Origin of the sequence: Atopobium sp. oral taxon 416, assembly GCF_018128285.1 — a bacterium.
Taxonomy (GTDB): Bacteria; Actinomycetota; Coriobacteriia; order Coriobacteriales; family Atopobiaceae; genus Olsenella_L.
Map to the genome: position 1 here is coordinate 1,830,707 of NZ_CP072380.1, position 456,949 is coordinate 2,287,655.

Below are 456,949 nucleotides of genomic sequence, written 5' to 3' on the forward strand. Positions count from 1 at the left end.
ACTTCACGGGGGCGGCCCGGTCGACGCCGCAAACGACCACCGCATCGCGATGGCAGCTGCAATCGCCGCAACCTGTGCTGAGGAGCCCACGAAGATCCTCGGTGCCGAGTGCGTATCAAAGTCGTACCCCAGCTTCTTTGAGGACTTCCAAGCGCTCGGTGGCCTTGTCAAAAAGGAAGTGTGATCTATGCCCTCTCATATGGGTACTACACTCACAGTCTCGGTCTTCGGACAGTCACATTCGCCCGCGATCGGCTGTGTGGTCGAGGGGCTTCCCTCGGGAATTTCGATCGATATGGATAAACTGCAGGCCTTCATGGCTCGCCGGGCTCCCGGACAGGGAACCTTCACGACGCCGCGCAAAGAGAAGGACATCCCCGAGATTGTCTCAGGGTTGAACCAGCACGGCACAACCTGTGGGGCACCGCTCGCGGCGATCATCAGAAACACCAACACCCGTTCGGTTGACTACAAGAACATCGCCTCGGTCCCCCGCCCCGGCCATGCGGATTTCCCCGCCTGGGTCAAGTGGGGTAAGGATCACGATATCGCGGGCGGCGGCCACTTCTCCGGCCGGCTGACCGCGCCACTCTGCCTTGCCGGGGGTATCGCTCTACAGGTATTGCAGCAGCACGGTGTGGAAATCGCCGCACACTTGAGCTCCGTAGGTCAGATCCACGACGAGCGGCTCTACACCTACAACAACTCCCCCAAGGGCCGAGAAAAGCTCAACCAGCAGATCGAGACGCTGCATGAGCATCCCTACACGTTGCCCACTCTCTCAGAGGTAGCCTCAAAGCACATGCTCGCTGCAATTGATGAGGCGAGGCGCAACATTGACTCCATCGGTGGCACCATCGAGTGCGCTGTGGCAGGCCTGCCTGCCGGCATCGGTTCCCCGATGTTCGATGGGATGGAGAACATCCTGGCGCGTGACCTCTTCGGAATCCCCGGTATGAAAGCTTTGGAATTCGGCCGCGGCTTCGATGTGGCCCGGCTCCACGGTTCTGAAGACAATGACACCTACGCGCTCGACGAGCAGGGTCAGGTCTATCCCACCACCAACAATGCGGGCGGGATCCTGGGCGGCATTACGACCGGCGCCGCACTGTCCTTTAGATTGGCTATGAAGCCGACCTCGAGCATCTCGCGGCCACAGCCATCGGTCAATCTTGCTACGATGGAGGGGACAACCCTTACAGTGCATGGCCGCCATGACCCGTGCATCGCCGTGCGCGCCGTCCCGGTCGTGGAGGCTGTAGCGGCCCTCGCGTCGCTGGACGCCTGGCTCTCCTTCCCTCCCCAAAACACTGCGCTCGATACACAAAAGTGAGGTACGCCGTGCGTGATCTTCCTGAAGTAAGAAAAGACCTCGACAGCATCGACTCTCAGATGATCGACCTATTTCTGCAGCGTATGAAGCTTGCAGATGAGGTCGCTGACTATAAGGCCAAGAACCATCTGCCCATTTTGGACAGAGAGCGTGAACGTGAGAAGCTCGCCCGCGTCGCAAACTCGGTCCCAATGGAATTCCGTAACTACGCGCAGGTCTTAGAGGGCCTTCTGATGGAAGCCGCACGCGCCAGGGAGTACAAAGACATCGGCACGATGTCCAATGTTGGCAGCCAAATCTACGAGGCTATCAAGCATGAGCCGAAGCTTTTCCCGCAGCGCGCCAATGTCGCGTGCCAGGGGGTTGAGGGTGCCTATTCGCAGATCGCCACTGACCGGATCTTCAAGCATCCGACAATCGCCTACTTTGACTCTTTCGAGGGGGTCTTCAGAGCCGTCGAAGAGGGTTTCTCCCAGTTCGGGGTCCTGCCAGTTGAGAACTCCACCGCCGGCACCGTCAACCAGGTGTATGACCTGATGATGGAGCATCACTTCTCGATCGTGCGCTCCACCCGCATCAAGATCGACCACAACGTGTTGGCCAAGCCGGGCACCGAGATGGACCAGATCAAGGATATCTACTCCCACGAGCAGGCGATAAGGCAGTGCCACCGCTTTTTGATCGAGCACCCCTACATCAAGGTACATGCGGTTGAGAATACGGCGATAGCGGCGAGAATGGTCGCGGAGAGCGACCGCGACGACGTGGCAGCGCTCTCGAGCCGTGCCTGCGCCGAACTCTACAACCTCAACATCCTGATGCACAGCGTGCAGGACACCGGGAACAACTTCACACGCTTCGCCTGCATCACCAAGGACCTCACGATCTATCCCGGTGCAGACAGAACCTCGCTGATGCTGATTGTCAACCATGAACCGGGCGCGCTGTACAAGGTACTGTCACGCTTCTATGCCCTCGATATCAACCTGGTGAAATTGGAGAGTCGACCGATCCCGGACCGCGACTTCGAGTTCATGTTCTACTTCGATATCGAATGCCCCGCTGAGGCCCCGGAGTTTGCCACCCTGATCAACTCCCTGGGCGATGTCTGCGAGGAGTTCCGCTATCTGGGGTCATACCGAGAAATCATTTAGGAGCACACACCTATGGATACATCCAGACACACCTTCGGCCTGATCGGCCATCCCTTGGGACACAGCTGGTCCCCGCTGATCCACAAACAGTTGGGGTCAACCCCCTATGACTTAATCGAGCTGGAACCAGACGAGGTAGAGCCTTTTCTGAAGGAGGGCGACTGGAAGGGGCTCAACGTCACGATCCCTTACAAGGAAAAGGCGGCACAGCTCGCAGATGTCACCACCGAGCGCGTCAAGCGCACCGGAGCGGCCAATACCTTGGTTAAAGACAAGAACGGGCGCATTGTTGCGGAGAACACCGACGTGCTCGGCTTTGAGTATCTACTGGAGCGCTTCTGCACACAGAAACTCTACGCCACCTCTACCAAACAGCTCCTTCAGCACCAGGACGTGTTGGTCTTAGGATCTGGCGGAGCGAGCAAGGCGGTCCAGGCGGCGCTAGAGGATCTAAATGTACACGTGAGTGTGATCTCCCGCAGAGGTGAGGACACCTATGCCACGATCACCCAAAAACATTCCCACGTCTCCCTGATCGTGAACACCACCCCCGTGGGTATGTATCCTAACTGCCCGAAAAGTCCGCTTGATCAGGAGACCCTCGCCGCGTTTCCGGAGCTATTCGGCGTGCTCGATGTGGTCTACAATCCCCGGCGCACCAAACTGTGCATGCTGGCAGAGTCGATACACCTACCCTCGGAGTCCGGCCTCGCGATGCTCATCGCCCAGGCCTTCCATTCAAGCACCCTCTTCCAGGACAAAGACCTCGACGATTCCCTGATTGAAACGATCGAGAATACGATCGTACGGGAAACCGAGAACCTGATCCTGATCGGGATGCCCGGTAGCGGGAAGACCTCAACCGGCAAGCACTTAGCGCACCTGCTGCACCGCCCTTTCCTCGATATGGACCAGGCGTTCACGATGGAGTTCGGGATCAGCCCTGCCACCTTTATCGAAACAAAGGGTGAAGCGAGCTTCAGAGAATTGGAGACGAGCCTGCTTGCCAAGAGCGCTTCACGCCCCGGCATGGTCATCTCCTGCGGCGGAGGTGTCGTTACCCGTCCGGAAAACTATGAGCTGCTCCACCAGAATGGCCGTATCATTATGCTCAACCGACCTCTGATCGGCCTTGAAACCGATGGGCGCCCCATCTCACAGCGTGACGGGATCGCCAAACTCGCCGAGACGCGCATGCCGCTCTATCGGGGTTGGGCTGACTTCGTGATCCGCACTACGGGCACGCCCAAGGGTGACGTAGAGGCGATTCTCTCGAGGCTTAAAAGCTCGGCGGATTAGCATTCTGAGTGCAACAGGATAGCCCGCTGGATGCAAGCGTGGCACACTCCGGAAGGCTACGATGTTGGTTGTCCAAGTCAACGTCGAAAGCTAAAAGGAATGTGCCACTACACACATCTTAGCCTACAGGAGAGGAACTGCATAGCCGAGCTGCATGGCACAAGGGAAGGCCAATTGCCTATATCGCGGCAGAGATCGGCAGGGACAGCTCCAGCGTCTGCCACAAGCTCAAGAGGAACGGCTGGCACGGCCGCTTTAAGGCATGTACTGCCCAAAAGGAGGGCGGATGAGCGCCGCAGGAGATGCAGGGCGAAAAGGCGGCTTTCAGACCCTGCGCTTACGCAGAAGGTGCGCTTACTCATCATGGACAGACACTGGTCCCTGGAGCAGATAGACTATATCTCAGGCTCGAGGGTGGCGGCAGGTGCGTCGTTGAGCCTGCCGACTATTCTTACCGGCAGGTCCGTAGCCGCCACGCTCGAGCTGCCGGGATCCGGCCCGCAAGGCCAGGTGCGGCGCCACCTGCGCAGGAAGGGGAAGCAGGTCTGCAGCAAGAGGCCTAAGACGAGGGGTAAGATCAGGATCTTACACAGCGTAAAGGAGAGGCCCAAGAGGCCGATGCGAGGTCTCGTCTCGGAGAGGGGGCAGACGACACGCTCGTGGCAGCGGACCCGTGTGCCTGCTCGTGCTTGCCGACAGGGCAGTGAGGCTGCTTGCCGCGAAGAGAGCCAGCACGTCAGCGGGAGCGTCTCCAAAGCCGAGGTCGGGCTGCTACAGGGACGTCCCCTCGAGACGCTCACCCCGGATAGGGGCAAGCAGTTCGCAGGGCATACAGGGCTCACAAAGGCCCTGGGAGGCGTGCAGTTCTACTTCTGCGACCCTCACCATCCCTGGCAGAAGCCGACAGTTAAGAACACCAACGGGCTCCTGCGGGAGTTCTTCCCCAAGGGCACAGACTTCAGCAAGGTCACAAACGAGGAGGTGCAGCATGCGGTAGAGCTGATCTGTGACAGGCCAAGGAAGGTCCTGAAATACAGGACAGCCAACGAGGTCTTTAGGGAGATGTTGCACTCAGCTTGACAATCTGCCCTCCAAATAAACGATCTCCTCACACAATCTACCATAGTACCTGCACAAACAGGTACCGAACTGTGCCGCTGGCACCGGAATAGCACCATTTGGGGTATCCGTTCGGCAAAGCGCCTGTTTCACCCATAGACTAGAGACATCATATACATATCGAGTTTATTGAATTTTGAATCTCATTGAAGGTTTCCCATGGATGAACAGAGAACAGCCGAGAAGGTACTCACAGCTGTAGGTGGAAGAAAGAACGTACTCGACAATATGATCTGCATGACGAGACTGAGGGTGACAGTGAATGACCCGGCGCTTGTGGACAGAAAAGCACTCAACAGCATCAACTCGGTCTTGGGCATCGCCCAGCGGGGTTCCAACAGCATCGAAGTCGTCTTCGGCCCCAATGTGATCGACCGCATCTTCAAGAGCTTTACCGACCTCACCCATCTCTCACAGGACATGCAGGTAGAGAGGTCACAGCACCAATCCAAGAAGAGAAGCGAAACGCCCGAAAACAAGCGCTCCTATGATATACAGGTCAAAGCGAACACTGAGCGAGCCGCACAGTCCCCGGACAGCGCGAGCATGGATACCGACGATATCGAGCTCTTAGAGCACATGTTTCCCAATGCGCAGGCAAAGTCGCAGGCGGAGACAGGCAAACAGGGAACGGTCGCCCACATCCATGCCTCAAAGCTTGTAAATGCACCGGCAGTGGCTGCAGCTAAATCTGTCAAATCGACTTCAGAAGGCGAGCGTCTCCTTATTATCAACGGCCCCAACATCAACATGCTGGGTATCCGGGAACCCGACACCTACGGGACGGACACCTTTGCAGATCTGCTCGAGCTCTGCCAGCAGTCCGCTAAAGAAGCGGGCTTCAAAGACTGCCTCTGCTTCCAGTCAAACCATGAGGGGGATATTGTCGACCAAATCCAGGACGCTTACTACGTCTTTGATGGCCTGATCATTAACCCCGCTGCCTATACACATACCTCGATTGCGATTCTGGATGCCGTGAAGGCCATCAAGATCCCGACGATCGAAGTCCACATCTCCGATGTGCCGGAGCGCGAGAGCTTCCGACAGGTCTCCTATATCAGAGAGGCTGCCTTTGAGACAATTATGGGACAGGGTATCCAGGGGTACCGCAAGGCGATCTTCGATATGTGGAACCACCTGAAGGCACTCTAGTGCAGGGTGATCCTAAAACTGCTGAACTCCGTGACCAACGTATCGACTCGTACATCCTGCGGACCGATCGGGAGCGGATTGGAGCTTACCTGCATCGAGCGGGCAAGCCCTATTTTTTCACCCATATAGAAAGCCAAGTACTTATCGTAATAGCCCCCACCGTAACCGACGCGGTAGCCATCGCAGTCGAAGACAAGGCCCGGGACAATGCACACGGACCCCTTCTGCATTTTCTGGGTCACGATCTTTTTTGTATCGACGTCCGGCTCGAGGATACCCATATAGCTGGGATGGACGTCGGCGAGCGAATCGATCAGATAGAAGTTCATCTTGCCGCTGTGGCACTTCGGTACCGCGACCTGTTTACCCAGTTTGAGGGTCTTGGTGATGAATCCTTTTGTGTCAACCTCATTGCCGAAGGAGATGTAGCTCAGAACTAACGGCGCCGCCTGATATTCTTCAAGCTTCATGACACGCTCGCAGATCACCTGGTCGCACCGCTCGCGTTTAACCGATCCTATCGCCCGGCGCATAATAATGTAGTGCTGGCGAAGAGAGGTTTTATCTGCATCGGAGCCAGTTGAACTTGGCATGCATCGCTACCTTTCTCTTCGTTGCGGGACAAATATGGGCTGCGGTGACTTATTATCGCAGCCAAAATGAATAAATCGAAGTTAAACTCACACTTTTTTACCTGCTACTATAGTAACTTGTGAGTGCTGAGAAGATAGATATACACATTGTATCCGCAGATTTTATTAACGAGGAGTTATATATCATGCCGAATGAAGGAAGTCTAGACGCTGCAGGGAAGCGCTCTGAGCGTATAGCCGCCGATATCAAAGCGGGGAATGTCGATAACTATACCATGCTGACCGGAGACCGCCCGACCGGCAGGCTTCACCTCGGCCACTATTTCGGGACAATCCGTGAGCGCGTCCGCCTCCAGAATGCCGGTGTCAACACCAATATCGTGATCGCCGACTATCAGGTGATCACCGATCGTGACACCACTGAGCACATCCAGGACAACGTGTACAACATGGTGATCGACTATCTAGCCTGCGGGATCGAACCGGACAAGACGATGATCTTCACCCATTCGGCGGTACCGGCGGAAAACCAGCTCATGCTCCCCTTCCTCTCTCTCGTGTCTGAGGCAGAGCTCGAGCGCAACCCGACCGTTAAGGCCGAGCAGCAGGCTTCCGGCCACGCCTTGACCGGTCTGCTTCTGACCTACCCGGTCCACCAAGCCTGCGACATTCTGTTCTGCAAGGGCAACATTGTCCCGGTAGGCAGAGACCAGCTCCCCCATATCGAGACCACCGCTAAGATCGCCCGCCGCTTCAACGAACGCTTCCACTGCCACGTATTCCCCGAGGTTACAGGACTCCTCACCTCAACCCAGCTGCTTCCGGGTTTAGATGGCAGAAAGATGAGCAAGAGCTACGGCAACGCAATCGCCCTCAGCATGACCGCCAAGGAGACTGCAAAACTGATCAGAAAGTCAAAGACCGACTCCCAGCGCACGATCACCTACGACCCAATCAGCAGACCAGGCGTCTCCGCGCTGCTCACCACGGCAGGCATCTGCACCGGCCGTGACCCGAAGGATATCGCCACAGAGATCGGCGACGGCGGTGCCGGCCAACTCAAAAGGTATACGACCGAGGCTGTCAACAACTACTTCGCCCCGATCCGTGAGCGCCGCGCCAAGTACGAAAAGGACATGGACTACGTCAAGGATGTCCTGCACGAGGGCAACAAACGCGCCAACGAGATCGCTCAGAAGACCCTCTACGAGGTGCGAGAAGCAATGGGCATGGTGTATTAGGCACCAGCCATCGAGTGCGTACGCCACGGCACTGTGTTACCGCTCAGGCGGCGAGCACAGTGCCGCTCTGTATATCTCGACCGAGCCTTTGTGGAGATACCATCGTACTGTATACGATGCCTCAAAACGCCCGCTCTTTGCTCTGAGGCCGAACCAAACTCGGCACTGTATTCGACACAACCTCAACATGCTGCTCGACAACACTACCTTATAGAGAAACCGGCACAGTCAGAAGGCCGCACCGGTCAAGAAAACCACTTACTGCTGTAATGAACGAGGGTAAGAACTAGTCAGGGTCCTTGAGCGTCGCATACATCACAGCTTTGATCGTGTGCATACGGTTCTCAGCCTCGTCAAAGACCTTGGACTGCGGCCCCTCAAACACCTCGTTACTCACTTCGAGCTCCGGCAGGCCATACTTCTCGTAAACCTGCTCACTGATCGTCGTGTTACGATCATGGAAGCTCGGGAGACAGTGCATAAAGATCGCATCCGGTGCGGCTTTCTCCATCACCTGCTTGTTAACCTGATACGGCTTCATGGTCTTAATTCGCTTGGCCCAGAGTTCCTCCGGTTCCCCCATGGAAACCCAAATATCCGTATAGAGGACTGAGGCGTCCTTGGCACCTTCGTCTACATCCTCAGTGAAGGTGAGGTGCGCACCGGATTGCTTAGCAATCTCCTGGCAGGTCTTGATGAGCTCAGGCTTCGGCATGCTCTCCTTCGGCCCACAGGCGCAGAAATCGATACCGAGCTTGGCACAGACGACCATCAGGGAGTTTCCAACGTTGTTGCCGGCATCCCCCATAAAGGTCAGCTTTCTGCCGCTCAGATCCTCGCCGAAATTCTCCTGCATGGTCATAACGTCGGCAAGCATCTGGGTGGGATGGAACTCAGTCGTGAGGCCATTCCACACCGGCACTCCGGAGTACTTCGCTAAAGTCTCTACCCGATTCTGACCGAAGCCGCGGTATTCGATTCCATCAAACATACGGCCAAGCACCAGTGCGGTGTCCTTAAGGGACTCCTTGTCGCCGAGCTGTGAGGTACCTGGAGCCAGGTACGTCACGCCCATGCCGAGGTCATGGCCGCCGACCTCAAAGGAGCAGCGGGTTCTTGTCGAGGTCTTCTCAAAGATCAGGGCAATGTTCTTACCCTCAAGATAGCAGGTCGACTCCCCTGCTTTCTTTTTCTTCTTCAGGTCATGGGCGAGCGACAACAGATAGTAGATTTCTTCAGGAGTGAAATCGAGGAGCTTTAAGAAGCTCCTACCTGAGAGATTGACACTCATATAAGCCTCCAATAATTCATTGAGATGTGTATACGTCCTTGAACTCCCCTACCAACTGCAACGTCTGAAAGTGAAAGACTTCTCAGGGTGTCTTGTTAGCGAGGCATCTGGTGTGGTCTTAGGTTGGTAGCATTCGTATAGAGCTGTCTGACTTCAGATAAGGTGGTATCAGGAAAGCTTGTACACTTTGGGAGGTACTCTTAGATAGGGCCATAGCTGTCTTTCAACGCTCGCTTTTTGTCACAGGTGATAAGGCAGACAGAAGAGAAACTCAGCTTTCAGTGTCTGTGTGACATCGCTGTGCTTTCCCACAGCGCTACCTGCCTTCTCAGTCTTTGATCCCTAAATACTCATCTGCCTTATCGGGTCTGTCAGCGATATTGTGGGGAACTTGATACATACCGTGCCTCTCTTGTCTCACGGCGCCGCCTTCTGCAGTGGTGTCAAAGCTTGTCTGTAGTGACTATGCATGTTGTGCACAAGGTCAAGCTATCTTTAAGTGTGCGATCACTGATGGCTCTGTAGAGCGTGGTACAGGATATATTCTCGCCGTTGCACTAGCAATGAGAATTCGCCTCCCTAAGAATACAGTAGCGCAACTACGTTACCGATACATGACAGGGAGACTGTCGGGACTTATCACCATGATTTAGCAGGAGCCACACTGTCAACCAGTATGGCTCCTGCCTCACATCAACGTTTTAAATGGTTGATCGACCTACAGCGCATGTACATCACTTGGCGTGAAGTTCACCCATGCGTGGTCCCCCACATGGTAGATCTTGTGGTTCTTCGGGTTGTAGTCCTGCAGCTTCACTAGGGTATCGCCCACGCGTACCTGATAGTTTTGGTAGCTTCCCATGAAGCGTGAGAGCTCCACCGTGCAGCGCAGGATTCCCTCGTCTGCGAGCTTTGCTGACTCAGGGCGCAGCACCAACACAATCTTTTCTCCCACGGTGTGCCCACCAACATTCTCACAGTCAATCTCGTGGTTCTCGAAGCTTACGACGCCACCCTCTCCATCTTTCTTGCTGACGGTACCGCGCAGAAAGTTTGACTCACCGATAAAGTCCGCGACAAACTCATTGATCGGGCGGTAGTACACCTCATGGGGCTCACCGATCTGCTGGATCTCACCTCTCTTCATAATGATGATGCGATCTGACAGCGCCATAGCCTCTGACTGGTCGTGGGTCACATAGATGGCCGTGATCCCCGCCTGCTGCTGTATCTTACGGATCTCGTTTCTCATGTCCACACGCAGCTTAGCGTCCAGGTTGGAAAGCGGCTCATCGAACAACAAGACGCTGGGCTCAAGGACCAGTGCACGCGCCAGCGCAACACGCTGCTGCTGACCACCGGAGAGCTGGTTGGTCATACGGTCTTCCATACCCTCCAAGCCGACCATCGCAAGGATGTCTCTGACCTTCTTTTTGATCACGTCTTTGGGAAGCTTTCTGATCTTCAAACCATAGGCCACGTTGTCGAAGATGTTGTAGTGCGGCAACAAGGCATAGCTCTGGAACACCATCGCTGTATCGCGCTTGTTCGGCGTCAACTCGTTGATCGGCTCGTCGCCTAGATAGATCTGTCCTTCGTTCGGGCTCTCGAAGCCCGCGATCATACGCAAGATCGTGGTCTTACCGCAGCCGGAAGGTCCGAGAAGCGTTACAAACTCGCCAGGGGAGATATCGACATTCGCATCGTGGACCGCATAGAACTCCTTTTTCGTTTTGGGGTCCTGATAGATCTTCGAGAGCTGCTCGAGGCGCACCCCTTTCTTTTCTTTGGCCATATCTACTCCTCCTCTTCGGCAGAGGCGATCTTAGCGCTGGTACCGAAATGTTTGATGATTGCGTTCATGATGAGCACTGAACCGTACGTGATAATGATCAGGATCGTTGCAAAGGCGCACGCGATACCGTAAGCGCCCTTCTCTGCGTACTCGTTGATCTGTACCGTGATCATCAGCGTCTGCGGCGTAACTAGCAGGATGACTGCGGAGATTGCCGTGATGGAGCGGACGAAGGCGGTGACGAGTCCTGAGAGGAAAGAATCTTTGATCAGGGGCAGCGTCACGGTCATGAAGACGTGGAAGCTGTTGGCGCCCATATCGTAGGCTGACTCCTCAATGGGCGGGTCAATCTGGCGCAACGCGGAGATGCCTGAACGCGTACCGGTCGGCAGTGAGCGGACGATGAAGACAATGACCAAAATCGCAGAGGTTCCGTAGAGCCCCTGCAGAAATCCAGTGTGAAACACACCGCTTGAGAAACCACGGATGTAGCCGACGCCCAAAACAGTGCCAGGCACTGCCATAGCGAGCATAGAAACGGTCTCGATAAAGCCACGACCGTGGAAGCGCCTCTTTACAACCAGATAGGAGATGATCATGGAGAGGATTGCAGTGATAGGAGCCGCAATGAGTGAGAGTGAGAAGGAGTCCCAGAACGCTTTCGCACCATGATGCAATGTGAACACTTGCTCGAACCACTTAAAGGTCAGTGAGTAGTCATAGCCCCACGTCTTGAACAGAGCGCCGAAGACAACGCAGACATACATGACTACAACAAAGACTGCGATGACGCCGCAGAGCAGGGAGAGCGGGATACGCACGGAATTGTCGGTGATCAGCATACGCTGGCGGGAAGCTTTGCCCGTAAGGGTAGCGGCGCTCTTCCGCTCCAAGACGTACTTCTGAATGATGAACATGACCATCGTGATGGAGAGCAAGACGACAGACATTGCGGAGGCGCCTTGTTTATCGTAGGCTCCGGTGATCTGCAAGTAAATCGAGGTTGCAAGCGTATCGTAGGAACCACCGATGATCATAGGGTTCGCAAAATCTGCGATGGATTCGATGAACGAGACCAGGAACGCATTGCCGATGCCTGGAAGGATCAGTGGCAGGGTTACGGTCGTGAAGACGTGCCACCGGGTAGCTCCCATATCGCGGGCCGCCTCTTCCAGTGAAGGGTCGATGTTCTTAAGCAGTCCCCTGAACATCATGTAGCAGACCGGAAAGAACGTCAGGATCTGAACAAGAGCGATGCCGCTAAATCCATAGACGTCGTTGTCGTAGATCCCCAGAAGTCCTCGTGTAATTATTCCGGACTTACCGAAGAGCAAGATCACAGACAGGGACAACACGAAGGGTGGTGACACCACCGGAAGCATTGAGACGAGGCTATAGAGCCACTTCATAAATCGTGACTCCAGGTTGACATACACTTCCACATACGCGAAAAGCAAGCCGATTAGCGCGGCAAACACACCGACGAATAAACCAAGTGACAATGTGTTCGTAATGGCCGTCTCAAAGGAGGGCATTGCCAGAACACGTTGAAAGACTGAAAGGGATATCCCATCATCAGTTACGATACTGTCGACCAGCAGTATTGCCAAAGGATACAGAATAAAGAGCGTTAAGAAAGCAATCAGCACAATGATGGTAGTGACGAGGATGGGGTCACCCATCATCTTCTTGCGGTCAAGCTCAGCACTTTGGCTTGTTGCCATGAATCCCCCTCTCAACAGGCAACATACAGAAATGTGTCCCCCGCATTCCATCGAGGGACACATCTACAAAATGAGACTAATTGGAATCATCAGTCTTGAAACGGCTGTCGCCGCCGCCCAGGGCATTCATAATGTCGGCGACATACTGCTCAGTATTGTTCTTAGCGTCCTCGAAGTCATAGTCCATTACATTGTTGGGATCGAGGCCATACTGATCCACGACGGAAGGCTGCTTCGCGTCGTCGATAACGAGGAACTGGTACGCGCCAACCTCTTGAGCGCGCTCGACACACTGTGGTGACAGGGCGTACTCAATCCAAAGCTTTGCGGCATTCTGATGCTGTGCACCATTGAAGATTGCGGTTGAGCCGATCTCATAGGATGCACCTGAGGAAGGAATCACGAGACCGATGTTTTCATAGCCGTTGTCGACGATTTGATAGATTGCGTCATGCAGAAAGCCAATGCCGACCGTGCATTCGCCGGTGCCAACGTTCTTAGAGGGGCCAGAGCCGCTCTTCGTATAGACCTGAACGTTCTTGTCCAGATCCACGAGGTACTGGATGCCCTGATCATGTCCATATTTCTGGATAACCGTGTTGAGGACAAGCTTTGCGGTACCTGCAGTGTTGTAGTTGGAGGTCCAGATCATACCCTTATACTTTGGATCAATCAGATCTGGCCAATCCTGCGGTGGATCAATATTCTGACGGTCAAGCTCATCCCTGTTGTAGAAGAAACCGAGGATGCCCTTATAGATGCCGTACCAATTGCCATCGGCATCCCTAAACGTACCCGAGATAAGGTGTGAGGCATTGTGTGCTTCGTACGGCTGCAAAAGTCCCTTCTTGGCTGCGACGTTGTAAGGATCTGTCGTTCCGCCGAACCACACATCTGCGGAGGGGTGACCGTTTTCCTCTTCGATCTTTGACTCTACCTCACCGGTCGAGAGGCGCTGATATGAAGTGTCAATGCCAAAGAGATCCTGGAAATGCTGGGCACATGCAGCAACATGCTGTTCTTCGCAAGACCCGTAGATAACTAACTGGCCATCCTGCTTAGCCGCATCGATCATATCTTGATCTGCAATACGGGACAGGTCGTCAGAGCCTGCGCTTGAGCTTGTGTCGGTATTGTTGCCCCCGGAATCAGAGCCCTGGGAGCACGCGGCGAGGCCGAGCGTTGTGAGTGCTGCAGCTGAAGTTCCGAGAAAATCTCTACGAGATAAGTTTCTCATGGTGACCCTCCATTTCAATCATGCATACGTTTTATGAACTGTTAATCATCCAGAAAAGATCCTGTATATCATTTCTTAGTTTCGCATAGAACTTGCTCATATACACCGATGCACCGCCTGATTGGTGTGGTAAAGTTCTTCAGCGGAAAATCAACTCGACACCTCATCTCTACAGCAGGCACTATCTTAAAAATGACATATACTTTACTGTGATTCATTCATTTACCTGCTCTGTACACAGCTAGTATCCTCAGCAATCTGCAAGAACCTGTCTACCTTTCAGCTGATCATCAGATGTATTTCTCCACGTAAATCAGGTCGCTATTTGTATGGTTGAATTAACAATACAGATGTCGACTGATACATCTGGCTCATGCGCTTGAGGAATACAGAAAAATGACTGAGGACCCCCAGCATAACAGCAGGGATTCCTGTCGCCTCCAAACCGTACAATGAGGATGCAAGGTTGATGTATCCGAGAGGGCAAAGAAAGAGATGGTAAAGGGGCATGCAGGCGCTCTGAGCAGGCGCGAATGCGAGAGCAAAGAGACATTGATGGGCCTTCTGGAGAGGTTCTCAGACGAGGAGTCGTGCGAGGGGAGGCTCTTCGAGGAAGAAGGTCTCCGGCGGCTTTGTCTGCCCGGTGTGCGCCAATACGTCCTGCTCGAAGGTCTGAGGCCGCGCGCACAAGTGGCAGTGCACGAAGTGCTTACACTAAGTTCAGCGTGAGCGCAGGGACTATTGATGGAGGGGACCCATCTCGAGCTCAGGAAGTGGTTCGTAGGCGATATGGCTTATGTCCACCCAGAAGGCAAGGATCAGCGCCTGCGCCCTGCAGAAGGCAGATAGGCTGCAGCTTAAAGACGGCAGGGCGGGTCCTTTTAAGGATATACTCGCCTGGGCCAGATCGCAGTGCGTTCAGTGTCCTTGCAGCTGACACACACGAGGTGGACGACTTCTATATCGGCGCCAAGGCGGCAGGCAAAAGCGGGCGCGGCACAAAGCAGCAGCCGATGCTTACAGCGGCAGGCAGGGCTGCTGCCCCCTGCGCTGCGCAAAGGGGTGCTCGAAAGATTGCTGGCGCCAGGTGGGGCATGACCAGCTCTGCCATACATCGAAGATAAGGGCGGATGGCTGGAGCGGCAAAGCTTGCCGGCCTCTCCTCGTTTTGCGGGCTCGTCTAAAGAAAGTACGACAGAGCGGACGGGGATGCATCCCTTCCCATGGTCCACAGGGTGATATCCACCTTCAAGGCCTACGTTGAGGGCACCTTCCATGGCCTTTCCAAGGCCCACATGCACTCCTTGCGGACTCACTCAGCTAAAGATACAGCCACAGGGATGTAAGGGATGGCTGCATGGAGCTGCTGCACGAGATGTGCCTCATCCATGTCTTGCTCTTCGGCATCGCAGCCACCGCGACGGTCCCGCCGAAGATGCCTTCGATCTTGCCTTAAGCCGCTTACAGTTCAGGGAGCCTAACTATGTTGGAGGTACTCAGCCATTATACAGAAATACTTGTGAGGTAGCTTTCATGCACAAACCTGTAACACATGTATTCAGCGGCAACCCTCTAAAAAGACGATCTACCTGACATATTTCACTATCACGTCTGCCAAGCTCTCCAAAAAGCAATACACTACAAAGGTTGCTAGAAAACTCATTTCTCTTTTTATTTTATATTGAATTTAATCCCATTCCGGAAAGGAATATGTATTTATGTCTCCTGCAGAACTCTATATGGAAACTATGCACATACGTCGTCTCAGCTACGGTCCTGACGCAATCGCTCAGGATCAGGAAGGCAAAACAGTCTTTGTGAACGGGGGTGTTCCGGGAGATACTGCTGAGGTAGCAATCACCGATGTGGAGAAGCGCTACTCAAAAGGGCATATCGTAAACATTGTCCAACCCTCAGCTGCCCGCGTTGAGGCGCCCTGCCCCTTTGTCGATGTCTGTGGAGGTTGCCCCTGGGGCCATATCGTCTACCCCATTCAGCGAGCACAGAAACGCACACAGGTTATCGACTCCCTCGTACGCATTGCTCACATGAATGAAGACCGGGCAGGGGCACTCGTGCAGCCATGCTTGACACCGAGCGATTCCTGGGGCTACCGCAATAAGGTTGAGTTGGGGTATCGTGTAGAAAACGGCAAGGTCACCATCGGAATGCATGCGCGCGGTAACAACAAGTTGATCAAAGTGGATACGTGCCCGCTCATGGCAAAAGAGGCTGCAAAGTTTGTGAAGTCAGTAACCGGAGCCCTGTCCTATGCTTCACACGGAGATCCGCTGAACCTGTATCGCATCGGGATCCGTACCTCTGAGCGTACACATTCCGTCGAGGTTGCCCTGTGGGGATCCCCCTCTTCCTTCCCGCGTGCCCGTGTCGGTAAGATTCTCTCCGAGGCAGGACCGATCACCTCAGTGGTGCGTGTCATGACCAAAGGTACCGCAAAGGCCCGCAAGATAGCCGGTGTCGAGCGTCTTGCTGGTGATGGATACTGGAGTGAGCGTCTCGGTGACAACACCATGTATATCAGCGCCCCCTCTTTCTTCCAAGTTAATACCAAGGGCGCGGAGACCCTCATTCAAACCGTCCTGCACTATCTAAAGCCGCGGCCGAACGATGTGGCAATGGACCTCTACTGTGGTGTCGGAACGTTCACCATTCCTCTCGCCCAGAAAGTCTCCTACGTCTATGCAGTCGAAGCCTACGGCCCGGCGGTTAGGGATCTCAGACGCAACCTCAAGCTGCATCACGTCGACAACGTTGATCCGCAGGGCGGCGACACAGGCCGTGAGTTCCCCCAAGAGGATGCTGATATTATCGTCGTCGATCCCCCGCGCGCAGGACTGACGGAAGACGTCGTATGCCAGCTCTCAGGGCAGCCTGCCCGTGCAATCGTCTATGTCTCCTGTGATCCGACGACCTTAGCAAGGGACCTGGCTTGGTTCAAAGAGCAGGGCACCTTCTATGCAGCACAGATCCAACCGATCGATCTGTTCCCCCAGAGCTACCACGTGGAAAGCGTCTGCCTTCTGCTGAGAGGTCAGGAGTAGCCTGCAAAGGAAACCTATACACAAACGAGTTCCCAGAGTTGAAGAAGGAGGTGCATCCATGATCCCGGAGGGCACCCCAAAGGATGGGGTGTGGCATACTCACAGGAATCTATCGAAAGGGTTCTAGACTACATACGCGATGGTGCGCCAGCAAAGGACGAGCCGCCTGATTCGGTGTGTGTGGCTCTACCCTCTATGGTTGGATGTGCAGACAGACACCAAATCTTATGCCATATGATCACTCTGTCCATACAAGATACCCTCAACATATGGGATGGGAGACCCTTTAAGCTGTGCTTTGGCAAGAGGCACATGCTACACGCAAATATGGTATCGGTGAAACTACCATATATGGTTGAAGAAAACGATATCTGGCAGAAGAGCCGATGGATGCCGCAGATCCTGATGCTAGGGAAACGCTGATTACTGCCCTATGATGTGCCAGAGGGGACCGACCACACGGTCTTTCTAGGCCGGAATGTAGGAAAAGCAGGAAAGGATGCTCATCCAGCACGTGCAGGAGCCGCTATCCTTACATCCATCCTGCCCCATGCACCGCAAGAAGGCTCCAAGACGGATCAAGCGACGCTGGGAGCTGGGAGGTGCAGCCTGCCGGCAAAAGATGCACATGGATAAGGTTTGCAAGGGCGAGAGAGACTCGAGTATACAGGAGATCTTCTCTATCCCCCTGTAGCGCTTCCTTAAGGGGTCGAAGCGGCGCTTCACGATAAGGAAGGGATGCTCTACCTTTGAGTGGCCAGATGCCTTCCTGGACTCGATGCTTTTTTCGGCTGAAAGCGCACAGGCAAGGCCTTCTCTAGTCGAAGGCTTCCTTGCAACGCTTTAGCGCACAGATGAGAGGCGTGGGTCTTTATGCGTCCTTAAGGGCGCTTCGCTATACCTATATAGCCTAAAGTCTGCGCAGCAGAACCTGTCATCTTCCCTTACGAGTGCATGTGCCTGGGATATGTCGGATACATTCTAGGCGATCGTCTCCACACCATGCACAAGGCCACCTCCGCCGTCCACGCCGATATGCGCCTTGTATCCGATACGCCAGGCTCCCCCTCGTATTATTAAGTGGTAGCTTTCCTTTACCTGTTCCTGGTAAACGGCTACATTGTCATCAGATGCTGTGGAGTGGTCTTGCTCCCCTACCGCTCGACGGTTTTAGAGGGGCTCCAGCCACAGCCTCTTTACTGCATTGTTGATCAGTTAGATACCGCATGACGGTTTATGTAGAACGAGGATACGATTGGCAGAGAGCCCTGTGGTCTGACGACAGCATCAGAACAATCAACCGCTTCTTTGATCTTAAAGATGATCTACGTTGGAATCGATGTCGCCAAGGACAAGCACGACTGCTGCATTCTTGGTCCGGACGCTGAAGAACTGTTCCCGGTCTTTACCATCCGGAACAATCGTGAAGGCTATGATGAGCTGTTCAGAAGAATCGAGACGGCCTCAAAAGACCTGTCCCAGATAAAAGTAGGGCTCGAGGCTACCGGCTACTATTCCTACAACATCTTGGGCTCGCTTCTTGATCGAGGCTACCATACCTTTGTAATCAACCCACTTCACACAAATCTTTACAGAAAAGGTCAGCGCCTTAGAAAGACGAAAACGGATAAAGTCGATGCCCGCTCCATTGCCGAAATGCTTGTGACTGATAAGACCCTCAGGCCCTACACGGATACATCTTACCCCAGCGAAGAGCTGAAGTCATTGACCAGATACCGCTTTGATCTCATCCAGAGGAGAGCGACGCTGAAGACATCCATCACCAGGCTGGTGAACATCGTATTCCCCAAACTGGAAGGCCTCGTCCCAACGCTTCACATGAACACCGTCTAGCGCCTGCTTGAAGAAATGCCCGGTGCGTCATGTGTTGCCAATGCCAACCTCACACATCTGAAGTCCCTGCTCTGTGATGCCTCCCGTGGCCGGTATGGCCGAGAGAAGGCGATCGAGATCCGGAATGCGGCCAGATCCTCTGTCGGATCAGAGATGTCTGTAAGATCCATAGAACTCAAGCAGACGATCCGCCAGATCGATGCCCTGACTGCCGACATCGAAAAAGTAGAAGCTTCCATTCGAAAGATTATGGACAAGAGCAGCTCTTCGATCATGACGATTCCCGGCATCAACTACCGGATGGGAGCCATGATCCTGGCCAAGATTGGCGATTTCAACCGCTTTGACAATGCGGACCAGATCCTTGCCTATGCAGGCATGTCGCCATCTACCTACCAGTCCGGGCAGTTGACATCCACCTATGCCCATATGGAGAAACGAGGCTCCAAATACCTCCGCTTCGCCCTCTTCAACGCCGCTATATACGTCTCCAAGTGGGACGAGCGGTTTGGCCTGTATCTGGCTAGAAAGCGTGCTGAAGACAAGCACTTCTATGTCGCCCTGTCGCACGTGGCAAAGAAGCTAGTCAGAACCATCTACCGGATGGAGCTGACCCATAGCGAATACCAGGCAGCGTAAATCTTACAACCCATAGCCTTTTCTTAGAGCCCTATTCCTGAGACTCTGTTCGTCATGCAGTTTTCAAGGTACTGATCTATCTAAAACACGTCTCCGTGTTTTATTCGAAAAATCGTAATTTCATGATTGACTTTTAATAGTTAGTCTTTCTTGGACTGGTGCGCTTTAAGGGTTACGCGCATGGTCTTGGTTCTTTGTTAAGCTTTAAGGCCCAGGTGAAGGTCACATCCACCATGGAGCCGCCTCGCCCCGTGATCCCTGCCTTTTCGAGCTCTAAGTTCAGGTCGTGAAGCATAGCTTTGCCGAACTCCTTTCGCTTTAAGGCTATGGCGCATCTTCGCAAGTGTCGTAGCATCTGGCACCTGCGCCTGCATGAGGTCTATGTGCACAGAAGCGCTACCAGGAGTGGCAATCCAGGATAGCATCCTTAGGTTCCCTCGTCTTAAGAGAGCAAACATTACCTAAAGCAGGATACATCCTAAAGCATCGTCTTTGCAGCGCGCACATGCCTGACAAGAGCCTGTCAGTGGTAGCTGGTATCTACCAGTGCAATCCAGCTGTCCCACACAACGATTGTATCCATCCGCTCCAGGAATGCCTCTCGCCGGGTCTTTCTCCTAAGACCTTAGGATTTAAGGTCCTAAAAGCTCATCTATCTGTCCATATCTGTCTTTTGGATATGCTGGAATACGTTGCTGTAATTATAACATATCCGCAGGCAGATAGGCATCTATGTGGGTATGGGCACTGCGTGGTTCGAGACATTTTAAGCCGATGGCATACAGCGTGTGGCCCCAGCTACCTCATCGAGCCGAATTAATCATCGTCTCCCTAGATTGTTAGATCTGCAAGTTAGCTAACAATTGACATTCTCGTAAACTGAAGTTTACGAGAATGTCAATATCTCATATAGAGAGGACGGGGTTAATTCCTTGCAGATACATTTTACAGATGTAAGAGCAGTTAAGTCTATTTTGCGAACTGTTTGATTGAGGCTGCAATGCCCTCACCGTCGAGCTGGTATTTGTGCAAGAGCTCTACAGCAGGGCCGGATTCACCAAAGGTGTCTTGCATGCCGAGCTTCTTAACCGGTGTGGGCATAGTCTCAGAGAGTACGTCACACACAGCAGAACCCAGACCACCGATTACAGAGTGCTCCTCGACCGTGACGACATGCCCCGTCTTCTTAGCAGAGGCAAGAAGAGTATCCTTATCCAGTGGTTTGGTGGTTGCCATGTTGATAACCTCACAGCTGATTCCTTCATTCTCAAGCTGTTTGGCTGCTTGCAAAGCGGAGGTAACCATCAAACCGGTAGCTACGACAGTAATGTCGGTGCCTTGTTTCTCTACTGTGGCTTTACCAATCTGGAAATGGTAGTCATCACTGTGGACGGCAGGGACTGCCAAACGGCCAAGCCTTAAATAGACTGGGCCTTCTGCGTTGTAAGCGGCCTCTACTGCCTGCTTAGTCTCTCTGTCATCCGAGGGGCAAATCACAGTCATACCCGGGATCACACGCATAAGGGCAATGTCCTCGTTGCACTGATGGGATGCTCCGTCCTCCCCGACCGAGATGCCCGCGTGGGTGGCGCCGATCACTACGTGCAGATGGGGATAGCCGATCGAGTTTCTTATCTGATCAAAGGCTCTTCCTGCTGCAAACATAGCAAAGGAGCTTGCAAAGACCTTGTGCCCGGTAGTTGCGATACCGGCGGCAACACCCATAAGGTTTTGTTCTGCGACGCCCACATCTAAGAAGCGCTCGGGGAACTCCGCCTTGAACAGGCCAGTCTTGGTGGCAGAGGCTAGGTCTGCATCCATAACTATAAAGTCATCGTGTTTGTGTCCCAGCTCCACCAGTGCCTCGCCGTAGCTTTGACGGGTGGCTTTCTCCAATGTTTCTGCCATGTTCCTTAAGCCTCCTTTTCAAGCTCAGCCATGGCCTGTGCATACTGCTCATCGTTTGGAGCCTTGCCATGCCAGCCTACTTTGTTCTCCATAAACGAGACACCTTTACCTTTGATCGTGTGGGCCACGATGCAGGTAGGAGCTCCCTTTGTAGCTCTGGCTTCCTTGAAGGCGGCTCTCAGCTGATCGAAGTCATTACCGTTGGTTACTTCCACTACATGGAAGTTGAAGGCTTTGAACTTGTCAGTGATAGGTTGTGCGGAGTTCACCTCACCGATCGTACCGTCAATCTGCAGGTTGTTGTTGTCCACAATCACGCAGAGGTTGTCAAGCTTGTGGTTGCCGGCAAGCATTGCTGCCTCCCAGACTTCACCTTCCTCAAGCTCACCGTCACCCAACAATACATAGACTCTGTAGGTATCTCCCCAGTGTTTGGCGGCATATGCCATACCCACTGCGGCAGAAATACCTTGTCCTAAGGAACCTGTGGATATATCCACACCCGGGGTCTCGCTCATATTGGGGTGACCTTGCAGGAAAGAGCCGGTGTGTCTTAAGGTTGTAAGCTCTGACTTATCAAAGTAGCCACGCTCTGCCAACGCCGCATACAGTCCCGGCGCGCAGTGTCCCTTTGAGAGCACGAAGCGATCACGATCCGGCTTGCGTGGGTTTTTAGGATCGATGTTTTGGAGTTCTTCGAAATACAGGAAGGCAAAGATATCAGCGGCTGAAAGCGAGCCACCGGGGTGCCCGGACTTGGCTGCGTGGGTGCCTTCAATGATGCCCTCACGGATATCGCATGCTACCTTTCTTAACTCAGTATCTTCCATAGCTGTCCTTTCAGGAAAGGGATTTTTGAGATAGAAAGGGGCATGCAGCAGGTAATATACATTGTCCTGGCACATGCCCCTAAAGGGGGACTTACTTAGTGTTGCCCGTGACCTTTGCCCAGTCAGCTGCGAAAAGCTTAAGGCCACGCTCGGTCAGCGGATGATACACACAGTTCTTTAGTGCCTTGAAAGGAACCGTTGCGATGTCTGCACCTATGAGTGCTGCCTGCGTTACGTGGTACGGGGTACGAACAGATGCGGTGATGATCTCAGGTCCGCCTTCCTCATCCCAGTAGCCATATTTGTAGTTGTGGACAGCCGTGATGATCTCACGCAGGTGATTTAGACCATTGTCTCCAGTATCATCGAAGCGGCCAACAAATGGTGAGATGTAACGTGCTCCTGCGCGTGCTCCAAGCAGTGCTTGTGGCACTGAGAAGACAAGAGTCATATTGACCTTGATACCCTCTTGTACCAGATAATGGGTTGCAGGAAGAGAGGCCTCAGTGATCGGGAGCTTGACCACGATGTTGTCTGCAAGTGAGGCTAAGCGCTCACCTTCCTTAATCATGCCCTCAGTGGTCTCAGCGGTGGCCTCAGCAGATACAGGCAGGCCCTTACAGATCTCGCAGATCTTCTTCATGTGGTCCTCAAAGCCTGCAAGTTTGCCGCCCGCCTTAGCGTATAGTGACGGATTGGTGGTAACACCAGCCAGACACCCCCAGCTTGCTGCCGTCTTGATCTCGTCTAAGTCTGCAGTATCGATAAAGAACTTCATGACAATTTCCTTTCTGGTTAATTTCATAGTTGTAGTTTCATAGTTGTAGCCTCAAGCCAACCGCATCCTTTTTACGGTTCGCTCTGCTACACATATGATTGCATCAGTTTGATAGTTACAGTCGCAGTACCTGCGTACTTAGGTGCTCAGATTCATAACAACGTGGTGCTGCTTCTAAAACGTGTTGGAACTTTACACCATTTCAATGACCAAATACTTGTTGGATGGCTGAGCGGCTAAAATAGCTTTACGGTGTTGAGACACTACGCGTTATCATCTCAAGGCATACAGCAACATCTTTTTTGGTTCCGGACCCAAAAAGCAAGTGTCTAAGGAAAACCGACCCGGCATACATTGAGACAGCTCAAGGCACCTTATTTCAAACGTTCTGCAAGTTTCTCTTCAAGCTCATTCTTGTCGAGAATGTTATTCAAAATAATCTTCTTCTCATCAGGAATGTCGCTGACAAAATCTTTCAGATCGCCGCCGACAACAAACAAATCTGCAGCATTTGGGTTGATATCAGAGATGGTAGTGTGATCAACCTCGATTTCCGAATGACCAAGCTTGTTTAAGATCTCTTCGGCGTTCATACGAACTATTAAGCTTGAGCCCAACCCGGAACCACAAGCGTACATGATCTTGCGAATAGCCATTGTATCCTCCTCATCCCTTCTCAGCCACATAGACCGAGAAACCGACTCTGCCTTGTTAGTGGCAGCTATAACCAAACAGTTCAGACACATCAATCACGGAACATGACAACAAGCAATCAGCACTTCGAGTAACAGTGTTTCACTGCAATCTATCTGCCGGTCTTCTTCTAAGCTGGCATCCGTATATAAAAGTCCATTCAGATGTCAGCTATGCAACGATCACTAGAAGCTGACTGTTTATGAGACAATCATTTGCAGATCTTCGTACTTGAAGTTCAAACCCTTGTAGCTTACGCCTCTACCACAGCCTTCTTAGGAGCGACGTAGTTGTAGATGATAGGAATCAAGTAGAGGATCACGCAGATAGCGATCAACACTCCACCCTGAGCGACATTGACAAGGTTGCCGAAGAGAATGGCGATCCAGGAGAAATCTGCATCGGAGAACGTAGTCCCAACATACCCGAGGGTGCTGAAGACAGGCATTGCGAGCATCGGTAAGAAAGTGATGAGAAGGCCGTGCGCAAATGCGCCGACTACGCAACCCTTGATACCGCCCTCAGCATTGCCAAATACTCCAGCGGTGGCGCCACAGAAGAAATGAGGAACAACACCTGGGAGAATGAGGGCAACCGGAATAAATACATTGATTCCGTTGAGAAGGGCCAGACCAACGAGGCCGCCGACAAAGGAAGAAAGGAATCCGATGATGACTGCATTGGGAGCATACGTAAATGCAACAGGGCAGTCCAGCGCTGGTTTTGCACCGGGAACGAGCTTGTCTGCGATACCTTTGAATGCGGGGACAATCTCACCGATGATCAGACGAACACCGGAAAGGATGATGTAGACGCCGCCCGCAAAGCTCATGCCGGAAGTCAAAGCCCACACGATCCAGTTTGTCTGGGTTTCGGTGCCGATGTTGAGCAGCGTACCCAAATTTTTAACGGTCAGGCCATAGGGAGCAAGTAATGCAGTAGCTTCTTCGGCTGAAATGCCTGCAGGAACGATATTGAGAATACCTCTTCCGACTGCAACGGCTGTGATGATAATAAAGAAGACCATCATGGTAAGGGAGATGGATACAGTAGTATCACGCAGGAAAATAAGACGTTTCGGGAAATTAACCTCTTCGGTGCTCTCGCGCTTAGGATCTTTTGCGAAGAGTTTGCCGATCTGACCAGCAAACCAATAACCGATGCCGCCAAAATGACCAAGTGCTACCCCATCAGAACCAGTAACCTTACGGAAGGTAACCTGGCAGTAAGCTGGTGAAAGGACCATGATAAGCCCGAGCAAACAACCGCCGGCAATGTAGAGAGGAATACCTTCAAGATGTCCTGCTCCGCCGAGAATTACAGCGAGCATACAGGCCATATACAGCGTGTGGTGACCAGTCAGAAAAATATATGGCATCCGTGAAAAGCGAGCAAGAATGATGTTGAACAACATGCCCAAAGCCATAATGATTGCAGCGCTGGTACCAAAGTTCTGAAGAGCGTCAGCTACAACAGCTTCATTATTTGGAACAACACCCTGCATGTTAAATGCATAGTTGAAAATCTCACCGAATGCATTTAAGGAACCGGACTGCAGGAATGCAGAACCTGCAGTCAGAACCAGGAAGCCTACGATGGTTTTGATGGTTCCCTTAACAACGTCTTCTGCTGGTTTACGTTGAAGTACTAAACCAAGCAGAGCCAACAGGCCAACCAGAATGGCTGGTGTAGACAGAATGTTGACAATAAAGTCAAGAATGGCCATTAACTCCTCCTTCTTTCTAAACCCGACCTTTTATGCTTAAAGCCATCGCAAACATACCCCCCCTGTTCGCGTTAGCCATCTGCACTAACAGTGAAGTTGACAAAAAAGTTGTAGACATCATCGGCAGTCTCAGCGTTTGCCACACGCCTGATGTTTTCTGCATCCGCAAACATCATCGCTAAGATGCGCATGACATCAAGATGGGAATTGGGGTCAGTGGCTGCAAGCGTCACGAGTACGCGGACAGGATCGCCACCTTCTTTAAAAACGGTACCGTGACGTAAAACGGTTACGGCAAGTTGCTTTTTAAGGGCTCCCTGTTCCGGACGTGCATGAAGAAGTGCCAAATCAGGTACCAGTACGAAGTAAGGCCCAAGCTCAAGTGCATTGTTGATGATGCCGTCTATATATGCAGGCGTCACGTATCCCCCGTCCACCAGCGGCTGCGCAGCAATATGTACTGCCTCTTTCCAGTCCTTGCATGAGTCAACAATCTGAACATTCTCTCGTTTGAGCATTTCCTTCATTGCTTCCATTGAATTCTCCTTTATGTGTATGAATTGTGGAGCAATACTTCTTTAATTGATAACAAACAAGAACAAGCAGGATCTCTTTTCTGTTTCTCCTTCGAATGACTTTATATTATTCCATATTATTCCAGTTCTTTCCAGATTTATTTTTTATTTTCCCCATATTTATTGTTCCTGGTAGAAATGATCCCTAAAAATGGGAAAATTCTATTACATGAGAAATACGAATGCGAGCGACGTGATGCAGGGACTAAAGACTCTGCCTAAGTTACGCAAGCAATAAACCTAAACATGGAATCAATGTTGCAAGGAGGTAGGACAGAACATGTTTCGCAGCGAAAGACGAAATGAAATCATGTCTCTTATTCGCCGCGATGGGCGTGTGACGGTGACTTCTTTAGCCAGACAGTACGGAATAAGTGAGGATAGTATCCGCAAAGATCTGCAGGAACTTGCACGCCAGGGTTTCTGTAAGCGTGTGTACGGGGGTGCTGTATTACCTGATGGAGAGGAACCAGAATCAGACATCCAAGACGATTCTTATAGCAATGTGCAAATAAACTCGCAAGGGGCTGCATATGCAACTGTTCCCCGCGAAATACCCCATACCCCAAGTTTGCATGATCGTATATCTCAGTTACGTCATGCAAGATCCGTATACCCAGTCAATGTCAGCCAGAACAACACTGCTAGTCCAAGATCTGATACACAATCCAAAGAGAGTTTGGAAAGTTGTGCAAATACAGTCCCAACAAGTGAATCCTCTCAGGTGCCATCAGCATCCCAACAGTATTTTTCTGCACAATCAGCGTTTTCACAAACGCCGTCATTTGATTCAGCTTCAGAGCAAGCCTTAGCAGAACCAGGCAAAGAAGATCTCGGGCGTATGGCAGTTGCCAGGCGAGCATACTATGAAATCAATGACGGGGATACCGTCTTTCTGGATATCTCACGTACGAACATCTATATTGCGCAGCTTATTGCCGCAGGCAACAAACGGGTTATTGTTACCTCAAATATGCTCGATGTATTACGTATCTTGTCAAATTTACCTCATGTCACCGCATTGGGCACTGGTGGGTTTTTGAACTCAGAACTTAATGGATTTGTAGGCTCAGCAACCATAAGTCTTATAGAGCCGCTTCTCTTCTCCAAAGCTTTTATTGGTGCCAGCGGCATAAACCTTAAACAAAATGCGGTGACTTCAAACGACATTGATTCCGGTGCTACAAAGGAGCACATCATTCAAAAAGCATCATATAAATTCTTACTTGCTGATGCTGAAAAGTTCAACTATTCAAGTGCCTATCGGTTCGCTTCGATCAATGACTTCTCTGCCGTCATCACGGATTCAACGGACCCTCACGTATTTGCCAGGCTGCGGAGATTAGCAGTACCTGTACTTAGGGCTGGATCATAAGAGAAACCATGGTGCTTTTCTTACTCTCTGTTAGACCACGATTGACCTGAGAAGGACCCAATGTTGTCCGAGCCTTTACCTACAATGTATGTCGCCAAACAAAGACATCGAGAAACGGGAGGACCCGGAAGGACTCAATAATACTGCAGCGGATCGAGAAGATGGGCATCGCGGAAAAGCGTGAGCTCCTAAAGAGGCTGAAGGCCCCCACCACTAAGAAGATGGCTCGATCTTTGCTAGGGAAACGATGATTAATTCGCCTCGATGAGGTCACTGGGGCTGCACGCTGTATGCCACCGGCTCAAAATGTCTCGAACCACACAGTGCCCATACCCACATAGATGCCTATCTGCCTGCGGATATGTTATAATTACAGCAACGTATTCCAGCATATCCAAAAGGAAGATATGGGCAGACAGATGAGCTTTTAGGACCTTAAATCCTAAGGTCTAAGGAGAAAGACCAGGCGGAAGGCACTCCTGGAGCGGATGGATACAATCGTTGTGTGGGACAGCTGGATTGCACTAGTAGATACCAGCTACCACAGACAGGCTCTTGTCAGGCATGTGCGCGCTGTAAAGACGAAGCATAAGGATGTATCCTGCTTTAGGTAATGTTTGCTCTCTTAAGACGAGGAAACCTAAGGATGCTATCCTGGATTGCCACTCCTGGTAGCACTTCTGTGCACGTAGACCTCATGTCTGAGCAGGTGCCAGATGCTACGACACTTGCGAAGAGGTGCCATAGCCTCGAGCGGCAGGGACTCGGTAAAGCTATGCTTCACGACCTGAATTCGGAGCTCGAGAAGGCAGGGATCACGGCGCGGGGCGGCTCCATTGTGGATGCGACCTTCACCTGGGCTCTTAAGCTTAACGAAGAACAAAGACCTTGCACGCGACCCTTAAAGCGCACCAGTCCAAGAAAGGGAAGGAGTGGCGTATCTGATACAAGGCGCATAGCGGCGTGGATGCCGCAGGTGGCCTTGTGCATGGTGTGGAGACGATTGCCTAGAATGTATCCGACATATCCTGTGGCACACACACTCGTAAGGGAAGATGATAGGTTCTGCTGCGCAGACTTTAGGCTATATAGGTATAGCGAAGCGCCCTTAAGGACGCACACACCTCTCATCTATGCGCTAAAGCGTTGCTAAGGAAGCCTTCGACCATAGAAGGCCTTGCCTGTGCACTCTTGTCCGAAAAGGGCATCGAGTCCAGGAAGGCATGCGTTCGCTCAAAGGCAGAGCATCCCTTCCTTATCGTGAAGCGGCGCTTCGATCCCCTTAAGGAAGCGCTACCGGGGATAGAGAAGATGCCTGCACACTCGAGTCTCTCTCGCCCTTGCAAACCTTACCCATGTGCATCTTTTGCCGGCAGGCTGCACCTCCCGGCTCCCAGAGTCGCTTGATCCGTCTTGGAGCCTTTTGCCGGATTGCGGTGCATGGGGCATTAATCATCGTTTCCCTAGACTGTTAGACTGTACTTTATGATACTTAAGCGCTACCGCTTGCACAGACACATACAGCACAAGCTGTAGCTGAGACAGGAAAGCTTGCTGTATCCGGTTGTCCTGTCAAGACCAGCACACCAAACACAGGCAAAGGGTTTGCACAGCACAGAGGTGTCACACAGACACTGAAAGCTGATTTTCTGGTTGTGTCGAAAAAAGTGGTGTATAAGAGGGAAGCTACGAGAAGACCATCGCCGGTCCTAGAATGTCGGTTGCATCGATGACGACACAAGGGAACGACGATGGTCAGCTCAAACAGTATACAGCGTGGGGACCCGCAGCTGAAGGAGGTCCTGCTCGGTTTCTTAGACAGCGCCTCGAGCCTGTGTAACATGATGAACACCACCATGGCTGCCATACTCAACGAGATCATGTCCATCCAGGCAAACGAGGCGTGCGGGGCCGAGAGCGGCACTCGCTGCGGCTATCGCGACCGCGGTCGGGACGCTCCCGCTGATGGTGCCCAAGCGACGCTGCGGCTCGTACTTCCCGACCGACCTCTTTAAGCGCTGCATCGCGCACTGAGTGCGCGCTGGCCGAGATGTATATCACCGCCACCTTCACGCGCAAGGTCGAGAGGGTGGACTCCCTGTCCAAGGACCAGCTCTTGCGCCTGCGCGCGGTGGTAGAGGATAAGGTGGACGCGTTGCTGGCGAGGGGGTGCTCGCCGCTCCGCTTCGCTTAGCTGTTCCTTAACGCCACCTACGTGAGCTGGCGCGTGGGAGGGAGGCCTTCATCGTGGCGATCGGCGTCGGCGACGACGATCAGCGCCACTTCGTGGGGTTCACGTGTGTGAATTCAGAAAGCTACGCCTCCTGGCGCGGGTTCCTGCAGGACCTCGAGCAGCGCGGAGTGATCATGAAGCTGGCGATTTACAAGTACGAGAGAGCGGCATAAAGTTACGCCAACGCAGGAGGCTGCCGATATCGAGACTGGCGCAGCCCTACTCTTACACCACAAAACTCGACACAATCGATTTTCTCTTCTGTCTACCTTATTACCCGTGACAAAAAGCGAGCGTTGAAAGACACCTATGGCCCTATCTAAGAGTACCTCCCAAAGCATACAAGCTTTCCTGATATCACCTTATCTGAAGTCAGATAGCTCTATACGAATGCTATCAACCTAAGACCACACCAGATGCCTCGCTAACAAGACACCCTGGGAAGTCTTTCGCTCTCAGACATTGCAGTTGATAGGAGAATTCAAGAAATAATAGAAATCATTGCAGCTTTGGCATACGGTAAAGGTAGGAATTCGATTTACCGACATTGGAGCATACGCTATGGATCTCCCTGAGCAGACCTTAATCAGTAACTACAAGAGTGTGCAGCGACGCATCGCAAATGCCTGTGAAAAGGCCCACCGTGACCCGAACGAGGTGCAGCTGCTAGCGGTCAGCAAGACTCACCCAATTGACGATATCCAAGCCCTCATGAAACAAGGGCAGCGCTCCTTCGGCGAAAACTATGTCCAGGAGATCAACAAGAAGTATGAGTCCTTAGGCGACACAGTCGACTGGCAGATGATTGGCCACCTGCAACGCAACAAGGTGAGGTATCTGATCGACAAAGTGAGCATTATCCACTCGGTCGACACTGTAAGATTGGCACAGCAAATTGATAAGGAAGCGGCGAAGCACGACACAGCAGTGGACGTGCTGATGGAGATCAACATCGCGCAGGAGGAGTCCAAGTGGGGCTTCTCAGAGGCTGAGGCGATCGACGCCGCACAGGAAATCGCTCAGTTCCCCCATGTACATCTGAAGGGAATCATGACCTCAGCACCAATTACCGAAGACCCTGAGGCCAACCGTCCCTACTTCAAGGGCATGAAACAGCTCGCCCAACGCATCGATGCGGCGCATATCCCAGGCGTCGAAATGAATGCGCTATCGATGGGGATGACGAAAGACTTTGAAGTCGCGGTCGAGGAAGGTGCCACAATCGTTCGTATCGGTACCGCAATCTTCGGTGCACGGCACTATGCCAATAAAGACAAGTAAGCATAAGCAGTCGTTCAATATACGGCATCAAAGGAACTAGGGGCGCGCCTTCTTTAGATGAGCACGCTCTCTGTTTACCGCAACAAAGAAGGCATACTGCTGCATGATACCCGCCGTGTCCCCATAGGAAGGAAACGGATTGACACCCCCATAGTAGTTCTTGATTATCTTTCCGATCCAAGTGTCGACCGGGCACAGCGCCGTCCTACCATAGGCAAAGAGTGCCACACAGCTCGCCACCTTGATGCCCACACCCTGAATTGTCTCCAACTGCTCAATCATCTCATCGTCGGGAACCTGTGCAAGTCCTTGGAGATCAATCTGTCCTGAGCACACCTTCTCAACCGCGTCACGCACATAGGGTGCCCGATAGCCCAACTTTGCTGCGCGCAGGTCTTCCTCTGAAGCTGCCGATAACTGTTCCGGCGTCGGAAAGAGATGCAACTCAGGTTCCAGATCTGTAGGATGTGGTGAGCCGTAGCGGAGGGCAAGGGTATCGACGCAGGAACGGATTGCCGGGATGGACTTTCGCTGTGAGCAGATAAAGGTAATGAGGGTCTCGAAAAGATCCTGCTTCAGTACCCTGAGCCCCCGTGATATCCGCGCAGCTTTGGTCAGAAACGTATCGTCCGCCGGGATGGAGCGCCTGATCTGTTCGTAGTCACGGTCAAAATCAAAGTAGCGGTGCCAGATTCGATTCCATTCCCCTGCCGTGCAGGAAACCAAATACTGCGACTCAGTATCAGGTACACTGCGAATGTAGAGCACGTGGTCAAGGTCAATAAACCGATAGACCAGGCTGTCAGCTATCGAAGCAGTCTGCTCTGGAGAAAGCCGAACCGCCCGAAAACACTGCCCACTGTTGATAATCTTTTCCGCATCAAATTCTCCGTCGAAATGAACCACAGTTTTGAATGTCCTCATACTGAGCTCCTATAAGACGCCCCATGTCTGAATGGTTGGGATTATAGCCCGACACACATCGAACAATCGAACAGGCGACTACCGTGCTCCTCCTACACATGAAAGCAAATTCAACAGTATGGAGCAATTGTATTTGTGCATCTCAATAAAAACTGGCTCTGCAGTAGTTCATATGGGTGCCGATCCAGCAAAGTGCCAGCCCTGGCACGGAAATCACGCAGATATGGAAGGGGCGGCTCCATGAGGGGCCGCCCTGTGCTTCTCTCCTCTAGGGAAACGATGATTAATTCCCAATAATGTGCCAGAAAGGACCAGCCACGTGGCCTTTCGCGGCCGACATAGGCATTAATCATCATTTCCCTAGATTCGACTTTGCCAAAAGTATTCCGGACCGGAGGAAGGGCTGCGCATGGAAAAGATTTCTACGCTGGGCGCTCGGGCTTGTGAAGACGGTCGTGCTCGGAGTCCGCATCGAAAACGGAGGGCATCGTGGTCTTTGCAAGGCCGCACAGGAAGGAGGCGCTGCGCTGCGCCGTATGCGGCAGGAGATGCGCCTGCCATGACCATCTCGGCATACGCCGATGGCGCGCCATGGACCTCGGAAGCTCGATGGGCTCAGGCGCAAAGGTATAAGACAAGACGAGCTACAAGAAGGGCCACAGATAACTCACGGTCGTCGTCGACCATGTCGGGGGATGCCTCGTCTGGGCGCACGAGAGATACACGACAAGGAGGTGCTGTCCCTCTTCCTGGATGAGCTCAAGCGCTCCGAATGGCAGGCAGCGCGCAACCTCGCCGAGGAGGCCTCCCGCATCAAGGAGAGCGGGATGAGCCCTGTCAATATAATGGACAGAGAAATCTCAGATTTTATGCGGTCTGCATCGCCTTTGGATCGTATGCAAGGCCTCTCTCGAGGCGCTCGAAGAACTCCTGCATCACCTCTGCCGGTACGCGATCTCCTATGGACTTATGCGGGCGGAAGCGGTTGTAGTACGACTCGATTAAACTCGTGTGCCTTGTGCTTGGTCGTGGATGCATCTAAGAGGCGCTCATGGTAGTACCATTCGTTCTTGAGCGTGGCGAAAAGCGATTCGGCGAGCGCATTGTCGTGGCAGCTTCCGGTTCTCCCCACGGAGAGCCTCACGTCGGGTACGGCTGAGCAGGCGGCGAGCTTTGAGCTTATGTACTGGCTGCCTGGGCTGCTTAGAATATGGCCCCTCCAGCCACGTATCCGCGCGAATATGCCATCTTCAGGGCAAAGACGACAAGGCCTGCCCTCATGTTGTCCTGTATGCTTCAGCCCACCACCATGCGTGTGCACAGATGGTGCGCGACGGTAAGATATATAAAGCCTGCCGTGGTCCTGCGATAGGTTGTATCGCCCACGAGCTTGGCTGTCGGAACAGGACACGAAAAGCCGCGCCGGGTGAGGGCGGGGCGCTCGGGGGTATCAGGTGCGGGCAGCGTCGTTCTCTTGGAGGCATTGGATCAGATGCCGCAGATGCCTAGCTTAGCCATGCACCTGCGCACGCGGTAGCGGGTCGTGCCTGTAAATTTTGCGTAACTTCGGATCTCCTGTGAGCTTGGATCAGACCTAGCAAAAGCTAAAGCGCCTGTCGCTTTCCTCCCATATCGCGCAGATGGCTTCCTTGATAGGACCCCATAGGTCCTCACCGCCTTTGGCCTTGAGCCATCTGTAGAAGTGAGCCCTGCTCACCTCCAGTACGCGTGCCATCATCGAGACGCTATAGGTTGCCCTCTTCTCCAGCATGAGCTAAAACCTGTCCTTCAACAGAGGCTTCCGGCGAAGAAGGCTGCCTCTTTTTTAGGAACTCATTCTCGCTTTCGAGCTCGTGTATGCGCCTGTTGGCCCTGTCGAGCTCCTTGTGCTCGTCGGTCCTTACCTGGGTGACCCTTTTGGTCTTTGAGTGCTTGATGACCCAGTCGTTTAAGGTCTTGTCGTTGGCCTCAAGCTTCGCGGCGCATCCTCTGATGCTCTTCTTCGGGTTGGCCTTACGTGCCTTCCTGTAGTAGTCGATAGCCTCAAGGCAATACTTCTTCAGTGTAGTGTTTGGGTGTTTCCGGCTTCGTGCGGGACTTTGCCTTCTCTATCTCGCTTGCGCTTAGCGACATCTCATCGCTTCAATCTGCTGGTGTTGGTAGGTGGGTATCTGGACAGAGCATATCTGTTGCCAGTCCCTGCTGTCCCACTGTCCACCAAAAGATTACAGCTCAGTATGCACTCGCGAAGAATCCCGAGAACCTGACCGCACGGCAGAGGGAGAAGCTCTCGGAGCTGAAGCGCGCAGAGGGCCATCTTGCACGGGCATGGACGCTCAAGAAGGACCTTAAGGGCCGTCTTCCGCGCAAAGGATGCGCATGAGGCAGAGGAGCTGCTCGATGCCTGGCTGAAGGCCGCCGCATACTGCAGGATCGCGCCTGTGGGCGGCGTCGAGAAGAAGGTGAGGTGCAGGCATGCAGATGTGGTGGCCGCTGTCGACCTCGGCATCGGCAACGGGCGTGTCGAGTCGATCAACAACAAGATCAAGGTGACGGTGCCTATGGGCTATGGCTTCAGGAACATCGACAGCCTGGTATCGCTGCTCATGCTGCGCTGCTCCGACCTGTAGCCTGCCATGCCCTGGGAGGACAGGGCCGAGGAGGCAAGGAAGGTCGAGGCAAGGAGGAAGCGCAACAGGGAACGCTTGAGGAAGCGCCGGAAGGAGCGCTCCGCCTCTGCCGCCTAGCCTTCAGCCACAGGAATCAACGAAGGCTCGAAATTTTAGAGCAGAAACCCGAAAAGAAGTCATGCTCAAAGACGAAATTCTGACTTGACTAAACATAAGACTCGCAGATGCCAGATGCTTCGCTATCCGACGGGATGTGCGAGTCTGGTGGGGGACGTGCCCCCGGCGCCTTGACCCATGACAAAACCGACTTGATCGGTGTCGCTTTTGTGATCTGTCGGATGCCCGGGGCGCAAATCCACTAGGGCCTTCGCCCTGACGGCTCCCGTGACCGAAGAGAGGCCTGATGCTGACAGGCATCCCCCTACTGTTCTGATCGAGAGGCAAATGGTAGAGGCGATCGTTCAGCCGTAGGCAGTTGAAGGTCGCCCATGCAACAAGGACAGGTGGAAAGGGTCATCTACGTTGGCGTCGACACCGGCGGGACGGAGGTCGAGCGTACCTTCTTCCCGACGAGCAGGCGGGGGTGCGCCGAGATGCTCGCGTGGGCCCGCTCGAACGGCGAGGTGGCCCACTTCGGCGTGGAGTGCACAGGGACCTACGGTGCCGGAGCTGCTTTAAGCACCTCTCGCGCGAGCACGTGCAGGTCGTCGAGGTGAGCACCCCCGACCGCTTCGTCAGGCGCAGCAGGGACAAGGACGACGCCGCGATGGCGCACAAGGGCGCCAGGAGCGGGGCACGGTACGTGACAGTAAAGGGTAGGGACGACATGGTCGAGAGCCTGCGGGTCCTGACCAGGGCGAGGGCATCCGCACTGAAGGCGCACAAGGCCGCAATCGAGCAGATCCGCTCCCTGATTGTCTCGGCTCCCGACACCGTGTGCGACCAGTAGTGCGCGATGACAACCGCCCGCCTCGTCCCCAGGTCACGCTGCATCAAGGTCGGGCGCGTCCGGCTAGCGCGACCCTGCGCTCGCCCACGCACATCGCCCTCAAGGCGCTCGCCGGTAGCTACCAGGACCTCGACGATAAGGTGGGCGAGCTCGGTGCAACCATTGGGGCCATCCTCGAGGAGAAGTGCGTCGGCTCGCGGGGCACTGTCCAGCTGATGATCAGAGTGGGGGACAATCCGGAGAAGCTCAAGCAGCGAGTCGTCGTTCGCGATTGCTGTGCGGGGTGGCAGCGCGTCCTGTGTCGTCGGGGCTCACGACACTCTACAGGTTCAACAGGGGCGCTGGCAGGGCAGCGAACAGCGCAATACACATCGCTGCGCCAGGAAGGCTGCAGATAGACGACAGGACTCGCGCTTAGGTGCCTCACAAGATGTCTAAGGGACACTCCAAGCTCGAGGCGATACGATGCGTTAAGCCGTTAAGCGATACATAGCGCGCGAGCTGTACTACGACATCATTGCCCAGAGTCGCATGCTCAAAACGACTTGACAATTAGAAGGCATCACACTGAAATGGGCCTCGGGGTCCTCGATGCCCTTCTCCCTGAGCGCATCCAGGTAGCCCAGCGCCTTTACCGACCTGTTCGCGGTATGCCTGCACTCCGGGTCCCAGTGACTCTCGTAGATCTGGAGATAGAGCCCCTTTTTGTTGCGCGTCCTCTTGAGGAAGTAGGCCATCTGCCACCCCTGTCAGACGAAAGCACCATAGCACCATGTATATATTCCACCAGGAAGCAGTTTCCGGATTAAGCTTCAAGGCATGAAAAAGCCAGCTCAGGGCTGGCTTTCTGGGTTCCGGACCATGTTCCAGATCCTGAAGAATTATGGTGCTAAAAGCTAAAGACGGGCAAACTACAGATTTTATCTAATTTGCACTAGCCTTTTTGTCTCCAATAAGGTACAAAAGATAGTGACTTGAGTGAGAGGGACTCAAGATATTCATCAATACTTAAATCCGTAAGTATTGCGAGCGAGAGGATTTATTATGAAGGCAACAGTTTCTGAGGATTGTATCGGGTGCGGTATGTGCGCAAGCTCCTGCCCTGAGGTATTCGGAATCGGTGACGACGGCACCGCTTCTGTCATCGTAGACGAAGTCCCGGATGACGCCGAGGATTCCGCACAGGAAGCAGCCGACAACTGCCCGGCAAGCGCAATCACGATCGAGTAGCATCTATCCAGATTGACAGAAGGCGAAGGCATTTAAGCCTTCGCCTTTTTTGTACTCTAAGGAAGTCTATACCATATGATTCTTGCTTCACAGTCTCCCAGACGTCTGCAGATCCTGCACGAAGCCGGCTTTACCCCTGAGATAGAGCCCGCCGACATCGATGAGACACGCAAGCCTGATGAAGCCCCACGTGACCTTGTGCGCCGCCTCGCCACCGGCAAAGCTCAGGTCATTGCTGACAAATATCCCAATGAGCTGATCCTTGCTGCTGATACGATTGTCTGGTTAGCAAACGGTGAAGTCTTGGGCAAACCGCACGATGCAAAGCACGCCAAAGCGATGCTCCATAAACTGTCCGGGGTAACCCACTTTGTCTCCTCCGGTGCCTGTGTGATCGACCAAAAGAGCCACTACGAGAAAAATCTTGTCGATACGGCACAGGTCACCTTCTATCCCCTTTCCGATACTGAAATTGACGCCTATGTCGCTTCAATGGAGCCTTTTGATAAGGCAGGTGGTTACGGCGTACAGGGCATCGGACGTCTGCTGATTCAGAACATTGAAGGGGATTTCTATACGATCATGGGGCTGCCGATCACCCTCGTCGTACGGGAATTGCTAGCTCCCGTAGCCCCGTCTACGATGCTTGAGGACCTCCTGAAAGGAACCACAGTATGCCTGTAAATCATTTGCGTGATCTCAACAATATCTTTATCGGACACGCCACCAATAAAGAAGCAGGAACCGGTTGCACAGTAATTGTATGCCCCGAAGGCGCCACTGGTGGGGTGGATGTCCGCGGTGGGGCACCTGCCACCCGTGAGACCGATCTGCTTCGGCCTGAGGAGACCGTACAGATCCTCAATGCAGTTATCCTTTCCGGCGGCTCAGCCTATGGACTTGCCGCCTCAGTCGGCGTCGCAGAAGAGCTTGAGCGGCGTGGCATGGGACTGGATGTAGGCGTCGGCGTGGTTCCGATCGTCTCCGGAGCCTGTCTCTTCGACCTCACCTGTGGAAAGGCGGATGTCCGCCCTACCGCAGAAGACGGCGTCAATGCGGTACGTGCCGCCTTTAACGAACGCGAGCAACCGCTTGAGCGCGGTTGCGTAGGCGTCGGTACCGGATGCACGGTCGGCAAGCTGGCCGGCATGGAGCGCGCCATGAAATCAGGGATCGGCGAGGCCGTAGAAAACACTGGAAAGCTCACGGTCGGAGCTTTATCTGCGGTCAATGCTGCCGGCAATGTCGTTGACCCTCACACCCTGCAGCCGATCGCGGGTTTACTCTCCCCTGATAAGACACAGATCCAAGACGAGGAACAGGCACTGATCGATCAGGGGGACAACCTGGTGATGCCCTTAGAGCGCACCAATACCACGATCTCCTGTGTCGTCACCAATGCGAAGCTCACGAAGCCACAGGCTACCAAAGTGGCACAGATGGCCGCTGACGGCTATGCCCATGCGATCTGCCCGACCCATACCTCAAACGACGGGGATACGATTTTCGTGATGTCAACCGGTGATGTGCAGGCTCCAATCGACCTGGTGGGGACTATGGCAATGAGAGCCATCCAGGGAGCCATCGTCGATGCGGTCAAACAGGCCACAAGCTCCTACGGGCTCATCGCCGCACAGGATCTCTAGAATCACATTCTTGGACGCTTGCACGATAATGTGCGCTTTGTGCCTAAGAGACCATTACTCATGGGGAAATATCTGGCTCTTTGTGATTTTGCTGATCGTCAGCATCATCGGTATCAAGCTAACCTCAGCCAATTGATACTCCCATGGTCGTATACTGAGGGCATGCGGAGCGTCCTACTCCGTATGCCTGGGGACAGACAGAAACGTTGTAAAGCACCGGGATCCTCCAAGACAGAGGTGCACAGCTTTCTGTATGTCCCCTATTTCTGCTGATAGGGAAACGATGACTGGACAGTTGTATTGCTGTTATCGGCACGTGAGAGCCAGGTAGCGGACTATAGGACTATATATCTATATGAGTGTTACGAGGCTCGTGAAGGACGTACCAGGTCGGATACTGCGCTCTTAGGTGTTCCAGGCACGGGTAACCTCTGCCGGCACCCCCCCCACGGGCACGATGAAGTTTTTGCCTTTTGGCCCATAACCGTCTGCGGTATCCGTCAGCCGTGGAGCTTCCCCCATCAGCAGCTCTAAGTAGTGGTCCCTGCACCACGTACCGCGCGGTTCATTCTTAAACGCCCAGGCAGGGCTTGCTCCTTCAGCATCGACCACGACCTTCGCCTGATAGGAGGCAAAGCTCAAGGTCCTGATATCAGGCATCTCTTTGGCTGCCACAGCAGTGATGCGCTGCTGCATCGTCTCATCACCCATCAGGATCATGGACTGGCACGAAACCTTGTACGCTGCCAGCAAGTCCCGCAGGCTGGTGATGTTGTTGCCACAGTTGGTGGATTTCGTCTCAAGCAGATCAGCGTGGAGCCCACAGATGTACTCCAGATAGGCCTCGAAGATCTCCGCCTCTGAGGCAGAATCGGAGAACTCCACTGCAACACACAGGTTCCGTACGCTCTGGCGAAAGGCAAGCGTCGCGTGGCCAACCCCACCGTCGATTACGTAGGTTGTGGCAATGCCGTTGCGCATCGCCTGCGCGAATTGATCCGCGCCTGCCAGAATCACTCCCCCGAAGAGCACCAGCACATCCACCTGAGGTATCCCAAACACCCTCTCACTTGCGGCAGCCGTCAGCTCCTCAATATCCTGCGCACCCACGAACCGGGCGATCGTATCCATATCCTGAGCTATCTGTTCGAGCTGCTGCGCTGCGTGTACTGTATCCATAGGTCAACCTTACTGACTGGGAGTACTGCTCATCTCTAAGGTACCAGTAAACCAAAGCTGCCTCCTGATTTCATTTCGGGAACTAGGAGGCAGTTGATACGTGCTGTATAGGAATACTAGTTAAATTTCACAAGCTTTGCAGCCATGTGGAACATACCGATCGTGGCCTTTTTGCCCGTCTCTGACGGGAGGTTCGTGGCGATGCCGACCAGACCCATACGGGCCCGGCGGTACATCTTCGGGTCGTAATACTTGAGCTCAGTCCAGATGTTCTTGAGAGCTTCGTCAGCGCCCGGCTTCTCAGAGAGTTTCGAGAAGATCGAGCACGCCGCCATCATCAACGTGAAGTAGTTCATCATGTAGTTGCGCAGTTTTGTCTGCTTTACATCATCGTACAGATGGTAGGAGTGCATCATGATGCGCGTGATGCGCAGCTGTTGGTCCACTCTGCTCGTCATGACCGACTCGTTGACGGATTGATCCTCACGACCGATAAAGTAACGGTAGAGATCGACATCCAGGTAGTAGAGGGTCTTGACACGGGGCAGCGGCACAAAAGCGTAGATGTTATCCACGTAGAAGGTGTGCGCCGGCATCGGGATGCCACCGTTGAGCAACAGATCGCGGCGATAGCACAGCGAGTGCATCAGCAGGTTCTGCGCCATATTGAAGTGGCCGATCTGATCCCACGTCATGATCTTCCCCTTCGGGAGCGCAAACCCATAGTTCACGGTCGTGTGGGTCCCATCCTCCACGTGTTCATACACGTAGTTGGAGATAACGAGATCGACGCGGGTATCCGTCTTGATAAAGGTACGCAACGTGGTCAGCAGCGCCTGGAAGGCCTCTTTGTCGATCCAGTCATCGGAGTCGACGACCTTGTAGTAGACACCATCGCCGCTCTTCAGGCTGGAGAGCACGGCGATACCGTGGCCGGAGTTCGGCTGGTGGACCGCCTTGATGATCGTGGGATACTCCTTGGCCCAGTCGTCCGCCTTCTGGGGCGTGTCGTCCTTGTTTGAGCCGTCGTCGACGATGATGATCTGAACGTCCTCGGCGTAATCGCTCCCCTCCAGGATAGAAGAGATGCAGTGGTCCATATACGCCGCAGAGTTGTAGCAGGGAATGCCAAAAGTTATTGTTTTTTGCACAGCGACTCCTAATGATGCGAGATTATATCATCGGAGAGCTCGAGGGCAGATTCGGTGACCCCATCCATATCATAGTAACGGTACTCCGCCAGACGGCCCACCGGGTGGAAGTTGACGAGCTTCTCAACACGGCTGCGGTAGCACTTGTAGAGCGCGATGTTGTCTGGGTCGTTGATAACGTAGTAAGGCGTCTCGCCCATACCCGGCAGATAGGCGCGTGAATACTCACGCATGATGGTTGTCTTGCCCGGAACCACCTGCCCGGTCATATTCTTGAATTCAGTGATACGGGTGAAGTTCTCAGACACCGTATAGTTCACGGTACCGACCGGCTGGAAGTGGTCAATCGGAAGCGTCTCAAAGACCATATCCACCGTGCGGTACGGCAGTGCCCCTTCATCGAATCCAAAGAGCTCATCCAGAGCGCCGGTATAGATAACCTCTCCACCGTACGGTTTGTCGCACGCCGTAATCGTCGTGTCGTTGAGCTTCATAATGTCACGCACGTCGACATTCAGATACACATCGATCAGGTCGTGGTTGAGCAAGTTCTCGAAGAGCCTGGTGTAGCCCTCTTTCGGCATACCCTGATGCGGCGCCTGCGGAAAATAGCGGTCGTCGTCGCCGATAAAGACTGGAACACGGCCCATCACAGCCGGGTCGATCTCATCCGGGGTCTTGCCCCACTGCTTCATCGTGTAGTGGAGGAAGATGTTCTCGTAGACGTAGTCTGCGACTTCCTCGAGCTCAGAATCGTCCTGCTCACGCAGATCCATGATGGGAACCTTTTTGTCCTGCCCGAAGGTCGCGACGAGTTTCTGGTAGAGGTTCTCACCCTTCTCCTCTCCGAAGGCCAGCTTCAGTGACTGGTGGTTGAAGGGCACCGGCATCAGCGCGCCATGGATGTTGGCAAGCACTTTGTGCTGATAGTCAGTCCACTCGGTAAAGCGGGAAAGGAATGTGTGCACACGGTCATTGTAGGTGTGGTAGATATGGGGACCGTACTTGTGAACCAGAATCCCCGCCTCATCGTAGTAATCGTAGGCGTTGCCTGCGATATGGTTGCGCCGCTCTAAGACAGCGACCTTGAAGTTGCAGGCTTCCGCGAGGCGGCGTGCGCATACAGCACCTGCATACCCCGCGCCGATCACCAACGCGTCGTAGGTATCAGGCTTAAAATCTTGTGGCAGACCTTGTGTAATGCTCATACTACCTCTCAGACTGACTCTGTATATGAGTCCCTCTTTTTACCTAATTGAAAACGCCCATCGACCAACGTATTCTTTGAAGATTCTAGCACGCATCTCTATAAGAGGAACCGCTTCCTCACCCTAAACAGTGAGAAAGCATATCTAAAGTACCTGCTTTTTATCGCAGGGTGCAACAAAGAAGATTCCTACCTTGCAGGAGTACCTTGAACACTCCTAATCAGGCTGTCTGATAGAGGCAATCTAGCTCTGATTCGGAATAGTTCACCCGGTATGTGGTAGTCCAACATCTCTCTTGGCAACGAGCTACACCAGGCTTCGACATGATGTCTTGAAAAGAGCAGGTGACACTGTGGTCCCCTTAAGGGATGAGCCTGCAGGCTACGCTGTTGTGCCGCACAGTAGTCCCCTTGTTACAGGAAGTGTAGGAGGTGGACACAGCAGATGAGCGTCGTTGAGATGTCCTTTAGCTGTAAGAGTCTACAAACTCAGGAGCCCCTGTCAGCTGTGATGGTTTTGAAAGATAGCGTAGCGGTGCTTGCTGCAGTGGCCCTGTAGCTTTCTGAAAGCCTGTATGGCGCTTGGCAGCTGTTGTATCCAGGACAGGGATGGATGAGACACTCACGGCTCAGACACTCAGACAAGGTTAGGTGTGCCTTATCGCCTTTGGTCTTGTGCCTTAAGACCAAATCGCACCCCCCTTGTGCCTAACCTCAGGCGTGCGCATCGTGTCTTTGGGGGCGCTTTTCAAGCTTGTGGCGAGCTCTTCTTTGTTCTGGTGGACAGGCGACCTGCACCTTTAAGCTTTTCAGGCAGGCTATAGTTGTGGATACCCAGCAAGCTTTGGTCAGTGTAGGTATAAAGCGTCCTTCTACACCCCACAATCGTTACGGACAAACTCCCCTGCTGCCCCTGAGCGGTTGCAGCACGCCTCAGATGACCAGCCACCTTCGAAGAGGTAGCCCTCTACACAGTGTGTGAGCTAAGAGCTCTTCAGAAGATTCTGTTCTGTGACAACAGCTCTTGCGTCTTTCCTTACAGATGCCTGCCCTTGTTTGGCTCTGTGGCGCACTGCCTTAGCCGTGGCAGAGCTCGACCCTGCCACGTAGCTGATGGAGCATACAGGCTAACTGAGCTCTCAGGCAGATACTTCTCAGCAAAGCCATCCTTCTCAGGCAGCTCTGTAGTGTGACCCGCTCTTCAAATGTAGAGCTTCTGCTGCGCCTCAATGGTAGAATGTGGGCAGTCCATCTGTTACCTTCACTAGATTGTTGTTGTGTGGTGACTCGCATGCTATCAGACAGGTTCAGCTGGACTTTTCCCCCTTAGGTGTTCAAGTTGATAGTACAGTCGGCGCAACAAAGGAGATTGATTTGAGCAAGTTTCTTGACCAAATGAAGGAAAAGGCGAAGAGCGATCTGAAGACCATCGTTCTTCCTGAGGGTGAAGATCCCCGTACCATCGAGGCAGCCAAAGAGATCATCAAGGAGGGCCTCGCAAAGCTCATTATCCTCGGCGATCCGAACAAGATCAAGGTCGACGGCGCTAAGGTTATCGACCCGGTCACCTCTGACAAGCATGAAAAGTATGCGCAGGACTTCGCTGAGCTGCGCAAGAAGAAAGGCGTCACCCTTGAACAGGCGCGCGAGCAGATGAATGACTTCACCTACTTCGGCACGATGATGGTTAAAGAGGGGGATGCCGACGGCCTCGTGTCCGGTGCCTGCCACTCCACCGCTAATACCCTGCGTCCGGCCCTGCAGATCCTGAAGACCGCCCCGGGTACCAAGCTCGTCAGCGCTTTCTTCATTATGTGCACCAAGAAGCCGGAGTACGGCGACAATGGCACCCTCCTGTTTGCAGACTGCGGCCTCAACATCGATCCAGATGCCGAACAGCTCTCTGAGATCGCACTGGCCTCCGCCAACTCCTGGAAGCGCTACATAGGCTCCGATCCTAAGGTCGCTATGCTCTCCTTCTCCACGATGGGCTCCGCCAAGGGCGACGTGCCTGAGAAAGTTCAGGAAGCTACGAAGCTCGTAAAAGAGAAGGATCCTTCTATTGCGCTCGACGGCGATCTTCAGCTCGATGCCGCAATCGTCGAGCCCGTTGCAAAGCTCAAAGCACCGAAGTCCACGGTCGCCGGCCACGCAAACGTCCTGATCTTCCCGGATCTGGAAGCCGGCAATATCGGCTACAAGCTCGTCCAGCGCTTCGGAGACGCTGAGGCCTACGGCCCGATCCTGCAGGGCATCGCCCGCCCGGTCAACGACCTCTCCCGTGGTTGCTCCGCTTCCGATATCGTGGGCGTCGTCGCAATCACCGCGGTTCAGGCACAGATGATGGACTAGTACGCGCTCACACACATACATTGAATACGATCAAAGGGACCGAGGAGTTCAAACTCCCCGATCCCTCTTTTAGCACCTATAGTCCTTCGAACTAGTTCTTAGGATGCGGGCCTGCAGCCTTGACTTCCGGTTTCATGTTCGGATAGCGCTTGTTCGCGTTGTCCTCAAACATGCCGGCGAGCTTGTTAGCCTGCTTGTCGTAAGCGTCCTTGTCCTTCCAGGTGTCACGCGGGTTCAGAACTTCGCTCGGGACATTCTCGATGAACTGCGGGACATCGACGTTGAAGACCGAATCATGGACAAACTCAGCGTTCTCGATGGAACCACTGAGCGCTGCAGTGACCATCGCTCTCGTGTAGCGCAGCTCCATACGGTGTCCCACACCGTAGGGGCCACCGGTCCAGCCGGTGTTCACGAGATAGACTCTCGTGTTGAACTTCTCCATCCTCTCGCCGAACATATCGGCGTAGAGCATAGGGTCGAGCGGCATGAACGGCTCACCGAAGAGCGTCGAGAAGGTCGGGGTCGGCTCCGTGATGCCACGCTCGGTGCCCGCAACCTTGGAGGTGAAGCCGGAGATGAACTGATACATTGCGGCATCCTTGCCCAGCTTCGAGATCGGAGGAAGCACGCCGAAGGCGTCAGCAGTCAGAAAGATCACGACCGAAGGAGGGTTACCGGTGCCGGCAGGGTCGGAGTTGTTGATGTAGTTGATCGGATAGGCGACACGGGTGTTCTGGGTATAGCGGGAATCGCTGTAGTCAGCTACGCGCTTGTCGTCGAGCACGACGTTCTCACAGACAGAACCGAAGCGGATCGCATTGAAGATGTCCGGCTCGGTCTTCGGGGTGATATCGATGCACTTGGCGTAGCAGCCGCCCTCGAAGTTGAAGACGTCGTCGTCGGTCCAGGCGTGCTCATCGTCGCCCACGAGCACACGGGAAGGATCTGCGGACAGCGTAGTCTTGCCGGTGCCGGACAGGCCGAAGAAGACGCACGTGTCACCGGTCTTCGGGTCCTTGTTGACTGAAGAGTGCATCGGCAGCACGTGATTCTCCTTGACCGTGAGGTAGTTCATCACAGAGAAGACGGACTTCTTGATCTCACCGGAGTAGCGAGTACCCATGATGAGGATGATGCGCTCATGGAAGTTGATAACGATGGCGGCCTCAGAGTTGGTACCGTCCGTAGCCGGGTCAGCCTTTAGGGTCGGTGCCGCAAGGACGGTGAAGTCAGGCTTGCCGTAGTTTCTGAGCTCATCTGCGGTCGGTCTCACCAAGAGCTGGTGCACAAAGAGCGCCTGGCTAGCGAGTTCGGTGACCACGAGGAACTTTCTCGAATACTTTCTGTCAGCACCTGCCATAGCGTGGGTGACGAAGATATCCTCGCCGCAGAGGTGGTCAACCATCTTCTGCTTCAGATGGTCGTACTTCTCAGAGCTGATAGGCACGTTGACGGAGCCCCACGCGATATCGTCATGTACATCCGGGGTGTCGACGATAGATCGATCGTGGGGGGAGCGTCCGGTGTACTTACCGGTCTTGACTCTCACCGCACCCGTTGAGGTGAGGATTCCTTCGTCCCGCTTGATAGCCTCTTCAACAAGTATCGGTGTCGGCGCGTCTGCCAACACGGTACCCTCCGTATGAATACCCAATTGAGTGAGCTCATTTGAACACATTGTTTTCTACCTCTTTCCAACCAATGTCTTCTGCGGAGCATTCCATTGCCATAGTAAATCTTACTAAAACGTTTCACCATCTTCGTAATTATTAACACAACGTAAGCAAATGAGGAAATTTAATTGTTAGCCTTGCGGCGGATATTAAACGTGCTAAGGGGGATATATTTTACTTAACCACCGAATAGTAAGTCGGTGGAATTGCAACCTCTGACAGCTCAAGGAGGTCAGTATGTCTCAAACTACTATCCAATCAGATCATGTCACAGCTACCCTCGATTCCAAGGGGGCACAGCTGGTAAGCCTACAATTGAACGGGACGGAATATCTTTGGCAGCGCGATGAGAGATGGTGGGGGCGCTCTGCCCCGATCCTGTTCCCGATCGTGGGCGTCTTGAAGGATGATACCGCGACCTCAGCGCAGGGCGATATCCATCTCACCCGACATGGGTTTGCCCGTGATATGGAGCATGAGCTCGTCGAAAAAGACAAGAATATGGTGCATTACCGAGTGATCTCCACACCGGAGACCCGTGAGGCCTTCCCTTATAACTGGATGCTCGAGATGACCTACGAGATCGTCAATGGCGTCTTCAGCCAAACCTACACGGTGACCAATACCGGAAGCGTCAAGCTCCCCTTCACCCTGGGCGGGCACCCGGCTTTCGATGTACCGGTCCGGAAGACCGATGAGACCTTTGACGACTACGAGCTGAAATTCAGCAAACCTTTTGATATCAAAACCGTAAGCATCAATGCCGATGGCATCCACAACTTCAAGAAGGTGGTGACCCTGGTGGAGCACAGCGACACGCTACCGCTCTCCCATGACCTCTTTGAGAAGTATCTGACCCTCACCTTTGAGAGCGTGCCGGACAGCACCGTCAAGCTCGAAGGCAAGAAGAGCCAGCACGGCGTCGAGCTTCACTTTGAGGGTTTCCCGTATCTCGGGGTGTGGTCCGCTGAGCATAAGGCGCCCTTCGTAGCGGTTGAACCTTGGGTCGGCGTTGCCGATTGTGAGGACGACGACGGAGTGTTCGAGCACAAGCGCGGCATCCTCACGCTCGATCCTCGCCAGAAGCTGAGCCGTACCTTTACGATCCGCCCATTCTAATGCGGTAGGTGTACTCGCACAGCTCTAACGTTTAAGGCTCCGCCGTTCAGATGAACGGCGGAGCCTTTGTTGTTGCTCAGTCACGCTATCGAAGTATCTTACTTTGAGAGCAGCTCCTCGACGTCGAGGGCGATCATGAGCTCCTCGTTGGTCGGGACAACCAGGACCTTGACGGAAGAATCATCCGCGGAGATGATGCGCGGATCATCGCTTCTGACGGCGTTTTTCCTGTCGTCGAGCTTCACGCCGAACCAAGCGAGCTGATCCACGATACCCTTACGCATCGTGTCGGAGTTTTCGCCGATACCCGCGGTGAAAACCATCGTGTCGAAACCGTGCATGGATTGCGCCATCTCGGCGATCAGCTGACTCGTGCGGTAATAGAACATCTCGAGCGCCATCTGGCAGTTCTTGTTGCCCTCAGCGGCGCCCTTCTCGATGTCGCGGGAGTCGGAGGAGACACCGGAAAGCGCGAGCAGGCCAGACTGCTTGTTCATCATCGTATCGACCTGGTCGACCGTGTAGTGGCCCTCCCGCTCGAGGTAGCAAACCGTTGCCGGGTCAATGGTGCCGCAGCGGGTACCCATGATCAGGCCGTCGAGCGGGGTCAGGCCCATCGTGGTGTCCATGGAGTGACCATCCTGAATCGCGCACAGGGAAGCGCCGGAGCCTAAGTGGCAGCTCACGAGCTGGTGGACGTCACCGTTCAGGAACTTTGAAGTCTCTCTCCAGATGTAGCGGTGAGAGGTGCCATGTGCACCGTACTTGCGGATGTGGAACTTGTCAACCACGTCACGCGGCAACGCATAGCGGTAGGCCTTCTCAGGCATGTTGTAGTGAAAGGCGGTGTCCGTCACGATCACATTGCCGATGTTCGGGAACATCCTGTGGCAGATGTCGATAACGTCAGCTTCTGCATAGTTGTGAAGCGGCGCCAGAGGTGCTACCTCGCGGACCCAACCCAGCGTCTCATCGGTTACGACCTTGGACTCTGGGAAGTACCAGCCGCCCTGAACGACGCGATGGCCGATGCCGCCGATCTTGTTCGCATCGATATCGGCATCCTTCAGGATCTGAAAGACGTGCTTGACTGCGACCTCGTGGTTCGGAAGTGCAACTTCTAACTTTTGCTTCTCGCCGCCGTTTTCCTCATGGCCGATAAAGGAACCGTCGATACCGATACGCTCACAGTTGCCCTTGGCAAAAACCTTGCGGGTCTTGGTGTCGAGCAGCTGATATTTGAGCGATGAGCTGCCAGCGTTGATTACGAGTACAAGCATCCAATCTCCTTCATGCTAAGTCTGTGCTGATAGCCTTGCCTCACTTGTACCCCCCATTCCAAGAGTAATTGTCCTTGGAAGAGGGTAAGCGGCCATAACCACTAGACTACTATATAGTGTGGGTGGGTGACGTCTAGAAAACGTAAACGTTGGAATAATAAAAGATTCTCCCTCACCTGTGAGGATGAGGGAGGGTTAGGGTAAATAGGGCATCTTGGAAAAGTGGTAATCAGATACCGTCCAAAAGAAACGTCGTTTTGCATTATGGAGGTGCTTATATGGCGCGTGTTTTCAACTTTAATCCCGGCCCGGCTGCCATGCCTTTGAGTGTATTGAAGGAGGCACAGTCCGAATTCGTGGAATACAAAGACACCGGCATGAGTGTTCTTGAGATGAGCCATCGCTCTCCAGAGTTTGAGGCGATCAACAATGACGCCGAGGCGACGCTGCGACGCGTCTACGGCATTCCCGATACCTACGCGGTGCTCTTCCTCTCCGGTGGCGCAACCCTACAGTTTGCAGGCATCCCGATGAACCTGATGTTCCACCGCCACGCAGGCTACCTGATCGCAGGCAACTGGTCTGAGAAGGCCTACGAAGAGGCCAAGAAGTATGGGCAGGTCGATGTGCTGGCGTCCACCAAGGACACCCACTTTGACCGCTACCCCCCCCTGAGTAGCCCCATCGATCAGGATCTCGACTACGTCTATATCTGTCAGAACGAGACCGTGTATGGGTCGATGGCAAAAAAGCTCCCCCAGGGTGGAGAAGTCCCTCTGGTCTCCGATATCTCAAGCATGTTCTTGGCCTGCCCGCTTGATATCTCCAAATATGGACTCCTCTATGCGGGCGCCCAGAAGGCGGGCGGCCCGGCAGGCGTCACCGTCATCATCGTCCGCAAGGACCTGATTGAGAACGGCCCGGCACGCGCCGATATCTGCCCCAACTACATGGACTTCAAGAAGCAAGCTGCGAAGCACTCGATGCTCAACACCCCGAACACCTTCGGTATCTACCTGTGCGGCAAAGTCTTCCACTGGATTGAAGACACCGGCGGCCTGGTGGAGCGTGAAAAGGCCAACTGGAAAAAGGTCAATACCCTTTACGACTACCTCGATCACAGCAAGCTCTTCCGCGGCCTCATAGTGCCGCAGGATCGCTCCATCTCCAACGTCGTATTCACGACCGACAACAAGGATCTGGATGCCGAGTTCATCGAGGGCGCCAACGAGCGTGGCATGGTCGGCGTCAAGGGCCACCGTATCCTCGGCGGCATGAGAGCCTCCTGCTACAACGCAGTATCTCAGAAAGCGGTGGATACCCTGGTCGCCTACATGGCAGATTTCGAGAGGCACAACGCCTAAAGGAGTTAGTAGATGCATTACGTAAAAGTGATCGACAATATCGCAAAGAGCATCACCCGCGACGGGGTCGCTGAGCTAGGTGAGGAATACGAGAAGACCGATGATCTCGAGAGAGCGGATGCCATTCTCGTCCGTGCTTCTGATATCCACGACCTCAAGTTTGGTCCAAATCTTTTGGTCGTCGCCCGTTCCGGTGCCGGCGTCAACAATATCCCGCTTGAGAAGTGTGCCGAGAGGGGTATCGTCGTCTTCAACGCTCCGGGCGCCAACTCAAACGCCGTCAAGGAACTCGTGGCTGGCCTCATCCTCACAAACTCCCGTGACACCTGGGACGGTATGAACTGGGTCATCGACCACAGGAATGATCCAAATGTCGTCAAGGACGCCGAAAAGAACAAGAAGGCCTTCGTAGGCCAGGAAGTGATCGGACGCACGGTCGGCGTGATCGGCTTGGGCGCCGTCGGCTCGAAGGTCGCCAACGCCCTCGTCGCCCTCGGTATGGATGTCTACGGCTATGACCCCTACCTCTCCGTTGAGCACGCCTGGCAGCTCGACCGTGCAGTCAAACGCGTCGATACCCTCGACGATGTCTGCAGAGGCATGCAGTACCTGACCGTCCACGTCCCCTCCAAAGAGGACACCCAGCACATGATCAGCACCCACCAGCTGGACCTCCTGGCCCCGGACGCGATGCTTCTGAACTATGCCCGCGCTGACATTATCGACGAAGACGCGGTGGGCGCCGCACTGGAGTCCGGCAAGCTCTCGAAATTCATCTGCGACTTTGCGACCCCGAAGACCGTGAAGATGCCCCGCACCCTGATCACCCCCCACATGGGGGCCTGCACCGGTGAGGCGGAGGACAACTGCGCCCACATGGTGATCGGTGAGATGAAGGACTACCTCGAGAACGGCACGATCAGAAACTCCGTCAACTATCCGGCCTGCGACTTTGGCCCGGTCAAGGAGGGCTGCAGAATCGCACTGCTCCACAAGAACATCCCAGGTATGATCGGTCAGATCTCAAGCATCTTGGGCAACACCACCGTCAACATTCAGCACATGACCAACGAGGCACAGGGCGCGCACGCCTATACCCTACTTGACACCACTACGCCGCTGGACCAGAACACGGTTAAGGCCCTCGGGAAAATTGGGGGTATTTACCGTATCCGTATCATCACCCCGACCAAGTGCTGAGGGATAAGGAGTTGAGATGCATGCGCTTCCATTTAAATGTCTGAGGCCAGCCCCTGACAAGGCGGCTTCCTTTGCGGCCCCTCCCTACGATGTGTTCGACCGCGCACAGGCCAAAGCCTATGTGAAAGATCACCCGGATTCATTTCTGGCGATCGATTGTCCGGATACTGCATTTCCAGATGGCCACGACATGTATGCCGACGACGTCTATACGAAGGCGCGTGAGCTCTACCTCGACTGCGTGCAGAATGGCACCCTCATCGCCGACAACGCCACGTGCTATTACATCTACCAGCTGATCCGCAATGGTCACCAACAGACCGGCATCGTCGCCGCCTGCGCGGTAGACGATTACCTCGACGGCACCATCAAGCGCCACGAGTCGACCCGCCCTGAGAAAGAGCAGGACCGCATCAGGCACATCGAGGCGCTCGATGCCCAGACCGGCCCGGTCTTCCTCGCCTACCGCGATGAGCCAGTCCTCGACGTTATCCTCAAAGGCGCCATGTCCGGACAGCCACTTTACGACTTTACCGACGATGAAGGTGTTCGCCAGATTGTCTGGAGAGTCGCCCGCAAGGATGCCACCGATGCGATTGAGGCCATGCTGGAGCGCGTCCCCAACGCCTATATCGCCGACGGCCACCACCGTGCCGCGAGCGCCATCAAGGTCTCACAGCACAAACGGGAGCAGCATCCGGACGCTTCTCCGAATGCGCCCTACAACTACTTCCTGGCGGTGCTCTTCCCTTCCAATCAGCTCAATATCCTGCCCTACGACCGCGTGGTGAAAGATACCAACGGACTGTCCACAAAGGAGTTCCTGTCCAAAGCCAACGCCGCAGGCTTTGCGACGGTATCCGGACCGTCCAGTGAGCTGGCTTCTCCGGCACAGCGTCACGATTTTGGCGTGTATGTCAGCGGCAGCTGGTACACTCTCCGCTATCAACCCACCGAAGCGGAGGAGCACGATCCGGTCAAACGGCTCGACTGCTCTATCCTGCAGGACCGCCTGCTGGGGCCGATCTTGGGCATCAGAAATGCACGGGAAGATCCCCGCATTTCCTTTGTCGGCGGCATCGAAGGCACGAAGGCGCTGGTATCCGCTGCCGGTGAGAACGGTATCGCCTTCTCGATGTTCCCTACCTCAATGGACGAGGTGATGGCAGCAGCGGACGCGGGCAAGCTGATGCCGCCCAAGTCCACCTGGTTTGAGCCAAAGCTAAGATCTGGCCTCTTTATCAGGCCGTTGGGCGCCGTCTCCGCGAAGCATTAGCTCGACACAACTGAACGCTTATAGCCAAGGAGCACAGGTACTGAGTACCCCCGTTTTTTGTATCCATATGGGCTTGGGCGTACCCCTTTAGGCGCGCCACACGACTTTCCTGATCCTGTGAAAGTGGGGGTTAGAGCGTATAGTGAAGGCTGCATCGACACCCTATCAGGAGAGATTTGAGAGTTTGACTATGGCAGACATACACACGATTCTCGTTGGGCAATCCGGCGGTCCTACTGCGGCGGTCAATGCAAGCTTGGCAGGTGTGATCAGCGCGGCACGGAAAGCCCAGATCCACATTCTCGGAATGCGCTACGGAATCGAAGGCCTGCTGGATGGGCACGAGCCGATTGACCTGACTGAGACGCTGCCCACGAAGCGTGATCTGGAACTCTTGGCCCGCACCCCCTCAAGCTACCTCGGCAGTTGCCGCTACAAGTTACCCGATATGTATGAGAATCCCTCAGACTACGAGCAGCTCTTCAAATACTTCGATGAACGTCAGGCTGATGGAGTGCTCTACCTCGGGGGCAACGATTCGATGGATACGATTGACAAGCTCTCCGCCTATGGAGCGCAGCATCAGCTGCCGCAGCGCTTTGTCGGGGTCCCCAAGACGATCGACAACGATCTGATGGAGATCGACCACACTCCGGGATACGGCTCCGCCGCAAAATTTGTCGCGACCTGTGTGAGCGAGATCGCCCGGGACTCGAGCGTCTATGACCTGAAGAGCGCAACCGTGGTCGAGATCATGGGACGCGATGCCGGCTGGTTGGCAGCCTCAGCCGCGCTCGCCTCAGCCCCTGAGCTCCCCTGCCCGGACCTCATCCTGCTACCGGAGCGGCCGGTTACGGCCGAAGCACTCTGCAAGCGGGTCCGAGAGCTCTTAGAGCGGAAGAACACCGTCGTGATCGCCTCAAGCGAGGAGCTACATACGCCTGAAGGGGTACCCTTAAGCGAAGCGGGCGCAGGCTCCGTCACTACGGATGCCTTTGGGCACAAAGCTTCCCTTTCCGGCACTTCTCGCTATCTCGCCTCGGCCATTCAGAACAAGCTACACGTGAAGACCCGCGCAGTTGAGCTGTCCACCTTACAGCGCAGCGCCAGCCACTGTGCGAGCGCCTGTGATCTGAAAGAGGCCTACAAGCTCGGAGCCGCAGGTGTCAACGCAGTGCTCGCAGGCAAGACAGGGGTCATGACTACGCTGGTGAGGGACAGCGATCTCCCCTATGCGACGCATCTTGAGACTGTCGCTGTGTCAAAGGTGGCAAACAAGATCCGAACAATGCCGGATGCACTGATCTCTGAAGACGGAATGAACGTCACCCAAGCCTACCTCGACTATGCGCGTCCCTTGATCTCAGGCGAGGTGAGCCAACTCACCATAGACGGTATCCCCGCCCACATTGCGGCGCTCGATCCGCTGGAAGCCTAAGCCATCTGCACTCAGTTCCCCAGATTCTCCTGGGCGTGCTCGAGGCTGACTGCAATGAGGGTTTTGACATGATCGTCAGAGAGTGAGTAGAGCACGCGCTGCCCGTCTCGTTGTGAGACCACAAGACCTCGGTCGCGCAACAGGCGCAACTGATGCGAGATGGCAGATTGGGACACGTGAGTGAGCTCCTGCAACTCACTTACAGAATGCTCACAGATGCAGAGCGCACAGAGAATCTGGAAACGGGTGTAGTCAGACAGAGCATCAAAGATCTGTGTGGCGTTGTAGATAATATCGTCGTCCTGCATTGCCTTTTCCATTGCTTTAATCTCAGACATCGATGCTCCGTCTCCCCTTCTTGTTCTGGCGATATCATATTTTGATTGCTGTGATTGTAGCTGTGCTCTTCTGTTCTTACCCCATTTCGGGTATATTCATTGCAGCGATAGAGTCTCCCCTAATCCACGTCGAATCGAAGACAAAGAGAGGATTACTGCTAGATTTTCCAACAGTGGCCTTTTCGATATGAGATCCTACGTTCACGGTGTCTGTACTATGATCTTGGGTATTACTCACCCCTCATCCTGTAGAGTGAACTGTTCTTCGACGCTACTAAAATATTTGCTGGAGCATTTGAGAGACAAACCACGCTGTATCGGGCAGGCTGCCTCCCTGTTCAGGCTTGTTCGTACTACCTTGTTCCCCTCTTACAGGGATCTATCTTTCTGATTGGTAATGACCCAAAAGGGTAAACAATGCATACTGTAGAGAAACTATTTGTGGCGTGGGGAGAGAATAATCGGCAATAGGAGCTACTTGATGGATGAAGAGAATAACAGAGACGAATCGTTGCGCCTGAGCTCCGCGCACGATGATAGAGGTGAAACAGGGAAACTCGTCGATACGCTCACCATGCGCATATTGGAGAGCGACAATGCAATCGCTGAGCTGAAGGCGCAGGTCGGCGATATCAGGACGCGTCAGGCAGACTCCGCCGAGGAGCTCACGGCTGACCACTTGGGAAGAAGCGGCGTAAGACCCCCGAGCGAGCTGGAACTCTTCTATGCCCGTATGCTCGAGGAAGCCGGCCTCTTCTCAAAGGACATAACCCTTCCTCCCCTCACGGTGATCAAGTTGGAGCGCAGCCAGCTTCTGTATTTACGGACGCAGGAGCCCCGGGTCTCCTATGGGGCAAAGCTTGAGATACTGCGGCTTGAGGCCGCCCTCAATGCGCTGCAGTTTGCACTCAACTACACCAAGGACCCGGAGCACCTGAGCGAAGCTGATGCCTATCAGATCAACCAACGGGTGGCACACTCGATCACCTCACAGATCCCCACGATCGGCGACAAAGGGCCGACGCAGGGCGAATACTTTACTGACGGAGAATGGGCAGTCAGAAAAGGCATAGCAATGGAGATGGAGAGCTTCAAGCTCCCCTACCGCCTCGAAGCTGACTACCGCGTCAACATGCAGGACGGGAATGTCGCCTTTGAGCTGGAGACCACGCCGGCGCAGTGCTTCCCCAAATCCGCCTGGGTCCAGGGCCTCAAGCGCATTGTCCCCACGACCGCGCTGATGCGCAAACGTGGGGCGAGCCAGTATGCGATGCGCGTCGGGATCCTCCTCGCTGCCGCAGCGTTTCGCTGCACCCCCAAAGTCAAACATGTCTTTGTGGCTGCAGTGCACACCTCCGGCAACAAACGCGAGTGCCTGTACAGCATCGAGTTCAACCGTGCCCAATTCGCACAGCTGAACCTGGACGAGATTCACCATCCCCTCATGATATTCGCGCAGTTCAATGCCCACATGGACCCCTACAACGAGACGCTGAACCCGATCCCCCAGGACCTCTTCCTGAGCGATGAGCGCTTCTGCCCACCCTTCCGCTATGAGCCGGTTGAGACCTCGAAGCGAAACCTGCAGGATTCCTTGGCCTATGCCCTGGGCACCGACAGGGTACGCAACCTCGGTATCAACGAAGGCGGGCAGCGTGTCCGGCTGGCGGAGACCATCGGCCGCTACCTCGGCAACTCCACCTCGCAGGACGTGAACACCCTGCTCACCTACACCAAGAACCAGAAGAATCAGGACATCCAGGAAGCGGCGAAGCGTACGATCTCCAAGCTGATCGACGGGACGCTCTCCCCCCATGACCCGCTGGCGATTGAGCGTGAGTTCACCGACGGCGATGTCTTGACGCAGGCGATCCACAAAGCGCAGCGTATGGAGACTGAGCAGACCCAGCAGGCATCCAATATCCTGGAGGAGGCGCTCGACGACTACGAGAGCGACCATCTGTTCCTGGACAGCGACGAGGAGGTCTACCGCTTCTTCCGCAGCTATTCCGACCGCGTCATGTACAACAAGCTGAAGGCGAAGCCGAATCAGAAGGTCACGCTGCTCCCTGACTCCTACTACCAGATCCATCTGATGCTTGCGACTGATAACCTGGAGCTCGGGCAGAACGAAAAGGCAAAGCAGTTCGGACGGCGCATCATCGAGTTTGCGCCTCAGGATCCCAACGGCTTTCTGTTGGTAGCCCGTGCCCAAGCCTCCCAACAGCACATCCACTCCGCGAGCAACACCCTCTCGAAGCTCTTGGAGATCGCCTACGATCCGCAGACCGTGGGTTCCACCTATGCTGCACTAGGCGCGATCTTTGAGCAGATCGGGGACGACAAGACTGCTGCAGCCTGCTACTCACGCAGCATGCAGTTCGCGTCGAGCACCTATCTGATGTCCTCCTTCGCGCTCAACCAGATCATGCAGAAGCATCCCGGCACCTACCTGTCCCTCAAGAACAACAAGGGCGTCGACTATCAGCTGACTTCACACCAGATCCCGATCGCACCGACAGAGGAGATCTCAGAGATCTTCTACAATGCGCTCAGGGCCTCTTTTGACGCTGAGGTCTTCCCGGTTGCGAAGAACTTTATCGACACCCTCTCGATGCTCTCAGGCGACGATGTGGTGGTCGATATCAACCACTCGATGGAAGGCGAACCGGATCGGTGACACCGTGCACCATTCGATTGTTACAAACAGGGGCCTCCTACATCACACGGTGCAGGAGCCCCTGTCATATCCTCTGTCAGTGCGTCTCAGCTACAGATCGAGCTGCATCAGGCGCGCGATGCTCAGGATGTAGACCTTGAGTGCCAGCTTCAGTTGGTCTTCCTCGATGCCCTCGTCCGGCCCGTGCTCGACGGCGACCCAGGGGGGATCCTCAACGCGGGAGTCATGGGGACCGAAGGCGCAGGCGTTCTTGAAGTGGCGGGCATAGGTGCCGCCGCCGATCGTGAACGCTTCATCGTGGCGTCCGGTGTATTCGTTGTAGGCGCCCAGGAGCGTCTGGATCTCCGGAGTGCGGGGGTCCGTATAGAAAGGGGCCATATCCTCAACACAGCGATAGGCCACGCCAAAGGGCGCAGCGGTCTTCGTCAGCGCCGCGCTGATCGTATCCATATCGGTTGAGTTGGGATAACGGATATCGGCGGTCTGGGTGAAGGCGCCATCCTGTTCCGCAATGGTGCCGCCGGAAGCGCTCAGCTTGCCGAAGGTCTCATTTTCAGAGGTGATGCCCAGCTCTGTGCCTTCCCAGTCCGCAAAGATGTGGCGCTCAAACTCGAAGAACTGCTTCTCGGCACCTTCCACAAGGCTGTTATCCACCATGTAGTTGACGAGAATCCCGATCGCGTTCTGGGCATCCCACGGCATTGAGGCGTGCCCACCTTTGCCGTGCGCGGTCAGCTTCACGGTGCCGTCGTCCTGCGGTTCCATCTCGATGTTGTCCTGCTTCGGGAGCTTGGTGGCATCCGCGACGATCGTCATATGCGCCAGGCCGGGGATTGCGTTAACGACCGTGCCTGCATGGAAGTCTTTGATTGTGTCCGCAATTGCGGGAGTGGTGAATTCGACGAGCATACGCCCTTTCTCACCGCAGATCAGCGGAAAGTCCGCATCCGGGGTGAAGAGGAAGTCGGGCTGTGGGTAGTGGTCCAGATACCACTCCACATCCCTCATGTGGGTCTCCTCGTTGCAGCCTACCAGACAGCGCAGCGTGTACGGCAGTTTCTTTCCGGTTTTCTGTACCTGCTTCACAAAGAAGTGGGCAGCATAGAGCGAAAGGACAAACGGTCCCTTATCGTCAAGCGTGCCCCTACCTAAGAGGTAACCGTCCCGGCGCGTCACCTTTAAAGGATCGGTATGCCAGCCGATGCCAGTCGGCACGATATCGGTATGGGCGATCGTGGCGATCTGTCTTTCTGACTCTCCGGGTAGATCTGCAAAGCCGATATAGCCCTCACCGTTGTGCGGCTCGAGCCCGAGCTTCTCTGCAATGGTGAGACCCTGCTGCAGCGCCTCATAGGACTTGGGGCCAAACGGCTTTCCCGGTTCTGCATGGGGGATGTCTTCCACCGACTCGATGTGCACCATCGAGTCGATATCGTTGACGATGGACTCCCACTCTTCGTCGACGTAGCTGTCTATCTGTTGTTTCAAGGCCTCATCAGCCATGGAGAACTCCTTCTATCTCGTATGAACGTTGTATACACTTGTCCTATCGTATCCCTTCATATGTCCCACACGCTGAGCGCTGTGCTAAGGTAGCCGTTGTATTTGATTGAGGAGAAAGGCAACTATGGCAGAAGGACAGACAACGCTTGCAGCGGATTCCCCCAATTTTATGTGGCCACCCCACTTTGGGGGCGCCATCTTCGACTTCGACGGGACAATCTCGGATACCGCAAGCCTCTGGGAGGATATCGACCGAAAATTCTTAGCTGAACGTAACATCCCATACAGCGTGGAGTTCCCTCGCACACTTTCTGCCATGGGATTCGATCAGGGTGCCAAGTACACCGTGGAGCACTACCACTTGAATGAGGACCCGAAGGACATCGTGAACGAGTGGATGCGCATGAGCCAGAACGCCTATAGAACCGAAGCCGTGCTGCGTCCGGGCGTCGTACCCTACCTCAGGGCCCTGAGATCTGCCCACATCCCCTATGCGCTCGCTACGACCAATACCTCAGACCTGTTGGACTCCATGCAGCGCATCCCGATCAGGGAGCTCTTCCCCATCCGCGTCTTTGGGGCGGATGTGGCGCACACGAAGGACCACCCGGACATCTATCTGGAAGCAGCACATCGCCTCAACGTAGCGCCTGACCGCTGCATTGTCTTTGAGGACCTCGCGGTCGCACTGCGCGCTGCCAACCAGGCAGGCTGTATCACCTGTGCGATCGCCTCAGGGGATCCATTGCAGCATGTCACTGAGGTCCAGGAGATCGCCGACGTCTTCCTCTCCGACTGGAAGGCAATTCCGGTCCCAAAGCGATAAGCCTACAGATATGCCCTCTCCCGCATGGGAGAGGGCACCATTTCGTTTGATATGAAAAGAGATACCTGCTAAGAGGTAAAAACTTTAAATCTTGCGAACGTTGGAAGCCTGAAGCTTACCATTCTGGCCAGTGGTGATATCGAACTCCACACGCTGCCCCTCATCCAGGGTCTTGAAGCCATCCATCTGGATCTCGGAGTAGTGTACGAACAGATCGTCACCATCCTCACGAGAGATGAAGCCGTAACCCTTTTCAGGATTGAACCACTTAACAGTACCTTGAGCCATGACGTGCCTTTCTTTCGTTAGCCCCCCTGTGGAAGCTATAACGCAAATGCGCTTTCGCGCGTTACCTGCGTTCTTGTGAACGCAGTACCTATCATACTCTAAGCACAATGTGCGCGATCGAAAAATCTTTTACAACCTGCCTGATAATTTGTTTGAGGCTTTAAGATCTCTCCCCCTGTCGAGCACGGCTGTCGGTACCGCTTATTGCTCCTTGGCCGGCTCGCCTGAAAAGTTGAGTCCACCTGTGAGCCCTTCGGCCGCCGTCTCGTCAAACCCGTCTGACAGGTATCTGTCGATATCGTCACAGGCTCTGCTGTAGGCTTCGTCGTAGAGGTCCACGAAGGAGTCATGCGAAATTTGCTTCGTAAACGGATTCCTCCAGGCCTTGTGGTCGCGGTTGTCGAACTCGGAGGTCTCAGAGGCTCTGGGGCGGTGTGAGAGCGCTACATCGATGGAGTAGGGCTTCTTGGTGAAGAGCTCCTCGATGTTGCCCAAAAGCTGGGCCTTCTGTCCGCGCTGCGAGTAGAGCAGATGCTGGATGCGGCGGAAGTCATGGACTGCTTTCTGGTAGAGCTTCTCCGGGATCGCCTTGTTGTAGGTCTCAAGGATGGTTGCCACATACATGTGGGAGATTGCGGAGAGCGCCACCTCGTCGAGCCTTAGGATCTCCTGGTAGGGCTTGTAGGTCGCTACAGTGCGGTGCAGCTTGCTGTAGAGCACCATCTCGTCCAAGTCACGCTCGATCTCCGCATGGACATAGCCACCGACACTGCGGTCCAGCCCCTCTACCCCGGCATCGCAGTAGGCGTACTCCTCGGCGTAGACGAAAGGATGCAGCGTCGAGTCGAGCAGATAGTGGCACAGAAAGCCCGCGGCATAGGCACGCCCGATCGCCTGATCCTCAGGTGAGAGCTCAGAGACGCTGTTCTTCATCGATACCAGAAGGGTGCTGGGATGCCGCGTATGCATCATCGTCGAGAGATGGGTATAGGGCCTAAGCTTACGGTCCAGAATGATATATAAGAGCGGATCGGGCCCCTGGTTGCCGAGCAGAAAAGCGTCGCGGTCATCCGCGGTAAAGCCAATCGACTTGAAGCAGGCGTCGTAGACATCCCGCCCAAAGAAGTCATGCGTCATGATTGCTGGCATAGTGCCACTTCCTTTTGAGAAAAGGCCCCGACCACGTCAGGGCCTTAAATCTTTATTCCCTTAAGTCACTACGTTTATATCCTACCGCTTAGACTGAGACAATCCTGATAGATCAATACTTACAAATTTGTTGCACTACTCTGATCGCAGCGCCTCTACCGGGTCCTCCCGCGCTGCCTTGGAAGCCGGGATAAGGCCTGCCAGGAAGGTCAACAGAATGGAGATACCGATGAGGATCAGCGCCGACGACCAGGAGAGCCTCATCACGTTTCTCACCTTGTAGGTGGCAAGCACGTAGGCGTTGACGGGGATCGTGATGATGAGAGTGATGATGATACCCATGACACCGCTCACAAAGCCCTCGATGATCGTCTCCGCGTTGAAGATCGAGCGGATGTTGCCCTTGCTTGCACCGATTGAACGTAGGATGCCGATCTCCTTTCTGCGTTCCAGCACCGAGATGTAGGTGATGACCGCGATCATGATGGAGGAGACGACAAGCGAGATCGACACGAAGGCGATCAACACGTAGCTCACCAGGTTGATGATACGGGTGATCGACTGCATCACGGTACCCACGAGGTCGGTATAGGTGACCCGCTCAGTGGGGTCGCTCTGCTGATCGTTGTAGGTGTTCAGGATGTTTAGCACCGCCTGCTTGTCATCGAAGTCTCCCGGATAGATATCGATCTTTGAGGGGGACGCCTCATCCGCATAGCCCAACTGCTGCAGATTCCCCTCCAGCGTGGAGGAGCGCTGCGTCAGCATCGAGGTCAGGATCTCATTGATCTGCTGCTCATCCATATTGAGCTTGAAAGCATTCCGGATCTGATTCGGATCGACTGAGATCGCCTGCGCCATGCCCGCGCTGAGTTTAGCGGCATTCTGTTGGAGCTCCTGAGTGAGCTGTGCCTGCAGAGACTGTGAGAGCTGCTGCATCACGGAGGCGAAGGCTGCCTCCAAAGTCTGCGTCAGGCTCTGTGTGATCTGAGCGGTGATCTGCTGCACCATCTGGCTCGTCAGCTGCTGCGCGATCTGCGAGCGCAACGCCTGAGACAAAGAGTTCGTGAGTCGCTCGTCGATCTCAGGCGCCAGGGCATCGCGGACCTGCGTCTTTAGATCGTTAAGGTCGACCATACGCTCGACCCCCTGCCGAATCGTCTGCTGTCCCTGGTCGGAGAGGAAGTAGTCCGTAGGGCTCGCATCGGGGTGGTCGCTCATGTACTGCTGATATTCTGCCATCACCTGGCTCATCAGGGCCTGCGCCTGGGTCTGGTCGATATCCACATGGATCTGTGAAAGCACCTTAGAGAGATCCACGTCGGAGAGATCAGGCATCAGCTGCTGCAGCTCTTCCTGGTTGAGGTCCTCCACCTTCACGTCCGGCACCATCACCTGCGACAGGTCGATCGAGGAGAGGTCGAGCTTCGGAACATCCACCTCAGGCATCTGCATATTGGAGAAGTCGAGGGAAGAGAAATCAAGGTTGAGCGCTGAAGGATCAAAGTGGAAGGCCGCCTGCAGCGCAGTCCCATCCACCGTGAAGAGGCTTGTGAAGTCGAAGTCTGGAGCGTCCTGTCCGGAAGCCTCCTCGAGGAAGCTCCGGTTGCTGAAGACATCGCGCTCAGGGTCGGAAAGCTGTTGCTGTACGATATCGCTCTGTTCAGCGTGATCCATAATGTCATGCGTCACGGCTGAGGTGTAGTAGAGCCCCGGATCGAGCGCAGAGGCCGTGGCAGAGTCAGCCTGTTTGACGATGCCTGCTACGTGCAGATCCTTACCGTTCGCGATCAGGTTATTCATAAAGTCGGTGTCATTTGACTTGTCCGTCCAGATGTTGTAGGTCCCGTCGTAGGTATACATATCGCTCGGATAGACCATCTTCACGTGGGCGTTCAGGATATCCTCATAGCTATATGCGCGGTTGTCATCCGGCTCGTAGTCCTCTTTGGTCTTGTCGTTCTCGCTGCCACTCGCCTCAGACACCACGAGCGAGACCATGCCTTCGAGCTCCAGGTGGTCCCTCAAGCCCAACTCATAAGCATCGAAGTCACTCAGGATTCCATCCTGGTTGAGCACGACCAAAAGCTCATCTTCCTGGGTCGGCCAGGAGCCCGCCACCAGATCGAACTTGTCTTTGACCAGATTCGTATCGTCGAGCAGCATGTGGTAGGCGCTCGTCGAGCTCAACATGCTTGCGCTCGAAGCGGAGCCACCGAACCCCAACTGTCGGAAGCTCGTCTCAGGGTTCACCTGCACGTAGCTGCCATCAGAGCGCGTCGCAAAGAACTGCGGTGTGACGTTGTAGGAGTACTGGATCGAGCGGACATAGTTGTTGATGTTGCCGCCGTCAGCGTCAAGGTAACTCTTCAAGGATTTCAGATCGTTCTTGCCAACGCTTTGAAACATGTTGTGGAGGCTCTCCGACTCCGCCACCGTATCGGGCTGCTCATCGGAATCCTTGTTATCCCGACCTGCATTCATCTCAGACATGATGCTTGTGACGTCCACATTCGTCGCCTGGACTGACAGCGGATATACCGTCATCATCTCCTCCTCGACGTCGTGGATGTAGCCCCGCGCGCCGCTTGAGAGCGCGAGGATAGCGGCGATACCGATGATGCCAATGGAACCGGCAAAGGCGGTGAGGAAGGTCCTCCCCTTCTTGGACATCAGGTTCGAGAAACTCAGAGAGAGTGCCGTCAGCGGCGACATCGAAGTCTTGCGGGGCGAACGCGCCTTACGGTGCGGCGCCGCATTCGGATTAAAGGGGTCGCTGTCCGCGGTGATCTCGCCGTCAGCGAGCCTGACGATGCGCGTGGAGTAGCGCTGTGCCAGATCCGGGTTGTGGGTGACCATAACCACGAGGCGGTCGTTGGCCACCTCTTTTAAGAGGTCCATAACCCGGATGGAGGTCTGGGAGTCAAGGGCACCGGTCGGCTCGTCAGCCAACACGATCTCGGGATTGTTGACCAACGCGCGGGCGAGGGCGACGCGCTGCATCTGCCCACCGGAGAGCTGGGAAGGCTTCTTGTCCATGTGGTCAGCCAACCCCACCTTGGCGAGAGCTTCCTTGGCACGCTGGGTGCGCTCCTCTTTGCTGACACCGCTTAGCGTCAACGCCAGCTCCACATTGCTTAAAGCAGTTTGGTGCGGTATCAGGTTGTAGCTCTGAAACACAAAGCCGATGCGGTTGTTACGGTAGGTATCCCAATCGCGGTCCTTGTACTTCTTCGTCGAAGTTCCATCGATCAGAAGGTCACCTGAGTCAAAGTGGTCCAGCCCGCCGATCACATTGAGCAGCGTAGTTTTGCCGGAGCCTGAGGGCCCCAGAATCGAGACAAATTCGCAGTCACGGAAGGCAAGACTCACATCGTTGAGTGCCGTTTGTGTAAAAGAGTCGGTAGTATACGATTTAGCGATATGAGAAAGCTCGAGCATCTGCCGCCTTTCAAATGAATTGATCTCATACGCCCGGTGAGATGAGGTATTTGGGTGGCTGCGGTTACGCGCGGGCGGAGATAAGACGTGAGGCTCTGTTATCTGCACACAGATTTTCACGCCCCAAGAAGATACAAGTATAATAAATCAGCGATGATAAAAAATCAGCAAACCGGTGTTAGGGCGAAGGAGTTATCACGTATGCCAGCGATCATGACGCACTATTTCTACGGTGAAGACACCTACTTCACGACGGCCAATACGCTGAGAAGCCACACTGGAGAGGAAAAGCAGGCCTACCTGCTCGGATGCCAGGGGCCTGATCCCTTCGAATCACTGCAGCTGGCGCCCCGCCTCCACGAATACAAGCGCTTGGGACTCAAGCTCCAAACGGACCAGATCGAGGAATGCCTGGCAAATTTCAAGGGCTCGCTCGCCTATCTCTCCGACCATGAACGCCCCACGGGCCGCGCTTATGTCGCGGGCTACATCGCCCACTTTGAGCTCGATTCCCGCGTCGACCCCTTCATCGGCGCCTGGCAGCAGCAGCTCTGCGACGCCGGCATTGAGGGCCTGGATGAGCGCGACGCGCGCGTCGTGAAAGCTGAAGTCGAGCGCGACTTGGACGAAATGGTCCTCTACACCAAGACCGGCAAGACCGTCGACAGCTTCCACCCGGTGCAGTGCCTGGAGGCCTCCGACCGTATCTTCTCGATCGTCAACCGCATGTACCGCTACATGCTCTTGAAGACCTACAACGAAGTGACCCCGCATAACCTCTTCTCCGGTGCGATCAATGCGCATAGAACCATGATGAGGATGATGCGCTCTCCGCACGTAACGGACTTGCAGTCTGAGCTTGCCTCCGCCTTTGAGATCAACATCCTGCACCGCCGTCACTCCCTCTACCGGGCGATGGCGCACCGGGCCCGCAAGGAAGCCACGAGCGAGTTCGACAACAGCAAGCACGAGGTCTGGATCAACCCCTACACCGGCTCCATCGACGAGGCGAGCTTCTGGGACCTCTTCTACGAGACCCAAGGCGAGGTACAGACTGACCTCAACTGCTTCCTGAGCCAGGACTTTAACGCCGAGAAGGCAAAACTGATCACTCACGGCCTCGACTTCGATGGCAAACCGACACAAGAGTCAAAAAAGGATGAAGACACTGAGGCTGAACCTGAGAAAGTCGCTGCAGAGTAGGCGCTATCTCTCTTCTTCCTTCTCCTCCCGGATGCGGCGCTCCTGCGCGCGCAGGAGGTCACGGTATTCCGGGAAGGGATCAAAGGGCATAAAGATCTTCGCCCGCTCCTCCATTGGCATCGCCGGATGCCCATAGCGGAGAAGCAGCTTTTTGTTAGTGGATGACGTCGTGGGGTCTGTCTTTTTCATCGCCACTTCTGTGCCCTCCAATCTGTTGGTTGCGCTCTCGTAAGGTGGCTTGCGGGAGGTAGTCCCTCCCTTTCAGAATGGCATTCTTGCCGAACTTTGCCTTGATATCACTCAAAGCACGCTGGGTGTTGCGCTCCTGTTCCTCAGCTTTGGGGTCTGAGAACAGGCTCAGCTGGATGCCTGGGGCTTCCTCGTCGCACACCTGCCACACCCCGATCCCCAACCGCTTGATTGAACGGTGGGGGTCCACTTTCTCGTTGAAGAGCTCGGAAGCAGCCTTCACCAAGGTCTTTGAGGAGTTGGTGGGATCTATCAGCTGTCGGGAAGCGGAGGTACTCGGGCTCAGACGGCGGACAGTGAGACGCGTGTAACCCCGTACGCGCATCTCGGCTTTCTCCTCACGGGTCATCTCGTAGCCGACATAGATGGAGATACCACCGGCCAGCTTTTTCTCTTCAACGAGGCGCAGCGCGGTCTGATCTGCCATCTCCTTTAAGCAGAGCAGCGTATCCTTATAGCTGTATCCATGGGCAAAAGCCTGGTTGGAGCTGTACGAGTGCTCCTGCGGCTTGTAATTCTTGATATCTTGCATCGTGAGCGGCTCAATGCCCCAAGCGTGATCGATCAGAATCTCCGCATCGACCCCAAACTCCCGATAGAGGGGCTCGGTCGGCGCATGGGCGAGCTGCCCCATCGTCGTGATGCCCATGCGCTCGAGGCGCTGGGCGATGCCAGGGCCAATCCGCCAGAAATCCGTGAGGGGACGATGGTTCCAGAAGGTCTTCTCAAAACTGCGCTGGTCCAATTCCCCGAAGAAATCATCTGTATGCTTGGCGGTGATATCGAGGGCGACTTTCGCGAGATAGAGATTGGTGCCCAACCCACAGGTCGCGGTGATGCCAGTCTCTTTGGCTACCTCGGACCGTAAGGATTCTCCGAGCTCCCGTGGCGTCATGTTGTAAAGCTTGAGATAACTCGTGATATCAAAGAAGGCTTCATCGATCGAATAGACAAAGATGTCCTCCGCAGAGATGCGCCTGAGGTAGATCCCGTAGATCTCGACGGACTTTTCCAGATAGTAGCGCATCCGCGGTGGTGCGATAATATACTTTATGTTCTTGGGGATCTGAAACAGGCGGCACCGTCCGGGCACCCCCAGCTTCTTGAGCGCGGGGGAAACGGCCAAACAGATGGTTTTGTCGGTACGTGTCGGATCCGCAACCACTAAATTGGTAGTAAGGGGATCAAGCCTGCGGGCGACACATTCAGCGGAGGCATAGAAGCTTTTCAGATCTATACACAGATAGCTTCTCTTCGTGTGCGCCATGCTTCCCCCTCCGAACATATGTACCCATTGTATCGGAATGCGCAAGCAGAGAGCGAGTGCATACAGAAAGGAATTCTATGGCTATCAAGCAGCATGTCTCATCGTCACCGCTCGATAGGTGCGTCCACTACGATAAGAAGAACCACCCGATCTACTACAATGCGCACCTCGACAAGAGCTTCTATCTGACTGAAAGGCAACTCCACGCCCTCTCCTGGTACGTCACCCGCTTCGGCATGTGCTTCTCTTTGGCATTGGTCGTCGGCATCTTAAGCGAGATCTGGATCGGACTCGTGCTCTTTGGGGCCACCTACGGCATCTCCTCGTTCATGTTCTACCAGATCTTCATGAAGCGCTTGGAACCCGCTCCAAACCGGGAACTCTCCAAAGAGGATAAGATCGTCGAGCTTGCCCGCCAGCAGCGCCATGAGCGCGCCGGCGTCGGTTATGGAGCGCTCGCATTGGTCTTTGCGGCACTCATCTACCTCAATGCTACGTCTCAGAACTTCGGGGGCATCAACCTCTACGCCTCGTACGCCACGATCATCCTATCGGTGATCTACGGATTCTACCAGCTCATCCACTACTTCGCGCGCCATTAAAAGAAAGCGTGGATAATCCCGAAGACCAGGAAGATCAAAAAGACGATGATGCACACATAGAGGATCCGGTTGAGGATCACATAGGTGTGGCGGATGTAGTTCAGGTGGTCGATCTGCTTTTGGATCTGATCCGCCTGCCGCTCCTTGCGAGCGATCACCGTGTGCTGTTCTTCGTCGTTGGTCTTGTCTGAGATGACATCGTTGACATAGGCACGCATCAGCGAGACATCTTCAAGCTCGATATCGAGGTCCTCGATATTCTTACTGTGCTTGCTGTAGCTGTCTTCCATCGACTCGATGTTCTGGTAGGCTGCAGCCTGCGATTCGTTGAAGGCGAGCTCCGCATTCTCAAGATTCTTGTGAGCCTCGTCGTAGGCGTTCTTTGCATCTCGTTGGTCCCGCTTGAGTTGCGCGATCTTGGCCTTCACATCGTCCTCATCCTCGCTTGAGTGTGAGGCATCGACATACTGCTTAAGCGCTGCATTCGCGGCATTGAGCCGCTTCAGGCTCTGCCGTTCCGCATTCTGTTCTTTGGTGGTCGCCTTATCCCGCTCCCGCTTGAGCTCATCCTTCATGCTCTCGACCGTGTTTTTGACCATCTTCAGGGTGTCGACTAGATCCTGTTCGTGGCTCTTCGCCTTCTCTATCTTTTTGGTCTTCGCTTCATAGCTATCGAGCATCTCCTGGTAGTTGTCCCTGATGTGTTCCCTCAGTTTGAGCTCCTGTTTATCCAGATCGATAGAACGTTTGCAGCTTTCGAGCTTCTTTGTCTGTTCATCAATATCCTTGTCAACGCTTTTGGATGAGATGATAGGCATGAACATCAGCTCCTCGGTGCGAGAACGAATGTACGGAAGGCATATTTTTATAATAAAGCATCTTTATCATAAAAACAGCAAAAGTGCTGGCATTTCTGCTTTTAGCTCGATGGGCTAATCGGGTAAGCAGACGGGCCTGCGGTGGCACCGAATCGGTAATCGGTTATGCTCAGATCAATCAGTAATTAAAGTATCTATCGCAACCGCTCGGACAGCCGCACCACGGGCACCGGTACCCGTATACAAACCTGCTACCCCAATCCTTCTGAGATATGGCTGAACGTTATACCACAGGGATTTTAATGGCAGAGGTTCCCACAGCTTCGTGTGATTCGATGCGTCAAAAATTTATTGCACAAACGTTGGAATTATCGGTGCAGATAAGAAAATAACATTTTAGAAATGTCTCTAGGGGTATGATTATGTGAGGACAGAAGTTTCAGATGCGCACAGGTGTGTCGATTGTACGACTTGACACTACGCGCGTGTCATCTGAAGCACGATGCACGTACATATCGACAAAATGGGAGGATCCCTATGTATCGCGATGCAGTAGTGCTCCACAGTAAATCTGTGGGGGACGATATTGACCTTATCGTCTACGGAGAGAAGGGCTACCCGGTCATCGTATTCCAGACCCAGAACTCTCCTGCCACCAACTATGAAGACTTCGGTATGGTGGATGAACTTTCCAGCTATATCAACGATGGCAAGATTCAGCTCTTCAGCGTCGGCAATATCGACGCTGAGTCCTGGATGGCAACCGACAAGGACAAGAGCAAGCGCTCTCAGCGTCAGGAAGACTACTTCAAGTTCGTCACCGACGAGATGGTTCCTTATGTGCATGAGCGCAACAACTCTGAGCTCCGTCCGCTGACCACCGGCTGCGCGCTCGGCGCAACCCATGCGGCCATTGCCGTTATGCGTCGTCCGGACCTGTTCCAGGGCTGCATTGCCCTCTCTGGTGTCTACCGTACCAGCTTCTACTACGGTGACTGGATGGATAGTAACCTATATCTGAACGACATTATCGTCAGCCTGAGAAATCTTCCGCAGGATCATCCGTACGTCAACCTCTACAACCACCGTCAGCTGGTCTTCTGCGTGGGTCAGGGTGCCTGGGAGGACGGCATCGATGACCTCAGAACCCTCGATTCGGAGTTCAAGCGCCTCGGCATCCAAGCCTGGTGCGACTTCTGGGGCTTCGACGTTAACCACGACTGGCCTTGGTGGAAGAAGCAGATACAGTACTTCCTGCCGATCGTCCTCGAGGATGTGAAAAAGGAACTCGCTTCTGAAAAACCTGCCGAGAAGAAGGCAGAGGCTCCGAAGGCCACTGCACCGAAAGAGACTCCAAAGCCTGAAGCACCGAAGGCAACTCCAAAGCCTGCCGTCCCGAAACCAGAGCCGAAGCCGGAACCGAAAGCGGAGCCTGCCAAAAAGGCTGAGCCAGCAAAGACTGCTGCTAAACCTGCAGAGAAAAAGGCAGCACCCGCTACCAAGACTGTAACCGCTGCTGCGGCTCCGGAGGCTGAGAAGAAGGCTGCACAGCCCGCGATCGCGACAGCAAAGGCAAAGCCGTCCCTGACGACTCCTGAGCCTGCCAAGAAGATCGCTGGCGCAGAGAAACATGCAGCACTTGATACCACCGCTCCGAAGGCTTCACTCACCTCTTTCGCTACGGCAGCTCCTGAGAAGAAGGCAGCAGAGCCGGAGAAGCATGAGGCGGCTGCCAAGAAGGCACAGCCAGCTAAGCGTGCAAGTGTCCATAAGAGCACTCGTAGCCGTTCCAAGAAAAAGAACCACCGCAAGTAATGAGCTTTGAACCATAACTTGTAAAGCAATTGGACTGTCTACCTCGGTAGGCAGTCCTTTTTCACAGCGATCAGTGCCAGGAACAGCTGCATTTGGTCAGCCAAAATGTGTGTAGACGATCAACCTTCCCCACAGGTACTGCAGGGTGTTTGATGTGGCGGATTAGCATTCTGAGTGCAACAGGATAGTCCCGCTCCACAGAGTTGTGGCACACTTCGGAAGGCTACGATGTTGGTTGTCTCAATCAACGTTGAAAGCTAGAAGGAATGTGCCACTACAAGTATCGTATGCCCACAGGAGAGGAACTGCATAGCCGAGCTGTGTGGCAGACGGGAAGCTCCATCGGATTCATCGCACACAAGACAGGTAAGGACAGATCCAGCGTCTGCCACAAGATCGCGACAAACGAGCGGCACAAACGCTTTAGCGCCTGCGCGATCCCAAAGAAGGGCACAAGCCTGCCCACGGCAGGGAAAGGCCGAGAAGGAGGCACTCAGACCCTGCGCTCGCTTATCGTAAGACGAGCGCTGGTCCCCCAAGCAGATAGATGACATCTCAGGCTCGAGGGTGGTGTCAGCTGCGCCGTTGAGCCTCTCGACTATTCTGCAGGCAGGTCCATGCCGCCACCCTCGAGACAATCACCCCCGAGCGGGACAAGCAGTTCGCAAGGCATGGCGAAGGTCACGAAAGCTCTTGGGGGCGTGCAGTTCTTCTTCTGCGAGCTGCACCACTCCTGGCAGAAGCCGACGGTTAAGAACACCAATGGGGCTGCTGCGGGAGTCCTTCTCGAAGGGGACAGACTTCGGCAAGGTTACGGACGAGGGGGGTCCAGCATGCAGTGGAGCTGATCTGCGACAGGCCAAGGAAGGTATTGGGATACAAGACAGACAACGAGGTCTTTAGGGAGATGGTGCACTTAGCTTGACAATCCACCTGCTAATGATTGAAGGGAAACTACGCTAGACGTCCCCTACCACCATGCTGCTTGAAACGATATTCTCGATATTCCCGTAAACTAAAGTTTACGGGATTCCGGCGTGACCCATGTCTTAAATAAAAAGGTGAGCCGCTTGATACAGCCCGCCTCTTGTTACATTACTTCAGTTCGATACTTGGGCTAACGCTGCGAAACTTACTCCTCGTTATCTTTCACCTGATACGGCTTGAGTGCTTCGATCACGATATCGTCGGCCTTTTGACACAGCTCCTTCTCAGGAGTCTCAGAGAGGACACGGATCAGCGGCTCGGTGCCGGAAGCACGGACGAGGACGCGGCCATTGCCTTCAAGCAACTTCTCAGCTTCTTTAGTCGCCTCTTTGATGGCAGGATCCCGCATGACAGCGTCTTTATCTTTAACCTCGACATTGATCAGCAGCTGCGGATAGCGCTTGACCGGACGGCAGAGCTCAGAAAGCTTCTCCTTCTCAGAGCGCAGTACCTCCATCATCCTCAGGCTGGTCATGACTCCGTCACCGGTGGTCTCAATGTCGCCGAAGATAATGTGGCCGGACTGCTCACCACCTAAAGAGTAGCCGTTCTTTCTCATGCACGCGTACACGTTCTTGTCACCCACGGCGGTTGCCTCGTACTTGATGCCCGCAGCATCCAGTGCACGGAACAGCCCGAAGTTTGACATAACGGTCGGCACGATCGTGTTGTGGCGCAGCTTGCCGTGCTTCTTCAAGTAGGTGCCACAGACGTAGAGGATCAGGTCTCCGTCGACCACATCGCCGTTTTCATCGACCGCAATGCAGCGATCCGCGTCGCCGTCGTAGGCAAAGCCCACATCGAGGCAGTTGTACATCACGAAGTTCTGCAGTGCCTCAATATGGGTGGATCCGCAGTTGACGTTAATGTTAAAGCCATCCGGAGCGTTGTTGATAATGTAGGTATCGGCACCGAGCGCATCAAACACCGGGCGGGCAACGCTGGAGGCAGCGCCGTTGGCGCAATCCAAGCCGATGCGTCTACCCTGCAGGCTGAAGCCACAACTGGAAATCAGATGTGCGATGTAGCGGTTGCGGCCCTGCATATAGTCAATCGTGCGGCCGATGTTGCGGCCGGTAGCCAGGGGTACCTCAGTCTTTCCGTCGAGGTAGTCCTCAATCTTCAAAAGGACATCCTCGTCCATCTTGTAGCCTCCGGCATTTACAAGCTTGATACCGTTGTCGGTATAAGGATTGTGGGAAGCGGTGATCATGATGCCGCAGTCAAACTCACCATCGAGCGTCTCGTGACAGAGGCCCGGAGTCGGGATCACATGAAGCATATAGACGTCAGCGCCGGAAGCGACGAGGCCGGAGACCAGAGCCGACTCAAACATATAGCTGGAGCGGCGGGTATCCTTTCCGAGAACGACGCGGGCCTGGCGGTCTTGGTTGGCGCCGTAGTACCAGCCGACATACCGGCCGATCTTAAAGGCTTGCTCAACGTTGAGGCCTTCGTTTGCTCTGCCACGGAACCCATCAGTACCAAAATATTTCATAGCTCTCTCCTGCGGTTAGATTGGTCTGTCGCTCCATACCCGAATTCCAGGTTGTCGCCACAGTAGGACGCTCCTTATTCTATCAATTGTGCGATAGCGTCCCAAATGATAGTGTGGGCGGATTAGTATTCTGAGTGCAACAGGATAGTCCCGCTCCACAGATACGTGGCACACTCTGGAAGGCTACGATGTTGGTTGTCTACATCAACATTGAAAGCTAGAAGGAATGTGCCACTACAAGTATCGTATGCCCACAGGAGAGGGACTAAAGCATGCAGTTCGTGAGGTCTATCCTACATCATCGTGGCAACGCTGCGCTGTGTATCTAGAGCGTGATGTGATCGGCAAAGGGAAAACCAAAGAGAAGTGCGCTCAGATCGCAGCAGTCATCTCTAAGGTCTTCGAGGAGAAAGATCCGGATATGGTACATGGTCCATAGCGTGCAGCACAACGATAAGCTTTCAGGCTATCAGCTCTTCAGTAACCGGGTGTTTAGAGAAGGCAAAAACCAGATGTCTTGACGTATTTGTGGATCTCCCCTCAGCCTTCAGGAAGCGCATCTATACCAACAACGTCCTCCGATAGTGTGTATCAGCCTGCAGAGTGCAGGCTGTATGGCACAACATGCGGCATGGTGACGCCTCAAGGCTGTCCTTCTGTCCCATGTTGTACAGCCGTGTCCCGCCGACGGCGTGGCCTGATAGAAGCCTGGGGACAAACTGCCGACTGCAAAAGCCGCACCCCCTCCATCGAAGCGCTGTTCATGCAGGGCTTTCTGGCAGAGAAGGAAGGCCATCATAGATGTCGATTACGAAAATGTGCCCGAAGGGGAGCTCTGGGCTGGAGGCGACACGCATGCAGATACAAACTGGCTCTCCGTCGTCGACATCCGCGGCAGAAAGCTGTGCTTGGAGCAGCTGCCTGCAACAGCGAAAGGCCTCAGACAGGATCTTTGCCACAAGCATCCCGATGTCGGCAGGCGTGGGGTGCAGCGGATCGTACGGCGCAGGAATGGCTAGGGAGCTCGCCGGAAGGGGCATCCCCGCTACGAGATCGTCACGCTCGGGCTGCAAACGTATCTGCAGCAAGGGCGATGCCGCAGATGCACTCAGGGCTGCGCTGCAGGCGCTCTATGTGGTACACGAGAGCTTCGTGAGGTCATACATCTCCTTTGCAGGGTTGGGCACAGCCAGCATCATGTACAGGTACGCTTCGTCTGAGGTGTCCGTCGACTGCAGCGACGTGGCAATCGCAAAGGGGGAAACCCAAAGCGCATGCGCTCGAAGGCGGCCTTCACAGCACTGTGCGACGCATCACCCCTCAAGGCATCGAGGGGAGCGAGCGCCACAGGCTCTACCACGGAAGGAACAGGTGCGCGAACAGGATGCTGCACGTGATTGCCATCCACAGGTGGAAGATCGATCCGAGAACCATCGTATATGCACAAAAGAAGGCGCAAAGAAAGGCTCTGCGACAGGGAGATACGCCGCTGCCTGAAGCGCTACATAGAGCGCAAGGCATAACCGCCCCCTCACACACCCGCTCGATCTTAAAGGAGGCAGGCATGGCAGGAGAGGCTTGGTAAACAGGCCGACGCAGAAGGCAGCTGCAGGGGCCCTCGGCGTGATTGTCTCCACTCTCTGCGGTCTCGAGCTCGGGCACCACTAGCCACAACAATCCGGATTGCTAGGGAAACGATGATTAATGCCCCATAACGTGTCAGAGGGGACCGACCACACGACTTTTCTAGGCCGGAATGCGGGAAAGGCAGAAAAGGTTGCTCATCCAGCATGTACAGGAGCCGCCATCCTTACATCCGTCCTGCCCCATGCACCGCAATAAGGCTCCAAGACAGATCAAGCGACTCTGGAAGCTGGGAGGTGCAGCCTGCTGGCAAAAGATGCACATGGATAAGGTTTGCAAGGACGAGGCAGACTCGAGTGTACAGGAGGTCTTCTCTATCCCCTAGTAGCGCTTCCTTAAGGGGCCGAAGCGCCGCTTCACGATAAGGAAGGGATGCTCTACCTTTGAGCGAACGCATGCCTTCCTGGACTCGATGTCCTTCTCGGACAAGAGCGCACAGGCAAGACCCTCTGTAGTCGAAGGCTTCCTTGCGACACTTTAGCGCATAGATGAGAGGTGTGGGTCTGCTGTGACCTTAAGGGCGCTTCGCTATACCTATATAGCCTAAAGTCTGCGCAGCAGAACCTGTCATACTCCCTTACGAGTGCGTGTGCCACAGGATATGTCAGATACATTCTAAGCGGTCGTCTCCACGGCATGCACAAGGCCGCTGCCAGCGTCTACGCCAATATGCGCCTTGTATCCGATACGCCAGTTCTTCCCTTTCTTGGACTGGTGCGCTTTAAGGGTCGCGTGCGTGGTCCTTGTTCTTCGTGGAGCTCGGAGCCTCGATGAAGGTCGCGTCCACAATAGAGCCACCCCGCGCCGTGATCCCTGCCTTTTCGAGTTCTGAATTCAGGTCGTGAAGCACAAGCTTTGCCGAGTCCCTGCCGCTTTAAGGCTATGGCGGAATTTCGCAAGTGTCGTAGCATCTGGCACCTGCTCAGACATGAGGTCTACGTGCACAGAAGCGCTGCCAGGAGTGGGAATACAGGATAGCATCCTTAGGTTCTCTCGTCTTAAGAGAGCAAACATAACCTAAAGCAGGATACATCCTAAAGCTTTGTCTTTGCGCCGCGCACATGCCTGCCACGCGCCTGAGAATGGTAGCTGGGTTCTACCAGTGCAATCCAGCTATCCCATGGCACGATTGCATCCATCCGCTCCAGGAATGCCTCTCGCTGGGTCTTCTTCCTCTGACCCTGGAATTTAAGGTCCCCAAAGCTCATCTGGCTGCCCATATCTTCCTTTTGGATATGCTGGAATACGTTGCTGTAATTATAACATATCCGCAGGCAGATAGGCATTTATGTGGGTATGGGCACTGTGTGGTTCGAGACATTTTAAGCCGGCGGCATACAGCGTGTGGCTCCAGCGACCTCATCGAGGCGAATTAATCATCGTTTCCCTAGGTATGCTGCCCGGCCTGGGGACGACCTCCAGGCCCGTGTTCATCTTCGAGAAGAGCTCGAGCCGCTTCTTCTTGCAGTTGAGCGCCTCCCATTTCCCGAAGCGCCTGCATGCCTTGACCATCCTGGCATCGAGCAGGATGTCGCCGACAGACATCCCCAGCCCCGATGCCTGAGCGGCGTCAGAGACCTCCCGCATGATGAGGGCGCTCACGAGCAGGATGAACGCCAGTCCCTGCTCGCGGCAGTAGTCCTGCTGGCCGAGGGCAACCGCCCCCTGGCCGTTCTTGAAGTAGTCGAAGAGAGTCTCGATGGACCAGCGCCTCTTGTAGAGCGCCCATATGTCCTGGGCAGAGTGTTTGGCCCCGAGGCTCGTCTGCAGCAGCGTCACGCCCATGTAGGGAAGCATCGCATCGAGCTTCTCCTGCGTGTATCCGGACGTGCCCATCTCCATGTGCCTGAGGTAGCTCTCCTGGATCTGCGCCTGCTGTAAGAGGTCGCAAAAGTGCAGAGCGCGCCTGCCAAAAGAGCTCCCTCACGGAGACGCCGTCTGCGGCTCCTCCCTTATACATGCGCGACAGCAACGGCATGCCGCTGCGCACGTCGTAGGCCATAAGCATGCTGGCCTGCGGCTCCCCGAGCTTTTAGAGCCTGTATCCCTTCTCGGTAAGCGAGTTGGCGCAGGAGCGCGAGCCTATCACGTGGCCGTCTGTGGCCACCTCGCCCGAGCATGAGTCGACGAGGTCCTGCTCCCGAGGACCTAGCCTGAAGAGCGCATCGTATCCCATCTTCAGCCTGGGCATCCTTAAGCGAGAGCACGCTCATCTCGTAGAGCCTCGCGAGCGCCCCCATGCGCTGAAAGCCCTCGACGAAGTGGATGAGGGCGCAGGCATATATCCTGTCGGCGTCCGCACGCGCGAAATGCTTCCTGAGCAGAGCGAGTGTGCCCTTCGAGCAGTCCATCGCGACCGCATACTGGCCGAACTCGACGCAGGCAAGCTCGCTGTTTGCGACCTTAGTCCCCGCATTGCTGAGGTAGCCCTCCGCCTCGGTGATCCTGCCGATGCAGCGGCCCATCTTTGTCCTGCGCCTTCCGCCCTCTCGCACGCTCCTGTACTCGCAGACACAGTAGTGGCTCGATATCGCCTTGACCATGGTGCCCTTCGGCTTCATCGCGCGGATCTTTGCTGGCACGGAATACCTTCCCATGGAGCCTTACACCATGCCTATACCACAGCGGCGGAAAGGCGGGAAATCAAGACAGAAAGAGGGAGGAATGCCTGATAGATGGGGCATTCCTCCCTCGATGCGGCTGGGCATGCTGTATTCGGTTACCTAAGAAGCCGAATTGTTGTGACTAGAGCGGACCGGGGCAGGATACTTCGACCGCTACCTGCTGCATGGTCTCATGGAGCAGAACTACCGAAGCTATAACCGCTTCCATATCTGGGACTATGTCCAGGACCTGAAGCGGCAGGGGCTCATACGCGAAGCCGGCTTCTCGTTCCATGGGAAGCCTGAGCTCTTCGAAGAGATCCTGCACAACCATCCCGAGATGGATTTCGTGCAGCTCCAGATCAACTATGCAGACTGGGAGAATCCGCACATCGTCTCGCGCGCGAACTACGAGGTGGCACGTGCCCACCACATCCCCATCATCATTATGGAGCCAGTGAAGGGCGGCGCGCTTGCAAAGCCGCCACGCGCTGTGCGCGAGCTCTTCGACAGAGTGGCACCCGGCGCCTCCTATGCCTCATGGGCGCTGCGCTTTGCTGTGTCGCTTCCGGGTGTGCTCACGATGCTCTCCGGTATGTCCGATGTGCAGCAGATGCAAGACAACCTTTCATTCATGAAAGATATGAAACCGCTCGACGCAAAAGAGCGTGCTGCCATCGCACAGGCACAGGAGCTCATGGGACGCTCATCCGGCATACCGTGCACGGCATACCACTACTGCACCTCCGGCTGCCCGAAGCAGATTCCCATCCCTGAGATCTTTGCAACGGAGAACCTGCGCCTCAGAGAGAGGAAGATCCAGGAGTCCCGCGAAGCACTTGCAGAGATTGCAGGATGTGGCAGCTTTGCAGATGCCTGCATCCGCTGCGGCCAGTGCGAACATGCCTGCCCGCAGCATATCCCTATCATCTCGGAGCTTACGGATATCGCAGGGGACAGGACTGTGGACTGACCTCACAGGACAAAACCTATTCTAACAGTTTAGAAGTGTGGTGTGTCTAGCAAGGCTCTGACGTGCGGTAAGTCGCGTCCTCCATCATCAGATGGCGCACCATCCTTTCCAATCTCGGCCATTTGTCGTACGACTGGTTGACACCGAACAGGTACACCTACCTGTTCAGGTAGCTCTGCAGTCTCTTCAGGTCCATGCCGCTGAAGTGCCACAGGTAGCGTTTGAGCTAAAAGCAGAGCTTGTTCACGAGAGCCATGCACTCGAGGTATTGCGGGTCACTGACGTGTGCCCTGTAGGCCTCGTGCACACCTTTGACCGCCTCGACCGGGGACCTGTACGACTTTCTCCATGTCCCCGACCACAGTTGACCCCCTTGGCGATGTGAGAGCGCAGGCTATCCCTGATACGCGGGAAGGCTTGCCGTACCCGACGGCGAGCGCGTGCTTGCAGGCGTCGATGGCCACGGCGATGCACAGCTTTTGCTTGGACAGGCCGCGCTTGCGGGCCTGCCCGTAGCCGTCCACGGTCGCGAACACGCGCTGGCGCCACTCGTAGGCAATCTTGTGGTTCAGCCCGCAGATCTTCGCGATGCCCCTTAAAGGCACGTTGTAGCACATCAGCTCAATGAAGAAGACTAAGGTGGGCAGGTCCTTCTTCGAGTCGTCGAATATGGTCCTCAAGAAGGCGGCGTAGCGCTTCGTGCAGCTTGGGCATCTGAAGCACTAGTGCCCGGCGGTACTCTTCCCGTCATCCAGGACTTTTCGCCGCACGAGGGGCACAACGGCGCGGGCCTGTGGCGTGTTGCAGCCTCCTCGAAGATCTCAAGCCCGATCTTCTCCTTTGTATCCTCGCACCGCCCAGGCGCCCATCCAGTCGGGACGTCGCCAAACTTAGGGCCAGATGGACGCCCGGGCAAATCTAAGTTGGCGGGACAATCATACCAATTCACGCCGGCCCCTATGTTCCTATCACCACACTTCTAAACTGTCAGAAAACCTATTTGACAGCAGATATATCTGCCAGTATGATAAACAATGTATTGCTTGTGTATAACAAATATTATACTATTAATGGCTAGAGGTGATAAGTTGTGGCAGCAAAGACAGCAAATGTAGTCGCAAGAGTTGAGCCCGATATCAAGTCTGAGGCAGAGGGCATTCTGGATGAACTTGGCGTACCTGCATCTGTGCTCATCAATATGCTCTATCGGCAGATTATTATTCGGCGCAGGATACCATTCGATGTTTCCCTCCCTGCGCGCCCGCTCTCTCGAGACGAGATGTCAAAAGAACAGTTCGATGCAATGATGGATACAGGGCTGCGTCAGGCAAAAGAAGGTGACTCCGAGGATCTCCATTCGGCGCTTAACGATGTCAGGAAGGAGCTGACATCGTAGATGTAGCTCATTTCGAAATAGAGATGACGTGGCAGGCGAAAAGTCAGCTTGCAGAAATAGCTCATTACATTGCATTGGAGCTTGGTAGCCCGAATGCTGCTGTGCATCTTGTTGATATGGTCTAAGATGCTGCCTCTTCGCTCAACACGTTTCCGAATCGCTTTCCATTAATTGAGGAAGAGCCTTGGCGAAACAATGGGATTCGCAAGAAATGGCTGAGTACCTCCAGCATAGTTAGGCTCCCTGAACTGTAAGCGGCTTAAGGCAAGATCGAAGGCATCTTCGGCGGGACCGTCGCGGTGGCTGCGATGCCAAAGAGCAAGACATGGATGAGGCACATCTCGTGCAGCAGCTCCATGCAGCCATCCCCTGCATCCCTGTGGCTGTATCTTTAGCTGAGTGAGTCCGCAAGGAGTGCATGTGGGCCTTGGAAAGGCCATGGAAGGCACCCTCAACGTAGGCCTTGAAGGTGGATATCACCCTGTGGACCATGGGAAGGGATGCATCCCCGTCCGCTCTGTCGTACTTTCTTTAGACGAGCCCGCAAAACGAAGAGAGGCCGGCAAGCTTTGCCGCTCCAGCCCTCCGCCCTTATCTTCGATGTATGGCAGAGCTGGTCATGCCCCACCTGGCGCCAGCAATCTTTCGAGCACCCCTTCTGCGCAGCGCAGAAGGCAGGCGCCCTGCCTGCCGCTGTTAAGCATCGGCTGCTGCTTTGTGCCGCGTCCGCTTTTGCCTGGTGCCTTGGCGCCGATATAGAAGTCGTCCACCTCGTGTGTGTCAGCTGCAAGGACACTGAACGCACTGCGATCTGACCCAGGCGAGTATATCCTTAAAAGGACCCACCCTGCCGTCTTTAAGCTGCAGCCTATCTGCCTTCTGCAGGGCGCAGGCGCTGATCCTTGCCTTCTGGGCGGACATGAGCCATATCGCCTACGAACCACTTCCTGAGCTCGAGATGCGTGCCCTCCATCAATAGTCCCTGCGCTCACGCTCACCTGGTGTAAGCACTTCGTGCACTGCCACTTGTGCGCGCGGCCTCAGACCTTCGAGCAGGACGTATTGGCGCACACCGGGCAGACAAAGCCGCCGGAGACCTTCTCCTCGAGCAGCCTCCCCTCGCACGACTCCTCGTCTGAGAACCTCTCCAAAAGGCCCATCAATGTCTCTTTGCTCTCGCATTCGAGCCTACTCAGAGCGCCTGCATGCCCCTTTACCATCTCTTTCTTTGCCCTCTCGGATGCATCAACCTTGTATCCTCATTGTACGGTTTGGAGGCGACAGGAACTCCTGTGGTTATGCTGGAGGTCCTCAGTCATTAGCTCTATACCAACCTTGGGGATACAATCAATTGCGCGTGGTGAAACCATATGATTCTGTGTTCGGTAGAAAGGTCTGCGTCCAATTGGGCACATTTTAAAAGGTTAGACATACCAATCAGGTAGAATCTATATAACGCAGCAACAGATAAGGACTACTTGTTATGGCAAAACATTTCTCAGAGCAGGATAATAAAATCCAGGAAGAGGCTAGCGAAGGCCTCTCGACCGCAGCCTACTTTTGGTACCTCGTACTCTATTGCATCCCGGTTGTGGGCCTGATCTTCTCGATCATCTTCTCAGTCTCCAAGAAAAACGAGGCGCGCCGGCACTTCTCACGCGCCGTATTGATCTTAAAGATCATCTGTGACGTCGTTATCTGCCTTTTGGTTGTATTCGACGTCATCGCTATCCCCGCCGGGGTATCCTCAATGTTGGCTCTGGGCTAGTTGAGCTCAATCACTCATATTCACACAAAGGGATATACCATCATGAGAATCCATTCACGGGCTGCTTTCATCATCTGGAAGCTCATCATAATCATCGCGGGCGTAATCGCACTGCTCGCTCAATCGAATATCCTGCGGGGATCAGTCTCACCGCTGATGTTCCACTACTTCGCCCCACTGCTCTGCATCGCGATCATTATCGACTCGCTGATTGAGCTGATCTATACCGCACAGGGCGGTCATGAGAGACGCTTAGCGCTTCCGGGACTCAAGCACAGCCTGATGATCTGCAGCGTGTTGGTAGTCTATTTTTCCGCAGCAATCCTCAATCTCAGTATCAATACCTACTCCGGTTTTGAGAACGTGCCGTTCCTGATCTTCCACTACCTTATGCCTATTCTGGTTGTGGTCGACTGGCTCCTTTTTGATCCCAAGGGCACAGCTCATATGTGGGCACCATTCCTGTATCCGCTTCCGGCAGCCATCTACCTCGTTGTAGTCGAACTCGCAGTCAATGTATTCAGCACCAACACTGCTGGCATCTTCTTGCTGAGTGGCGCAGGAACATTCCCCTACCCGCTCTTTGATATCACGCTTTCCGGCTTAAGCTCGGTCATTCTCCTCGCCGTCTTGTGCTACATCCTGATGGTCGCTTTCGGCTTCGTGATAGCAGCACTCGATAACCTGATGAAACCGCGCAAAGCCGCTGTCTATGGCACGAGCAGAAGAGCTTCGCACGCCCACCAGAGTTAACCGCAAGAACAAAATGAAGTAGGAAGGCAGTCCTTACACATCTAATTGCAAGCAGGGCACCGCACGTAAGTGCAGTGCCCTGCTTGCCTCTTGTTTGTTCAAAACCCCTCAGAACATCAAGGGCATGCCCTGCCCCTGCTCAAACGGCATATCCTTATCCAGCGCATCGGACACTTCATTGATATCAGATCTGAGCCACTGAGCCTCCGTCGGTGACTTTGCCGCAGAGAGCGCACGGGCACAGGCGAGGTTCGCTGCCAGTTTCCTAACATCTTCCGGATAGCTGAGGAACCTCCGATAGCAGGACAGCGTCGTCAAAATGTCCGGGGTACACAGCGCGGGATCACTCTGCGCTTCCTCTTCCAGTCCCCGGATACCACAGAGGTCGACGCGACCAAAGAACAGCAGGTCAAGATAGGTGTAACCCTCTTTGAGGTGCACATTGGAGAGTTTGATGTAGGCGATCACCTTACCCAAGCTCTGGCTGCCGCTCTTCACGTTGAGATAGCCGATCACGGCACGGGTGAGGAGCTGCGCGGCAATTAGCTCATGCTCATCCTTCTGACGCCAGCTCTGATAGCTGCAGAGCCGCTGCGCGAGCAGCTCAGCACCTTCCCGCGTCTTTGAGGCTTCGCTCCAGCGGGAGCCTGCCACTGCCTGGTCGACCCCCGCAATAAGCTTGGCATCCGGCGTGAAGATATTGGTCAACTCTTCCTGGGATTCCAGCGCCTGCGCGACGCTGGAAGCTTCCTGGGCTGCCTCCTTCTGTGCCTCGACAGCCTCCTTGGCGAGCTCTCCGTTGGTATCGGCAGTGAGTTTGAAGCTTCCTTCCTCATCTGTATCCAAGGTAACGCGGTTGGCATCCTTCTTGTTCTGGAGCATCACCAGTGCCTGTGCGATAAAGCGGTTGGAGAGTTGGTCGATCCTCCTGGCGCCTAAGCCGCTCCTCTTTGCCTCATGGGCGATCACCCGGGCTGCCGCATCGGTGATTACAAACTCACGGCCCACCCCTAGCAGGTTGGTAATGCGGTGCTCCAGAGAGCGCTCAGAGCCTTTGACAATACGATGCAGTGAGTCGACCGAGAGCGAAGGCACACTCACCACGGCACCGAAACGTCCTACCAACTCAGGCATAAAGCCCCAGGAGATAATATCCTGTAAGTTGACTTGTCGATAGAGTTCATTGAGATCCATCAGGTCCGGGTGCGTCTTCAAATTCGAAACCGTTACATGGTGGGAGATAAGCCGCTTATGAACGAGTTTCTCAATCCCGGAGAAGGCTCCCGCAAACACATTCAGGATCAGTGAGGTGTTGAGCGTCATCTCCTGCTGGCCGGGCTCTGAGGGCTCGAGCATCATCTCCTCCCCATCGAGCAACTTGAGAAGGTTGCCCTGGGCGTCAAAACCACGCTGATTGCCTTCAGTGGAACGGACCAACTTATCTGCCTCATCCCAGAAAGCAATAACCGGCTGCCCCGGATGCTGGTCCAAGGTATGTCCCACCCGTCTGAGCTCTGAGGAGACCGAATCCCCCGCCCAGCCGGCGCCGGTGATACCGGTGCAATCGATGTTGACTAACGTGATCCCCATCACTCGGGCGACGACTTTCATAATGAACGACTTGCCAGAGGCGGTGGAGCCTACCAACATGAAAGAGCAGGCACGGGGTAAGTCAAGTTCATCGGTCCCCGCGGCACGCATCCTCATCCGCTGCAGACACACGTACAGCAGGTCGACGACCTGCTCGACCACTGCATTCTGCCCCACAATCGTATGTTCGCATTCTTTAACGACTTCATCTCGAGGCCGCTCCAATATTTTCTTAAGCTCTGATAAACCATTCGTATCTTTTGTCGATGCATCACTCATGCTATCGCCTACCTCAAACTGTGCTATAGCTTCTCTACCCATTATGGTAAAGCCTATTGGAAAGGGAGACAAAGGCATATCGAAACCAAGCACCTACAGATGCTCAACGCCTGGTCAAGTGGCGAAGCGTTGCATTGAGTCGGAATCTTCAACAACCCGTAGAATGGATAAGTGGCTGCTGAGTACTTGCAGCACAGTTAGGTCTGCCAAACTGCAAGCGGCTTAGGCAACTTCGGCTGCAGTGTGGCTGTCGCGGCGATGCCGGAGAGCGGAACGTGCACAAGGTATATCCCATGCAGGAGCTCTATACATGCATCGTTGTAGCCCCTGTGGCTGTACCTCTAGCTGAAAAAGTTCGCATACGACTGTGTGTGCGCCTTCGGCAGGCTATGGAACGTGCTACAGACATATGCCTTGATATTCGAGATGAGCCTGCAGACCTCAGGGGAAGCGATACACCACCGTCGAAGCTGTCACACTCCTTCTGGGCGAGCCTGCAGAAGGCGGAGAGCCCGACCGATATCCCGCTGCATACATCCGCTCCTATCCTCGACCTGCCAAAAGTCCCCTGAGCAGTCCTTAGCCCAGCGGATTGACGCAGGCACCCTGTCCATCGCAGCGAGCATGGGCTCATCCCCTTGTGCCTTTTGCCCTGGCTTCTATATAGGAGTCGTCCACCTCGAGTGTGTCAGCTAAGAGGACATCGAGTACACTTCAATCTCGCTATGGCACAGCAGCGAGGACGCTGTCCTGTGGCTGTGGCCTATCTGGCGCTTGAGCACGTGCGCTCGTGTTCAGCCTTTTGGTATGCCATGAGGCAGAAGGCCACAAACCACGTCCTGAAGGCAGGTGGGTGTTTTCCATCATCGTGTCTGCAGTGAGGCTAAAGCCGGTGTTAAATATCTCGTGCACTACCATATGTGTGTGCATGCCCGTACACCTTCTGAGCAGCTGGCCCCTTTGCAGGCCGGACAGGCAAAGCTTCAGGGGAACTTCTTTCCCAAAAGCCTTTTTCGTACGACTCCTCTCCTTGATACCTCTCTGTGAGGTTCATGAGCGTTTCTCCCTGCGCTTGCATTCCTTCAGGCTCAAGCCCGCCTGTATGCCCTTTGGCTATGTCTTTCTCTGCTTTGACGGATGCATCACTTTGTATCCATATCGTACAGTGCAGGGGTGATCAGAAGCGTTGGGAGTGTGCTGGAAGTGCTTAGCCATTAGCCCAATTTACATAGCTGTGCTGGCTGCATGACCTGCCAGCTGGTCTTCTTTTGCAAAGAAGTCTTAGTATCTGAGATTTTTTAGCAGCGCATGGCACGCCCCAGCACCCAGGCGAGCTTATCCTCTATTGAGTCTTTGATGTTGCACAAGACGCTGTGCGAACAGACTCTTGAGCGGGTTGCACTCCTAGCTGACTATGTCTTAGGGATCGTCACTGCCCGGCAGCATGCCTTAGTACCGTGCACCTTACTCCTAAGGCCCCAGATGTCGTACACGAGCACGGATTCTTTTGCGCTATGACCTCAAGAGGGTATCCTATGTCTTTTTCCAGCTCGTCTTGTTGCACCCCTCCTTCTGTGACCCTGTGCACGTCTGCGGTAGCACCTATGCAGATCTTTGTTTTTGGAGAACCGACACGCTCGGCAGAATCGAGTGGACAGTGATGTCTCGTCGAGCCACACCCTCTGTGAGAGCATGGTGCCCTCTACTACAAAGGGGTCTGGTGTCACAGGTGCATGCCGCCTTGCTCTTACTGCTTAAGGATCTTCAGCAAAAACAACGCTCATTCTACGACAGGCAGTTGCCTTGAATAGAAGACAGTGCCTAACTGCAGGGGTAAAGATTCTGCCACAGGCAAGACAGAGCTATCTTTGGGCGCCGTCGCGGTTGCACCTGTCACACTTGAAGCGCACAGATCTGCACCATAGGCAGACCTTTGGCGGATACGTATCGAAGTCCCGGGACAGAAAAGGACGGTATCCGGCAGGTGCTAAGCTGCACGTATCCCCTGCTAGCCTCAAGGTGGCAGCCATAAAGCTGTCGGCGTATGTCATGTGGTAGTTCACTATCGCCTCGGTAGGTCGTGTCGGCGGGAAACTACCACAACGTAAGGAACGCAACGCCTCGCCGGGAGAAGATCTTTCAGGTGTGTTTAGCTGTCAGCTATACCTCAATGGGATACCCTACAGTGGGCCTGTCGAGCACAGCTATGCAGATTGGGCTTGATATTGAAAATACTTATTTAATATCGATTACAATAGACATAAGTTATTGTTGATACACACTGAGGAGCGCCTATGGAATTGCGGGTTCTACGCTATTTTCTGGCGGTGGCGCAACAGCACAACTTCACCAAAGCCGCCCAGCAGCTGATGATCACTCAGCCGACCTTGTCCAAGCAGATCTCCGATCTGGAGCGGGAACTCGGAGTCCAGCTCTTTGTGAGGAGCCACCACAACGTAACGCTCACCGACGAGGGTCGCTACCTGCAGGACAAAGCCGCCCAGATCGTCAAACTGGCAGATCAGACGAAGGCTAACATCAGCGCCAACCAAACTGTCTCGGGCGATATCACCTTGGGCGTCGGCGAAGGTATCGGTGTCGAGCGCATGATGAATGTCTTAAATGCCCTTACCCAGGACTATCCGGACATCACGATCCATCTGGTGAACGGCAACGCAAGTGAGATGGAGTGGGCACTCGACAACGGCGTCGTAGATTTTGCAGTGCTGACGGGACAGCGGCCCCTTGAGCCCTATAACTACCTGCAGCTACCAGAGCGTGAGCAGTGGGGCGTGATGATGCACAAAAACGATACGCTCGCGAGCAAAGCCGCGCTTGGCCCGGAGGATTTAGTGTATCGAAAGCTCATGGTCTCTCAGGAAGCCTTGGAGGAGCACCGCTTCAAGGACTGGTGGGGTAACCTTAGCAGCCGTATGCACATCATGGGTACCTTCACGTTGGTCTTCAATGCCCAGATGCTGATCGTAAAAGATCAGTCCTGTGTGATCACCTTTGACCGCCTGATTAACAGCTTCAAGAAAGACGAGCTGACCTTCCGCCCCTTAGTCCCCCACATCACCGAACCGCTCACCCTGATCTGGCAGAAGAACATCGCCCAATCCAAGGCCGGCCAGCTCTTTTTGAGGAGACTGCGCTCGACCTTGCCTGAGGAAGTAACGGATTGACGTGTGACGTGAAGGCTCCAATGATTGTTTCGGTCAACTTCGGCCGGCGCCACGGTAGAGCCTTTATACTGAACACGATGTGACAATTTTTCAGAAAGGGCAAAACTGTATGGCTACCTTTACCGTTGACACGACCAAGTGCCCGGTCATTATCTTTGATTTCGACGGCACCCTCGCCGACACCCCGAAAAGCATCATCGCGGTTGCAACCAAGGTCTTGAAGGACTACGGGATGCCCAAAGAGAAGTTCAAAGATATCCCCGGTTTAATCGGACCGCCGTTCCCGATGGCCTTCTCAACGGTTTTGGGTTACTCAAAGGAAGACGCGAAGATCATCACCGCCCGTTACCGTAAGATCTACGGCAACCTGGGGAAAGAAGCCTGGCCTCCCTATCCCGGTGTGCCTGAGATGCTAAAAGACCTGCACGATGCGGGCAAATGCGTCGCCGCCGCAAGCTCAAAGCGCCAGATGTTTCTCCAGCACTCCCTGGAAGATTGGAATCTCAACCAGTACTTTACGTACATCTTCGGTCAGGATGACACCGCCACCCATCCCAAGACGCAGTCAATCCAGGAGATCATTGCAAAAACGGCCCCTGAACAGGCCATGATGGTCGGAGACCGCAAGTACGATGTACAATCTGCCAATGAAGTCGGCATCCCCACGATCGGGGTCACCTACGGGCATACCGCACCGGAATCCGAGCTCACGGATGCCGGAGCATACAAAATCGCACATACGATCAATGAGCTGCGGGCACTCTTAGGGATCTAGTGGTCAAGTCCAAATTTGTGTGTAAATTAGACTCTTCAGGCACCCCTGTGGGTGAGAAATGCCATTTTCTCCAGTAACTAAGCCACATCAGCGGGTATAGGTTTTCGGTTAGGAAGTGGAACACAGATATCAGAACATACGAGATATACCATATCTATCATGTTTCTGTATATTCCGAAATCCATATGCCTTGTGAACAATCAGCTGATCTTATTGCTGGTTGCCTCAATCCTGGCATTGCTCAGTTTCAGTCGGATCGTATTCAGGATATGATCCTTGTGGTGCTTGATCTTCTCATACAGGTCGTAGAGTGCCGCTATCCTGCTGTGGCTTGTCCACTTGAGCCTGTGTTTAAGGTCGGTTTCTGCCTGTTTGACATTTCCCGATTTTAAAGGAAGCCGCAAAGACTCCTTCATGCAGTACGCCCAATACTGAGCCCTGTCAATATAATGGACAGAGAAATCTCAGATTCTATGCGGTCTGCATCACCTTTGGATCGTATGCAAGGCCTCTCTCGAAACGCTCGAAGAACTCCTGCATCACCTCTGCCGGTACGCGATCTCCTATGGACTTATGCGGGCAGAAGCGGTTGTAGTACGACTCGATTAAACTCGTGTGCCTTGTGCTTGGTCGTTGCTGCATCGAAGAGGCGCTTGTGGTAGTACCCTTCGTTCTTGAGCGTGGCGAAAAAGGATTTGGCGAGCGCATTGTCGTGGCAGCTTCCGGTTCTCCCCACGGAGAGCCTCACGTCGGGTACGGCTGAGCAGGCGGCGAACTTTGAGCTTATGTACTGGCTGCCTGGGCTGCTTAGAATATGGCCCCTCCGGCCACGTATCCGCGCGAATATGCCATCTTCAGGGCAAAGACGACAAGGCCTGCCCTCATGTTGTCCTGTATGCTTCAGCCCACCACCATGTGTGTGCACAGATCGTGTGCGACGGTAAGATATATAAAGCCTGCCGTGGTCCTGCGATAGGTTATATCGCCCACGAGCTTGGCTGTCGGGACAGGGCACGAGAAGTCGCGCCGGGTGAGGGCGGGGCGCTCGGGGGTATCAGGTGCGGGCAGTATCGTTCTCTTGGAGGCATTGGATCAGATGCCGCAGATGCCCAAGCTTAGCCATGCACCTGCGCACGCGGTAGCGGGTCGTGCCTGTAAATTTTGCGTAACTTCGGATCTCCTGTGAGCTTGGTCCATACCTTGCGAAAGCTAAAGCGCCTGTCGCTTTCCTCCCATATCGCGCAGATGGCTTCCTTGATAGGACCCCATAGGTCCTCACCGCCTTTGGCCTTGAGCCATCTGTAGAAGTGAGCCCTGCTCACCTCCAGTACGCGCTCCATCATCGAGACGCTGTAGGTTGCCCTCTTCTCCAGCATGAGCTAAAACCTGTCCTTCGTCAGAGGCTTCCGGCGAAGAAGGCTGCCACTTTTCTTGGGAACTTATTTTCGCTTTCGAGCTCGTGTATGCGCCTGTTGGCCCTGTCGAGCTGCTTGTGCACCTCGGTCCTTTCCTGGGTCACCCTTTTGGTCTTTGAGTGCTTGATGATCCAGTCGTTTAAGGTCTTGTCGTTGATCCTTAAGCTTCGCGGCGTATCCTCTGATGCTCTTCTTCGGGTTGGCCTTACGTGCCTTCCTGTAGTACTCGATAGCCTCGAGGCAATACTTCTTCAGTGTAGTGTTTGGGTGTTTCCGGCTTCGTGCGGGACTTTGCCTTCTCTATCTCGCTTGCGCTTAGCGACATCTCATCTCTTCAATCTGTTGGTGTTGGTAGGTGGGTATCTGGACAGAGCATATCTGTTGCCAGTCCCTGAATCCCACTGTCCACCAAAAGATTACAGCTCAGAAGATCATCGTCCTGAAGTAGTCGATGCTCCTGAAGCCCCTGGCGATGCTGCGGGCGGACTGGACGACGGAATTGAGGCCTTCGAGGAACGAGTTGGTGGAGCCCCTCTTCCACCAGTTGAGGATACCTTCCCGCTCCTTCCTGAGGGTCCTCGCCACACTCTTCATCTCGGCCACGGCAGAGTGCGCCATCCACGAGCAGAGGCGCTCTGGGGCCCTGGCTGCCGATTCCCTGTCTGCGCATGAATAGACGTCCTGCATCGCCTTTGCCATCTGGCAGGCGCGTGCCTCCCTGAGATGGGTCTTCGCAGGGTCGAGCTCCTCCCTCTTCGCGAGCTGGCGCTTTGTGAGGGTCTCCCTCCTCTTGAGCCATACGTACTTCGTCTGGGCAAGCTGCCGGCGCTTCGAGGCGGACTCGCGCCTCTCTGCGCACCTCACAGGGTCTGTCGCCCTCATCAGAAGCTGCACCACATGGAAGCTGTCCACGCTCTGTGCGGCCTGGGGCATCTTGGCGGCGACCCCCAGCGAGTATGCCTTAAGCCATGTCGCGCGTGACCTCTAAGACCTTCGTGCGGTCCCCTGCGTGCTCCCTAAGCTCGTCTCAGAGCCTGCCTAAGGCCCCCTTGTCCCTGCCTTGCGTGACGGCCACGGCGCGCTGACAGTCGAGGTCCGCCATGATGCTGATGTAGCTTTGGTTGCGCTTGCGGGCGGTGTCGTCTATCCCTACGCGCACGACATCCGAGTAGTTGGCGGCATCCCTCGCCTCGGTCACGGCCTTGCCCAGCAGGCACCATATGCGTGTGGGCTGTCTCGTGCACCAGATGCGCTATCGCGGAGACGGTCATGCCAAAGAGCGCCATCACTTATCAGCTGCGCCTCAAAGAGCGCTGTGAAGTGCGTCTTCTGCCGCACATCCTGTGGCATACGGGGCACTCCACCACCTGGTCCTTCCTGTGGGCCACCCTCACATGGAGCTCATCTTGCGCTCCCTCGCGCTCCTTAAACCAGACATCGCAGAGCTCCCACTCGTCGCTGAGTCCCAAGGGATCTCTTAAAGAGCCTTGCCAGCATCCCTGCCTGAATATCCATATCGCACCTTAGGAACGCAGCCTCCTGTCGAGGGAAAATCCTATCGTTTAAAGGCCACGCCCTCAAGGGGTGCAGATATGCTACCCACCATAAGTAGCGAAGAGCCTCTTTTTGGCTCTCCGTGAGATGTTGTGCTGCCTTGCCAAAAGAGTATGTGGCGTGCTTGATCTCGCAGGCCTGCCGGCGGGCTGGTCACACCTTCGCTGCAACCCTGCCGTCAGCCTTGGGTCGAGTGGCTTCTGCGGGTAGCTGTTTGGCTCTGCCATAAAGCAGCATGCCAGCAGTCTTTGCGGACTTCATCCAGCACATCTGTGGCCCGCTCAGCGACATGGAATGAATCGACACAGCGCTTGCAGAGTGCGCAGGCTCGTTTTGATCCAGCATGCAGTGTCGCCGCTGACAACCCGGATGCTGACAAGCTACTCCTTACTGAGACCTTTGTAGAACTGCTCCAGAGCAGATTTGTCGTGGCCGTCAGCCACCTATACAGCGGTGTTGGTGTTATGGTTTGCGACAACCATGATGTATTTTGTGTCCCTTTGCGCTAGTTGGTCTTATCGATACCGATCAGGACAAGCCCGTCCAGCCGCCTGGCGCGCATAGATTCAAGGTCGCACAGACTTTTGGAAATGCAGTTTAACCGTCTGCCAGCCGATGCGCATGGATGTTGCCACGCCACTTCTGGGCAGCTATTCTGCAAGCCAGCTGACGGTAAGGTCAAACTTCCTTGGTAGAGCATCTTTCTGGGTAAGCCCAGAGGCACGCCAGCAGTTACCACACTGTGTTTCGGACAGAAAAGCCTGTGGGTAGGACATTCAAACTCTGCCAGGATGGCGCCCCAGTCCAGAGCACGTCAGACTTTGGGATTTACCGATGCGCTATCATAGCCAGATCAGTGCCTGTCGCACTACGAACACTCATCCATGCGGATGTGGGTTGCCCCCATCCTGGTCATTGTAGATGTCGTGAGCCTCTACAGCAGTATTTTTGATGTTGAGCAGTTTCTTACATGAAGTATCAAAGAAGGCCACCTTGTCTTCTGTTTGTTGCAGTTTTGACGCTGATACTTTACAGAAGCCAGGGTGGCTTTTGCAATATGTAGTTGTAGTCAGAGGCGGAGTGTGTTACCCACAATCATGCCGAAGTCTCAAAGTTCTAAGCGTTTTTTATGTCTATTGATTCATTTTCTGCATCGCGTAAATTACTTTCGGGATTGTTTGACTAGGATTTTCTTTTAGGTATTTGAATAGGTCAAGTAGCGCAACAAAAGAGGGTCGCATGGTTGCTTATACTACGGAAGCACACGCATCTGATCACGCCCACAATGCTCTGCTCGAGAAGATCTGGACCACCGCCACCACCCATCCTGAGGCGCCCGCATTCACGATGCTGGGGCAAGAGCCACTCACCTATGCCGGGCTCTGGAATCTGTCAGGACGGATTGCGAACAAGCTGCACAAACTGAGAACCGGAGAGAAACCGGTTCCCGTCATCGTAATCGGTGACAAGTCGAATCTGATGATTGCGACGCTGATCGGTTGTTTGCGCGCCGGCCACGCCTATGTTCCGGTGACCGTGTCGATGCCCTCCACGCGCGTCGAATCCATGCGTGAACAGCTCAAGGCTGCCTTCGAATGTGATCCGACAGTGCTTGTCACACTCGACCATGAGCATGCCGACGTCCACAGTGAAAGCGACTACGTCTTTCTGCCTGAGGTCCTGAAAGACAATCAAACAGATAGGACCGTTGAACAGCTTCCTTTTGAACCTGAGTGTTGGGTGACCGGTGAGGAGACCCAGTACATCATCTTCACATCCGGCTCCACTGGGAAGCCGAAGGGCATCGAAGTCACTGAAAACGATGTCGCGAACTTTATGGATTGGCTCAACACCTTCCCGACGATCCGTGAGGGCAGCAAGGTCTTTATGGACCAGGCGCCCTACTCCTTTGACCTCTCCGAGTTTGAGGTTATCGGTGCCCTCAGCACCGGCGGCTGCCTCTACGGAATCACCCCAGATGCCGCAACCGATATGCGCCATCTCTTTGAAGAACTCAAAAACTCAAACATGGACGTATGGGTCTCCACCCCACCCTTTGCCGATATGTGCCTGGCAGATCCGGGCTTCAACCGTGAGCTCTTACCCAAGGTCTCACTCTTCCTCTTCTGCGGTGACTACCTCACCCATCGGGTTGCCCGTGCGCTGAAGCAGCGTTTCCCGGAGGCAGTGGTTGCCAACACCTATGGCCCTACGGAGTCCACCGTCGCAGTGACCTACTGTGAGATCACCGATGAGATGCTCAAAGACAATCGGCCGCTGCCGGTCGGCTATCCCCGTCCCCGCACCGAGCTTGTAATCCGCAAGGTCAAGGAGGCTGGCGGCCCTCTGGGTGAGGTCTGCAAACCCGGTGAGAGCGGTGAGGTCGTAATCGTGGGTGACACGGTCGCTAAGGATTACCTCGGACAGCCGGAGAAGACCACCCAGGCCTTCAGCGAAGCGAAGCTGGGCGACGGCACCCCAGTCAGAGCCTTCCGCACCGGCGACCTGGCACACTTAGACGAGCAGGGGCTTCTCCACTACGAAGGGCGCATGGGTACCCTGATCAAGCTCAACGGCTTCAGGATCGAGCTCGGGGATATTGAAAACCACCTGCGCGGGATCGACGGGGTCGATAAGGCCTGCGTCATCCCGATGCGCCGCCAAGGCCGCATCAGTGCCCTCAAAGCCTTCGTTGTGCTGGACGACAAACACAAGGGAAAGATCACCCCGCGCGCGATCAAGCAGACCTTGAGCAAGAGCGTTCCGGCCTACATGGTGCCTCGCTTGGTCAAGATCCTCGATGCGCTGCCACTCACCAACAACGGGAAAATCGACCGTAAAGACCTCAAATAGTCGGAAGTCCATAACGTATGAATTTCTTTGCTGACACAAGCTTCTTCGTCTTCCTGACGATCATCATGTGTATCGCCGCCTGGTTGGGCATCCACGAGAAGCCGCTCAAGCGCTTCGGGCTCGGCGCCTCGGTCTTCATGCTCTTCTGGCTCTTCTTCCGCACCCCCATCGAGGGCATCTACGCGGCGGCCTACGTCGTGCTTTCGGCCCTCATGACCCAATGGGTGTGGCAGAAACCCAAGTCCAAGATACGCCTGCAGATAGCTTTGGTGTGCGCACTGGTACCGCTCGTGGTTTCCAAGATCACCCAGACCTACGCGACCAATATCCTGGGCTTTATGGGAATCTCCTATGTGACCTTCCGTGTGGTGCAGGTGCTGATCGAGACCAAGGATGGCCTCACCACCGCTATGGACCTTGCTGACTACGTCTACTTCTTGATCTTCTTCCCGACCTTTACCTCAGGGCCGATCGATCGCTCTCGGCGCTTTCAGGAGGATCTGGACAGAACGCTTCCCAAAGGTGAGTACGAAGGAATGCTCGCCAAAGGCATCCTCCTCATTATGATCGGTATGGTTTACAACATCGTCTTCGCTACGATCGCGCGGACCTACTGGGTGCCGGAGACCTGGGCACAGTATGGGGAGGACTTCTGGCTTGCGCTGTGGCGCCAGATCAGAAACGCTTACGCATATGGCCTCTATCTCTTCTTCGATTTCGCAGGCTATTCGATGATGGCAATGGGGACAGGCTACGCCTTAGGGATCAAGGTTCCCCGCAACTTCAAGGCACCCTTTGTTGCTACAAGCATCACCGACTTCTGGAACCGCTGGCACATCACGCTTTCCACCTGGCTGCGTGACTTCGTCTTCATGCGTCTCGCGCGCTGGATGATCGAGCATAAGACCTTCAGCGGGAAGAACAGACGGTTACATACTGCGCAGGCAGCCCTGATTATTGATATGGTGGTTATGGGCTTCTGGCACGGGCCGACCGTTGAGTACGTGTGCTACGGCCTCTACCACGGCATCTTATTAGCCCTCGAACAAAGTTGGGAAAAGACGAAGTTCTACAAGAAGCACCGCCATGGAACCGCATATCGGATTATCTCCTGGTTCATCGTGATACAGCTCGTCTTCTTCGGCTTTGCGATCTTCAACGGTCAGATTTCACTGCTTCTGGGAGGAGCATAAAGTATGGCTATGACACATAATCAGCTCGTAGAAAAGATTAAGGACATGATCGTCGATGTCGCCGGCGATGACGATGCCACCTCCGATATGGATGGTGACCTCTTCGAGGAAGGCTACCTCGACTCGATGGGCGCAATCGAGCTACTCGTCACAATCCAAGATGAGCTCGGCGTCTCGATCGCCCCGACCGAGGTCCAGCGCTCCGAAATGAACACCCCCAACCTCATTATCAAACAGGTTGAAAAACGCCTAAAGTGATACGCCTATGATTACCAGAAGGACCCTTCTCAAGACAACTGCGGGGAGCTTGGCAGCACTGGGTGCCAGCCTTGTCGGCGCCGATCGGCTGATGTTTCCCAAATTGGAGAATAAAGCCGACGGCTCGCGCGTCTACGACTACGTCTACGGTATGCCCAAGTCCGAAGCTATCGAGTTTGTCCTCACCAACATGAGCGAGAACGGACGCTTCTGCTTCGGTACCTCTGAGTTCTACTTCTCCAAGGATTTGATCCCGGAAGTTCCACAGGCGGTCTTCGGAGAGCACAACACCGGGGTCGATATGACCGTTATCGGCCAGCCCTACGACCAGAGCCTGTGGCAGGCGATCGCCTGCGGAGCCTATATGGGCCGTGCCAAGAACCACGAGTGTGTGCTCTTCGTGAGCCCCCAATGGTTCTTCAAGGGCAACGGCTCACGCTCCAACTTCACTGGCCTCTTCAACTACGAGCTCTACCGAGCTTTCTGCCAGAACACGATGATCTCAGGTGAGCTCAAGGCCACGATCAGACAGCACGTGCTCAATCTGGGAATCGATGCGGGGACGGTCGCAGCCGCCAACCAGGATACCCCGGCGGATGCTTTGAACGACCTGCAGAAACACGAGCAGAATACGCTGCGTATCAGATCAGAGCTGGAGAAGATGGTCACAGGCGCACCGAGCAAGAGCCGGGAGCGCGCGATCAACTACTACACTAGTGAGCCTGACTGGGAGACCCTCTTGGCGCAGGCAAGCGATGAGGGGGCAAACCGCTGCACGAACAACGATTTTGGGATCTACAACTCCTACTGGACCCGGAACTCCCACTTCTCTCCTGAACAGAACCAAACCTTCGATCAGGCAGAGGATGAATGGGGTGAGCTCAACCTCTTCTTCCAGGTAGCCCAGGAGTGCGGAGCTTCCACGCTCGTCGTGATGCTGCCGATGCACGGGCCCTGGTACGATCGGGTAGGCGTGCCGCAAGAGACCAGAGACGGCTACTACCAACGGTTGCGTGATGCCACAGATACCGCCGGGGTCACCTATGCGGACTTCTCCCCCTTCGAGTATGAGCGCTATTTTTTTGCGGATACAGTCCACCCCGGCTGGCGTGGCTGGGTTCACATCGAGCGCGCGATCTACCACTTCATTATGGGCCAGGACGACGACTGCCTCGGTGGCTGGGGCTACGGCACCGCAACCGCTGAAGGCTTGGACGATATGAGGGGAGCCAAGGGGGACGTATGAGCGCAAAGAAGAGAGAGTTCACACCGGTCGCCGACACGAAGAAGACAATCATCGCCTATGCGAATGACCATCCCGTGCTGGTCTATGTCCTTTCCGCAGTCTCGGTCGTCGCAATGGGCATCCTGCTCTTCTGGTTCGTCAATTTCTCAGGCTACACCGCGCCCGCAACCTTCGTTTACGCCGGCTTCTAGCGCTCTCCCACAACAGACGTGATACTAACGGCAGCACCTCAGTACATCTGAGAGGTTGCCGTTTCTGCTACCGCTTAACAACTGCCTTGCTACTACCTGAGGAGCGGACCAGTACGACCGCTTTAGCGATGCCGCAGGCAACGCTCACGACGATACAGCCGATGCAGACAATACTGAAGTCAGGCATAAAGGTCAGGGTGTCCCGCCAGGTATAGTTTTGCCAGATGGGCAGGAAATACACCGTAAGCGGGAACAGCACCTGCAGCGTGATCAGACGCCAGACAAGCTGCGTGTGAGGCTGGGTCTTCACATCCTGCTTCCACTTACCGAAACACACAATCGGGATCACGGCGATCGCAATAAGGATGAAGTAGAAAAAGTCCATCCCCAGGTGATGCTGGATACGGAGCATCGGAGAGACATCGTCAGGTTCTGCGCCCATCACGCAGGCAACCACCCCGCCTGCCATCGCATAGAAGGCGTCATTGCCGCCGAAGGCATCCGCGGCATCCCCGAGGACTGCCAGGGCAATCCCCCGCTGTGGCAGGATCATCATTCTCGCCACACCGTTTTCCACGTCTCCGTCGTGTGAGAGGATGAGCTCCCCGGAATCTGTATAGAAGGAGCTCCACCCCATCCCATAGAAGGAATCAGAGGTGGGATCCAGCACTCTGTTCAAGAACATCGCGCGCACTGAAGCAGGCTGCAGGATCTGAGCGCCACCGGTGGGCGTTGCGCTGCCCTGATTGAGATACATCTGCAAATATTTGGCGAAGTCCGCGGGGCTCGTGCACATGTAGCCGGAGGAGGCACTTCCCCAAGCGTCGTCGCTGTCGCCGCGGGCAAAGCCATCCGCCACGGACCATCCAAAATAGTTGCGGTGACCATGCACCGCCTCACGGTCCTCAAGGGTTGCCCCGGAATCGTCCATCCCCAATGGGATTAACACATGCTCCTCAACGTATTGGGTGTAGGGCTCGCCGGAGACCGCATCGACGATGTGCCCCAAGAGGTCGTAGTTCGCATTCGAGTAGGAGAACCTGCCCTTCATCGGCCCTGAGTGCGCCTCTGAGAGCGACTCATAGTAGCCAAAGCCACTGGTTTGGTTCAGCAGACTTCTGACCGTCACATCCCAATCGGTGCCATAGGATGGTACATATTGGGATACTGGGGTATCCAGATCAAGCGCACCCTCCTGTGCCAGCTGCAGGACGGAGATCGCGCAGAAGGATTTGGTGAGTGACCCGATCAGCATCGTGTCATGTTCTGAGGTGATATCCCCCAGCAGCTTCTGATATTGGGTACCGCTCGCGTTCACGACGATCACCGCCACCCCCGGCAGACCAGTTCTGGGGAAGTTCCGATCGAGATAGTCATCGAGCTCACAGCGCAGAGACATTGAGCGCGGCTGCGAGTCGGAACCGGTATCCCCCTCAGGAAACGTCATGGTACCGTTATCGCTCAGCCGTGTCCCGTCATAGTATGAATCCTGAGGAAAGAGCCCATAGACGTTCTGCGGGGTATCAGAGCCCTCTGCGGGGCCTCCGATCCCCTGCTCCTGTTGCTCTTCCTGCGCGGTCTCAGTCCGGTCTTCGGGGACCGGCTGGGTCTGCTCCCATCCGTGCCCCGCATAGGTGGCGAGGACGAGAAAGAGCGCCGTGGAGATACCCGCGATCCATTTGACTATCAGGTTCTTCTGGTTGCGTTGCGTAATAAAACCTACCTTCCGCGTCTTACTCTACGCAAAACGCAGACGGTTGTGCACAGATTGGGCGTATCGCAGCAAAGTCGCACAAATATAAAAGATTAACGGGAAGCGCGCTCGAGCGCCCACTTGAACCAATCGACAAATTCGTCGCGGTTGACCGCCGTCGCCATCTTCACATTTGGATGGTCTCCTGGGATTGCGACATCCAGTTTCCCGTCTTTCCCGATGGTGAGCGTGGCAGGTTTGATCGTAAAGAAATTGGGGTGGATCGCCAACGCCACTGCCACGGGATCGGCGATCTCTTTACCCCTTCCATCCAAGCTCTCTGCCCCAGAGAGCATTGTGTAGACGGCATTCCCAATACGGCCGCTGAGCGCGATATCGGTCATATCAAGCTCGCTCAGGGGGACCTGTACAGCCACCTCAAGCGGTACGAAGTTCACATTGAGTCCGGAATTCACGACAACACGGGCAGCATCCGGGTCGGCAGCCACATTGCGGCCTGCCTGCTGCAGCGTATCCTTGTCCTCAAGCGTTGTACCCATACAGTACACTCCGCCGATCATCGGCTTGACCTCCGGATGTTTGATAAGGAGCGATGCCAGGTTCGAAAGCGGAGCCAAACAGATAATGTAGATCTTCTTGCCTTCGGAATCGACCTGTTTGATCGTCTGGTACATCGCCTCATCGGCGGGTAGGTTGGCAAGCAGATCCTCTGCCTCGTCGGCGAAGACCCAGTTACCGAGGCCTGACGGGCCAAGCTTGGGCTCCATGTAGTGACGTTTTTCGGAATTCGGGAGATCGATGCCGGTGGAAACCCAGATACGGCTTCCTAAAAAAGCCTCCAGCTTCAGGGCATTCGCGGTGGCCTGATGGACGTCGATGGATCCTCCCGCCGTCGTAATCAGCCGCGTATCGAGTCTTGAACAGGTGAGCGCAATGAAGAGAGCCGCTGCATCATCGATACCAGGATCAATATCAATTATGGTAGGAATACGACTCATGGTATGCTTCTTTCACCCGTTAATGTTCTACTTTAGCGCGACCTGAAAGGCGCTGGTAGACGTCGACTTTTCAGACGGTGATCCTCCACCGCACGCACACACCAACACCCTATTTTCGTCTAAATAGATTATTAATATCAAGCGGCATCAGAAAAGGGAATCAGAGCATAAAAAGAAAGCGCCAAGTAATCTGCTTGACGCTTATAGGATACACGATTTTTTATGGGGGACGCTAGTCCGCAGTAGCCTCTATCTTCTGATCCACTAGCTGCTCTTCCGTCTTTTCGGACTTGTCAGCCTCTGCCGACTCCGCGCTGTCCTGCTGCTCCAGCCTGTCGGCATCGGCCTTCCTACGCTTGACCTCTTCGGGGGTGAGCACATCCTCGATGCGCAGGTTTACACCGGCCACCTGCAGCCCCGTCATGCCCATAACCTGCTTCACGACAGCTTTCTTCACGTCCTCAAAGATCTGCGGGGCATAGGCGCCGTACTCAATCAAAACTGAGATGTTGACTCTGACGGAAGCGTCCGGAGTGACTTCGACCGTGACGCCCTTTCTCGGACTCGTGGCGCCGAAGGCGTCCTGAACGCGGCTGACCCAGCCGCCTTTCATACCGACAACACCGGGGACGTCACGCACGGCCAAAGCGACGATCTTTTCGATCACACCATTTGAGAAGGTCAGCGAATCCTCAGAGTTGTCGTCATCCTCCGCCGCTTCGATATCCTCGTTGTTGCTCATCGACTTCGGTTTGCCGGTCACTTTGATGTCTTGGGCATCATTCTCGCTAGCCTGCGCAGTCGTCTTTGTCTTCTCATCAGTATCTTGTGCCATCGTACACTCCTTGTATCATTACCTCTCATCACGGGAACGGAATAGGTTGTGGAAAAAGGTGAAGATCTTCGGGTCCCCATCGAACTTCTGCCCGATTGCGACGCCGAGCGTCACGAGGATCACCACGAGCAAAGTCCGCCAAAAGCCGATCAAAAAGAGCAGAATTGCAGTGATCAGCCCAAGGAAACCGAAGGACACCGCGTATTCGTGACCCGGGAAGTTGTGTTTGAGCCACCAGTCGATGTGCGCGATGGGGCCCGCGCCTTTGTCCGCTTTCTGCTTGGAAGCATCTTCGGCAGCAGCTGTAGCAGCGCTGGGCTGCTCTTCGCGGCCATCTTTCTCAGCGTTGTCGCTGCTGTCGATATTCACCTGGAGTTTCTCCCACTTATTGCTCATGAGATTCCTCCTGCGACTTCTTTGCACGGTTCAGCGCAATCGTCACACCGTCGCCATCTGAGGCGGGTTGATACGTGATCGTCCCACCGTTGTCCTCATCCTCGTCGCTGTCGTCGCCGCTCCTGTTCTCCTCATCAGTTGTATCTGAGGATTCCGGCGCGCTCTCAGACTCGGTTGTCGTGCCCGCGGTGATCTCGCCTTTGATTGCGTCTGAAGTGTCATCCTCTTTGATCTGGTCAGGCTCCTCCGGAGCTAAGAACTCGATGTTGAGGAGGCCGATCTTGTCGCCGCAGAGCTGCATGAGGCCTTCCTTCAGCTTCTCCTGTAGCTCCGGACCCCTCGTGACGACTGAGAGCGAATAGTGCGGGCGCAGGGTGATAGAGACATTCACATCTCCCTGTTTGCCTTCGGTCACGGTCACGCGAGTCGCCTCACAGGAGCCATCCTCCTCGGTGAGGTAGCGGGCCTGGGAGGCGATTGCGTCGCGGGTGACAGTGAGGGTACCCTCATCCTCGTCGATCACGAGTGCGTTGGGGCCTTTCCGTTTTGCCAGGGCGCTAATCCACATGACCAGAGCGCCGATCAGTGAAATCGCCAGGCAGATCTGCACCGCGTAGCTATAGTACGTATTGGCGAAAAGCCGCCGTGCTTGGATAACGTAGGGGCCATATAAGGTCAGGCCCAGCGCCGCTGCCGCAAAGACGGTTGCCAAAAACCACAGGGTCATGCAGAGCTTTTTGAGAAAACTCATTGCGATTAGCCTCCAAAACCAGCTGCAGACACGCGCAGGTGTCAGCATGTATCACATAGTTTCAGGATACCCTAATTGAGCCTTTAATAGAGTTGGCGAAACCAATTTTCGCAGTGGGATACCATAGGAACCAACACCTCAAGGCAGGAAGTACAGAAAGTTTCAACTGATTGAAATAGTTGGGCTCTATCATAGGGGACATTGCCCATCAGAAAGGGAGAGTCATGAGGATCGACACTATTCTCGCGCGCAAACAGACCTATTCCTACGAGATCTTCCCTCCCCGGGGTGAGCTGCCCTTGCAGCAGGCTAAGGAGATCGCAGGTGAGCTGGCCCAAGACCATCCTGATTGGATCTCCACCACCTTCTCCGCTGGTGGTCACGGCAACTCACAGAATGTCGCCGCGATCTGTGCACAGACCCAAAATGAGCTCGGCGTCACCGCTCTGGCACACCTCACCTGCATGGGGTCCACCAAGGAGGACGTTGACTACTACCTGGATACCCTCGAGCATGACGGGATCCAGAACGTCCTTGCACTGCGCGGAGACAAGACTGCGGGCAAAGAGCCTAAGGACTTCCGCTACGCTTCAGACCTGATCGCCTACATTAAGGAGCACCACCCCAGCCTATGCTGTGGGGCCGCCTGTTATCCGGAGGGCCACATCGAGACCAAGAATATAAAGGAGTCGATGGAGGTCATGAAGTACAAGCAGGATGCCGGGGCGGATTTCTTTGTGACCCAGCTCTTCTTCGACAATGAGTACTTCTACCGATTCCGCGAGAGCTGCGCCAGAAGCCGCATCAAGCGCCCGATCGTCGTCGGGATCATGCCGTTCACCTCACAGAAGCAGATCCAACGCATAGCGTTCACCTGCGGGGCTTCGATCCCCTCGGCGGTGATCAAGCGCATCATTGCGGCCGGAGACGATAGAGACAAACAGGCGCAGGCCGGCCTGGAATATGCAATCGAGCAGCTCCAGGACCTCGCCCAAAACGGGGTCGATGGGCTACATATCTATACCATGAACAAACTGCAGGTGGCACACCAGATCCATTCAGCACTAAAGGAGTGTGGTTACCTTGCCGCATGAGCACGCCGTCTTACATTTTGAAAGCCCTACGATTGAGCGCTCAGAGGTTCTGCGCTATATGGGCTATCACGGACAGAAATACAGCGACGAAATCAGCCAGGACCTCGAGACACAGATACAGGCTGCCAGAGATATCTCGAAGCCTGCCGCGGTTGCCGACATCTTCGATGTGGGCACAATCACTGAGGATCCCAACCCTCAGGTCACCCTTAAAGACACCTCACTGGTTCTTAAGGGCAAAGGCATTGTCAAACATCTGAAAGACGCCAAACAGGTCGGTGTCTTCGCCGCGACCCTGGGCATGACTGACGAGCGAGAACTGAGGCGGTTGGCGCTTACGAACAAACTCGGACAGATCTTCTTCGACGCAGCTTCAACCGCCCTGATCGAGCGGGTATGTGACGAGGTGGAAGCCCACTATGTGAGCTATGGCGCTGAGCACCACCTTTACACCAATTGGCGCTTCTCGCCGGGCTACGGGGATCTACCCCTCGCAACGCAGCCGACGCTGCTGGCGGCCTTGAACGCCCAGAGCCGTATCGGTATCAGCCTCTCGCCGTCGCTCTTGATGACCCCGACCAAGAGTGTGACCGCGATCATCGGCTTCTTCACCGAGCCGCAGCGCTCCTCACATCTCACCTGTGCAGGCTGCGTCTGCCGTGACTTCTGCAGCCTGAGAGAGCGTGGGGTGACCTGCTATGGGAGGTAAGACTGTAGAGACGCTCTACCCAGTAGGCGTGAAACGTCCCTTAAAGATCAAAGATTCGAATCTCCAAGAAGTGCTCGAAGGCAAGCGTTTTCTGCTCGTCGACGGCGCAATGGGTACCTCCTTGCAAGCCCACGGAATGCCTGCCGGCGCCATCCCAGAACTCTTCAACCTCACCGATCCCGATACGATCACATCCATTCACACAAGCTTTGTAGAAGCCGGTGCAGAGGTGATCACCACTAACACTTTTGGAGCTAACGCCCAAAAACTTGCCGGGCGGGCAAGCGTTCGGGAAGTCTTCCAGGCTGCAGTAGCCTGCGCCCAAAAAAGCGGGGCACACTACATCGCCGCGGATATCGGCCCAATCGGTTCCCTGTTAGAGCCAATGGGAGCGATGAAATTCGAGGAGGCCTACGACCTCTTCACAGAGGAAGTCCGAGCTGCAACCGACGCAGGTGCAAACCTTATCCTGATTGAGACCATGGCTGATTTGAAGGAAGCCAAATCAGCGCTTTTGGCTGCCAAAGAGAACTCTGACCTGCCTGTGTTGGTGACCATGACGTTCGAAGAGGACGGCAGAACCTTCCTGGGAACCACCCCGGAAGTCGCTGCTGTAACCCTGCAGGCCCTCGGCGCCAATGCGGTCGGCATCAACTGCTCGCTCGGACCCGCGAAGACCGCAGGGCTTTTGGATCAAATGATCCCCTATCTCGACGCACCGGTCATGGTGCAACCCAACGCTGGCCTGCCCACGGTCAAAGATGGTAAGACCACCTACGATGTGGATGCGGCTACCTTTGCCCACGATATGGAGCAGATGGTCAAACACGGCGCCTCGATCATCGGCGCTTGCTGCGGCTCCACCCCGGCATACACCGCGAAGGAGAGAGAGCTGCTCGAGCGCTACAAGAGCCCTCAACCTCATGAGCACAACCACGATCTGACGCTCGCGAGCGCCCAAACCCTGTTCTCTTTGCCGGAAGGCCATATCGGCGTGATCGGTGAGCGCATCAACCCCACCGGCAAGAAGAAGGTCAAGGCTGCCCTTCGGGACAACGAGCTCGACTATCTGCTCACCTTAGCGATCCAACAGGAGAAGGATGGGGCGCAGGTGCTCGATATCAACGTTGGGCTCCCCGAAGTCGACGAAGTGAAAACCCTCAAGTGTACCGTCGACGCGATAGGCACGGTCTCCTCGCTTCCAGTGCAGGTCGATTCCTCCAATTCTAAAGCGGTAGAGACGGTGGTCCGCAGCTATGCGGGCAAGCCTCTGATCAACTCGACCAATGGCCGCAGGGACATTATGGATCAGGTAATCCCGATCGCCGCCCACTACGGCTGCGCATTGGTGTGCCTGACACTGGACGAAAATGGTATCCCCAACACCGTTGAGGGACGTTTAGCAATTGTCAATAAGATCTACAGGAGGGCCCAGGAGTACCACATCCCGCCACAGGATCTCATGTTTGACTGCTTAGCTCTGGCCGCCTCGACCGACCAGAGCGCCCCCAGGACTATTCTGGACTCAATCCGCGCGATCAAGCAGGAGCTGCCAGGTGTGCGCACCGTGTTAGGTGTCTCCAACATCAGCTTCGGCCTTCCCTATCGTTCACTCATCAATGCTACCTTCCTGTCTGCCGCCTTTGCCGCAGGGCTCGACTTGGCAATCGTGAACCCGGGACAGCAGCGGATCCACGACGCAATCGACGCTTGGAGAGTCCTTTCCGGCGAAGATAGAGCGGCACAGCACTATTGCACAGTCAACGCTACGAGAACCGATGCAAAGCCACAGGCACAGACTGCTGCTTCCTCCCAAGAGAGCGCGGATATCGATGAGAGCGATCCAGAGAAGGCTATCTACCAGTTGGTCCTGCAGGGCCGTGAAGGACCGATCCCGGAGCTGACCAAGAAATTGATCCAAGAGCATGACCCGCTCTATCCGATCGACCATGTCCTGATCCCCGCACTCAACGACGTAGGCGATCGCTTCGAGAGAGGCACGTTCTTCCTGCCACAGCTTATGGCATCCGCGCAGGCCGCCAAGGCGGGTTTCAACACAATCCGGGATTTCCAGCCCTCAAATAAGGCGCCCCTCAAGGGCAAAATCGTGCTCTGCACCGTCAAAGGCGACATCCACGATATGGGCAAGAATATCCTGAAGATGCTGATGGAAAACTATGGCTACCAGGTGATCGATCTGGGACGTGATGTCGAACCGGAACAGGTTGTGGAGGCTGTCAAGAAAGACCACGTACAGCTCTGCGGGTTGTCGGCGCTCATGACGACAACGCTGCCAGCAATGAAAGAGACCATTGAGTTGCTCCACAAAGAGACGCCCTGGTGCAAGATTGTCGTCGGCGGTGCGGTGCTCAACGCTGAATATGCTAAGATGGTCGGTGCCGATTACTACGCCAAAGACGCGAACCAAGGAGTCAAGATCGCCGAGCAGGTGTTGGGATAGAGCAAACACTCACGTGACTACTCAGTGTGATCTACACACAAACGACTTCAGTAAAACCAATGCAGCCCCCTTCCTTTAATGGGCGAGAGCTACATTCTCTTATACGTCTTACTGTTGGGCCTTTTCTTTCCCATCCGCAACCTGTCCCACCTGGTTCAGCCACACGTAGGTTACAAAACTGCTAACCTCGTCGACCAGGCCCCCTTTGCGGTACGCTATATACAGGTTGCGCTCACCGGGAGCTCCTTTGATCTCAAAGGAGCAGAACCTTCTTTTTTTCCACGGTCGGCTACCACACGCTCGAACACGATCATGATCCCATACCCACATTCAACCAGGTTCTCGGTCGTCTCCTGATCGTTGATCCAGGCACCGACGCGTAACTTCCGTTCGTCTATGTTAAGGGCATCCAAGATCCGACCCACTATCATCCTGCTGGCACTGCTTTCGCGACGCAGCACGAGGTTTCATGCAAGAGCAGCGAGCGTACTTCTTCGATCGTCAGTTCCTTTTCGGGATACTGCTCACTCACAGGTATCACTGGCACGAGCCGATCCCGGCCAAAGGGAATGCATTCCAAGCTCTCCTCGTCGGCGTTCATACCGATCAAACCGACATCGTAGATCCCCTCGGTGAGGCCAGTGATAGAGACCGGTGATAATATCACGGAAGCCACTCTGTGAGATCATGAATTCGGTTTCAAGATGCTCCTGGGTGAAGCTTTTCAAGATGTCCGGCAACAGATACGCAGAAAGGATTGCGGAAGCCCCGAGATAGATCGTGTTGTTCTTTCGTGTTCGGCTTGTCTCAACGAGGCGATCACACCTCGAGAGGATATGCTCGGCTTACTCAAACACCTTCGGTCCGACCGACGTCGTCTCAACACGCCTTGAGGTGCGCAGGACCAACGGGACTCTCAGCTCCTCCTAAAGGGTACGGCCATGGGTCGACACACTCAGCTGTGAGATACCGAACTTATCTGCGGCGCAGATGGAGCTCTCACACCGAATGACCGCCACAAATGGCTGGAGCTGTTTGAAATCCATAGATCCCTCTCTCTGTACCTACCTGCTGTATATCAAATCTTGGCATTCCCATAAACTACAGTTTACGGGATTTTGGCGTGACCCATACCTCAATCGACGTGAATTTGCTGAGGTGTTGCCAAAACACACAGTTGCCGCTCTGCTGGCTTTTGCTTGTGTGCAATGTTTACGGCAGCGTTGATGTCTACGCTCACCAAGATGCTATCTTTGAGTTCGCTATAGGCCGCCTGTAATGTGCTTGTCTAAGAAAAGGTGTGCTTACTTGTCAGCGGGCTTGTATTCGATCCCCACCCATACAGGATGCTTTGGACGTGTAGGTCTCTTTCTGCTGTATGTATCGGTATGTAAGCTAGCGTTTGGACAACCTACAGGGAATCTGTATGAACACTTGATCATTCTTTCTGCCGTGGCTGCTTCCTGCTTGCATCCCATGGTGGATCCAACAATCAGTGTGTCTGTGTTCTTTCTGTATGCACAAGTTGGTGAGGGTGCATGGCGCTTTGAGCATGCAGTCTTGCACACGCCGACCCCCTTTGTCGGCTACCTGTCGGAACTTGCCTGTGTCTAGTCGGCTTTTCAGATACGCCAAGTGCCTGTTGCAATAGTGGTTGGCTGACTTGAGCTATCGCCTGCCAACCAAGCGCCCATGCTCTGAGGTGAGCCGTACGGCGAGATTGTTAGCTTCTATATCCACTCCCATAACACAGCACTCATTCAAGCTAAGGGGTTGTTGGGCTTTAAGCACATATTGGATTTTGAAAGCAGCTGTTGGTTGTTTAGAGAGGATACCCTTGATACACTGCCCCATCCAAACATCCGACATGGCCCGGATAGGTCTGTGTGAGCTGCCTGTGAGCGGGCAGTCTCTACAACCCGTTCGTGGGAAGTATCAGCAAGAACACACTACCTTTTGTCCTGTAGTGTGAGATCAACACTTGAGGATAGCTGTAGTCGCCACTCTTGTATCTTCTCAATAGTATAGGGGAAGCTTTCAAGCTATAGGCGACACCCTTTATCGTGTGTGTGGCTACTTCAGCTTGCAACATCTTGTAGGTATCGTTGGTTTTGCACAGATGATAGTTGGTCTTTCAGCTGAAAAGCCCGCCTGCAATGAAGAGATGCTGCCTTGTTTGATACAAAGCCTTGCTGTAGAGGTTGTTCGCATATAGGCAAAGACATTTCAACTTGCGATAGTGGTTGGCGCTGAGATGGCAGCTGTAGTTGGTTTGCACTCCATACTGCATGCTTGTCTTACCTGCCTAAATATCGATAGCTTGCTGTATGCAATATATTCACTGACACCTAAGAGCAAGAAGCGCCACCTTGAACAATCACTGTGAGCACAAAAACCCTTCGAGATACCTGCTTTGCTGCCACCTCATCTTTTCCACCAACTATCAAAGGAAGACACTCATCACTTAGGTGATGATCACAGATATCACTTAGCTCTCACTAAAAAATCGCTCTGCAGCACACCATCCAAATACTCCACATGCAAACCGACAAAGACCATATCCACTACATGATCCAAACACTCGTGCGTGCTTTGTATGCACTCACCGCCTTTCACATATGGGAGGCCCATGCATCATAGTTGTGCCATGTCTGCTGGCATGAACATATGTTCTGGTCAAGTGGATACTTCATTGCCACCACAGGTGAAGTCAGCACCGAAACCCTCAAACACTTGAAAGCTAAGGCAGACATGATTGGACGGCATCTCATCCTGCAAGCTGAAGTTCCACAGGTTTCACGCCACAAATCTTCTATAAAGCACTGACTACTTGTACTGGTCTGTCTTCTCTACTTGCCTACGCAGAGAGCACTCTCACCGAAATCATTCCTTTACTAAAAGTCAGATTAAGCTAATATATTTTCATAAGTTAGCTCTAGCTTACTTATTGATAGTTCTCCTCCCTTCAACAGCAGAAGATCTGAACAGGCAAGACAAATAATGGGAAAGGACGGTACACGTGAAACCATTGAGAACACGATTGCTGGCGCTTGGGCTGACAGGCGCTCTGGCGCTCTCCCCTGCACTGGTGGGTTGTGGCCAGCCTACTCAATCACAGCAGGAGTCAACTCAGACTATAGAAAGCGACAGCCAACGACAGACGATTGAGATCAGCAGCAAGGATGACTTCAATAAGATCTACGACGATCTGAGTGGCTCCTATATCCTCACCGCAGATACCGACTTCGGTGGTGACACGATCGACTCGATCGGCGTCTTTGAGCCGAAGTCCGACGCAGAGGAGGATGCCGAAACGCCTAATCCTGATCGCGCCTTTACCGGCACCTTTGACGGCAACGGCCACACCCTATCAAACTTCACGATCGATGCCGCAGACCAAAACGGTGTGGGCCTGTTTGGTTGTGTGACCGGTGAGAATTCTGGCGTACAGAATCTGCACGTAGAGAATATCACTGTAACCGGTGGCAACTGCACCGGCGGCGTGATCGGCTATGCAGACTACGGCGCTCAAGTCGACAGTATCACCCTCGACGGGGACAATTCCGTACACGGCATCTCCCTGATCGGCGGGGTTGTCGGAGCTTCACACGCGGACATTACAAACTGCACGGCGACCGCAAACGTCACGCTCGCGCAGGCTGAGAAGCAAGGAGCAGGCGTGATCGTCGGCGGACAGGAAGATGGGAATCTGGAAAACTGTATCGCACACGGAACCGTTACCGCCCCTGATGGCTGCTACAGTATCGGCGGTCTGGCAGGCTGCTTCCACAACAGCCAGTATGCGAGAAACTGCACTGCGGAAGATATCACGATTGAGACCGGTGACAACTGCTGGCTGCTCGGCGGTCTGGCAGGCCATTCCGGCACTTTTGAGGGTGACCCGACGTTGGTTGAGAACGGAAAAGTACAGAACGTATCGATCACCACCGGCGAAAACTCAGAGCGTATCGGTGGAATTACCGGTGGCGGCTTCTATGCTTCTGCCTTTAAACAGTACTATCCGGAGCCTTCAAAATCTGAGATCAAGGATTGCAGCGTTTCCAACTTCACGGTCTCAAACGGCAAATACGTCGGAGCCGCGGTGGGCTACACCTACGGTACAACCACCATTGATGGATTTGAGGGAACGATGACCTGGAATGGCTCAGAGAGCACTGAGGCAATCGGCGCAGACCAGAGCGTCAGCTTGGATGAGTTGATCTAACAGCAGCTATGGAGCGTTCCACGCTCGATGAGATCCCTCCTATATGAAATGAGACCTTTCTCTTTTCGTGGGCCGGACTGCGTGCGGTGTATTCCGTAGGTAGTCCGGTTTTCATAGAGGGATAAAAACAGAGGGAGGGCTACAGTTTCCAACATAGGACGCTTTAAATCGCCTAGCACTAAAGTTGATGATGTAACGGCATTGCGAGAGGTGAGGCCATAGATGGGAGGAGCAAAATACACGCCCAAGAGCGGGCTCTTATGGTCACCTCATTTATCGACGCTGCGCGCAGCATTATAGACAGTGATGGCATTGACGGCGTTTCGATCCGTAAGGTCGCCAGCAAAGTGGGCTGCAGCAGCGCTGCACTCTACCTTTACTTTTGGGATCTCAACGGGCTACTTGCGCTTTCGACCATCACCTATCTCGAGGATGCTGCAAGGACTTAGCGGCTATCGACCGCACCAGTATGAGCGACAAGGAATACTACTACACCTACTGGACAACCTTCTGCCACAGCACCTTTGCGTGCCCAAGGATCTTTGAATATTTCTTCTTCGAGAGTGAGCCTGAGCGGGTGAACAAAACCTCCAAGCGCTACTACTCTATCTATCCGCAAGAGCTCGCCACGATCAGCGACACGATGCTGGACCAGATGATGCCCGGGGATCCCTTCCGCCGCAATTACCGCGTACTGGAAGCCTGTGCCCACTCACTCGGGTATACCCCAAAGGAAACCAAAATCTTAAACGACATCACTGTCAGCTTCTACCACGCGATTCTAAGACGTGTGGAAAACCTTAAGACTATCTCACTGGAATCCCTGTGTAATCAGTTCATCAGTGCAGTGACATTTATCACTGAACCATGTGACCTCGATCTACACTCATAGAGAAAAACAGGGATCATTCTTTAGATCTTCAGCACGTAGACGCCTGCATACTTAATGCCAGCCTCATCGAGCGCTTTCACGATCCTGTCCTTATCCTCAGGCTCTGCTTTCCAGGAGAGTCCGCAGCCTGCCGAAATCTGCTCCGGGATCGGAATGATGCGTCCCGGTAGGCCGCGCGCAGGCAGATAGCTCTCTGCCTCCATCGCCGCTGTCGCCGAATCAAATACAATCACACAGGCAAGCTTTTTAACCAGTGGCACTACATGCCCTTCCCATCGTTTGGGATCTGTTCCTCAAAACCAATCAAAGAGTAGTATAGCCAAACTGTTTGTTATCACAGCTCATATCATTTCAACTCATACGTCGCATGAAGATGGCTCCTGACACCAGTCAAGAGCCTTCTTCAAACCAAATTTGTTTATACAGGGCTAGTCATCATCCTCTGCGAGCTGCGCTGCAACCTCGTCGGAGACCTTCATGGTGGAGTAGACGTTCTGGACATCTTCGAGGTCCTCAAGACGGTCGACCAGGCGCTGTACCTTACGGGCGTCTGCCAAGTCGAGCTTGACCGGGGTCTTCGGAATCATCGTGAGCTCGCTGCCCTTGACCTGAATACCCTGGTCCTCAAGACCCTTCTGGACATCTTGCATCTGATCGTACGGGGTGTAGACGATCCACTGATCGCCGTCGTCCTCGTAATCCTCGCCACCGGCCTCTGCGACTGCAAGCATGAACTCGTCCTCGTCGGTTGCGTTGTTTTTATCGGGCACCTTCTTATCGTCGGAGTGGATAACCTTCTCCACGGCGATGGAGCCCTTACGAGTGAACTGGAAGGAAACGGAACCTGCCGTACCAAGGTTGCCGCCTGCATGGGTGAAGGCAGAACGGACGTCAGCTGCGGTGCGGTTCAGGTTATCGGTCAGGCACTCGACGTACAGGGCGACACCTGCGGGGCCGTAGCCCTCATAGTCGACGTTCTTGTAGACGACAGAGTCTGCACCGGAACCAAACGCCTTATCGATTGCGGCCTTGATTCTCGCGTTCGGCATAGAGACCATGCGGGCACGCGCGATAGCTGCCGCCAGCGAGGCGTTGTTGTCAGGATTCGGATCGCCGCCGTTTCTCGCCGCAACGGTGATGTTACGGGAGTGCTTTGAGAACAGCGCAGAACGCTTTGCGTCGATAGCAGCTTTTTTATGTTTAGTAGTCGCCCATTTAGAATGCCCGGACATGCACATCTCCTTTTTCTCAAGAAACGATCAAATAATACTAAGAAATAGACCTCATTGCAAATAGGCAGCTCAGACACCTGCCACTTTGTGGAAGGCCTATAGAAGCCCGCTAGAACCGCACGAGTACCCTTCTTAACGAGCGTCCCCAGGGGATCCAGATCAGAAGCAGAAACCCCGCAGTCGCAATCCCATGCACAATATCGAACGGGATCCCCGCCGCGAAGGCAATTCCTGCGGTGGCCCAAGTCAGCGGCCGCACATACCCCAGTATGTACCACCCGTTGAGGATGAGCCCAAAGAGCAATCCGGAGAGAAAGCCCGCTATCGCCAACTGCCAGCGCTTGTCCAGCAGATGGTGTGCAGCTAATACCCCTGCTATATACCCGATTAAGCCCCAGGCATACATCTGTAGCGGCGTCCATGCTCCCTGTCCGAAGAACATGTTTGAGACCAAAGCGGCGAGCGCTCCGGTCACAAAGCCATAGCAAGGGCCCAAGCAGGCTCCGGCGAGAATAGCGATAGCGGAGACAGGCTTCACATCGGGGATCGCTGCAAAGAGGATCCTCCCTGCCGCGGCAAGTGCCCCCAGGCAGACCGTCGGCATAATCTGCCGCAGGGTAGGCCGCTCTCGCTCCACTTCCTCAAAGAGGAAGCCGCAGCAGACGAGCGCCGCAAGCAGGGTGAGCCCACCCGTGAAGTCGCTTGAGGAGAGCGCTGATATTGCCATCACAATCGGAACCAGCAAGAGGATCGGCAGTTCGAGGTGATGGAGGATACGCTGCGCTTTCGTCACGATGTCTGCCTCCAAACCCAACTGTGCGCCAAGAACTCTTTAGTGGGTTGCGTCACCGTAATCCCCTTGTCAAAGACTAAGGATACCGAAGTGGCGAGTACCGCGACCAGCCCCACATCGTGGGTGGCCACCACAATCGTCGCGCCACCTAACTGCGCATGGTGCAGCGCTTCCATCACCGCAAAGCGCGCCTGTCGGTCCAATCCTTTGGTCGGCTCATCGAGCAGCACGAGTGCGGGTTGGGTCAGCAGCAGCTTCGCCAATCCCAAGAGTTCCTGCTGCCCACCTGATAGGTCAAAGGGGTGACGGGCAAGGAATGCGGGACCACTGGGCAGCCTGAGTTGCTTCAACATTGTGATCGCATCGTCCTTCTCATACCCGACAGTCTGAGCCCACTCCATCAGCTCTTCCTCCACACTCTCATGGGTGAAGAGTGCCTGAGGATTCTGTGGGAGAAGTACCTGCGAGCCTGAACAGGCATTGCTGATTTTGCCCCGCTGCCCTTTCTCCATTCCCGCGATCAGTTTCAGGAGTGTGGACTTACCGGATCCGTTACCACCGACTAATGCACGGATCTCCTGCTTTGACACCTCAAGGCTTGCGTCTCTGATCACCCAGGGAGCAGTGCGGGAATAACGGAAGGAGAGATCTTTCACGGTCACAACTGGCTCATCCGATACCGGAGCGGGCTTATAGGGTTGGGGTTGCGGCAGCTGACTCAGATAGGTTTGCTCTTCCGCTTTACTGAGCTCACGCACACCTGCGACACGCCGATCGTTTTGCTCGAGCATAAAGAAGGTATCCGCATAGGGCACAAAGGGCTCCGGATCGTGGGTTGCCACAACCACGGTGATCCCCAACTCCTGGTTCATGCGATAGAGTAGGGAGATAAAGGTCTGCCGTGCCAGCGGATCAAGCGCGCTTGTCGCCTCATCCAACAGCAGCAGCTTCGGATGCATCACCATGAGCGCCGCCAAAGTCAGGATCTGTTTCTGTCCTCCGGAAAGTTCACTCGTCTTCTTGTGGAACCAGGGCTCAATTCCAAAGAAATAGCAGGCCTCAGCGATACGCTGGTGCATCTGCGTCTGTTCGAGCCCTAAGTTCTCAAGCCCAAAGGCAAGCTCGTGCCACACCGTGTCACACACGATCTGATTCTCGGGATTTTGGAAGACGTAGCCGACGAGCTGCACACTTTCCCGTTCGGTGATCGTCGACTGTTCCTGCCCAAACAGGGTGATGGTACCCTGCTGGATCCCCTTCGGTTTGAGTTCTGGTTTTATCAACCTCAGAAGGGTTGTCTTACCTGACCCTGTTGAGCCCTGAAGCACACAGAAGGCTCCAGTCTCTACACTAAACAAAACGCGATCCAAGACCGGCTGGGTGGGTCTATCCTCGTCGATCGCGGGATAGGAAAACGATAGATTGTCTACGCGGAGTGCTTCGTCATGCATTGCGTACATCTCTCCAAGCGTATGCATCAATGGCAACCGGTATCAAAGGGAATAAGCATAGAATCAGGTACGGCACATACCCCCACCACAGGCGCAGCTGTGGCATCACCGGATAGAACTCCCATGGACCCACTGCGGCAACCGCGCAGATCGCATTGAGAATCCCAAAGATGATCACCACAGCTATGCAGGCCGCATCCCGATCCGTGAAGCGCCAATTGTGGTAGCTGCTTCTGGTATCAGCGATACCCCAGCCCCGAGCGCGCATCGCATCGGAGCGCTCGAGGGAATCTTCCAGCGACCAGCTCAAGAGAATACCACCAGCGAGCACCTGGGCCCGCTTTCGGGAAGGATGGTGGGCATGGGAGGCGCTGCAGGCATCAGAGAGCCCGACCGCCAGACGGAACCGACGGCAGAGCTGGGGAACCAGCTGCAAGACAACTGTAAGCATCGTCGTGAGGGTCGGAAATCGTTTGCCAAAGACCTCCATCAGAGCATCTTCACGCACCAGCGTAGCTCCGATCTCAAGCCAGAGCATCACGGCGACCAGCGCACACCCCATCGTAATCCCGTAGCACAAGCTCTCAAGAGTGATACGTATCGGTCCAGCACTCACCAGAACAGTGGTCCCCAACTGTGTGATCAGCGCATTGAACAGCGCAATTATACAGATGAGGGGGATCTGCCAGGACAGCCGGGCCCCGGTTCTCCTGAATCCCTTAAGCGTGCCATGAACGATGCAGCCGCTCGCCAGCGAGATCGCCACATAGACCGGCTGCATCACGAACATCGTGAAGCAAAGCATCACGACCGTATAGAGGAGCAACACGGTGGGGTGAATTGTCTCAAGACTCTGTTGGACACCGTTCGATTCCATACGTATCTGCTGAATTCCCCCCCCTACTGATACGCTTCCACAAAGGTCCACACGACTTGATCGCCGTCGTGCAGAGTATAGCCGCCGGAGCCTACATCCGGCTCAATCCCGTTCACACTGTAGACCCAACCGGTATGCTTACCGGCAGAGACACCGTTGATACCGGTAACATAGATCCCCATAGAGGTCATCTGGGACTGTACAGAGTTCCCACTCGCCTGCAGGGCATCCCACACGGTTGAACCCTCCGGGATTCGTACCGTGCGGCTCGTCGTACCTCCCCCACCGTATGAACCATCAACCTGGACACTCACTGAAATGGTCCCGTCATTTTCTCCTGAGGAGGCATTTCCTCCATTATTTGAAGACCCTCCATTATTTGAAGAAGATGTCGTGCTTTGTGATTGCTGCGCCGAAGAGCCTCCGGTAAGCAGACTACCCCGCTCTGAGCTCTGAGAGCCGGTGCCAAAGGCATCTTGACTCCCTTGGCTCTGTCCGTTCTCAGAGGAGGTCCCATTTGTCTGTGCTTCGCTCTGCTGTGCCTCCGTCGTCTCGGCTTCTAAGTCTTCCTCATCCACGTCCGTGGTAACCGGAATTTCGGAGCCATCAGGCAGCGTGATCGTATGGCCTTTTTGCTGCGCGATTGAATCGTCGCTGAGCTCCTTATAAGTTGCCCCTGAGAAGGTATAGCTATCGCAAACATCAAGGATATCGTGCAGGTTGTCGGCAATCGTGTCAGCAAAAGTACCCTGCTCGATTGCAAAGCGGACCGTACCCTCAGCATTCTCCGCAATCCAGACCGCAGAGACCTGTCCACCTGCGCTGTCACTCAAAGCATTTGCGAGGCTCTGGGTACGTTGCGCAGTGAGGAGGGCCATCTTCTTGGCTTCATCCTCTTCATTCTGCTCAATCCAGACTTTATTGTTGTCTATCGCAATCGTGACGCTGTCCGGATCAACTGAGACATCCTGTCCATTGACTGATAAATTCTGCAGCGCTGAGCGTACCTGATCTTCAGTAACGCTCACCTGTTGTTGCTGCCCTGCCTGGGTAGGTTCAGTCGTCTCGAGTGAGGCACCGCCTTGACCTCGGGAGGCAAAGATGAAACCCACCACTGAGGCTGCGATGATCACAATCGCCAGAATGATCAGTCCACGTTTGGGATGCGGATTTTGTTGGGGCTGCTTGTCAACCTTGTCGACGTCTTCAGGTTCCTGATTCGTGTTGTGAACTATATAGTCATTACTCACGCATGAGTCCTTTTCTTATTTGAATTGTGGAATGCAGCAATCAGAATAATAACGCCTGCGATAATCCCGATGATCGGGATCACAAAGCCCGGCAGAGACGAATTCTCGGAGCTGCTCACATCGCTGCCAGCGTTGTTACTCTCGCTATGGCCGTCAGCCTGTTGGCTGTTGCTAGTATTCCCATGCTGGCCGAGCAGGCTTCCGGAGGTTCCAGCGGAATCTTCTTTCTGATCGCTTGCCTGCTGTGTCTGCACAGGAGCTGCACTGGAAGAAGTCACGTTGGCATTACTGGCAGGAGATCCGATTGCAGCGGATGGAGCGCCAAAGAACACTCCACCTCCAAAGCCTCTGGGATTCTTCTGTACTAGGATGAAACCGTTACCCATAGGTGCCTGGCCATCATCTTGGTTCTCAGATCCACCAGCATTGTTGTTATTTCCACCCGGTTGTGAGTCGGTTGAGGAACCCGAATCAGTTGCATTCTGCTTCCACTGCGCATACAGCGTGGCACCGGAGGCAGGTAAGCTCTGTCCGAGCGGCGACTTACCCTCTTTATCAAACGACCAACCAGTAAAGGTATATCCTTCACGGTGTGGAACGGGCAGATTTGCAATACAGTGGAGTTTTACACGGGCAATTGAGTCTATAGAGCTTCCATCCTGTGCGTCAAAGAAGACCAGCCCACTCGTTCCTCGCTTCAAGGCAAAGAGATAACCTGAATCATTTGTGTAATAGAGCGTGCCATCCTTACCCAACACTGGGGAAGCGGTACACCAATTCTGATAGATTTTGTCCTGAGGGACATAGAGCGTGGAGGAAGGACCGAGCATTCCCTCACGGTAATGGACAACATAGATACCTCCTGGGCGATAGTTGAGCGTCACATAGATGGAAAGATCTGAGCCGCTCTGTACCACGAGCGGAGTCGATTGGACCTCACCCTTCCCCACGTCGATCACCCGCACTGCGGAGGAAGCGTCTGCGGCATCGATAGCAGCTACAACGCCAGTTTGACCTCTAAGACCTCCCACAAAGACAACCGTCCCTGCAGCAACCGGAGAAGATGTGGACTTGTTCGCAAAGTGGACTGAGCGGACCTCAGAAAGTTTCCCCTTTTGTAGCTTGAGGATATGCAAGGTACCAGCAGTATCTGAGACCGCAAACGTATCATCGGAAACCTTGCCTATAGTGGAGTTGATTGAAGTACCTAAGGAGACCCGAGAAAGCTCCTTCCCGTCCTTCCCATCGAGCAGATACACATTCCCAAGTTGGTCACCGATTATGAAGGTATCGTCGACATGTACGGCGCCGCACCAGTAGAACCGGTCGCGAGCGATCACTTTGTGCCAGCGATTTTCACCGTTAAGGTCAGTGCTTACGAGAATGCCGGTCTCATCCTCACGACTTGAATAATCGATATCGCTGAAGGCTGTCAGAATACGTTTATTCCCAACGCTCACAGAGCTCAGAGCTTGCAAGTTCTCGAAGCCATTCGGGCTCAATGTCCCTTTCGTATCAAGCCTCGGTGTACACCACGCAAGTTTTAAATCGTTAGCAGTATAGGCACGAAGGCTGCCATCATCGAACGGAATTACGATAGATCCATCGACGTAGGCAGGACGGCAGAAATAGGAGTAGTGGTTCGCAATCTTGACGGATTGCTGCAGCTTTCCAGTCTTCTCATCAATTTTCATGAGGTTGCCATCCCCCACCATATAGATAGAGCCACCGGCAATGATCGGATCAGATGCGCCCATTCCTACATGGAAAGGCTTATCCCAAGCAGGTTTCACATCATCCGCGTCAGGAGCTGAATCCTCGACCACCGCTTGGCTGCTGCCGCCGTTCGCAAAGCCTCCCCAATCTGCTTTGACTGAAGAATCAGGCTTGGCTGTTGGGTCAACCTTGACCGGATTGTCTCCAAGGCTTCTGGCATCTGGTGTGCTCTCAACGCCGAAGGTAGAGTAGTACCAGACAATGGTGGTACCTTGCGAGAGATCTATTGAGGACATTCCCTCCTGGGATGGTTTCCCATCAAAGAAGAGCTGCCAATATTTGCCAGAATCATTGTCAAATTGGTATACCTTCCCGTCGAAGGGAGAAGTGATTGACTTGAGGAACGCCCCATAGGTACTGCTTTCTTGGATATCGGCAGTAAGCCCAGCTTTACCAAAGGTGATCTTGGTCAACTCTTCAGCAGTATGCGTCTTCCCATCGCTATATTCAACGCTCTGCGTCTGTAGCCAGTCCGTATCGTTTCCCACGGCGTCAGGACCGATCACTTCGATCGTGGCCGTGATTGGGTCTGTATCAGGGATATCTGCTGCGCTTTTTGGTGTTTCGGGTACCGTAGCTTGCTCAGGCGAGGTGTCCTGCGCCGTGCCAGTACCATTAGTTACTGCCTGTGCTTGTGAATCTGCTTGTACGGGATCACGTCGCACTTGCTCTGAAGATTCGACGTTTGAATCCTGTGCACTTGGCTGTGCAGTGTTCTTCGAACTGTCAGCGGCGTCGGCCTCAGTATGGCTCGGTTCAACTGTTGTCACATCCGAAGCTGCTTGGGACTTCGACGGCTTCGCAATGGAGCGCGATACGGGTTCGGTTGTTGCCACATCCGAAGCTGCTTGGGACTTCTGTGTATCTGTCTCAGCCAAAGCTGGTAATGGCACCATACTCAGACAAAGCGCTACGCTGACAATCCATGCAGTAACAGCCTGTCCCCGTCCCGGACGCCTGCTACCTACCCCCCGTTTCATGTCTTCTTCTCCTTTCCCATCAAAGGAGAGAGGCATCACAGATACCTGGATGGCACCACTGTGCCCATCCCGCTACTTCCTGTGATAAGTCTCCTTCCCCCATGCCCGGTCAGATACAACTTACAAACGCTGAGGCAGGTCTCCTGACTTAACAAGTAGAACTGAAAGCTTCAGTCCCCTGTTCAGACCCCTTCTCAGGCAGATGCCCAATGGGATTGCGTCTGAACATAGCTCGCATCACAGTAGTGGCGGCTGTGTCGGATTCGCACCGGCTTCCCTTTTAATCACGTGCAGCGAGTGCACGTGAACCACAACGTCTCACGGTTTTTAACCCTCCAGTATAGAACACTGGATATTCTATTCAAGGGGTCTGTCTAGCGAGAATGTAAGATCACTTGGTATGGTCTGCCAGATATCCCACCTGGGGCAGCTGCTCCTTGTGGGCAAAGACCAAGATCAGGATACCGATAATGAAGATTGGAATGGAGAGACATTGCCCCATCGTGAGCCAGTCAGTACCCAACAGATACCCCAGCTGCGCATCGGGAAGACGGACAAACTCAATCAGGAAGCGGAAGATTCCATAGAGCAACATAAACGTACCGATAAAGGTACCCCGTGAACGTGGAGGACGCTTTCTGCTCAGGGCAAAGAGGACAATAAAGATAACGAGACCTTCGAGGATCGCTTCATAGAGTTGGGAGGGATGCCGGTAGACGTGGCCACCATTCTCAAACATCACACCCCAGGGCAGATCAGTCGGCTTACCCCAGAGCTCGCCGTTGATAAAGTTGGCGATACGACCAAAGAAGATGCCGATCGGAGCACCGCACACCGCTATGTCCGTCATGCTCATCGTTGAGATATGCAAATGGTGGCAGACGATACCGCCACCGATGAGTGCTCCGACGAACCCCCCATGGAAACTCATGCCACCCTCAGAGAAGGCAAAGATCGAGGCAGGATGCGCCAGGTAGTAGCCTGCGCCGTAGAAAATTACATAGAAGAGGCGGGCCCCCAAGATCACGCCGAGCGCCGCGCCGATCATTATGGAGAGCAGATCGTCGTCGGTGATATTGAGCTTCCAGCGTTTGTTGAGGGAGCGGATCACCAGGTAGGCACAGATAAAGCCTGCAAGGTAGGCGATCCCGTACCAGCGAATCGAGAGTGGTCCGATCTGGATTGCGACCGGATCGAGATGTTGGTAGATGTCATTGAGCCACATGAGGTACCTTTTCTTTGCATAAAAAATCGGAGGCTCTCGGCCCCCGATTGAAGTGACGAGCGTATTTTAGTTTACATCATTGCCTGCACGCGCGTGACACCGGGTACATGCTCCTTCAAAATGCGCTCGATTCCCATGGACATATCATAGGAAGAAAGCGGGCACCCCGCGCACGCCCCTTGCATCTCCAGGGAGACAACACCGTCTTTATCCACATCGACGAGCTCAATGTCACCGCCATCTGCCTGCAGACTCTGACGGATCACATCGATAGTCGATGACAGCAATTTCTTATCGACAGCCACGAGAACTCTCTCCTCTCTTAACGACGCTCAATTCAACGCATCGTTTGGGGTAGCCACACTACCCTCACCTGTGTTTGAAAAGATAATACCCCTCTCTGGCTAGCAATTACAGAAAAGTTTGCCAGAGCGGGGCCGCATGGAATCTTTCCGTTTAAAACTAGCCAATTCCGACGAAAAGATGACCTGAGTTGGCGCCCTGTTCGCGTAGTGCGACAGCTCTACCCGCCTGCGCAGCATGTACCGCGCGGACAACGCGCGCGACCGCAAACTTGGTTTCCTGTGGAGTCAGAAGCGTTGCATCCGCCATAAATCTTCTCATGCCAACCTGGTAGAGCTCCGGAATCTGTGGAGTAGCATCGAGCGGATTTGCCGCATAGAGGTGACTTCTGCCCTGAAGGTTTGTCCTTACCGGCAGTTCCTGCCCGTCGATATCCTTGAGCGAGAGCCGCTCCTGCCGAAGCTTGCAGTGCGCACAGTCGTGGATGCACTGGTCCGCTACCTGCAGAATGCAGTGTTCGCTCGTCATTGCCCTTGTCCTGCCTGAAACGACAAGCCCACAGGGAACCGAAGCCAGCTTAGTGAGGGCCTTGAGCTCCTCTAAGGTGAGCTCCGGCGAGAACCAGAACCCTTCTGCTCCCGCCTGCTCAAGTGCTACCAGGGCAGATTCATTGTGCACCGGGATCAGCTGGCGTACTTCGGCGAGCGCACCGCGTTCCTGCGACAACGCAAGCTCAGAGACATTGCCGACAAGCACCCGCTTACCCGGCTGTATCGCCGGATCGATCCGTGTATGGTCCATCTCGCGACACACTTCATCTGCTATCGGGATTATGCCTTCGGGCCACTCCCCCTGTGTCAGATCATCAGTCCTGACAAAGAGGACGTCTGCCCCCGCTTTAAGCGCGGCTTGAGCGCACTCAGGTGTAGCAACCGTAGCGGAGATTTCTGCCTCAATAGGGCCCACACTGAGGGGATCTTGAATATCATGAGTACTCCGTACTTCACGCAACCGTTCCTGTATTCTCCAGGCATGAGGGACCAAAGCAGTGTGTTCTGCCCGGCTCGTATAGGGCTTCAAAATGTTGGCAATCAAAGCCTCACAAGCCTGTGCGCGCACCTTGTGCACTGCAGAGAAGCCCATACCGCAGCCAGGATCGAGCTCACAGCTCACTTTCGTAGGCTCAAAGGGAGTCTGTCCCATCCGACAGACATGCTCGATCAGCTCTTCTTTAGCCACCGCTTTAGTGCGTGCCTTTTCCACAACAAAACCTTCAGCAGTGGCAGTGATGCCGTCCTCCGTCGTGAGCGTCACGCGGAAGGGTTGCCCCAGGTGGGCGGAGATCTCCACAGAGACTGGGCGCTTACGGGTGATCTGTTCATGCAGCGCCTCCTGCGCTTTATCAAGTGCACTCTTGGAGCGGATCACTCGAACCAGCGACCCCTTCTCAATCACCCGTGTCGTCTTGACCTCAATGTCGGTCCCTGCCGGCGCGTCGTTGCGCGCATAGGCAGTCAGGAACTGTGAGGGATTATCCTGGGGTCTGATCTCGAGCAAGTCACCCTGCTGGACCGGTTCATTCAGCTTAATGGTCACTGAGGCCTGGGAGAGATGTCGATTGCGGCGGCGTCCCCCATTGGAGCCACCCCTTCTCACGAGGGTATCCTCCAGGCGGTGGGAGTCTACAACCTCCCCTACGAGCTCGCCCCGGTTGTTGGAGCGAGCGTAGCTCATCATCGAATTATCGTGGATGCCTCTGAGGTAGCCGTCGGTAAAGCCCCGGTTGAAGGACCGTTTGAGGCGCCGCTTGCGCTGCGCTTCCTCCTCAGCAGTAGGCTTTCTGTTGCTATCGGCGTCATCCAGCTGTGCTCGGTAGGCACTCGTGACTGCATAGACATAGTCCGGGGCTTTCATACGTCCCTCGATCTTGAGCGAGGAGACTCCGGCCTTCTCCAGCTCCTTCAGGTCATCAAAGGTGCAGTAATCCTTCGGGCAAAGGGCACGGGTGTTGCCCTTGGGAGAACGGACCTTCCCGTCCTCATCCACCAAGGTATAGGGCAGCCGGCAGGGCTGCGCGCACATACCACGGTTGGCGGATCTGCCACCCGAGAGACTTGAAAGCATACAGAGGCCAGAATAGCAGAAGCACAGAGCACCGTGCCCAAAGACCTCAAGCGGCACGCCGACCCGCGCGATCGTCTTCATCTCTTTCAGGCTCAGCTCACGGGAAAGCGTCACCCGGGTGACGCCGAGTTTCCTGCACCACTCAACGCCCCGGGCGTCGTGCACATTGGCCTGCGTCGAGACATGGACCTCCATCTCGGGCCAGGTGCGCCTGACTTCGGCAATCAAGCCCCAGTCCTGAATGATGAAGGCATCGGCACCGAGCAACCAGGCACGGCGGATGACTCCTAATACCTTGGGCATCTCTTCAGTTTTGATTACGACGTTGACGGTCACATAGACTTTGACGCCCACGAGATGGGCAGCCCGGCAGGCAGCTTCGAAACTCTCGTCGTCGAAGTTGTCCGCATTGCGCCGGGCATTGAAATCGTTGCCGAAGCCACAGTAAATTGCATCGGCACCCGCAGCCAGGGCAGCTGCAAACGGCTCAGGGCCGCCTGCCGGGGCAAGCAGCTCTAATGGATGATTCTCAGCCATTTAGACAAGCCTTGCCCAACGCTTTTTGCCGGACTGCAGGATGGTCTGACCCTGGAAGAGTGAGGGGTCGACGTTGTAGAACTTCGGAGCAATCTTCTTACCATCAATCTTGACGGAGCCTCCATCGATCAGGCGGCGGGCTTCACCGGTGGACTGGGCGATCTTCACATCGACTAGAAGCTTTGCCAGATACACCTCTCCCCTACCGTTGACAGCAGCCAAGCTCACCGGAAACTCCGGGATATCCTCAGGAACCTCATTGCGCTTGAACTGCGCGTCGAAGGCCTCCTCAGCTTTCTTGCCGGCACCGGAGCCGTGATAGAGGTCGCAGATGTTGCGTGCGAGCTCACGCTTGAGAGCATACGGATCAGCAGTGCCCTCTTTGAAGCTCTGATCGATCTCGTCGATGCAGTCGATGGAGCAGGTAGAGCACAGTCTGAAGTAAGTCGGGACGAGCTCATCTTTGATGGACATGAGCTTACCGTACATATCGTCGGCAGGATCGGTGAGACCTACATAGTTCTTATAGGACTTGGACATCTTCTTGACGCCGTCGAGGCCTACCAAGAGCGGCATGGTCAGCACCACCTGCGGCTCCATCCTCTCATCGCGCATCAGGTCACGGCCTGCAAGCAGGTTGAAGATCTGGTCGTTGCCTCCCATCTCCACGTCAGCCTTGACCATCACGGAATCGTAAGCCTGAAGGACTGGGTAGATGAACTCGTGCAGCGCAATCGGAAGCCCTGCCTCATAGCGCTTGTGGAAATCCTCACGCTCGAGGATGCGTGCGACGTTGAACTTGGATAGCAACCCCAAGAGCTGGTCCAGCTTCATCGGCTTGATCCAGTCCCCATTGTGCACGATCCTGGTCTTCTCCGGATTCAGGATCTTCATGGCCTGTGCCACGTAGGTCTTCGCATTTTCGTTGACCTGCTCCTCCGTCAGCGGCGGACGGGTAGAGTCACGGCCTGAAGGGTCACCGATCAGGGCGGTACCATCGCCGATGATCAACGTGACGTGGTGCCCCAGATCCTGGAACTGACGCATCTTGCGCAGCGGCACTGCATGGCCGAGGTGCAGATCCGGACTCGTCGGGTCGACGCCCAACTTGATGTTCAGCGGCTTGCCCCGCTTGAGCTTCTCTTTCAGCTCATCCAACGGCACGATCTGCATGGTGCCCGAAGTGATAACTTTCAGCTGTTCGTCGACTGGCGGCATAGTGTATCTCCTCTATGTATCGAAACCCCACGGCTATATAGGCTATATATTTTGCAGTGATCTAGCATACCGCAATTTCAGATCGTGCCAGTCTGAAGAGACCGCCACCGCTGAACTACATCTGATTTTGGGTTTTGTTTCAGCGATGTACACACCTTCAGCACTTTTCAGGCACACGGCACTAAACCTGATCAGTGAATCAAACGTGTGGATATATAGAGCTTGTTAAGGCCGGATCACCGCACCTAACACGTACCATTGTGCCTGGTGAGGCGTTCGGGTACCACGTAGGAGTGTCAGATCCGCCCGGTGCTAAATTGGGTCTCAACCATCGTTTACGCTTTTGATATAATTCTTTAGGGTAGCTTCCAAACAGATGTTCTAGGCTGGAATTTCCTTTGGGAGCCTCTCGTACAGAATACCTACAGAAAAGCACTATTTACGTGAAGTGACTGAGGTATGCCGACCCTCCCTTTTGGAGTCTTGTGAACATTCCATATAATAGTTGGTATCTATATGGAAGGGGAACTTCATGGGCATTCGCACACGGCGCGCTCGCAAACATTCTAAAACCCATGCCGTAGCTCTTAGCATTGCCGGCATCTTCGGTTTTATCGCGCTGCTTCTGATCGCGCTGGCGATCTCAGGTACACAGCTGGTCAACTCCTGGCTTCAGGACTTGCCAGACTACACCTCGGCTGGTGCGTACCTCTCATCTGAGCCGACTGAGATTTACGACGCAAACAACACCCTGATCGCTGAGTTCTATCAGCAGAATCGCAGAAACGTCGACGAGAACCAGATCTCCCCCTACGTGCTCAAGGGCATCGTGGACACCGAAGACATCCGGTTCTATCAGCACAACGGCGTCGACCCCCAGGGCATTCTGCGTGCTGTAGCAGTCCAGCTCGGCGGCGGATCCGAAGGCGGCTCCACTATCACCCAGCAGCTGGTCAGAAACACGGTCCTCTCCGATGAGCAGTTCGACTACTCACTGCGCCGTAAGGTCCGTGAGGCCTATATCGCAATCCAGATGGAAAAGCAGTACACGAAGGATCAGATCCTCACGATGTATCTGAATACCGTGTATTTCGGCCACTCCGCTTACGGTATCGAAGCAGCTTCCCTCACCTACTTCAATAAGCACGCCAGCGACCTGACCCTGTCTGAGGCAGCCACGCTCTGCGGCCTTCCACAGTCCCCTTCGACCTATGACCCTACCCAGAACTACGATGCGGCCCTTGACCGCAGAAACACTGTCCTGGACCATATGCTTACTGCAGGCGATATCTCCCAGGAGGAGCACGACGCCGCACAAGCTGAACCGATCACGATCAACGAGGGCTCAGTGGGTATGGACTCAAGCGGCACCTACCCCTATTGGACAGACTATATCCGCGACCAGCTCTCCCAGGACTTCGACCAGGACACCATCTACAAAGGTGGCCTGCGTGTCTACACGACGCTTGACCCGAACATGCAGCGGGCAGCCGAGACCGCAGTCGCAAACCAGATCAGCTCGAGCGGTAACTCCCGCCTCGACTCTGCGCTGGTAGCGATCGACCCTCAGACCGGCTACATCAAGGCTATGGTCGGCGGCAAGGATTACAACTCCGACCAGTTCAATGTCGCAGCCTACGGTGAACGTCAGCCGGGTTCCTCATTCAAGACCATCACCTTAACGACGGCGATCAACCAGGGCATGAACCCCAATATCGTCCTGAACTGCAACTCCCCGCAGCAGGTCACCCCGACCTGGTGCGTTGAGAACTACCACAACAACCAGTACGGCATCATCTCGCTCGCCCGTGCAACGGAGCTCTCCTCCAATACTGCCTATGCACAGGTGGCGGTCACGGTTGGTGCCGACAACATCGTGCAGACCGCAAAGGATCTCGGTATCGACGAGGACATCCCCGTCGTCCCCTCCATCACCCTGGGCGCGGCTGGCGTTCCGCCCCTGCAGATGGCTGAGGCCTATGCGACTCTCGCTTCCGGTGGCGTCCACAGAAACCCGGTCGCGATTACCAAGATCGAGGACAGAAACGGCAATTCCGTCTATGAGCACCAGGACGACGGTCAGCAGGTTGAGGACACCTCAACCACCTGGGCAGTCACCCAGGTTCTCGAGGGTGTGGTCCAGAACGGCACCGCTGCGCAGCCGCTGAGAAGGCTCTCGATCAACCAACCGGTCGCCGGCAAGACGGGCACCTCTGAGAATGACCGTGACCTGTGGATGATCGGTTATACCCCAAAGCTCTCTGTGGCGGTGTGGTGCGGTTACAGAAACGATAACGGCGACATGGTCACCATCAACGGTGCTGAGGGTTGGCCAGGCGTCAGCTCGGTTCCTATCTTCGTCAACTTCCTGAACACTGCACTCGCCAACACCCCGCGGCAGGAATTTGCGACGGCAGCGGCGCCGAACTACAAGGACAACTCCAGCTGGAGCATCGCTGTGAGCGGCGGCAGCTCTTCGAGCAACTCCCGTTCAGGAAAGTCGAGACGGTCCAAGACCTCCACGACGACATCCAACAACCAGGATTCAAGTTCGACCACCGAGCAGACTTCTGCGAACGCGAACGCGACCGAGACAACGGCGTCCTCGACGACCGAGCAGAATACTGACCGGACTACTACGACCGAGCAGAACACTGACCGGACTACTACGACCGAGCAGAACACCTCAACGGAAAAGACGACGTCCGATACGACGAATACGAACGATAACAACAGCGGAGCAGAAGGCGATTAGCTGCAAGCAACACCTGATAGCAGTGGGTCCCCCATGTATTTGGGGGAGCCCACTGCTTATCGCCTATAGCGTAGTGCTAATCCTTCTCTCGGCGCGGTAAGCACAGCTTCTTGATGATCACCACAGAGCGCTTGGCGTCCTCAATGGTGGGGGCGACGACCAAGACCGTATCCGTTGCCTGCAACGGACCCCACCTCTTTGGGCAGCTGTGCCGCATCGACGGCAGCTGCGACGCCCGGAGCAGTACCGGGCTACGACTTGATCACGACCAGATTGTTTGCCCTGTGGATCTTTGTCACAAATTCGGGCACCATGCGCTGCAGATGCGGGCCTTCAGACAGGACGCGGACGCTTTCTGACAAATTTCTCAGACCCATATCTGAACACACGGCTGCCTGAGTGCAATCAAAGCCCTCGTTTTGCAGCGCTTTTACTGACGCTCGCTGGGTACTGATGGATTGCGTCCTCTCAATCTACCTGACAGTATCTCATCGATCACTGTGTCTCTCAACTATGATGCCTCGCTGTCTCCGCAGATAGAATACAAGAACGTGCACCAAATATTTACAATATACAGATCACTTTGCGCTTTTCTTTATTCTACCTGACTCATTCGCATGTATGAAAATTATCTATCGATACACGCGTGACGGTAGGCACAGAGCGTGGGCAGCGCCGATCACCCTCCCACATCGGTGCCTCAGCGTTGCGAAAACAGATGTTTAGGAGTGTATACCAAAAAAACAGACAGCACATGATTGTGCCAAACAAGCTCCCCGCTTGCGGTCAGAAAAAATCCTTTCGACTTGTCCAGTAACTCGCTGCCAGACCATAATTGACCTGACGCCCCTGTCCTTCCAATAGCTCCAGAAGGGTTGCTCTATGTCTATGAGCACACGCCTGGTATAGACATACCTGCCTCCTGCAAGCTTGCCTGAGAGCGTATCCTTCTTCTTCCGCTCAGAATGCCTTACCTGCTCTATCCACAGAAAGCAGGCAAGACAAGTACCCCAGCCACTTCGTAGAAGACCCCATGGAAGAAAAGCAGGAACTCGCACAGCCTTCGCTGCATCGCATTGACGAGGTCGAGCGCATCGTGCACGGCCTTCTTCGCCACGCTCGCTGTGTGCTTGAAGACCCCAAGCGAGGAGAGCCACGCGCGCATATCCTGCATGGTCGTCAGTGGCGACCCATAAGCTGTCGACGATACCTGAAAGGGCATCTGTCAGCTTCCCGTCCTCGGGCCTGCCCCTGCCGCAGAGGATGGCATATTCGTCGCTTAAGTCATTTGCGCAGCACTCCACGCAGACCTTCTTGTTCTATATGCCACAGCAATGCACAACATGGCCGTGCGTGTGCGCCTCCCTCAGCATCTGGATGTTCGACCTTATCCCTGTTGCCTGTAAGCGACTCGTCGAGATAGATCCCGATCTTTTGGCAGGACACGGAAGGTCCATACCTGAAGGCGCCAAGAGCGGCCTGCATCACCTCGAAGAGCCTCATGCGCATGGAACCACGGTGTCCTTAAGGCTCACATGGCAGCTGTCGGCAAGCTCCCTTAAGGGACATGCCTGCAAGCGTGCCCTTTGCATATGCGGCCCATGTGGCGGCCGTGGGCTTGGACATGGCCAGGACAGATCTTGTCTTTACAAAGAAGGTCTTGCCTCACGAGCAACACTTCCATCTCTTAAGGACACACGCGTCGTGGCCCTTGCAGTAGAAGCTGAGCGATTTGCACCTCGGGCACCTCTTGGGTGTTCCCGCAAGTGCAGAGCCTACCATCTTCTTGGCTATGAGCGCCTTCAGTCTCTCCAGGAGCTTGCACTTCTCAGAGATCTCCATCTTTTCGATCTGCTGCAGTATCATTGGATCCATCCGGGCCCTTCGATCCTCGATGTTTTTGTTTGACGACATACATTGTAGGCAAAGGCCCGGACACTTTTGGGCCCTTCTCAGGTCAATTATGGTCTAACAGCGAGTCTAGTGAAAAGAACTGCGTGGGCAAGATCGTCACGGCATATGCGCCCGCATTGGTGCAAATGACCGCATCGCCGCATTCCAAATGCGGACACCGGATGTCCTCCGTTATATAATCAACTGTTGTGCACAGATTACCGATCAGCTTCACAAGCTCTGAGGGACCGCCTTCCTGTAAAGTATAAAACCATTAAGTGTATTCTTCAGGATAAGGTAGGTTTTACCGTGCGATACTTTTCGATCCATCACCTCAGTTGCATAGTATCCACTTTGGCGCACTGCATGCCTGCCCACCCCAATCATAGTTCTTGTATCAGGATGTGCCCTCCACTAGTGGTCAAGTGCCTGTTGAAATCCTCGTCCCAGCTCGATAAGTATCTAAGGACGTATCCTGCGCGGTATACGCGACGCCCATGCCAGACCCCATGTTAACGAAATCCAGTCCTCTGCAGACGCACTCAAATTTCTCCACAGGTCTAAACATCCGTTGGTAATGCGCAGCCAACACAGGCTCACGCAGCTCTTGGCTTTTCAGGTGCCTGGAATGCTGATCGCCTTGATATGTTCGCACGCATTGTCCTCAAGAAACGAAAGCGTCCAGTCTTCATCGATGCCAAATTTTGGCTCTTCGCTGTTTCTAGTGGGTAGCGTATGCCAGCTGCCTCTGGGCTGTGAAGTCCAGACGGCCTAGCCTGAGGAAGATCATCGTCCTGAAGTAGGCAATGCTCCTGAAGCCCCTGGCGATGCTGCGGACTGACTGGACCACCGAGTTGAAGCCTTCCAGGAACGAGTTGGTAGATCCCCTCTTCCACCAGTTCAAGATCCCCTCCCGCTCCTTCCTGAGGGTCCTCGCCACGCTCTTCATCTCGGCCACGGCAGAGTGCGCCATCCACGAGCAGAGGCGCTCTGGGGCCCTGGCCGCCGATTTTCTGTCTGCGCATGAATAGACGTCCTGCAGTGCCTTTGCCATCTGGCAGGCGCGTGCCTCCCTGAGATGGGTCTTCGCAGGGTCGAGCTCCTCCCTCTTGGCGAGCTGGCGCTTTGTGAGCGACTCCTTCTTCTTCAGCCACAGGTACTTCGTCTGGGCAAGCTGCCTTGTGCTTCTCCGCCGACTCGCGCCTCTCTTGGCACCTCACAGGGTCTGTCGCCCTCATCAGGAGCTGCACCACATGGAAGCTGTCCACGCTCTGTGCGGCCTGGGGCATCTGCGCCGCCACGTCGAGCGAGTATGCCTCGGCCATATCGCGCGTGACCTCTAAGACCTTCGTGCGGTCCCCTCCCGTGCTCTTTAAGCTCGGCGCAGAGCCTGCCTAAGGCCCCCTTGTCTCTGCCTTGCGTGACGGCTATGGCACGCTGACAGTCGAGGTTGGCCATGATGCTGATGTAGCTTTGGTTGCGCTTGCGGGCGGTGTCGTCTATGCCTACGCGCACGACATCCGAGTAGTCGGCGGCATCCCTCGCCTCGTCGACGGCCTTGCCCAGCAGCCTCCATATGCGCGTGGGCTGTCTCGTGCACCAGATGCGCTATCGCGGAGACGCTCATTCCCGAGAGCGTCATCACGATCACCTGCGCCTCGAAGAGCGCCGTGAAGTGCGTCTTCGGCCGCACCTTTCAGGGCATCCTTGTGGCATGCACGCCGTCTTTGGGACAGTCCGCCCTGGGCGGCGCGCAGTGCACGATCGTATCGCATTGCCAGATGCTAAGATGCCACAAGGTCCTCTCGCGCGTGTCACAGGTGCCGCACATCCTGTGGCATACGGGGCACTCGAGCGCCTGGCCCTCCTGTGCGCGACCCTCACATGGAGCTCGTCTTGCGCTTCCTCGCGCTTCTTAAACCAGACGCCCGTGACCTCCCACTCGTCCTTAAGCCCCCTGGGACCTCTTAAAGAGCCTTGCTAGCATCCCTGCCTGAACATCCATATCGCACCTTAGGAACGCAGCCTCCTGTCGGGGAAAATCCTACCGTTTAAAGGCCACGCCCTCAAGGGGATGCAGAAGTGCTACCCACTAGAAACAGCGAAGAGCCCAAATTTTGACGGCAGGCCCCCTTCTCTGAAAAGGAAAAATTCGGATTGATACACAGGCCAACCGGTATCGTCACCCCAACCTGCTCTGCAACTGTCTCAATTCTCTTGATCTCGTATCCTGCGCCTGACTCTGCATCTCCTGATCGAGCATAGGTGCGCATCACCGTTTAAGCCCCTGACCGTTGGCGATAGTACATACCCTTCATTCTGTCCTCTACCGCCCTCATTGTATCCAATACGGTCCTCACCCTTTGTTCTTGATCCCTCTGAATCCTCAAGGCTGAGCCAACCCCAGTGTGCTCTGTATTGACAGCGATGACAGAGATTGAGGGAATGAATCGCGTGAGAGTGGTTCAGGTCCTTTCAGGGACCTCTACGGCGATGCATACAATCATGATATGCTTAATCAGACGGAAACAACCACAACCGCTTGTGTATGTGGCACAACGACCTACAAGGGATTCAGGTATGCCATACTCTGATCGAGACTATAACAGCTATCCGCAACATTACGACCGGTATCAGCCACAGCATGCCCAGCGAAATCGATCAGGCAATGGCTCTAGACGCCGCCGGCAGACCTCACAGACCCATCACCGCTCACACTCACAATATTCAGGGCATCGAGGTGGACACAACAAGAGGCGCCGCCCACCACGGCGCGGGTACTACGATCCTCGGCACAATAACAACCATACGCTGCAGCTCATCATCATCGTCGCCCTCATTATTCTGCTTCTCTTCGCAATCGGCAGCTGCATGCGCTCGATAAACATGGCACAGACCCGCCAGGATCAGCAGCGACAACAGGAGGAGGAAGAGCAACCGAAAGAGAACCCACAGGATTCCCGGGTAGCCTATGGGGCGGATGAGAACATCACCAACGAGCTCTCCCCCGTTCTCGACCGCAGCGAAAAGCTCCAACAGATCGCTCAGAACGCTACGTCCTATCCTGATGACCGCATCATCGAGCTGGCAGTCAATGAACCTGCCGCAATCGACTTCGTCGCACAGTATCCCCGGGCAAACAAGGACACTTCAGGCTACACCGGTACGGTCACCCAGGGCACCTATCCTGCGCTCTACGACTGGGATACGAGCTGGGGCAATATGGACTACGGAGACTTACCGCTCGGCGTTTCAGGCTCCGGCCCCACAGCCCTCTCAATCGCCTACATGGGACTTACAGGCAACTCAGATCAGACTCCGGCTACCATCGCTAACCTCGCCCTGCAGAACAGCATGGCTACCGGGGATTCCGGCACCTCCGCTGACTTCTTCACGCAGGATATCGGGGATTTAGGCCTCACCTGTACCGGCATCGATGCAAACAAAGAAAGCATCACGAAGTACCTGGCTGCAAACACGCCGATCTTGGCTGAAGTGAAGGCTGATACCTTAACAACCACCGCACACTGGATCCTGGCGACCAACGCAGACAAGAATACCGGAGCGGTCACCGTATTTGACCCGACCTCCACCTCCGTCTCCTCACACGCCTGGGATCCGGGCACGATTGCGGCCTCCGCCGACATCGTCTTTATGGTCAAGCAGGCAAGCGCCGACCAGGCAACGCAGGGCCAAAGCGACCAAGCCGCTGCGACAAACCAACAGAGCACAACCACACAGGGACAGAGCGCCAAACAGGGCTCCACGCAGTAGGCCCACTGCCTCGGTGCCTCGGGCACCAGAAAACGTATCCCTGGCTGCACAATGCCTTTCCCCGAGTGGGAAGGCATTTCTCATCTCCATCGGATTACAGCTGCGTTGCACAAAAGGAGCCGCCTGAGTCTTGCAAGACCCAGACGGCCACCTCCATACACACTGTATAGTGTGACGTGTTACTTCAGGATATTCTCTGCTGCACGCTGGAGCTTGGAGCGGATGGACTCTGCCTCAGTGCGGGCTGCACCCTTGCTGAACAGATATGCCTTGACCTTCGGCTCGGTACCGGAAGGACGGAAGATAACCTTGTTGTCGCCCTCGAGTCTGAACTCGATAACGTTCGCAGGCGGCAGCTTCTGCGGAGCCTCTTTCTGCAACCCGGAGACGCGCGGCATCTCGACACCCTTAGCGAAGTCGGTGACGCCGGTGACCTTGTAGCCTGCGATCTCCGCCAGCGGATGCTCACGCAGGTTGTTCATGATCTGAGCCATACGTGCCGCACCGGACTCGCCCGGGAAGCCAGCGTTGACGGTACCGTTAAGGTAGTAGCCAAACTTCTTGTAGAGGGCCTCCATTGCCTCGTAGAGGTCCATGTCGCGGTCTGCATAGTAGGAGGCCATCTCAACGCACATCTCGACGGCGACAATTGCATCCTTGTCGCGTACGTGCGTACCGACCAGATAACCGTAGGACTCCTCAAAGCCCATCAGGAAGCGGTCTTCTTCGCCCTCAGCCCTGAGCTGATCGATCTGGTCGCCGATGTACTTGAAGCCGGTGAGGACGCGGCGCATCTCAAAGCCATACTCACGGGCCAGAGCATCCGGCATCACTGAGGAGACGATCGTGGACACGGCGACCTTCTGCTTCGGATCCTCGCCGCGGTCCTTTGCCATCTTGCACAGCCAGTCCATCAGCAGAACGCCCATCTCGTTGCCGGTCAGGAGCTTGTACTCGCCGTCGTGCGGGATTGCGGTACCCATACGGTCGGCATCCGGGTCAGTTGCGACAACCAAGTTCGGCTTGACTTTCTCAGCCAGATCCAGCGCCAGCTGCAGCGCCTCACGGAACTCAGGATTCGGGTACTTGCAGGTCGGGAAGCGGCCATCCGGCTTTGCCTGCTCGGGGACCACCGTCACGTTCTCAACGCCGATCTCCTTGAGGATACGGCTCACACACTCCATACCGGTGCCATTGAGCGGCGTATAGACGATTGAATAGGACGGATCCGCCTTGAATCCGGGGATGGAGACCTTCTTGACGGCTGCGATAAAGGTATCGAGGACCTCTTCCGGTGTCCACTCGATCAGACCCTGCTTCAGGCCCTCATCGAAGTTCATCATCTTGACGGCGCCGAACATCGGGGTCTTAGCGATGGAAGCGGAGATCTCGTCTGCAGCCTCATTGGCGATCTGTCCGCCGTTGTCGTTGTAGACCTTGTAGCCGTTGTACTGCGCCGGGTTGTGGGAGGCGGTCAGTACGATGCCGGCCGAGGTGTGGAGATAGCGGACCGCGAAGGACAGGGTCGGTACCGGCTCAATGCGCGGATAGACGTAGACGTGGATGCCGTTAGCAGCTAGGACACCTGCAGCGACCTTCTGGAAGTCCTCGCCCTTGAGGCGGGAGTCACGCGCGATTGCCAGCGACGGCTTGTCATAGTGGGCGTTCAGATAGTTTGCGACGCCCTGAGTCGCCTGTGCCACAACGTAGACATTCATGCGGTTGGTGCCAACGCCGAGCGTGCCGCGAAGGCCTGCGGTGCCAAACTCAAGATTGCGGTAGAATGCATCGTTGAGCTTATCGTCTTCTTTATCTGCGATAAGCTGATCGAGCTCTTCTTTCAGATCCGGCTCAGCGCAATTCTTCTGCCACTCTTCCACTCTCTTCTGAACTTCAGGTTCCAGCATCAGGACTCCTCCTCAATTCAGGGTTACAAGACTTGTCTCAGGCATAGGAAAATCGACGTGTCACTTCTATACCTACCTGTTTTCCTTTATACAACTATAGAGGGGTCAATGGGGCTGGCGAATCAGCTACCATCGCTCAGCGGGCTAACCTGACGCATAAACGCAATCGACTGGGTAGCAATGCCCTCCCACACGCTCTGTTCGCATTCCTTGCTACAATACAGTGCAATGATTTTTCATGAGACCGGCATGATACGTGCGGGACAATGAGGTGAGCAATGGAATTTTATGCGACCTGCCCGGCAGGCTTTGAACAGCTTTTGGCCCAGGAACTGCGCTCCTGCGGTATACACACTGCACGGCCACTCCAGGGACAGGTAGCATTTACCGGGACCCTTGAGGACGGTTACCGCGCCTGCCTCTGGTCAGGGCTGGCCTCCCGTATTGTAGCGGTGATCGCCCGCGTCAAGGCTTCCACTGCAGACGAGCTGTACGAGAGTCTCTCTCAAATCCCCTGGGAAGAGCACATCCCCACAGACACCCGTCTTACAATCGAAGCGCATGGCACCACCGCAGAGATCAGAAACACGCAGTATCTGGCATTAAGAACGAAAGATGCTCTGAGTGATCGGATCTTCTCCAAAACCGGCATCAAGATCCAAACCGATACAGCGCGCCCAACCCTGCGCGTAGCGATCCGCTTGCAGAAGACGCATGCCACGATCGGGATCGACCTCACCGGCGAAGCGCTCTTTAAGCGGGACTATCTGCCTAAGCGCTCCGCCCAGAACACCTTAGTGCCGCTGCGTCCCGACTATGCCCGGGCACTCCTCGACACCGCTGGGTGGTTCCACACGGTCCGCCACGACAACCCAACGCTCTTTATCCTGTTCAGTGGCGCCGGCACGATCGCGGCAGAAGCCATCAGACAGGCACAGGACAGAGCCTCAGGGCTCGACCGCACCGCCTGGGGATTCACGGGTTGGCTCGGACACCAGGAGTCTGTCTGGAACGCACTTGTGAGAGAAGCCCAGGAACGCGCTGAAGCAGGAGCTGAACGTACCGTTAACCTCATTGCCTTCGACACACGGCCGGAAGCAGGACTTGCGTTACAGCAGAGCCTGACACGGGAAAACCTGCAGGCAAAACCAATCTTCTTCAGACCACAGAGGGTAGCGCATGGGCTCGAGAAAGCGCTCACCTATGCCCACAACCTCAACTGTGTAGCAGACCTGTCCTGGCTCGATCCGAATGCGAAGGCATCTTGTGTGTCCACCTTGCTGCAGGCCAGACAGATATTCACCTACGTGCCCTCAGATACTGGCTGTGCCGTACTCTCCGCTGAAGCGGATCTCTCAAGCATCATGGGAAACAATCCTACCTCAGAGCAGGAACTGCTCCAGGGCAACCAGCACACAGAGCTCAGTGCCTATACCTTACACAACAAACCGGATACCAAAACAGTGCGCCTCAACGACGGCACGACCCTACCGGCCTTTCTCGATAACTCCCAGCAGTTCTCCAAGCGCTTGGAAAAAGTGTCAAAAGCACGCGCGAGGTGGGCTCAGCGGGAGGATGTGAGCTGCTATCGCGTCTACGATGCAGATCTGCCTGATTACTCCGCCTCAATCGAGCTCTATCAGGGACTGCAGAAGGGACGCTGGCTCCAGATCTCCGAATATGTCGCCCCGAAGGGCATCGATCAGGACCTGGCACAGCAGCGTCTCTGGGATATGGTGACGATCGCACCACGCGTCCTGCATGTCTCTCCGGAAAACACCTACCTGAAGCGCAGAAAACGCGCCAAGGGTGGCTCACAGTATGTGGATCAGGCAAAGAAGACGCCACAGCGCATCTATTACAGCCGGAAGAAGGGCATTTTGCTCCCCGAAGGCTCCCACTTGATCGATGAAGGAGGGCTCACCTTCGAGGTCAACTTCACCAACCACCTCGACTGCGGCATCTTTTTGGACCACCGCGATACCCGAGCGATGATCAGAGAGATGGCAAAGAAGACGAAGGGCTCAAAGCGCTTCCTGAACCTCTTTGCCTACACCGGTACCGCAACCTGCTACGCCGCAGACGGCGACATGCACCACACCACCTCGGTGGATATGTCAAAACCCTCGCTTGCTTGGGCCAAGCGGAACATGGAGCGCAACGGGTTCACCGGACCCGATCACCAATATATTCAGGCAGACATCTTACAGTGGATCCATGAGCAGCGCCGCACTAAAAACCGCTGGGATCTGATCTTCGCGGATGTCCCGACCTTCTCAAACTCCTCCCGGATGCACCACAGCTGGGATGTGCAGCGCGACCACGCGGAATTCCTGATCACCCTCTCCCGCCTGCTCACGCATGACGGAATCTGCGTCTTCTCCTGCAACCTCAGGAGCTTCAAGCCGAATGTCGCCGCGCTTGAGAAGGCGGATGTCTCAATTCACGATATAACCCCGGACACGATCCCCGACGATTTTGCCCGCAACCCCAGGATCCACCACTGCTACTTGGTCCGCCATATCAAGCGCTAACCTCGCACACCATACTTACGAGAGAACAGGCCCGGATACCCCACGTGAGGCATCCGGGCCTGCTTTGCTATTTAGCGAGCTACTGCGTCATCTCAATTCTAACGGCACTAGCGCTTCTGGTAGAACTTCTCCTCGTCCTTATAGATCTGCTTCAAGGTCGGGAGATCGATGTAGGCCATGTGGCCGCAGCCGTAACGGTGGAATTCGATGCGCTGCTTCAAGTCCTCAGGGAGATAGAGGCATGACATATCGTGCACTGTATTCCAATAGGTGGTTGCCGCATCGTAGCGTCCGCCCAAGAAGGAGATCTTCATGGTCGGATTACGCTTCAAAGCGACGGCGATATCAAGCGAGACATTGGGTGTATCCGCCGGATACATCGTGCCCGGCTCCAGGTGCGTCCAGTTCCACTTGGTGCCTACACCCTCATAGTTGCTGCCCAGATAGACTGCCGGGTTCTTATAGCCCAACGTTGAGCGCAAGAAGTTCCTGAAGGCGCTGACCATGTTTGCGTCATTCGCGTCGTCGGCAGCGTCTTCTCCTGCAAACCAATCAGAGCTGTCCTGCGTGGCCAGCGGTGCTGCAGAGGTGAAGCGCATATCGAGACGACCGATGACTTTTCCCTCGTCACGCAAGAGATTCTTGCGGAAGCAGTCGAGCTTGATGCGCAGGTGGTTACGCATAATGAGGTCAGCGGGCAGGCCGATAAAGCCGCTCATTTCGTCTGCGACTCTCTGCTGCTGCTCTTGGCTGATGCGATCACCTTTCAATAGTGCCGGAGCATAGACATCCTCGTTCCAGGCCACTGCCTGATCGAACCACTCATCCTCTTCGACGCTCTGTCCGGCTTTCTTGAAGTAGTGAGCCGTGGCGGCAAAGCTCGGCACCATACCCAGATAGTAAAGGTCCTCCCCTTCGTCTGCCTGAACGAAGTCAAAGATGGAGGAGAGCATCGTGACACCGGTGACCTTCACGCTCGCCTCGCCGAGCTTGCGCATCAGCACGGCGTTTCTGACGGTACCGTAGGACTCACCGAGCAGGTACACCGGGCTCCCCCAGCGGTCGTTCTCTTCAAGCCAGCGCATGATCGCGCGGCAGAAGGCATCCGCGTCCCCATCAACGCCGAAGATCTTCTTCGGGTCTACATCCTCAGCGACCGTCGAGAAGCCGGTTCCCGGCGCATCAAGGAATACCAAATCGGTAAACGGTAGGAAGGAATAGGGATTCTGCTCGAGCGGCGCATAGGCGTCGAGGTGGTGCATCCCGTTGCTCTTGACCTTCAGAGGCCCAAAGCCGCCGAAGTCGACTGGCACCGAGCAGCAGCCCGGGCCACCGTTGTAGGCAAAGGTCACCGGGCGCTGAGGATCCGGCTCCTGACCCTTCAGCCTTACAAAGCTGAGGGCAAACATCTGGCTTAGGGATTGTCCAGCGTTTGAGCGCACATCGAGGTGCCCTGCCCTGGCCTGATACTTAAATTCATTGCCTCCTGCTCTGTAGGCCAAGACCTTGCTCGCGGGCTCCGGGACGCTCAGGCGCTCCGGCGCGGGGTAGCTGATATAGAGCTCGGAAGGCCTCTTTTGGGCCTTCGACTCCGGTGCTGGTTCGTCTGCCATACACGCAACTCCTTTCAAGAATATTAACGTTTTGTATCTGACAGTATAGAGTCTTTAAGATCATTGCAGGTCCTCACGGTTATTTCTCAGTTTTTAAAGCAGCGAAAAGCAGGCGTTTGATGTATCCTCTACAAAACATCCAAATGAGGAACTAAAATGAGATATTTGTGAAAAGGGATTGGGTATAACCTGATCTTTCCTATGTAACGTAAAAATTGAGTTTGGAGTGTAGATGAGTCGTGCAGATCAAACGCTTTCACGTGGTCGCAGGACTAAACGAAGCGCAGGCGCAATCCCACTGAGCATGGGAATGATTCTGGTCACACTCGGTGTGGTCTACGGCGACATCGGTACATCACCGATGTACACGATGAAGGCCATCATCGCCGGCAACGGCGGCTTGGCTACCATCGATGAGGATGTGATCTTAGGAGCGCTCTCCCTCATCATCTGGACCATCACCCTGATCACTACGGTCAAATACGTCCTGATCGCGATGAAGGCAGACAACCACAACGAGGGCGGTATCTTTGCCCTCTACTCGTTGGTGCGAAAATGCGCCAAATGGCTGATCATCCCCGCTATGATCGGCGGCGCCGCGCTGCTCGCAGACGGCATTTTGACCCCAGCTGTGACGATTACGACAGCGATCGAGGGCCTGCGTACCATCGATATCGGCCAAGCACTGATCGGTGACAATCAAAACATCGTGATCGGCATCACGATCGTGATCATGTGCATTTTGTTCTTTATCCAGCGTGCCGGTACCTCGAGCATCGGCAAGGCTTTCGGCCCGATCATGACAGTATGGTTCTTCTTCTTAGGGATCGCCGGCCTGGTCAACATGGGCGGAAACCTCAGCATTCTGCGCGCCCTCGACCCCCTGCGCGCTATTATCTTCCTGTTCTCCGACAAGAACGCAGCCGGCATGATGGTCTTGGGCAACGTCTTTCTGTGCACCACCGGCGCTGAGGCTCTCTACTCCGATATGGGCCACGTCGGCAAGTCCAACATCTATGCCTCTTGGCCGTTCGTGAAGATCTGCCTGATCTTCAACTACCTGGGCCAGGGCGCCTGGGTTCTGGCAAACAAGAACAACGCCGCGCTGCAGGCGATCCCGGACATGAACCCATTCTTTGAGATGCTCGCCGCAAACATGCGTCCGTTCGCTGTAGTCCTTTCAACGCTGGCGGCAATCATCGCCTCCCAGGCTCTGATCACCGGCTCCTTCTCCATTGTCTCTGAGGCAATCCGCCTCGACTTGATGCCGCACATGAAGATCACCTATCCGTCCGAGACCAAAGGCCAGCTCTATATCCCGCTGGTCAATAACCTGATGTGGGTCTGCTGCATCATCGTCGTCCTGCTCTTCAGAACCTCTTCCCACATGGAAGCGGCCTACGGCCTGGCCATCACGCTGACGATGCTGATGACAACGATCCTGCTGCACATCTACCTGTCGAGGATTCAACACCACAAGGTCGGCTCTTGGATTTTCCTCGTCTTTTTCGGCCTGATCGAGACCACCTTCTTCATCTCCAGCCTGACCAAGTTCACACATGGCGGCTACTTCACCGTCCTGCTTGCGGCGCTCATCTTTATGGTCATGTACGTCTGGCGCCGCGGCACCGCAATCGAGCGTACCCAGTCCGTCTATCTGCCCATCAAGGACTACATCGGACAGCTCGCTGAGCTGCGCGACGATAACTCCTACGAGTACGCCGCAGACAACCTGGTATTCTTGACCAACGACTCCTCGCCGGACAAGCTGGACCGCGATATTCTCTACTCCATCCTGGACAAGCGCCCGAAGCGCGCACACGCCTATTGGTTCTTGAACGTGCTCGTCACCGATGAGCCGAAGACCTTGGAGTACTCAGTCAACAACTTCGGTACCGACTTTATCTTCAAGGTGCAGCTGAGGCTTGGCTTCAGAATCAACCAGCGTGTCAACGCCTACATCAGACAGATCGTCGGTGACCTGGTGAACAGCCACGAGCTGGCTCCGCAGGACCACCACTATTCGATCTACCGTAAGCCGAGCTCCGTGGGCGACTTCCACTTCTGCCTGATCCGTAAGTCCCTGACCCCTGAGACCGCGCTTTCCGGTGGCGACTACACAGTCATGAGCATGAAGTATGCGATCCGTCAGCTCTGCGGCTCCGCTGCACGCTGGTACGGCCTTGAGAATTCCAACATCATCTACGAGTTCGTGCCACTTTTCACCCGTGCCAAGGCCACCCCGATGCTGCGCCGCGTCGCTCCGCCTGACACTTCAGATACGATGCCGAAGCCGCACAACAAGGAGAATGCCGAGGACGAAGGCGATATCTTCTCCGACAGTGTAGCGGATACGACCCAGACGATGGCGAAAGTCACCGAGCAGGACCTCATCGGCGGTGACACCGCGTCATTCCGCCCAGTCAATGAGGAAGACCTCGAGGATGAGGGCGAGTCCCAGGGCGACAGCGATACGTCTTCAGAGGACTTTGACTACAACAGCAAGTAGTCCCCAGCCGTTTCAGTAAGCACAATCACCCTTGTGGGACAACTCCCATGAGGGTGATTTAGGCTCAGTCTTAAAACCTGTGTGTGGCTCCATCATGCCGCAGCCCCGGAAGTCTTCGAGTAGCGCCTGTTGGCAATCGAATATCTTGAGGAAGAAGTACTCGTCGTTAGGGTATCCCTAGCCTGCCCTCTTGAGCGTCTCGATCATGCAATTGGTCCCTTCGACCCTGCCGCTGCTGATATGGCGGCGGGCAGGGGCAACGATCCCTCCCCTGTGTCCCTCTGCGAGGCGGGCAACCCTGGCGGAATGCCTGTCTTTCGTGCAGCGGCACGTGTCCACGATCCTCTCCATGGCAGCGCACATGTCCTGCTCCTGCGTGCACGAGTAGGCCTGCACGAGCATCTCATCTACGATGCCGCAGGCGCAGGGCAGCTCGTTTTTTGGATATGAGGTCCTCGTATCGCTTCCTGGCCCCTCCCTTCTACACAATCTCCTCCTTGCCGAAAAGGGCGCTTCCCCTGGAGACGAGCTTGCCCTCAAGGGCGTCGCGCTCTTCTCTGTCCCTGGTGTCCGTGCAAGACATAAGGATGTACTTGGAGTGCTTGAGCGCGCGGGCTTTGCCTGTAAGCTCCTCCTTCGAAAGCCTTGCCTGTCTATCCTTCCTGACCTTACAGATCACCTTCTCGTTGAAGTTCTTCGCGAGGTGGAAGTGCTCGTATACGATGTCTAGGTGCAAGCACCTCTTAAGGAAGGCGCACTCGAAGTCAGCGTTCATGTCACAGGCAACAGGGCAAAGCCGGATGTGCAGATGCCCCGAAGGCACACAGTCGCAGAGTGCTAAGCGAGCTGGGGAGCAAATATGCAACACTTCAGGGAGGCCCACCGAGTCGAAGCTAAAGGTTGCCCTTTCAGGCATCGCCGACAGCTCTCGGGTCGCAACAGACAACCATGCAAGATATAGCGCGCATCCTTTCCTTACTCGGCGTTGTTGAGTACACACCAAGCGTGGTAAAAGAGTCCAGGGACGGTGAGAAGCGGCCTTGTCAATGCGATGCAGCGAAGGCTCAGGCAAGTTCTTGCTTTCCCTTCTACGAGATGGCGGGGCAGTGGCTTGGCCACTGCCCCGCCATCCTGTGGACAAAGCAAGCGAAGTATTCGAAGCAGGACAGCAAGGAGATGCTCTCAAGACAGCTCACAGAAGCCAGCTGTGTGCACACGAGGCGCGCTTGTCGATATGCCCCAGCCTCTCTGGGACTGGTGGAAGGCAAGGGCCGAGGTCAATGATGGTCTTACAGAGAGATTTTTATAGCGATGGATGATTAGATGAATAGGCATGCAATCATCCCTGAAGGACGAATCCTTCAGGGATGATTCTTTGTACCTATGTGATTGGTGGTCGGTTACAGCCGGACAGGGCCGACGCTCAAAATTAGTCTTTCAGAAGCTCCTGGAGCGTCTGAGCAACGCCCAGATCGTCGTTGGTAGCCACTACCTTATCGGCACTTCGCTTAGCCTCACGAACCGCATTGGCGACCGCTACCCCAAGCCCGGCAGCTTTGAGCATGTTCGCATCGTTAAGGCCATCCCCAAAGGCCACGGAGGAGGTTATCGGGATGTTGAGGTACCCACAGAGCCACTTCAATCCGTTGTCTTTGCCGGCATTGCGGTCCATCACCTCAATATCGTGGGGCACCGAACTTGTCCAGATGAGAGTCGGGTCAAGCTCGACTGCCGTGAGAATCGCGTCCCGCTCCTGATCATCGTGGTAGTACATCGTGAGCCGCTCGAGGTTGCCATGCTCCTCCTGCTTCCTCTGCAGAAACTCCGGAATAGAGCGATCAATCACTGTACGGGTCAATTTGGTGATGTAGCGCGTATTGGGTGGCAGGTCAATCTCATCGAGATAGGCAAAGCGATCCTTCTGGGCATAGACCACCCCATCGATAAAGCAGTCGAAGGTGATCCTGAAGCCCTTGAGCATCTCATAGAGCCGAGAGGTCCGTTCAAAGCCCAGAGAACTGCGGTGCAGGGCCTGCCCGTCGGAGATCTTCACTACAGCGGCACCGTTGGAGCACACCGCATAGTGGCAGGCCTCGAGGCCCAGAATATCTTGGGAAATCCCGCTCAAGGCTCTGCCGGAGCAAGGAACAAACTCGATGCCACGCACCCCGAGCGCACGCAGTGCCCGCCTTGTTTCAGGCGCCAGGTGCTTGTCGGTCGTCAACAGTGTGTCATCGAGATCTGAGAAAACAATCTTTACATCCAAATGCGGGGACCTTTCTAACGGTCCTTGATATCGACATATTCGTTATCAGGCATATAGGGGTTGTACGCTGGACGGATGATGCGGTTGGCACCGTAGAGTTCCTCCATACGGTGCGCGGCCCAACCAGCCATACGCGCGATCGCGAAGACCGGGGTGTACATATCCTCCGGAATACCGAGCATCGAGTACACAAAGCCAGTATAGAGGTCGATGTTGGCGCAGATCGGCTTCTTGGTACCCTTGACGTCGCGCATGACCTCAGGGCCAAGCTTTTCGATCTTCTCGATCAGGTTCAGGCGGTCTTCCTGCCCCTTGTCCTTTGCGAGCTTGCGAGCGTAGCGCTTCACAAGCTGTGCGCGGGGGTCAGAGAGCGTATAGACCGCGTGGCCCAACCCGTAGATCAGACCGGAGTGATCAAAGGCCTTGCCCTGGACGATCTGGGTCAGATAGGCAGCGATTTCGTCCTCATTGTCCCAGTCTTTTACGTGGTTCGCGATATCGTCGACCATATAGCCGACCTTGGTGTTGGCGCCACCGTGCCTCGGCCCCTTGAGCGAACCCATAGCCGCCGCATAGGCAGAATAGGCATCGGTGTTGGAGGAGGACAGCACACGGCAAGAGAAGGTGGAGTTGTTGCCGCCGCCGTGCTCCGCGTGCAGCATCAGCATTATGTCGAGCATCATGGCTTCCTCGTGCGTGAAGCCCTCATCGCCGCGCAGGACATCCAGGACAGACTCTGCCATCGAGTAGCCCTCACGGGGAGGCGGCACCAAAAGCTTGGTGTCGTCCTTCTTCGCCTGATAGAGCGCATGCGCGATCGTTGCGATCCGCGGCAGACGCGCCAGCATGGAGATTGCGACATCGACCTCATGGGTCGGAGAGATATCATCCGGCGTCTTATCGAAGGCATAGAGCATGAGTGTCGAGCGGGCCATAATATTCATGATCGAATGGGACTGGGTCTTTGGCGGAAAATGGTAGAAGAAGTCCTCCGGCAGCAACCGCCTCGAATCGATACGGGCGTTGAAGTCATCGAGCTGATCCTGCGTCGGTAGGGCGCCGGCGATCAGCAGGTAGGCAATCTCCTCGTACCCGAACCGATCCTCTTCCTGGGGATGACTCACCAGATCATCAATGTGGTAACCACGGTAAATCAGGTCGCCCTTGTCAGGGACCAGTTTGCCGTTGACTTTGTTGTAGCCGTGCACGTTTGAGATCGTGGTGAGGCCAACCAACACACCGGAGCCGTCCGCGTTTCTCAGACCACGTTTGACATCGTATTTCTCAAAGAGCTCGTTGGGCACCTCGTCGATGGAACAGAATCCGACATAGAGTTGGTCAGAGACGGGCGGGCGCCCAAGCTCAACGGAGGGTATCGGGTATGTATCAGGGGGATACTCTTGAGGAGAGAACTCAAAAGGAACAGTCGCCTTTTTCGGATTTTTTTCCCGCTTTGCATCACCCGGCGTATTCTCGGGCGATGTGCCCTTGTCCTGTTTGTCCTTATCAGGCTTACTCTGTGTCACGATTGACCCCCTTCTGATCATAGACGGTACATGTATCGAAAAACATCTTCGCGCTGGCACGTGATCTGTACCTTGATCTTCTGCGCGAGGTCTGCGAGTTCTGCCTGCAGCGCTTTAAACGATACGTTCATCTCCGCCACATCCACGAGCATCGTCATCGAAAACGTCCCTTGCAGAATGGTCTGCGAGATGTCCAAAATATTGACCTCGTGCTCGGAAAGTATGCCCGTTACCGCGGCAACGATGCCCGGTCGGTCTTCCCCCAGAACCGTGATGATGGCGCGGTTCTCTGTGCCGCTATCTTCCGTATATCCCATATCATTGTGCTTTCTCATGCGAATATCAAACGCCGTACTGAGCAATACTACCGTTCCGACCTAGAGGTCATTCCCTTGTACGGGTCAGTTAACAAGGGTTTAGTCTGAGGGAACGAAAATCTGTACACCCCTGCTCACCAGGTACAGTGCAGATTAGGTACCATTATGCCATAGCCCACTCCAAAATCCGACCATCTATTCGAAGAGCTGCTTTAAGGCACACGATGAAGATTTGTATCAAGCGGGACATTTTCACGATTCCCCCACAATCTGAATGGGATCTGAAGCCCCACTACCGAGGCGTCCCTCGGCGTTTGGGTGCTCACCTCGCCTGCCCACAGCCCCATCCTGAGAGTTATACGGTCGTTATACGGTCAGATGGGGCCTTGGACATCCTTGGTTGGCTGAGGGGGACTGAGGTATCGTGGCTCGCTAGTCATAAGGTTTGTGTATATCAGGTTCATTCCAGAAGGTATTAGATACGGTGTCGGGATCCCAGTATCGTGGTAGGTAAAACAGGGTACACATGTTAGTGTTTCTAAAAACACGCGGAAAGGATCGCGGTATGGAAACCTATAACTTCTTTGATCCCGTCGATGTCCATTTTGGCCCGGGTCAGCTCAAGAATCTGCACACCTTTGACCTTCCCGGCAAGAAGGCGATGATCGTCACCTCCAACGGCAAGTCCACGATCACCAACGGCTCTCTAGCTACCACCAAATCCGAGCTCGATAAGGCCGGCGTTGAGTATGCTGTCTTCAACAAGGTTTCTGCGAACCCGCTGAAGGAGACCGTCGAGGAAGGCGCACAGTTTGCCTGTGACAACAACTGCGACTTTGTGATCGCGCTCGGCGGCGGCTCCGTGATGGATGCAGCCAAGAACATGGCAATGCTCGCGCCACAGGACACCAACGATCTGTGGGACTTCGTCTTCACCGAGCATGGCAAAGGCCAGGTACCGCAGAAGCCGTCTCTGCCGTGGGTCGCCATCACCACCTCCGCGGGCACCGGCTCTGAGGTCGATACCGTAGGCGTTGTCACCAACACCAAGACCGACGAGAAGATCGGTGTCGGTGGCTTCCCCGATATGTGGGCGAAGTTTGCAATCGTCGACCCTGAGCTCATGACCACCGTACCGCCTAAGTTCACCGCCTATCAGGGCTTCGATGCGCTGTTCCACAGCCTTGAGGGCTATATCGCCAACACCCACAACATTATGGGCGACATGGTCGAGCGTGCCGCGATTGAGAACATCGGCCGCTATCTGCCGCGTGCGATCAAAGATGGCAACAATATGGAAGCCAGAGCTGGCATGGCCTTCGCCAACACGATGTCCGGCTACTCCATGGTCGTTTCCTCCTGCACCTCTGAGCACTCGATGGAGCACGCGATGAGCGCCTACCATACGCAGCTCCCCCATGGTGCCGGCCTGATCATGATCTCTGTGGCGTACTTCCAGTACTGGATCAACCGCGGTATCGAGCCTGACCGCTTCGTGGACATGGCAAAGTTCCTGGGTAAGACCGACGCAACCAAGCCTCAGGACTTTATTGTCGCTCTCAAAGACCTCCAGAAGGCCTGTGGCGTTGATAACCTCAAGATGTCCGATTACGGTATCCAGAAGGACGAAGCCAGAAAGTTCGCGAAGAACGCAATGACCGCTATGGGTATGCTCTTCAAGGCAGACCCAGCAGAGATGTCTGAGGACGATTGCACCAAGATCTACAAAGAGGCTTACAAATAAGCGTTGAGTCTCGCTAGACCCTAAGCATTGACGATATGCTTGCCTGATCATACGGTCAGGCAAGCATTTTTGTTAGCTCTATCAGTGTACGGAGAATGTATCCGGTTAGGCTCTTAGAGCGTCTCCTCTTGCTTCATGGTTACCCGCATCAGCGGCTCCCCTGCCTTTACAACGGAGTGTTCCTCATCGAGGATCTCAAAGTCCACCACATTCTCGATCACCTCAACCTCACTCCAGTTGGTCACAACCACAAGGGTCGTATCTTTATAGTCCTAGTCCACATCCAGGGCCTTATCGTCGTCGAAGATCACAAGCGGCTGGCCGGCTTTCACACGCTCCCCTGCCTTCACAGAGTGGGTGGACCCTTTACCTTCTATCTTGACCGTGTCGATCCCCATATGTATTAGGATCTCGGTCCCCTCGTCGGTCGTCGATACCGATCGCACAATTGGTCATCGTTGTGATTTCTACGAGCCCGTCACAGGGGACATAGACAAGCTCCGTGGCCGGTTTCAGTGCAAGGCCCTTACCCGTATAGAGCCCGAAGTCCTCTACGCTCTCTTTCAGGACCGCACCAAAGATCAGGGCGTAGATATAGGAGGGTCTGTAGGGATAGGTGAGGCTCGCCGGCACCGTAGCGCAGTATTTTGGGTGAGCGGTCAAGCAGCTGATGAGATTCATAGGCTGATCCTTATCTCCCGTTTTGTTAGGCCTGCTTTTCAGTATGCTAAATAAGGATTCAGCCGCTCACCTGATCAGACACCTGCACAGAAAGTGCCTTATTTCTTGGTCTTGACATTACTCTTTTTCGGCTTCAGCGTATTGGGGTTGATCGAGATGCCACCTGCAGAAGGTCTGCCAAACCGCGGCCTATAGTTACCGTTCTTCACTCTGCGCTTGAAGGCATTCCAGCGGTGGTTGATCGAGTCCGGGTTGTCCGATCTGAGCGTCATGAGTGGCATCGCTGCCAGGACCGGCAGGAAGTACTCCACCGCACGCCACACGACGTAGCCGGCGGCGACATTTGAATCCCCGAACATCGCACCGAAGAGCACCGCAAAGCCGCCCTCTGCGCCGCCGGTACCGCCCGGAAGTGGGATCGCGGAGGTCAGAAGCTCGAGGATGGAGCCTGCGGTGAGGCAAGTTAAGAGGTCCGCCTCCTGCCCGAAGGCGTGCAGAACGTACCAGGGAAGCGCATAGAGGCAGGAGAGCTGCAGTAGCGTGACCACCATGGTCAGCACCATCTCCCCCACATTGGAGGAGGCGCTCCTAAAACCGGTGGAAAAGCGGCCGACCTGGACCGTGACGATCTCGGTCCAGCGTTCGTCGTGCTCGGGTTTGAGCCACTTGCGTCTGCGCAGGAACCTTAAGATTGCAAGCCCTGCCTTGGTCACCACTTTGGGAAACATGCATACCAGGATCAGCACGGTACACTCGATCACCTTAAAGCCGAAGAGCAGCAGCGCCACCAACCAGGCCGCATCCGCATAGGTGTTCACAAACCACTGCCCGCGGAAGAGCAACATCAGCGCCGCGAAGACGCCTTCGCCCGCCTCATAGATCACAAAGCGGGTATACTGCACCGCGCCTGCGTCGCCCATGGAGAGCCCGGAGCGCATCAAACGGTAGATCTGCGCTGGGGCGCCACCTGCCCCGTTCGGGGTCAAGTTTGAGAAGAAGAGGCCGGTGGCCTCGACGCTCATCAGGTCCCGCACACCCAGCGGGCACTTGGGATCTTTGATAACAGAGATTACATAGGCGAGAACGCCGAAGATGTAGTAAACCACATAGGACATACAGGCCGCGATGACCCAGCTGGTATCAAGCGAGCCCATCGCGTCCACAAAGCTCTGGTATTGGCCTGAGAGGACGAGGTAGATGATGTAGACGATCGCAACGATAGCAAGAAAGACCGCTGAGCGCCTAACTGAGGATATACGCTCGCGATTGCTGTTTTCCGCTTCAGCTTGGGCAGAAAGCTTTTTCTTCTTGTTGGGATTGGTCGCCACGTCACACTCCTCTCAGAAACTTTTCCCCTACACTACCTCTCTATTGTTGCGCAACTTAACGCTGATGCATGTCCCAACGTGCCAGTTCCTTCAAGAATTCGTTGCCGTACCGAGCCGATTCGATATTGCCGGCGCCCGGGATGCCTAAAAACCCACGCTTCGTGTGGACGCTGTCTGCATAACCTGCTGTGCGAGATGCGCCCGGGATGCCTAAAAACCCACGCTTCGTGTGGGGACGCTTCTTCACCATCGCTCTCAAGATCGCATCGGAGAAGACTATGTAGGGTACCACGCCCTGCTTGCGCACCAACCGCATCCTCAGTACCCTGAGCGCCTCAAAGAGTTCCTCGCTGTCACGACCGACTCTTCTTGTGGTTTTCTTCGCACGCGTCTTCGGATTGACACGATGAGCGCGTGCCCGTGGGGTTGCCGCAAGCTTCGGAGCACAAGCAGCGGTGGTTGTTGCCGGTGAGGTCTGCCTGAGGATCCCCGAAATAGGCCAGAATCCGCTCACACAGGCAGAGCGTTGATTCAGTATAGTCGAGCATCGAATCTAAAAGCACGCGGCGATAGCGGAGGGGGTGAAAGTCAGCCGCTGAGACCTCCGGAGCCCGTTTAGTGTGGTCAATCATAAAGTTACAGGAGCTCAAGTCTTTTTCATTCCACAGGAAGATACAGTCGGAGCGTTTCCCATTGCGTCCCGCTCTCCCTGCTCCCTGATAGTAACTCCTCAAGCGAGAGGGGCAATCCGAGGTTGATCACATAGCGGACATCCGACTTATCGATTCCTATCCCAAAGGCGTTTGTGGCCACAATGACCTTCGCCTCATCGTTTCTAAAGGCACGCCGTGCGGCAGCACGGTCCTGCACCGGCATTCCGGCAGGTAGCTCACCGCTGAAGAGCCTGCTTCGATCAGCACCACCCCATCAGTTCTTCTCCGTATCCTCGTATAGATAATTCCGCTCTCCTCCGCATAGGGGGGGCAATACGCCCGGATATAGTTCCCGGCCGCCTCTCGGCTCACTTTCTTCGAGATAAAGATCAGGTTCTCCCGGTCAAAGTCGGTCACCACCCGTTTGGGTCTGTGAGGCCCCAGGAGCTTTACGATGTCCCCCTGCACACCCGTGGGGTCGCCGTGGCGATCAACGCCACGCAGATCGGACGGTACGATAAAGTATCCACAAAGCCTTTATGTGGCGATAAGCGGGGCGGAAGTCCTGCTCCCACTGACTTTACGCAGTGCGCTTCATCCACGGCCACAAGCGGCAGATTCAATTGCTGTGCGAGGCACACAAAGGTCGAATCATTGAACCGTTCCGGCGCGATGTACATGATGTCGTACCTACCGTCCAGGGCCCGCTGCATCACGATGCGCTGCTAGCGGGGATTCAAGGTACTGTCGAGGCGGGAGCCACGGATCCCGGCTTGCTTGAGGGAGTGCACCTGATCCGACGTCAGGGACAGAAGCGTGAGACCACAAGGCTGAGTCCCGGAAACATACAGGCTAGGATCTGATAGCAGAGCGACTTCACAGCTCCCGTAGGCATCACTGCCGGCACATCCTTTCCTGCAAAGATCGCCCGGATGACCTGCTCCTGTCCCTTTCTGAAACTGAGGTAGCCAAGGTGGTCCTTCAGAATCTCCAGTGTTTGCTTCATAGAATCGGTGTCTGACACGTATGTCCCGCTTTCATACCGCAGATCAACGTATTTAGCACAGCAGTGTGTACAATACAAACCGTGAACCTTACCCGGGAGATGCCCTATGCCACAACCACATGTTTCCGTCATAGTCCCCGTCTACAACGCGCATAAGACTTTGATGCGCTGCGTCGACTCGATTCTCACACAGGAATACCGTGACCTCGAACTCATACTCGTCGACGACGGCTCAACCGATGACTCAGGGGAGCTCTGCGACGCGGTCACGGAGCGCGATAAGCGCGTACATGTGATCCACAAACCTAACTCCGGAGTCTCCGACTCCCGCAACAGAGGGATGAAGGCGGCAGCCGGTACCTACATCCAGTTCGTCGATGCAGATGACTGGATCACGCCTGATGCCACCAAGCTCTTGGTGCGCAGCATCGAGGAATACCCAGTTGATATGGCGATCGCGGACTTCTACCGAGTCGTGAACACCCGGGTCGCACGGAAGAGCGACATCGATACCGATACCGTAATTACCCGTGAGCAGTACGCGGACCTGATGATGGAGAGCCCCTCGGATTTCTACTGGGGCGTGCTCTGGAACAAGCTCTACAAGCACTCGATCATCGAGCAGCACTCCATCCGTATGGACCCCTCGATCTCTTGGTGTGAGGACTTCATCTTCAACATGGAGTATGTCCTGCACACGAAGACCATCTATCCGCTGCATGTAGCGATCTACTACTACGAGAAGAGCAAGAGCTCACTCTCCTCCCAAGGCGTGAACCTCGCCAACACGATCCGCATGAAACTCAACGTAATCGAATACTACAAGAACTTCTTCCAGCAGATCATGGGTGAGGAGGACTACGAAGCCCGCCGCCCTGATATCTATCGCTTCTACATTGACTCCGCAAGCGATGGCGGGGTACTCCCCCGGCCCCTAAGCGCCAAGCTCGGGACCGAACGGATCACGGTCGATGTAAACCCTAACCTCACGATCAACGCGCAATCAGAACTCTTCTTGACCAATCGTTTGCTTGACCGCTACCTCGATACCACCGCGGAAGAACACGATCTGGATTTGATCGATGCGCGGGTTCTGCTCTATCTGAGGGACTGCCCCTACCCTAAGACCGTCCACGAGATCAGTGAGTACTGCGGCAAGACCACCGGTCAGGTGACGCGTTCCATCCAAAAGCTCAGAGTCAGAAATATGCTCAAGATTACCACGGAGAAGGAAAAGACCCTTAACAAGAAAGGCAAGAAAGTCACCCAGCGCCGCCAGCGCTTTACTTTGACCGATGAGGCGCAACCAGTGATGCAGTCTATCGATCAAGCCTTGCAGGACTTCGACAGCGCACGGTTTGCCGATCTCACCCAAGAGCAGAGAAGCCAAGCCAAAACAATTGAACACCTGACGGATAGGGCCCTTAGACAGACCTTTCTCCCCCCAGCCGGGGCTTGCCGCATATGGTGAAAACAGACAGAAACGCTCCTTTCCGTCACAGCCAATAAGTATTGGGTATCATATCAGCACTTCGATCACGTGCATCCCTAAACCCTAGGACGGCGACATGGAACTCAGAATCGTGTGTGACTCCTCCTCAAACACCTATGAGCTGGAAGGCGCGGACTACCGCTGCGTTCCCCTGACGGTCACGTTGAACGGAGAAGACTACGCAGATGTTGAGGATCTCAACCTCGATAATTTCTATGCCGCAATGTCACTCTGTAACGGTCCGAGCACCACGAGCTGTCCCAGCCCTTCGATCTGGCTCAAGGCCTACGAGGGGGCAGACCGTGTCCTGGCAATCACCTTATCTTCGCGGCTTTCCGGCTCCTACAACACCGCACAGCTGGCGGCCAGCGAGTACACGGAACAGAACTCCGAAGCTGAGGTAGCGGTGCTTGATTCCCGCTCTGCGGGCGAAGAGCTGGTACTGTTGGCCCAGGAGGCCCAGCGTCTGGCAACCTCTGATGAGGGCTACTCCCTCTCACAGATCATCGAGAGGCTCCATGAGTATCGGAAACACACCCATGTGCTCTTCACACTCTCAGACCTCTCCCACCTGGCCCGCAATGGACGCATCAATCCCGCCTTAGCCCGCTTTGCCCACACCTTGGATATCCACATCCTGGGCACCGGCAACACGGAAGGCATGATCGAGATCCTGAGAAAATGCCGGGGCCAAAAAAAGGCGCTCAGAGCTGGGATCCGTGAGATACAATTGCACCACTACACTGGCAAGAAGCTCTATATCTCCCACGTACAGAATGAGGCGGGTGCCTACACACTGGAGCACGCCCTGCGTGAAGTGTGGCCAGAGGCAGATATCACGATCCAGCCCTGCCACGCCTTGTGCTCCTACTACGCGAATCTAGGCGGTCTCATCGTATCCTATGTGGACAGTAAGACTGCACCGAAGCACCCGATCGATCAGATGAGCCTCCCGAATCTCCCCATCAATCCGCTCCACTTGATGAAAGACGACAGCGAGTAGCTGCCTTTCTATGTGCGCTTCGCTCCTTTGATAACACGATGCTCCGTACGACGCTAAAACACGTTGTGCGGAGTATTTTCATATTGTCTATGTACTGCTCGGTAAGGGACTACTGATTATTGCACTGAAATAAGCCCACTCTAACAGTCTAGATAATGAGTGATGGTGTACCTACGTCGAGCTGCGAAGGCTTGCATCGGCCATCATCATAGAGTGAACCACTCCTGCAGTTTCAGGCCACCTATCACGGGCTTGGTTAACCCAAAAGAGCTAGATCTACCAGTTAAGGTAGCTTTTGCATGTTGGCCTTGGGTATGCCCGTGAAGCGCTAGATTCACCCGTTACCTGATATGTAGCTCTTCCTGTCAAGAGGCATGACAGCCCCATCCCAGATTTCTCCGGGCTGGGACTATCTTCTATATCGTCCTTCGGAAGCCCTGTGCCTTTATAGCGTATCTGATTCAACGCACGACTGCGACTCTGATATCCGCGCGTTGGGTAGCGCACTGTGATACTTTCGGCTGAGGAGTTCCGCGCATCTAGACGATATGACCCAAACCTATGAACAAGGGAGGGCTTGCCGCCTGAGTTGAAGCAGGGCCTCTCAAGGACCAGAATGATTGCTGCTGCAGCAACGAGAACCGGAAGGCCCCTATGGACAAGACTACCATCAGCACGGCAGGCATGGGGACGGCATTTAGGATCGACAGCCATTCGAGGACGACGATGCTGTGCGCCCTCATCCTTAAGACGGGAGAGACTGCGCTCCTTCCGCAACAACCCGTAGTCTGACATCAGGGCATGGATGGCGCAGGAGTGCTTCTGAAAGCCTGCCATCGACGTCTTGCGAGGCAGGCTGCACGGGCTTTGTCCCTGCACGGATGCTCAACGACCAAGGATGTAAAGGTCGTGCCCATAGCGCCCTCAAGGATGTCCACCTGCTGGCCTACTCCCGCACGAGGAAAAACGACAGGAACGACTCCATGAGGTTCGCAAGGCATGGCAGATGCAGACAAGCTCCACAGGGTGTGGGTACCCACCAAGGAGATAGCAAGGCTAAAGGGACGCGGTGTGTGCCCTCGGTGACCTTAAGGCAGCAGAAGAAGGTACACCAGCGCGTGCCCGACCTGCTTGCCGCCACGGGATTGTCTGGGAGGAGAGGACGCCCGCAGACAGGCAAAAAGAAGCTTTAGGGAGTCGACTTCTGGGCATGGCTGCGTGCCTGCGCCCTTGTCAATCCAGGATCGCAAGCGACGCTTCTTGCCGACATTCGGGCTGCGAAGTCCACAGACGAGCAGTACGGCGCGATGATGGAGAGGGTGCATCCCCTTGCATCCACGTGCACGCTCGCCCCTGCCCGCGAGGCGCTCCTATGCCTTAAGGGCGTCGGCTTCAGGTGCGCCTTTACCTTCTGCGCAAAGATGTGTGACTTCTCCAGGCTCTGTTCGGGGAGGAGGGTCACATCCTGGCTGGGGCTCGCTCCCGTCGCAATCGTCAAGCGCCGACTCCCGCAAGCTGACTGGTATATCCAAGTGCGGCCCCAGGCTGCTAGGGAAACGATGATTAATTCGCCTCGATGAGACCAGTGGGGCCGCACGCTGTATGACATCGGCTCAAAATGTCTCGAACTATGCAGTGCCCATACCCACATAAATGCCTATCTGCCTGCGGATATGTTATAATTACAGCAACGTATTCCAGCATATCCAAAAGGCAGATATGGACAGACAGATGAGCTTTTAGGACCTTAAATCCTAAGGTAAAAGGAGAAAGACCAGACGAGAGGCACACCTGGAGCGGATGGATGCGATCGTTGCGTGGGATAGCTGGATTGCACTGGTAGAACCCAGCTACCATTCTCAGGCGCGTGGCAGGCATGTGCGCGGTGCGGAGACGATGCTTAGGATGTATCCTGCTTTAGGTCATGTTTGGGCTCTTAAGACGAGGGAACTTAAAGATGCTATCCTGGATTGCCACTCCTGGCAGCGCTTCTGTGCACTTGGACCTCATGTCTGAGCAGGTACCGGATGCAACGATAAGAGCGAAGATGCGCCATAGCCTCGAGCGGCAGGGACTCGGCAAAGCTATGCTTCACGACCTGAATTCAGAACTCGAAAAGGCAGGGATCACGGCGCGGGGTGGCTCCATTGTGGATGCGACCTTCACCTGGGCCCTAAAGCTTAACGAAGAACCAAGACCGTACGCGTAACCCTTAAAGCGCACCAGTCCAAGAAAGGGGGAGCCTGGCGTATCGGATACAAGGCACATATCGGTGTGGATGCCGCAGGCGGCCTTGTGCATGGTGTGGAGACGACCGCCTAGAATGTATCCGACATATCCTGTGGCACATACACTCATAAGGGAAGATGACAGGTTCTGCTATGCAGACTTTAGGCTATATAGGTATAGCGAAGCGCCCTTAAGGACGCATAAAGACCCACACCTCTCATCTATGCGCTGGAGTGTCGCAAGGAAACCTTCGACCATAAAGGGTCTTGCCTGTGCGCTTTCAGCCGAAAAAAGCATCGAGTCCAGGAAGGCATCCGTTCGCTCAAAGGCAGAAGCACCCTTCCTTATCGTGAAGCGGCGCTTCGGCCCCTTAAGGAAGCGCTACAGGCGGATAGAGAAGATGCCTGCACACTCGAGTCTGCCTCGCCCTTGCAAACCTTACCCATGTGCATCTCTGCCGGCAGGCTGCACCTCCCGGCTCCCAGCTTCGCTTAATCCGTCTTGGAGCCTTCTTGCGGTGCATGGGGCAGGACAGATGTAAGGATAGCGGCTCCTGCACGTGCTGGATGAGCATCCTTCCCTGCCTTTCCCACATACCGACCGCGAAAAGTCGTGTGGTCGGTCCCCTCTGACACGTTATGGGGCATTAATCATCGTTTCCCTAGGCACAAACAGATGCATAGATATCAATATGCTCTGTGGATTGCGTTTGTAAGAACATTACAGGGTGTGATGACCCTCCCAGCATGCGGAGGCTGTACTGTGCAACAGGCACGGTAGTTGTCTGGACATGCCTCAATTTTCAGGAATGTGGAGTGTTGCATCCCTTTTAATGTTTCAGGATCGAACTCGTACACCGGCTGTATCCAAACTAAACTTTAGGCAACCGGAAAATGACTATGATGGAATAGATAAAACGATAGAGGCACGGTTTGTGCCTACATAAGCGGAAGATTCGAGAATAGGTTTTCAGATTGCCGAGTTGGAACATTCACACCGCTCATGTGGAGCGGCTGCTTCGGGAAGCAGACGCTTTGAGCTTAGGGATCCGCGATACAAATTGCTTTCTATTTGGGAACTTTGTTCCCGATATCTATGTCGGTTGGATGGTACCGGATATCTCCCACAAGATCGATTACTGTACCACCCATTGGGCACATTTGACCTCGATTCCGGTATCGAGCTACCAGAGCTTTTGGAATGCCTACATTGCAGGGCATGAGCCCAGTGAAGTCTTAGATGTGACGCTCGGGGCGTGGGCACATCTCGTATGCGATGCGGGCTACAACACTGCCACACGACACTACATCGCCACGATCGGCGTGAAGCCCTCTGATCAGACTCGCATCAGAAAAGAGAATGATTTTGAACTATATGGGCGGACCTACACCTTGCATATGGGCGTGAAACTGACCGATACACTCGTGCAACAATGTGCCCGTTTCCCGCAATACACTATTGAAAAGTCTGATGTTGTCAATACTGTTGCCGTAGCAGACACGATCGTCGAGAAAAACAATGCGGAGCATCTCAATCAGGTACCTGCCTACGATATGCTGACGCCAGAGTTCTTCAAGACGACCAGTGATGCGGTCAATACAACTCTATTGGCAGGGCTCAAGAAAATCGGGAGCGGTAAGAGGATTGAGCGTGTTGATGTTCCAAAAATATGAAGGCGTACCCCTGCATGTACAGGTCGCGGACTTTGCGCGCGACAAGATCTATTCGAGAGAGTGGGGCGTCAACGAACCGATTCCATCAGAACATGAATTGATGGATATGCTCCATCTGTCCCGTGGCACGGTCCAGAAGGGGATACGTGCCTTAGTTGATGAAGGACTACTCGTACAACAGCGCGGACGCGGTACCTTTGTGGTCAAGCCGGTCGTAACGAATCCTTCAGGCAACCGCCTGCTTTCGTTTGCAGAGTCGATGAAGGCGCGGGGTGTCGAATATACGACGAAGGTCGTCGCGAAGCGGACTGAACCTGCTAAAGAGGCTTGTGCCCATGCGCTGGGTATCGATAAAGGGGATAGGTACTTCTATCTTGCACGGCTACGTTCGGTGCAGGGTAAACCCGTGATGCTGATTGAGAGCCATCTAAACCTCCAGCAAGTCCCGGGTATCGACAAGATTGACTTTGAGCACCAGCCGCTCTTTGCGGCGGTCGAGCAGAGTACCGGACACTCGATTGGTCGCTCAGATCAGGTCTACTGCGCCTGCGTGGCCGGAAAGATGCGTGGCCACTGGCTCGAGTGCGACGAGAAGGCGCCGGTACTGAATACTGAGCAGTGGGTCACGCTAGACAATGGACATGTGTTTGAGTGGGACCTGGTGTGGATGCCTGCCAACCGTTGTCAAATCTCGGTCAGAACCAATCGGATGCACTAACACGGGTACTGTCAATAGTCTTGCGCACTTTCAGCTAGCCTGCCCATCACTCATTAGGCGTGGTTGAGCATCTCTTACGCCTCTTGGAGCGATAGTGTCAGCAATGTTGGTTAATGCCCCATCCTGCCCGGGGCCAGGAGGCCGTCTCGAATCCGGAATCCCTGGCGCTATCCTATGCTATCTCCATCCCATCTGCAAGCTCAAGGCTGGCATCTATTGCCTTCCTGGCGAGCTCCCTGAGCTCTGCCAGCCTCTCCGGCATGGGAGACAGAGAAGGTCTGCGCTTCTCGAAGAGCTCTGCGATGACCTTCTCAGAGAAGTAGCGCTCGCCTGCCTATATCTCTCATCCTGCTCTGCGAGGACCGATCCCACGAGCCTCATGAGCGACTTCTGTGAGGGGAACACCTGCACGACCTTCGTGCGGCGCTTGATCATCTGGTTGGTGCGCTCTTGTAGGTTGTTGGTGCGCAGGCGCTTCCAGTGGGATGCAGGGAAGTCCAGACAGGCGAGGGCATCCGCCTCGGCGTCCTCCCAGATCTCTGCCGCCTTGGGACAGCACTTCTCAAGCATCTTAGCCGCGAGGTGGAAAAGGGCGCGCACCTGGTTGGTGTCCTTGGCACGAAAGATGGGGGCCATGATCCTTGCCACCCTCTTCTTCAGGCTCCTGGAGCCTGCGGCGGCTATGCAGTTCCTCATGAGATGAACGACGTTGAGCCCTGTCAATATAATTGGACAGAGGAATCTCAGATTTTTTATGCGGTCTGCATCACCTTTGGATCGTATGCAAGGCCTCTCTCGAGGCGCTCGAAGAACTCCTGCATCACCTCTGCCGGCACGCGATCTCCTATGGACTTATGCGGGTGGAAGCGGTTGTAGTATGACTCGATTAAACTCGTGTGCCTTGTGCTTGGTCGTGGATGCATCTAAGAGGCGCTTATGGTAGTACCACACGTTCTTGAGCGTGGCGAAAAACGATTCGGCGAGCGCATTGTCGTGGCAGCTTCCGGTTCTCCCCACGGAGAGCCTCACGTCGTGTGCAGCTGAGCAGGCGGCCAGCTCTGAGCTTATGTACTGGCTGCCTGGGCTGCTTAGAATATGGCCCCTCCAGCCACGTATCCGCGCGAATATGCCATCTTCAGGGCAAAGACGACAAGGCCTGCCCTCATGTTGTCCTGTATGCTTCAGCCCACCACCATGCGCGTGCACAGATCGTGTGCGACGGCAAGATATATAAAGCCTGCCGTGGTCCTGCGATAGGTTGTATCGCCCACGAGCTTGGCTGTCGGAACGGGACACGAAAAGCCGCACCGGGTGAGGGCGGGGCGCTCGGGGGTATCAGATGCGGGCAGCGTCGTCCTCTTGGAGGCATTGGATCAGATGCCGCAGATGCCCAGCTTAGCCATGCACCTGCGCACGCGGTAGCGGGTCGTCACTGTAAATTTTGCGTAACTTCGGATCTCCTGTGAGCTTGGATCAGACCTTGCGAAAGCTAAAGCGCCTGTCGCTTTCCTCCCATATCGCGCAGATGGCCTGCTTGAGGGGACCCCACGGGTCGCCACCGCCTCCGGCCTTGAGCCATCTGTAGAAGTGAGCCCTGCTCACCTCCAGTACGCGCGCCATCATCGAGACGCTATAGGTCGCCCTCTTCTCCAGCATGAGCTAAAACCTGTCCTTCAACAGAGGCTTCTGGCGAAGAAGGCTGCCACTTTTCTTGGGAACTTATTCTCGCTCTCGAGCTCGTGTATGCGCCTGTTGGCCCTGTCGAGCTCCTTCTGCTCCTCGGTCCTTTCCTGGGTCACCCTTTTGGTCTTTGAGTGCTTGATGATCCAGTCGTTTAGGGTCTTGTCGTTGATCCTTAAGCTTCGCGGTGCATCCTCTGATGCTCTTCTTAGGGTTGGCCTTACGTGCCTTCCTGTAGTAGTCGATAGCCTCGAGGCAATACTTCTTCAGTGTAGTGTTTGGGTGGTGCCGGCTTCGTGCGGGACTTTGCCTTCTCTATCTCGCTTGCGCTTAGCGACATCTCATCTCTTCAATCTGCTGGTGTTGGTAGGTGGGTATCTGGACAGAGCATATCTGTTGCCAGTCCCTGAATCCCACTGTCCACCAAAAGATTACAGCTCAAACTCCTTCCAGGAGCCGTACGACTCGCTATCCACGACGGCAAGGCCCCAAGATGTGCCTCCAGCCGTTAGCATCGCAGCCTATGGTAGTGACGATAGCCGTGGAGAGACATGACCTTCCCGTCTACACTTCACGTAGGTGGCATCGAGCCAGATGTAGGGCATCGCAAGATCTCCCAAGGGACGTCCCAGCAGCTCCTCGACATCGGCATCGAGGCTTTTGGCTTATGCTGCTCACCTGGTCCTTCGAGAGCCTGTCTTTGGACCTTCCTGGTGCTCGTGCCCATCGCATACATCTCGGCCACGGCGGCTATGAGTGCCCTGTCCATCCTCTGGTAGTACTCGAGGATGTCGTCGGGGAAGAAGCTTGCGCCCCTGAACCTGGGGATTTTGAGGTTCAGTGTTTCCACACAGGTGTTGAGCGTCCTCGGACGCTATGCGTTCCTGCTGTTGCCACAGGCCGAGCATATCTCCTTCGTCTCCGGCGTCCATCACGGCGTTTACCACCATCTCGGCGAGCTGGCAGAAGAGCTCCTGGAGGTTGATTGATCCGTCTGCGAACTTCGGCATCTCTGCCGCCGCGGCCGCGCACACGGCCTGCTTTGCTATGCTGTCCTTTGGCCTTCGTCCTTTCCATAAACCTGTTATGCTGCGATTCCAAATTCTAGGACGCAGGCCCCCTCTTTTCCTTCGGGAAGCCCTTCAGGCAGTCAGATGCTTACACCAACACTGATAATGATATCGCGGTTGCAACTGCGCCGACACTCGCGCAAAGTCGACCGTGGGAGCGTATGCTCCCATCGTAGTAGCTTGCGACAGGGCGCTGGCCCATACACCACCAATCGTCGTCGCAAGGACTGACCTTGAAATGACTTGCCGCGCCCTGCCGCGGGCATCCCGAAGGCCCGCCATGACCTTATAGGAGCATAGGCGCTGCCAGCAGGCCGAACAGCCTGATTATAGCGCTCCCTTCAGTGTTGTGTCTGGCCCACTGGCGGGGTGCCCAGTGAAGATGGGGAGGCTGCATGGAAGGCACGTCTGTCGTTTACGCCGGCATCGACACGCACAAGGAGGCGCACGTGCTGTGTGTGCTGGACGCCATGGGCAGAAGTGACCTTCAGCGGGGAGTTTCCGGCAGACAGGGCCGGATACGAATCGCTCGTAGAGGCGATGCAGAATCGTACGGTGTCGCCATCATGGAGGTCCTGCGGCCCAAGCGAGACAAGAGGCACAGGGGCTCCAGCAAAAACGATGCAATCGGTGCCACAGCCGGCAAAGGCACACCGGTGCCGAAGTCGAGGGATAGCTGGGTCGAGGCGGCAAGGACCCTCGTGCGTGCGAACGTCGACAGCTGCATCTAACGCCGTGAAGTCCCTGTTCGGAGCGGCGCCAGAGGAGATCCGTTCGAAGTTTGCCAGGATGGGAACTTCCGAAATGATGAGGTCGCTTGCCAGGAAGAGGCCAAAGGGTGCTGAGCTGGTCGCCGACTCGCTGCTTGTGCTCCAGGCGCTTGCGAAGACATGGGTAGCCGAGCTGGAGGCGCTCGTGGTAGAGCTTGTGCAGGACAATATGCCTGTCCTGCTAAAGATATAGGGCTGCGGCCCGCTGCCCTCGGCATTTACAGCGCTGCGCGCAGCGGCACCCCTCGAGGCATCGAGCGGCAAGCCTGTCAGATACCGACTTAACCGACAGGCTTTCCGGGCGCTGTATACCATCGCGCTCAGCTGCATGCGCTACGACGAACGGTGCTGGCCTACATCTTCAAAAGGATAGCCAAAGGCACATCGAAGCGCGAGATCACAAGATGTTTGAAGAGATACATAGCTAGACAGGTCTTCCGTGCTCTTTTGAACCCGGGTACCAAAAAAGCACGAGTGCGAAGAGGGCCTTAAAGTCGAAACGGCTGTCGGCACACCTCACTTAGAGGGAGGCCGCTTTAAGGCTTTAACACCGAGCCCGTCAGGATCAACGAGATCGAGCGCGAAGCGAGGAAACACTGCGAGCTTTAGGACAGATACTCGATGCTCCTATCCGAAATATGCAAGAGACGTGAGATGACTCTTGACACACCATAGGAGCGTCCTTGGGGGCACAATCGGAACCTCCGCTCGTAGGCAAGAAGCTCACCACCATGTACCAAAAGCTTCCGGTCAATGACAACTTGCCGGATGCTCTACACCCGTCCCAACACCTATACTCATATCGTCGACCGTGTGTTGACGCGGGGGAAATCACACGTGGTCCCTCGGATCATGGAGCAGACTGGGCTGGACGAGAAAGCCATAACAATACTCTTCACCTTTACCGCCTGCGAGGACCTCATGGTCAACCGTGAGCTCGCCTGAAGCCGGGGACCTGAGTTCTTCAAGACACAGCAGCTCATTAGAGCGTTCATCACAAACGGTTATCAGGAATTCCGTGAGGTGCACACGTAGCCTCCCCGCACACTACAAAAGACCGCAAATCGAAAATGGGCTGCCCGAAGGCAGCCCCATACTCATACCAATGATTCAATTGCTAACTGATCACACTGCCGGCAAGAAGGTAGCGGTAGTGCTTAGCTTCTCACTTCGCCGTGGACCGCACGCGTGACCTTCTTGATTAGGCGCGCATGCGCCTTCTCGACTTCTTCTGAAGTGAGGGTACGATCCTTTGCACGATAGGTCAGTGAGAATGCCATGCTCTTCTTGCCCGCGCCTAAACGCTCCGGGTCCCGAAAGACATCGAAGAGTCTCACGTCACTCAGATACTTGCCGCCGGCAGACTGAATGCGCTGCTCGAGCATCTCTGCAGTGATCGACTCGTCCACCACAATCGCCAGGTCGACACTGACGCCCGGCAGTGATGGGACCTCCTGGTACGGAAGCTCACGCTTTGCCAGACGCAAAAGGGCTGCCAATGAGAGCTCAAAGGCGACGACGCCCTGATCAACATCGAAGTTCTTGAGGGAGAGCGGATGAATGTTGCCGACCCAGCCCAATAGGTCTCCCCCATGTGCATAGACCTCAGCGGCACGGCCCGGCTGCAGCCAGCTGTACTTCTCAGGATCTGCCGGCTTGAAGCGCACCTTCGTGATGCGCAGCACCTTTAAGAGCTCTTCGACGACGCCTTTGGCATCGAAGAAGGAGAGTCTCGGATACTTCTGGTTCCACTGATCGTCATCCCAGGCGCCGGAAAGCACGCCGGCGACGAAGCGCGGCTCCTCAGGCTGTGACTTGTGCTCATTCCCGTAGAAGACGTGCCCGATTTCGTAGAGTGCCACGTTGTCGACACCGTGCGAGAGGTTGTAAGCGACGCTGCGCAGCAGACCTGGGATAATGGAGCGGCGCATCTGGCTCTGGTCTGCCACAAGCGGGTTGATGATCTGAACCGGAACTCCACGGCCCCCATCGCTCATATTGAGCTTCTTCAGGTCGTCCGCATCCGCGAAGCAGTAGGTCTGCGTCTCGGAGAGCCCACAGGCGCGCAGAACCGAACCAATCTTTCTGACGCGCATCTGCTCGGTGGTGAGGCCACCCGCGTGGTTGCGTGCCGCCGGCAGGGTCGCTGGTACCTCATCTTCGCCCCACATACGCAGGATTTCCTCGATCAGGTCCGCCTCACGGGTAAGGTCTGGACGGGTGGTCGGAGCGACAACGGTGAAGCTCTTGCCAGGCTCCTTTTCGGTGACCGTGCAGCCCTCGCGGGTCAGCTTGTCCTGCATAAACTCCGGAGTGATCGTGACGCCGCATAGCTGGTTGACGCGGTCCACACGTAGGGCGATCGTTGCCGGCTCAAGCGGCACCGGATACTCATCAATGCAGCCCTCACAAACCTCAGCCCCACAGCACTCCTCGAACAGGGCTGCTGCGATGTCTGAAACGCGCTTGCACTGGTTCGGATCGATCTGGCGCTCGTAGCGGATTGAAGCCTCACTCATCAGATCGAGGTTACGGCTCGTTCTTGAGATGTGGCCTGCATTGAAGGAAGCGCTCTCGATCAGGACGTCGGTCGTGTTCTCATCGATCTCAGAGTTGAGGCCACCCATCACACCCGCAAGCGCGACCGGTGTCTTTCCGTCGTCGGTAATTACGATCATGTCGCTCGTGAGTTTGCGGTCGATGTGGTCGAGCGTCGTCACGTGCTCGCCATCCTTGGCAGCACGGATTACGATGTGGCGCTTGCCATCACGCTCTTTGAACTTGTTCAGGTCAAAGGCATGCAGCGGCTGCCCAGTCAGATACATCACATAGTTCGTCACGTCGACCACGTTGTTGATCGTGCGGGAACCTGCAGCCTCAACACGACGTGCGAGCCACTCCGGGGAGGGACCGATCTTCACATTCTTCACGACATGAGCGGTGTAGCGCATGCACAGCTCAGGATCGTCAATTGTGACATCGACGAGATCAGAGCTCTTCGCTGCAATCTCCCGTTTGATCTTTGGCTCTTCGATATGTGTGTCGTGGTCGAGGATCGCGCCAGTCTCGATTGCCATGCCTTCCATTGACAGGCAGTCCGGGCGGTTTGGGGTGATCTCACAGTCGATTACAGTATCGGCGATCCCGTAGTACTCTGCGAAGTCGACGCCCACTGGCGCGTCCTTCGGGAGAATCATGATGCCGGAGCGATCGGAACCTAAGCCCAGCTCACACTCGGAGCAGTTCATACCGAACGACTCGGTGCCTCTAAGCTTTGCCTTCTTGATGTGGACGTCACCGGGTAAGTGAGCCCCGATCATTGCGACGACCACATGGTCGCCCGCCTCGAAGTTCTGTGCACCGCAAACGATCTGCAGCGGCTTCGGTTTCCCGTTCTCGTCGACGTTCTTCTCCCCCACATCGATGGTGGTGATCCACATGTGGTCAGAGTTGGGGTGACGCTCCTTCGTGAGGACCTGACCGGTCACGACGTGATCCAGGTTCGCCCCCAAGCGACTGACCGCCTCTACCTCTGTGCCGGTATGGGTATAGCTTTTGACCAGGTCCTCCGGATCTTCTGGCACATCGACCATACTTGAAAGCCATTCATATGATATGCGCATTGTTTGTATGCCCTCTCTTATTGTTACGCAGGCGTTCCTAATGGATACGACAATCGATTAGAACTGTTTCAGGAAGCGTTCGTCACCGGTCATCAGCATCCTCAGATCCGGCAGGTTGTAGCGCAGCGCGGCCACGCGCTCGACGCCGATGCCGAAAGCGAAGCCGGAGTACTCCTCCGGATCGATGCCCACATACTTGAAGACGTTCGGATCGACCATGCCGCAACCCAAGATCTCGAGCCAGCCCGTGTACTTACAGAATCGGCAGCCTTTGCCGCCGCAGACACCGCAGGAGACGTCGACCTCACAGCTCGGCTCCGTGAACGGGAAGAAGTGAGGACGGTAACGGGTCGCACGGTCCTTACCAAAGATCTCGTGCAGGAAGTAATCGAGTGTGCCCTTGAGGTCCCCAAAGGTGATGCCCTTGTCGACAACTAAGCCCTCAACCTGTGTGAACTGCGGCAGGTGGTTCGCATCGGCGGTATCCGGACGAAACACAGTACCCGGGCAGATCATATAGATAGGTGGTTTCTGCTTCTCCATTACGTGGATCTGGACGCCGGAAGTCTGCGTACGCAACAACACATCGGACTCCCCCAGCACGTGCTGCGTCTTGCCCTCAGGCGCATTGTCGACCACGTAGAAGGTATCCTTGGAGCTTCTGGAAGGGTGATCCTCCGGAGCGTTCAGCGCGGTGAAGTTGTAGTAGGTGGTCTCCACCAGGGGACCATCCTCTACGGTGTAGCCCAAGCCGCAGAAGATGTCCTCAATCTCCTCACGAACCTGGGAGATCAGGTGCTCAGAGCCCAGGGTACGTACGCGGCCCGGGAGGGTCACGTCTATGGACTCCTGGTTGAAGCGCTCCTGCATCACAGTCTTGGAGATCTCGACACGGCGCTTCTCGATCGCGGCGGTCACCTGGGCACGGACCTGGTTAGCCATCTTGCCCATCGCTGGACGCTCCTCAGGGGGCACCTTTCCCATCATATGCATCAGCTGTGTCAGTCTGCCTTTGCGGCCCAGAACCGAAACCCGTATTGCTTCCAGCTCGTCAGGTGTCAGCGCTTTGCGCAATCCTTCCTGCACCTGCTTCTCAATCGCTTTGAGGTCATCGCTCATTGCCATGCCCAAAACCCCTTTCGACAAAAAAATAACCGCCCTCAAGCACAAAGCCCAAGGACGGATGAATTCCGCGGTACCACCTTGATTGACACATCACAACTCACGTCGCGAGCGTCCACTCGTTGAGTCCCGTGCCGTGGGACGTACGGCTTCCCTACTGAAAGAAGCGTTCCCTCTTTCCCGTTCAGGTCGCGGCTGGTGAAGTGAACGTTGCCTTCCTTACTCGCACAGGAGCCTCTCAGCCACGAGCTCCCTCTCTGTTACCGGTAAAACGCGAAAAGACAAACCCTCTCCGTCAAAGCCAAAGAACAGCTTAGCACAGATATTTGCCCTCTGAGGAGACAAATGAAATCAAAATCCCCCTCCTGCAACGTATTGATAATCCAGCTGTCGCCTAATCGTCTGAGCTAGGCCTCTATCCTCAGCAGTTACGGTATCCAAGCGTATTCGGGAAAGACATTGTCCGGTCAAGGACCATCGCTGCTCTCTAGAGCCTGTCTTTGGGCGGATCCATCATAGCTGAGAAGAGATCGAGCTAGCCTGTAAGGCTAGAGCTGCTGAAAACCGGTGTGGACATCGAAGACAAGCCTCAAGAGGAAGCAGAGCCGCTCCACCTTCCAGAGCGGGTTTCCACTGTCGGCAAGCTTCTTGATGATGCAAGAGTCGCAGGCCTCACTTGTAAGGTCGAGCTTCCTCACGACGGCGCTACAGGAGTACTTCCTGTCGTTGACGAGGGCGAGGCTCTGCGTGAGAGTAGAGCAATACTCGACTTGCCCTGTCTTAAGCCATGCAGAAGACCGACGGGCCCTCCGTCTTGCTCCTTACAAGCGAGGGCGATGTGAGCCGTAATCTTTTGGTGGGGCGAATTAGCATTTTGAGTGCAACAGGATAGCGCCAGGCAGAGGTCGTGGTGCACTCCCAAAGGCTGCGATGTTGGTTGTATAAGCCATCATCGAACGTCGAGGGGAAATGCACCACTACACTCATCTTAGCGCCGCTGAGCGCAACAAGATCGCGAAGATGTACATCAGGTACTACTCACCCAGCAGCATCGCAAAGGCATCAGACAAAAGACAGCTCCAACGTGAGCCGCAAGCTTGAAAGGAACAGCCCACAGGAGAGACTATGGTGCCTGCGTGGCTCCAAAGGAGGGCAAGTGCGCACCGCGATGCCTGCAGGGCACGCAAGAGGCTGGCTGCACAGGTAAGGTCGCTTCATCGTGGATGAGCATTGGTCATCCGAGCAGGTGGCAGGCAGGATCTTGGCGTCGTGAGCTTTGCGGCCATCTTCCGTACGCGACTTTGGCGCCCTGGACTCTCCCCGCACCCAACCAAACGAGCGACTGGAAGGGGAAGCGCCCACAAAAAGCCGATAAAGGCCACATCAAAATCAAGGTCGCTGTAGTGCATATTAAGCAGATTGGTAAACTCTCTGATCCGGTTCTGATCGACATCCAAGAAAACGTTGGCCTTCATGATCCGTTCCCTCGGTAGGTGCGTCTTCTCTACCGCACAGCGCACATAGGTGGGGAACTTTTTCGCTACGGTCGCGTGCATCCCACAGATCAGATAGAGCTGATCGTCGACAAAACACAGAAGACCTGCATGCAGGATATCCACCAGGTACCTCTACAGCTCAATCAGCGCGTCACAGTTGAAGTATTCGTGATGGATCAACGTGTCGTTCAGATACACTTCCAATCCGTTGCTGGCCACCGCCGCCGCGGTACAGGCCGTATCGCCTCCGAATATGGAAGGGATTCAGCAGCGCTCACGACCGCTGACAGGGCCAATCGGGATATGGGCGTTAAGTACCTTGTGAAAAGCCATACGAGTCCGTTCCGAAACCTGATGGGCGCCCCAGAGTAGGATCGTCTGATCTATATCGGAAAGTATGAGTTTGCAGCTGTGTCCGTTCATTGTCGTTTGGCTTTCCATACTTCACCTGCCTCCCTATGAGCCAGATCCGATGTTGTCTATCCTAGAGTATACCGCTTTGGTTCTTATCACCGCTAAACCTCAAGGGATGGTCAAACTCATGCACCTACATACTGGATATATGCCTTACCTCGGGCATCAGACCTACTACCGCGTTGTGGAGCCCAATGCTCCCGATTCACACCATAAGCCCCTCGTTTTGCTCCACGGAGGGCCTGGCTCCACACACAACTATTTTGAGGTGTTGGATGACTTTGCAGATAAGGATCACCGCACACTCGTGATGTATGACCAGATCGGCTGCGGCAACTCCTGGGATGACTCACTCAAAGGGCGCGACGACCTGTGGCGTAACCTCTCCACCTGGACCAACGAGCTCAAGAGCTTGCGCACCTACCTGAAGCTCGACCACTGCCATCTGCTCGGTCAAAGCTGGGGCGGCATGTTGGAGCTCGAGTATCTGCTCACTCTGAAACCTCAAGGCATTAACTCTATCATCCTCTCTTCCACGCTCGCCTCCAGTCCCCTGTGGGGAAAAGAGCACCACCGGTGCCTCAAGTACCTTTCACCACAAGAACAGGCCGCCGTGATGATAGCTGACCAAACCGGGAACTACGACACCGAAGAGTTCCGCGCCGCAGAGGCCCACTTTATGGACCTCTTCTGCGAAGGACCCCTCACCCCGAACTCCCCCGAATGCCTCAGACGCTCCACACGCTCAGGACGAGAAAGCTATCTGGCCACTGAAGGGGACAACGAGATCACCGTGACCGGTATCTTTAAAAATTGGGACGTGAGCGACCGCCTCGACGAGATCAGAGAGCCCGCCCTCGTTATCTCCGGTACCGATGACCTGTGCACCCCGCTCGTCGCAAAGCAGATATACGATGGGATCAAAGACTCCGCCTGGGAGCTCTTCGAAGGCTGCCGGCACATGTGTTTCGTGGAGAATACTCCGCACTACGAGGAGGTTCTGCAGACTTGGCTCGATGCATACGACTAGTACAGGCCGAATCCAGACATTGCGCACGCCCCAGCATATCTGGCAATCGTAGCACTGAAATATATATGGTTCAGTCCTAATTCCTGTGGGCAGCTCCATCATGCACCGGCCCCGGAAGGCTCCGAGTAGCGCCTGCTGGTATCGAAGATCTCGAGGAAGAAGTACTCGTCGTTAGGGTAGCCGTAGCCTGCCCTCCTGAGCGTCTTGATCATCTGGTTGGTGCCTTCCACCTTGCCTGAGATGATCCGGTGCCTGGCGTGCGCCACGATGCCGTCCATGTGCGACTCGACGAGCCTGGCGAACCTTAGCGAAGTGCCTGTCTTTCGTTCCGCGGCAGACCTCCACTATCTGCTCCATCGCATCGCGCATGCGCTTCTGCTGCCTGTAGCCGTAGGCCCTGGAGAGCATCTCACCTACGATGTCGCAGGCGGCAAGGAGCTCGTTTTGGGCTATGAGGTCCTTGTACCTCTGGCGGCTTCCGCCCTTGTGGGTGGCCTCCTGCTTTCCGAAGAGGGCGCTTCCCCTTGAGACGATCTTTCCGGCACGTGCATCCTGCTCCTTCCTCTTCCTGGTGTCCGCACAGGACATGAGGATGTATGTGGAATGCTTGAGGGCACGCGCCGCATCGACATCGCCTTCGTCCTTAAGCCTTGCCTGCTTATCCTTCCTGACCTTACAGATGACCTTCTCGTTGAAGTTCTTCACGAGGTGGAAGTGGTCGTAGACGACCGAGAGATGCGGGAACCTCTCCAGGAAGGCCCGCCCGAAGTCGGCGTTCATGTCGCAGGCGATGGCCTCCACCTTCGACATCCATTCCTCCCCGACGAAGTCGCACAAGTCGTATACGACTTGCTTCTTCTTGGAGTATGCAAGCCACAGGATATGCCCCATCTTAAGGTCTATGATCACGGTGGCCCAGCGGCGGCAATTATGCAGCTTGAACTTATCTGCGCCCAGGTAGCGTGCCGGCTTGCGGAGCTTCCTCTCTTTGTTCCCATCCTTCTCCGTGTAGAGCCCAGAGAGCCTCGCCCAGTCGATCTTTTTCACGACATTCCTGTTGAGCCCTGCCGTGAGCGATACCGCCTTGAGGGTCTGGCCCAAGGCGAGCAGGTCATACACGAATGTCAGGAGCGGCAGCGTGATGCGCTGGCCTAGCGCCCTGGACGGTACCTCTTCGGTGGACGTCTGCCCGCATTCCCTGCATGCCCATCTTGGGCGGGGATACCTCGATCCTTGCCCTCTCCATCCCGAGGGGCAGGTGCCGAAGCGTGATGGGGACCTGCCCGTTGCCCTCCATCGTCCTTCCACAGCAGGGGCAGCATGGAGCTTCCTTGGCAACCATCCTGCCTGGGACAGTGAGGATCTGCACTGCCCTTTGGCATCTCCTGGTGGATGTCCCGAACTCCTCTGTGCGTTCGCTCTCTTCGGACATGCCTGTCTGCACGAAGCTGTCCAGATGCGAGGGGATCTGGATGAAGCCAGGAGCGGCAGCCTCATCGGCATGGGAAACGGCGGGCAGCTGGGCTGCCGCGGATGCTACACTTGTCAGCGTGCTCCATCCTTCTTCGGAGTCTTCTTGTTGCGATGCAAGATTCTAGAGGATGGCCGCTTTTCTGTCTCTGAGGGCGCTACGCCGCTGGCATCCGCCCACAGCTTTTAGGATTGAACCATTTTTTCTTACGCTCTGTTAGACCACAATTGACCTGAGAAGGGCCCAAAAGTGTCCGGACCCCCGTCTACAATGCATGTCGCCAAACAAGGGCATCGAGAAGCGGAAGGGCCAGACTCAATGATACTGCAGCGCGTAGAAGAGATAGGCATCGCAAAGAAGCGCGAGCTCTCAGAGAAGCTCAAGGCCCTCATCGCTAAGGAGATGGGCGGGGTCTGTGCTTGCAGGTAAACCCAAGAGGTGCCTAAGATGCGAATCGGCCGACTTCTGCCGCAAGGGGCACGTTTGATATGGCCTCCAAAGATAGAAGTGCAGGTCGTGCGGAAGGACCTTCTTAGCCAAGACAGAATCCGCCATCTCGGCGTCGAAGCCCTTCGCCACCACAGGGACCACGTATGCAAAAGGCACCCTTGCAGGCATGACACTTAAGGAGCTTGCCTTTGTCTGCCATGTGGGCCTTAAGGACCTCGTAGGTTCCATGCGCATCAGGCACTTCGAGGTGATGCAGGCAGCGCTTCAGTCACCCAGGAGCGCCCATGCCGTCTGTTGTTGCCAGGCAGGCTCTATCTCGGCGAGTCGCTTGCAGGCGACAGGGAAAGGTCGCATGTGCAGATACCCTAAAGGCACACAGGCCACGGCCATGTTGTGCATTCATGCACAATATCGAACGAGAAGGTCTGCGCAGCGTGTGCCACAGATGACCTTAGAGACGAATATGCAACGCTTCACGGGAGGGGAAGGCCCAACGAAAGCTAAAGGTTGCTCTTTCAGGCATCACTGACAGCTCCTAGGCCGTAGCAGATAACTATGCAGGATATGTGCGTATCCTTTCCTCACTCGGGATCACGCAGCCTGCGGCCACGTCCAGAGACGGTGAGAGCAGCCTTACCAATACCATGCAGCGAAGGCTCAGGCAAGTTCTTGCTCCTATTCCATGAGGTGTCGACAAAATGGCTGCAGCACTTGTCTCGCCTGCTTCCTGTGGACAAAGCAGGCGAGGCATGCTGCACAGGACAGCAAGGCGATGCTCTCAGGACAGCTTGCAGAAGGCAGCTATGTACACACGAGACGCGCGCTCGTCAATATCAACCCTCTCTGGGACTGGTGGGAAGAAAGGGCCGAGGTCAATCGTGGTCTTACCGAGAGTTTTCTTATTGCCGATTACCGCTCTTTGTCGAGCGCACACATCGCGGCGCCGTACATGCCGGCCTGGTTACCAAGCGTGGCGGGCACGATCTTGATGTCTTTGCAGACCGACAGACAGTGCGCCTGGTAGCGCTGCTTCAGCTCATCCTTAAAGATGTCGAAGGAGCCGACCACACCTCCGCCGATTACGAAGCACTCCGGATCCACCACGCAGGCAATGTTTGCCATCGCCCGTGCCAGATACTCGAGCATGCTCGAGATGGCCCACTTCGCCTGGGGGTCGCCGGCACCCATCGCCTGGAAGACCGCATAGGAGTCGCTTCTGCCGGAGAGCGGGCAGGGCATGGCATTGGCTACCTCACAGGCTTGCTTGTACAGCCTGACGATTCCGGAAGCGCTCGCGTACTGCTCGAGGCAGCCTTTACGCCCGCAACCGCAGGTCTCGGTCTCATCCGGATTCATCGTCAGATGACCGAGCTCACCGGCGGCGCCCACATGGCCTGCAACCAGCTGTCCGTTGGTGACAATGCCGCCGCCGACACCGGTACCGAGCGTAAGCATTACGAAATTCTCGTACAGCTTTGCGGCGCCCATCCACATCTCACCCAAGGCAGCCGCGTTTGCGTCATTGATGAAGGCTGTCACTGCCTTCGGGAAGGCCCCCTTAAGCGCACGTTCGAATCTCGGAGCGTCGAGCTTAATGTTCGGGAAGAATCCCACTTCGCCCTTCGCATTGACCGGGCCAGGGACGTCGAGTCCTAAGGCTACGATGTCTTCCGGCTTGGCGCCACAGGTGCCGATCAGATCCGTGAGCGCGCTTGTCACATCAGCGAAAGCCGCCTCATTCGTCAGCTCGTCGGTCGGTATTGATTTTGTTGCCTCAAGGTCACCTTCGAGCGTGAAGATTCCAGCCTTAATGGAGGTTCCCCCAACATCGATACCCAATGCGTAGCCCATATGCATACCTTTCACGTCAATGGAATACACGTCACTTTTAAGTATGCTCTAAATGTCTTCAGAGAGAGCCTATGATCCTTTAAACGGGTTAAAGATAGTGTGTAAACAGCAAAGAAATTGACCTGCTGACATTTTCCCGTACATGCGTACATGTTAGGCTGCTACCCTATGGTTTTATTTGTACTCTATAGGACTCTTTCAACCGAGTGATCGTTTGATTCTGTGTGGGCTGCATCAATTGCTTTAGTCGTGTTGAGCTGGCTGATGAACTTGTTCGATGTGATGGTAGGCCAATTACGCCCGGCAGATTAGCATTCTGAGTGCAACAGGATGACCTGCTGCATGCAGGCGTGGCACACTCCGGAAGGCTACGATGTTGGTTATCCAAGTCAACGTCGAAAGCTGGAAGGAATGTGCCACTACAAGCATCGTAAGCCCTCAGGAGAGGGACTGCATAGCCGAGCTGTGTGGCACAAGGGAAGGTCAATTGCCTATATCGCGGCAGAGATCGGCAGGGACAGCTCCAGCGTCTGCCACAAGCTCAAGAGGAATGGCCGGCACGGACGCTTTAGGGCATGTGCTGCCCAAAAGGAGGGCGGATGAGCGCCACAGGAGATGCAGGGCGAAAAGGCGGCTTTCAGACCCTGCGCTTACGCAGAAGGTGCGCTTGCTCATCATGGACAGACACTGGTCCCTGGAGGAGATAGACGACATCTCAGGCTCGAGGGTGGCGGCAGGTGCACCGTTGAGCCTGCCGACTATTCTTACAGGCAGGTCCATAGCCGCCACGCTCGAGCTGCCGGAAGCCGGCCCCGAAGGCCAGGTGCGGCGCCACCTGCGCAGGAAGGGGCCTAAGACGAGGGGTAAGATCGAGATCTTACATACCGTGGATGAGAGGCCAAAGCAGGCCGATGCGAGGTCTTGCCTCGAAGACTTGGCAGACGACACGCTCGTGGCAGCGGGACCCGTGTGCCTGCTTATGCTTGCCGACAGGGCAGTGAGGCTGCTTGCCGCAAGAAGATGCCACCACGACAGCGGAAGCGTCTCTAAGGCCGCCTTCGGGCTTTTGCAGGGACGTCCCCTTAAGACGCTCACTTCCGGATAGGGGCAAGCAGTTCGCAGGGCATGCAGAGCTCACAGATGCCCTTTGAGGCGTACAGTTCTACTTCTGCGACCCTCACCATCTATGGCAGAAGCTAACAGTTAAGAACACCAACGGGCTCCTGCGCAAGTTCTTCCCCTAAGGGCAGCGACTTCAGCAAGGTCACAAACGAGGAGGTGTAGCATGCGGTAGAGCTGATCTGCGACAGGGCGAGGAAGGTCCTTGGATACAGGACAGCCAACGAGGTCTTTAGGGAGATGTTGCACTCAGCTTGACAATCTGTCGCTGCATTGGATGGTGATATCTGGTCCTCTTCTGATATAGGTTTTGTGAAGTGGCCGAACTCGTGAGACAGGGAAAGCCCGATACTTCCGAAAACCCTTGCTAACCGGACAGCAGCATTGTAGGCCTATGCAGCCTCGCAGATACCGCTCCTGTACCACTCCGCCGGCGTGTCGTAGCCGAGCGACTGGTGGATGCGCTTCTCGTTGTACCACGTCACGAACTTCGCGATGATCGCCCTGAGCTCTGCAGGCGTGCTGTACTCCTCCTGCCGCAGGCACTCCAATTTCAGGGTCCTGAACCATCTTTCCATCAGAGCGTTGTCCCTCCATCTGGCCCTTGCCTCCATGCTCTGCTCCACATGCATGGATGCGAGCAGCGACACGTACTCCTCCGAGCCGAACACGCTTCCCTGGTCGGAGTTCATGATGGAGGGCGTGCCGTGCTCCTCGAAGGTCTGCCTGGCGCATGCAGCCACCTCCTGGACGCGCATGGTGTCAAAGAGCCTCCAGGAGACGATATAGCGGCTGAACCAGTCGATTACCGCCGTGAGGTACATGTGCCTTCCCCCTATCTGGACATAGGTGATATCTGTGGACCAAACCTGGTTGGGGAAGAGGATGCTCTTGCCCTTCAGTAGATACGAGAACCTCCTCGACTCCCTGCTGGGCTTCGAGAGAGATGGCAGCGGGCAGCAGGGGCGGATCCCCATGAGGCCCATGAGCTTCCCCACCCTGTAGCGGGTGGCGCACCTCTCGCCCTGCTTCTGCAGCATCTTCGAGATCTTCCTCGCGCCGAATGCGGGGCTCTCCACATGGATGCCATCTATCTCGGCGGCGAGCCGCTCGTCCTTATCGGACCATGCATCTGCGCCATCCGCCGCTCCTGCGCCTGCCATGTCTCGGTAGGCGCTCGCCCTGCTCACGCCGAGCAGCTCGCATGCGCGCTGCCTCGTGAGCCCCTCCGGAAGGTCCCCTGCCGCAGCCTCACGCCTTGGGGTCGTATCCGTTCCTGTCGCAAAACCGCTGGAGGAAGTCGCGCTCGACGGTGAGCTGCCCGATCGTCTTCAGGGCTTCGTCGTACTTTCTCTACGAGGCCTCCTCCTGCTCCTTTCTCTCGCGCTCCTCCTTGGTCCTGCCGAATATGCTGTCGGCGCCTGCAAGAAGCTCGTCCCTCCATGCAGCGGCAAGCGACGGGCTCACGCCGTGCTTGGCTGCCACCTGCGAGAGCGTCTCCTGCTCCTTCGCGACCTCCAGCGCGACGGCCATCTTGAAGCTCGTGCTGTATGTCTTCCTCGTCGTCTTGGACATCTCTTCCTCGCAATCCGTGTCCCCTCGGACACATCTTTGCGGGATTCTGAAGGATGGTCAAATCGGTGTCTCAGAATCGGCGGCCACATCCAATCTTTTCGTCTGATGTACGGATATTTGTCAGCAGGCCCGTACCCAAATATAAGTGAGCATGGCGTTCAAAGCTTACGTATCGGATACGCGCAACGCTATCGATACCGCAGGAGTAAGACAAAGTCCATTGAGTTCGCTTTACTGGTAAGCTCAACGGACTCCTTGAATCCTCTATCAAGCCCAATTTGCATAGCTGTGCTGCCCGCATACCCTGCTAGCTGGTCTTTTTCGCATAGAAGTCCCTGTATCTGAGCGCTTTTTTGGCAGCGCATGGCGCGGTCCAGCACCCATGCCACCTTCTCGTCCATATTATCGCCGATGTTGCGGGAGACCCACCAAAGGTCGAGCCATCCTCTGAATGTCTGCGGCCCTAAATCCGCTGTGGGACCTCAGGAGACTCTTTAGCAGGTTGCATTCCTGGTTGACTATGTCCTAAGGGTTGTCCCTGTCAGGGAGCGTGCAGCACTTCTTCGCGTCGTATGCCTTACTCTCGAGATTCAGGCGCTTTGCGAGGACAGCGTGCGACTTCTCCTTGTCGAGCATGTACTCGGGTCTCCGCTCAATATGGCCTCCGAAGGCATCCCATGTCCTCTTCCGGCTCGTCTTGCCGAGCCCTTCGTCCAGGCAAAGCGATGTCTCGTGGACGTCCACGGCGACGCCGATGCAGACCTTGTTCCTTGAGAGGCCCCACATCGTACTGCCATCAGCATTGCGCAGACGCTCTTCTAGGTCGAGCGGCCACTACGTCTCGTCGAGCCATATCCTCTCGAAGAGAGAGTGGCGCCCTCCTGGCAGGGCGCGATCACGCCGAAGAGCTTCGCCGTCCAGTACGCAGGGGTCTCAAAGGAGCGCTGGTGGCCCCAGGCTCATGCCGCCTCGCTCTTACTGCTTAAGGATCTTCGGCAGGAACATGGCCCATTTCAAGACGGGAAGATGCCTCGAGTCGAAGAGCGTGCCGGTTGCAGACGTGAATGTCCTTCTGCAGTTGAGGCAGCGCTATCTCTGGATACCGTTGCGGTCGTGCCCGTCGCGCTTGAAGCGCGCCGATCCGCACCATGGACAGGCCTTTGGCGTATATGCATCGAAGAGGCCGGCCTCGCCGTCCCGGGACGAGGACTCGGCATATGCCGCCCTGCGCGTCTTTTCTGCGAGCCTCGAGGAGCCAGCCTTGGAGCTGTCGGCGTATGTCATGTGGTAGTCCCCCATCGTCGCGGTAGGCCGTGCCGCCAAGGGACTACCACATCGTAAGGGCGCAACGCCCCGCCGGGAAGATCTTGCGGGTGTGTTTCGCCGTCAACTATATCCCAACAGGCACCCTGCAAAGAGCCTGTCGAGCACAGCTATGCAGATGGGGCTTGATCCTCTATATGAGCCGAATGCGCATCAACGCATATTGGTGCTTATTGCGCGTGCTCCTGCTCCCAGATATCCGCAAGCGTTGTACGCTTCTCAACGAGCTTGGCCAGCGAATCAAGATAGTACCGCTCATCCTCAGACAGCCCGTCGTAGGCTATCTCGATCAAACGATCTGCCAGTTTGGAGACGTCTTGACCGTATACGGTGGCTTGATATCCATCACGCTCCAGGACATGCTTTGCTTCTACGATATCATCCTCAGTGACGCCGTCGAACAGGGTATCGAGCGCATCGAGTGAGCGGTCCTCATACAGCGCACCTTTGATCAGCGCCGCATACGCAAGCACGTACGGGATCGGCATCGCGTCAGCTAGGCGGATCTCAATGTAGGTTTTCAGGCGTACATCGTTGAAGAGCATCGACACTGCGTGCACGGCTTCTTCTTTGGTCATGAGCCTATCCGCATAGACTTCTCCGAAGGTCCTATCGTCGTAGCACACGTTGCCGTGTCCATCGGGCACGGTGATCGCCACAGTATCCAGCACATGCTCCGCCATACGCTCTAAGGTGTAATCGGGATCCATCACACCGGGGGCAATACCTGAACGGCCCGGATCAAGTTTCTCCCAGTTTTCGGTACGCATCAGCTTATGCGGGCGCCGCTTCCCCTCAAAGATCGGTGAGTTATCGCAGATCAGCGAAAGGATCGGTGCTAGTGCGTCAGCGAGGCGGAGTTTACGCAGGCAATCTGCGGTATCTGAGTAGTCGATGGAGACCTGCGTTGAGGTCGTCCCTCTCATCATCCGCGGTCCCCACGGGGAAAGCCCGCCCAGATACTTGTTCATAAAGTCATAGCGCTTCTTGGGGATCAGCTCGGTGTCTTTCGCAATTGCCTTAGGCTGATAGGCGACGCGTGCGATCTCCGCGTCGATCTCATCGGCGGCACTGGTCAGATGCGATTCAAACTCGTTGAAGCTGCGCTCTGTATCTGCCAAGGTTGTAAAGGGCCCTGCAGAAAGCTCCACCTGTGCCGCCGGCTCCAACGAAACGCCTTCGGTGATATCGCCGTGGGAGCGTGAAAGACCGATCAGATGATCGCCTTCATAGACCTTCTTTGGATAGTATTCAGCAAGCTGATTCAACAACCACACGGTCCCCTGTGGTTCCGAATAGCGCACCGGCAGCTTGGTATCTTTATGCACGACAAAGTGCTCGAGTTCGATACCGACACGACCGCGGACATCGGTAAAACCACTTTTGTAGTAGTTCACGAGGGTTTCAATGTTCTGCGCACGGTATTGCTGATGAGTGGTACCCTGCGCACCTGTTTGTGCTGAAGTATCCATAGCATGCTCCTCCTGATTGAGAGCCAATGGTATACAGTGCCGTGCACATATCCTTACGCCCGTTCACCATATAAATATTGCATATACCCTCAAGCATAGGGAAATATCGTCTAACTCCTAGTAATTTACTTCTATATGTATCATTGTTACCAAGAGGAAACATTGCTCATGTGCGTGAACGCATAGTGCCGGAGGGCATACTTACAGCACCTGTGGGCCGATAGCGGCCATCGAGGTGTTGCATCACACATTTATGAGCATTTACCGGGGGATATACGCGTTGACAATACCGGAGGATCAGAGCGTCGCAGCCTTATATGAAATAGTAGACACGCAATGCAGCGATCTCATCTGAGGAGATGCCGAGCGCAGTGTGGATATAGCCCCTGAGGCTCCCATACTGCTTTTCAAGCGCGAAAACCGCTGAAGGCAGTGAACGCAAGCTGGCGCCGCTATCTCCCACTTCCGCTATCGGACAATAGGCAGCGGTGGCGAGGTGGTCATCTTCGATGTCAGCATACGGAACGCCCAGGGCGGTCTCCACCAGCATGCTCACCATCCCGCACCGGTCTCTTCCCAGACTGCAGTGCCAGAGTACGGCACCTTCCGTACAGGAGAACAACTCCTGAAAGAACTTCCGGTATCCCGCAATGGCCGCATCATCGAGCAGCAGATGTGGATACGACTTCGTCAGAAGATCGAGGCGAGCATTCTGATCGAGGCTCAGGAGTCTCCACTCGATCTCCTTTGATTTGCTCCCTCTGGAGATTCCTGCCGTAATGGCAGACAGAACATCGATGTGGACAGAACGGATGCCGGTCAACTTGTCTATCGGATCCGGCATCTCCCCGATCTCATCTGCCCCGCGCTGGTCTACCACAAAGCGTAGGTTATATTCGTTGTGCAGGCGTTCAACATCGGCGGCGGGAGCGTTCCACAGTGCACCTGAACGAAGCAACAAACCAGACTTTACCGTGTGACCATCGGCCGCAGAAAGCTTCCCAAGATCACGGGTGTCGAGCAGCCCCTGTAAGTCAATCCACCCGTAGCTCTACGTCCTTGAACATGGCTCACTGCCGGGACTTCATAGCCCTCTGCTGCCAGTATCTATCTGCATTTCTTAAATTCTGCGATCTGACCCATCCCCAATGCCTAGTACTCAATGGCTCCGTATGATGCCTGCATTGCATCACCATGGAATGTTTTAACCGGCATAGAAGTTCCGTGAGGGGCGCGTTGCTTGCATTCCTGAGGCATATTTGCCGGCCTCCTGTCTGAGCCTTTCCGCCTCGGATTTCTCTTCGTCGGTCGGCTTTGGCAAGTGCGACTTCAGGTCAACCGGTATGTCTTCACCGGAACGGATGACATCGTTCTCGAGGACAAACGCGGTATCCTCCGGCAGGTAGACCGAGAGCATTCCATCCTTGCAGGAGAAGTCCGCATTGCCGCCAGCATCTACTGTTGTGTCTGGCTCACCGCCGATAACGGCGACCCAGTTCTCCCCGGCATGGCGCTTACCCACATACATACGCTTTGTGCCACCAGTACGGTCAGTGAGAACACAGGCTAAACCGGAGCCTCCATGACGGCCATCACCTTCACGAGTCCAGCCGATCACATCCGGGTTGTCGATGTAGTCATGCTGTTGGCCATAGGCGAACCGACGACGTAACTCCATCAGCAGCGGCAGCTCACGCACCGCCGGCACATGCCCATCATTGGGCATCCCAAACAGATCCCCATAGAAGACGCAGGGATACCCTTCCTGACGCAGCAGAATTAAAGCGTACGCTGCAGGTTTGAACCATGTCTGCACAAAGGATTGCAATGCTTGTCCCGGTTGGGTGTCATGGTTCTCGACGAAGGTCACCGCACGGGTGGCGTCACGCTGCACGAGAATGTCGTCAAAGAGATGCCTTAAGTCAAAGTTGCCAAAGGAGTTTGAAGCTGAATAGAGATGGTAGTGCAGCGGCACATCAAAGAGGCTCATCACCCGCTCTGATCCGAGGTAGGCTTGTAGCTCATCCGCACTCGGGGACCAGTACTCCCCCACGGTGAAGAGCTCTTTGCCGAATTCCTGCCTCAGTGTCGGGAGCAAGCGGAGATAGAACTGACGATCCATGTGCTTTAATGCATCGAGCCTGAACCCATCGAGGTCACTGTTTTTCAAGTACCACTCACCCCAACGCAGCAGCTCATCGTAGACCGGCTGATACATCTCATCGACGTCGCAGCCCATCAAGTAGTCGTAGTTCCCGTTGTCGTGGTGGTCTACCTGCTCGCTCCAGTGCTTTCCCTGAAAGAGATAGATCCCGTTTCTGTGGGTTGCCTCATCGTAGTCGACACCGTGGAAGCAGGTCCAGTTCCACTTAAAGGCAGAATATTTGTCTCCCCGTCCCGGGAAATCAAAGCGAGTCCAGGCGGTGATATCGTGAGGGCCGGAGACCGGTTGTTCCCGGTCATAGGAGGCAACCTCCATTGCACTTACCCGCTCGGTGCTGTCCGCGCCCATCCGTTGGTTAAGCGCTACATCGCCTAAGGCTTCCATACCGGCTTGGTGGATTGCATCGATCGCGGCTAAGTATTCATCCCGTGTCCCGTATTTAGTGCGTACAGAGCCTTTCTGATCGAACTCGCCCAGGTCATAGGTGTCATACACCCCGTAGCCTACGTCGTTGGCGCCTGCGATACCTTTATACGCAGGCGGCAGCCAGACGGCGGTGATACCGGTATCCGCAAAAAGCTGAGCGTCCTCAGCCACTCGTTTCCAATGTTTCCCATCTGCATCGAGGTACCATGAGAACCCCTGCAGCATCGTTCCATTCATGCATAAGCCTCCACAACGGCAGCTTCCAACAAGCTGTCTTCTTTCATCCTAATTATCTGCGTGTGGGGTGCATGCAACCGACAATGGCGCCGACAAGGGCCAAGATGATAGATGGCGCAAATCCAATGAACCCCAGCACTAACGACGCGACGAAGAGCCACCAAAACACCCTGAGTCCCGCACCGATGATCCAGCCCAGGATACGAAAGATACCGACGATAGCCGCAAAAACCAACCAGATACCTAGCACAGCGAACATGGTCGGAGAAAATATGATTGAAGCAAGTGACGCTAACATGTATGAGAGCATAAGCTATCCCTTCGAGATGCGGGGCGCACTGTCTTACGACTGATGGGTCCCCATGTCAGAGGATTTTACCCATCCAGAGATCCGCTCCCACCCACTCACAGGCTCCCCACAACTTGATAACACCCACATAACGCCCGCTACATAGATGAGACCGACGTTTTCAACAGTGAGAGATGCAAGACCCAAGGCCACCCCTGAGAGAAAGAGTGCGATTATCACTGACCATAGATCTCTGCTTTACCAGTGTCCGTAGGAATGGCCTGCGTCGAGTAGCCCTTCCTCCTGTGCAGCGATACCGTCACTGATGCGCAGCGTGCGCCGGTTCACTACCTGCTCTTTCCAACCGTAGGAAAGCGCCGGTGGTTTCGGTGCTTCCAATTCAACATGCCCAAAGGCATTCACGACCCGTGTTCCACAGTCAAGGACGCGCTCGCGCTGAAAATACGGCATATAGGTCGCGTGGACATGGCCGTGAACCATAAGGCCTGGCTTCCAGCGCTCCATTAGATCGTTGAAGCATTCAAACCCCATGTGGGGCAGATCATTGAGGTCCCCCACCCCACGCGCCGGAGCATGGGTGAGCAATACGTCGAAGCCACCCAACAGGCGGATGCGGGGCGTAAGTTTACGGATGCGTTTGCGCATCTCCTTCTCGGTCGACATATAGGCACCATCCCGGTAGCGCATGGAGCCTCCAAGCCCTACGATACGCAGGCCCTGGTAGACATAGACCGAATCGTCGACACAGATACAGCCCTGCGGGGGCTTTCTCAAGTATTTCTCATCGTGGTTGCCGTGGACATAGAGCAACGGGACTGGGATCATCGTCACGAGGAACTCGAGATAGTCCGGATCGAGGTCTCCGGCGGCTAACACCAGGTCGACATCTTCAAAGCGTGAACTGCAGAAGTTGTCCCAAAGAAGCGTCTCTTCGACGTCTGCGATTGCGAGGATCTTCATTCGGAAGACCCGCCTTTCGAAGCAGCCTCATCTTCTTCAGGTTTTGGCGGGACCGGCGGTGCGGTCGGGTCAAGCGGATGCGCACGCTCGCCCGTGGCCACTGAGGTCACATCCACCGGATGCCAGTTCTCAGGAAGGTCACCTTCTATATTGTCGTTGAGCCAGTCCATTGAGACCACAAGCTGCTCCTTTAACCGAGGGGAACCTGCTGGCTGCACCACGCCGGTCTGGCTCCTGAGCTCCCCGGCAAAGGGATCGAGCATCCCATAGGTGATACCATCAATAAGTTGATCAGCCAGTTTACGCGAATAATATGGCAAATCGTTTGAGAGTTTCAACCCGATAACTCCTGATGACATACCATACCAGTAGTTGACCGCATGCGGGTGTTCTTTATCGCTGTCTTCCCGCCAGGCGCCGTTGAGCAGCCCCTGGACGATCAGATTGTAGTAGCGGCCCCAGTCCCAGACCGGCAGAGCAAGGTTATGCACAATCCCACCCACGAGCTGGTAGAGGCCTAAAGCACACGGATCATCGTACGGCGCCGTCACGTCTGACCCTGACATCATCGTCACACCCTCATCGGCCATCCTATGGTAGAGGGATTCCTCCCCGCGCTTTGACCAAGCCATGCGAATCTTGACCTTCGGGTCGACCATAGCAGCACCGATCGCGAAGGCGTTGATCTCAGCGATCGAGCCGTACATCGGGATGTTGGCTTGATACCCAATGCGATGGCTATCCGAGAGGCTAGCAGCTAAGGCACCAGTCACGAACTTCGCTTCATACATACGGCCATAGTAGGAGCGCACCCGACTGTGCGGTAAGTTGCAGGAGCAGTTGAGAAAGCGGATCTCAGGGTGCTTGATGGCGGCCTTTGCCGTATTGGCCATAAGCATCGGCGAGCAGGTGAGGATCACATCCACACCCTGCTCAATCGCCGCTGCGACGGCAGTGGCAAAGTGCTCATCTGAGGCGCAGTCCTCGTAGGCAACGGTTTCAACCATCCCATGGAAGTGGCCTTCAACTTCTTTGCGTCCTGCATCGTGGTTCCGCGACCACCTCGACGTCGCAAGCGGTTTCTCATAGAGAAATGCCAATTTCAATGGGTGCGCCGAGGAGTACGGGGTGTGGTAGGCCAACCGTGAGAGGACACCGTGTGCTGGTTCGGATTCCGCTTTCGTCGGCTCATCCATGAGCACGACTTCCTTATCAGGATCCTCCAGGGCAAGCTCTGACCACAGGCGGTTCAGGCGTTCGACAATGATCGAGCCCGGGGTATCCAAGAGGTCTTCATTGGGAAAATAGCTCAGGTAGGCGAGCATCGCATCGCCGCAGGTAGTGTCAAAGTGCCCACCACCGTTACGGAGATAGAGGGTACGAAAGTATTGGTAGGCCGAGGTGAGCTGATCAACCGCTTCCTCCGGCCAAGGCGCTTTCAGATCGCGCCCCATCAATTCCGCAAGCCGTTCATATGAACCTTTACGGGTAAACTCGATATCATAGATCGGCACCGCATGCCAGAACTCGAGGAATTCGTCGTACAATTTGCGCTCCGGAGCGTCCCACTCTTTGGGGAGTAACCGAGTGACATCAGCGGCAATGGTCCCCGCATCCAGATAGCTCATAACAGAGACGCGCTTGTTGCCTTCCTGCACATAGAAGCGGTGCATGTACTCAAAGCATTTGATCGGGTCGCGTAAGCCCTCAGTGGTCTGGATGTCGTAGAGGTTGGACCACTTGGAAGCAAACTCTGTTTCAGTTCCGAGGATCGGCATAAACGTCCGTGAGAAAGCGCGTTGACGTCCCTCAGTGCGGGTACCGATCACCATCTCCAGCGGGATCTCCATGGTACCGATATGCACTTCACCTTTGATATCACTTTGGTCGATGACAGAATCAAGGGCGGGAAGATAGGGGTAAATGCCAGCGGAAGTATCACGGCGGAAATCACGCTCACCGCGTTTGAGTGCTTTCTTGTACTCTTCTTCACTCATACGGGCAGGTCCCTCCCCTCACAAACGGCTACACGTTACAGCGGACACAGACACGTTCATCTGTGACAGAAACTTGTTTATACAAGATAAATCTTCCAGCCGAGGGTGGTAACGTAAATCCGTACCATTTCCATCGATAATCCTAAGCTGCCAGGGCCAAGCCCAAAGCCTTCCTGAACTCCATTGGGCTCACACCTTTAAGCGAGCGCTTGCGCCTTGTCGTATTGTACCTGACGATACAGTGATCGATGCACTCCTTTCAAACTCGTCTAAGGTGGTGCCGTCCCACTTGCACTTGCAAAACATCTCTGTCTTGAACACTTCGAAGAAGGCCTTAACCCTTCTGGTTGTGGCAAAGGCAGCCCTTAGGTGGCATCGATGTGGTGATACCCACCTTGGAAAAGATCTATATCCACTCTGGCCAGCAGCAGTGGTGCCTCCTGTCGCTGCTGGGTTGCGAGATGCTTTTCGCTTACCTTTGTTTATCGTGGCAATAGCGGCGCGCAGCACTAAGTTTGCTATCTGAGGTTGGGAGGCATTAAGACAGTTTAAAGATAAAGCTTAAAGTAGGGCTTGTCGGCGAATATCTCAAACTGCAAGACGCTAGTGAGCCACAAGGAAGTTGGACAGGCCTGCCCTGAAGTCTTGCTTCACAAAACTGTCAGGGTTGTCTGATATCTTGCCTGCACAGGAGGTGCAAGACTTGTTCTTCCTTAGCTTCTTACAGCTTAAGGCCACCTTGCCCTCCTCTTTTAAAGATGTGAGATATCCTGTGCTTGCCGACCACCATGTTGATCTTTAAGGTCGGCTGCTATCTTATCGCGTATGTAGAGCCTGCCGTAGGGTCTTCTATTCGCATCAAATATACCTGCGAGCAGCTCCCTAACATCTTTGTCCCTGTCGGCTACCAAGGCGACAATCTGGCAAAAGTAGCTAGACTTCTTCAGGTAGGTAGCGCGCCACAGGCTGGCAAAGGAGCCTCCTTCCTTTTCTGAGCAGCGAACAGGATCGTCTTTCCCCTATCGGTGAGGTATCCTGCCGGGGCAGCGCCCATCCTTTTCCCAGAAGCTCTATTGTGCCCTGCACTGTGTCGCGCATCTGTTCGAACTAAAGGTCGGTCCTCTTTTGCCTGCGCTTCTGGAGCCGTTGTCGTTGGGCTCTGGTATGGCGGGTATCTTCTTTGCGAGCAGCTGGTACTTCCACAAGCAGTGTACCTTACGGCTGACCCCAAGCTCTTTTGCCGCTTTCCTCGCAAAGCCCTGCTTACCAGAAAGCCTTGAGGGCGCCTTTTGCTTTAAGCTCCAGGGTGGCGATGCTTTGGGGTTTGGCGATGATCCATCTCCACAGGAGCCCCTTTGAGAGAAAGCTAAGCCTGCGGTGTGTGAAGGCAATGCATCTGCCGTGGCCGCGGTAGTGGTCGATCGCAGCGCACTTATGTCCGTCGGTGTAGCTGTTCTTGCTGTGGCCGTCCTGTGGGACGATACCTAGCGTCTTACACTCTTTGATCCAATTGTACAAAAGTGTGCTTGTCCGGGTAGGTGAGCTCGCCGGTTACGGCGGTGATTTTCCTGCCGTAGTTGTAATAGAGATCGATCGCCTTTTTCTTGTCCTTGTAGCTGAACATCAATGACGCCTCTGTGTACGTCTGTTCGGTACGGATTTGCGTTGCCACACTCAATACCCCAATCTTTGAGTCAGATGTACGGATTTTTGTCGGCACCTCCCTTGCTCGCTCTATGTCACGACTCTCCCGATGCAGCGACAACCCAGCTTGCAAGGGTCTCTTTGGTAGATTAAAGGATGAATCCTCCTACGGACGTAATTGGTCTACCATCACATCGAACAAGTTCATCAGCCAGCTCAACGACTACATCAATTGGTACAACACACAGAATCAAACAATCCCTCGGCTGGAAGAGTTCTGTAGAATACAGACAGGACCTTGAACTAGCAGCCTAACATGTACGGGAAAATGTTAGCAGGCCCTTGTCTGAAGATACAGCCTATAGAATGCAGCGTTATCCAACATCAAATATTTAACTAATACTGAGACACTCAGCATGTCTTTAAGACCATTCCAATCATGGGAGAAAAACACTCCACCGTTGCAACAACATCATTTTCTTTGTCACCCATATGCCATTCAAAGGCTGCTCCACACAGATATGTCAGAAGGGTTTTTGACACCTTAGGGACATTCATATCTTGATTCAGTTCACCCCGTCTGAATCCCTTCATTCAGTAGCGCTTCCATCTGAGATAGATCAATGTAGTAGCGGTCCAAGTTCTTGTACTGAATAACCAGCTCAGTCTATATCCTGCAGAAATCGATGCCGATATCGTCCCGCATGATCTCTGCGTACCGTCTCATATACAGCATGATCCTTTGGGCGATTGGCAGGTCTTTTTTGCTTCTTGCCTTGTTGGAAGCGTCGTCCACATTCAAGCCTCTGATCGCAGCCATCAGGAAGTCATTCTTTGAAGTGAAGTAGTAGAAGATGCCTTTTGAAAATCCACACGCGTCGGTAATATCAGAAACAGAGGTATTTTGTATCCCCTTTTTCACCATCAGCTTGGTCCCCACTTTAACAAGCTGCTCTTTTTTGCCTGTTTTTAGACGAAGTTGACTTTCATGCCTCCTGAGCAAAGCTATCGTGTGCGTGCGGCTCATAGTACGTATGCCCCCTTCTGTTTTTGGCTGAGAGGCTAGCATATCGAACATATGCTAGCACCTGGAACTGTGAAATCCCTAAGTGGGGATTCCGCTTCCCTAGCAGAATCCATGTGTTTGAGCCACACATTAAGTGAGCAAGCTTGGCATAGGCAGGTCTGCTCTACAGCACATTGTTCAAAGGTTTATATGCTGACGCCCAAAAATGCTGGGACTCTCCCATCGAAACCGTCTCCTCCATACCGCTTTGAGAGTACCCAGGCAAGCGAGCGGACACATAGCTCGTGGTCTCTGCCTTCGTGCAAGCCACTGATAGAGAGCGTTGCGACCTGCTTTGGGGCTGAGCCATCAGAGCTTGCAACCCTAATAGGGAATGCCCCTCCGGCAACAGGTATAGCATCGGTTGTCCCCTGAGACAGGCAGGCCCACAGGCTGGAGTGCCCTGTCTTCAGAACCGCTTCACGCTTCGTCTGCATGAAGCCGAGGTTCCGCACTGCCTTATCGTCGTCCATCCATTGGAAGAGGACAAGTCCATCGGATTCTCGTGTGATCTGCACGCCGATTCCACGCTCCGCGTGACGTGCAAAATAGGCGACCGCGTCTCCGAGCTCGAGAGCTTCATGGCTTCCGAACTGTTTATAGACAAGGTCATGCTCCTGCCGTTCCAACACCTTCAGGTTTTCCGACTTTGTGCTGAAGCGCTGCCAAATCTGATGCAATAGGGTGGCATCCTCTGCAGTTGTGCTGAGCGACATGATCGGGGATTCTTTAATGCCCTGCTTCTTCAGATCGCAGAAGTGCGCAATCTCATAGGAGAAATCCGCTCCCTCACTCCGCATGGGGTAATAGAGGATCCTATCTTCACCATCATCCTCCTTGATCGTTGCATGTGCAGCGCGGTGCATGTTGTCGATAATGATGGATCCCCTAGTGCCGTTAAGCACGGCGGTGCAGGGTTTTTCACGGTCGTAGCCACACTCAAGATGCGCCGGGATGCCAGCGCGCTTAAACCTTACATCGGTGTAGATATCGACCCGCTCACCATCCGGGGCGAAGATGCCGGTTGGGGCTGCAGGATTTTGAGCAGTTTTAACTACACCGGAGAAGGTCTCAAACGAGAGTTTCCCCTGCGGTACAAAATCGTTGATCAGACTTGCACAGTAGGTACCGCAATCAAGCAGGGCACCTCCACCCTTCTGGGTCGGAGCGCATCGGAAATTCTTCACCTCGAGCATGCTCTGCCAGATATTACAGCAAAAACAGACGTCCACATCGGTGATCGTCCCAATCTCTCCGGATTCGACCGCTTGCTTGACCTCTCGGTAGCACGGCGTAAAGCGGGACTTCATCGCTTCCATAAAGAGACACCCATGGGACTGGGCGAATGCTTTCACCTCTGCAGCATCATTGGCTGACAAGAAGGCAGGCTTTTCGCACAGCACATCTTTTCCGACTTTCAGCGCCTCTATGGTCCAGGGGTAGTGCAACGTATTGGGCAGTGCGATGTAGACTGCATCGATATCAGGCCGCTTCAGGAGTTCTCTATATGCTTTATCGGTATCCCCACCGAAGGCTTCACCGGTATAGACGCCCGCTGCAGCTACTCCAAACCGCTCCGCAAAATCATGGCCTTTCTTTTCCGACCGGCAAGCAACTGCTACCAACTTATTGCCAGGGACCATTGCAAGCCCCTCAGAGAAACGACCTGAGATGCGGCCACACCCCAAGATTCCCCATCTGTCTGTATCAGCCATGATTACCAATCCCCTTGAACCCAGCGACTCATCCAACGAGGTATGAGGGTTATAGATTGAACCGCTTCAGCCCCTGCAACAAGCAGGCTGCTTCTATGGTATCCGAAGCCCCTCCCTATAGAGGATTGGAATTCCGATAGAGGCAGTAGACGCTGTTCTCACAAGCAATGCCCTGTCACAGTGGCAACACCTCACTATTCACCGTTGAAATATGCGACTGGCGATCATTGCGTAGTGGCGCGGCAGATAAGCCGGCAATATTGACAAACGGGGATTGGATCTGCCCTGCCAGCTGTAACACCGCCAACAAAGGTCCCGTAGCTCATGGTCCCCGCCAGGATTCCATAGCCGCACCATATGATACCCACGAGGTAGACCGCATCTATCATGCCGCCGAAACCGATGTTGCACAGGTTGGAGAAGCGGATGCGGCGCATACATGCAGCACGGTGTTCGTCAATGTAGCCCTGCACCTCACGCTCGGATTCCTCCTCTTTCCCGAAAGCGCACACTACGAGCACACCCGAGAGTCGCTCAGCCAGAAACCCGCGCAGCCTGCCATTTGCCTCCTGAATATTCTTATGGAGGCATCTGAGCTGCTTGCAGAATACATAGGTGAGGATAATGAGGACGATGCCGCCAGGTACCACGACAAACGCCAATCCCGGCATCAGGTAGAGCAGAAGCGCGATCGCCCCTCACCAACCACACCACCATCTCGGCAACGCCGGGAATGATCGATACGAGGCTATTTGCCACGATAGCGGCATCAGGAGTTAGCCGGTTTATCCACTCCCCGGAATGGATAGCGACAACAGAGAAATAATCCTTAGTCAAAAGCGTATAGAACAGATGCTCCTTAAAGCGGTTTTCCAGGGTTGTGCGCATTGATTCCGAAAGATGGCGATTTACGGCCTGTGAGACAAGTTCACCGATACGCAGTGAGTAGGTCCAGAATCCCTCACGGTTGCCCGCCACTGTGGCATCAATAACGCCACGCAGCAGCCACGCTAACAACACGATCATGGCCCCAATCGCAACCCGTATGAGTGTCAGCACCCCAACCTGGTACATGTTGTGTCCGGCGCCCGAAACAGGCCGACACCGTGCCGAACCGTTGAGCTGAGTAGTTGCAGAAGCGCTCTGATGTGGTGCATCGGCGGCATTCTTTGTTTGTATGGGTCTGCTCTCTGTTCCGTGTACGTTCAGGGGCGAGCCCAAAAAGCTAGGGAAACAATGATTAATTCCCAATGATGTGCCAGAAAGGACCAGCCACGTGGCCTTTCGCGGCCGGTATAGGCATTAATCATCGTTTCCCTAGAGAACTGATTCCTGTCAATATAAGGGGACAGCAAGATCCCAGATCTCTATGCAGTCTGCGTGGCCGCCAGATCAGATGGAAGGGCCCTCTCGAAGCGCTCGAAGAGCTCCTGTCTGGCCTTCTTGCAGACACGCACCTACCTATGGAGTCGTGCGGACAAATACGGTTGTAGTTACGACTCGATTGAGCCCGATGGCCCTTGTGCTTTGTGGTGAGATGCAGGCGCTTGTGGTGGTACCACTTGCCCTTGAGCGTCTCGAGAAGCGATTTCGCTAGCGCACTGTCGTGGCAGTCCCCGGTGTGCCTCACGTCGTGCAAGGCCGCCTGGGAGACAAGCTTAAGCGCTTATGTATTGGCTGCCCTGCTCGCTGTGGGATATGGCCCCACAGGCGATATATCCCCACACACGTGAATAAGCCATCTTTAAGGGCAAAGATGATAAGGCTTGCCTTAAGGCGTCTTTGTATACTTTAGCCGACGACCATAAGGTGCTCACAGCACGATCGCGACGCTAAGCTAGATAAAGCCTTTTGTGGTCCTTAAAGATAGCTATGTCGCCTGTAAGCTTTATGGTCGCGACAAAGGCTTGTGACCTGACAAGGTTAGGACGTGCAGGGACATCCCTGTCCAAAGCCGGCACCTCTTGAAAGCTCTGTGGCAGATGCCACCTGTCCTTTAAAGCTCAATCTAACAGTCTAGATAATATTATTATCCATATCGGTAGCGCACACATAGTGAGCTGCAGGAACTGTCTAGATTTCTCTCATTCTGAGCAAGCCCTCTGATTTGTAGATGTCCCTACGATTGATTACCAACTATGTCGAATACTTAAAGGAAAAGCTACTGTAAGGATTACCGAAGCTCCGCGTACATGAGGTATGACTGCCTTTGGTAACCTCAGAGGGACCTTACCGGAACACCCACTCCCAACAGGCTCGAATAGCCGGAGCAAGGTACAGACGGCCTCAGCCATGATCTCGAACGATCATTGTCAGGTGGCTGCTATCAATCCGCACTATGGGGCTGCTTCTCTGTCCGTATTAGACAACTGATACTTTAGAAATCAGATAGGGGTGTATGAGGTCTTGCCCCTCAAGCGTCACTCATCTTCGCTGAACGTATCACCGATGATAGAGATAATCTCACGGGAGCTCTTTGCTTCAGCAAGCCCCTGCACTTTGTCCTTCAGATCGAGGAACTTCATTGCCCTTACGAGCATCGGTACCTGCTCGGCGGGGTCAACCACCACGGGCATCAGCATGATGCGTACGGGGATCTTTTGGTCGGAGGTCCCCATCTCCATAAAGTCCACAGGGTGTTTGAGGGTTGCGACGCCCAACGCATCCACCAGGGAATAGTTGTTAGTGCAGTGTGGAATCGCCGCATTGACAGGGTCGCACTCAAGACCGGTCGGATAATCATCCTCACGCTCGATCACGGCGTCGGCATAGTCATCTTTCACATAGTTCAGATCGATAAGCCTCTGGGCGAGTGTCCTTAGCACCTCGTCGCTGTCTGCTGCATCAAGGCCGCATATCACTGCTCGCTCATCGATTTTCATGACTCTCCCCTGGCAAAACCTATTACATTTTTTTTCAATTTTTTAACCATAACGCAATACAAAAAGACCGTCTCCCCAAGGCTAATATTTTTCGGGAGACGGTATAGCTTAATCCTTGGTTATTAGGGGCTCTGCGCTAGATGAGCAGGTCTTTTAGAGCACGCTTGGGTACGTGGTGCGTCTCGTTCTCATCGCGCCAATATTTCCAGTCGTGCTCTTCGTCAACATCTTCCAGCTGCACGTTCTCCTTTGCGTAGCCGAGCGCCAGCACCAACGAGATAGCACAGCCTGAGTCTTGAAGCCCAACTTCTTTGATTAAGTCTTTATCGAAGTTCTGCATGATGCAACCACCGAGGCCTTGGACCTGGGCCGCTAAACGTATCGTCTGAGCAGCGATACCAACATCATAGCAACGGGTACGGTTGGTAAGCCCGTCACTTGGGACCAAGATCAGAATATAAGCTGTTGGGCGCTCCCCTTCTTTAGGGCCGTCCCAGTCTTTATAGAGTGCGGCCCATCCGAGATGGGAGAAAACTTTGACGCAGTCCTCTTTTCCGAATACCTCATGGAATCTCAAGAGCTGGGTATTGTTGCCAGTGGGCGCAAAGCGAGCGCAGTCAACGATGCGGTCCAGATCCGCTTTCCCAACCGGACTGCCTTCATAGAATCTGCGATAGGTGCGGCTGGTCTTGACCAGCTTCATAAAATCTTCGTACTCCATAGCCGTTCCTCTCACTTTAAGGTCCACCTCTACAATCGCGTGCAGCACCTCTTTAATCTTCTCCAAAAGCAGCACCAAAGCAAAGCGGACATAGCCTTCACCGTGCGAGCCAAAACTCGAGTATGGGGTCACGATCACGCCAGTCTTCTCCATGAGATCCATCGTGAACCTCACTGAGTCAGTGTAGCCCTCGGGCAGTTTTGCCCACACAAGCAGTGTACCGTGACAGTTGGGTCTCTCCCAGCCGAAATCGGCCAACCCATCGCACAGGACGTCCGGCACTCTTTGTCGGCCAGCCTCTGACACTCTATGCCGTCGAGGGGCCTTCCAGACAGACGACTGCAACCTTCTGCTCAACTAAGAACTTACCGAAGTCCACCTGGCTTCTGATCTTATAGGTAGCCTGGACAATATCTTCTCTACTCACCAGGAAACTCAGACGTACACCGGTCACGTCGAAGAACTTGGAGGGTGAGAGGGACTCAACGCCTACATCCATAGCGCCTGGATAGCTGGAGAAAGAACCACTCTTACCCTCAAAGACCACATCTGCATAGGCGTTGTCGTGGATGATTACGATATCGTGCTTCTTTGCGAAGGTGATGATCGCCTCGTAGACCCCATGCGTTCCCACAGAACTCACCAGGTTTGCCAGGGATACAATCATGTACTTGGTTTTGTCTGCCACCTCATCGCGAATACTAGGGAAACGATGATTAATTCGCCTCGATGAGGTCGGCGGGGCCGCACGCTGTATGACATCGGCTTAAAATGTCTCGAACCACGCAGTGCCCATACCCACATAGATGCCTATCTGTCTTCTGGATATGGTATAGCTACATCCACGTATTCCTGCATATCCAAAAGGAAGATATGGGCAGCCAGATGAGCTTTTAGGACCTTAAATCCTAAGGTCTAAGGAAGAAGAACCGGCGAGAGGCATTCCTGGAGCAAATGGATGCAATCGTTGTGTGGGATAGCTGGATTGCACTGGTAGATACCAGCTACCACTGACAGGCTCTTGTCAGGCATGTGCGCACTGCAAAGACAAAGCTTTAGGATGTATCCTGCTTTAGGTTATGTTTGCTCTCTTAAGACGAGGGAACTTAAGGATGCTATCCTGGATTGCTACTCCTGGCAGCGCTTCTGTGCACGTAGACCTCATGCAGGCGCAGGTACCAGATGCAACGACAAGCGCGAAGATACGCCATAGCCTTAAAGCAAGAGGAGTTCGGCAAGGCTTGTGCTTTGCGCCTGGACTTAGAACTTAAGAAGGCAGGGATCACGGCGCAAGGCGGCTCCATGGTGGATGTGACCTTCACCTGGGCCTTAAAGCTCCACGAAGGACAAAGACCATGCGCGCGACCCTTAAAGCGCACCAGTCCAAGAAAGGGGGAGCCTGGCGTATCTGATACAAGGCGCATATCGGCGTGGATGCCGCAGGTGGCCTTGTGCATGGTGTGGAGACGATCGCCTAGAATGTATCCGACATATCCTGTGGCACACACACTCGTAAGGAAAGATGATAGGTTTTTCTGCGCAGACTTTAGGCTATATAGGTATAGCGAAGCGCCCTTAAGGACGCATAAAGACCCACACCTCTCATCTATGCGCTAAAGTGTCGCTAAGAAAGCCTTCGACTAGAGAGGGCCTTGCCTGTGCACTCTTTACCGAGAAGGACATCGAGTCCAGGAAGGCATGCGTTCGCTCAAAGGCAGAAGCACCCTTCCTTATCGTGGCGCGCCGCTTCGACCCCTTAAGGAAGCGCTACAGGGGATAGAGAAGACCTCCTGTATGCTCGAGTCTGCCTCGCCCGTACAAACCTTACCCATGTGCATCTTTTGCCGGCAGGCTGCACCTCCCGGCTCCCAGCGTCGCTTGATCCATCTTGGAGCCTTATTGCGGTGCATGGGGCAGGACAGATGTAAGGATGGCGGCTCCTGCACGTGCTGGATGAGCATCCTTCCCTGCCTTTCTCGCATACCGGCCGCGAAAAGTCGTGTGGTCGGCCCCCTCTAACACGTTATGGGGCATTAATCATCGTTTCCCTAGACTGCTAGATTTTAAAATTGTGCTGCATTGTAGGAGAGGTGGCGTCCCAATCCGTTCGCTTCAGGGATATGTTCACGCAAGCATAGCGCACGCAAAATAAAAGGATACGATACCTACCTTGGCCAACACACACGTGCTGGATTTTAATCAGAAGATCGTGTGAAATTTGGCAAATGGATGTCAAATACTCTTAAATATATTTGGTCGTGTCGAACAGTTTTCAACGCCTTTCTGACCCCCGCCGATACCTGTGCGGATGTGTGTCATCAACAAATAATCAACAAGCTTTCAACAATATATTGTTGTCGTTCATGGAACTGAACACTAGCGGTAGTATATGAGTTGTGGCATACTAATCAGTAGAGCATGAGGGTGCACACTAGAAATAAGCAAAACAGAGCTCAAACAGAACTACAACCCCCTTGTGTTCAACGATACAGAGAGCTGTTAAGACACGCAGTGTGTGCCTATATGGGAGGGGATCATGAAGATAATCAAGCGTAATGGCTCAGAAGTCGAATTCGATATCACTAAGATCGAGAACGCAATCAAGGGAGCCAACAGAGAGGTGAAAGACGAGCAGCGCCTCACGGAGCGCGAGATCGTCTTTGCCGCTGAGAACGTCACTGACCGTTGCAAGCAGGCAGGACATACCGTCTGCGTCGAAGAGGTCCAGGACATGGTTGAGGACGAGATCATGGCACTGGACCGCTATGAGGTAGCCCGCAAGTACATCATCTATCGCTACGTGCAGTCTCTGAAGCGCCAGAAGAACACGACGGATGACAAGATCTTGTCCCTCATCGAGTGCAACAATGAGGAAGTCAAGCAGGAGAACTCCAACAAGAACCCGCAGGTCGTCTCCGTACAGCGTGACTACATGGCCGGTGAAGTCTCCCGTGACCTGACCCGCAGAATGCTCCTCCCAAAAGATGTTGTTGAGGCAGACCGCCAAGGCATCATCCACTTCCACGACGCTGACTACTATGCGCAGCATATGCACAACTGCGACCTGGTTAACCTCGACGATATGCTACAGAACGGTACCGTTATCTCTGGCACCCTGATCGAAAAGCCGCACTCCTTCTCTACCGCCTGCAACATTGCAACCCAAATCATCGCACAGGTTGCCTCCTGCCAATATGGTGGCCAGTCAATCTCGCTGTACCACCTCTCCAAGTTTGTCGACGTCTCCAGAAAGAAGATCCGCCGTCAGGTCGCAGCAGAGCTTGATGCAATCGATGCGTGTCCTTCCCAGGAGAAGATCGATGAGCTCGTCGAGAGACGCCTGAAGCAGGAGATCGCCCGCGGCATCCAGACCATCCAGTATCAGGTTGTCACGTTGATGACCACCAACGGCCAGGCTCCGTTCATCACCGTCTTCATGTACCTCAACGAGGCCCAAAACGAGCAGCAAAAGCACGACCTCGCGATGTGCATCGAAGAGATGCTGCGCCAGCGCTACCAGGGCGTGAAAAACGAGAAGGGTGTATGGATCACGCCGGCCTTCCCGAAGCTCATCTATGTGCTCGAGGACGACAACATCCATCCGGAAGACCCTTACTTCTATCTCACGAAGCTTGCTGCTAAGTGTACCGCAAAGCGTATGGTCCCTGACTACATCTCCGAGAAGAAGATGCGTGAGTACAAGCTCTCCAAGGGCGAGACCGTAGGCCACGGCGACGTGTACACCTGCATGGGCTGCCGTTCCTTCCTGACCCCGGACAAGACCGGCAACGGCTACAACAATATCGCCAAGGCTAAGAACTACGAGCCGGGCAAGCCGAAATACTATGGCCGCTTCAACCAGGGCGTTGTGACGATCAACCTGCCAGATGTCGCACTTTCAGCCCACGGTGATATGGATCAGTTCTGGAAGATCTTCGACGAGCGTCTGGAGCTTTGCCACAAGGCACTGCGCTGCAGACACGACCGTCTGGTCGGCACCACTTCTGATACTGCCCCGATCCTTTGGCAGTATGGTGCCCTGGCCCGCCTCGACAAGGGCGAGAAGATCGACAAGCTGCTCTACGGCGGATACTCCACGCTAAGTCTCGGCTACGCCGGCCTCTATGAGTGCGTCAAGGCCATGACCGGCCACAGCCACACCGACAAAGGGGCAACCCCGTTCGCCCTCTCTGTGATGCAGTATATGAACGACAAGTGCACCCAGTGGAAGCAAGCCGAAAACATCGACTACTCCCTCTATGGCACCCCGCTTGAGTCCACGACCTACACCTTCGCGAAGGCTCTGCAGCGCCGCTTCGGTATCATCAAAGGCATCACCGACAAGAACTACATCACCAACTCCTATCACGTCCACGTGACCGAGAAGATCGATGCATTCACCAAGCTCAAGTTCGAAAGCCAGTTCCAGCGCCTCTCCCCTGGTGGAGCTATCAGCTACGTCGAGGTCCCAAACATGCAGGACAACCTCGAGGCAGTCGTCCGCGTCATCCAGTTCATCTACGACAACATCATGTACGCAGAGCTGAACACGAAAAGCGACTACTGCCAGGTGTGCGGCTACGACGGTGAGATCAAGATCGTCGAAGACGATGGCAAGCTCGTCTGGGAGTGCCCGAACTGCGGCAACCGTGACCAGGACAAGATGAATGTGGCGCGCCGCACCTGCGGCTACATCGGCACCCAGTTCTGGAACCAGGGCCGCACGCAGGAGATCAAGGATCGCGTACTGCATCTGTAAGGCATCGCTTCATACCTGATGCGGGGATAGACCGGGAGGCCTGTCCCCGCTCTTCTTGTACTCTGCCGCGCTCGCATGTTCCTGTCGGCAGAGCCTGCTAGGGTAAGACAAGAGAGAGTGCAGGGGAGAGGCTGGTGGATGAACTACTCCGAGATCAAATACTGCGACAGTGCGAACAGTACCGGCGTGAGGACGACGCTCTTCGTTTCCGGCTGCAAGAGGCACTGCCCGTTCTGCTTCAACGAAGTGGCCTGGAAATTCTCTGCCAGCAAGCCTTTCACGAAAGACATCGAGGACACCACCATCGAGAGCATAGAGCCCTTCTATGTGGACGGCCTCTCGACGCTCGGCGATGAGCCGATGGAGCCCGAGAACCAGCGTAGCCTTGTGGACTTCCCCGAACACGTGAAGAAGATCTACCCGGAGAAGCCGATCTGGCTCTACTCCGATTTCACGTATGAGGAGCTTGCCGGTACAGAGCCCGTGCATGTCCCCTATACGGGGTCTCCCCGCTGCGAGATCACGGACCGCATCCTCCAGACCCTTTCCATCCTTGTGGAGGGCCCCTTTTCGTCCAGGACCTCAAGGGCATCTCGCTTCGTCTCCGCAGCTCCTCGGACCAGCGCCTCCTCGATATACCGAAGACGCTTGCGGCCAGTGTGCCCACGATCTGGCACAATGACCCGATCTTCGAGACCCATTCGATGTAGAGCAGAACACAGAGTGCATGCCAAGAGGGTGCCTTCAGGTGCCCTCTTCCTTACCGAGCCACTGCCCTTCCCTGAAGCTTTGGGTTCGAAAGATAGATCTCATGGAGGCCTCTGAGCGTGAGCGTCGCATCCGCTGTCACCTCATGCCTGAGAAGAGCTGTAAGCTCTCGGGCCTGGCTTCCCGTGACTGCGACAAGAGCTTCGCCTCCAAGCTCATCGAAGACGCAGTCAATGAGACCATCGACCTTCGCAAGCTCCCCCAGCACAAGGCCCGAGCACATCGCCTCAACTGTCGAGGTGCCGATAGCATGCACTGGCACCGAGAGCTCGATTTCGGGCAGCCGTGCAGCAGACTCGCTCAGCGCCTTCGCGCCGAGCGAAAGTCCGGGTGCTATGATGCCGCCACGAAACGAACCATCTGCCCCCACTGCCTCGATGTTCAGAGTCGTCCCGAAGTCGACAGCGACCGCAGGCGCCCCGTAGCGCGCACGCACTGCCACCGCATCGGCAAGCCGGTCGGGGCCAATCTCTGCCGGATCCTTGTAGGCAAGGCGCATGCCGCTTTTGAGCCCCGGCCCCACGACAAGGGGACGCAGGCCTGAGGTAACGCCCAAGCCCTCGCGCCAGGCTTCCGTAAGGCACGGCACAACACAGGAGAGGATGGAACCGAAGGAAGCAGGTGCTGCAGTCCCTGCGTCTTCTGCCATGAGCTGCAGAACTTCCCTGACAGAGAGCCTGACCTCATCTGCCGTGAGATGCTTTTTCGTCGTGAGCGCGAAGGTGGCAAGAGGTTCTGCATTTGGACCGGTTTCAGGCGCAAAGAGACCAAACGTCGTCTCGGTATTGCCGATATCGGCGGTAAGGACAAAGAGACTACTGTTCTCGGGCATAACACGCTCCTATCTTCTAGTTGTTGCATCTTGAGGCCGAATACCGAATGCTTCAGGGTGCAATGCAGATTCTGGCGGGCAGAGTTGCCGACATGGCATATGAAAGCTATACATCTCGCGAAGGAGTCAGGCAGCCTGCCACAGCTAGGGGAAGCCGCAGATTAGCTGGATGAGGGCGCCGAAGTGGGGCACCTTGGATCTCTTCCAGGAGCCTGCGGCCCCGAGTGAGTATGGAAGTGAGCCTGCCAGCGTCTGCAAGGAGAGGCAAGATGGTGTATGCAGGTATGCACATCGCGAAGACGAACCACGTGATCGGGGCAGCAGACGATGTCGGCAGCCAGATCGGCAGGCCGCTGCCGGATTCGAGCGGGCCTTACATGGTTGGAGTCTGTGGACGAAAGCCTAGACGATGTGTTCGTGGGCATAAAGGCGAGCGGGCACTGCTGGAGGGCCTGCTTCTCCAGGCTCGTGTCGGCAATCTACAGGCTCTGTGTCATCAGCCCCCATGCAGGTGCATGCCATGTGCAGATTCGATGGCGCAGGCGGCTCAAGGCAGAAAGGATAGACAGCATCCTTATAGCCAACACACTGCACCAGGACAACTTCGAGCAAGATGCAGCTCGCCACGCTGAAGGCCCAGGCCATCTGCGTACTGGGCTCCTGCTTCCCGAAATATGCAGGGTGCCTCACCAACATGTTCGGGCCCGCCTCGCTGAAACTGCTCCGGGAAGGCTAAAGGGGCAGGCTCGGCGAGGCGAACTCCTCTGTCGGCATCAGGCTCAACGAGTCTGGCACATCCGTTCCAGATGAGGTGCATGGTCTTGCAGATAGAGTTCCTGAAATCCACCATAGAGGTGGTCGAGGGAACAGATCTTCGGGCTGCTCGCGAGGGTCGAGCCCACTATAGCCGCGATACCCCACGCAGGCAGCGTGACCGGCGCCGAAATCGGCAAGGCGAAGCGGTTCGGCAGCGCCGCGCCGATCGTCAGATACGCCGGCCTCCATTCAGGCGTGGGTGAGTCGGATAAGTTCGCGGCTGTCCATCACGAAGCACGGCTCCCTATACCTCAGGTGGGCACTGTGGCTCGCCGTGAGCCGGGTCTGGCAATACGACCCGATGCTTTGGGGCTTCTAGCGCAAGAAGCGGGCGCAGGGCAAGCCGCACAGGATCGCTGTGACCTGTAAGCTTTGCTACATCGTGTATGCGCTCATGCGCGACGGGAAGCCCTTCGATCCAGACAGATGGTGTGGTGCTCTCCCCCTGTGCTGCATCCAGAAGCATTCGGTATTCGGCTATCAAGGTCCCTTGGCGGCCCCGGCAGCCATACCGCAAGCCTCCGTCGAAAGATCGGTACAGAAGGCTCAGTTTGGTCTTGACCTCATATAGCTGGTCTACTTCTGAAGATATTTTCGGCGCAGTCCCCACAACGGGACCTTGCTTGTATACTATAGTCGTTCTGCCAGCGTAACCCGACTCTCCGCTGAGGGAGAGCGGATATACCTCAAGGAGCGTACATGCAAGAACGCAAGCTTTCTGCCTCATGGCAGGGGCAGCTCACCCTCCGGGGTACCCTTATCGGCTGCATCGGCTGTGTCATCATCACGGCCTCGTCCGTCTACACGGCACTGAAACTCGGAGCCCTTCCCTGGCCCATCGTCTTCGCGGCCGTCATCTCCCTCTTCTTCCTGAAGCTTCTGGGACACACCACCTTGAACGAAGCGAATGTCACGCATACAATCATGAGCGCAGGCGCTATGGTCGCAGGCGGCCTTGCCTTCACGATTCCTGGCACCTGGATGCTGGGACTCGGTGACCAGATCGGCTGGACCGAGATCTTTCTCGTCGCGCTTGCGGGCACGATCCTCGGCCTCATCTCCACAGCCTTGATACACCGCCATTTCATCGTCGATGCTGCGCTCGAATTCCCGACCGGTACGGCCGCTGCAGAGACCCTGCGCGCGACCGAAGCCGGTGGCGAGACTGGACGCCAGCTCTTCTGCTCGATGGGGATAGCCGGCCTCTGGAGCGTCCTGCGCGACGGCCTAGGTGCCCTGCCGACGATGTTTGCCACCCTTCCCATCCCCGGCATCACCTTCGGCATCTATGACTCGCCGATGATGCTTTCCGTTGGCTTCCTCGTCGGCTGGGTGCCGGTCCTCTTCTGGTTCGCAGGCGCTCTCTTTGCAAATTTCGGCCTCATTGTCGGAGGCTCTGCCACAGGCCTCTGGGATGTGACCACGGCCCAGGGCATCGTCTCTTCTCTCGGCATGGGCCTCATGATGGGTTCCGGCATCGCAACCGTCGTGAAGGACATCCTGCCCGAGGCGAAGACAATCTTCTCGGGCCTCAAGAATGAAGCCACCGAGGAGAAGGACTCTCCCTACTCTCTCGCCACAGGATCCATCCGCCTCGATGCCGGCATCTTCGGAGTTGCTGTCGCAGCCGTGGTGCTCCTCATCTGCTTCGGTCTGGGCTTGGGACCCCTTCCCGCCATTGTCGTCGTAGTCTTTGCTTTCGTCGCGACGATCATGAGCGCGCAGTCCTGTGGCCAGACCGGCATCGACCCGATGGAAATCTTCGGCCTCATGGCCCTTCTCGCAGTGGCTGCCTTCTCCGATATCGCGCAGGTAAAGCTCTTCTTCGTGGCCGGCATCGTCGCTGTCACCTGTGGCCTTGCCGGCGATGTTATGAACGACTTCAAGGCTGGTGCCATCCTCGGCACCGACCCGAGGGCCCAGTGGCTCGGTCAGGCCTTGGGCGGCATCATCGGCGCTATCGTGGCAGCAGCCGTGATGGTGGCACTTGTCGGTGCCTATGGGCCTGATGCCTTCGGACCAGGCAAGGAATTTGTCTCAGCTCAGGCTTCGGTCGTCGCGACCATGGTGTCAGGGATCCCGAGCCTTCCTACCCTCTTCGTGGGCCTTGTGGCCGGCATCGCGCTCTATTGGGCAGGGCTTCCTTCGATGCTTATAGGTCTCGGGGTCTATCTGCCCTTCTACATGAGCTTCACAGCCTTCTTGGGCGCGCTTGCCAAGCAGGTCTACGACAGGATCCAGCGTGAGCGCCGGAAGGATATGACTGAGGCCAAAGCTCAAGAGGCTGCGAAGGAGGCAGACGAAACTGGCCTCGTCGTTGCTTCGGGAGTCCTTGGTGGCGAGTCCATCGTCGGTGTCATCATCGCCTTCATCGCCGTCGCGGCAGGTCTCGCTGGCTAGACCGATTCCTACAGGAAGATGCAGGCGGAGCGCGCCTGGTCTGGGATTTCCTTCTGAATCGATATCTTCTGGATTTCTGGAGACTAGGCCTTCTTGCTGAAGGGGTCCCCCTCACGAAGAGATCGATCATCCAGTTTGTCATGCTCGACGTGTCCTCATGCGTTGTGGGGAGATCCTTTCTCTCGACCCATTCGGCGAGGCTGAGCTCCTCCCCGTCGACCGTGAGCTCATCCGGGCCGTCAAGCTTGGCGAAGAAGCCAACGAGGAGGGTATCAGAGAAAGACCAGGGCTGGTCCGTGACGTAGGTGAGATCGCGCACGGAAAGGCCTACCTCCTCCTTGATTTCGCGCCGGCAGCACTCCTCCAGGGTCTCGCCTACCTCGGTATATCCTGCGATGAGCGCATGGTGTGTGATGTGATACGTCCGCCTGCATACTTCGTGAGGAGCAGGCGCTCGCCGTCCACGATCACGACGATCGCACCGAATATTGATGCACGAATAGACGATGTTTCCGCACGAGGGGCAAACAAGCTCGCAGGAGCGCGGTGTATGCGCAAGCGACGCTACACAGGCGCCACAGTAGGTTGTGCTACCGCCAGTCCCAGAGTTGGTAGCCATAATGACAGCAAAAGCAAGCCAGTGCGGTGCATAGAAGAGGCAGCCTGAGATGGAAAGGTAGCGGAGGGAGCCCTTAGCCTCGACGAGCACGTCGGTCGTCAAAAAGAAAGGGCTCAGACCTAAAACCTGTGTGCAGACCCATCACGCACCAGCCCCGGCTGCCTTCGAGTAGCACCTGCTCGCAATCGAATATCTTGAGGAAGAAGTATTCGTCGTTAGGGTATCCCTAGGGAAACAATGATTAATTCCCAATGATATGCCAGAAAGGACCAGTCACGTGGCCTTTCGCGGGCGGCATAGGCATTAATCATCGTTTCCCTAGCCTGCCCTCCTGAGCATCTTGATCATCTGGTTGGTGCCTTCCACCCTACCCGAAGAGATCCGGTGCCTGGCATGCGCGACGATTCCCTCCATGTGCCCCTCCACGAGGCGGGCAACCCTGGCGGAATGCCTGTCTTTCGTGCAGCGGCACGTGTCCACGATCCTCTCCATGGCAGCGCGTATCGCATCCGCATCGGTACACGAATAGGCCTGCGTGAGCATCTCATCTACGATGTCGCAGGTAGCGAGGAGTTCGTTTTGAGATATGAGCTCCTCGCAGCGCTCCCTGGCGCCTCCCTTCTGCACAACCTCCTGCTTGCCGAAGAGGGCGTTTCCCCTTAAGACCACCTTGCCGGCGCGTGCATCGCGCTCCTTCCTCTCCCTTGTGTCCGCACAGGACTTAAGGATGTATGTGGAGTGCTTGAGGGGCACGCGCGGCCTCGCTGTCTCCATCGTCCCTTAAGCCTTGCCTGCTTATCCTTCCTGACCTTATAGATCACCTTCTCGTTGAAGTTCTTCACGATATGGAAGTAGTCGTAGACGATGTCCAGGTGTAGGAACCTCTCGAGGAATGCGCACTCGAAGTCTGCGTTCATGTCGCAGGCTATGACCTCCACATGCAAACATCCACTCAGCGAGCACGAAGTTGCAGAAATCATGCACGACCTGTCTCTTCTTGGAGTATGCGAGCTACAGGGCATGCCCTGTCTTAAGGTCTATGACCACGGTGGCGCAGCGGTGCCCGCCATGAAGCTTGAACGTATCTGCACCCAGATACCGTGCCTGCCGCTCGGGCTTGCGCAGCTTTCGCTTGCTGCCTTCCCCCTTCCGTGTGTAGAGCTCAGAGAGCCTCGCGCGTTCGATCTTTTTCACGACGTTTCTAGGCAGGCCTGCCGTGGGCGACACTGCCTTGAGGGTCTGCCCCAGGGCGAGCAGGTCGTACACGAAGGCAAGCAGCAACAGTGTGATGCGCTGGCCTGAAGCCCTGAAGGGTACCTCCTCGATGCAGGAGGCCCCGCACTCCCTGCATACCCATCTTGGCCGCAAGACCTCTATCCTTGCCTCTCCATCCCGAGAGGGAGATGCCAAAGTGCGATGGGAGCCTTCCTGTTTTTCTCCATCGGCCTTCCGCGGCAGGGACACGACGGTGCGTCCTTTACTTCGAGCCTGCTCGGCACGGAGAGTATGCGAGACGGCGTCCGGTATCTTTTGGACGATGTTTAGAACTCCTCGGTGCGAACAGCCTCTCTGGGCTCTCCTGCCTACACGAAGCCCACGAGATGGGAGGGGTTCCAGAAGAAGACAGAGTCTTCTCCGGCATGGGAAATGGCGGGCAGCTGGGCTGCCGTGGATGCTACACTTGTCATCGCACTCCATCCTTCTTCGGAGTCTACATGTTGCGATGCAAGATTCTAGAGGATGGCCGCTTTTCTGTCTCTTTGAGCATCAAGCCATGGGTATCTGCCCACAGGTTTCAGGACTGAACCAAAGAAAGCTCTTCGACGTCTCTACTGGGTAGTACAGGCCAGCTGTCTCTGGGCCGAGAAGTTGAGTTTCCCAGTCTGAGGAAGATTATCGTCCTGAAGTAGGCGATGCTCCTGAAGCCCCTGGCAGCGCTCCGGACGGACTGGACAAGGGAGTTGAGCCCTTCGAGAAATGAATTGGTCAAACTCCTCTTCCGCCAGTTCAAGACCCCCTCCCGCTCCTTTCTAAGCGTGTCTGCCACCTTCTTCATCTTAGCCACGGCAGAGTGCATCATCCATGAGCAGAGACGGTCTGGGGCCTTGGATGTAGATTTTCTGTTAAGGCAGCCATAGACGTCCTGTATCGCCTCTGCCATCTGACAGGCGCGCGTCAGCATGTCTACTCTTTATCCCATATTCACTTCTTAAGGTTCCTATCGAAAATCTTGGGTTTACCCCTTGACTTTAAATAGCAGGTCTTTCTCTTCAGCCGCGAGCTGCCTTATGTTTCTCTGCCGGCTCGCGCCTCTGCGTGCACCTCACAGGGTCTGTCGCCTTTGTGAAGAGCTGCCACCACATGGACGCTGCCCAGGATCTGGGTGGCCTGGGGCATCTTCGCCGCCACGCCGAGCGAGTATGCCTTTGCTATGTTGCAGTATGGCCTCTAAGCCCTTCGTCCTGTCCCCTGTATGCTCCTTAAGCTCATCTCACTTGCCGCCTTTGTCCTTTGCCTTCCGTGATGGCGCGCTGGTGGTTGAGGTCGGCCATGATGCTGATACAGCTTTGGTCGCGCCTTTTGGCGGTGTTGCCTGTACCCACACGCACGACTACGGAGTAGTCTGCTGCATCCCTTACCTCGACGACGGCTCTGCTAAGCAGCCTCCATATGCGCGTGGGCTGTCTCGTGCAGAGGCTATGGTCACAACGCTCATGCCAAAGAGCGCTATCACGTATCAGCTGGGCCTCAAAGAGCGCCGTGATGCGTCTTTGGACGGACCTTTCAGGGTATTCTTGCAGCATGCACGCCGTCCTTGGGGCCCTCAACACTGCGCCGTGCACGATGGTCTCGTATTGCCAGATGTTGAGATGCCACAAGGTCCTCTCGTGTCTGCCACAGGTGCTACAGCGCCTGTGGCAGACCGGGCTCACCACTTGCCTGGCCCTTCCTGTGTGCCACCCTTACATGCAGCACGTCCTGCGCTCATCTGCGCTTTTCGAACCAGACGTCTGTAACCTCCATTCATCCCTAAGCCCACTGGGATCTCTTAGAGAGCCTTGCCAGCATACCTGCCTTAAGCATCCATATCGCACCTTAGGGCCGCATCCGTCGCCAAAATCTTGGCTGTCCGGGTACCACGTGCTCAAGGGATGCAGGAGTGCTGCCCACCATAAGTAGCAAAGAGCCCAGAAACCTCCTTGTGTGTGAGCTTCCTGTCATCGAGCACAAGCTGGACCGGGATGCCAAGCCAGGAATACTGGGAGAGGAGCGTGAGCGCCACAGGCGCTTCGAGCCTTGTCATCGAGAAGCAATAGAAGGAGGAAGCCACTGCAGAGAGTGCACCGAGTATCATGAGCTTTGCTGCCTCACAGACCGGCAGGCGCATAAGGTGCGTCCCGCAAAGGGCTTCGATCAGTGCCAGGAGCACGAAGAGATTGCATCCTGTCCAGGCCTGCACCGCCATGATCTACTACCAGTTATAGCCTGCCGTATAGGCCAGCTTGTATGCTGTTGCCATGAACCCATAGCTTACTCCTCCGAGAAGCATCTCGAAAGCTGCCAGATTGTGCCTGACGCCTCTCTTCTGCCATGAAACCTCCCAACCCGGCATCTACGCACAAAAAAGCGCCGCACAGCCCAGATAGCTGTTCGGCACAAAGATGACAGAGTCCGGAGACGACCACGAATCGTTTGCATCCTTATCGTAGTCGAGGAGGCTCATCCCTGCAAGCAGGCCTACTTTCCCTGCCAGACGATACGGGGCTTCAGGTCTTCGACTCCCGTCTCGCCAAGATAGTGCTCAACGATTGCAAAGCTGAAATCGATGGCCGTACCCATGCCACGGGAGGTGATGATGTTGCCGTCGACGACGACAGGAGCTTCAGAGTAGATGGCATCGCCCTCGACGCATGTATCTTTGAAGTTCGGATTCGACGTTGCATGCTTCCCCTTGAGAAGACCAAGTTTCGCGAGGACGGAAGGCGCAGCACAGATGGCAGCGATCTCCTTGCCGGTCTGGGCGAACTCCACGACTTTGTCTGTCAGTGCCTTGCAGTTGCCGAGGTTCAAGGTACCCGGCATGCCGCCCGGAAGGACGAGCATGTCATACTCATCGAAATCGAGGTCCTCGATCCTCTTGTCTGCCACGATGTGGATCTGATGGGACGACGTCACGTCCTTCGTACCCGTGATGGATACGGTATCGCAGGGGATGCCAGCACGGTAGAGAAGGTCGCATACCGTGAGGCCCTCTATCTCCTCGAGGCCATTGGCAAGGAAGACCGCAACCTTCTTGTCAGATGTCTGCCTGAATGTCACAGCTGCTCCTTTCGTTAAGAAATTGCTATCTCCATTCATTATACCCTCGAGTCTTCTGGCCTCCATCTGGCCATTTTCTGAGGACAATGGCCATCTGCAAATTCAAAATGGCACATATCTGTGTTCGCAGTATTATCGGTTTAGCAAGCTGTGCCTTGGCTCATAGGGGGTTTGAGGCCGATTGCATTTGGAGAGGAGAATCCATGCAGTATTCCGCAGAAGTGGAGAGGATGTGCCCCGTTGCCAAGGGCGCAGACCACGGACCTGCACCAATTCCCGAGGAGGGGAAATGGGTTCAGGCGAAAGAGATCAAAGACATCTCTGGTTACACGCACGGTGTAGGCTGGTGCGCACCGCAGCAGGGTGCCTGCAAGCTCAGCCTCAACATCAAGAACGGCGTCATTGAAGAGTGCCTGATCGAGACCATCGGTTGCTCCGGCATGACTCACTCTGCAGCTATGGCAGCAGAGATTATGCCTGGCAAGACGATTCTCGAAGCTCTCAACACTGACCTTGTCTGCGATGCAATCAACGTTGCAATGCGCGAGCTGTTCCTCCAGATTGTCTATGGCCGCTCTCAGACCGCATTCTCTGAAGGTGGACTGCCTATCGGCACCGGCCTCGACGACCTTGGCAAGGGTATGCGCTCCATGGTCGGCACCACCTATGGCACCAAGGCAAAGGGCGCCCGCTACCTCGAACTCACCCAGGGCTACATCACCCACATGGCGCTCAACGACAAGGATGAGATCGTGGGCTTTGAGTTTCTAAACCTCGGCAAATTCACCGACGCAGTCAAGGCTGGCACCGATCCTAAGAAGGCCTTGGACGGCGCAATGGGTCGCTTCGGTCAGTGGGATCAGGCTGCTAAAGTCATCGATCCGCGTCAAGAGTAGGGAAAGGAGCTGATAGACATGGCAGTGACGTTTGAAGGTTATGAGCGCCGTATCGATGGCATCAAGAAAGCCTGCAAGAAATATGGCATCAAAGACCTGAAGGATGCACGTAAAATCTGCACCGATCTCGGGTTTGATCCGTACGCTATCACCACCGGCATTCAGTCAATCGCGTTTGAGAACGCTAAGTGGGCATATACACTAGGCTGTGCAATCGCAGTCAAGAAGAACTGCACCAGAGCAACCGATGCTGCAGAGGCTATCGGTGAGGGCCTGCAGGCATTTTGCGTCCCTGGCTCCGTTGCAGACGAGCGCAAGGTCGGCCTGGGCCACGGCAACCTGGGCGCTATGCTTCTGGGCGAGGACACCGAGTGCTTCTGCTTCCTGGCGGGCCACGAGTCCTTCGCAGCTGCAGAGGGTGCAATCGGTATCGCTAACAACGCCAACAAGGCTCGTAAGAAACCGCTGCGCGTTATCCTGAACGGCCTTGGCAAGGACGCCGCACAGATCATCAGCCGTATCAACGGCTTCACCTATGTGAAGACCAAGTTTGATTACTACACCTCCAAGCTCAACATCGTCGAGGAGATCCCCTACTCCAAAGGTCCTCGTGCTGCCGTCAAGTGCTACGGCGCCGACGACGTCCGTGAGGGTGTCGCAATCATGTGGCATGAGAGTGTCGATATCTCCATCACCGGCAACTCCACCAACCCGACGCGCTTCCAGCACCCGGTAGCGGGCACCTATAAGAAGGAGCGTCTGGCTGCCGGCAAGAAGTACTTCTCCGTCGCTTCCGGTGGTGGCACCGGCCGTACCCTGCACCCGGACAACATGGCTGCTGGCCCCGCTTCCTATGGCATGACCGACACCATGGGCCGTATGCACTCCGACGCACAGTTTGCTGGCTCCTCTTCGGTGCCGGCACACGTCGATATGATGGGCCTTATCGGCATGGGCAACAACCCGATGGTCGGCTGTACCGTTGCCTGCGCTGTTGCTGTTGAGCAGGCACTGAACAAGTAAGGCTTCCGCAGGCTACACCTTCGAATCATACGCCGGCTTTCACCTTCTGGTGGGAGCCGGCTTTTTGCACCGGCAGATTGTCAAGCTGAGTGCACCATCTCCCTAAAGACCTCGTTGGCTGCCCTGTAGTCTAATACCTTTCTTGGCCTGTCGCAGACCAGATCCAAGACATGTTGCACCTCCTTGTGTGAGACCTAGGAAAAGTCGCTACACCCTTAGGGGAAGAACTCACAGATGAGGACATCGGTGTTCTTAACTATTGGCTTCTGCCACAGGTGGTGCGGCTCGCAGAAGCAAAACTTTACACCTCCCAAGGCTTTTGCGACCTTAGCCCTGCCAGGAGAGCTGCTTGGCGCAACCAGGTGTCATCGTCTTGAGCGAGGACCCCTCAAAGACGCTGAGCTGGGTAGCGCACACGCCCTTGCTGCCCACGAGCAGCCACAAGGAGCACTCGGGCAGACCTACAGGCACGCAGAGGTTGGCCCCACGACAGTGTCGGTTTGCCCACTTACCCAGACAGAAGCGCTCAGAAGGCCTCCCTTAGCCTTTCTCAGAGCATCTGGGAGACCTTGATATTGCCCCTCCTTTGGCGCCGGGCGCCTTCCTTTCCAGTCGCTCGTTTGGTCGGGTGCGGGGAGAGTCCAGGGCGCCAAGGTCGCGCGCTAGATGGCCGCAAAGCTCACGACGCCAAGATCCTGCCTGCCACCTGCTCGGATGACCAATGCTCATCCACGATGAAGCGACCTTACCTGTGCAGCCAGCCTCTTGCGTGCCCTGCAGGCATCGCGGTGCGCACTTGCCCTCCTTTGGAGCCACGCAGGCACCATAGTCTCTCCTGTGGGCTGTTCCTTTCAAGCTTGCGGCTCACGTTGGAGCTGTCTTTTGTCTGATGCCTTTGCGATGCTGCTGGGTGAGTAGTACCTGATGTACATCTTCGCGATCTTGTTGCGCTCAGCGGCGCTAAGATGAGTGTAGTGGTGCATTTCCCCTCGACGTTCGATGATGGCTTATACAACCAACATCGCAGCTTTCGGGAGTGTGCCATGACCCCTGCCTGGCGCTATCCTGTTGCACTCAAAATGCTAATTCGCCGTACCAAACTACCCGTTTTAGGGCGCAAGGCTTCCCTCATGACAAGACGGCACCGGAGATGTATCCCGATGCCGCCCATACATGAAGCCTTCGTCGTCTTGCCTTAGGCGAACCCATTGATACTATAGAAGATAAAGTTCGCTGTGAAGATGGCTGCAGCAAAGATCGGCCCCGCAAGAGAGAAGAAGCGCCAGACTGGATCAGATCTGCGCTTCTTCTGCACGAAGTAGAGCACAACGCCGGCAAGAGGATAGATGTAGCCAAGCACGAATGAAGCAATGCAAAGAATCTGCTGCTTGAGACCGAGGCCAAGGAACCGTCTCGCAATCTTTCCTATGCGGGCCCTGAACGATTCGTGCGCTGTAAGCTCCTGATTGGTGCCTTTCATTATCTATCCTCTCTCGTATCGAAGCTTCCGGGGGGCACCTGAGAGATGGCCTCCCGTATGTTCCTACTTGAGTTCAGGCCAGTAGCCCTTGTTTGCGACGATGTAGTCGTCAAGCAGCGCCTTTGCCGTATCCTTATCATTCACGAGGCGGTTAAGTGTCAGCGCCTGCCAGGCCTTGCGGTAGCTGCCTTCGAGATTTGCATCGACCGTAAGCTTCTCGTAGGCAAACTGGTTCTCGAGGATACCCTTCTGGAAGGTCGGAATCTCTCCGACATTGATGGCCTCGGGACCATGGACGCCCATATGGCAGGGAACCTCGACCATAGCGCCCTCAGAGAAGTTCGAGATGATGCCGTGGTTCTCTGTCATGCACAGGAAGACGTCGCCCGTGTTGTGCGAGAGCGCATAGGCAAGATCCACGATGTAAGTCGCGTGCTCATCCTTATTGTCGGAGGGATCGAGCTCATACTTCGTGCCCTTGAGCTTGCCGGCTGCGATGACCTCATCGATCATCTCGAATGTACGCTTCTCGGAGCCATCCATAACCTCGTTTGCACGGGTATAGTTCGGGTTCTCAGTCGAGAGCATATGCTGCGGATAGAGGTAGTACTGGAGGTACGTATTCGGCAGATACTCATCCGGCATCTCGCGGATCATCTTATTCATGAAACGGTATGTCTCAGCCCAAGAATGGTCGAGGCCGTGATCGTCTGGATCCTCTGGCATGTTCGAATAAATCTTCCTGATCTCTGGCAGATAGTCGTGACCGGTCTCCTTGTCGTAGACATGGGTGAACCAGCCGAAGTGGTTGAGGCCAAAGTAGCGAGCTTCAAGCTCGCTCGGCTTCTTGTGAAGCGTCTCCGCATACATGCTCATGATACCGACAGGCATATCGCAGATGTTGATGACCTTGTAGTCGCCTGGGAAGATGCGCTTCGTTGCCTCGGCGACAATTGCAGCAGGATTCGAGTAGTTCAAGATCCAGGCATCAGGCGAATACTGGCGAATCTGATGGATGAGCTTCACGACAGCCGGGATCGACCTCATGCCGTAGGCGAAGCCGCCGGCGCCACAGGTTTCCTGACCGATGCAGCCATGCTTGAGGGCAATGTGCTCATCGGACTCGCGCATCTTCATGCGTCCAGCACGAATCTGCATCATCGCAAAGTCGATGCCTTTGAAAGCCTCTGCGGGATCGGTCGTGTCAACAATCTCGGTTTTGGGGGCATATTCGCGCATCAGGATGCGGGCATACCCTGCAACCCTATGCTGGCGCTCATACTCGCAGTCATAGAGAATGACCTTGTCGAGCGGGAACCTCCCCATCTCATGCACCATCATGCGCAGGATGCCCGGCGTGTAACGCGAGCCGCCACCAACAATGCAGATTGTGAAATGCTTTCCTTCATTGAGCATGGGATACTTCCTTTCCTTCCAGACGCACAGGCCATCCTATTCAGTGATGGCACCGAGCTTCTGGTTGATTGCTTCGCAGACATCGTCCACCTTGAGGCCGATGATGATCTGGACATTGTCTTTCTTCATGACAATGCCGGAGTTCTTGAAGCGGTTGATCTTGTCCTTATCAACCTTCGAGATGTCATAGACATCGACCCTCAGTCTTGTCATGCAGTTGATGACCGCCTTGATGTTGCTCTTGCCGCCGAGGCCATCGATAATGTCCTGGACATCACCCATGCTAGCAACGCCCTTGACATTCTTGACCGCACCGGTTCCAGTAGCTACATAGTTCTCTTCGCGACCAGGAACATGGAGATCAAGCTTCTGAATCAGGAACACGAATGAGAAGTACCAGACGGCGATGAAGATGACGCCGATGATGAAGAACACATACCACTTGGTCATCTCAGCTGGTAGGGCAATTAAGCCAGGGATGATATCAAGGATGCCACCCGCTGCCATGAGACGGAATCCAAGAGCGAACTCGAGCATCTGGCCCAAGCCATCAAGCAGGGAGTGAACGAGCCAAAGGAGCGGAGAAGCGAAGAGATAGAGGAACTCGAGCGGCTCTGTGATGCCAGCGAGAAGGGCAACGCCCATTGCCGGAAGCATCATGGCCTTCACATCGTCTTTACGCTCAGGACGTGCACAATGGATGAAGGCGAGGACAGAGCCGATGGAACCCCAGATCTTCGAAAAGCCGAAGAGTCCGTACTTGACAGACGGATCGATTGACGTAATAGTAGACGCATTCCCGAGTTCTGCCGTATAGATTGGAACGGCACCTTCATAGGTCTGACCAGCAATAGTAGCCGTACCACCAATTGCCGAATACATGAACGGCATGTATACAAGGTGATGAAGACCAGTTGGGATCAGGAAGCGGTTCAGGAAGCCATAAACGAAGACGCCGAAGAGTCCGGAATCCTCAATGAGAGTCGAAAGAGCACTGATGCCTTTATTGACAAACGGCCACACATAGGAGACGACAATGCCAAAAGCGATTGCCATCATCATGCAGCAGAAAGCAGAGAAGCGCGAGCCACCATAGATGCGCAGTGCCTCCGGGAACTGCGTGTCGCAGGTACGGTTGAAGATCCAACCCGTAAGGCAGCCGATGATGATGCCAGCGAAGACACCCGTATCATTGACCTGGAGACCAAGCGCCATGCCTTGTCCGGTACCAGCCAGCGTATCCGCCTGAATCAGACGTCCCGTCATCTTGAGGAATGTATTGTTCGCATAGAGATAGACGAGGAACGTAAGAATCGAGACGACAGCAGCATCGGTCTTTTTCTTGTGGGCAAATGCAACCGACAGTCCTATCATGATGATGACCGGCAAATTAGAGATGCCAGCTGGAAGAAAGACATTGAAGAAGAATGTGCCGATTGTCTGAATCACTGCTGGCATGAACGAAAGCCTGAGAATCACGCAGACAGCAAGGACAATGCCAACAACCGAAAGGAACACGATCGGCTGTATGATGGCACCAGAGAAGAGCTTCATGACGCCTAAAGCGCTTCGCTTCTGCTTGACAGCAGCATCCTGTGATGTAGCCATACCCTAGTTTCTCCTTTGCAAGCAAATTCCCCCAGCAAAGCTCAGATGGGGTCCTATCTTTGAGATGAATATACGACCGTCCGTAAGATTCACGTCTATCTATGCTGACAGAAGTGTTCTAATTTAGTTGGTAGTGAACAGAGTTTGATTTTTAGAATCAAAGAAGCATCAGCATGGGGTACGAGGTCTTATCAGAGCTTTCGGCAACTGACCAGACAATCATGAGCGCAATCAACTACCACATTTCCCAGTCAGAGTATGTAAGCATCTCCGAGCTTGCCGATGAATGCGATGTTGCAAAGAGCACGATAGTCAAGCTAGCAAAAAAACTAGGCTATACCGGATATGCCGATATGCGCGAGACCCTTTGTGCAGGCAAAGAAGACGAGGTATCAGATAGCTTTCTGCCGCTCAACACGACACAGGACGAGGACACCCTCGATGCTGCGACGCGGCTTGCCACGCTTTTCTGGGACAGACGCCATGCCAAGCATGTTCTAGCTTCGAATATATGCTCCGTCGATGCAATACTTTCAGCCTATCTTGCTCGCAAGCTTGCAATGTTTGGTATCTATGCGATAAGCACATATGACTACGCATCCATAATCGCCAAAAGCACTGACCCGGGAATTGCTCTCTTCTTCGAGCACAATATTGACCAGAAAGCAGGAGCCGGCAGCTTCGTACTTTCTGCCTTCAAGCCACTTTTCAAGCTTGCCCAGCAAGAAGGCTATTGCACCGTGCTTATCACTGATGTCGTGAAAGAGACCTCTACTTCTCAGCTCACAGACGAAGTATTTCGCATCAAGCCATCGTACGATTCGAGATATGATTTTTTCGCGCCGCGCACAATCGTGCTCTTCGAACTCATGCTAAGCGAGCTCTCCCGACTGGCGGCCAGTCACAATGAAGACCCAGCGTCTCTCGGGGAGAATGCATGTTCAAAAATATGACAGAAAAGCAGCAGCATGCCTGGAGGACAGCGGCTGACCTCGCAAGAAAGAATCCACTTGTGACCATTGGAGAAGTGGCAAAAGATGCTGGCTGTTCCCCTGCAAGCATCACTCTGCTGGCGCGCCGTGTTGGCTTTTCAGGCTGGCCTGAGCTCCGTCGCTATCTTGTACAACAGTCAAAGCCACCTGCAACACCAGATTCCCCCGGCGGATCAATAGTTCTCCCTGAAGTTCAGAACCTCTTGCTCGACAATAAAGACAAGTCGATTTTCGTCTACGGGGCAGGTGATGGAGCATTCGCGGCAGACTATCTCGTCTCCGCCCTCTTGTCTCATGGCTTCTGCTGCCTTTCGTATACACGACAGGCTCTGATAGCGCAAGCTCGCCGCAACCACACAGGGATGCTTTTCCTTGTCAATGAATCGGGTATTGCCCTCGCAGACGATGCCTGTATCGCACGCAATTTTGGTTACAGTATCTGTGCAATAACCGGTAATCCCTCCTCACCTGTCGCACGCCTTGCAACCATTACGATAATCCTTCGATCGAACAAATCGAAACCACAGAGCTATGAGCCAGACTTTTTCTGTGCGAGGGCAATGACATTCACATCCTATCTTGAGGCGAGACTCCCCTACCTCTTCGATAATTCAATTGCTGACCATGTAGCACTCAGCAACATCAGGAAGATGGAAGGTGCGGGCTGATAGCCGTATTTGATAGCCTCTGAGTTGCGTGCCGGGAGTAGTAACGAAAATCCGTACCGAGCAACTGATCTGGAGGACAGATGTATACCTCCTGGAGAGGACGAGAGCTAAAGAGCTCTATGTCAGGTATGGCAGGAAGGCGGCCGCCGCAATACGCGAGCTGGGATATCCGAGCCACGTCCAACTTATGGCATGGCATAAGGAATGGGAGACAGGCAAAGGCAGCTTGGCAGAAGCGCAGCCATGCGGCGCTACAGCCCAGGGCAGAAGTGCTCCGCTGTAAAGCACTATCTCTCCCATGGCAGATACAATCCTTCACCTGCCGTGAGATTGGCTACCCAGGATGCTCGCAGGTTCTTGCCAGCTGGATCGACAAGCTCGCGCCTGTGGAGCGCAGGACGTCAGCGGCAAAGTCATTCAGCGTCGGGAAGAAGCACGGGTTGGCAACATCTATTTGGACGGAATCGTGAAGGACTCTTCCCTGAACTCGACTGGGCTCATGTAACTTAGCTTCGAGTGTATCCGCTCGTGGTTGTACCACCACATGTGATCGCTCAGCTTGACCTGTAGGTCGTGAAGGCCCTCGAAGCACTCTAGGGAAACGATGATTAATGCCCCATAACGTGTCAGAGGGGACCGACCACACGACTTTTCTAGGCCGGAATGCGGGAAAGGCAGGGAAGGATGCCCATCCAGCACGTGCAGGAGCCGCTATCCTTACATCCATCCTGCCGCATGCACCGCAATAAGGCTCCAAGACGGATCAAGCGACGCTGAGAGCCGGGAGGTGCAGCCTGCCGGCAGATATACACATGGCAAGGTTTGCAAGGGCGAGAGAGACTCGAGTGTGCAGGAGGTCTTCTCTATCCTCCTGTAGCGCTTCCTTAAGGGGATCGAAGCGCCGCTTCACGATAAGGAAGGGATGTTTCTGCCTTTGAGCGGCCGGATGCCTTCCTGGACTCGATGCTTTTTTCGGCTGAAAGCGCACAGGCAAGACCTTCTATGGTCGAAGGCTTCCTTAGCAACGCTTTAGCGCATAGATGAGAGGTGTGGGTCTTTATGCGTCCTTAAGGGCGCTTCGCTATACCTATATAGCCTAAAGTATGCATAGCAGAACCTGTCATCTTCCCTTACGAGTGCATGTGCCACAGGATATGTCAGATACATTCTAGGCGCTCGTCTCCACACCGTGCACAAGGCCGCTACCGGCATCCACGCCGATATGCGCCTTGTATCCGATACGCCAGGCTCCCCCTTTCTTGGACTGGTGCGCTTTAAGGGTTACGCGTACGGTCTTGGTTCTTCGTGAAGCTTTAGGGCCCAGGTGAAGGTCACATCCACGATAGAGCCACCCCGCGCCGTGATCCCTGCCTTTTTAAGCTTCTAAGTTCAGGCGCAAAGCACAAGCCTTGCCGAGTCCCTCTCGCTTTAAGGCTATGGCACATCTTCGCAAGTGTCGTCGCATCTGGTACCTGCGCTTGCATGAGGTCTACGTGCACAGAAGCGCTGCCAGGAGTAGCAATCCAGGATAGCATCTTTAGGTTCTCTCGTCTTAAGAGAGCAAACATGACCTAAAGCAGGATACAGCCTAAAGCTTCGTCTTTGCAGCGCGCACATGCCTGACAAGAGCCTGTCCGTGGTAGCTGGTATCTACCAGTGCAATCCAGCTGTCCCACGCAACGATTACATCCATTCGCTCCAGGTGTGCCTCTCGCTTAGTCTTTCTCCCTAGACCTTAGGATTTAAGGTCCTAAAAGCTCATCTATCTGCCCATATCTTCCTTTTGGATATGCAGGAATGCGTGGATGTAGCTATACCATATCCAGAAGGCAGATAGGCATCTATGTGGGTATAGGCACTGCGTGGTTCGAGACATTTTGAACAGGCGGCCTACAGCGTGTGGCCCCAGTGACCTCATCGAGGCGAATTAATCATCGTTTCCCTAGGAGGCTGGCTAGAAAAATCAGTCGACAGAGCTATAGGGACACCTCCCTTCTCGATGAGATGTCCGCCCTTGCAGCCACTTACCGGCTCTTTGTCCGCAAGGATCACTGTGTGGCCCTCGTGATGACAGGCTTGCCTCAGAATATCTCCACCCTGCTGAATGACAGGAGCGTCTCGTTTCTCAGAAGGGCGCAGCATGTGTTCGACAGAAAGGTGGGGCCCTGGTACGAGAGCGCTTGCCGCGATGAACTGACGTATGTGACTCTCTATCTGAGCACGCAGCATCATGGGACTCGCAGGATCGATGCCATTACGCGAAATGAGTTCCAGCACATCCATTGCTGGTCCTTGGTCTCTCATTGGTACTACTGGTATGTATCCATACTACCTTTTATTTGTCCTTGCCGAAGCTGCCTTTTCCCTCCTCTATCGTGAATGCCAGAACAAGAGAGAGGATAGCCATGAAATCCAAATGCAAGGTGCTCTCCAGCGATATCGACGGAATGGCGCTCAGGAGTGACCATACGATGAGTAAGGCAGTGGCAGACACGTTCAGGAACTGTATGAACAGGAGCTGCACAGCCGTGCTCGCCTCTTCAAGAAGTCCCCAGGGCATGATGCCAATCGTCAGAGCGAACAGACTCGAAAGGGTCTGGATTGCAGTGTATGGAGGAGGGCTCCTGCTTGACGCTGAAGGAAGAACTATCAGAACACGGATTCAGCCGCGAACTTACTTTTACAATCGAGCACCACATCGAAGAGCATTTCAGCGATGCTGCTGCCAGCATCTATTCCACCGAACATTAGTATGTGAAGAGCCCCAAGGACCCGAGGATTGCCCGCGAGGAAACGCATCGTAAAGACATCCTCCCAGGGAAAAGGAGCTACGGCCCTTGTATACGATAAGGTGGTCGGCAAGATCCTCTTCATCTGCAACCCCGAGACAACCATCCCTGTCCGCGACTCGCTGAGGGAGCGCTTCCCCAAGTGCCATGTCTCGACTTCGCCAGATATCTTAGTCGAAGCGAATACAGCCGGCATCTCGAAGGCAGCAGCCGTTACTGATGCATGCGCTGCGCCGGATGAGCCTGCATACACGACAGCCATAGGAGACACAGCAGATGACCTGTCCATGCTCGAAACGGCAGGTACAGGAATTGTCATGGGCAATGCAGTGCCTCAGGTCAGAGAGAAGGCAAACTTCGTCTGCGCGACGAGCGACGAGGATGAGGGATGCAGGAAACTTTTCGAAGATGCACCTTCTACCTAAGACAAAGATAGCCTCTCCAGAAAGCCGGAGAGGCTGCTCAAGCTCATTTCTTCTGGGGCTGACGCCCATAGAGGATCTTGAGTGCCTGCTTTGCCAGGGCGAAATCGGAGCCAGCCGATCTCTTGGCTGAAGCTTTCTTCTCCTCCGATCCACCAACTGGCTTGCCGGTCTTCTCGTCGATGGGACGCCCCGTTGCCAGGTCAATGCCTGCTGCACGGAGGAGCGCTGCGACATTCTTCTTCGCATGGGAGATGCCAACATGGAACACAGCCGCAAGCGCACCGGAAAGTATAGTAAGGATGATGCCCGCTATGCCTGCCGCAGCAGGGCCGTTGTACGTGAAGTGCCAGAGCCCGAGGATGATGCCCAATGCAAGCAGCCCATAGAAAACTCTTGCCCAGGTCTCCAGCCGCTGGATGGCATCGGTCTGTGCCCTTGCCTCGCTCACGAGCTGTGCACGCTTCTTTGCCTGCGCATCATTTCTTGTCATCCCATACCATCCTTTCACATTCCCCGGCATACAGAAAAGGAAGGCAGGAATCCCCTCCTGCCTTCCCTCTTCCCAGAAGAGCAATCGTGCTAGTAGGACAAGCCCGGATCGAAGAAGCCAATCAGGACGCCGACGAAGGCGATAATGACCATGATGAGCATGACCTTCGTTGCAGAGGCCTTCTTCTTTGTCATGAGCCACCAGCAGAGGTAAACGAAGGCGAAGTTCAGGATCTTCGGATAGATGCCAGAGCCAAAGACATTGAGGGTGACGGAGCCAGAGGAAGCAAGTGCATCGGCAGAGACCGTCTGGGAGCTCGACCACAGGACGCGCGACAAGGGTCCAAGGCCCGGAAGGACAAGTGCCGTGTCGATAGAAATCCACGTTGCAGCGACAGCACCGATAACGATGGTGCCAACCATGATGATAGAGTTGCGCAGTGCCTCGGACTGGGGACCGACGAGAGCTTCGACTGCCGAGCCGCCGAGCTTATAGCCGCGGCGATAGGCAAACTTCATGCCGAAGTACATGAGCACGTTCCAAGCCACGATGTAGAAAATCGGGCCGAGGACAGAGCCGCCCTGGGCAAGGCCGAGCGCGATGCCGAGAAGGATGGGGATGAACGTGCCAACGATGATGGAGTCACCAAGACCTGCAAGAGGTCCCATGAGGCCGGCACGGATGCCGTTGATGGTCTCGTCCTCGACAGGCTCGCCGTTGGCGCGTGCTTCTTCTAGGCCTGCTGTCAGGCCGACGACCATGGTGCCGATCTGTGGCTCGGTGTTGAAGAAGGTCGTATAGGTCTCGAGTGCGTTGACCTTGTCCTCATCCTTGTCGTAGAGGTCTTCCACGATAGGGAGCATTGCGAACAGATAGCCAAACGTCTGCATATGCTCCTGAGAGAAGCAGGTGAGGTTGCCGTAAGCCCAGTTGTGGAAGGACCGTGACAGCGCCTTCTCGGACAACTTCTTGTTCGACAGCTTCTTGTTCATGTCTGCCATGATCAGATGTCCTCCTCGTCTTCATCATCCTCGTCGCCGGATGCAAGGGCGACAGTGCCATTCTTGAGTTGCGTCCTCAGCTGCTGAATCTCGAAGTTGATCATCGCGAAGAAGACAGCGATGACTGCGGACGCAATGAGGTTGCAGTGAAGCACTGCAGCAAGCGTGAAACCGAAGGCGAACGTGACCCAGTCAAGCGGCTTGGTGATGACCTGCTTGCAGAGGATGCCGATGCCGACAGCAGGCAGCAGGGAGCCGACCGTGAACAGCGTCTTCATTGCGATGCCGTTCATCGGCAGGTAGTCCTTCATGATCTGGACCATGCCGGCGCCAGCGAGACAGATGACAAACGTGGGAAGGAAGGAGAAGAGGATGTGGGAGATCCAGGGATAGACGACGTCGACGAGAGGAATAGTCTTCTTGATCTTGCTCCAATCTTTCGTCTCCATGACCTTCCAGCCGATACCCTGCCAGACCAGGTTGAGCGTTGCGGTGCCATAGAAGAGAACGGTGCCGAGCGTGCCAACTGCTGCACCGAGGGCTGCTGCGAGGTTTGCTGCTTCGGTCGAAGAGGGATCAAGCCCCTGTGCATGGATCGCGAGGATTGAGAGCGGGATGCCGATATAGGTGACGGCACGCACATCTGCGGAGACAGTCCCGCCCGGAGTGACCAGCGCGATGTAGACGATCTGGATAGCGGAGCCAACGATGATGCCAGTCTGGACATCGCCCAGAATCAGACCGACGACAAGGCCACCGACCAGGGGACGGCCGAGCGTATAGTTGCCTATCGTCGTGCCGCCCATGCCGGGCAGTGATGCCAGGCAGGCGAATAAGCCGAGCAATGCTGCCTGGAATACATTGATTTCCATAGCGTTCCTTTCTTCGTACAGAGGCAGAAGCTGTGCCTACTTGAGATCGAACTGGTCGCGGAACTTCGACCAGGGGCCAATCGAGTTGTCCTTGAGAAGCGCGAAGACGACGTCGTAGCCCTTCTTCGTGATGTCCTCAAGCGCCTGTGCCTCCTCGGGGGTGATGGACTGGTTGTTGCCCAGCTTCACGGCACCCGGACGGTCGTTGCACGGACCGACGATGACGGTCTTCACATCGGAGGGAACAAAGCCCAGGTCGCAGAGGATCCACTTCATATCGAGCGGATTCTTCGTGATGAGGAAATAGCGGGAGCTGCTCTCGAGCACCTTCTGTGCCTTCTCCTTGAAATGCTCCTTGGTCCAAACGAAGATCTTCTTGTCAGGAGCTGCGCCTTTGTAGGCGGACTTCAATACCTTGTTGGATGCCGCAGCATCGTTCACGGCAATGATGCCGTCGCAGGGATACTCGAGTGCCCATCTTGTGACGGTCTGCCCATGGATCATGCGGTCGTCAATGCGGACAAATGAGATCATGTCCCTCCCCTTTCTTTGCCCGGAGCCCCTCTGGCTCCGCTTTTGCATGCTTACAGATCGTCCTCATCCTCTTCGTCGTCGGTAAGATCGATCTCGATCTCGCGGATGGCAGCGCGTCCCTCGTCGACAATCTGGGAAGCCAGCTCGTCAAATGCAACATCGTCGCCCATCACGGCAGTGATCGCCATAGGCAGGCTCAGGCCACCGAAGGCATGGGTATGGGATAAAAGGCCCTTCTCCGTCAGAACGTTCATCGTGTTCGTAAGCGGAGATCCTCCGATAACATCGCCGAGAACGACAATTTCGTCGTCTGCCCCAACCGGCGTAAGCGTCTTCTTGAGGTTCTCGACGAACTTGTCTGCCCCCATGCCATCAGGCATGTTGCACACAAGCACGTTGTCGTGATGCCCTACCAGCATGTCCAGTACGCTCGATACGCCCGGAGCCATTGTTCCATGGCTCACCAGAAGCAGATATCTCATAGCTAGTCCTTCCACTCGGCTAAGCCGCTGCAGATGCAGCACACTGTTCCAGCTCCCGGGCAGCTGCAGTACAATGCACTGTGCTTATTTATAGCACCGCTCCAGTACGTTGTACTGGATATTCTTAGAGGTGGCGGCGAGCGGTAGATTTGGATGTGCCGCCAAAAATCCGAACATCTGACTCAAAGATTGGAATATCAGATGTATCAAGAAGACCAAAAGAATGCTTCATTGGATTGTGTCGGATTTTGTGGTGTAAGAATAGGGCCGCGCCAGTCTCGATATCGGCAGCCTCCTGCGTTGGCGTAACTTTATGCCGCTCTCTCGTACTTATCAATCGCCAGCTTCATGATCACCCTCGCATCGGAGTGCGCCTCCTCGTCCTCCTCCAGCTCCTTGATGCGCATCTTTGCCCTCTTAAGGAAGAAAACGGGCTCTAGTGACTCCTTCGACATGAACAGCCTCCTGCACTCCCACTCGGCGTTGAGCTTACCGATAATGCCGGCGAGAAGCCGCATGATTGACCCCGTCGACGGGAATACCTGCACGGCCCGGCCCCTGCGCTTGAGCTTGCCGTTCATGCGCTGCATCACGTTGTTGGTGCAGATCTTAAGGCACTGCTGTCTGGGGAAGGACAGATATGCGAGGGCGGCAAGCTCGGTGTCCTTGACCACCCTGGCCGCCGACGGGGCGAATGTCCTTAGCTCGTCGACGGCGCGATGGTAGAGGGCGCGCCGTCAGGCCCTCCCCGGAGTCGATCCTAGCGAGCACGTCGCGCTTGACGTGCGCGATGCAGCGCTGCCAGGCCGCCTTCTGGGTAGACCTCAAAGACCGCGCGGCGCAGGCCGCCGTGGGCGTCGAATGTGACCAGTGAGCTGTAATCTTTTGGTGGACAGTGGGATTCAGGGACTGGCAACAGATATGCTCTGTCCAGATACCCACCTACCAACACCAGCAGATTGAAGAGATGAGATGTCGCTGAGCGCAAGCGAGATAGAGAAGGCAAAGTCCCGCACGAAGCCGGGGATACCCAAACACTACACTGAGGAAGTATCACCTCGAGGCCATCGACTACTACAGGAAGGCACGTAAGGCCAACCCGAAGAAGAGCATCAGAGGATGCGCCGCGAAGCTTAAGGTCAACGACAAGACCTTAAACGACTGGATCATCAAGCACAACAAGACCGGAAGGGTGACCCAGGCAAGGACCGACGAGCACAAGCAGCTCGACAGGGCCAACAGGCGCATACACGAGCTCGAAAGCGAGAATAAGTTCCTAAAAAGTGGCAGCCTTCTTCGCCGGAAGCCTCTGTCGAAGGACAGGTTTTAGCTCATGCTGGAGAAGAGGGCAACCTACAGCGTCTCGATGATGGAGCGCGTACTGGAGGTGAGCAGGGCTCACTTCTACAGATGGCTCAAGGCCAAAGGCGGTGAGGACCTATGGGGTCCTATCAAGGAAGCCATCTGCGTGATATGGGAGGAAAGCGACAGGCGCTTTAGCTTTTGCTAGGTCTGATCCAAGCTCACAGGAGATCCAAAGTTACGCAAAATTTACAGTGACGACTCGCTACCGCGTGCGCAGGTGCATGGCTAAGCTGGAGATAGGCGGCATCTGATCCAATGCATCGAAGAGGACGACGCTGCCCGCACCTGATACCCCCGAGCGCCCCGACCTCACCCGGCGCGGCTTTTCGTGTCTTGTGCCGACAGCCAAGCTCGTGGGCGATACAACCTATCGCAGGACCACGGCAGGCTTTATATATCTTACCGTCGCACACGATCTGTGCACACACATGGTGGTGGGCTGAAGCATACAGGACAACATGAGGGCAGGCCTTGTCGTCTTTGCCCTGAAGATGGCATATTCGCGCGGATACGTGGCCAAAGGGGCCATATTCTAAGCAGCCCAGGCAGCCAGTACATAAGCTCAGAGCTCGCCGCCTGCTCAGCTGCACACGACGTGAGGCTCTCCGTCGGGAGAACCGGAAGCTGCCACGACAATGCGCTCGCCGAATCGCTTTTCGCCACGCTCAAGAACGAGTGGTACTACCACAAGCGCCTCTTAGATGCATCCACGACCAAGCACAAGGCACACGAGTTTAATCGAGTCATACTACAACCGCTTCCGCCCGCATAAGTCCATAGGAGATCGCGTGCCGGCAGAGGTGATGCAGGAGTTCTTCGAGCGCTTCGAGAGAGGCCTTGCGTACGATCCAAAGGCGATGCAGACCGCATAAAAAATCTGAGATTTCTCTGTCCATTATATTGACAGGGCTCAGAGCAGCTCGGCGCAGGCCTCAAAGACGGAGCACTTGGAGAACGACCTTTCGCAGACCTCCTCTATGACCCTGCCCACCTTCACTGCAAAGACGCCCGCGACGGCCATCTCGGTCACGAGGGTCTCAAACGGGGCGTTGCGCTGCCTTAACACCTTCAGCTCGATGGTGGCAACCCTGGTCGTGAGGGGCCTTGCCTTCGTCTCGTTGTGGCTATCGGTGCGCTTCTGCATTTGCTCGTAGGGCTGGGCGCACAGCTGCTCGGCTGACTTCTCCCTCAGTACCCCGTTGAGCATCTCCTGGAGCAGCAGCCTGAAGGCGTCCCCGCCCCCGTCGGTAAGCAGCCCCAGTACCTCGTCCTGGTCCAGTGTAAGATTGATTCGAGCCATGGCCGTCCTCTTGGGTGTCCTCGTTGTTTGGTGACTGCGAGCACACCTTGGCGGCGGGCCTCTGGCTCGCCCGCCCTTTACACCACTTTACGGACACGACCGCAGAATGCGCTGTCTGCATTACCTGGGGCACGCTCGAGACGCTCATTATCTGGACTGATGGAGCCAATGTCTTTGGCAGGATCAACTGCAAGCGTCCCGAAGGCGATAAGGATTCAAGCCGTTCTATTCCTCCCTGCCTGGCCACAATTTCTATCGTGCAGCCAAAGGTGTCGTTTCATACACATTCTGGAATAAACCTGCATTCGACCGCATGCTGAGCGACGAGAGGCTTCTCGAGTGGTGCTATAGGCTCAATGTCGAGATGATGAGAAAAGGGACAAATCCACAGGCACGCTGGACGCTGGACGAATCCATCCCTCACGAAAGATGTCATAAACGCTGGCACGATACGGTATCGCGCTCAATGAATAGCTGGATATCGTTGCATGCAAGAGCCACTGCATAGTGCAGCGCTTCTCTTGCAATCAGCCCAGCGGAAGACTGAGCGACATCCCTGCCCACAAGCAGGGAACGTTAGCGTGAGTCGCTTGTCAGCTCCATGAGTGTCCGCTGAGACTCGCGTGCATGGCGCATGTTCCTGTCGTAGTCCGTCTGGAAGAGCCAACTATAGAGGCAGTCCAGGACGAAATGGGTTGCATCGAAGGAAGAGAAGGTCTCGATCTTTCGAGAGAACGAGTCGCTTTCATTGCTATTCAGACAGATGACCTCATCGCATATAGATGCAAGCCTGCTGAAAGGGTCAGCTGTGATAGCAAGGGTATGGCGTCCACGCGCCTGGAGGATCCTCGCGTAGGAGACAATCATCTCAGTCTCCCCTGAGAGTGATATCAAGATGTTGCAGGAATGTGCCGGAGCAGATATCGCATAGCCGCGCTGCACGAACGCATCCTGGTCCACATTGACCTGGCGGCCGATACGAACAAGTTTGGTCTTGAAATCCAACGCAGCGGGAATAGATGTGCCGACCGTAAAGACATTCACCACGTCGGAATCCGCAAGAATCTTCACCACACGGTCTACCTGCTGCTGGTCGAAACCAGATATTGCATTGTTGATAGCATTTGCAGCAAGGTTGCCAAGCTTCCAAGCCACCTGTTCGTATGAGTCGTCACGGTCGAATGGCATGTTCGCATCGATTCTAACCGAATGCCTCGACTGCTCCCACTCCGCCACGAATGCAACGCGGAAATCGCGGTATCCCTGAGCTCCGAGCTTTTTGCAGAGCCTGACAATGGTTGCAGGCGAAGACTCAGTGAACTCTGCGGGCCGCTCTACCGATGCATCCCGTACCGTGCTGCCATTCTCGAGGAGATAGCGTGCAATAATGCACTCCGTCTTCGAGAATCCATCGCATTCCTTGAGCCGTTCCAGAATCATATGCCCTCCTAAGGCGGCCCTTAATGCAGGCAGGCCGCACGACCAAGATACCAGTTGTGCGGCCTGAATGCCAGAAGCCCATGTGGGGGATGGCTTGGCCTAGTCGAAGTCCTTAACCTGTCCGCTCTTCAGAAGGACAGAGGTAGAGATGAAGCTTGCTGCAACACTTACGAGGATGCCGAGGCAGTAGCCGGGGAAGTTCTGGGCGCCGAACCAGGCACCGAAAGCAAGAAGGCCAGAGAAGGCGAAGTTCGTAGCACCGACATTCCCGAGGCCCATGATCAGACCCGCAAGACCGCCAGAGTAGATGAGTGCCGCAATGAGCTTCTTGTTACGAAGGACCACGCCGTAGAGACCGGGCTCGGTGATACCGCAGAGGAAGTTCGTGAAGGCTGCAGAGCCAGCAACGCTCTTGTCTTCCTGATTCTTTGCAAAGACCATCACAGCAAGGCAGATACCAAGGACGGCGTAGTTGCCCATGCCACCAGCAGCAAGGCTGTACTCGACGCCCTGGCTGCTGAGGATGCCAAGCTCGATGGGAAGGACTGCCCAGTGGAGGCCAAGCAGGATGACAAGGCTGAAGAAGGCGCCAAAGACCGTCTCAAGGAGAACCGGAGAAGCAGCAAGCACGTTATACACAGCAAGAATGCCGTTGGCAAGAAGTCCACCAAGAGGCCCGAAGACCATGATGGTAAGAGGCACGAAGAGTACGAGGCACACAAGCGGCACCAAAATGAACTGCGTGCTCTCAGGCAGGTCCTCCTTGAGGAAGTGCTCAACGTAGCTCATGCAGAAGACTGCAAGTAGAATGGGGATGAAGCTGCCGCTCAGGTTGAACGCCGGGAAGCTGATGCCCAGAAGGTTCACCGTCTCTCCCGTGACCAGGAGATTGGACACGCCCGGATACATGATGGAAGCACCAAGCGTGGCAGCCACATAGGGGTTGCACCTGAAGTGCTTGCCTGCCGTGAAGGCAAGCATAATCGGGAAGAAGTTGATGAGGCCATAGAAGATGGCGTAGAACGTCTGATAGGTCAGGCTGTCTGACGCGACGACACCCATGTTGGTAAGCAGGCCAATGACACCAGATGCAATGCCGCCCGTAGCCAGCATCGGAATATACGGCGTAAAGACATCAGACATCATGCGCGTGAAGCGGTCCAGAAGTCTGAGCTTCGCAGCATCGTCTGCGGCTGCCGTCACAGGGTCGTCGATGCCCGCAGATTTCGTGATACCGCGCCCTAAAATCTCTGGCAGGTCCAGCAGCTGGTCATAGACACGCTCAACCTGGTTGCCAATGAGCACCTGATAGGTGCCAGCTCCGATAGCGGTGCCAAGCACGTCAGGAAGCTTCTTGAGTGCATCCTGGTCAAAGCGGCCAGGATCCTTCAGGCTGAAGCGCAGCCTTGTGGCGCAGTGGATGACATTCGTGATGTTATCTGCTCCGCCTACTCCTTTGATGATGCTGCGACAAAGATCCGTGTAATCCTTAGCCATTCTAGTTCCTTCCCTATCATACAGAAAATCCAAACAACATGTCAGGCTACGGATTGCATTGCCTGTCATGTGGCTTGCCCACCAAAGCTCTTATGGCTCATGAATCCCTCTACATGCAGAGCGCGAATGAGTGCCCCTCGAAGACCGCGTTCATAATGTTCGAAGGCCTTGTGCAGTCCCCTATCGCAACCGTGTTGCGGACAATGCCGTAAAGCGCCTCGGCTTCCTTGGAACGTGCTGCCATGCCCGTCGAGATAACCATGTCGTCGAAAGGAATCACGCGGGCTGTGCCGTCTGCCATTGTGCAGCGCGCCACTCCCTCTGCAACCTTCTGGCACGAGCAGCTCGTGAGCACCTGGATGTTGGGATGCAGCTCAAACTTCTGGCGAAGTGCCTCCTGGTAGAGGCTGTTCGCATTGCCAGCCAGATGGTCACACATCTCGACCACGGTGACGTCGCGTCCGCGCTCAGCGGAAGCAAGAGCAAGCTCGCAGCCGATAGAGCCGCCACCAAGAATGACGACACGCTGGCCAAGCTCGTTCTCGTGAAGTATTGCCTGCGTGCCCACCATCACATGGGGACCCTCAAGGCCTTCGATCCTCGGAACCCGCTCCGTGGCGCCGATAGCGATGCAGAGCGCATCGGGCTCAAGCGACTTCACGAGTTCAGGTGTCGCTTCACATCCCAGACGCACATCGATATCACGCTTTGCGATCTGAATCCGGTAGTGTTCGAGGAGACGTGCCACCTCAGCCTTATGAGGTTCCTTCGCGATAAAGCGCAGCATGCCGCCAAGCTCCTGCTCGCGCTCGATCAGTATCACCTTGTGTCCACGGTCGCAGGCACTGATTGCTGCCTTCAAGCCGCCAGGGCCTGCACCCACCACGACGACGCGCTTGGGCTCCTCCGCCTGCTCGATCTTGGCAGGAACGAAGGTCTCATGGTGATAGCGGGGGTTCACGGAGCAGCCCACATTCCAGTGGTCGGAGGCAATGTGGTAGCAGTTTGAGCAGCGCAGGCAGGGGGAGATATCCTCTGGACGGTTCTCTTCTGCCTTCTTGGCCCACTCGGGATCTGCAATGAGCTCACGGCCCAAAGCAACAATGTCCACATCTCCTGCCGCAATGGCATCCTCTGCCATCTGCGGCGTCAACACACCGCCGACAACCCCTACCGGCACCTTCACTGCACGCTTAACCTCGCGTGCCCATTTGAGGTTGGGCATCTCCTCCTCGAGGTTGCTTGTGACCGTATGCACGTTTGCGACCTTGTTGACATCGATGCCTGAGGAAATCTGGATGGCATCGACGTACGGCTCTGCCATCTTGCAGAATTCGACGACATCTTCGAAAGCAATGCCGCCTGGCACCCACTCAGATGCACTGATGCGCATGTCCACCGGGTAGCGCGGTCCCACGGTCTTGCGCACGATCTCCAGGATGCGGAGCGGGAACTTTGCACGGTTCTCCAGGCTCCCACCATATTCATCGGTGCGGTGGTTGTAGAGCGGAGAGAGGAACTGTGCAGGCAGCCATCCATGGCCGAAGTGCAGGAAGATCGAGTCGAAGCCAGCTTTCACAGCTCCTGAGCACGTCTTTGCGTACCAGTCGAGCGTCTCCTGCATCATGGCTTCGTCCATGCCGCGCACTTCGACCCCATCCTCACGCGTATAGCTGCAGGGACCCTTGGCATAATCCTTCATGCGTGCATGCAGTCCGCCATGGAAGATCTCCACGGAAGCACGGGCACCACCACGATGAACGCCCATCACGCGCTCGTGGGTTGCCTCACGCTCATACTTCTCGAACGGCCACGGCTCATCGCCGCTTGCGAAGCTCGAGCGTCCCGGCTCGACGATAGCATGGCCCGCAATGACCAGGGCAGCGCCGCCAAGTGCCTTCTCTTCATATAGATCGCCGGTAGGAGCCGCAACGATGCGGTTCTTGAGTGTCATGCCATTGATGGTGATTGGCGCAAACAGATGGTCGAACATCCAGCTTCCCCCTCGCTTGCTTGCATCCAGTTCGTATGCTACAAACTTATCAGGGGCATACACGGCTTCTGCAGGCATGAGCCATACTGATGGGTAAGTTTCTTGAAACCTCTCCCCTTATCCTTCTGAAATGAAAGAAACTTTCAGGAAAGCGTTATCTGTATCGTGCATGATCGCTTTGGTCTACCCGAAGGCTGTATGCGGAGCAAGGGCGTCTGAGCATGGCAGTGCTGTCTGTTTGCACCACACCAAACACAAGCCGAGATCCCGTCCAGGCTCTGAAGACACTTCCATGATCTTGGCGACCTTGATGATCATGTCGGTATAGCTACCAACACAGGCAGCCATGTAATGCGTGGAGTCAGCCTGTGCCCAGCGGCCCGCGAAGGCGCGGGCACCGATGGAGAAGCGTATGCGCATATTGGTATCTTCGAAGGTGAAGATGGGGGCTTTCGACGTTTTCGCCCTCGCGACAACGAACTTGAAGTGTCCATCCATATCCTGACTGATAGCAAGAAAGGTTGACCTGTGTCAATATTTCGGGTGGCAGATTAGCATTCTGAGTGCAACAGGATAGCCCGCTGAATGCAGGTGTGGCACACTCCGGAAGGCTACGATGTTGGTTGTCTCAATCAACGTCGAAAGCTAGAAGGAATATGCCACTACACACATCTTAGCCCTCAGGAGAGGGACTGCATAGCCACGCTGCATGCAGAGGGAAGGCCAATCGCCTATATCGCAGCAGAGATCGGCAGGGACAGCTCCAGCATCTGCCGCGAGCTCAAGAGGAACGCACGGCACGGACGCTTTAGGGCATGTGCTGCCCAAAAGGAGGGCGGATGAGCGCCGCAGGAGATGCAGGCCGAAAAGGCGGCTTTCAGACTCTGCACTTACGCAGAAGGTGCGCTTACTCATCATGGACAGACACTGGTCCCTGGAGCAGATAGACGACATCTCAGCTCGAGGGTGGCGGCAGGTGCACCGTTGAGCCTGCCGACTATTCTTACCGGCAGGTCCGTAGCCGCCGCCCTCGAGCTGCCGGGATCCGGCCCGCAAGGCAAGGTGCGGCGCCACCTGCGCAGGAAGGGGAAGAGGATCGCAGCAAGAGGCCTAAGACCAAAGGGCAAGATCGAGATCTTACACACCGTAGAGGAGAGGCCAAAGCAGGCCGATGAGAGGTCTCGTCTCGGAGACTGGGAGGACGACACGCTCGTGGCAGCAGGGCCCGTGTGCCTGCTTGTGCTTGCCGACAGGGCAGTGAGGCTGCTTCTCGCAAAGAGATGCCACCACGACAGCAGGAGCGTCTCCAAAGCCGAGGTCGGGCTGCTGCAGGGACGTCCCCTCGAGACGCTCACCCCTAAGTGGGGCAAGCAGCTCGCAGGGCATACAGATGTCACAGATGCCCTTTGAGGCGTGCAGTTCTACTTCTGCGACCCTCACCATCTATGGCAGAAGCTAACAGTTAAGAACACCAACGGGCTCCTGCGGGAGTTCTTCCCCTAAGGGCAGCGACTTCAGCAAGGTCACAAACGAGGAGGTGCAGCATGCGGTGGAGCTGATCTGTGACAGGGCGAGGAAGGTCCTTGGATACAGGACAGCCAACGAGGTCTTTAGGGAGATGTTGCACTCAGCTTGACAATCTGCCATCCGAAATATTGATACTGGTCAGATCGTTTCCCTAGCTAGCCCATCATCACAATGATGGGCTCAAGGATCTTAAAATCTGCCAAGCCTACCGCAATCAGTAGCCCCAGTTCCACTTAGATACTCTTCACGTGCATATATGAAAGCATTATGCAAGCCCCATCATAGTTGCCTATGCAAAGGTCAAATGTTTGCCCTCTTTGGCACACTCACCAAGAAACATGTTTATGATGGTCTGATACGGAACTCCGGTTCGTCTCGATTCTTCCTTGAAATAATCGATAGTGGCCACATCGATATTCATTGTGACAGGCTTTTTTATCATCTTTATATAGGGATTTTTCTTCCCCTCGCTAAAGTCGTATTCATCTCTCATGGCGACACCTCCAATACTGCCCATCCTCGCGTTTGGTCGCCTTCCTCGCCGAAATGATGCGTATGCGGTTCTCATCCCGCCAGTAATGACATACAACAAGCACTTCCGCGGTAAGTGCAAGTCCAAGAATCATAAAGTGATTTTCCTGCTCCGAATGATCAGGATCGTTGATGACCAAAGCGTAAGCATCCGAGAACACCGTTGTGGCTTCCTCGAAGGTAACACCATGTTTCTTGGCATTAAGTTCAGCATTGGTCTGATCCTACTCGAATATGTCATCATATATTCTGTCTATATTTATATCATACATATATTTGCAATATCGTTCAATAGGTAAGTCGCCTCATGTGGCCCATTACAGTAAGCAACAGCTCCTGGGGCCTCTCCGAGCTTTGGGGTTTCGACAATGCTTTGCCTGCGGATTCCCTAACCTGATTCCCTAACCTTGTAGATGGTCCTGAAGGGGGCTGCTGGCTAGTCTTCCCTGGACAGCCGTGTACCCCTGCCTCTTACGAAGGCCCGGGGGGCGTTGCTGCCAAGGGATGGTGGTCTGTCTGAGAACGGCTGATAGGGATGTGCCGCACGATAAGCAGGGTAGTGTGGATGTCGTCCCTCAGACACGCTGGACAGTAAGGAAAGTACCACCATGGAGTGCAAGCAGAAAGACTAGTTCGGGCCGCAGCGCTTCTATCTCGGAATAGATGTCAGGAGGCCATTCCTCCGGGCAGTGGGCCTGAAACCGGACGGCTCCATCAGGATCAGCCGCAGGCAGGACAGGTGCCAGGAGAACATCGAGGCTCTGCTCGACGAGGCGGAATCGGGCGCCCTGGTCAATTGTGGACCAGAAGAACAACATCGGCTCGCTTATCGTGCGCAGGTGGTGCGCGAAGGGGATCGACGTTGGATACCTTTCAGGAAAGGCGATGAAGTACGCCGGGGAATGTTCCCCGGGACGGCGAAGAACGACCGAACAGTGAGCCCTGTCAATATAATGGACAGAGAAATCTCAGATTTTTTATGCGGTCTGCATCGCCTTTGGATCGTATGTAAGGCCTCTCTCGAGGCGCTCGAAGAACTCCTGCATCACCTCTTCCGGCACGCGATCTCCTATGGACTTATGCGGGCAGAAGCGGTTGTAGTACGACTCGATTAAACTCGTGTGCCTTGTGCTTGGTCGTGGATGCATCTAAGAGGCGCTTGTGGTAGTACCATTCGTTCTTGAGCGTGGCGAAAAAGGATTCGGCTACAGCATTGTCGTGGCAGCTTCCGGTTCTCCCCACGGAGAGCCTCACGTCGGGTACGGCTGAGCAGGCGGCGAACTTTGAGCTTATGTACTGGCTGCCTGGGCTGCTTAGAATATGGCCCCTCCAGCCACGTATCCGCGCGAATATGCCATCTTCAGGGCAAAGACGACAAGGCCTGCCCTCATGTTGTCCTGTATGCTTCAGCCCACCACCATGCGTGTGCACAGATCGTGCGCGACGGTAAGATATATAAAGCCTGCCGTGGTCCTGCGATAGGTTGTATCGCCCACGAGCTTGGCTGTCGGCACGAGACACGAAAAGCCGCGCCGGGTGAGGTCGGGACGCTCGGGGACATCCGGTGCGGGCACCGTCGTTCTCTTCGATGCATTGGATCAGATGCCGCAGATGCCCAGCTCGACTATGCACCTCCGTACGCGATAGCGGGTCGTGCCTGTAAATTTTGCGTAACTTTGGGTCTCCTGTGAGCTTGGATCAGACCTTGCGAAAACCGAAGCGCCTGTCGCTTTCCTCCCATATCGCGCAGATGGCCTCCTTGATAGGACCCCATAGGTCCTCACCGCCTTTGGCCTTGAGCCATCTGTAGAAGTGAGCCCTGCTCAGCTCCAGTACGCGCTCCATCATCGAAACGCTGTAGGTTGCCCTCTTCTCCAGCATGAGCTAAAACCTGTCCTTGGTCAGAGGCTTCCGGCGAAGAAGGCTGCCACTTTTTAGGAACTTATTCTCGCTCTCGAGCTCGTGTATACGCCTGTTCACTGCGTCGAGCTGCTTGTGCTCGTCGGTCCTTTCCTGGGTGACCCTTCCGGTCTTTGAGTGCTTGATGATCCAGTCGTTTAAGGTCTTGTCGTTGATCCTTAAGCTTCGCGGCGCATCCTCTGATGCTCTTCTTCGGGTTGGCCTTACGTGCCTTCCTGTAGTACTCGATGGCCTCGAGGCAATACTTCTTCAGTGTAGTGTTTGGGTGTCCCCGGCTTCGTGCGGGACTTTGCCTTCTCTATCTCGCTTGCGCTTAGCGACATCTCATCTCTCCAATCTGCTGGTGTTGGTAGGTGGGTATCTGGACAGAGCATATCTGTTGCCAGTCCCTGCTGTCCCACTGTCCACCAAAAGATTACAGCTCACCCTTTCGCGCGGCAGCTCCCCGGGCAGTGCCTCGTCGTACTTCCTTCGCGCGGCCTCCTCCGACCTCTTCCTCTCGCGCTCCTGCTGGGTCTTGTCGGACACGTCGTCGGCGCCGTCGGGCAGCTCGTCGCGCCACTCCGCGGCCAAGGACGGGCTCACGCCGTGCTCCGCGGCTACCTGGGAGAGGGTCTTCTCGCCCCTCACCACGTCGATCGCGACCGCCATCTTGAACTTTGGCGGGTAGGTCTTCCTCGTCGTCTTTGACAAACCGAACCTCGCAATCCGTGCCCTCTCGGCACATCATCGCGGGATTCGGAGGGGAGGTCAACGCGGTGTCTCAAAGACGCCAGCCACATCAATGAAAGAAGTTCACGATGTTCTTGAAATTCTGATTCTTGTAGCCCAGCTTGTCCTGTCGACCCTCCGCTTATGAGGAGGCGAGAAAGATGAAGCCCCCGCGCAGATAGCGCAGGAGCTTTGAAAGAACCCTAGCAGATCTAGACTAGGGATTCGGGGACGGGGCGAATCCGTCCGCCTGTCTTGCATTGTACCGCCGGAAGATGCCGCCAGACAAGAGGATGCGAAGCATGCACGGCGCAATCGGCTTCCGTCCTCTTGAAAACTGGATGCAGCACTGCCGGAAGAGACAACGATTCCGAATGCTTTGGCATCAGCCTGCCAGATAGTCTTCCTTCGAGACATCGATGTCGACTCCGCGCACATGATAGATGAGGTTTCCGACCTTTGCACCCTTGACGTAATCCTTTGCGACGAACTGGTGCTTCGGATAGAAGAGCGGAAGCACGGCATAGTCCTGCCTCGTCACGATATCGTCCACTTCCCTGTACATGTCTGCCCGCGCCTGCTCGTCGGTCGATGCCCGGGCGGCAACCAGGAGCTCGTCTACATGGGCATTGCTGTAGAAGGAGGAATTCTTCTGTGCTGTCGTGCTCAAGAAGTAGGTATACATGTTGTTGTCACCGTCTGCGTAGGCAGGGAACCATCCCAGGAGCGTCATCTGCAGATTGCCCGCTGCCCTATCCTGTGCCCAGACACCGTTGTCGACGGTGCTCACATCGCAGCTGATGCCTGCCCTCGACCAGAAGTCCTGGAGGGCGACAGCGACGTTCTGGTCCTGGGCTCTCACCTGAAGCGAAAGGGCAGGAGACTCTCCCTTCTCCGCTATGATCTGTGCCGCCTCGTCTGGATCGTAGGCAAAGACCGGCGCATCGTCGTCGAAGCCCGGCTCCTGCGGTGTCAGGAAGCCGCTTGCCGGCCTGCCGGCACCTGAGAGTACGGTCGCGACAAGCGTATCGCGGTCGATCGCCAAAGACAGCGCCCGACGGATATCGACATCCTCGAGGCCCTTTCCTTCGCTCAGGTTGAGCGCCACGAAATAGGTGCCCAAGGTGTCGTAGGAGACGATCAGGTCCTGAACATCGGGGTCCTTCTGATAGGTTGCCAGAAGCGACCCATCAAGATCGCACCAGTCGATGTCCCCGTTCTTGAATGAGAGCATCTTGGTGTTGACATCATCGAAGTAGCGATAGTGCACTGCGTCGAGAGGAGGCTTTCCTCCATGGTAGGAGTCGTTGCTCACGAGCACGACCTCGGTCGTGCCGTCGTTGCTTTCCATCTTGTAGGGGCCGGTGCCGATGCAGTTCGTGCCGCTGCCCCAGGCATCCCCTGCCGCAGTGCAGGCGCCACGCGGGAAGATCTGGGCATAGGAGGAGCCGAGGTTCTTCACGAAGCAGGCACAGAGCTCTGCCAGGCGCCTGCCATGCCTTCTGGACACCGGAGAAGGTGGAAGCACAGACAGCAGCCAGAGGACTGCCAGCATCGATTGCTGGCACCCGCAGGACAGCGCTGTGCGCTTCTGGCAGACACTGTGCACAGGACGCAGTAGCACCTTCGATATCTGTTATACCTGTTTATGCCCCATCTGCTCCCAATATGGTCAGTCTTCCCGCATATAGCCAACCGTTCACAGTCATATTCCAGCCGTTTGCCGCGATACTGTTATAACAGTTTGGTCAATTCTTCTCCGCTTTACGTTATCGTGCCACTCCCTTGATTTCGGTTTACTTGAGGCTGTCAGCACACAGGGGAAGGCGCGATGCCTTCTGGGAGAAAGGATGCGACGTGGCAAAGGATTACCAGGCTCTCGCAGCGTCTGTGATCGACGAGGTCGGCGGAAAGGACAATATCGTCTCCGTGACGCACTGCGTCACCCGCCTGCGCTTCGTCCTCAAGGACGAGTCCAAGGCAGATGATACTTCTGTCAAGAAGACTGCCGGCGTGATCGATGTCGTGCACGGCAATGGTCAGTACCAGGTCGTGATCGGCACCGATGTCGAGCAGGCATACGATGCTGCCGTCGCCGAGCTCGGCACCCAATTTGCCGGCGGCGAGGTCCCGGCAGGGGATGAGCAGAAGAAGGGCAATGTCTTCGACCGCTTCTCCGAGACGGTTTCCGGCATCTTCTTCCCCTTCATGGGCGGCTTCATCGCGTCCGGCATGCTCAAGGCACTCCTGATCATGCTCTCCAACTTCATTCCCGGCTTCAGCCAGACCGGTGCCTATACGGTCCTGTATGCCGGTGCCGACGGCTTCATGCAGTTCCTTCCCTTCGTCCTGGCCGTCTCGGCTGCCGAGAAGTTCAAGACGAACAAGTATGTGGCGCTTGCCGTCGTGTTCCCGATGCTCTATACCTCGATCACCGCAGCCTACGCCGCCCATACTCCGCTCGACTTCTTCGGCATCCCGGTGACGCTTGTCTCCTATGCCTCTTCTGTCATCCCGCCGGTCATCATGACCTGGCTGCTCGCGAAGCTCGAGAAGTTCCTCAAGGGCCACATGAACCAGACGCTGTTCTCGCTCTTCGGCTACATGATCTGCCTAATCGTCCTGGTGCCTGTCGAGCTCATCTGCGTCGGCCCGATCTTCCAGATTGTTGGCGTCTTCATCGCCGATGCGATCCTGGCTGTCTACAATGTCGCCCCGATCGTCGCCGGCATGGTCTTCGCGGGCCTCTGGCCGATCCTCATCATCTTCGGCGCCCATGCCGCCTTCACGCCGATCGTCCTCAACAATATGGCCACGCTAGGCTATGACTGGCTCTCCCCGCTCTCCTGGGGCTGCAACTTCGCAATGGCCGGTGCCTGCCTCGGCGTCTTCCTGAAGACCAAGAACCTCAAGCTCAAGGAGCTTGCCGGCCCGAACTGGATCACGGCGCTTCTTGCCGGCGTGACCGAGCCTGCCATCTACGGCGTGAACCTCAAGTTCAAGAAGCCCTTTGTCATTGCCTGCATCGCCTCTGCTGCCGCTTCCGTGCCCATCGCCGTGACAGGACTTCAGCGCACGGCCTTCATCGGCGTGAACCTGATCACGATGCCGGCGCTGTTCTTCTTCCCCGGCGGCTGGGCTGCCCCGATCTGTGCAGCCATCGGCTTTGTCGGCGCAGCCGTGGGCACCTACCTCTTCGGTTTCGATGATTCGATGATCACGGATCCGGCCCTGCTCGAGGACTAGCTTCGCCCCCCATTTCCTGCCTGGCGGCAGCCTGCGCTACTGCCAGGCTTCTGCTATCTGTTCTGCGCCTGCTCGAGACAGTGCTGGCGCCAGGCGCCCGGAAGCATGCCGCACTCGCGCTCGAAGATCTGGTAGAAGTAGCTCATGTTCTGGTAGCCGACCTCTGACGCCACATCCGCAATGGAGGACACGCCTCCTGCAATCAGGCGCTCGGCTACCATGATGCGCTGCTTCTGGACCAGCTCCTTGAAGGTCTGGCCGCATTCGGATCTGAGCATCTTCGTGATATAGCTCGTGCTCATGCCGAGCTCGCGGGCACACCCGGAAAGCGTGCAGGTACGGTAGTTGGCCTCTATGTAGCGCAGCACATCGAGCGCTGGGCTCTCGAGCGGCGCTGTCCCCGAGCCGGCATTGAGCTCGCAGACATTCACGAGCTCTGCAAGCACGAGCGTCAGCAGCGCATCTGCCATCTCCTCCGAACGCGGCGAGGGATCGAATGCCTCGCAGAGAAGCTCGTTCATGAAGAGCGGGAGGCGGCGGCTTGCCTGCGAAGGAAACAGGATGAAGCTGTCATGCGCCGCCCCTTTCGAGATCGAGCGCACGAAGAAGGAGGTCACGATGCTGTCCGAGTCGAACCTGCTGAAGAAGCTCGTATCGAAGTAGCGCTTGTCGATCTGGACATTCACGAGGATGTCGTCTTCTGAAAGCGGCTGAATCGTGTGGACGGTGTCGGAGTCGACGAGCAGCACCTGCCCTTTCGCCACGTCGAGTATCCCGTCGTTCACGACCTCGAGGCAATGCCCGCTATACATGTAGGCAAGCTCGACGAAGTCATGCATGTGCAGCGGATAGTTCCGGAAGCGGGAATGGCGCTTGGCGCGGATGAACGGAGACGGAATGCCCGGTGTCCCCGGCTTTCCCGCTTGGAAGCGCGAGAGCATGACCTGCTGGCCGCCGACATCCACGAACCTGCGCCGCTCGGGCGCAGGGGCAGCACCGTTTCGGTAGAGCTGCTCATGGTCTGAGAGCGTCCTCAGCTGCCTGTCGAGCTCTTCGGGCGTCACGGCTCCACGCTGCCTTCCCAGACAGGGATCTGATGCGGAACAGCCATGACCGGATGCGCATATCCTGGGCCTGCGTCCTGCCATCAAGATCCAATCTGCAATACTTGCCCCATACTACCTCAGGCCACACCCGCCCCCGGCACGGACCCGAGCCTGTACAACAAGAAAGGTTTCGAAATGTCTTTTGCATCGCTCTATCCCCGCATCACACGCACCCGCCGCATCGAGGACCTTTCGGGCGTCTGGGACTTCCAATTCGATCCCGAGCGCCGGGGAGTCGCCCAGGGGTGGGCCAAAGGCCTTCCCGACCCGATCGAGATGCCGGTGCCTGCCAGCTTCAACGACATCTTCACCGACAAGGCAAGCCGCGAGTACTACGGCGACTTCTGGTATCTCAGGAAGGTCTTCATCCCCGGCGAGTGGCAGGACAAGGAGCTCGACATCCGCTTCGATGCCGCGACGCACCGTGCACGGGTCTTCGTGAACGGAGACGAGATCGCCTCCCACGAAGGGGGCTTCACGCCCTTCGTGGCCCATCTCAATGGCCATGTGCGGTTCAACGACTGGAATACGGTCGCCGTCCTTGTCAACAACGAGCTCACCGAGCATACCATCCCCTGTGGCGGCACGGCGACGCTGCGCGATGGCACAAAGATCTGCGCGCCCTACTTCGACTTCTTCAACTACAGCGGCCTGAACCGCACGGTGCGCCTGCTTGCCACCCCGAAAGAGCGCATCGAGGACTTTGCGGTCACGACCCAGATCGTGCCCCAGGCAGATGGTGGCTCCACGGCCCGCGTCAGCTACACGGTGCGCACGACAGGCACCCACCGCGTCGAGGTGCATGTCCTCGACGAGGATGGAGGCGAGGTCGGCGCGGCTTTGGGCTCTGCCGGCACGATCGAGATCGCCTCTGCCCATCTCTGGAACCTGCGCGCTGCCTACCTCTACACCTTCCGTGCAGAGATCTGGGACGAAGATGCGCTCGTCGACGAGTGGTACGACGAGATCGGGCTCAGGACCGTCGAGATCTCGCACCGTCAGATCCTCGTCAATGGCCATCCGGTCTACCTCAAGGGCTTCGGGCGCCACGAGGATTCGCCGGTCCATGGCAGGGGCACAGACCCCGTCGTGAACCACCGCGACTTCGAGCTCCTGAAGTGGATGGGCGCAAACTCCTTCCGCACGAGCCACTATCCGTATGCCGAAGAGCAGCTCTACGAGGCCGACCGCGAAGGCTTCTTCGTAATCGACGAGGTAGCCGCTGTCGGCATGCTGCGCTCGACCAAGAACTTCGCCGATGCCACGACCAAGGCGCAGGGCGCCACCTTCTTCGACGATCCTGCCGTGCAGGAAAAGACCCTGCCGGCACACCTTGCCGCCCTGGAAAAGCTCATCGAGCGCGACAAGCGCCACGCAAGCGTCTGTGCCTGGTCGCTGTTCAACGAACCCGATTTCTCCTCCGAGGCAGCCGTCCCCTACGCCGAGAAGGTCTTCGCCCGGGCCCAGGAGCTCGACCCGCAGAAGCGCCCGCGCAGCTACACGAATGTCACCCGGTGCCGCGCCGGCATCGACAAATGCACCCATCTTGCCGACTTCATGATGCTCAACCGCTATGACGGATGGTACGTGTCGGGCGGCCCGCGCATCCAGGATGCCGAGCAGATCCTCAAAGAAGAGCTCCATACATGGGAGAAGCTCGAGCCTGACAAGCCCTTCATGTTCACCGAGTACGGCACCGATACCATGGCAGGAGTGCACAAGCTGCCGAGCGTCATGTGGAGCGAGGAGTACCAGCTCGAGTTCTTCGAGCTCCAGCACAAGATCTTCGATTCCTTCGACTGGATCTGCGGAGAGCAGCCCTGGAACCTCTGCGACTTCCAGACCACCGAGGGCATCATGAGAGTCGACGGCAACAGGAAGGGCGCCTTCACCCGCGACCGCCAGCCCAAGGCCGTTGCCTTCCTTCTGAGGAAGCGCTGGCTTGCAAAGCCCGACTACTCGGATGGCTTCATCCCCGAGCGCTGAGAAAGCTGCATTGAGCCTGATGCTTCAAGGAGCCCTGACCGGACCTGCCGGCAGGGCTCCTTGCTCTGTTTTCTCGAAGAAGGCATGCGCCCTCCTGCCAGACACGCCAGGCGGCCCACCGCGCGCTCCCCTCGCTATTAAACCGTTTTGCTATCAGCCCCATACGACGTATAAGCATCCTTTCTGCATAATGTGTGGCTGATACCTATCTTTGCCGGCAAATTTCCCGGAGCATCCATTTGCTCTCTTGCAAGTTTGCAAAACTGGTTTACTATCAGAATTGCACAGTAGGAACGCTGATCGCTGATATGAGACCTCTAGGAGGATATGGATGGAAGAGAGATTCGACCCCCAGAAGAGCTTCTCCCTCGAGGGGAAGCTTGCCCTCGTGACCGGTGCCACCTACGGCATCGGCTTTGCCATCGCGACGGCGCTTGCACAGGCAGGCGCCAAGATTGCCTTCAATGACCGCCGCCAGGAGCGCATCGACGAGGCAGAGAAGAAGTATAAGGAGCTCGGCATCACAGCCCATGGCTTCGTGGCCGATGTCACGGTCGAGGAGCAGGTCAAGGGCCTCATGGACAAGATCTCCGAGACCTTCGGCACGACGCCTGACATCCTCGTGAACAATGCCGGCATCATCAAGCGCATCCCGATGCTCGACATGTCCGTCGAGGACTACCGCCAGGTCATCGATATCGACCTCGTCGGGCCTTTCATCATGGCAAAGGCATGCATCCCGGGCATGATCGAGAAGGGCCACGGCAAGATCATCAACATCTGCTCGATGATGAGCGAGCTCGGCCGCGAGACCATCGCAGGCTACACGGCAGCCAAGGGCGGCCTCAAGATGCTCACGAAGAACATCTGCTCCGAGTTCGGCGGCGCGAACATCCAGTGCAACGGCATCGGGCCGGGCTACATCGCAACGCCGCAGACAGCCCCGCTGCGCGAGATCCAGCCTGATGGCTCCCGCCACCCGTTCGACCAGTTCATCTGCGCGAAGACGCCGGTAGGACGCTGGGGCACGCCCGAGGACCTCAAGGGCCCGGCAGTCTTTCTGGCTTCCGACGCCTCGAACTTCGTGAACGGCCACATCCTCTATGTTGACGGCGGCATCCTCGCCTACATCGGCAAGCAGCCGCAGTAGCACAAAAGATCGGCGCCTCTTCTCCGGGGCGCCTGTTCTTCGAGAACACCCCCTCAGTATGAAAGGCACACCACCATGAGAATCGCGCTTATCAACGAGAACAGCCAGGCAGCAAAGAACGCAATGATTGAGAAGGCGCTGCGCAAGGTCACAGAGCCGATGGGGCATAAGGTCTTCAACTACGGCATGTATGCCGCAGACGACGCTGCCCAGCTCACCTATGTCCAGAACGGCATCCTTGCCGCAACGCTTCTGAACGGCAAGGCAGCAGACTATGTGGTCACCGGCTGCGGCACCGGCGAGGGCGCCATGCTCGCGCTCAACTCCTTCCCCGGCGTCATCTGCGGACACGTCGAGGATCCGCTCGATGCCTACACCTTTGCCCAGATCAATGACGGCAACGCCGTGGCCATGCCCTTTGCCCTCAAGAACGGCTGGGGCCAGGAGCTCAACCTCGAGTACACGTTCGAGAAGCTCTTCGGCTTCGGCTCCGGCAATGGCTATCCGGCAGAGCGCGTCGAGCCCGAGCAGCGCAACAAGAAGATCCTCGATGCGGTACGCGCCACAGCCTTCCGTCCGTTCCCGGAGCTCCTGCGCGACCTCGACCGCGACCTCGTGAAGGGTGCCTTCGCAAGCGAGCACTTCCAGGAGTACTTCTTCGCCGAGGCAACCGATGCCGAGGTCATTGCAGCCGTCAAGGAGATTCTCGCCTAGCAGCTGCTGCAGAGCATCGTCCGTGGGACACGGGGAAGCAGGCCTTTTCCGTGTCCCATGCTATTATTGGTTTACTAAACCCTCTTCATCCCGAGGAAGCATCATGCCAGCCACCAAGAAGCGTGTCACGATCACCGAGATTGCCCGCCTTGCCGGAACTTCGAAGACGACGGTCTCCTTCTACCTCAATGGGCACACCGACCGCATGTCGAAAGAGACCCATGACAGGATAGGCCAGGTCATCCGCGAGACCGGCTATGAGCCGAGCCCCCTTGGCGCGCAGCATGAATGCCAAGCAGACCTATCTGATAGACGTCGTCGTCGGCGACATCGCGAACCACTTCTCGAACCAGATCGTGAAGGGCATCGACTCGGTGGCAAGCGAGGCAGGATACCGTCTTCTGATTTCGAGCTCGAACTTCGACCGCGACAACGAGCATGCCCTGATCGACCGCCTCATCTCGGTCGGGGTGGATGGCTTCATCGTGCAGCCGACCGCACGCTTCCGCGAAGTGGCAGAAGCGATCGGAAGCTCCGGCAAGAAGCTCGTCTTCTTCGACTCCAAGTACTATGACTACACGGCAAGCTGGGTCAAGACCGACAACTACGAAGCCACGAAGCGGGCCCTCTCCGAGGTTCTTGCCAAGGGCTACCAGCGCGTGCTTGTCGTGGCGGCAGAGCCGCAGCTTCTGAGCTCGAGGACCGAACGCCTCCAGGGCACGACCGATACGATCGAAGCCCTGGGCCTCCCCTCCGAGCATTTCGTGATTCCCGACAAAGGCGTGCCTCAAGAGGAGCTCACGGCATGGCTGCATGAGCAGCTCGACGAATGCACGGTGCCGACCCTGGTCTTCGCTCCGAACTGCTGGGCCCTGCCCGACATCTATGTCGCTATGCGCGACTTCTATGGGCGCATGCCGAAGGAGGTAGGCCTTCTCGGCTTCGACAACACCGACTGGGCAGAAGTCGCCTCCCCATCCGTCTCTGTCATCGCACAGCCTGCCTTCAAGGAAGGCGTCGAGGCAGCGAAGATCCTCCTCGACCTCATCAGCGGCACTGGCAGGATCGATCCTCACCAGGTCCTTCCCTGCACAGTCCAGTGGGGCCAGAGCACGCTGTAGCAAGAAACCAGATCCCATGACCCTGCAGGAATTCTGGACAGCGCATCATGCTGATCTTTGATAGGGCCCTTCAATATCGACACGCTGCATGCTCAAAAGGAAAGCTCCCTAGACTCTTCAAGAACTGGCTCGAAGCCCTTTCCAGAAAGGCACTTCGTGTTATGGCATACGCCAGGTCGGCAAAAGCTGTCTGCCCGATGCGTTCTGAGTGAGCGCTTCAAACACGTCGAGAAGTTCGACCTGATCTAAAACGCCTCCGTACCAGAATCATTCGCTGCAGCGAAAAGCGCAGACGGTCTCGAACTGCAGATGTCCGTCGCCGCCACGTCTTCCCTCGTGCCGGGCAGGACCGAGCAGCTGCCGATGAGGTGCAGGAATGCCCCGATATCGTCACCTTCATAAAGCATCTTGTGCAGAAGCGCACATATCGGTTCGCCCTTACCGACTTGTGTCTCGGCTTGCGTCTTGATGCGATCGGTTCTGTGCTGCCGGCTCTGTCACGAAAATGCAGATGCATCCTCCCGATTTCGGGGATTCTGCTGGGCCAACGGCCATGATGAGGAAACTTGCCAGCAAGCAATCCAATGCTTCAGGGAACGAGCCGCTCTGCCGGAGTTCCCCTATGAGACTTCCCGATATCTTCCACCGCTCTCTCATGAGCGGTGGGATGCCAGCTGCCGTGAACACCTTCCCCGCTGTCAGCAATATCGATTCTGTCCGAGACGTACAGCAGGATCTCCATAGCCTCTGCCGTCTCGCTATAGCGAAGCGTGCACCTTTTGATCTGCGTCTGACCATCCGAGAGATCTATGGCCTGACTCCGGGCCAGGCCCTCTCCAAGACACGTCGCTTCAATCTGGGCTCGACCAAGGGCATCAAGCGCTTCGCTCAGGTCGACCCAGTTTCTCTGGCTTGTGCAGGACGGCGTTTCTGCTGCCCCTGTGCTTCTTGGATGCATCATGCCACGCGTCGCTGTCTTATCATCCGGCTGTCGCCGGATGCGCGGCCTGACCCATGCCTGAAGGAAGGGACCTGCGCCTGCGCTTTTGACCAGCCAAGGCACTCATGATAGCCGAGGAAGACGATTGACTCCGACACAGATTGTATATACAGCCTACATAGGATTTCAGAAGGAGGGGCGCGTGATCATCTCAACCATCAACCTCAAGGGCGGGGTCGGCAAGGCAACCACGGCCATAGCACTAGCCACGGCGGCAAAACGCGACGGCAAAGACGTTGAGCTTAACGACACCGACCCCCAGTCAAGCGCGAGCCCATGGGCGATGAGGGCAGAGGAGAACGGCGACCCGCTGCCGTTCTCCGTCACACCCGCCAATGTTACGACCGTTCGCACAGCGGAGCGCAGGCTCACGAGAGCAGAGAGCTCTTCATCGACTGTCCACCGAATGGTCGCGCTATGGACGAGGCCGCCGACTGCTCAGACCTCGTGATAGCGCCGACCACGACCGGACCTGCCAGCAACGTGAAGACCTTCGAGACCACCAAGACCCTCGGGGCGCTAGACATTCTCTACCCAATCCTGCTCACCCGCATCATCCCCAACACCCTCGGCCTCAAGCAATCGATTGACGAGCTTGAAGAACGCCACGCCAGCTGCTTCGACATTCAGGTGACGAGCCTCGAGGCCTTGAAGAGCTTCTTCGGCAACGCCTTCGATGACGACTTCTACGGATACGAGGCCGTTTACGAACAGCTCAAGAAGAGCATCAAGGAAGACAGGGAGATTCTACGGCGGCGATTAAGAAGCCTGCCCGCCGCATCATGCCCGCTGGAGAAGCGAGCACGACTCTCATGGGCACCCAGGACACGCGCAGCAAGGGCGATTCCACGGCCCGCAAGAAAGACAGCTGCATTATCTTCTGGGCTGCTGATGGGCAGAAACAGAAGACAAGTACCTATGCGGCGGATCACAATACTACCGTTTCAGGGCTCATCATCGAAGGGCTTGAGATGAGAATGACGGCCCCTTAACCTGCGGGCGGTTCCATCGAAAGGTCTGTTATTCCATCGCATGCGCGCGCAAAATCAATATCGTGTGTTGCAATCACGATACAGGCTCCTCTTTTTGATTGTTCAAGAAGAAGATTGCGAACCATGGATCTGTTGTTGCTGTCGAGTGATGCTGTCGGCTCGTCAGCAAAAATGACGTCTGCATTTTTATATATTGCTCGAGCGATACCAAGACGCTGTTTTTCGCCGCCAGAGAGTGTCACGGCACGTTCTTTTGTTCTGCCTCCGAGCCCAACCTTCTCTAGTGTTGATTCGATTGATTTGGCATCGTATTTCTCCGCTTTCCGGGAAAGCGAAACATTGTATCCAACTGACTCATCGTCTATAACCCCGCTGTCCTGATATACGAACGCTGCCGAGTCGCGCCAGAATCTTAGAACTTCGCCGCGTGCCGCATGCGACATGATCCGATCGTCGATTATCACGTCTCCATGAGTTGGCTTCATCAAAAGGCCGAGACAATTGAGCAGCGTTGTTTTTCCCGATCCGGATGCTCCGACAATTGCCATTGACGTTCCCAGTTCAATTCTCAGGTTAATTGCCTTGAAGATGGTCCTGCCCGATATATCAACGCCAAGGTTCTTTCCGACGATTAGCATTTGCTATGCCTCCTTTCGAGCGATGGTGCTGCGGAATACGGTCGAAGAGAAGATTCCACGAAATATGAACTGAGCCGATAGGTAAAGAATCAAAGGGACGGCAACTGAAAGCGTCACGTATCGCATCTGACAGGCAATCTCAATGGCGGCGGAAGCAAAGATGAGTGCCACACCAATGCATATCATTCGCTTCATGTTGTTCAGGACGATGCGCGGATACGATTTTCCGCTGGTTCTATTGGCGAAGATCCTTTCTCGATTCAATGAGCTCCATGACAGAGCCGATTGAATTGCCATGGATATGACTACGGCGCAAGCTGCTATGATGGCGGCCAGCAGAACATTCGCCCGGCTTGATGCTATCTGCGCATATAGCTGAGCGACTTCGAACAGGCGATCAATCGATGCGATGAACTCCCTTGAACCGGTTGCAGAAATCAATTCGTCAAGCGTGTCATAGTCGGAGAAGAATACATTGCCTGTCGAGAGCATGGCCGACGTGAATCCCTCGTAGTTGAGAGATGACATTGGCGCTTCGATAAGTATGACAAGGGGATTATCATAAGTTACGTTTCTTCCCCCTTGAGATGTGTTGGCGCCAAGAGCGAGCAGTCCACTTCCGCTATAGGACCAGAATGAGAAATTGTCGTTAGCGGAATCTCCGCCCCAGAGATCGGTCAGCTCTATGGCTGTTTCCGGAACATCGCCTATCTCAAGCTGTGTGATTGAGCCTCCGGATCCGCTCTTCCCAATTCCAATGTCAAGAAGATCAAGATATGCCCTGTTGACAATTACGTAGCTATCAAAGCCTTCGCATTCGCTTGCACTGAGGGACATGGATTGCTTTACATCGATTGATGCAAGCAAAATGTTGCTGCGTTCCGCCTCGTCAATCAGCTTCTCTATATGTTCCTTAGCGTAGCTGATCCCGCCATCATTTCTCTCAGACGGTATGGCTCTCAGGCTGACGCGTGTTGCGCTTGCCATTTGCTCGTACATTGACGACTGAGACAGCAGCATACGTTCATTTTCCAACAGCGAGCATCCGAAGAAAATGCCAGCCATGACTATCAGAAGACTGCAGACAGTCAACGATGATTTGAGAATCCTGATCGGGAGAGAAGAGGCTTTCCTCTGATGAAGGCTTTCAAAGGATGGGACCATTGCTCCGCCAAGGATTGACCCTGCGATAGCGGCGATGATGGAGAGCGGCAGAATAGTTGGCAGGATGGCCGAAGCAATAATATGGAGCTGAGCAAGGCCTCCAGCAAAGATCGCAACATATATTGCAAACATCAGATAGCCTGCCAGCAGCCCTTGCAAGAGGGATAGGATGGCGCATGCCGCCAGCGAACCGCGAACGCGACTGTATGGGACTCCGCCAATCAAGAGGATGCGGTTTGTGTTCCATCTTTTCTGTGCCATGAATAGCACCGATGCTGCAACAAAGAGCATCGATGCGGGAATCAGGAGACCGGACGCATTGGCAAACATTGAACCTACCAGGACGGGTGCCGTGAGTCCCGAAAGGGCATGCCACTCAATGACTATGGCTCGTGATGCTGCCCATTGCTGGATTGCGTCACGAAGGCCTGCAGTGTTGGAAGCGCAGTATGACCCGTTCAGGGTCCTCGATCCCATGTCTTCGTAATCGATCAATTTTCCCGAAATGTCGCCATCAGTCCACTGTATGTTGTCCCTATCCAAAGATGGACCGATCTCAGAATCAGTGGAGCCTGAGAATAAAACAATGTCCGTTTTCGTTAGGTAGTGCTTTTCGTCAGGAGAAACCTTGCAGATCAGGGCATTGTGCTCTTCGCCAATTGCGGCAAGCTCTCTTGCAAGCTGGCTTTTTGGTGCCGAAGAATCAACGATATTAAGAGAGAAGGAAACATCGGCACCAAATGGCGCTTGCCTCTGGTAGCTCTTGACCGATTGGGTTCCGCAAAAGCAAAGCACAATTGCGAAAGTACATGCAGCAAGTCGCATGGCTAGACGATACATGGCTTTTCCTTCCTGTTGCATCTGCAAATGATATGGGGATATGGGGCGAAAGTTTGACCCTTCGCCCCATATCGAAGCCAAACGCCTAGAAAAGCTCAAGCACGTCTAGCAGATGCGATACCAGTAGGAGTCCTGCTTGTTTTCCCAAGGAAAATCGGTCGGGCACGCAACCTACGAATACGAGACCTTTCCAGCAGCGGTGTCGATGCTGGAGTTGTAGACGCCATCAAGCTCGCAAGAGCTTCCATGAGCCTTGGAGCCGTGATCGTAGTCAGAGTGGATATAGAAAAGCCAGTTGCCGTACGTCCAAGTACCGCCCTCTGCAGGGTACCTGACCGTCTTTGGCGACGTGATGCGTTGCGGGCCATTGGTTGGAGCCGCCCCGGCGGCCATTGCTACCGTGGGAGATACCATCGCCACCGCAAGGAGTGCTGAGCATACCCCATAAAAGAACCGCTTGAATATTTCAGCTCCAATCTCCGATCCTGACCTTACACTTCCAGTAGACAAGGTATTCTTATCTACTTAAATCAATATTAACTGATAATCTACGTCATACTTTCATATATAGCATAAATAGGAAAGAGCGCGGTGAACGGTCGCACTTGGGCCATAGACGATCCCCGTCTTTAGCTTTTAGCACCACGATTCTTCAGGACCCGGGACATGGCCCGGAACCGCAAAAGCCAGCCCTGAGCTGGCTTTTTTCATGCCTGTATGCTTGATCCGGAAATCGCTCCCTGATAGAATATATACATGGTGCTATGGTGCTTTCCCGTCTTTAGCGTTTAGCACCACGATTCTTCAGGACCCAGAACATGGTTCGGAACCCGGAAAGCCAGCCCTGAGCTGGCTTTTTTATACTCCGATGCTTGATCTGTGGGGAATTTCCTGACGTCATCTATATACGGTGCTATGGTGCTTTCGTCTGACAGGGAGTGGCAGATGGCCTACTTCCTCAAGCAGACGCGCAACAAAGAAAGGGCTCTATCTCCAGATATACGAGAGCCACTGGGACCCCGAGCGAAGGCATACCACGAACAGGTCGGTGAAGGCCCTGGGCTATGCCGACGCGCTGATGGAGAAGGACATCGCCGATCCCGTCCCCCATTACAAGCGCGAGGTGGCCCGCATGAATGCCGAGCGCAAGGCCGGCATGGAGAGGGAGAGGGTGCGGGAGATATCTGACGTGCCTGCCACGAGGCACCTCGGCCACTTCGCCCTGAAGGCGGAGGACACGGCCCTCGGCACGGCGGAGGACATGGCGCTGCTCCAGACCCCCTCGGGCTTGCGCTTCTCGCTGCACGATCTCCTCTCCTCGCTCGTCTATGCGAGGGCCGTCGCCCCCTGCTCCAAGCTCAGGACCTTCGAGGACGTGCTGCCCCAGATGGAGGGCGTGGACGCATCCTTCACCCTGGACCAGCTTTGAGACGGGCTCGCCTATCTGGGCGACGAGTACGACAAGGTCGTCGAGATCTACAATGCGCACGTGGAGGATGCCTTCGGCCACGACATGTCCTTGGCCTACTTCGACTGCACAAACTTCTACTTCGAGATAGACCGCAAGGACTCCTTCTGAAGGAAGGGGCCCTCCAAGGAGCACAGGCCGGAGCCGACAGTCGCGATGGGCCTTCTCCTCGACGCCAACTGCATCCCGGTGGCCATGAGCCTGTTTCCCGACAGCGAGAGCGACAGGCCGCAGCTGGGGAGATGCATCGCCCAGATGAAGGAGAGGGGCTCCATATCCGGCAGGACCGTGAGGGTCGCCGACAAGGGGCTCAGCTGCGCAGCCAACATCGCGGAGGCGGTGCTTGCAGGGGACGGCTACATATTCTCGAAGTCGGTGAAGACGCTTCCCGCCAAGGAGCGCACATGGGCGCTCTCGGGAGATGGCTGGACGGACGTCGCCGACGGGAAGGGCGGAACATCGTTTCGCTACAAGGTGGCCGACGGCGACTTTAGGTACACGTCCGTGGACGAAGGCGCAAGGTCGAGCTCCTAGAGAGGCGCGTCGTCACGTACAGCCCCTCGCTTGCCAGGAAGCAGAAATACGAGATAGACCGGCAGGTGAAGAAGGCAAGGGCGCTTAAGGCCGCAGCCGCGAAAAGGTCCGAGTACGGCGACAGCGCGAAGTATGTCACGTTCTCCCCCGTCGACGGCGAGGGCGAGGTCAGGGAGGACATGAAGGTCGCGGCCATGCTCAACCACGAGGCGATCAGGAAGGCCAGGGCCCTTGCCGGCTACAACATGATCGTGACCTCGGAGAGCAGGATGGGTCCCCTGGCCATATATGGCACCTACCACAGGCTCTGGAGGATCGAGGAGAGCTTCAGGGTGATGAAGTCCAAGCTCGATGCGAGGCCTGTCTATCTTCAGAGGCAAAGCACGATATCGGGCCACTTCCTCGTGTGCTACATCGCCGTGCTGCTCATGAGGCTCCTGCAGATGAAGGTGCTGGGAGATAGCTTCTCCTCCAAGGACATTATGGGGCTCTGTCGCGGCCTCGATGTGTGCCGCACCTCCGACAGGAGGTATGCCAACATATCCAGGAGAAGCCCCATCATCGAGGAGCTGGCGTCAAGGACAGGGCTGCCGCTGCTTCACTTCAACCTCACCAAAGGCAACGTGAAGGCGATCTCCTCCTGCACGCTCTCCATGCTGCGCGGCGAAGGGAAAGGCCCCTCTGCCGGCAGGAAGCGCGGCTGAGGGGCCTCATAGCACCATATCGGGGATCGAAAAACCAAAGTCCGGCACCATGCACAAGGCCACCTGCGGCATCCACGCCGATATGCGCCTTGTATCCGATACGCCAGGCTCCCCCTTTCTTGGACTGGTGCGCCTTAAGGGTCGCGCGTGTGGTCTTGGTTCTTCGTGGAGCTTTAAGGCCCAGGTGAAGGTCGCATCCACAATGGAGCCACCCCGCGCCGTGATCCCTGCCTTCTTAAGTTCTAAGTCCAGGCGCAAAGCACAAGCTTTACCAAACTCCTCTCGCTTTAAGGCTATGGCGGAATTTCGCGAGTGTCGTTGCATCTGGCACCTGCGCCTGCATGAGGTCTACGTGCACAGAAGCGCTACCAGGAGCGGCAATCCAGGATAGCATCCTTAAGTTCCCTCGTCTTAAGGGAGCAAACATAACCTAAAGCAGGATACATCCTAAAGCTTTGTCTTTGCAGCGTGCACATGCCTGACAAGAGCCTGTCCGTGGTAGCTGGTATCTACCAGTGCAATCCAGCTATCCCACACAACGATTGTATCCATTTGCTCCAGGAATGCCTCTCGCCGGGTCTTTCTCCTTAGACCTTAGGATTTAAGGTCTTAAAAGCTCATCTGGCTGTCCATATCTGCCTTTTGGATATGCTGGAATACGTTGCTGTAATTATAACATATCCACAGGCAGATAGGCATCTATGTGGGTATGGGTACTGCGTGGTTCGAGACATTTTGAGCCGATGGCATACAGCGTGTGGCCCCAGCTACCTCATCGATCCGAATTAATCATCGTTTCCCTAGGGGGCTTAAGGACGAATGGGAGGTCACGGGCGTCTGGTTTAAGGAGCGCGAGGGAGCGCAAGACGAGCTCCATGTGAGGGTGGCCCACAGGAAGGGCCAGGCAGTGGAGTGCCCCGTATGCCACAGGATGTGCGGCACCTGTGACACGCGCGAGAGGACCTTGTGGTATCTTAGCATCTGGCAATACGATACGATCGTGCACTGCGCGCTGCCCAGGGCCGACTGCCCCAAAGACGGCGTGCATGCCACAAGGATGCCCTGAAAGGTGCGGCCGAAGACGCACTTCACGGCGCTCTTTGAGGCGCAGGCGATAAGTGAGGGCGCTCTCAGGAATGAGCGTGACGCCGGTCGCGCAGCAGCTGCACGAGACAGCCCACGCGCATATGGCGTCTGCTGGGCAAGGCCGTGACCGAGGCGAGGGATGCCGCCGACTACTCGGATGTCGTGCGCGTAGGGATAGACGACACCGCCCGCAAGTGCAACCAAAGCTACATCAGCATCATGGCCAACTTCGACTGTCAGCGTGCCTGAGCCGTCACGCAGGGGCAGGGGCAAGGGGGCCTTAGGCAGGCTCTGAGACGAGCTTAAGGAGCACGCAGGGGACAGGTCAAAGGTCCAGGAGGTCACGCGCGACATGGCCGAGGCATACTCGCTTGGCGTGGCGGCGCAGATGCCCCAGGCCACACAGAGCGTAGGACAGCTTCCATGTGGTGCAGCTCCTGATGAGGGCGACAGACCCTGTGAGGTGCCAAGAGAGGCGCGAGTCGGCGGAGAAGCACAAGGCAGCTTACCCAGACGAAGTACCTGTGGCTGAAGAAGAAGGAGTCGCTCACAAAGCTCCAGCTCGCCAAGAGGGAGGAGCTCGACCCTGCGAAGACCCATCTCAGGGAGGCACGCGCCTGCCAGATGGGAGAGGCGCTGCAGGACGTCTATTCATGCCCCGACAGGGAATCGGCGGCAGCAGCCCCAGAGCGCCTCTACTCGTGGATGGCGCACTCTGCCGTGGCCGAGATGAAGAGCGTGGCGGGAACCCTCAGGAAGGAGCGGGAGGGGATCCTAAACTGGTGGAAGAGAGGCTCCACCAACTCGTTCCTGGAAGGCCTCAACTCCGTCGTCCAGTCGGTCCGCAGCATCGCCAGGGGCTTCAGGGGCATCGCCTACTTCAGGACGATGATCTTCCTCAGGCTGGGCCGTCTGGACTTCACGGCCCAGAAGAAGCTGGCATACGCTACCCACTAGAAACAGCGAAGAGCCCCGAATCTCCCCTCCTACAATGCAGCCAAGGGCGGCGTCAACCTTATGACCCAGTCTGCCGCGCTCGCGCTTGCCAAGTACAATATCCGCGTCAACACCGTGAATCCCGGCTACATCGAGACCGGCATGGTGAACGAGGACGTAATGGGCAAGGAGGCCATCGACCACCTCGTCTCGCTCCATCCGCTGGGACGCCTCGGACGTCCGGAAGAGATTGCACATGGTATCGTCTTCCTCGTCGAGAACGAATTCACGACCGGCATCCACCTCTACATCGATGGCGGCTATACAGCACAGTAGAAAGCGCGACATCCATCCTTTCGGGCGGGCAGCAGAAATGCTGTCCACCCTTTTCTGTAAGCTGCCTGTCATCCTCCGACACTCTCGCCGAAAAGTGTCTGACTCTGAGCAATGAACCGCTGCTTCTCAGGAAGAATCCCTCTATACGCAACCAAAGAAGGGATGGCATATGCTTCTGCCCAAGACCTACCTCGTCCGCATGAAGGAACAGGAACGCTACCGCTGGTGGAAGCCGATCGTCTGCTTCCTTCTGGCTGGCCTCCTCTTCGTGGTGTTCATGGCAATAGCGATGTTCGCGCTCGGGACCTCGGGCGTGCTTTCCCCCTTCGAGGTGCTCATCCAGGATGCGGACAGCATCACCACAGACGAGCTCATGGAAGAGGCCATGGACCTCATGACAGGAAGCGGTCTGGGCATCGCCCCTCTCTTGGGCTCCATCATCCTGCTTCTGCCTGCTCTCTGGATTGCAATGAAGGCGACACGCCTCGGCGGCCTCAGGACCCTGAGCTCAGTGGAGGGGCATCTCCGCTGGAAGAGGATCGGACGGCTGATCCTGCCCGTGCTCCTCGTCTTTGCGCTAGGCAATGCTGCAGAGCTTGAGATAGCCTCGGTCCTCTCAAGCGAGATTCCCGCCTTCTCGCTTCCCAGCCTCTCCTACCTCCTCACGATCTTGATCCTCGTGCCGGTGCAGTCGGCAACGGAGGAATATGCCTTCCGCGGCTTTCTCATGCAGACCTTCGGCAGCTGGATCCCCATAGCCGTGATACCGCTTGTGCTCCAGACCGTCATATTCATGGGGTCGCACACCTACAACATCTGGGGACTTCTCTCCATCCTGGTCTTTGGCCTCATCGCAGGAGTACTGGCCCTCAAGACAGGAGGCCTCGAAGCCTCCATCGTCTTCCATGCCACGAACAACATCTGTGCCTTCCTCATCTCGGCAGCGGTCGGTGCCAATGCGATGGTAGCTGAGGCAACCATCCTCGATATGACGATTTCGATCGCCCTTGACCTCGCCGTCTTCCTGGTTATCCTCCATGTCGCAAAGAAGCAGGGCTGGCTCGTCGATGGGACAGAAGAAGAGCATGTGCCTTCAGCACCGCGACACATGAAGAGCTAGAAACTGCATATATCTTATTATTCATGGGTAATATATGCTTGTAATAAGCTTATCAAGCTTAAGATAGGATGGCAATGAAAGAAGATTATGAATTTGAATGGGATAGTGAGAAGGCAAAGACGAATTCCCACAAACATGGCATCAGTTTCCCAGAAGCTGAAACTATCTGGGATGATCCACAAGCTCTTGAAGTCCACCTTGTCTCCGATCCCGAAGACCGATGGGCCATTATCGGACGAACCGCGAAAGACTGTTATCTGACCGCTATCTTCACATGGCGCGATAGCAGAATCCGAATCATTTCAGCGCGCAAATCGACCAAAAAGGAGATAGATAGCTATGAAAAGTATCAGTAACGATGAACTTGAACAGCGCTTCGACGCTGGTGAAGACATAACTCCATACATGGATTTCTCAACTGCAAGGCACCCCAATAAAGAACGTGCAGCACGCCGCATCAGCATGGATATACCAGAAGATATGGTACGCGGCCTTGATCATGCAGCTGCTCGCATGGGCGTAAACAGACAGGCGGTAATCAAGGTATGGCTCTCCGAGCGTCTTGATGAAGAAGCGGACCGCGAAGACAGACGCTACAGGAACGCACCAGCATAATAGCTGCAGCAATACGATATTGCTCTCTCTTGATTGTGTTCGACCTCGCCGTCTTCTTCGTTATCCTCCGTATCACGAAGAAGCAGGGCTGGCTCGTCGGTGGAACAGAAGAAGAGCATGCGCCTTCTTCACCGCAGCACATGAAGCACGAATAGCCTGTCCCGGCACAGAGACAAAGAGGAGGCCTCCCGCATCTGAACTGCCTCCCATTTCCTATGTCCAGGAAATGGGAGGCAGTTCACAAAGGCAGAAGCACCCTTCCTTATCGTGAAGCGGCGCTTCTGCCCCTTAAGGACACGCTACAGGGGGATAGAGAAGAACTCCTGTATGCTCAATGTCTGCCTCGCCCTTGCAAACCTTGCCATGTGCATCTTTTGCCGGCAGGCTGCACCTCCCGGCTCCCAGCGTCGCTTGATCTATCTTGGAGCCTTATTGCGGTGCATGCGGCAGGACGGATGTAAGGATAGCGGCTCCTGCACGTGCTGGATGAGCAACCTTTTCTGCCTTTCCCGCATACCGGCCCAGAAAAGTCGTGTGGTCGGTCCCCTCTGACACGTTATGGGGCATTGATCATCGTTTCCCTAGCTCTTTAAAAGCACAGGCATGCTTTCTGCTTCTCTGAAGCAGAAAGCATGCTGCCTCATATGCCAACGCCAAGATCTCCGCATGGAAAGGATGGCACTTTTCATCTGCCATTCGCGGGTGTACCTATCTCAGTGTCGGAGCAGGAGAAACTGGACCTAATCCGTTCTGCAGCACAGCACAGGATTAGGCGTTTGGGCACAGGTACAGCATTGTGCTATGGTTAACCAAGTTTTGAACCAGCATCCAAAGGAGATGGATAGCATGGCAGAGGCCGGAAGAAGTCCTGAGGAACTCAAGGGCGTCACCCTTCTGGGCAACAAAGGCGTGAAGTATCCCCATGACTATGACCCCACGCTTCTCGAGACCTTCGTGAACAAGCACCAGAACCGTGACTACATGGTCACGTTCAAGTGCCCTGAGTTCACGACGCTCTGCCCCAAGACAGGACAGCCTGACTTCGGCTGCATCTACATCAACTACATCCCTGATGTGCGCATGGTCGAGTCCAAGTCGCTCAAGCTCTATCTCTTCAGCTTCCGCGAGCACGGAGACTTCCATGAGGACGTCGTGAACGTAATCCTGGAAGACCTGGCGCATCTCATGGAGCCCAAGTACATCGAGGTCTTCGGCAGGTTCAATCCGCGCGGTGGCATCTCGATCTATCCGTTTGCCAACTGGGCAAAGCCCGATGCAGGCTATGAGGACATGGTCACGCGCAGACAGTTCGAGCAGCTCTCGATGCACGAGCAGGACTAGGAAGGGCGCGACATCCATGAAGGCAATCGTCCTCAACAGCGGCGGCGTGGATTCCACCACCTGTGTCGGCATAGCGGTAGACCGCTATGGTGCAAAGAACGTCACGACCGTCTCTGCCTACTATGGCCAGAAGAACGACAAGGAGCTCTCCTGTGCAGAGAAGATCGCCAAGCACTACGGCGTCGCACACCGCGTGATCGATTTTGCCTCCACCCACATCATGGACGGCTCCGTGTGCACCCTGCTCCAGGGCGGCAACGATATAGCTCACGGCACCTACGCCGAGCAGATGGCAGAAGGAGACGGCAAGATAGCAACCTACGTCCCTTTCAGGAATGGGCTTCTCCTTGCAGCAGTAGCTGCTGTTGCCCAGTCTGTCTATCCGCATGAGGAATGCGAGCTCTATATCGGAGCCCATGCAGATGATGCAGCAGGAGATGCCTATCCTGACTGTTCGCCCGAGTTCATAAAGGCAATGGGCAAGGCTATAGAGCTTGGCACCTACGGGCTTGTCCATCTCGTCGCCCCCTTCGTGAACCTCGACAAGGCAGGCGTTGTTGCTTGGGGACTCAAGCTCCATGTGCCCTATGAGCTCACCTGGAGCTGCTATGAGGGCGGAGACGTCCAGTGCGGCGTCTGCGGCACCTGCCTCGATCGCAAGAAGGCATTTGCAGCCAACGGCGTGAAGGACCCCGTGCCCTACCGCCAGTAAGGGAATGTGGCTGTACTAGGAAACCAGCCTCAACAAAACTAGGAGACATGCGTGAACATAAAGAAGTATCATCTGCTGCAGATACTCACGTCCCTTTCGGTGGCGACGCTCATAGCGTCAAATATCATCACGAACAAGCAGACAGATCTCTTCGGCTTTGCCGTCACCTGTGGCACCTTCACCATTCCTGTCGACTACATCGTCTCAGATGTCTTAGCCGAGGTCTTTGGCTTTGCAGAAGCCAGGCGTGTTACCATTACGGCCTTCCTCTGCGACCTTCTGTGTGTCGTCCTCTTCCAGCTGACGCTTGTAGCACCATCCTTCTCCACCTTCACAGCACAATCTGCCTTCGAATCCGTGCTCGGCTCTACCCCACGCATCCTGGCTGCAAGCTTTACAGCCTATGTGGTCGGCAGCCTCTCCAATGCCAAGATCATGGAGCTCATGCATGTGCATGACGGAGAGAAGAGACTGGCATGGCGATGCATTGCATCGACCATTGTGGGAGAGACGCTCGATATGACGGTGTTCACGCTCCTTGCCTTCACAGGCGTCCTTCCTTGGCCTGTCATCGGCCAGATGATCGTTGTCGCCAGCGCCATCAAGGTAGCCGTGGAGTGCATCTGCTATCCCCTTGTGACCTCCCATGTCATTGCATGGGCAAAGACACTGGAGTAGTGGAGCAAGTAGACTCATATAAGTGTCGCAGAATCGGACATGCAGACGGAAGGCTTAAGTAAATGAAGCGGAGCGGCTTAACAGCTCCGCTTCATCCTCTAATCTTGAATAGGCAAATGCACAGGAATCTTATGCCACCATTTTGCTCTTAGCCTTTCCCCATAGTGCAAAGGAACATACAGCAGCAATAAGCCACGTGGCAACAATACAAATCGTTATGGCAATGATGTTCCATACACTGCCGGAGGGATCCATATAGACCGGCAGCGATGTGATGCCCGGCATCACGAAGCCAAAGCACTTTACTCCGAGGATAACCGTCAGTGCACCACCTATTCCGTTTGCAATCATTGCTGAGATGAGCGGCGTCCTATTGGGCACCTGCACAGTGAAGAGAGCAGGCTCCGAGATTCCCATGAAAGCCGAAAATGCACAAGTGAAAGCTGCGGACTTCAACCTCTCGTCCTTTATCCTCAATGCCGCGCCGAATGATGCTCCAGATTCGGCAAGATTATGGCAGAAGGATACCGGAAGCAGGTAGTCGTATCCAAGCGTGGCAATATTTGAAATCTGGATCGGACTTGTTGACTGATGCATTCCGAACAGAACAATAAGCGGCATGAATAACCCGAGAAGAAATCCCGCCACCGGTCCCAGGGTGGAGAACAGCCATACGATGCCATTAGCAAGCCCGATGCCGCACCACGCTCCGATAGGAGCCAGTACAAGCAGGTTCAACGGAATGACTATGGCAAGTGAGAGGGCAGGTACAACGACGAGTTTGAAGAGATCAGGAACTACCTTGTCGATGGCATGATAGATAAATGCAAGTCCGGAAACGCCGAAGATGACTGGAAATACGGAATCCGAGTAGCTGAAGATTGGAAGGGCGATTCCGAACAGGGTGAGCGGGATCTCACCAGTTCCAACAGCGTTGACGATAGTCGGATACATCAGCGATCCTGCGGCGCACAATGCAAGAGACCGATTTATCTTAAGCTTGTCAGCACAGGAAACTGCCAAGAGGAACGACAGAAAGTAGAAGGGGATATCCGAAATCATGGAAAAGACGGCCCAGTCGCCGGCAGAGGTATCGATACCAAATGCGGAGATGATAGCAAGAATACCCTTGACCATGCCTCCTGCGACAAGAGCGGGGATAATGGGCGAGAAAATACCCGAGATAAAGTCAAAGACACGCACCTTTGTACCTGAATCTTTAGATGCGAGCTCAGGCTGATCAGGATCGGCCTCGACCTCATCTTTCGCCTTATCGTCACCAAGCATCGGTTCGAGCTCCCGATAGACGCTTTCAACATGTGGGCCAATGATTACTTGCCATTGACCGTCTTTTACCTGTGCACCAAGCGTTCCATCCAGCTTTTTTAAGACTGCAAGATCCACTTTCGATTCGTCTCTGAGATTAAAGCGCAGCCGCGTAATGCAGTGGGTCGCCACCGCAACGTTGTCAGAACCTCCGACGAGCCTGAGGATTTCCGCTGCCAGATTGCGCTTGTCCGTGTCTGCCATGTCTCCTCCTTTGGTTTTGCAGATGCAAATAGCCGTGTCTAAGACAAATCCACCCCGTTAGTGGCTATAACGCGCCTGTACCAGTCGAACGAATCCTTGAGGTAGCGATCCCCCGTTCCCTTCCCCTCATTATCAAGATCCACATATATGAGGCCATAGCGCTTGTCCATTGTGAGGGGACCACATGCAATGACATCGATGAATCCCCAGATCATATACGACCTCACGTCGACTCCGTCGACGACTGCCTCGCGAAGGGCAGCAATATGGTTTCGCAGATAATTGATACGATATGGATCGTGCACATGGCCATCGGGCTCTAAAGTATCGGAAGTACCCAGCCCGTTTTCTGCTATATAGAGAGGCAGGCTATAGCGATCCCACATCTGGTTAAGGGTAATGCGGAGACCCAAAGGATCCATCTGCCATCCCCATTCAGAAGTCGGAAGATATGGATTCTTGTTCGCCATAATCAGATTGCCGGAAGTCTTCTCCCATCCCTGGTCTGTCGTGGATATCTGTGAAAAGTAATAGCTGAAGGCAAGAAAGTCTACGGTATTGCTGGCAATGAGATTGTCATCGTCAGGGCCCTTCTCTACAGTGATACCAAGGCGGTCGAAGTACCGGTCCATATAGGTTGGATAGGCACCTCTTGCCATAACATCAGCATAGAACCAGTTGGAATACTGGTTGTCCTGAAGAGCCTGGAGATTGTCTTCGGGACGGCAGGTCGCAGGATAGCTGCAGAATCGAGCGATCATTCCACCGACAGGCGTTCCGGGGCTCTTCTTGTGCACAATCTGGACCGCACGGGCGTTCGCAAGAAACTGATGATGCAAACAATGAAATATCTGGCAATCGTAGTCTTCGCCTTCGACATCTTTGATAAGGCAGACTCCATCCCAAGGCGAGAAACGCCCGGCGTTGAATTCATTGAACGGAAGCCAGAAGTCGACAAGATCCCCTAGATTGTCAACGAGCGTTTCGGCATAGCGCGCAAAGAAGTCAACGGTTTTGCGCGATTTCCAGCCACCATACCGGAGCACGAGGTTCACCGGGATGTCGTAGTGCACCATCGTGCAGAAGACCTTAATTCCATAGCGGTGACATTCACTAAATACAGAGCGGTACCAAGAAATACCTTCCGGGTTAGGCTCGAAATCGTCACCATCGGGGAAAATCCTAGCCCAGCATACTGAGGTACGAAACACCTTAAGGCCGAGCTTCGCAAAGAGGGCTATGTCTTCCTTGTACCGATGATAGAAATTGATACCACGACGGAACGGGTAATAGCGCGTTCCGTCATCCGCAAGGGCAGCATCGAACTCCGCTTTGGAGAATGGACTGTTTCGGTGCTTCTCCTCGATCTGTACGTGGGTCCAGCTGCCATCAAGCCAACGCAAGTCCTGAGTATCTACGCCTTTGCCGCCTTCATTCCATCCTCCATCTGCCTGAGACGCAGAGATGGCTCCGCCCCACAAGAAATCCGGTTGGAATCCGCTTCTCATGTATCCTCCACCTTATGATGACGTGGTCACTTTGCTACTCGCAATTACTTACGAATAGCTTACGTATCGCTGGTGAGGCATTAAATGTCATAATCATTCGTGGTATATGTCAGATTCCACTATCTAAGGTAAGAGATGACCATACGCAGGCATGATGCATTGGCAGATGCCAATGAAGCTCTTAGGACCGTTACACCATCCGAACAATGGCACCTAGACCATTCTGGCAAAGCGAGCCCCATCTATGACACAACTCCAAGGATTCAGACTCCAGAAGGGGAAGCATATCTCTTCGATTGGAAGGGAACGCTGAGCGACAGGAGCGTAGGCCTCATAAAGGAAACGAGATTCACTTCTGTTCCTGCCCATGTGAACCAGGACATGGAGGTCAGTTACGTCTATGACGGTACATGCGGATTTGCCGTGAGAGATTCCTATTACGTATTGGGAAGAGGAGATGCCATCATCTTCGATCCAGGAGTGGTGAGGTCCTCCCCCACGTACAAGGAAGCTGGTGACATCGTAATATCGATGGTCTTCCGGAAAGAGTTCTTCGATATGGTATTTCTCAGTCAGCTTCCCGGCGGGGGTATGCTCACTACCCTGCTCTTCGAATATATCTCGTCGAGAAGGCGCCGTGACAGCTATCTAGTTGTGCACGGCACCGGAAACGGACGACTGGAGGTGCTCGTTGCACTCTTGTTCTTGGAGTTTGAAACACCCGATGCATTCAGCGAAATCATGACGAAAAGCTATACATCCTCGCTCTTCATGGAGCTCATGCGAGAACTAGCCCATGATAGCAATACCAGAATCGGTCAGCCTACTGGGGGAAACGACATATCCAGAATGCTTGATCATATCGAGCACAACTATCGAACATGCACGCTCTCGTCAACTGCCGCAGAGTTTGGATATAGCCCCAGCAGACTCGGGGCACTACTCAAGCAAGCAACCGGTCAAACATTCAGCGAGATTCGCGTAGCACAGCAGATGATCGAAGCTGCCTACCTACTTCTCAACAGCAACAAGACTATTGTTGAAGTGGCCTCAGAAGTCGGAATCAGCAATATGGATTACTTTTATCGCAAGTTTCGTTCCATGTATAGAATGACACCTCGGGCGTATCGCCTTACGATGAGTGCCGACATCAATGGAGAACCCACACGCTAAGTACAACAACTAATTATGAGGTAGCGACCCCCGCACGACCTAAGATGGTGCTCGCGAAGACATGGAGTGGCTACAGTGAAAGGGACAATCCCATGAGAGACTGAGGCCTTGGGAAAGGGGGCCGCGATGGCGGACCTCAAGCACTCCAGGAAATTCTCAGGAGAGATCAAACGCCAGATCGTTGAGCCTAACGACAATAACAAGAGTCCGCCCAGAGATAGGCGCCGACAACGATATCGCCAACTCGACCCATGCCTCAAACAGCCACACACCTAAGCAGAAGTGTACCCTCGATCTTACAAGGAAGAACAAGCACCTTAAAGATGGAGCTCGACATTTTAAGGACGGCTGTACTGATAGTCGCACTGAGGTAGTCGCGATAGCAGAAAGTGCCGGACTCTATCTGCTTATCAGCTCTATGTAAGCAGCTCGCTACTCCGAGGTCGACCTACTGCAGGCTTGCGCGGCACACCCGGACCTGAGAAGCACAGGGACCTCTCGTCGGCGCCGTCGAGGAAAGAAGTACCGGGTACCACAGCACCCAGAGCACAAGGGGGCACTGGCCAAGTGCAGGATCTGCTCCAGCAGCAGGCACATCACCGCAGCCATAAGGGAGTGTGGCCTTAAGAGTGACCACACCAAGGTGAAGTTCAAGGCGTACCCCGACAGGCCCAGAGAGGCCAGTCAAGTCCGAAATCGTGTGTAAATTGCCTCATAAGCAAACGCCCCTGCGAGCCGCCACGAAGCGAGCCTCATCCGCCGCTGTGTGCGGGCTATCTCCTCGAGATCCCCCTTCCTCCTCTCATAGCTCCTCGACCGCCGGCAGCCAGTACTGCTTGCTCTTGGCGGCCCACCTGTCATTCTCCTCGATGAGGTAGGTCCCGACGAGCCTTATTAGCGAGCCCTTACTCAAGAACACGCCGATGACCTTCGCCCGGCGCTTCACCTTGACGTTGAGCCTCTCGAGGTAGTTCGACGTCCTGGTGCAGCTGCGTGTCGCCAGCGGGAGGGCCATGAGCGTCATCGCGTCCTTAAACCCGGCGTCCAGGCGCGCCAGCGCCTCGGGCGCCTCCGCGGCGATCTCGTCGCGGTGTGCCCTGGCCTCCTTAAGCGTGGCGCAGTTGAACATCTCCATGAGCTCTAAGCAAAGGCACGCCCGCAGCCGCTTGGGGGCCGCGTCGGAGACGTTGCGCGAGAAGTGCGCCTGAAAGCGCTGCCAGGGCACGTCGGGGTAGACCTCCTGCAGAGCGAGCACGAGCCCCTCGTGGGCGTCGGAGAAGGACATGCTTGAGCCCGAAAGCCCTCGGGCGTGCAGCGAGGAGAGGAACCTCCCCCAGGTCTCGCGCGACTCGCAGGCCTTAAGCCTAAACCCTATGAGCTCCTTCATCGCGTCCCTGGTCATCCCCATCGCGATCATGAGCGCCATCGGGCGGATCCTGTGGTCGACTCTGACCTTGAGGTAGGTCGCGTCCACCATGACGAACAGCTAGTCGCCCTCGATGCGCCGCGTGCGGAACTCCTCGACGGCCCCCTCGAGCTGCGCGCAGGCCTCGGCGACCGTCGAGTCGGGCAAGCCCCTGTCGCAGATCGTCTCTATGAGCTTGCCCACCTTCGCCGTCGAAGCGCTGCCCAAGACCATCTTCGCCATGGTGGTCACAAGGGCGGCCTCGCTGCGCTTGTAGTTGTCGAACACCATGGTCTTGAAGGGCACGTTGCGCTGCCTCGTGCCGTTGCGGCTGTCGGCGCGCTCGCAAGCGCCCCGCGCCGATCTGCTCGGCCGACTCCGCCCTCAGATGGGCGTTGAGCGACTTTTGCAGCATGAGCTTGAACGCCTCCCCACTGGAATCTTCGAGCAGCCGCATTATCTCGTCCTGGTTAAGTGTGATATTGATCTGAGCCATGTTCGGGCCTTCAAGTCTTCTTGTTCTCTGGCGATGGCAAATGATACTTGGAACCCGAGCCTCTGGCTCGTTCCTCTATTTACACCACTTTACGGACGTGACCAGAGAGAGCCAGCTCGATGGATCGGATGATGCAATCGCAGTTGCAGGCACACCGAAGACGGCCATAGCTTGAGCCGTGGCTGTCTTCCTCATGATGAGAAGTGTCTTTTAAGGAAGCCTATCGCTCCCCCTTTCCCTGCCCTCATCTATCTCAGGCGCGATCTTGCCATGCTCCTCAGCGTATACCTGCGTCCACAAATGGTCTCTGAGTAGGCAATGATGTTCTCGGGGACCGCGATGCCAGTATAGCCCGAATCCCCGATGTGGTGGATATCGGCCCCAACCATCTTGCTCATGAGCGCAATGCTTCTGATGGTCTGCACATCGGCACCTTCCTGACTTGTCCCGATGGAGGAAAGAGCCAACTTGCCCTGTGCATGCGTCTCCTGCACGAGCTCTGCCACGACCTCCTCTGTCATACCTGGCACAGTACCCGGTGCAGGCATGAGGGTGATGTCAGCATCAGCCTCTGCGAAGGCACATACCTCTTCAGGCGTGAGCACTCCCCTGCCGCTCTCTGAGAGAACCCCGGAGGCATGCATCTTGCCTGCAACGAGAATCACATCCTTGCCCACAGCACTGCTGAGCTCCTTGAGCGCAGTGCAGATATCCTCGTTCGAGACGCCTATGCCGGGATTTCCTGTCACGACGATGAGGTCCACACCCATATCGAGTGCATGTCTGGCATTCTCTGCCGTTGCCCGCCTGCCTTCCGTCATGTGCCAGATATTGTCCGCGCCGCCGGCCCCTCCTGCCGCTGGCTCCAGATTGATGCCAATGAGCCTGCCTGTCAGCTTCTTCACAAAGCGTATGGCATCTTCCGGCGCATGCTCGGGAAGCCCCTCTATCTCTGAATGCAGGATGTCGGAGAGGTTCAGGAGCACGATGTCTGCTCCCAGAGCGCTTGCAAGCTCCGCATTCGAGACATCGCCCAGAAGAGGTGCCACGCTGCCAATGGTCTCTGCTGTCATGGCCTTGCCTTCGCAGCCGGCCAGGGACTGAAGCTTTTCTCCCTTCGTGAAGCCTGCAACCTCAGATGCACTGCAGCCTGTAAGCCTTCGCGTCATTTGAGGATCCTTCTGTCCGTGCCATGCCGTCACAGCCATCTTGTAGCTACAAATTGTAGATGCCAGTTATCAGAACCCAGACGGTAACGATGCTGTCAGATTCAATGTTCCCCGTCCGCCTGCCATATTGCTCCCTCTTTCGCCTTACAGCCTCGGGATGGAGTTCTCCAGCCACCACCATACAGGTTCCACCACCTATCCGCGCAGGTGTAGCTGACCTCTGTAGCCGTTCGGATGAAGTCCGAAATTGAATCCCGCAAGGCTGCAGGATACTTTTCTTCTGACACCTTGACCTAATATCTCTGCTATGTGATACTTCTGTTATCCGGAAGTACAGGAGCCACCATTGGAATTTCGTGACGCTGACATACGAGACTTTTGGGAGGGTACAAACTTCACACCCAGGAGAGTCCCCTCGGATGTACGCAGGGCGTTGATGCGCAAGCTGCAGATTCTGGACGCTGCTTGCGTATTGGACGACCTGAAAGTTCCTCCAGGCAATCGGCTCGAAGCCCTCGCAGGAGATAGAAAGGGCCAATACAGCATCAGGGTAAACCGGCGGTGGCGTCTATGCTTCAAGTGGAGCAACGGCGAAGCGAAGGAGGTCGAGTTCGTTGACTACCATGTGTGACCTTATGAGCATCCCGGGCGAGATTCTCAAGGAAGAATTTCTTGAGCCGCTTGGCATCAGCCAGTATCGGCTTGCAAAGGCAATCGGCAAATCGGAATCGGCAGTCTCGGAAATCGTGAACGGGAAGCGGGTCATCACGGTCGAGATGGCATGGCTGCTTGCCGAAGCGCTGAGCACGACGCCCGAATTCTGGATGAAGCTCCAGACCACCTATGATCTCAAGACATTTGACCCCTCAGCTCTTCCCAAAGTCACTGCACTGGCCGTTTAGAAAGAAAGTTCAATCAGAACTGTTGGCAAGCACGCATGAAGCTGGCAGCAGAGCATACAGGCAGGCAGACCTTCCAGGGAATCCATCTTTATGCCAGTGTCCTTCATTGCTTCCTGCCTGTTCAACATGCAATGAGTAGTTGGTTGCGACGGTCCTCATCAACCTGAACCCACTCAGTAAGGGGCATATACAAAGCAGCGCCAGCGATGTCCGTACCTGCTGTCGACAGGTTCTGCGGGCGGCGCAATACCAATGGTTCAACGGCCCGGCTGTGAACTGCAACCGGGCCGTATTCCCCTCTACACTATCTGTTCAATGCTTATGCTCCTCCTTTCGCCTCCTCACCTCCTCGACCAGGTCGATTGTGGATCGAACAAGGCCCTCCACGAGCACGAGAGGATCAAGAGCTTCGAGGAATCCCTTCAATAGCTGGCAAAGTTCACCCATAGGCGCGACCTCCAAAATCGGGCTCTTCGCTGTTTCTAGTGGGTAGCGCATGCCAGCTTCTTCTGGGCCGTGAAGTCCAGACGGCCTAGCCTGAGCAAGATCATCGTCCTGAAGTAGGTGATGCTCCTGAAGCCCCTGGCGGCGCTGCGGACCGACTGGACCACCGAGTTGAAGCCTTCCAGGAACGAGTTGGTAGATCCCCTCCTCCACCAGTTGAGGATCCCTTCCCACTCCTTCCTGAGAGTCCTCGCCACGCTCTTCATCTCGGCCACGGCAGAGTGCATCATCCACGAGCAGAGGCGCTCTGGGGCCCTGGCCGCCGATTTTCTGTCTGCGCATGAATAGACGTCCTGCAGCGCCTCTGCTATCTGGCAGGCGCGTGCCTCCCTGAGATGGGTCTTCGCGGGGTCGAGCTCCTCCCTCTTGGCGAGCTGGCGCTTTGTGAGCGACTCCTTCTTCTTCAGCCATACGTACTTCGTCTGGGCAAGCTGCCTTGTGCTTCTCGGCGGACTCGCGCCTCTCTTGGCACCTCACAGGGTCTGTCGCCCTCATCAGGAGCTGCACCACATGGAAGCTGTCCCACGCTCTGTGTGGCCTGGGGCATCTCTGCAGCTACGCCAAGCGAGTATGCCTTAAGCCATGTCGCGCGTGACCTCTAAGACCTTCGTGCGGTCCCCTCCTGTGCTCCTTAAGCTCGCCGCAGAGCCTGCCTAAGGCGCCCTTGTCCCTGCCCTGCGTGACGGCTCAGGCACGCTGACAGTCGAGGTTGGCTATGATGCTGATGTAGCTTTGGTTGCGCTTGCGGGCGGTGTCGTCTATCCCTACGCGCACGACATCCGAGTAGTCGGCGGCATCCCTCGCCTCGGCCACGGCCTTGCCCAGCAGCCTCCATATGCGCGTGGGCTGTATCGTGCAGCTGCTGCGCTATCGCCTCCACGCTCATGCCAAAGAGCGCCATCACTTATCACCTGCGCCTCGAAGAGCGCCGTGAAGTGCGTCTTCGGCCGCACCTTTCAGGGCATCCTTGTGGCATGCACACCGTCCTTGGGGCAGTCGGCCCTGGGCAGCGCGCAGTGCACGATGGTCTCGTACTGCCAGATGTCGAGGTGTCTCCAGGTCCTCTCGTGCGTGTCACAGGTGCCGCACATCCTGTGGCAGACGGGACACTCGACTGCCTGGCCCTTTCCTGTGGGCCACCCTCACATGGAGCTTATCTTGCGCTTCCTCGCGCTCCTTAAACCAGACATCGCAGAGCTCCCACTCGTCGCTGAGTCCCATCGACCTCTTAAAGAGCCTTGCTAGCATCCCTGCCTGAACATCCATATCGCACCTTAGGAACGCAGCCTCCTGTCGGGGAAAATCCTACCGTTCAAAGGCCACATGCTCAAGGGGATGCAGATATGCTACCCACCATAAGTAGCGAAGAGCCTTTCTTTTGAAGGCATCCTTGATGGAATTGATGCACATGTCGTCTACAGAAAGAAACAGATCAAGGGCAGGCGGTTCCTGTATGCCTTCAAGGACACCAAGAAAGCAGGCTGCGAAGAGGCTTCTTACCTGGCAAACGCACAGAAGAAAAATACCTTTTCACCCGAGAAGTACGCCATCAAGAAGGACCTCTTTAGTGTGATCGTCTTGGAATCCGATCAGGACCTTGATCTAAAGACTGCTTACCTTTGCTATGATGACCGGTGGCTTCTGAAAGTGGTATTCAACCGTTACAAGAACGATGAATGCCTGGACCACACCAACTGCCAGGGCGACTTTTCTGTGATGGGAAGCGAGTTCATCAACTTCCTCTCTACAGTTGCCACCTGCAGGATCATCAGGAAGGCAGGGAAAGTAGGCCTTCTCGATAACATGTCCTATGCAGAACTGATGGACGACCTTTCCTCTGCATGGAGACTGATGGATTCCCCGGCCGAACCAGCAACAGACGACGGCTGCTGGGTACATACCCTCAACGCCGTATTTGCTGAGCTGGAGGCTCTTGGATTATCCAAGCCGGCTCCAAAACCAGAACCTAAGAAGCGTGGACGCAAGCCCAAGCCGAAGGACCCGGCAACTATGAAGCCGAAACGTCCGCGTGGTCGTCCGCGGAAGAGTCCATTACCTGCCGGCTAGCTATAGTCCGGTAGATTGGGAAACTATTAACCAAACGCTATGGCGGGACAATCAGCTTCTCTGCCAGGGCACCACTTTCTGCATAGATGCGCTCATACCGATATATCAAGCAGCTGTCAAATAATGCAGAAACTCTCTTTAACATTTATAATATGAGACACTAAAAATGTTTGTGTAACATATCTTGGACGTTAATACTATGAAGAGACCAACAACGATAAAGACGAAGCTTGCCGCAAGACAGATCGGCGAGAACATTGCGACATGGAGGAAGCTCTATGGGTTTACCTCTCAGGGCCTTGCCGACAAAGCCGCTGTCTCACGCGCGACCATTTCTCGCCTCGAGAACGGAGACCCCACTGTCAGCTTCGAGACATTCCTTAATGCGTGCCGTGCTCTCTCGACACTCGATGCGGTAGTGGAAGCGACAGATCCGTATGAAACGGATCTGGGGCGCATCAGGGCAGACCAGACACTCCCGCAGCGGGTTAGGAGCAAATAAATGACGCCTACTATCTATGTATATGCGTCCAGCGTATCCGGAGACATATTTATAGGGACCTGTCGATTCAGTCTCAGAAGAGGACGGCTGACTTCTGCATTCAGCTACGACGATACCTATCTTGCCCGCACAGATGCTTATGCAATAGATCCATCGCTTCCACTCCGTGATGCAGCAGGCTTCTGCGAAGGGCTTCCAGGAGCTCTCAGGGACTCCATACCGGACCGCTGGGGTCGTCATCTCATAGACCGCCGCATGCTGAATGAAGCTACCACACTGGAACAGAGACCACGAACCCTGGATAAAGTCGACTATCTCCTCGGTGTCTACGATGCATCAAGACAGGGCGCACTGCGCTTCCGTATCCCTGAAACCACTGGTTTCCAATCGCTTCACGAGAATGTACCTCCTCTCGTCGAGCTCAAACGTCTTCTCAGTGCATCGAATAAGGTGTCGCTCGGCAGCGCGGGCACAGAAGAGATCGAGGAACTGCTCGATGCTGGGTCGGGCTCACTCGGAGGTGCCCGACCAAAGGCTTCTGTCACAGACGAAGGCAGACTCCTTCTTGCAAAGTTCTCCCATCCTGAAGACAGCTGGGATGTCATGGCATGGGAGAAGACAAGCCTCGATGTCGCCAACGCTGCCGGACTCGAAGTGCCAAAAGTACGTCTCATACGTCTCGGCACAGACTCCGCCCTCGTACTCGAGCGCTTCGATCGTACTGGCTCCCGCATGGATGGCCCAAGGCTTCCCTACCTGAGCGCCATGTCGCTCATAGGTGCTCGCGATGGCTCGCAGAACGACTATGCAGATGTCGCCGATGCTTTGTCTGATTGGTGCGAGAAGCCTATTCCTGAGCTTGAAGCACTGTTCAGACACATTGCGCTCTCTGTCGCCCTGCACAATACCGATGACCACCTGCGCAATCTTGGATTCTTGCGAAGAGGTGGCCAATGGGTCCTGGCACCTGTCTTCGACGTGAACATCAACCCCGATACGACGCGAAGGAGAGTTACCTCGATCTTCGGCGAGACCGGGAAGGGCGAAATCGACGGGATGAAAGAGCTGGCAGAGGTCTGTGGGCTTTCTGCTGCCGCTGCATCTCGCTCAGTTGCCAGCGTTACCAGGGCTGCACGGGACTGGAAGATCTTTGCCAAAAGAAATGGCTGTAGAGAGACAGAGCTCAGGCTTATGGGGCCTGTCATCGAGGAGCGCACCTCTGCTCTGAGCGCTGCCTTCCCCCGATAAGCATTCACGGCAGAGAACTCCCTTCCCCTGCTGTTCAAAGATAATAGGTCTCTGTGTCCCGAGATATGGGACCCATTCATTCCATCTATTCAGATTGAGCTGCAGGCAACAGATTGCTTAACACCAGGAGCCCTTGTCGTACTCGCGTGCGACCATGCACTGCTGACGTCTGAGCTCTGCTGCAGCCTTCTCCTCCTCGGTAAGCACCTTCGGTGCTGGAGAGCAGGTGTGGAAACAACTTCTTCTGCTGCCGTCTCGCTCTTGGACGAAGAGGGTGTCTTCTTGTGGCTTGCGCGCTTCTTCTTGGGCTGAAGCGTGACCGACCTATCTGCAGGCTGCGCTGCCACAGACACAGCGGGTTGAGGAATCACGGGCTTCTTCTTGCCGTAGCGCAACTTCATATAGAGGTAGATGCCCTCGTTTTGTCCTGTCTTCTGGCAGAAGTCGCAGCGGGGTTCTTCGAGTTCGGGCGCATGTCGAACAAGGTCCTTGCAGATGTCCATGACTGTATCTCTGCTCATGGGATTGCGCCCCGCGCAATCCTTAGGCTGTACGCCGGTGAAGGCCTGAAGCTGCACCTTCTTCTTGAAGCTCGGCTGTTTCAGGTTGCAGCTCAGAGAGGTGAGCTTTCGTGTACTGCTGGCCACAGGGATTCCAGCTCCTCTGTATCGGCTCCCTCACACATCCTGAGAGTCCCCTCGTACACGAGGCTCTGCATAAGCCCATGGTTATAGAGCTCATAGTGCACAGAGAGACGAAAGGCAGTCAAACTTCACATCAGGAGGCCAGATGGAGGCATGAACGAATGGCCTCCATCAGCGAATCTGCCAAGTTTTGAAACGATGTTCCAGGACGTCCAGGACCTGTTGAAAGGGTGGTTCATCTTCCTATACTGAAGCCAAACACTGTGCGAAGCGTGACAAAACACCACAAAGATAGAGTTTTTGCCCTGTCTCAGACCCTGCCATTGCAAAGCCGCACCTGTGGCCTTGAAGGAGAAGCTATGAAACATATGAAACGTGCTCTCGGCGTACTTGCAGCACTTGCGCTTGCCTCGTCGCTTGCTGCCTGCTCGGGAAAGTCTGCGCGGGTCGAAGCAACCGCAGGACCTGATATTCAGGTCACATCGAGCAAGCTTCCGCAAGGCAGCTGGCAGGCAGAGGTGTCTTTCCCTGACTGGGCAGGATACACGGATGACACGCTGGCGCTCAACAGCATGTACAGCTTCAAGGACTACCATGGCCAAGGCACGATCTATGTGAGCGTGGCAGACGGTGTCTCGGACTTCAATCTCTCCATCAACAACCACGCAATCGATACCTCCTCCATGGAGGCAGGCGGGACCTACGCCGTCGATATCTCGAACATCGCACGGGATGGCACGAACAATCTCACGGTCACAGGTATTGAGCCTCACGATACAGAGTCCGCCATCACCGTGCATGTCCCCTATCCCACGGTCCTCGACGGGAGCTTGGAAGATGCCGGAATCAGCCAGGATGCCGTGGATGCAATCTCTGACATCGTGCAGGCAGACATCGATGAAGGCTTCACGAGTGCCCAGATCGCGATCGTGAAGGATGGACGCCTCGTCTACCAGAATGCTTGGGGAAAGCTCGTCTCCTACAGCCAGGATGGGACTTCGAAAACCGACTCTGCCGATGTCACGAACGATACGCTCTACGACCTTGCCTCGAACACGAAGATGTACTCCGTGAACTATGCCCTCCAATATCTCGTGGCAAACGAAGGCTTCGATCTCGACCAGAAGATCTCAGATATCATCGGCCCTGAGTTCATGGACGACACGATCGATATCGCCTACGACGGATACGAAGATCCAGGCCTCGATACAGTGAAGCAGTGGAAGTCTGAGCTCACAGTCCGCGATATCCTCCGCCACCAGGCGGGCTTCCCCGCAGACCCGCAGTACCACAACGACCGCTTCAACCAAGTCACACAGAAGCCAGACCCCGATACGGCAAATGTCCTCTACTCGGGCTCTGACGGCACAGAAGCCACGAGGGAAAAGACGCTCGAGTCCATCTGCATGACGCCACTCATGTATGAGCCGGGAACGAAGACTGTCTACTCCGATGTCGACTACATGCTTCTTGGCTTCATCATCGAAAAGACGACCGGAGAGGACCTCAATACCTTCCTCAAAGAGACCTTCTGGAATCCGATGGGGCTCTCACATATCACCTACCAGCCGCTCGAGCATGGCTTTGCGAAGGATGACTGCGCCGCGACCGAACTTAACGGCAATACCCGCGACGGTGCCATCTCCTTCACTGGCGTGCGCACCGGCACGATCCAGGGCGAGGTCCACGACGAGAAGGCTTACTATGCGATGGCGGGCGTCTCGGGACATGCAGGCCTCTTCGCCAATGCGACCGACCTCGCAAAGCTCGCTTCCGTCATGCTCACGGGCGGCTATGGCACGAACTCCTACTTCTCCCACGATGTGATAGATACATTCACGGCACCGAAGAAGGAAGACGATACCTCAGCGAAGTGGGGCCTCGGCTGGTGGCGCGAGGGCGACATGCAGCGCGCCTGGTACTTCGGGACCGAATCATCCTCCAACACAATCGGACATCAAGGCTGGACCGGCACGCTCACGATGATTGATCCTTCCCAGGACCTCGTGATCGTCTACCTCACGAACAAGATTGACTCCCCTGTGACCGACCCGGAAGCCAACCACAACACCTTCGATGGGAACTGGTACACATCATCGACCCTGGGATTCGTGCCCCAGCTCGTCGAGATGGGCATGGACACAGGCGGGCAAGACCTTTCCTGCACCTATACGCAGCTTCTCTCCGAGATGGCACATGACAAGTTCAGGCTCGTCGCCACGGAAGAGGAGACGCAAGGACACGTCCTTGCGTCAGACCATGCGCTCGTGAAGGCAGCCTATGCGACGGTCGAGGTACTCTTCGATCGAGCCGAGCGCACGGGCGCTCAGAGCGACTGGGATGCAGCGAAGAACGCGATGGCGCTTCTCGACGAGAGGCGGGATGCTACCAAGATCTCGGAGCTCAAAGGCAGGCTCCCGAACTGACCTCGCAGTACATACCAACCTTCCGGGCTGTCCGGCACCCGCCGGGCAGCCCCTTTTCATGCAGGTACCCGAATACGGAAGGTGCCCGAAGATCTCTATTGCTTGTACATTCTATGACGTTGTGTTGTGAAGCGTGAGCTGGCACGATAATGGAGCTCACATATTTGGTGGGAAGGAACTGGCACATAGAAGCATGGCAGAAATTCAGAAGCTCTATCTTGCGGAACATGATCGTGATCGCTCCGCTCTGCCTCGTGGCAGGTTGGACTGTGCCAATATTTCGGACGGTGGATTAGCATTCTGAGTGCAACAGGATAGCCCAGCTCCACAGAGTTGTGGCGCACTCTGGAAGGCTACGATGTTGGTTGTCTCAATCAACGTCGAAAGCTAGAAGGAATGTGCTACTACAAGCATCTCAAGCCCACAGGAGAGGAACTGCATAGCCGAGCTGTGTGGCAGAAGGGAAGCTTCATCGGATACATCGCGCGCAAGATCGGCAAGGACAAATCCAGCGTCTGCCACAAGGTCGAGAAAACCGAGCGGTACAAACGCTTTAGCGCCTGCGCCGCCCCAAAGGAGGGCGCAAGCCCGCTCACGGCAGGGAAAAGCCGAGAAGGAGGCATCAGACCCTGCGCTCGCTCATCGTGGAGGAGCGTTGGTCCCCCAAGCCCCAAGCAGGCAGGCAACATCTGCGCAGGAAGGGGAAGCGAATCTGCAGCAAGAGGCCTAAGACCAAAACTCTGTTAGACCACTGTGGATATGAGGTCATATCGCCTGCTCCCAGTACTTAGGAAACGCAATCGGCATACCCACGTAGCCTCTCCTGGTGGTCTGGTAGACGCCGTCGTGCCCGTGCCTGGTGAACTCAGGGCATCCGCAGTGCGGGCATGTGGCGGACTTGTCGGCCTGCAATGTTAGCTTCTCGGCTATCATCTGCTTGAGGTCGGCGGTAAGTGCGACCTTCTCCTTGCGAGTCAGCCACTTTGCTAGTTGTCGTATCATGTCGAGTATGCGGGGTCTTCTTCAGGTCGGTTTCTTGGTCGAACCCGATTGTAGGGTTACCCCGTGACATCTTTTCGCTTCCCTATATCCACAGTGGTCTAACAGGGTCAAGACCAAAGGCAAGATCGAGATCTTACACAGCGTAAAGGAAAGGCCCAAGCAGGCCGATGAGAGATCTCGTCTCAGCGAGTGGGCAGACGACACGCTCGTGGCAGCGGGACCCGTGTGCCTGCTCGTGCTTGCCGACAGGGCATCGAGGCTGCTTGCCGCGAGAAGATGCCACCACGACAGCGGAAGCGTCTCTAAGGCCGCCTTCGGGCTGCTGCAGGGACGTCCCCTTAAGACGCTCACCCCGGATAGGGGCAAGCAGCTCGCAGGGCATACAGGGCTCACAGATGCCCTTTGAGGCGTGCAGGTCTACTTCTGCGACCCCCACCATCTATGGCAGAAGCTAACAGTTAAGAACACCAACGGGCTCATCCGCGAGTTCTTCCTCTAAGGGCAGCGACTTCGGAAAGGTCACAAACGAGGAGGTGTAGCATGTAGTAGAGCTGATCTGTGACAGGGCGAGGAAGGTCCTTGGATACAGGACAGCCAACGAGGTCTTTAGGGAGATGTTGCACTCAGCTTGACAATCTGCCGCTGCATTGCATTGGATGGTGATATCTGGTCCTCTTCTGATATAGGTTTCGTTCTTTCAAAGAAAGCATCTACTACCTTCGCTGGAATTTTGTTGTTGATCGTTGAGTGGGGACGTTTTCTGTTGTAGTAGCCCTCAATGAATTCAGCTAGCGCATGTGTGGCATCCTTTCTTGTTGCAAAGCCTTCTCACGAGTACATCTCACCTTTAAGAGTGGCAAGGCACTATCGCAGCAGGTGCCCCAGAGGTTGCAGGAGAGCCTCACATCGTTTCCCTAGGGAAACGATGATTAATGCCTATGCCGGCCGCGAAAGGCCACGTGGCTGGTCCACTTTGGCACATTATTGGGAATTAATCATCGCTTCCCTAGTGTCGTTTTCACTGAAAGCCCTTGTTTGATACCTTACAGAACCCCAGAAAGCGGCGCCGTCCACCCGCGTGGCACAAGCGTGCTTCTGCCTTTTTGCGCTAAGGTAGATAGGAAGAAGCGAGCCAAGGAGGGAGACATGGCAAAAATTTGCCTGGTCGAGGACGACCCTGCCGTACGTTCACAGCTCGTGCTCCTGCTCGAGCATGTAGGGCATGAAGTCGAAGCACTTGAGCGCTTCGACCATCTGCCGGAGGATATCCTCGACGCAGAGCCTGACGCCGTGGTCCTGGATCTTGGCCTTCCTGGCACAGATGGCCAGTATGTGACCAGGGCGCTCAGGCAGGAGAGCAAAATCCCCCTCATGGTGCTCACGAACCGCACCTCCGAGCTCGATGAGCTCATGGCCCTCACGATGGGAGCAGACAGCTTTGTCCAGAAGTCTGCCAACCCGCAGCTCATCCTCGCACACCTCGAAGCACTCCTGCGCCGTGGCAAGAGCCAGGCACCTTCAGCTGTACTCTCTGATGGCGGCCTCGCACTCGATACCGTGCGCTCGGAGGCAAGCTACGAGGGTAAGACCGTTGAGCTCTCGCGAAACGAACTCCGGATTCTCGAGCAGCTCATGAGAAAAAAAGGCGGGATCTGTTCCCGCGAAGACCTCATGGAATCCCTCTGGACAAGCGATGCCTTTGTCGACGACAATACCCTTACCGTGAACGTGAACAGGCTCCGCCAAACGCTCTCGCGCCTGGGACTCAAGTCTGCTGTCGTCACATTCCGTGGCCAGGGCTATGCCCTGAGACTGGAGCAGACATGAGTTTCGCGACCTACATCAGAAGCCATGCACTGCGCCTTATCGCAAGTCTCGTGCTCCTTGCAGCCTTGGCAGTCCTGCTTCCGCCCCTCGGCGTGAGCACCGACGGCATGATCCTTATCCTCATCATTGCTGCCATCCTCGAAGCAGCGCCCCTCCTCTGGGGCTATGCACGGAGCCGCCAGTTCACACACGACCTCGAAGAGCTCGCAGACGAAGGGCCAGATACCCTCGCCTATGCACGGAATATCGAGGAGCCAAGCTATCCCGAAGGAGAGCTCTCCTGGCAGGCTATCCAAAGCCTCGTGCGTACTGCCCAGGCAGAAAGCCACGAGGCAGAGGCAGCAGTCGAGGAATACCACCAGTATGTGGAGACCTGGGTGCACGAGATCAAGACGCCACTTGCTGCCGTGCGTCTCATGCTTGCAAATACTGACGCACCCGATACAGCAGCTGTCTCCCGCGAGATCAGCCGCATCGATGCCTATGTCGAGCAGGCGCTCTACTATGCAAGGAGTACCTCGGTCGAAAAAGACTACCTGGTCCGGAGCATTCCTGCTGACGAGCTCGTGAAGGAAGCTGTGCGCTCCCGTGCCCGCACGCTCATTGAGGCGCATATGGCAGTTGATATGTCGGGCCTCACAGAAAAAGATGGCACCTCTCCCATCCTTATCTGCGACCCAAAGTGGATGGACTTCATCGTGGGGCAGCTCATCGACAACGCCGTGAAGTACCGCGCGGACGAGGCACATGACGGACGGACGCCCCAGATCTCGTTTGCGGCACGCACCGAGGAGGCAGGCACAGCCCAGGAGCATGCCGTGCTCCGGATTGCTGACAACGGCTGTGGGATATCGGCGGCAGACCTTCCCCGCATCTTTGAGCGGAGCTTTACCGGCAAGAACGGGCGAAGCCACAGCAAGGCGACCGGTATGGGACTCTTCCTTGTCCGGACCCTCTGCCAGAAGATGGGCCTTTCTGTCACCGTGTGCTCGAAGGAAGGGAAAGGCACGGCCTTCGAGATCGCTTTCCCGCAGGAGCGCTCACGCTTCGACGAAGGAACCAAGCTTACAGAACTGTAAGCCTTTGTTAGCGGCTTCGATGGCAGGCAGAGCCCCTTTCGGCGAATATGATTGCGACAGAAAGCAACACGAAAGAAGGAGTCCACCATGCCACACCATCTCAAGAGAACCAGATCGTCCTTTGTCCCCGACAATAACTCGCCTGTCCTCGAGATCTCTGCACTCACGAAGGTCTACGGAGGCAAGAATGCTCCGACAAAGGCTTTGAACGGCGTCAGTCTCACAGTGCAGCGCGGCGACCTCGTTGCAATCATGGGCCCATCAGGCTCCGGCAAGTCGACGCTTCTGAACTGTATCGCGACGATCGATACGCCGACCTCTGGCACGATCCGCATTGCCGGCACCGATACGGCACGCATCTCCCGCTCGGGTCTTGCCGACTTCCGCCGCACCCAACTCGGCTTCATCTTCCAGGACTCGAACCTGCTTGACACGCTCACAGCCCGCGAGAACATTGCGCTGCCTCTCACAATTGGACATGTGCCGGCAGACCAGATCCTGAAGTCGGTCGAGGGCATCGCCAGGTCCTTGGGCGTCGCCGACGTCCTCGACAAGTATCCCTACCAGATGTCCGGTGGCCAGCGCCAGCGCATCGCCTGCGCCCGAGCGCTTGTGACACGCCCCCAGCTCGTGCTTGCAGACGAGCCGACAGGCTCCCTGGATTCCAAGAACGCGAAGCTCCTGCTCGAGAGCCTCGAGGCCATCAACCGCGCCCAGAAAGCCACGGTGCTCATGGTGACGCACGACGAGACAGCTGCCTCGTTCTGCAGGAGGGTGCTCTTCATCCGTGACGGCAAAGTATTCACCGAGCTCGTGCGCGGAAGCGATACCCGCCGCGAGTTCTTCGAGAAGATCATGCAGATCGTAGCAGTGCAGGGAGGGGTCGACAATGCTCGCTAAGCTTGCCTTCGGCAACATGCGCAAGCTCATGCATGACTATGCCGTATACTTCCTGACGCTTGTCATGGGCGTCGCTATCTTCTATGCGTTCAACACGATCTCCGTGCAGGCAGATTTCCTGTCGAACTCGGTCTCCGAAGCTCTGCAACAGGCTGGCCGGATCATGAACGACCTCACGGTCTTCCTCGCCGTCATCATGGGCTTCCTCATGGTGTACGCAAACAACTTCCTCATGCGCAGGAGAAAGAAGGAGCTCGGCCTCTACCAGGTCCTCGGCATGCGTGCAGGCCAAGTGAACGTGATCCTCACGCTCGAGACCTTGATGGTGGCCCTCATCTCCTTTGTCGTCGGCATCGCGCTCGGTGCCCTCATCTCCCAGCTCCTGCTCTTCGTCACGGCAGACATGTTCGCGACGAAAGTCGACAACTTCCGCTTCTTCTTCTCCATCGATGCCTTTGTGCTCACGTTCTTCTGCTTTGCCATCACCTTCCTTGTCATGATGGTCTTCAACTCCATCACGCTCTCCCACGTACGCTTGATCGAGCTCATGAGCGCTAGCAGAAAGAACGAGAAGCAGTTTGTCCGGCATCTGCCGCTCTCCCTTGCCCTCACAGTTCTTGGCCTTATCCTCATGGGCTATGCATACTGGCGCCTCACAACCCAGGGCTTTCCTCTCGGCGGCTCCAACCCCGAGCCAGGGCAGACAACGACCAATGACTTCCTTGTCACGACCGCGCTTGTCGTTGCCGGCACCTTCATCTTCTTCTACGGCTTTGCAGGCAGCATCACGCTCATCCTCCAACGCATGAAGAAGCATTACTGGTCAGGTCTCCACATGTTCACGACCCGCCAGATCGCGTCCCGCATCAACACCGCCGCAGCATCGATGGGCCTCATCGCACTCATCCTCTTCTTCGCGATGACAGCAATGACATCGGGCATGAGCATCTGTGCGACGCTCAACAAGGCTTATGAGGAAGGCGTGCCCTTCGATGCCTCGATCGACGTTGTCGACACCTCTGGCGAGGAGAAGACGTTCGACTGGGATGCCTTTGCAAAGAGGGCAGGAGTTAACTTCAACTCGATCGGAAACACTGTCTCCTTCCGCATCGGATACATGACAGACGGCGAGGGCATCAACATGATCCAGACTCTCCAGGAGATGTCTGCTTTCACAGGTAAGAGTATCCCTCAGGGCTTCGAGCAGATCGTCGCCGGACAGGCCCTCTCCCTTTCTGACTACAATGCCCTGCGCACATTCAAGGGGCTCGACCCGGTCTCGCTCGATAAGGATCAGTACCTCTATCTCTGCAACATGGACCAGCTCGAGAGCTTCGTGAACACAGCTCTTGAGCAGGGCTTCACCATCACGGCAGCAGGACGCACGCTCACCCCTGCCCGCACCACCGTGATCGACGATAATTCCTGCATTCCCCTGAACGACTCCGTGGGCAAGACTCCAGGCATCTACGTCGTCGCAGATGATATTGCCGCCGAGCTCCCGAACTACCATTGGGTACTCGATCTTAACTACAGCGTCTCCACCGAAAACGGCGATCTGGCTGTGAAGAATCTCCAGGACACGATTGCTGCTTCGGACGACGAGCTCTACGTCGCCTCCGAGACAAAGACCGACGCTGCACTCGAAGGCACCACAATGACGGGCCTCACCTCCTATATGGCCATCTACATCGGCTTTATCCTCGTCATTGCCTGCGCCGCTATCCTTGCAATCCAGCAGCTCTCCAACGCCTCCGACTCTGCCATGGGCTACCGCACGCTCTCGGAGCTCGGCTGCTCCGAAAATACTATCTTCTCCTCGCTCAGGACCCAGGTCATCTTTGCCTTCGCACTACCTCTTGTCGTCGGCATCGCCCACAGCATCTGCGCCACCACTGCCGTGAACAAGCTTCTCCTCACGTTCGGACATGCGAGCATCATCGAGAGCGTCGGACTCGGCATCGCAATCTTCACCCTCGTCTATGGGGGATACCTGGCACTCACCTATCGCATGGCGCACGGCATCGTGAAGGGCGCCATCAGAAGCGCACGCCACGCCCTGTAGGACAGCCTGCAGAACCGCACCAATGCCTGGATGCAGTCTATGCTACATCCGGGCATCTTCTCTAGCCTCTCATAGCCAAGTACAATCTCAAGACTTGAGGAATAGCGTTGCTGGCGGATAGCTCACCTGATACACTGAAAGAACTCCAATCACTGCGTAGCCACGTCTGCAGGCGGGGGCGACGCGAGTGTTACGACCTATGAAGCCCGATTGCCACCGGGCTTCAACCACCTCAGCGCGTCCTCCTTTGATGCTTTATATTCCCTTACAAGCCTAATTTGCATAGCTGAGCTGGCTGACGGAGATATCAACTCCCTGAGCTTGCCTCCTTATGATAGTAGTCCCGCTATCTAAGCGTCGCCCGACACCCATGCCACTCTCTCGGCTATGCTGCTGTCAACGTTGCGCGACACCTAGCAAAGATCGAGCCATCCTCTGAATGTCGGAAGCCCTGAGGCTGCCATATATGCTGAAGAACTTCTTGAACAGCCCGTACCCCTCGTCGATCCTGCAAAGCGAGTTCCGGCCGTCGGGAAGTCTGAGGCATGCCTTCGCGTTGTATGCCTCGCTCTTCGGATGCAGGCCTCTCGACGAGGACGCACAGGGATGACTTGACCTGTATCGTTTTTTCGGACAGTGCACCCCAAGCGGCTGTGGGCGGGGCTGTGCTTAGAGCTCGTGGAGATGTTCAACTGCGCCATGCTTAAGGAGGCCCTGGGCCCGCCGCGACGAGATCGCCGAGGAGGCGCCCGAGGCGGTGGCGCGCCTGGACGCCGGGTTTAAGGACGCGATGACGGTCATGGCCCTCCCGCCGGCGATGCGCAGCTGCACCAGGACGTCGAACTACCTCGAGAGGCTCAACGCAGAGGGGATGCGCCGGGCGAAGGTCATCGGCGTGTTCCCGAGTAAGGGCTCGCTAATAAGGCTCGTCGGGACCTACCTCATCGAGGAGAATGACAGGTGGGCTGCCAAGAGCAAGCAGTACTGGCTGCCGGTGGTCGAGGAGCTATGAGAGGAGGAAGGGGGATCTCGAGGAGATAGCCCGCACGCAGCGGCGGATGAGGCTCGCTTCGTGACGGCTCGCAGAGGCGTTTGCTTATGAGGCACTTTACACACGATTTCGGACTCGACTAGATATCACCATCCAATGCAGCTTAAGATTAGCATTCTGAGTGCAACAGGATGGCCCGCTGAATGCAAGCGTGGCACACTCCGGAAGGCTACGATGTTGGTTGTCTCAATCAACGTTGAAAGCTAGAAGGAATGTGCCACTACAAGCATCTCAAGCCTACAGGAGAGGGACTGCATAGCCGAGCTGCGTGGCACAAGGGAAGGCCAATTGCCTATATCGCGGCAGAGATTGGCAAGGACAGCTCCAGCGTCTGCCACAAGCTCAAGAGGAACGCACGCCACGGCCGCTTTAGGGCATGTGCTGCCCAAAAGGAGGGCGGATGAGCGCCACAGGAGATGCAGGGCGAAAAGGAGGCTTTCAGACCCTGCGCTTGCACAGAAGGTGCGCTTACTCATCATGGACAGACACTGGTCCCTGGAGGAGATAGACTATATCTCAGGCTCGAGGGTGGCGGCAGGTGCACCGTTGAGCCTGCCGACTATTCTTACCGGCAGGTCCGTAGCCGCCGCCCTCGACCTGCCGGAAGCCGGCCCGCAAGGCCAGGTGCGGCGCCACCTGCGCAGGAAGGGGAAGAGAATCCGCAGCAAGAGGCCTAAGATCAGGGGCAAGATTGAGATCTTACACAGCGTAAAGGAGAGGCCAAAGCAGGCCGATGCGAGGTCTTGCCTCGGAGAGTGGGAGGACGACACGCTCGTGGCAGCGGGGCCCATGTGTCTGCTCGTGCTTGCCGACAGGGCATTAAGGCTGCTTGCCGCGAAGAGAGCCACCACGACAGCGGGAGTGTCTCTAAGGCCGAGGTCGGGCTGCTGCAGGGACGTCCCCTTAAGACGCTCACTCCTAAGTGGGGCAAGCAGCTCGCAGGGCATACAGAGCTCACAAAGGCCTTGGGAGACGTGCAGTTCTACTTCTGCGACCCCCACCATCTATGGCAGAAGCTAACAGTTAAGAACACCAACGGGCTCCTGCGGGAGTTCTTCCCCTAAGGGCAGCGACTTCGGCAAGGTCACAAACGAGGAGGTGCAGCATGCGGTAGAGCTGATCTGCGACAGGCCAAGAAAGGTCCTGAAATACAGGACAGCCAACGAGGTCTTTAGAGAGATGTTGCACTCAGCTTGACAATCTGCCGAGTCAAATATTACAGCACTGGATAGGCCTAACAAGAAAAACAGGTCAGAGCACCAAATACCCTGACCTGTATCTTTCATGGTGGCGGGGAAGGGAATCGAACCCCTGACACGGGGATTTTCAGTCCCCTGCTCTACCAACTGAGCTACCCAGCCGAAGTGCGCTCTCTTGCGTGCTTGTCTATAGTAACAGACTGCTCCCCCAAGTCAAAGAACTTTTTTATTTTTGGTTCAATCCTAAAAGCTGTGGGTAGATGCCCATGGCTTTTAGGATTGAACCGGAAGTTCTACATATCAGAGGTCGATCTCGTACCTTCCGCCCACGAAGTAGTCGCGGCCGATGCATACGGGCTTCTCATCCGCGTCGACATAGCCTGTACTGCTGTAGATGAGCGGGTCGCCGGCAGAGACCTCAAGTAGCTGCGCCTGCTCGGTAGATGCCTTCACCGCGTTGATGGTCCAGACAGGGTTGTGGTCCGGACGGCGCCCCAGCACATGCTCGATTGTGTCAAACATGGAAACGTCCTCGAGCGGCGCCGTGAGCAGGTCGCGAGCCCATTCGTAGGGCAGGATCACACGTTCGTCGCATACCGGCAGGTCGTCCGCTGTCCTCACGCGACGCACCAGGAGCATAAGCGTTCCCTCCGGCATCCCAAAAAACTCGAGCTCGTCATTCCTCCCGGGGGTTATCTGCCTGTCTATCACACGCGCCCCCGGACGCACACCAATTTCTTGGCACATCTTCGTGAACGTGCTGATGTCACGCGTGCGGGACAGGTGTCGACTGATGTGACGTGCGCCCACGAACGTTCCACGCCCCTGCATCTTTACCAAGTAACCGTCGGAGCAGAGGTCCTCGATCGCACGACGAACTGTGATGCGACTCACCTGATATCTCTGGCTGAGCTCGGCCTCGGAGGGAATCCTATCGCCGTTCTTATAGGTGCCATTCTTGATGGCACCCTTGAGGTCGTCGTAGATCTGCTGATAGAGCGGCGTTGCCGTGCTTCTCATCCTTTGCCTTCCAAACGCATGCCGCGAGGCGTTCCCATGTCATCGCTTACGTCCAAAACGTATGTTACCTGTCATCATAGTTTAACCGAGCGAACAACTCAACCACCACGTCCATCCCCCCTGATCGAGGCTCACGCTTGGCCGGGGCCGCAGCGCGCACACACGAGCGCGCCCGACGCCTCGCCGGCGCGTATGCCAACGGGAGGAATCCTCCACCACGACGCAATCTCGCGCACGGACGCCAAGCAGCTCCATCGCAGTATGGTAGATCTCAGGTGAGGACTTGAACTCATGGCACTCCTCCCTACTAATGACAGGTCTCACATAGGACATGGCCCTTGTCGCCCGCATAGACTCCTCGATGAACTCAGGGCCTGGCGACGAGCGGATGGCGCAAAGCACGCTACGTGAGTGCAAGTCATGCACCACGGGCATCGCATCGAGATTCGCGACCCCCACCAGAGCATGGGGTACGCGTCGGAGTACAAGCGATAGCCGTCCTGCAGGTGTTCGTGCAGCTCCGGGTCGCTTGGCACGAGCTCCTCCCAGATGGCACGGTCGTTGCTACCGCTGAAGTCGGGAACCGTGTCGAAGTGAAAGCCCTTCTCCACCAGATAGTCCACACGGCGCCTGTTGTAAAACTGCTCCGTGAACGCGAGCATTCCATTCATGTCAAACAGCACAGCACGCACCATGCGACACCCCCAAATGAACCATCCCACGTGGACGAGAAAAGCATTCGTACCCAGTGGTCTGCGTCTACAAAAAGCAGGCCGTCTACACGAGGACGGCCTGCGACACGCGGCAAATTCTAGTACTGGAGCTTCCACATGTAGCGACGCATGGTGAGCGGGTGCTGCCTCGCCTCGGAAATCTTCTCGGCGTACACGCGCATGACGGCGGTATGAACAAAGGGGTTGAAGTACGTGGCGACCTTCGAGCCTACGACGCCGGACAGGCCATAGTCCTTAGCGTCGATAACGGCGACCTTGGCGTCGAAGCGCTGCATGAACGTGAGAGCGCGCGCATCCATCGGACGGGTCGCACCATCGCTCATAAAGAGCAGGTAGGGCTTGTCCTTCTCGGTCAGCTCGAAAGGGCCATGGAAGTATTCGCCGGAGTTGTATGCGACGGAGTCGAGCCACTGCATCTCGGAAAACAGGAACATGGACGTGGAGTAGGCGACCTTCGCGCTCGCGCCCGAGCCCATGACATAGATGAGCTGGTCGTCCTTGAAGTCGCTTGCGAACCCGCTCGCGAGCTTGCCCGCGTGCTCAGCCGCATCCTCGGCGAGGTCATACACCTTGTTGAGACCGTTAACCATGCCCTCGTAAAGGTCCGTGCCCTCCACCTGCTGGAGCAGCTCGACCGCGAGGGCCAGGGCGTAGCCCATCTTCTCCACCTTGGCGGCATAGTTCTTCTCGAAGCCATGCACGATCACATGATCGACGCCCCCGGTCAGTGGGGAGGTTGCGTTGTACGTGATGGCCGTCACGGGAGCGCCAAGCGCCTTGGCCGTACCGTTGGCCTTTACGGTCTCGGGTGTAGTGCCGCCGAGTGAGCAGGTGACAACGAAGGTGTTGGGACTCACCCAGGCCGGGGTGTCGTAGTTGAACTCGTTGGCAGTGAAGAGCTGTACGTTCAGGGTGCGGGTGTTATTCGCCAGGAAGTACTTTGCGGGATAGAGCTCGCTCATCGATGCACCACAGCCAACGAACGCCACGGAGTCAATCTGGTGGTCCTTGAGGACGTCCGCCACGATCTGCTTGGGCTTGCTGAGGTCAATTTCAAACATGAATGTATCTTATCTCCTTTTTCTTGTTCGGAAGACACCGATTGCCTTCCATTTTTACCTGTAGTTACTACCTGCCCGTGGCGATTACTATGCCAGGATTCCGAGGACCGAGAGCAGGATTCCGCCGAAGATGCAGACCATGAGGATCCAGCCTGACTTGACGTTCTTCTTGATGAGCCAATACATAAGCCCCATGAGAGCGAGGGAGATCATCTGGGGCATGATGCCGTCCAGGATCTTCTGGATCTTCACCGTGCCATGCACGAAAGTCGCCGGCGCCGTCGCCCCAATGAGGGTCGCGACCATAGCACCGATTGCCATAAGACCCACAATGCCGCAGACGTACATCACACGGTCCATGAGGTCGCCGTGCTGCATCTTCTCAAGGAAGTCACGACCGCCCTCATACCCAAGCTTTGCGCCGAACCACGTGACGAGCACCGACGGGATGATCGAGATGACCATTGCGAGCACGGGCCCAAGGAAGGAACCCTGCTTTGCCAGGCTCACACCGAGACCGAACGCGATTACACGAATCGTGCCCTGGAAGAACGAGTCGCCAATGCCGGAGAGCGGTCCCATCAGCGATGTCTTCATGGCGTTGATGGTATCTGGGTCGAAGGCCTTGGGGTCCTCGGCAAGCTCCTCCTCCATCGAGGCAGAGAGGCCAAGCACGAAGGCGCTCGTCTGCGGGGTACAGTTGTAGAACGCCATGTGACGACGGTACGCTTCCTTCTTGCGCTCCATCTGCTCCGGATCCGTGTCCGTATTGGGGTAGCAGCGATCGATCGTGGGAGCGATGCCATACATGAAGCCCATGTTCATCTGGCGCTCGTAGTTCCAAGAGTCCTGGATGGCCCAGCTGCGCCAGAAGAACTGGCTGATCTTCTTGCGAGTAGAGACTTCGTTCATAGCCATATCCTTCTCCTTACTCATCATCGTCTTCAAGGGGGTCGTAGTCATCGGACGAGGGAAGCGTCGCCGCGCCGCCACCGATCGCTGCCACCTTGCGGCCAAACTTGAGGTCCGTCAGCACGAGCGCAGCCGTGACGCCAAGCAGGGAGACCGCCGTAACGGAAAGCTTGAGATAGGCGGCCAGCAAGAATCCGATGAAGAAGAAAACACCCATGCCCTTCTTGAGAGAGAGCGAGAGGAGCAGCGCGAGACCGTAGGCGGTGAGGAACTTGGTCGCGACGTTCAGCCCCGTGGTAAGCCAACCGGGTATGAAGCTCACGATGCTCTTCACGAGGTCGGTGCCCAGAAGGATGGCGAAGAACGTGGGAACGAAGTACATGAGGGAGTAGAGGATGGTACCGACCACGATGTGCATGTACTGAGCCCTCTTGAACCTACCCTCCTCAATTGCGGCGTCAGCCACATGTCCGAGCACGGCGATGATTGAGCGGAACACGATGCCGAGGAGCTGACCCAAGACGGCCACGGGCACCGCGATGGTCATGGCGGTTTCCGCCGTGGCGCCCGTGAGGCAGGCAAACGCCGACGCGATGATGCCACCGAGCACCATGTCGGCCGGGACTGCAGCACCGACCTGCACAAGGCCCATGCTCACGAGCTCGGTCGCCGCGCCGACGGCAAGGCCGGTCATGGGATCGCCGAGCACAACGCCCACAAGTGTCGCACCGATGAGTGGCTGCTCGAAGTTGAGACGACCGAGCAAGCGCGAGTCAAGCATGCAGAACACACTGACCAGACCCACGAGCAGGGCGCTAACGAACATGTTCATTGCTTCTCCTTTCGAAAGTCGTGCCGAGAGCTACAGCTTTTCGGTCACGTCCACCCGCGGGAGTGCGGGAGTCTGTTGCACGTAGATCTTCACGTCCATGTCGAGAAGTGCGTTAATGTCGGCCTTCTGGACGTCATCCAGGAAGACGGAGGACCCCTTGCCGCCGATCATCTGAGCACCGTCGTGATTGGCGGTCGCTCCGAGGTTCACCGCACCCAGGCAGTAGGACTCGTAGAACCTGCGCAGCTCGGACGTATTACCAAAGACAAACATGACCTTCTCGCCCAACGTGTTGAGCTTTGCCATCTTCTTGAGGGCACGGTCGACGGTGAAGACGTTCAAACGCACGCCCGTGGGTTTGGCAAGACGGAGCGCACCCCTTCTGACCTCGTCGTTTGCAGTGGCATCATCCACCACGATGATTCGCTCGGCTCCCACCTTCGTGACCCAGGAGAATACGACCTGACCATGGAGCAGGCGATAGTCGAGCCTCGTGAGGACAATCTTCGCGGGACCACCATTGGCTTTTGGACGTCCCGTGGTCTGAGCCTGAGGCTCTTGTGTGGGTGCATCAGGATGCGCGCAGTTCACGATGCCGCGCCTCCCCTCCGCTACGAGATCGCGCACCGCGGCGTCATCGAGCCTCTTGTCGGAAAGCACCAGGGTCAGGACTATGGGCATGTTCATCCCGGCAATCACGGTGACACCCGGATGACTTGCTTGGTACTCGACCATCGAGTTGTTGACGCTTGAGCCCAGCATGTCTGTGAGTACGTACACGGCATCCTGGGGATCGAATCCGCTGGCAAGTCGCTCGACCTTGCTTGTGATGGGCTCCTTGTCATCACGAAGCAGCGAGACTGCATGCACATTCGGGGCATCCCCCACGATCATGTGGACGGTGTCCAGCGCCCCCGTTGCAAGCCCGCCATGAGACGCAAGGATCACTTGGTTCATGTGCGCTCGACCTCCTTTGTTGATCTGACATTACAGTCATTATATACGTCTTATTGTTAATGTAATAGTGGTCTATAACATCTTGTAATAAACGGTTACTTTTCTGCCGTGAACGGTCCCTCCTACGGAAATGTGCCAGCCACAATCGCTTGTGGCTGGCACATTTGGTGGAACTGCGCTCATCACGAGATTCCGGCTACTGCCCTTGCCCACGGGCGAGGATTCCGGATATCCCCCCGTGCTTTCCTAGGGAAACGATGATTAATGCCCCATAACGTGTCAGAGGGGACCGGCCACACGGCCTTTCTAGGGAAACGATGATTAATGCCCATGCTGGCCGCGAAAGGCCACATAGCTGGTCCTTTCTGGCACATCATTGAGAATTAATCACCGTTTCCCTAGGCCGGTATGCGGGAAAGGCAGGGAAGGATGCCCATCCAGCACGTGCAGGAGCCGCTATCCTTACATCCGTCCTGCCCCATGCACCGCAAGAAGGCTCCAAGACAGATCAAGTGACTCTGGGAGCCGGGAGGTGCAGCCTGCCGGCAAAGATGTACATGGGTAAGGTTTGCAAGGGCGAGGCAGACTTGAGTGTGCAGGCATCTTCTCTATCCTTCTGTAGCGCTTCCTTAAGGGGCAGAAGCGCCGCTTCACGATAAGGAAGGGATGCTTCTACCTTTGAGCGGCCGGAGGCCTTCCTGGACTCGATGCCCTTCTCGGAGAAGAGCGCACAGGCAAGGCCCTCTCTAGTCGAAGGCTTCCTTGCAACACTTTAGCGCATAGATGAGAGGTGTGGGTCTTTATGCGTCCTTAAGGGCGCTTCGCTATACCTATATAGCCTAAAGTCTGCGCAGCAGAACCTGTCATACTTTCTCACGTGACCTGTGTCAATATTTCGGACGACGGATTAGCATTCTAAGTGCAACAGGATGGCCCGCTGAATGCAGGCGTGGCACACTCCGGAAGGCTACGATGTTGGTTGTCTCAGTCAACGTCGAAAGCTAGAAGGAATGTGCCACTACAAGCATCGTAAGCCTACAGGAGGGGGACTGCATAGCCACGCTGCATGCAGAGGGAAGGCCAATCGCCTATATCGCGGCAGAGATCGGCAGGGACAGCTCCAGCGTCTGCCACAAGCTCAAGAGGAACGGCCGCCACGGGCGCTTTAGGGCATGTGCCGCCCAAAAGGAGGGCGGATGAGCGCTGCAGGAGATGCAGGGCGAAAAGGCGGCTTTCAGACCCTGCGCTTACGCAGAAGGTGCTCTCTCATCATGGACAGACACTGGTCCCTGGAGCAGATAGACGACATCTCAGGCTCGAGGGTGGCGGCAGGTGCGTCGTTGAGCCTCTCGACTATTCTACCGGCAGGTCCTTAGCCGCCACGCTCGAGCTGCCGGGATCCGGCCCGCAAGGCCAGGTGCGGCGCCACCTGCGCAGCAAGAGGCCTAAGACCAAAGGCAAGATCGAGATCTTACACAGCGTGGATGAGAGGCCAAAGCAGGCCGATGAGAGGTCTCGTCTCAGCGAGTGGGCAGACGACACGCTCGTGGCAGCGGGCCCGTGTGCCTGCTTGTGCTTGCCGACAGGGCAGTGAGGCTGCTTGCCGCGAGAAGATGCCACCACGACAGCGGAAGCGTCTCTAAGGCCGAGGTCGGGCTGCTGCAGGGACGTCCCCTTAAGACGCTCACCCCGGATAGGGGCAAGCAGTTCGCAGGGCATACAGGGCTCACAGATGCCCTTTGAGGCGTGCAGGTCTACTTCTGCGACCCCCACCATCTATGGCAGAAGCTAACAGTTAAGAACACCAACGGGCTCCTGCGGGAGTTCTTCCCCTAAGGGCAGCGACTTCGGCAAGGTCACAGACGAGGAGGTGCAGCATGCGGTAGAGCTGATCTGCGACAGGCCAAGAAAGGTCCTTGGATACAGGACAGCCAACGAGGTCTTTAGAGAGATGTTGCACTCAGCTTGACAATCTGCCTTGCCATTTGTCGTCCTTTCGATCGGCTTGTCTTGCAGTATAGAGGAGCCTCATAATTCCTCAAGCCGCACTGTCCGAAAAAATGATACAGGTCACGGATCCACACGCTTCAAGCGCGACGGGCACGACCGCAACGGCGTCCAGAGATAGCGCTGCCTCAACTGCAGAAGGACATTCACGTCTGCGACCGGCACGCTCTTCGACTCGAGGCATCTTCCCGTCTTGAAATGGGCCATGTTCCTGTCGAAGATCCTTAAGCAGTAAGAGCGAGGCGGCATGAGCCTGGGGCCACCAGTGCTCCTCCCAGACCCCTGCGTAGTGGACGGCGAAGCTCTTCGGCGTGATCGCGCCCTGCCAGGAGGGCGCCACTCTCTTCGAGAGGATATGGCTCGATGAGACGTAGTGGCCGCTCGACCTAGAAGAGCGTCTGCGCAATGCTGATGGCAGTACGATGTGGGGCCTCTCAAGGAACAAGGTCTGCATCGGCGTCGCCGTGGACGTCCACGAGACATCGCTCTGCCTGGACGAAGGGCTCGGCAAGACGAGCCGGAAGAGGACATGGGATGCCTTCGGAGGCCATATTGAGCGGAGATTCGAGCACATACACGACAAGGAGAAGTCGCACGCTGTCCTCGCAAAGCGCCTGAATCTCGAGAGTAAGGCATACGACGCGAAGAAGTGCTGCACGCTCCCTGACAGGGACAATTGCCTGGAGATGGTCAACCAGGAATGCAACCTGCTCAAGAGTCTCCTGAGGTCCCACAGCGGATTTAGGGCCGCAGACATTTAGGGATGGCTCGACCTCTGGTGGGTCTCCCGCAACATCGGCGATAACATGGACGAGAAGGTGGCATGGGTGCTGGACCGCGCCATGCGCTGCCAAAAAAGTGCTCAGATACAGGGACTTCTATGCGAAGAAGACCAGCTAGCAGGGTATGCGGGCAGCACAGCTATGCAAATTGGGCTTGAAGGTCTTAAAAGCTCATCTATCTGTCCATATCTGCCTTTTGGATATGCTGGAATGTGTGGATGTAGCTATACCATATCCAGAAGACAGATAGGCATCTATGTGGACATGGGCACTGCGTGGTTCGAGACATTTTAAGCCGGCAGCATACAGCGTGCAGCCCCAGCGACCTCATCGAGCCGAATTAATCATTGTTTCCCTAGTAGGCGACCTTCCACATGTAGCGGCGCGTGTTGTAGTCTTTGTTTGTGGCAGCGGAGAGAGCGCGCATGTAGACGTTGTTGAGGATGGGCGAGAACAGGATGTGGTTGAAGTACTCGCTCACGGTATCCGGGAGGTCGTTCAGGCCAATCTCCTTCCCGTCGAGCACGTAGACGTTGTCGTCGCCATAGCGCTTGAGGAAGTCGAGAGCGCGCTTGTCAGCCGCACGGCAGCGCCCAACGGAAACCAGTAGGAAGACCGGCTTAGCCCTGTCGAGTATCTCAAACGGACCGTGGAAGAACTCGCAACTGTTGATCGTGGGCGAGTCGATCTGGAGCATCTCCTCGATGTTGCAAATCGAGAATATGTACGCTGAGCCATAGGCAGGACCTGAACCCATGACATAGATGGTCTTCTGGCCAGCCATGCGGGAAGCCCACTCGTGCGCAAGTGGCTGCGCGTAGTCGAGAGCCTTCCGGTAGATGGCATCCACCACATCAAACGCCCGCATGGCCTCATCGTAATGGGCATAGCCCTCCGTCTGGTTGGTCAGGCTCATTGCGATCATGAGCGCGATGCTCGAATTGACCCGCTCGGTTCGGCTCTCGTCGAGGGCAATGGACTCGTAGGCAATCTTCTGGTCGCACGTCTCGGTCAAGTCCGACTCGTTCACATAGAGCGCGATGGTCGCAGCGCCGTGCTCCTTGGCAACCCTTGCGGCAACGCAGGTCTCCTTGGTGCCGCGCATAGAGCAGATCACACAAAGGGTGCGCTCATCCACATAAGCCGGCGTCGCAAGAACGAACTCGTTGCTTGTGTACATGTGCGAGGCAATCCCCTTGCACTCGCGCTCCATGAAGTAATGGGCGGCATAGAAGCCACCGTTGGAGCCACCAGCGGCAACCCACGCTACATGCGTGACGTCGCACTCCGCAAGCACGTTGGACACGATGCTAGCTACCTCGCCCTGAACTTTGATCTGCTCGCTCTTCTCGCTCACACCTGTCTCCTCTCTTTGGGCACGCAATCGCTCTGCACGCTTCGTCGTGCAGAGTATATCATATATGTCATATACGTTTGATATATTTAGACAGACAGTAGGCCTTATCCCGTGAGAGAGAGGCGAGAAGAATGCGCCGCCATGGCTGTCACGTTGGAATTCTTACCACGGATGGCCAGAGCAGCCACCTGCCTGTGGGGGGAGTCGTGGCATGAGACTTGCTAAGGAGCTTGGCATCGGGCGCGGAATCACTGCGGTCATCGGGAGCGGCGGGAAGACGAGCCTGCTCGACGTACTCACACGCGAGCTTGACGGCACGGTCGTCCTCACTACGACCACACACGTGCTCCCGTTTGGCTGCCCCGTCTTGACGGACGCGGACGAGAAGGACGAGGAGCAGGCGTTCTGGTACAGCCGCCCGCGACCGACGGCTCCGCCAAGCTCGTCGCGCCGCATCTGAAGATGAAGACGCTTTCCGCCCTGGCAGACTACGTGCTGGTGGAGGCGGGCGGCACCACATGGCACCTACTCAAGGCGCATGCGGCCTACACGCCCGTCATTCCCCAGGAGGCGGACCGTGTAGCATAGGTGGTCGGAGCGTCCGGCTTTAGGCGTCCCATTACCAAGACCGTGCACCGGCCGGAGCTCTGATGCCAGCTCGCAAGGTTCGACGCAGCCCACGCCACCACACCGAGGCTGGTGGTACGGACCATCGCGGCCGAGCATGCCGCGGGGCTGAGGGCGGACGTCCTTCTCGTCAGCCAGATCGGACCAGACGAGGGTGGTATCGAAAATTTGTACCGAGCAGATGTATGGAAGGATTCTGCAGATGTTCAGCTACGAAGACAAGAAAAATGCGATCGAGCTCTACTACAACTTACAGCAGGAAGGTCGCCCCGCTGATCAACGAGCTCGGCTATCCCGACAGGCACACCTCTGTACAATTGGATCAAAGACTATAAGGTGTTCTGACAGTCAAGTAAATGGGGGCCGGTTCAGGCTGTCCTGATAGTCCAGGTGATACAATTCCACATGCCAAATGGAGAATGTGCCCTGGAGGCCACCCGGCTCTGTGTTTGGCGACGGTTTTGCCGGGTGGCCTCCAGGGCGAAGTGGAATCGTCAGGATCATGGTACGGGAGAATCCCTCCTGTACCCGCATCGCAGAGGCCGAAGAGCAGAAGATCCGCCAGCTGGAGGAGGCCATAGCCGGTCGCCGCTGTCGTAAGCAGACGGGCTTTGACACCTTCCGAGTTCAGGCCACATCCCTGCTGCCCGCCATGCGAGTCCGCGCGCACCAAGTGCGATAGCCTCGCGCCGAGTGGCACACAGAGATTGGGAGTGCCTCGGCTGCGGGTGCAAGTACAGCTCGCTTACAGGGACCGTCTTCGAGCATGCCCGCTACGGGCTGGCGGGCTGGGTGTCGCCCATCCGGCTCATGCGCTACAGCATGTCCCTGGACTGCATCGCTAAATCCCTGCAGATATCTCACCAGAGCGCCTGGGAGTGGAGGCACCGGGTGTTTACCACCGTGGGATGGCTACCAGGACAGGATCGTCCTTAAGAAGCGCGTCTGGATCGGTAAGACCTACATCGTGAATACGGACCTTCCGCACGGATACGGCCAGGCGAGGAAGCGGGGGCTCTCCTCCCAGCAGCTCTGCATAGCTGTCGGGATAGATGTCTTCAAGAACCCATACGCCGTGGTCTGCGGACACGGCAAGCCGTCCACGAGGAGGATCAGGGACGCATTCGGCGGCCACATAGCCAAAGGCGCGCTCGTCGTGCATGAGCGGGAGTGCGCCCACAGCGGGGTCATACGCGATGCCGGAGCAGTCTCCAAATCATACCCGAGACCCGGAATACCTTGAGAGCATGGAGCTCGTGAACAACCTCTGCTCCTGGCTCAAGAGATACCTCTGGCGCTTCATGGGCATGTCCCATATCCAACATACAAAAGCTACCTTAACTGGTATGTCTACCTGTTCGGTGTCAACCAGGTAAGCGACAGGTGACCCGAGACTGCAAGGGTGGTCCGCCATATGATGATGGCCGATGCGAGTTTCCGCAGCTCGACGTAGGTCTGGCGGCCCTCATTATCTTGACTGTCAGAAAAACGTTCTCCAATTTATTGAGAACCTTAAAAAGAAACTTGGCCTTACCGATACTTATTCTGTTGAATGCGGCTACGAAGCCGGATGTCTTGGATACTCCTTATACCATCAGCTAACGAACGCCGGTGTAAAATGCGTCATTCTTGCGCCGAGCACAATGCTAGCCCCTCAGGGCAAGCGGGTGAAGACGGATGCACGTGATGCCAACATGATCGCTCAGTGTCTTTGCTATGGCGGATATCTTGCGGTTCATGTTCCCACCGATAAGGATGACTCTGTAAAAGAATATCTCCGTATGAGGGATGACCACAAACTGGCACTCAAGAAGATCAAACAGCAGATCAATGCTTTCTGCCTGCGTCATGGCTTTTTCTATGATGGCAACAAATGGACAATCAAGCACTGGAACTGGCTGAAGACACTTGGAACTGGATGATCTGCTGCGCGAGACCCTCGACGAGTATCTGGCATCCTATAAGGAACACTCATCAAAGATCGAACGCTTCGACAAACGGATCGAGGAACTTGCTGGCGATGATGATTACAAGGAAAGTGTCAAAAAGCTTGGCTGTCTTCTCGGTATAAAGACTCATACGGCACCTTCACTGATTGTAGAGACCGGCGATTTCAGTCGTTTTGCCAAAGGCAATACCTACGCTGCATTCCTCGGGCTTGCGCCGGGAGAATCTTCCAGTGGAACAAAGATCCAACGTAGCGGAATTTCAAAAGCTGGCAACAGTCATCTTCGTACGTTTCTCATTGAAGGGGCAAAAGGAATCTGCAAGGGACAGATCGGACATAAATCCAAGGAACTGCGCTGCAGGCAGGACGGAAATACAGCTGATGTCATTGCATATGCTGACAGAGCAAACACAAGACTTCAAAGCAAGTATTACCGCATGATCCGCCACGGGAAAAAGAAATGTAGCGGTTGCTGCAGTTGCCAGGGAACTTGCCTGCTTTATATGGGCAATGATGACAGGCAACATCGCTTTCAGAGAAGCCGGAAAGAAGGCAGCATGAGTAACATCTGGTCCATTTGTCTGTCAAGGGTGCTACGCACCGCTTACGCGGCAAGTCCTGTGACAGCCATCTGTCCATGATGTCTATGGGCAGCCAAGGCATAAATCCACAGGAATCTGCGGATTCATGCAGTAATAGACAAAGTAAATACCTGACAGCATCTGGAGGGAGCTGTGATCACTGTAAGGTTTAAGCCATCCGCGTCCATCCTATGTTGGCACTGGAAACAGAAATCCACGCTTTTAGATCGCAGAGCTCATGGCAAAACCATTAGCCTGTTGGTAGCCAATCCACGTATAACAGAGTGGCCACATGCCGGGAACTGTTAAATCAGAGCTCTTTCCAGATGCTGTCAGAAAAACACAAATGTGGCTAGCCAGGGGGGGGAAATTTCCTAAAATTACCTCTTGACAACGGTCACTTCATAACAGGATGTATCTGCTTTAGGTCATGTTTGCTCTCTTAAGACGAGGGAACTTAAAGATGCTATCCTGGATTGTCACTCCTATCAGCGCTTCTGTGCACGTAGACCTCATGTCTGAGCAGGTGCCAAACACAACGACGCTCGCGAAGATGCGCCATAGCCTCGAAAAGGCAGGGATCACGGCGCGGGGCGGCTCTATCGTGGATGTGACCTTCATCTGGGCCCTAAAGCTTAACGAAGAACAAGGACCATACACGCGACCCTTAAGGCGCACCAGTCCAAGAAAGGGAGAGCCTGGCGTATCGGATACAAGGCGCATATCGGCGTGGATGCTGCAGGTGGCCTTGTGCATGGTGTGGAGACGATCGCCTAGAATGTGTCCGACATATCCTGTGGCACATACACTCATAAGGGAAGATGATAGGTTCTGCTGCGCAGACTTTAGGCTATATAGGTATAGCGAAGCGCCCTTAAGGACGCATAAAGACCCACACCTCTCATCTATGCGCTAAAGCGTTGCTAAGGAAGCCTTCGACCAGAGAAGGCCTTAACTGTGCACTCTCAGCCGAAAAGGTATCGAGTCCAGGAAGGCATCCGGCCGCTTAAAGGTAGAGCATCCCTTCCTCATCGTGAAGCGGCGCTTCGACCCCTTAAGGAAGCGCTACTAGGGGATAGAGAAGACCTCCTGTATGCTCGAGTCTCTCTCGCCCTTGCAAACCTTACCCATGTGCATCTTTTGCCGGCAGGCTGCACCTCCCGGCTCCCAGCGTCGCTTGATCCGTCTTGGAGCCTTCTTGCGGTGCATGCGGCAGGACAAATGTAAGGATGGCGGCTCCTGCACGTGCTGGATGAGCATCCTTCCCTGCCTTTCCCGCATACCGGCCGCGAAAAATCGTGTGGTCGGTCCCCTCAGGCACGTCATAGGGCATTAATCATCGTTTCTCTAGCGAAGTCTTTCTTTGCCACTCTTAAAGGCGAGATGTACTAGCGAGAAGGCTTTGCAACAAGAAAGGATGCCATATATGCGCAAGTTGAATTCATTGAGGGCTACTACAACAGAAAACGTCCCCACTCAACGATCAACAACAAAATTCCAGCGAAGGTAGTAGATGCTTTCTTTGAAAGAACGAAACCTATATCAGAAGAGGACCAGATATCACCATCCAATGCAGCTTAAAGATCTCAAGTTTTTGTGTCGGCAGATTGTCAAGCTGAGTGCAACATCTCTCTAAAGACCTCGTTGGCTGTCCTGTATCCAAGGACCTTTCTTGGCCTGTCGCAGATCAGCTCTACCGCATGCTGCACCTCCTCGTCTGTGACCTTGCCGAAGTCGCTGCCCTTAGGAGAAGAACTCTAGCAGCAGCCCGTCAGTGTTCTTAACTGTTAGCTTCTGCCATAGATGGTGAGGGTCGCAGAAGTAGAACTGCACGCCTCAAAGGGCATCTGTGAGCCCTGTATGCCCTGCGAACCGCTTGCCCCTATCCGGAAGTGAGCGTCTTAAGGGGACGTCCCTGCAAAAGCCCGACCTCGGCTTTGGAGATGCTCCCGCTGTCGTGGTGGCATCTTCTCGCGGCAAGCAGCCTCACTGCCCTGTCGGCAAGCACGAGCAGGCACACGGGTCCCGCTGCCACGAGCGTGTCGTCTGCCCCCTCTCCGAGGCGAGACCTCGCATCGGCCTCTTGGGCCTTTCCTTTACGGTGTGTAAGATCTCGATCTTGCCTTTGGTCTTAGGCCTCTTGCTGCGCAGGTGGCGCCGCACCTGGCCTTGCGGGCCGGATCCCGGCAGCTCGAGCGTGGCGGCTAAGGACCTGCCGGTAGAATAGTCGAGAGGCTCAACGACGCACCTGCCGCCACCCTCGAGCCTGAGATGTCGTCTATCTGCTCCAGGGACCAGTGTCTGTCCATGATGAGAGAGCACCTTCTGCGTAAGCGCAGGGTCTGAAAGCCGCCTTTTCGCCCTGCATCTCCTGCAGCGCTCATCCGCCCTCCTTTTGGGCGGCACATGCCCTAAAGCGCCCGTGGCGTGCGTTCCTCTTGAGCTTGTGGCAGACGCTGGAGCTGTCCCTGCCGATCTCTGCCGCGATATAGGCGATTGGCCTTCCCTCTGCATGCAGCGTGGCTATGCAGTCCCCCTCCTGTAGGCTTACGATGCTTGTAGTGGCACATTCCTTCTAGCTTTCGACGTTGACTGAGACAACCAACATCGTAGCCTTCCGGAGTGTGCCACGCCTGCATTCAGCGGGCCATCCTGTTGCACTTCAGAATGCTAATCCGCCATAGCAATACCTTGCCGATGGTCACCTATATAAAATGACCCATCGGGTTACGCGCAAGTGCAAAAGCAATCATAGGGATGGGGGGTACTGCTGGGATAATCGTACGGTAGCGTTTGGTGGGATACAAGCAGGCCTGAAGCAATTCGTACAGGACAAGTTAATACTGCTGATATCAAGATGGTGTAGATCCCTCTTATATTGCCGCTCTGTACTTCATCAATATGTTGTATATTGTCTAACTATACTGTTTGAGGGCATACCAAATAGTGTGTGGTATACAATACGTATTCCAACACGAAGAAGGCTTGTGATCGATGAGGTACGCAAACATCAAATACTGTGACATCGCTGACGGTGAGGGTGTCAGGACCACACTGTTTGTCTCCGGATGCCGCAGGCATTGCCCATTCTGCTTCAATGACTCTGCATGGAGCTTTGATGCGGGCAAGCCGTTTGATGCAAACGTAGAGGATGACATTATCAAGAGCATGGAGCCTTTCTATATCGATGGGCTGTCCGTCTTGGGCGGAGAGCCGATGGAGCCTGAGAACCAGGAAGGTCTGGTCGACTTCCTCGAGAAGGTCAAGAAGACCTACCCCCAAAAGGACATCTGGCTCTACTCCGGATTCACGCTTGAAGAGTTGCAGGGCAAAGTCCCCGTCAAGGCTCCTTACACCACAAGCCCTCGCACCGACGTTACGGACCGTATCCTCAACACATTGGATGTCTTAGTCGATGGCCCCTTTATCCAAGCAGAGAAGGACATCTCACTGCGTTTTAGGGGCTCTGCAAACCAACGCCTGATCGATATGCCCAAGACCCTCAAGACAGGCAGGGTTGTTATCTGGCACGACGATCCACTCTTCGAGAACCATTCACTGTAACTAAATCAATAATCTTAAAGTAACTCGGATTGCTTGGGTGGTGTAAAGCCTTTAAGCACGGTGTAACAGATACGGCGGCAAAGCCGCCGTGAGGCACGCCTGTACGTTTATTAGCAACGCACCACATGAAAGGGCTAACTCATGGCACACAAGGCTCAAAACCGCCCAATATGCGCGCAGCTCACTCCCGTTCCATCATTATCGGCTGCAGCGGCTGTGTCATCATCACCGCCTTCTCAACCTATACCGCACTGTGCATCAACGCCCTGCCCTGGCCTATCGGCTTTACCGCAATGATCTCACTTTTCTTCTTAAAGCTCTTAGACGACACATCCCTCAATGAGGTGAACGTCACCCACACGATCATGTCCTCCGGCGCTATGGTCGCAGGTAGTCTGGCTTTTACGCTCCCCGGAGCCTGGATACCCAGCCTGGCTGATCGGATAAGGTGGACACAGGCCTTACCCGTCGCCTTTTCCGGCACCATCCTGGAGGTTGGTTTACACTGTCCTCATTTACCATCACTTTATGGCCGACACCGACCTCAAGTTCCCTACCGGTGAAGCCGTCACAGAGACGCTCAAGCTATCGACGCCGGCGGAAAGACCGGACCGGCAGCTCTTCGTATCAATGGGCACCACAGGCCTCTACGGCTTTCTCCGCGACGCGCTGGGAGCTTTCCCGACGATCGTTGCATCACTTCCGATCCCCGGCGTCTCCCTCGGTATCTATAATTCGCCGATGATGATGAGCGTAGGATTCATGGTCGGCTTGGTTCCTCTGCTTTTTTGGTTCGGTAGCACACCCTTTGCAAACTTCGGGATATCGTAGGTGGCAGTATCCTCAACCTATGAGATATCGCAACTGCTCAGGCAACCGTCTCAAGCCTCGGTATGGGTCTCATGATAGACTCAGGCTTTACCCCGTCACAAAGGACATTATTCCTTCAATCGCACATACCACAACAAAAGCCCCAGACACCAAACAGCAGAAGAATCCGGACGATAATCCCCGCTCCCTGGTCACCGGTAACCCCAACTACGATGCCGGGATCTTAGGGCTGGCTGTCGCTGCAGTCGCCCTCTTTATCTGCTTTGGACTCTCTTTAGGACCACTGCCGAGCCTCATCGTCGTAGTCCTGTGCTTTATCTGCACCACGATGTCTGCGCAGCCCTGTGGACAGACGTGTATTGGCCCGATGGAGATCTTCGGCCTGCTCGTGCTTCTGGCTGTTACCGCCCTGGGACAGAACACCCAAGTACAGCTCTTCTACATGGCGGGCATCATCGCAGTCGCCTGCGGCCTCACCGGTGATGTAATGAACGACCTCAAGGCAGGTAAGATCCTCAGCACCTCACCGCGCGTCCAGTGGATCGGCCGAGCGATCAGTGGCCTTCTCGGCGCAGTGGTCGCAAGCGCCGTCCTCTTTGCCCTTCTTAATATCTATGGACAGGATGTCTCGGTCCGGGTAAAACTTTTGTGGCAGCCCAGGTTTCCGTGACTGCCACCGCGATCACCGGTATCCCCCAACCTCACCGCCTTTATCGCCGGTGTCATCCTCTACTGGGTAAACTTACCCGCGATGCTCTTGGGATTGGGCACCTATCTGCCCTTCTATATGAGCACTACCGCCTTCATTGGCGCCCTCATCAAACTCGTCTACGACAAAGTTTGCGAGAACCATCATGCACAGCTCACTCCTGCAGAGCAGGAACAGCAGAGCCAGCCGGACACCCAGCGTGGCCTCGTAGTGTCCTCAGGCATCCTGAGCGGAGAGCCCATCGTCGTTGTTATTATCGCCTCTGTTTCACTGATTGCGGGACTTGCAGCTTAACGTCCCTGTGAGAACGGATCTTCGCCTTTCGCGAAGGCCTCGATCATATAGTTCGTCATGCTCGAAGTATCCTCATGCGTCTTCGAGAGCTCAGAGCGCGTCTTCCACTCCGCCACCGCAAGCTCATGGTGGTCGAGCTTGATTTGGCTGCCACCATCCAAGCGGGCAAAGTAACCGATGAGCAAGGTCCCTGAGAAGGACCACGGCTGATCAGTAAAGTAGGTGAGATTTTTCACATGGAGGCCCACCTCTTCCATAATCTCACGCTCACAGGTCTGCTCGAGTGTCTCCCCTACCTCGGTGTAGCCCGCCACCAACGCATAGTGCGTATAAGAGCGGCCGGTGTACTTCGTGAGCAATAGTTTATCCCCATCAGTGATACCGATGATCACGCCGATATTGATGCGCGGGTAGACGATCATGCCGCAGTTAGGGCAGACAAGCTCCCGAGATTTGGGGGCATGAAGGAGTTTGGTACCGCAGGCGCCGCAGAAACGGTTGTGCTTGTGCCAATCCCACAGCTGATAGCCTGTGATTGCAGCAAAGGCGAGGTAGCGGGGCGTATAGAACCGGCAGCCGTTCAGCCCGAGATAGGTAAACTCATCCCCAACATTCACCACCACGTCGAGCGCTAAGAAGAAGCGCATATCGTCGATTGCAAAGAGGTAAACATACTCGGGTTTGGTCTGGTAGTCACGCAGCTTGGGGAGGACAAGCTGTCCCTCCTCTTCACGGGCGAGCATTCCATCCATCATTACGACAGCAGAATCGGCCCCGACGTGACTGGCATAGGGGGCGTAGTGCAACATATAGTCATCCGGTTCCGGCCCCACGTTGTGGAAGTGGTTGTCGAAGACATGGTTCCCGAGTTCCTGAATCATTGCGTTAGTCATTTCTCTACAGCAGCTCGCCGTCGATGAGGCCCAACTTCACACACGCGTTCCAGATTCCGTTATGGTCCACATCGTCTGTCACAAAGTCAGCCTCCTCCTTCACTTCGGGGTTACCGTTGCCCATTGCGACGCTGGTACCAGCTGCTCCGAACATCTGTAAGTCGTTGCCGCCGTCACCGAAGGCAATGGACTCCTCCTGAGGAATCTGATAGTGCTCGAGCATCTTATCTACACCGCGAGATTTTCCACCGTCGATCGGAAAAGCATCGACGAACTCAGGGGTCCACCGGGTAATCTTGAGGTGCTTGGTGTTGTTACGCACAATATCGGTCTTTCCCGGCAGCAGGAAAATATTGAACTGATAGATATCCTGGCTAAGGGCTTGATCGATGTCCTCTACCGGAAAACTGATGTGTGCCATCTCATCTACTCTATCTACCAGCTCATTGCGGCCGCTGGCATAGGCTTTCTGCTCTGCTAGGAAGGCGCACTCATAGAGCCCCTGGTGTACCTGGCCGACCACGGTCGCTACATCGTCCTTGTCGATCGTTGCCTTAAAGATCACGCCGTAGCGATCCAGGATGAATTGGCCATTAAAGAGGATGAAGCCTTCCATATCTGAGGTATCGATCGAGTCGCACATATAGGGAGCACGCCCCGTTGCCAAGAAACACTTTGTCCCGGACTTCTTCAATGCCTGGAGGGCACGCTTCGTGGACTCTGAGATCGTATGGGTTTTAAATGACAGCAGCGTGCCATCAGCATCAAAAAAGGCAGCCTTGATAGGGTGGCTCAATGACCAGGTTGGCATGGTCTCACTCCTTTACCGTACGGGGATACTGTGCGCCCATATATGCATACACTCTCTCTAAATCAAGTCGAAAGACGTCACCGTCAACAGCCTAAACCATAGCACCCTGGTACCTCAAAAAGATTGCTCATGTGGCAATCGAAGCAGGACAACACATATACCAGGCAGCCTAAAAAGAATCGTTCTTTTAGGACTGGGATATTTTTGTTTTTCATCGTTGTAAAATAGCATCCGTGCTGCTACGTTCAACTAATAAGAGTTTTGCACTCGTAAAAGAAAGTGATCTGATACTTGAACTTTTTGTCCTATTTACCCAAACAGGATATAGAAGCGTTAAGCTGGGCTTTGCTCCCTTTTTCCCTTATCTTAGTAATCCTAGGAATCTGGGAGATCGTGTCCCCCTTCGTATTATATAAAAAGACCACTGCTCGCTACATTGCGCGACAGTCTCTCCCTGCCGCGCCGCATATCTACCACCTGACCTTCACCTTTCAGGTGGAGGGGAACTTCGTACAGGCAACTACGCGCGATACCTACGATGACAGAGAAGCACGCCGTTTCGGTGGAGAGCGCCCAATCAACATCTACTACCGCAAGAAAGCCCCTGCGATTATTAGAACTGACCGGGTAAAATCCGTCGGCCTCGGTATCACTGCCTTCTTAATCGGGGCGGTGCTTCTCACCTTTGACCTGTGGCTCTTTGAAGTCCTCGACCTCTCACAGTTTGGCATCCCATCACTGTAATAACCTCGTGCTCGTTATCTAAAACTGCTCTTACCTGCATAGTGGTGAGCCACTCGGTTTCCGTTCACAGTGCACCCCTATCCTTCGTTATTTTTCAGCGTTCGTGATGTTGAGCAGGATGATCATTCAGTTTGGGAGCTCTCCATTGATGAAGAATGCAAGCCCTCTACAGGGCCCAGAGCGTGACTGAGAACAGAGCGATCTACCGAAAGGAGAACAGCCGTGATCTGCGCAGAGTGTGGAGCGGGGGTGTGTAAGACATCGGAGTCGATGACAGAAAAGCATCGCGGTCAAACATTCACCGTAGACGGTATTGGGCGCTGGCAATGCGACCAATATGGCAATAATGTCATGTCATGAATGTCACCGAAGCAGGCAAACTCGCCCATACTCTTGCAGCCTCATGTGTAAGAAAGAACGGGCTGCTATCCCCACAGGAAATGAGGAGGATTCGCCAGTCACTCCATATGACTCAAAAGCAATTTGAATCTTTACTTGGAGTTTCCTCCCCCTGCTGTAAATCGGTGGGGTGATGTAGCTGCCGGTTTTAAAACACAGATTTGACCGTCCATCTAAATCCTGCGAAGATGTGTCTGAAAGACACGGATTGTTAAGGATGGCAATGTCAAAGACGACAAGGAAGACCTACAGCCCACAGTCCAAGATGAAGGTGGCGCTTGAGGTCTAAAAGGAGCAGGAGACGCTCTCCCCGGTAGCGACAAAGCACGACGTAGAGCCCGTCGCTGGCGACCAGCTGAAAAGACGAGCTGCTGGCGGGTGCTGGCCTCATCTTCTAGATTGTCTCGATAAGCTATAAGAAGGGCTCGACGGCGTGTCGGTAAGCGTGGGGATAGCATGTGGGCCGACGTCTTCGGCAATGCGCCTATAGCCTTAGCCATAGCCGACAGGCTATACTACCGTTGCCATCTCATACGCATCACGGGAAGCTCCTACAGGATCAAGGACCTGCCTGCAGCCAGCCTCTCTCAAAGGAGGGTGCAGGCACCGATTCTGGCTGATTCCATTGCCCCGGCTGGTGCAGATATATTGCCCAAATCGGTAAGCCTGGGGTTGACTTTAACATATCGGGAGATGGTGCACTCAGCTTGACAACCCACCGGTGCAAAAAGCCGGCTCCCACCAGAAGGTGAAAGCCGGCGTATGATTCGAAGGTGTGGCCTGCGGAAGCCTTACTTGTTCAGTGCCTGCTCAACAGCGACAGCGCAGGCAACGGTACAGCCGACCATCGGGTTGTTGCCCATGCCGATAAGGCCCATCATATCGACGTGTGCCGGCACCGAAGAGGAGCCAGCAAACTGTGCGTCGGAGTGCATACGGCCCATGGTGTCGGTCATGCCATAGGAAGCAGGGCCAGCAGCCATGTTGTCCGGGTGCAGGGTACGACCGGTGCCACCACCGGAAGCGACGGAGAAGTACTTCTTGCCGGCAGCCAGACGCTCCTTCTTATAGGTGCCCGCTACCGGGTGTTGGAAGCGCGTCGGGTTGGTGGAGTTGCCGGTGATGGAGATATCGACGCTCTCATGCCACATGATTGCGACACCCTCACGGACATCGTCGGCGCCGTAGCACTTGACGGCAGCACGAGGACCTTTGGAGTAGGGGATCTCCTCGACGATGTTGAGCTTGGAGGTGTAGTAATCAAACTTGGTCTTCACATAGGTGAAGCCGTTGATACGGCTGATGATCTGTGCGGCGTCCTTGCCAAGGCCGTTCAGGATAACGCGCAGCGGCTTCTTACGAGCCTTGTTGGCGTTGTTAGCGATACCGATTGCACCCTCTGCAGCTGCGAAGGACTCGTGGCCCGCCAGGAAGCAGAAGCACTCGGTGTCCTCGCCCAGAAGCATAGCGCCCAGGTTGCCGTGGCCCAGGCCGACCTTGCGCTCGTCTGCAACGGAGCCAGGGACGCAAAATGCCTGCAGGCCCTCACCGATAGCCTCTGCAGCATCGGTTGCTCTGGTGCAGTTCTTCTTGACTGCGATTGCACAGCCTAGTGTATATGCCCACTTAGCGTTCTCAAACGCGATTGACTGAATGCCGGTGGTGATAGCGTACGGATCAAACCCGAGATCGGTGCAGATTTTACGTGCATCCTTCAGGTCTTTGATGCCATATTTCTTGCAGGCTTTCTTGATGCCATCGATACGGCGCTCATAACCTTCAAACGTCACTGCCATGTCTATCAGCTCCTTTCCCTACTCTTGACGCGGATCGATGACTTTAGCAGCCTGATCCCACTGACCGAAGCGACCCATTGCGCCGTCCAAGGCCTTCTTAGGATCGGTGCCAGCCTTGACTGCGTCGGTGAATTTGCCGAGGTTTAGAAACTCAAAGCCCACGATCTCATCCTTGTCGTTGAGCGCCATGTGGGTGATGTAGCCCTGGGTGAGTTCGAGGTAGCGGGCGCCCTTTGCCTTGGTGCCATAGGTGGTGCCGACCATGGAGCGCATACCCTTGCCAAGGTCGTCGAGGCCGGTGCCGATAGGCAGTCCACCTTCAGAGAATGCGGTCTGGGAGCGGCCATAGACAATCTGGAGGAACAGCTCACGCATTGCGACGTTGATTGCGTCGCAGACAAGGTCAGTGTTGAGAGCTTCGAGGATCGTCTTGCCAGGCATAATCTCTGCTGCCATAGCTGCAGAGTGAGTCATGCCGGAGCAACCGATGGTCTCGATCAGGCACTCTTCAATGACGCCGTTCTTGATGTTGAGGCTGAGCTTGCAAGCACCCTGCTGCGGTGCGCACCAGCCTACACCGTGCGTGTAACCAGAGATGTCTTTGATCTCTTTCGCCTGAACCCATTTCCCCTCCTCGGGAATTGGTGCAGGTCCGTGGTCTGCGCCCTTAGCAACGGGGCACATCCTCTCCACTTCTGCGGAATACTGCATGGATTCTCCTCTCCAAGCATCAGACCCTTCTTCCTTATGAAGCAGGGCGTGTCCTTGTTCCTTTGATGATAGCGCTAGGAATGTCTTTTTAGGCGATAAAATGCGGTGTATTGCTGTAAGTAAATGAAAAGTTTCGTAGAGCTCGGTCACTTCCGCAAAGTGGTATATACAGAGAAACGAACCAGAGGCTCGAGCTTCAAGTATCATTTGCAATTGCCAAAAGTCAAAGAGACTTGAAGGTTCAACCATGGCTCAGATCAAACTTACTCTTAACCAGGACGAGATAATGCAGCTGCTCGAAGGCTCCAGCAAAGAGGCACTCAAGCTCATGCTCTAAAAGTCGCTCAATGCCCATCTGCTCGCAAAGTCGGAGGGTCAGCTGGGTGCGGGGTACCGGGGTACTTGGCAAGCGCAGCGACAGCCGCAGCGGTAGAGGAGGCGCTTCCTCACGCTGCGCTTCGACACGATAGATCTCTTTGTCCTAAGGAAACGATGATTAATGCCCCATGACGTGCCAGAGGGGACCGACCACACGGCTTTTCTAGGGAAACGATGATTAATGCCCCATAACGTGTCAGAGGGGACCGACCACACGACTTTTCTGGGCCGGCATGCGGGAAAGGCAGGGAAGGATGCCCATCCAGCACGTGCAGGAGCCGCCATCCTTACATCCGTCCTGCCGCATGCACCGCAATAAGGCTCCAAGACGGATCAAGCAACTCTGGGAGCCGGGAGGTGCAGCCTGCCGGCAAAAGATGCACATGGCAAGGTTTGCAAGGGCGAGGCAGACTTGAGTGTGCAGGCATCTTCTCTATCCTTCTGTAGCGCTTCCTTAAGGGGTCGAAGCGGCGCTTCACGATAAGGAAGGGATGCTTCTGCCTTTGAGCGGCCGGATGCCTTCCTGGACTCGATGCTTTTCTCGGAGAAGAGTGCACAGGCAAGGCCTTCTCTAGTCGAAGGCTTTCTTAGCAACGCTTTAGCGCATAGATGAGAGGTGTGGGTCTTTATGCGTCCTTAAGGGCGCTTCGCTATACCTATATAGCCTAAAGTCTGCGCAGCAGAACCTGTCATCTTCCCTTACGAGTACGTGTGCCACAGGATATGTCAGATACATTCTAGGCGCTCGTCTCCACACCATGCACAAGGCCACCTGCGGCATCCACGCCGATATGTGCCTTGTATCCGATACGCCAGGCTCCCCCTTTCTTGGACTGGTGCGCTTTAAGGGTCGCGCACATGGTCCTTGTTCTTCGTTAAGCTTTAGAGCCCAGGTGAAGGTCACATCCACCATGGAGCCGCCCCGCCCCGTGATCCCTGCCTTCTCGAGCTCTAAGTTCAGGCGTAAAGCACAAGCTTTACCGAACTCCTCTCGCTTTAAGGCTATGGCGCATCTTCGCGCTCGTCGTTGCATCTGGCACCTGCGCTTGCATGAGGTCTACGTGCACAGAAGCGCCACTAGGAGTGACAATCCAGGATAGCATCTTTAAGTTCCCTCGTCTTAAGAGAGCAAACATGACCTAAAGCAGGCTACATCCTAAGCTTCGCCTTTGCAGCGCGCACATGCCTGACAGGAGCCTGTCAGTGGTAGCTGGTATCTACTAGTGCAATCCAGCTATCCCACACAACGATTGTATCCATCTGCTCCAGGTGTGCCTCCCGTCTGGTCTTTCTCCTTAGACCTTAGGATTTAAGGTCTTAAAAGCTCATCTGGCTGCTCATATCTTCCTTTTGGATATGCTGGAATACGTTGCTGTAATTATAACATATCCGCAGGCAGATAGGCATCTATGTGGGTATGGGCACTGCGTGGTTCGAGACATTTTAAGCCGATGTCATACAGCGTGTGGTCCCAGCGACCTCATCGAGGCGAATTAATCATCGTTTCCCTAGGCCTGCATGCGGAAAAGGATGCCCATCCAGCACGTGCAGGAGCCGTCATCCTGGCATCTGTCCTGCCCCATGCACCGCATCCGGCAGAAGGCCCCAAGACGGAATGCCTTCCGCCTGGTCTTTCTCCTTAGACCTTAGGATTTAAGGTCCTAAAAGCTCATCTGGTTGCCCATATCTTCCTTTTGGATATGCTGGAATACGTGGATGTAGCTATACCATATCCAGAAGACAGATAGGCATCTATGTGGGTATGGGCACTGCGTGGTTCGAGACATTTTGAGCCGATGTCATACAGCGTGCAGCTCCACTGGCCTCATCGAGGCGAATTATTCATCGTTTCCCTAGCGCGATCGATTCCGGCGCTCTGGACTCTCCCCGCACAAACGAGCGACTGGAAAGGAAGGCGCCCGGCGCCAAAGGAGGGGCAATATCAAGGTCTCCCAGATGCTCTGAGAAAGGCTAAGGGAGGTCCTCTGAGCGCTTCTGTCTGGGTAAGTGGGCAAACCGACACTGTTATGGGGCCAACCTCTGCGTGCCCGTTGGGTCTTGTCCAAGCACTCCTTTGCGGCTGCTTGTGGGTAGCAAGGGCGTGCGCGCTACCCAGCTCAGCATCCTTGAGGGGGGTTTCGCTCAAGACAATCACGCCTGGTTGCGCCAAGCAGCTCTCCCGGCAGGGCTAAGGTCGCAAAAGCCTTGGGAGGTGTACAGTTTTGCTTCTGCGAGCCGCACCACCTGTGGCAGAAGGCGATAGTTAAGAACACCGATGTCCTCATCTGTGAGTTCTTCCCCTAAGGGTGTAGCGACTTTTCCTGGGTCTCACATAAGGAGGTACAACATGTCTTGGATCTGATCTGTGACAGGCCAAGAAAGGTATTAGGCTACAGGACGGCCAACGAGGTCTTTAGGGAGATGGTGCACTCAGCTTGACAATCTGCCTACTGATTGGATTGGTTCGATTGACCCTGTGATTGATCTGTTTGATCTTGTGACTGATCAGTCTGGTCTTGGGCCTGATCCTGGCTCTGGTCATCTCCGTTCTTGTCGCTCACATCTCCGACGGCGTTGACCATCAGATCGGTGTAGGCCTTGATACCCTCATCGGTCAAACTCTGACCAATCTCATCCATGTACTCCGGATGCTCTTGGACCTCAGAGTTCCAATCGATCACCTGAACGTTCTTACGCGAGGACGCCATATCTAACAGGATCTGGTTGTTCGCATCGGCAAAGCTCGCGGTGCTGTACCCATTCACAAGCCAGACCTCGACGTCATCCCCGATCGTGTTGAGCAGTGAGTTCACGTGGTCCCTCGAAAGCGGCACATCCGCCTGCAGGGCAATCACGACACGCTTGCCGGCAGTCCCGGAGTTCACGTAGTTCTGCCAGACCTTCTCAAGCTCGTCAGAACTTCTGCCCGCAGAACAGTCGATCATTGTATAAGGCCACGCCTGTGAAAGTGAATCAGCGGCCTTGATCGACACCCCGTCGCCCAGGAAGATCACCTTGTAGGTGGTGTTCTCCTTGGTCGGGACTTCGTAGCCCATGGTGTTGACGATGAGGTCTACAAAGTTCTGCGCATAGTTCGGACGCAGGTGCGTTCCATCATCCCAGAACCACTCGTTGTGGGACTGTGAATCATCGTACCAGTCAATCACGGAGACATTGTCGTTTGCTGCGGCTAGCTGATTCAGGAGTGTGTTGTTCGGTGAGCACCACGGCTTCGGCACACGGTCATTCACGAACCAGATCTGCTTGCCCGGCCCCACGGCGTCGACCAGCTGCTGCAGGAAGTCTTCAGTGAGGTATCCATTGGAACCGATTGAGAACACAACGTTGTCCCCCACGACGCCCTTGCCCGCATAGCCTTGATAGACCGCGAGGGCATCGGTTGGTTGCCGTCCGACTTCAGCGTCGACCATCCCATGCGGGAAGGCGGCATTCAGATTGTCGATCGCGCCTAAAGATACTGAGTCCCCGATAAAGAGGACGTCATATTCCCCATCCGTCAGCGGTTTCTTCAGGGTCGCGGCGCTCACCACTTCCTGCGCATCCCCGTTGTCCCCGACGGCAGCTTCAGCCGGAACGGTAATTAAACCGACAATTGCGACGGCGAGCACCGCCATAGACGCGATGGTTCTGATCAGCTTCATCGGGCACAGATGCACCGCGCGCACCAAGCCGGTCTCGTTGTTCTCTTTGACCTGGCGGCGTGCTCTTCTGCGGGCCTTAGGGCCTTTGAAGTAACCGTGCTTGAGCACCGCATGCACCATGTGCTTGCGGAACGGGGTCTCAACCACGTTGTAGCTGATGTCCGCTGCGATCAAGGTCAACACCAACTCGAGCAAGATTAGATACCACGGCTGGTTCACACCCGCACGTGGAGTCAAAAGCTCGATGATAATGTAGTGCCAGATATAGATCGCGAAGCTGCGCTTACCGATCCACACGAGCGGCTTGATGGAGAGGATCCTTCCCATCACCGTATCCTGCACGAGCAAGCCGTAGATAGCGAAGGCCGCCAGCACGGAGCAGGCAAGCGTACCTCCCCAGTAAGAGAAAGCGGAATAACCGTTCGTCACATTCATCATAACGAGCAGGGCGATGGTGGCGCCAGCTGCGGAGAGCTCCAGCTTCACGCGCTTGTCGGTCGGCTGGTCCTGCGCGCGAAAGCTCGTTTGCTTCTCAAGCGGGCAAGCAAAGGCCAGCAGGCATCCAACGAGCAGCGACTGCGCGCGGGTGTCGGTGCCGTAGTAGGCACGGGAAGGGTCCGCTTCAGGCACATAGAGCAGCGCCATCGCTGCCGCAGAGAGCCCAGTCGCGATCGCAAGCCCGATGATCAGTTGTTTTTTGTTTGCCTTGTGACGCAGGCAGAAGTAGAGGATAGGGGGCCAAGCCAGATAGAACTGGAATTCGATCGCGAGCGACCAGAAGTGCGTTATAGGTGACGGTGCGCCTGCTGCTGCAAAATAGGACTGCTGTGTAAAGATCTTGAACCAGTTGATGAACATCAGAAGGCCAGGGATAATATCGGGCCGCATCTTTGTTAAGAGCTGATGGTCGAAGATCGTGCAGGCCGCCAGCGCGATTGCCACGTAAGCCAGACAGGTCGGCAGAAGGCGCTTAATGCGTTTGACATAGTAATGACCACAGGAGATGCGCCCGCTCTGCTCAAACTCACGCAGCAAGCCGCCGGTTGCCAGATACCCTGACAGCACGAAGAGGACACTGACACCGATCAGACCTCCCTGGCACCAGATAAGGTTCATGTGGTAGAACACAACCGCCAGTGCACACAGCGCCCTGAGTCCATCGAGCGAATTTATGTAGGGCACATGGGTACGCGTCTTTGTATTCGTTCGTGATTGCTTTGGAACTTTGAACGTCGTCGTTGTATCAGAAACCACAGGTCCTCCGGGCAGGAAATAAAAAGTCTAACAGATAAAGAAAACTTAGTCTGTCAAGACAGAATTTTCACTAGTTTTATTTTAGCTCTATAGAATCTTAAAACGCTGCCTTCACCCACAATTTTTAGGCTCTTCGACGTTTCTAGTGGGTAGTGCAGGCCAGCTGCCTCTGGGCCGAGAAGTTGAGTTTTCCAGTCTGAGGAAGATCATCGCCTCGAAGTAGGACATGTTCCTGAAGCCCCTAGCAGCGCTTTCTGCTGATTAGACGAGGGAGTTGAGCCCTTCGAGGAACGAATTGGTTAAATTCCTCTTCCACCAATTCAAGATCTCTTCCCACTCCTTTCTAAGCGTGCTTGCCACCCTCTTCATCTTAGCCACGGCAGAGTGCATCATCTACAAGCAAAGGCGGTTTGGGGCTGCAGCAGCCGATTCCCTGTCGGGGCATGAATAGACGTCCTGCATCGCCTCTGCCATCTGGCAGGCGCGCGCCTCTGTGTGCACCTCACAGGGTCTGTCGCCCTCATGAAGAGCTGCCACCACATGGATGCTGTCCAGGATCTGGGCGGCCTGGGGCATCGCTGCGGTGACTCCCAGGGAGTTATGTCTTTGCCATGTCGCGCATGGCCTCTAAACCCTTCGCCCTGTCCCCTGTGTGCTCCCTAAGCTCATCTCACTTGCCGCCCTTGTCCTTTGCCTTCCGTGATGGCGGGGGTGCGCTGGTAGTCGAGGTCAGCCATGATGCTGATACAGCTTTGGTCGCACCTTTTGGCGGTGTCGTCTGTGCCTACACACACGACTCTGGAATAGTCTGCTGCGTCCCTTGCCTTCGATGTCGCCTTCCCAAGCAGTCTCCATATGCGCATGGGCTGTCTCGTGCAGAGGCTTATGGCCACAACGCTCATGACAAACGATCAGCTGGGCCTCAAAGAGCGCCGCGATGCGTCTTCGGCCACACCTCCCAGAGTATCCTTGCGGCATGCACGCCGTCTTTGGGGCCTCAACACTGCGCCGTGTACAATCGTCTCGTATTGCCAGATATCGAGATGCCACAAGATCCTCTTGCGTCTGTCACAGGTGCCGCAGCGCCTGTGGCAGGCAGGGCTCACCACTTACCTGGTCCTGACGTGTACCACCTTCATATGGAACTCGTCCTGCGCTCATCTGCGCTTCTCGAACCAGACGTCTGTGACCTCCATTCGCCCCTAAGCCCCCTGGGGCTTCTTAAAGAGCCTTGTCAGCATGCCTTACCTTAAGCATCCATATCGCACCTCAGGACCGCATCCGTCGCCAAAAGCTTGGCTGTCCGGGCATCCCGCGCTCAAGGGATGCAGAAGTGCTACCCACCATAAGTAGCGGAGAGCCTTTTTACCCAGGAGCAAAAAGCTCCCTGAGAAACAGCGCTCATAACTCAGCATTGAGGCGCATTGAACGCTAAGATCATAGCTAAGGGTCTATCAGCCTGACGATCCGGAAAGGAGCATACAGTCATGGTAAAACTTCTCTATCAAGGACACGCGAGCTTCCGTCTCGCCGTAAACAACTACATCACCTACATCGACCCCTATGCCGGAGAGCAGTACAACGAGCCTGCGGATCTCATTCTGGTAACGCATCAGCACTACGACCACAACCAGATCGAGCTTCCCGCCCGCAAACACACCTGCCAGCTCTGGCAGAATATGGATTCCCATCCTTCCAAGGATGTCTACCTCACCAAGCAGTTTGGACCCTTAGAGATCAGCGCTACGGTCGCCTGCAATAAGAACCATCCGATCGATCAGTGTGTAGGCTATCTGATCCGCACCGAGGGCATCACCCTGTGGTTTGCAGGCGACACCTCCTATGTGCCTGAGATGAAGACTCAGATGCCCAAAGAGCACATCGACTACGCTTTCCTGCCCGGTGACGGCATCTTCAACATGGATATCGACGAGGCGGCACGCTGCGCGAACCTGATCGGCGCCAAGAACGTGACCCCGATCCACCTCTATCCGGATCACCTCTACAGTGACAAGCTGGCGCACCGCTTTAAGGATCTGGCTGACAACTGCCTCCTGATCCGTCCGGGTGAAGAAATCACGCTTGTTCACCAGTGAGTGTTTGCATATCTCAAAAACAGGTACAAACTAAACAAGCTATGTACACTGAACGCCACCGCGCTGTTGCAGAACCAACGGCGCGGTTTTCATGTAACGAAAGGAGGCCACCTGTGCCTTCTGTTCTTCCCTCTCAGGTCATACGGGAGATTCCTCAGGATCCAACGCCGCAGCAGCGCACCCACTACGGCAACTATGCAAGCATCGTCGGAATCATCTGCAACGTTGCGTTAGCACTCGGCAAAGGCATCGTCGGGCTCGCGAGCGGCTACGTCTCAATCATCGCTGACGCAATCAACAACCTCTCCGATGCGACAAGCTCCATCATCTCGCTGATCGGCTTCAAACTCGCGGATCGGCCTGCGGATACCGGCCACCCCTTCGGACACGGCCGCTTTGAGTATCTGGCAGGGCTTGTCGTCGCCGTGATCGTCGCGGCCGCCGGCATCGAACTGATCATCAGCTCCGGGCGCCGCATTTTGAATCCGGAGGAGACCGACTTCAATCTGGTCTTGGTCTTCATGCTGCTCGCCTCGATTGCAGTCAAATTCTGGATGCAGTACTTCTACAAACGTATCGGCACCAAACTGAACAGTGAGCCGCTTAAAGCAACCGGCGTCGACTCCCGCAACGATGTGATCACCACCGCAGCAGTCCTGCTCTCTGCAGTGATCTCATACTTCTACCATATAGACCTCGATGGGATCTGCGGTCTTGCGGTCGGGATCTTTGTCCTCTACTCGGGCATCAGCCTGGTTAGGGACACCGTAAGTCCGCTTCTGGGCCGCGCACCCTCACAGGAGGAGGTCGACCACATCAGGAAGGTCATCACGAGCTACCCCAATGTGATCGGAATGCACGATCTGATGATCCATGACTACGGCCCGGGTCGTCAGTTTGGGAGTGCCCACGTCGAGATGCCCTCCACCATCAATATTATGGAAGGCCACGATACGCTCGATAACATCGAACAGTACTTTCGGGAGCACGAGGGGTTTGTGATGACACTGCATTTGGACCCGATCGTAATCAACGACCCTGCAGTCAACGAGCTGCGCGCCTGGATCAACGATACGCTCAAGACGATCAATCCACGCCTCTCGATGCATGACCTCAGAACCGTACCTGGCCCCACCCACACGAATGTTATATTCGATATCGTAAAACCGTACGATGTGAATATGAGCGATGAGGAACTGAAGGTCCTCATCTCGAAGAAGATCGTGGAACACAAACCGGACGCGGTCTGCAAGATCACCGTCGACCACGCCTACGCCTCTGTCGCTGCCTAACAAAGGAGTTTTAAGTCCCATGTCTAGCTACAAAGCAAAACAGATGATCGTGATGCGCCGTGACCTCAGGATGCGCAAAGGCAAGATCGCGGCCCAGGCGGGCCACGCCTGCGTGGAGGCAACACTTATGGCCCTTGCCCGGGAGCACCGCCTGGGTGAGGTCAGAGTCGAGACCGATATAGCCGGCGACCCCAGCTGGATCTACCTCAACGACGAGGGTGAGGATCCGACGCCGCTCTCTGACTGGTTTGATGCGGGCGTCGCAAAGGTCTGCGTCTACGTGGACTCTGAGCAGGAGCTGCTCGACTTAGCACAGCTGGGACGAGACCGGGGCTTCATCGTCGCCCTCATCCGGGATGCAGGCATCACCGAGTTCCACGGGGAGTCAACCTATACCTGTCTCGCCTTTGAACCGCTAAGCCCCGAGCAGATTGATCCTTTGACCGGCGACCTGCCGCTCTATTAACTGACTCCCTCCCACTACGCTCAGCACGGGAGGCGCCGAGCGTTGAATACCATGCTATGGTTACGACATTTCCGGCATAGCCGTTAGAACCGCACATCCTATGCGCAACGATAAGCTGTGCGAAACTCTCCCCCATGTTCGGGTATCATGCGCTTGCACCGCAGCCAAAGAATCCGCACTGAAGAGCAATTGGGCAAAATTCACGTGCCGATACTTGGCACAGGCAGCCAGAGCCGCGCATTCCATTTCAACAGTGCTCGCGCCCAGACGCTTTGCCGCCGCTATTTTCTGAGGCGTTTCCCGAAAGAAGCCATCGGTTGTCCAGGTGGTCACCTCCTGGAAATTGATTCCTAAAGAAGCTAGAGCCCCTTTGATATGATCAAGATACTTCGAATCAAGGCGTATGAATTGATTTGCCGGGGCATAGTGAAACGATGTGCCTTCATCCCGGAGCGCCTTGACCGGCAGCAACAGCTTATTTTCCGGGAGGTCCCGGATAACCCCGGCGGTGCCGATCGCCAGAATGTTGTGTGCTCCATGGGCAATGAGCCAATCCAAGAGCTGGGTTGCTGCTGGAGCACCGAGCGGCGCCTGACATAGGGTGAGCTTGAATCCATCTATGTCGACTTCATATACGAGGGGCTTAAATGCAATGGTATCGAATCGTCCGAGCACACGATGAGGGATGCCACCTACAAAATGCTCTATATCCTCTTCCGGCACGAATGCATAGAGTAACCGTTCAGGAACATGGTCTTCAGGCTGGTCCCAAGCGGGATCAATGATTCCTTGTCCATCATCAAAATCCAATATGAATAGGTCCCTGCACATAGTTTCCCCTATAACGCAGCGGAAGGGCAGCGGGAGGATCAGCCAAACGCCTGGACCTCCCGCTTTGTATAGCTGTGTTCTCAAGCAATTAGAAGTCGCAGTTGCCGACAAAGCGTGGGTGCGGGATCACGTCACGGATATTATCGACGCCAGTCAGATACATGATCAGACGCTCGAAGCCGAGGCCGAAGCCTGCGTGGTGGCACGTGCCGTACTTGCGCAGATCGAGGTAGTACTTGTACTGATTCTCATCCATCCCGAGCTCCTCGATGCGCTGCTTGAGCCTGTCGTAGCGTTCCTCGCGCTGGGAACCGCCGATGATCTCGCCGATGCCCGGCACGAGGCAGTCGACTGCCGCAACGGTCTTGCCGTCCTCATTGGCGCGCATGTAGAAGGCCTTGATCTCCTTTGGGTAGTCCGTCACAAAGGTCGGGCGCTTAAAGTGCTTCTCGCACAGGTAGCGTTCGTGCTCGGTCTGTAGGTCGATGCCCCATTTGACCGGGAACTCGAAGTGATAGCCGTTCTCCTGTGCGTTCTGCAGGATCTGGATGGCCTCAGTGTAGGTGGTGCGGGCAAACTTCGAGGTGGCCACATGGCGCAGGCGGTTCAGCAGGCCTTTATCCACAAAGCGGCTGAGCATGTTGAGCTCATCAGGGCACCGGTCAAGGACGGCCTGGATCATGAACTTGAGCATCGCCTCAGCGACATCCATATCCCCTTCGAGGTCGCAGAACGCCATCTCCGGCTCCACCATCCAGAACTCTGCAGCATGCCGGCGAGTGTTGGAATCCTCAGCCCTGAAAGTAGGGCCAAAAGTGTAAACGTCCCCAAGGCTCATCGCGAAGTTCTCTGCCTGCAGCTGCCCTGAGACGGTCAGATTCGTCGGCTTGCCGAAGAAATCCTTGGACCAGTCCACGGAGCCGTCTTTGAGCTTCGGCACGTTCGCCATGTCAAACGTCGTCACATGGAACATCTCGCCTGCACCCTCCGCATTGGAGGCGGTGATGATCGGGGTGTTCACGTAGACGAAGTCACGCTCCTGGAAGAACATGTGGATCGCGTAGGCAGCGATGGAGCGAATACGGAAGACTGCACGGAACAGGTTGGTCCGGCTCCGCAGATGTTGCTGGGTACGCAGAAACTCACGGGTCGCATGCTTCTTCTGCATCGGATAGTCCGGGGCAGAAGCGCCCTCGATGACGACCTTAGTGGCCTGCATCTCAAAGGGCTGCGGGCGCCTCGGGGTAAGCGCGATAGTGCCCGTGACAATGAGGGCTGCACCGACGTTCTGGGAGACGATCGACTCGTAGGTCTCCTCCCCCAGCATCTCCTTATTGAGGACCACCTGCAGGTCCTTAAAGCAGGATCCGTCGTTCAGAACGATAAATCCAAAGTTCTTCATATCGCGGATGGAGCGGACCCATCCTGCACAGGTGACATTCTTCTCGGAGAACGCCTCTTTATCCTTATAGAGCTCATAGATCCTCGTACGCTTCAAGAGAACCTCCCTGCAGCAAAGACGGACTATCCTCGCTGTTTATCATTTGGAAACAGAAAAATTGTCAAGGTTGAGGTTAGCGCAAAACTTATCGTTTGTGCACCCATAGGGAGAAAGACTTAGAAAATCAGATTTAGGCCACGCTGAAGAGCCGGTGCGGGTGGCTCGCATAGGCACGGCAGTTCTGCGCAAACCCTTTCGCCAGTCCAAATTCCTCAGGATGGTTGAGGTAGAGCGACTCCGGATGCCACTGCACACCCCACACGCACGTCCTCCCCGGCATATAGACGGCCTCGATAAGCCCATCGTGGGAATACCCTGCCGATGTGAGTACCGGACTCAGCTCCCGGATTGCCTGATGGTGGCAGGAGTTAACCAAAAGACGCCGCTTCCCTACCGCCTCTGCAATCGGAGTATCCGCCAGAAGCGTCACCTTGTGAACGTCTTTTTCAGGCTCATCGTAGATGGAGTGCTTGAAGTCAGTGGCCCCCTGCTCATTCACATCCTGCCAGAGGGACCCCCCGAGCAGGACATTGAGCACCTGGACACCGCGACAAATACCGAGGACCGGCATATCGCGGTCGAGCGCTTCCCGCAGCAGCTCAAACTCTGCGTTGTCACGCTCCGGGTGAGGAGCATCCGCGTTCGGAAGAGGTCTCTGCCCATAGAGGCCAGGGTCCATATCGAAACCGCCGGTCAGGATAAGGCCCTGAACCCGATCCAGAAGCTCACTCACGTCACTGGGGTCGTCGTCGTAATCACACAGGATAGGAAGCATCCCCACTGCTTTCATCATGCTCGTATACTTCATATTGATGAGCTTGTGTTCTTTATCCGGCCCCTCGAAGATCGAAGGGGTGATGCAAACGATCGGCTTCACTGGTATCCTCCTCACAAAACTCCCTGCATCGGGGGCGGACCCAAAAAGTTGGAGAACCTAGGTCGCTAGACCCAGTGACAGGCGGTATTCCAAAGGACTCATCCAGCCGAATGATTCCTTTGGTCGTTCGTTGTAATACTACATGATGTAGCCGTTAGACTGATCCATAAATTCGCTGCGTATGGTGTGGCTCCAATCATGATAGTAAAAGAATTCATGCTTGAGCCTACCGAAGATATCCTCTGCGGCGCTGTTGTACGGTGTGCAAGGACGGATTAGCATTTGACAAAGACCCACATAAGTCCCCTCTTTTCCGCATAGAGCCCTGCTACCTTTTTACCAGAGACTTTGAGAGGATACTTGCACTCTTCTGGCTTCTGTTTGATGTAGCAGCGACCTTGAAGATCCATTGCACTCCTCAATCTTTTCATGTATGGCAGCTTTGACCTCCTTGTACTTATCGGGGGTGTTGCTGTGGGATGTAGCACAGCAGTAGCGTAAGGAGGAGATATTGGACTCCCACAGGGGCTCTGGTACAAAAAATCAAGTTGAGGAAGCATCGGAGAGCTTGTGTTTCTCCTGACCGGTGAGCTCTTTGCTACTTTCGGCGTTTAAAACCTTCATCGTCTCTTCCAGCACTGCACCCCAAGGTCTAACCCATATACATCGCAAAGGCAAGCTTTTCTCGCTTCACCCGCATACTGTCGCTAGCATCAGGATCTGCGGCATCCATCGGCTCTTCTGCCAGATATCGTTTTCTTCAACCATATATGGTAGTTTCACCGATACCATATTTGCGTGTAGCATGTGCCTCTTGCCAAAGCACAGCTTAAAGGGTCTCCCATCCCATATGTTGAGGGTATCTTGTATGGACAGAGTGATCATATGGCATAAGATTTGGTGTCTGTCTGCACATCCAACCATAGAGGGTAGAGCCACACACACCGAATCAGGCGGCTCGTCCTTTGCTGGCGCACCATCGCGTATGTAGTCTAGAACCCTTTCGATAGATTCCTGTGAGTATGCCACACCCCATCCTTTGGGGTGCCCTCTGGGATCATGGATGCACCTCCTCCTATCAAATCTGTAACCGTATGTAAGTTTATGCACAGCAATTGCAACATCTCTGAAACAGCCTTCAACATCTATTTGGTGCCTATTCATAGTAAGGTAAGGACGTCGTGTACGAACGAAGGAGACACACTATAGGAAACGTGTGCATAGAGCACGTTTCACTCGGAGAGGTTCCGGTACCTGTGGGTGCCCTGTAGAGAACCCAGACCGAACGGTCCCATCAGAACTTTGCGATCGGTACTGAGCATATGCCCCAAGCGATCATCCGCGCCTTGATTCAGATTAAGGAAGCGGCAGCCCAGGCAAACAACAAGCTCGGTGTCTTTCCGCACAAGCAGATAACCCTGATCGAGAAGACCGCCGATGAGATCTTGGACGGCCAGCACGACGGCGAGTTCCCGCTCAAGGTGTGGCAGACTGGCTCTGGCACGCAGAGCAATATAAATGTGAACGAAGTCATCGCCAACCGTGGCAACCAGATCACGGGTAAGAAGGTCCTTCACCCCCATAGCTCAGTCAACCATTCCCAGTCTCCCAACGATACCTTCCCCAGTGCTCTGCACATCGCAGCAACCACCGAGCTCACCCAGGAGTTGATCCCCCGAAGCACAGGATCTGATCGCCTGTTTTAAGAAACTTGAGCAGAAAAACCGGGTCTTCCGCATTTCTAGTGGGTAGCAGATGCCAGCGACGTCTGGGCCGAGAAGTTGAGTTTCCCGAGCCTGAGGAAGATCATCGTCTCGAAGTAGGACGTGTTCTTAAATCCCCTTGCAGCTCTCTTGATGGATTGGATGAGCGAGTTGAGGCCCTCCAGGATCGCGTTGGTTGACCTTAAGCCCCACCAGCTGAGGATACCGTCCCACTCCTTCCTGAGGGTCCTCGCCATTAGTCTTCATCCTCGGGACACTCGAGTGCATCATCTACGAGCAGAGCCTGCGCAGCGCCTCGGCGGACTTACAGTCGGGGCAGGCGTAGTTGTCGCGCATGGCCTCGCTCATCGCGCAGGCCCTCGCCATCCTCAGCTGTGACGTGTTTGGGTCGAGCTGCTCGCGCTTGAGCCAGACGTAGTTGGTGGCGCTAGGCGCCTGGCGCTTCTCGCACCTCAGCTGGTCTGTGGCCTTGGCGAAGGGCTGCATGAGGTAGAAGCGCTCCACGCTCTGGGCGGCCTGCGGCATCTCGAAGGCGACGCCAAAAGAGTAGGCCTTAAGCCATGTCGCAGGTGAGCTCGGCGAGTGCCCCGCCGAGGTGCTCCTTAAGCTGGTCGCAGAGCCTGCAGAGCGCCCCCTTGTCCCTGTCCTGCGCGGCTGCGGCGACCCTTGTGGCCGTCGAGGTCTGCCATCAAGCTGATGTAGGTCTGGTTGCGCCTGCGGGCTGTGTCGTCGATCCCCACGTAGCTGACACCCGAGTAGTCGGCAGCACCCCTGGTCTCAAAGGTGGCCCTGTTCCAAGATCCCCCAGACGCGTAAAGTCAGACTTACGGACCTGCTTTGCTATCGCACTTGCTCTCATGCCACAGAGGGCCTAGAGCAACACCTTGGCCTTAAAGAGCGCCGTGAAGTGGGAGTTTGGGTACACCTCCCAGGGCATCCTGCACGTGTGGACACCGCCCTTGAGGGCAGCCCGCCCTGGGGACGGCGCAGTGCACGATCGTATCGTGCTGCCAGATGTCGAGGTGCCATAAGGTCCTCTCGCGGGTGTCGTACACACTGCAGTGGCGCTGGCACGCCGGGCACTCGACGACCCTGCCGCGGACGTGGAGCTCGTCGGGGGGAGCCGTCGTGCTCCTTAAACCAGACGTTACAAGACCCTCCACTCGTCGCTAAGCCCCCTGGGACCACTTAAAGAGCTGTGCCAGCATGCTCGCGTGCGCGCCCACCCAAACCTACCCATTGCGTTGCCACCCTCTGTGAGAATCCTACCTTTCGGACAAGACGCGCTCAATGCGGGGAGGCTATGCTACCCACCAGAAGTTTCGAAGAGCCGAAAAACCAAGACATCGTGAAGTCCGACCGTACACACCTCCAGGATGCGATCCCCATCGCCTCCAGCCGGGAAATTTCAGGCTGGCGCAACCTCATCGAGGTGGGCGTAGAGGATATCCGGATAAGCCTGCCTAGACTCTACAAGCTGGTGCTCGGCGGTACCGCTGTGGAAGCCGGCCTCAACGCCCCGAAAGGCTTTGATACCTTAATAGCCCAGAAATTGCAGAAGATCGATTACCGATCTCCCCTTCGCGAGCGATCCCAACAAGTTCCATGCCCTGACCGGTAAGAACGCGATCGTCTTCAGTCACGACGCCGTGAAAGCACTTGCGACAAACATGACGAAGATCGCAAACGATGTCCGAGGGCTGGTGTCAGGACCGCGCGACAGCATAGGCGAGATCACGATCCCCGCCAATGAGCCCGGCAGTTTCATCATGCGCGGCAAGGTCAACCCCGCCCAGTGTAAGGCGGTCGCGATGGTCGCCGTCCAGGTTATGGGCAACGACACCGCGATTGGTATCGACGTAAGCCAAGGCGACTTTGAGCTCAATGTCTTTATGCCGGTGATCGCATACAATTATCTGCAGCCGGTGAGATTGCTCTTAGATGCAATCTGCTTCTTCACCAAGCACTGTGCGAGCGGTATCAAGGCTAACAAGCAGAAGATGCACTACAACCTGCACCGATCACTGATAGTCGTGACGATTCTGAGTCGCCACATCGGCTATGAGCATGCCGCCAAGGTGGTACAATACGCATTTGCGCACAATACTTCGCTTTGGAAAGCTTGTGTATCATTAGGCTATCTGAGCGAAGAGAAGTTCGATTCAGTCTTTAAACCCGAGGAGATGGTTTAACAATGGACGAAACCAGCAGAAAGAGCCTTGAGTTCCACGAGAAGCTGCACGGCAAGATCGAAGTGATCGCCCGCGCCAAAGCAGAGACCAACGAGGATTTGGCTCTGCTCTACACCCCAGGTGTCGCAGAGCCCTGCCGTCAGATCCAGAAAGATTATTCAAAGCAGTGGGACCTCACCCGCAAAGGACACCTCGTCGCCGTAATCACCGACGGTTCCGCAGTCCTCGGCCTGGGCGACATCGGCCCGGCTGCCGGCATGCCAGTTATGGAGGGCAAGTGCCTCCTGTTCAAGGAGTTCGGCGACGTCGATGCAATCCCACTGTGCGTTGATACCCACGATGTGGACAAGTTCGTCGAGACCGTCTATCTGATTTCGAAGTCCTTCGGAGGCATCAACCTCGAGGACATCGCAGCTCCGCGCTGTTTCGAGATTGAGCAGAAGCTTAAGGAGCGCTGCGACATCCCGGTCTTCCACGACGACCAGCACGGCACCGCAATCGTCACCGCGGCAGGCTTACTCAACGCTACCAAGGTCACCGGCAAGAAGATGGGCGATCTTAAGATCGTTATGTCCGGCGCTGGCGCAGCAGGCCTTGCAATTGCGACGCTGCTCGAGCACATGGGTTTCGGCGACGTGATCCTCTGCGACCACGTGGGCTCAATCTACGATGGCCGCGACGGCCTCAACCCCTACAAGCAGAAAGTCGCAAAGTACACCAACAAAAACAAGGAGCAGGGCTCACTTGCTGACGTAATCAAGGGTGCCGACGCCTTCATCGGTGTCTCCAAGCCGCACCTGGTTACCCAGGACATGATCAAGTCCATGAACGACAGTGCAATCGTCTTTGCGTGTGCGAACCCGACGCCAGAGATCATGCCGGACGAGGCTAAGGCTGCAGGCGCTGCCGTTATCGCAACCGGCCGCTCTGACTTCCCGAACCAGATCAACAACGTCCTGGTCTTCCCAGGCATCTTCAAGGGCGCTCTCAGGGCCCATGCCCACGCAATCACCGAGGATATGGAGATTGCAGCTGCTGAGGCAATCGCCGGTCTGGTCCCCGAGGATCAGCTCTCCCCGACCAAGATCATCCCCTCTGCGCTTGATAAGACGGTCGCAGATGTCGTGGCAAAAGCTGTAGCTGAGCGAGCATAAGGAGCTCATCGCAAAACGCGGTATAACCAAGGGTGGTGCGCATACACGTGCCATCCTTTTTGTATACCGAGCTTGTATGGGGAGTTGATCACATCATGAAATTGCTCAATCAGACCATTATGACAAAACTGGGGAGCGCCACACTCATCGGCTACATCTTGGATAACTACGAGCGGGTCGATCCAAACCGCAGACGCCCCGCGATTATCTTCTGCCCGGGCGGTGGCTTCAACCATCTCTCCGACCGTGAAGGAGAACCCTTAGCGGTCCGCATGCTCACCCATGGCTTTCAGGCCTTCGTGTTGAAGTACAGCCTCAAGCCGAAGTGCTTCCCCGCCGCGCTGTCTGAATTAGCCGAGAGCGTGAAGTGTCTACGCGACCACGCTGAGGAACTCCACATCGCCCCGGATGCGATCTTCGCCGCGGGAGCCTCCGCCGGCGCGCATGTCGCGGCAAGCCTCGGGGTCTATGCCCACAGCCAGCTGATCCGCGATCTGGGCTATCAACCAGAGGACGTTGAACCCAACGGGATGCTCCTCGCCTATCCGGTGATCACCGCCGGGAAGTTTGCCCACACCGAGTCGATCAAGGCTCTGTTGGGCGACAAGTACAACGACCAGGCTGCCCGCGATCAGGTCTCACTTGAGAGGTATGCCGACGAACACGTCTGCCCGACCTTCATTTGGACGACTGCAACCGACACCTCAGTCCCACCGGAGAATGCCTTGCTCTTCGCAGAGGCACTGCAGGCGCACCACTGTCGCTACCAACTGATCGTCTATCCGGAAGGCAAACACGGCTCTGCCCTCGGCAACCGTGAAACCGCAAAGCCTGACGGCACCTACCTTGCCAGCGACATTCTGGATTGGCCGGAGCGCTTCGCGGACTTTGCCCGCCCGATCGGCCACACCTTCAAAAATTGTGAGCTGTAGCCAGAAAAATATCTCTCTGTTAGACCACGATTGACCTCGACCCTGTCCTTCCACCAGTCCCAGCCCCTTTGGGACTGGTGGAAGGCAAGGACTTAAGCCAATCGTGGTCTAACATAGAGTTTTTCATTCAGACAAAGGTGCCCAATACACCTCTTAGGCTTGTCTGCTTTATGAGCCCAGAACAACGATGTGAGGCTCTCCTGCAGCCGTTGTGACACCTGCCACGATAGTACCGTAGCGAAGTCTTTCTTTGCCACTGGCGGATTAGCATTCTGAACGCAACAGGATAGCCCGCTGAATGCAAGCGTGGCACACTCCGGAAGGCTACGATGTTGGTTGTCTCAATCAACGTCGAAAGCTAAAAGGAATGTGCCACTACACACATCTTAGCCTACAGGAGAGGGACTGCATAGCCGAGCTGCGTGGCACAAGGAAAGGCCAATCGGCTATATCGCGGCAGAGATCGGCAAGGACAGCTCCAGCGTCTGCCACAAGCTCAAGAGGAACGCACACCACGGCCGCTTTAGGGCATGTACTGCCCAAAAGGAGGGCGGATGAGCGCCGCAGGAGATGCAGGGCGAAAAGGCGGCTTTCAGACCCTGCGCTTACGCAGAAGGTGCGCTTACTCATCATGGACAGACACTGGTCCCTGGAGCAGATAGACGACATCTCAGGCTCGAGGGTGGCGGCAGGTGCGTCGTTGAGCCTGCCGACTATTCTATCGTGAGGTCCATAGCCACCACGCTCGACCTGCCGGGATCCGGCCCCGAAGGCAAGATGCGGTGCCACCTGCGCAGGAAGGGGAAGCAGGTCTGCAGCAAGAGGCCTAAGACCAAAGGTAAGATCGAGATCTTACACACCGTGGATGAGAGGCCAAAGCAGGCCGATGCGAGGTCTTGCCTCGGAGACTGGGAGGACGACACGCTCGTGGCAGCGGACCCGTGTGCCTGCTCGTGCTTGCCGACAGGGCAGTGAGGCTGCTTCTCGCAGAAGAGATGCCACCACGACAGCGGGAGCGTCTCTAAGGCCGAAGTCGGACTGCTACAGGGACGCCCGCTCGAGACGCTCACTTCCGGATAGGGGCAAGCAGTTCGCAGGGCATACAGGGCTCACAGATGCCCTTTGAGGTGTGCAGTTCTACTTCTGCGACCCCCACCATCTATGGCAGAAGCTAACAGTTAAGAACACCAACGGGATCCTGCGAAAGTTCTTCCCCTAGGGAAACGATGATTAATTCGCCTCGATGAGGTCGCTGGGGCCACACGCTGTATGACATCGGCTCAAAATGTCTCGAACCACGCAGTGCCCATACCCACATAGATGCCTATCTGTCTTCTGGATATGGTATAGCTACATCCACGTATTCCTGCATATCCAAAAGGAAGATATGGACAGACAGATGAGCTTTCAGGACCTTAAATCCTAAGGTCTGAGGAGAAAGACCAGACGAGAGGCACGCCTGGAGCAAATGGATACAATCGTTGTGTGGGATAGCTGGATTGCACTGGTGGAACCCAGCTACCACTGACAGGCTCTTGTCAGGCATGTGCGCGCTGTAAAGACAAAGCTTTAGGATGTAGCCTGCTTTAGGTAATGTTTGCTCTCTTAAGACGAGGGAACTTAAAGATGCTATCCTGGATTGTCACTCCTGGCAGCGCTTCTGTGCACGTAGACCTCATGCAAGCGCAGGTGCCAGATGCAACGACACTTGCGAAGATGCGCCATAGCCTTAAAGCGAGAGGAGTTCGGTAAAGCTTGTGCTTCACGACCTGAATTCAGAACTCGAAAGGGCAAGGATCACGGCGCGGGGCGGCTCCATGGTGGACGCGACCTTCACCTGGGCCTTAAAGCTCCACAAAGAACAAGGACCATGCACGCGACCCTTAAAGTGCACCAGTCCAAGAAAGGGGGAGTCTGGCGTATCGGATACAAGGCGCATATCGGCGTGGATGCCGGTAGCGGCCTTGTGCATGGTGTGGAGACGACCGCTTAGAATGTATCCGACATATCCTGTGGCACATGCACTCGTTAAGGGAAGATGACAGGTTCTGCTATGCATACTTTAGGCTATATAGGTATAGCGAAGCGCCCTTAAGGACGCATAAAGACCCACACCTCTCATCTATGCGCTAAAGCGTTGCTAAGAAAGCCTTCGACCAGAGAAGGCCTTGCCTGTACGCTTTTCTCCGAGAAGGGCATCGAGTCCAGGAAGGCATCCGGCCGCTCAAAGGTAGAGCATCCCTTCCTTATCGTGAAGCGCCGCTTCGGCCCCTTAAGGAAGCGCTACAGGGGGATAGAGAAGATACCTGCACACTCAAGTCTTTCTCGCCCTTGCAAACCTTGCCATGTGCATCTTTTGCCGGCAGGCTGCACCTCCTGGCTCCCAGAGTCGCTTGATCTGTCTTGGGGCCTTATTGCGGTGCATGGGGCAGGACAAATGTAAGGATAGTGGCTCCTGCACGTGCTGGATAGGCATCCTTCCCTGCCTTCCCCGCATGCAGGCCTAGAAAGACCATGTGGTCGGTCCCCTCTGACACGTTATGGGGCATTGATCATCGTTTCCCTAAGGGCACCGACTTCGTAAAGATTACGGACGAGGAGGTGCAGCATACAGTGGAGCTGATCTGCGACAGGCCAAGGAAGGTCCTGAAATACAGGACAGCCAACGAGGTCTTTAGGGAGATGTTGCACTCAGCTTGACAATCTGTCGCCCGAAAGGAGGACGCGGCATGCCGAGTAAACAAAAGCGATCATGCAGATATCCTGGCTGCCCGAACCTCTGCGAGGGCAGAAAACAGTATTGCGAACAGCACGACAAATTCATGGAACAACACTACGAGAAGTTCCAGCGCGGCTACTCCCCCAGCAAGCGTTATGGTAGGATCTGGAAACGAATCCGTGACCAGTATGTCCACGAACACCCGCTATGTGAGATATGCCTTAAGGAAGACCGCTATGTCGCCGTGGAGGAAGTCCACCACATTGTGCCGCTCTCCGAGGGTGGCTCGAACGGCGAATCGAATTTGATGAGCCTATGTCGCTCCTGCCACGAGAAGATTCATAAAGAACGCAGTGACAGATAAAAAGAGCCGTTCCACAACGGAACGGCTTAGAGTTAGAGATTCAGCAGGTCAGAATGACTTCCTGTATCCACAAGCGTTAAAGTGAGGATGTCATTCTCTATCAAATAGATCAAAAGCCAGTCCGGCTGGATATGGCATTCCCGAAAGCCTTTGAGATTTCCTTTGAGTTCATGGTCGCAGAATCTCTTATCCAACACTTTACCCTGACGTAAAGCGTCAACTACCTCTTCCAGAAGAGAAAGGTTCTCTCCACGTTTCTTCATCAGCTTATAGCTTTTCTTATAAGCTGTGGTGAACTTGACCGTCAGCATTTACTCTTCGAGCGCTTTCCTGAGATCGTCCATGTTTGTATATCCCGACACGCCAGGATCACGGGAAATACGTCTGGCCTCACTCATGGCATCCAAAACTTTCTGAGAGTACTGCGGAACCTCTACGGTAAACGGAAGACCGCCTCTTAAGATACACTGCCGGAGAAAAATGTTTACTGCGCCGGACATGTCCATGCCAAGTTCACTGAAGAGTTCGTTGGCCTGCTTCTTAACGTTTGCATCTATACGAATCTGAGTAGGAACTGTAGACATATACAATCATCTTCTTTCATTGGATATTTTAATACATTGGGTTTACATTGTCAATCAAACATAATAGCTGAGTACCTCCAGCATAGTTAGGCTCCCTGAACTGTAAGCGGCTTAAGGCAAGATCGAAGGCATCTTCGACTGGACCGTCGCGGTGGCTGCGATGCCAAAGAGCAAGACATGGATGAGGCACATCTCGTGCAGCAGCTCCATGCAGCCATCCCTTACATCCCTGTGGCTGTATCTTTAGCTGAACGAGTCCGCAAGGAGTGCATGTGGGCCTTGGGAAGGCCATGGAAGGTGCCCTCAACGTAGGCCTTGAAGTTGGATATCACCCTGTGGACCATGAGAAGGGATGCATCCCCGTCCGCTCTGTCGTACTCCCTTTAGACGAGCCCGCGCAACGAGGAGAGGCCGGCAAGCTTTGCCGCTCCAGCCATCCACCCTTATCTTCGATGTATGGCAGAGCTGGTCATGCCCCACCTGGTGCCAGCAATCTTTCGAGCACCCCTTTGCGCAGCGCAGGGGGCAGGCGCCCTGCCTGCCGCTGTAAGCATCGGCTGCTGCTTTGTGCCGCGCCCGCTTTTGCCTGCTGCCTTGGCGCCGATATAGAAGTCGTCCACCTCGTGTGTGTCAGCTGCAAGGACGCTGAACGCACTGCGATCTGACCCAGGCGAGTATATCCTTAAAAGGACCCGCCCTGCCGTCTTTAAGCTGCAGCCTATCTGCCTTCTGCAGGGCGCAGGCACTGATCCTTGCCTTCTGGGCGGACATGAGCCATATCGCCCACGAACCACTTCCTGAGCTCGAGGTGGGTCCCCTCCATCAATAGTTTCTGCGCTCACGCTCACCTGGTGCGAGCACTTCGTGCACTGCCACTTGTGTGCGCGGCCTCAGACCTTCGAGCAGGACGTATTGGCGCACACCGGGCAGACAAAGCCGCCGGAGACCTTCTCCTCGATAAGCCTCCCCTCGCACGACTCCTCGTCTGAGAACCTCTCCAAAAGGCCCATCAATGTCTCTTTGCTCTCGCATTCGCGCCTACTCAGAGCGCCTGCATGCCCCTTTACCATCTCTTTCTTTGCCCTCTCGGATGCATCAACCTTGTATCCTCATTGTACGGTTTGGAGGCGACAGGAACTCCTGCGGTTATGCTGGAGGTCCTCAGTCATTTCAAACATTTTGAAGTGGGGCGGTCAAAATCTCTACGGCCTGCTCCGGTGGAAAACGGCGCAGGGTCTTCTGTACGAAAAAAGCGAAAACAAACGAGCCATCTGCACAATGTGTGAACCGATATGTGAGCACTAGGCCCTCCCCAGCAGCGGTACCTTCACCCCCAAGCATCTGAGCATCACCATCGCGAAGAGGTTGTCGAGGCTGCGAAAGCTATAGGCTATCCTAACGGTCAGCTTGATCTTGTTGTTGATGGTCTCCACGCGTGCGTTGGACAGGCCGCTCTCCAAGGTGGCGACTGTGGCATCCAGATGCCTTCTGATCTTCTTTTAGAGCTCGACGAACTTAGGGGATCCTCGAGCGCTAGGCCCTGCCCCTCTACTTCTCGATGCCCTCCCTGATCTTGTTAGCAGGCAGCTTCAGGGCAAGCCTTATCCCTTCCTTCAGCAGATATGCCCTGTGGAGCTGCAGCTGTGAGATCGTGGTGAGCTGAAGCGCCGCCTTCTGCCTTCGGTCAGGCTCTCTGGGTTCTTGAAGGAGGGGATAGCTTGGGCCCTTCACGGATGCAGCGGCCTTCCTTTCGGGGCTCGCCTCCTCCCCCTTCCTGGGGCGGGCGCGCCTCCCCTTCGGTGCTGCCTTGGCCTTCTGCACAGCCGCCCTCCATGACTGGCGGCACAGCCCGTCGAGCAGCTCCGTTGCCTACTGGACGATGTGGAAGGTGTCTGTGCAGCGCAGCGCATACGGTACCCACTCCTTCATCGCATCGTCCACCCAACGCACCCCGTCCGCACTCACAAGGTCGATGGATGAGCTTCCCTTAACGGCGATCTGCTTGAAGAAGGCGTCGAAGACCTTGCGTCCATGGCCGTCATGTAGCTGTGGCCCTTCTTGTAGCTTGTCTCGTCCACACCTATCCACCTGAGGTCTGCCGTCTTTGGCGGCTGCCCCTGTTCGAGCCTTGCCAGCACGCGCGAGCATATCGCGCCCACCCACCTCCACAAGATGCGCAGAAGCTTTTGACAGGCAAGCTTGCTCATCGACAGCTCAAGCCAGCAGCAGCTGTCCTCAAAGGCACGGGGGAGCCAGCTACCATGGTCTGCCCAGGGGATCTGACGCACCGCGCAGTACCGCATTTTGGGCACCTCATCCTGAATGTATCCGCCTGGATATACACCTTCGTGCCGACGACATTGGGGCATCTCCAGAGCCTGGTTCCCCTGCCTGCATCGTAGCAGGGGGGCCTTCTGCCCGCACTTGCCGCATCTGCAGGAGTGGGGCCTGTAGGGCCTTGGCGTCGATCACGATCGCCTGTGCGTCCTCGTCGAAGGACACATCCTCGACGCTGATCATAATCTTGACTAAGTTTGAGATGCGCACGGTGCACTCCTTCTGCCGGGTCTTTACTTCGCAACTAAAAACCTACAGGAGAACGTGCCTTGTCACCTGCGCATTCGCATATTCTTCATTCACACATCGTGTCGAAGAGCCAAAAAGAGACGCCTTTCGACCGCCTGAAGCTCGTGCTCGGTGAAGAGAGCCTTGCACATCTCCAGAAGTCTACAGTCATGGTGCTGAGACTCGGCAGCGTCGGCTCGGACTACACGGAAGCCCTTGCCTGCAGCGGCATTGGACACCTCATCCTCATCGACCGGGATACTACCATCGAACATCAGCCGTCAGGCCATTGTCTTCCATTCGACGGTCGGCCTTCCCAAATGTCAGGTCATGGAGAAGATGGTTCTGGCTATCAATCCAGGCTGCGATGTGACGACGCTTCAGGCTTTCATCCCGAAAGACAGCCTCGGCGAGATGCTCTCCCAGTTCCCCCGTCCTGACTACATCGTCGATGCGATCGACATCGTCCCACAGAAGCTCGTGCTTGCCAAATGGTGCCGGAAGCAGAGGATTCCGCTCTTGAGCTCCATGGGTGGCACCGACAAGCTCGATCCGAGCTGTCTCCAGTTTGCACAGATCAAGAAGACTTCAGGCAACCGCCTTGCCAAGGCCATGCGCAAAGAAGGCCGGAAGCACAGCATCAAGGAGCTCGAGGTACTCTACTCGACAGAGAGGGGCGCGGGTTCCAAGCCTCCGAAGACGGAGGATGGGAAGAGACCTGAGAAGGGTCAGACTGACTTTGGGCACCATGAGCTACATACCGCTGATCATGGGCCAGATGATCGCCGGCAAGATCATCTGCCGGCTTGCCGGATTCGAGCCCATGCCCTACACGGAAGAGGAAGATCCGCAATGCTAGGCCCAGAGCAGAACAGCCTGCAAGCAGCGAAATACTACGACATGCACTTCTATATCGACTTCCTCCAGGAAGATCCAGCAGGCTTCCTCGATGCGTCAGATACGCTTGGTCTGGCCTTCCTTTCCTGCACTGCGGCACCCAACTCAGAGCTGGAAAGACCGGCAGAATGCGACTCTGAGCCTTGGTGCACATCCCTGGTGGGTGGCAGACAGCAGAATGGACACAGGCGCCCTTGATGAGCTCGTCTCGCTTGTGCCCGATGCTCTCCTCATAGGAGAGATCGGCATCGATCTCTCGCCCAAGCATGTCAAGCTTTCCTCGAAAGACAGACAGAGGCATTCCAGACCATCGTGAAAGTTGCAGCCGCTTCAGGCGGCAAGGTGCTCTCCATCCACTCCTGAAGTCAGTAGATCTCGTGTTCGACATCCTCAAAGAAACCGGCTGCACTCCTGCTGCTGCGGGCTCTATTCCTATCCTGCACTAGTTCTCGGGCTCGACGCCCGAGCTCTGGCGTACCATTCATCTCGGCTGCCTCTTCAGCGTCGGCAAGCCGTTCCTCCATACCCGGCCATGCAAAGGAATACCTAAAGCTCATTCCGCACGAGAAGCTCCTCTTCGAGACTGACTATTCTCCCGAGCATGCAGGGCTTGTACCCAAAGGCTACGAGCGTGCCCTTGCTGACTCTGCAGCCCTCATAGCTGCATCCTGGAATGTCTCTGTGAATAAAGCTGTCGAGACTCTTGCTGCCGCGAGCGAAGCCATCTTCCGCCAGACCAGAGGAGAAGCCTGATTACGCCGTACTGGCAGCCCGTCACACGACGCAAGCCATACTTCCCTACAGCATCGATTCCATATCCATATGCCTAAGCAGCTTACCTTTCGCCTGCCTGCGCATTCTCTTCCCTGCTGAGGCGCTATCATGGAAGTAAACGTCTGCTTATCCATGCAGCAGTTGTCTTCTGTGAGCGTTTCCCCAAGGAGGAGGAAAAATGGCAACAAGAAAGTCAAGAAGCTCCAAGCCACGCAACACATCCATGAGGTCGAGATCTTCTCGCTCCATCGCAAAGCCGAAGGCTCAGAAGGAGGCAGGAGAGAGCAAAGTGAAAGAGCCTGCTGCCGCAAAGCCGGCAGCAAAGGCTGTACCTGCTCCGAAGGCCACAGAGCCTGCCAAGAAGGCACCTGCAGAGGCTGTAAAGGTAGAAGCAGCTGCAAAGTCCGAACCGAAGCCTGCTGCCAAGAAGGAGGAGCCAAAGCCTACACCTGCCACAAAGGAAGCTCCGAAAGCAGCTGCCCCTGCAGCCAAGCCTGAGCCGAAGCCAGCAGCAAAAAAGAAGGCCGCTCCCGCGCCGGCACCGAAAGAAGAGCCGAAGGCGGCTGCAAAGCCCAAGCCTGCTACAAAGGCAGCCACGCCTGAGCCTGCAGCAAAGCCCACAGCTGCCAAGAGGGAAGAGCACACCAAGAAGACGGAGGCTCTGAAGCCTGCAGTTGCGAAGGTAGAAGAAGCCCCGGCTGCAAAGCCGGCCGTGAAGTCAGCTCCTGCCAATGTGTCTGAGGCAGAAAGGCCTACACCGAAAGCTGTCCCCGAAGCAAAGAAGGCAGAGGAGCCTAAGAAGGAAGCAGAGCCTGCAAAGTTCGAGAAGGCAACTTCCGAGAAACCCACCAAGGTCGAAGAGAAGCCCAGGACAGCCGCTGAGGCACCTGCTGCTGAGCCGGCACCTGCCACGGCAAAGGAGATTCCCGCAGAGAAGACGGCTGAGCCTGAGGCAGCACCGGAGCCTGAACCCGAGCCACTCCCCCAGCCGAGGCGCTCCATCGCCTTCATCGGATCCGAGTGCTATCCCTTCGTCAAGACCGGTGGTCTCGGCGATGTCATGTATGCACTTCCAAAAGCTCTCGTGAAGCAGAATTGCGACGTAAAGGTCATCCTTCCGCGCTATGCCTGCATCAAGCAGGAGTGGCAGGAGAAGATGGTCTACAAGGGCGCCTTCCAGATGGATCTCTGCTCTGACGGCAGGCAGTTCTATGTCGGCATCATGGAATACATCTCCCCTGACGGTGTAGTCTATGACTTCATCGACAACCAGGACTTCTTCACAAATGGCAACCCGTACACGAACCTCGTGGATGACATCCCGCGCTACTGCTACTTCGGAAAGGCAGCGCTCTCTGCCCTGCTCTTCCTCAACTGGATTCCTGACATCATCCACTGCCATGACTGGCAGGCAGCGCTTGTCCCGGTCTATCTGCGCACGCTCTTCCAGAGCACAGAGCTCGCATGCTCAAAGACCGTACTCACAATCCACAACCTGCGCTTCCAGGGCAAGTACAACATCCCGACGATCAAGTACTGGTCCGGACTTCCCGACTATGTCTTCAACAAGGATGCCATGCAGGAAGACTGGACCGAGGCCAACATGCTCAAGGGTGGCCTCACCTACGCCGATATGATCACAACGGTCTCCGGCACCTATGCAGAAGAGATCCAGACGCCGGAATACGGCGAGGGTCTCGATGCCCATCTGCACTACCACTCCGGCAAGCTTCGCGGTATCGTGAACGGCATCGACTACGACATCTGGAACCCGGCAACGGACAAGCTCCTCGAGGCTCCCTATGACACCAAGAACGTGATTGATGCTAAGAAGGAAAATAAGAAGGCGCTCCAGGAAGAACTCGGCCTCGAACAGGACGACGGCAAGATGGTCATCGGCCTCATCTCCCGCCTCACGAGCCAGAAGGGCCTCGACCTCGTCACGACCGTCATGGAGCAGCTCATCGACGGCAATACGCAGGTTGTTGTCCTCGGCACCGGCGAGCCCCAGTATGAGGAATCCTTCCGCTGGTTCGAGAATGCCCACAAGGGCACCGTCTGCTCGAGCATCATGTACGACGAGGCACGTTCGCACCACATCTATGCTGGTGCCGATGCACTCCTCGTACCTTCCCGCTTCGAGCCCTGTGGTCTCACCCAGCTCATTGCCATGCACTATGGCACGATTCCTGTCGTCCGTGAGACCGGCGGCCTCAAGGATACGGTTGAGCCGTACAACATGTTCGAAGACTCCGGCAACGGCTTCACATTCGACCGCTATGAGCCGGGCCTGTTGCTCGAAGCAATCAACCGCGCCAAGATGCTCTACTTCACGAGTCGCGAGTCCTGGGACAAGATGGTCAAGCGCGACATGGAGAAGAATATCTCCTGGAGCAAATCTGCATCCCAGTACCGTGACCTCTATCTCCAACTGACACAGTAGTAGGATCTGCGCTGATTCTAAGCATTGACATGGACGGGCACTGCAAAGGCGCCCGCCCATTTTTCTGATGAATCGTCCTCTAAACAGGAGGTAGGCTGGACTCTGCATTCGGCCTGCTTGCAAGTCTAGCTATGCCTCGTTGTCATGGCGTCTGCGGCAAATCCATGCCCGTGTCAGTAGTAGAAGTACTGCCCCACCTGTGGCAATCAATCCGTCGAAGCCGGAGGCATCGGAAAGCGGCATTGCAGCCACAGACATACAGTGATAGGTCGTGCTGCTCTCGCCATAGTTATCCTGGTTGCCAACTTTGTCGATTGTCGCTGTATTGAAGTGATCGGTTTTCCCAGTTACAGGATTCTTGCGGACTACTGGGATAGTGGTGTCTACCTTACCGCCAGACGACAGCGTACTCACATCGAACTCAAGAGTGTTGTCATCAATCTGATATGAGACATAGGATTGACTGCTAATCTTGATCCCCGCTTTAATTCCAAGCGAATCAGACGATACAGTCATGACAGATGGATCATCGAGCGACAAACTATCAGGCAGGCAATCAGTCACGTGCATGTCTCTCACATTGGGAAGCGAAGTGTCGGTAGCTTTGTTCTCAAAAGTGAACGTGTAAGTAAGCTACTTGTTTGCATCATTGCCAATCTCTGTAGGATGGCCCTGCGTACCGGAATTGGGATCACAGGTCTTGGTGATATCCAAATTTGCAACCAGAAGCGTAACTCTCCTGTTCGCGATCTATGTCGTAATGGCATCGCTCGCTGCAGGAGCGTTACCTACAAACATGCGCTTACTTATAGCGGCCTCATTTGTTTCGATCGTGTCAGCATAGGTGGAATCAGCCGTAGCCTTCAGCCGAATATAAGCGACAAGCGTCCCCTTCTTGTCCAGGACAAAATCATGGCCGGTATCTGTTTTGCGGCAATCGATAGCTATAGCTTTAACAGTGGAGAGGTCATCAGAGATTTTCGCGGTCCATATGCCGCTGCCCAAAGACCATGTCTGACCCGTTAGCGTCTGCATCATGTAGTAAATGACTGGTTTGCATGTGTCGGTCGTCTTCGAACTGTTAGCATCATAAGCGACTTTGCCACTGGCGGAATTAGCATTCTGAGTGCAACAGAATAGCGCCAGGCAAAGGTCATGGCGCACCTCCGAAGGCTACGATGTTGGTTGTCTCAATCAACGTCGCAAGTCAGGGAGCAATGCGCCACTACACACATCTTAGCGCTTAAGAGCGCGACAGGATAGCCGAGCTGCACGCCGAGGGCAAGGCGGTCAGTGACATCGGCAGGGACATCGCCAGGGATAGCTCCACACTCAGCCGTAAGCTGGAAAGGAACGGCAGGCACGCAAGGTGCAAACCGTACAAGAGGCTCTCGAGACCCAGCGTTGGCCGAGGAGGTGAGGGAGCACATCGCAGACGAGCGGTGGTCGCCCGAGCAGATAGACGAAAGGCTTTGTCTTGAGCACAGCGGCTCGTCTATCTAGCGCACCGTCGGCTCAGGCGAGCTCGATATCCTTGATGCGCCCCCACAGGACCAGCTCCGCCACCATCTGTACAGCAAGGGGAAGCAAACACACAGGGGGCACAAGGAGAGGAGGGGCAAGATCAAGGTCTCCTGCGGCATCTCAGAAAGGCCCAAGCAGGCACATGACACGCTCGTCGGCAAGCCGGGAGGGCCCTGCCTGGTGACAATCGCGGATCGCTGAGTCGCAGCTACTCGTAGGTGGCAAGGCTCACGCGCACACGAGGTCGAGGCCACGGCTCTGTTACTCTGTTAGGCCGTGACCGCAAGACCCCCACCCCTGAGCGCGGCAAGCAGATCGCCCCCTGCGCGGAGGTGAGCGACAGGCTCGGCGATGTCCAGTTCTACTTCTGCCATCCCCACTTACCTATGACAGAAGCTAACGGTTAAAAACACCGATGTCCTCATCTGTGAGTTCTTCCCCTAAGGGCACGGACTTCTCCAAGCTCACCGATGATGAGGTACAGCGCGTATTCGGCATGATCAACGACAGGCTAAGGAAGGTCTTTGGATACAGGATGGCCAGCGAGGTCTTTAGGGAGATGTTGCACTCAGCTTGACAATCCGCTCATCGATAGATGAGACATCTACGCTCTCTAGGCTGCCGACGGTATTGTTCTGGTCAGAACTGAACATGTCATACAGCACAATATCGTCTGTTCGGGCACTTGCATCGGCAGTGTATTGGAGGTGATCGGTATATTCATCACTCAGGAGAACTGTGCCACTGGACTGATATGAAGGGTCATTGGCCGTTGCAACTCATTAAACAAACCCTGCCTGCAGGGCTGTCACATTTCCAAAGTCAATAACTGTCTGATCGGTAGCGGCTTCATACTTCTTCGGCCAGCCATCCTGCGCCGTGCTCTCATAGTACTTCCGATCATCAAAGCCCTTTTCGGATCTCTCGGTAAGACCACCATTGACATCGACCCTGTTCCTCCACCAGTCCCAGAGAGGCTGGGGCATGTCGACAAGTGCGCCTCGTGTGTACATAGCTGCCTTCTGTGAGCTGTCCTGAGAACATCTCCTTGCTGTCCTGCTTCGAATGCTTCGCCTGCTTTGTCCACAGCAAGCAGGCGAAGCAAGCACTGCAGCCATTTCGTCGACACCCCATAGAGGGAAAGCAAGAACTTGCCTGAGCCTTCGCTGCATCGCATTGACAAGGCCGCTTCTCACCGTCCCTGGACTCTTTTACCACGCTTGGTGTGTACTCAACAACGCCGAGTAAGGAAAGGATGCGCGCTATATCTTGCATGGTTGTCTGTTGCGACCCGAGAGCTGTCGGCGATGCCTGAAAGGGCAACCTTTAACTTTGAATTGATGGACCTTCCGCGAAGTGTTGCATATTCGCTCCCCCGGCTCGCTTAGCACTCTGTGCAGACCTTCAGACTTGATATATCTCTTGAGTGCACGGCATAACCGTGGCCTGTGTGTTATTGCGCATCTGTACAGCCGACCTTGCCCTGCTGCCCACAAGCGACTCGTCGAGGGAGAGCCCCTCTGCCTGGCAGCAGACAGAAAGGGATGTGCCTGGGAGACTGCAGGGCAGACCCCACTGCCTCAAAGAGCCTCATGCACATGGAACCCACGAGGTCCTTAAGGCTCACATGGCAGGCAAAGAGAAGCTCCTTAAGCGACATGCCCACAAGCGTGTCTTTTGCATACTTTGCCCCTGTGGTAGCGAAAAGCTTCGATATCGCTATAGCCGATCCTATCTTCACCGAGAAGGTCCTGCCACAGGAGCGGCACTTCCATGATGGCCTTGTGCAGAGTGCCCCCTACAGAAGAGGTCTGCAGATCTGTACCTTAAGCATCTTTTGGGTTTACCTGCAAGCGCAGATCCCGCTGTCTTCTTAGCGATGCCCATCTTCTCGATCCGCTGCAGTATCATTGAGTCCGGCCCTCCCATTTCTCGATGTCTTTGTTGGTTCAATCCTAAAAGCTGTGGGCAGATGCCTGCGGTATAGCATCTGTACAGACAGGGAAGCGGCCATCCTCTCGAATCTTGCATCGCAACATGTAGACTCTGAACAAGGATGGAACGCGATGACAAGTGTAGCATCCACGGCAGCCCAGCTGTCCGTCATTTCCCATGCCAGCAGGATTGCCGCTTCCGGCTTCATCCAGATCCCCTCGCATCTGGATGGCTTCGTGCAGACGGGAAAGCCTAAGGAGAGCGCACGCACGGAGGAGTTCGGCACATCGGGCAGGAGATGCAGGAAGCCAGTGCGCATCCTGTCCGTTCCAGGCAGGCCGGCAGTGTCGGATGCACCATGCTGACCCTGCTGCGGAAAGGCGATGGAGAAAAACGGGAAGGCCCCCATTGCGCTTCGGCACCTCCCTCTGGGGATGGAGAGGGTAAGGATAGAGGTCTTGCGGCCAAGATGGGCATGCAGGGAGTGCGGGAATACCCTTACCGAGGGCGTCTTCTTCAGGGCTCCCGGCCACCGAATCACACTGCCGCCGCTCGCCTTCGCGCAGGACCTCCTTGCCCTGGGGCAGACCCTCAAGGCGGTATCGCTCACGGCAGGGCTCCACAAGAATGTGGTCAAGGCCATCGACCGGGCAAGGCTTTCTGGACTCTACACGGAGGGGGAAGGCAGCGAAAGGACGCTCCGGAAACCGGAGCGGCAGGCAAGGTATCTGGGCGCAGATAAGTTCAAGCTGCACAATGGCCGCCGCTGCGCCACCGTGATCATCGACCTTAAGACGGGCCATGTCCTGTGGCTTGTCCATTCCAAGAGGAGGCAGGTCGTGCATGAATTCTGCGACTTCGTGCTCGCCGAGTGGATGTTTGCATGTGGAGGCAATCGCCTGCGACATGAACGCAGACTTCGAGTGTGCATTCCTTAAGAGGTTCCCGCACCTGGACATAGTCTACGAGTACTTCCATCTCGTGAAGAACTTCAACGAGAAGGTGATCTGTAAGGTCAGGAAGGACGAGCAGGCAAGGCTTAAGGGACGAGGGTAGCGTCGAGGCTGCCGGGGCCCTCAAGCACCAAGTACATCCTCATGTCCAGTGCGGACACAAGGGAGAGGAAAGACCGTAATACCTTCGAGGGCAGGCTAGGGATACCCTAACGACGAATACTTCTTCCTCAAGATATTCGATTGCCAGCAGGCGCTACTCGAAGGCTTCCAGGGCTGCTTCGTGATGGGGCCACACACAGGTTTCAGGACTGAGCCTAGAATATTTTAATTTGGTGTGAAAACAGGATATCTGAGCTGCCCTTTTGTTGATAACAAATTAAATCGCTACAATAAGAGCGTACACGATATGTTGTGTAATGAGGAGGATATGGCCCGTCCGACACCACATAAACGTCAGACTCCACACCCACGGGTGCAGACGCAGACTCGCAGCACTCAGCGCCCGCGGGTACACACCATAACTCACTCCTCAACCAGACACACAACCAGCAGACAAAGAAGCTCCGAACAGGAGGTTCCGCGTACATGGAAACAGAGTGTCTCAGCATGTCGACTCGCTCCCTCTGTGGCCAGGCGTCACGCAGCCAGTAAGCGCAGGCCGGTTAACGCTACCTACACGGTGCGCAGACCTAGATCCGATCAACGCGTTTCCCGCCAACGGCCGAGACCTGTGCCGCGATCATCTACTGCTACGCGACGATCATATACGAGAACCTATCGGAGCCAGATACGACGACATCCGGTGCAGAGACCGGTTCGCCCCAACAATACCCTCTTTATCGTTGTCGCAATCTTCATTGTCGGTATCGCACTGATCATCAACATCGGTGCTCACTCAGCGCAGCCCGAAGCGCAAGAACAGGTCCAGAGCGATGACCAAGATGAAATGACAGATATGTCGGGCGTCAAGCAAGGTGCCGGCGACAACTCCTTTCCAATCACCGACGATGTGAGCTTCGCAGTCGACAGCCGCGACGTATATTCCAATCCCTATGACTGGAGAAACCTCGAGTGGAACAAATACAATAATCTCGCCTATGAGAAAGACGGCAAGACTCTCTCCCGGGAGGGCATCGATGTCTCGCAGCACAACGGGGAGATTGACTGGAATGCTGTCAAAAAGGAAGGAATCGACTTCGCGATGGTCCGTGTAGGTGCACGCGCCAAAGATGCAGATGTGATCATTGAAGACTCTGTCTTAGAGCAGAATTTGGAAGGCGCAAAACGAAATAATATCGCCGTCGGGGCCTATTTCTATTCACAGGCAACCAACGCCGATGAAGCACGAAACGAGGCCGAGTTTGTGCTCAGCAAGTTATCGGGTGAGGAACTTGATTACCCAATAGTCTTCGACTTTGAGCCGGAAAAAGGAGACAGAGCCTATACCCTTTCAACCGAGCAACGCACCGATATCGCAAAGGCGTTCTGCTCGACCATCAAGGGCGCCGGGTACAACTCAGCAATCTACAGCAGTTCCTCTGACTTAACCTGTCTCTACAATCTTGATGAGCTGGCACCCTATGGTTTCTGGTTGGCAGAGTATAATTACAAGCCTACCGCCGACATCGCCTTCGCCGTGTGGCAGTACACCAATCAAGGCACACTTAAGGGCATCGACGGAGCAGTCGACCTCAACATTGATTTAACTCCTGCTTTACAAGCAGGTAAAGGAGATAATTCATGAGCGAAATGATGGACCTGTACCTAAAGGACGGAATTAAAGCCGGCAAGGTGATTGAACGCCACGACGTTCGTCCACCCGGCTGCTATATCCTCTATGTGTTAGCCATCCTCGAGAACCAGGATGGTTGTTTTCTGATCACCAAACGTGCAGAGGACAAGCAGTGGGCCGCAGGTCAGTGGGAAATCCCTGGTGGTGGTGTCAGAGCCGGAGAAGGCTCAGAGCAGGCACTGCGCCGCGAAGTCTTTGAAGAGACCTCGCTCACGCTCGATTGCAACCAGTCACTCACCCCGGTCTATCACTACCTCAATACTGATGAGGAACACCACGACAACTACCAGGTGGACATCTACCACCTGCGTCTGAGTCTCAATCTCTCCGATATCAAAATCGCCCACCGTGAGGTAACCGATGTACGGCTTGCCACGAAAGAAGAGATCTGCCGGCTCAATGCACAGGGGCAATTCCTTCACTATCAGCGCATCCAGGAAGCCTTGCAACACGAGCAGGAAAGCAAATAAGTCTCAGCGTCTTCCACAATGATATGAAAAGGAGACTGCCTGTCATTCCGGTGTACGGAGATGGTAGGCAGTACTCATCAAGGTGTTAGATAAGCAATCAGTCCATATCAGTAGCATATTCACCATTCAATATTCACCATTCATGTAGTCAGCAATTTCTGCCGAATCATTGCACTTAGTAACGAATGCCTGAAAAAATCCCTTCTTACAGTGCGCTGATATCTGTCCTGCTTAAGGGCCAGCTAGGCTATAACTGGATACGAGGCTTGACTACCATACGAGAGCACGATGGCAAGCAGCGATGTTCTCGCGATGTGGTAGTCCTTGGCGGTGTTGCTAACTAGCGCAGTAAGGACCTACCACCCATCTCTGGAAGATGGAGGGCACTCGCAGTGTCCATCACGCCCAGAGGCGGTACTGGTAAGTCTTTACTCACGCCTGCTTGAAGGCTCACGGTGGGATGGCAAAGGAAACACTACGAAAGGCTGCACTGGCAGGGTGGAGAGGCCGAGGCGGCGCTCTTCGATGCCTTGGGGCACAGCTCTTGCCCGAGGTGCAGCTTGGGGAGAATAGCGATGTTCGGCCGTGAGCTTCAAAGGGTGCGCTGCTGGCGCTGCAATGCGTGCGGGTGCACCTTCATACCGACCAGCAAGACGATCTTCAAGGTGAGCCATAATCTTTAACTCTGTTAGACCACTGTGGATATGAGGTCATGTCGCCTGCTCCCAGTTACTTAGGAAACGCAATCGGCATGCCCACGTAGCCTCTTCTGGTGGTCTGGTAGACGCCGTCGTGCCTGGTGGACTCAGGACATCCGCAGTGTGGGCATGTGGCGGACTTGCTGGCCTGCGATGCCAGCTTCTCGGCTATCATCTGCTTGAGGCCGGCGGTAAGTGCGACCCTCTCCTCGCAGGTCAGCTACTTTGCTAGTTGTCGTATCATGTCGAGCATGTGGGACCTTCTTCAGGTCGGTTTCTTGGTCGAACCCGATTGTAGGGTGATCCCGTGACATCTTTTCGCTTCCCTATATCTACAGTGGTCTAACAGGGTCAAAGAGAACCCGCACAGTGTGCACAAGCACGCAAAGCAAGGCTTGTGAATGCCGAAGGGAAAGCCGCGCCCCGCCGAGTTCAAGGCGAGGGTCACAATCGAGGTCATGCACGCAAAGAAGACCGTCAACGAGCTTACCTTTGAGCACGACCTAAAACCCCAACCTGGTCAAGAACTAGGTCTCAAAGGCTACCTTTGAGATAGCGTGTGTTCACGGCGTCCGAGGACGAGCGGGAGTGCGACGAGCACCGGGAGGAGGTCGGCGAGCACGACCATCTTCAACACTGCCTGCTTAAGCGCTACAGCATCGACATAAAAGACATTCCTGGTCGATCCAAGAAACGCTGATATCAACGTGGTCAGGTAGCTCCAGCAGCTGTAGATCCCCAGGTTCACCTACTACTACAAGGCCAAGGGCCGCGCAGGCGCTCTTTTGAGGGATCTAATCGCAAGCGCGCCATGCGCATCGTAGATAACGTCCACCTAAAGCAGCCCTTATGCAGGTGTGGGAAGGATAAGCCGCACGCTCGAGGCATCGAGGTGCTGGGCGCGAAGGCTCATAGAGAAGATGGGTGTGTGCTCGATCTGTCCCAAGCCGGCCAGAAGCTCGGTAAAGCACCCCTGCCTGCTGAAGAACAAGGCGATACGCTTCCCCAACCAGGTAGCGTCGAGATCGCCTACATTTCGATAGGGGGCTTGTACCTGTATCTGATCTGTGTGATCGGCTGGTTCTTCCGCTGTGTCATGGGCCGGAAGGACTTCATCCGGCATGGGCGCCGCAGGTGTGTGCGAGTGCATGCACCAGGCACTGGAGGAGCACGGGAAAGCCTTCCTGCGCCAACTTCGACCAGGGATCGCTCTTCTCCGCCGCAACGTATAAGGGCCTGCTGGCTTGCTGAAACATCTGCCAGAGTATGGACGGCAAGGCCAAGTGGGTCGACAACACTATCGTAAAAGAGATGATCTAGAAGCCTCAAGAGTGAGTGTGTAAGGATCAACGAGTACAAAGCGTCCACCGAGCTCAAGAAGGCTCATCGCGGGCTTACGCTAAGCAGTACAACAACGAGCGGCTCCACCAGCTACTTAGCTACGAGACGCCCCTCAAACTGGTATCATTTAGGGCTGATGACAGCTTAAGACCGCGGATTGAAGGAGGCAGGCACTCTTTCGGGGTTGATTTCAGTGTCGAATCAGCTGGGCCACTTTAATCAGATACAGCAATGGCAATCAGACTGAGGCCGCCAAAAAGCTCGGTATCAGCCGAACGACCTTGTGGCGCATATTGAAAAAGCATGAAGGAAAAACTTCTTAGCCTCCCCTCATGCTTTCAAACGTGTTTACTTATAATTGCAGGACTCAGTGCAATGCTTCGAGCCTTTGCTCGCTTCTATACTGCGTGTACCGCGTCCGCCATGGACTTCACGAACTCCCCGACCGGGCCTGCTGCATCCTCGCCGTACTTCGCAATGATCTTGACGATCGCGCTGCCGACGATGGCGCCGTCGGACAGTGATGTCATCTTCGCCGCCTGCTGCGGGCTGGAGATACCGAAGCCGACTGCACAGGGAATGTCCGTTGCAGACTTCACCAGTTTTGTCATCGCTGCGATATCGGTGGTGATCGCGCTTCTGGTACCGGTGACACCCAATGAGGACACCATGTAGACGAAGCCGTTGGCTTCCTTTGCGATCATCGTAATACGGTCCTGTGAAGTCGGAGCAATCATGGAGATCAGATCCATACCGCGCTCGGCAAAGGCTCCATCGAAGTCCGCTTTCTCCTCGTACGGTACATCCGGTAGGATCAGTCCGTCGATACCAGCCTCCTGGGCCTTCTGTGCAAACTTCTCGGTCCCATAGGAGAAGACCACGTTTGCATAGGTCATATATACCATCGGTACCGTGATCGTCTTACGTAATTCATGGGTGAGCGCAAAGACCTTGTCAGTCGTCGTACCCGCTGAAAGCGCGCGGTTGTCCGCCTCCATAATGACTGGGCCTTCTGCAGTCGGATCAGAGAATGGAATGCCCAACTCTACAAGATCCGCACCGTTGTCGACCGCAGCCTGCACAACCTTTTTAGTTGTCTGCAGGTCAGGGTCTCCGACTGTGATGAACGGTATAAACGCTTTATGATTCTCAAACGCCTTATGGATATTGCTCATTGGTCTCCCCCTCACTCATGAATGTCGATACCGCGATAGCGGGCAACGGAGGCGCAGTCCTTGTCTCCTCTGCCAGAGAGCGTGACCACGATGATCTTGTCTTCTGACATCGTTGGCGCGAGCTTCATCGCATAGGCGAGAGCGTGCGCACTCTCAATTGCCGGGATGATGCCCTCGGTACGGCTCAGGTATTCAAAAGCATTCACTGCCTCGTTATCGGTGATTGCGACATACTGTGCGCGGCCGATATCGTGGAGGTAGGCGTGCTCAGGGCCGACGCCTGGATAGTCGAGGCCTGCAGAGATGGAGTAGACTGGAGCGATCTGGCCGTACTCATCCTGGCAGAAGTAGGACTTCATACCGTGGAAGATGCCGAGCCGACCGGTATTAATCGTAGCCGCTGTCTCCTTGGTGTGGATGCCACGTCCCGCAGCCTCGCAGCCGATGAGCTGTACGTCCTTATCGTGAATGAAGTGATAGAAGGAACCGATTGCATTGGAGCCGCCACCAACGCAGGCGATCACCGCGTCCGGCAGCCGTCCTTCCTTCTCATAGAGCTGAGCTTTGATCTCTTTTGAGATGACCGACTGGAAGTCACGCACCATCGTCGGGAAGGGGTGCGGTCCCATAACGGATCCCAGGCAGTAATGGGTGTCCGAGATACGTGAGGTCCACTCACGCATCGCCTGTGAGACGGCGTCCTTGAGGGTGCCCGTACCGGTGGTAATCGGCACAACATTGGCACCCAAGAGCTTCATCTTGTAGACGTTGAGTGCCTGGCGCTCGCAGTCCACTTTGCCCATAAACACGACACACTCCATGCCCATGAGTGCAGCGACGGTAGCGGTCGCGACACCGTGCTGTCCGGCGCCGGTCTCCGCGATCAGACGGGTCTTCCCCATCTTCTTTGCCAGCAATGCCTGCCCTAAGCAATTGTTGATCTTGTGGGCGCCGGTGTGGTTCAGATCCTCACGTTTGAGGTAGATCTTGGCGCCACCCAGATCCTCGGTCATTTTCTTAGCGTAGTATAACCGGCTTGGACGGTTTGCATAGTCATGATAGAGCGTCTGCAGCTCTGCATTGAACTCAGGATCGTCCTTGTATTTGTTGTAGGCTTCTTCGAGTTCGATGACGGCATTCATCAGCGTTTCAGGGATATACTGCCCACCGTGTATACCGAAACGCCCCTTTGTGTTTGTCATGATCTCCCTTTCATATTTAAGCTATTGCTCAAGCGTGTAAGCGCTTGTTGCTATCTATATGTACTTGCTCCGCTCACCCCCGTGCAAGCTCACGATCCGTATCGTGAACCGCCTGCACAAACGCACGCATCTTCTGCGGATCCTTGAAGCCGTCGGTCTCAAGCGAAGAGCTCGCATCCACTGCAAGGGGCTTCGTTAAGCGTATAGCCTCTCCGACATTCTCCGGCGTCAGTCCTCCTGCCAAGAAGAAATCGCGCTTGAGGTTCTGGATGAGGCTCCAATCGAAGGACTCCCCGGTCCCTCCACCTCCGTGGTCGACGAGGACCAGATCGGCGTGGCTCTTCTCGACCGGGTCAACATCCTCAGCCGAGGCGATCGAGAATGCACGAATGATCGTTAGCGGTTTAGAGTCTTTCACAATGAGGGTATGGATCGCATCGACACGTGCGTCACCCTTGTCTTTGTGAAGCTGCGCCGCACCCAAGCCACAGGAGCGGGCGATATCAACCACAGCCTGAGCATCCATATCGTTCACAAAGACGCCGACCGCTTTGATGCTAGGAGCGAGACGTTGAATCAGCTGCTTTGCCTGATCGGGTCTGACATAGCGACGGCTCTTCTGCACAAAGATAAAGCCCACATAGTCCGGCTTCAGTTCATTGACGACCTCGATGTCCTCAAGCCTTCTCATGCCGCACAGCTTGATCCTTGTCATGGCTCTCTCCTCCCTCTGTATTGCGATGCTGTCTGACCTTTGAGCCGCCTCAGCTCCGCTCCGGGATCCGCCGCACGCATCAGCTGCTCTCCCACGAGTAGCGCGTCTACACCGGCATCCTGCAACTCTTTCACGTCCTCAGGCGTGTGGATTCCACTCTCTGCGACGAAGATCACATTGTCAGGGGTCAACGCTCTCAGGCGCATGCTGTTGTGAATGTCCACGCTGAAGTCCCTGAGATCCCGATTGTTGCAGCCGATGATACGGGCTCCTGCAGCGATCGCCATCTTCAGCTGTTCCCCGTCGTGAGCCTCAACCAACGCGGAGAGCCCAAGCTTATTGCAGAGTTTGATACCAGAGGCGAGCTCCTCTTGATCCATCAGGGCAACGATCAGCAGGACTGCCGAAGCACCCAATAGCTTCGCCTGATAGATCATGTACGGATCCACTGTGAAGTCTTTGCGGAGTACTGGGATGGACACCGTACTGGCAATCTCGTTCAGATACTGGTCTGAGCCCTGGAACCACTTTGGTTCGGTTAACACGGAGATAGCCGCAGCCCCTGCCTTCTCATAGGCTTTCGCAATATCCAGATACGGAAACTCTGGTGCGATGAGGCCTTTGGAGGGGGAAGCTTTCTTGCACTCGCAGATGAAGCTCATACCCTCTGCCTTTAGGGCACGCTCGAAAGGAAAGTCGGTGTCACGGGGCAGCGCCAGCGCTTCGTCTTGTAGCTGATCGAGCGGCTTTTCCCGCTTGGCCTGCGCTACACGCTCACGGGCGTGTCCTGCCAGCTGATCCAAGATGTTCACCGATACTCTCCTCCTCGCGTGTCTGGTTATTGATTCACAGATTTCAGTACACCGAGCGGTTCGATTCCTCGATTACGTTCTCCATGGTCTTCAATGCCTTGCCGGAATCGATCAGATCAGCGGCCATCTTGACACCATCTGCCATGTTCTGGGTCTTTCTCGCTACAAAGAGCCCAGCTCCGGCATTGAGCAGGACAGAGTTCCGCTTGGGTCCCTGGATCTTCCCGGAGAGAATATCGCGGGTAATCTGTGCATTCTCTTGGGGGGTGTCACCCACGAGGTCTCCCTTCTTACCGGGCGTCATGCCGAAATCTTCCGGCTTGATCTTGGAGGTACGGTAGTAGCCGTCGCGCAGCTCGCAAACCGTGGTCGGACCACAGGAACTGATCTCGTCGAGCTTCTCCATACCATAGACGACCATCGCGCGCTTCACGCCGAGGGAGTCAAGTACCTTTACGAGCGGCTCTACCAGGTACTCGTCGTAGACGCCAAGCACGAACATCTCCGGCTTTGCAGGGTTAGTCAAGGGTCCCAGGATATTGAAGACTGTTCTGAAGCCGAGTTCCTTACGGATCGGCCCGACGTACTTCATTGCTGCATGGTACTTCTGGGCAAACAGGAAGCAGAAGTTCGTCTTCTTGAGCATATCGAGAGCCTTGTCCGGATCCATGTTGATATTGACGCCCAGCGCCTCCAGGCAGTCTGCAGTGCCGGACAGCGAGGATGCCGCACGGTTGCCGTGCTTTGCGACCTTCACGCCGCTTGAAGCGATTACAAAGGCAGAGGTGGTGGAGATATTGAAGGAGTGCGCGCCATCGCCACCGGTGCCCACGATCTCGAGGACTTCCATGCCGGGATGCGGTACCGGGGTCGCGAGGGATCGCATGGCCTCTGCACAGCCGGAGATCTCGTTGATCGTCTCAGCCTTGGTCGACTTGGTGGAGAGGGCCGCCAAGAATGCTGCATTCTGCGTCGGGGTGGTCTTACCTTCCATGATCTCGCTCATCACGGTGTACGCCTCGTCGTAGGTTAAGTCCTCTTTGTCGACGATCTTCATGATTGCTTCTTTAATCATTGTGTTCTCCTTAATCTTTAACAGTTGCCTGTTTCGCTTGCCTCGTTATGTCCAAGAAGTTCTTGAGTATCTCTTCGCCCCTCGGTGTCATGATCGATTCCGGATGGAACTGCACCCCGTAGATCGGAAGCTCCTTGTGTTCCACCGCCATGACCTCCCCATCGTCTGCCACCGCAGTGACCTTGAGGCAATCCGGAATGGTATCCGCCTCGACGGCAAGGGAATGGTAACGGGCAACCTCGATCTGCTTGGGCAATCCCTTAAAGAGTGGGCTTGTGGTGTCGAGCGTGGCGATCGAGCTCTTCCCGTGCATCAGGGTCTTCGCGTAACCGATTGTGGCACCGAAGGCCTCACAGATCGCCTGCTCACCGAGACATACACCCAGAAGCGGGATCTTGGTTCCGAGCTCTTTCACCACATCCTCACAGATACCTGCATCCCTAGGCCTGCCCGGACCGGGAGAGATGATGATACCTTCAGGGTACATAGCCGCGATCTCCTCGGTCGTCTTTGCGTCATTGCGCCTGACCTGGATATCAGGATTGAGGCTTCCCACCAACTGGTAGAGGTTGTAGGAAAAGCTGTCGTAGTTATCAATCAGTAGGATCATGCGTCCTCCTTCTTAGTCGTCTCAGAGGACTCTTCAAGTGCTTCCACGACCGCGGCGGCTTTGTTGATGCATTCCTGGTACTCGTGTTCCGGGTTGCTGTCTGCCACGATGCCGGCACCGCTACGGACAAAGACGGTCCCGTTCTTCTTGTAGGCGATACGGATCCCAATGCAGGTATCCATGTTGCCAGTGAAGTCGAGGTAGCCGATTGCGCCGCCATAGATGCCTTGTTTGTTATCTTCCAGGTCATTGATCAACTGGCAGGCACGGATCTTCGGGGCACCGGAGAGGGTTCCGGCGGGCAGCAGGGAGGCGATTACGTCGAGGGCGTCGAGTCCCTCTCTGAGCTCTCCGCGCACGGTGGAGCCGATGTGCATCACATGGGAGAACTTGAGGATCTGGTGGTACTTTTCTACCCTGACGCTGCCGAACTTTGCGACACGGCCGATATCGTTACGGCCGAGGTCGACGAGCATGTTGTGCTCCGCCAGTTCCTTCTCATCTTTCAGCAGTCCCCGCTCAAGCTCCGCATCCTCCTCAGGGGTCTTGCCTCTGGGACGGGTTCCCGCCAAGGGGAAGGTATGAAGCACACCGTCCTCCAACCTGACTAACGTCTCCGGTGAGGCGCCAGCGACTTCCACATCGGTGCCGGAGAGATAGAACATGTAGGGGGAGGGATTGAGCTTACGCAGGACCTGATAGGTATTGAGCAGGCTTCCCTCGTAGGTGGCAGACAGGCGGTTGGAGAGGACGATCTGGAAGATGTCCCCTTCCCAAATGTGGCGCTTCGCCTTCTCGACCATTGCGATATAGCTGTCGTGGTCAAAATAAGGTTTGATCTCAGAGGTCAGCTTCCCTGCCGGCTCCTCCTCGTATTCTCCGTTGAACACTAGGTCCTGCATCTCTGCCAGCTCACGCTCGGCTAACCGATAGGCGTGCTCCCCTTCTGAGAGTGGAGCATCGACGATCAGGACCACAGTGTGGCGGGCGTTGTCAAAGGCGATTACCTTATCGAACAGCATCAAGTCGACATCCTGGAAGCCTTCAGTATCCTGTGCATCCAGCCGAAGTGTCAGTTCCGCATACTGGATATAGTCGTAAGAGAAGTAACCCATGAGGCCACCAGCAAAGGGTGGCAGATAATCGAAATGCGGCGCCTTGTGGTTGGCCAACACCTGACGGATGTACTTCGCCGGATTGTCCGTCGTGAATTCCAAGGATCCCACGTGCATCTTTCCCGCACGGCAGTTGATCAACAGCGTCGGGTCATATCCCAAAAAGGTGTAGCGGCCCCACTTCTTCTGAGCCTCAGCGCTCTCAAGCAGATAGCAATGGTTGGAGACACGTTTCAGGCGTTTGAGCACCTGTAAGGGCTCAAGGTCGCCTGAGGGAATCTCACAGCTGACCGGTACCCGACGGTACTCACCCGTGTCTGCAAGGCTCCTTACCTCCTCTAGGCTTGGTCTGATCTCCATGGTGGCTTTTGCCTCTCTTCCTCGCTGATGTGCCACGTTCTGTTCCAACGGTTCTGCCCGAGGTAATAAAAAATCGCCCCAACAGCAGAACAGAAGTCCTACTGCAAGGGCGATGAATACTGCTATTCAGCGCGGTACCACCTTGCTTCACGAAAATGAGTTTCCTCACTTCGTGATCTCATCGGCATGCAACCACATCCCCGGGCGATTACGATGCCCTCCCCGTCACAGAATACTTGCGGCACCTGCTGCCACTTTGACTGTGCCCTCAGCGGTCCATTTGCATCAGGGTGTTACTGCCGGAATCACACCGCCGCCGGCTCTCTCGAAGTTCCTTCTGGTACGTTATCTCCGCTTCATCGGTTTATCCACTATTCAATTTATAAGCATCATAGGGATTCAAGTAGAACGTAATACAGCACAGTCGGCATTGTTTAACGACCTGTAACATTTATTTCAGGATTATTGCTCATGTGGAGAGGAACAATATGGTACGCCTCTCATGTTATGGAGCGCAGCGAAGTTCAGACCGTGATGGACAACCTCTACAGGGCACTGGAAACCGCTTGGCGGTGAGCTTACTGACCCCCTGCCCCGCGTAGAGTTCACCTCAGCCCAAACCACGATGTATGCGACCCAGAGCTGTGAAAATTGCACCCCCGCACAGAATCCGGGCTCAACGACCTCAAAGGGCTCTTCGATGATACCCTCGAAGGCCATGCAACCCTCGACACGATCGATCTGATAGAAAAGACCGCAGAGAATATCTACCTGTCCGCAGATTGCGCAATCGGCTATGAAACGGCAGCCACGGCATTAACGGCGATCCAGGCCTTCCGGGATGATTCTGAGAGCCACCTCCTGCACCACACCTGCAGATTCAAGTAGTCCCAGCGCGTCCCCTGCGCCTCCGGCCGCCCTGCCGGTGTCGATATCCCCGGCTACATCTCACTGGTGGAAGCCGGCTGCTACACCGACGCGGTGCACCTGACCCGCAAGGACAATCCGCTACCGTTGGTCTGCGAGCATCCCGGCGAGATATACTGCCACCATGGCATGGTCGACGACCCGATGAACATCAGAGACTTCAAGCGCTATGCGGCCGATCACCAGGAGAAGGACTACCGTCCCTGGATTGCAAAGGCTATCCACAAGAGGATTGCAATCATCGGTGGTGGCCTGACAGACCTCTTCGCAGCCTACCGCTTGGCGATCATGGATCACGACGCGACGATCTTCGAAACCCGTAAGCACTTAGGCAGCATACTCCGGTATGGCATCCCCAACTATCGGCTGCCTAACGATCTGCTTGAGAAAGAGATCCAGTGGATCCTGGACTGCGGCATCAAAGTCCACCGCAATACCCCTGTGAGAGATCTCGATAAGCTGCGCAGGGAGTACAACGTGGTCTACATTGCAATCGGCGCCCAGAGCAACAACGCCCTGAAGCTCGAAGGCTAAGACACTAACGGCGTCCTTTCTGCAATCAAGATGCTGCGTGACATCGGAGGCGACGAAGGGCCGGACTTCACCGACAAGTGTGTTGCAATTATCGGCAGCGGTAACGTCACAATAGATACCACACGCTCTTCCGTGCAGCTGAGTGCCGACAAAAGTCACGACCATCTACCACCGCCGTGTCGCGGACATGATCGCGCAGAACGAAGAGATCATCGGTACCGCCGCTGAAGGCTGTGAGCTCCTGGAGCTCCATACTCCGGTACACATCGCCACCAACGAGGATAATACCGTCAGAGGCGTCGTCGTGCAGATCCAGATTATTGACTGACCCAAGCGAGGACACCCGGCGCCCCGTTCGGCACAGGCGGACGAAGAGCTCGTCCCCTGCGACGTCGTCGTGGTTGCAATCGGCCAGACTATCCAGAGTGGGGGCTTTGCCAAACAGGGTATCCTCACCAAGCGTGGCCGTATTCGAGCCGATGAAGATGGCTCAATCGATGGGATTCCCCGGCGTCTTTGCCGGCGGCAACTGTTACAGCGGTCCTGCCACGGTGATTCGCGCGATCAATGCAAGCAACATCAACAACTGCCTCAGCTACAACCATATCGTGCTGAACGAGATTGAGCTCCCCCATGTCACGCTTAAGGGCAGAACCAAATACATGCGGTGTGAGATGATGGAGAGGGAAACGTCTAAGCGTATCCACGACTTCAACCTGATCGAGAAGAGACTCGCTGAGGAGGAAGTACGCCAGAAAGTCGCCCGCTGCCTGCGTTGTAATCACTTCGGCTACGGCGCATTCCGCGGAGGGAGAATCAACCAATGGCAAGAGCACTCAAAACACAGATGGCTCAAGCCACGAAGAAACCGATTAAACTCACAGTCGATAACAAACAGGCCACCACCCCTGACGGCGCCACCATCCCCAATGCCTGCAAAGCCGCCGGGGCCTACGTCCCCACCCTCTGCTATCTGAAAGATATCAATGAGATCGGTACCTGCCACATCTGCCTGGTAGAGATGGAAGGCTACAACCAGTTAGTTGCCGCTTGCGACAACATCACATTGAGGGGTATGGCCGTCCACACCAACACCGCTAAGATGCGTGAGATGCGCAAGACCAATCTGCAGTTTATGCTCACACACCACGACACCAGCTGCACGAGTTGCCTACGCTCCGGCAACTGCACCCTGCAGACCTTAGCCCAGCAGTTCGGGATCCACACCCAACCCTACAAGAAAGAACTGACCGGTAACGGATGGAACCAGGACTTCCCCCTGATCCGTGAGCCGGACAAGTGGTGCAGTGCCTGAGGCGCATCCAGATCTGCAACAAGGTCCCCAATAGCTCCATCTGGAACCTTAAGAACCGCACAAGCCACACCGCCGTCGGCACGACTGGAGGCGCCAACATCGAAGAGACCGACCGCACTCTTTGACGCCCTAGCTGATCCCACCAACACCGTCGTAGTCCAGGTTGCCCCCTCCGTCCATACCGCCTGGGGAGAGCCCTTAGGGGCTTACCCATGAGCAGACAGACATCCAACGCCTCTACACCGCGCTCAAACAACTCGGTATCGGCTATGTCTTCAATATCTTCTGGAGCGCCGATCTCACCATAATGGAAGAGGACTCTGAGCTCCTCGAGAAGCTCAGGCTCGAAGCTTCAGGCAAACCGCAGCTGTAAGCTGACCGGTTCCTGCTCTTCACGAGCTGCTACCCCGGTTGGATCCGCTACGCGAAGGCACACCACCCTGAGATCGTCGACAGGATCTCAACCGCAAAGTCCCCCCCGCCAGATGTTTGGGTCCGTCGCTAAGAGCTGGTTTGCAAAGACCCGGGGAACCGACCCACACAGCATCTATTCAGTGGAGATCATACCCTGTGTCGCAAAGAAGGCCGAAGTCGACCACAAGCCAATGAATGATGCCTGCGGGGATCAGGACATCGACCTCGCAATCATCACCCGTAAGTTAAGCCGCATGACCGCCGCTGCTCTTATCGTTGTGGATGATCTGGAAGAAACCCTGCTCAATCAACCCTTGGGCACCTTCAGCGGCACCGGTGTGATCTTCGGCACCACCGGCGGCGTGATGGAGGCGGCATTCAGAACTGTTCACCATATCGCAACCAGTGAGGACAGCAACGCGGACGTCTTCAAAGAGGTCCGCGGCATGGACGGCTAGAAAGAGTGCACCTTCACCGTAGACGATAAGAAACTGTCAGTCGCTGTCGTCAGCGACCTTAAGAACGCTGAGCGCCTCATCACTGCCCTTAACAAGAGCGAGATCCACTACCACTTCGTGGGGGTCATGGCATACCCGGGAGGCGGCGCCGGTGGCGGCGGACAGCCGATCCACGACGGAAAAGAGCTCGCAGACGAGCGCGGAGATGTGCTGTGAGGGCCGGACCATTCCATGAAGTTAAGAGAGTCCTATGAGAATCCCATCATCCAGGAGATCTATAAGAGCTATCTGGGAGCACCGTTAAGTGAGTGCGCGAGAAACTCCTGCACACCGGCTAGCACGCCTGGGAGATGCCCAATGAGCAATAACTCAGTTTGCCTTCCCTTATGGGCAGGGCAGCCCCGGGTGCATACACGCGGGGCTGCCTTTTTTCCATCGCTCTATAGGTCCTCTCAGTTCTGCGGTGGATCCGCTACGGGGTCCTTCATAATGAAGCCGCCACCGAGGCAGGTAAGCCCCTCGTAGAGTACCGCAGATTGTCCCGCGGCAACAGTACGGACCGGTTCCCTGAACGTGATCTGCACCCGTGAGGGTGACTCTCCCAGCGCCAGCTCAACCTCACGCAGTGCGCCGGTGTGGCGCGCCCGCACGACGTAGTTGCCCGGCTTTGGTTCTGCCCCACTGATCCAGTGACAATCTTCTAGTTGCATCTGCTGGGTCCATAAGCCCGGGCACTGTTTGTCGGAAGTGACGTAGACGACGTTGTTCTCGACGTCGGTCTTCACCACATAGTGGGCAGGTCCTCCGCCGACGTTCAGTCCTTTGCGCTGGCCCACCGTAAAGAGGAAGGCTCCGTCGTGCTTTCCGAGTACCTTACCGGTCTCCCATTCGACAATGTCCCCGGACTTCTTCGGTAAGTTGTCCAGCAGGAAAGTGCGGATGCCGACCGGCCCGATAAAGCAGATACCATCGGAGTCCGGCTTGTTCTCGATACCGAGACCACGCTTCGCGCACTCTTCCCGCACCGTCTTCTTATCCGAATAATCCCCGATCGGAAACAGTACACGGTTGAAGATGTGTCCGTCAACGCGCCACAGGAAATAGGTCTGATCCTTGTGCTCATCCGCCGAGCGAAGCAGCTGGGCTGGTCGCTTCGGGTCCTTCGCATGGATCGTGCGGGCATAGTGACCAGTGGCGATCAGATCTGCCCCCGTCTTGAAGGCACGGTCTGCAAAGGTACCGAACTTCACGGTCTGGTTGCACATCACATCCGGGTTCGGCGTATGGCCCTTCGCGTAGGCATCGACGAGATAGTCCGCCACAGTCTCCTTATATTCTTTTTCACAATCCCAGGTTAAGAGGTCGATACCGAGCTTAACCGCGACACGCTCCGCATCCGCCAAATCCTGTGCCCAAGGACATTTGAAACCGGGGAGATCGCGTGACCAATTCCGCATATAGACGCCCACGACGTCATACCCCTGCTCCTGTAACAGTGCTGCAGAGAGCGCTGAATCAACGCCCCCACTCATTCCTAAATAGACTGTCTGACCCACGTTACTTGTGCTCCCCTGTTGCTGGATCGAGGCCTAACCGCTGCGCTTCTTGTTCGACTGCCTCGGTAATCGCCTGTGCTGCAGCATGAATGTCTTCCTCAGTCGTCGATGCTCCCAATGTGATACGCAGACTGCCCGTCGCAACCTCTTCAGGCGCACCGATCGCTTTCAACACATGGCTCACCCGCATGCGGCTTGCTGCACAGGCGCTGCCAGTTCCGACGAACACCCCCCACTCTTCCAAGAGAATCACAAGGCGCCGTGCCTCGATTCCCGGGAAGGAGATATGGAGCAGTCCGGGCAGCCGCATCTTATCCTTCTTAGGCCCTGAGACAACCGCCCAGGGGAACCGCTGTGTCAGTAACCGCTGCAACTCATTGCGCAGTCCCCGCAGGCGTTTCGCCTCCTTGCTGCGCCATTCACTGGCAGTCTCAAAAGCTTTGGCAAAGCCGATGACACCCGCGACATTCTCAGTGCCAGAGCGGACACCCGACTCCTGTCCTCCGCCCTCGATCAGCGGTTTCAGGGGGATTCCCTCACGCGTCCACAGCATGCCGACCTGCTTAGGTCCGTAGATCTTCGCAGCTGATACGGTCATCATATCCACTTTGAGCGAGGAGATATTGAGTGCCAGGGCACTTGCCGCCTGTGAGGCATCCGTATGCAGATAGAGCGGCCGTGTCTCCCCTGCGGCGAGTCTCCGTTCACGCTCTTTATCCACCAACTCCGCAACCTCACGCACCGGCTGTATCGTGCCAATCTCACCGTTGGCAAGTGAGACACTGACCAGTCCTACGTCCGAGGTCAGTAACTTTTCAAAGGCTGTCATATCGAGACGACCATCTGCATGGACCGGAATAATGGAGCAACCATGCGCCCGCGCACAGGCAAGGATACTTTCATGTTCGATAGCGGGAACCAGGATCTTCCCTTCGGTAGCGTGCAGCGCGATGTTGTTTGCCTCCGTCGCACCAGCGCAGAGGGTGATCGTATCCGGCTTGGCGCCGATCAGACGTGCAAGCGTTGCACGCGCTCCCTCTAAGTCAGCGCGCACTTCACGGGCGACGCTATACGGCGCTGAAGGGTTGTAAAACCGCTCGGTAAAATACGGTTCCATTGCCTGTACCGCTTCCGGCAGCATGGGAGTCGCTGCTGCATAATCTAAATAGATGGTGTGTGGTGTGTGTTCGACACGCATTGCGTGTGAGCCTCAATTCTTTCTCCGCTCAGGCTTACTCAAACCTCTATAGTTAACGTGTTAACGTGGCTATTCTACCAAACATGGATCGGATTGCGTATGCCTAGCTCATGCCTCCAGCTGGTACCTTCATATATATGTGATGTCCTCGTTATCGGTTCAGGCCTCGCAGGAGCATGCGCAGCCCTCAGCGCCCGCCAACAGGGCGCTGAGGTCATGCTGCTCTCCGAAGGCTCCACCTTCTCCGGATCGAGCTTCTCAGGTGACACCTGGGGATTAGGGACCATCGGCCCACAAGATGCAGCGGATGCACAGGACCTCGAAGACACCATCTTGAAGGTCGGTAGCGGCGTCGCTGATCCAACCCTCGTGCATACCCTTGTCTCCCAGATCAGACCGACATGGGGATGGCTAGAGCAGGCAGATTTCCACCTCTGTCATCCCCAGAGTCCCGAGCAACAGGAATACATCCCCTGCTTCGATCACACTGTAAGGGAGTGGAGAGGGATTGAACGGGACAGTTTCAAACAGGGCTTTGCCACACAATTTGACAAACTCCATCTCACCTGCTTGCCCCACCGTCTCCTTGTCGACCTCATCTGCGAAGACCATCGTATTGAGGGTGCTATAGTCTTCGACACTCACCGTAAGCGCCTTGAACTCATTGCCGCACCGGCAATCGTCTTAGCTACCGGTGGGGTAGCCGGCTTATATGGGCATCATCTCGGTTCCGACACGCAGCGTGGCATCGCTCATGTGCTTGCCCACAAGGCAGGAGCACATTTAGTCAATCTGGAATCCATCCAGTTGATGGAAGGCTTTGTCGCACCGAAGAAAAATCTTGTCTTCAGCGAGAAGACCTTCCGCTATCTCAGCCTCGATACAGAATCTGGCAAGCAGCTATCCCAAGAACTTCTCGAGCAGCGCTCCACGCACGGACCAATCAGTGCCCGTACCGGAGATAGTGAGGTGGATAAGGTCATCGCAAAAGAGGGAAAGCACGGCTGCCTCGGACACTATGCAAATCTGCCTGCCCAACTTCCCGAACTCGATGCACACTACTTCCAATGGCTTAAAGAAACAACCGGTATCACTACTTCGGATCGCTTCAGACTCGGCATCTATGCCCATGCTGAAAACGGTGGTATCCTGATCGATTCCTATGCATCAACTGGTGTAGATGGTCTCTATGCTGCCGGAGAATGTACCGGTGGCATGCACGGTGTAGACCGGCTAGGCGGCCTCTCCAGCGCAAACTGTATGGTCTTCGGCCGTATTGCAGGAATGAATGCAGCTACCTGGGCACAGAAGCACCGTACCGATAACAGGCTTTCCTATGAGTCCCCGATGTACTGCTACCCCAAAGCGTCAACCGCCCTCCCGCTCATTCAAGACAATCTTGATCGATATGCCCTACTCAACCGGAACAGAGAAGGATTGCAGATCTGTATGAGTAGCTTTACAGACCTCTGGGACCAACTTAACGCTAAACAAGTCACAACGGATAACATAGAGGAGGTAGTCGAGACACGCATCGCCTATCTTGAACTCACCTGTGCAATATTCCTGGTCAGTACAATGGACAAACGCACGAGTGGCTTTGGAGCACATATCATACCTGACAGATAGCTTTCGTTACTCTGTCCGAAGCTGGAGCTGTAAATCAGCACCCTATAGTCTGCTCTATTCATTCTTTTACCGAAATAGGTAATTTAATTATGACTTGCAGAAGGACTATACATAAGCTATTCTAAACAAGCATTCGCGGGCTTGGCGCAGTTGGTAGCGCGCAACCTTGCCAAGGTTGAGGTCGCGGGTTCGAACCCCGTAGCCCGCTCCATTGATTTTTGAGATCGTCCTTTCAAAGAGGGGTCGATTTTTGGCTCTTCGAAACTTCTGTTGGGTAGCATAGCCTCCCCGCATTGAGCGCGTCTTGTCCGAAAGGTAGGATTCTCACAGAGGGTGGCAACGCAATGGGTAGGTTTGGGTGGGCGCGCACGCGAGCATGCTGGCACAGCTCTTTAAGTGGTCCCAGGGGGCTTAGCGACGAGTGGAGGGTCTTGTAACGTCTGGTTTAAGGAGCACGACGGCTCCCCCCGACGAGCTCCACGTCCGCGGCAGGGTCGTCGAGTGCCCGGCGTGCCAGCGCCACTGCAGTGTGTACGACACCCGCGAGAGGACCTTATGGCACCTCGACATCTGGCAGCACGATACGATCGTGCACTGCGCCGTCCCCAGGGCGGGCTGCCCCAAGGACGGCGTCCACACGTGCAGGATACCCTGAGAGGTGTACCCGAACTCCCACTTCACGGCGCTCTTTAAGGCCCAGGTGCTGCTCTAGGGAAACGATGATTAATTCGGCTCGATGAGGGGTGGAGCCGCACGCTGTATGCCGCCGGCTTAAAATGTCTCGAACCACACAGTGCCCATACCCACATAAATGCCTATCTGCCTGCGGATATGTTATAATTACAGCAACGTATTCCAGCATATCCAAAAGGAAGATATGGGCAGACAGATGAGCTTTTAAGACCTTAAATCCTAAGGTCAAAGGAAGAAGATTCGGCGAGAGGCATTCCTGGAGCGGATGGATGCGATCGTGCCATGGGATAGCTGGATTGCACTGGTAGAACCCAGCTACCATTCTCAGGCGCGTGGCAGGCATGTGCGCGGTGCGGAGACGATGCTTAGGATGTATCTGTTGCAGGTCATGTTTGGGCTCTCAGACGAGGGAACCGAAGATGCTATCCTGGATTCCCGGTCCTGGCAGCGCTTCATGCACTTGGACCTCATGTCTGAGCAGGTGCCAGATGCAACGACACTTGCGAAATTCCGTCATAGCCTCGAGCGGCGGGGACTCGGTAAAGCTATGCTTCACGACCTGAATTCAGAGCTCGAGAAGGCAGGGATCATGATGCGGGGCGGCTCTATTGTGGACGCGACCTTCATCGAGGCTCCGAGCTCCACGAAGAACCACGACCATGCGCGCGACCCTTAAAGCGCACCAGCCCAAGAAAGGGGGAGCCTGGCGTATCTGATACAAGGCGCATATCGGCGTGGATGCCGCAGGTGGCCTTGTGCATGGTGTGGAGACGAGCGCTGCGAATGTATCTGACATATCCCAGACATATGCACTCGTAAGGGAAGATGATAGGTTCTGCTATGCAGATTCCGGCTATACCGGTATAGCGAAGCGCCCTTAAGGTCACAGCAGACCCACACCTCTCATCTATGCGCTGGAGTATCGCAAGGAAACCTTCGACCATAAAGGGTCTTAACTGTGCACTCTTTTCCGAGAAGGGCATCGAGTCCAGGAAGGCATCCGTTCGCTCAAAGGTAGAGCATCCCTTCCTTATCGTGAAGCAGCGCTTCTGCCCCTTAAGGAAGCGCTACTAGGGGATAGAGAAGAACTCCTGTATGCTCAATGTCTCCTTCGCCCTTGCAAACCTTACCATGTGCATCTTTGCCGGCAGGCTGCACCTCCCGGCTCCCAGCTTCGCTTGATCCGTCTTGGAGCCTTATTGCGGTGCATGGGGCAGGACAGATGTAAGGATGGTGGCTCCTGCACGTGCTAGATGAGCATCCTTCCCTGCCTTTCCCGCATGCCGGCCCAGAAAAGTCGTGTGGTCGGTCCCCTCTGACACGTTATGGGGCATTAATCATCGTTTCCCTAGGCCCTCTGTGGCATGAGCGTAAGCGCGATAGCGCTACAGGTCCGTAAGTCCGACTTACGCGTCTGGGAGATCTTGGAACAGGGCCGTCTTTAAGGCCAAGGGTGCCGCCGACTACTCGGGTGTCAGCTGCGTGGGGATCGACGACACGCCCCACAGGCGCAACCAGACCTACATCAGCTCGATGGCAGACCTCGACGGTCAGAAGGGTCCTTGCCGTCACGCAGGGCAAGGACAAGGAGGCGCTCTGCAGGCTCTGCGACCAGCTTAAGGAGCACCTCGCTGTCCGCGGTGCCGTCGCCGAGCTCACCTGTGACATGGCTTAAGGCGTACTCTTTCGGCGTCGCCTTCGAGATGCCGCAGGCCGCCCAGAGCGTAGAGCGCTTCCACGCGATGCAGCTTTTCGCCAAGTGAGCTGTAATCTTTTGGTGGACAGTAGGATTCAGGGACTAGCAACAGATATGCTCTGTCCAGATACCCACCTACCAACACCAGCAGATTGAAGAGATGAGATGTCGCTAAGCGCAAGCGAGATAGAGAAGGCAAAGTCCCGCACGAAGCCGGAAACACCCAAACACTACACTGAGGAAGTATTGCCTTGAGGCTATCGACTACTACAGCAAGGCACGTAAGGCCAACCCGAAGAAGAGCATCAAAGGATGCGCCGCGAAGCTTGGAATCAACGACAAGACCTTAAACGACTGGATCATCAAGCACTCAAAGACCAAAAGGGTGACCCAGGAAAGGATCGAGGAGCACAAGCAGCTCGACGCAGTGAACAGACGCATACACGAGCTCGAGAGCGAGAATAAGTTCCTAAAAAAGAGGCAGCCTTCTTCGCCGGAAGCCTCTGGCTAAGGACAGGTTTTAGCTCATGCTGGAGAAGAGGGCAACCTACAGCGTCTCGATGATGGAGCGCGTACTGGAGGTGAGCAGGGCTCACTTCTACAGATGGCTCAAGGCCAAAGGCGGTGAGGACCCGTGGGGTCCTATCAAGGAAGCCATCATCTAGATATGGGAGGAAAGCGACAGGCGCTTTAGCTTTTGCAAGGTATGGACCAAGCTCACAGGAGATCCAAAGTTACGCAAAATTTACAGGCACGACCCGCTACCGCGTGCGCAGGTGCATGGCTAAGCTTGGGCATCTGCGGCATCTGATCCAATGCATCGAAGAAGACGACGGTGCCCGCACCTGATACCCCCGAGCGCCCCGCCCTCACCCGGCGCGGCTTCTCGTGTCTTGTGCCGACAGCCAAGCTCGTGGGAGACACAACCTATCGCAGGACCACGGCAGGCTTTATATATCTCGCCGTCGCACACGATCTGTGCACACACATGGTGGTGGGCTGAAGCATACAGGACAACATGAGGGCAGGGCTTGTCGTCTTTGCCCTGAAGATGGCATATTCGCGCGGATACGTGGCCGGAGGGGCCATATTCTAAGCAGCCCAGGCAGCCAGTACATAAGCTCAAAGCTAGCCGCCTGCTCAGCCGCGCACGACGTGAGGCTCTCCGTGGGGAGAACCGGAAGCTGCCACGACAATACGGTCGCCGAATCGCTTTTCGCCACGCTCAAGAACGAGTGGTACTACCATAAGCGCCTCTTAGACGCATCCACGACCAAGCACAAGGCACACGAGTTTAATCGAGTCGTACTACAACCGCTTCCGCCCGCATAAGTCCATAGGAGATCGCGTACCGGCAGAGGTGATGCAGGAGTTCTTCGAGCGCCTCGAGAGAGGCCTTGCGTCCCGATCCAAAGGCGATGCAGACCGCATAGAATCTGAGATTTCTCTGTCCATTATATTGACAGGGCTCAATACATCCCCGTCCGCTCTGTCGTACTCCCTTTAGACGAGCCCGCAAAACGAAGAGAGGCCGGCAAGCTTTGCCGCTCCAGCCATCCGCCCTTATCTTCGATGTATGGCAGAGCTGGTCATGCCCCACCTGGCGCCAGCAATCTTTCGAGCACCCCTTCTGCGCAGCGCAGGGGGCAGGAGCTCTGCCTGCCGCTGTAAGCATCGGCTGCTGCTTTGTGCCGCGCCCGCTTTTGCCTGCTGCCTTGGCGCCGATATAGAAGTCGTCCACCTCGTGTGTGTCAGCTGCAAGGACGCTGAACGCACTGCGATCTGACCCAGGCGAGTATATCCTTAAAAGGACCCGCCCTGCCGTCTTTAAGCTGCAGCCTATCTGCCTTCTGCAGGGCGCAGGCACTGATCCTTGCCTTCTGGGCGGACATGAGCCATATCGCCCACGAACCACTTCCTGAGCTCGAGGTGGGTCCCCTCCATCAATAGTTTCTGCGCTCACGCTCACCTGGTGCGAGCACTTCGTGCACTGCCACTTGTGTGCGCGGCCTCAGACCTTCGAGCAGGACGTATTGGCGCACACCGGGCAGACAAAGCCGCCGGAGACCTTCTCCTCGAGCAGCCTCCCCTCGCACGACTCCTCGTCTGAGAACCTCTCCAAAAGGCCCATCAATGTCTCTTTGCTCTCGCATTCGCGCCTACTCAGAGCGCCTGCATGCCCCTTTACCATCTCTTTCTTTGCCCTCTCGGATGCATCAACCTTGTATCCTCATTGTACGGTTTGGAGGCGACAGGAACTCCTGCGGTTATGCTGGAGGTCCTCAGTCATTTCAGCCAATTTGGGATTAAGGAGTCCATATGGCTATGCAACTTTCTCGTCGCTCATTCTTAGGGCTGTCCGGTAGCAGCGCCGCACTTTTGGCAGGCTTAGGTCTTACCGGCTGCGGCCCGAGCGACAATTCTAAAGGCTCTTCCAGCTCTGACAACAACTCTGAGCCTCCTCAGGGATCTCCGGCCTCGACACCGCTTGATCAGCTGCCACTTCCTGAAAAGGGTCAGGTCTACGATAACCCGCAGGACTATGACAACGTGCAGGACGGTGGAATCGTCACCCTTCCAGCAGGCGAAGTTGGGCCGAACTGGAACTATCTCTCCGTTGAGGGAAATACGCTTGAGATGCACAACTACTGGCTGCTCTATATGCCTGAAGCGATCAAGTCTGATGCAACGCTCACGAGCTTCACGCCGGATCCTGACCTTATCTCTAACCTGAGTTCCTCCACGGACTCTGGCAAGCTCGTTGTTACCGTTGATATCAACGACAAAGCACAGTTCAACGACGGTACCCCGATCGACTACCGCGCGCTTCAGCCCGTTTGGACCGTTATGAACGGCCAGAGTGATGCTTACACCCCGTCCGCAACCGATGGCTACGACAAGATCGAGTCCGTTGAGCAGGGAGACAATCCCAAGCAGGCAGTCATTACCTTCTCCGAACCGGTGTTCCCGTATGAGCCGATCGTGACCCAGTTCCTACACCCTGATGCAGTTGATCCTGACACCTATCAGACCGGCTGGAACACAATCCGCACGCGGAGTGGGGCTATGGCCCGTACACGATCCAGGATTGCTTCACGAGCCAAGTCACCTTTGTTCCGAACCCCAACTGGTGGGGCCGGAAGCCGAAGCTGAATCCCATCATCTATAAGCAGATGGAATCCCAGGTGCTCTTCAACGCCTTTAAGAACGGTGAAGTTGATGCTACCGGTGAGTCACAGGCAGGCTCTCAGGAGATACTCTCCAATTTCTCCGATATGAGTGACGTGACGATCCGCCGTGCAAACAGCCTATCTATCTCCAACATCGAGATCAACATGACCCGTCCGGTTGTTAACGATATCGCTGTCCGTAAGGCGCTCTATCAGTGTATCGATTCGGCTACCGTTCGCAACGTTATTTGGCAGGGCGTCAACTGGGACGAGGAGACCCCGGGTTCGCTGCTGTCACCAGCTTGGGCAGATGGCTATGAGGACAACAGACCTGACGACGTCAAGAACCTGAACTCCGCCGATGACCGTATTGCTGCAGCAAAGCAGACGCTCGAGGATGCCGGCTATATGCAGAACGACGACGGCATCTACGAGAAGGATGGCCAGCCGGTCACCTTCGGCTTCACGACATTTGGTGACTCCAACACCGTGAAGAACCGCTCCGCAGCTATCCAGAAGATGGCTAAGGATGCCGGCATGGATATCGAGATCGATTCCAAGCCTCCCTCTGAGTTCTCAAAGACCCTGACCAGCGGGGATTGGGATATCGTTCTGTTCGGCTGGGTCGCTTCCAACACCTATCTGTGGAATGCGCCTCAGATCTACGGCAGCACCTCTGCGTCCAACTTCACCCATGCGGGCTCTGAAGAGCTGGATGAAGAGCTTTCCAAAATCATCACGATTGAAGACCATGCAGAGCAGTGCAAGGCACTGAACGAGGTAGAGAAGAAGTGCCAGCAGTCCTATGCCTTCATTCCTATCTTCTCCGGCCCAGATGTTGTCGTGACCAAGGCTAACCTGGCCAACTACGGCCCAGCACTGTTTCAATCACTCGAGCCTACCGCGATCGGTTGGCAAAACAGCTAGGCTGTTTTCAAAATGGGTGTTGAACATACAGGCTTGCGCGTGGTACTATTACCTCTGCGTGTTATGAGTCGGAGTGGCGGAATTGGCAGACGCGCTAGCTTGAGGTGCTAGTGACTAACTAAACGGTCATGCGGGTTCAAGTCCCGCCTCCGACACCAGAACGTGAGGGGGAGCTCTTCGGGGCTCCCTTTTTCATACCGCTATACTTAACGGCAGAGCTTATATCTTTTGATGAAAGCAATGAGGGGTGTGGGATGGCAAAGAAGGCTATTGGGCCCAGTATCGACCGGTTAGGGAGAACTTTGATTCCGGCGACATTCGGATCGGTGCTGGCGCTCACGAGTGACGCGGTGATAGCCTTCGATGAACGGGGATGTATCATCCTGTTCAATGAAGAGGCGGAGCACCTCTTTCATCATCCCGCCTCAGGCCTCTTTGGCCAGCCAATCACCACAATCTTCTCGACAGGCGCCTCACGCGGCTGGCTGAATATTCCCGATAAGGATGGGGATAGGAGCCAGTTGGCGCTCCCGTTTCCGCTGGATGGGTCCACGACGCTTGTCAGTTGTCAGGACACCAACAGAAAGACGTGTGAGCTGTGGGTCCGCTGTGAGAAGACGAATGCGGTGAGCGACACCTACGTGTGTGTGGCACATCGGGCGGATCCTCAGGCGAACGTAGAGCACGAACAGGAACGTTCGGTACAGGAACTGCAGCGGGCTAACCGGCGCCTCTCAGGGACGCTGAGAATCGTGCTCGATACCCTTGACTGCGATGATTTAGGTGAGCTGATCGGGGGAGTGCTTGAGGAGATCGCGGATACGATGGAGGCGGCAGGCTCTGTCATCTATATCGCAGAGCCTGATGGCCTTCACCTTCGTGGCAGAACGGCGTCACTGAAGAACGCTTTCGTGCCGCAGTTTCTCTCGACAAAGCGTGGATTAGCTCAGGTGTTGCTCCGCTCGATCCAGGCTCTGCGCCTAAGGGTCCTTCCTCCGGATACCGAAAGCCTGCGTGCCGGCAAGCATGCTAAACGCGCCTTGCTCAATGAGGAGACCCACGAGGTCTATCAGATGGAGCGTAACCTGCTTCCACCCTTTACCTCCCTGATTGGGGTTCCCATTTGGTTTGGCGGCTATGTCGTCGGCATCATCGAAGTCGGATGGGAGAATCTCTATCCCACGACCAAACAAGATGCGCAGATGCTTGAGGCCGTCGGTAACTATCTCTCGGTGCAGCTGATGGGCGCCTTTACGCAGATGAGGACCGAACATGTGCGGTGGCTTGAAACGGCGGAAAATGAGCTGAGGGAAAAGCTCTATGCCACAGGCGAACCGACCGACGACGATGTGAAGGCCTTCCTCTCAGGTGTCGCAGCGGCGCTCAGAGGTCTGTACGCTGAGGTCGAGGTCAACGAGTACGGTCCTACTGTTATCGCCCATCTTCCTCATATGGGGATGCGTGCGATCCCGGTGAATCTTGAAAAGATTGCCCAGCGGCACAACAATGGGGAAATTTCGGTCGTCGCAATCAGCTATGGCTCTAACTTAAACCAGTGGCTCACCGATATCGGGGAATTCTCCTTAGGCGTCTTGGCGGATGCCGGGAAGATCAGTGAGAAGCCGATGACATTCATGATCCTGCGCCCGCAGGATGCAGAGCCGCTGGATTCCGACGAGATCGGCTTTGTCCATCGCTGCACCGAGGATCTGGTCGAGATTATGACCGGCACCGCCAAACGGATGCAGGACAAACATATCTTACAGGCTCTGCAGCTCGGGATGAAAAACGAACTACAACATGTGGATGGGTTGTCTGCCGACGGGATTTATTCCTCTGCCACGAAGGATGCCTTCGTCGGGGGAGACTTCTACGATCTGATCCGCCTGCCTGGCCGTAAAGCTGCCGTCATTATGGGCGATGTGTCCGGCAAAGGCGTGGAGGCTGCCTCAGTTTCTGCGGCGGTGAAGACGGCGCTCGGGGCGTATGCCTGGGAAGGCCTGTCTCCGGCGCGGATGGTGCGGTCACTCAATGATTTCCTGCTCGGTTTCAGCCGTATCGAGACCTTTGCGACCCTCTTTATCGGCCTTATCGATCTAGACCATGCAAAGCTGACCTACTGCAATGCCGGGCATCCACCTGCGATCTTCTATCGGGCTTCCACCAAAGAGCTGGAGATGCTCAATGTGCAGTCCGGCGTAGTCGGCGCCTTTGAGGATATGGATTACCGCAACGGCCATGTCCACATCGGCAAGGACGATTTCCTGCTGCTGTACACCGACGGGACCACCGAGGCGCGCGATCCCCAGGGGAACTTCTTTGGGGAGGACGGCCTGAGGGATGCGGTGATGGCGCAGGTACCGCTTGGCTTTGATGGCATCCTCCACCGGTTGCTCGAAGGGCTCGATACCTTTACCGATCGCAACCTCGACGACGACGTGGCAATGGTGGCGGTGCGCTTTGACGATCCTAAGGAACAGAGTGGACTGACAGACAAAAAGTCAGACACTACCTCCCGCAAAGGGAAACGGTCGAAAAAGAGCGGTGCTACGCAATAGGCGACACTGGATTGAAGTTCTACCGTTTAATAGACAGAATGTAACGTTTTTGAGCGTTGCCAAGTTACAAGTTCTCGCAGGTGGGAACAAGTAATTATATGCAACGTTCATGTGATATAGCAGTGATTCCGGTTGAGGGGGACCTGGACGTAACGTCCGTCCCACGCCTGTACGCCTCGATTTCGTATCTGATCGATACGGGGTGCCGGCGCATCATCCTGAATTTAGGTAAGGCACAATTTATTGATTCAGCAGGCATGGCACTGATTCTATGCTCTATTAGAGCCATGAGGAAAACAGGAGGGCTGCTCTCCCTCACGAATGTGGGGGATCAGGCTTACCGTACTCTGTGTCGCATTAAGGCGGTTGATTTCGCTCCAGTATCGCGTGCAGGGGTGTCCAAACAAGTCCCTGTACTTGATCCTCGTACCGAACCCATCTGGTGGCATGTCCTGCGCTGTGACTCATGCTCGATGTCCGTATCCCGGCACAGAGTCAAAGACCTCTTGGTGCAGACACCGCTTACCTCAGATGAGACGTTTGACATGACGCTGGCGTGTGGCGAAGCCTTAGGTAATGCCTTTGACCACGCTAAATCGAGACTGACGCTTGTAACCGTATGCTATTACCCGGATCGGGTGATCGTGCAGGTGAGCGACAATGGCTGTGGCTACCAACTGAGGGCCAATGAGAAGCCGAAGACGTCCACCGATATGAAGCTGGAACGGGGACGCGGCATCAAGCTGATGCGGATGCTGGCCGATGAGGTGTCGATATCCATGAAATCAGGGGGCAAGGGCACCGCAGTAAGTCTCACTAAGATGATCGATAATAAATAGTAAGCAAAAAGGTGAACTGCTTTGAGCAGTTCACCTTTGACATTTCTGGAGGCGAGACCCGGATTCGAACCGGGGATAGGGGCTTTGCAGGCCCATGCCTTACCACTTGGCCATCTCGCCGAGTATAAGAAGCTACCTGATAGGATAGCTGGGAAAATTACTGGAGCGGGCTACGGGGTTCGAACCCGCGACCTCAACCTTGGCAAGGTTGCGCGCTACCAACTGCGCCAAGCCCGCAAGTGATTGTTAAGAATAACCTAAATCCCACATTTCCGCAAGCCACATTTATCATTTTTGGTGAAAGGATGGGGTCATATTGCGAAGGGGTAGATTTCTACCTCTGATATGTAGAACTTCCTGTCAAGAGGCATGGTAGCCCCATCCCGGATTCTGCTCCGGGATGGGACTGGCTCTATATCGTCCTTTGGAGGCCCTGCGCCTTTATGGTGTATCTGATTCGATGCACGACTGCGACTCTGATATCCGCGCATTGGGTAGCACATTTTGATGCTTTCGGCTGGGGAGTTTTAGCGTGTCTAGGATCGCGCATGGCCTGAAGGCTGCACACAGAGGTCTCACGGATTGCCCCACGCGCCATCGAGCCAGGCACGGGCTTTCTAGGGAGGACTTTTGTGTCAGGCCGCAGTGGCATCATCCGCCCATCCTGGTGAGCGCCCAGACGAACCCTGCAAGCTCTCGGGCGATGGCGGTGTCCACGACGTTGGCAGGCTTGAGGCGGCCCCTCAGATGGACGGAGCGGTCGTGAAGCCTGCGGCTCTCCCGGCACAGGCAGCCTGTGCGCGACATCTGCCCATGGCTGGCGCCGACACTACAGGCGCCATGTCCTCCCCGGCAGCCACGCTCCTCTCAGGCCCGCTCGAGCCTTGCGCGCCTGAACTCGAGCGATTTTATGCCTTCGAGCTATTCCCTAAAGACGAGTGACCTGTATCATTTTTTCGGACAGTGCGGCTTGAGGAATTATGAGGCTCCTCTTAACTGCAAGACAAGCCGACCGAAAAGACTACAGGTAACAAACAATCCCGCTACCAAATACAGCGATGAGTAGCGCCTGAAAACAGCTGAGTGTGCTATCTCCACCGGCAAGCCGATAGCCCACCTCGCCACCGAATTAGGGCGGCGGATTAGCATTCTAAGTGCAACAGGATGACCCGCTGGATGCAAGCGTGGCACACTCCGGAAGGCTACGATGTTGGTTGTCTAGTCAACGTCGCAAGCTAGAAGGAATGTGCCACTACAAGCATCTCAAGCCTACAGGAGAGGGACTGCATAGCCACGCTGCATGCAGAGGGAAGGTCAATTGCCTATATCGCGGCAGAGATCGGCAGGGACAGCTCCAGCGTCTGCCGCAAGCTCAAGAGGAATGGCCGGCACGGACGCTTTAGGGCATGCGCTGCCCAAAAGGAGGGCGGATGAGCGCCGCAGGAGATGCAGGGCGAAAAGGCGGCTTTCAGACCCTGCGCTTACGCAGAAGGTGCGCTTACTCATCATGGACAGACACTGGTCCCTGGAGGAGATAGACGACATCTCAGGCTCGAGGGTGGCGGCAGGTGCGTCGTTGAGCCTGCCGACTATTCTACCGTGAGGTCCATAGCCGCCACGCTCGAGCTGCCGGGATCCGGCCCGGAAGGCAAGATGCGGCACCACCTGCGCAGGAAGGGGAAGCAGGTCTGCAGCAAGAGGCCTAAGACCAAAGGTAAGATCGAGATCTCACACAGCGTAAAGGAAAGGCCCAAGAGGCCGATGCGAGGTCTCGTCTCGGAGAGGGGGCAGACGACACGCTCGTGGCAGCGGGGCCCATGTGCCTGCTCGTGCTTGCCGACAGGGCAGTGAGGCTGCTTGCCGCGAAGAGAGCCAGCACGTCAGCGGGAGCGTCTCTAAGGCCGAGGTCGGGCTGCTGCAGGGATGTCCCCTTGAGACGCTCACTTCCGGATAGGGGCAAGCAGTTCGCAGGGCATACAGATGTCACAAAGGCCTTGGGAGGCGTGCAGTTCTACTTCTGCGACCCCCACCATCTATGGCAGAAGCTAACAGTTAAGAACACCAACGGGCTCCTGCGAAAGTTCTTCCCCTAAGGGCAGCGACTTCGGCAAGGTCACAAACGAGGAGGTGCAGCATGCAGTGGAGCTGATCTGTGACAGGGCGAGGAAGGTCTTGAAATATAGGACAGCCAACGAGGTCTTTAGGGAGATGGTGCACTCAGCTTGACAATCTGCCGGCTTAAATCCCAAAACACTAAAGCCGCTGGGTAAAAGAGCACAGAGATAGGCTATCAGCTGCTTAAGTGCAGCGAGGCTAAAGAGGAAAAGCTCAAAAGCCTTATGCCAGGCGCAACAGAGAGCTTGAGATGGAAAATGCCTTCTTAAAGAAGTCATCTGCACAATGTGTGAACCGATATGTGAGCACTAGGCCCTCCCCAGCAGCGGTACCTTCACCCCCAAGCATCTGAGCATCACCATCGCGAAGAGGTTGTCGAGGCTGCGAAAGCTATAGGCTATCCTAACGGTCAGCTTGATCTTGTTGTTGATGGTCTCCACGCGTGCGTTGGACAGGCCGCTCTCCAAGGTGGCGACTGTGGCATCCAGATGCCTTCTGATCTTCTTTTAGAGCTCGACGAACTTAGGGGATCCTCGAGCGCTAGGCCCTGCCCCTCTACTTCTCGATGCCCTCCCTGATCTTGTTAGCAGGCAGCTTCAGGGCAAGCCTTATCCCTTCCTTCAGCAGATATGCCCTGTGGAGCTGCAGCTGTGAGATCGTGGTGAGCTGAAGCGCCGCCTTCTGCCTTCGGTCAGGCTCTCTGGGTTCTTGAAGGAGGGGATAGCTTGGGCCCTTCACGGATGCAGCGGCCTTCCTTTCGGGGCTCGCCTCCTCCCCCTTCCTGGGGCGGGCGCGCCTCCCCTTCGGTGCTGCCTTGGCCTTCTGCACAGCCGCCCTCCATGACTGGCGGCACAGCCCGTCGAGCAGCTCCGTTGCCTACTGGACGATGTGGAAGGTGTCTGTGCAGCGCAGCGCATACGGTACCCACTCCTTCATCGCATCGTCCACCCAACGCACCCCGTCCGCACTCACAAGGTCGATGGATGAGCTTCCCTTAACGGCGATCTGCTTGAAGAAGGCGTCGAAGACCTTGCGTCCATGGCCGTCATGTAGCTGTGGCCCTTCTTGTAGCTTGTCTCGTCCACACCTATCCACCTGAGGTCTGCCGTCTTTGGCGGCTGCCCCTGTTCGAGCCTTGCCAGCACGCGCGAGCATATCGCGCCCACCCACCTCCACAAGATGCGCAGAAGCTTTTGACAGGCAAGCTTGCTCATCGACAGCTCAAGCCAGCAGCAGCTGTCCTCAAAGGCACGGGGGAGCCAGCTACCATGGTCTGCCCAGGGGATCTGACGCACCGCGCAGTACCGCATTTTGGGCACCTCATCCTGAATGTATCCGCCTGGATATACACCTTCGTGCCGACGACATTGGGGCATCTCCAGAGCCTGGTTCCCCTGCCTGCATCGTAGCAGGGGGGCCTTCTGCCCGCACTTGCCGCATCTGCAGGAGTGGGGCCTGTAGGGCCTTGGCGTCGATCACGATCGCCTGTGCGTCCTCGTCGAAGGACACATCCTCGACGCTGATCATAATCTTGACTAAGTTTGAGATGCGCACGGTGCACTCCTTCTGCCGGGTCTTTACTTCGCAACTAAAAACCTACAGGAGAATGTGCCATGCCATCTGCGCATTCGCATATTCTTCATTCACACATCGTGTCGAAGAGCCTCTTAAAGGCAGCTGTTAAGCCTTCTTTACAAAGGATCTTAAGTGCAATAGATTGTTACAAGCAGAAGCTTAAGGAGAAGGAAAACTTCCCGATCAAGATACAGGCTTTACTCCTTAAGGCATTACACTCAAGCTTTTATTCATGGGTGTTCTTTAGGAGCACCAGAAAACGGGTGCAGTGAGCTTACAGAGGCTATCGGGCGGGTGTGGGTGGACTCTGACAGAGGTTTTGGGGCTAGGTTCACACCCACTGCTATCTAGCTGATGAGTTTTCCAACACTACCCTCTACAGGGTAGGAAAATGCATGCGCGAGCTTAAGAATAAAGGGCTCACTCCCTTTACAGATCAGAAGAGAACCACTGTCCCTGACAGATATGCCAAACCAAAGCCTGATCTTATACATTGTGACCTCATAAAGCCCTGACTCCACCTATAAGCTTGTTGGAGATATTACCTATCTCTTCACAGAAAAGGGCTGGTTCTATCTTTCTTGCTGTGTGAGACTTAAACACCTACATGGTGGTAGGCTTGATCGCTGTTGGATAGAACGGGAGCCGATAGTGTGCTAGATACACTGCAAGTGGCTAGGTGTCGAGGATATGTGGCAGAAAATGCAGCCTTTCATTCAGACAAAGGTGTCCAATACACCTCTTAGGTTTGTCTGCTCTGTGGGCTTAAGATAAACGATGTGAGGCTCTCCTGCAGCCGCTGGGGTAACTACCACGATAGTGCCGTAGAGAGGTCTTTCTTTCCACTCTTAAAGGCGAGATGTACTAGCGAGAAGGCTTTGCAACAAGAAAGGATGCCATACATGCGCTAGCTGAATTCATTGAGGGCTACTACAACAGAAAACGTCCCCACTCAACGATCAACAACAAAATTCCAGCGAAGGTAGTAGATGCTTTCTTTGAAAGAACGAAACCTATATCAGAAGAGGACCAGATATCACCATCCAATGCAGCTTAAAGATCTCAAGTTTTTGTGTCCGAAATATTGACACAGGTCATCCCTCGCTCTCGATCGCACGGACGAGGAGGGCGGTGCCTGATGGCAGACGACTACGGCGACGACTCCGGGCAGAAGATCCTGGACGACCTCACGCGCTTCGCGGAGCGCATGGGTGCCGCCGCCATGATCCGGCGCGCCGATGGCCTTCATGCCGCCCTTGAGCACGCGAAGGCGACAACCCACCAAGAGAAAACAAAAGACGGCGCGGAGCCCGTTGAGTACGCCAAGCTCGACATGCACGAGTTCCGCGCGCTCGACGACTACGACGGCATCAAGAAGATCATCGAGGCGAACCATGCGGTGCCCACGGCGTGGACACCGCATGGTTCGCCGACGAGCAGCTAGGCAAGGAGTACCTGCTCTTCCACGTCTCGGACGCCCAGGAGGTCTGGCAGGGGCTCGACGAGCTCTCACGCGAGACCGAGGCCGCCAAGGCGAAGGCCCTGGAGAGGCTCGGGCGCGAAGCCGAGAAGGTCCGCGACGAGCGGCCCCTGGAAGAGCGCGCCAAGGAGGCGTGCAAGGCATCCGAGGCATTGGAGAACGATCGCGGGCACGCGCGCGTGCGCGAGAGGCCGGCTCCCGACCGGGAGAAGTGAGCTGTAATCTTTTGGTGGACAGTGGGATTCAGGGACTGGCAACAGATATGCTCTGTTTAGATGCCCACCTACCAACACCAGCAGATTGAAGCGATGAGATGTCGCTAAGCGCAAGCGAGATAGAGAAGGCAAAGTCCCGCACGAAGCCGGAAACACCCAAACACTACACTGAAGAAGTATTGCCTTAAGGCTATCGAGTACTACAGGAAGGCACGTAAGGCCAACCCGAAGAAGAGCATCAGAGAATGCGCCGCGAAGCTTGAGGCCAACGACAAGACCTTAAACGACTGGATCATCAAGCACTCAAAGACCAAAAGGGTGACCCAGGAAAGGACTGACGAGCACAAGCAGCTCGACGCAGTGAACAGGCGTATACACGAGCTCGAAAGCGAGAATGAGTTCCTAAAAAAGAGGCAGCCTTCTTCGCCGGAAGCCTCTGTTGAAGGACAGGTTTTAGCTCATGCTGGAGAAGAGGGCAACCTACAGCGTCTCGATGATGGCGCGCGTACTGGAGGTGAGCAGGGCTCACTTCTACAGATGGCTCAAGGCCAAAGGCGGTAAGGACCCGTGGGGTCCCCTCAAGCAGGCCATCTGCGCGATATGGGAGGAAAGCGACAGGCGCTTTAGCTCCTGCTAGGTCTGATCCAAGCTCACAGGAGATCCGAAGTTACGCAAAATTTACAGGCACGACCCGCTACCGCGTGCGCAGGTGCATGGCTAAGCTGGAGATAGGCGGCATCTGATCCAATGCCTCCAAGAGAACGATACTGCCCGCACCTGATACCCCCGAGCGCCCCGACCTCACCCGGCGCGGCTTCTCGTGTCTTGTGCCGACAGCCAAGCTCGTGGGAGACACAACCTATCGCAGGACCACGGCAGGCTTTATATATCTCGCCGTCGCACACGATCTGTGCACACACATGGTGGTGGGCTGAAGCATACAGGACAACATGAGGGCAGGGCTTGTCGTCTTTGCCCTGAAGATGGCATATTCGCGCGGATACGTGGCCGGAGGGGCCATATTCTAAGCAGCCCAGGCAGCCAGTACATAAGCTCAAAGCTAGCCGCCTGCTCAGCCGCGCACGACGTGAGGCTCTCCGTGGGGAGAACCGGAAGCTGCCACGACAATACGGTCGCCGAATCGCTTTTCGCCACGCTCAAGAACGAGTGGTACTACCATAAGCGCCTCTTAGACGCATCCACGACCAAGCACAAGGCACACGAGTTTAATCGAGTCGTACTACAACCGCTTCCGCCCGCATAAGTCCATAGGAGATCGCGTACCGGCAGAGGTGATGCAGGAGTTCTTCGAGCGCCTCGAGAGAGGCCTTGCGTCCCGATCCAAAGGCGATGCAGACCGCATAAAAAATCTGAGATTCCTCTGTCCATTATATTGACAGGGCTCAAAGCGCGCGCTTCAGGTGGGTCAGGGTGGCAGAGCCCGTCGCCGTGGAGGACGACTTCTGCCTTCTGCACTACAAGATGTTCAAGGACGCGGCGGGGCGCACCGCCAAGTCCATCCTGGTCTCCTGCAACACGCGCATGGAGCCCTTCGCGATACCCCAGGTGCGCGAGCTCGTCTCCTACGACGAGATGGAGCTCGACAAGCTCGGCGACGCGGACTGCCGCCGCGCCATCTTCGCCATCGTGAGCGACACGAGCGGGCTCTGCTCGTTCCTCCTCGCGATCATGATGTGGCAGGCGGTGAACGTCCTCTGCCGCCGGGCGCTCTCACGCTACGGCGGGGCGCTTCCCACCCACGTGAGCTTCCTGCTCGACGAGTTCGCAAACATCGGGCGGCTCCCGGACATCGAGAGGACCATCGCTGTCGTCAGGAGCCGCAACGTGTCGGTGACCGTCTACCTGCAGTCGATGTCACAGCTCAAGAGCCGCTACAAGGACGACGCCGCGACCATCGTGGACTGCTGCGACACCACGGTCTTTTTGGGCGGCAAGTCCACCGACACCGTGCGCGAGATATCGGAGGCCGTGGGTAAGGAGACGGCAGGGTTACTGGGTTCAAGAGAGACGGCGCGCGGCATCGAGGAGTTCGATCGGGCTGCGCTCGTAGGGTGCGAGCCCGCACCCGAGGTCTACCCCGTGCGCATTCCCGTGACCAACTTGCGAGGAGAAGAAGACTGTATCCTCGTGCTTGAGATAGGTCCCTCATCGGGCCATGTCATCTCCAGGCGCAGCGACAGGGCGGTCTTCCTGCGCCAGAAGGACAGCAGCGTCGAGCTCGAGCGCGATCCGGTGCTGGCGCTCGAGTACGACAAGAACCAACGCCGCTACGAGGACGAGGTGCAGGAGCGCTCCTCGATGGGGGACGTGGACCCCGAGGTGATGTCTCGCTACAAGACCGAGCTTGGCACGGAGGCGAGCGACGAGCTGGTCCTTCGGAGCTGCGGCTTCCTCCAGGATGGTCACCTCACCAACGCGGGGGTACTCCTCTTCTCGGAGAACCCCGCCAGGTTCATGCCATGGGCTCGGGTGCGCGTCATCCGCCTCGACGGCAGCAAGATGGAGACGGGTCGCAGGCTCAACATCGTAAAGGATCGGACCTTCGACGGGCCGCTCCCCAAGACGATCGAGGGTGCGAAGGAGTTCATCTCGAGCCAGCTGAGGGAGTTCCAGTACCTCGGGGCCGACGACAGGTTCAAGGTCATACCGGAGTACCCGGAGTTCGCCTGGTTTGAGGGGCTCGTGAACGCGGTCACGCACCGCGACTACGCGATGAGTGGCGACCATATCCGCGTGATGATGTACGACGACCACCTCGAGATAACGAGCCCGGGCAAGCTCCCCAACATCGTGACGCTCGAGAACATGAAGTATACCCGCCGGTCGCGCAATCCCACGATCGCGCGCACCCTGGTGGAGTTCGGCTGGGTCAGGGAGCTCAACGAGGGCGTGCAGCGCATTTACGATGAGATGGCGAGCTTCTTCCTGAGGGAGCCCACCTTCTCGGAGCCAAACGGCGCCTCGGTGCGGCTTACGCTCGAGAACAGTGCGACTTCGCGCGTCCTGCGCCGGGGCGATTCGATTGCGAGTGACCTCGGCGAGGACGTGGTCGGCGCCCTGGGCGAGTACGAGCGTGCCGCCCTCCAGTACGTGTACGGGAGGGGAAGGGTGACGGTCAAGGAGCTGGTCGGCCATCTGGGTCGTAGCGCCAAGGGTGGCACGCGCGGCGCTGAAGTCGCTCTCGAAGAAGGGTATCCTCGGCTGGCACGGCACGAGTCCGACGGACCCATCCCAGTACTATGACCTCTACAGGGCATAGTAGGGCAGAGCTCGGTCATAGCTTCCGGGCGTTTCGCAGGTAAGGGCAGGCGCAGGGCTATTACCAGAAGGGCATAGTGGGTTAGAGTAAAAACGGCCCGCCCGAGGGGCCCGCAGGTCCGGTAGCCCACGGAGGTCGAACCTCGGGTTCGAGCAGGTTCAAGTAGGTTCGAGCAGAAGCCTGGTTGCATGAACTTGAGCGCTATGCGCGCGACGGCCTTCAGCAACTGCAGCAGTGCTCTAAGCGCTCTCATGGTCGGCTTCCCTCCACTTGGCTTCGGCGAGCATGGCCTCAAGCTGCCCAACGGTGAACGTGGGGCCCTCCAGCTCGGCGACTGGCTATGCAGCCTGCGGTCCCCAGAGCGCCGTCGAGCTCATGTCAATGCCGAAGCTCTCGTCCGCCTTGCCCACGGCGGCGTGCTTGGCCTCCGAATCAAAGCCTGCGTATATGTCGAGCGTCAGTATTACCTCAGGGTTTTTGCGCTTATTGTGGTAGTGGTTGTTGCAATGATTGTGGTGCTCTCGTTTGTAGGAGCGCTCCTTCTCCGGTTTGTCTATGGTACGAGCATCGAGGAATACACCTACCTCTTCCCTTTGGTGATGGTGAGCACAGGTGAGATTGCCCTTGTCTGGTTCCTTACCGATTCTCTGGTCATTGCCCGTTGCATGCGTGGGGTTCTTATAATGAACGCTGGTGCCTTTGTTGTCTGTCTGGTATCGATGGTGCCGCTTGAGACAAGCTTTGGCATGAACGGCATCAATAGTACCGTTATCATATCGGTGCTTGTGGGGATTGGGCTGGGTGTATGCTTCCTTCGGGCGTCTATCGATGCATCGCTGGAGTAAACGTCAGCCCGGCGATAGGACCTTTAGCCACGGTAAGAAGAACAATGGAGGACACTTTACCCAAGGTTGCCATCGGAAATTTATAGGTAGCCTAAAATTATTTCAATTTATGTATTCCCTGAGAAGCACGACATGTACGTATGGCGTCACGAAGGGACTTTTGCAAGTGTTGCCCATCCGAATATCCTGTAGGTAGCAGGTTGACGAGGGCGAGTCCGAAATTCACCGCTGCTGTCTCCCCACAGATAAGTCGGATGACAGCCATTAGAAGCTCGCTGTGTACTAGAGCGTAGATGTCCGCTAGACTTTCCATTACTAAGATGGCAATACAAAGTAGCATGACATTCGCGCTAGGACCCGCGAAGTAAAAGAAGACACGCTCCCATCCCCCACGTCGCAGGGGTGGTGTTCTTACTGAGATGGGATGGCCGATACGGTCGAGCGAAACGATCAGTTCAATGTGTTCTGCTCCTGCGAGCTTAGCTGCAGCAGCATGAAAGAGTTCATGTATGATGACACTAAGTAGCACCAGGGGAATGCACAAGACCCCTGCGACGACAGGCCCCAACTTCCGCGCGGTTGCGACGAAGCCATATGCAAGCTCTGTCCACGGAGTTGTGGGTACGAGCACAAAAAAAAGAACCCAGCCTACGATAGAGGCCAAAAGTGCGGACATTCCCGCAATGCGGGGGATATGAAGGTTAACCTGTCTCTCCCCAGACCCCACGGAGTCCCTCCTTGTGTCTAATCGGTTAGTCGCCGCATACGGAAGAGCACGAGGAACAGCACGACGAGTGCCATCGCGTTGACGGCGACCACCATGGCCTCCCGGGAGGTCATGGTGGTGCTGGCGAGGTCGGAGAACTGCTCATACGCTGGCTGGGTGTAGGTCCAGCGTGCAAAGGCTTCAAGCCTGTCGTTCAGCGATGACAGCATGGGGAGCATACCCAGCGCCATCGAAACGGGAGCTGAGATGGGCGCCGCATTGACCTGCCGCTTGGCCACGAGCGCTATGGCAAGGCCAATGAGCAGGGAGCACGCCACACACGCCGCATTCGTCATGAGGAATCTCTCCACCATGCCCGCATTGAGTCCGTCGATGCAGGGGAGGAAGAGCAGCGACGAGAGGATTGACGCCACGCCGATGGTGCCGGCAACACCACACAGGTAGGAAAGCGGCCCCACGCCGGACATCGTGAGCATGCGCAGCGTGCCTGCCTCCTTCTCCTCTGCGACAACGCTTGAGGTGTAGATGATGGGCACGATCAGTACATGCATCGTCATGAACATGGGCAGGGCACTTGCAAGCTGGGTCTCGGTCATGGCGTTCTTGAAGATAAGGGCAACCAGCGGGAACATGAGAAACATCATGAGCGCTGATTTGTTGCGTAGCGAGTCGACCACCTGCTTGTAAAAGACGGCGTCCACTCCATTTGGGCCACTGCCCGGCCGTGTTCCGCTCATTCCAGCTCCCTTCCCGTCAGCTGCAGAAAGACGGCCTCGAGGTTTGGGCTCTCGGTCGAAATCGAGGTGACGTTGCCTGCCTTCAGGATAGCGCATATCTTGTCCGCATCTTTATTGATGTCTGAGAACCTGAAGCTCCGTTTGCCTTGAATCACTGTGACGCAGTGCTCCTTGCTATGGCGCGCGCATATCTCGCGTGGGGCTCCTGCCTCGACGATCCTGCCCTCATTGAGGAGGATGACCCTGTCACAGATTTTTGTAGCCTCCTCCATGTTGTGGGTGGTAAGAAAGATCGTCACGCCGGTGGCCCGCCGCTTGAGGAGCAGTGCGTGGATATCCTCTGCGGTGCCAGGGTCAAGACCGCTTGTAGGTTCATCCAGGAAGAGGAGTTCGGGATCATGCATGAGCGCCCGCGCAAGGCTCAGGCGCTGCCGCATGCCCTTGGAGAGGTCCTGCGCACAGACCGAGCGGCTCTTGTCCAGGCCCACGCGCTTCAGAATCTTGTCTGCGCATCCCATGTCTTTGATCCCGCGTGCCTTGAGGAACACCTTGAGGTTTTCCGTACAGGTAAGGCGCTCGTAGAGGCAAGGATCATCCAGAACGACGCCAATCCTCTTGCTGGCATCCGAAGAAAACGCCCGGGGTGGGTGTGAGAAGACGGAGACCTCTCCGGCATCGGGGGCGAGAAGCCCGAGCATGATCTTGATGAGGGTCGTCTTGCCGGCGCCCGAAGGCCCAAGGAGCCCGAGTATCTCCCCGTGCTGTACCCCCAGCGAGATGTCATCCAACACGACATGGCTGCCGAACGCCTTCCTCACGTTGCCGAGCTCTATAACGTCCTCTGTAGTTCTGGGATCGTCCACGATGCCTCCTGATGTGGTTGCTATCTGAAGGAATGAGATGATGGATGGTGATGAATAGGCAGGCCAGCGTGGCCGCCCAAACACACTGGACCCACGATACACCCCTGGCAGTGTAACGGCTGCCAGGGGTAGGGGCGTTACGCTGCGAAGGAAGCTGCTACGGCGCAGCCAATAGCAGCGGCACCCGCAGACGCACTTGTCGCTTCCTCGTAGGTCTCGCAAATCTCTTCGCCCAGGATAGTCGCATTATCGAGTTCCTCCTGGAGCATCAAGCCATACTTCTTCTCCATTGTCTCCTCCCTCCTTTATATCCGCATCTTTAAGTCCCATCCCCAATCGCAGAGAAGTAGGACTCATTGCCATAGTTAAGCGAGGGGATCTCGCTGGGATATGTCAGCACTGATCTCTGTTTGCTTGAGCGTGTAGAAGATATTGGAGATGCGGTCATAGATGTCCCGATAGCGTTCGTAAGGCGTTTCGCCATCACGTACTACGCCAGGGTATTGCTTCATCACGATTTGGGCCGGATTTACAAAGACCCTATCAAGTCGATCGCAGATGTCTGAGGTAAAAAACATTCTAAGGTATCCGATGACTTCATCATGGTCACCCATAGCTCCCATCGCTTCGGCATATTTCAGAACAGCGCGATACCATGGTGCGTCTGGAGAGTCTAGTTTGTCTGCGTGTTTCACTACTACTTTAAGTGATGGTACAGACTTTTCATACTCGCATTTAGATAGATGGCACATAGCAATCATGTACATACAGCCGCCATTGATACTTTCGGCGGGAAGATCTTCTTCCCGGGCGATACCGTAATAAGATGCCATGGTGTTCTCAAATGCATTGCCCAAAAAGTAGTTCATAACACCGATGACGTAATCTGCATTTCTACCATGAATTTCTTCAGGCTTATTGTTAAGCAAATTTGCCACGAAATAACGTGTGTTTGTTGCCCTGAACTGGGCATCCGTTACCTTCTGCATCTCAGATAGGCCAGGGATAATGATATGATAGGAGGGGAAGCCGAAGTACGAGACATCGCGGATAAGTACATCCCAACCCTGTGCTAGTAGACTATCAATCATATGACGCGCCTGTTTCTCATTGGACAATCTTGATACATCCACAGGTTCATCGAACTCGAAGGAGGGACATCGCCTGAAGAGCTGGTAGGGATACTTTCCCATACCAAACTTGAAGCTGTTGTAGATATTGAGAGAACTCCTCACATTCTCGTTCGAGAAGTCGAGAGTCGATCGATCGGTGTAATCGAAGAAGTCTTGGCCCTGGGTAGCCTCAGTCATACAACGTTCCATGGCAATGCCAAAGTCGGGGTGACAGCCAAGCTTAATGCCAAATCTTCCTGTATTAAGTTCGGTAACGACAAGGCCGGCTACCGGGTATTTCCGTGAACAGAGCTTCATTGATACACGATAATCCTTGTTATTCTCAGCTAAGGAGAGCCTTTCATCAATCTCGGGGAATCGTTTGATATAGGCTCGTGGAACATCTGGAAGTGATGGCATGTTGACAAAGAGATTGGTCTGCACAACACGTTCCAAAATCTCGGATATACCTTGAACAATCGCTTCGGCGCTCGTGTTGCCTGCGCACATCCCGTTACTTCCGTAGTATACGTTGTAGGTGCTCTTGGGCAGGTAAACAACCTTATGGTTCCGCATACTGTAGAAGGGAAGAGTGACGTACGAATCCTCTAAGCCATAGACCATGCTGTCGACCTTCTGGAGATTGCGGAATGCTTGCGCCTTCTTTGATACAGAAGAGCCGTCTATTCCTCGTTGGCTGAAATACATATGCATAAAGGCATTGTCCTGTGAGGCAATCTCCTTTGAAGACATGATGCGTTCATCCGCTGCATATAAGAAAGGAAGTTTGTCACCATAAGTCACACGTGGACCCATCATATCGTTTTGATACCGCTCGAACAGCTCTGCGTAGCCGCTTGCACGAGCGAATTCCTTTGAGACTCCCTTGCCATTAGCACCTAGGCCAGTACCCTTGAACTCCACACGCAACGCGTTGGTTTTGATTGAACTGGTCTCCTGCCACGACTCCGTAACGGGAATGTTGTTCTCTGCTAAAATAGTATGAAGTCGTTCCACGGTAGCGACGGGTGACGCCTCTTTGTAGTGGGCTCGCTGTGCTTCTGATCCAACCATGTAATGCCTCCAGGTATCCAACTTCTGGTTTACGCGCTACCTTCAAGGCGGTTCAATACAGTATAACATTCAATAGTGCGATATCGTAGAGCGGTTATTTAGAGTTTAGAGTAACGCTTACATTTCTATTGTGCTCCATATCTCTGCAATCAAAAACCAGCTGCATTTCAAGATTTTTATGGCACTGCATCACTTTTTGATGGCTTCGCCGACCTTGTATTTTATTTCACGTCCATTCTTCGATCATTAACGCCCCGTTTAGTCTGAATCAGTTTCGCTTCGTCTTTGTACAAGTAATGTGGCTGCCAGTTTCTAGACACATTTGCACCTGACTTTGCGAAAGCCTGACAATGTGCAGCGATGCACGGAAGGGGTCCTTGCCCGGCTGCGTGGGGTTGCAGGGGGTGGCTCTCCGGCTCCTGCGTCTCCAGGATCAGGGGTCGCACTTGAGGCCGAACTCAGCCATCTGCGCCCGCGACTCGGCGCGCATGCGCCTGAGGGCCTGAAAGGTGTGCTTCGCGAGCGGAATCGTGGGCGCCGAGCTCTGGATCTTGGGTTCTTTGACGTAGAAGCCGCCGCCGTTTCCCAGGGCGTGGCTCACGGCTATAGTGCCGCCGTCGGAGAGGTCGGACCACCTGGGGGCACAGGCCTCGCCGCGCCGCATGACCGTGGTGAGGGCTATCTCCACCGCAAAGTCAAAGGGCTGGAGCTCCGCCTCCATGACGAGGCGCAGCATTCGCGTGCGCTCCTCGCGCGAGAGGGCGTCTATCGGCGTCTTCACGCGTTTGAGCGGCTTGCAGAAGTCGCGGTGGTCTTGAACTGAGGTTCTGCGCCATGGCTCACTTGAGCAGGCGGAAGGCCTTCGAGCAGCTTTTGAGCACGTAGCCGACGGCGGTCGTGTCGTGTATCCATCCGGAGACGTCCGGTATGGAGAGCTCGGCGAGCTTCATGTTGCCGAGGTGGCGGCAGATGATGCGCGTCTCGGCGTGGTGGCCGCGCACCGTGGAGGGCTCTATGGTGCCCGAACCCTCCCCGTGGCGCATGAAATTAGAGAAACTACAGGTCAGACGCATATCGGCTGTGCTGTGGATTGGCAAGATTTACGGTGAAACGGCCTCTGACGCCCTCATAACCCGGAGGTCGTTGGTTCAAATCCAGCCCCCGCGACCAAAACTTATACCCTGGCCTGCGAAAACAGGTCGGGGTTTTCTTTTGACCGACATCTGACCGCCAACCTGACCGACATTTTACCGCCAAAAACTTTTCGCGGGTAGCCAAAAACGCCGTGAAAACCGCCCTCTGGTTGCGGCGTGGCGCAAGCAGCAGTTGTTAACATGCGCGCCGGCGCAAATATGGTTGCGGTACAAAGAAACCTCTTCTGCGCTCCAGCGCAAGCAACTAAGGGTGAATTTGCGCCCTGGCGCAACCGTTCTGAACTTATCTTTGAATTTTTATAAAAGAAATGGCCCGAGAAGGGCTCAAACCGCCCGAGTTTTCAACAGACGTCGCAATCCCCCATCGCATCACCTCGAAGCGCTTCCACTCGAACTTGCGGTGACTTCCGCCCAACGATCGCCTTCCGGCATAGCGTGCCCACTAGAGACGAATCAGAAGCAACGGAGGCGGGAGGATTCCCATGGAGGAGAAGAGCGAAGCAAGGACAAGCCCAGAGGGGGAGATTTTCACCCTGGCTCAGGCGGCGGAGTACTTGAACGCCTCCCTTTCCACGGTGCTCAGGCTGGTCAACAGTGGCGAGTTGCGGGCATTTAGGATCCGAAAGGCCTGGCGAACGAGCAGCGGCGCATGCGATGAGTTCGTAAAGCGGCAATTCGCGGACCAGGCCGTGGTATGCAAGTCGGTAGACGAGGGCTAAGTGGGGCGAGGAAGGAAAGCACCTTCGCCCTGTACGCCAAGCAGAGCTTCACGATCCTGCCCGATGCCCTCGTGGGCGTCCTCGTCGCGCGGCAGGTCGGCAGGAACGGCTGGGCGGTCATGGCGGCGCTCTGCCATGCGATCTTTTCCGACGGCAGGATAGGCGTCATGTCGAGCAACGAGGTCTGCGCGCGTACGGGACTCACGAAGTACCAGGTGGCGCGTGGCATGACGGAGCTGCGTGACAAGGGAATCATCGCACCCGTGATCAGGACTAATGCCGAAGGCTACCGCCATCCGGACCGCTCGAACTACGGCCACGTCGCGCGCTACTGCATCTGCCGCGACATCTGGGCACTCGTGGAGCTCAAGGAAACGGGAGATCCGCCCCTCGGATAGAATTTTCTCGAGCACCCTCGCACGGGGGCTCCCAGACGCACGTCGAACCGCCGTGAAGCGGCACCCAGGGCGCGCGCCAGGGGCCTTCAGCGGAGCAAGACGAAAAGCCCGTGGCCGAGCCTGGTCACTCTGACTCCGAGCGGGAACCCTCGAATCGAAGGTGGAATTCGCACGGGACCCCTGCGAGCCGCTACCTTCCTGCCATCCGACCGGGAGGCTGCAGCGACATAGACGCTCCAAGCCGTGACCGGCACGACGCCGTGCGGTCGGAAGGCAGGAGTGAACCATGGAACTCAACAGGTACATCGCGAGCAAGATCGCGCTCGCCCGGGAGATGTCGGGCATGTCCATAGCGACGCTGGCACGCCGCGCGGGCATGACCCCCAACGCCCTGAGCGAGAGCCTGCGCGGCAACCGCACGCTCACGGCGGCCGAGCTCGTTGAGCTCGCGCTGGTCCTGGATATCGACCTCGTCTGCTTCGTCGAGAAGGAGCGCTTCGACGAGATCGTCGAGCGCCGCCAACAGGTGATCGATGAGTTCGGCTCCGGTGCCGGCATGTCCGACCTCAGGCAGGTGCGCAGGTGATGGGGAAAGCGCCGGGTGACGAGGCGCACGCGACCGCGCGCGAGGTGGCCCTGTGCCTTTTGAAGCACAGGAGCAAGGAGATCATGGACTGAGCCCTGTCAATATAATGGACAGAGGAATCTCAGATTTTTTATGCGGTCTGCATCGCCTTTGGATCGTATGCAAGGCCTCTCTCGAAACGCTCGAAGAACTCCTGCATCACCTCTGCCGGTACGCGATCTCCTATGGACTTATGCGGGCGGAAGCGGTTGTAGTATGACTCGATAAACTCGTGTGCCTTGTGCTTGGTCGTGGATGTATCCGAGAGGCGCTTGTGGTAGTACCATTCGTTCTTGAGCGTGGCGAAGAGCGATTCGGCGAGCGCATTGTCGTGGCAGCTTCCGGTTCTCCCCACGGAGAGCCTCACGTCGTGTGCAGCTGAGCAGGCGGCCAGCTTTGAGCTTATGTACTGGCTGCCTGGGCTGCTTAGAATATGGCCCCTCCGGCCACGTATCCGCGCGAATATGCCATCTTCAGGGCAAAGACGACAAGGCCTGCCCTCATGTTGTCCTGTATGCTTCAGCCCACCACCATGCGCGTGCACAGATGGTGCGCGACGGTAAGATATATAAAGCCTGCCGTGGTCCTGCGATAGGTTGTATCGCCCACGAGCTTGGCTGTCGGGACGGGGCACGAAAAGTCGCGCCGGGTGAGGGCAGCGCGCTCGGGGGTATCAGGTGCGGGCAGCGTCGTTCTCTTGGAGGCATTGGATCAGATGCCGCAGATGCCAAGCTCGACCATGCACCTCCGTACGCGGTAGCGGGTCGTGCCTGTAAATTTTGCGTAACTTTGGATCTCCTGTGAGCTTGGTCCATACCTTGCGAAAGCTAAAGCGCCTGTCGCTTTCCTCCCATATCGCGCAGATGGCCTCCTTGATAGGACCCCACGGGTCCTCACCGCCTTTGGCCTTGAGCCATCTGTAGAAGTGAGCCCTGCTCACCTCCAGTACGCGCGCCATCATCGAGACGCTGTAGGTTGCCCTCTTGGCCAGCATGAGCTAAAACCTGTCCTTCAACAGAGGCTTCCGGCGAAGAAGGCTGCCACTTTTTTAGGAACTTATTTTCGCTTGCGAGCTCGTGCATGCGCCTGTTCACTGCGTCGAGCTGCTTGTGCTCGTCGATCCTTGCCTGGGTCACCCTTTTGGTCTTTGAGTGCTTGATGATCCAGTCGTTTAAGGTCTTGTCGTTGGCCTCAAGCTTTGCGGCGCATTCTCTGATGCTCTTCTTAGGGTTGGCCTTACGTGCCTTCCTGTAGTACTCAACAGCCTCAAGGCAATACTTCTTCAGTGTAGTGTTTGGGTGTCCCCGGCTTCGTGCGGGACTTTGCCTTCTCTATCTCGCTTGCGCTTAGCGACATCTCATCGCTTCAATCTGCTGGTGTTGGTAGGTGGGTATCTGGACAGAGCATATCTGTTGTTAGTCCCTGAATCCCCCTGTCCACCAAAAGATTACAGCTCACCTTGCGGACTCGTTCAGCTAAAGATACAGCCACAGGAATGTAAGGGATGGCTGCATGGAGCTGCTGCACGAGATGTGTCTCATCCATGTCACGCTCTTCGGCATCGCAGCCACCGCGACGGTCCCGCCGAAGATGCCTTCGATCTTGCCTTAAGCCGCTTACAGTTCAGGGAGCCTAACTATGCTGGAGGTACTCAGCTATTTTGGCTGAAAAACATGTTTTCAGGATAGGTTAGTATTAGGTTCGTTTGATTTCTAATCTATTTCCAATTAATTACGGCCTGTGAGTGGTCAAATATTGCTGAATCTAACAGTCTGGATAACGGGTGATAGTGTATCTTTGTCGGACTGCAGAAACTGGCCTCGGCCATCATCATATGGTGAACCACTCTTGCAGTTTCAGGCCACCTATCACGGGCTTGGTTGGCCCGGAAGAGGTAGATCTACTAGTTGAGATAGCCCTGCATGCTAACCATCGGCATGTCTGTGAAGCGCCAGACCCACCCGTTATCTAGGGAAACGATGATTAATTCCCTATAACGTACCAGAGAGGACCGACCACACGGCTTTTTGCGGCCAGCATGCGGGAAAGGCAGGGAAGGATGCTCATACAGCACATGCAGAAACCGCCGTCCTGCCCCATGCACCGCATCCGGCAAAAGGCTCCAAGACAGATCAGGCGACCCTGGGAGCCGGGAAGCGCAGCCTGCCGGCAAAAGATGGGCTCTTCGCTGTTTCTAGTGGGTAGCGCATGCGAGCTTCTTCTGGGCTGTGAAGTCCAGACGGCCTAGCCTGAGGAAGATCATCGTCCTGAAGTAGGTGATGCTTCTGAAGCCCCTGGCGATGCTGCGGGCGGACTGGACGACCGAGTTGAGGCCTTCCAGGAACGAGTTGGTAGATCCCCTCTTCCACCAGTTGAGGATGCCTTCTCGCTCCTTCCTGAGCGTCCTCGCCACGCTCTTCATCTCGGCCACGGCAGAGTGCGCCATCCACGAGTAGAGGCGCTCCAGGGCCCTGGCTGCCGATTTTCTGTCTGCGCATGAGTAGACGTCCTGCAGCGCCTCTCCCATCTGGCATGCGCGTGCCGTCCTGAGATGGGTCTTCGCAGGGTCGAGCTCCTCCCTCTTCGCGAGCTGGCGCTTTGTGAGGGTCTCCCTCCTCTTGAGCCATACGTACTTCGTCCCTGCGAGCTGCCGGCGCTTCTCCGCCGACTCGCGCCGCTCTTGGCACCTCACAGGGTCTGTCGCCCTCATCAGGAGCTGCACCACATGGAAGCTGTCCCACGCTCTGTGCGGCCTGGGGCATCTTGGCGCCGCCCCCCAACGAGTATGCCTTAAGCCATGTCGCGCGTGACCTCTAAGACCTTCGTGCGGTCCCCTCCTGTGCTCCTTAAGCTCGTCTCAGAGCCTGCCTAAGGCCCCCTTGTCTCTGCCCTGCGTGACGGCTATGGCACGCTGACAGTCGAGGTTGGCCATGATGCTGATGTAGCTCTGGTTGCGCTTGCGGGCGGTGTCGTCTATCCCTACGCGCACGACACCGGAGTAGTCAGCGGCATCCCTCGCCTCCGATACCGCCTTCATGAGCAGCCGCCATATGCGCGTGGGCTGTCTCGTGCACCAGATGCGCTATTGCCGTCACGCTCATTCCCGAGAGCGCCATCACTTATCACCTGCGCCTTAAAGAGCGCCGTGAAGTGCGTCTTCGGCCACACCTTTCAGGGCATCCTTGTGGCATGCACGCCGTCTTTGGGACAGTCGGCCCTTAGCAGCGCGCAGTGCACGATTGTCTCGTATTGCCAGATGCTAAGATGCCACAAGGTCCTCTCGCGCGTGTCACAGGTGCCGCACCTCCTGTGGCAGACGGGGCACTCGACCGCCTGGCCCTTCCTGTAGGCCACCCTCACATGGAGCTTATCTTGCGCTCCCTCGCGCTCCTTAAACCAGACATCGCAGAGCTCCCACTCGTCCCTGAGCCCCATGGACCTCTTAAAGAGCCTTGCTAGCATCCCTGCCTTAAACATCCATATCGCACCTTAGGAACGCAGCTTCCTGTCGGGGAAAATCCTACCGTTTAAAGGCCACATGCTCAAGGGGATGCAGATATGCTACCCACCATAAGTAGCGAAGAGCCATTAAATAGTGGGTCAACCGAAGCGCTTCCAATAGCAGCGCCGGCGCGCTCAAGAGCTGCGCCGGCGTACACATCCATACTGTCGTCTGCGATACTGACAACGACGCCTAGATCACGCCTAGATCGTGTGTAGTCAGGACGACCTGGGCGCTTGTCCTCTTTTAATAGGAAACTATTTTTGGAAGCCGACGTTCTTGTAGTCAGTACTCTCAAATAGAGCTGGGCCCCAGTTAGCAAGCTTCGCCTTGGTGACAATTACGTCAGGGCCGGAGAACAGCGGAAGAAATGCATATGACTGCATGCATTTCTTCTCTGCGTCGTTAAGAGCCTTCCTCTGATCTCCCTTATCGGAGATCGTGATGATCTTCTCGAGCTCTTTGTCCAGGTCAGCGTCACCGGTATGGGTGAAGTTGGAAGCGGAAGTGCTGCCATAGAGCTGCGGCGCATTCCAGACGTAGGCAGGAACACTGACCCAACGGAACAGGCAGACATCCCAGTTGCCGGAGGCAAGGACCTTTGAGAAGTCAGAGGATGGATGAGAGTCGATCTCGACATCCATGCCAGCATCCTTAGCCATCTTCTGAATAGCTGCAGAGCGATTCTTGACCGTGTTAGAGTCGCCGAAGGTGGTGAAGCCGAAGGTGACCGGCTGGCCATCCTTCTCGTAGATGCCACTGTCGTTCTGCGTGTAGCCCGCATCCTCAAGCGTCTGCTTTGCGGCGTTGGTTCTATCCTCAGCGGAGTTCAGATTCTTGATGTCGTCAGGTCTGTTGTCCTCATAGCCGTCTGCCCAATACGGGACCAACAGTGAGCCCGGGGTATCCTCGTCCCAGTTGACGCCCTGCCAGATGACTGAACGGATGGTTGCCGGATCGATGCACTGCCAGAAGGCCTTACGGACATTGATATCCTGCAGCATACCGTGCTCAGTATTGACCTCGATGCAGGCAATACCCAGAGAGTTGCCACGACGGATGGTCGTATCGTCCATACCTTCAAAGTTAGAGAGCATCTCCTGTGAGCCAGAGGCGGCAAAGCCGGTGGTGTCAACCTCGCCGTTCTTGAAGGCGTTGTAGGTTGCCTGAGCGTCCATCTGCTTGTACTGGACGGTGTCGAGCATCGGAGCATCGCCCCACCACTCTGGGTTCGGCTTGAAGGTAACCTGTGTGTTATCCACGGAGTCGACCGTGAACGGGCCGGCGCCCCACTCGGGGTGCGGATTGTTATTCCAGCTGTTCCAAGCATCCGGATTTGCGGCATCAGGATGCAGCAGTGAGCTGACAATCGGTTCGTACGGATAGACCGGATCGGAGAAGGTGAGGATGGCCTCTTTGTCAGAAGAGCCTGGCTCGATAGACTCAACCTTATCATAACCGTCGGTTGAAGCCGGTGTATATGCGTCATTGGTACCGTTGCAGACGGTCCAGACTGCCTGCAGTGCACGGTAGTCGATCGGGGTACCATCGTTGAAATGAGCATTCTCGTTGAAGTCAACCGTGACGACCTCTTTGCCGGAGTCCATAGATGAGCTCAGTGACGTGATGAAATTCGGATCCGGGGTATAGGCGGTGATGGTTGCATCGGTCGTGATCGTGGAGGGCATATACCAGCTCCAGAGCTCCTGCATCGTTGCGGTGTTGCCCTCGGTGGAGAATACATTCCAGTTCGGGCCGACCTCACTTGCCGGAAGCGTCAGCGTGCCACCCTGCTGAATATTGTCACGGGGCTGCGGGTTGTCGTAGGTCTTGTCCTTCTCAGGCAGCGGTAGCTGATCCAGCGGAGTCGTTGCCGGAGAACCTGACTGTGGCTCAGCACCTGTGTTTTGAGCACCGTTGTTATTCCCGGAGCCACTGTTGGAGTTGCCGCAACCGGCTAATCCCAAGCCGGCAGCTACTGCTGCGGCTCCACCTGAAAGCTCAAGAAATGAGCGGCGTGTTACGTTCACCATGATTTTGTTTCCTCTCCTACACTGTGAGGTTCCCCTATTGCGCCCACTTTAGCGCGATAGACTATATGTACATAAGTATACTAAATCTTTGAGTTTTGTAGCATTTTTCTTTTCAACAAAGGTCTGTAGGCCCCTAATTTCCTGGCATATAGCTGTCTTCATTCAGTATGGCTGTATCTATACAAGCAAGGGCACGCCACTCACGCGACGTGCCCCGGACATATCGTTGAGGTTTTATCCCTACAGCTTGATCTTGAGCAGGCTTTCTGCTGGGATCAGCCTTCCGTCCTTGTAGACCAAACGCGTGCGAGTACGCTCGATCTTCGGGTCCGGAATCGGAATCGCAGAGAGCAGCGCCTGCGTGTACGGGTCCTTCGGATGCGTAAAGACCTCTTCGGTGTCACCGTACTCCACGATCTTACCCAGGTGCATAACGGCAACCGAGTCGGAGATGTGGCGGATAACCGCCAGGTCGTGTGCGACGAACAGATAGGAGATCTTAAGCTCTGCCTGCAGGTCCTCGAGCAGATTGATGATACCGGCCTGAATGGAGACGTCCAGTGAGGCGATCGGCTCATCGAGCAGCAGGATCTTCGGGTTGGTCGCAAGGGCGCGCGCGATTGCGATACGCTGACGCTGACCCCCGGAGAACTGTGACGGGAAGCGGTCCACATAGTCGGGGTTGATACCGACCAGATACATCAGCTCGCCGATACGCTTGTTAATATCAGCGTCGCTCCACTTCTGTGCACGCATAGGCTCTGCCAACACATCGTAGATCGGCATACGCGGATCCAGGGAGCTCATCGGGTCCTGGAAGATGATCTGTACGTTCTGGCGCATCTTTCTGCGGTCCGTAGACTTTTTGATATCAGAGACATCTTGTCCTAAGACCTTTATGGTGCCGCTCTCAGGCTTCTGGAGCTCGATGATCTGAGTCAGGGTCGTGGACTTACCGGAGCCAGACTCACCGACCAGCGCCAAGGTCTCACCCTCATGGATCTGGAAGGAGACATGGTCGACGGCGGTCATGGTTCCCTTATTGCGGCGGATCAGACCTTTGCCCTGAATCGGGAAGGTCTTCACCAAATCTTTGACCTCGAGCACGACCGGACGCTGGTCACGGGGAACATCCGCCCACTTTGCAGGCAGGGGCTCCATCTCGGGATAGACGTCCTTGAACGTCATGTTCTTAGTCTTGATCTCCTGCCATCTGTGACATGCGACCAAATGTCCTTCAGATGTGTCATAGGGCTCCAGGTGTGGCTCAATCTCGTGGCATATCTTGAGCGCCATCGGGCAACGCGGCGAAAAGGGGCAGCCGGACGGAATTGCCGCCATTGAAGGCGGATTGCCCTTGATCGGGACCAGACGGTGATCCGCAGCCATATGCGGCTGTGGGACAGCGCCAAGTAAGCCCATCGTGTACGGCTGTGATGGGTGATCAAACAGTGAGTCAACTGAGGCGCGTTCAATCGCGGCACCGGCGTACATAACCATAATGTCATCCGCAATACCCGCGACGACGCCCAGGTCGTGTGTGATCAGAACAACCGCAGCGCCCGTCTTCTTCTGGGCGACTTTCAGGACGTCCAGAATCTGCGCCTGAATCGTCACATCGAGAGCCGTAGTCGGCTCGTCAGCGATAATGATATCGGGGTTGTTAGCGATAGCGATAGCGATAACGACACGCTGGCGCATACCGCCGGAGAACTCGTGCGGATAGGCATCCAGGCGCTCTTCAGGCCTGTCGATACCGACAGTCTCAAGAAGCTCGATACAGCGCTGGTGTACCTCATCTTTCGGCATATCTGGATTGTGCACCAGAAGCGCCTCTGCCAGTTGCTCGCCGATCGTAAACATTGGGGTCAGAGCGGACAGCGGGTCCTGGAAGATCATGGAGATCTCTGAGCCGCGCAGCGGCGCCATCTCCTCATCGGTCTTCCCCAAGAGCTCCTCGCCACGCAACTTTACGGAGCCCTCGACGTGTGCGTTGTCGTCCAGAAGTCCGATCAGTGCCAGCGCGGTGACGGACTTACCGGAACCGGACTCACCGACGATACCGAGGGTACGTCCACCCCACAGGTCAAAGTTCACGCCACGGACTGCGTCAACACGGCCTGCTTCAGTCGCGAAGGACACACGCAGATCGCGGGCTGACAGGACCGGCTCACCCTTCGGGCAGCCTTTCGGTCCGTTGCCTTCCAACATCTCATAGCGCAGAACCTCATCGTAGTGCACCGACTCGTTTTTATCATCAGCCATATACAAGCTCTCCTGATCTAGCGTCTCATACTGATGGTTGAAGCAGCTGCATCAGCGGTATCCTTGCTGTCTTCATCTTTCTGGTCACCGACGGAACCGGCAGCACGTGAATACGGATCGAAGGCGTCACGCAACCCGTCACCGATCAGCTGCATGCTCACGCACAGGACAATCAGGACTGCAGACGGGATCAGAACGATCCACGGCGCGGACAGCATTGCTGAAGAGCCCTGGCTCAGCAGATAGCCCAGTGAAGTATCAGGTGCCTTGATGCCGAGGCCCAAGAAGGAGTAGGCGGTCTCGGAATTAATACCGGAAATGACGCCCAACACCGTATCGATGATGAGGATTGAGCCCAGGTTCGGGATCAGGTGGCGCATGATGATCTTGAACGGGGCGACGCCCATGTACTTTGCGGCACGCACGTAGTCGCGCTCACGCAGAGACAGCGCCATCGTTCTCAGCGTACGGGCGTAGCCGATCCAGCCGAAGGCCGTCAGTCCTATGATCAGGATGATCCATCCTTGGGTGCCGGAAGCCGCACGTACGATGATTGCGACGAGCAGGAAGGAAGGAATGACCATCAGCATATCCAGAAGCCACATGCAGATCTTCTCGGGGATGCCGCGCACATAGGCAATACCAGTACCGACAATAGCTGCGATGATGGTCGTAAGTACTGAGTAGATGATGCCGATCGTGAGCGAGCGGCCCAAGCCGTGGACCACGCAGGCGAACAGATCGAATCCGCCACCGTCGGTGCCGAACCAATGCTTGGCGTTCGGTGCCATATTCAGTGCGGTGAAGTCAGGCTCAGTGTAGTTATACTGGCACATGAAGGGACCAAAGATCGCGATCAAGATCATCACGATCAAAATGATGAGCCCTACAACAGCGGAAGGCTGCCTCATAAAGCGGCGACCGATCAAACGCCAGTAGGAAATACGCTTGACCTCAGTAGGGCCTTGGGAATCCGCTTTCAGCTCAAGTTCGGCATTGGTGAGCTTTCTCTCTTCTTGTCTGTTGTCTTGATTCTGCTCTTCCATCGCCATCTCCTCAGCTCATCTGAATACGCGGATCGAGGGCTGCTGCAAAGAGGTCTGCGAGCAGTGCGCCGATTAAGGTGCACGCGCCTGAGAAGGCGGCGACGGCAACCGCGCCATTGATATTGTTGGTATTGATGCAGTTGATGAAGTACTCACCGAGTCCGTGGATTGCGAAGATCTTCTCGGTCATAACAGCGCCAGTGAAGATGGAAGCGATGGAAAATGCCACGGAAACTGCAGTCGGGATGAGCGATGCGCGCAGTGCATGCTTTCTGATGGCCTGACGCTTGGTGAGGCCCTTAGCACGGGCGGTACGCACATAGTCTGCGTGCATCTCATCGAGCAGGTAGGTGCGCTGGCTCAGGTGGTAGCCCACAGCGGAGATGATCGTGAGAACCACCGTCGGCAGGAAAATGTGCTGCAGGAAGTCAAAGAACGCTATGAACACATTGCCGCCTGAATAGCTTGAAAGCCCGGTGACATAGAAGATTCGTGTCCCCGCCGCCTGGTTTATCTCAATAGCGAAGAACACGATCAGAATCGCCAAGACGACCGTAGGTATGACCATGAATACAGAGGCGATGCCACTCCAGAACCTATCCTGCCACTGGTACTGTCGCTGTGCGGTATAGACACCCAGGGAGACACCGATAACGATGGAAAGCACGGTTGCCAGCAACATCAGCTCGACGGAAGCACCGATACGGTTTGAGACCTCAGCGTTGACAGAGTCGCCCTCCGGAGACATGCCCCAGTCCCACGTGGTCACGATATCACCCAGCCAACGCTGATAGCGCTGAAAGACCGGCGTCTTATCGTTCATATTCGTACGGTCGAGGGAGGCCTCAATGGATTCCTGAGGAGGACGAGGCGTCCTGGACTCGAAGTTAGAGCGTGGGTTCATGAATGCGCACGCCAGGAAATACGTCAGCGACGTTGCGACGAAGATCATCACAATGTAGGCCAATATCCTTTTTATGATGTACTGGATAAATCGTGCCATTGACCTCTCCTTAATTTCCAGCCTTGTTTTATATGAGCAAGGATTACGGTATGGCAAACCGGACAAAACCTGATAGTGCTCGCACATGACGCGCACTACGTTGTGCACATAAACTATTATTTTACCATGATAAAAACCTGGAAAAGGATGTATAGGCCCTTCACTCGAGACCCTACACCCGCTGCTTCCCACCCTTACAGCAGAGAGCAGACATACTACCTGCTATGGACTTTTCTCATAGCGACACATGATATGTTTCCATGGCTCTGTTAAATTCTTGTTACATCCCCTAAATGGTGCCAAGGGGGAAGGTAAGCGCCATAATCAGAATGGTTACAACAAAGATAATCGAGGTGATGACCGTGAGATGGTCGAGGTTCTTTTCCCAAACACCAGAGCCTGCGGATGCGTTATACATCGAAGAAGCAATGAGCTCAGAGACACCGGTTCCCTTTCCTGAGTGCATCAGGATCAGAATGACGGTGAAAATACCTGATAGAGCCCAGATAATCAACAAGACGGTATTAAGTACACCCACGCTTTAACACCTTCCGCGTATGGTAAGACACACATTGTTAACAGATACAGTTATTCATAGTAACACATAATGCGCTCCCCCACCTTAACGGCAGAGGAGCGCATCAAAAACTTATGTATACAGCATTCGGCATACAGAACTAGTTCATTGCGGCTTTAACCATAGCGGCAAAGGAATCAGCCTTCAGCGATGCCCCGCCGACCAGCGCACCGTCGACATCCTCCTCGGTGAGGAAGCCCGCGATGTTGTCCGGCTTTGCGGAGCCGCCATACAGGACACGGATAGTGTCTGCAAGATCCTTGCCGAAGAGGGAAGCCAGGGTCTCACGGATTGCTCCGCAGACTTCCTGTGCGTCATCAGCGGTTGCAGTCTTGCCGGTGCCGATAGCCCAGATCGGCTCATAGGCGATCACGTACTGATTAGGATCCTTGAGCTCGATGCCGTCGGTATCCTTCTTGATCTGCTCGACTACGAAGGAGACGTGCTTTCCAGCTTCGCGTACCTCAAGAGACTCACCACAGCAGTTGATCGGGATGATGTTGTGAGCCAGCAGAGCCTTAGCCTTGCGGTTGACATCCTCATCCGTCTCGTGGAAATAGCCACGACGCTCAGAGTGTCCGATGATGCAGTACTTGGCACCGATATTCGTCAGCATATTCGGAGCGGTTTCGCCAGTGTAGGCACCAGACTCCTCCCAATACACATCCTGAGCACCCAGGGCGAAAGGAGCCTTCTTCTGCTCAATAACCTCAGCTACGCCTTTGAGATCTACGGCAGGGGGGCATACGACAACGTCAACTGAACCAGTGCCATCTTTGAGCTCGTCAGCCAGACCCGTTGCCAGCTCGACGGCCTCATCGTAGGTCTTGTTCATTTTCCAGTTGCCGGCGATCATTCTGCTACGCATCGAGAAGCGCCTCCACTCCCGGGAGTTTCTTACCTTCGACGAGCTCCATGGATGCACCGCCGCCGGTGGAGATCCAGCTCATCTTGTCAGCAAGCTTGAACTTGTTGATAGCTGCCACGGAGTCGCCGCCACCGATGATGGAGGTGCCGCCGTTAGCCTTGACCTCACCGACTGCACGGGCAACTGCCTCGGTACCGTGAGAGAACTGATCAAACTCGAAGACGCCCATAGGTCCGTTCCAGAAGACGGTCTTCGCGCTCTTAATTGCGTCGGCGAAGAGCTTCTCAGTCTTTGGACCGATGTCCATACCCATACGGTCATCGGGAATATTGTCGGAGTCGACAACCTCTCCCGTTGCGTCCTCGCCGAAGTGATCGGCGAGGACGTTGTCGATCGGGAGCAGGACTTTGACGCCCTTCTTCCGTGCCTTGTCGAGCATCTCGCGAGCACGGTCGACCCAGTCCTCTTCCTTGAGGGAGGTGCCCACGGTGTGGCCCTGTGCCAGGAAGAAGGTGTATGCCATGCCGCCACCGATAATCAGGGTGTCAGCGGAGTCAATCAGGTGATCGAGGACACCGATCTTAGAGGAGACTTTGGAGCCGCCGACGATTGCGACGAATGGACGCTTCGGGTCTGCAAAGATCGAAGTCAAAGTATCGACCTCTTTCTCAAGCAAGAAACCTGCTACTGCCGGGATGTAGGCAGCCGGTCCCACGACGGAGCCCTGTGAACGGTGTGCGGTGCCGAAGGCATCGAGTACGAAGATGTCACCGTAAGAAGCGAGCTTCTTTGCGATCTCAGGATCGTTCTTCTTCTCACGCTTGTCGAAGCGGACATTCTCAAGGACCAAGATGTCGCCCGGCTTGACAGCCTGAACAGCCTTGGTTGCCTTCTCGCCGTAGGTATCGTCGACGAACTTGACGTCGTAACCAGTCAGCTCCGCCAAACGCTCAGCAGCCGGCTTCAGAGAGAGCTCAGACTCCGGTCCGTCTCCCTTAGGACGGCCGAGGTGTGACATCAAAACGATGCCCGCGCCGTGCTCTTTCAGATACTTGATCGTCGGGATTGCAGCGCGAATACGCGTATCGTCTGCAACCTTGCCATCCTTCAGAGGTACGTTGAAGTCAACGCGCTCGAGGACACGCTTGCCCTTCACATCAATATCGCGAACCGTCTTCTTCGTAAAAGCCATGTTCACTCCTAACAATCTCGTGTAAAAAATGAGACACGGCCGCGGCTCGAAAGCTGCAACCGCGCCTCAACGCTCATCTAAGCTATGCGACTTTAAGCGACGAACTTCTCGAAGTACTTAATCGTACGGACCATCTGGGAGGTGTAGGAGTTCTCGTTGTCGTACCAAGAGACTACCTGGACCAGATACTCGTCGCCGCTGACCGGCAGAACTGCGGTCTGGGTTGCGTCGAAGAGTGAGCCATAGGTCATGCCGATGATGTCGCTAGAGACGATCTGCTCGTCGTTGTAGCCGAAGGTCTCAGGATCAGAAGCAGCCTTCATTGCAGCGTTGATGGAATCAACACTGACAGGATCCTTGGAGGTAACGACCGCATAGAGCAGGGTCGTGGAGCCATCAGGTACAGGAACACGCTGTGCTGCGCCGATCAGCTTGCCGTCGAGCTCAGGCAGAACCAGTCCAATAGCCTTTGCTGCGCCAGAGGAGGTCGGGACGATGTTTGCTGAAGAGGTGCGGCTACGACGGAAGTTGCCCTTGCGCTGCGGACCATCAAGTGCCATCTGGTCGCCGGTGAAGGCGTGAATGGTCTGCATGATGCCGGACTTAATAGGATAAGCATCATTCAGTGCCTTGGCCATCGGTGCCAGGCAGTTGGTGGTGCAGGAAGCAGCAGAGATGATGTCGTCTTCTGCGGTCAGCGTCTCATGGTTGACGTTGTAGACGATGGTCTTGAGGTCCTTGCCTGCAGGAGCAGAGATAACGACCTTCTTGGCGCCAGCGTTGATGTGCGCCATAGCCTTTGCCTTGGAGGTATAGAAGCCCGTGCACTCGAGTACTACGTCTACGCCCAGCTTGCCCCAAGGAAGCTTGCTTGCATCCGGCTCCTTGTAGATCTTGATGGTCTTGCCGTCGACGGTGATGGAATCCTCGCCTGCGCTAACCTCGTGATCACGAGCATAGTTTCCGTGAACCGTGTCGTACTTCAGAAGATATGCGAGCATATCAGGGCTGGTAAGATCGTTGATCGCAACGACCTCAGAGCCCTCGTGCGCGAACATCTGGCGGAATGCCAAACGACCAATACGCCCAAAGCCGTTAATAGCAACCTTAACTGCCATCTTTTCTCCTTTCGCGAGGCCGTACCGAGGCGAATCCCCGGAACTAACCTGTATCGTCTCCTTGAATCTTACCGCGAATCTGCGCATTTATGCACATTATCTTCTCAGCGCACCAATTTTTGGATCAGTGAGCTGGCCCCTGTCTAGCGATCAGCGGTCGTTGATCGCGCAAAAACGCGCATTACATGCATGTTCCCGCAGGTTGGAACACTTGTGTACACTCCATGAAGACACAGGGTAGAGGCTCTGAAAACTGTGGAGCCGCTCACCCGTTCACCGAATTCTCTCATTCTCGTTTTTCTCACTTTTGGCTGCGCTTGCTTGTTCTTGCGCTTCTTTGACCAAATTCTGCAATCTGAGAACCCGGTGGAAGAGTGCGGACTTCGAAGCGGTGGGATTGCAGTGCTCCCCAAGCGCCGAAAGTGAGAGTTCCGGGTACTTTCGGCGCAACCGGCAGAACTCCCGGAGCGCCGGAGGCAGATTTTCAACCCCGATCAGACGCTGCGCTTTCCCGATCAGGATGAGCTGCTGGACCGCGGCATCAGAAGAGCGGTTAGAGTTGGCGATCTCCGCATTCACTTTGCGGTTTACGTCATTCTTAACCGATTTCATCTTCCGGATTGTCTCAACAGTGTGAGCCGAACGCGTCGCCCCCATTGCCTTGAGCAGCTGCACGATATCCTCGTAGCTCTTGAGATAGATCGCAAAGAGCCCCCGCCGATGGTTGAGCCGCGCAGTCACCCCTTGGTCCTTCATCAACCGAAGGATGCCCTGGGCCAGACCTTCGCCGGCGACCGCAATCTCAAGGTGGAAGTCACCCCGCGGGTCAGCGATGAAGCCTCCAGCCATAAAGGCCCCGCGCAGGAAGGCACGCTGCGCCTCGTCGGTCTTCAGCAGCTGTTCGGGGATGCCTGAAGCCAACCCTTTGCCCGGCACCAGGATCCCCAATTGGATGAGATCCTCGGCAAGCTTGGCCTGGTTCGGGATCTCGATCAGATAGTTTCTCGTCTTGTGCAGTACTGAGTGACGTGTCGTCAGCGTCGTCTCGAGGTTAAGGAGCTCATGGGTGTACTTCAGCACAATACGGGCCACTGATCCAGTCTCAGTCGAAACGCGGATGGAATAGTGACCGCTGCCAGAAAATGAAAGCGACCCACAGATACGGATCAGCGCAGCAAGCTGCGCCACCTCCGCGATTGCGGGCCCATGCTTCCTTGAAAGTTCGTCTTTGACTTCTGCAGTAAATGACATGCTTTACGCTGGCTTCACTGTGTTGGCGCGGGGAAGATCACGGTGCGTGATGCTCACCTGATATCCCTTGCCTTTGAGGTAGTGGGCGGTCGCCTCAGCGATCGCGACCGAGCGGTGTTGGCCACCGGTGCAGCCGATCCCGATCGAAAGCTGCGGCTTCCCTTCTTTGACGTAGCCGGGCATCACCACATCGAGCAGCTGTTCCCAAGCCTGCATAAACTGTTTGGTCTTCGGGTTGTCCATCACGTAATCCCGGACGTCTTTGTCCAGCCCCGTCTGATAGCGCATCTTCGGATCATAGAAGGGATTCGGCAAAAAGCGGACATCGATCATCAGATCCGACTCGGGCGACAGGCCATACTTGTACCCAAAGGAGAAGACACGCACATCCATCAGCTGCTGCTCGGAGAGCTCGGAATAGTTCGCCTGCAGCGTGGACTTCAAAAGCGAGGTGCGCATGTGGGACGTGTCGATCACGAGATCGGAGATCGCCTTGATCGGCGCCAACTGTTTGCGCTCCCGTTCAATCGAGTGGCGGGGACTCTCCCCCGGGAGGGCAATCGGATGGCGACGGCGGTTCTCCTTAAAGCGGCAGATCAGCACCTCATCGCTGCAGTCCAAGAACAGGATGCTGTAGGTGAGCTCGTGATCCGTCAGATCCTTCAGCGTGCTCTTCAGCTCATCGAAGAGCCCCTGGCTCCTCAGATCGCAGGCGACCACCAGGTGGCGGTTGACGCCGGTGTTGATGCCGACCAGGTGGGCGAGCTGCAGGATCAGGCTGGGCGGCAGGTTATCGATGCAGAAGTAACCCATGTCCTCAAACGCATGGAGCGCCTGCGTTTTGCCCGATCCGCTCATTCCGGTGATGATCACGATATCAGGAATGTGGCGCTTTGCCTGTTGGGAGCCATTCTCTGCCACGTCAATACCCTCTCATCCTTGGGCCGCTCTCTGTACACGTACTTGTTATAGTACCCCATGCACCCGACCTGATGGGGTCTCGCACCTATCGAACTGAAAAAGAGACCCCACATCTGTGTGAGGTCTCCAGTCTCAAAGTCGAGGTGTTTTCTATCGGTTGAGGCCCATCGCGGCACAGAACCACTCGGTCAGGCTCGTGGGGTGCGTGATGCCGGTTCCCACAACCACCGACCAGGCTCCCGCATCGCGGGCAGCCTTCGCGTCTGCCGGCGTGTGGACATGACCCTCACAGATGATCGGGAATCCCGGGAACTCCTGGACGGCCTGCTTGAGCAGCGCCATGTCCGGCCCCTCACCCATCGTCGTCTGGATCGCCGGCTTATTGTGGCTGAGCGTCGTCGAGGCGATGTCACAGCCACACGCCACAGCGTGCCTGATGTCCTCGATCGTCATGCAGTCCGCCATCACCAGGGTGCCGGTCCGTCCCTTGAGTTCCTTCACGGTCCCCTCAACGCTCAACCCATCCGGACGCGGACGGTCCGTCGCGTCGAGCGCCACGATGTCGGCGCCCGCGTAGACACAGGCGAGGGCGTGACGCAGCGTCGGGGTGATGTAGACCCCTTCACTCCCTTCCTTCCAGATACCGATCACCGGGATCTGGACGCGGCCTTTGATCGCCGCAATATCGGAGAGGCCCTGGCAGCGGATCGCGGCGGCGCCACCTTGCTCTACAGCTTCAGCCATCTGTGCCATGGTCTCGGGATGACGAAGGGGCTCTCCCGGATACGCTTGAACCGAAACGATCAGCTTACCCTTTAAAGACTGGATCAGCGGTGCTATCTCCATGGTGGTATCCCCTCTCTCTTTGTCACTGGATATCGATGTAGGCGCTGCGCAGAACATTCTGAGCCGCACCGATCAGCGGTGCGTTATCGCCCAAAGTCCCCTGCATAATCGGGGTGTTTGCCACCGGCGGCATCACGGTCTCCGCCCAGCCCTCCTTCAGGGCGTCGTGCCACACTCTCCCGCTCTTAGCCACAGAACCCGAGAGGATCACGCAGTTGGGGTCGAACATGTTCACCTGCGATCCCAGCACTTCTCCCAGTGCATGGCCGGAACGGTGCTCTGCCTCAATGGCTGCCTGGTCACCTCTGTCAGCCGCTTCAGAGATCGTCTTACCATCCGCGTTTGGCATCGCTTTGTCACCTGCAAGTTCCTCATAGTAGGAGATGATCCCCGGGCCACAGGCGATTGGCTCTAGGTGCCCTATCGCCCCACAGTTACAGGGGGTACCCTTCGCATCCGTGCAGGCGACATGCCCGATATGGCCCGCCTGTGAATGGGCCCCGAGCAGAATGTGTCCGTGGTCCACGAATGCGCCGCCGATACCGGTACCCACGGCACACACGAGACTGTACTCTTTGCCGGATCCGGCACCCCACATCGCTTCGCCGAAGGCGTGGGCATGGACGTCGTTCATGACCCGTACAGGCAGGTTGAACCTGTTTCGCAGCTCCTGCCCCAGGTGGGTACCACCCCAACCGGGCATCATCTCGTTGGCGTAGGTGACGTCCCCAGTCTTGGGGTCGATCACGCCGCCGGAGGAAACCCCGATGCCCGCGATCTGGCCGGATGCAGCATCGATCACGCGCTGAGCGCTGTCGAGCGCGACCTGCAGGGTGTGCTTACCGCCCTGCTCCGCTCCGGTCGGGACCTTCTCATAGAGGCTCACCTGCGGCTTCTTGCCTTCCTCAAAGCTCACCAGTGCAGAGGCGATCTTTGTGCCTCCGATATCAAGCGCGACCACCTGTGCGATGTCTGCCATAGGATCGCTCCCTTCTCGTTTTGCAAAATGCTTTACAGGACGTTATTCTCGACGAGGACCTTCTTGATCGCCTCACGGTTCGCACCCTGCAGCGACCTGACCGGATGCGGCATCGTGTCGTGGTCGAAGATACCCATCAGGTTCAAAGCAGTCTTGAAGGCGCCGACACCTCCCGCATAGCCCACGACACCTTTGGTCACGTCGAAGATGTGTGAGACCTCGTTGATCTGGTCCTGGAGCTCCTTGACCTTCACCCAGTCGCCGGCCTGGTACGCCTTCCACTGCGCCACATAGAGCTCAGGGATAACATTGGCCAGGCCCGGCACCGAGCCATCGGCACCGGAGAGGTACGCCCCGTCGACCACAATCTCGTGGCCAGTCAGAAGGCTCATCGGGTGCCCGATCTTGTTGTTGGCCTCCACCAGGTAACGAAAGCCTATATCATCACCGGAGGAATCCTTCACGCCGGCGATGGTGCCTTCCTGTCCAAGCTCGATCGCGACCTTCCAGGGGATCTTCGTGTGGACACACGCGGGGATATCGTAGGCAAAGATCGGCAGGTCGATCTCAGCATAGATGATGCGGAAGTGCTCCTTGAGCTCGTCGATCCCGCCCAACGCATAGAACGGCGCGGTGACGACGATGCCGTCCGCGCCGAGCTCCTGGGCACGGCGCGCATGCTTGATCACACGGTCGGTCTCCGTATCGATGCAGCCAACCAGTACCGGCACACGCCCATCGACAATGCGGATGCCCTCTGTCACGATCTGCTCACGGTGTCTGTCATCCGAGAAGGCAACCTCCCCGGTTGACCCCAGAAGGAAGAGCCCGTTAACGCCTGCATCGATCAGACGGTTGATCAGGCGCTCATACGATGGGATGTCCACCGTATGATCGGGCAGATCCGGGGTAACGACGGGAGGGACAACGCCCCTCAGCTTGAATTGATTGGACATGTGCTTGTGCCTTTCTCTGTAAACCAGATAGATATAAGACAACTAGGAACAATAGGGTTGGAAGAATTCGAGTGTCGCATCCTCAAAATCATTGATCCGCTCATGGCACCACTTGGGATACGTGATGCGTTGGCAGTGCGGGATCACTTGAGCTAACCGATCCTGCGTCTCAGGCAGCGCGATCGTATCCATCTCAGAGGTTCCGAATTGAACCGGCGGTGTCAGCAGATTGTCGACCAGATTTGCCGGATCAGCGTAGTTGAGTGTCTCAAAGAGCTTGGTGGCCTGTTTGCCGCGGGGATCCTGATCCCTGAAGAAGCGGGTCAGGCTCTCGTAGAGCCCCTCACAGCGGTCCTGCTCCCACACGTAGTCAGCGTCAGTCGGATAGGGGTTGAGCACAGAGACTGCCTTCAGCCTGGTCCCGAGCATCTCGGCGATCGAGGCGGCGGAGAGTCCGATTCCTCCCCCAAACCCTTCCCCGTAGAGCAGAAGCCTGTTGTATTTCACTTCAGGGAGGCGCTCTGCGAGCAGTACCGCAGAGACTCCGTCCTCAACGAGCTGATTTAAAACGAGGGTATCCGAGCCACCTTCCCAACCTGCAGTGAGGTCCTCTGGCCAGGGGCGATAAACCGGCTGCAGCACGCAGCAGCCCAGCGCGATCCAGCGCGTCAGGTGGTGCCACCCACGGGGACCGCGTTCTCCATCGTAGAAATCGATCACACAGGGGGCATGCGGGATGCGCCGCGGTGAAATGAGACGTGCCTTGAGCTCATATCCATCGCTTCCCGCGAAGGTCAGCACTTGGTAGTGGGCTACCTCAGTTTGATAGGGAGCATCCTCAGCGGAGAGGAGCTTTGGAGCTTCAAGGTCCGCACAGCGCAAGGTCCAGTAGATGTCCACATCCAAGCTCGCCTTCTTCGTCGTGCCTGCTGCAAAACTACTCATCATTATTCGCCTCCTGGAAGAAGCTCAGAAGTTCATCATCGAAAGCCTGTATCTCCTCGTGTCCGTAGTCCGGATAGAGTAGATGCTTCTTGGGACAGGTAAGATTGTTGTAGACCCCGAACTGCGTGATCGGGGGACACACGGTGTCCGCTAATCCCGTGCCGAACAGCACCGGGCACGCAACGAGGTGGGCAAAGGACAGCGTGTCGATGTAGCCCAGCTTGTAGAAGTTCTCCTGTTCGTGCGCCCCGGTAGCATCAAACCACCGCGAGTAGTAGCGCAGCGAGCCATAAGCCACAATGTCCGCATCGAGCTCAAACACCTCTTGGAAGTCAGAGAGGAAGGGATAGAGGATCCCCGCCTTATCGATCGCTTTCGGATTCAGCGCGCAGGTGGCAATCCCAACGCCCCCGCCTTGGCTATCCCCGTAGATGTAGGTCTTGGAGTGGTTGAGCGCCTCACTCGCCGCGATCGTGCGAAATAGGATCCGGATGTCCTGATAGAGCCTCACGTAGTAGAGGTTCTTAGGATCTCCACCCAACCCCAAAATCGGATGACCGGCAACCGTGGTGCCCGTAAACCCTCCGACATCCTCGGAGCGGCCGCCCTGACCGGGGTTGTCCATCGAGACCAAGATGCAACCCATCCCGACCCAGGAGGCGTTCTCAAGCCAGCTGCGGGTGCGGCCGGGATAGCCGTGGAACCTCATCACCATGGGCCACGGCCCAGGACCTGCGAGCTTCTCGGTCGGCATGAACACCTTCGCGTAGAGCTTGGCTGCCCCCATACCCCGAAACCAGAGATCGAAAGCACGGGAGGTGGGGCAAGGTGGGATCACATCGGAGGGCACCAGCTTGGCTTTGAGCGGCTCTCGGTCGGCCTCGCTCATGCGCTCTTTCCAGAAATCCTCAAAGTCATCCGGGATCGGATTGGTGCCGCGGTAGCGTTTCATTTCGGTCATCGCATCTGGAGAATGTTTCATACCATCATCTGCCTCACTCAGAGAGATTGGGATGGAGCAGCGACGGGGCCGCTCCAAGCAGGGTCTTGGTATAGGGGTCTTTCGGGCGCTCAAAGATCTGCTTTGCGGGACCGCGCTCCATGATCTGGCCGTGGTTCATAACGATAATGCGGTCGGAGATGTAGCGGACGGTCTGGATATCGTGGGAGATGAACACCATCGACAGCTCGAATTTGTGCTTCAGGTCCATCAACAGGTTCAGGATCTGCGCACGGACGGAGACGTCCAGCGCGGAGGTGGGCTCATCCGCGATGATTGCGGAGGGGTTAAGTGACATGGCGCGCGCGATTGCGACACGCTGGCGCTGACCGCCGGAAAGCTGTCCGGGCAGAGCTCTGAGTGCGGACTTCGGGAGCCCCACCAGTGAAATCAGCTCACGGATACGCTTCTCCTGCTCCGCTTCGCTCCCCACGTGGTGGACCAAAAGCGGGTCCTGCAGCTGATCGTGCACGATCATGCGAGGGTTCAGCGCAGTGGCAGGATCCTGGAAGACCACGGAGACCACACGGCCGATCTTCATACGCATGTCAGCGGTGCGCTTCGTGACGTCAGCGCCTTTGAAATAGACCCAGCCGGACGTCGGGACCTGCAGGCCGCACATCACGTTGGCGATCGTGGACTTGCCGCAGCCGGATTCGCCGACGATACCGATGGTCTCCCCTTTCGCCAGCTCCAGGCTGACGTGCTGCACGGCGTGCACCAGATTGGGGTGAAAGAGCGAACCGGTCCTCGTCTTGAAGGTGACAGAGATGTCATCCAGTTTGATGATAGGGACATCGCTTTTGAGCTGCACCGTATCCTCCATGGTCACTTCACCTCCTGGGCGGCCAGTTTCACGAGATAGGGTGTGAGGCCATTCTGCTTCAGATAGTCATCGGGCAGCTCCGCAAAGCTGTGGTGCTTCGAGACATCCGGCAGCTTCTTGATGACCGGATGGACATCGTAACCGAGCGTCGGATGGCTGGAGCGCGGCGCGAACCGGTCACCTCTCGGGAAGTCTTCCGGTGAAGGCACGGAGCCCGGGATCTGGTGCAGGCGGGTGCCGTTCTTGGCGCCTTCCTCAATCGAGAGGACGGAGCCCAGAAGGCCGCGGGTGTATTCGTGGATCGGGTTCTCCATGAGCTCGCTCGTCGGAGCCTGTTCAACCACCTGGCCTGCGTACATAACGGCGATCTCAGAGGCGACCTCGGCGACCAGCGCCAGGTCGTGGCTCACAAAGATCATTGCGAAGCCGAGCTTGGCCTTAAGGTCGTTCAGGAGCTTGATGACCTGCTTCTGGACGGTGACATCCAGCGCGGTCGTCGGCTCATCGCAGATAACCAGCGACGGGTCACGCGTCAGGGCCATAGCGATCAACACACGCTGACGCTGGCCACCGGAGAGCTCGTGCGGATAGGACTCGAGCGTCCGCTTTGGATCCAAGCCTACCAGCTCAAGCAGTTCTTCAGCGGAGCGAGTACCGCCGCGATCGGTCAGCTGTTTCATCTGGGCAGAGATCAGCATGGAGGGGTTCAACGAGGACAGGGCGTCCTGGTAGACCATCGCGATCTCAGTGCCGAGCAGCTGACGGTGCTGCTCTCTGGTGAGTTTCAAGAGGTCCTGACCCTCATAGAGGATCTGACCGCTGATAGTCTCGTTGGGGGCGGTCAAGCCCATGATCGCCTTGACGGTGATGGATTTGCCGCAGCCGGACTCGCCGACGAGCGCCATGCACTGTCCCGGTCTGACGTCGAAGGATATGTTGTCGACGACGTGGACGGGGCCGTGGGACTTAAAGGCGATGCTCAGGTTCTTGACCTGCAGCAGCGGTTCGACACTGAAGTCAGGGACGTGACGGTCGTGACGCCCTAACTCGACCTCACGCAGGGCAGCCAGACGGCGACGCAGCGCCGGCTCCTGCTCTTTGTAAGCGCGCAGCGGGTCAGAGGCGAGGATGTCGTCTCTGCGACGGGACTCGGAGTTCTCCTGGTCAACCGGAGCACCCGGGGCTGCGGCCAGAGCGTCAGTCAAGCCCTCAGCGAGGATGTTCAGCGCCAGACAGGTAATCATGATCGCCAGGCCTGGGAACACCGCCTGCCACCAGCGGCCTGCCAACACGCCTTGACGGGCGTTGGAGAGGATGTTGCCCCAGGTCGGGGTCGGCTCAGTGATGCCGGCGCCAATGAAGGTCAATGACGCCTCGAAGATGATTGCGTCAGCCACGAGCGTGACCGTGAAGACCATGATCGGGGCAATGCAGTTTCTCAACACGTGGCGCCACAGGATCCAGGGTGAGCGGGCACCGGAGGCGACGACTGCGCGCACGTAGTCTTCGCCGTACTCGCTCATCACGTTAGCGCGCACAATACGAGCGATCTGCGGGATGTACATGAAGCCAATGGAGAAGATGATCGCCGGGACCGAGTTACCCAGGATGGTCACAAAGACCGCAGCGAGGGCGATGCCCGGGATGGACATGACGATATCGAGGATGCGCATGATGATCTCGCAGATCCACGTGCGCGTCACGGAAGCCAGTGCACCGATAATGGAGCCCAAGACTAGGGCCATACCGGTAGCGCCGAAGCCGATGATCAGCGAATAGCGGCCGCCGTAGAGCATACGGGCGAAGATGTCACGCCCCTTATCGTCGGTTCCGAAGATGAAGCCACTGCCGGGAGCCTGACGGGCCAGGAAGATCTCCGTGGGGTTGTGCGGTGCCAGAAGCGGGGCAACCACCGAGGCGAGCACGACGACGAGCAGGATGATGAGGGAAACCTTGGAGGAGGTCCTCATCTTGCTCCAGCCCGCGAAGCGCTTGCCCTTCGCGGCGGCTTCCTCCAGTTTCTCCGTTTGCTTCTCGTGTACCTTGACCATGGCTACACCGCCCTAATTCTTGGGTTGATCAGGAGATACAGCATGTCAACCACGATGTTGATAATGATGAAGGTGAGGGCGACGACGATAACGACGCCTTGGACCAGCATGGTCTCGTTGCCTTGGATGCCCTCCTGGATCGCCATGCCCATGCCCGGCAGGTTGAAGATGACTTCGATGACGACCGCACCGCCCATGAGGTAGCCGATCTTGAGGCCGAGCGTGGTGAGCGGGGTGATGAGGGCGTTGCGCAGGACATTGTGTCCGATAACGACGCGCTCAGGCAGGCCGGCACCGCGGGCAGTCTGGACGTAGTCTTTGTCCAGTTCCTCAACCATAGCGGTACGCACGATACGGGTCATCTGGCCGGTCAGCGGGAAGGCCAAAGCGATGGCGGGCATCGCCATACGTGCCAGATAGCCGCCCGGATTCTCGAGGAAGTTCGGCAGGGCGCCGGACGCCGGCAGCCAGTGCAGGTAGGTCGAGAACAGCAGGATCAGCAGCACTGCCATCCAGAACGAAGGCGTAGCTAAGCCGCCGATAGACAAGACACGGATCAGTTGGTCAGGCCATCGGTCTCGGTACAGAGCTGCAATGACACCGAGCAGGAATGAGACAACCGCGCCGATAATCAAGCCTATGAAGGTCAGCTGCATCGTGACTGGCAGTGCCTCAGAGATGCGCTGTCCCACTGAGTAGTTTGCGGCGCCATAGGTGCCGAGGTCCCCGTGGAACAGGCCACCCATGTAGTTGACGTAGCGGACCGGCCAAGGGTCATCGAGCCCGTGCTCTTCGTGATACTGAGCCACTGCCTTTGGGGTCGCTGACTCACCCAACGCGTTGTAGGCGGGGTCGACCGGTGAGAACGACATGAGGAAAAATACCAGAATAGTTACACCGAATACCATGATCGGCAGCGCGATCAGGCGTCTACCGATAAGGCGCAAGAGATTATTCACTCATCGCTCCTTCCCTGATAAAACGAGCCAAGGAGACCACCGGAGAAGGTTCCGGGCCTCCTTGGCTATCACAAAACTATTGGATTGGCCGCGACTGAAAGAATCTCTGCGCTACGCGGATACCGTGGTGGAATCCAGGAAGTAGAGGCCGGTCGTGCCGATGCCACTGAAGTTCTTGATGCCCACACCGTTCGGTGCCTGCGTCGGATCTTGCCAAGAAGCTGTGACGGTCTGGACCTGCAGCACCGGGTAGAGGACAACGTTGTCCGCCAGGATATCAAAGCACTGGTTCCAGGTGTTCTGCTGCTCAGAGCCGCTCTGTCCGAGCGCCTGCTGCATCAGCTGGTTGAGCTGCTTCCACTCATCGCTGCCCTCCCACGGGCAACGGGTCTTCATCCACAGGTTGTCGCCGAACCACCAGTTCATCAGCAGGTCCGGGTCCGCGCCGAAGCAGGACGGATCACCCGGTGCGAGCAGCAGATCGTAGCTGTTGTCGCCCTGATCGATCGCCGCATAGGTAGCGGCGGAGGTATCGGTCTTGATCGTGGTGTTGAAGCCCAAGGTATCGAGGTTCTCCTTGACCTGCGTTGCCATCGCCACGACCTGCTCGTTGTCGGTCGTTCTAAGCTCAATGTCGCCCGGGGTGATGCCAGCCTCCTGGATCAGCTGCTTTGCCTTGTCCTCATCGTGCGTATAGACCGTGGAGGCGCGGTGGTAGTTCGGGAAGTTTTCTGGCAGATAGGACGTCGGAGCGCAGGCGAGGCCCGCAAAGGCATTGTTGATCATCGCGTCATAGTCGAGCGAATACATAACTGCCTGACGGGCGCGCTTGTCGTTCCAGGGCGCCTTTGCGACGTCGAACATCAGGAAGCGGGTGCCGAAGCCCTGGACTTTGTCGATCGTGGCGTTCAGGCCCTGCAGGGTGTCAACGGCGTCTGCGGTGACCATCTCCATAACGATCGTAGAGCCTTCCTGCTCTGCGGTCAGGCGGGCGGTGGCATCCTTCAGGACGTCATAATGGATCTTGTTGTCCTTGGCGGGGTGATCGCCGTTGTAGTTCGGGTTCGGAACGAGCTCAAGAGAGTTGTCGGAGATCGTATCGTACATCCAGGGACCGGACCCGATCGGCTTTGAAGTCATCTCCTGCTTCGTGGAGCTTGCCGGCACGACACGGATGATCGCGAGGCGCTCCTTTACGAGGGAGAAGTTCGGGATCGTCGTGGTGATCGTTACGGTCTTGTCACCCTTCTTCTCGATCGACTCGAATGGCGAAAGCATCGAGGTGTAGATATTGCCCTCCCAATCGGCCGCTTTGCCACTCGCGCGGTTGAAGGACTCAACAACATCCTCTGGGGTGATAGGGCTGCCGTCAGAGAACTGGGCGCCGTCACGCAGAGTTACCTCAAAGTGGGTATCATCGATCTGCTGCGGATCCCCCGTTGCCAGCTCGTTGAACGTGCTGTAGTCGTGGAAGTCAATCCCGTAGAGGCCTTCGCAGACCTGCCAGTTGACGCCACAGGCCAGTGCAGATGAGGTGGAGGAAGGATCGTAGTTCTGGGTGCTGTAGGCGGTACCCGCGCTGATCGTGCCGCCACCCTCGGTACCAGTTGAAGAAGAACTGTTGGGTGATGAGGAATTCGAGGAGCTCCCACCGCATGCCGCAAGGCCTACAGCTGCCGCTGAGACACCTGCTGCACCGATGAAGTTCCTCCGTGTGAGATTGTTCATAGCTGCTCTCCTTCTCCGCTGCGCGGATCAAACTGTTTGGAAAACTTTTTTACCACTCTTTCCGACTCTCAGTTTGAGCCTTTCAAAAGTGTTTTGGGAGCTCAACCCCTAAATCTCAGTATTTGGTCTGCCCAACGGAAAAGTGCATAATGTCAGCGGTAATATAGCCTGATCAGACGTATTGCACATTTATACCACATATGCCTGCTGCACACTTCGTGTGAGAGTCACCTTTACCAGGTCTTTTAATGATTTATTCAGCTTCTTATTCATCTCAGAGAAAATATTTCGGCCTGTACCTTGAATTACACCTCAAGTGGTGCTTTGTCACTCCCTGAAGACGGGCCACCATTCGCCGCACGCTGCTCATCTTCGCGCTCTTCGTCCCAAGCGCGCAGTGTCTGCCACACGCCTTCGGCCACCTCACGCGGGATACCTTTCACCGAGGCGATCTCATCAACCGAGGCTTGTCTCAGTTTCTTGAGCGATCCGAAGTGGCGCATCAGAGCTTTCTTTCTGGTGGGGCCGATGCCATCCACCTCATCCAGCACGCTTTTCGTCATCGCCTTCCCTCTGAGCTCACGGTGGAAGGTGATCGCAAAGCGGTGCGACTCATCGCGGACCCGTTTGATCAGGTAAAGGGAGGGGGATCCGGAAGGTAAGACAATCGGGGTGTCATCCCAGGGGACGAATATCTCCTCATCTGACTTTGCCAGACCACAGCAGGGGATATCGAGGCCCAATTTACTCAGCTGCTCTATCGCAGCGGTCAGCTGCGGTTTGCCGCCATCGAGCACCAGCAGGTCCGGCTTCGAGCCGAACCGTCTGTCCGCCATCGTCTTTGGCCCATAGCGCCGTGAAAGCACCTCACTCATCGAGACAAAGTCGTTTGCCTCTTTCAAAGGTGTCTGGATCTTGAAGCGCCGGTACTGCGACTTGTTCGGTTTGCCGTTCGTGAACACCACCATCGAGGCTACCGTGAAGTGCCCGTGGATCGTAGAGACGTCGAAGCACTCGATCCTCATCGGTGGCTTATTCAAGGCTAGGGCCGACTCCAACTCCATCAGCGCCCGGTTAGTCCGCTCATCGTCGTAGCCCGTGCGCACCATGTAGCGCTTGAGCGCGTGCATCGCATTTTCTTTTGCCATGCCCAGCAGCTTGAACTTCTCGCCGCGCTGTGGACGGTGCAGGCGGGTGACCTTTCCGTGTTCCTCGGTTAGCCACTCCCCCAAGACCTCGGCGTCCTGCAGGTCGATCGCGATATCGACCTCAGAGGGGATGTCCGCAGTCTCCTCGTAGTAGCGCTTGATAAAGCTGTCGGTCAGCTCCTCCTCTGAGACGTCCAGTCCTTTGTTCAGGATGAACTGCGCAGAGCGGATAGTTCTCCCCTCGCGCACCACGAAGACACAGGCTGCGGAGATTGTCTCCTCACGGTAGAAGCCGATGAGATCGATATCCACGTCCGAGGAGAATATGACCTGTTGGCGCACGTTGAGGGAGCTCAGCGCTTCCAGACGCTTCTTCAGGCGTGCGGCACGCTCGAAGTCCAGATCATCGGCTGCCTCGTGCATCTGGTCTTTGATCTCGTCCATGATGTCGTGACGGCGACCTTGGAGAAAACGCTCAACCTGGCTCACGTTCTTCGCGTAGTCCACCGTGTTGATCGCCCCGATGCAGGCGCCGGGCCCGATCCCTACGTGATAGTCAAAGCAGGGTCTACCCTCATTGGCTAAAAAGAGGGTTGCGACGTCCTCCTGGTCGGGATGGGCCGCCAACATGCGCTTCGTGCGCTTCCACTCGACGCAGTTGGCGGAGCAGATCGGCACGACTTTACGCAGGATATCGATAGTCTTACGAGCAGCTTTGGCGTCCGTGTAGGGCCCAAAGTAGCGCGTACCCCTCTTGTGATGCTCACGGGTGAATTTGATCGCAGGGAACACGTCAGATTCCGTGATCGCGATATAGGGATAGGACTTGTCGTCTTTAAAGTCGACGTTGTAGTAAGGGTGGTACTGAGCGATCAGGTTGCGCTCCAATACCAGGGCTTCATGCTCGTTTTCCACCACGATGTAGTCGAACGATCTGACTTCGTTCATCATCATCGGTATCTTCTCACGGTCATCCGTGAGCTTGATGTACTGCCGCATCCGGCTGCGGAGGTTCTTGGCTTTCCCTACATAGATGACGGTCCCTGACTCATTCTTCCAGAGATAGCAGCCAGGGTCCGTCGGTACTTGCTCAACCTGTTCAGCTAAGGAAGGCTGTCCGTCACGGCTAACCTCCCAGGGTAATGGAGCATGAGACATAAAAAACGGTGCACCTTACTTATTGTTGTCGCGCCGCGCATCGTCCTCTTTGAGTTTCTCGTTCTGGTGCGCACTGATTGAGGCACGTCTTTGTTCTAGTTTCTGATCCCGTACCTTCTCCGCATCGCTCCCTTTGCACGCGCGCAGTTTCACGACGCCCTTACGGGCGGTGACGAGCATGCTATAGAAGCGGGGGTGAACCGGAAGGTCGCGCTGAGGGGCGACTTCAAAGGTCTCTTTTGAGAACTTGCATTTGAACTCGTTGAGGCCCATCAGCTGGGGTGATAACGCTGATCCTATACCCATCATATCGTAGGATGTAACACCTTTGTTGGCGCCGAGGTCACATTCCTCGAAGTAGACGAGCTTATCAGTCACATGCATGCGGGCAAAGCCGGTCGCGGAAGCGCCGTAGTAGCGCACTGCGCGCTTCCCTGAGATCGTGACGATCGACCAGCTGGCGATCTTGCCGTCGACGCGTGCCGCATACACGCGGCAGTGCTCAGGCCCCAGGATACGGATCATGTTCTCGTAGTCGGAGAGCGGGCTCGGGATAAAGTCATCGCGCTTGCCGGTCTCTTCCATCACCGCATAGTATTCTTTGAAGGACTTCGTAGCCTGCTCGGTCTCATCCGCGCACTCCGCGGGACTCTCACGCAGTGACTTTCTCACATCGCGGCGGCCGCGGGGCTTCATACGCTTCAAGATCTCGTCATCTCCGCCGGTCACGTCCAGGATCACCGTGTGGTCATAGGGTGTGATAGAGAGTGCCCGCTTTGCCATCGGGATATCGTTCTTGATGCCCATACGCACAAAGACAACCTTCTTGTCCACCTTGTGTAGGTAATCCACGAGCGACTGCGAAAGCTCCATCTCCTCTTTCTCAGAGGGGTCATGCAGCCATACTGGTCCATGGATGGAGCTCAAGTAGTGGTATCCATGCGTGAGGTAGTCGATAAAGAGGGCATAGGCGACATCTTTGCCACCCTTAGCAAAGGCAAGGGTACCCCAGTCTGTGCGGCCTTCGATCGTGTTTTGATACCTCGACCACTCCGCAGTCTGCTCAATAGGGAGATTGAGGCCCTGTTTAGTGACACTGTCGGCGAGCTCACTCAGCGAAATTGTACGGATATCCAATGGTTGGTCCTCCCTCAGAAAGCGATGTTGAACTTAAACGCTCACTGCATCCCGATACCTCGGTGTCAGCAGTCCAAATACATACGCTAGTCTACCGCACACGGCACAGGCGAGAAATCTTGCTCCGTTCGCGCTGACAGCCATTTGATCGGGCCGGCACTACTCTCTTCCGCAGGCAATCAGCCCTCAACCAACCTATACTACTCCCTATCCGAGGTACACCATCTACCAGGGCATTTCACTCAAAAACTATCACAGAGCCTCACATATCTGATATCTCTCTAATCACTGAGATTCATCTCACGGTAGAAGCAGCTTCTATGTCCGGTGTGGCACGCCGGACCGGGAGAGTCCACGAGATAGAGCAGCGCATCCGCATCACAGTCGATAAGGATCTGTTTTATCTGTTGGATATTGCCTGAGGTAGCACCCTTGTTCCAGAGTTCCTGCCGAGAGCGGGACCAAAACCAGGAGGTCTTCGTGTCGATCGTGCGTTTGAGTGCCTCTTTATTTGCCCAGGCAACCATCAACACCTCACCGGTGTCGAACTGCTGGACCACAACCGAGATAAGTCCCCTGCTGTCATATTTCAGAGCGTCCAGATCAGCGGATACCAGCTCCAAGGGCTCCCGCGCATATGTCTTGTGTGCCATGTGTAACCGTCGCATTCTTTAGAAATCGAGCCTCACCGGGATACCCTGGCAGGCCAGGTACTCTTTGACCTGCCGCACCGTATAGGTCCCAAAGTGGAAGACGCTCGCTGCCAATACCGCATCCGCTTCGCCGTCGATAATGCCTTGCGCGAAGTCCTCTAGTTTCCCTACTCCACCGGAAGCGATCACCGGAATCGGTACCGCACGTGCTACGGCACGTGTAAGCGGGATATCAAAGCCGTCTTTCGTGCCATCACGATCCATGCTGGTCAGCAGGATCTCTCCGGCGCCACGAGCAGCCACTTCCTCAGCCCAGGACACCGCATCGTAGCCGGTCGGTATCCTGCCACCTGCGGAATAGACTTCCCACTTGTCTCCCACCCCCACGTGCTTTGCGTCGATCGCGCAGACGATCGCCTGCGAGCCAAAGATCTGCGCGGCACGGGTGATGAGGGAAGGATCCTTGATCGCCGCAGAGTTGATCGAAATCTTGTCAGCCCCTGCCGCAAACATCTGGCGCAGGCCGGCGATAGTGTGAAAACCACCGCCGACAGTGTAGGGGATTCTCAACTCTTCTGAAGCATGGGAAGCAAGCGAGACCGCTGTTGAACGGTTATCGGAGGTCGCGGTGATATCCAGGAAGATCACCTCGTCAGCACCCTGCCTATCGTAGGCGCGTGCAAGCTCAACCGGATCTCCCGCATCCTTCAGCCCTTTGAAATTGACCCCTTTCACCACACGGCCATGGGTCACGTCCATGCAGGGGATCACGCGCTTACACAGCATCGCTCTTACCTCCTTGTGCAGCTTCGAGTGCTTCCTTCAGCGTAAAGTTCTTCTCGTAGAGCGCCCGTCCCACGATCGCGGCTTCAATCACCTGAGGCCCAAGCGCCGCAAGCGCGCGGATGTCTTCGAGGGTTGCGATGCCACCGGAAGCCACAATCGGGAATCCGGCGAGTTCAGCGATGTGTTTCATCACCGAGGTATCGATGCCGGTCTGCATTCCGTCACGGGCGATATCGGTAAAGACCAAATGGCAAAAGCCCAAGGATACCAAGCGCTTGACAACCTCATCGACGTTGAGGCGTTTCTGCGTCCTCCAGGCATTGACCCGCACGAGCCCATCCTTTACCGCGACGTCAGCCACGATTGCATCGGGATACTGTTTGGCTGCTTCCTGCGCAAACTTTGGATCCGCAATCAGGGCAGTGCCGATCGAGACACGCTCGACGCCCAGACCGAGCAGCTCCTCGATATCCTTCAGGCTCCGTACACCACCGCCGGTATCGACGCAGAGCCCCGGCACCTGGCAGATCGCCTTCAGGGCAGCTCGATTAGCCTGGCAGGCTTGCTTGTCCTCCCCAAACGCGCGGGAGAGATCGACGACGTGGACCCAGGATGAGCCCTGTGCCACAAAGTCTTGGGCCACGGCGAGCGGGTCATGGGAATAGACGTTGACTCGATCGCGTCTCCCCTCTCTGAGGCGCACGACGTCGCCGAAGATTAAATCGATAGCGGGAAACAGGAGCATCTATGCCTCGCCCTCCACGATGTGTACGAAGTTTTTGAGCATGGTGAGCCCCCAGGTCGAGGACTTTTCGGGATGGAACTGTACCCCGTAGATGTTGTTGGCCCAGACAGCCGAGGCGAACGGTTCCCCGTAGAAGGTCTTTGCCGCAACCTGCTCGGGATCGATGTCCCCCATCACCGCATAGCTGTGGGTAAAGTAGACGTTGGCACCTTCCGGAATCCCCGCAAAGAGCGGGCATGCCTTCCCCTGCTCAGCCAGATGCAGCTGGTCCCAGCCGACATGGGGGATCTTCAGACGATCTGAATGGAGCCGATCGACGCTGCCCTTCAGGAGGCCCAACCCTTTGACCCACGTGCCCCCCTTAGCTGCCTGTGCCTCACGCTCAGAGCCGCGGCCGCAGAGCACCTGTAAGCCGAGGCAGATTCCGAGGATCGGTCTGTTGTCTTGGGCTGCAGCGCGAATTGCTTCAGTCTCCTTTCTCTTCTTTAGGGAGATCATCGCATCCTCAAAGCTTCCGACGCCGGGAATCACTAAGGCATCCGCCTGCATAAGCTCTTGGGGATCATCGGAGATGGTCACGGTGCCACCCACAGCGCTCAGCGAGCGAGCAACAGAGCTTAAGTTTCCCTTGTGATAGTCAACAACAGCTATGGTCTTTGCCATATGAACAAGCCTCTCTACAGTTCGCCTTTCGTGGAGGGGACCCCCTTCACTCGGGGGTCAGGCTCGACGGCCTGTCTCAAAGCTCGAGCGCAGGCCTTAAAGGTGGCCTCGATAATGTGATGGGCATTGGTGCCGGAAAGTTCTTTCAGGTGAAGGGTGATGCCCGCCTGACGCGCAAAGCCGATAAAGAACTCCTGTGCAAGTTCCGTATCAAAGGTCCCTACCTTATCCGGTCCGATCGGCACATCCCAGTAGAGCTCCCCTCTGCCGGAGATATCGACCGAGGCCAGGGTCAGCGCCTCATCCAAAGGTATAGCGATCGAGCCGAAGCGTCTGATACCTGCTTTGTCACCGAGCGCTTGGCCTAAGGCTTGGCCCACTACGATACCGGTGTCCTCCACCGTATGGTGGTCGTCCACCCAGGTATCCCCCTTGACCTTGATATCCATATCGATCAGGGAGTGACGGGAGAGGGCTGAGAGCATGTGGTCAAAAAAGCCTACGCCCGTATCGATCGAATAGGTGCCGGTGCCGTCGAGATCGAGGTTGACCTCGATGTCGGTTTCCCCGGTTTTGCGCGTTACTTCCGCCGTTCTTGCCATACTCATCCCACAATCTCTCTGAGCGCCGCAACGAGCGCTTCATCCTCCTCGTGTGTGCCGACCGAGATGCGCAGGCAATCCTGCAACCCTGGAGCAACACTGAAGTCACGCACCAGAATCGAATAGGTGTCGTGCAGCGTCTCCCAGACCTGATGAGCCTGATCAGTACGCAGACAGAAGAAGTTCGCTTGGCTCGGCCAGGTGCGGATACCCTCAATGTCGTTCAGGGTCTCAATCAGCTGGTCCCGCTCACCCTTGATATCCTCGATAGCGGGTTGGAAAGCCTCCCGGTTCTCCACGACGGTCAAAGCCGCCGCTTGGCTGAAAGCGTTGACCGAATAGGGTTGCCGTACGGCTTCAAGCGCTTCGAGGATCTGTTCATTGGCCAACAGGTATCCAACACGCCCTCCGGCCAGGCAGTAGGCCTTCGAGAGGGTGTGCAGGATGATCAGGTTGTCATAGTCCTCCAGCAACGGCTGTGCGCTGACGCCTGCATCCGCAAACTCGATATATGCCTCATCGACCAGCACCAGACCGGTGCAGGCCTCACAGACCCGTGCGACGTCTGCCTGTCTGATCGTATTGCCCGTCGGGTTGTTCGGCGAGCAGAGGATCACCAGGGAGGCATCCTTTGCTGCCTGGGCAACTTGGTCGATCTCGACATCAAAGGTCTCCGGATCACGCTCAATGGTCACGACCGGACACTCCACCATACGGGCATAGAGCTCGTAGACTGAGAAGGTCGGTGAGACGTTTACGGTGAGATGGTCTGCTCCCCCATAGGCGAGAACCAGATTGAAGAGCGACTCATCTCCACCGTTGGAGACCAGAACCTCCTCCGGCTTGACACCCTGCCACTCCGCAATAGCAGCTCTGAGTTTATTCGCCAACGGATCGGGATAGCGGTTCGTCGGAACCTGAGTGATTGCGTCCATCACCTTCTGATGGACTGCCTTGGGCATCCCGTGGGTATTCTCATTGGCGGAAAGAACGATCTTCGCCGGTACAAACCCCGGATCGTAAGCATCGAGGTGTTCGACTGAGGGCCGCACCTGCTTGCGGATCTCAGGGCTCAGTCCCGCCCTCATTCCTGCCCACCGTTCAGAAAGCTTTTCTTCGGCTCTTGCAGCTCCTCAGGCCACGCCGTGTGAAGCGCATCAGCGGTCGGGTCATCACCTGCTTTGAAGTGATCCTCATCCTTCTCAATCAGCTTGACGCGCATCCCGACAGAGAGAGCGTGTGCCCACAGGCCTTCCGCCTGAGCCATGGTCTGTGTCGCCTCGGCGTCCTTCATCAGGCCTTCCGGCGTATAGGAAATGATCGAGGAGCGCTTCTGGAAGTCATAGACTCCCAGTGGATTGCTGAAGAGCGCAGTGCCGCCGGTCGGCAGCGTGTGGTTCGGTCCTGCCACGTAGTCACCCAAAGGTTCTGAGCTCCAGGGGCCGACAAAGATCGCGCCGGCGTTGTGGATCTTACCCAGAATCGAGAAGGCCTCAGGAAGGTGCAGCTCCAGGTGCTCCGGGGCAACCACGTTGACGACGTCGATCGCGGCATCCATATCGGTAGTGCAGACTGCGACGCCGTGGTCCAGACTCTTGCGGGTGATCTCCTCCCGCGGGCTCTGGACAAGCAGCTTTTCAAGCTCTGCGTTAACGCTGTCAGCGAGCTCTGCGCTGTCCGTCACCAGGTAGCAGGTCGCCATCGGGTCATGCTCCGCCTGCGCCATCAGATCTGCAGCGATGACGGTAGGATCTGCCGCGCCATCGGCCAGCACACAGACCTCAGAGGGACCGGCGACCATATCGATACCAACATCACCACTCACTGAGCGCTTGGCAGCAGCCACGAAGGCGTTGCCCGGGCCTACGATCTTGTCGACCTTCGGCATGCTCTCAGTGCCGTAGGCCACGGCGGCGATAGCCTGTGCGCCGCCGACAGCGTACACCTCATCCACGCCTGCGATTGCCGCGGCAGCAAGGGTATAGGAGGAGATCGTGCTATCCTTCTGCGGCGGGGTCAACATAGTGACGCGCTTCACGCCGGCGACCTTGGCAGGGATCACGTCCATCAGCACGGTGGAGGGATACTGGGCACGTCCGCCCGGAACGTAGACTGCAACCGTGGCGAGCGGCACCATCTTGACGCCCAGGATCGTCCCGTCGTCGGTCGTAGTAAACCAGGAATCCTCACGCTCCCGCTCGTGGAAGTCACGGATCTGCTTATACGCTTTCTTGATGGCAGCCAAGAACTTGGGATCGACCTTGTTGGGGGCGTCCTGTATGACCTCGTCGGGCACACGAAACTGCTTCGGGCATACTCCGTCGAACTTGAGACAGTAGTCCCGAACTGCTTTATCTCCCCCTTCGCGCACCGTGTTTACGATGTCCTGGGCAAAGGTGACGACTTCAGGAGCGAGCGCTCCGCAGCGTTTCAGATCCTTGTCTGTCAGTTGCTCTCCTCGGGCAAGTTGCACCAATCTCATGCTTTCTCCTTTTCAACACAGGCACGCAGGCGCTCCTCAAGTTTCTGAATCCTGGTGTCGCAGCGATAGGTCGCCGGCCCCGCAAAGAAGCGGGCTGAGCAGTTCAGTACATCGTCCACCACAACCAGATCGTTTTCCCGCAAGGTCGTGCCGGTAGCGGTGATATCCACGATGCGGTCAGCCATACCTACGATCGGGCCGAGCTCGATATTGCCGTGCAGGGGCAGGATCTCTACCTGTCTGCCGATCCGATCATAGTAGCCCTGGGTGATGTGCGGATACTTCGTGGCGACCCGCTCATAACCCCTCCAGGCGTAGGCCCAGTCGGTCTTTCCCTTGTTTGCGGCAGGCTCCGCCACCACAAAGCGGCAGGCCCCGTACTTCAGGTTCACTAATTGCAGCAGATCAACTTCAGATTCAATGATCGAGTCGTTGCCACAGATGCCACAGTCCGCCCCGCCATAGCCCACAAAATAGGGGGCATCCTGGGCACGGACGATGGTGTAATCGACGCCGTCCTCATGGATGATAAGATGGCGACCGGGATCCTTCAGCTTGTCGGTCGGCATCCCCGCTGCTTTCAGCAGCTTGACCGTATCCGGGAACAGGGATCCTTTCGGGATTGCGATGCGCAGCGGCCGGCTCTCAGAGGAATCCGCCGGCGTCACGACACCGGTATCTCCCATCTCACCCAGCACCTCTTGCAGGCGCTCCAACGAGAGCGCGAAGCCACAGGCGCAGGTATCAGGCATGCCGAAGTGTGTAAGCACCGCATCATAGCGACCCCCGGAGGCTAATGAAGCCGTGATGTCCTCGGAATAGGCCTTGAAGATGATGCCCGTGTAGTAGTCGAAGGAATTGACGATCGAGAAGTCAAAGAGGAGCTTTCGTTGGTCAACCAGCGGCTTCAATTCGTTTGCAAGCTCACGGAGCTCCTGAACGCCCCGTTTGTCTGTGTCCACCCCTGCGGCATCCAGTACCTGGTCAAGTTGGTCGAGTGCTTCGATCCCACCGGTCAAGCGGGGAAATCCGTGCAGCGCCTGGGCGACTTCCTGGGGAAACCCCACGCAGTCGATCAGTTCGTCTAAGCCCACCAGGTCAGAGGCGTGGACCAACTGCAATACCCGATCAGTGAATGCTTGGGTAGGTGCGCACGCTTCAAGTAAGGCTTTGAGCGGCATCACGGAGCCCAACACGATGTGCCAGGCCGGCACATGCAGGGCATCCAGGGTCTCCGCCAGAAGCGAGACCACTTCAGGTTCGGCTCTGCCGTCTTCCCCACCGATCAGCTCCACACCCAACTGGGTGAACTGCCGAGGTTGGCCTTTCAGGTCCGCCTGCTCACGCATCACCGGTGCGGTATAGCGGAGGCGGAGCGGGAAATCCCTGCGGCTCTTGTGGGTCGCCACCATACGGGCGATCGGCAGTGTCAGATCCGGTCGCAGCGCGAGGATCTGAGAGTTCTCTGCGTCAAAGAGCTGAAAGGGCAGGTTGTCAATGTGGCCCGCCTGCTCAAAAGTGGAGCGCATCTCCAAAAGCGGGGTCTCCACCGGCAGGTAGCGATGGGCGGCAAAGGTCGTTTTCACGCGATCTGAAATACGCTCCCTCGCCTGTGCCTCTTCCGGCAAGATATCTCTAAACCCAGGCGGTGTCTTTGGTGTCACAATCACTCCCCTGCTTGTAATCATATGGTAGGGTCACTTTATCACGCTAAAGTACCGCCCCAGCCTATCTGTAACATGCGCGCAATAACCGGACACGCTACTTGCGAAGTGCCGGGATAAAGCGGGCACAGACCCTGCGGATGATGCCGGCCTCAGGCATCTTGAGCGCCACCGCCCCACCGTAGGTGACGATGAGCGCCGGAATGCCGCCTGCCAGGCAATACAGGAAAGCTCTGCCCATCGAGGTCGTACAGGGGGCCACAAAGGTATTGAGGGCGGTCAGGATCAGAAAGCCGACGAGGGCGCCAGCTAAACCAAGGACCAAAGAGCGCAGGCTCTCAGCGATGATGCGGCGGATACCCAAACCTCCCAGGTTGTGCCACAGTTGGGCGACGCCGATACCATCGACGATCACATAGAAGATCGTGTTGCTCCAGGCCGGAATCATCAGGCCGTACATCGGGGTGCACACTGCCATGAACACCGCGCACACGGCGCCGGCGATCACGCTCGCACCCGCAAACAGGTTCATGTGGCGCATGGAGGAGAAGATCTTCTGCAGGAAGATGTAGACGCCGTAGACCGGCAGCGACACCGCGAGCACGCAGAGGAACTCCGCGGTCAGATTGATCTCATCGAGCGAGAAGCTCCGGCCGGACATCACGGTGATCAGAGGCTGTGAGAAGACGATCAGGAAGAGCATCATCGGGATCAGCATGAAGAGGATCTGGGAGATGCCCTTTGAGACACTGCGGCGGTAGCCCTTGATATCGTGCTTGGCAAAGAGGTCGGAGATCTCAGTGAAGAGCGCCGTGGTCAGCGGCACTGCCAAAATTGAATACGGCAGCGTGTACCAGATACGGGCATAGTAGGCGATCGAGGAGCCGGAGACTGAGGACTGCATCTCGTAGGAGGTCTCGAAGGAGGTTGTGACAAACATCACGATCGTGCAGATAAAGGACGGGATACCGATCGAGAGGGTCTCTTTGATCTCAGGATCGTGCCAATCGATGTGGAAAGTGAGCCTGACCCCTTGCTTGTGCAGGGCCGGCAGCTGAACGAGCAGCTGGACCAGCACGCCTAAAGGATTACCGAGGCCTAAGATCACCAACGCTAAGCCGGGATTTGACATCTCAAAGACGATATAGAGGACAAAGGAAGCGATCGTCACAAAGTTGTTGAAGATCGGGGCTGCGGTGCTCCAGAAGTACTCGCGCTCCGCATTCAGGATGCCCGAGACCACCATCGAGAGCGAGTAGAGCATGATCTCGATCGCGAAGAACCTGAAGAAGTAGACCGACAGGTCGAAGTCAACGTTGGTCGCCGAGAAGAGCTGCGTCCATACGATCGGAGCCGCGAAGATCACCGAGGCGAGTGAGAGGCCTCCCATGATGAGGAGGGTAAAGGAGAAGAGGTTCGAGGCGTAGGCATTGGCACCTTTACGCCCAAGCCGATGCTTGACGCTCATGTAAACCGGCAAAAACGCGGTCACGAGCATGCCGCCCATCACGAGCTCATAGAGCAGGTTCGGGAGGTTGTTCGCGATCGTATAGCAGGAGGCGAGCATCGTGACGCCGACCGCGTAGGCCTGCGCCCAGGTCCTGAAGAAGCCGGTGATTCTGGAAACGATAATCAGCCCGCTCATCATCGCCGAGGATCTGCCGACTGACTCACGGGTCTTGGCTTCTTCCTCAGCACTTTGGATCGTCTCTTCCTCATTCACAGGGGACTGCGTTGAGGTCTGGTTGTTGTCTGCCATGCTCACCCCTCTTGCACGATATCGACGAACTTCGCTCCCAAAAAGTTGGCGAGCTCCATCGGATTGAGCCTAAGGCCTAAGCCGCGGCGGCCACCGGAGATGCCAATAATGTCGAACAGTTGCGCCGTTTCGTCAATCAGCGTCGGAAATTTCTTTCTCATGCCGACTGGTGTGCAGCCACCCCGCACGTATCCGGTGACTGCCTCCAGTTTCTTCCAGGATTCCAACTCAAGCGATTTCTCATTGGTTACTGCCGCCGCTTTCTTCAGATCGAGCTCTTCGGCGACCGGGATGCAGCACACCACGTGGTCGTGGTTGGGCGCCACGCACACGAGTGTCTTGAACTGAGAGTCCATATCCGCTCCGGTCTGCTTTGCCAGGCGTACGCCTAAGCCCCGGGAGATGTCCTCTTCCTCCCCTTCGACCTCACGGACCGTGTATCTGATATGTGCCTGATCAAGCTCGCGCATCGCGTTGGTCTTCGCAACCTTATGCTTTGCCATCGCTCTGCGCCTCCCTCAGCGCGGCCATACGCTTCCGGTCACGCTCGAGCAGGGGCTTTAAGTACTTGCCGGTGTAGCTTTCCCTGACCTCTGCGACCTCTTCGGGCGTGCCATAGGCTACAATCTGGCCGCCGGCGTCACCACCCTCCGGTCCCATATCGAGGATACGGTCCGCAACTTTGATCACGTCGAGGTTGTGCTCGATCACAAGCACCGTGTTCCCGGCATCGACGAGACGCTGCAGCACGTTCACGAGCTGCCGCACATCCTCAAAGTGCAGACCGGTCGTCGGCTCATCCAGGATATAGAAGGTCTTACCGGTCTGGATGCGCTCCAGCTCTTTGGCGAGCTTTACGCGCTGCGCCTCACCGCCGGAAAGGGTGGTTGCGGGCTGCCCCAGATGCACGTAACCTAAGCCCACATCGTAGAGGGTCTCAAGCTTCCGTTTGATCTTGGGGATGTTCGCGAAGAAAGCGAGCGCCTCCGTCACGGTCATGTCCAACACATCTGCAATGGATCTGCCGTTGTATTTGACTTCCAACGTCTCACGGTTGTAGCGCTTGCCGTGACAGACGTCGCAGGGCACATAGATGTCCGGCAGGAAGTTCATCTCGATCTTGATCTGCCCGTCACCCTTGCAGGCTTCACAGCGCCCTCCGGGTACGTTGAAGCTGAAGCGCCCCGGGCTGTAGCCGCGCGCCCTGCTTTCAGGGGTGGAGGCAAAGAGCCGGCGCAGGTCATCCCACAGCCCGATGTAGGTGGCGGGGTTGGAGCGCGGGGTTCTACCGATCGGACTCTGGTCGATATCGATCACCTTGTCGATCTTGGGCCTACCCTCTCTGTCAGTAAGCCCCTTCAGCGCGCGATAGGACCCTACCTCACGCTTGGAGCGCTGGATGATGTTGGTGAGGGCGGGGGCCAAAGTATCGGTGATCAGTGAGGACTTCCCAGAGCCTGAGACGCCAGTCACGACCGTAAAAGTTCCGTACTCGATGGAGGCGGAGATACCCTTCAGGTTGTTCGCCTTGCAGCCCGTGATCGTGAGCTTGCCCCTGCGGGGATAGCGACGAGTATCCGGCAGTGGGATCATGCGCTTGCCGGTGAGGTAGGCTCCGGTGAGCGAGTCCTCGTTCGCCATGATCTCCTGTGGCGTACCTTCAGCCACCACATGGCCACCCATCTCGCCCGCGCCGGGGCCCATATCGATCACATAGTCCGCGGCACGGATCGTATCCTCGTCGTGTTCGACGACGATCACGGTATTCCCCTGGTCACGCAGGTTCTTGAGCGTCGCAATCAGCCGGTCATTGTCCCGCTGGTGCAATCCGATTGAGGGCTCATCCAGAATGTAGAGAACACCCATCAATCCGGAGCCGATCTGGGTCGCCAGGCGAATGCGCTGCGCTTCACCGCCAGAGAGGGTGGCGGAGGCACGACTCAAGGTCAGGTAGTCCAGGCCGACATTCACGAGGAACTGCAAGCGGGCACGGATCTCCTTGACGATCGGGCCGCCGATCGCCTGGTGCTTCTCGTCTAACTTGAGGTTCTCAAAGAATTCCAGGGCATCCTTGCAGGAGAGATTGCACAGCTCATAGATGCTGAGACCCCCGACGGTCACTGCCAGGTACTCCGGCTTCAGGCGGGCGCCGTGGCAAGTTGGGCACGCCACCTCACGGATGTACTTCTCGAGGTGCTTGCGCATCGTGGCAGATGTCGTCTCCTGGTACTTCTCAAAGAGGATGTTACGTACTCCTGAGAACTTGGTGAGCCAAGTGGTATTGCGTCCATCGAGGGTGTGGTAGTGCACCTCGATCTTCTTGTCGCCCAAACCATCCAGGAGGGAGCTCTGTGCGTTTTTCGGCAGATCTTCCCAGGGGGTATCTGCGCTGACCCCCAAGTAGTCACAGACCGCCTGTAGGATCTGTGGGTAGTAGTTGGAACGCCCGAAGAGATTTCCGAAGACCCCCTGATTGATGCTCAGATGTGGGTTATCGATCAAAGCCTGGGCATCCACGACACGCTTGGAGCCAAGACCGTCACAGTCCGGGCAGGCACCGTAAGGGGCGTTGAAGGAGAAGTCCCGGGGCTGCAGGTCATCAATTGAGTGCCCGTGGATCGGGCAGGCCAGTGCCAGGGAGTAGGTCAAAAGTTCTTCCGGCATGTGCTCCGGATCCTTCCGATCCGCCAAGAGCAGCACCGCGCATCTGCTTGAAGCCAGCTTCGTCGCCTGTTCCACCGCCTCGGCGATACGCCCCAGCGAGGATTCCTTGATAACAATACGGTCGACGACGACCTCAATCGTGTGTTTAATCTTCTTATTTAAGGTGATCTTCTCAGAGAGTTCCCGCACCTCACCGTCAACTCTAACGCGGCTGAAGCCCTCTCTCTGCAGATCCTGGAAGAGTTTTTGATATTCTCCCTTACGGCCCAGGACGACCGGGGCCAGCACCAGGGCACGTCTCCCCTGCCCAGCTGCCATCACCTTATCCGCCACCTGGTCGGTAGTCTGCCGTTCAATCACGCGGCCGCACTCCGGGCAGTGCGGGATACCGACGCGGGCATAGAGCAGGCGCAGGTAGTCATAGATCTCTGTGACCGTACCTACCGTAGAGCGCGGGTTCTTTGAAGTCGTCTTCTGGTCAATGGAGACCGCTGGGGACAACCCCTCAATGGAGTCGACGTCGGGCTTGTCCATCTGCCCCAAGAACTGCCTTGCATAGGAGGACAGAGATTCAACGTAGCGCCGCTGCCCTTCGGCGTAGATCGTGTCAAACGCTAAGCTCGATTTGCCTGAACCGGAGAGTCCGGTGATAACAACGAGCTTCCCTCTCGGAATGCTAACATTCACATTCTGCAGATTGTGCTGGCGGGCGCCCTTGATAACTATATAGTCTGATGCCATGCTACCCTCTTCAGAAAAAACTACGGATCCGACCGCCCAGTCGGTATCCGATCTCACATGTTTCTATCTCAGTTATCTATCTTCTCTATCCTACCAAGGAACACTCGTTCCCGAAAACAATTCACGACACTAACCAAACCCCATGTGCGGATTTTCCATCGCGTATCTGCAGCAAGCATACAGACCTGAATGCGACAGAAGCACCCAACGGCCGCTCAGCACCTCAGCTGAACGACAGCGGCAAAACCCACCCCGAGGCGGGTATAGTAACCATGTTTTTGTAGTACCGATAAGAGAGGAAAGCAAGTCGTGCCACTTTCTAAAGAGGAACAGGACCAAATCAAGCAGGAGATGGACACCGCTATGCACGGTGATAAACAGCAGCAGTCTCCGCTTTTCCCGTTGAATGAGCATTCCCACATCAAGCATGTGATCGGCGTCATGTCCGGCAAGGGAGGCGTGGGCAAGTCACTCGTGACCGGCATCTTAGCGACGCAGCTCTCCCGCCACGACGCAAAGGTCGGCATCATGGATGCCGATATCACCGGCCCCTCTATCCCCAAAATGTTCGGCCTCGATGATATGCTCGCGGGTGCCAAGGACAACAACTTAGTGCCGGTCACCACTCAAGGCGGCATCAAAGTGATGTCCACTAACCTGATCCTGCAGCACAACGATGACCCGGTGCTCTGGAGAGGCCCGATCCTCGCCGGAGCCTTAAGACAGTTCTGGGGACAGTGCGACTGGGGCGATATTGACTTCCTGCTCGTGGATATGCCGCCGGGAACCGGTGACGTCGCGCTGACCGTCTTCCAGTCCCTCCCGATTGAGGGTGTCATCATCGTCTCCTCCCCCCAGGACCTCGTCCAGATGGTCGTGGGCAAAGCCGTGAGGATGGCGAAGATGATGAAGATAGCAGTGCTCGGGCTCGTCGAGAACATGGCCTACATCGAATGCCCGCACTGCGGCGAGAAGATTGAGCCCTTCGGCCCGAGCCGCGCTAAGGAAACCGCCAATCACTACGATATGGATTTCCTAGGTCAGCTCCCGATCAACCCCGACTTCTCTGAGATGTGCGATGAGGGGACGATCGAAGAGAAGCTGCCTCGAAATCTCCTTCCTGACGGTATCGCCGCTATCCTCACCTCCGCAGAACTGATGGGAGAGCGCTGATCCTATGGGCAGGCCCAAGAGACGCAAAAAAGAGCAGCAGAAAGACGAGATCATGGCAGCCGTGAAGGTCGTGGTCCCTGATTCGGCCGACATCGTAGTTATCGGTGGCGGCGCTGCGGGGCTTGCAGCGGCAATCACCGCGGCACACGCAGGGGCCAAGGTCGTCGTACTTGAGATGGCTCCTAGAATAGGGAGGACCATCCTCGCTACCGGCAACGGCCGCTGCAACTTCTCCAACCGCGACCTCGCGCCCGAGCACTACAACCACCCAGACTTTGTACAGCAGGTTATGGGACCGAATCCCACCGATAAGGTGCTCAGTTTCTTCTCGGATTTGGGGCTTGCCTGGGCTGAAGAGGAGGGCCGGCTCTATCCCCTCTCACGACAGGCAGAAAGTGTCAGACAGGTCCTCCTCGCACGTTCCCGGCGCGAAGGAGTGATCTTAGCTTCCGCCCATCGATGCCTCTCCTTCAGTTGGACCAACGACGAGTGGCATCTCGACTTTTATGGACTCAAGAGTGCATCTGATGTTGAACATACATCTGCCCACACTATTATTTACACAGCGGGTGGTGAAGTGCCGCCCGAAGCGGTTCCAAAAGAAGTAGAGTTCATACCCCCAACACCGGCCCTGTGCCCGCTTGCCTGTGAGGGCTTGCCCTTCAAGCAGCTCAACGGACGACGCTTGCACGCACAGGCACAGCTGATACGCGACACAAAGGTTATCGACGAGGAGTCAGGAGAATTCCTTTTTCGCAGCTATGGCCTCTCCGGCATCGCGACCTTCAATCTGTCCCGTAAAGCACAGCCCCATGACCGAATCGTTCTCGATGCCGCGCCGGCCTATACACAGCAGCAGGTGATGCATCTCATTAGCCTTGCGGGAAGCTCCCAGGGAGTCTGTGATCCCATCTTGGCCGAATACATCGATCAAAAAGCCCGCTACAAAACCGCCAAAGCGGCTCATCTGATTAAACATCTCACGATGGAGATCACCGGCAAGGCTGATACAGACCATGCACAGATCCATCGCGGAGGCTTCGCAGTGTCTTCGTTCTCTGCTGAAACCCTCGAAGCAACAGGGGCACCCCGCTTCTACGCAGCAGGAGAAGCCCTCGACGTCGATGGGGATTGTGGAGGCTATAACCTGAGCTGGGCCTGGTTGAGCGGTATCCGCGCGGGGCAGGCTGGCGCAGAAGCGATCAAGAAGGAGCACCCGGATGCTTGAGGCACAAGGGATATCGATAGCGATCCATCGTCTCGATGGAACACGCAAGACCGAAGTCGTACTGTGTCAGCAGATCCTGTGTAAGAAGTTCCATCTGACGCAGGCGGATCTCACCGGCTTTACGATGAGGCGGCGCTCGATCGACGCCCGCAAGAAAAACGATATTCACCTCACCTATACGGTCCGGTTCAACCTCGCGGGAGGCAGCCATGCAGAGGAAGCGCTGCTGAAGCGCGTCTCCCCCAAGCGTGGCCGTATCACCCTCAAACTCGTTGAAGAGAAGGAGCCACAGTTTCCCACCAACCTTGGGATCGCGCTTCCTAAACGTCCCTGTGTGATCGGCGCCGGTTGTGCCGGGCTCTTCTGTGCATTGACCCTTGCCGAAGCAGGGCTCTCTCCTCTCTTGATTGAGCGCGGCGACGATGCGACACGCCGTACAGAGAGCGTCGAGACCTTCAACGAGACCGGAACCCTTAATCCCGAAAGCAATATCCAGTTCGGGTTGGGCGGTGCCGGGACCTTCTCCGATGGAAAGCTCAACACCGGGACAAAGAACCCACTCCACCGTTTAATTCTGCAGACTTTCGTGGAAGCCGGGGCCCCTAAAGATATCCTCTACGATGCGAAACCGCACATCGGGTCAGACATCCTGCCCGCCGTCGTCACACACCTAGCAGAGCGTATTGAAGATGCTGGAGGCACGGTCCTCTTCAATACCAAGCTACTTGATATCGAGCTCACCCAAAACCGCAGTCTCTGCGGCGTCAGCGTGAGACGAGGCAATGGACGCAAGGAGACGATCCACACCTCGCACACTATCCTCGCATGCGGACACTCTGCACGCGACGTCTTTTCGCTGCTTGCGGAGAAAGGGGTCTTTCTCGAACGCAAGACTTTTGCGATGGGCGTGCGTATCGAGCATCTGCAGTCCACAATTGACAGGGCCCAGTACGGTTCGGAAGCCGGAAACCCGGTCTTGGGTGCCGCTCCCTATAAGCTCGTGGCACATCCAAAAGAGGGCCGAGGTGCTTTCAGCTTCTGCATGTGCCCCGGTGGGTCAGTGGTCGCCGCCTCAAGTGAGGTGGGTGGTGTCTGCACCAATGGACAGAGCCTCGCGGCACGTTCCGGTACCAACGCAAACTCAGGATTGCTCGTCAATGTCTTCCCCGACGATCTCGTCGGGGATGATCCGCTCGCCGCTATTGGGCTACAGCGCTCCTGCGAACGGAAAGCCTATGAGCTGGGCGGCGGTGCCTATCGAGCACCTGCGCAGTTGGTCGGTGACTTTTTGGCAGCCAAACCTTCTTCAGGCCCCGGAAGCGTCAAGCCGACCTATCCGCGTGGGGTCGCCTGGGGCGAGATTGACGGCTGTCTCCCCTCCTACATCACCGATACCCTACGTCTCGCAATCCCTCTCTTGGGGCACCGACTGCACAGGTTCGATGAATATGATGCAGTCCTCACCGCGCCGGAAACGAGATCGAGCTCCCCGGTGCGGGTCGTGCGTACAAAAGAGGGCCAGTCGGCCAACACATCTGGCCTCTGGCCCTGTGGAGAAGGAGCAGGCTATGCGGGTGGCATCATGAGCGCCGCAACTGACGGAATCCGCATTGCGCAGCAACTCATCGACACCCTCGCGCACTGATCAATGTTTGCGGCGCCGATACTTTCTGCGCGTCGCATGGTCGGAGCCTCGGCGGGCTCCCTGCTTGAGACGCTTCATAACGTCAGCTTCGGTGGTGTGGTCGATGATCGCCTTCAGCTGGACAAACTGGTCACGCAGCTGTGCGGCTTCCTCGTAGTCCATCGCATCTGAGGCTGCCGCCATCTCTTCCTGCACGGTGGAGAGCATCGTTTCGATCTCGGAGCGCGGCACTGCCTGCAGGTCGTTCTGCAACTGCTCCTCGGTGATACCGGATCCACCGCCCTCAGAGTGTGCAGGCGTATAGAACACGCCGTTCTTCCGCTCACGCTTATCGACGTTCTCGTGGGCCTCTGCGATGAAGCTCGAGATATCGTTGATCGCTTTGCGGACCGTATGCGGCTCGATGTGGTACTTGTCGTTGTACTCCTCTTGAATCCGACGGCGCCGCCTCGTCTCGCCGATAGCCACCCGCATGGAGTCGGTGAGCTCATCGGCGTACATGATGACCTCACCGGAGACGTTACGTGCGGCACGCCCCATCGTCTGAATCAGGGAGCGGCGATTCCTCAGAAAGCCTTCCTTGTCCGCATCCAAGATAGCGACCAGGGAGACTTCAGGGATATCGAGGCCTTCACGTAAGAGGTTGATACCGACCAGGACATCGATCTTGCCTTCGCGCAGATCACGGATGATCCGGACACGGTCGAGCGTCTCGGTGTCGGAGTGCATGTAGTTGACCTTGATCCCCTCATCGAGCAGATGGTCCGTCAGGTCTTCCGCCATGCGTTTGGTTAAGGTGGTAACCAGCACCCGCTCATGCTTCGCGGAACGCTGCTTGATCTCGTCGATCAGATCGTCGATCTGTCCGCGGATCGGACGCACCTCGATCTTCGGGTCCAGAAGGCCGGTCGGACGGATGATCTGCTCTACGGTCCGCTGGGAAACCTTCTCCTCGTAGTCACCCGGCGTTGCGGAGACATAGATGAACTGCGGGATGCGCTCCTCAAACTCGTCGAAGCGCAACGGCCGGTTATCCAAGGCAGAGGGCAGTCTGAACCCGTGCTCGATCAGCGTGATCTTGCGTGAGCGGTCCCCTTCGAGCATGCCTCTGATCTGCGGTACGGTCACGTGGGACTCGTCGATCATGCACAGCATGTCTGGGGGGAAGTAGTCGATCAATGTATAGGGCGGCTCGCCCGGCTTTCTGCCATCCAGGTGGCGCGAGTAGTTCTCGATACCGTTGCAGTAGCCCATATTCTCGAGCATCTCGAGATCATAGGAGGTGCGCTCCTTCAGGCGTTGCGCCTGAAGGAGGCGATTGTCCGCCTTGAGTTCGGCCACACGCTTGGTCAGTTCTTCGTTGATCGTCTTGAGGGCGTGATTGATCTTCGGACGCTCAGTCACGTAATGCGAGGCAGGCCAGATCGGGATTGCATCGAATTCGCGTACCACTTCCCCGCCCACCTTATCGATCTCCGCGATGAGCTCCACCTCATCCCCGAAGAAGCTGATGCGGATCGGGTTGTCTGAGTAAGGCGGCCACACATCGACAGTGTCGCCTCTGACCCGAAAGGTACCGATCGAGAGATCGAGGTCGTTGCGGTCATATTGAATATTGATCAGGGAGTGGATTAAATCATCGCGCTCAAGGGGCTTTGACTTGTCCACATTCGGAGCCAAGCCTGCATAGTCCTGCGGGGAGCCGATACCGTAGATGCAGCTCACGGAGGCGACGACGATAACGTCACGGCGGCTCAGCAGCGAGGAGGTCGTCTGGTGGCGCAGTTTCTCCACCTCCTCGTTGATCGAGGCATCCTTTTCGATGTAGGTATCCGTCTGCGGGACATAGGCCTCTGGCTGGTAGTAATCGTAGTAGCTGACGAAGTAGGTCACCGCATTGTTCGGGAACATCTCCTTCATCTCACCCGCGACCTGCGCCGCCAAGGTCTTGTTCGGCTCCATGATGAGGGTCGGCTTGTTGACCGCCTCAATCACTTTAGCCATCGTGTAGGTCTTGCCGGAGCCCGTGACACCCACGAGCGTCTGGTACCTAAGCCCCTCTTTGACCCCTTGGGCCAGCTTTTCGATCGCCTGCGGCTGATCGCCCGCCGGCTCATAGGGGGAGATGACCTGCAGCTTTGAGTCATCTGCGCCGAGCCCGAAACGCTTTAACTCTGCGCCGAAGCGCTCATGCGCTTCGGTGCTTCCGGCCCTCGGTTCTGTATCTGTTGCAACTGTATTGTCTTGAGCCACAGTTAGCCCTTCTTCATACCTAGGATTTAGAACGTTTGTTCCTAACATATACCCTTGTTAGCTCACGGCTAAAAGGTCTGCGGTATAGAGTTTTTGATAGTGCGTGAGGGCCCGGTCCACCCTCTGGATATAGGAGGCGGTCTCCGGATATTCCTGAGCCATCTCAGTGATGGAGCCTCCCCCAGAGCTGTCCCATTCCAAGGTCTTCGCGATGCCCGCATTGTAGGAAGCGATTACCTCATTGCGTGAGGAGAAATGCTGCTGTGCAAGATCCAGAAAGCCACAGCCAAACTCGATATTCGTCTGAGGGTCGCTCAGGTCATCGACCGCATAGAGGTTTCCATCCACATACCCCTCACGGATCAGCTCCTGGGCCGTTGCCGGCATGAGCTGCATCAATCCCTGTGCCCCTGCGCAGGAGGAAGCGTCAGGGTCCCAATTGCTCTCGGTCTTGATAATCGCGCAGACCAGCATGGGGTCCACATCGTGGCGCTTAGCGGAATCAAGGATATAGGACCTATAGGAGACGGGATACCATGCGCGCTCAACGCGGTTGACGATCGCAGTACCGGTATCCGTCTCTTCAAAGAGCCACCAGAGCGTAAAGGCGACAAGCGCAAAGCAGAGCAGGCGCACGATATGCCCGCAACAGCCCCGTCTTCTCATCGCTTCCCCCTCCAGCCTTCGGCTTCGTGCTTTGCCCACCAGCTATCTACCTGATGAAGCAGGTTCTCCCGTGTCCCGTTATTGTCAAACACCGTGTCCGCATGCGCTTCGAGATATTCCCGGCTCGGCTGCTGAGCAATCCGGCGCTCAAAGTCTTTCTCGTCCATGCCGCGCACAATCGCACGCTTGCGCCTCAAGTCCATGGGGGCAACTACCACCGCCACCTCATCCGCTTCCGGTATCAGGTTCTCCACTCGATCGAGCAGCGGGATCTCCACCACGACGACCGTGGCGTCAGCGTGGGCCAGATAGTCCTGCAGCTTCTGCTCAATTGCCGGGATCTCGATATTCTCAAGTTGTTGTGTTGTTGCCGCATTCGCAAACGCACGCTCAGCTAAGAGATGGCGGTTCAGCACGCCGCTGCTGTCTACGAGATCCGCTCCGAAGACGCGAGCGATCTTAGAAACACAAGGCTCCCCCGGTGCCAAAACGACACGAGAGAGCCGGTCAAGATCGCAACGCTTAGCCCCTTTTGAGGCGAGGTGCTCAGCCACCGTCGACTTGCCAGAGGCGCACCCTCCGGCAAGAAACAGTGTATACATCGAGGGTGCTCCTATGAGTTGGAATTGAACTTGGTATGGCAGCGCGGGCAGGTGACACGGATAGCACCCTTACCGCGCGGTACTCGGACCATCTGTCCACAGTTAGGACACTGGATATGCTTGTAGTTCTTGAGTTCCTTTGCAGCTGCGCTTGGGTTTCTGAGCCACGGGGCAACCGGTCCCATAATGTTGACAAAGTGCTCGTTCTGGTCCCGCAGGGTCTGGGAAACGGGGGCGAAGAGGCGGAAGAGCGCATAGGCGACCAGGGCGATGATAACGATCGTGATCCAAAGCTGGTTCGCAAAGAGGTTGATGATCAGGAAGATGACGGCAAGCACGAGGGATGCCACCGCCATCTCATCGATGCCATTTCTGTTCTGCATAAAGTTGTTCGAGTTTCCACTTTGCATTGGTGGAGTTCCTTTCGTTGTGCCTCACTAGGTACATCATATGCTATATCTCTTTAATGATGCCAAATAACATCACCTTTGATGCAGGCATTTAAAGAAACTGAAGAAAAGACCATGCTTGCAAGCAAACCATCAATTGTTGTACTAGCTCTGGGTTTGTGGCTTCGTGTAGCGAGGAAATCCTCTAAAGCTCAGCTGAGAGCCATCACCCCCTGCGTGCATGGGGATCGCATGCATGGTCTGCTCCATGACGCCTGCCTGGTGTTGTCGATCAAGTAGCGGTACTGAGGCTTAGTCACCACGTCAGCCAGCTTGTGGTACTGGTCGCGGATCGTATGGGTCAGGACTTCCTTCCCCAACTGGTAGGTTGCGGACTGAGCTGCCCTCTGCTTGAGCTCCTTGCGTTTTCCACCAGGCTCTGCTCGTGGTCTTGTATGATATAGGTGGTGTGTGCCTCCTCGCAGGTCCCTTCCATACGCTCCAGATAGTAAAATCCTTCATACCCCCTGTGTACTCCGGTTGCTCTGGGGGCAGAATTATCGCACGAAACTCCATCAGCGCCTCTGAGGCATCGATCGTGAGACCCTTGGCAGTCCCGGTATGGACCGCCTTGCCGTAGGCACTCACCTGTACCTGTGCAGCATTGAGGGTCCTGCAGCAGAACTCTCCCAGAGGCCCTGCAACGATCGTATAGCCATAGGCTGCCCCCAAGGCATCGAGGTCCAGCAGGCACCCCGTGTTCCAACTCCTCATCCGGCACAAAGGCCAGCGCGATACAAGGATGTCTGATCGAGGGGTCGTCCTTGAGACGCTTGAGCACAACCCATCAACTCTGCAATGCCCGCTTTGTCATCCCCGCCCACGAGCGAGGTTCCGTCACCGGTCACGGGGTCCCAACCGACCATATACTTGAAATTCGTGTTAGTCTCATGACTGATCCACACCTCTTCCCCTTCAGCGTCATGCCCGATCGTGCACTTGCCGCCTTCGTAGTGGTGCACCGTCGGAGTCACGCGGTCGACGTGTGGCTGCCACACGGTGTCGAGGCGGCAGCAAAAGCTAAAGGTTGGCAATGACTCCAATCCGGGGGTTGCGGACCACAGGGCCGTTACGTAGGCGTGCTCGACAATTGACACGTCCTGCGCCCCAACCTCCTTTAGGTCCTGTACAACCGTCTCTGCCATCGCAAGCTCACGCTTTAAACTCGGTATGTTTTGCTCCTGCGTGATATCGACTGTTGGATCGGACTGTGAGACGCGCAGTATCTCAGAACCGCATCCGAAGCGAAACTCATCGCCGCACCTCCCCACATAATCGCAGACAGTACCGAAGCCTGCGCTCTTCCGCATCGCGCATACGATGTATATCTCTATCGGGCAGGTCAGACCTCTCTTCCCAAGATTTCGCTTTCAGGCCTGTAACGGAAACTTATAATTCCTAGTAATTTGGGGATATTATCGTCACACTGCTATTCGTTCTATACCGTACAATAGATACAGACTCACAGAGAGGATCAGCATATGGCTTTAAACAATGAGGTCAAGGAGCACAGAACCGCTCTGGCCCATCCCCTGTCACCTGCGGTGACCCGCAGATCATTCCTGAAAGGCTCACTTGGCGCAGCAGTGCTTGCAGCCGGCACTAGCCTCACCGCCTGCGGCGGCAGCGCTGATGACCAGAGCGATGGAACTGTCCTGCGCGTCGGTACCGAAAATCCCCATTCCTCCTTCGACACCCAGGTCACCTCGAACTCTTGGGGTGCCTCTGAGAACATCTGCGACACGCTCGTCACGCTCAACACCAAGACCTTGGAGCTTGAGCCCCTCTTGATCACCCAGATGCCCGACCTCTCAGACGACCGCCTGACCTACTCCTTTGAGCTGAAGGACGCTATCAAGTTCCACGATGGGTCAACGCTGACGTCAAATGACGTGAGGTACTCCCTCACCCGTCTGATCTCGAAAAAGGCGGAAGCGGACTCCTTCACCTACATCCAGGGCGCTGATGCAGTGCTCAATGGTGACAGCGATAAGCTGACCGGCGTACAAGTCCAGGATGACACGCACTTCACGATCACCCTGACGCAGCCCTACACCAACTTCCTGAATATGTTGGCACAGTTCTATGCCAGCATCTATCCGCAGGCTGCCTGCGAAGCCGCGGGTGATGACTGGGGTACTGGCACCAACTTTATCGGCTCCGGCCCCTACCGTCTGGAATCCAATGACGACAACACCGAAGTGGTGCTCAAGGCCTTTGATGACTACCACCAAGGCAAGCCCGCGATCGACGAAGTTGACATCATGTACATCGATGATGCCAATACCCGTATGATGAGCTACAAGAACGGGGATATCGACCTGTGCTTCTTCAGCACCTCATTGCTGCAGCAGTACCAAAACGATGATTCCGTCAAAAACGATATCGTCTACTACACGCCGGGTGCTACGCAGTTCGTGAACCTCAACCTCAACGATCCTCGCTTCCAGGATGAGCGCATCCGCGAGGCGCTCTCGCTGGCAATCAACCGCCAGGAACTGGCAGACACCGTCTTAAACGGCGCTGCTATCCCCTGCTCTGGGTTCATTCCTCCTTCGGAGACCGGTCACGACGACTCCGCGCAGACTCTTGACTATAACCCTGATCGTGCCCGTCAGCTCCTGCAGGAAGCCGGTATGAGCGATCTTTCGATCACTGCTCAGGTGAGAAGCCAGGACCAGGCCGTGATGGTCGCACTTCAAAACTACTGGTCGCAGATCGGCGTCAATGTCGATGTACAGACCATCGATGCCGGCATGTGGCGCGACGCCCGTGCCAACGGTTCCCTGGTTATGACCCTCGTACTGTGGTCCACACTTTCCTTTGTGGGCGTGGAACATATGGCTTCCTATTTCTATAGCACTAATGCATCCCAACGTTCGAGCTTCTACAACAGCCCACAGTTCGACGCCTACGTCGATGCTGCCCGCACTGCTACCTCAGAGGGTGAGGCTAACGAGGACACGATCAACGCAGACCACCAGCTGGTCCGTGAGGACTACGCCACGATCCCAGTCGTGTGGCCGCAGAGCCCCTACGTACTGCGTCCCGGCTACGATGGGCTAGATATCCTGGTCGACTTCCACTATAAAGGCATGACATATAACGGCTAATCAGGCGTGATACAACAAAGTTCTTTTCTTAGCGAACGGTGAACCCTCTTGAAAAAGCGGGTTCACCTTTTTATTGCAACAATCTTAAGCAATTCGTTATCGTACAGCCCTCGTCTGCTCCTCAGCTTCGAGCAGAGTCTCGTTGAGATCCAACTTACGCTCCGCCTCGCTGAGGTCCTTATCGAAGAGGTGGCAGGCGCACCAGTGGTCCGGAGCCACCTCAGCCATCTCTGGCTTCTTCTCGGTACAGACCCTCATGCAGTGTGGGCAGCGGGTGTGGAAGGCACAACCTGTCGGTGGGGTTGTAGGACTCGGCACATCACCTTGGAGCACGTGCATGTCCTGGATACGCTCCCGCCCGATGCGCGGCACGACCGTAAGCAGTGCCTTCGTGTAGGGATGCAGTGGGTTATCGTAGAGCTCTTGCTTGCCTGCAAGCTCCATCATGTGCCCCAGATACATCACCATGACTCTGTCGGCTATATGCTTAACGACGGAGAGGTCATGGCTGATAAAGATATAGGAGAGGCCTAGCCGATGCTGCAGGTCCTCGAGCAGGTTGATCACCTTCGCCTGCACGGAGACGTCCAGGGCGGAGACTGGCTCATCGCAGATCACTAGCTCCGGCTCCAGCACGATCGCGCGGGCGATTCCGATACGCTGGCGTTGCCCTCCGGAGAACTCGTGGGGGTAGCGGTACTTGAACTCAAGGTCCAGGCCCACCGCCTGCATCACGTCCTCAACCCTCTTGTCCCGCTCTTCCTTCGTTTTGTAAGTGAGGGCGATATCGATCGGCTCAGCGATGATGTCTGCTACCGTCATACGTGGATTGAGCGAGCTGTAGGGGTCCTGGAAGATGAGCTTCATCTTCGCGCGCTCCTGCTTGAGCTCCTCCCCTTTGAGGGATGTGAAGTCCTTCGCATCCAGGTACACTTTGCCTGAGGTCGGCTCAGTCAGGCGCAGGATGCACTTGCCGCAAGTGGATTTGCCGCAGCCGGACTCACCCACGATTGCAAAGGTCTCATCCCGATGGACTTCAAAAGAGACATCCTCGAGGGCATGGACGACCTTCTTTGGACGGGAGAAAACGCCGGTGTTCACCGGATAGTGCTTCGTGAGGTGCTCGACCCTCAGGATCACATCGTTGTCCTTCTCACTCACTTGGTCTCACCCCATTCCTTCCGGTAGCGCCAGCAGGCAACCAGATGGCATCGATCCTCTTTGGCCTGCTCCAGCTTCGGTACCTGTCTACGGCAGATATCCTTGGCAAAGGGGCAACGCGGGTTGAAGGGGCAGCCCTGAGGCAGCTCGTTGAGCATGGGTACGTTGCCCGGGATCGCGTAGAGCGTATCGATCTGGTTATCGAGCGACGGGATGGAGTTAATCAGGCCCCGCGTATAGGGGTGCAGCGGCTCGGTGAAGAGCGCACTTGCCATCGTATACTCCACGAGGTGGCCCGCATACATCACGATGACCCAGTCTGCCATCTCTGATACAACGCCCATATCGTGGGTGATGAGCATGACTGCGGTACCCGTCTGGGTCTTCATGCGATCGATCAGCTGCAGAATCTGTGCCTGGATCGTCACGTCGAGTGCCGTGGTCGGCTCATCGCAAATCAGCAGCGAGGGCTGGCAGGCCAGTGCCATCGCGATCATAATTCTCTGCCGCATGCCGCCGGAGAGCTCGTGTGGATAGCTTTTGTACACCTTCTCTGGTGCTGGAATACCCACCGAGCGTATCATAGCTAAGGCTCGCTTGCTAGCCTCTTCTTTTGGCATGGCCGGATTGTGGACGAGGATGCCCTCACGGATCTGATCCCCAGCCTTCATGACCGGATTCAGGCTCGTCATCGGCTCCTGAAAGATCATGCCGATATCCTTGCCCCGGTATGTTTGCATCTGGTCTTTGGAAAGCTTCGTCAGGTCTTCTCCGTTGAGCTCAATGGAGCCCCCGGTGATCTTGGCAGGCGGGGACGGCAGAAGGCCGATGATGGAGAGGGCGGTCAGGGACTTGCCACAACCGGACTCACCCACGACACCCAAGGTCTCCCCTTTGCGCATCATGAAGTTCAGATGCTGCAGCGCCGGCAGCGCGCCGTCCTCGGTGTAAAGCGTCACGCAGAGGTCACTGACCCGCAACAGGACGTCCTTGCCCTGAGTGATCTCCTGCTGCTGAGCATACTTTCTGTCTGCATCGGTCATCGTGTACAGTGTGTCTGTCATAGTCCCCTCCTTACGAGCGCATTCTTGGATCGAGCGCGTCGCGCAGCGCGTCACCGAAGAGGTTGAAGGCCATTACGGTAATGATGATTGCGATACCAGGAATCACGGAGTAGTAGGTGTTGGATTGGATGTAGGGTTGCGAAGCTGAGATCATCTGTCCCCAGCTTGCCATGGGCGGCTGCACGCCGAGCCCCAAGAAGGACAGGGAGGCTTCGCTCATGATCGCCGACGGAATCCCCAAGCTCGCAGTCACGATCAGCGTGGAGGCCACATTGGGAAGCAGGTGACGGGTAATGATGCGCCAGCTGCTGCCGCCGGAAAGGATACAGGATTGGATGTATTCGGAGCTCTTGATCCGCATGACATCGCCGCGCACCAGGCGCGCCGTCGTACACCACATCAAAAGTCCTAAGGCTACATAGAGGTTTACGAGCCCCGGCCCGAGCACAAACATCACGACGATCGAGAAGAGCAAGAACGGGAAACTCGAGAAGACTTGGATGATGAAGGAGATCACCGCGTCCACTTTGCCCCCGAAGTAGCCTGCGCACACCCCCGCAAAGAAGCCGATCAGCGAAGCGATGAGCTGGGAGACAACGCCGACGGAGAGGGAGATCCTACAGCCATAGATGACGCGGGAGAGGATGTCCCGCCCGAACTCGTCGGTCCCGAAGGGATGTGCGGCACTCGGGGCCTGCAGCATCTGGTTTAAGGCCTGTGTGTCCGGGTCATAGGGTGCTATCAGCGGCGCGAGGATCGCCACCGCGATCAGCGCCACAATGATCCACAGGCACACCATGCCCACTGTATTCTTCTTCAGGATCCTCCAGGACACCGTCCAGTAGGTCTCTGCCCGCTTGGTAGCCGCCTTCGGGGTGCCCACCGCTTCAGCGGCATGCAGGTTATCCTCGTTGATCGAGTCGGCGATGCGCTCGGCCTCCTGGGTCTTCTTATCTTTTTTGTCTGAGTGAAGCAAAGCCATAGTTACTCCTGCGCCTCCCCACCGAGACGGATACGAGGGTCCGCAATCGCATAGAGAATGTCCACGACGAGATAGATGATCACACAGATCGTGGCGACATACATGACGCCACCCTCAATCAGGGGCAGGTCACGCGCGTTGATAGCATCGAGCAAGAGCTTACCGATACCCGGCAGCGAGAAGATCGACTCGATCAGGATAGAACCGGTGAAGATATCACCCAGCTGCGTACCTGCGATCGTGATGATCGGGATTAAAGCATTTCTGAAGCCGTGCCCCAAAATCACCGACCATCTCTTCAGGCCCTTCGCCTCTGCAGTGCGGATGTAGTCCTGATTCAGGACATCGAGCATCGAGGTGCGCGTCACACGCGCGATGGAGGCTGCATAGCGGAAAGAGAGCGCAAGAACCGGCAACACGAACGCATTTGCGCTCTTAGTCCCGGAGAGCGGGAACCACTTGAGGTTCAGCGCAAAGATGATCTGGAGAATGATAGCGACCCAAAAAGCCGGCGCAGAGATACCTAAGATAGCGAGCGACATAAGGATACGGTCCGCAGCCTTACCATGGTTGACCGCGGCGACCACACCGAAGATCAGGCCGACCGCAAGCGCAATCAAGTAGGCAAAGGTCGCTAAGGTTGCGGTTACCCCGACAGCACTCGAGAGCAACACGATCACCGGTCGGCGCTGCGCATAGGAGGTACCGAAGTCACCGTGCAGCATATTGCCAATCCAGGTGAGGTACTGCACTCCGACAGGTCGATCGAGCCCCATCGAATGGCGAACCTGCTCTACCACATTCTCGTCTGCCATCTCGCCCATCATGATCCGGACCGGATCGCCCGGTACGATGTTGAGTACAAAGAAGGTAATAGCAGAGATGCAAAGAATGACGCCGAGGGCCTGCAGGATCCTCTTTATGAGGTAACTTCTCATCGTCGCTCCCCTCAATCTATAGGTGGTAAAGGATAAAATAGGGTGGCACGCTTTCCCTTAAAGCGCACTCACCACACAACTGTTTTGTTCATCAATCTTTAGAATACAGGCCAAACATTACAGAGCAGTATACAAACCATACAAACGGTGAATCCTCATTGCTAGTGCAACAGCGAGGATTAAAGAACAGCAACCCGGGGTCTCTCACAATGTGATGGTATCCGCGAAAAAAACAATCAAAGGGGATTACCCTATGGGCTGCTACCATCATCTTAGCTTAGAGAAGCGAGAAGATGTCCTGCTTTCCCACCCTGAAGGCAAAGACATATCCCAAGATTGTCAGAAAGCTACGCCGCAACAAGTCGACCATAGCTTGTAAGTCTGCAACAAGCTCATGCAACCGGGAAGTATCCGATATGTGATACAGAGGCATCTGTTGCACAGAGGCACTGCAACAGATGCAGGCAGTGAAGTCTCAAAGAGCCTCTGTGCCTGTGTGCAGGACAAGACTGTCAACTGTCAGCTATCACCACAACAGATCACAGGAAGGCCCACACTAAAGAAGGGATCATCTCCTGTAGCCTGTGCCACGCTCTGCAGAGCTATCAGTGATCGCACACTTAAAGATAGCTTGGCCTTGTACGTATCGAGTTCCCCACGATATCGCCGACAGACCTGATAAGACAGAGGAGTATTTAAGGATCAAAGGCTGAGAAGGCAGATAGCACTGTGGGAAAGATAAGGGGCCTCACACTTGTCGGCAGGAAGCACAAGATACCTAAGCGCTACCTTTTGCACAGACACATACAGCACAAGCTGTAGCTGAGACAGGAAAGCTTGCTGTATCTGGTTGTCCTGTCAAGACCAGCACACCAAAGAAAGACAAAGAGGTCTGCACAGCACAGAGATGTCACACAGACACTGAAAGCTGAGTTTCTCTTCTGCCTGCCTTATCACCTGTGGCAAAAAGCGAGCGTTGAAAGACACTCATGGCCCTATCTAAGAGTACCCCCCAAAGCATACAAGCTTTCCTGATGCCACCTTATCTGAAGTCAGACAGCTCTATACGAATGCTACCAACCTAAGACCGAATAGATGCCTCGCTAACAAGACACCCTGGGACGTCTTTCACTTTCAGACATTGCAGTTGGTAGGGGGATTAAAGAAACAAAACAATTTGTCAGCTACTCAGATACTCCGTCTGAATAGTCTGCTTTGGTCGTGTCGATATCGAGATCCTCCAGGTGATAGGTTAAGTTGGCCACCTTCGCATTGAGGACATAGTCGTACGCGACGAACTGGTTTTGGGGCCAGTAGAGCGGTAAGGTCGCATAATCCTGGCGGGTGAGGATATTGTCTGCCTTCTGGTAGAGCCGCGCCTGTTCGGCAGGGTTCATCGTCGTGCGAGCCTGCGTGACCAACGCGTCGAACTGTGGGTTGTTGTAGAACGAGGAGTGCTTGGCGGCATTGTTCGCATAGAAGTAGGAATACATCAGATCGTCGGCACTCGGATAGGAGGCGTACCAACCCAGCGTTGTGACCTGCAGTGTCCCATCCGCCACATCCGACGCCCACGCGCCGTTGTCGACCACACGCATATCGAGATCGACTCCCACGTCTCGCCACATTGACTGGATCTGTGAGAGCTGCTGCTGGTTGATGCCCTTGCGAACCCGGGAGGTGAGGTGCAGGGAAGTAGCCCCTTCCTGTTCCAACAGCTGGCGGGCACGGTCAGGATCGTAGGCGAAAGCGGGGGCGGAACTGTCGTAACCGGGAATTGAGGGCGGCAGCCAACCTGAACAGACCGTGCCGGAGCCGGCAGCCACCGTATCAACAATCGTCTGCCGATCGATCGCAAGCGAGAGCGCCTGGCGTATTCGCGAATTTGTGAGCCCCATCGTGTCCGATAAGTTCAGATTCACCAGCTGAACCCCGAGGGTATCGTAGGGAGTGATCAGCGGCCCCACGTCTTTGTCGTCCTGATACTGTGCCAGAAGTTCGATCGGCAGATCGCAGTAGTCAATCTGGCCGTACTGGAAGGCCTTGAGTTTGTCAGAACTGTCCTCAAAAAATACGATGTGGATTTCATCGAGCGGTGGTTCACCCTCGTGGTAGTAACCATTAGGCTCGAGTACCACTTCGTCCTCGTCGTTGCTCACCAGGTAGTATTTGCCGGTCCCCAGAAAGTTGGTTCCATCCCCCCAGTCATCCCCGGCCTGCTCGCAGACATCCTCCGGGAAGATCTGAGCGTAGGGCAGTCCCAGACGTGGGATAAAGGGCGTAAACGGACTCGTAAGGTGAAACGTGAAGTGAGTATTGTCTTCGATCGTGATCCCTTCGTCGAGGGAATCGCCGCGCTCTGAGAGCATCTCGTTTGCTCCGGCGATATGGGCGTAGAGGTAGGCGCAGCGTGCCTGGGTATCAGGTCTGAACATCCGTTCAAAGGTATACTTCACGTCTTCAGCAGTGAGCTCGGTGCCATCCTGAAACTGAACTCCCTCTTTGAGGTTACAGTGCAAGGTCACTCCGTCATGCTCAAAGCGCGGGACTGAGGTCAGCAAACAGGGTTCCAACTGATTGTCTTGGTCCCACTTCAGCAGTGGCTCACAAACACAGTCAGAGATCGTGGCGGTCAGCGTATTAGCCGCAGTCTGCATATCGAGCACCTCGTGCGCATTGCCCTGCCCAAAGCGCAGGATCTTCCGCAAAGTAGTGGGGCTCATATCGCTCCGTGCACGCCGTTTGCCGCAGCCGGTGAGGCCGGAGAGGACCAACCCTGCTCCTAGTGCACCGGCACCCCTTACAAATGAGCGCCGCGTTATTGCATGTGGCATCGTGCCCCTCACCTCACAGACCTCTTTCAAACCGTCTTCACCCTACTGCAGAGGAGGGCCCCGTCAATAAAAAATCAGAAGACCAAAAGAGGCCCCGGCACATGCCAGGACCTCCCCTTCAATCGGCCATATATGACGACTATGAAGTACTACTTGTCCTTCTTCTCGTCAGCCTTATCAGCTTTGTCAGCTGCTGTGTCATCCTCAGGCTTCTCTGCCGGCTTCACCGGGACGTCGATGCCGAGCGTCTCAGCCGCAGCCTTCATGGACAGGGAGATACGACGACGGTCAAGGTCGATTTCCATAACCTTTACCTGGACCTTGTCGCCGACCTTACAGACCTGGGAAGGCGTGTCGACGTGCTGCTTAGCCATCTCAGAGATGTGAACTAAGCCCTCAACACCGTCGCCGAGGTCGACAAACGCACCGAAGGTGACGAGCTTCGTCACAGTGCCCTCGACGATTGCGCCGACCGGGTACTTCTTGACCAGGGTTCTCCAAGGATCCTCAGTGGTCTGCTTGAGGCCGAGGGAGATGCGCTCACGCTTCATATCGACGTCGAGCACCTGAACCTCGACTTCCTGACCGACATGGACAACCTCAGACGGATAGTTCACGTGGTTCCAGGAGAGCTCGGAGATGTGGATCAGGCCGTCGATGCCGCCCAGATCAACGAAAGCGCCGAAGTCAACGATGGAGGAAACGGTGCCCTTGAGACGCATACCAGGCTTAAGCTTGGACAGGATCTCGGAGCGCTCAGCCTTACGGGCCTCCTCGAGGACAACACGACGGGACAGAACGACATTGTTGCGGTTACGATCCATCTCGATAACGCGAGCCTCAATACGGGTGCCCAGATAGGCGTTCAGATCCTTGACTCTGCGCAGATCAACGAGGGATGCAGGCAGGAAGCCACGCAGGCCGATGTCGAGGATCAGGCCACCCTTGACGACCTCGATGACTTCGCCCTCCACATCCTCGCCCTTCTTGAACTTCTCCTCAACACGGTTCCAAGCACGCTCGTACTCCGCGCGTCTCTTGGAGAGGATGAGACGACCTTCCTTGTCCTCCTTCTGAAGGACCATGACTTCGATGGTATCGCCGAGTTTTACAACGTCTGCAGGATTAACATCTTTACGGATAGACAGTTCGCGCGCAGGAATGACGCCCTCCGACTTATAGCCGATGTCAAGCAGAACCTCATCATGCTCAATCTTGACGACCTTACCGGTCACTAAATCTCCCTCATCAAAATCTGTGACGTTGCTGTCAATGAGTTTATTCATTTCCTCATTGGACACGTCGTCAAGAGAAAAGACGGACGAGTTCTGAATCTCACTCAAAGGTGGACCCCTTTCGAAAACGGGGCCCCGGTGTCATGCTTGCCGTTGTCACGCTATCCGCTATTGTGTTCGTAGCAAATACCATAGACTTTTCAACGTACATGCTCTTGGGGGCCAATAGATACAGTTGCATGATTTTTATGCACTGTTAAGAGTATCGTGTTTCAGGCACTAAATGCAAGCTAAACGACATAATTTCAGATATTTTTTCCGCGGATGTACAATTATAGAGTAGATGGTTAACTGGTAGGTGCTGATGCCTCACCCTACGTTATTCATTTATGAGAGTTTTATACAATCGGGGAGTAGCACTCTCTGAGCGCGTAAAACCAGGTTATAGGAAGCACCGAATAACGTACGCACAACCTAAGACAAGGAAGATTGATGATCAAGGCCATCCTGTTCGATTTAGATGACACCTTACTGGACATCAGACTCGAATATTTCCTCTTCCGCTATATCTCAGGGCAGGCCCATATCTTCTCCGACATCTCAGGAAAGTCCTACCCCGCGGCCTTCGGATCCCTGGTCAATGCGTACCTGACAATCAACAATCAAAAGCGCACCGACGGCCTCACCAACCGGGAACTCTTCAATGCTACCTTAGGGAAATCCCTCGAGATCACTCCGGAGGATCCTATGGTTATGGATGCCCTGCACTGCTACGACACCGAAATCGTGCCTTCGATGAACAAAAAAGGCTTCTTTGAGTCACGCCCGGAACCCGGGGCCAACGAAGCCATTCAGAAAGTACAGGATATGGGGCTGACCATGGCGCTGGCGACGAACACGCTCTTCAGCCTCGAGGCCGATATGGTCCGGCTTGGCTGGGCAGGCATCGAGGATGCCCCTTTCGTCGCAATCTCTACGATCGACACCGCAACGCGCACCAAACCCTCCGCCCGCTACTATCAAGAGTTTCTAGGACAGATCGGGTTCAGTGCAGCGGAGTGCCTGATGGTCGGCAACGATATCCAGCGCGATTTCCCGCATCCGGATATCGGGTTACCGACTGCCTATGTCGGGCATGCAAATCCACGCCGCGCAGTCTTTCGCGGTAATCTTCACCAGTTCGCCCAAGAACTCCCGCGCTTAGTTGAGTCGCTGAACGCACAGGAGTCTGAGAACTAAGCCAACCGGTACCCTGCCTGCTTGACAGCATCACGGTAATTGTCTTTGTCAATCGGTGACTTGGAGCGGATATAGGCGGAACCATCTTTGAGATCGACGGTCGCCCAGGTGCCTTTTACGGAATCCAGGGCATTCGTCACATTGCGTGCGCAGTTTTCGCAGTGCATGCCACGGATCTTGACTGTCTCCGTATAGGGGTAGTGGGACTCGTCCGTATCCCCGATGTGTGCTTCGGGGAACCGAGAGTCTGAGCCGCCACCACCTCCGCCGCAGCAGCTCTTCTTGCCTGAAAAGACCTGGATCGCATGATGGAATGCAAATGCAAACGCGACGACAACCAGCGTCACAATAACAACGTCAGCTGAGCTCATGGTGTGTCTCCCTCTGCTTGTTGGTAACTGATTTTTACACCCCATAGGGGTATAAATATTCTATCCGTCTTCCTATTTAAGTAAGCAGTGGCTAACTGCTATTCGGTGAACAACACAAAGTGAACAAATTCAGAGTTTTTGGTGAGGACTTAGGCGCGGTAGCCCGTGTCCTCGATCAGGTGCGCTTTGTCATCCGCCGCACCCGTCGCCAGCGTGTCGCAGCGCTCATTGTAGGTGTCCCCTGCATGTCCCTTGACCCAAATAAAGGTGACCCGGTGCCGCTCAATCTGAGGCATTAGCCGTTTCCACAGGTCTATGTTCTCGACGGGCTTCTTGTTGGACTTCTTCCATCCACGTCGCTCCCAGTCTTCGACCCAGTGCTGTCTGAAAGCGTTCACCACATATTTTGAATCGGAATGAAGCTTCACCGCACAGGGCACCTTAAGAGCCTCTAGTGCCACGATCACCGCCAGCAGTTCCATACGGTTGTTCGTGGTCAGCCGATAGCCTTGGGAGAGCTCGAGCGTGTGCTCCTTCCCTCTTCCATCGATATAGATGAGCACCGCCCCATACCCGCCGGGGCCCGGGTTGTGCCGACAGGCCCCGTCGGTGTAGATCGTGACACGTCTCAGTGGTTGTGATCCTACCATAGCCCTACTTAGCCTCAGCCCAGTTGTCACCGTAGGAGACCTCTGCGATCAGGGGTACCTTCAGCTCGACGATGTGCTCCATCGTGTCTTTGACGAGCGCAGAGAGTACATCGATCTCGTCGCGAGGGACCTCAAAGTCCAACTCGTCGTGGATCTGCAGGATCAGTTTTGACTTCAGACCCTCTTTGCGGATGCGCTTTGGTACCTCCACCATCGCCATCTTGATGATGTCCGCAGCGGTGCCCTGCATCGGATGGTTCATCGCCACACGCTCCGCAAAGGAGCGCTTCTGGAAGTTGGAGCTTGCGATATCCGGGGTATAGCGACGGCGTCCATAGAGTGTAATCGCATAGCCCTCCCTATGTGCCAACTTGATGCACCGGTCGAGGAAGGTTCTCACACCCGGATAGACCTCAAAGTAGCGGTCTATCATCTCCTGCGCCTCTGAGCGCGGGATCTTGAGCGAGTTCGCCAGGCCATAGGCCTGCTGGCCGTAGACGATACCGAAATTGACAGCTTTCGCGCGTCTGCGCTGGTTCGGTGTCACTTGCTCCATCGGGATATTGAACACCCGGCTAGCGGTCATCGCGTGGAAGTCCGCCCCGGATCTGAAGGCTTCGATCAGGTGCTCATCTTCTGAAAGATGCGCCAGCAGTCTCAGCTCAATCTGAGAGTAATCGCAGGTCAGAAAGACATGGCTCTCCGGCGCGGTGAAGGCCAGGCGGACCCGGTGGCCAAGTTCAGAACGCGTAGGAATATTCTGTAGGTTCGGGTCGGAGCTGGAAAGTCTGCCAGTCGCCGCCACGGTCTGATTGAGGGTGGTGTGGATACGTCCGTCGGTCCGGATATCGTTCGGGAGGGCATCCAGGTAGGTAGATTTGATCTTGTTGCGCTCACGGTAATCAAGCACTTCCTGCACTAGGTCGCTCTTCTTCGCAAGCGAGCTCATGACCTCCGCATTGGTGGAATAGAAACCACTTCTGGTCTTCTTCAGGCCTGCCGTCGGCAATTTCAGAACATCGAAGAGGATGTGGGAGAGCTGGCGCGGGGAGTCGATATTGAACTCCTCGCCCGCTTTCGCGTAGATGTCCTCCACCACCTGCTCGATCTCACCGTTCAGCCCCTCTGACTGGCTCTTAAAGACTGAGCAGTCTACGTAGAGCCCGGTGCGCTCCATTCCGGTCAGGACAGGCAATAGCGGCATCTCAAGGTCGGTAAAGAGGTCAATGCACTGTTGCTCCTTCATGGCCTTCGTCAGCGGATCCACAAGCGCACGGGCTGCAAAGGCTTCAAGCGCAGCTTCCGGATAGGCATCCGTCGCATCCAGGAGCACTGAATTGGGGACGTAGCGTCCATAGACGTCTCGAACCTGGTAGGACACGCCTTCGGAGCGCAACAGGTAGGCGGCAACTGCAATATCAAAGATATGGGTCGAATCTACCTCGTAGGCATCGATTGCAGCGGGCAGCTTAGAATCCATCGGGCAAATCAGATGGAGAAGCTCCTTCACATTGCCAGCGGCAAACTTATGGTTGTTCACGATCTCGGTCAGCGCGTTCAGTGCCGCCTTGCCAGAGAGCCTGATTAGATTTTTGCCGGTGGAAAACCAGAGCGGCGTCTCCTCTTCTTTGTCGAGTGCCAACTTCAGCTGTTTGCCCTCAGTCTGTTGCTCAAGCGCGACACCGATCCAGTCATCCTCGGAAAACGCCTGTTCCAGGGCCTGTTGGCCTTTCTCATTGTTGAGGACCTTCGGGAGCTTCATCGTGGTCTCGGTCTTCCCCACTCCGGTCTGTGCCCCAACACCGCCGAGTTTCACCAAGCGCTTCACAATGCCGGTAAATCCGAGTGAGCCGAAGGCTCTCTCGACCTCAGCCGCGTCAAAGGTCGGGAACTTTGCATCCGCGAGATTGACGTCGATCGGAGTATCGGTACGGATCGTCGCCACCTTGCGGGAGAGCAGCGCGTCGTCGACGTGCGCCCGCAGGTTCTCCCCCATCTTGCCTTTGACCTCGTCCTTATGTGCCAGCACCTGATCGAGACTACCGTACTTGACGATCAGGGCTGCAGCCTTCTTGGGACCGATGCCTGGTACGCCGGGAATATTGTCGGAGGAGTCACCCTTGAGCCCGTAGAAGTCCGGGACCAAATCAGGAGTGATCCCGTGGTACAGATCATCCACTGACTCCGGGGTCATCACAGAGACTTCGGAGACGCCCTTCTTGGTAGAGACCACCTTTACATGGTCAGTTGCCAACTGATAGATATCACGATCGCCGGTGACAAGGTACATGTCATAGCCCTGCTCCTCACCTTGCTTAGCGAGGGTACCGAGGATGTCATCACCTTCCCAGCCCTCTGCCTCACAAACCGGGATGTCGAGCGTCTTGAGCAACTCTTTCACCATCGGGAACTGCTCGTAGAGCTCTTTGTCCATCGGCGGGCGCTGCGCCTTGTACTGCGGCAGTATCTCCATCCGCACCTTCGGCTTACCCTTATCGAAGGCACAGATGATCCCATCGGGGTGGAAGGTCTCCACCATCTTGATAAACATATTGAAGAAGCCAAAGAGGGCGTTAGTGGCCCTGCCGTCAGGCGCCGACATCGGCTGGCGGATCGCATGGTAGGCACGGTGCATAAGCGAGTTGCCGTCGATTACGGCGATCTTTTTGCGCTGCTTCCCTGCCTTTCCCGGCATAGCGGTTGCAGTATCTGTATCGGACATGGTTTTGCCTCCATGAAATTAGTTTCTCGCCCCCCTATTGTACCCAAGAGTCTCGACATCCTGCCTAACAAGCGGACCTGGCACGCGCACATCACGAAAGAACCCTCCCGCCCTTGAGGACGAAAGGGTTCGTTGCTGCCGTATAATGGGCGTTTACCGTTACACGTAGAAGAGCATCTTGTTGTAGCTCGGGACCGGCCAATACTCATGGCCGCACACTTTTTCCATACTGTCGATGAGGCTGCGCAGCTTCTTCATAGCCGGAATCACGTTGTCACGGTAAGCATAGTCTTCGTCCTGGATATTATCGTTGGCCTTCGCTTCACTGTTGACCTTTTCCAGCTCGTTGACCGTGTCGGTGATCTGGGCGATCTTGTCGGTCGCATCTTGCACCATGTTCTTCTCAGTCGGCGCATCGATCCCGATCGCCCGCTTGGCCTCGACGGACTTGGACAGATCGGAGGAGAAGCGGATGATCGCGGGCAGATACAAGTGGTGCGTCATGTACACCATCGTATTCACCTCGATGTTCAGGAGCTTCGCATACTGCTCCGCCTTCGCGGAGTAGCGAGCACGGACTTCCTTCTCGCTCAGGACATCGTACTTCTTAAAGAAATCGATGTTCTCCTTCTTGATGATGCAGGGAAGTGCATCTGGGGTGGTCTTCAGATTCGGCAGGCCTCTGCGCTCTGCTTCCTTCTCCCACTCCTTAGAATAGCCGTTGCCCTCAAAGAGGATCCGCTGGTGATCACGGAAGGTGTGGCGCACAAAGCGCATCGCGATATAGACGAAGTCCTCTTTTTTGACTCCCGCCATGTAGTGGACGAAGCGATCGCACTGCTCCGCCACCGCAGTATTCAGCACTACGTTGGGGTCAGAGAGGTTCTGTTGGCTGCCACACATACGGAACTCAAACTTGTTGCCAGTAAAGGCGAAGGGGCTCGTACGGTTGCGGTCAGTGTCGTCGCGCAAGAAGTTCGGGAGCGCCGGGACGCCCAAGTCCATCATCTCGCGGGTCGGGGATTCAGGTTCTTCCTTCTTGATCAGCGCTTCGACGATCGGGTGCAGCGCATCGCCCAGATATACCGAGATGATCGCCGGTGGCGCCTCGTTGGCACCCAAACGATGGTCGTTCCCGACAGAAGCAACCGAGGCACGCAACAGATCCGCATGGTTGTCGACCGCGGCAACGAGGCACGCTAAGAAGACCAGGAACTGCAGGTTATCCTCCGGATCATCGCCCGGCTCGAGCAAGTCCTTGCCGTCTGCCACGAGCGACCAGTTGTTGTGCTTGCCGGAGCCGTTCACGTAGTCAAACGGCTTCTCATTCTGCAGGCACGCCAGGTTGTGGCGCGAAGCGATGAGCTTCATCTTTTCCATGGTCACGAGGTTGTCATCGATTGCGACCGGGCCTCGCTCATAGATATTGGCCAGCTCGTGCTGGCAAGGCGCCACCTCATTGTGCTTCGTTTTGGCAGGGATACCGAGCTTCCAGAGCTCATCGTCTAGCTCCTTCATAAAAGAGGAGACAGCGGGGCGGATCGCACCAAAATAGTGCTCCTCGAGCTCCTGACCCTTTGCGGGCTCACAGCCGAAGAGTGTGCGTCCCGTGAGGATGAGGTCCGGACGGGTCTTGTAATCTTCCTCAGTGATCAGGAAATACTCCTGCTCAGGACCGACGGTCGTATGGACGCGTTTCGGAGTCTGTCCGAAGAGCTTGAGCACCCGCTTGACCTGCTTTTCGAGCGCTACCTCAGAGCGCAAGAGCGGGGTCTTCTTATCGAGGGCCTCACCGGTATAGGAGATAAAGGCAGTCGGAATGCAGAGCACTTCGTCTTTGATAAAGACGGGGCTCGTCGGATCCCATACGGTATAGCCGCGGGCTTCAAAGGTCGCACGCAGACCACCGGAGGGGAAACTGGACGCATCCGGCTCTCCCTGGATCAGTTCTTTGCCAGAGAGTGCCATCAGCACCGTGCCGTCTTTGCGTGGATTGATAAAAGAATCGTGCTTCTCAGAGGTAATCCCAGTCAGCGGCTGGAACCAGTGCGTGTAGTGCGTGGCCCCATGCTCGAGCGCCCACTCTTTCATTGCGTGCGCGACCTCGTTTGCGATATCGAGGTCGAGATCATCCCCCGTATCGATCACATGCTTCAGCTTCTTGTACGTTGGTTTTGACAGCCGCTCCTGCATGTCTACATCGGTAAAGCGCAGGAGACCATACTCTGACGTAACCTTATCCTCTGCCATCGCTCATCCCCCTTAGGTGTCTTAAAAGCGCCTGTCGGATTTGCTAACAACAATATTCAGCGTACACATTTTGAAGTGGTATTGCAGAATTTTCTTCAGAGTACCACGGAACATGGGCGCAGGTTCAAAGTGGGAACCGAGACGAAAAAGGCTCTTCGCTACTTATGGTGGACAGCACTCCTGCATCCCCTTGAGCACGTGGTACCCGGACAGCCAAGATTTTGGCGACGGATGCGATCCAAAGGTTGCGATATAGATGCTTAAGGCAGGTATGCTGACAAGGCTCTCTAAGAGATCCCAGGGGGCTTAGAGACGAAAGGGGGCTCTTCGATGTCTGGTTTAAGGAGCGCAGATGAGTGCAGGACATCCTGCATGTGAGGGTGGTACACGTCAGGGCCAGGTAAGTGGTGAGTCCTGCCTTCCACAGGCGCTGTAGCACCTGTGGCAGACGCAAGAGGATCTTGTGGCATCTCGATATCTGGCAATACGAGACGATTGTACACGGCGCAGTGTTGAGGCCCCAAAGACGGCGTGCATGCCGCAAGGATACTCTGGGAGGTGTGGCCGAAGACGCATCGCGGCGCTCTTTGAGGCCCAGCTGATCGTTTGTCATGAGCGTTGTGGCCATAAGCCTCTGCACGAGACAGCCCATGCGCATATGGAGACTGCTTGGGAAGGCGACATCGAAGGCAAGGGACGCAGCAGACTATTCCAGAGTCGTGTGTGTAGGCACAGACGACACCGCCAAAAGGTGCGACCAAAGCTGTATCAGCATCATGGCTGACCTCGACTACCAGCGCACCCCCGCCATCACGGAAGGCAAAGGACAAAGGTGACACAGGCAGGCTCTGAGATGAGCTTAAAGGAGCACACGGGGACAGGACGGAGATCTTAGAGGTCATACGCGACATAGCAAAGGCATAACTCCCTGGGAGTCACCGCAGCGATGCCCCAGGCCGCCCAGATCCTGGACAGCTTCCATGTGGTGGCAGCTCTTCACAAAGGCGACAGACCCTGTGAGGTGCACGCAGAGGCGCGAGTCGGCGAAGAAGCACAAGGATGCTTACCCAGACGAACTTACGCATGGCTAAAGAGAAAGAAGAGCCTCACAGAGTGCCGGCTTGCGAAGAGGGAGGAGCTCGACCCTGCGAAGACACATCTCAGGGGGGCGCGTGCCTGTCAGACGGCAAAGCGATGCAGGACGTCTATGGCTGCCCCGACAGAGAATCTACAGCCAAAGCCCCAGACCGGCTCTGTTTGTGGATGATGCACTCTGCTGTGGCTAAGATCAAGAGGATGGCAGGTACCTTTAGGCAGGAGCGTAAGGGAATCTTGAACTGGTGGAGGAGGGATCCACCAATTCGTTTCTCGAAAGGCTCAACTCCCCCGCCCAGTCAGCAAAAAGCACTGCCAGCGGCTTCAGAAGCATCGCCTACAACAAGACGATAATCTTCTTCAGACTGGGAAACTCAACTTCTCGGTCCAGAGTCAGCTTGCATGCGCTATCCACTAGAGACGTCGAAGAGCCGAACAAGCCCTGCTGCCTGAAAGCAGCAAGGCCCAGAAATAACACTGTTAGAGACGCTAGTCTTCAAGTCTGTTGTCCGACTTATCTGACTTCATCTTAATGCCCTCAATCAAACCGACGATACCCGTGTACACCAGGGCGACCCCAGTGACGATCATGGACACGTCCGCCATCATGAACGGCGACCACATGACCATGAAGCCCAGGATAATCATCAGGACACCGCCGAAGATCTGCCAGCCGGTGTGCGTAGCGCCAAACGCGCGCGCGGCGTTCACGAAGTAGAGGAAGTTGAAGCCGAAGATGATCAAGTCGATACCAATCAGGATGAAAATCCAGGCAACAAAGAACTGCGGCCAGTTGACGATCATGAGGCCCAGGAAGAAGTCCAAAAGTCCTTCGAAGAGCTCAATCTGCGACAGCAGGATACTGAAGTGGGCAAAGGAACTGATCAGAGCGACGATACCGCCGATCAGCAGAAACCAGCCGGTAGCCAATGTGATAAACATCGTGGCGCCGGTGGGGTGCGTGAAGGCGAGGATGCCTAGAACGATCGAAATGATGCTGCTGACAATGACTGACAATTTGGAGCGTCTTACATGTATATCAAACATAGTTGCTCTCCTTTTATCGATCTGTATGAGAACTATCGTCTAAGCGATAGATAATCTACCCACTTCACACTTAGATTTCAATCAGAATACGTTCTTTTTACCTTATTTGAGATAATACCAGGCTGCTCGAGCTCTCTGTCAGTCTACGGGCAGGCGGTAGAGTATCACTTCCTATAAAAATCGTGCAGCATGCTGTGCGCCACGCGATATTTCATGCACGGTATTCTTGTCGCGCTTAGCTGTTCTGGAAGCGGGAATCTTTTCCGCCGCCAAGGGCATCCATAATCTCCCCTACATATTCTTTCGTGTTGAGGCGGGCATCCTCGAAGTCGTAGTCGATCGTATCATCCGGATTGAGATGGTGCTTTGAGATTTCGCTCGGCTGGTGGGCGGTGTCGATCACAAGGGTCTGGTAAGAGCCGTTTTTAGCCGCAAGCTCCACACATTCCGGTGAGAGCGCATATTCAAGCCAGAGATGTGCAGCGTTGGGATGCGCGGTACCGATCAGTGCCGCCGTTGCGCCGACCTCGTAGGAAGCCCCAGAGGTAGGTATCACCAGTCCGATATTTTCGTAGCCGTTATCCTCGATCTGGGCAACTCCGTCATGGAGGAAGCCGATACCGATGACGCACTCACCGGAGCCGATGTTCTCCGCCGGGCCGCCCCCGGTCTTGGTGTATTCCTGCACGTTCTTATCGAGCTGAGTCAGATACTCCAGACCCTGCTGGTGGCCGTACTCCTGGATGACTGTGTTGAGGATCAGCCGCGCGGTGCCGGAGGTCTGATAGTTCGGCATCCAGATGAGCCCCTTGTACTTATCATCAACCAGGTCAGGCCAGTCCTTCGGGGCATCGATGTTGAGTCGCTCGATCTCATCCTTGTTGTACATGAAGCCTAAGAGACCTTTGTAGATACCGAACCAGTCATTGCGCTGGGAAAGATAGACATCGTTCATCAGGTGGGAAGAGTTCGCGGGCGTATAGCTAGCATCCAACAGCCCCTCATCGGAAAGCTCGTTATACGGATCGGTAGTACCGCCGAACCACACGTCGAACTGAGGGGACCCATTGCTGTTCTCGATCAGAGTCTGCCCCTCAATGGAGGAGATACGCTTGTAGCTTACATCGAGCCCGTAGAGCTCGTTGAAGTGTTTGCAGGCTGCACCCAGATAATCCTCACCGCAGGAGCCCAAAACTTGGAGGCTTCCTTCTCCTTTTGCTGCATCAACGAGGTTAGAGTCCGCCCCCACAGCGCTTTGACCGGAGGTCCTGACACTCGGCGTGGAGCTTTCGTTCGAGCAGGCAGCAAGGCCAAACCCGAGTGTCCCTAGCCCAGCCAGGCCCAAGAAATTCCTGCGTGTAAGGTTGCTCATTGTCTTCTCCCTTAAATGTCTGCTCTTAAGAGCAGTCGCATCCCTCTAGTCATCTCTAGGGTAGTACAACTCACTGAAGGTAAGCTGTCTCAGCACGTGAAACACAGCAATTCGCTCCGTTTGCCGGTACCAAAAAGGCG

General features: G+C 55.7%; 474 protein-coding genes, 5 tRNA genes, 23 pseudogenes and 1 riboswitch (1 of these 503 only partly in view). Of the genes and pseudogenes, 219 read left to right on the forward strand and 283 right to left on the reverse strand.

Going from position 1 to position 456,949, the window contains the following annotated elements; translation table 11 throughout:
* The 6 genes from aroA to J4859_RS09655 all read left to right on the forward strand — a co-directional run.
* A protein-coding gene (aroA, locus tag J4859_RS09630; protein ID WP_212329414.1) for a 3-phosphoshikimate 1-carboxyvinyltransferase crosses the window boundary here: on the forward strand, nt 1-184 show its end. It extends 1,136 nt beyond the left edge of the window; 184 of the gene's 1,320 nt are visible here — the last part of the coding sequence; its start codon lies beyond the left edge, outside the window; it ends in the stop codon at nt 182-184.
* 15 nt (nt 185-199) lie between these two features.
* Entirely contained in the window at nt 200-1,333 is a 1,134-nt protein-coding gene (gene aroC / locus J4859_RS09635) for a chorismate synthase (RefSeq protein ID WP_249113589.1), read from the forward strand.
* The gene (locus J4859_RS09640; protein WP_256436712.1) at nt 1,330-2,487 is read left to right on the forward strand and encodes a bifunctional chorismate mutase/prephenate dehydratase; all 1,158 of its coding nucleotides are present in this window, start codon (nt 1,330-1,332) and stop codon (nt 2,485-2,487) included. The genes aroC and J4859_RS09640 overlap by 4 nt, the downstream gene beginning before the upstream one ends.
* 12 nt (nt 2,488-2,499) lie before the next feature.
* Nucleotides 2,500-3,786: a shikimate kinase gene (locus tag J4859_RS09645; protein WP_212329418.1), complete on the forward strand. Its 1,287-nt coding sequence runs from the start codon at nt 2,500-2,502 to the stop codon at nt 3,784-3,786.
* A 363-nt stretch (nt 3,787-4,149) separates the two neighbouring features.
* Nucleotides 4,150-4,866: an IS30 family transposase gene (locus J4859_RS09650; RefSeq protein WP_212329420.1), complete on the forward strand. Its 717-nt coding sequence runs from the start codon at nt 4,150-4,152 to the stop codon at nt 4,864-4,866.
* A gap of 198 nt (nt 4,867-5,064) precedes the next feature.
* Nucleotides 5,065-6,060: a type II 3-dehydroquinate dehydratase gene (locus J4859_RS09655; RefSeq protein WP_212329422.1), complete on the forward strand. Its 996-nt coding sequence runs from the start codon at nt 5,065-5,067 to the stop codon at nt 6,058-6,060.
* On the opposite strand, the gene J4859_RS09660 is transcribed toward J4859_RS09655, so the two are convergent.
* On the reverse strand, nt 6,057-6,653 hold the full coding sequence (locus J4859_RS09660) for a 5-formyltetrahydrofolate cyclo-ligase (RefSeq protein WP_212329423.1): 597 nt from the start codon (nt 6,651-6,653) through the stop codon (nt 6,057-6,059). The genes J4859_RS09655 and J4859_RS09660 overlap by 4 nt on opposite strands.
* A gap of 185 nt (nt 6,654-6,838) precedes the next feature.
* Between J4859_RS09660 and trpS the strand changes: the two genes are divergently transcribed.
* Nucleotides 6,839-7,894, forward strand: a complete 1,056-nt coding sequence (trpS, locus tag J4859_RS09665; protein WP_212329424.1) for a tryptophan--tRNA ligase — start codon at nt 6,839-6,841, stop codon at nt 7,892-7,894.
* A 286-nt stretch (nt 7,895-8,180) separates the two neighbouring features.
* Here the strand turns inward: trpS and argF are convergent, their stop codons facing one another.
* From argF to J4859_RS09685, 4 genes are all read right to left on the reverse strand, one after another.
* Nucleotides 8,181-9,185 (reverse strand): ornithine carbamoyltransferase, encoded by a 1,005-nt coding sequence (argF, locus tag J4859_RS09670; protein ID WP_212329425.1) that lies wholly within the window; start codon nt 9,183-9,185, stop codon nt 8,181-8,183.
* Nucleotides 9,186-9,903: 718 nt separating this feature from the next.
* On the reverse strand, nt 9,904-10,980 hold the full coding sequence (locus J4859_RS09675) for an ABC transporter ATP-binding protein (protein WP_212329426.1): 1,077 nt from the start codon (nt 10,978-10,980) through the stop codon (nt 9,904-9,906).
* Between the two features lie 2 nt (nt 10,981-10,982).
* Nucleotides 10,983-12,704 carry an iron ABC transporter permease gene (locus J4859_RS09680; protein WP_212329427.1) on the reverse strand — a complete coding sequence of 574 codons (1,722 nt, stop codon included), beginning with the start codon at nt 12,702-12,704 and terminating at the stop codon, nt 10,983-10,985.
* Nucleotides 12,705-12,780: 76 nt separating this feature from the next.
* Nucleotides 12,781-13,941 (reverse strand): extracellular solute-binding protein, encoded by a 1,161-nt coding sequence (locus J4859_RS09685; RefSeq protein WP_212329428.1) that lies wholly within the window; start codon nt 13,939-13,941, stop codon nt 12,781-12,783.
* Between the two features lie 1,739 nt (nt 13,942-15,680).
* Here J4859_RS09685 and rlmD point away from each other — a divergent pair.
* The 3 genes from rlmD to J4859_RS09700 all read left to right on the forward strand — a co-directional run bounded on the left by rlmD (nt 15,681) and on the right by J4859_RS09700 (nt 19,496).
* Nucleotides 15,681-17,003 carry a 23S rRNA (uracil(1939)-C(5))-methyltransferase RlmD gene (gene rlmD, locus J4859_RS09690; protein WP_249113590.1) on the forward strand — a complete coding sequence of 441 codons (1,323 nt, stop codon included), beginning with the start codon at nt 15,681-15,683 and terminating at the stop codon, nt 17,001-17,003.
* A 1,320-nt stretch (nt 17,004-18,323) separates the two neighbouring features.
* Complete coding sequence (locus J4859_RS09695; RefSeq protein WP_212329431.1) at nt 18,324-18,857, forward strand: transposase; 534 nt, start codon at nt 18,324-18,326, stop codon at nt 18,855-18,857.
* A 15-nt stretch (nt 18,858-18,872) separates the two neighbouring features.
* The gene (locus J4859_RS09700; protein WP_212329433.1) at nt 18,873-19,496 is read left to right on the forward strand and encodes a transposase; all 624 of its coding nucleotides are present in this window, start codon (nt 18,873-18,875) and stop codon (nt 19,494-19,496) included.
* 172 nt (nt 19,497-19,668) lie between these two features.
* Here J4859_RS09700 and J4859_RS16975 read toward each other — a convergent pair whose 3' ends face one another.
* The 7 genes from J4859_RS16975 to J4859_RS09730 form a co-directional block, all read right to left on the reverse strand.
* Nucleotides 19,669-19,791 carry a hypothetical protein gene (locus J4859_RS16975; protein ID WP_256436713.1) on the reverse strand — a complete coding sequence of 41 codons (123 nt, stop codon included), beginning with the start codon at nt 19,789-19,791 and terminating at the stop codon, nt 19,669-19,671.
* A 674-nt stretch (nt 19,792-20,465) separates the two neighbouring features.
* A complete protein-coding gene (locus J4859_RS09705; RefSeq protein WP_212329435.1) occupies nt 20,466-21,404 on the reverse strand; it encodes a transketolase family protein in 939 nt (312 codons plus the stop codon).
* Between the two features lie 5 nt (nt 21,405-21,409).
* On the reverse strand, nt 21,410-22,234 hold the full coding sequence (locus tag J4859_RS09710) for a transketolase (RefSeq protein ID WP_212329436.1): 825 nt from the start codon (nt 22,232-22,234) through the stop codon (nt 21,410-21,412).
* 91 nt (nt 22,235-22,325) lie between these two features.
* Complete coding sequence (locus tag J4859_RS09715) at nt 22,326-23,012, reverse strand: transaldolase family protein (protein ID WP_212329437.1); 687 nt, start codon at nt 23,010-23,012, stop codon at nt 22,326-22,328.
* Nucleotides 23,013-23,386: 374 nt separating this feature from the next.
* On the reverse strand, nt 23,387-23,668 hold the full coding sequence (locus J4859_RS09720; RefSeq protein WP_212329438.1) for a PTS sugar transporter subunit IIB: 282 nt from the start codon (nt 23,666-23,668) through the stop codon (nt 23,387-23,389).
* Between the two features lie 290 nt (nt 23,669-23,958).
* Complete coding sequence (locus J4859_RS09725) at nt 23,959-25,431, reverse strand: PTS ascorbate transporter subunit IIC (protein WP_212329439.1); 1,473 nt, start codon at nt 25,429-25,431, stop codon at nt 23,959-23,961.
* Between the two features lie 71 nt (nt 25,432-25,502).
* Nucleotides 25,503-25,967, reverse strand: coding sequence for a PTS sugar transporter subunit IIA (locus J4859_RS09730; protein ID WP_212329440.1), 465 nt, complete (start codon nt 25,965-25,967; stop codon nt 25,503-25,505).
* A 319-nt stretch (nt 25,968-26,286) separates the two neighbouring features.
* Between J4859_RS09730 and J4859_RS09735 the strand changes: the two genes are divergently transcribed.
* The 5 genes from J4859_RS09735 to J4859_RS09755 all read left to right on the forward strand — a co-directional run bounded on the left by J4859_RS09735 (nt 26,287) and on the right by J4859_RS09755 (nt 30,895).
* A complete protein-coding gene (locus tag J4859_RS09735; RefSeq protein ID WP_212329441.1) occupies nt 26,287-27,381 on the forward strand; it encodes a DeoR/GlpR family DNA-binding transcription regulator in 1,095 nt (364 codons plus the stop codon).
* Nucleotides 27,382-29,132: 1,751 nt separating this feature from the next.
* Entirely contained in the window at nt 29,133-29,396 is a 264-nt protein-coding gene (locus tag J4859_RS09740; protein ID WP_212329443.1) for a hypothetical protein, read from the forward strand.
* Nucleotides 29,397-29,431: 35 nt separating this feature from the next.
* Nucleotides 29,432-29,575, forward strand: coding sequence for a hypothetical protein (locus J4859_RS09745; RefSeq protein WP_212329140.1), 144 nt, complete (start codon nt 29,432-29,434; stop codon nt 29,573-29,575).
* Between the two features lie 26 nt (nt 29,576-29,601).
* Nucleotides 29,602-29,787, forward strand: a complete 186-nt coding sequence (locus tag J4859_RS09750) for a transposase (protein ID WP_371812245.1) — start codon at nt 29,602-29,604, stop codon at nt 29,785-29,787.
* Nucleotides 29,788-30,175: 388 nt separating this feature from the next.
* Nucleotides 30,176-30,895, forward strand: coding sequence for a YggS family pyridoxal phosphate-dependent enzyme (locus tag J4859_RS09755; protein WP_212329447.1), 720 nt, complete (start codon nt 30,176-30,178; stop codon nt 30,893-30,895).
* A 36-nt stretch (nt 30,896-30,931) separates the two neighbouring features.
* Here the strand turns inward: J4859_RS09755 and J4859_RS09760 are convergent, their stop codons facing one another.
* The 4 genes from J4859_RS09760 to J4859_RS09775 all read right to left on the reverse strand — a co-directional run bounded on the left by J4859_RS09760 (nt 30,932) and on the right by J4859_RS09775 (nt 33,590).
* Nucleotides 30,932-31,819: a DNA-3-methyladenine glycosylase gene (locus J4859_RS09760; RefSeq protein WP_212329450.1), complete on the reverse strand. Its 888-nt coding sequence runs from the start codon at nt 31,817-31,819 to the stop codon at nt 30,932-30,934.
* 422 nt (nt 31,820-32,241) lie between these two features.
* Entirely contained in the window at nt 32,242-32,394 is a 153-nt protein-coding gene (locus J4859_RS09765) for a hypothetical protein (protein ID WP_212329452.1), read from the reverse strand.
* A 392-nt stretch (nt 32,395-32,786) separates the two neighbouring features.
* Complete coding sequence (locus tag J4859_RS09770; RefSeq protein ID WP_212329454.1) at nt 32,787-32,963, reverse strand: integrase core domain-containing protein; 177 nt, start codon at nt 32,961-32,963, stop codon at nt 32,787-32,789.
* A 450-nt stretch (nt 32,964-33,413) separates the two neighbouring features.
* Nucleotides 33,414-33,590, reverse strand: a complete 177-nt coding sequence (locus J4859_RS09775) for a helix-turn-helix domain-containing protein (protein WP_212329455.1) — start codon at nt 33,588-33,590, stop codon at nt 33,414-33,416.
* 318 nt (nt 33,591-33,908) lie between these two features.
* Here J4859_RS09775 and J4859_RS17735 point away from each other — a divergent pair, with 318 nt between their 5' ends.
* The 5 genes from J4859_RS17735 to J4859_RS09800 all read left to right on the forward strand — a co-directional run bounded on the left by J4859_RS17735 (nt 33,909) and on the right by J4859_RS09800 (nt 35,796).
* A complete protein-coding gene (locus tag J4859_RS17735) occupies nt 33,909-34,202 on the forward strand; it encodes a transposase (RefSeq protein WP_371812246.1) in 294 nt (97 codons plus the stop codon).
* Nucleotides 34,138-34,449: a transposase gene (locus tag J4859_RS09785; protein WP_212329457.1), complete on the forward strand. Its 312-nt coding sequence runs from the start codon at nt 34,138-34,140 to the stop codon at nt 34,447-34,449. The genes J4859_RS17735 and J4859_RS09785 overlap by 65 nt, the downstream gene beginning before the upstream one ends.
* A 488-nt stretch (nt 34,450-34,937) precedes the next feature.
* Nucleotides 34,938-35,165 (forward strand): hypothetical protein, encoded by a 228-nt coding sequence (locus J4859_RS09790; protein WP_212329458.1) that lies wholly within the window; start codon nt 34,938-34,940, stop codon nt 35,163-35,165.
* Nucleotides 35,162-35,398 (forward strand): hypothetical protein, encoded by a 237-nt coding sequence (locus J4859_RS09795; protein ID WP_212329459.1) that lies wholly within the window; start codon nt 35,162-35,164, stop codon nt 35,396-35,398. Before J4859_RS09790 ends, J4859_RS09795 begins: the two co-directional genes overlap by 4 nt.
* Complete coding sequence (locus tag J4859_RS09800) at nt 35,398-35,796, forward strand: hypothetical protein (RefSeq protein ID WP_212329461.1); 399 nt, start codon at nt 35,398-35,400, stop codon at nt 35,794-35,796. Before J4859_RS09795 ends, J4859_RS09800 begins: the two co-directional genes overlap by 1 nt.
* A 108-nt stretch (nt 35,797-35,904) precedes the next feature.
* On the opposite strand, the gene J4859_RS09805 is transcribed toward J4859_RS09800, so the two are convergent.
* Nucleotides 35,905-36,135 carry a hypothetical protein gene (locus J4859_RS09805; RefSeq protein ID WP_212329463.1) on the reverse strand — a complete coding sequence of 77 codons (231 nt, stop codon included), beginning with the start codon at nt 36,133-36,135 and terminating at the stop codon, nt 35,905-35,907.
* A 307-nt stretch (nt 36,136-36,442) separates the two neighbouring features.
* Between J4859_RS09805 and J4859_RS09810 the strand changes: the two genes are divergently transcribed.
* The 3 genes from J4859_RS09810 to J4859_RS09820 all read left to right on the forward strand — a co-directional run bounded on the left by J4859_RS09810 (nt 36,443) and on the right by J4859_RS09820 (nt 38,274).
* Nucleotides 36,443-36,628, forward strand: a complete 186-nt coding sequence (locus tag J4859_RS09810; protein ID WP_212329465.1) for a ferredoxin — start codon at nt 36,443-36,445, stop codon at nt 36,626-36,628.
* Nucleotides 36,629-36,703: 75 nt separating this feature from the next.
* Nucleotides 36,704-37,312, forward strand: a complete 609-nt coding sequence (locus J4859_RS09815; protein WP_212329467.1) for a nucleoside triphosphate pyrophosphatase — start codon at nt 36,704-36,706, stop codon at nt 37,310-37,312.
* On the forward strand, nt 37,303-38,274 hold the full coding sequence (locus J4859_RS09820) for a P1 family peptidase (RefSeq protein WP_212329469.1): 972 nt from the start codon (nt 37,303-37,305) through the stop codon (nt 38,272-38,274). Before J4859_RS09815 ends, J4859_RS09820 begins: the two co-directional genes overlap by 10 nt.
* 405 nt (nt 38,275-38,679) lie before the next feature.
* Here the strand turns inward: J4859_RS09820 and J4859_RS09825 are convergent, their stop codons facing one another.
* The 3 genes from J4859_RS09825 to glf all read right to left on the reverse strand — a co-directional run bounded on the left by J4859_RS09825 (nt 38,680) and on the right by glf (nt 41,812).
* Nucleotides 38,680-39,453 (reverse strand): hypothetical protein, encoded by a 774-nt coding sequence (locus J4859_RS09825; protein WP_212329470.1) that lies wholly within the window; start codon nt 39,451-39,453, stop codon nt 38,680-38,682.
* A gap of 116 nt (nt 39,454-39,569) precedes the next feature.
* Nucleotides 39,570-40,604, reverse strand: coding sequence for a glycosyltransferase family 2 protein (locus tag J4859_RS09830; RefSeq protein WP_212329471.1), 1,035 nt, complete (start codon nt 40,602-40,604; stop codon nt 39,570-39,572).
* 8 nt (nt 40,605-40,612) lie between these two features.
* A complete protein-coding gene (gene glf / locus J4859_RS09835; RefSeq protein WP_212329472.1) occupies nt 40,613-41,812 on the reverse strand; it encodes a UDP-galactopyranose mutase in 1,200 nt (399 codons plus the stop codon).
* 1,367 nt (nt 41,813-43,179) lie between these two features.
* On the opposite strand from glf, the gene pta reads away from it, so the two are divergent.
* Nucleotides 43,180-44,163 carry a phosphate acetyltransferase gene (gene pta / locus J4859_RS09840; protein ID WP_256436874.1) on the forward strand — a complete coding sequence of 328 codons (984 nt, stop codon included), beginning with the start codon at nt 43,180-43,182 and terminating at the stop codon, nt 44,161-44,163.
* A 91-nt stretch (nt 44,164-44,254) separates the two neighbouring features.
* On the opposite strand, the gene pckA is transcribed toward pta, so the two are convergent.
* On the reverse strand, nt 44,255-45,844 hold the full coding sequence (gene pckA / locus J4859_RS09845; RefSeq protein WP_212329474.1) for a phosphoenolpyruvate carboxykinase (ATP): 1,590 nt from the start codon (nt 45,842-45,844) through the stop codon (nt 44,255-44,257).
* A 232-nt stretch (nt 45,845-46,076) separates the two neighbouring features.
* Here pckA and J4859_RS09850 point away from each other — a divergent pair, with 232 nt between their 5' ends.
* Nucleotides 46,077-46,958, forward strand: coding sequence for an aldose 1-epimerase family protein (locus J4859_RS09850; RefSeq protein ID WP_212329475.1), 882 nt, complete (start codon nt 46,077-46,079; stop codon nt 46,956-46,958).
* A gap of 98 nt (nt 46,959-47,056) precedes the next feature.
* Here J4859_RS09850 and J4859_RS09855 read toward each other — a convergent pair whose 3' ends face one another.
* Nucleotides 47,057-48,238, reverse strand: a complete 1,182-nt coding sequence (locus J4859_RS09855; RefSeq protein ID WP_212329477.1) for an acetate/propionate family kinase — start codon at nt 48,236-48,238, stop codon at nt 47,057-47,059.
* A 278-nt stretch (nt 48,239-48,516) separates the two neighbouring features.
* On the opposite strand from J4859_RS09855, the gene serC reads away from it, so the two are divergent.
* The 4 genes from serC (at nt 48,517) to J4859_RS09875 (ending at nt 53,516) form a co-directional block, all read left to right on the forward strand.
* On the forward strand, nt 48,517-49,602 hold the full coding sequence (serC, locus tag J4859_RS09860; RefSeq protein WP_212329479.1) for a 3-phosphoserine/phosphohydroxythreonine transaminase: 1,086 nt from the start codon (nt 48,517-48,519) through the stop codon (nt 49,600-49,602).
* A 12-nt stretch (nt 49,603-49,614) separates the two neighbouring features.
* Nucleotides 49,615-50,802, forward strand: coding sequence for a 3-phosphoglycerate dehydrogenase family protein (locus J4859_RS09865; protein ID WP_212329481.1), 1,188 nt, complete (start codon nt 49,615-49,617; stop codon nt 50,800-50,802).
* Nucleotides 50,803-50,818: 16 nt separating this feature from the next.
* Nucleotides 50,819-52,078: a DUF1015 domain-containing protein gene (locus J4859_RS09870; protein ID WP_212329483.1), complete on the forward strand. Its 1,260-nt coding sequence runs from the start codon at nt 50,819-50,821 to the stop codon at nt 52,076-52,078.
* A 190-nt stretch (nt 52,079-52,268) separates the two neighbouring features.
* Nucleotides 52,269-53,516 (forward strand): diphosphate--fructose-6-phosphate 1-phosphotransferase, encoded by a 1,248-nt coding sequence (locus J4859_RS09875; RefSeq protein WP_212329485.1) that lies wholly within the window; start codon nt 52,269-52,271, stop codon nt 53,514-53,516.
* An 11-nt stretch (nt 53,517-53,527) separates the two neighbouring features.
* Here J4859_RS09875 and J4859_RS09880 read toward each other — a convergent pair whose 3' ends face one another.
* On the reverse strand, nt 53,528-53,854 hold the full coding sequence (locus J4859_RS09880; protein ID WP_212329487.1) for a helix-turn-helix transcriptional regulator: 327 nt from the start codon (nt 53,852-53,854) through the stop codon (nt 53,528-53,530).
* Nucleotides 53,855-54,335: 481 nt separating this feature from the next.
* Here J4859_RS09880 and J4859_RS09885 point away from each other — a divergent pair, with 481 nt between their 5' ends.
* Nucleotides 54,336-56,534 carry a lipopolysaccharide assembly protein LapB gene (locus tag J4859_RS09885; RefSeq protein WP_212329489.1) on the forward strand — a complete coding sequence of 733 codons (2,199 nt, stop codon included), beginning with the start codon at nt 54,336-54,338 and terminating at the stop codon, nt 56,532-56,534.
* A gap of 90 nt (nt 56,535-56,624) precedes the next feature.
* On the opposite strand, the gene J4859_RS09890 is transcribed toward J4859_RS09885, so the two are convergent.
* Nucleotides 56,625-58,037: a Sapep family Mn(2+)-dependent dipeptidase gene (locus tag J4859_RS09890; RefSeq protein ID WP_212329491.1), complete on the reverse strand. Its 1,413-nt coding sequence runs from the start codon at nt 58,035-58,037 to the stop codon at nt 56,625-56,627.
* Between the two features lie 124 nt (nt 58,038-58,161).
* On the opposite strand from J4859_RS09890, the gene J4859_RS09895 reads away from it, so the two are divergent.
* Nucleotides 58,162-58,863: an HAD family phosphatase gene (locus tag J4859_RS09895; protein WP_212329493.1), complete on the forward strand. Its 702-nt coding sequence runs from the start codon at nt 58,162-58,164 to the stop codon at nt 58,861-58,863.
* A gap of 84 nt (nt 58,864-58,947) precedes the next feature.
* Here J4859_RS09895 and J4859_RS09900 read toward each other — a convergent pair whose 3' ends face one another.
* From J4859_RS09900 to J4859_RS09910, 3 genes are all read right to left on the reverse strand, one after another.
* The gene (locus J4859_RS09900; protein ID WP_212329495.1) at nt 58,948-59,151 is read right to left on the reverse strand and encodes a cold-shock protein; all 204 of its coding nucleotides are present in this window, start codon (nt 59,149-59,151) and stop codon (nt 58,948-58,950) included.
* A 201-nt stretch (nt 59,152-59,352) separates the two neighbouring features.
* Nucleotides 59,353-60,300 (reverse strand): hypothetical protein, encoded by a 948-nt coding sequence (locus J4859_RS09905; RefSeq protein ID WP_212329497.1) that lies wholly within the window; start codon nt 60,298-60,300, stop codon nt 59,353-59,355.
* 135 nt (nt 60,301-60,435) lie between these two features.
* The gene (locus tag J4859_RS09910; RefSeq protein ID WP_212329499.1) at nt 60,436-63,741 is read right to left on the reverse strand and encodes an ABC transporter ATP-binding protein/permease; all 3,306 of its coding nucleotides are present in this window, start codon (nt 63,739-63,741) and stop codon (nt 60,436-60,438) included.
* A 213-nt stretch (nt 63,742-63,954) separates the two neighbouring features.
* Between J4859_RS09910 and J4859_RS09915 the strand changes: the two genes are divergently transcribed.
* Entirely contained in the window at nt 63,955-64,944 is a 990-nt protein-coding gene (locus J4859_RS09915) for a hypothetical protein (protein WP_212329501.1), read from the forward strand.
* Between the two features lie 3 nt (nt 64,945-64,947).
* Here J4859_RS09915 and J4859_RS09920 read toward each other — a convergent pair whose 3' ends face one another.
* Nucleotides 64,948-65,133, reverse strand: coding sequence for a hypothetical protein (locus J4859_RS09920; protein ID WP_212329503.1), 186 nt, complete (start codon nt 65,131-65,133; stop codon nt 64,948-64,950).
* Nucleotides 65,099-66,460: a Y-family DNA polymerase gene (locus J4859_RS09925; protein ID WP_212329505.1), complete on the reverse strand. Its 1,362-nt coding sequence runs from the start codon at nt 66,458-66,460 to the stop codon at nt 65,099-65,101. Before J4859_RS09925 ends, J4859_RS09920 begins: the two co-directional genes overlap by 35 nt.
* Nucleotides 66,461-66,537: 77 nt before the next feature.
* Between J4859_RS09925 and J4859_RS09930 the strand changes: the two genes are divergently transcribed.
* Nucleotides 66,538-67,062: a hypothetical protein gene (locus tag J4859_RS09930; RefSeq protein WP_212329507.1), complete on the forward strand. Its 525-nt coding sequence runs from the start codon at nt 66,538-66,540 to the stop codon at nt 67,060-67,062.
* Here J4859_RS09930 and J4859_RS09935 read toward each other — a convergent pair.
* Complete coding sequence (locus J4859_RS09935; protein ID WP_212329509.1) at nt 67,059-67,880, reverse strand: hypothetical protein; 822 nt, start codon at nt 67,878-67,880, stop codon at nt 67,059-67,061. The two genes, J4859_RS09930 and J4859_RS09935, sit on opposite strands and share 4 nt — an antisense overlap.
* A 537-nt stretch (nt 67,881-68,417) precedes the next feature.
* On the opposite strand from J4859_RS09935, the gene J4859_RS09940 reads away from it, so the two are divergent.
* The 3 genes from J4859_RS09940 to J4859_RS09950 all read left to right on the forward strand — a co-directional run bounded on the left by J4859_RS09940 (nt 68,418) and on the right by J4859_RS09950 (nt 70,543).
* Nucleotides 68,418-69,695, forward strand: coding sequence for an esterase family protein (locus tag J4859_RS09940; protein WP_212329510.1), 1,278 nt, complete (start codon nt 68,418-68,420; stop codon nt 69,693-69,695).
* A gap of 266 nt (nt 69,696-69,961) precedes the next feature.
* Nucleotides 69,962-70,246 (forward strand): hypothetical protein, encoded by a 285-nt coding sequence (locus J4859_RS09945; protein ID WP_212329512.1) that lies wholly within the window; start codon nt 69,962-69,964, stop codon nt 70,244-70,246.
* Nucleotides 70,247-70,366: 120 nt separating this feature from the next.
* Nucleotides 70,367-70,543, forward strand: a complete 177-nt coding sequence (locus tag J4859_RS09950; RefSeq protein WP_212329514.1) for a hypothetical protein — start codon at nt 70,367-70,369, stop codon at nt 70,541-70,543.
* A 284-nt stretch (nt 70,544-70,827) separates the two neighbouring features.
* Here J4859_RS09950 and glmM read toward each other — a convergent pair whose 3' ends face one another.
* Nucleotides 70,828-72,180 (reverse strand): phosphoglucosamine mutase, encoded by a 1,353-nt coding sequence (gene glmM, locus J4859_RS09955; RefSeq protein ID WP_212329516.1) that lies wholly within the window; start codon nt 72,178-72,180, stop codon nt 70,828-70,830.
* A gap of 226 nt (nt 72,181-72,406) precedes the next feature.
* On the opposite strand from glmM, the gene J4859_RS09960 reads away from it, so the two are divergent.
* Together J4859_RS09960 and J4859_RS09965 are read left to right on the forward strand one after the other, a co-directional pair.
* Nucleotides 72,407-72,619: a transposase gene (locus J4859_RS09960; protein ID WP_212329517.1), complete on the forward strand. Its 213-nt coding sequence runs from the start codon at nt 72,407-72,409 to the stop codon at nt 72,617-72,619.
* Nucleotides 72,620-72,998: 379 nt separating this feature from the next.
* The gene (locus tag J4859_RS09965; RefSeq protein ID WP_212329518.1) at nt 72,999-73,199 is read left to right on the forward strand and encodes a hypothetical protein; all 201 of its coding nucleotides are present in this window, start codon (nt 72,999-73,001) and stop codon (nt 73,197-73,199) included.
* Between the two features lie 1,240 nt (nt 73,200-74,439).
* Here J4859_RS09965 and J4859_RS17740 read toward each other — a convergent pair.
* The 5 genes and pseudogenes from J4859_RS17740 to J4859_RS09980 all read right to left on the reverse strand — a co-directional run.
* Nucleotides 74,440-74,535: pseudogene (locus J4859_RS17740) on the reverse strand (transposase); the annotation flags it as partial.
* A 10-nt stretch (nt 74,536-74,545) separates the two neighbouring features.
* Nucleotides 74,546-74,674, reverse strand: a complete 129-nt coding sequence (locus J4859_RS16980; protein ID WP_256436714.1) for a hypothetical protein — start codon at nt 74,672-74,674, stop codon at nt 74,546-74,548.
* A 184-nt stretch (nt 74,675-74,858) separates the two neighbouring features.
* Nucleotides 74,859-75,044 (reverse strand): hypothetical protein, encoded by a 186-nt coding sequence (locus J4859_RS09970; protein WP_212329519.1) that lies wholly within the window; start codon nt 75,042-75,044, stop codon nt 74,859-74,861.
* Nucleotides 75,045-75,183: 139 nt separating this feature from the next.
* Complete coding sequence (locus tag J4859_RS09975; protein ID WP_212329520.1) at nt 75,184-75,666, reverse strand: hypothetical protein; 483 nt, start codon at nt 75,664-75,666, stop codon at nt 75,184-75,186.
* 110 nt (nt 75,667-75,776) lie between these two features.
* Entirely contained in the window at nt 75,777-76,406 is a 630-nt protein-coding gene (locus J4859_RS09980) for a hypothetical protein (RefSeq protein WP_212329521.1), read from the reverse strand.
* Between the two features lie 175 nt (nt 76,407-76,581).
* Here J4859_RS09980 and J4859_RS16985 point away from each other — a divergent pair.
* Nucleotides 76,582-77,103 (forward strand): annotated as a pseudogene (locus J4859_RS16985) (aldo/keto reductase); the annotation flags it as partial.
* 21 nt (nt 77,104-77,124) lie between these two features.
* Nucleotides 77,125-77,400 carry a 4Fe-4S dicluster domain-containing protein gene (locus J4859_RS16990; RefSeq protein WP_256436875.1) on the forward strand — a complete coding sequence of 92 codons (276 nt, stop codon included), beginning with the start codon at nt 77,125-77,127 and terminating at the stop codon, nt 77,398-77,400.
* Nucleotides 77,401-77,675: 275 nt separating this feature from the next.
* Here J4859_RS16990 and J4859_RS09990 read toward each other — a convergent pair whose 3' ends face one another.
* Entirely contained in the window at nt 77,676-78,080 is a 405-nt protein-coding gene (locus J4859_RS09990; RefSeq protein ID WP_212329523.1) for a hypothetical protein, read from the reverse strand.
* A gap of 410 nt (nt 78,081-78,490) precedes the next feature.
* On the opposite strand from J4859_RS09990, the gene J4859_RS09995 reads away from it, so the two are divergent.
* A complete protein-coding gene (locus tag J4859_RS09995) occupies nt 78,491-78,796 on the forward strand; it encodes a type II toxin-antitoxin system RelB/DinJ family antitoxin (RefSeq protein WP_212329525.1) in 306 nt (101 codons plus the stop codon).
* A 1,040-nt stretch (nt 78,797-79,836) separates the two neighbouring features.
* Here J4859_RS09995 and J4859_RS10000 read toward each other — a convergent pair.
* Nucleotides 79,837-80,016 carry a hypothetical protein gene (locus tag J4859_RS10000; protein ID WP_212329527.1) on the reverse strand — a complete coding sequence of 60 codons (180 nt, stop codon included), beginning with the start codon at nt 80,014-80,016 and terminating at the stop codon, nt 79,837-79,839.
* 263 nt (nt 80,017-80,279) lie between these two features.
* Here J4859_RS10000 and J4859_RS10005 point away from each other — a divergent pair, with 263 nt between their 5' ends.
* A complete protein-coding gene (locus tag J4859_RS10005; RefSeq protein ID WP_212329528.1) occupies nt 80,280-80,564 on the forward strand; it encodes a hypothetical protein in 285 nt (94 codons plus the stop codon).
* 42 nt (nt 80,565-80,606) lie between these two features.
* Nucleotides 80,607-81,317: a hypothetical protein gene (locus J4859_RS10010; RefSeq protein WP_212329529.1), complete on the forward strand. Its 711-nt coding sequence runs from the start codon at nt 80,607-80,609 to the stop codon at nt 81,315-81,317.
* A gap of 108 nt (nt 81,318-81,425) precedes the next feature.
* Here the strand turns inward: J4859_RS10010 and J4859_RS10015 are convergent, their stop codons facing one another.
* Nucleotides 81,426-83,084 carry an AAA family ATPase gene (locus tag J4859_RS10015; protein WP_212329530.1) on the reverse strand — a complete coding sequence of 553 codons (1,659 nt, stop codon included), beginning with the start codon at nt 83,082-83,084 and terminating at the stop codon, nt 81,426-81,428.
* A gap of 2,396 nt (nt 83,085-85,480) precedes the next feature.
* Between J4859_RS10015 and J4859_RS16995 the strand changes: the two genes are divergently transcribed.
* Together J4859_RS16995 and J4859_RS10025 are read left to right on the forward strand one after the other, a co-directional pair.
* Nucleotides 85,481-86,371, forward strand: coding sequence for a LysR family transcriptional regulator (locus J4859_RS16995; RefSeq protein ID WP_212329531.1), 891 nt, complete (start codon nt 85,481-85,483; stop codon nt 86,369-86,371).
* A gap of 109 nt (nt 86,372-86,480) precedes the next feature.
* Nucleotides 86,481-87,146: an HAD family hydrolase gene (locus tag J4859_RS10025; RefSeq protein WP_212329532.1), complete on the forward strand. Its 666-nt coding sequence runs from the start codon at nt 86,481-86,483 to the stop codon at nt 87,144-87,146.
* A gap of 200 nt (nt 87,147-87,346) precedes the next feature.
* Here the strand turns inward: J4859_RS10025 and J4859_RS10030 are convergent, their stop codons facing one another.
* The 7 genes from J4859_RS10030 to J4859_RS10055 form a co-directional block, all read right to left on the reverse strand.
* On the reverse strand, nt 87,347-87,562 hold the full coding sequence (locus J4859_RS10030) for a transposase (RefSeq protein WP_256436715.1): 216 nt from the start codon (nt 87,560-87,562) through the stop codon (nt 87,347-87,349).
* A 155-nt stretch (nt 87,563-87,717) separates the two neighbouring features.
* Complete coding sequence (locus J4859_RS10035) at nt 87,718-87,894, reverse strand: hypothetical protein (RefSeq protein ID WP_212329536.1); 177 nt, start codon at nt 87,892-87,894, stop codon at nt 87,718-87,720.
* A 367-nt stretch (nt 87,895-88,261) separates the two neighbouring features.
* A complete protein-coding gene (locus J4859_RS10040) occupies nt 88,262-88,522 on the reverse strand; it encodes a hypothetical protein (RefSeq protein WP_212329538.1) in 261 nt (86 codons plus the stop codon).
* A gap of 20 nt (nt 88,523-88,542) precedes the next feature.
* Nucleotides 88,543-88,665 carry a hypothetical protein gene (locus J4859_RS17000; RefSeq protein WP_256436716.1) on the reverse strand — a complete coding sequence of 41 codons (123 nt, stop codon included), beginning with the start codon at nt 88,663-88,665 and terminating at the stop codon, nt 88,543-88,545.
* Between the two features lie 319 nt (nt 88,666-88,984).
* A complete protein-coding gene (locus J4859_RS10045) occupies nt 88,985-89,512 on the reverse strand; it encodes a transposase (RefSeq protein WP_256436876.1) in 528 nt (175 codons plus the stop codon).
* 76 nt (nt 89,513-89,588) lie between these two features.
* Nucleotides 89,589-89,759, reverse strand: coding sequence for a hypothetical protein (locus tag J4859_RS10050; protein ID WP_212329542.1), 171 nt, complete (start codon nt 89,757-89,759; stop codon nt 89,589-89,591).
* Nucleotides 89,760-89,853: 94 nt separating this feature from the next.
* Nucleotides 89,854-90,030, reverse strand: a complete 177-nt coding sequence (locus J4859_RS10055) for a hypothetical protein (protein WP_212329544.1) — start codon at nt 90,028-90,030, stop codon at nt 89,854-89,856.
* A 1,324-nt stretch (nt 90,031-91,354) separates the two neighbouring features.
* On the opposite strand from J4859_RS10055, the gene dltA reads away from it, so the two are divergent.
* From dltA to J4859_RS10085, 5 genes are read left to right on the forward strand one after another with little or no spacing between them, the layout of a single operon-like run.
* A complete protein-coding gene (gene dltA / locus J4859_RS10065) occupies nt 91,355-92,968 on the forward strand; it encodes a D-alanine--poly(phosphoribitol) ligase subunit DltA (RefSeq protein WP_212329549.1) in 1,614 nt (537 codons plus the stop codon).
* A 17-nt stretch (nt 92,969-92,985) separates the two neighbouring features.
* On the forward strand, nt 92,986-94,161 hold the full coding sequence (gene dltB, locus J4859_RS10070) for a D-alanyl-lipoteichoic acid biosynthesis protein DltB (RefSeq protein WP_212329551.1): 1,176 nt from the start codon (nt 92,986-92,988) through the stop codon (nt 94,159-94,161).
* A gap of 3 nt (nt 94,162-94,164) precedes the next feature.
* Nucleotides 94,165-94,419, forward strand: coding sequence for a D-alanine--poly(phosphoribitol) ligase subunit DltC (gene dltC, locus J4859_RS10075; RefSeq protein WP_212329553.1), 255 nt, complete (start codon nt 94,165-94,167; stop codon nt 94,417-94,419).
* A gap of 7 nt (nt 94,420-94,426) precedes the next feature.
* Nucleotides 94,427-95,665 (forward strand): D-alanyl-lipoteichoic acid biosynthesis protein DltD, encoded by a 1,239-nt coding sequence (dltD, locus tag J4859_RS10080; protein ID WP_212329555.1) that lies wholly within the window; start codon nt 94,427-94,429, stop codon nt 95,663-95,665.
* Nucleotides 95,662-95,856 carry a hypothetical protein gene (locus J4859_RS10085; RefSeq protein ID WP_212329557.1) on the forward strand — a complete coding sequence of 65 codons (195 nt, stop codon included), beginning with the start codon at nt 95,662-95,664 and terminating at the stop codon, nt 95,854-95,856. Before dltD ends, J4859_RS10085 begins: the two co-directional genes overlap by 4 nt.
* Before the next feature lie 67 nt (nt 95,857-95,923).
* Here the strand turns inward: J4859_RS10085 and J4859_RS10090 are convergent, their stop codons facing one another.
* The 5 genes from J4859_RS10090 to amaP form a co-directional block, all read right to left on the reverse strand.
* Complete coding sequence (locus J4859_RS10090; protein WP_212329559.1) at nt 95,924-97,303, reverse strand: serine hydrolase; 1,380 nt, start codon at nt 97,301-97,303, stop codon at nt 95,924-95,926.
* Nucleotides 97,304-97,662: 359 nt separating this feature from the next.
* Entirely contained in the window at nt 97,663-98,568 is a 906-nt protein-coding gene (locus tag J4859_RS10095) for a nucleoside hydrolase (RefSeq protein WP_212329561.1), read from the reverse strand.
* A 232-nt stretch (nt 98,569-98,800) separates the two neighbouring features.
* A complete protein-coding gene (locus J4859_RS10100; protein ID WP_212329564.1) occupies nt 98,801-99,403 on the reverse strand; it encodes an Asp23/Gls24 family envelope stress response protein in 603 nt (200 codons plus the stop codon).
* Nucleotides 99,404-99,421: 18 nt separating this feature from the next.
* Complete coding sequence (locus J4859_RS10105; RefSeq protein ID WP_212329566.1) at nt 99,422-99,799, reverse strand: DUF2273 domain-containing protein; 378 nt, start codon at nt 99,797-99,799, stop codon at nt 99,422-99,424.
* Nucleotides 99,789-100,550, reverse strand: coding sequence for an alkaline shock response membrane anchor protein AmaP (gene amaP / locus J4859_RS10110; protein WP_212329568.1), 762 nt, complete (start codon nt 100,548-100,550; stop codon nt 99,789-99,791). The genes J4859_RS10105 and amaP overlap by 11 nt, the downstream gene beginning before the upstream one ends.
* A gap of 224 nt (nt 100,551-100,774) precedes the next feature.
* Between amaP and J4859_RS10115 the strand changes: the two genes are divergently transcribed.
* From J4859_RS10115 to J4859_RS10125, 3 genes are read left to right on the forward strand one after another with little or no spacing between them, the layout of a single operon-like run.
* Nucleotides 100,775-101,644, forward strand: a complete 870-nt coding sequence (locus tag J4859_RS10115; RefSeq protein WP_212329570.1) for a methylenetetrahydrofolate reductase — start codon at nt 100,775-100,777, stop codon at nt 101,642-101,644.
* Entirely contained in the window at nt 101,634-102,353 is a 720-nt protein-coding gene (locus J4859_RS10120) for a vitamin B12 dependent-methionine synthase activation domain-containing protein (RefSeq protein ID WP_212329572.1), read from the forward strand. The genes J4859_RS10115 and J4859_RS10120 overlap by 11 nt, the downstream gene beginning before the upstream one ends.
* Entirely contained in the window at nt 102,343-104,814 is a 2,472-nt protein-coding gene (locus J4859_RS10125; protein ID WP_212329573.1) for a homocysteine S-methyltransferase family protein, read from the forward strand. The genes J4859_RS10120 and J4859_RS10125 overlap by 11 nt, the downstream gene beginning before the upstream one ends.
* Nucleotides 104,815-105,029: 215 nt before the next feature.
* Here J4859_RS10125 and J4859_RS10130 read toward each other — a convergent pair whose 3' ends face one another.
* From J4859_RS10130 to J4859_RS17290, 3 genes are all read right to left on the reverse strand, one after another.
* Nucleotides 105,030-105,227 (reverse strand): hypothetical protein, encoded by a 198-nt coding sequence (locus tag J4859_RS10130; RefSeq protein WP_212329575.1) that lies wholly within the window; start codon nt 105,225-105,227, stop codon nt 105,030-105,032.
* 14 nt (nt 105,228-105,241) lie between these two features.
* Entirely contained in the window at nt 105,242-105,481 is a 240-nt protein-coding gene (locus J4859_RS10135; RefSeq protein WP_212329577.1) for a hypothetical protein, read from the reverse strand.
* Nucleotides 105,482-105,740: 259 nt separating this feature from the next.
* Nucleotides 105,741-105,860, reverse strand: coding sequence for a LysR family transcriptional regulator (locus J4859_RS17290; RefSeq protein ID WP_212329579.1), 120 nt, complete (start codon nt 105,858-105,860; stop codon nt 105,741-105,743).
* A 1,973-nt stretch (nt 105,861-107,833) separates the two neighbouring features.
* On the opposite strand from J4859_RS17290, the gene J4859_RS10145 reads away from it, so the two are divergent.
* The 3 genes from J4859_RS10145 to J4859_RS10155 all read left to right on the forward strand — a co-directional run bounded on the left by J4859_RS10145 (nt 107,834) and on the right by J4859_RS10155 (nt 109,931).
* Complete coding sequence (locus J4859_RS10145) at nt 107,834-109,039, forward strand: GLUG motif-containing protein (protein ID WP_212329581.1); 1,206 nt, start codon at nt 107,834-107,836, stop codon at nt 109,037-109,039.
* 260 nt (nt 109,040-109,299) lie between these two features.
* A complete protein-coding gene (locus J4859_RS10150; protein WP_212329583.1) occupies nt 109,300-109,488 on the forward strand; it encodes a TetR/AcrR family transcriptional regulator in 189 nt (62 codons plus the stop codon).
* Nucleotides 109,489-109,508: 20 nt separating this feature from the next.
* Nucleotides 109,509-109,931 carry a hypothetical protein gene (locus J4859_RS10155; RefSeq protein ID WP_212329585.1) on the forward strand — a complete coding sequence of 141 codons (423 nt, stop codon included), beginning with the start codon at nt 109,509-109,511 and terminating at the stop codon, nt 109,929-109,931.
* A 20-nt stretch (nt 109,932-109,951) separates the two neighbouring features.
* Here the strand turns inward: J4859_RS10155 and J4859_RS10160 are convergent, their stop codons facing one another.
* The 11 genes from J4859_RS10160 to tyrS all read right to left on the reverse strand — a co-directional run bounded on the left by J4859_RS10160 (nt 109,952) and on the right by tyrS (nt 123,697).
* Nucleotides 109,952-110,191, reverse strand: a complete 240-nt coding sequence (locus J4859_RS10160; RefSeq protein WP_212329587.1) for a DUF3343 domain-containing protein — start codon at nt 110,189-110,191, stop codon at nt 109,952-109,954.
* A 168-nt stretch (nt 110,192-110,359) separates the two neighbouring features.
* Nucleotides 110,360-111,163, reverse strand: coding sequence for a YebC/PmpR family DNA-binding transcriptional regulator (locus tag J4859_RS10165; RefSeq protein WP_212329589.1), 804 nt, complete (start codon nt 111,161-111,163; stop codon nt 110,360-110,362).
* A 109-nt stretch (nt 111,164-111,272) separates the two neighbouring features.
* Nucleotides 111,273-111,956 carry an ECF transporter S component gene (locus J4859_RS10170; protein WP_249113591.1) on the reverse strand — a complete coding sequence of 228 codons (684 nt, stop codon included), beginning with the start codon at nt 111,954-111,956 and terminating at the stop codon, nt 111,273-111,275.
* Complete coding sequence (locus tag J4859_RS10175; protein ID WP_371812031.1) at nt 111,953-113,434, reverse strand: ABC transporter ATP-binding protein; 1,482 nt, start codon at nt 113,432-113,434, stop codon at nt 111,953-111,955. Before J4859_RS10175 ends, J4859_RS10170 begins: the two co-directional genes overlap by 4 nt.
* On the reverse strand, nt 113,400-114,284 hold the full coding sequence (locus J4859_RS10180; protein WP_212329591.1) for an energy-coupling factor transporter transmembrane component T: 885 nt from the start codon (nt 114,282-114,284) through the stop codon (nt 113,400-113,402). Before J4859_RS10180 ends, J4859_RS10175 begins: the two co-directional genes overlap by 35 nt.
* Before the next feature lie 23 nt (nt 114,285-114,307).
* Nucleotides 114,308-115,534, reverse strand: coding sequence for a DUF4430 domain-containing protein (locus J4859_RS10185; protein ID WP_212329592.1), 1,227 nt, complete (start codon nt 115,532-115,534; stop codon nt 114,308-114,310).
* Complete coding sequence (locus J4859_RS10190) at nt 115,531-118,146, reverse strand: PQQ-binding-like beta-propeller repeat protein (RefSeq protein ID WP_212329593.1); 2,616 nt, start codon at nt 118,144-118,146, stop codon at nt 115,531-115,533. The genes J4859_RS10185 and J4859_RS10190 overlap by 4 nt, the downstream gene beginning before the upstream one ends.
* A gap of 259 nt (nt 118,147-118,405) precedes the next feature.
* Nucleotides 118,406-118,618, reverse strand: a riboswitch (cobalamin riboswitch).
* 63 nt (nt 118,619-118,681) lie between these two features.
* Nucleotides 118,682-119,515: a prolipoprotein diacylglyceryl transferase gene (lgt, locus tag J4859_RS10195; protein WP_212329594.1), complete on the reverse strand. Its 834-nt coding sequence runs from the start codon at nt 119,513-119,515 to the stop codon at nt 118,682-118,684.
* A 71-nt stretch (nt 119,516-119,586) separates the two neighbouring features.
* Complete coding sequence (locus J4859_RS10200; protein ID WP_212329595.1) at nt 119,587-119,820, reverse strand: NifU family protein; 234 nt, start codon at nt 119,818-119,820, stop codon at nt 119,587-119,589.
* Nucleotides 119,821-119,977: 157 nt separating this feature from the next.
* The gene (locus J4859_RS10205; RefSeq protein ID WP_212329596.1) at nt 119,978-122,479 is read right to left on the reverse strand and encodes a U32 family peptidase; all 2,502 of its coding nucleotides are present in this window, start codon (nt 122,477-122,479) and stop codon (nt 119,978-119,980) included.
* Nucleotides 122,480-123,697 (reverse strand): tyrosine--tRNA ligase, encoded by a 1,218-nt coding sequence (gene tyrS / locus J4859_RS10210; RefSeq protein ID WP_212329597.1) that lies wholly within the window; start codon nt 123,695-123,697, stop codon nt 122,480-122,482.
* 532 nt (nt 123,698-124,229) lie between these two features.
* On the opposite strand from tyrS, the gene J4859_RS10215 reads away from it, so the two are divergent.
* Nucleotides 124,230-126,452 carry a transglycosylase domain-containing protein gene (locus J4859_RS10215; protein ID WP_212329598.1) on the forward strand — a complete coding sequence of 741 codons (2,223 nt, stop codon included), beginning with the start codon at nt 124,230-124,232 and terminating at the stop codon, nt 126,450-126,452.
* A 979-nt stretch (nt 126,453-127,431) separates the two neighbouring features.
* Here the strand turns inward: J4859_RS10215 and J4859_RS10225 are convergent.
* The 4 genes and pseudogenes from J4859_RS10225 to J4859_RS10240 all read right to left on the reverse strand — a co-directional run bounded on the left by J4859_RS10225 (nt 127,432) and on the right by J4859_RS10240 (nt 129,670).
* Nucleotides 127,432-127,569, reverse strand: coding sequence for a hypothetical protein (locus J4859_RS10225; protein WP_212329599.1), 138 nt, complete (start codon nt 127,567-127,569; stop codon nt 127,432-127,434).
* A 548-nt stretch (nt 127,570-128,117) separates the two neighbouring features.
* Entirely contained in the window at nt 128,118-128,327 is a 210-nt protein-coding gene (locus tag J4859_RS10230; RefSeq protein WP_212329600.1) for a hypothetical protein, read from the reverse strand.
* 82 nt (nt 128,328-128,409) lie between these two features.
* Nucleotides 128,410-128,580 (reverse strand): hypothetical protein, encoded by a 171-nt coding sequence (locus J4859_RS17745; protein WP_212329601.1) that lies wholly within the window; start codon nt 128,578-128,580, stop codon nt 128,410-128,412.
* A 486-nt stretch (nt 128,581-129,066) separates the two neighbouring features.
* A pseudogene (locus J4859_RS10240) lies at nt 129,067-129,670 on the reverse strand (transposase).
* 1,255 nt (nt 129,671-130,925) lie between these two features.
* On the opposite strand from J4859_RS10240, the gene J4859_RS10250 reads away from it, so the two are divergent.
* Nucleotides 130,926-132,119 (forward strand): hypothetical protein, encoded by a 1,194-nt coding sequence (locus J4859_RS10250; RefSeq protein ID WP_212329603.1) that lies wholly within the window; start codon nt 130,926-130,928, stop codon nt 132,117-132,119.
* Nucleotides 132,120-132,298: 179 nt separating this feature from the next.
* Here J4859_RS10250 and J4859_RS10255 read toward each other — a convergent pair whose 3' ends face one another.
* Entirely contained in the window at nt 132,299-134,026 is a 1,728-nt protein-coding gene (locus J4859_RS10255; protein WP_249113592.1) for a phospho-sugar mutase, read from the reverse strand.
* Between the two features lie 278 nt (nt 134,027-134,304).
* Between J4859_RS10255 and rlmKL the strand changes: the two genes are divergently transcribed.
* Nucleotides 134,305-136,560, forward strand: a complete 2,256-nt coding sequence (gene rlmKL / locus J4859_RS10260; protein ID WP_212329605.1) for a bifunctional 23S rRNA (guanine(2069)-N(7))-methyltransferase RlmK/23S rRNA (guanine(2445)-N(2))-methyltransferase RlmL — start codon at nt 134,305-134,307, stop codon at nt 136,558-136,560.
* A gap of 107 nt (nt 136,561-136,667) precedes the next feature.
* On the opposite strand, the gene J4859_RS10265 is transcribed toward rlmKL, so the two are convergent.
* Nucleotides 136,668-138,173, reverse strand: a complete 1,506-nt coding sequence (locus J4859_RS10265; RefSeq protein ID WP_212329608.1) for a S10 family peptidase — start codon at nt 138,171-138,173, stop codon at nt 136,668-136,670.
* A 232-nt stretch (nt 138,174-138,405) separates the two neighbouring features.
* On the opposite strand from J4859_RS10265, the gene J4859_RS10270 reads away from it, so the two are divergent.
* The gene (locus J4859_RS10270; RefSeq protein ID WP_212329610.1) at nt 138,406-140,682 is read left to right on the forward strand and encodes a KUP/HAK/KT family potassium transporter; all 2,277 of its coding nucleotides are present in this window, start codon (nt 138,406-138,408) and stop codon (nt 140,680-140,682) included.
* 177 nt (nt 140,683-140,859) lie between these two features.
* Here J4859_RS10270 and J4859_RS10275 read toward each other — a convergent pair whose 3' ends face one another.
* The 5 genes from J4859_RS10275 to J4859_RS10295 all read right to left on the reverse strand — a co-directional run bounded on the left by J4859_RS10275 (nt 140,860) and on the right by J4859_RS10295 (nt 144,809).
* A complete protein-coding gene (locus tag J4859_RS10275; protein ID WP_212329612.1) occupies nt 140,860-141,171 on the reverse strand; it encodes a transposase in 312 nt (103 codons plus the stop codon).
* Entirely contained in the window at nt 141,164-141,457 is a 294-nt protein-coding gene (locus tag J4859_RS10280) for a transposase (RefSeq protein ID WP_212329614.1), read from the reverse strand. The genes J4859_RS10275 and J4859_RS10280 overlap by 8 nt, the downstream gene beginning before the upstream one ends.
* 654 nt (nt 141,458-142,111) lie before the next feature.
* The gene (locus J4859_RS10285) at nt 142,112-142,948 is read right to left on the reverse strand and encodes an HAD-IIB family hydrolase (RefSeq protein WP_212329616.1); all 837 of its coding nucleotides are present in this window, start codon (nt 142,946-142,948) and stop codon (nt 142,112-142,114) included.
* Between the two features lie 14 nt (nt 142,949-142,962).
* On the reverse strand, nt 142,963-144,474 hold the full coding sequence (locus J4859_RS10290) for a citrate synthase (RefSeq protein WP_371812033.1): 1,512 nt from the start codon (nt 144,472-144,474) through the stop codon (nt 142,963-142,965).
* 17 nt (nt 144,475-144,491) lie between these two features.
* Entirely contained in the window at nt 144,492-144,809 is a 318-nt protein-coding gene (locus tag J4859_RS10295) for an ACT domain-containing protein (protein WP_249113593.1), read from the reverse strand.
* Nucleotides 144,810-145,356: 547 nt separating this feature from the next.
* Between J4859_RS10295 and J4859_RS10300 the strand changes: the two genes are divergently transcribed.
* Nucleotides 145,357-146,535, forward strand: a complete 1,179-nt coding sequence (locus J4859_RS10300; RefSeq protein ID WP_212329621.1) for an iron-containing alcohol dehydrogenase — start codon at nt 145,357-145,359, stop codon at nt 146,533-146,535.
* A 113-nt stretch (nt 146,536-146,648) separates the two neighbouring features.
* Here J4859_RS10300 and J4859_RS10305 read toward each other — a convergent pair whose 3' ends face one another.
* From J4859_RS10305 to J4859_RS10345, 9 genes and pseudogenes are all read right to left on the reverse strand, one after another.
* A complete protein-coding gene (locus J4859_RS10305; protein ID WP_212329623.1) occupies nt 146,649-146,786 on the reverse strand; it encodes a hypothetical protein in 138 nt (45 codons plus the stop codon).
* Nucleotides 146,787-146,807: 21 nt separating this feature from the next.
* On the reverse strand, nt 146,808-146,933 hold the full coding sequence (locus J4859_RS10310) for a PTS glucose transporter subunit IIA (protein WP_212329625.1): 126 nt from the start codon (nt 146,931-146,933) through the stop codon (nt 146,808-146,810).
* Nucleotides 146,902-147,216: a hypothetical protein gene (locus J4859_RS10315; protein ID WP_212329626.1), complete on the reverse strand. Its 315-nt coding sequence runs from the start codon at nt 147,214-147,216 to the stop codon at nt 146,902-146,904. Before J4859_RS10315 ends, J4859_RS10310 begins: the two co-directional genes overlap by 32 nt.
* 98 nt (nt 147,217-147,314) lie before the next feature.
* A complete protein-coding gene (locus J4859_RS10320; RefSeq protein ID WP_212329627.1) occupies nt 147,315-148,544 on the reverse strand; it encodes a lysylphosphatidylglycerol synthase transmembrane domain-containing protein in 1,230 nt (409 codons plus the stop codon).
* 55 nt (nt 148,545-148,599) lie between these two features.
* Nucleotides 148,600-149,058 (reverse strand): HRDC domain-containing protein, encoded by a 459-nt coding sequence (locus J4859_RS16285; RefSeq protein WP_249113594.1) that lies wholly within the window; start codon nt 149,056-149,058, stop codon nt 148,600-148,602.
* Nucleotides 149,030-149,176 (reverse strand): annotated as a pseudogene (locus J4859_RS17750) (hypothetical protein); the annotation flags it as partial. The pseudogene J4859_RS17750 and the gene J4859_RS16285, both read right to left, overlap by 29 nt.
* 25 nt (nt 149,177-149,201) lie before the next feature.
* Nucleotides 149,202-149,420 carry a helicase-related protein gene (locus J4859_RS10335; RefSeq protein ID WP_212329630.1) on the reverse strand — a complete coding sequence of 73 codons (219 nt, stop codon included), beginning with the start codon at nt 149,418-149,420 and terminating at the stop codon, nt 149,202-149,204.
* 226 nt (nt 149,421-149,646) lie between these two features.
* Entirely contained in the window at nt 149,647-149,910 is a 264-nt protein-coding gene (locus J4859_RS10340) for a hypothetical protein (protein WP_212329632.1), read from the reverse strand.
* Nucleotides 149,911-149,999: 89 nt separating this feature from the next.
* Nucleotides 150,000-150,203 (reverse strand): hypothetical protein, encoded by a 204-nt coding sequence (locus tag J4859_RS10345; RefSeq protein ID WP_212329635.1) that lies wholly within the window; start codon nt 150,201-150,203, stop codon nt 150,000-150,002.
* A 106-nt stretch (nt 150,204-150,309) separates the two neighbouring features.
* Here J4859_RS10345 and J4859_RS10350 point away from each other — a divergent pair, with 106 nt between their 5' ends.
* From J4859_RS10350 to J4859_RS10360, 3 genes are all read left to right on the forward strand, one after another.
* Nucleotides 150,310-151,674, forward strand: a complete 1,365-nt coding sequence (locus J4859_RS10350) for a glycosyltransferase (protein ID WP_212329636.1) — start codon at nt 150,310-150,312, stop codon at nt 151,672-151,674.
* A 97-nt stretch (nt 151,675-151,771) separates the two neighbouring features.
* Complete coding sequence (locus tag J4859_RS10355) at nt 151,772-152,698, forward strand: DegV family protein (protein WP_212329637.1); 927 nt, start codon at nt 151,772-151,774, stop codon at nt 152,696-152,698.
* Between the two features lie 654 nt (nt 152,699-153,352).
* Nucleotides 153,353-153,490 (forward strand): hypothetical protein, encoded by a 138-nt coding sequence (locus J4859_RS10360; protein ID WP_212329642.1) that lies wholly within the window; start codon nt 153,353-153,355, stop codon nt 153,488-153,490.
* Between the two features lie 397 nt (nt 153,491-153,887).
* Here the strand turns inward: J4859_RS10360 and J4859_RS16290 are convergent, their stop codons facing one another.
* The gene (locus J4859_RS16290) at nt 153,888-154,196 is read right to left on the reverse strand and encodes a hypothetical protein (RefSeq protein ID WP_249113595.1); all 309 of its coding nucleotides are present in this window, start codon (nt 154,194-154,196) and stop codon (nt 153,888-153,890) included.
* On the opposite strand from J4859_RS16290, the gene J4859_RS17755 reads away from it, so the two are divergent.
* The 5 genes and pseudogenes from J4859_RS17755 to J4859_RS10380 all read left to right on the forward strand — a co-directional run bounded on the left by J4859_RS17755 (nt 154,120) and on the right by J4859_RS10380 (nt 157,318).
* Entirely contained in the window at nt 154,120-154,278 is a 159-nt protein-coding gene (locus J4859_RS17755; RefSeq protein WP_371812247.1) for a hypothetical protein, read from the forward strand. The two genes, J4859_RS16290 and J4859_RS17755, sit on opposite strands and share 77 nt — an antisense overlap.
* A 413-nt stretch (nt 154,279-154,691) precedes the next feature.
* Entirely contained in the window at nt 154,692-154,907 is a 216-nt protein-coding gene (locus J4859_RS10370) for a hypothetical protein (protein ID WP_212329644.1), read from the forward strand.
* A 17-nt stretch (nt 154,908-154,924) separates the two neighbouring features.
* Nucleotides 154,925-155,020: pseudogene (locus J4859_RS17760) on the forward strand (IS5/IS1182 family transposase); the annotation flags it as partial.
* 941 nt (nt 155,021-155,961) lie between these two features.
* Entirely contained in the window at nt 155,962-156,600 is a 639-nt protein-coding gene (locus J4859_RS10375) for a hypothetical protein (protein ID WP_212329645.1), read from the forward strand.
* Complete coding sequence (locus tag J4859_RS10380) at nt 156,584-157,318, forward strand: GntR family transcriptional regulator (protein WP_212329646.1); 735 nt, start codon at nt 156,584-156,586, stop codon at nt 157,316-157,318. Before J4859_RS10375 ends, J4859_RS10380 begins: the two co-directional genes overlap by 17 nt.
* 213 nt (nt 157,319-157,531) lie before the next feature.
* Here the strand turns inward: J4859_RS10380 and J4859_RS10385 are convergent, their stop codons facing one another.
* The 5 genes from J4859_RS10385 to J4859_RS10400 form a co-directional block, all read right to left on the reverse strand.
* Nucleotides 157,532-158,014: a transposase gene (locus J4859_RS10385; protein WP_212329647.1), complete on the reverse strand. Its 483-nt coding sequence runs from the start codon at nt 158,012-158,014 to the stop codon at nt 157,532-157,534.
* Nucleotides 158,015-158,170: 156 nt separating this feature from the next.
* Nucleotides 158,171-158,347, reverse strand: coding sequence for a hypothetical protein (locus J4859_RS16295; protein ID WP_249113596.1), 177 nt, complete (start codon nt 158,345-158,347; stop codon nt 158,171-158,173).
* A 444-nt stretch (nt 158,348-158,791) separates the two neighbouring features.
* Nucleotides 158,792-158,974 (reverse strand): hypothetical protein, encoded by a 183-nt coding sequence (locus J4859_RS10395; protein ID WP_212329649.1) that lies wholly within the window; start codon nt 158,972-158,974, stop codon nt 158,792-158,794.
* Nucleotides 158,975-158,991: 17 nt separating this feature from the next.
* Nucleotides 158,992-159,117, reverse strand: coding sequence for a hypothetical protein (locus tag J4859_RS17005; protein WP_256436717.1), 126 nt, complete (start codon nt 159,115-159,117; stop codon nt 158,992-158,994).
* A 452-nt stretch (nt 159,118-159,569) separates the two neighbouring features.
* A complete protein-coding gene (locus J4859_RS10400) occupies nt 159,570-159,848 on the reverse strand; it encodes a transposase (protein WP_212329651.1) in 279 nt (92 codons plus the stop codon).
* On the opposite strand from J4859_RS10400, the gene J4859_RS10405 reads away from it, so the two are divergent.
* The 4 genes from J4859_RS10405 (at nt 159,829) to J4859_RS10420 (ending at nt 161,783) form a co-directional block, all read left to right on the forward strand.
* The gene (locus J4859_RS10405; protein WP_212329653.1) at nt 159,829-159,987 is read left to right on the forward strand and encodes a hypothetical protein; all 159 of its coding nucleotides are present in this window, start codon (nt 159,829-159,831) and stop codon (nt 159,985-159,987) included. The two genes, J4859_RS10400 and J4859_RS10405, sit on opposite strands and share 20 nt — an antisense overlap.
* Nucleotides 159,988-160,463: 476 nt before the next feature.
* Entirely contained in the window at nt 160,464-160,799 is a 336-nt protein-coding gene (locus tag J4859_RS10410; RefSeq protein ID WP_212329655.1) for a hypothetical protein, read from the forward strand.
* Nucleotides 160,800-160,857: 58 nt separating this feature from the next.
* Complete coding sequence (locus J4859_RS10415; protein WP_212329657.1) at nt 160,858-161,031, forward strand: hypothetical protein; 174 nt, start codon at nt 160,858-160,860, stop codon at nt 161,029-161,031.
* Nucleotides 161,032-161,591: 560 nt separating this feature from the next.
* Nucleotides 161,592-161,783, forward strand: coding sequence for a hypothetical protein (locus J4859_RS10420; protein ID WP_212329659.1), 192 nt, complete (start codon nt 161,592-161,594; stop codon nt 161,781-161,783).
* A 212-nt stretch (nt 161,784-161,995) separates the two neighbouring features.
* Here the strand turns inward: J4859_RS10420 and pheT are convergent, their stop codons facing one another.
* The 4 genes from pheT to J4859_RS10440 all read right to left on the reverse strand — a co-directional run bounded on the left by pheT (nt 161,996) and on the right by J4859_RS10440 (nt 167,202).
* A complete protein-coding gene (pheT, locus tag J4859_RS10425) occupies nt 161,996-164,461 on the reverse strand; it encodes a phenylalanine--tRNA ligase subunit beta (protein WP_212329661.1) in 2,466 nt (821 codons plus the stop codon).
* A gap of 57 nt (nt 164,462-164,518) precedes the next feature.
* Nucleotides 164,519-165,586, reverse strand: coding sequence for a phenylalanine--tRNA ligase subunit alpha (pheS, locus tag J4859_RS10430; protein WP_305852659.1), 1,068 nt, complete (start codon nt 165,584-165,586; stop codon nt 164,519-164,521).
* Between the two features lie 545 nt (nt 165,587-166,131).
* On the reverse strand, nt 166,132-166,281 hold the full coding sequence (locus J4859_RS10435) for a hypothetical protein (RefSeq protein WP_212329663.1): 150 nt from the start codon (nt 166,279-166,281) through the stop codon (nt 166,132-166,134).
* Between the two features lie 516 nt (nt 166,282-166,797).
* Nucleotides 166,798-167,202 carry a hypothetical protein gene (locus tag J4859_RS10440; protein WP_212329664.1) on the reverse strand — a complete coding sequence of 135 codons (405 nt, stop codon included), beginning with the start codon at nt 167,200-167,202 and terminating at the stop codon, nt 166,798-166,800.
* Here J4859_RS10440 and J4859_RS10445 point away from each other — a divergent pair.
* Nucleotides 167,188-167,451, forward strand: coding sequence for a hypothetical protein (locus J4859_RS10445; RefSeq protein WP_212329665.1), 264 nt, complete (start codon nt 167,188-167,190; stop codon nt 167,449-167,451). The genes J4859_RS10440 and J4859_RS10445 overlap by 15 nt on opposite strands.
* A gap of 169 nt (nt 167,452-167,620) precedes the next feature.
* Nucleotides 167,621-168,523 carry a proline iminopeptidase gene (gene pepI / locus J4859_RS10450; protein ID WP_212329666.1) on the forward strand — a complete coding sequence of 301 codons (903 nt, stop codon included), beginning with the start codon at nt 167,621-167,623 and terminating at the stop codon, nt 168,521-168,523.
* Between the two features lie 98 nt (nt 168,524-168,621).
* On the opposite strand, the gene J4859_RS16300 is transcribed toward pepI, so the two are convergent.
* The 3 genes and pseudogenes from J4859_RS16300 to J4859_RS10460 all read right to left on the reverse strand — a co-directional run bounded on the left by J4859_RS16300 (nt 168,622) and on the right by J4859_RS10460 (nt 172,295).
* On the reverse strand, nt 168,622-168,801 hold the full coding sequence (locus tag J4859_RS16300; RefSeq protein WP_249113598.1) for a transposase: 180 nt from the start codon (nt 168,799-168,801) through the stop codon (nt 168,622-168,624).
* A gap of 34 nt (nt 168,802-168,835) precedes the next feature.
* A pseudogene (locus J4859_RS10455) lies at nt 168,836-170,026 on the reverse strand (transposase); the annotation flags it as partial.
* A gap of 1,327 nt (nt 170,027-171,353) precedes the next feature.
* A complete protein-coding gene (locus tag J4859_RS10460; protein ID WP_212329668.1) occupies nt 171,354-172,295 on the reverse strand; it encodes an ROK family protein in 942 nt (313 codons plus the stop codon).
* Nucleotides 172,296-172,706: 411 nt separating this feature from the next.
* On the opposite strand from J4859_RS10460, the gene J4859_RS10465 reads away from it, so the two are divergent.
* Both J4859_RS10465 and J4859_RS10470 read left to right on the forward strand, forming a co-directional pair.
* Complete coding sequence (locus J4859_RS10465) at nt 172,707-172,898, forward strand: hypothetical protein (RefSeq protein ID WP_212329669.1); 192 nt, start codon at nt 172,707-172,709, stop codon at nt 172,896-172,898.
* A gap of 73 nt (nt 172,899-172,971) precedes the next feature.
* Complete coding sequence (locus J4859_RS10470) at nt 172,972-173,400, forward strand: hypothetical protein (protein WP_212329670.1); 429 nt, start codon at nt 172,972-172,974, stop codon at nt 173,398-173,400.
* A gap of 406 nt (nt 173,401-173,806) precedes the next feature.
* Here J4859_RS10470 and J4859_RS10475 read toward each other — a convergent pair.
* From J4859_RS10475 to J4859_RS10505, 7 genes and pseudogenes are all read right to left on the reverse strand, one after another.
* Nucleotides 173,807-174,631: pseudogene (locus J4859_RS10475) on the reverse strand (IS3 family transposase); the annotation flags it as partial.
* 136 nt (nt 174,632-174,767) lie between these two features.
* Nucleotides 174,768-174,989: a transposase gene (locus J4859_RS10480; protein WP_212329674.1), complete on the reverse strand. Its 222-nt coding sequence runs from the start codon at nt 174,987-174,989 to the stop codon at nt 174,768-174,770.
* 525 nt (nt 174,990-175,514) lie between these two features.
* A complete protein-coding gene (locus tag J4859_RS10485; protein ID WP_212329676.1) occupies nt 175,515-175,775 on the reverse strand; it encodes a hypothetical protein in 261 nt (86 codons plus the stop codon).
* 303 nt (nt 175,776-176,078) lie between these two features.
* Nucleotides 176,079-176,312 carry a hypothetical protein gene (locus tag J4859_RS10490; protein WP_212329677.1) on the reverse strand — a complete coding sequence of 78 codons (234 nt, stop codon included), beginning with the start codon at nt 176,310-176,312 and terminating at the stop codon, nt 176,079-176,081.
* Between the two features lie 170 nt (nt 176,313-176,482).
* A complete protein-coding gene (locus J4859_RS10495; protein WP_212329678.1) occupies nt 176,483-177,784 on the reverse strand; it encodes a glutamate-cysteine ligase family protein in 1,302 nt (433 codons plus the stop codon).
* A 313-nt stretch (nt 177,785-178,097) separates the two neighbouring features.
* The gene (locus J4859_RS10500; protein ID WP_212335266.1) at nt 178,098-178,823 is read right to left on the reverse strand and encodes a tyrosine-protein phosphatase; all 726 of its coding nucleotides are present in this window, start codon (nt 178,821-178,823) and stop codon (nt 178,098-178,100) included.
* A gap of 165 nt (nt 178,824-178,988) precedes the next feature.
* On the reverse strand, nt 178,989-180,611 hold the full coding sequence (locus J4859_RS10505) for an alpha-amylase (protein WP_212329679.1): 1,623 nt from the start codon (nt 180,609-180,611) through the stop codon (nt 178,989-178,991).
* A gap of 104 nt (nt 180,612-180,715) precedes the next feature.
* Between J4859_RS10505 and J4859_RS10510 the strand changes: the two genes are divergently transcribed.
* A complete protein-coding gene (locus J4859_RS10510) occupies nt 180,716-180,964 on the forward strand; it encodes a hypothetical protein (protein ID WP_212329680.1) in 249 nt (82 codons plus the stop codon).
* A gap of 194 nt (nt 180,965-181,158) precedes the next feature.
* On the opposite strand, the gene J4859_RS10515 is transcribed toward J4859_RS10510, so the two are convergent.
* The 5 genes from J4859_RS10515 to J4859_RS10530 all read right to left on the reverse strand — a co-directional run bounded on the left by J4859_RS10515 (nt 181,159) and on the right by J4859_RS10530 (nt 185,550).
* Nucleotides 181,159-181,881, reverse strand: a complete 723-nt coding sequence (locus J4859_RS10515) for a metallophosphoesterase family protein (RefSeq protein ID WP_212329681.1) — start codon at nt 181,879-181,881, stop codon at nt 181,159-181,161.
* On the reverse strand, nt 181,878-183,878 hold the full coding sequence (locus J4859_RS10520) for a BMP family ABC transporter substrate-binding protein (RefSeq protein WP_212329682.1): 2,001 nt from the start codon (nt 183,876-183,878) through the stop codon (nt 181,878-181,880). Before J4859_RS10520 ends, J4859_RS10515 begins: the two co-directional genes overlap by 4 nt.
* Before the next feature lie 142 nt (nt 183,879-184,020).
* Nucleotides 184,021-184,128 carry an IS3 family transposase gene (locus J4859_RS17765; RefSeq protein ID WP_371812248.1) on the reverse strand — a complete coding sequence of 36 codons (108 nt, stop codon included), beginning with the start codon at nt 184,126-184,128 and terminating at the stop codon, nt 184,021-184,023.
* A gap of 1,013 nt (nt 184,129-185,141) precedes the next feature.
* Nucleotides 185,142-185,396: a hypothetical protein gene (locus J4859_RS10525; protein ID WP_212329683.1), complete on the reverse strand. Its 255-nt coding sequence runs from the start codon at nt 185,394-185,396 to the stop codon at nt 185,142-185,144.
* Complete coding sequence (locus J4859_RS10530) at nt 185,371-185,550, reverse strand: hypothetical protein (RefSeq protein ID WP_212335446.1); 180 nt, start codon at nt 185,548-185,550, stop codon at nt 185,371-185,373. Before J4859_RS10530 ends, J4859_RS10525 begins: the two co-directional genes overlap by 26 nt.
* A gap of 64 nt (nt 185,551-185,614) precedes the next feature.
* On the opposite strand from J4859_RS10530, the gene J4859_RS17770 reads away from it, so the two are divergent.
* A complete protein-coding gene (locus J4859_RS17770) occupies nt 185,615-185,824 on the forward strand; it encodes an IS3 family transposase (RefSeq protein ID WP_371812249.1) in 210 nt (69 codons plus the stop codon).
* Nucleotides 185,825-186,189: 365 nt separating this feature from the next.
* Here J4859_RS17770 and J4859_RS10540 read toward each other — a convergent pair whose 3' ends face one another.
* From J4859_RS10540 to J4859_RS10565, 6 genes are all read right to left on the reverse strand, one after another.
* Nucleotides 186,190-186,549, reverse strand: a complete 360-nt coding sequence (locus J4859_RS10540) for a TetR/AcrR family transcriptional regulator (RefSeq protein WP_212329687.1) — start codon at nt 186,547-186,549, stop codon at nt 186,190-186,192.
* A gap of 185 nt (nt 186,550-186,734) precedes the next feature.
* On the reverse strand, nt 186,735-188,303 hold the full coding sequence (locus tag J4859_RS10545) for a Gfo/Idh/MocA family oxidoreductase (protein WP_212329689.1): 1,569 nt from the start codon (nt 188,301-188,303) through the stop codon (nt 186,735-186,737).
* Between the two features lie 224 nt (nt 188,304-188,527).
* Nucleotides 188,528-188,995, reverse strand: a complete 468-nt coding sequence (locus J4859_RS10550) for an ABC transporter transmembrane domain-containing protein (protein WP_371812250.1) — start codon at nt 188,993-188,995, stop codon at nt 188,528-188,530.
* Between the two features lie 1,728 nt (nt 188,996-190,723).
* Nucleotides 190,724-191,185 (reverse strand): PTS sugar transporter subunit IIA, encoded by a 462-nt coding sequence (locus J4859_RS10555; RefSeq protein WP_212329693.1) that lies wholly within the window; start codon nt 191,183-191,185, stop codon nt 190,724-190,726.
* A 136-nt stretch (nt 191,186-191,321) separates the two neighbouring features.
* Complete coding sequence (locus J4859_RS10560) at nt 191,322-192,188, reverse strand: nitroreductase family protein (protein ID WP_212329695.1); 867 nt, start codon at nt 192,186-192,188, stop codon at nt 191,322-191,324.
* A 25-nt stretch (nt 192,189-192,213) separates the two neighbouring features.
* The gene (locus J4859_RS10565) at nt 192,214-192,573 is read right to left on the reverse strand and encodes an aminotransferase class I/II-fold pyridoxal phosphate-dependent enzyme (protein ID WP_212329697.1); all 360 of its coding nucleotides are present in this window, start codon (nt 192,571-192,573) and stop codon (nt 192,214-192,216) included.
* A 951-nt stretch (nt 192,574-193,524) separates the two neighbouring features.
* On the opposite strand from J4859_RS10565, the gene J4859_RS10570 reads away from it, so the two are divergent.
* The 3 genes from J4859_RS10570 (at nt 193,525) to J4859_RS10580 (ending at nt 197,490) form a co-directional block, all read left to right on the forward strand.
* Nucleotides 193,525-193,686, forward strand: coding sequence for a hypothetical protein (locus J4859_RS10570; RefSeq protein WP_212329699.1), 162 nt, complete (start codon nt 193,525-193,527; stop codon nt 193,684-193,686).
* Nucleotides 193,687-194,442: 756 nt separating this feature from the next.
* Nucleotides 194,443-196,665: an anaerobic ribonucleoside-triphosphate reductase gene (gene nrdD, locus J4859_RS10575; RefSeq protein WP_212329700.1), complete on the forward strand. Its 2,223-nt coding sequence runs from the start codon at nt 194,443-194,445 to the stop codon at nt 196,663-196,665.
* Between the two features lie 138 nt (nt 196,666-196,803).
* The gene (locus J4859_RS10580) at nt 196,804-197,490 is read left to right on the forward strand and encodes a 4Fe-4S cluster-binding domain-containing protein (protein WP_249113599.1); all 687 of its coding nucleotides are present in this window, start codon (nt 196,804-196,806) and stop codon (nt 197,488-197,490) included.
* Here J4859_RS10580 and J4859_RS10585 read toward each other — a convergent pair.
* On the reverse strand, nt 197,426-198,265 hold the full coding sequence (locus tag J4859_RS10585; protein WP_212329701.1) for a type III pantothenate kinase: 840 nt from the start codon (nt 198,263-198,265) through the stop codon (nt 197,426-197,428). The genes J4859_RS10580 and J4859_RS10585 overlap by 65 nt on opposite strands.
* Nucleotides 198,266-199,195: 930 nt before the next feature.
* On the opposite strand from J4859_RS10585, the gene J4859_RS10590 reads away from it, so the two are divergent.
* Together J4859_RS10590 and J4859_RS10595 are read left to right on the forward strand one after the other, a co-directional pair.
* Nucleotides 199,196-199,450, forward strand: coding sequence for a hypothetical protein (locus tag J4859_RS10590; protein WP_212329702.1), 255 nt, complete (start codon nt 199,196-199,198; stop codon nt 199,448-199,450).
* Nucleotides 199,451-199,780: 330 nt separating this feature from the next.
* Nucleotides 199,781-201,481 carry an OPT/YSL family transporter gene (locus J4859_RS10595; RefSeq protein WP_212329703.1) on the forward strand — a complete coding sequence of 567 codons (1,701 nt, stop codon included), beginning with the start codon at nt 199,781-199,783 and terminating at the stop codon, nt 201,479-201,481.
* Here J4859_RS10595 and J4859_RS17775 read toward each other — a convergent pair.
* The 8 genes from J4859_RS17775 to J4859_RS10630 all read right to left on the reverse strand — a co-directional run bounded on the left by J4859_RS17775 (nt 201,450) and on the right by J4859_RS10630 (nt 206,420).
* Nucleotides 201,450-202,100 carry an NAD(+) diphosphatase gene (locus J4859_RS17775; RefSeq protein ID WP_371812251.1) on the reverse strand — a complete coding sequence of 217 codons (651 nt, stop codon included), beginning with the start codon at nt 202,098-202,100 and terminating at the stop codon, nt 201,450-201,452. The genes J4859_RS10595 and J4859_RS17775 overlap by 32 nt on opposite strands.
* Before the next feature lie 318 nt (nt 202,101-202,418).
* Nucleotides 202,419-202,874: a transposase gene (locus J4859_RS10605; protein WP_249113601.1), complete on the reverse strand. Its 456-nt coding sequence runs from the start codon at nt 202,872-202,874 to the stop codon at nt 202,419-202,421.
* A complete protein-coding gene (locus J4859_RS17780; RefSeq protein WP_371812037.1) occupies nt 202,760-203,122 on the reverse strand; it encodes a transposase in 363 nt (120 codons plus the stop codon). The genes J4859_RS10605 and J4859_RS17780 overlap by 115 nt, the downstream gene beginning before the upstream one ends.
* On the reverse strand, nt 203,112-203,468 hold the full coding sequence (locus J4859_RS10615; protein ID WP_212329709.1) for a hypothetical protein: 357 nt from the start codon (nt 203,466-203,468) through the stop codon (nt 203,112-203,114). Before J4859_RS10615 ends, J4859_RS17780 begins: the two co-directional genes overlap by 11 nt.
* A gap of 427 nt (nt 203,469-203,895) precedes the next feature.
* Nucleotides 203,896-204,282, reverse strand: coding sequence for a transposase (locus tag J4859_RS10620; protein ID WP_256436718.1), 387 nt, complete (start codon nt 204,280-204,282; stop codon nt 203,896-203,898).
* 304 nt (nt 204,283-204,586) lie between these two features.
* Nucleotides 204,587-204,709 carry a hypothetical protein gene (locus J4859_RS17010; RefSeq protein ID WP_256436719.1) on the reverse strand — a complete coding sequence of 41 codons (123 nt, stop codon included), beginning with the start codon at nt 204,707-204,709 and terminating at the stop codon, nt 204,587-204,589.
* 536 nt (nt 204,710-205,245) lie between these two features.
* Nucleotides 205,246-205,566: a hypothetical protein gene (locus tag J4859_RS10625; protein ID WP_212329712.1), complete on the reverse strand. Its 321-nt coding sequence runs from the start codon at nt 205,564-205,566 to the stop codon at nt 205,246-205,248.
* Between the two features lie 272 nt (nt 205,567-205,838).
* Nucleotides 205,839-206,420, reverse strand: a complete 582-nt coding sequence (locus tag J4859_RS10630; protein ID WP_249113602.1) for a DJ-1 family glyoxalase III — start codon at nt 206,418-206,420, stop codon at nt 205,839-205,841.
* Between the two features lie 203 nt (nt 206,421-206,623).
* Here J4859_RS10630 and J4859_RS10635 point away from each other — a divergent pair, with 203 nt between their 5' ends.
* On the forward strand, nt 206,624-207,316 hold the full coding sequence (locus J4859_RS10635) for an iron-sulfur cluster assembly scaffold protein (protein ID WP_212329714.1): 693 nt from the start codon (nt 206,624-206,626) through the stop codon (nt 207,314-207,316).
* An 18-nt stretch (nt 207,317-207,334) separates the two neighbouring features.
* Nucleotides 207,335-208,339, forward strand: coding sequence for a GGGtGRT protein (locus tag J4859_RS10640; protein ID WP_212329716.1), 1,005 nt, complete (start codon nt 207,335-207,337; stop codon nt 208,337-208,339).
* A gap of 327 nt (nt 208,340-208,666) precedes the next feature.
* Here J4859_RS10640 and J4859_RS10645 read toward each other — a convergent pair whose 3' ends face one another.
* The 4 genes from J4859_RS10645 to J4859_RS10660 form a co-directional block, all read right to left on the reverse strand.
* Entirely contained in the window at nt 208,667-208,810 is a 144-nt protein-coding gene (locus J4859_RS10645) for a hypothetical protein (RefSeq protein ID WP_212329718.1), read from the reverse strand.
* 724 nt (nt 208,811-209,534) lie between these two features.
* Nucleotides 209,535-209,819: a hypothetical protein gene (locus tag J4859_RS10650; RefSeq protein ID WP_212329719.1), complete on the reverse strand. Its 285-nt coding sequence runs from the start codon at nt 209,817-209,819 to the stop codon at nt 209,535-209,537.
* A 63-nt stretch (nt 209,820-209,882) separates the two neighbouring features.
* Nucleotides 209,883-211,235 carry a 6-phospho-alpha-glucosidase gene (locus tag J4859_RS10655; RefSeq protein ID WP_212329720.1) on the reverse strand — a complete coding sequence of 451 codons (1,353 nt, stop codon included), beginning with the start codon at nt 211,233-211,235 and terminating at the stop codon, nt 209,883-209,885.
* A 36-nt stretch (nt 211,236-211,271) separates the two neighbouring features.
* Nucleotides 211,272-212,843, reverse strand: a complete 1,572-nt coding sequence (locus J4859_RS10660) for a PTS transporter subunit EIIC (protein WP_212329721.1) — start codon at nt 212,841-212,843, stop codon at nt 211,272-211,274.
* Nucleotides 212,844-213,016: 173 nt separating this feature from the next.
* On the opposite strand from J4859_RS10660, the gene J4859_RS10665 reads away from it, so the two are divergent.
* Nucleotides 213,017-213,796 (forward strand): MurR/RpiR family transcriptional regulator, encoded by a 780-nt coding sequence (locus tag J4859_RS10665; protein ID WP_256436720.1) that lies wholly within the window; start codon nt 213,017-213,019, stop codon nt 213,794-213,796.
* Nucleotides 213,793-214,503, forward strand: a complete 711-nt coding sequence (locus J4859_RS17785) for a MurR/RpiR family transcriptional regulator (RefSeq protein ID WP_371812252.1) — start codon at nt 213,793-213,795, stop codon at nt 214,501-214,503. Before J4859_RS10665 ends, J4859_RS17785 begins: the two co-directional genes overlap by 4 nt.
* Nucleotides 214,504-214,953: 450 nt before the next feature.
* Here J4859_RS17785 and J4859_RS17020 read toward each other — a convergent pair whose 3' ends face one another.
* From J4859_RS17020 to J4859_RS16320, 3 genes are all read right to left on the reverse strand, one after another.
* Entirely contained in the window at nt 214,954-215,202 is a 249-nt protein-coding gene (locus J4859_RS17020) for an IS3 family transposase (protein WP_212329725.1), read from the reverse strand.
* A 469-nt stretch (nt 215,203-215,671) separates the two neighbouring features.
* On the reverse strand, nt 215,672-215,827 hold the full coding sequence (locus J4859_RS17790; protein ID WP_371812253.1) for a transposase: 156 nt from the start codon (nt 215,825-215,827) through the stop codon (nt 215,672-215,674).
* 1,011 nt (nt 215,828-216,838) lie between these two features.
* Nucleotides 216,839-217,027 carry a hypothetical protein gene (locus J4859_RS16320; RefSeq protein WP_249113604.1) on the reverse strand — a complete coding sequence of 63 codons (189 nt, stop codon included), beginning with the start codon at nt 217,025-217,027 and terminating at the stop codon, nt 216,839-216,841.
* On the opposite strand from J4859_RS16320, the pseudogene J4859_RS17795 reads away from it, so the two are divergent.
* The 3 genes and pseudogenes from J4859_RS17795 to J4859_RS10685 form a co-directional block, all read left to right on the forward strand.
* A pseudogene (locus J4859_RS17795) lies at nt 216,975-217,097 on the forward strand (hypothetical protein); the annotation flags it as partial. The gene J4859_RS16320 and the pseudogene J4859_RS17795 sit on opposite strands and share 53 nt — an antisense overlap.
* Before the next feature lie 34 nt (nt 217,098-217,131).
* Nucleotides 217,132-217,254: a hypothetical protein gene (locus J4859_RS17025; RefSeq protein ID WP_256436722.1), complete on the forward strand. Its 123-nt coding sequence runs from the start codon at nt 217,132-217,134 to the stop codon at nt 217,252-217,254.
* A gap of 28 nt (nt 217,255-217,282) precedes the next feature.
* Complete coding sequence (locus J4859_RS10685; protein ID WP_256436723.1) at nt 217,283-217,717, forward strand: HAD hydrolase family protein; 435 nt, start codon at nt 217,283-217,285, stop codon at nt 217,715-217,717.
* Nucleotides 217,718-217,760: 43 nt separating this feature from the next.
* Here the strand turns inward: J4859_RS10685 and J4859_RS10690 are convergent, their stop codons facing one another.
* From J4859_RS10690 to J4859_RS10715, 6 genes and pseudogenes are all read right to left on the reverse strand, one after another.
* Entirely contained in the window at nt 217,761-218,207 is a 447-nt protein-coding gene (locus tag J4859_RS10690; protein WP_212329730.1) for a hypothetical protein, read from the reverse strand.
* An 89-nt stretch (nt 218,208-218,296) separates the two neighbouring features.
* Nucleotides 218,297-219,199 (reverse strand): PTS system mannose/fructose/sorbose family transporter subunit IID, encoded by a 903-nt coding sequence (locus tag J4859_RS10695; RefSeq protein ID WP_212335270.1) that lies wholly within the window; start codon nt 219,197-219,199, stop codon nt 218,297-218,299.
* Between the two features lie 11 nt (nt 219,200-219,210).
* A complete protein-coding gene (locus J4859_RS10700; RefSeq protein WP_212329731.1) occupies nt 219,211-220,080 on the reverse strand; it encodes a PTS sugar transporter subunit IIC in 870 nt (289 codons plus the stop codon).
* Nucleotides 220,081-220,116: 36 nt separating this feature from the next.
* Nucleotides 220,117-220,614, reverse strand: coding sequence for a PTS sugar transporter subunit IIB (locus J4859_RS10705; RefSeq protein ID WP_212329732.1), 498 nt, complete (start codon nt 220,612-220,614; stop codon nt 220,117-220,119).
* Between the two features lie 50 nt (nt 220,615-220,664).
* The gene (locus tag J4859_RS10710) at nt 220,665-221,096 is read right to left on the reverse strand and encodes a PTS sugar transporter subunit IIA (protein ID WP_212329733.1); all 432 of its coding nucleotides are present in this window, start codon (nt 221,094-221,096) and stop codon (nt 220,665-220,667) included.
* 311 nt (nt 221,097-221,407) lie between these two features.
* Nucleotides 221,408-221,800: pseudogene (locus J4859_RS10715) on the reverse strand (transposase); the annotation flags it as partial.
* Between the two features lie 629 nt (nt 221,801-222,429).
* Here J4859_RS10715 and J4859_RS10720 point away from each other — a divergent pair.
* Together J4859_RS10720 and J4859_RS16325 are read left to right on the forward strand one after the other, a co-directional pair.
* The gene (locus J4859_RS10720) at nt 222,430-222,606 is read left to right on the forward strand and encodes a hypothetical protein (RefSeq protein WP_212329735.1); all 177 of its coding nucleotides are present in this window, start codon (nt 222,430-222,432) and stop codon (nt 222,604-222,606) included.
* Between the two features lie 450 nt (nt 222,607-223,056).
* Complete coding sequence (locus J4859_RS16325; RefSeq protein WP_249113606.1) at nt 223,057-223,233, forward strand: integrase core domain-containing protein; 177 nt, start codon at nt 223,057-223,059, stop codon at nt 223,231-223,233.
* A 138-nt stretch (nt 223,234-223,371) separates the two neighbouring features.
* Here the strand turns inward: J4859_RS16325 and J4859_RS10730 are convergent, their stop codons facing one another.
* The 5 genes from J4859_RS10730 to J4859_RS10750 form a co-directional block, all read right to left on the reverse strand.
* A complete protein-coding gene (locus J4859_RS10730) occupies nt 223,372-223,761 on the reverse strand; it encodes a transposase (RefSeq protein ID WP_212329737.1) in 390 nt (129 codons plus the stop codon).
* Between the two features lie 576 nt (nt 223,762-224,337).
* Nucleotides 224,338-225,201 (reverse strand): MurR/RpiR family transcriptional regulator, encoded by an 864-nt coding sequence (locus tag J4859_RS10735; RefSeq protein WP_212329739.1) that lies wholly within the window; start codon nt 225,199-225,201, stop codon nt 224,338-224,340.
* Nucleotides 225,202-225,300: 99 nt separating this feature from the next.
* Complete coding sequence (locus J4859_RS10740) at nt 225,301-226,698, reverse strand: PTS transporter subunit EIIC (RefSeq protein WP_212329741.1); 1,398 nt, start codon at nt 226,696-226,698, stop codon at nt 225,301-225,303.
* Between the two features lie 109 nt (nt 226,699-226,807).
* Nucleotides 226,808-228,769, reverse strand: coding sequence for an FAD-dependent oxidoreductase (locus J4859_RS10745; RefSeq protein WP_249113607.1), 1,962 nt, complete (start codon nt 228,767-228,769; stop codon nt 226,808-226,810).
* A gap of 105 nt (nt 228,770-228,874) precedes the next feature.
* Nucleotides 228,875-229,189: a hypothetical protein gene (locus J4859_RS10750; protein ID WP_212329743.1), complete on the reverse strand. Its 315-nt coding sequence runs from the start codon at nt 229,187-229,189 to the stop codon at nt 228,875-228,877.
* An 87-nt stretch (nt 229,190-229,276) separates the two neighbouring features.
* Between J4859_RS10750 and J4859_RS10755 the strand changes: the two genes are divergently transcribed.
* Both J4859_RS10755 and J4859_RS10760 read left to right on the forward strand, forming a co-directional pair.
* Nucleotides 229,277-229,534: a helix-turn-helix domain-containing protein gene (locus tag J4859_RS10755; protein ID WP_212329745.1), complete on the forward strand. Its 258-nt coding sequence runs from the start codon at nt 229,277-229,279 to the stop codon at nt 229,532-229,534.
* A gap of 12 nt (nt 229,535-229,546) precedes the next feature.
* On the forward strand, nt 229,547-230,101 hold the full coding sequence (locus J4859_RS10760; RefSeq protein ID WP_212329747.1) for a hypothetical protein: 555 nt from the start codon (nt 229,547-229,549) through the stop codon (nt 230,099-230,101).
* Between the two features lie 406 nt (nt 230,102-230,507).
* Here the strand turns inward: J4859_RS10760 and J4859_RS10765 are convergent, their stop codons facing one another.
* A complete protein-coding gene (locus J4859_RS10765) occupies nt 230,508-230,735 on the reverse strand; it encodes a hypothetical protein (protein ID WP_212329749.1) in 228 nt (75 codons plus the stop codon).
* A pseudogene (locus J4859_RS17800) lies at nt 230,701-230,961 on the reverse strand (BrnT family toxin); the annotation flags it as partial. The pseudogene J4859_RS17800 and the gene J4859_RS10765, both read right to left, overlap by 35 nt.
* 586 nt (nt 230,962-231,547) lie before the next feature.
* Here J4859_RS17800 and J4859_RS10775 point away from each other — a divergent pair.
* The gene (locus J4859_RS10775) at nt 231,548-231,688 is read left to right on the forward strand and encodes a hypothetical protein (RefSeq protein WP_212329751.1); all 141 of its coding nucleotides are present in this window, start codon (nt 231,548-231,550) and stop codon (nt 231,686-231,688) included.
* A 138-nt stretch (nt 231,689-231,826) separates the two neighbouring features.
* Here the strand turns inward: J4859_RS10775 and J4859_RS10780 are convergent, their stop codons facing one another.
* From J4859_RS10780 to J4859_RS10800, 5 genes are all read right to left on the reverse strand, one after another.
* Nucleotides 231,827-232,003: an integrase core domain-containing protein gene (locus tag J4859_RS10780; RefSeq protein WP_212329753.1), complete on the reverse strand. Its 177-nt coding sequence runs from the start codon at nt 232,001-232,003 to the stop codon at nt 231,827-231,829.
* Between the two features lie 152 nt (nt 232,004-232,155).
* The gene (locus J4859_RS10785; RefSeq protein WP_212329755.1) at nt 232,156-232,323 is read right to left on the reverse strand and encodes a hypothetical protein; all 168 of its coding nucleotides are present in this window, start codon (nt 232,321-232,323) and stop codon (nt 232,156-232,158) included.
* 124 nt (nt 232,324-232,447) lie between these two features.
* Nucleotides 232,448-232,630 carry a hypothetical protein gene (locus tag J4859_RS10790; protein WP_212329156.1) on the reverse strand — a complete coding sequence of 61 codons (183 nt, stop codon included), beginning with the start codon at nt 232,628-232,630 and terminating at the stop codon, nt 232,448-232,450.
* 363 nt (nt 232,631-232,993) lie between these two features.
* Nucleotides 232,994-233,362, reverse strand: a complete 369-nt coding sequence (locus tag J4859_RS10795) for a transposase (protein WP_212329757.1) — start codon at nt 233,360-233,362, stop codon at nt 232,994-232,996.
* Between the two features lie 403 nt (nt 233,363-233,765).
* Nucleotides 233,766-234,890 carry an ABC transporter substrate-binding protein gene (locus tag J4859_RS10800; protein WP_212329759.1) on the reverse strand — a complete coding sequence of 375 codons (1,125 nt, stop codon included), beginning with the start codon at nt 234,888-234,890 and terminating at the stop codon, nt 233,766-233,768.
* Nucleotides 234,891-235,237: 347 nt separating this feature from the next.
* On the opposite strand from J4859_RS10800, the gene J4859_RS10805 reads away from it, so the two are divergent.
* The gene (locus J4859_RS10805; protein ID WP_212329761.1) at nt 235,238-236,626 is read left to right on the forward strand and encodes a PTS transporter subunit EIIC; all 1,389 of its coding nucleotides are present in this window, start codon (nt 235,238-235,240) and stop codon (nt 236,624-236,626) included.
* 53 nt (nt 236,627-236,679) lie between these two features.
* Here J4859_RS10805 and J4859_RS10810 read toward each other — a convergent pair whose 3' ends face one another.
* On the reverse strand, nt 236,680-237,690 hold the full coding sequence (locus J4859_RS10810) for an AraC family transcriptional regulator (RefSeq protein ID WP_212329763.1): 1,011 nt from the start codon (nt 237,688-237,690) through the stop codon (nt 236,680-236,682).
* A 177-nt stretch (nt 237,691-237,867) separates the two neighbouring features.
* Here J4859_RS10810 and uidA point away from each other — a divergent pair, with 177 nt between their 5' ends.
* The 5 genes and pseudogenes from uidA (at nt 237,868) to J4859_RS10830 (ending at nt 242,703) form a co-directional block, all read left to right on the forward strand.
* Nucleotides 237,868-239,718, forward strand: a complete 1,851-nt coding sequence (gene uidA, locus J4859_RS10815) for a beta-glucuronidase (RefSeq protein WP_212329765.1) — start codon at nt 237,868-237,870, stop codon at nt 239,716-239,718.
* A gap of 331 nt (nt 239,719-240,049) precedes the next feature.
* Nucleotides 240,050-240,868, forward strand: coding sequence for a gluconate 5-dehydrogenase (locus tag J4859_RS10820; RefSeq protein ID WP_212329767.1), 819 nt, complete (start codon nt 240,050-240,052; stop codon nt 240,866-240,868).
* A gap of 75 nt (nt 240,869-240,943) precedes the next feature.
* Complete coding sequence (locus tag J4859_RS10825; RefSeq protein ID WP_212329769.1) at nt 240,944-241,582, forward strand: RpiB/LacA/LacB family sugar-phosphate isomerase; 639 nt, start codon at nt 240,944-240,946, stop codon at nt 241,580-241,582.
* 103 nt (nt 241,583-241,685) lie between these two features.
* Nucleotides 241,686-241,790 (forward strand): annotated as a pseudogene (locus J4859_RS16330) (LacI family DNA-binding transcriptional regulator); the annotation flags it as partial.
* 64 nt (nt 241,791-241,854) lie between these two features.
* Entirely contained in the window at nt 241,855-242,703 is an 849-nt protein-coding gene (locus J4859_RS10830; protein ID WP_249113608.1) for a substrate-binding domain-containing protein, read from the forward strand.
* Between the two features lie 245 nt (nt 242,704-242,948).
* Here J4859_RS10830 and J4859_RS10835 read toward each other — a convergent pair whose 3' ends face one another.
* Entirely contained in the window at nt 242,949-243,110 is a 162-nt protein-coding gene (locus tag J4859_RS10835) for a hypothetical protein (protein WP_212329771.1), read from the reverse strand.
* Nucleotides 243,111-243,749: 639 nt separating this feature from the next.
* On the opposite strand from J4859_RS10835, the gene J4859_RS10840 reads away from it, so the two are divergent.
* Both J4859_RS10840 and J4859_RS10845 read left to right on the forward strand, forming a co-directional pair.
* On the forward strand, nt 243,750-244,154 hold the full coding sequence (locus tag J4859_RS10840; protein ID WP_212329773.1) for an AAA family ATPase: 405 nt from the start codon (nt 243,750-243,752) through the stop codon (nt 244,152-244,154).
* On the forward strand, nt 244,121-244,678 hold the full coding sequence (locus J4859_RS10845) for a hypothetical protein (protein WP_212329775.1): 558 nt from the start codon (nt 244,121-244,123) through the stop codon (nt 244,676-244,678). The genes J4859_RS10840 and J4859_RS10845 overlap by 34 nt, the downstream gene beginning before the upstream one ends.
* 13 nt (nt 244,679-244,691) lie before the next feature.
* Here J4859_RS10845 and J4859_RS10850 read toward each other — a convergent pair whose 3' ends face one another.
* The 3 genes from J4859_RS10850 to J4859_RS10860 form a co-directional block, all read right to left on the reverse strand.
* On the reverse strand, nt 244,692-245,333 hold the full coding sequence (locus tag J4859_RS10850; RefSeq protein ID WP_212329777.1) for an ABC transporter ATP-binding protein: 642 nt from the start codon (nt 245,331-245,333) through the stop codon (nt 244,692-244,694).
* 3 nt (nt 245,334-245,336) lie between these two features.
* A complete protein-coding gene (locus J4859_RS10855) occupies nt 245,337-247,436 on the reverse strand; it encodes a hypothetical protein (RefSeq protein WP_212329778.1) in 2,100 nt (699 codons plus the stop codon).
* A gap of 72 nt (nt 247,437-247,508) precedes the next feature.
* Nucleotides 247,509-247,751, reverse strand: a complete 243-nt coding sequence (locus tag J4859_RS10860) for a lactococcin 972 family bacteriocin (RefSeq protein WP_212335274.1) — start codon at nt 247,749-247,751, stop codon at nt 247,509-247,511.
* A gap of 634 nt (nt 247,752-248,385) precedes the next feature.
* Here J4859_RS10860 and J4859_RS10865 point away from each other — a divergent pair.
* The 3 genes from J4859_RS10865 (at nt 248,386) to J4859_RS10875 (ending at nt 250,043) form a co-directional block, all read left to right on the forward strand.
* Entirely contained in the window at nt 248,386-248,766 is a 381-nt protein-coding gene (locus J4859_RS10865) for a hypothetical protein (RefSeq protein ID WP_212329780.1), read from the forward strand.
* 195 nt (nt 248,767-248,961) lie between these two features.
* Nucleotides 248,962-249,339, forward strand: coding sequence for a hypothetical protein (locus J4859_RS10870; protein WP_212329782.1), 378 nt, complete (start codon nt 248,962-248,964; stop codon nt 249,337-249,339).
* Between the two features lie 65 nt (nt 249,340-249,404).
* Entirely contained in the window at nt 249,405-250,043 is a 639-nt protein-coding gene (locus J4859_RS10875; RefSeq protein ID WP_212329783.1) for a hypothetical protein, read from the forward strand.
* Nucleotides 250,044-250,049: 6 nt separating this feature from the next.
* Here the strand turns inward: J4859_RS10875 and J4859_RS10880 are convergent, their stop codons facing one another.
* Nucleotides 250,050-250,301: a hypothetical protein gene (locus J4859_RS10880; RefSeq protein ID WP_212329785.1), complete on the reverse strand. Its 252-nt coding sequence runs from the start codon at nt 250,299-250,301 to the stop codon at nt 250,050-250,052.
* A gap of 499 nt (nt 250,302-250,800) precedes the next feature.
* Between J4859_RS10880 and J4859_RS10885 the strand changes: the two genes are divergently transcribed.
* The 11 genes and pseudogenes from J4859_RS10885 (at nt 250,801) to J4859_RS10930 (ending at nt 256,867) form a co-directional block, all read left to right on the forward strand.
* Nucleotides 250,801-251,109, forward strand: a complete 309-nt coding sequence (locus J4859_RS10885) for a hypothetical protein (RefSeq protein ID WP_212329786.1) — start codon at nt 250,801-250,803, stop codon at nt 251,107-251,109.
* A gap of 3 nt (nt 251,110-251,112) precedes the next feature.
* Nucleotides 251,113-251,256, forward strand: coding sequence for a hypothetical protein (locus J4859_RS10890; RefSeq protein WP_212329788.1), 144 nt, complete (start codon nt 251,113-251,115; stop codon nt 251,254-251,256).
* A complete protein-coding gene (locus tag J4859_RS17030) occupies nt 251,253-251,378 on the forward strand; it encodes a hypothetical protein (protein ID WP_256436724.1) in 126 nt (41 codons plus the stop codon). The genes J4859_RS10890 and J4859_RS17030 overlap by 4 nt, the downstream gene beginning before the upstream one ends.
* Before the next feature lie 249 nt (nt 251,379-251,627).
* A pseudogene (locus J4859_RS10895) lies at nt 251,628-252,086 on the forward strand (transposase); the annotation flags it as partial.
* A gap of 15 nt (nt 252,087-252,101) precedes the next feature.
* Nucleotides 252,102-252,401 (forward strand): annotated as a pseudogene (locus J4859_RS10900) (SDR family NAD(P)-dependent oxidoreductase); the annotation flags it as partial.
* A gap of 169 nt (nt 252,402-252,570) precedes the next feature.
* The gene (locus tag J4859_RS10905; RefSeq protein ID WP_212329790.1) at nt 252,571-253,521 is read left to right on the forward strand and encodes a CPBP family intramembrane glutamic endopeptidase; all 951 of its coding nucleotides are present in this window, start codon (nt 252,571-252,573) and stop codon (nt 253,519-253,521) included.
* A 68-nt stretch (nt 253,522-253,589) separates the two neighbouring features.
* Nucleotides 253,590-253,877: a BrnT family toxin gene (locus tag J4859_RS10910; protein WP_212329791.1), complete on the forward strand. Its 288-nt coding sequence runs from the start codon at nt 253,590-253,592 to the stop codon at nt 253,875-253,877.
* Complete coding sequence (gene brnA / locus J4859_RS10915; protein WP_212329792.1) at nt 253,861-254,136, forward strand: type II toxin-antitoxin system BrnA family antitoxin; 276 nt, start codon at nt 253,861-253,863, stop codon at nt 254,134-254,136. Before J4859_RS10910 ends, brnA begins: the two co-directional genes overlap by 17 nt.
* An 846-nt stretch (nt 254,137-254,982) precedes the next feature.
* Nucleotides 254,983-255,477: a preQ(1) synthase gene (gene queF / locus J4859_RS10920; protein ID WP_212329793.1), complete on the forward strand. Its 495-nt coding sequence runs from the start codon at nt 254,983-254,985 to the stop codon at nt 255,475-255,477.
* 16 nt (nt 255,478-255,493) lie between these two features.
* Nucleotides 255,494-256,189 (forward strand): 7-cyano-7-deazaguanine synthase QueC, encoded by a 696-nt coding sequence (queC, locus tag J4859_RS10925; RefSeq protein ID WP_212329794.1) that lies wholly within the window; start codon nt 255,494-255,496, stop codon nt 256,187-256,189.
* Nucleotides 256,190-256,240: 51 nt separating this feature from the next.
* Nucleotides 256,241-256,867, forward strand: a complete 627-nt coding sequence (locus tag J4859_RS10930) for a queuosine precursor transporter (RefSeq protein WP_212329795.1) — start codon at nt 256,241-256,243, stop codon at nt 256,865-256,867.
* Nucleotides 256,868-256,996: 129 nt separating this feature from the next.
* On the opposite strand, the gene J4859_RS10935 is transcribed toward J4859_RS10930, so the two are convergent.
* Together J4859_RS10935 and J4859_RS10940 are read right to left on the reverse strand one after the other, a co-directional pair.
* Entirely contained in the window at nt 256,997-258,397 is a 1,401-nt protein-coding gene (locus tag J4859_RS10935; protein ID WP_212329796.1) for a PTS transporter subunit EIIC, read from the reverse strand.
* A 38-nt stretch (nt 258,398-258,435) separates the two neighbouring features.
* On the reverse strand, nt 258,436-259,905 hold the full coding sequence (locus J4859_RS10940) for a glycoside hydrolase family 1 protein (RefSeq protein WP_212329798.1): 1,470 nt from the start codon (nt 259,903-259,905) through the stop codon (nt 258,436-258,438).
* 159 nt (nt 259,906-260,064) lie between these two features.
* Between J4859_RS10940 and J4859_RS10945 the strand changes: the two genes are divergently transcribed.
* Entirely contained in the window at nt 260,065-261,078 is a 1,014-nt protein-coding gene (locus tag J4859_RS10945; RefSeq protein WP_212329800.1) for an AraC family transcriptional regulator, read from the forward strand.
* Between the two features lie 802 nt (nt 261,079-261,880).
* On the opposite strand, the pseudogene J4859_RS10950 reads toward J4859_RS10945, so the two are convergent.
* Both J4859_RS10950 and J4859_RS10960 read right to left on the reverse strand, forming a co-directional pair.
* Nucleotides 261,881-262,774: pseudogene (locus tag J4859_RS10950) on the reverse strand (transposase).
* A 453-nt stretch (nt 262,775-263,227) separates the two neighbouring features.
* The gene (locus tag J4859_RS10960; RefSeq protein WP_249113610.1) at nt 263,228-264,187 is read right to left on the reverse strand and encodes a haloacid dehalogenase-like hydrolase; all 960 of its coding nucleotides are present in this window, start codon (nt 264,185-264,187) and stop codon (nt 263,228-263,230) included.
* Nucleotides 264,188-264,494: 307 nt separating this feature from the next.
* Between J4859_RS10960 and J4859_RS10965 the strand changes: the two genes are divergently transcribed.
* Nucleotides 264,495-264,779, forward strand: a complete 285-nt coding sequence (locus J4859_RS10965; RefSeq protein ID WP_212329806.1) for a type II toxin-antitoxin system RelE/ParE family toxin — start codon at nt 264,495-264,497, stop codon at nt 264,777-264,779.
* On the forward strand, nt 264,772-265,050 hold the full coding sequence (locus J4859_RS10970; RefSeq protein WP_249113611.1) for a HigA family addiction module antitoxin: 279 nt from the start codon (nt 264,772-264,774) through the stop codon (nt 265,048-265,050). The genes J4859_RS10965 and J4859_RS10970 overlap by 8 nt, the downstream gene beginning before the upstream one ends.
* Nucleotides 265,051-265,362: 312 nt before the next feature.
* Here J4859_RS10970 and J4859_RS17035 read toward each other — a convergent pair whose 3' ends face one another.
* From J4859_RS17035 to J4859_RS10985, 5 genes and pseudogenes are all read right to left on the reverse strand, one after another.
* Nucleotides 265,363-265,497 (reverse strand): hypothetical protein, encoded by a 135-nt coding sequence (locus tag J4859_RS17035; protein WP_256436725.1) that lies wholly within the window; start codon nt 265,495-265,497, stop codon nt 265,363-265,365.
* A 35-nt stretch (nt 265,498-265,532) separates the two neighbouring features.
* Nucleotides 265,533-265,988, reverse strand: a pseudogene (locus tag J4859_RS10975) (transposase); the annotation flags it as partial.
* Between the two features lie 253 nt (nt 265,989-266,241).
* Nucleotides 266,242-266,367: a hypothetical protein gene (locus J4859_RS17040; protein ID WP_256436726.1), complete on the reverse strand. Its 126-nt coding sequence runs from the start codon at nt 266,365-266,367 to the stop codon at nt 266,242-266,244.
* A gap of 143 nt (nt 266,368-266,510) precedes the next feature.
* Nucleotides 266,511-266,645, reverse strand: a complete 135-nt coding sequence (locus J4859_RS17805) for a transposase family protein (protein ID WP_212329810.1) — start codon at nt 266,643-266,645, stop codon at nt 266,511-266,513.
* Nucleotides 266,629-266,775: a hypothetical protein gene (locus J4859_RS10985; protein WP_212329812.1), complete on the reverse strand. Its 147-nt coding sequence runs from the start codon at nt 266,773-266,775 to the stop codon at nt 266,629-266,631. The genes J4859_RS17805 and J4859_RS10985 overlap by 17 nt, the downstream gene beginning before the upstream one ends.
* A gap of 348 nt (nt 266,776-267,123) precedes the next feature.
* On the opposite strand from J4859_RS10985, the gene J4859_RS10990 reads away from it, so the two are divergent.
* The 4 genes and pseudogenes from J4859_RS10990 to J4859_RS11000 all read left to right on the forward strand — a co-directional run bounded on the left by J4859_RS10990 (nt 267,124) and on the right by J4859_RS11000 (nt 269,371).
* The gene (locus tag J4859_RS10990; protein ID WP_212329814.1) at nt 267,124-267,621 is read left to right on the forward strand and encodes a hypothetical protein; all 498 of its coding nucleotides are present in this window, start codon (nt 267,124-267,126) and stop codon (nt 267,619-267,621) included.
* 199 nt (nt 267,622-267,820) lie between these two features.
* The gene (locus tag J4859_RS10995; RefSeq protein ID WP_212329815.1) at nt 267,821-268,123 is read left to right on the forward strand and encodes a helix-turn-helix domain-containing protein; all 303 of its coding nucleotides are present in this window, start codon (nt 267,821-267,823) and stop codon (nt 268,121-268,123) included.
* Nucleotides 268,124-268,369 (forward strand): annotated as a pseudogene (locus J4859_RS17810) (HipA N-terminal domain-containing protein); the annotation flags it as partial.
* 9 nt (nt 268,370-268,378) lie between these two features.
* A complete protein-coding gene (locus tag J4859_RS11000; protein WP_249113612.1) occupies nt 268,379-269,371 on the forward strand; it encodes a type II toxin-antitoxin system HipA family toxin in 993 nt (330 codons plus the stop codon).
* An 89-nt stretch (nt 269,372-269,460) separates the two neighbouring features.
* Here J4859_RS11000 and J4859_RS11005 read toward each other — a convergent pair whose 3' ends face one another.
* Nucleotides 269,461-270,018 carry a hypothetical protein gene (locus tag J4859_RS11005; RefSeq protein WP_212329817.1) on the reverse strand — a complete coding sequence of 186 codons (558 nt, stop codon included), beginning with the start codon at nt 270,016-270,018 and terminating at the stop codon, nt 269,461-269,463.
* A gap of 356 nt (nt 270,019-270,374) precedes the next feature.
* On the opposite strand from J4859_RS11005, the gene pbp4b reads away from it, so the two are divergent.
* Nucleotides 270,375-272,441 (forward strand): penicillin binding protein PBP4B, encoded by a 2,067-nt coding sequence (pbp4b, locus tag J4859_RS11010; protein ID WP_212329818.1) that lies wholly within the window; start codon nt 270,375-270,377, stop codon nt 272,439-272,441.
* 396 nt (nt 272,442-272,837) lie between these two features.
* The gene (locus J4859_RS11015) at nt 272,838-273,188 is read left to right on the forward strand and encodes a hypothetical protein (protein WP_212329819.1); all 351 of its coding nucleotides are present in this window, start codon (nt 272,838-272,840) and stop codon (nt 273,186-273,188) included.
* 18 nt (nt 273,189-273,206) lie between these two features.
* Here the strand turns inward: J4859_RS11015 and J4859_RS11020 are convergent, their stop codons facing one another.
* Nucleotides 273,207-273,443, reverse strand: coding sequence for a hypothetical protein (locus J4859_RS11020; RefSeq protein WP_212329820.1), 237 nt, complete (start codon nt 273,441-273,443; stop codon nt 273,207-273,209).
* A 208-nt stretch (nt 273,444-273,651) separates the two neighbouring features.
* On the opposite strand from J4859_RS11020, the gene J4859_RS11025 reads away from it, so the two are divergent.
* The 9 genes from J4859_RS11025 to J4859_RS11065 all read left to right on the forward strand — a co-directional run bounded on the left by J4859_RS11025 (nt 273,652) and on the right by J4859_RS11065 (nt 281,385).
* Nucleotides 273,652-273,849 (forward strand): hypothetical protein, encoded by a 198-nt coding sequence (locus J4859_RS11025; RefSeq protein ID WP_212329822.1) that lies wholly within the window; start codon nt 273,652-273,654, stop codon nt 273,847-273,849.
* A gap of 740 nt (nt 273,850-274,589) precedes the next feature.
* Nucleotides 274,590-275,270 carry a response regulator transcription factor gene (locus J4859_RS11030; protein ID WP_212329824.1) on the forward strand — a complete coding sequence of 227 codons (681 nt, stop codon included), beginning with the start codon at nt 274,590-274,592 and terminating at the stop codon, nt 275,268-275,270.
* A complete protein-coding gene (locus tag J4859_RS11035) occupies nt 275,267-276,349 on the forward strand; it encodes a HAMP domain-containing sensor histidine kinase (RefSeq protein ID WP_212329826.1) in 1,083 nt (360 codons plus the stop codon). Before J4859_RS11030 ends, J4859_RS11035 begins: the two co-directional genes overlap by 4 nt.
* Before the next feature lie 87 nt (nt 276,350-276,436).
* Entirely contained in the window at nt 276,437-277,249 is an 813-nt protein-coding gene (locus tag J4859_RS11040; protein ID WP_212329828.1) for an ABC transporter ATP-binding protein, read from the forward strand.
* Nucleotides 277,239-279,314: an FtsX-like permease family protein gene (locus J4859_RS11045; RefSeq protein ID WP_212329830.1), complete on the forward strand. Its 2,076-nt coding sequence runs from the start codon at nt 277,239-277,241 to the stop codon at nt 279,312-279,314. Before J4859_RS11040 ends, J4859_RS11045 begins: the two co-directional genes overlap by 11 nt.
* Nucleotides 279,315-279,780: 466 nt before the next feature.
* Entirely contained in the window at nt 279,781-279,924 is a 144-nt protein-coding gene (locus tag J4859_RS11050; protein ID WP_212329832.1) for a hypothetical protein, read from the forward strand.
* Between the two features lie 123 nt (nt 279,925-280,047).
* Entirely contained in the window at nt 280,048-280,326 is a 279-nt protein-coding gene (locus J4859_RS11055; protein ID WP_256436878.1) for a transposase, read from the forward strand.
* A gap of 251 nt (nt 280,327-280,577) precedes the next feature.
* Nucleotides 280,578-280,769, forward strand: coding sequence for a hypothetical protein (locus J4859_RS11060; protein WP_212329836.1), 192 nt, complete (start codon nt 280,578-280,580; stop codon nt 280,767-280,769).
* A 73-nt stretch (nt 280,770-280,842) separates the two neighbouring features.
* Entirely contained in the window at nt 280,843-281,385 is a 543-nt protein-coding gene (locus J4859_RS11065) for a hypothetical protein (RefSeq protein ID WP_212329838.1), read from the forward strand.
* A gap of 265 nt (nt 281,386-281,650) precedes the next feature.
* Here the strand turns inward: J4859_RS11065 and J4859_RS11070 are convergent.
* The 7 genes from J4859_RS11070 to J4859_RS11100 all read right to left on the reverse strand — a co-directional run bounded on the left by J4859_RS11070 (nt 281,651) and on the right by J4859_RS11100 (nt 287,080).
* Nucleotides 281,651-281,726: transfer RNA gene (locus J4859_RS11070), tRNA-Phe, on the reverse strand.
* A 138-nt stretch (nt 281,727-281,864) separates the two neighbouring features.
* The gene (locus tag J4859_RS11075) at nt 281,865-282,584 is read right to left on the reverse strand and encodes a GntR family transcriptional regulator (protein WP_212329840.1); all 720 of its coding nucleotides are present in this window, start codon (nt 282,582-282,584) and stop codon (nt 281,865-281,867) included.
* Between the two features lie 81 nt (nt 282,585-282,665).
* Entirely contained in the window at nt 282,666-283,019 is a 354-nt protein-coding gene (locus tag J4859_RS17815) for an HAD hydrolase-like protein (protein WP_212329842.1), read from the reverse strand.
* Between the two features lie 376 nt (nt 283,020-283,395).
* Nucleotides 283,396-284,379 (reverse strand): SIS domain-containing protein, encoded by a 984-nt coding sequence (locus tag J4859_RS11085; RefSeq protein ID WP_212329844.1) that lies wholly within the window; start codon nt 284,377-284,379, stop codon nt 283,396-283,398.
* 87 nt (nt 284,380-284,466) lie between these two features.
* On the reverse strand, nt 284,467-285,342 hold the full coding sequence (locus J4859_RS11090; RefSeq protein ID WP_249113613.1) for a PTS system mannose/fructose/sorbose family transporter subunit IID: 876 nt from the start codon (nt 285,340-285,342) through the stop codon (nt 284,467-284,469).
* Nucleotides 285,308-286,123: a PTS sugar transporter subunit IIC gene (locus J4859_RS11095; protein WP_212329846.1), complete on the reverse strand. Its 816-nt coding sequence runs from the start codon at nt 286,121-286,123 to the stop codon at nt 285,308-285,310. Before J4859_RS11095 ends, J4859_RS11090 begins: the two co-directional genes overlap by 35 nt.
* 30 nt (nt 286,124-286,153) lie before the next feature.
* The gene (locus J4859_RS11100; RefSeq protein WP_212329848.1) at nt 286,154-287,080 is read right to left on the reverse strand and encodes a PTS mannose/fructose/sorbose transporter subunit IIAB; all 927 of its coding nucleotides are present in this window, start codon (nt 287,078-287,080) and stop codon (nt 286,154-286,156) included.
* A gap of 1,026 nt (nt 287,081-288,106) precedes the next feature.
* Here J4859_RS11100 and J4859_RS17820 point away from each other — a divergent pair.
* The 3 genes from J4859_RS17820 to J4859_RS11115 are packed head-to-tail and all read left to right on the forward strand — an operon-like array spanning nt 288,107 to nt 288,823.
* On the forward strand, nt 288,107-288,280 hold the full coding sequence (locus J4859_RS17820) for a helix-turn-helix domain-containing protein (protein ID WP_212335284.1): 174 nt from the start codon (nt 288,107-288,109) through the stop codon (nt 288,278-288,280).
* Nucleotides 288,255-288,674: a hypothetical protein gene (locus J4859_RS11110; protein WP_212329850.1), complete on the forward strand. Its 420-nt coding sequence runs from the start codon at nt 288,255-288,257 to the stop codon at nt 288,672-288,674. Before J4859_RS17820 ends, J4859_RS11110 begins: the two co-directional genes overlap by 26 nt.
* The gene (locus J4859_RS11115; protein WP_212329852.1) at nt 288,671-288,823 is read left to right on the forward strand and encodes a hypothetical protein; all 153 of its coding nucleotides are present in this window, start codon (nt 288,671-288,673) and stop codon (nt 288,821-288,823) included. Before J4859_RS11110 ends, J4859_RS11115 begins: the two co-directional genes overlap by 4 nt.
* Nucleotides 288,824-289,150: 327 nt before the next feature.
* On the opposite strand, the gene J4859_RS11120 is transcribed toward J4859_RS11115, so the two are convergent.
* A complete protein-coding gene (locus J4859_RS11120) occupies nt 289,151-289,294 on the reverse strand; it encodes a hypothetical protein (protein WP_212329854.1) in 144 nt (47 codons plus the stop codon).
* A 215-nt stretch (nt 289,295-289,509) separates the two neighbouring features.
* Here J4859_RS11120 and J4859_RS11125 point away from each other — a divergent pair, with 215 nt between their 5' ends.
* Nucleotides 289,510-289,848 (forward strand): hypothetical protein, encoded by a 339-nt coding sequence (locus J4859_RS11125; RefSeq protein WP_212329856.1) that lies wholly within the window; start codon nt 289,510-289,512, stop codon nt 289,846-289,848.
* A 376-nt stretch (nt 289,849-290,224) separates the two neighbouring features.
* Here the strand turns inward: J4859_RS11125 and J4859_RS11130 are convergent, their stop codons facing one another.
* Nucleotides 290,225-291,226, reverse strand: coding sequence for an SIS domain-containing protein (locus tag J4859_RS11130; RefSeq protein ID WP_249113614.1), 1,002 nt, complete (start codon nt 291,224-291,226; stop codon nt 290,225-290,227).
* Nucleotides 291,227-291,437: 211 nt separating this feature from the next.
* Between J4859_RS11130 and J4859_RS11135 the strand changes: the two genes are divergently transcribed.
* The 5 genes from J4859_RS11135 (at nt 291,438) to J4859_RS11150 (ending at nt 294,442) form a co-directional block, all read left to right on the forward strand.
* Entirely contained in the window at nt 291,438-291,686 is a 249-nt protein-coding gene (locus J4859_RS11135; protein ID WP_212329858.1) for a hypothetical protein, read from the forward strand.
* Nucleotides 291,687-291,688: 2 nt separating this feature from the next.
* Nucleotides 291,689-291,814, forward strand: a complete 126-nt coding sequence (locus tag J4859_RS17045; protein WP_256436727.1) for a hypothetical protein — start codon at nt 291,689-291,691, stop codon at nt 291,812-291,814.
* 1,006 nt (nt 291,815-292,820) lie between these two features.
* Entirely contained in the window at nt 292,821-293,096 is a 276-nt protein-coding gene (locus J4859_RS11140; RefSeq protein ID WP_212329860.1) for a hypothetical protein, read from the forward strand.
* Nucleotides 293,097-293,520: 424 nt separating this feature from the next.
* Nucleotides 293,521-293,775 (forward strand): hypothetical protein, encoded by a 255-nt coding sequence (locus tag J4859_RS17825; protein ID WP_212329862.1) that lies wholly within the window; start codon nt 293,521-293,523, stop codon nt 293,773-293,775.
* Complete coding sequence (locus J4859_RS11150) at nt 293,762-294,442, forward strand: transposase (RefSeq protein ID WP_212329864.1); 681 nt, start codon at nt 293,762-293,764, stop codon at nt 294,440-294,442. Before J4859_RS17825 ends, J4859_RS11150 begins: the two co-directional genes overlap by 14 nt.
* A gap of 1,822 nt (nt 294,443-296,264) precedes the next feature.
* On the opposite strand, the gene J4859_RS17050 is transcribed toward J4859_RS11150, so the two are convergent.
* From J4859_RS17050 to J4859_RS17830, 3 genes are read right to left on the reverse strand one after another with little or no spacing between them, the layout of a single operon-like run.
* Entirely contained in the window at nt 296,265-296,390 is a 126-nt protein-coding gene (locus J4859_RS17050; RefSeq protein WP_256436728.1) for a hypothetical protein, read from the reverse strand.
* Nucleotides 296,369-296,788 (reverse strand): hypothetical protein, encoded by a 420-nt coding sequence (locus J4859_RS11155; protein WP_212329866.1) that lies wholly within the window; start codon nt 296,786-296,788, stop codon nt 296,369-296,371. Before J4859_RS11155 ends, J4859_RS17050 begins: the two co-directional genes overlap by 22 nt.
* Nucleotides 296,763-296,936, reverse strand: a complete 174-nt coding sequence (locus J4859_RS17830) for a helix-turn-helix domain-containing protein (protein WP_212335288.1) — start codon at nt 296,934-296,936, stop codon at nt 296,763-296,765. The genes J4859_RS11155 and J4859_RS17830 overlap by 26 nt, the downstream gene beginning before the upstream one ends.
* Before the next feature lie 440 nt (nt 296,937-297,376).
* On the opposite strand from J4859_RS17830, the gene nrdG reads away from it, so the two are divergent.
* From nrdG to J4859_RS16350, 4 genes are all read left to right on the forward strand, one after another.
* On the forward strand, nt 297,377-297,946 hold the full coding sequence (nrdG, locus tag J4859_RS11165; protein WP_212329868.1) for an anaerobic ribonucleoside-triphosphate reductase activating protein: 570 nt from the start codon (nt 297,377-297,379) through the stop codon (nt 297,944-297,946).
* A 495-nt stretch (nt 297,947-298,441) separates the two neighbouring features.
* Nucleotides 298,442-298,777: a hypothetical protein gene (locus tag J4859_RS16340; RefSeq protein ID WP_249113616.1), complete on the forward strand. Its 336-nt coding sequence runs from the start codon at nt 298,442-298,444 to the stop codon at nt 298,775-298,777.
* Nucleotides 298,778-298,796: 19 nt separating this feature from the next.
* Nucleotides 298,797-299,447, forward strand: coding sequence for an OPT/YSL family transporter (locus J4859_RS16345; protein ID WP_249113617.1), 651 nt, complete (start codon nt 298,797-298,799; stop codon nt 299,445-299,447).
* Between the two features lie 117 nt (nt 299,448-299,564).
* Entirely contained in the window at nt 299,565-299,780 is a 216-nt protein-coding gene (locus J4859_RS16350) for a hypothetical protein (protein WP_249113618.1), read from the forward strand.
* Here J4859_RS16350 and nudC read toward each other — a convergent pair.
* Nucleotides 299,777-300,673: an NAD(+) diphosphatase gene (gene nudC / locus J4859_RS11175; protein ID WP_249113619.1), complete on the reverse strand. Its 897-nt coding sequence runs from the start codon at nt 300,671-300,673 to the stop codon at nt 299,777-299,779. The two genes, J4859_RS16350 and nudC, sit on opposite strands and share 4 nt — an antisense overlap.
* Before the next feature lie 4 nt (nt 300,674-300,677).
* On the reverse strand, nt 300,678-301,484 hold the full coding sequence (locus J4859_RS11180) for a Cof-type HAD-IIB family hydrolase (RefSeq protein WP_212329870.1): 807 nt from the start codon (nt 301,482-301,484) through the stop codon (nt 300,678-300,680).
* A gap of 495 nt (nt 301,485-301,979) precedes the next feature.
* Here J4859_RS11180 and J4859_RS11185 point away from each other — a divergent pair, with 495 nt between their 5' ends.
* Both J4859_RS11185 and J4859_RS17835 read left to right on the forward strand, forming a co-directional pair.
* Nucleotides 301,980-302,228 carry a hypothetical protein gene (locus J4859_RS11185; RefSeq protein WP_212329871.1) on the forward strand — a complete coding sequence of 83 codons (249 nt, stop codon included), beginning with the start codon at nt 301,980-301,982 and terminating at the stop codon, nt 302,226-302,228.
* Nucleotides 302,229-303,083: 855 nt separating this feature from the next.
* Nucleotides 303,084-303,338, forward strand: coding sequence for an ATP-binding protein (locus J4859_RS17835; RefSeq protein WP_371812044.1), 255 nt, complete (start codon nt 303,084-303,086; stop codon nt 303,336-303,338).
* A gap of 80 nt (nt 303,339-303,418) precedes the next feature.
* On the opposite strand, the gene J4859_RS11190 is transcribed toward J4859_RS17835, so the two are convergent.
* From J4859_RS11190 to J4859_RS17055, 7 genes are all read right to left on the reverse strand, one after another.
* Nucleotides 303,419-304,423, reverse strand: a complete 1,005-nt coding sequence (locus J4859_RS11190; protein ID WP_212329716.1) for a GGGtGRT protein — start codon at nt 304,421-304,423, stop codon at nt 303,419-303,421.
* 18 nt (nt 304,424-304,441) lie between these two features.
* The gene (locus tag J4859_RS11195) at nt 304,442-305,134 is read right to left on the reverse strand and encodes an iron-sulfur cluster assembly scaffold protein (protein ID WP_212329714.1); all 693 of its coding nucleotides are present in this window, start codon (nt 305,132-305,134) and stop codon (nt 304,442-304,444) included.
* A 1,115-nt stretch (nt 305,135-306,249) separates the two neighbouring features.
* Nucleotides 306,250-306,372: a transposase gene (locus tag J4859_RS16355; RefSeq protein ID WP_371812045.1), complete on the reverse strand. Its 123-nt coding sequence runs from the start codon at nt 306,370-306,372 to the stop codon at nt 306,250-306,252.
* A gap of 1,587 nt (nt 306,373-307,959) precedes the next feature.
* On the reverse strand, nt 307,960-310,356 hold the full coding sequence (locus J4859_RS11200; protein WP_212329872.1) for an acyltransferase family protein: 2,397 nt from the start codon (nt 310,354-310,356) through the stop codon (nt 307,960-307,962).
* Nucleotides 310,357-310,689: 333 nt separating this feature from the next.
* Nucleotides 310,690-310,821, reverse strand: coding sequence for a transposase (locus J4859_RS17840; protein ID WP_371812047.1), 132 nt, complete (start codon nt 310,819-310,821; stop codon nt 310,690-310,692).
* The gene (locus tag J4859_RS11210) at nt 310,822-311,004 is read right to left on the reverse strand and encodes a hypothetical protein (RefSeq protein ID WP_212329874.1); all 183 of its coding nucleotides are present in this window, start codon (nt 311,002-311,004) and stop codon (nt 310,822-310,824) included. It abuts the gene before it with no gap.
* A gap of 89 nt (nt 311,005-311,093) precedes the next feature.
* Nucleotides 311,094-311,222 (reverse strand): hypothetical protein, encoded by a 129-nt coding sequence (locus J4859_RS17055; RefSeq protein WP_256436729.1) that lies wholly within the window; start codon nt 311,220-311,222, stop codon nt 311,094-311,096.
* Nucleotides 311,223-311,915: 693 nt separating this feature from the next.
* On the opposite strand from J4859_RS17055, the gene J4859_RS11215 reads away from it, so the two are divergent.
* From J4859_RS11215 to pth2, 3 genes are all read left to right on the forward strand, one after another.
* Complete coding sequence (locus J4859_RS11215) at nt 311,916-312,524, forward strand: MBL fold metallo-hydrolase (RefSeq protein ID WP_212329875.1); 609 nt, start codon at nt 311,916-311,918, stop codon at nt 312,522-312,524.
* Nucleotides 312,525-312,637: 113 nt separating this feature from the next.
* Nucleotides 312,638-313,816, forward strand: a complete 1,179-nt coding sequence (locus tag J4859_RS11220) for a cation diffusion facilitator family transporter (RefSeq protein ID WP_249113620.1) — start codon at nt 312,638-312,640, stop codon at nt 313,814-313,816.
* Nucleotides 313,817-313,835: 19 nt separating this feature from the next.
* Entirely contained in the window at nt 313,836-314,282 is a 447-nt protein-coding gene (gene pth2, locus J4859_RS11225) for an aminoacyl-tRNA hydrolase (RefSeq protein WP_212329877.1), read from the forward strand.
* 60 nt (nt 314,283-314,342) lie between these two features.
* Here the strand turns inward: pth2 and J4859_RS11230 are convergent, their stop codons facing one another.
* The 3 genes from J4859_RS11230 to J4859_RS11240 form a co-directional block, all read right to left on the reverse strand.
* Nucleotides 314,343-315,092: a nucleoside phosphorylase gene (locus J4859_RS11230; protein WP_212329879.1), complete on the reverse strand. Its 750-nt coding sequence runs from the start codon at nt 315,090-315,092 to the stop codon at nt 314,343-314,345.
* A 109-nt stretch (nt 315,093-315,201) separates the two neighbouring features.
* A complete protein-coding gene (gene asnS, locus J4859_RS11235; protein ID WP_212329881.1) occupies nt 315,202-316,611 on the reverse strand; it encodes an asparagine--tRNA ligase in 1,410 nt (469 codons plus the stop codon).
* Nucleotides 316,612-316,744: 133 nt separating this feature from the next.
* A complete protein-coding gene (locus tag J4859_RS11240) occupies nt 316,745-317,491 on the reverse strand; it encodes a gamma-glutamyl-gamma-aminobutyrate hydrolase family protein (RefSeq protein ID WP_212329882.1) in 747 nt (248 codons plus the stop codon).
* Nucleotides 317,492-318,777: 1,286 nt separating this feature from the next.
* Here J4859_RS11240 and J4859_RS11245 point away from each other — a divergent pair.
* A pseudogene (locus J4859_RS11245) lies at nt 318,778-319,197 on the forward strand (lyase family protein); the annotation flags it as partial.
* Between the two features lie 35 nt (nt 319,198-319,232).
* Here J4859_RS11245 and J4859_RS11250 read toward each other — a convergent pair.
* Nucleotides 319,233-319,451, reverse strand: a complete 219-nt coding sequence (locus tag J4859_RS11250) for a transposase (protein WP_212329884.1) — start codon at nt 319,449-319,451, stop codon at nt 319,233-319,235.
* Nucleotides 319,452-319,485: 34 nt separating this feature from the next.
* Nucleotides 319,486-319,740 carry a hypothetical protein gene (locus J4859_RS11255; protein ID WP_212329886.1) on the reverse strand — a complete coding sequence of 85 codons (255 nt, stop codon included), beginning with the start codon at nt 319,738-319,740 and terminating at the stop codon, nt 319,486-319,488.
* A gap of 778 nt (nt 319,741-320,518) precedes the next feature.
* Between J4859_RS11255 and J4859_RS16360 the strand changes: the two genes are divergently transcribed.
* The 8 genes and pseudogenes from J4859_RS16360 to J4859_RS11285 all read left to right on the forward strand — a co-directional run bounded on the left by J4859_RS16360 (nt 320,519) and on the right by J4859_RS11285 (nt 326,576).
* Nucleotides 320,519-320,836: a lyase family protein gene (locus J4859_RS16360; RefSeq protein WP_256436730.1), complete on the forward strand. Its 318-nt coding sequence runs from the start codon at nt 320,519-320,521 to the stop codon at nt 320,834-320,836.
* Nucleotides 320,826-321,407, forward strand: coding sequence for a lyase family protein (locus J4859_RS17060; protein WP_256436879.1), 582 nt, complete (start codon nt 320,826-320,828; stop codon nt 321,405-321,407). The genes J4859_RS16360 and J4859_RS17060 overlap by 11 nt, the downstream gene beginning before the upstream one ends.
* Before the next feature lie 2 nt (nt 321,408-321,409).
* Nucleotides 321,410-322,561 carry an NADP-dependent malic enzyme gene (locus tag J4859_RS11265; RefSeq protein WP_212329888.1) on the forward strand — a complete coding sequence of 384 codons (1,152 nt, stop codon included), beginning with the start codon at nt 321,410-321,412 and terminating at the stop codon, nt 322,559-322,561.
* A 95-nt stretch (nt 322,562-322,656) separates the two neighbouring features.
* Entirely contained in the window at nt 322,657-323,493 is an 837-nt protein-coding gene (locus J4859_RS11270) for an alpha/beta hydrolase (protein ID WP_212329890.1), read from the forward strand.
* A gap of 570 nt (nt 323,494-324,063) precedes the next feature.
* On the forward strand, nt 324,064-324,468 hold the full coding sequence (locus J4859_RS11275) for a hypothetical protein (protein WP_212329892.1): 405 nt from the start codon (nt 324,064-324,066) through the stop codon (nt 324,466-324,468).
* Between the two features lie 836 nt (nt 324,469-325,304).
* A pseudogene (locus tag J4859_RS17065) lies at nt 325,305-325,483 on the forward strand (transposase); the annotation flags it as partial.
* A gap of 147 nt (nt 325,484-325,630) precedes the next feature.
* A complete protein-coding gene (locus tag J4859_RS11280) occupies nt 325,631-325,936 on the forward strand; it encodes a hypothetical protein (protein ID WP_212329894.1) in 306 nt (101 codons plus the stop codon).
* A gap of 379 nt (nt 325,937-326,315) precedes the next feature.
* Nucleotides 326,316-326,576 carry an HNH endonuclease gene (locus tag J4859_RS11285; RefSeq protein WP_249113621.1) on the forward strand — a complete coding sequence of 87 codons (261 nt, stop codon included), beginning with the start codon at nt 326,316-326,318 and terminating at the stop codon, nt 326,574-326,576.
* 32 nt (nt 326,577-326,608) lie between these two features.
* On the opposite strand, the gene J4859_RS11290 is transcribed toward J4859_RS11285, so the two are convergent.
* From J4859_RS11290 to J4859_RS17070, 7 genes are all read right to left on the reverse strand, one after another.
* A complete protein-coding gene (locus J4859_RS11290) occupies nt 326,609-326,887 on the reverse strand; it encodes a type II toxin-antitoxin system YafQ family toxin (protein ID WP_212329898.1) in 279 nt (92 codons plus the stop codon).
* Nucleotides 326,888-327,160 carry a type II toxin-antitoxin system RelB/DinJ family antitoxin gene (locus tag J4859_RS11295; protein WP_212329899.1) on the reverse strand — a complete coding sequence of 91 codons (273 nt, stop codon included), beginning with the start codon at nt 327,158-327,160 and terminating at the stop codon, nt 326,888-326,890.
* An 890-nt stretch (nt 327,161-328,050) separates the two neighbouring features.
* A complete protein-coding gene (locus tag J4859_RS11300; RefSeq protein WP_212329900.1) occupies nt 328,051-328,230 on the reverse strand; it encodes a hypothetical protein in 180 nt (59 codons plus the stop codon).
* 231 nt (nt 328,231-328,461) lie between these two features.
* Nucleotides 328,462-328,653: a transposase gene (locus J4859_RS11305; RefSeq protein ID WP_305852692.1), complete on the reverse strand. Its 192-nt coding sequence runs from the start codon at nt 328,651-328,653 to the stop codon at nt 328,462-328,464.
* Nucleotides 328,654-328,708: 55 nt separating this feature from the next.
* Nucleotides 328,709-328,981: a hypothetical protein gene (locus tag J4859_RS11310; RefSeq protein WP_212329902.1), complete on the reverse strand. Its 273-nt coding sequence runs from the start codon at nt 328,979-328,981 to the stop codon at nt 328,709-328,711.
* Between the two features lie 48 nt (nt 328,982-329,029).
* Entirely contained in the window at nt 329,030-329,308 is a 279-nt protein-coding gene (locus J4859_RS11315; RefSeq protein ID WP_212329903.1) for a transposase, read from the reverse strand.
* Between the two features lie 488 nt (nt 329,309-329,796).
* Nucleotides 329,797-330,000: a hypothetical protein gene (locus J4859_RS17070; RefSeq protein ID WP_212335448.1), complete on the reverse strand. Its 204-nt coding sequence runs from the start codon at nt 329,998-330,000 to the stop codon at nt 329,797-329,799.
* Between J4859_RS17070 and J4859_RS17075 the strand changes: the two genes are divergently transcribed.
* From J4859_RS17075 to glgA, 3 genes and pseudogenes are all read left to right on the forward strand, one after another.
* The gene (locus J4859_RS17075) at nt 329,902-330,165 is read left to right on the forward strand and encodes a hypothetical protein (protein ID WP_256436881.1); all 264 of its coding nucleotides are present in this window, start codon (nt 329,902-329,904) and stop codon (nt 330,163-330,165) included. The two genes, J4859_RS17070 and J4859_RS17075, sit on opposite strands and share 99 nt — an antisense overlap.
* Nucleotides 330,050-330,820, forward strand: a pseudogene (locus J4859_RS11325) (ThiF family adenylyltransferase); the annotation flags it as partial. The gene J4859_RS17075 and the pseudogene J4859_RS11325, both read left to right, overlap by 116 nt.
* Nucleotides 330,821-331,574: 754 nt before the next feature.
* Nucleotides 331,575-333,839, forward strand: coding sequence for a glycogen synthase GlgA (gene glgA, locus J4859_RS17295; protein ID WP_305852661.1), 2,265 nt, complete (start codon nt 331,575-331,577; stop codon nt 333,837-333,839).
* A gap of 129 nt (nt 333,840-333,968) precedes the next feature.
* Here the strand turns inward: glgA and J4859_RS11335 are convergent, their stop codons facing one another.
* Complete coding sequence (locus J4859_RS11335; protein ID WP_212329905.1) at nt 333,969-334,355, reverse strand: hypothetical protein; 387 nt, start codon at nt 334,353-334,355, stop codon at nt 333,969-333,971.
* 234 nt (nt 334,356-334,589) lie between these two features.
* Complete coding sequence (locus tag J4859_RS11340) at nt 334,590-334,877, reverse strand: hypothetical protein (protein ID WP_212329907.1); 288 nt, start codon at nt 334,875-334,877, stop codon at nt 334,590-334,592.
* Between the two features lie 221 nt (nt 334,878-335,098).
* Here J4859_RS11340 and J4859_RS17845 point away from each other — a divergent pair, with 221 nt between their 5' ends.
* The 3 genes from J4859_RS17845 to J4859_RS11355 all read left to right on the forward strand — a co-directional run bounded on the left by J4859_RS17845 (nt 335,099) and on the right by J4859_RS11355 (nt 335,940).
* The gene (locus J4859_RS17845; protein WP_212335296.1) at nt 335,099-335,320 is read left to right on the forward strand and encodes a hypothetical protein; all 222 of its coding nucleotides are present in this window, start codon (nt 335,099-335,101) and stop codon (nt 335,318-335,320) included.
* 261 nt (nt 335,321-335,581) lie between these two features.
* The gene (locus J4859_RS11350; RefSeq protein WP_212329909.1) at nt 335,582-335,770 is read left to right on the forward strand and encodes a hypothetical protein; all 189 of its coding nucleotides are present in this window, start codon (nt 335,582-335,584) and stop codon (nt 335,768-335,770) included.
* Nucleotides 335,771-335,790: 20 nt separating this feature from the next.
* Complete coding sequence (locus tag J4859_RS11355) at nt 335,791-335,940, forward strand: hypothetical protein (RefSeq protein ID WP_212329911.1); 150 nt, start codon at nt 335,791-335,793, stop codon at nt 335,938-335,940.
* Between the two features lie 205 nt (nt 335,941-336,145).
* Here J4859_RS11355 and J4859_RS11360 read toward each other — a convergent pair whose 3' ends face one another.
* Nucleotides 336,146-336,349: a hypothetical protein gene (locus J4859_RS11360; protein ID WP_212329913.1), complete on the reverse strand. Its 204-nt coding sequence runs from the start codon at nt 336,347-336,349 to the stop codon at nt 336,146-336,148.
* A gap of 612 nt (nt 336,350-336,961) precedes the next feature.
* On the opposite strand from J4859_RS11360, the gene J4859_RS11365 reads away from it, so the two are divergent.
* The 6 genes and pseudogenes from J4859_RS11365 to J4859_RS11390 all read left to right on the forward strand — a co-directional run bounded on the left by J4859_RS11365 (nt 336,962) and on the right by J4859_RS11390 (nt 340,516).
* Nucleotides 336,962-337,240: a hypothetical protein gene (locus J4859_RS11365; RefSeq protein WP_212329915.1), complete on the forward strand. Its 279-nt coding sequence runs from the start codon at nt 336,962-336,964 to the stop codon at nt 337,238-337,240.
* Nucleotides 337,241-337,429: 189 nt separating this feature from the next.
* Nucleotides 337,430-337,663 carry a hypothetical protein gene (locus J4859_RS11370; RefSeq protein WP_212329916.1) on the forward strand — a complete coding sequence of 78 codons (234 nt, stop codon included), beginning with the start codon at nt 337,430-337,432 and terminating at the stop codon, nt 337,661-337,663.
* Nucleotides 337,664-337,675: 12 nt separating this feature from the next.
* Nucleotides 337,676-338,236 (forward strand): annotated as a pseudogene (locus J4859_RS11375) (hypothetical protein); the annotation flags it as partial.
* Complete coding sequence (locus tag J4859_RS11380; protein ID WP_249113623.1) at nt 338,205-338,354, forward strand: transposase; 150 nt, start codon at nt 338,205-338,207, stop codon at nt 338,352-338,354. The pseudogene J4859_RS11375 and the gene J4859_RS11380, both read left to right, overlap by 32 nt.
* Before the next feature lie 702 nt (nt 338,355-339,056).
* On the forward strand, nt 339,057-339,998 hold the full coding sequence (locus tag J4859_RS11385; protein WP_212329919.1) for a glycoside hydrolase family 25 protein: 942 nt from the start codon (nt 339,057-339,059) through the stop codon (nt 339,996-339,998).
* A complete protein-coding gene (locus J4859_RS11390; protein ID WP_212329920.1) occupies nt 339,995-340,516 on the forward strand; it encodes an NUDIX domain-containing protein in 522 nt (173 codons plus the stop codon). Before J4859_RS11385 ends, J4859_RS11390 begins: the two co-directional genes overlap by 4 nt.
* A gap of 729 nt (nt 340,517-341,245) precedes the next feature.
* On the opposite strand, the gene J4859_RS11395 is transcribed toward J4859_RS11390, so the two are convergent.
* Nucleotides 341,246-341,389, reverse strand: coding sequence for a hypothetical protein (locus tag J4859_RS11395; protein ID WP_212329921.1), 144 nt, complete (start codon nt 341,387-341,389; stop codon nt 341,246-341,248).
* 226 nt (nt 341,390-341,615) lie between these two features.
* Here J4859_RS11395 and J4859_RS11400 point away from each other — a divergent pair, with 226 nt between their 5' ends.
* Nucleotides 341,616-341,765, forward strand: coding sequence for a hypothetical protein (locus J4859_RS11400; RefSeq protein ID WP_212329922.1), 150 nt, complete (start codon nt 341,616-341,618; stop codon nt 341,763-341,765).
* On the opposite strand, the gene J4859_RS11405 is transcribed toward J4859_RS11400, so the two are convergent.
* Nucleotides 341,756-341,962 carry a hypothetical protein gene (locus J4859_RS11405; protein ID WP_212329924.1) on the reverse strand — a complete coding sequence of 69 codons (207 nt, stop codon included), beginning with the start codon at nt 341,960-341,962 and terminating at the stop codon, nt 341,756-341,758. The genes J4859_RS11400 and J4859_RS11405 overlap by 10 nt on opposite strands.
* An 811-nt stretch (nt 341,963-342,773) precedes the next feature.
* On the opposite strand from J4859_RS11405, the gene J4859_RS17850 reads away from it, so the two are divergent.
* The gene (locus J4859_RS17850) at nt 342,774-342,878 is read left to right on the forward strand and encodes a helix-turn-helix domain-containing protein (protein ID WP_371812254.1); all 105 of its coding nucleotides are present in this window, start codon (nt 342,774-342,776) and stop codon (nt 342,876-342,878) included.
* Nucleotides 342,879-342,953: 75 nt separating this feature from the next.
* On the opposite strand, the gene trpA is transcribed toward J4859_RS17850, so the two are convergent.
* The 7 genes from trpA to J4859_RS11445 form a co-directional block, all read right to left on the reverse strand.
* The gene (trpA, locus tag J4859_RS11415; RefSeq protein WP_212329926.1) at nt 342,954-343,730 is read right to left on the reverse strand and encodes a tryptophan synthase subunit alpha; all 777 of its coding nucleotides are present in this window, start codon (nt 343,728-343,730) and stop codon (nt 342,954-342,956) included.
* A gap of 11 nt (nt 343,731-343,741) precedes the next feature.
* A complete protein-coding gene (gene trpB / locus J4859_RS11420; RefSeq protein ID WP_212329928.1) occupies nt 343,742-344,932 on the reverse strand; it encodes a tryptophan synthase subunit beta in 1,191 nt (396 codons plus the stop codon).
* Between the two features lie 73 nt (nt 344,933-345,005).
* Entirely contained in the window at nt 345,006-345,647 is a 642-nt protein-coding gene (locus J4859_RS11425; protein ID WP_212329929.1) for a phosphoribosylanthranilate isomerase, read from the reverse strand.
* Nucleotides 345,644-346,459 carry an indole-3-glycerol phosphate synthase TrpC gene (trpC, locus tag J4859_RS11430; RefSeq protein WP_212329930.1) on the reverse strand — a complete coding sequence of 272 codons (816 nt, stop codon included), beginning with the start codon at nt 346,457-346,459 and terminating at the stop codon, nt 345,644-345,646. Before trpC ends, J4859_RS11425 begins: the two co-directional genes overlap by 4 nt.
* A 43-nt stretch (nt 346,460-346,502) precedes the next feature.
* Entirely contained in the window at nt 346,503-347,534 is a 1,032-nt protein-coding gene (trpD, locus tag J4859_RS11435; RefSeq protein WP_212329931.1) for an anthranilate phosphoribosyltransferase, read from the reverse strand.
* Between the two features lie 10 nt (nt 347,535-347,544).
* Nucleotides 347,545-348,144, reverse strand: a complete 600-nt coding sequence (locus J4859_RS11440) for an aminodeoxychorismate/anthranilate synthase component II (protein WP_212329932.1) — start codon at nt 348,142-348,144, stop codon at nt 347,545-347,547.
* Entirely contained in the window at nt 348,141-349,619 is a 1,479-nt protein-coding gene (locus J4859_RS11445) for an anthranilate synthase component I family protein (RefSeq protein ID WP_212329933.1), read from the reverse strand. Before J4859_RS11445 ends, J4859_RS11440 begins: the two co-directional genes overlap by 4 nt.
* 651 nt (nt 349,620-350,270) lie before the next feature.
* Between J4859_RS11445 and J4859_RS16370 the strand changes: the two genes are divergently transcribed.
* The 3 genes from J4859_RS16370 (at nt 350,271) to J4859_RS16380 (ending at nt 351,408) form a co-directional block, all read left to right on the forward strand.
* Nucleotides 350,271-350,507 (forward strand): NADH-ubiquinone oxidoreductase-F iron-sulfur binding region domain-containing protein, encoded by a 237-nt coding sequence (locus tag J4859_RS16370; protein WP_249113624.1) that lies wholly within the window; start codon nt 350,271-350,273, stop codon nt 350,505-350,507.
* Nucleotides 350,508-350,573: 66 nt separating this feature from the next.
* On the forward strand, nt 350,574-351,080 hold the full coding sequence (locus tag J4859_RS16375; RefSeq protein WP_249113625.1) for an NAD(P)-binding protein: 507 nt from the start codon (nt 350,574-350,576) through the stop codon (nt 351,078-351,080).
* A 142-nt stretch (nt 351,081-351,222) separates the two neighbouring features.
* Nucleotides 351,223-351,408: a hypothetical protein gene (locus J4859_RS16380; protein ID WP_249113626.1), complete on the forward strand. Its 186-nt coding sequence runs from the start codon at nt 351,223-351,225 to the stop codon at nt 351,406-351,408.
* A 124-nt stretch (nt 351,409-351,532) separates the two neighbouring features.
* On the opposite strand, the gene J4859_RS16385 is transcribed toward J4859_RS16380, so the two are convergent.
* Nucleotides 351,533-351,910 carry a hypothetical protein gene (locus tag J4859_RS16385; protein WP_249113627.1) on the reverse strand — a complete coding sequence of 126 codons (378 nt, stop codon included), beginning with the start codon at nt 351,908-351,910 and terminating at the stop codon, nt 351,533-351,535.
* On the opposite strand from J4859_RS16385, the gene J4859_RS16390 reads away from it, so the two are divergent.
* The 5 genes and pseudogenes from J4859_RS16390 to J4859_RS11480 all read left to right on the forward strand — a co-directional run bounded on the left by J4859_RS16390 (nt 351,904) and on the right by J4859_RS11480 (nt 353,792).
* On the forward strand, nt 351,904-352,395 hold the full coding sequence (locus J4859_RS16390) for a 2Fe-2S iron-sulfur cluster-binding protein (protein WP_249113628.1): 492 nt from the start codon (nt 351,904-351,906) through the stop codon (nt 352,393-352,395). The two genes, J4859_RS16385 and J4859_RS16390, sit on opposite strands and share 7 nt — an antisense overlap.
* Complete coding sequence (locus J4859_RS11455; RefSeq protein WP_212329934.1) at nt 352,383-352,520, forward strand: hypothetical protein; 138 nt, start codon at nt 352,383-352,385, stop codon at nt 352,518-352,520. The genes J4859_RS16390 and J4859_RS11455 overlap by 13 nt, the downstream gene beginning before the upstream one ends.
* 137 nt (nt 352,521-352,657) lie before the next feature.
* Nucleotides 352,658-352,900: pseudogene (locus tag J4859_RS17080) on the forward strand ([Fe-Fe] hydrogenase large subunit C-terminal domain-containing protein).
* A pseudogene (locus tag J4859_RS16395) lies at nt 352,881-353,366 on the forward strand ([Fe-Fe] hydrogenase large subunit C-terminal domain-containing protein); the annotation flags it as partial. The pseudogenes J4859_RS17080 and J4859_RS16395, both read left to right, overlap by 20 nt.
* 132 nt (nt 353,367-353,498) lie before the next feature.
* A complete protein-coding gene (locus J4859_RS11480; RefSeq protein WP_212329937.1) occupies nt 353,499-353,792 on the forward strand; it encodes an iron hydrogenase small subunit in 294 nt (97 codons plus the stop codon).
* Here the strand turns inward: J4859_RS11480 and mnmA are convergent.
* Complete coding sequence (mnmA, locus tag J4859_RS11485; protein WP_249113629.1) at nt 353,720-354,799, reverse strand: tRNA 2-thiouridine(34) synthase MnmA; 1,080 nt, start codon at nt 354,797-354,799, stop codon at nt 353,720-353,722. The genes J4859_RS11480 and mnmA overlap by 73 nt on opposite strands.
* A 25-nt stretch (nt 354,800-354,824) precedes the next feature.
* Nucleotides 354,825-356,021 carry a cysteine desulfurase family protein gene (locus J4859_RS11490; protein ID WP_212329941.1) on the reverse strand — a complete coding sequence of 399 codons (1,197 nt, stop codon included), beginning with the start codon at nt 356,019-356,021 and terminating at the stop codon, nt 354,825-354,827.
* Between the two features lie 99 nt (nt 356,022-356,120).
* Here J4859_RS11490 and J4859_RS11495 point away from each other — a divergent pair, with 99 nt between their 5' ends.
* From J4859_RS11495 to J4859_RS11515, 6 genes are all read left to right on the forward strand, one after another.
* Entirely contained in the window at nt 356,121-357,650 is a 1,530-nt protein-coding gene (locus J4859_RS11495) for an FAD-binding protein (RefSeq protein WP_212329943.1), read from the forward strand.
* Nucleotides 357,651-357,785: 135 nt separating this feature from the next.
* Nucleotides 357,786-357,861 (forward strand) — tRNA-Gly (locus tag J4859_RS11500).
* A gap of 318 nt (nt 357,862-358,179) precedes the next feature.
* Nucleotides 358,180-358,305, forward strand: coding sequence for a hypothetical protein (locus J4859_RS17085; protein WP_256436738.1), 126 nt, complete (start codon nt 358,180-358,182; stop codon nt 358,303-358,305).
* A 303-nt stretch (nt 358,306-358,608) separates the two neighbouring features.
* Complete coding sequence (locus J4859_RS11505; protein WP_212329944.1) at nt 358,609-359,019, forward strand: transposase; 411 nt, start codon at nt 358,609-358,611, stop codon at nt 359,017-359,019.
* A gap of 52 nt (nt 359,020-359,071) precedes the next feature.
* Nucleotides 359,072-359,224: a transposase gene (locus J4859_RS17855; RefSeq protein ID WP_371812255.1), complete on the forward strand. Its 153-nt coding sequence runs from the start codon at nt 359,072-359,074 to the stop codon at nt 359,222-359,224.
* 28 nt (nt 359,225-359,252) lie between these two features.
* Nucleotides 359,253-359,417 (forward strand): hypothetical protein, encoded by a 165-nt coding sequence (locus tag J4859_RS11515; RefSeq protein ID WP_212329946.1) that lies wholly within the window; start codon nt 359,253-359,255, stop codon nt 359,415-359,417.
* Between the two features lie 451 nt (nt 359,418-359,868).
* Here J4859_RS11515 and J4859_RS11520 read toward each other — a convergent pair whose 3' ends face one another.
* Entirely contained in the window at nt 359,869-360,102 is a 234-nt protein-coding gene (locus J4859_RS11520) for a hypothetical protein (protein WP_212329947.1), read from the reverse strand.
* A 196-nt stretch (nt 360,103-360,298) separates the two neighbouring features.
* Here J4859_RS11520 and J4859_RS17860 point away from each other — a divergent pair, with 196 nt between their 5' ends.
* The 4 genes from J4859_RS17860 (at nt 360,299) to J4859_RS11535 (ending at nt 361,371) form a co-directional block, all read left to right on the forward strand.
* The gene (locus J4859_RS17860; protein WP_371812256.1) at nt 360,299-360,550 is read left to right on the forward strand and encodes a transposase; all 252 of its coding nucleotides are present in this window, start codon (nt 360,299-360,301) and stop codon (nt 360,548-360,550) included.
* 16 nt (nt 360,551-360,566) lie between these two features.
* Nucleotides 360,567-360,704, forward strand: a complete 138-nt coding sequence (locus tag J4859_RS11525; protein WP_212329948.1) for a hypothetical protein — start codon at nt 360,567-360,569, stop codon at nt 360,702-360,704.
* A 170-nt stretch (nt 360,705-360,874) separates the two neighbouring features.
* Nucleotides 360,875-361,042, forward strand: a complete 168-nt coding sequence (locus J4859_RS11530) for a hypothetical protein (RefSeq protein WP_212329949.1) — start codon at nt 360,875-360,877, stop codon at nt 361,040-361,042.
* Nucleotides 361,043-361,194: 152 nt separating this feature from the next.
* Entirely contained in the window at nt 361,195-361,371 is a 177-nt protein-coding gene (locus tag J4859_RS11535) for a hypothetical protein (RefSeq protein ID WP_212329950.1), read from the forward strand.
* Nucleotides 361,372-362,050: 679 nt separating this feature from the next.
* On the opposite strand, the gene J4859_RS11540 is transcribed toward J4859_RS11535, so the two are convergent.
* A complete protein-coding gene (locus J4859_RS11540; RefSeq protein ID WP_212329951.1) occupies nt 362,051-362,230 on the reverse strand; it encodes a hypothetical protein in 180 nt (59 codons plus the stop codon).
* 128 nt (nt 362,231-362,358) lie between these two features.
* On the opposite strand from J4859_RS11540, the gene J4859_RS17865 reads away from it, so the two are divergent.
* The 5 genes from J4859_RS17865 (at nt 362,359) to J4859_RS11560 (ending at nt 367,533) form a co-directional block, all read left to right on the forward strand.
* The gene (locus tag J4859_RS17865; protein ID WP_249113631.1) at nt 362,359-363,192 is read left to right on the forward strand and encodes a hypothetical protein; all 834 of its coding nucleotides are present in this window, start codon (nt 362,359-362,361) and stop codon (nt 363,190-363,192) included.
* Complete coding sequence (locus tag J4859_RS17870; protein ID WP_249113821.1) at nt 363,120-364,136, forward strand: ABC transporter substrate-binding protein; 1,017 nt, start codon at nt 363,120-363,122, stop codon at nt 364,134-364,136. Before J4859_RS17865 ends, J4859_RS17870 begins: the two co-directional genes overlap by 73 nt.
* Before the next feature lie 67 nt (nt 364,137-364,203).
* Nucleotides 364,204-364,294, forward strand: a tRNA-Leu gene (locus J4859_RS11550).
* 96 nt (nt 364,295-364,390) lie between these two features.
* Nucleotides 364,391-366,694, forward strand: a complete 2,304-nt coding sequence (locus J4859_RS11555; protein WP_212329952.1) for a GAF domain-containing SpoIIE family protein phosphatase — start codon at nt 364,391-364,393, stop codon at nt 366,692-366,694.
* A 98-nt stretch (nt 366,695-366,792) separates the two neighbouring features.
* On the forward strand, nt 366,793-367,533 hold the full coding sequence (locus J4859_RS11560) for an ATP-binding protein (protein ID WP_212329953.1): 741 nt from the start codon (nt 366,793-366,795) through the stop codon (nt 367,531-367,533).
* Between the two features lie 46 nt (nt 367,534-367,579).
* On the opposite strand, the gene J4859_RS11565 is transcribed toward J4859_RS11560, so the two are convergent.
* Nucleotides 367,580-367,653: transfer RNA gene (locus tag J4859_RS11565), tRNA-Cys, on the reverse strand.
* 41 nt (nt 367,654-367,694) lie between these two features.
* Nucleotides 367,695-367,770, reverse strand: a tRNA-Gly gene (locus tag J4859_RS11570).
* Between the two features lie 408 nt (nt 367,771-368,178).
* Here J4859_RS11570 and J4859_RS11575 point away from each other — a divergent pair.
* From J4859_RS11575 to J4859_RS11590, 4 genes are all read left to right on the forward strand, one after another.
* Nucleotides 368,179-368,475: a hypothetical protein gene (locus J4859_RS11575; protein WP_212329954.1), complete on the forward strand. Its 297-nt coding sequence runs from the start codon at nt 368,179-368,181 to the stop codon at nt 368,473-368,475.
* Between the two features lie 318 nt (nt 368,476-368,793).
* Entirely contained in the window at nt 368,794-368,967 is a 174-nt protein-coding gene (locus tag J4859_RS17875) for a helix-turn-helix domain-containing protein (protein ID WP_212335306.1), read from the forward strand.
* Between the two features lie 12 nt (nt 368,968-368,979).
* Nucleotides 368,980-369,384 (forward strand): hypothetical protein, encoded by a 405-nt coding sequence (locus tag J4859_RS11585; protein WP_212329955.1) that lies wholly within the window; start codon nt 368,980-368,982, stop codon nt 369,382-369,384.
* Nucleotides 369,351-369,626 carry an IS30 family transposase gene (locus J4859_RS11590; RefSeq protein ID WP_212329956.1) on the forward strand — a complete coding sequence of 92 codons (276 nt, stop codon included), beginning with the start codon at nt 369,351-369,353 and terminating at the stop codon, nt 369,624-369,626. Before J4859_RS11585 ends, J4859_RS11590 begins: the two co-directional genes overlap by 34 nt.
* 330 nt (nt 369,627-369,956) lie before the next feature.
* Here the strand turns inward: J4859_RS11590 and J4859_RS11595 are convergent, their stop codons facing one another.
* From J4859_RS11595 to J4859_RS11605, 3 genes are read right to left on the reverse strand one after another with little or no spacing between them, the layout of a single operon-like run.
* Nucleotides 369,957-370,148: a transposase gene (locus J4859_RS11595; RefSeq protein WP_305852692.1), complete on the reverse strand. Its 192-nt coding sequence runs from the start codon at nt 370,146-370,148 to the stop codon at nt 369,957-369,959.
* A gap of 55 nt (nt 370,149-370,203) precedes the next feature.
* On the reverse strand, nt 370,204-370,476 hold the full coding sequence (locus J4859_RS11600) for a hypothetical protein (protein ID WP_212329902.1): 273 nt from the start codon (nt 370,474-370,476) through the stop codon (nt 370,204-370,206).
* Between the two features lie 48 nt (nt 370,477-370,524).
* Entirely contained in the window at nt 370,525-370,803 is a 279-nt protein-coding gene (locus tag J4859_RS11605) for a transposase (RefSeq protein ID WP_212329903.1), read from the reverse strand.
* 1,558 nt (nt 370,804-372,361) lie between these two features.
* On the opposite strand from J4859_RS11605, the gene J4859_RS11610 reads away from it, so the two are divergent.
* The 6 genes from J4859_RS11610 (at nt 372,362) to J4859_RS11640 (ending at nt 377,043) form a co-directional block, all read left to right on the forward strand.
* Nucleotides 372,362-372,667: a hypothetical protein gene (locus J4859_RS11610; RefSeq protein ID WP_212329957.1), complete on the forward strand. Its 306-nt coding sequence runs from the start codon at nt 372,362-372,364 to the stop codon at nt 372,665-372,667.
* Complete coding sequence (locus tag J4859_RS11615; protein ID WP_212329958.1) at nt 372,634-372,918, forward strand: hypothetical protein; 285 nt, start codon at nt 372,634-372,636, stop codon at nt 372,916-372,918. The genes J4859_RS11610 and J4859_RS11615 overlap by 34 nt, the downstream gene beginning before the upstream one ends.
* Nucleotides 372,919-373,378: 460 nt before the next feature.
* On the forward strand, nt 373,379-373,555 hold the full coding sequence (locus J4859_RS11620; protein ID WP_212329959.1) for a helix-turn-helix domain-containing protein: 177 nt from the start codon (nt 373,379-373,381) through the stop codon (nt 373,553-373,555).
* Nucleotides 373,556-374,005: 450 nt separating this feature from the next.
* Nucleotides 374,006-374,182, forward strand: coding sequence for a hypothetical protein (locus J4859_RS11625; protein WP_212329950.1), 177 nt, complete (start codon nt 374,006-374,008; stop codon nt 374,180-374,182).
* Nucleotides 374,183-374,349: 167 nt separating this feature from the next.
* Nucleotides 374,350-376,182 (forward strand): TraM recognition domain-containing protein, encoded by a 1,833-nt coding sequence (locus J4859_RS16410; RefSeq protein WP_249113632.1) that lies wholly within the window; start codon nt 374,350-374,352, stop codon nt 376,180-376,182.
* A gap of 204 nt (nt 376,183-376,386) precedes the next feature.
* On the forward strand, nt 376,387-377,043 hold the full coding sequence (locus J4859_RS11640; RefSeq protein WP_212329960.1) for a hypothetical protein: 657 nt from the start codon (nt 376,387-376,389) through the stop codon (nt 377,041-377,043).
* A 97-nt stretch (nt 377,044-377,140) separates the two neighbouring features.
* On the opposite strand, the gene J4859_RS17880 is transcribed toward J4859_RS11640, so the two are convergent.
* The 7 genes from J4859_RS17880 to J4859_RS11675 form a co-directional block, all read right to left on the reverse strand.
* Entirely contained in the window at nt 377,141-377,719 is a 579-nt protein-coding gene (locus tag J4859_RS17880; protein WP_371812257.1) for a M50 family metallopeptidase, read from the reverse strand.
* 68 nt (nt 377,720-377,787) lie between these two features.
* On the reverse strand, nt 377,788-378,507 hold the full coding sequence (locus J4859_RS11650; RefSeq protein WP_165443491.1) for an ABC transporter permease: 720 nt from the start codon (nt 378,505-378,507) through the stop codon (nt 377,788-377,790).
* Nucleotides 378,504-379,370: an ABC transporter ATP-binding protein gene (locus J4859_RS11655; protein ID WP_212329962.1), complete on the reverse strand. Its 867-nt coding sequence runs from the start codon at nt 379,368-379,370 to the stop codon at nt 378,504-378,506. Before J4859_RS11655 ends, J4859_RS11650 begins: the two co-directional genes overlap by 4 nt.
* A gap of 137 nt (nt 379,371-379,507) precedes the next feature.
* Nucleotides 379,508-379,660 (reverse strand): hypothetical protein, encoded by a 153-nt coding sequence (locus tag J4859_RS11660; RefSeq protein WP_165443489.1) that lies wholly within the window; start codon nt 379,658-379,660, stop codon nt 379,508-379,510.
* 75 nt (nt 379,661-379,735) lie between these two features.
* Nucleotides 379,736-381,556: a YcaO-like family protein gene (locus J4859_RS11665; RefSeq protein WP_212329964.1), complete on the reverse strand. Its 1,821-nt coding sequence runs from the start codon at nt 381,554-381,556 to the stop codon at nt 379,736-379,738.
* A 433-nt stretch (nt 381,557-381,989) separates the two neighbouring features.
* Entirely contained in the window at nt 381,990-382,337 is a 348-nt protein-coding gene (locus J4859_RS11670) for a hypothetical protein (protein WP_130810717.1), read from the reverse strand.
* Between the two features lie 58 nt (nt 382,338-382,395).
* A complete protein-coding gene (locus tag J4859_RS11675) occupies nt 382,396-382,653 on the reverse strand; it encodes a hypothetical protein (protein WP_212329966.1) in 258 nt (85 codons plus the stop codon).
* A 539-nt stretch (nt 382,654-383,192) separates the two neighbouring features.
* On the opposite strand from J4859_RS11675, the gene J4859_RS11680 reads away from it, so the two are divergent.
* The 3 genes from J4859_RS11680 (at nt 383,193) to J4859_RS11690 (ending at nt 384,413) form a co-directional block, all read left to right on the forward strand.
* Nucleotides 383,193-383,429: an excisionase family DNA-binding protein gene (locus tag J4859_RS11680; protein ID WP_212329968.1), complete on the forward strand. Its 237-nt coding sequence runs from the start codon at nt 383,193-383,195 to the stop codon at nt 383,427-383,429.
* Nucleotides 383,405-383,827, forward strand: a complete 423-nt coding sequence (locus J4859_RS11685) for a hypothetical protein (protein WP_212329970.1) — start codon at nt 383,405-383,407, stop codon at nt 383,825-383,827. Before J4859_RS11680 ends, J4859_RS11685 begins: the two co-directional genes overlap by 25 nt.
* A 286-nt stretch (nt 383,828-384,113) precedes the next feature.
* Entirely contained in the window at nt 384,114-384,413 is a 300-nt protein-coding gene (locus J4859_RS11690; protein ID WP_212329972.1) for a helix-turn-helix domain-containing protein, read from the forward strand.
* Between the two features lie 130 nt (nt 384,414-384,543).
* On the opposite strand, the gene J4859_RS11695 is transcribed toward J4859_RS11690, so the two are convergent.
* The 37 genes and pseudogenes from J4859_RS11695 to uvrA all read right to left on the reverse strand — a co-directional run bounded on the left by J4859_RS11695 (nt 384,544) and on the right by uvrA (nt 426,720).
* Complete coding sequence (locus J4859_RS11695) at nt 384,544-384,819, reverse strand: integrase core domain-containing protein (RefSeq protein ID WP_212329974.1); 276 nt, start codon at nt 384,817-384,819, stop codon at nt 384,544-384,546.
* A gap of 306 nt (nt 384,820-385,125) precedes the next feature.
* On the reverse strand, nt 385,126-385,446 hold the full coding sequence (locus tag J4859_RS11700) for a hypothetical protein (RefSeq protein WP_212329976.1): 321 nt from the start codon (nt 385,444-385,446) through the stop codon (nt 385,126-385,128).
* 1,200 nt (nt 385,447-386,646) lie between these two features.
* Nucleotides 386,647-387,204: pseudogene (locus J4859_RS11705) on the reverse strand (transposase); the annotation flags it as partial.
* A gap of 105 nt (nt 387,205-387,309) precedes the next feature.
* Entirely contained in the window at nt 387,310-387,489 is a 180-nt protein-coding gene (locus tag J4859_RS11710; protein WP_212329978.1) for a hypothetical protein, read from the reverse strand.
* A gap of 134 nt (nt 387,490-387,623) precedes the next feature.
* Nucleotides 387,624-387,887, reverse strand: coding sequence for a hypothetical protein (locus J4859_RS11715; protein ID WP_212329980.1), 264 nt, complete (start codon nt 387,885-387,887; stop codon nt 387,624-387,626).
* A gap of 324 nt (nt 387,888-388,211) precedes the next feature.
* Entirely contained in the window at nt 388,212-389,987 is a 1,776-nt protein-coding gene (locus tag J4859_RS11720) for an ABC transporter family substrate-binding protein (RefSeq protein WP_212329982.1), read from the reverse strand.
* A gap of 240 nt (nt 389,988-390,227) precedes the next feature.
* A complete protein-coding gene (locus J4859_RS11725; RefSeq protein ID WP_212329984.1) occupies nt 390,228-392,252 on the reverse strand; it encodes an ABC transporter ATP-binding protein in 2,025 nt (674 codons plus the stop codon).
* Between the two features lie 17 nt (nt 392,253-392,269).
* Entirely contained in the window at nt 392,270-393,298 is a 1,029-nt protein-coding gene (locus tag J4859_RS11730; protein ID WP_249113634.1) for an ABC transporter permease, read from the reverse strand.
* A gap of 10 nt (nt 393,299-393,308) precedes the next feature.
* Nucleotides 393,309-394,301 (reverse strand): ABC transporter permease, encoded by a 993-nt coding sequence (locus J4859_RS11735; RefSeq protein ID WP_212329987.1) that lies wholly within the window; start codon nt 394,299-394,301, stop codon nt 393,309-393,311.
* Between the two features lie 289 nt (nt 394,302-394,590).
* A complete protein-coding gene (gene secG / locus J4859_RS11740; RefSeq protein ID WP_212329989.1) occupies nt 394,591-394,839 on the reverse strand; it encodes a preprotein translocase subunit SecG in 249 nt (82 codons plus the stop codon).
* 139 nt (nt 394,840-394,978) lie between these two features.
* On the reverse strand, nt 394,979-395,746 hold the full coding sequence (gene tpiA, locus J4859_RS11745) for a triose-phosphate isomerase (RefSeq protein ID WP_212329991.1): 768 nt from the start codon (nt 395,744-395,746) through the stop codon (nt 394,979-394,981).
* Nucleotides 395,739-396,938, reverse strand: a complete 1,200-nt coding sequence (gene pgk, locus J4859_RS11750; RefSeq protein ID WP_212329993.1) for a phosphoglycerate kinase — start codon at nt 396,936-396,938, stop codon at nt 395,739-395,741. Before pgk ends, tpiA begins: the two co-directional genes overlap by 8 nt.
* A 92-nt stretch (nt 396,939-397,030) precedes the next feature.
* On the reverse strand, nt 397,031-398,056 hold the full coding sequence (gene gap / locus J4859_RS11755) for a type I glyceraldehyde-3-phosphate dehydrogenase (RefSeq protein WP_212329995.1): 1,026 nt from the start codon (nt 398,054-398,056) through the stop codon (nt 397,031-397,033).
* Nucleotides 398,057-398,329: 273 nt separating this feature from the next.
* Complete coding sequence (gene whiA, locus J4859_RS11760) at nt 398,330-399,307, reverse strand: DNA-binding protein WhiA (RefSeq protein ID WP_212329997.1); 978 nt, start codon at nt 399,305-399,307, stop codon at nt 398,330-398,332.
* Nucleotides 399,308-399,310: 3 nt separating this feature from the next.
* A complete protein-coding gene (gene rapZ, locus J4859_RS11765) occupies nt 399,311-400,228 on the reverse strand; it encodes an RNase adapter RapZ (RefSeq protein WP_256436741.1) in 918 nt (305 codons plus the stop codon).
* 150 nt (nt 400,229-400,378) lie between these two features.
* Nucleotides 400,379-401,074 carry an N-acetylmannosamine-6-phosphate 2-epimerase gene (locus J4859_RS11770; RefSeq protein WP_212329999.1) on the reverse strand — a complete coding sequence of 232 codons (696 nt, stop codon included), beginning with the start codon at nt 401,072-401,074 and terminating at the stop codon, nt 400,379-400,381.
* Between the two features lie 22 nt (nt 401,075-401,096).
* Entirely contained in the window at nt 401,097-402,053 is a 957-nt protein-coding gene (locus J4859_RS11775) for an ROK family protein (RefSeq protein WP_212330001.1), read from the reverse strand.
* A 32-nt stretch (nt 402,054-402,085) separates the two neighbouring features.
* On the reverse strand, nt 402,086-403,009 hold the full coding sequence (locus J4859_RS11780; protein ID WP_212330003.1) for a dihydrodipicolinate synthase family protein: 924 nt from the start codon (nt 403,007-403,009) through the stop codon (nt 402,086-402,088).
* A 42-nt stretch (nt 403,010-403,051) separates the two neighbouring features.
* Complete coding sequence (locus J4859_RS11785; RefSeq protein ID WP_212330005.1) at nt 403,052-403,954, reverse strand: acetylxylan esterase; 903 nt, start codon at nt 403,952-403,954, stop codon at nt 403,052-403,054.
* The gene (locus tag J4859_RS11790; protein ID WP_249113635.1) at nt 403,947-404,915 is read right to left on the reverse strand and encodes an acetylxylan esterase; all 969 of its coding nucleotides are present in this window, start codon (nt 404,913-404,915) and stop codon (nt 403,947-403,949) included. The genes J4859_RS11785 and J4859_RS11790 overlap by 8 nt, the downstream gene beginning before the upstream one ends.
* A 34-nt stretch (nt 404,916-404,949) precedes the next feature.
* Complete coding sequence (locus tag J4859_RS11795) at nt 404,950-405,780, reverse strand: ABC transporter ATP-binding protein (protein ID WP_212330007.1); 831 nt, start codon at nt 405,778-405,780, stop codon at nt 404,950-404,952.
* Nucleotides 405,781-405,782: 2 nt separating this feature from the next.
* On the reverse strand, nt 405,783-407,831 hold the full coding sequence (locus J4859_RS11800) for a dipeptide/oligopeptide/nickel ABC transporter permease/ATP-binding protein (protein ID WP_212330008.1): 2,049 nt from the start codon (nt 407,829-407,831) through the stop codon (nt 405,783-405,785).
* A 2-nt stretch (nt 407,832-407,833) separates the two neighbouring features.
* Nucleotides 407,834-408,790 (reverse strand): ABC transporter permease, encoded by a 957-nt coding sequence (locus J4859_RS11805; protein WP_249113636.1) that lies wholly within the window; start codon nt 408,788-408,790, stop codon nt 407,834-407,836.
* A gap of 111 nt (nt 408,791-408,901) precedes the next feature.
* A complete protein-coding gene (locus J4859_RS11810) occupies nt 408,902-410,518 on the reverse strand; it encodes an ABC transporter substrate-binding protein (RefSeq protein ID WP_212330009.1) in 1,617 nt (538 codons plus the stop codon).
* 305 nt (nt 410,519-410,823) lie between these two features.
* Nucleotides 410,824-412,824, reverse strand: a complete 2,001-nt coding sequence (gene uvrC / locus J4859_RS11815) for an excinuclease ABC subunit UvrC (RefSeq protein WP_212330010.1) — start codon at nt 412,822-412,824, stop codon at nt 410,824-410,826.
* Nucleotides 412,825-412,839: 15 nt separating this feature from the next.
* On the reverse strand, nt 412,840-413,961 hold the full coding sequence (locus tag J4859_RS11820) for a GNAT family N-acetyltransferase (protein ID WP_212330011.1): 1,122 nt from the start codon (nt 413,959-413,961) through the stop codon (nt 412,840-412,842).
* A gap of 281 nt (nt 413,962-414,242) precedes the next feature.
* The gene (gene hisI, locus J4859_RS11825; protein WP_212330013.1) at nt 414,243-414,614 is read right to left on the reverse strand and encodes a phosphoribosyl-AMP cyclohydrolase; all 372 of its coding nucleotides are present in this window, start codon (nt 414,612-414,614) and stop codon (nt 414,243-414,245) included.
* Between the two features lie 18 nt (nt 414,615-414,632).
* A complete protein-coding gene (hisF, locus tag J4859_RS11830) occupies nt 414,633-415,400 on the reverse strand; it encodes an imidazole glycerol phosphate synthase subunit HisF (RefSeq protein WP_212330015.1) in 768 nt (255 codons plus the stop codon).
* Nucleotides 415,390-416,145 (reverse strand): HisA/HisF-related TIM barrel protein, encoded by a 756-nt coding sequence (locus tag J4859_RS11835; protein ID WP_212330017.1) that lies wholly within the window; start codon nt 416,143-416,145, stop codon nt 415,390-415,392. The genes hisF and J4859_RS11835 overlap by 11 nt, the downstream gene beginning before the upstream one ends.
* Entirely contained in the window at nt 416,146-416,808 is a 663-nt protein-coding gene (gene hisH / locus J4859_RS11840; protein ID WP_212330019.1) for an imidazole glycerol phosphate synthase subunit HisH, read from the reverse strand. It lies immediately after the preceding gene.
* A 14-nt stretch (nt 416,809-416,822) separates the two neighbouring features.
* On the reverse strand, nt 416,823-417,410 hold the full coding sequence (gene hisB, locus J4859_RS11845) for an imidazoleglycerol-phosphate dehydratase HisB (RefSeq protein ID WP_212330021.1): 588 nt from the start codon (nt 417,408-417,410) through the stop codon (nt 416,823-416,825).
* A 2-nt stretch (nt 417,411-417,412) separates the two neighbouring features.
* Entirely contained in the window at nt 417,413-418,498 is a 1,086-nt protein-coding gene (gene hisC, locus J4859_RS11850; protein ID WP_212330022.1) for a histidinol-phosphate transaminase, read from the reverse strand.
* Entirely contained in the window at nt 418,495-419,892 is a 1,398-nt protein-coding gene (gene hisD, locus J4859_RS11855; protein ID WP_212330024.1) for a histidinol dehydrogenase, read from the reverse strand. The genes hisC and hisD overlap by 4 nt, the downstream gene beginning before the upstream one ends.
* On the reverse strand, nt 419,889-421,556 hold the full coding sequence (gene hisG, locus J4859_RS11860) for an ATP phosphoribosyltransferase (protein WP_212330025.1): 1,668 nt from the start codon (nt 421,554-421,556) through the stop codon (nt 419,889-419,891). Before hisG ends, hisD begins: the two co-directional genes overlap by 4 nt.
* 97 nt (nt 421,557-421,653) lie before the next feature.
* A complete protein-coding gene (gene murJ / locus J4859_RS11865) occupies nt 421,654-423,315 on the reverse strand; it encodes a murein biosynthesis integral membrane protein MurJ (protein WP_212330026.1) in 1,662 nt (553 codons plus the stop codon).
* A gap of 2 nt (nt 423,316-423,317) precedes the next feature.
* On the reverse strand, nt 423,318-423,818 hold the full coding sequence (locus J4859_RS11870; RefSeq protein ID WP_212330027.1) for an aminoacyl-tRNA deacylase: 501 nt from the start codon (nt 423,816-423,818) through the stop codon (nt 423,318-423,320).
* Nucleotides 423,805-426,720, reverse strand: a complete 2,916-nt coding sequence (gene uvrA / locus J4859_RS11875) for an excinuclease ABC subunit UvrA (protein WP_212330028.1) — start codon at nt 426,718-426,720, stop codon at nt 423,805-423,807. Before uvrA ends, J4859_RS11870 begins: the two co-directional genes overlap by 14 nt.
* A gap of 309 nt (nt 426,721-427,029) precedes the next feature.
* On the opposite strand from uvrA, the gene J4859_RS11880 reads away from it, so the two are divergent.
* The 3 genes from J4859_RS11880 to J4859_RS11890 are packed head-to-tail and all read left to right on the forward strand — an operon-like array spanning nt 427,030 to nt 430,766.
* Entirely contained in the window at nt 427,030-427,893 is an 864-nt protein-coding gene (locus tag J4859_RS11880) for an Mrp/NBP35 family ATP-binding protein (RefSeq protein WP_371812055.1), read from the forward strand.
* A gap of 4 nt (nt 427,894-427,897) precedes the next feature.
* Nucleotides 427,898-429,121, forward strand: coding sequence for an aminoacetone oxidase family FAD-binding enzyme (locus tag J4859_RS11885; protein WP_212330029.1), 1,224 nt, complete (start codon nt 427,898-427,900; stop codon nt 429,119-429,121).
* Nucleotides 429,114-430,766 (forward strand): NAD(P)/FAD-dependent oxidoreductase, encoded by a 1,653-nt coding sequence (locus tag J4859_RS11890; RefSeq protein ID WP_212330030.1) that lies wholly within the window; start codon nt 429,114-429,116, stop codon nt 430,764-430,766. The genes J4859_RS11885 and J4859_RS11890 overlap by 8 nt, the downstream gene beginning before the upstream one ends.
* On the opposite strand, the gene uvrB is transcribed toward J4859_RS11890, so the two are convergent.
* The 5 genes from uvrB to J4859_RS11915 form a co-directional block, all read right to left on the reverse strand.
* Nucleotides 430,767-433,019 carry an excinuclease ABC subunit UvrB gene (gene uvrB, locus J4859_RS11895; protein ID WP_305852664.1) on the reverse strand — a complete coding sequence of 751 codons (2,253 nt, stop codon included), beginning with the start codon at nt 433,017-433,019 and terminating at the stop codon, nt 430,767-430,769.
* A 57-nt stretch (nt 433,020-433,076) separates the two neighbouring features.
* A complete protein-coding gene (locus J4859_RS11900; RefSeq protein ID WP_212330033.1) occupies nt 433,077-433,685 on the reverse strand; it encodes a lytic transglycosylase domain-containing protein in 609 nt (202 codons plus the stop codon).
* Nucleotides 433,682-434,287, reverse strand: a complete 606-nt coding sequence (gene coaE / locus J4859_RS11905) for a dephospho-CoA kinase (RefSeq protein ID WP_212330035.1) — start codon at nt 434,285-434,287, stop codon at nt 433,682-433,684. The genes J4859_RS11900 and coaE overlap by 4 nt, the downstream gene beginning before the upstream one ends.
* Before the next feature lie 11 nt (nt 434,288-434,298).
* Nucleotides 434,299-434,697 (reverse strand): hypothetical protein, encoded by a 399-nt coding sequence (locus J4859_RS11910; protein ID WP_212330037.1) that lies wholly within the window; start codon nt 434,695-434,697, stop codon nt 434,299-434,301.
* A gap of 749 nt (nt 434,698-435,446) precedes the next feature.
* On the reverse strand, nt 435,447-436,046 hold the full coding sequence (locus J4859_RS11915; protein ID WP_212330039.1) for a hypothetical protein: 600 nt from the start codon (nt 436,044-436,046) through the stop codon (nt 435,447-435,449).
* A gap of 171 nt (nt 436,047-436,217) precedes the next feature.
* Between J4859_RS11915 and J4859_RS11920 the strand changes: the two genes are divergently transcribed.
* Nucleotides 436,218-437,849, forward strand: a complete 1,632-nt coding sequence (locus J4859_RS11920; protein ID WP_212330041.1) for an ABC transporter substrate-binding protein — start codon at nt 436,218-436,220, stop codon at nt 437,847-437,849.
* Between the two features lie 96 nt (nt 437,850-437,945).
* Here J4859_RS11920 and J4859_RS11925 read toward each other — a convergent pair whose 3' ends face one another.
* From J4859_RS11925 to rpsA, 6 genes are all read right to left on the reverse strand, one after another.
* The gene (locus J4859_RS11925) at nt 437,946-439,010 is read right to left on the reverse strand and encodes an ABC transporter ATP-binding protein (RefSeq protein ID WP_212330043.1); all 1,065 of its coding nucleotides are present in this window, start codon (nt 439,008-439,010) and stop codon (nt 437,946-437,948) included.
* On the reverse strand, nt 439,007-440,053 hold the full coding sequence (locus J4859_RS11930) for an ABC transporter ATP-binding protein (RefSeq protein ID WP_371812258.1): 1,047 nt from the start codon (nt 440,051-440,053) through the stop codon (nt 439,007-439,009). The genes J4859_RS11925 and J4859_RS11930 overlap by 4 nt, the downstream gene beginning before the upstream one ends.
* A gap of 31 nt (nt 440,054-440,084) precedes the next feature.
* Nucleotides 440,085-441,056, reverse strand: coding sequence for an ABC transporter permease (locus J4859_RS11935; protein ID WP_212330046.1), 972 nt, complete (start codon nt 441,054-441,056; stop codon nt 440,085-440,087).
* Nucleotides 441,057-441,058: 2 nt separating this feature from the next.
* A complete protein-coding gene (locus J4859_RS11940) occupies nt 441,059-441,994 on the reverse strand; it encodes an ABC transporter permease (RefSeq protein ID WP_212330048.1) in 936 nt (311 codons plus the stop codon).
* 1,184 nt (nt 441,995-443,178) lie between these two features.
* Nucleotides 443,179-444,828 (reverse strand): ABC transporter substrate-binding protein, encoded by a 1,650-nt coding sequence (locus tag J4859_RS11945; protein ID WP_212330050.1) that lies wholly within the window; start codon nt 444,826-444,828, stop codon nt 443,179-443,181.
* A 149-nt stretch (nt 444,829-444,977) separates the two neighbouring features.
* Nucleotides 444,978-446,171 carry a 30S ribosomal protein S1 gene (rpsA, locus tag J4859_RS11950; protein WP_212330052.1) on the reverse strand — a complete coding sequence of 398 codons (1,194 nt, stop codon included), beginning with the start codon at nt 446,169-446,171 and terminating at the stop codon, nt 444,978-444,980.
* Nucleotides 446,172-446,555: 384 nt separating this feature from the next.
* Between rpsA and J4859_RS11955 the strand changes: the two genes are divergently transcribed.
* Nucleotides 446,556-447,302, forward strand: a complete 747-nt coding sequence (locus J4859_RS11955; RefSeq protein WP_212330054.1) for an HAD family hydrolase — start codon at nt 446,556-446,558, stop codon at nt 447,300-447,302.
* Here the strand turns inward: J4859_RS11955 and J4859_RS11960 are convergent.
* From J4859_RS11960 to J4859_RS11975, 4 genes are all read right to left on the reverse strand, one after another.
* On the reverse strand, nt 447,299-447,673 hold the full coding sequence (locus J4859_RS11960) for a heavy-metal-associated domain-containing protein (protein ID WP_212330056.1): 375 nt from the start codon (nt 447,671-447,673) through the stop codon (nt 447,299-447,301). The two genes, J4859_RS11955 and J4859_RS11960, sit on opposite strands and share 4 nt — an antisense overlap.
* A 149-nt stretch (nt 447,674-447,822) precedes the next feature.
* The gene (gene rnhA / locus J4859_RS11965) at nt 447,823-448,323 is read right to left on the reverse strand and encodes a ribonuclease HI (RefSeq protein ID WP_212330058.1); all 501 of its coding nucleotides are present in this window, start codon (nt 448,321-448,323) and stop codon (nt 447,823-447,825) included.
* 4 nt (nt 448,324-448,327) lie between these two features.
* Nucleotides 448,328-451,045 carry a DNA polymerase I gene (gene polA / locus J4859_RS11970; RefSeq protein ID WP_212330059.1) on the reverse strand — a complete coding sequence of 906 codons (2,718 nt, stop codon included), beginning with the start codon at nt 451,043-451,045 and terminating at the stop codon, nt 448,328-448,330.
* Nucleotides 451,046-451,204: 159 nt separating this feature from the next.
* Nucleotides 451,205-453,295, reverse strand: a complete 2,091-nt coding sequence (locus J4859_RS11975; RefSeq protein WP_212330061.1) for a glutamine synthetase III — start codon at nt 453,293-453,295, stop codon at nt 451,205-451,207.
* Nucleotides 453,296-454,241: 946 nt separating this feature from the next.
* On the opposite strand from J4859_RS11975, the gene J4859_RS17885 reads away from it, so the two are divergent.
* Nucleotides 454,242-454,562, forward strand: a complete 321-nt coding sequence (locus J4859_RS17885; RefSeq protein ID WP_212330063.1) for a transposase — start codon at nt 454,242-454,244, stop codon at nt 454,560-454,562.
* Between the two features lie 317 nt (nt 454,563-454,879).
* On the opposite strand, the gene J4859_RS11990 is transcribed toward J4859_RS17885, so the two are convergent.
* Together J4859_RS11990 and J4859_RS11995 are read right to left on the reverse strand one after the other, a co-directional pair.
* Entirely contained in the window at nt 454,880-455,437 is a 558-nt protein-coding gene (locus J4859_RS11990) for an HdeD family acid-resistance protein (RefSeq protein ID WP_212330067.1), read from the reverse strand.
* A gap of 235 nt (nt 455,438-455,672) precedes the next feature.
* Nucleotides 455,673-456,809 (reverse strand): ABC transporter substrate-binding protein, encoded by a 1,137-nt coding sequence (locus J4859_RS11995; RefSeq protein ID WP_212330069.1) that lies wholly within the window; start codon nt 456,807-456,809, stop codon nt 455,673-455,675.
* Nucleotides 456,810-456,949 lie beyond the last annotated feature (140 nt).

Excerpts from the sequence above, each read along its gene's own strand:
- J4859_RS10750 (WP_212329743.1), bottom strand. The coding sequence starts at position 229,189 with ATGGATGGACACTTCAAGTTCGTTGTCGCGAGGGCGAAAACGTCGAAA.
- J4859_RS11315 (WP_212329903.1), bottom strand. The coding sequence starts at position 329,308 with ATGCTCGCGCGTGCTGGCAAGGCTCGAACAGGGGCAGCCGCCAAAGAC.
- J4859_RS10825 (WP_212329769.1), top strand. The coding sequence starts at position 240,944 with ATGAGAATCGCGCTTATCAACGAGAACAGCCAGGCAGCAAAGAACGCA.
- J4859_RS09920 (WP_212329503.1), bottom strand. The coding sequence starts at position 65,133 with ATGAAAAAGACAGACCCCACGACGTCATCCACTAACAAAAAGCTGCTT.
- J4859_RS10605 (WP_249113601.1), bottom strand. The coding sequence starts at position 202,874 with ATGGAGACAGCGAGGCCGCGCGTGCCCCTCAAGCACTCCACATACATC.
- J4859_RS11265 (WP_212329888.1), top strand. The coding sequence starts at position 321,410 with ATGGACGAAACCAGCAGAAAGAGCCTTGAGTTCCACGAGAAGCTGCAC.
- J4859_RS09915 (WP_212329501.1), top strand. The coding sequence starts at position 63,955 with ATGACGCACTATTTCTACGGTGAAGACACCTACTTCACGACGGCCAAT.
- J4859_RS11095 (WP_212329846.1), bottom strand. The coding sequence starts at position 286,123 with ATGAACATGTTCGTTAGCGCCCTGCTCGTGGGTCTGGTCAGTGTGTTC.
- lgt (WP_212329594.1), bottom strand. The coding sequence starts at position 119,515 with ATGTGGCTCAATGACATCTACCAACATCTCGATCCGGTCGCAATCCAG.
- J4859_RS10700 (WP_212329731.1), bottom strand. The coding sequence starts at position 220,080 with ATGGAAATCAATGTATTCCAGGCAGCATTGCTCGGCTTATTCGCCTGC.
- J4859_RS10695 (WP_212335270.1), bottom strand. The coding sequence starts at position 219,199 with ATGAACAAGAAGCTGTCGAACAAGAAGTTGTCCGAGAAGGCGCTGTCA.
- J4859_RS10480 (WP_212329674.1), bottom strand. The coding sequence starts at position 174,989 with ATGTCCAAGACGACGAGGAAGACATACAGCACGAGCTTCAAGATGGCC.
- J4859_RS09870 (WP_212329483.1), top strand. The coding sequence starts at position 50,819 with ATGCATGCGCTTCCATTTAAATGTCTGAGGCCAGCCCCTGACAAGGCG.
- J4859_RS17070 (WP_212335448.1), bottom strand. The coding sequence starts at position 330,000 with ATGTTCGATGGTAGTATCCCGGTCGATGAGGATGAGGTGTCCAATGCC.
- J4859_RS17780 (WP_371812037.1), bottom strand. The coding sequence starts at position 203,122 with ATGCCCTGTAGCTCGCATACTCCAAGAAGAGACAGGTCGTGCATGATT.
- J4859_RS10520 (WP_212329682.1), bottom strand. The coding sequence starts at position 183,878 with ATGAGTGAAGAAGAGTACAAGAAAGCACTCAAACGCGGTGAGCGTGAT.
- J4859_RS11495 (WP_212329943.1), top strand. The coding sequence starts at position 356,121 with ATGCCTAGCTCATGCCTCCAGCTGGTACCTTCATATATATGTGATGTC.
- J4859_RS11400 (WP_212329922.1), top strand. The coding sequence starts at position 341,616 with ATGCCGAAGGGAAAGCCGCGCCCCGCCGAGTTCAAGGCGAGGGTCACA.
- J4859_RS09905 (WP_212329497.1), bottom strand. The coding sequence starts at position 60,300 with ATGCCAGCAATCATGACGCATGACTTCTTTGGGCGGGATGTCTACGAC.
- J4859_RS09725 (WP_212329439.1), bottom strand. The coding sequence starts at position 25,431 with ATGGCCATTCTTGACTTTATTGTCAACATTCTGTCTACACCAGCCATT.
- J4859_RS10095 (WP_212329561.1), bottom strand. The coding sequence starts at position 98,568 with ATGAGTCGTATTCCTACCATAATTGATATTGATCCTGGTATCGATGAT.
- J4859_RS10850 (WP_212329777.1), bottom strand. The coding sequence starts at position 245,333 with ATGCTAATCGTCGGAAAGAACCTTGGCGTTGATATATCGGGCAGGACC.
- J4859_RS10640 (WP_212329716.1), top strand. The coding sequence starts at position 207,335 with ATGGCAGTGACGTTTGAAGGTTATGAGCGCCGTATCGATGGCATCAAG.
- J4859_RS10485 (WP_212329676.1), bottom strand. The coding sequence starts at position 175,775 with ATGTGGGGCCTCTCAAGGAACAAGGTCTGCATCGGCGTCGCCGTGGAC.
- J4859_RS09945 (WP_212329512.1), top strand. The coding sequence starts at position 69,962 with ATGTGCCACTACAAGTATCGTATGCCCACAGGAGAGGAACTGCATAGC.
- J4859_RS10300 (WP_212329621.1), top strand. The coding sequence starts at position 145,357 with ATGGAAACCTATAACTTCTTTGATCCCGTCGATGTCCATTTTGGCCCG.
- J4859_RS11445 (WP_212329933.1), bottom strand. The coding sequence starts at position 349,619 with ATGGAGATCAGACCAAGCCTAGAGGAGGTAAGGAGCCTTGCAGACACG.
- J4859_RS10510 (WP_212329680.1), top strand. The coding sequence starts at position 180,716 with ATGATAGATGGCGCAAATCCAATGAACCCCAGCACTAACGACGCGACG.
- pth2 (WP_212329877.1), top strand. The coding sequence starts at position 313,836 with ATGTCTAGCTACAAAGCAAAACAGATGATCGTGATGCGCCGTGACCTC.
- queF (WP_212329793.1), top strand. The coding sequence starts at position 254,983 with ATGGCAGAGGCCGGAAGAAGTCCTGAGGAACTCAAGGGCGTCACCCTT.
- uvrA (WP_212330028.1), bottom strand. The coding sequence starts at position 426,720 with ATGGCATCAGACTATATAGTTATCAAGGGCGCCCGCCAGCACAATCTG.
- J4859_RS09910 (WP_212329499.1), bottom strand. The coding sequence starts at position 63,741 with ATGCTCGAGCTTTCTCATATCGCTAAATCGTATACTACCGACTCTTTT.
- J4859_RS11045 (WP_212329830.1), top strand. The coding sequence starts at position 277,239 with ATGCTCGCTAAGCTTGCCTTCGGCAACATGCGCAAGCTCATGCATGAC.
- J4859_RS10445 (WP_212329665.1), top strand. The coding sequence starts at position 167,188 with ATGCAGGATATCCACCAGGTACCTCTACAGCTCAATCAGCGCGTCACA.
- J4859_RS16995 (WP_212329531.1), top strand. The coding sequence starts at position 85,481 with ATGGAATTGCGGGTTCTACGCTATTTTCTGGCGGTGGCGCAACAGCAC.
- J4859_RS10820 (WP_212329767.1), top strand. The coding sequence starts at position 240,050 with ATGGAAGAGAGATTCGACCCCCAGAAGAGCTTCTCCCTCGAGGGGAAG.
- J4859_RS10025 (WP_212329532.1), top strand. The coding sequence starts at position 86,481 with ATGGCTACCTTTACCGTTGACACGACCAAGTGCCCGGTCATTATCTTT.
- J4859_RS09815 (WP_212329467.1), top strand. The coding sequence starts at position 36,704 with ATGATTCTTGCTTCACAGTCTCCCAGACGTCTGCAGATCCTGCACGAA.
- trpS (WP_212329424.1), top strand. The coding sequence starts at position 6,839 with ATGCCGAATGAAGGAAGTCTAGACGCTGCAGGGAAGCGCTCTGAGCGT.
- J4859_RS11995 (WP_212330069.1), bottom strand. The coding sequence starts at position 456,809 with ATGAGCAACCTTACACGCAGGAATTTCTTGGGCCTGGCTGGGCTAGGG.
- J4859_RS10620 (WP_256436718.1), bottom strand. The coding sequence starts at position 204,282 with ATGCTGACGCGCGCCTGTCAGATGGCAGAGGCGATACAGGACGTCTAT.
- J4859_RS11650 (WP_165443491.1), bottom strand. The coding sequence starts at position 378,507 with ATGAGCGGAACACGGCCGGGCAGTGGCCCAAATGGAGTGGACGCCGTC.
- J4859_RS11395 (WP_212329921.1), bottom strand. The coding sequence starts at position 341,389 with ATGATAGCCGAGAAGCTGGCATCGCAGGCCAGCAAGTCCGCCACATGC.
- J4859_RS10040 (WP_212329538.1), bottom strand. The coding sequence starts at position 88,522 with ATGCTGGAGAAGAGGGCAACCTACAGCGTCTCGATGATGGAGCGCGTA.
- coaE (WP_212330035.1), bottom strand. The coding sequence starts at position 434,287 with ATGTATACACTGTTTCTTGCCGGAGGGTGCGCCTCTGGCAAGTCGACG.
- J4859_RS11525 (WP_212329948.1), top strand. The coding sequence starts at position 360,567 with ATGCTGGAGAAGAGGGCAACCTACAGCGTCTCGATGATGGAGCGCGTA.
- J4859_RS10580 (WP_249113599.1), top strand. The coding sequence starts at position 196,804 with ATGAACTACTCCGAGATCAAATACTGCGACAGTGCGAACAGTACCGGC.
- J4859_RS10835 (WP_212329771.1), bottom strand. The coding sequence starts at position 243,110 with ATGCTTTATGAAGGTGACGATATCGGGGCATTCCTGCACCTCATCGGC.
- J4859_RS16350 (WP_249113618.1), top strand. The coding sequence starts at position 299,565 with ATGAGCACTACCGCCTTCATTGGCGCCCTCATCAAACTCGTCTACGAC.
- J4859_RS11790 (WP_249113635.1), bottom strand. The coding sequence starts at position 404,915 with ATGACCGAAATGAAACGCTACCGCGGCACCAATCCGATCCCGGATGAC.
- J4859_RS10030 (WP_256436715.1), bottom strand. The coding sequence starts at position 87,562 with ATGAAGGAGTCTTTGCGGCTTCCTTTAAAATCGGGAAATGTCAAACAG.
- J4859_RS11890 (WP_212330030.1), top strand. The coding sequence starts at position 429,114 with ATGCTTGAGGCACAAGGGATATCGATAGCGATCCATCGTCTCGATGGA.
- J4859_RS11190 (WP_212329716.1), bottom strand. The coding sequence starts at position 304,423 with ATGGCAGTGACGTTTGAAGGTTATGAGCGCCGTATCGATGGCATCAAG.
- J4859_RS10100 (WP_212329564.1), bottom strand. The coding sequence starts at position 99,403 with ATGGCACAAGATACTGATGAGAAGACAAAGACGACTGCGCAGGCTAGC.
- hisH (WP_212330019.1), bottom strand. The coding sequence starts at position 416,808 with ATGGCAAAGACCATAGCTGTTGTTGACTATCACAAGGGAAACTTAAGC.
- murJ (WP_212330026.1), bottom strand. The coding sequence starts at position 423,315 with ATGGCAGACAACAACCAGACCTCAACGCAGTCCCCTGTGAATGAGGAA.
- tpiA (WP_212329991.1), bottom strand. The coding sequence starts at position 395,746 with ATGCGTAGCAGAATGATCGCCGGCAACTGGAAAATGAACAAGACCTAC.
- J4859_RS09650 (WP_212329420.1), top strand. The coding sequence starts at position 4,150 with ATGGACAGACACTGGTCCCTGGAGCAGATAGACTATATCTCAGGCTCG.
- J4859_RS10125 (WP_212329573.1), top strand. The coding sequence starts at position 102,343 with ATGGGAGGTAAGACTGTAGAGACGCTCTACCCAGTAGGCGTGAAACGT.
- J4859_RS11605 (WP_212329903.1), bottom strand. The coding sequence starts at position 370,803 with ATGCTCGCGCGTGCTGGCAAGGCTCGAACAGGGGCAGCCGCCAAAGAC.
- J4859_RS10970 (WP_249113611.1), top strand. The coding sequence starts at position 264,772 with ATGTGTGACCTTATGAGCATCCCGGGCGAGATTCTCAAGGAAGAATTT.
- J4859_RS11065 (WP_212329838.1), top strand. The coding sequence starts at position 280,843 with ATGGACAGACACTGGTCCCTGGAGGAGATAGACTATATCTCAGGCTCG.
- J4859_RS11955 (WP_212330054.1), top strand. The coding sequence starts at position 446,556 with ATGATCAAGGCCATCCTGTTCGATTTAGATGACACCTTACTGGACATC.
- J4859_RS10010 (WP_212329529.1), top strand. The coding sequence starts at position 80,607 with ATGAGAATCCATTCACGGGCTGCTTTCATCATCTGGAAGCTCATCATA.
- J4859_RS09895 (WP_212329493.1), top strand. The coding sequence starts at position 58,162 with ATGGCAGAAGGACAGACAACGCTTGCAGCGGATTCCCCCAATTTTATG.
- dltC (WP_212329553.1), top strand. The coding sequence starts at position 94,165 with ATGGCTATGACACATAATCAGCTCGTAGAAAAGATTAAGGACATGATC.
- J4859_RS10150 (WP_212329583.1), top strand. The coding sequence starts at position 109,300 with ATGGTCACCTCATTTATCGACGCTGCGCGCAGCATTATAGACAGTGAT.
- J4859_RS11735 (WP_212329987.1), bottom strand. The coding sequence starts at position 394,301 with ATGGCACGATTTATCCAGTACATCATAAAAAGGATATTGGCCTACATT.
- J4859_RS10505 (WP_212329679.1), bottom strand. The coding sequence starts at position 180,611 with ATGAATGGAACGATGCTGCAGGGGTTCTCATGGTACCTCGATGCAGAT.
- J4859_RS10730 (WP_212329737.1), bottom strand. The coding sequence starts at position 223,761 with ATGGCTCGAATCAATCTTACACTGGACCAGGACGAGGTACTGGGGCTG.
- J4859_RS11800 (WP_212330008.1), bottom strand. The coding sequence starts at position 407,831 with ATGGTCAAGGTACACGAGAAGCAAACGGAGAAACTGGAGGAAGCCGCC.
- J4859_RS09855 (WP_212329477.1), bottom strand. The coding sequence starts at position 48,238 with ATGCTTGTACTCGTAATCAACGCTGGCAGCTCATCGCTCAAATATCAG.
- J4859_RS10420 (WP_212329659.1), top strand. The coding sequence starts at position 161,592 with ATGACAACTTGCCGGATGCTCTACACCCGTCCCAACACCTATACTCAT.
- J4859_RS16990 (WP_256436875.1), top strand. The coding sequence starts at position 77,125 with ATGGGACGCTCATCCGGCATACCGTGCACGGCATACCACTACTGCACC.
- J4859_RS11015 (WP_212329819.1), top strand. The coding sequence starts at position 272,838 with ATGTGCTACTACAAGCATCTCAAGCCCACAGGAGAGGAACTGCATAGC.
- J4859_RS09960 (WP_212329517.1), top strand. The coding sequence starts at position 72,407 with ATGTGCCACTACAAGTATCGTATGCCCACAGGAGAGGGACTAAAGCAT.
- amaP (WP_212329568.1), bottom strand. The coding sequence starts at position 100,550 with ATGAGTTTTCTCAAAAAGCTCTGCATGACCCTGTGGTTTTTGGCAACC.
- J4859_RS09875 (WP_212329485.1), top strand. The coding sequence starts at position 52,269 with ATGGCAGACATACACACGATTCTCGTTGGGCAATCCGGCGGTCCTACT.
- J4859_RS10175 (WP_371812031.1), bottom strand. The coding sequence starts at position 113,434 with ATGCATACGCTTGGAGAGATGTACGCAATGCATGACGAAGCACTCCGC.
- J4859_RS11990 (WP_212330067.1), bottom strand. The coding sequence starts at position 455,437 with ATGTTTGATATACATGTAAGACGCTCCAAATTGTCAGTCATTGTCAGC.
- J4859_RS17835 (WP_371812044.1), top strand. The coding sequence starts at position 303,084 with ATGTGGGCCGACGTCTTCGGCAATGCGCCTATAGCCTTAGCCATAGCC.
- J4859_RS10665 (WP_256436720.1), top strand. The coding sequence starts at position 213,017 with ATGGGGTACGAGGTCTTATCAGAGCTTTCGGCAACTGACCAGACAATC.
- J4859_RS09825 (WP_212329470.1), bottom strand. The coding sequence starts at position 39,453 with ATGGATACAGTACACGCAGCGCAGCAGCTCGAACAGATAGCTCAGGAT.
- J4859_RS11870 (WP_212330027.1), bottom strand. The coding sequence starts at position 423,818 with ATGGCAAAGCATAAGGTTGCGAAGACCAACGCGATGCGCGAGCTTGAT.
- J4859_RS10470 (WP_212329670.1), top strand. The coding sequence starts at position 172,972 with ATGGACAGACACTGGTCCCTGGAGGAGATAGACGACATCTCAGGCTCG.
- J4859_RS10565 (WP_212329697.1), bottom strand. The coding sequence starts at position 192,573 with ATGATTGTATCCCTGGCAAACCTGGTGAGTTCTGTGGGAACGCATGGG.
- J4859_RS09775 (WP_212329455.1), bottom strand. The coding sequence starts at position 33,590 with ATGCTGGAGAAGAGGGCAACCTATAGCGTCTCGATGATGGCACGCGTA.
- tyrS (WP_212329597.1), bottom strand. The coding sequence starts at position 123,697 with ATGCCGCCAGTCGACGAACAGCTGAAAGTTATCACTTCGGGCACCATG.
- J4859_RS11640 (WP_212329960.1), top strand. The coding sequence starts at position 376,387 with ATGAACTTGAGCGCTATGCGCGCGACGGCCTTCAGCAACTGCAGCAGT.
- aroC (WP_249113589.1), top strand. The coding sequence starts at position 200 with ATGGGTACTACACTCACAGTCTCGGTCTTCGGACAGTCACATTCGCCC.
- J4859_RS10155 (WP_212329585.1), top strand. The coding sequence starts at position 109,509 with ATGAGCGACAAGGAATACTACTACACCTACTGGACAACCTTCTGCCAC.
- pbp4b (WP_212329818.1), top strand. The coding sequence starts at position 270,375 with ATGAAACATATGAAACGTGCTCTCGGCGTACTTGCAGCACTTGCGCTT.
- J4859_RS17290 (WP_212329579.1), bottom strand. The coding sequence starts at position 105,860 with ATGGATTTCAAACAGCTCCAGCCATTTGTGGCGGTCATTCGGTGTGAG.
- J4859_RS11085 (WP_212329844.1), bottom strand. The coding sequence starts at position 284,379 with ATGTTTGAAATTGACCTCAGCAAGCCCAAGCAGATCGTGGCGGACGTC.
- J4859_RS10860 (WP_212335274.1), bottom strand. The coding sequence starts at position 247,751 with ATGGTATCTCCCACGGTAGCAATGGCCGCCGGGGCGGCTCCAACCAAT.
- J4859_RS10230 (WP_212329600.1), bottom strand. The coding sequence starts at position 128,327 with ATGGATCCAATGATACTGCAGCAGATCGAAAAGATGGAGATCTCTGAG.
- J4859_RS10635 (WP_212329714.1), top strand. The coding sequence starts at position 206,624 with ATGCAGTATTCCGCAGAAGTGGAGAGGATGTGCCCCGTTGCCAAGGGC.
- J4859_RS09925 (WP_212329505.1), bottom strand. The coding sequence starts at position 66,460 with ATGGCGCACACGAAGAGAAGCTATCTGTGTATAGATCTGAAAAGCTTC.
- J4859_RS11390 (WP_212329920.1), top strand. The coding sequence starts at position 339,995 with ATGAGCGAAATGATGGACCTGTACCTAAAGGACGGAATTAAAGCCGGC.
- trpB (WP_212329928.1), bottom strand. The coding sequence starts at position 344,932 with ATGACAAACACAAAGGGGCGTTTCGGTATACACGGTGGGCAGTATATC.
- J4859_RS10755 (WP_212329745.1), top strand. The coding sequence starts at position 229,277 with ATGCAGGTGTGGCACACTCCGGAAGGCTACGATGTTGGTTGTCTCAAT.
- J4859_RS10380 (WP_212329646.1), top strand. The coding sequence starts at position 156,584 with ATGTTCCAAAAATATGAAGGCGTACCCCTGCATGTACAGGTCGCGGAC.
- hisC (WP_212330022.1), bottom strand. The coding sequence starts at position 418,498 with ATGAGGGCGGGACTGAGCCCTGAGATCCGCAAGCAGGTGCGGCCCTCA.
- J4859_RS11030 (WP_212329824.1), top strand. The coding sequence starts at position 274,590 with ATGGCAAAAATTTGCCTGGTCGAGGACGACCCTGCCGTACGTTCACAG.
- J4859_RS10345 (WP_212329635.1), bottom strand. The coding sequence starts at position 150,203 with ATGAAGCAAACACTGGAGATTCTGAAGGACCACCTTGGCTACCTCAGT.
- J4859_RS09970 (WP_212329519.1), bottom strand. The coding sequence starts at position 75,044 with ATGGGCAGCCAGATGAGCTTTGGGGACCTTAAATTCCAGGGTCAGAGG.
- J4859_RS11720 (WP_212329982.1), bottom strand. The coding sequence starts at position 389,987 with ATGGTGAACGTAACACGCCGCTCATTTCTTGAGCTTTCAGGTGGAGCC.
- J4859_RS11555 (WP_212329952.1), top strand. The coding sequence starts at position 364,391 with ATGGCAAAGAAGGCTATTGGGCCCAGTATCGACCGGTTAGGGAGAACT.
- J4859_RS11060 (WP_212329836.1), top strand. The coding sequence starts at position 280,578 with ATGTGCCACTACAAGCATCTCAAGCCTACAGGAGAGGGACTGCATAGC.
- glgA (WP_305852661.1), top strand. The coding sequence starts at position 331,575 with ATGGCAACAAGAAAGTCAAGAAGCTCCAAGCCACGCAACACATCCATG.
- J4859_RS11780 (WP_212330003.1), bottom strand. The coding sequence starts at position 403,009 with ATGTCCAATCAATTCAAGCTGAGGGGCGTTGTCCCTCCCGTCGTTACC.
- J4859_RS17755 (WP_371812247.1), top strand. The coding sequence starts at position 154,120 with ATGTGTGACTTCTCCAGGCTCTGTTCGGGGAGGAGGGTCACATCCTGG.
- J4859_RS10280 (WP_212329614.1), bottom strand. The coding sequence starts at position 141,457 with ATGAACGCTGACTTCGAGTGCGCCTTCCTTAAGAGGTGCTTGCACCTA.
- J4859_RS11135 (WP_212329858.1), top strand. The coding sequence starts at position 291,438 with ATGAGACTTGCTAAGGAGCTTGGCATCGGGCGCGGAATCACTGCGGTC.
- J4859_RS11700 (WP_212329976.1), bottom strand. The coding sequence starts at position 385,446 with ATGCTGGCCAAGAGGGCAACCTACAGCGTCTCGATGATGGCGCGCGTA.
- J4859_RS11810 (WP_212330009.1), bottom strand. The coding sequence starts at position 410,518 with ATGAACAATCTCACACGGAGGAACTTCATCGGTGCAGCAGGTGTCTCA.
- J4859_RS10395 (WP_212329649.1), bottom strand. The coding sequence starts at position 158,974 with ATGCTGGAGAAGAGGGCGACCTATAGCGTCTCGATGATGGCGCGCGTA.
- J4859_RS10465 (WP_212329669.1), top strand. The coding sequence starts at position 172,707 with ATGTGCCACTACAAGCATCGTAAGCCCTCAGGAGAGGGACTGCATAGC.
- J4859_RS09700 (WP_212329433.1), top strand. The coding sequence starts at position 18,873 with ATGCCCGGTGCGTCATGTGTTGCCAATGCCAACCTCACACATCTGAAG.
- J4859_RS11505 (WP_212329944.1), top strand. The coding sequence starts at position 358,609 with ATGGATGCGATCGTGCCATGGGATAGCTGGATTGCACTGGTAGAACCC.
- J4859_RS10005 (WP_212329528.1), top strand. The coding sequence starts at position 80,280 with ATGGCAAAACATTTCTCAGAGCAGGATAATAAAATCCAGGAAGAGGCT.
- J4859_RS11725 (WP_212329984.1), bottom strand. The coding sequence starts at position 392,252 with ATGGCTGATGATAAAAACGAGTCGGTGCACTACGATGAGGTTCTGCGC.
- J4859_RS09740 (WP_212329443.1), top strand. The coding sequence starts at position 29,133 with ATGGTCAGCTCAAACAGTATACAGCGTGGGGACCCGCAGCTGAAGGAG.
- J4859_RS11290 (WP_212329898.1), bottom strand. The coding sequence starts at position 326,887 with ATGCTGACGGTCAAGTTCACCACAGCTTATAAGAAAAGCTATAAGCTG.
- J4859_RS11040 (WP_212329828.1), top strand. The coding sequence starts at position 276,437 with ATGCCACACCATCTCAAGAGAACCAGATCGTCCTTTGTCCCCGACAAT.
- J4859_RS11120 (WP_212329854.1), bottom strand. The coding sequence starts at position 289,294 with ATGGCCCATTTCAAGACGGGAAGATGCCTCGAGTCGAAGAGCGTGCCG.
- J4859_RS09805 (WP_212329463.1), bottom strand. The coding sequence starts at position 36,135 with ATGGCCTACTTCCTCAAGAGGACGCGCAACAAAAAGGGGCTCTATCTC.
- J4859_RS11215 (WP_212329875.1), top strand. The coding sequence starts at position 311,916 with ATGGTAAAACTTCTCTATCAAGGACACGCGAGCTTCCGTCTCGCCGTA.
- J4859_RS10740 (WP_212329741.1), bottom strand. The coding sequence starts at position 226,698 with ATGGCTAAGGATTACACGGATCTTTGTCGCAGCATCATCAAAGGAGTA.
- J4859_RS11540 (WP_212329951.1), bottom strand. The coding sequence starts at position 362,230 with ATGGTAAAGGGGCATGCAGGCGCTCTGAGTAGGCGCGAATGCGAGAGC.
- J4859_RS10310 (WP_212329625.1), bottom strand. The coding sequence starts at position 146,933 with ATGGGGATCGACACGGTCAAGATAGAAGGTAAAGGGTCCACCCACTCT.
- J4859_RS09935 (WP_212329509.1), bottom strand. The coding sequence starts at position 67,880 with ATGCCTATCATCTCATCCAAAAGCGTTGACAAGGATATTGATGAACAG.
- J4859_RS11300 (WP_212329900.1), bottom strand. The coding sequence starts at position 328,230 with ATGGTAAAGGGGCATGCAGGCGCTCTGAGTAGGCGCGAATGCGAGAGC.
- J4859_RS09755 (WP_212329447.1), top strand. The coding sequence starts at position 30,176 with ATGGATCTCCCTGAGCAGACCTTAATCAGTAACTACAAGAGTGTGCAG.
- J4859_RS11275 (WP_212329892.1), top strand. The coding sequence starts at position 324,064 with ATGCAGGGCGAAAAGGCGGCTTTCAGACCCTGCGCTTACGCAGAAGGT.
- J4859_RS09655 (WP_212329422.1), top strand. The coding sequence starts at position 5,065 with ATGGATGAACAGAGAACAGCCGAGAAGGTACTCACAGCTGTAGGTGGA.
- J4859_RS10735 (WP_212329739.1), bottom strand. The coding sequence starts at position 225,201 with ATGATTCTGGAACGGCTCAAGGAATGCGATGGATTCTCGAAGACGGAG.
- J4859_RS17840 (WP_371812047.1), bottom strand. The coding sequence starts at position 310,821 with ATGATGCACTCTGCCGTGGCTAAGATGAAGAGGGTGGCAAGCACGCTT.
- J4859_RS10165 (WP_212329589.1), bottom strand. The coding sequence starts at position 111,163 with ATGTCCGGGCATTCTAAATGGGCGACTACTAAACATAAAAAAGCTGCT.
- J4859_RS11075 (WP_212329840.1), bottom strand. The coding sequence starts at position 282,584 with ATGAGAAGCACGGCAACGCCGCTCTATCAGCAGATCTACGACGACCTC.
- J4859_RS10355 (WP_212329637.1), top strand. The coding sequence starts at position 151,772 with ATGGAACTCAGAATCGTGTGTGACTCCTCCTCAAACACCTATGAGCTG.
- dltD (WP_212329555.1), top strand. The coding sequence starts at position 94,427 with ATGATTACCAGAAGGACCCTTCTCAAGACAACTGCGGGGAGCTTGGCA.
- J4859_RS10660 (WP_212329721.1), bottom strand. The coding sequence starts at position 212,843 with ATGGCTACATCACAGGATGCTGCTGTCAAGCAGAAGCGAAGCGCTTTA.
- uvrC (WP_212330010.1), bottom strand. The coding sequence starts at position 412,824 with ATGTCTCATGCTCCATTACCCTGGGAGGTTAGCCGTGACGGACAGCCT.
- J4859_RS10540 (WP_212329687.1), bottom strand. The coding sequence starts at position 186,549 with ATGAGCCGCACGCACACGATAGCTTTGCTCAGGAGGCATGAAAGTCAA.
- J4859_RS09885 (WP_212329489.1), top strand. The coding sequence starts at position 54,336 with ATGGATGAAGAGAATAACAGAGACGAATCGTTGCGCCTGAGCTCCGCG.
- J4859_RS11250 (WP_212329884.1), bottom strand. The coding sequence starts at position 319,451 with ATGGCGAGGACCCTCAGGAAGGAGTGGGACGGTATCCTCAGCTGGTGG.
- J4859_RS09940 (WP_212329510.1), top strand. The coding sequence starts at position 68,418 with ATGTATCGCGATGCAGTAGTGCTCCACAGTAAATCTGTGGGGGACGAT.
- J4859_RS11660 (WP_165443489.1), bottom strand. The coding sequence starts at position 379,660 with ATGGAGAAGAAGTATGGCTTGATGCTCCAGGAGGAACTCGATAATGCG.
- hisD (WP_212330024.1), bottom strand. The coding sequence starts at position 419,892 with ATGAGATTGGTGCAACTTGCCCGAGGAGAGCAACTGACAGACAAGGAT.
- rlmKL (WP_212329605.1), top strand. The coding sequence starts at position 134,305 with ATGGAATTTTATGCGACCTGCCCGGCAGGCTTTGAACAGCTTTTGGCC.
- J4859_RS11715 (WP_212329980.1), bottom strand. The coding sequence starts at position 387,887 with ATGGGGCTCAGGGACGAGTGGGAGCTCTGCGATGTCTGGTTTAAGGAG.
- J4859_RS10495 (WP_212329678.1), bottom strand. The coding sequence starts at position 177,784 with ATGGATACTTCAGCACAAACAGGTGCGCAGGGTACCACTCATCAGCAA.
- J4859_RS10625 (WP_212329712.1), bottom strand. The coding sequence starts at position 205,566 with ATGGCGGTGCAGGCCTGGACAGGATGCAATCTCTTCGTGCTCCTGGCA.
- J4859_RS10650 (WP_212329719.1), bottom strand. The coding sequence starts at position 209,819 with ATGAAAGGCACCAATCAGGAGCTTACAGCGCACGAATCGTTCAGGGCC.
- dltB (WP_212329551.1), top strand. The coding sequence starts at position 92,986 with ATGAATTTCTTTGCTGACACAAGCTTCTTCGTCTTCCTGACGATCATC.
- J4859_RS10115 (WP_212329570.1), top strand. The coding sequence starts at position 100,775 with ATGAGGATCGACACTATTCTCGCGCGCAAACAGACCTATTCCTACGAG.
- J4859_RS11795 (WP_212330007.1), bottom strand. The coding sequence starts at position 405,780 with ATGGAGGATACGGTGCAGCTCAAAAGCGATGTCCCTATCATCAAACTG.
- J4859_RS10460 (WP_212329668.1), bottom strand. The coding sequence starts at position 172,295 with ATGGGCTACGCATTGGGTATCGATGTTGGGGGAACCTCCATTAAGGCT.
- J4859_RS10250 (WP_212329603.1), top strand. The coding sequence starts at position 130,926 with ATGCCATACTCTGATCGAGACTATAACAGCTATCCGCAACATTACGAC.
- J4859_RS10340 (WP_212329632.1), bottom strand. The coding sequence starts at position 149,910 with ATGCAGCGGGCCCTGGACGGTAGGTACGACATCATGTACATCGCGCCG.
- J4859_RS10905 (WP_212329790.1), top strand. The coding sequence starts at position 252,571 with ATGCTTCTGCCCAAGACCTACCTCGTCCGCATGAAGGAACAGGAACGC.
- J4859_RS10415 (WP_212329657.1), top strand. The coding sequence starts at position 160,858 with ATGGGAACTTCCGAAATGATGAGGTCGCTTGCCAGGAAGAGGCCAAAG.
- J4859_RS11915 (WP_212330039.1), bottom strand. The coding sequence starts at position 436,046 with ATGCGGAAGAGCGCAGGCTTCGGTACTGTCTGCGATTATGTGGGGAGG.
- J4859_RS10350 (WP_212329636.1), top strand. The coding sequence starts at position 150,310 with ATGCCACAACCACATGTTTCCGTCATAGTCCCCGTCTACAACGCGCAT.
- J4859_RS11020 (WP_212329820.1), bottom strand. The coding sequence starts at position 273,443 with ATGATACGACAACTAGCAAAGTGGCTGACTCGCAAGGAGAAGGTCGCA.
- J4859_RS09645 (WP_212329418.1), top strand. The coding sequence starts at position 2,500 with ATGGATACATCCAGACACACCTTCGGCCTGATCGGCCATCCCTTGGGA.
- J4859_RS10270 (WP_212329610.1), top strand. The coding sequence starts at position 138,406 with ATGAGTCGTGCAGATCAAACGCTTTCACGTGGTCGCAGGACTAAACGA.
- J4859_RS17865 (WP_249113631.1), top strand. The coding sequence starts at position 362,359 with ATGGCTATGCAACTTTCTCGTCGCTCATTCTTAGGGCTGTCCGGTAGC.
- J4859_RS10790 (WP_212329156.1), bottom strand. The coding sequence starts at position 232,630 with ATGCTGGAGAAGAGGGCAACCTACAGCGTTTCGATGATGGAGCGCGTA.
- uidA (WP_212329765.1), top strand. The coding sequence starts at position 237,868 with ATGTCTTTTGCATCGCTCTATCCCCGCATCACACGCACCCGCCGCATC.
- J4859_RS11295 (WP_212329899.1), bottom strand. The coding sequence starts at position 327,160 with ATGTCTACAGTTCCTACTCAGATTCGTATAGATGCAAACGTTAAGAAG.
- pepI (WP_212329666.1), top strand. The coding sequence starts at position 167,621 with ATGCACCTACATACTGGATATATGCCTTACCTCGGGCATCAGACCTAC.
- J4859_RS11100 (WP_212329848.1), bottom strand. The coding sequence starts at position 287,080 with ATGAACCAAGTGATCCTTGCGTCTCATGGCGGGCTTGCAACGGGGGCG.
- J4859_RS09890 (WP_212329491.1), bottom strand. The coding sequence starts at position 58,037 with ATGGCTGATGAGGCCTTGAAACAACAGATAGACAGCTACGTCGACGAA.
- J4859_RS17785 (WP_371812252.1), top strand. The coding sequence starts at position 213,793 with ATGACAGAAAAGCAGCAGCATGCCTGGAGGACAGCGGCTGACCTCGCA.
- J4859_RS11210 (WP_212329874.1), bottom strand. The coding sequence starts at position 311,004 with ATGCCCCAGGCCGCCCAGATCCTGGACAGCATCCATGTGGTGGCAGCT.
- J4859_RS11730 (WP_249113634.1), bottom strand. The coding sequence starts at position 393,298 with ATGGAAGAGCAGAATCAAGACAACAGACAAGAAGAGAGAAAGCTCACC.
- J4859_RS11945 (WP_212330050.1), bottom strand. The coding sequence starts at position 444,828 with ATGCCACATGCAATAACGCGGCGCTCATTTGTAAGGGGTGCCGGTGCA.
- J4859_RS11620 (WP_212329959.1), top strand. The coding sequence starts at position 373,379 with ATGCTGGAGAAGAGGGCAACCTACAGCGTCTCGATGATGGCGCGCGTA.
- J4859_RS09720 (WP_212329438.1), bottom strand. The coding sequence starts at position 23,668 with ATGGCTATTCGCAAGATCATGTACGCTTGTGGTTCCGGGTTGGGCTCA.
- J4859_RS09760 (WP_212329450.1), bottom strand. The coding sequence starts at position 31,819 with ATGAGGACATTCAAAACTGTGGTTCATTTCGACGGAGAATTTGATGCG.
- J4859_RS09685 (WP_212329428.1), bottom strand. The coding sequence starts at position 13,941 with ATGAGAAACTTATCTCGTAGAGATTTTCTCGGAACTTCAGCTGCAGCA.
- J4859_RS10360 (WP_212329642.1), top strand. The coding sequence starts at position 153,353 with ATGGACAAGACTACCATCAGCACGGCAGGCATGGGGACGGCATTTAGG.
- hisB (WP_212330021.1), bottom strand. The coding sequence starts at position 417,410 with ATGGCAAGAACGGCGGAAGTAACGCGCAAAACCGGGGAAACCGACATC.
- J4859_RS10295 (WP_249113593.1), bottom strand. The coding sequence starts at position 144,809 with ATGAGAAAGCACAATGATATGGGATATACGGAAGATAGCGGCACAGAG.
- J4859_RS11255 (WP_212329886.1), bottom strand. The coding sequence starts at position 319,740 with ATGCCGCAGGCCGCCCAGAGCGTGGAGCGCTTCTACCTCATGCAGCCC.
- J4859_RS10910 (WP_212329791.1), top strand. The coding sequence starts at position 253,590 with ATGGCAATGAAAGAAGATTATGAATTTGAATGGGATAGTGAGAAGGCA.
- J4859_RS11935 (WP_212330046.1), bottom strand. The coding sequence starts at position 441,056 with ATGGCTTTGCTTCACTCAGACAAAAAAGATAAGAAGACCCAGGAGGCC.
- J4859_RS11035 (WP_212329826.1), top strand. The coding sequence starts at position 275,267 with ATGAGTTTCGCGACCTACATCAGAAGCCATGCACTGCGCCTTATCGCA.
- hisI (WP_212330013.1), bottom strand. The coding sequence starts at position 414,614 with ATGGCACACAAGACATATGCGCGGGAGCCCTTGGAGCTGGTATCCGCT.
- J4859_RS16975 (WP_256436713.1), bottom strand. The coding sequence starts at position 19,791 with ATGCTTCACGACCTGAACTTAGAGCTCGAAAAGGCAGGGATCACGGGG.
- serC (WP_212329479.1), top strand. The coding sequence starts at position 48,517 with ATGGCGCGTGTTTTCAACTTTAATCCCGGCCCGGCTGCCATGCCTTTG.
- J4859_RS09735 (WP_212329441.1), top strand. The coding sequence starts at position 26,287 with ATGTTTCGCAGCGAAAGACGAAATGAAATCATGTCTCTTATTCGCCGC.
- J4859_RS11610 (WP_212329957.1), top strand. The coding sequence starts at position 372,362 with ATGGCAGACGACTACGGCGACGACTCCGGGCAGAAGATCCTGGACGAC.
- J4859_RS11340 (WP_212329907.1), bottom strand. The coding sequence starts at position 334,877 with ATGATGCAGACGCTAACGGGTCAGACATGGTCTTTGGGCAGCGGCATA.
- pckA (WP_212329474.1), bottom strand. The coding sequence starts at position 45,844 with ATGTGTTCAAATGAGCTCACTCAATTGGGTATTCATACGGAGGGTACC.
- J4859_RS10705 (WP_212329732.1), bottom strand. The coding sequence starts at position 220,614 with ATGATCTCATTTGTCCGCATTGACGACCGCATGATCCATGGGCAGACC.
- J4859_RS10255 (WP_249113592.1), bottom strand. The coding sequence starts at position 134,026 with ATGCTGGAACCTGAAGTTCAGAAGAGAGTGGAAGAGTGGCAGAAGAAT.
- J4859_RS09950 (WP_212329514.1), top strand. The coding sequence starts at position 70,367 with ATGGCGAAGGTCACGAAAGCTCTTGGGGGCGTGCAGTTCTTCTTCTGC.
- J4859_RS11910 (WP_212330037.1), bottom strand. The coding sequence starts at position 434,697 with ATGCAAAGTGGAAACTCGAACAACTTTATGCAGAACAGAAATGGCATC.
- J4859_RS11710 (WP_212329978.1), bottom strand. The coding sequence starts at position 387,489 with ATGAAGGCGGTATCGGAGGCGAGGGATGCCGCTGACTACTCCGGTGTC.
- J4859_RS09900 (WP_212329495.1), bottom strand. The coding sequence starts at position 59,151 with ATGGCTCAAGGTACTGTTAAGTGGTTCAATCCTGAAAAGGGTTACGGC.
- J4859_RS11480 (WP_212329937.1), top strand. The coding sequence starts at position 353,499 with ATGAAGTTAAGAGAGTCCTATGAGAATCCCATCATCCAGGAGATCTAT.
- pgk (WP_212329993.1), bottom strand. The coding sequence starts at position 396,938 with ATGGCTTTTACGAAGAAGACGGTTCGCGATATTGATGTGAAGGGCAAG.
- J4859_RS17885 (WP_212330063.1), top strand. The coding sequence starts at position 454,242 with ATGCCCCAGGCCGCCCAGATCCTGGACAGCTTCCATGTGGTGGCAGCT.
- J4859_RS10265 (WP_212329608.1), bottom strand. The coding sequence starts at position 138,173 with ATGGCAGACGAACCAGCACCGGAGTCGAAGGCCCAAAAGAGGCCTTCC.
- J4859_RS09765 (WP_212329452.1), bottom strand. The coding sequence starts at position 32,394 with ATGCCGAGATGGTCATGGCAGGCGCATCTCCTGCCGCATACGGCGCAG.
- nrdD (WP_212329700.1), top strand. The coding sequence starts at position 194,443 with ATGAAGATAATCAAGCGTAATGGCTCAGAAGTCGAATTCGATATCACT.
- nudC (WP_249113619.1), bottom strand. The coding sequence starts at position 300,673 with ATGACTAACGCAATGATTCAGGAACTCGGGAACCATGTCTTCGACAAC.
- J4859_RS17775 (WP_371812251.1), bottom strand. The coding sequence starts at position 202,100 with ATGGCTACCAACTCTGGGACTGGCGGTAGCACAACCTACTGTGGCGCC.
- J4859_RS11590 (WP_212329956.1), top strand. The coding sequence starts at position 369,351 with ATGTGCCTGCTCGTGCTTGCCGACAGGGCAGTGAGGCTGCTTGCCGCG.
- trpD (WP_212329931.1), bottom strand. The coding sequence starts at position 347,534 with ATGATTAAAGAAGCAATCATGAAGATCGTCGACAAAGAGGACTTAACC.
- J4859_RS10710 (WP_212329733.1), bottom strand. The coding sequence starts at position 221,096 with ATGAGATATCTGCTTCTGGTGAGCCATGGAACAATGGCTCCGGGCGTA.
- J4859_RS10205 (WP_212329596.1), bottom strand. The coding sequence starts at position 122,479 with ATGGCTGAGAATCATCCATTAGAGCTGCTTGCCCCGGCAGGCGGCCCT.
- J4859_RS17035 (WP_256436725.1), bottom strand. The coding sequence starts at position 265,497 with ATGGGTGAACTTTGCCAGCTATTGAAGGGATTCCTCGAAGCTCTTGAT.
- gap (WP_212329995.1), bottom strand. The coding sequence starts at position 398,056 with ATGGCAGTTAAGGTTGCTATTAACGGCTTTGGGCGTATTGGTCGTTTG.
- J4859_RS11440 (WP_212329932.1), bottom strand. The coding sequence starts at position 348,144 with ATGATCCTACTGATTGATAACTACGACAGCTTTTCCTACAACCTCTAC.
- J4859_RS11050 (WP_212329832.1), top strand. The coding sequence starts at position 279,781 with ATGCTGAAGAACTTCTTGAACAGCCCGTACCCCTCGTCGATCCTGCAA.
- polA (WP_212330059.1), bottom strand. The coding sequence starts at position 451,045 with ATGTCCGATACAGATACTGCAACCGCTATGCCGGGAAAGGCAGGGAAG.
- J4859_RS11360 (WP_212329913.1), bottom strand. The coding sequence starts at position 336,349 with ATGCCCCAGCCTCTCTGGGACTGGTGGAGGAACAGGGTCGATGTCAAT.
- J4859_RS11685 (WP_212329970.1), top strand. The coding sequence starts at position 383,405 with ATGCAAGTCGGTAGACGAGGGCTAAGTGGGGCGAGGAAGGAAAGCACC.
- J4859_RS09850 (WP_212329475.1), top strand. The coding sequence starts at position 46,077 with ATGTCTCAAACTACTATCCAATCAGATCATGTCACAGCTACCCTCGAT.
- J4859_RS09680 (WP_212329427.1), bottom strand. The coding sequence starts at position 12,704 with ATGGCAACAAGCCAAAGTGCTGAGCTTGACCGCAAGAAGATGATGGGT.
- J4859_RS10655 (WP_212329720.1), bottom strand. The coding sequence starts at position 211,235 with ATGCTCAATGAAGGAAAGCATTTCACAATCTGCATTGTTGGTGGCGGC.
- J4859_RS11900 (WP_212330033.1), bottom strand. The coding sequence starts at position 433,685 with ATGAGAAGACGGGGCTGTTGCGGGCATATCGTGCGCCTGCTCTGCTTT.
- hisF (WP_212330015.1), bottom strand. The coding sequence starts at position 415,400 with ATGCTGTGTAAGCGCGTGATCCCCTGCATGGACGTGACCCATGGCCGT.
- J4859_RS10105 (WP_212329566.1), bottom strand. The coding sequence starts at position 99,799 with ATGAGCAATAAGTGGGAGAAACTCCAGGTGAATATCGACAGCAGCGAC.
- J4859_RS11560 (WP_212329953.1), top strand. The coding sequence starts at position 366,793 with ATGCAACGTTCATGTGATATAGCAGTGATTCCGGTTGAGGGGGACCTG.
- J4859_RS11785 (WP_212330005.1), bottom strand. The coding sequence starts at position 403,954 with ATGAGTAGTTTTGCAGCAGGCACGACGAAGAAGGCGAGCTTGGATGTG.
- J4859_RS10000 (WP_212329527.1), bottom strand. The coding sequence starts at position 80,016 with ATGGTAAAGGGGCATGCAGGCGCTCTGAGTAGGCTCGAATGCGAGAGC.
- J4859_RS11930 (WP_371812258.1), bottom strand. The coding sequence starts at position 440,053 with ATGACCGATGCAGACAGAAAGTATGCTCAGCAGCAGGAGATCACTCAG.
- J4859_RS09745 (WP_212329140.1), top strand. The coding sequence starts at position 29,432 with ATGTATATCACCGCCACCTTCACGCGCAAGGTCGAGAGGGTGGACTCC.
- J4859_RS10180 (WP_212329591.1), bottom strand. The coding sequence starts at position 114,284 with ATGGAATCGAACGGTGTCCAACAGAGTCTTGAGACAATTCACCCCACC.
- J4859_RS10595 (WP_212329703.1), top strand. The coding sequence starts at position 199,781 with ATGCAAGAACGCAAGCTTTCTGCCTCATGGCAGGGGCAGCTCACCCTC.
- J4859_RS09930 (WP_212329507.1), top strand. The coding sequence starts at position 66,538 with ATGGCTATCAAGCAGCATGTCTCATCGTCACCGCTCGATAGGTGCGTC.
- glf (WP_212329472.1), bottom strand. The coding sequence starts at position 41,812 with ATGAGCATTACACAAGGTCTGCCACAAGATTTTAAGCCTGATACCTAC.
- J4859_RS09810 (WP_212329465.1), top strand. The coding sequence starts at position 36,443 with ATGAAGGCAACAGTTTCTGAGGATTGTATCGGGTGCGGTATGTGCGCA.
- J4859_RS16390 (WP_249113628.1), top strand. The coding sequence starts at position 351,904 with ATGGCAAGAGCACTCAAAACACAGATGGCTCAAGCCACGAAGAAACCG.
- J4859_RS11835 (WP_212330017.1), bottom strand. The coding sequence starts at position 416,145 with ATGCTCCTGTTTCCCGCTATCGATTTAATCTTCGGCGACGTCGTGCGC.
- J4859_RS11885 (WP_212330029.1), top strand. The coding sequence starts at position 427,898 with ATGGGCAGGCCCAAGAGACGCAAAAAAGAGCAGCAGAAAGACGAGATC.
- mnmA (WP_249113629.1), bottom strand. The coding sequence starts at position 354,799 with ATGAGTGGGGGCGTTGATTCAGCGCTCTCTGCAGCACTGTTACAGGAG.
- trpA (WP_212329926.1), bottom strand. The coding sequence starts at position 343,730 with ATGAGCAATATCCATAAGGCGTTTGAGAATCATAAAGCGTTTATACCG.
- J4859_RS11335 (WP_212329905.1), bottom strand. The coding sequence starts at position 334,355 with ATGACTGTATCGTCTGATTCGCTTGGAATTAAAGCGGGGATCAAGATT.
- J4859_RS11195 (WP_212329714.1), bottom strand. The coding sequence starts at position 305,134 with ATGCAGTATTCCGCAGAAGTGGAGAGGATGTGCCCCGTTGCTAAGGGC.
- argF (WP_212329425.1), bottom strand. The coding sequence starts at position 9,185 with ATGAGTGTCAATCTCTCAGGTAGGAGCTTCTTAAAGCTCCTCGATTTC.
- J4859_RS10870 (WP_212329782.1), top strand. The coding sequence starts at position 248,962 with ATGGGCCTTCTCCTCGACGCCAACTGCATCCCGGTGGCCATGAGCCTG.
- J4859_RS09705 (WP_212329435.1), bottom strand. The coding sequence starts at position 21,404 with ATGGCAGAAACATTGGAGAAAGCCACCCGTCAAAGCTACGGCGAGGCA.
- J4859_RS11515 (WP_212329946.1), top strand. The coding sequence starts at position 359,253 with ATGCGCTGGAGTATCGCAAGGAAACCTTCGACCATAAAGGGTCTTAAC.
- rlmD (WP_249113590.1), top strand. The coding sequence starts at position 15,681 with ATGGAAACTATGCACATACGTCGTCTCAGCTACGGTCCTGACGCAATC.
- J4859_RS11425 (WP_212329929.1), bottom strand. The coding sequence starts at position 345,647 with ATGACAAGGATCAAGCTGTGCGGCATGAGAAGGCTTGAGGACATCGAG.
- J4859_RS17805 (WP_212329810.1), bottom strand. The coding sequence starts at position 266,645 with ATGTGCGGCACCTGTGACACGCACGAGAGGACCTGGAGACACCTCGAC.
- queC (WP_212329794.1), top strand. The coding sequence starts at position 255,494 with ATGAAGGCAATCGTCCTCAACAGCGGCGGCGTGGATTCCACCACCTGT.
- dltA (WP_212329549.1), top strand. The coding sequence starts at position 91,355 with ATGGTTGCTTATACTACGGAAGCACACGCATCTGATCACGCCCACAAT.
- J4859_RS11665 (WP_212329964.1), bottom strand. The coding sequence starts at position 381,556 with ATGGTTGGATCAGAAGCACAGCGAGCCCACTACAAAGAGGCGTCACCC.
- J4859_RS10690 (WP_212329730.1), bottom strand. The coding sequence starts at position 218,207 with ATGACAAGAAATGATGCGCAGGCAAAGAAGCGTGCACAGCTCGTGAGC.
- glmM (WP_212329516.1), bottom strand. The coding sequence starts at position 72,180 with ATGAAATATTTTGGTACTGATGGGTTCCGTGGCAGAGCAAACGAAGGC.
- J4859_RS09695 (WP_212329431.1), top strand. The coding sequence starts at position 18,324 with ATGATCTACGTTGGAATCGATGTCGCCAAGGACAAGCACGACTGCTGC.
- J4859_RS10745 (WP_249113607.1), bottom strand. The coding sequence starts at position 228,769 with ATGCCTGCAGAAGCCGTGTATGCCCCTGATAAGTTTGTAGCATACGAA.
- J4859_RS10995 (WP_212329815.1), top strand. The coding sequence starts at position 267,821 with ATGAAGAGACCAACAACGATAAAGACGAAGCTTGCCGCAAGACAGATC.
- J4859_RS17880 (WP_371812257.1), bottom strand. The coding sequence starts at position 377,719 with ATGTCCGCACTTTTGGCCTCTATCGTAGGCTGGGTTCTTTTTTTTGTG.
- J4859_RS09790 (WP_212329458.1), top strand. The coding sequence starts at position 34,938 with ATGCAACAAGGACAGGTGGAAAGGGTCATCTACGTTGGCGTCGACACC.
- rnhA (WP_212330058.1), bottom strand. The coding sequence starts at position 448,323 with ATGGTAGGATCACAACCACTGAGACGTGTCACGATCTACACCGACGGG.
- J4859_RS17770 (WP_371812249.1), top strand. The coding sequence starts at position 185,615 with ATGTCACGACTCTCCCGATGCAGCGACAACCCAGCTTGCAAGGGTCTC.
- J4859_RS16345 (WP_249113617.1), top strand. The coding sequence starts at position 298,797 with ATGAGATATCGCAACTGCTCAGGCAACCGTCTCAAGCCTCGGTATGGG.
- J4859_RS10410 (WP_212329655.1), top strand. The coding sequence starts at position 160,464 with ATGGAAGGCACGTCTGTCGTTTACGCCGGCATCGACACGCACAAGGAG.
- J4859_RS10720 (WP_212329735.1), top strand. The coding sequence starts at position 222,430 with ATGCTGGAGAAGAGGGCAACCTACAGCGTCTCGATGATGGAGCGCGTA.
- J4859_RS11975 (WP_212330061.1), bottom strand. The coding sequence starts at position 453,295 with ATGGCAGAGGATAAGGTTACGTCAGAGTATGGTCTCCTGCGCTTTACC.
- J4859_RS11180 (WP_212329870.1), bottom strand. The coding sequence starts at position 301,484 with ATGCCAACCTGGTCATTGAGCCACCCTATCAAGGCTGCCTTTTTTGAT.
- J4859_RS11680 (WP_212329968.1), top strand. The coding sequence starts at position 383,193 with ATGGAGGAGAAGAGCGAAGCAAGGACAAGCCCAGAGGGGGAGATTTTC.
- J4859_RS11370 (WP_212329916.1), top strand. The coding sequence starts at position 337,430 with ATGACAAGTGTAGCATCCACGGCAGCCCAGCTGTCCGTCATTTCCCAT.
- J4859_RS11125 (WP_212329856.1), top strand. The coding sequence starts at position 289,510 with ATGTGGGGCCTCTCAAGGAACAAGGTCTGCATCGGCGTCGCCGTGGAC.
- J4859_RS09880 (WP_212329487.1), bottom strand. The coding sequence starts at position 53,854 with ATGTCTGAGATTAAAGCAATGGAAAAGGCAATGCAGGACGACGATATT.
- J4859_RS10385 (WP_212329647.1), bottom strand. The coding sequence starts at position 158,014 with ATGAGGAACTGCATAGCCGCCGCAGGCTCCAGGAGCCTGAAGAAGAGG.
- J4859_RS10215 (WP_212329598.1), top strand. The coding sequence starts at position 124,230 with ATGGGCATTCGCACACGGCGCGCTCGCAAACATTCTAAAACCCATGCC.
- J4859_RS17815 (WP_212329842.1), bottom strand. The coding sequence starts at position 283,019 with ATGCCCGTGGTGCATGACTTGCACTCACGTAGCGTGCTTTGCGCCATC.
- J4859_RS17045 (WP_256436727.1), top strand. The coding sequence starts at position 291,689 with ATGAAGACGCTTTCCGCCCTGGCAGACTACGTGCTGGTGGAGGCGGGC.
- pheS (WP_305852659.1), bottom strand. The coding sequence starts at position 165,586 with ATGGCAATGAGCGATGACCTCAAAGCGATTGAGAAGCAGGTGCAGGAA.
- J4859_RS11365 (WP_212329915.1), top strand. The coding sequence starts at position 336,962 with ATGGAACCCACGAGGTCCTTAAGGCTCACATGGCAGGCAAAGAGAAGC.
- J4859_RS09820 (WP_212329469.1), top strand. The coding sequence starts at position 37,303 with ATGCCTGTAAATCATTTGCGTGATCTCAACAATATCTTTATCGGACAC.
- J4859_RS16355 (WP_371812045.1), bottom strand. The coding sequence starts at position 306,372 with ATGTGCGCGACCCTTAAAGCGCACCAGTCCAAGAAAGGGGGAGCCTGG.
- J4859_RS10760 (WP_212329747.1), top strand. The coding sequence starts at position 229,547 with ATGCAGGCCGAAAAGGCGGCTTTCAGACTCTGCACTTACGCAGAAGGT.
- J4859_RS11585 (WP_212329955.1), top strand. The coding sequence starts at position 368,980 with ATGCAGGGCGAAAAGGCGGCTTTCAGACCCTGCGCTTACGCAGAAGGT.
- J4859_RS11380 (WP_249113623.1), top strand. The coding sequence starts at position 338,205 with ATGAACGCAGACTTCGAGTGTGCATTCCTTAAGAGGTTCCCGCACCTG.
- J4859_RS10935 (WP_212329796.1), bottom strand. The coding sequence starts at position 258,397 with ATGGCAGACACGGACAAGCGCAATCTGGCAGCGGAAATCCTCAGGCTC.
- J4859_RS10515 (WP_212329681.1), bottom strand. The coding sequence starts at position 181,881 with ATGAAGATCCTCGCAATCGCAGACGTCGAAGAGACGCTTCTTTGGGAC.
- J4859_RS10585 (WP_212329701.1), bottom strand. The coding sequence starts at position 198,265 with ATGCCCGAGAACAGTAGTCTCTTTGTCCTTACCGCCGATATCGGCAAT.
- J4859_RS09660 (WP_212329423.1), bottom strand. The coding sequence starts at position 6,653 with ATGCCAAGTTCAACTGGCTCCGATGCAGATAAAACCTCTCTTCGCCAG.
- J4859_RS10765 (WP_212329749.1), bottom strand. The coding sequence starts at position 230,735 with ATGGGCAGTATTGGAGGTGTCGCCATGAGAGATGAATACGACTTTAGC.
- pheT (WP_212329661.1), bottom strand. The coding sequence starts at position 164,461 with ATGCGCATATCATATGAATGGCTTTCAAGTATGGTCGATGTGCCAGAA.
- J4859_RS11000 (WP_249113612.1), top strand. The coding sequence starts at position 268,379 with ATGCTGAATGAAGCTACCACACTGGAACAGAGACCACGAACCCTGGAT.
- nrdG (WP_212329868.1), top strand. The coding sequence starts at position 297,377 with ATGAGGTACGCAAACATCAAATACTGTGACATCGCTGACGGTGAGGGT.
- J4859_RS11285 (WP_249113621.1), top strand. The coding sequence starts at position 326,316 with ATGGAACAACACTACGAGAAGTTCCAGCGCGGCTACTCCCCCAGCAAG.
- brnA (WP_212329792.1), top strand. The coding sequence starts at position 253,861 with ATGAAAAGTATCAGTAACGATGAACTTGAACAGCGCTTCGACGCTGGT.
- J4859_RS11090 (WP_249113613.1), bottom strand. The coding sequence starts at position 285,342 with ATGACTACGACCCCCTTGAAGACGATGATGAGTAAGGAGAAGGATATG.
- J4859_RS09715 (WP_212329437.1), bottom strand. The coding sequence starts at position 23,012 with ATGAAGTTCTTTATCGATACTGCAGACTTAGACGAGATCAAGACGGCA.
- J4859_RS09975 (WP_212329520.1), bottom strand. The coding sequence starts at position 75,666 with ATGGAGATGGGCACGTCCGGATACACGCAGGAGAAGCTCGATGCGATG.
- J4859_RS11940 (WP_212330048.1), bottom strand. The coding sequence starts at position 441,994 with ATGAGAAGTTACCTCATAAAGAGGATCCTGCAGGCCCTCGGCGTCATT.
- J4859_RS10545 (WP_212329689.1), bottom strand. The coding sequence starts at position 188,303 with ATGGCTGATACAGACAGATGGGGAATCTTGGGGTGTGGCCGCATCTCA.
- J4859_RS10335 (WP_212329630.1), bottom strand. The coding sequence starts at position 149,420 with ATGCCGGTGCAGGACCGTGCTGCCGCACGGCGTGCCTTTAGAAACGAT.
- J4859_RS11960 (WP_212330056.1), bottom strand. The coding sequence starts at position 447,673 with ATGAGCTCAGCTGACGTTGTTATTGTGACGCTGGTTGTCGTCGCGTTT.
- J4859_RS11920 (WP_212330041.1), top strand. The coding sequence starts at position 436,218 with ATGGCTTTAAACAATGAGGTCAAGGAGCACAGAACCGCTCTGGCCCAT.
- J4859_RS09865 (WP_212329481.1), top strand. The coding sequence starts at position 49,615 with ATGCATTACGTAAAAGTGATCGACAATATCGCAAAGAGCATCACCCGC.
- J4859_RS09730 (WP_212329440.1), bottom strand. The coding sequence starts at position 25,967 with ATGGAAGCAATGAAGGAAATGCTCAAACGAGAGAATGTTCAGATTGTT.
- J4859_RS11490 (WP_212329941.1), bottom strand. The coding sequence starts at position 356,021 with ATGCGTGTCGAACACACACCACACACCATCTATTTAGATTATGCAGCA.
- J4859_RS11775 (WP_212330001.1), bottom strand. The coding sequence starts at position 402,053 with ATGGCAGACATCGCACAGGTGGTCGCGCTTGATATCGGAGGCACAAAG.
- whiA (WP_212329997.1), bottom strand. The coding sequence starts at position 399,307 with ATGTCATTTACTGCAGAAGTCAAAGACGAACTTTCAAGGAAGCATGGG.
- J4859_RS09675 (WP_212329426.1), bottom strand. The coding sequence starts at position 10,980 with ATGGCCAAAGAAAAGAAAGGGGTGCGCCTCGAGCAGCTCTCGAAGATC.
- J4859_RS11270 (WP_212329890.1), top strand. The coding sequence starts at position 322,657 with ATGAAATTGCTCAATCAGACCATTATGACAAAACTGGGGAGCGCCACA.
- J4859_RS16360 (WP_256436730.1), top strand. The coding sequence starts at position 320,519 with ATGCTACCCACCAGAAGTTTCGAAGAGCCGAAAAACCAAGACATCGTG.
- J4859_RS16300 (WP_249113598.1), bottom strand. The coding sequence starts at position 168,801 with ATGGACGGCATCGTGGCGCACGCCAGGCACCGGATCATCTCAGGCAAG.
- J4859_RS09710 (WP_212329436.1), bottom strand. The coding sequence starts at position 22,234 with ATGGAAGATACTGAGTTAAGAAAGGTAGCATGCGATATCCGTGAGGGC.
- J4859_RS10315 (WP_212329626.1), bottom strand. The coding sequence starts at position 147,216 with ATGAATCTCATCAGCTGCTTGACCGCTCACCCAAAATACTGCGCTACG.
- J4859_RS10085 (WP_212329557.1), top strand. The coding sequence starts at position 95,662 with ATGAGCGCAAAGAAGAGAGAGTTCACACCGGTCGCCGACACGAAGAAG.
- J4859_RS10555 (WP_212329693.1), bottom strand. The coding sequence starts at position 191,185 with ATGAAAATCGATGAGCGAGCAGTGATATGCGGCCTTGATGCAGCAGAC.
- J4859_RS10090 (WP_212329559.1), bottom strand. The coding sequence starts at position 97,303 with ATGACGTTTCCTGAGGGGGATACCGGTTCCGACTCGCAGCCGCGCTCA.
- J4859_RS11690 (WP_212329972.1), top strand. The coding sequence starts at position 384,114 with ATGGAACTCAACAGGTACATCGCGAGCAAGATCGCGCTCGCCCGGGAG.
- J4859_RS10940 (WP_212329798.1), bottom strand. The coding sequence starts at position 259,905 with ATGAGAAGCGGATTCCAACCGGATTTCTTGTGGGGCGGAGCCATCTCT.
- J4859_RS10845 (WP_212329775.1), top strand. The coding sequence starts at position 244,121 with ATGGACGAGGCCGCCGACTGCTCAGACCTCGTGATAGCGCCGACCACG.
- J4859_RS10985 (WP_212329812.1), bottom strand. The coding sequence starts at position 266,775 with ATGGGACTCAGCGACGAGTGGGAGCTCTGCGATGTCTGGTTTAAGGAG.
- J4859_RS11770 (WP_212329999.1), bottom strand. The coding sequence starts at position 401,074 with ATGGAGATAGCACCGCTGATCCAGTCTTTAAAGGGTAAGCTGATCGTT.
- J4859_RS10960 (WP_249113610.1), bottom strand. The coding sequence starts at position 264,187 with ATGGCTGTGACGGCATGGCACGGACAGAAGGATCCTCAAATGACGCGA.